This is a genomic window from Microbacterium sp. RU33B (assembly GCF_900155915.1).
Lineage (GTDB): Bacteria > Actinomycetota > Actinomycetes > Actinomycetales > Microbacteriaceae > Microbacterium.
The window spans coordinates 112,991-562,498 of the sequence record NZ_FTPO01000001.1; the positions used below are offsets into that span (position 1 = coordinate 112,991).

Here is a 449,508-nt window from a genome sequence, read left to right on the forward strand (position 1 = left end):
CCGTCCGTCGCCGCGACTATGCGCTCGGCACGGCGATCGGGATCCTTCCCGGCTCCGCCGCGTACGTCGCGCTGGGCGCCTACGGCTTCGAGCTCGGACCGCCGTTCTGGATCGCCCTCGCGGCCATCGGCGTGCTGTCCATCGCGGGGATCGTCGTCGGCGCCGTCGTGCGGTCGCGACGACAGGGTGCTGCCCCCGAGACGGGGGCGACGGATGCTTGACCGATCGCTGCGCGGACTGCTGTCGCGCCCCCTCGAGGCGATGGCGGCCGCCGTGGACCGCCCCGGCATCACCCCGGACGGCTTGACGATCACCGGGCTCGTGCTCGGCCTCGGATCGGCTGCCGCTGCCGGATTCCAGCTGTGGTGGGTCGCCCTCGCGCTCTGGCTCGTCTCACGGGTCGCCGACGGACTCGACGGAACACTCGCCCGCCGCCGGCGTCGACGGGCGAGCACGGATGCGGCATCCGCACCGTCGCATGCCGGTGGCTTCCTCGACATCACCGCCGACTTCGTCGTCTACGGCGCCACGGTCGTGGGCGTCGCGTTCGGGGCGACGGCGGGCTACGGCGCGCCCTGGTGGCCGTTCCTCCTCGTGCTCCTGGCGTACTACGTCAACGGGACGGCGTTCCTCGCGTTCTCCTCGATCGCCGAGCGCACCGGACGCACGATCGACGACGGCCGCTCCCTGTCGTTCCTCGGCCGCATCGCCGAGGGCACCGAGACGATCGCCGTGCACGCGCTCTGGCTCATCCTGCCGTTCTGGGCATGGCAGATCGCCCTGGTGTGGGCGGTGTTCGTCGCCGTGAGCGCGGTGCAGCGGATCGTCGCGGGCTACCGAGCGCTGCGCTGAACCGGGTCGCCGGTCGCCCGGGGGTCAGTCGCTCCGGCTGCGACGCCGACGGTGGAGGCCCGCGAGCACCCGGATGCCCCGCGCGACGATCCCGGATCGCAGACCGCGCTGGGCCTCGCCCACGACGGCGTTCCAGCCGGCATCGGAATAGGTCGGGTAGGCGTGGGTCGTGGTCGCCAGCCGGGTCGCGGTGAGCCCGGCGCGCATCGCCGTCGTGTACTCGGCGAGGGACTCCCCGGCGCGCGGGCCCACGATGCTGGCACCGCGGATGCGCCCACGCCGGTCGACGACGATCGCCGTCCGCCCGCTCGTCTCGCCCTCCGCGATCGCCCTGTCCACCTCCGCGTGCTCCTGGACGAGCACGCGGAAGCCCCGGGCGCGGGCGTCGTCGGGGGAGACCCCCACCGCGCCGACCTCGGGAGAGGTGAACGTCACCCGCGGCACGACCTCCAGATCGGCCGTGCGCGACAGGCCGAGGACCGCGTTGGTCGCCGCGGTGCTGCCGAACACGCCGGCGGTGTGGGTGAAGCGGGGGAGCGGCGTCACATCGCCGGCCGCACGGATCCGGGGGTGGGATGTGCGAAGCGCCGCGTCGACCGCGATCGCTCCGGCCTCGTCGAGCTCGACCCCCGCCGCGTCGAGTCCGAGCCCGGCGGTCACCGCCCGCCGGCCCAGCGCCGCCAGCATCCGATCGAACGGCACCTCCTCGCCCGTGCTCAGACGCGCCGTCCCCCTCGGCGAGGGGTCGCCACCGTCGGCGCCGCGCAGCTGAGTCACGGTCGCCTGCAGACGGACCTCGACGCCGTCGGCGCGCAGGGCGTCGAGGACGAGTGCGCTCGCGGCGGCATCCTCCCGGGGGAGGAGGCGCGGACCGCGGTGCACGAGCGTGACGGTGCTCCCCAGACGCGCCATCGCCTGTGCGAGCTCGCACCCGATCGCCCCGCCGCCGACGACGAGGAGACGGGCCGGGAGCTCTTCCAGCTCCCAGAAGGTCTCGTTCGTGAGGACCTCGACCGTCTCCACCCCCGCCACCTGCGGGAGGACCGGCGAGCTCCCGGTGGCGATCAGCGCGTCGCGGAATCGGATGCGTTGCCCATCGACGACGACCGCGCCGTCGCCGTCGAAGCGCGCGCGACCGCGCAGCGTGTGCACGCCCGCGGTCGCGAGGGCCTCGGGGGAGTCCACGGGCTGGATGGCGGCGATCGCCTCGCGCACGTGCGCCATGACGCGGGGGAAGTCGACCCGGATGCCGTCGACGTCGACCCCGTAGCGCGCCGCGGTCCGGGCGGCATGGGCCGCATGCGCGGCCGCGATCAGGGATTTGGAGGGAACGCATCCGGTGTGCAGGCACTCGCCGCCGAAGAGCCCCGCCTCGATCAGGAGCACGCGGGCGCCGAGCACCGCGGCGCTCTTGGCCGCCACGAGCCCTGCGCTTCCGGCACCGATGACCACGAGGTCCCACGGGCCGACGGCGGCCGCCCCGGCGGCGTCGAGCGGACGGGCGGATCGGCGTGACGAATCGCTCATCCCCGAAGCCTAGAGTGGACCAGACCCCGGGAGGCCCGATGGCGACGCCGCTGCGGCGATACAGCGCGGGCGCGCGCTGGTACGACGTGCTGTCCGGTGAGCGTTGGGTGTACGGCGCCGGACGCGCGGCGGGAATCGAGCTCCTCGCACCCGCCCGCGGCGACATCGTGGTCGATCTCGGATGCGGCACCGGCCTGAACTTCCCCGCGCTCGCGGCGGCGGTGGGCCGCGAGGGTCTGGTCGTCGGAGTCGATCGCAGCGCCGAGATGCTCGCCATGGCCCGTCGGCGGGTCGCCGACCGCGGCTGGGGGGATCGGGTCCGGATCATCCAGTCGGACGCCGTCGAGCTCGACGAGGCCCGCGTGCGCGCCGTGCTGCGGGCAGAGCGGGATCGAGACCTCGCCGACGGACTCTTCGCGACCTACGCCCTGAGTGTGATCGACCGGCGCGAGGTGGCGTGGGAGCGGGCGAAGAGCGTGCTCCGGCCGGGGGCCCGCGCGGGCGTCGTCGACATGCAGCCGCCGAGGGGCCGGTGGCGCGTCCTGTCTCCGCTGGCCAGGGTCGCCTGCGCGACCGGGGGAGCCGACATCGGCTCACGGCCGTGGCGGATGCTGGAGCGGGACGCCGCCCCCGGCACCGTTCAGCGCGTCGAACGCAAGGGCGGTCACCTCGTCGCCGTCGCCGCCCAGCTGCCCTGAGAGCCGGTCAGCCCGACGTCGCCGGCGATCCCGAGAGGCCGTCGAGGATCGCCTGGATGCGGCGGGCCCGCGTCGGAGCGGTGCCGGCGGAGTCCACGGGAACGAGCCGCCGCCGGCGTGCCGCCGGTTCCAGGCCATCCCACGCGTCACGCGCGCCGGCACTCTCCAGGGCGCTCGCGAGGTCGGCGGGGATCGGCACCTCGCCGGGATCGACGGGAGCCAGACGCCCGGAGACCGGATCGCCGGCCTCGACGCGCATCCGCCGCAGGAGCGGCGCTCCCGCCCACACGAACGTCCCGGAGAAGACGGGGGCGACGGTCAGGGCGAGGTTGACCTCGCATCCCTCGATCTCGCCCTGGACTCGTCGGGTCCCCACCGATCGTGCGGCGTCGACCAGGTCGTCGGGAACGCGGATGACGGTGTACCTGGCGCGGCCCCACTCCATGGGCTCCACAAAGCCGTCGATGGTGTGGAACGGTCCCAGGAGCGGCCACGCGTCACTCATGGTCGAAAGGCTAGTGCGCCCCGACCACGCCGGCGACGGCATCCGTCTGCGACCGATCGCGCGCGATCGCGCGTCCGAGCGCGAGGAGCAGCACGACCATTCCGGACGTGAGCAGGATGTGGCCGACGCCCGCGATCCCCGCGATCATTCCCCCGGCCTCCTGGCCGAGCACCGTCAGGCTGCCGTGCCAGACGAGCATCGCGGATGTCAGGATCACGCCGGCGTTGTACAGCCAGAAGAACCAGCCGAACAGGCGGCTGCGCGACAGGGCGAACAGCTTCTCGAGTGCGAGCACGATCAGCAGCACGACGAAGCCGAGCGTGAGCAGGTGGGTGTGGGCGAGTCCGAGCTGGGTGAACGCTCCCGCGGGGAAGTCGTTGACCTTCGTGAATTCGCGGTAGAACAGGCCGGAGAGCACACCGGCGATCATGTAGGCGAATGAGGCGGAGTACAGGCGACGCATGGGATTCCTTTCGACGTCACCTCCACTCTCGCCGGGGGCGAGGGCGGCGGGATCATCCGAACGGTTGAGATCGACGTCGTCGCGGAGAGGTCACAGCAGACCGCTGTCGCGGGCGACGGCGACGGCACGCGACCGGCTCTCGACGCCGAGCTTCTCGAACAGGTGGACGAGGTGGGTCTTGACCGTCGCCTCGGTGACGAACAGCGTCTTGGCGATCTCGCGATTGGAGGCCCCGGTCTCGAGGAGGCGCAGCACGTCGAGCTCGCGATCGGTCAGACGCACCCGCGGCGACCGCATCACCTGCACCATCCGCGCGGTCAGCTCGGGGGAGAGCACGAGGAGCCCGGATGCGGCGCTGCGGATCGCCGACGTGATCTCCTCCGCCGGTGCATCCTTCAGGAGGTACCCCGCGGCGCCGGCTTCGACCGCCCCCAGGATCTCCACGTCGCGGTCGAACGTCGTCAGGATCACCACGGCGGGCGCCGGGTCGAGCCCACGCAGCTGCCGTGTCGTCTCGACGCCGTCGATGCCGTCGCCGAGCCGCAGGTCGCACAGGACGACGTCGGGGTGAAGATGGCGGGCGAGCGCGACCGCCTCCTCGCCCGTGGCCGCCTCGCCCACGACATCCACTCCCGCGTCCGCGGGGAACAGCGACCGCAGACCCGCGCGGACGATCGGATGGTCGTCCACCAGGACGACCCGCAGCGCGCTCATGCGCGTCCTCCGTCCGCGGCGATCGGCATCGACGCCGAAAGGGCGACGCCGTCGCCCGGTGCACTCTCGATGTCGAGGTCGCCGCCGAGCTCCCGCAGGCGCGCGCGCATGGCCCTGAGCCCGTACCCCGACCCGTCGGTGCGCCGTTCCGCACGTGCGCTCCACCCGGTCGCGTCGAAGCCGACCCCGTCGTCGGCGATGTCGAGGCGGATGCTGTCGCCGGCATCCGCCATCGTCACGACGACGCGGTGCGCGCCCGCATGCGCGCGGACGTTGGCCAGCGCGGACTGCGCCGTGCGCAGCAGCGCGACCTCGGCCCCCATCGACATCGCCGGAAGGGTGTCGTCGATGTGGAGATCGGTGCGGATGCCCGTCTCCTCCTCCACGCGCGCGAGCATGCGCCGCAGCGCGTCGCCGAGCGCCGATCCCTCGAGCTCGGAGGGGGCGAGGTCGTCGACGATGCGGCGCACATCGACGAGGCCGTCGCGGGCGAGCTGGTCGATCTGCGGGAGCACCGCGCCCGCCTCGGCCGGCGGCGCCGCGGACGCGGAGCGCGCCAGCATCCCGATCGACGACAGGGCCTGCGCCACGGTGTCGTGGATGTCGCGCGAGATGCGGGTGCGCTCCAGTCCTGCACCCGACTCCCGCTGCATCCGCGCGAGCTCGTCCTGCAGCTGCGCCGCTTCGGTCTGAGCGCTCACCAGCGACGCGATCAGTCGTCGGCGCTCCCGCCCGTCGCGCACGAGCGCGAGGTAGCCGCGGGCGATCCCGAGGGCGAAGACGCCGCCGACCGTCGGGCCGATCACGTTCGCGTACGACGTCGTCCCCGCGTGGAGCAGAGGGGCGGCGATCACGACCGCCAGGATCGTCACGCTGAAGCCGATCGCCCACGGCAGGGTGAGGATGAATCCCGCCAGCAGCCACAGCGGGAAGGCCAGCCACACGAACTCCGCCGAGACGGCGACCGCGCCGACCCAGATGAGCGACAGGCCGGCAAGCCACCACATCGCGAGGGCCGGATCGCGGGTGCGACCGGTGAGGACGAGGCCGCCGAAGTACCAGCCGGCGAACACGAGCGCCGGCGACAGCGCCCACGGCACGGGGACGCCGTCGGTGATCGCCCGGATCGCGGCGATCACCACGAGAGCGAGGGTGATCGCCGACTGGCCCAGGCGGATCGCCCCGCTCACCGTCTCGGCGCCGCCCGCCTGCCCGCGCGACGCCTCACCCCGCGGTGGTGAGGACGGGCGTGACGTCGACATGCTCCGATTCTTCCGCGTTCCGGGACCGCCCGCCGGTCATCGGCCGGCTCGGCCACCACATCCGATCCCCGAGCAGGGAGAACAGCGCCGGAACGACGAGCGTGCGCACGACGAGCGTGTCGACGAGGACGCCGATCCCGACGATCAGGCCGATCTGTCCGAGCGTGACCAGCGGCAGAAGCCCCAGGGCGGCGAACACGCCCGCCAGCACGATGCCCGCGCTCGTGATCACGCCGCCGGTCGTCGCGAGCGCCGTCACCATCCCCGCGCGCGTGCCCGAGACCCGTGCCTCGGTGCGTGCGCGGTGCACGAGGAAGATCGTGTAGTCCACTCCGAGCGCCACCAGGAACAGGAACGACAGCAGCGGCACCGGGAGGTCGAGGGCATCCCAGCCGAACGCGACACGGCCGAGCCAGGCGCCCGCGCCGACGGCCGCGATCGCGCTGAGCGTGTTCACCGCGAGGAGCACGAGCGGCGCCACGAGAGCGCGAAGGAGGACCACCAGGACCAGGAACGTCACGATCAGGATCAGCGGAGCGATCAGCAGGAAGTCTCGCAGGTTGCCGTCGCGGGCATCGACATCGGCCGCGCCCTGACCGCCCACCAGCGCGTCGGCACCCGTCACCGTGTGGACCGATGCGCGAAGCTCGACGACCAGGGCGCGACTGTCCGGTGTGCCCGGTGCGGGTTCGCCCACCACCGACAGCCGCACGAGGTCGCCATCGGGGCTCGTGCCCGATGCGCTCACCCTCACCACTCCCGTCACGGACTCGGCCGCGGCCGTCACGGCGTCGGCATCGGCGGCGCGCGCGACGATCACGAACGGCTGGGCCTGTCCGGCGTCGAAGTGCGCGGCGAGCACCTCGAGGCCCACCGACGACTCCGTCGGCACGCGGAACTTCTCGACCTGGCTCAGTCCGACGGTCGTGCCGAACAGTCCGGCTGCCATGACCGCGAGGAGGGCGACCCCGCCCGCGAGCGGAAGGAGCGGCCGGAGCACGACCCGGTGCGCCACGGTGCGCCAGACGCGTCCGCGCGAGGTCGTGTCATCGCCCGCGCGCGGTACGGCGGGCCAGAACACCCCCCTGCCGCACACGGCCAGCGCCGACGGGAGGACCAGCAGAACGGCCGCGAGCGCGATGACGAGTCCGAGGGCGCACGCGATGCCGAGACCCCGCGTGCCCGGCACGACGGCGAGCACGAGCGTGAGCAGCGCGAGGACGACGGTGACGTTGGAGGCGACGATCGCCGGCAGCGTTCCCCGCCAGGCGTCGGCGAGGGCGCGACGGTGATCGGCTCGACGGCGAGCCGCTCCCGGTAGCGCGAGATCAGGAGGAGGGCGTAGTTCGTTCCGGCGCCGAAGACGAGCACGCTCACGATGCCCGTGTCGAACTGCAGGCCGAGCGCACTCCCGAGCGCGGTGGTCGTCTTGCTCGCGACCTGGTCGGCGATGCCCACGACGGTGAGCGGGATCAGCCACAGGACGGGGGACCGGTAGGTGAAGATCAGCAGCACCGCCACGATGCCGATCGTCACGAGGAGGAGGGTCAGGTCGGCGCCGTCGAACGACGAGGCGACGTCGACCCCGAACGCCGGTCCTCCCGTGACCTGCACGGTCACGCCGTCGATCTCCGCGCCGAGCACGATCGCCCGGACCTCCTCCACCAGGGCACGCTCGGCCGCCGCGTCGTCGCCCGGCACCGGCGCCGTCACCTGCACGACGGCGGCGCGGCCGTCGTCGCTCGGGAACGGTCCGAGCACGCGAGACCCGTCGACCCCCTCGAGCGCGATCGCCAGCTCGCCGAGTCCGGCGCTCTGCGCCTCCGAGAGCGCCGAGCCGGCCGTCGTGGACGCGACCGCGATCAGCGTCCGCTCGTCGGCATCCGCGAACCCGCTCGTCAGCTCCGCGACCCGAGCCGACTCGGACCCGGGTGGGGCACTCTGATTCTCGGAGGTCATCGTGGCGCGCCCGAAGGCGCCGAGCAGACCGACGAGCACCAGGATGCCGACGATGAGCGAGACCCACGCGCCGCGGCGGGAGGTCAGGGAGCGGGACAGGGTTTCGGAGAGGGAACGCACGTTCCCAGTCCAGTGGTGGTCGGCCTCGGAGCCATCCGTCCTCTCGTCGACTCCGACCTCAACCGAAAGGCTGAGAGCGCGGCGGCCTCGGTTGCTCAGGCGGTGGCGAAGGGCCAGCCCGTGTATGCCTCGGCGAGATAGGTCCGCCCGGCCTCGGACTCCACGATCGAACGCAGTTCTCCGCGCTGGCGCAGACGGTCGAAGTCCGACGCGTCGGGCGAGGCGTGCAGCATGCTCGTCATCCACCAGGAGAAGTGCTGGGCCTTCCAGATGCGCCGGCGCGCGGCATCCGCGAACTCGTCGATGCGACGCTCGTCGCCCTGGAGAAGGAGCGAGCGGATGGCCCGGTCGAGCAGGATCACATCCGCGACGGCGAGATTCATCCCCTTCGCCCCCGTCGGGGGCACGGTGTGGGCGGCGTCGCCGACGATCGCCACCCGTCCCCTGCGCAACTCGTGGGCGACGAAGCTCCGGAACCGGAGGACGTCGCGCTGGAAGATCGGGCCCTCCTCGAGGGTGGTGCCGGGAACTCGTTTCTGCAGCTCGTCCCACAGCTGTGCTTCGCTGTACGCCGCGGTGTCGGTCTCGGGATCGCACTGGAAGTACATCCTCTGCACGGTGGCGCTGCGCTGGCTGATCAGCGCGAAGCCGTCGGGGGAGTTGCTGTAGATCAGCTCGTCCGCGCTCGGCGGCGCCTCGGTGAGGATGCCGAACCACGCGAACGGATACTCGCGCAGGTGTCCGCCGAACCGCGAGCCGGTCACCGTGCTGCGCACCACGCTGCGCGAACCGTCGGCGCCGACGACGAACTCGGCGTCGATCACGACGGGCTGCCCGTCGGCGTCGACCCCGACGACTCGCGGCCGGTCCGTCTCGGCGTCGTCGATCCGCTCGGCCACGATGCCGAAGCGGAGGTCCTGGCCGCCCGCCAGGCGCGCTGCGATGAGGTCCGTGAGCACCTCGTGCTGCGGGTAGAGCCACACGCTGCGACCGACGAGGCTCGGGAAGTCGATCCGGTGCCCCTCCCCGTCGACGCGGAGCTCGATGCCGTCGTGGCGGTGCCCGAGCGAGCGTGCGCGGCTGTGATCGCCGAGCGAGTCGAGGATCTCGACGGTGCCCTGCTCGAGGATGCCCGCGCGGATCGTGGACTCGATCTCCTCCCGCGTGCGGCTGTCGACGACGACCGATTCGATGCCGGCCTCCGCGAGCAGGTGCGAGAGGAGGAGCCCGGCGGGGCCCGCGCCGACGATCGCCACGCGGGTGCGGACGGTGAGGGTCATGTCGTCTCCTTCGACGGCCGGATGTCGTCCGGCCAGTGTGCGGTCGCGAAGACCCGTGAAGGCACGGAACTCCCGTTGAACGGGATCCGGTGTCAGTCGCGGAAACCCAGGGCGCGTTCGATGAGGCGTCTTCCGGCGTGGAGCTCGATGAGCGCCGGTCCTTCGGGATCGTCGCGGCGGAGCACGACGGACAGCGCGGCGACCACGGTGCCGGCCTCATCGCGAACGGGGACGGCGACCCCGGTCGACACGGTCTCGATGAAGCCGGGAGCCACCGCATGGCCGAGCGCGCGCACCTCCGCGAGCTTGCGTCGCAGAACGGCGGAATCGGTGATCGTCTCCGTCGTCAGTCGAGGCAGGGGCGCTGCGAGGATGCGCTCCTGCAGCTCCCGCTCACCGAACGCGAGCAGGACGAGTCCGGAGGAGGACGCGTGCAGGGGAAGCCGGCCGGCGATCCGGGTGATGTTCGCTCCGGAGCCCGGGGCGCTGAGTCTCTCGAGGAACAGCGCCTCGTCCTGTTCGAGGATCGCGAGCTGCGTGTGCTCACGAACGCGCGACTGCACGCGCTCCATCGCGGGCATCGCCGCCTGGCGCAGGCGCAGTGCCTGCGATGAGCGCGTCGCCAGTTCCCAGAGCCGGGAGCCGACGCGGATGCGGCGTTCGTCGTCGCGTTCGAGGAGACCCGCGGCGACGAGCTCTCCCACGATCCGATGGGCGCTCGAGCTCGGGAGTCCTGCGCGGCGGCCGATCTCCGCGGCGGTCTGCACGGTTCGGGTCGGGGTGAAGGTCTCCAGCACGCGGACGAGTCGGTCGGTGATCGAGTCGCCCGAGCGGGAGTTCGCCATCCGGTCAGCATGGCAGGACTCCCATTGGATGGGAAGCAAGGGCGAGTCCGAGGCGGCTCGACTGTGCGCCGACCGCAGTAGCCTCGACGCATGGCCGCATCACCGAACCTCGACGGCCGGTGGTCGTCGACGACTCCCCGGGCGCTCGTCGACGCGCTGCACGGATCGTCGGCGCGCTGGTGGATTTCGGGCGGTGTCGCACTCGACTTGTTCGCCGGCCGGACGATCCGCGAACGCCCGAACCTCGACGTCAGCACCATTCCCCCGCACCTCCCGCGTCTGATCGCGGCGCTGCCGGCGCACTGGAGCGCGTGGGCTGTGCACGAGGGGGCGCTCCGCCCCTGGACGGATGTCTCGACGGATGCCGACGTCCAGGCCGTCCTCATCCGGGACGAGCACGAGGCGACCTGGGTCGTGCGAATCAACGTCGAAGACGGCACGGATGCGGCATGGCTCTACCGGCGCGATCCTCGGTTGCAGCTGCCCTGGGAGCGTGCGGTGCGCGAGATCGACGGCATCCCCGTCGGGGCGCCCGAAGTGCAGCTCGTGTGGAAGGCGCTGCGCCCCCGACCTCAGGACGATGAGGACAAGGACGCGGTGCTTCCGCTGCTGGATGCCGATGCCCGGGCGTGGTGGGAGCGAGCCATCCTGTCGATCCATCCGCACTCGTCGTGGTCGATCCCGGTGCGCACTCCGCGCTTCCCGGCCAAGTCGAGCTGGAATCGCTCCTCCCGCTAACCGGGGCGATACTCCTCGGCGGCGACCGCGCCGACGACGACCGAGCGGAACCACTGCTGAGCCGGAGACAGGCTCGCCTCGCTGCGCGTGTAGACCGACACCGGTGAGCTCGTTCCGGGCCAGGGCAGTTCGGCGATCCGCAGATCGGGGAACCAGCCGCAGAAGACCTCCGCGACGTGGCGCGGGAGCAGGACGACGAGGTCGGTGGTCTGCAGCACCGCGGGGACGCTGGCGTATTCCTCCACGGAGAGGGCGACCTGCGGCATCAGTCCATGCTCGATCAGCGACTGGAGGGGATACGTATGGCCGCCGCGCGCGGATACGCGCACGAACCGCCGCCCGGCGAACATCGGGGGCGCAGTGGAGGGCAGCGGGTGCTCAGCTGAGCAGAGGGCGACGTACTCCACGCTGCGTACGGGTGTGCGCCACAGGCGCGGTGTCGCCAGCAGGGACACGGTGATCGCGAGGTCGACGGCGCCCCGGATCAGACCGTCCTCGACGGAGTCCGCGTCGAGTCGCTGCACCTGGAGGTGCACGCGGGCGGAGGAGTCGGACAGCGCCGACATGAGCGGCGGAAGGAATGTCTGCTCGCCGATCGAGGTGAGGGCGAGGGCGATCTCGCCGGCGAAGTCGGCGGGGTCGAACTCCTCGGGATCGTTCACGGTCGCATCGATCTGAGCGAGGGCCTCGTGCAGCGGACCGAACAAGCGGGTCGCGTGCGCCGTCGGGACCATCACGTTGCCCTCACGGCGGAAGAGCTGGTCGCCGAACCGAGCGCGCAGTCGCCCGAGGGTGTAGCTCACCGTCGGCTGCGTGACATGGAGTCGCGCCGCCGTCGCCGAGACGCTGCGGAGCTCGTAGAGCACCACGAACGTGCGGAGCTGATTCAGATCGGCGAGAACCATGTATCGATCGTATCTATGAGGCGGTGGCGTGGAATCTATTGGACTGACATCCTCGGGTCGACCTACTCTCGACGGGAGCGCACGCAGCGACGCATGACGAAGGACTCGCGATGATCATCGACATCCACGGTCACTACACGACCGCCCCCGCCCAGCTCGGGGTGTGGCGCGATCTGCAGATCGCGTTCGTCGAGAACGGCGGGGCAGAGCCGTCCTCGGGCGACCTGAGCATCAGCGACGACGACATCCGCGAGACCATCGAAGCCAACCAGCTGAAGCTCATGGACGAGCGCGGCAGCGACGTGACGGTGTTCAGTCCGCGCGCCTCCTTCATGGCCCACCACATCGGCGATGTCGGCGTCAGCCGGACGTGGGCACGCATCTGCAACGATCTCGTGGCTCGCGTCTCCGGGCTCTTCCCCGGCCGATTCCTCCCCGGGGCCATGCTCCCGCAGTCGCCCGGCGTCGATCCGAAGACGACCCTCGCCGAGCTCGACCGGGCCGTGCACGAGCTGGGTGTGGTGACCGTCAACATCAACCCCGATCCGTCCGGCGGCCTGTGGACGGCGCCGCCGCTCACGGACAGGAGCTGGTATCCGCTCTACGAGAAGCTCGTGGAGTACGAACTGCCCGCGATGATCCACGTCAGCACCTCGTGCAAGCCCCAGTTCCACACGACCGGCGACCACTACCTCGGTGCCGACACGACGGCCTTCATGCAGCTGCTCAAGGGCGACCTGTTCCGCGATTTCCCCGACCTGACCTTCGTGATCCCGCACGGCGGCGGCGCCGTGCCGTATCACTGGGGACGGTTCCGCGGCCTCGCGATGGCGCTCGGCAAGCCCGATCTGGAAGAGCACCTGCTGGGGAACGTGGTCTTCGACACGTGCGTGTACCACCAGCCTGGAATCGATCTGCTCACGCAGGTGATCCCGACCGAGAACATCCTGTTCGCGAGCGAGATGATCGGCGCCGTCCGTGACATCGACCCGCGCACCGGCCATCACTTCGACGACACGAGGCGCTACGTCGACGCCAGTCCGAACCTCGATGACGCTCAGCGGCAGCAGGTCTTCGAGGGCAACGCGCGGCGGGTGTATCCCCGTCTCGACCGCGCCCTCAGGGCCCGTGGCCTCTGAACGGTCCGCCCGCACGGAAGAGACTCCATGACCCAGAGACTGAACGACCTCGGCATCGTGCGTACCGGCATCCGGCGACCCGATCCGGGCGACGTCGCGCGACTGTCCGCCTTCGGCGTCGCCACGATCCACGAGGCCATGGGACGGGTCGGTCTGCTCCGCCCCTACATTCGCCCTGTGTACGTCGGCGCGAGACTGTGCGGCCCCGCCGTCACGGTGCTGCTGCAGCCCGGCGACAACTGGATGTTCCATGTCGCCGCCGAGCAGGTGCGCGAGGGCGACGTGCTCGTCGCCGGCTGCACGACGGAGAGTGAAGACGGCTTCTTCGGCGAGCTGCTCGCGACGTCGCTCTCGGCCCGGGGGTGCGCCGGACTCGTCATCGACGGCGGAGTGCGGGATGTGGCCGATCTCGAACGGATGGACTTCCCCGTCTTCGCGCGGGCGATCAACGCCAAGGGCACGGTCAAGGCCACGCTCGGCTCGGTGAACATCCCCGTGGTCGTCGCGAACGCGCTCGTGAACCCCGGCGACGTGGTGGTGGCTGATGTCGACGGCGTCGTCGTCGTGCCGCGCGACCTCGTCGCCGCCGTCGCCGACGCGTCGGCGACACGCGAGGCGAATGAGGAGGGCAAGCGCGAGAAGTTCCGGGACGGCGTGCTGGGGCTCGACCTCTACGGCATGCGGGAGCCGCTCGCTGCGGCAGGCCTGAAGTACGAGGAGGACCGCGGATGACCGGCGCCGGAACATCCCCGCACGGCCAGACCACGGGGGGCTTCGAGAAGACCCCCGGGTGGCTCGACTGGTACGACGGCCCGAGTGCACCGACGTTCCGGATGCCCGCCGGCGCGGTCGACGCGCACTGCCACGTCTTCGGCCCGGGAGATCGGTTCCCCTACGCGCCGGAACGCAAGTACACCCCGTGCGACGCCTCGGCCGAGCAGCTCTTCGCGCTGCGCGATCGGCTCGGGTTCGATCGCAACGTCATCGTCCAGGCGACCTGTCACGGCTCCGACAACCGCGCGCTCGTTGATGCGCTCCGCCGTAGCGGCGGACGGGCGCGGGGTGTCGCGACGGTGCGGCGCGACGTGACCGACGCCGAGATCGCCGAACTGCACGAGGCCGGCGTCCGCGGCGTGCGGTTCAACTTCGTCAAGCGCCTCGTCGAGCGCCTCGACACGGCCGCGCTCGAGGAGATCGTCCACAAGATCACTCCGCTCGGGTGGCACGTGGTCATCTACTTCGAGGCCGAGGATCTGCCCGAGCTCTACGACTTCTTCTCCGGCATCCCGACCGACGTCGTCGTGGACCACATGGGACGCCCGGATGTCGGCAAGGATCCCGATGGCCCCGAATTCGGCCTGTTCCTGCGCTTTCTGCGCGAGAACCCCAACGTGTGGACCAAGGTGTCCTGCCCGGAGCGTCTCTCCCTGACGGGACCTCCGGCACTCGACGGCGAGCGGTACGCGTATACCGACGTGGTGCCCTTCGCCCGACGCGTGGTGGAGGAGTTCCCCGACCGCGTGCTCTGGGGGACGGACTGGCCTCACCCCAACCTGACCGACCACATGCCCGACGACGGGCTGCTGGTCGACCACATTCCTCGCATCGCCACGACCGTCGCACTGCAGAAGCAGCTGCTGGTCGACAACCCGCTTCGCCTCTACTGGCCCGAAGGAGCATGACATGGCACTCGACAAGCCGTACAAGAACGTTCCCGGCACGACCATCTTCGACGCCGATCAGGCGCGCAAGGGCTACCACCTCAACCAGTTCTCGATGTCGCTGATGAAGCCGGAGAACCGCGAACGCTATCTCGCGGATCGCGAGGCGTACCTCGATGAGTGGCCGCTCACGCCCGTGCAGCGGCAGGCCGTGCTCGATTTCGACCTCAACACCTGCATCGCCGAGGGCGGCAACATCTACTTCCTCAGCAAGATCGGCGCCACGCACGGACTGAGCTTCCAGCAGATGGCGGGCTCTATGACCGGCATGAGCGAGGCCGCCTACCGCGACATGATGGTCTCGGGTGGCCGCCGACCCGAGGGTAACCGCTTGAAGGACCTCGACGGGTGGACGCCGCCGTCCACCGAGAAGTCGCAGGTGATGCGCCCCGACGCCCCTGCACGCTTCACGTCGGCTCTGTTCACGTCGCACGTGCCCGCGATCGGCGCCGCCATGGACCACGGCAAGACCCAGGAGCCGTACTGGAAGAAGGTCTTCGACGGGTACGAGTGGACGCGCGCCTGGGCGAAGGAGAACACGCCGGATGTCATCATCCTCGTCTACAACGACCACGCCACCGCCTTCGACTCGAACATCATCCCCACCTTCGTCCTCGGCACCGGCGATCACTATCCCGTCGCCGATGAGGGCTACGGGCCGCGCCCGGTTCCTGACGTGAAGGGATACCCCGAACTCGCCGCTCACATCGCCCAGTCGGTCATCCAGGACGACTTCGATCTGACTCTGGTCAACGAGATGGTCGTCGACCATGGGCTCACCGTGCCGCTGTCGCTCGTCTTCGGCGACGTCGACGAATGGCCGTGCCGCGTGATCCCGCTTCCCGTCAACGTCGTCCAGTACCCGGTGCCGTCGGGGCGCCGCTGCTACGAGCTCGGCAAGGCCATCCGTCGTGCGCTGGACAAATGGGAGGGCCCGGAGCTGAAAGTCCAGATCTGGGGAACCGGCGGCATGAGTCATCAGCTCCAGGGACCGCGCGCCGGCCTGATCAACGAAGAGTGGGACAACGCGTTCCTGGACCACCTCATCGCCGATCCCCTGGGCCTGACCGAATGGTCGCACATGGAGTACGTCGATGAAGCGGGTTCCGAGGGCATCGAACTCGTGGACTGGCTGATCGCCCGCGGAGCGATGGACGACCAGTTCGGCGGCGGCGCCCCCGACGTGAATCACCGGTTCTACCATGTGCCGGCATCCAACACCGCGGTCGGGCATCTCGTGATCAGCAACCCCGTCGCCCGGGACCGTGCGGCAGAGGTCGCCGAACACGCGCCCGTCGTCGAGGAGGTCACCGTATGAGCGAGAGAGTGCGCGTCGCCGTCGTCGGCGCCGCCGGCGCGTTCGGCATGAAGCACCTCGACGGTCTGGCCGCGATCGAGGACGCCGATGTCACGGTGGTCAGCGGCACGCGCCCCGAAGCCACGCAGTCGGTCGCCGAGAAGTACGGGGTCCCGGTGGCGGTCGTGGGACTGGACGCCGTCCTCGAGCGCGACGATGTCGACGCGGTGATCCTCGCCACGCCCACGCAGATGCACGCCGCGCAGACGCAGGCGGTGCTCGCCGCGGGCAAGCACGTGCAGGTCGAGATCCCGCTCGCGGATTCGCTGGCGGATGCCGAGGCCGCGCTCGCCGCCGCGGAGGCATCCGACCGGGTGTCCATGGTCGGCCACACCCGCCGCTTCAACCCGTCCCACCGATGGGTGCACCGCAGGATCACGGCAGGCGACTTCGCCGTGCAGCAGATGGACGTGCAGACGTACTTCTTTCGTCGAACCAACACCAACGCGAAGGGTGAGCCGCGCTCGTGGACCGATCACCTGCTCTGGCACCATGCCGCGCACACGGTCGACCTGTTCGCCTATCAGGCCGGGCGGATCGTGCAGGCGAACGCGCTGCGCGGGCCGATCCACCCGGTCCTCGGCATCGCGATGGACATGTCGATCCAGCTCAAGAGCGAGACGGGTGCGATCTGCACGCTCTCGCTGTCGTTCAACAACGAGGGCCCGTTCGGCACCTTCTTCCGCTACATCGGCGACACCGGCACGTACGTCGCCCGGTACGACGACCTCGTCGACGGATCGGAGACCCCGATCGATGTGTCGCAGGTGGCGGTGAGCATGAACGGGATCGAACTGCAGGACCGTGAGTTCGTCGCGGCGATCCGGGAGGGGCGGGAGCCCGACTCCTCTCTCCGACAGGTCATGGACTGCTACCGCGTGCTCGGAGGACTCGAGGAACAGCTCGCGTGATGCTGCCCCGCCTCGGTCTCGGCTGCATGTCGCTGAGCCACGCGTACGGACTCCCGCCGTCGGAGGAAGCAGGGCTCTCGATGCTGCGCGCCGCGCTCGACGAGGGAGTGCGGATGCTGGACACGGCCACTCTCTATGGCGCGGGCCGCAACGAGGAGCTCGTCGGACGGGCGATCGTCGGGCGTCGCGACGAGGTGCTGCTGGCCAGCAAAGGGGGCATGGCGCTCGTCGACGGCGTGAGGACCATCGACGGCAGACCCGAGACTCTGCGTGCGCAGGTCGATGCGTCGTTGCGTCGCCTCGGGGTCGAGCGCATCGACCTGTACTACCTGCATCGGTGGGATCGCCGGGTGCCCATCGGCGAGAGCGTCGGCGCGTTGGCCGAGATGGTCGCCAGGGGGAAGATCGGAGCGATCGGGCTCTCCGAAGTGTCGGTTCCGCGTCTGCGCGACGCACTCCAGGTCGCACCGATCGCGGCCGTGCAGAACGAGTATTCGCTGTGGAGCCGCAACCCCGAACTCGGGATGCTGGAGGAGACCCGACGGCGGGGGATCGCGCTCGTGGCGTTCTCACCTGTCGCCCGCGGATTCCTCGCCGACGCAGTGCGCGATCCCCAACGATGGGCGGAGAACGACATCCGCCGCAACCTGCCGCGATTCCAGGGCGAGAACTGGCGCGCGAACGCGGCGATCCTGCCCGCGTGGCGCGCGCTCGCCGTTGAGGCAGGCTGTACGCCGGCGCAGCTCGCTCTGGCGTGGCTGCTCTCGCGCGGCGAACACGTCGTGCCGATCCCCGGCACGACGGACATCGGACATCTGCGGCTGAACCAGACGGCACTGGATCTCGATGTCGACGCCGGGATACTCGAGCGCGCGGGGCGGCTCGTGGGCACCGAGACGGTGTCGGGGCCGCGGTACGGCGCTGCGCAGACGGCCGAAGTCGACGCCGAGTCTTTCGAGGTGGCGCGGTGAGGGCCATCTCGTCCATGGCCACCCGTCACCTGCTCCGCGATCTCGCGGACCGTGCTGCCGGCGCAGGCCTGACCCGCCTCGAGATCGAGTCCGTGGGCGGAGTCGACGCCGCGCGGCGCGTCTCGGCGGGGGAGGGGTTCGATCTCGTGTTCCTCGCTGCGGACGCGCTGGCGGGACTCGCCGCAGGCGGGCACGTCGACGCGGCATCGGTCACCTCGGTCGCCGTGTCGCAGGTCGCCGTCGCCGTCGCGGATGCGACGGCCGGACCGGCCCGGGGCACCGCCGTTCCGGCCTATGCCGATGCGGTCGGGGTCCGCCATGCGCTGCGTTCCGCCGTCCGGATCGGGTACTCGACCGGACCCAGTGGAACGGCCCTCGTGGAGATGATCCGACGGTGGGGGCTGAGTGGGGAGATCAGTGATCGGCTCGTGCAGGCACGCACAGGAGTGCCCGTTGCGCAGCTGCTCGCGGACGGGGAGGTGGATCTGGGATTCCAGCAGCTCAGCGAGCTCGTCGGGCAGCCGGGCATCCGCATCCTCGGGGTGCTTCCGCGCGAGTGCGCGATCGACACCGTGTTCGCCGGGGCGGTGGCCGCGACCGCGCCGATGCCCGAAGCGGCGCGTGAGCTGCTCCGCTTCTTCAGCAGCGAGCGCGTGGCATCGGCGATCCGCTCGCACAGCTTCGATCTCCCTGCGCAACGGAGTGGGGGCGGACGGGAATGAAGAGCATCATCCGCACTTCTTACGCGCACATCACGCTCTCTTATGCCTGAAAGAGACTAATTCGGATATCGTGGACCCACGGCGTGATGATGCGCCGTCTGATTGCGACATCGCGATCGCCCTTCACCAGAGAGCGACCTCATGCTTCTCGAGCGAGACCTCATCCAGTCCGTCGGCTTCCGCAATGTCCGCGAGGGCGACGAGATCACCGGATTCCAGCTGCGGCTGCGCATGCCCTCCTACCGCGGCATGGCGGCATCCCTCATCGACGGAGTGGCCGTGCGCGTCGGCGACCTCGTCGACGTGCCCGCCGACGTGCCGCTGTGGACGCTGCAGGGGAAGACGTACAGGCTCGCCGAGCTGTGGCAGAGCGACGGGGTGCGCTGGCCCCTCGAGGACGCCGCGATCATCACGGTCCCGCTCGAGGGCGGCCTCCCCGACGGCGTGCACGAAGTGTCGATCGAGCTGCGTCTGCGCATGTCGTACATCCCGGTCGAGCACCAGCCCTCGACCTACCGGGTCACCAAGCACGTGACCCTCTCGCCCGAGGCGACAGGCGCCCCGTTCCGCTACGGCGTGAGCCTGTACAGCTTCATGACCGACTACGGCACCGTGCTCGACCTCGAGACCGCGATGGCCGGCATCGCCGATCTGGGCGCGACCGGCATCGAGATCCTGGGTGAGGGGCACATCCCGAACTATCCGAACCCGTCCGAGGAGTGGGTGGCCGACTGGTTCCGGCTGCTTCAGAAATATGGACTCGAACCGACGAACTACGGCTCGTGGATCGACACGCGCCTGCACTCGAGCGGGCCGGACGGGCGCGACATGACCGTCGACGAGGGCGTGCGGCAGCTCCAGCGCGACCTGCGGCTCGCCAAGCGCCTGGGCTTCCGGTTCGTGCGACCGAAGATCGGCGTGGTCTCCAGCGACCTCGTCCCGCACCCCATCTGGACCGAGGTCGTCGAGGCGTCGCTTCCGCTCGCCGAAGAGCTCGATGTGATCATCTGCCCCGAGATCCACTCACCGACCCCGATCACGCACGAGGTCGTCGACGAGTACGTCGAGTTCATCCAGCGCACCGGAACGAAGCACTTCGGCATCCTGATCGACACCGGCATCTTCCAGGACCGCCCGATCCCGCTCCGCCCCGGCGAACTGCCCGGCGGTCGGCCGGCGTTCTTGGACGGCATCGGCGTCGACCCCGCCGACTTCGCCGCCGTCGCGCCATATGTCGTGTTCGTCCAGGCGAAGTTCCACGACATCGACGAGAACCTCGAAGACCAGCAGATCCCCTGGGAGCCGGTGCTGCGCGCGATGCGGGATGCCGGCTATACGGGCTATCTCTCCAGCGAGTACGAGGGCGAACGCGAGCCGTGGCGCTCGATCGAGCAGGTGCGCCGCCAGCACTCGCTCATGCGCCAGGTCGCCGACGCGCTCTGAGTGCGGCATCCCGAATCGACATCTAAGGAATACGAGAATGCCCAACGGACTCATCACCGAAGACAGCCTCCGCCCGCACGTGGACGGACTCGCGCTGAAGCTCACCCTGCCCTGGTACCGGAGCCTCTGGCTGTCCTCCGTGGGCACCCTGAAGGTCACGATCGACGGGGCCGCGGTGCCGGCATCCGATCTCGCCTTCGAGCTGACCGGCCAGCGGTACACCCTGGACCAGCTGCCCGAGCAGAGTGAGACGCTCTGGTACCTGCAGGAGCACCCACTGCTGATCGTGCGTCGCGACGCGCCGATCACGCTCGGCGAGACGCACGACGTCGAGATCTTCGGCGAGCTGCGTCTGCCGTACATGCAGATCGCGCCGGGGCAGGACGGCGGACCGGGCATGTACGTCCCGAACATCGTCCGGCAGTCGTTCACACTGACCGCGACCGACGCGGATGCCGCGCCCCTGGCCGTCGTCTCGGACGTTGCCCCGCCGCCTCCGGCAACGGACGCCGACCCGTTCCAGCTCGGGCTGACGCTGTACTCCGCCAGCGCGGAGTTCCGCGCGGGCTGGTACGACTTCGACTCGCTGCTCGGCCGCGTCGCCGAACTCGGCATCGGCCCGGGCATCGAGATCGTCGCCTCGCAGGTGCTGCCGACCTACCCGCACGTATCGCCCGAATTCATCGCCGACTGGCGGGCGGCGTTCGACAAGTACGGCTTCGACGAGAGCTCGTTCGGGGCGAACCTCGACATGGGCCGCCGCCGCGATCGCGACATGACCGACGACGAGGAGTTCGAATTCAGCGAGATCCTCTTCCGGGATGCCGCGGCCCTCGGCTTCCCGCTCGTGCGCATCCAGAGCGCCAAGCCCGCGCTGCTGCGACGCCTGCTGCCGATCGCCGAGCAGCTGAACCTGAAGCTCGCGTACGAGATCCATGCGCCGATGGGGCCGAACGCGCCTCAGGTGATGAAGGTCCGCGACGTCTACGCCGAGCTGGACTCGCCGCTGCTCGGGTTCGTCGCGGACTTCTCCTCGACGATGCACGCGATGTCGCCGACCCTCCTGCGAGCCGTGCAGCGCGCGGGGCTGGACGACGAGGCCGTGGCGAAGCTCCAAGCGATCTGGGCGACCGACGCGTCGATGCAGGAGCGCCAGCAGGAGTTCATCGGCTACCTCAAGAGCCGCGACTTCGACCCGGGGCGGCTGGGTGCGTTCGCGCACCTCGCGTTCAACATGCACGGGCACGTCGCGCCACAGGAGTGGACGGACATCATGCCGCAGATCCTGCACGTGCACGCGAAGTTCTACGACATCGACGAGAACGGCCTGGAGCCCGCGATCGATTATCCCGAGCTCGTGCGCGTGTTCGTCGAGGGAGGATACCGCGGCTACTGGTCGAGCGAATGGGAAGGCCACGCGTTCGCCGAGCTCGGCGAGGTCGATCCGCTCCTCCTGGTGCGCAAACAGCACGACCTGATCCGGCGCTCGATGCGGGCGCTGCAGCCGGCATGAGCGACGCGGATCAGGGTGCCCTGACAGTGCCCGACTTCCGACGCATGCCCGTCGCGGAGGCGGTCCGCTGGCTCGCCGAGAACGGGGAGCCAGTCGATCCTCGCGATGACATCGACACCGATTCGTTGAAGCGGCGCTTTCCGCATCTGACGGGCGTCGAGACCGCCGATCTGAGCATCGAGGGGCCGCAGGGTCGGCTCGTCCCGGCGAGGCTCTACCGGGATCCCGGAACGCCGGCATCCGGTCGTGCCCTCGTGTGGGTGCACGGCGGCGCGTTCATCGGCGGACACCTCGACATGCCGGAGGCGCACTGGGTGGCGCACGAGCTGGCAGCGCGCGGCATCCCCGTGCTGTCTGTCGACTACGTGAAATGTCTCGGCGACGTCCATTTCCCCGAGCCTTCCGACGACGTGCTGACCGCATGGCGGCACGCCCGCACGCACGCCCTGGGCCTCTTCGGCGTCGGCGCGGGCGCGCTCGTGCTGGGAGGGGCGAGCGCCGGAGGCAACCTCGCCGCCGGCGTCGTCGCACGACTCCGGGACGCCGGCGAGTCGTTGCCGATGGGGCTCGTGCTCGTCTATCCGGTGCTCCATCCCAACGGTCCGGAGGCGTCGGATGTCGTCGACACCGCGTCGCCCCACGGGCAGCTCTCCCTCAACTTCGCGGGCTCGACCGAAGCGCTGCGCAACCCGCACGCGTTCGCCGCCCTCGGACGGGTCGACGCGTTCCCGTCGACGCTCGTGGTGGTGTGCGAGAAGGACGGGCTGCGCCCCTCGGGCGAGGCCTTCGCCCAGCAACTCCACGACGCGGGCGTCGATGTCATCCTGCGCCTGGAGGGGGGCGCTGACCACGGTCACATCAACGAACCCGCCGATCCGACCGCGCTGCCGACGATCGATGCGATCGCGACATGGATCGGCGGGGCTCGATGAGCGGTGCAATCCACCGGCGTATTCCGACCTACCCTCAGGCGCGGGTGATCGTCGACAACGACTTCGCCGGTGATCCGGACGGGCTGCTCGCGCTCGCGCATCATCTCCTCGCCGACGGCGCCGTCGTGCGGGGCATCACGAGCACGGCCATCCCCCGTGCCGGGGAGCCCATGCCCGAGGGCGACACCGCCCGCGACGCCGTGATCGAGCTGCTCGATCGGCTCGGTGTGGCCGAGCGACCCGTGGTCTCCGCCGACACGACGGCGCGCTTCGCCGATCTCGTCGAGCCGACCGACGGTGCGTGCGTGCTTCTGGAAGAGGCTGCCCGGTACGACGATCTGCCCCTCTTCGTATGCGCGGGAGGGCCGCTCACCAACGTCGCGAGCGCCCTGCGCGCCGATCCGACGCTCGCCGAGCGGATGACCGTGGTGTGGATCGGCGGCGGGAGCCACCCGGAGGGGGCATGGGAGTACAACCTCATGCACGACCTGCCTGCGGCGCAATACGTCTTCAACCACACGCGCGTGCCGATCATGCAGGTGCCTCAGGCCGTCTACCGGCAGTGCGCGATGTCGACGGCGGAACTCGAGCACGGGCTGCGCAGCACCGGCGAGTTCGGCCGCTGGCTCTACAGCCGGTTCACCTCCCCTCCGTCGTTCGTGCGCATCGCGGGCCACTGGCCGATGGGCGACAGTCCGCCCGTGCTCATCACGGCGCTGACGACCGAGTCCAGCACGTCACGGAAGATCCCCTCTCCGTGGATCGATGACGAGGGCGGGTACGCGACGAATCCCGCGGCCCGTGATCTCGTCGTGTTCGACACGATCGACGTGAGACTGCTGTTCGCCGATTTCTTCGCGAGGCTGCACCTCGCGGCAGCCGTGTGATTCGCCGGGGACGATCGTGACCGCCTTCACGAACCCGATCCTGCCCGGAGACCGCCCTGACCCGGCAGTCATCAAGGTCGGCGACGAGTACTGGCTGACGTACTCCTCCTTCGAGGCCGCGCCGGGGCTGCCGCTGTACCGCTCCGCCGATCTGGTGAACTGGACGTACGAAACCTCCGCGCTGCCGAATCCCGTCGGCAACACGTTCGCGGTCGATATCGCCGAGCACGACGGTCGCTTCTTCATCTACATCCCGTTCATCCCGACGCCGTGGTCGACGCTGACGGAGGCATCGATCTTCGTGATCCACGCTGATGCGATGAGCGGCCCGTGGTCCGAACCGATCGACCTCGGTGTCCGCGGCGCGATCGACCCGGGCCACATCGTGGGGGAGGACGGTGCACGCTGGCTGTTCACGAGCGGAGTTCGCCGCATCCAGCTCGCCGACGACGGGCTGTCGACGGTCGGCGAACTCGAGCGCGTCTACGACGGCTGGCGCTACCCCGACGAGTGGATCACCGAAGCGTATGCACTGGAAGGGCCGAAGCTGTTCTGGCGCAACGGCTGGGCCTACCTCGTCAGCGCCGTCGGCGGTACCGCCGGGCCGGCAACCGGACACATGGTGATCGTCGCGAGGTCGCGCTCGGTGGATGGGCCGTGGGAGAACCACCCGCGCAACCCGATCGCCCGCACCGAGGACGCGTCCGAGGCCTGGTGGTCGCGCGGACACGCGACGCTCGTCCCAGGGCCGACGGGTGATCCTCAGGACTGGTGGATGGTCTCGCACGGCTACGAGAACGGATACCGCACCCTCGGCCGCCAGATCCTGCTCGAGCCCATCCGGTGGGGCGACGACGACTGGCCCGAGACGGTCGCCCAGGACGTCGGCACACCGATCGAAGCGCCCGGCGCGGCGTCCCCGGCGCCGACACCGGACTTCACCGACGACTTCTCCGCGTTCGAGCTCGGCTGTCGCTGGACGTTCCACGCGCCCGGCCGTCGTGAGCTCGAGCGCGTCCGGATCGACGACGGACTGGTGCTGCGGGGAAAGGGCGGCTCGCCCGCCGACACCTCGCCGCTCGCGATGCTCACCGGCGACCACGCGTACGAGATCGAGGTGGATGTCGAGCTGCTCGGTGAGGCCGAGGCCGGCGTGCTGCTCTTCTTCAACAACCGGCTCTTCTGCGGCATGGGGATCGACGGAGAGCACATGTCGAGCTATTCGGGCGGCATCCGCACGCACTGGCGGGAGCCCGCTCCGGCGACCGATCGGATCACGCTGCGGATCCGCAACGACGAGCACATCGTCACGGGCTGGTACCGCATCCCTGGCGGTGAATGGACGCGGCACGCGATCCGCTACGACACCTCCGGCTATCACGCCAACACCGTCGGCGACCTGCTGAGCCTGCGTCCCGCGCTGTATGCGACGGGTGCGGGTGGGGCGCGTTTCCGCGAGTTCCGCTACACCGCCTCCTGAGCTCCACCGCGATTCGCGCGAGGGGGCGGCCGGTCAGCGGACCTGCAGGCGAACCGGAACGGTGCGCTCCAGCGCTCCTCCGACGTGCATCACGAACGCACCCGGCTCGACGGCGAACCGACCGTCGGCGAGCCAGAAGCCCAGCTGCTCGGGGCCGATCTCGAAGGACAGGGTCGCGGTCTCGCCCGCGGCGAACGTCCGGCGCCGGAACGCGACCAGTCGCCGGACGGGGGGAGCGATACTCGCGACGACGTCCTCGACGTAGACCTGCACGACCTCGTCGCCGGCTCGCGCGGAGGTGTTCGTCACCTCCACCTCGAGCGTGACCGCCTCATCCGCCGCGATCTCCGCGGACGACACGCGCGGCTGTCCGTACGAGAAGGTCGCATAGCCCGATCCGTGCCCGAACGAGAACTGGGGGCCGAGATCGAGGTCGAGGTACTTGGAGGTGTACTTCTCCTGCACGTTCGCGGGTCCCTCCAGCGCGACGTCGACCGACTCGAGCGTCATGGTGCCGCGCACGGCAGCCGGCCGGCCGGTGTTCTCGTGGGCGTAGTGCACCGGCACCTGGCCCGCGGATCGGGGAAAGGACATGGGCAGTCGTCCTGCGGGCTCCTGATCGCCCAGCAGCAGGTCGACGATCGCCGCCGGCGCCTCCGTGCCCCCGTGCCAGACCTCCAGAACGGCCGGCGCCTCATCGATCCAGTCCGCGACGACGAGGGGACGGCCGTTCGCGAGCACGACCACGAAGGGAATGCCGGTCCCCGCGATCGCGCGGATGAGGTCGGCCTGCCGTCCGGGCAGTCGCAGGTCGCTGCGTGACGCAGCCTCGCCCGACAGGGACGAGGGTTCGCCGACGCACACGACCACGACATCGGCTTCGAGAGCTGCGGTCGCGACCGCATCGACGTCGTCGTGCCGGTCGCCGAAGAACGACACGCCCTCCTCCACGATGACCTCGATGTCGTCGCGTGCCCGCAGTGCGTCGGCGATGCTCGAGGAACGGGCCGAGAAGCTCTGTGCCCACGCCCCCAAGTGATCGGTGGATGTCGCGTACGGGCCGGTGAGCAGGACTCGCGAACCCGTCGACAGCGGCAGCGTCCCGTCGTTCTGCAGCAGGACCGCGGAGCGGGCGGCTGCGCGCCGAGCCTGTGCACGCGTCGCGTCGGTCGGCTCGACTCGCTCGGCGGCCTCGTCGACGTACGGCCGCTCGAACAGGCCGAGGGCTTCCTTGACGCCGAGCACCCGGGCCACCGCGTCGTCGAGTCGCGCGGGATCCAAGGTCGAGGCATCCCACGCGATCGCCGACGGCGCGCCGCCCATCTCGACATCCACTCCCGCCGCATAGGCCATCCGCACAGCATCATCGATGGTCTCGGCCACGCGGTGCGGCACCAGGTTCGCGACGCCGTCCGCGTCGCCGACAACGAGGCCGTCGAAGCCCCACTCATCCTTGAGGATGCCTGTCAGCAGGGCGCCGTTCGCGTGCATGGGCACGCCGGCGACCGTGTTGAAGGAGGCCATCACCGCCGCGACATCGGCCCTCACCGCTGCCCTGAACGGCTCGAGGTACACGTTGCGCAGCCTCTGAGCCGACATGTCGACGGAGTTGTAGTCCCGTCCTCCGTCCGGCTGGCCATAGGCCACGAAGTGCTTGGCGGTCGCAGCCAGAGTTCCCGGCCGAGACAAGTCCTGCTCCTGGTAGCCGCGCACCATCGCGTTCCCCATCACCGACGTCACGTGGACGTCCTCGCCGAACCCCTCGACGACCCTGCCCCACCGCGGGTCGCGCGACACGTCGATCATCGGGGAGAACGTCCACGTCACTCCGCCCGAGCGTGCTTCGACTGCCGCGGTGCGTGCGAGTCGCTCGACCATATCGGGGTCGAACGACGCCGCCTGCGCGAGCGGCACCGGAGCGATGGTGCGCTGGCCGTGGATGACATCGAGGCCGATAAGGATCGGGATGCCCAGGCGGGTCCCCTCGACTGCCTCGCGCTGCAAGGCATTCGATGCTGCCGCCGATTGCGGCCAGAACACCGCCCCGATGCCCGCGCGGACCAATGCCGCGGCCTCTTCGTGCCGAGGCCGGTAGACGATCTGCAGCTGTCCCAGCTTCTCCTGGGGACTCATCTGCGAGAGGAGTTCTCGGATGCGTGAGCTGATCATGCGGGGTGCCTTTTCGAAGACGAATGAGCCGCAGCCCAGAGACGAGGTCTCTGGGCTGCGGCGGGAGGTGGGACGGGGATCACTGATCCCAGGCGGCATCCATGTTGTCGAGGACCTGGTCGATCGTCGTCTGGCCCGTGAGCAGTCCCTGGACGCCGGTGCCGAGCGCGTCGTAGACGGCTGCGTTCGGCCAGGCGGCGTTCGGAATGCCGGTGTATGCGCCCGACGAGAGCAGTTCGCCGATAGGTGCGTACGACGGCAGCAGCGTCTCGGTGTCGATGCCGGTGATCGGCACGGCTCCGGAGATCTCGGCGAAGTACTGTGCGTTCTCCGGCTGAGCGGCCCAGTCGAGGAACGCCTGTGCCGATGCCTTGACCGCGTCTTCCGAGGAGGCGTTGACGCCCCACGCGTAGTTCGCACCGGTCAGCGTGAAGGCCTCCTGACCCGATGCCGGCGGGAACGCCTGCACATTGAGGTCTGAGCCCGTCGCGCTGGAGATCGACGCCGCGGCGCTTCCGGGGACGGCGGCCGTGAGGGCCGTGCCGCCACCGAGACCGGCGGTGATGTTGTCGAACGTGCCGCCCGCGGCACCGTCCTGGAAGCATCCGCTCTCGTTCATCTCGACGATGTCTTCGAGGACGTCGCGCCACCCGCTGTCGGCGAAGGTCACATCGCCGGCAGCGCGCTGCTCGTTCCAGTCGGGGGTCTCCGCGTAGACCCGCGTCGCGGAGATGAGCTGCGAGAACAGGCCCGTGTTGAAGGGGATGCCACCCGCGAGCACCGTGAAGGTCTTTCCGGCATCACGCGCGGAGGTGCAGGCCTCGAGAAGATCGTCGTAGGACTCGGGGTAGTCGATGCCCGCCTCTTCGGCGGCGGTGACGTTGAACACCATTCCGACGGGCGTGAGCGACGTCGGCTGGGCGAACGTGTCACCGTCGATCTGGAACTGGGCCTCGCTGCCGACCGGCAGGATCGAGGCCGACGTGTCGTCGAGCGGCTCGAGGAATCCGGCTTCGGCAAGGCTGATGACCGAGATCGGCTGGCCTGTTCCGGGAGAGAGGATCATCGCGTCGGCGGCGTTGCCGGCCTGCAGCTGCGTCGTGACCTGCGTGTTGTAGGCGTCGGACGGGTAGGTGATGACCTCGATCTCGACACCGGTCTCTTCGGTGTACTTGTTCGCAAGCTGCTCGTAGTAGTCGTCGGCATCGTTGGCGGCGGCCACCATGATCGAGAAGCCGGTGGCTTCGGGGTCGTCGGTGCTGCTGCCGCCGCCGTCGCTGCTGCCGCTGCATCCCGCGAGGGCCAGGGCGCCGGCGACCGGGAGCGCGAGAAGCGACCACCGGAGGTGCCGGGAAGTGGAGGGCTGTGACATGTCGAACCTTTCGTGACGTCTTCGTCGCCAGCGGTGCGGCTGGCTCGGCTTCGGGGGCCGCACTCCCACTGTGGCACCATTTGCACTATTTCGACATAACGTTCGCTTATATGCGGCAATAGGCGGACTGATCCGCAGGGGCACGCGTGATCAGGGCGCGATCAAGAGGTGGACCGGGCCGTCGAGCCCGGCGGGAAGCGGCCTCGCCGTCGGATCGAACACGCCGGTGACGGGGGGGAAGAGCTCGCCCGTCGGGTGCTCCGCTTCGCTGATCAATCGGTTCCGCCACGGTGTGGCGACATGGACGACGAGACTGTTGCGCCCCGTGCGGACGGCCTGCGAAACGTCGACGCGGAATGGCGAGGTCCAGGCGATTCCGCACTCGATGTCGTTCATGACGACGCGCGCGATCGCATCCACCGACGTGAAATCGAGCAGAGCGGAGCTCCTCCCGCCCGCCTCCAGGGAGAACTCGTGACGATAGACCGCGGTACCCGAGAATCCGGTGTCGGCCGCGGGGAGATCAGTCCATCGCACCGGATGCGGGGAGGTCGACAAGACCGCCGCATTCGGGAGTTCTACGGTCCACACACCGTCCAGAGCGATACGACTGCGTGGCGAGGGTGCCGGCGGCGCCGCTTCAGGCACGACGAAGAGAGAACCGAACGGAGGAAGCTCCACCGTCCACGTGGGTCGCGGCTCCGTCGTGTCTCGTTCGATCCTCACGCGCTGCACCGTCACGGGGTCCCATCCCGCGAGCGCGTCCTCGTGCGCGGGCGTGAGACGAAGGCGCAGCGTGGCGGCGGTCGGATTGGAAAGGAAGGTGACGAGTCGATCGCCCACGATGCGGGCGATGCGGCGCACAGCCCCGCCGTCGACGACGAGAGCAGGTGCCATGCCCAGCCCGACGAGCGCATCGGGCAGGTCGGAGGCGATGACGCGCCCTGAGCTCCAGAGGCGATCGCACGCGATCGAGAAGGCGCGGGGGTCGTCAGCGAGTGAGGGCGATGACTCGGGACGCATGCCCACGACCACGCCCCCTGCTGCGACGATCCGCTCGAGCTGGGTCAGCGCGGCGAGGGTCATCCGACGACAGGAGCCTCCGAGGAAGAGGAGGCGGTAGGTCGCTCCCTCGGCTTCGAGCCGCCCGTCCGCGACTCGGATCACATCGGCGAGGGCATCCGGCCCGATGTAGTCGAAGTCGAAGCCCGGGGGGACGGACATGTCGACGGCATCCTGGTACAGCCCGGTCACGGGCGCTTCCTCTCCGACGAAGACCGCGATGTCCACGGCGGGGCGACCCGCGCTCAGGACGGCGCTGCAGCGCGCCAGATAGTCGATCCAGGGGCCGGCCATCGTCGACCAGGTCTCGTGCACCGTGAACGACTGTCCCAGAAAAGGCGCCAGTGCGATTCCCGGCGGTGGCGCAGCAAGAGGCTGATGGGGAGAGGTGTGGATGCAGAATCGGGTGACCCCCAGCGCGAGCTGAAGGTCGGCGATGTGCTTCAGCGACTGCGGTGACCACGACCACGGTTGATCGAACGAGGTGAACGCCTCACTTCCCGTCCACGCCTTGCCGTACACGTGGGCGACGGAGGACGCTCCTTTGAGATCTGCCACGTAGGTGGGACGCGGGCCGACATCGGGGGCGAACGTCCACATCGCACCCATGGGTATGTCGGCGTGGGAGCGCATCGCCAGGTCATCGCCGAGTTGAGGCCGTCGATCCTCCAGAGCCTCCGAGTAGTAGGTCATCTGTCGTCGACGCGCCTCGGCTCCGAGCGTGCCGTAGTACTCGGAGCCGAGGAGGTCGGAGAGTGTTCGGCGATAGTCGAAGAGGAATCGGTCCGTCTCGGCGGCGCTGCCGATCAGCCGGCCGGTGAGCGCAGGGATCCAGGGGAGGGGGTCGTACCCTCGGCGTGCGGTGAACTCCTCGAGTACCCGATCGGTCCAGTTCTGCGGTCCCGCTTCGATGCTGTCGCTGAGGAGGGCGGCGAATCGCGAGGGCGTGGCATCCTCTCCGCCGAACCGGCGCAGATGCTCTCTCAGATACGCCGTCACGCGGTCGCCGGCGAGCTTGTCCACCTCCAGCCCGGTCGAATCCTGCGGCGCCGGCCCGTTGGTCTGGCCGGTGAGGGACGCTCCGACGCGGAGGATCAGCCAGCGGCCCTCGGGCGCGCTCCAGTCCAGCAGCCCGTCGCGGACGCAGGACGTGACGTCGATGACGCGATGAGGCGATACGGCCCCGGCATCCTGTTCCCCGTCGACCGCGTAGTAGTCGGCCACGACGCCGAATCCGGCCTTTACCTCCGCATGGTGCACCCGGGCATCCGTGCGGAGCGCGAACTCCGACACACGGAACTCGTGCGCTCGCCGGAGGACCGGCGGAAGGCGCACGCCCGGTGCGGTCGGCGGGAGGGCCTCGGCGGCGCTGCCGCCCGAAAGCACGAGGCGAAACCATCGTCCAGCGACGGGGGCGAAGCTGGCAGTCCGCGCCGGCACCGTCGTGGGCTCCAGGCGCACCACATCACGGTAGGTCATGCCGTCGTCGCTGACCTGGAGCACAGCGTCCGCCGCGGGGGCGGCGCCGAAGCCCCGCGGGCCGGGGAGTCCGACGGTCACCGATCGCACCGTCACCGGCGAGTCGAAGCGCTGCTCGATCCACGCCGCCGACCACGCGTCGGGGTCGCGCGGGAGGGCGACGCACGCATCGAACGATCCGTCGACGATCGCGTCCCACGTGCGCAGAGGAGCGGATGCGGACACCTCCGTGGGGCGCAGTGTTTCGTCCTCGGCCCGGTGCGGCAGGGCCAGCGCCCGCCAATCCACTGCGAAGTCACCCCTCGGCGGCCCGTCCTCACGCGGGGAGTCCTGATACAACCCGGCGACGGCCGGGAGGGGAGCGAGTCGGACGAGCGCGCGTCCGCCACCCTCGACCAGGGTCTCCGACCACACCACCTTCTTCATCGCGTCCTCGGCGGCGACCCAGGGGCCTCCGGCCGCGCTCCATCCCGACGACGTCGCCACGGCGAGCTCCATGCCCAGCCGGTTCGATGTGTCGACGGCCGCATCGATCGCCTCGGTCCATGCGGGCGAGCCGGGACGCACCGCTTCGGGAACGACGAGGGGGACTCCCATGCCACCGTCGAAGAGCTGAACCCCGCGCACGCCCACTGCGTGCAGCCAGGTGAGATCCCGGCGGATTCCGGCGGGATCGATGTTTCCGTCCATCCAGTGCCACCACGCTCGCGGCCGGGCCGCATCGGGCGGGTGGATGAAATCGGCCCAGAGCGACTGGTATGCGTCGTTTCCGCCGCCGGCATCGTGGGTTCTCACCTCGGCATCCTGCCAGCGCCGAGACTTATAGCGGATATCGCTAAAACTAATGTGTGATTTCGACGCAAGCGTGTGATCATGGGTTCCGAGGCGCTCCCGTCCGAGCGCATGACGACGAGGTCAGAGAGTAGACGACAGTGACGATCGACGAGAACAGCACTCGCACCCTCACCGTTCCTCCCGGAGCCCGGCGCACCCCGCCGCCACGCAGCACGCGCAAACCGCTCATCAGCTATGGCCACTGGTGGTGGGCGTTGCCGGCTGTCGTCCTGGTCATCGCGGTCCACTACGCAGCGACGCTGACAGGCGGCTTCTTCGCCTTCACCGACTGGACAGGTCTGGGCGAGTGGGACTTCATCGGTCTGAAGAACTTCGAGCGGATCTTCGCCGACCCGCAGCTGCTGGGCGCCACCCGCAACACGTTGTTCCTCGCGTTCGGTTCCGTCATCCTCACGAACATCATCGGTCTGCTGTTCGCCCTCGCCATCAACCGCACCCTCAAATCGCGCTACATCCTGCGGACGCTTCTTTTCATGCCGGTCGTCCTCAGCCCGCTCGCGGTGGCGTACGTCTGGAAGTTCATCTTCCAGTTCGACGGACCGCTGAACGGATTCCTCGGGGTGATCGGGTTGGAGGAGTTCCAGAAGGTCTGGCTCGCCGATCCGACCTGGTCGATCTGGGCGATCCTGTTCACGGTCGTCTGGCAGCAGACCGGCTTCACGATGGTCATCTACCTCGCCGGCCTGGCGTCGGTGCCCGTCGAGGTGGAGGAAGCAGCGGCGCTGGACGGTGCGGGCATCTGGGGGCGGTTCTGGAACGTCACGGTTCCCGCCATCCGGCCGTCGATCGCCATCGCGACGACGCTCGGGATCATCCAGGGGCTGCGCATCTTCGACCAGATCTTCGCCCTGACCGGTGGTGGTCCCGCGGGGGCGACGGAGACGCTCGCCACCGAGATCTACAAGCAGGCCTTCTCGCTCGGCCAGTTCGGGTTCGGGTCCGCTCTCGCGCTGGTGCTGACCGTCATCATCCTGGCTTTCGCCATCCTCCAGCAGTGCGTCACTCGCGACCGCGACGCTCGAAAGGCCTGATCGATGTTCCGCTACACCAAGGCCACCGCCGTTCGCGAAGTCCTCGTCTGGGTCATCACGCTCCTCGGGCTGCTGCCCTTCTACATCCTCATCGTCACGGCGCTGAAGTCCGATCAGGATGCTCTCACCTCCAGTGCTGTCGCGCTGCCGACCTCGGTCGACTTCAGCGCGTTCGTCGAAGTGCTCACCAGTACCGGCCGCAACAGCATCCCCCTGAGCATCCTGAACAGCGTCATCATCACCACGGGGGCGATCGCGGGGCTCGTCCTGCTCGGCTCGGCGGCCGCCTACGTCATCGCCCGTCGCACGCGCCGGTGGACGACGATCACGTTCTACCTCGTGCTGATCGCGATCATCCTGCCCGCCCAGCTGGGCACGGTGCCGCTGTACATCGGCGCCCGCAGCGTGGGTCTGACCGGAAACGCCCTCGGCATGATCCTGCTGTGGATCGGGATCCTCCTCCCACTGTCGGTGTTCCTCTACGCCAGCTTCTTCCGCGGTCTGTCGACCGAGTACGAAGAGGCCGCCGTGATCGATGGGGCCTCGCCCACGCAGGCCTTCTTCCGGGTCGTCCTTCCGCTGATGGCTCCCGCCACCGGCACGGTCGCGATCCTCGCGGGCCTGATCGTGTGGAACGACTTCTTCAACTCACTCATCTTCCTCGGCGGGTCGGACACGCAGACGCTGCCGGTCGCCATGTACACGTACGTCGGCGGACTGCTGTCGGCGTGGAACAAGATCTTCGCCGTCGTGATCATCTCGATGGTCCCGATCCTGGCGTTCTACATGTTCGCCCAGAAGCAGTTCATCCAGGGTTTCGCCGGCGGCCTGAAGGGCTGAGCGTCAGGGCGCGCCCGCCGCATCGAACTCCGCCAGCGGTTCGATGTAGCGGTCGCCCGACGCGACCGTCGCCTGAACCTCGCGCGAAGCCTCCAGGAACAGCCGTCGCATCCACGCATGCTCGGGGTCGCGGTCGTGCACCGGGTGCCACCACAGCGCGTTCGCGGTCGGGGTCGCGTCGAACGGCGCCTCAAGGATACGGATGCCGCCCGAGCGGGCGACGTCGGGGGCGAGCGCGGCCTGCACCAGGCCGAGCCGGTCGGTCCCTTCGATGAAGTGCCCGAGTGCGAGGAAGCTCTCGACCACCACGTCCACCCTCGGCTCGAGTCCCAGCATCTGCAGCTGACGGCTCGCCGAGGTGAACGCCGACCGCGACCGGTAGGTGAACACCCAGGGCGATTCGCCCAGCATGCGCATCGTGAGCCCGTTCGCGACGAGCTCGTTCGCCTCGTCGGCGACGACGACCCAGCGGTCCCGCCACAGATCTTCATAGGGCAGATCGCTGATGTGGCCGTGCGGGATGACCATCGCGTCCACCGAGCGCAGGCTGTTGGCGGCGTCGTCGACGATCGGTGTGTTGTGCAGCATGAACCGGAAACGCACGCCGGGGGCTTCGCGGGCCGCCAGCCGGGAGACCGCGGCGCCGATGGTGGCGAAGCCGTAGTCGGAGCCGTAGATCGAGAACTCGCGTGTGGACTCACGCGGCGTCCACGTCGCCTGGCTCTCGAACACCCGGCGAGCGGCGTCCAGGGCGATCGTCGTGTGCTCCGACAGGCGCAGCGCCAGCGGCGTGAGCTCGTAGGCGTTCCCGCGACGAGCCAGGATCGGATCGTTGAAGTGGTTGCGCAGCCGCGCGAGCGATGCGCTCAGGGCCGGCTGACTCAGATGGAGCCGCTCGGCGGCACGCGTCACGGAGCGTTCCGTGAGAAGCGCATCCAGCGCGACGAGCAGGTTCAGATCGAGACGCGACAGCAGCGGGTAATCGGTCACGGCGTTGTGATCCTTCCGACTCGAATCACGCTCATCCTATCGACTCGATCGATCGCGCACCCCGGTCGCATCCGTCGGGCGGATGCGCGGCGGTCATCCTCGGGATCGCTGATGAGCAGCATCACGACCTCTTATGCACGAATTCAGCATAAGTGGCGCATGATGGAAGAGTCCTCGACGACGATGACCTCCCGTGAAGGAAAGAACCCGCGATGTACCAGCTCTCACCCAACATCGAACTGCTCTACACCGAGGCGGGCGACTACCACGACCGTGTTCGCGCGGCCGCTGCGGACGGGTTCGACGCAGTCGAGATGTGGGGGCCGACCGGAGTGGACGCTCCCGCGACGCCGAAGGACCTTCCGGCCTTGAAGGCCGCGCTCGAGGAGACCGGCACGCAGCTCACCGCGCAGCTCAGCGAGCCCCGAACGCAGTTCATGATCCCGCCGTGGGACCACTCGGACTTCTTCCGCAAGCTCGACGAGGGCGTCGAGATCGCGCACTTCCTCGGCACGCCGCGCCTGGTCGTCGGCAGCGGAACGGGGTTCGGCGGATGGAAGCGCCAGGTGCAGCTGGACAAGCTCATCGAGATCTACCGGAGGGCCATCGCGCAGATCGAGGGTTCGGGCGTCACACTCGTGCTCGAGCCGGTCAACGTCCGCGTCGACCACCCGGGGTCGCTCCTGGACCGTACCGCCGAGGGCGTCTATGTCGCCAAGGGAGTCGACTCCCCGTTCTTCGGCGTGCTGTACGACATCTACCACTCGGCCGTCGAGGGCGAAGACATGGCGGCGGAGCTGGCGAACGCCGGATCCATCGTCAAGTACGCGCAGCTCGCGGACGCGCCCGGCCGCGGGGAGCCCGGCACCGGCGTTCTGGACTGGCCGGCGACGCTGAAGACGCTCCGAGCGTCGGGCTACGACGGTCCGATCGGGCTGGAGTACTACCCGCAGACCGCGTCGACGGAGTCCGTCCGCTACATCCGCGAGGTGGCGGCCACGTTCGAGGACGTCTCATCGTGAGCGAGCGCTACCCCGAATCCGTCGACGTCGCGATCGTCGGCAGCGGCCCGACCGGCGCAGCGTACGCCCGCATCCTGAGCGAACGGGCGCCTGCCGCCACGATCGCGATGTTCGAGGTCGGACCCACGGTCTCGAACCCTCCCGGCGCGCACGTGAAGAACATCGCCGACCCCGCAGAGCGGGCGCAGGCCCAGGTGCGCTCCGAGGGTCCGCTGGCGCGCGACGTCACCGATCACGTCGGCGGAATCGTGAAGACCACCCAGCGCCGCGCGCGACCCGGCACGTTCCTCCTCGAGGAGGGCTTCCAGGTCGAGGGCGAGGACGGGCTTCCCGTCGCGGCGTTCTCGAGCAACGTCGGAGGCATGGCCGCCCACTGGACCGGCGCCTGCCCGCGCCCGAACGACAGCGAGCGCATCGGATTCCTCGAGGACGACGGCGTCTTCGAGGACCTTCTCGCAGAGGGTGATCGCCTGCTCGGCGTCACGACCGACGCGTTCGATTCCTCGCCGTACGCGCCTCTCATCCGCGAACGGCTCGCCGCAGCCGCGGACGCGGGACGGGACCCGCACGAGCGCGTCCAGCGGATGCCGCTGGCCGTGCATCGCCGAGATGACGGGCGTCTCGTCTGGTCGGGTTCGGACGTCGTCATGGGCGACGTCACACGCGACAACCCGAACTTCCACCTCTTCGACGAGTCGCTCGTCACGTCCGTCCTCGTCGAGAACGGACGTGCGGCCGGCGTGCTCGTGAGCGACAGGCGGACCGGCGAGAGCAGTGAGGTGCGCGCCCGCTTCGTCGTCGTCGCCGCGGACGCCCTGCGCACTCCGCAGCTGCTCTGGGCATCCGGCATCCGCCCCGCCGCCCTGGGCCGCTACCTCAACGACCAGGCGCAGATCGTGTTCGCCGTACGCATCCGCGACTTCACGATCGACGCCGACGCCGAGGGCGCCGGGTCGACCGGGCTCAGCGAGTACAGCGGCGTGACGTGGGTGCCCTTCACCGACGAGGCGCCGTTCCACGGTCAGGTGATGCAGCTGGACGCGTCGCCGATCAAGCTCGCCGATGACGACCCCGCCGCTCCCGGCTCGATCGTGGGGCTCGGGCTGTTCTGCGCGAAGGATCTGCAGTGGCAGGACCGCGTGGAATTCTCCGCGGACGCGACGGACGCGTACGGGCTCCCGGCCATGACGATCCACTACACCCTCACCGATCGCGATCGCGAGGTCGTCGAGCGCGCGAAGGCGGAGATCGTCCGGCTGGGCACGGCGATCGGAGAGCCGCTGGACGATCGTCCGTTCCAGATGCCCCTCGGCGCCTCCCTGCACTATCAGGGGACGACTCGGATGGGCCCTGTCGACGACGGCACGAGCGTGTGCTCACGCGAGAGCGAGGTCTGGGGGACGCCCGGCCTGTTCGTCGCCGGCAACGGTGTCATCCCGACGGCGACGGCGTGCAATCCGACCCTCACGTCGGTCGCGCTCGCGGTGAGCGGAGCGCGTGCGATCGCGGCAGGGCTGGCCTGACGCCCTTGCCCGCGGCTTCTGCCGGAACACCGTAGATGCTTGCTTATGTCGAATTCCGACATTACACTGAAGAAATACTGACAAAGATGTCCGGCCGACCTGCCGGCCCAGAAAGTTGAGGTCATCGTGATCCCCGACCGAATCATCGAGCAGGGAACGCTCACCACGGATGGCGGCCGTGCGGCCGTCGAAGTCCGGCTGCCCTGGTATCGCGCACTGCCCGGCTCGTGCATCGCCGGGGCGACCCTGACGATCGACGGCGCCGCGGCGCCCGCCGAGTCGCTCCGCTGGCACATGAACGATCGCGAGTTCACCTTCGACGAGCTGCGTACCACCACGGACGAGTGGTGGTTCCCCACCGACTCCGTCGTGCTGTCCGGCGATCTTCCCATCGAGGCGGATGCCGAGCACGAGGTGACGGTTGGGCTCACCCTCTACATCCCGTACATCATCATCTCGGACACCGAGACCCTGCACATCGACGAGTCCAACACCAAGACCATGAAGGCGGTGGCCGCATGACCGGCACGCTCGGTGCGCCCATCCAGGGCGTCACGCTCTACAGCTTCACCCGGGCATTCCACGCCCGCGAGTACGATCTCGAGCAGCTGATCCGCAGGACGGCCGCCGAGGGCTTCGGCCCGGGCCTGGAGATCATCGGGTTCTCCAGCTTCCGCGGATTCCCCGAGATCGACGATGCCTACGCGGGCTGGTTCAAGGACCTCGTGGCCGAAGTCGGGCTGGTGACGACCTCGCTCGCTGTGAACGCCGACATCGGCATCCACCGCGACCGCCTGCTCGACCAGGACGAGCTCATCGAATACATGACGCGTCAGATCAAGGCAGCCGCCAAACTCGGCTTCCCGATCGCGCGCGTGCAGATCTCGATCGAGCCGGACTCGATGGAGGCCCTCGCTCCGATCGCCGAGGCGCACGGTGTCACTCTCGCCCTCGAAGTGCACGCCGACCAGTACGCGTCGCACCCGCGCATCCTCGCGCTGCGCGACCGCTACGAGAAGGTCGGCTCGCCCTTCCTCGGCTTCACGATGGACTGGGGTGCCACTGTCACCGGCTTCGCTCCGTCGCTCATCGAGGCCTACCGCCGCCGTGGGGCGTCGGAAGAGCTGCTCGGCCAGGTCGTGGACCTCTGGAACACCTACTACGAGCAGGGTCCGCCGGCCGACCAGGCCGAGCACGGCCAGCGCTTCGGGTCGTTCATCGGGCTCGCGGCCCGCAATGGTCGCCCCGATCTCGGCATCGACTTCGGCATCAACGGCACGGGCCTCTTCGGTCCGGCGCGCGTAGACGACTGGCTCGCGATCGCCCCGTGGATCACGCACGTCCACGGCAAGTTCTTCGGCATCGACGAGAACGGCGAGGAGCCGTCGGTTCCCGTCCGTGACCTCGTGAAGCTCCTCGTCGACAACGGCTACAAGGGTGCGATCTCCAGCGAATACGAAGGCTGGCACTGGAACCACTGGCAGTCCCCGTTCGACATCATCCGCGCCGAGCAGGCCGTGCAGCGCTCCGCCGCCGTCGACGCCGGCTCGCGCATGGTCACCGACCTCGCCGAGGCGCGCGCCCAGCTCGCCGCGTGGCTGCCCACCCCCGAAGGAGCGAACGCATGAGCTACGGCATCGCCGGCACCGGCATCAAGCTCGGGACGACGCTCTATTCGATGACGAGCGAATTCGCTGCGGGTCTGTACACGCCCGAGACGCTCATCAGGGCAGTACACGATGAAGGCATCGGCCCCGGCATCGAGTTCAACATCGCCCAGCTGCTGCGCACGTACCCCGACGTCGATGACGCCTTCGTGAAGCTCTGGTTCGACTCGCTCGAGAAGTACGGGCTGGAAGCCAGCGCGGTCGGCACGAACCTCGACATGGGTCGCCGCAAGGACCGCGACATGACCCCGGACGAAGAGCACGACTTCTTCGCCCGCCAGCTGAAGACGGCGCACACGCTCGGGTTCACCAAGATCGTGATCCGCTCGGCCGGCAAAGAGCTGCTGCGCCGCCTCCTGCCGCTCGCCGAACAGTACGACCAGTACCTCGGGTACGAGATCCACGCACCGGTCGGACCCAACGACCCGAAGATCGTCGAGATCCGCGAGGTCTACGACGAGCTCCAGTCCGAGCGGCTCGGCTTCACCGCCGACTTCTCCTCGACGATGCACTCGCTCTCCCCGACACTGCTGCGCACGCTCGGCCAGATGGGGATGGACGAGAAGCACTTCCCCGTCATGGAGGAGATCTGGCACGAGCCGACGCCGATGCATGTACGCAACCAGAAGTTCGAGGACTACCTCTCCGGCGAGGGCGTCGACTTCCTGCGGTTCGGACCCTTTACGCGGCTGGCCTTCAACATGCACGGACTCGTGCCGCCGGAGGAGTGGCTCGACATCATGCCGCAGATCTTCCACGTGCACGCGAAGTTCTACGACATCGACGACAACGGCGCCGAGCCCGCGATGGACATTCCGCGGATCGTGAAGCAGTTCGTGGACGGCGGGTACCGCGGCTACCTCTCCAGCGAGTGGGAGGGCCACGCGTTCGCCGATCTCGGCGAAGCCGACCCGATCGATCTCGTGAAGAAGCAGCACGCGCTCATGCGCAAGGCCATCGAAGACACGGTGGCAGGAAACGACGCCATGACGGAGGCCGCGAGTGTCTGACACGACGATCGCGCCGGCACCGCCGTCGGCGCACGAGCACTTCACCGACACCTTCGCCTAGGAGAAACCATGGCAACCCACAATTCCCTCTTTGCCGAGAAGGACGTCCGCCGGACGGGCGACGGACTCGCGGTCTCGGTGCAGCTGCCGTGGTACCGGAGCCTGTGGCTGTCCGCGGTCGACGACGTCGCGGCAACCGTCAACGGCACGCCGGTCCCGCGCGAGAATCTGCGCTTCGTGCTCGAGGGCCGCTCGTACACGATCGACGAGCTGCCCGAGCAGTCGGAGACGCTCTGGTTCGTCGCAGAACGACCCGACGTGGCGATATCGCTTGCGAACCCGCGGACTGCCGGTGAAAAGCTCACGGTCGAGGTCGTGCTCACGATGCGCCTGCTCTACATGCAGATCATGCCGGGCGTCGACGGCGGACCCGGCCGGTACGTCACCAACCGCGTGCCCGTGCAACGAGAGGTCGTGCTCGCATGACCCTCCGCGTCGCGATGATCGGGTACGGCTTCATGGGCGCCGCGCACTCGGTCGGCTGGCGCCAGGCGCCGCGCGTGTTCGACCTCCCCGACACCGTCGAGATGGCAGTCGTCGTCGGGCGCAACGCCGAGGCAGTGACGGCGGCCGCCGCGCAGTGGGGCTGGGCGGAGTCGGCGACCGACTGGCGCGAGGTGATCGCGCGGGACGACATCGACATCGTCGACATCGTCACCCCCGGCGACTCGCACGCCGAGATCGCGATCGCGGCCCTCGAGGCCGGCAAACACGTCTTGTGCGAGAAGCCGCTGGCCAACACCGTCGAGGAGGCGGAGGCGATGGCGGATGCCGCCGCCCGGGCGGCGGCGCGGGGGGTGCGCTCGATGGTGGGCTTCACCTACCGCCGGGTCCCTGCCGTCACATTCCTGCGGGACCTCGTCGCCGAGGGCGTCGTCGGACGCGTGCAGCAAGTACGCGCCGCCTACCGGCAGGACTGGCTCGTCGACCCCGACATGCCGCTCGCATGGCGCCTGCAGAAGGAGCACGCCGGCTCCGGGGCGCTCGGCGACATCGGCGCGCACATCATCGACATGACCCAGTTCGTCACCGGGCAGTCCGTCACCGCGGTCTCCGGCACGATCGAGACGATCGTGAAGAAGCGGCCGCTGCAGGGCTCCGGTTCGGGCCTGGCGGGTACGGCCGGAGAAGGATTCGGTGAGGTCACCGTCGACGATGTGGCGATCTTCACCGGACGCCTCGACGGTGGAGGGCTGGTCTCCTTCGAGGCCACGCGCTTCGCGACCGGCCGCAAGAACGCCCTGACGATCGAGGTATCGGGGGACAAGGGCGCGCTCGCGTTCGACCTCGAAGACCTCAACAGCCTGCAGTTCTACGACCGCACGTCGCCGGAGGACCGCCAAGGGTTCCGCAAGATCCTCGTCACCGACGGCTCGCACCCCTATGTGGCGGCGTGGTGGCCGGCGGGACACATGCTCGGTTACGAGCACGGGTTCAGTCACCAGGTGGTCGATCTCGTCACCGCGATCGCGGACGGCACCGACCCGCACCCCTCGTTCGCCGAGGGGCTGTCCGTGCAGCGGGTGCTCGACGCCGTGGAGCGCTCGAGCGAGCACGAGTCCGCCTGGGTCCGCGTCGCCGCGGACGTTCCGGCATCCATCTGAGAACCGATCGAAGGAGAGCGCGATGACGCGTCCGATCACCCTGTTCACCGGCCAGTGGGCCGATCTGCCGTTCGAAGAGGTCGCGCGTCTCGCGGGCGAGTGGGGGTACGACGGCCTCGAGATCGCGTGCTGGGGCGACCACATCGACGTCTCGCGCTGGCACGACGCCCAGTACGTGCAATCGCGGAAAGACATCCTCGAGCGCAACGGCCTGAAGGTCTGGACGATATCGAACCACCTCGCAGGTCAAGCCGTGTGCGATGACCCGATCGACGAGCGCCATCGCGACATCCTGAACGACAGGGTGTGGGGCGACGGCGACGCCGAGGGCGTGCGGCAGCGCGCCGCAGAGGAGCTCAAGATGACGGCCCGGTTCGCCGCCGCCCTCGGGGTGAAGACGGTGACCGGCTTCACCGGCTCCTCGATCTGGAAAGCCGTCGCGATGTTCCCGCCCGCCTCGGACGACTACATCGCCCGCGGCTACCAGGACTTCGCCGACCGGTTCCACCCGATCCTCGACGTGTTCGAAGAGGTCGGCGTGCGCTTCGCACTCGAAGTGCACCCGTCCGAGATCGCGTACGACTATTGGACCGCGAAGGACACCCTCGAGGCGATCGGACACCGCGCGAGCTTCGGGATCAACTTCGACCCATCGCACTTCATGTGGCAGCAGCTGGATCCGGTGGCGTTCGTGCTGGACTTCGCACCGCACATCTTCCATGTGCACGTGAAGGAGTCGGTCACGAACCTCGACGGCCGCAACGGTGTGCTCGGTTCGCACCGTCCCTGGGCCGACCCGCGACGCGGGTGGACGTTCGTGTCCACCGCGCACGGCGAGGTGCCGTGGGAGCCGCTTTTCCGCGCCCTGAATGCGATCGGCTACGACGGCCCCACCTCGGTCGAATGGGAGGACGCGGGAATGGATCGCCTCCAGGGCGCGCCCGAGGCGATCGAGTTCGTGCGCACCCTGAACGCGATCACCCCGCCGGCGTCGGCGTTCGACGCCGCATTCTCGACGAGATAGCGCGGCGCCGAGGGCATTGCCGAGTGCACGACCTCGTCTCGAGTGCACGACGTTCCCGCGTCGCGAAGCCGTGCACTCGGCGCTGAGCCGTGCGCTCGCCACAAGAGCCGGGCGGGCTCTCAGCCCACGTGGTCGTAGTACGGCCAGGGGAGGAAGCGGCGCCTCGTACGCCTCGAGGTCGTCGAATGCGTCAGCAGCACATGTGCACCGTCGTACGGGTCGACGCCGGTGAGGATGTCGTCGCCCGAGACGGTCCAGGTGGCGTTGATGCCCGCGTGATGGGGTGTCGCGGCTCGACGGTCTCGAGCAGAGCCTCGCCCCAGGGCCGCGGGCGCAAGCCCGTCTCGTACGCGCTGAGCTTCGCGCCGCGCATGACGTTGTACGCCTCCGGGTAGCCCCAGCGGTCCTCCTGCGCGGCGGACCCGTGGAACCACACGATGCCCTTTCCGTGGTCGTGGACGAAGCGCAGGATCGCGGCATCCGTCTCGGCGCCGAACCCGACGGCGTTGTCGAAGTAGCCGTCGCGGCCTTTCGACAGGATCAGGCGTTCAGGAGGTCGGTCATCGGGGCTCTCCGATCAGCGCCCGTCGGGCGAGCGCAAGGTGGTCGCGGGTCATGGTGCCCGGGTCGTCGTCGAGCCACTCGTGCCCGCCCCACTCGCTGCACAGGGTGCCCGCGAATCCGGTGCCGCGCAGAAGTTCGCCCACAGCGCGGATCGGTGCGCTGACGCGGTGGTCGGCGTCGTCGAGGTCCCAGAACTTGAGGTGGAACGCGCCCACCCAGGGAAGGACGTCGGCGATCACCGACGCGTCGGAGCGCCCGAAGCGCACGAGCAGGTCCATGAAGAGCGTGTGCACGGATGCCGGCACTCCGCCGGTCCGCAGCAGCCCGACGATCGCACCCACGGTCGCGGGGTCGCGCCACTCGTGGCGCAGCGTGTGGATGAGCTCGGGGGGCACGCCGCCGGCTTCGAGTTGAGCGAGGTAGCTCTCGGGCACGGCCGGCATGAGCATCGAGATGTCGACGAGGATGCGCACGTGCGGGTCGTCGAGACCGACGATCCGATCGATCGCCTGGCCCGCCTGCGGCGATCCGGGGGTCTGCGAGCCCTGGATCTCCTCGAACAGCACGAGGCCGGTCTCGTGCAGTCGGGGTCGGATGCGCTCCACGAGGGCGGGACCCGCCTGCCCGATCGGCAGCCGAAGGCCGCGGGCGCCGAGCTGGTGGGCGATCTCGATCTGGGGTGCGAGGAAGGCGTACCGCTCGTCGTCCGTTCGGCGTCGTCCGCCGGGCGTCCAGTCGTCGATGCTGGCGCCGAGGATGCTGACCCGGCCGCCAATGGCGTCCAGCCTGTCGCGCAGGTCGGCGGCGTCCCCTTCGCTCCGGCCCGGGAACGACCGCCACAGCTGGCCGGGTTCGGCCTCGATCTCGCGTGCGAGGCCGCCTTCCACCAGGCCGACAGCGAGATCCACGGCGGTCCGGTCGGCGGCGATCATCTCTGGCGTGAGGTTGAACGCGCTCGCGCTCAGTACCCAGTCGGCGGGCAGCGGGTCGGTCTCCGACTCCGTGGCATCCGCTCGCATGACGTGCGCGGCCGGGACGTGCGGCGCATCGAGAGTGAGGTGCGCCGCGGCATGGAAGGGCAGTGCGAACGGTCCGTCGGGACCGACCTGCAGGTAGGGGATGCGCAGCGAGAAGTCGATGGACACTTCGTGCGCGCCGGGGACGAGGGCGCGCTCCCACGTCAGCGTGATCCGGTCCTGCTGGAACCACCATCCGTCGAGGTCCACGAGCTCGGTCGGCACCATCGCGCGGTCGTCCACCATGACGCGCAGGTCCTCGACCAGCACGCCGTCGACCATCACGGCCGGGTCGGTGAGCGAGGCGAGCGGCAGGGAGCGGATCCACGGCAGGCTCAGTCGCAGAACCGTTCCCGAGGCGCTCGATGCGAGCGCGTCATCGCGCAGCGGTGTAAGCGTCATGGGTACGTCCTCGTGTCGAAGACCGCGTCATGCGCGGCTTAGGACGAGAAACTACACGCTTTAGCCGAAATTCGTAAGAAGAATCAGGATGCCGGGAGCACACGTTCGATGGACGGCTTGCCGTCGGCGAACCATCGCGGGAACGTCACGTCGAACAGCTGCTCGCGGAGCATCTCGGCACCGCCGCGCAGCGGCTCTTTCTCGTCGCCTACGGAGCGGACGGTGGAGAGGTCGCGCGTGGCCAGGGGTAGGGAGAGCTCGTAGATCCGCTGCCGCACTTCGGCGAGGAAGATCTCCCCCGCGGAGGATACTGCGCCGCCCACGACGATCACGCCGGGGTTGAACATGTTGACCAAGGCCGCGATGGACTCGCCGATGAGCCGCGCGGAGCGCTGCACGAGCGAGATCGCGAGGGCATCGCCGTCCATCGCCGCAAGGGCGATCGACTCGGGGGTGACTGCGCCTCCCTCTTCGACGTGCCGCGCGAGGTACCCGCCCGCGCCCTCCGCCAGGGCGGCCTCGGCATCGCGGACGAGGGCCCAGCCGCCAGCCTCGGCCTCGAGACACCCCGTCTTGCCGCAGCGGCACGGCGCCTCCGAGTCGCGCACCCGCACGTGGCCGATGTCGCCGGCGGCGCCGTTCGCGCCGCGGTGGATGCGCCCGTGTGAGAGGAGTCCGGCGCCGATGCCGGTGCCGATCTTGCAGAAGATGAGGTCGACGGCGTCGTCCTGGCGGCGCGCGCGCTCGCTCAGGGCGAGCAGATTCACGTCGTTGTCGACCCACACCGGTGCAGTGAAGCGCTGCTCGAAGCGGCGACGGACGTCGAAGCCGTTCCAGCCCGGCATGATGGGCGGGGCGACGGGTCGGCCCGAAGCGAAGTCGACGGGCCCGGGCACCCCCACCGCGACCGCCCAGACCACCACCTCGGGCTGGCGGGCGAGGATCTCGTCGATCATCTCGAGAGCCGTGTCGAGAGTCCCGGCCGGTCCGCGGGAGATGTCCCAGTGCCGGTGGACCTGATCGATGATGTCGCCGTCGAGCGCGGCGATGCCGACGCGGATGTGCATGGCGCCGAGCGCGCAGATCACGAGGCGACCGCGGTCGGAGCGGAACCGGAGCGTGCGCGGCGCGCGGCCACCCGAGGAGGGGCCGAACTCGCCGTCCTCGAGGTAGCCCATCTCGATCGCCTGATCGATGCGCTGGGCGACGACGCCACGCCCGAGTCCGGTGAGTCGGCCGATCTCGGGGCGAGTGGTCGCCTCGCCGGTGCGGACGAGGTTCACGATGCGCAACAGACTCGTCACTTCATCGGTCTGAGCGCCGAATCGCAGTGTGGAGTCTCTGGCCATGGTTGATTCTCACACAACATAGGCCCGATGTATGCAGTTCTGATTCCCGCAATGGGACTAATGAGTCATACTTAGGCGCACACGCGACGAAAGTTCATGCTCGCGGACTCGAGGATGAGGGATTGACGGATGTTCTACGGAGTGGGCATCGTGGGTGCCGGGCCGGGAGTGACGGCGCTCCATCTGCCGACGACGGGTCGACTCGGCGAACAGTTCGCCGTGGTGCACATCTCCGACGCCGGCAGCGGACGCGCTGCTGCGCAGGCTGCCCGCATCGGCGCCCGCCATTCATCGGGTCTGGACGATCTGCTGGCCGATCCGCGCGTCGACGTCGTCGCGATCTGCTCGCCGCCCGAGCAGCACTCCGAGCAGATCCTCTCCGCCGTGCGAGCGGGTGTCCGCGGCATCCTGTGTGAGAAGCCGCTCGCGATGACCGCGGCGGACGCGGAGGACGCGATCGACGCGTGCCGCCGGGCCGGTGTCGCCTTGGTCGTCGGCACGAACCACTTGTTCGACGACGCGTGGGGGCGAACGAAGCACCACCTGGTCGCAGTCGGTGGGCCGGTGCAGACCGTATCGGTGTCGATGTCGCTCGCGCCGAACGGCAGATATCACGCCGACGTCACCGACGACCCGCCCGCCGTCGCTCAGCGCGGAGGAGCGCCGGACCTGCAGAACCCGGTGGTCGCGGCGCAGATCGTCCGCCGCCTCATGCTCGGACTTGCGATCCACGACCTGCCGCTCCTGCGCGACCTGGCACCCGAGTTCCCCGTCGGCGGCCAGGTGGTCTACGCCCGCGCGGTCGCGCCGATCGGCCTGTGCGTCGGCTACCGCGCCGGCGGCGTGCTCATCCACCTCGCGGCGGTGATGCACCAGGACGGCGCGGACACCCTGTGGCGGTTGGGGATCTCGACCTCCGAAGATCGCATCGAGATCGACTTCCCTCCGCCATTCGTGCACGCCGGCAGTGCAGCGGTGCGCGTACGGGCGGCGAACGGGCGGTGGACGACGTACGCCCGCACCGAGGAGGACGGCTATCTGCAGGAGTGGCGGGCGCTCGCCGACCTGCTGGACTCGGGGGAGGCGGTCGAGTACGAGGAGATCCTCGACGACGCGCGCTACGCGATCGCGTTGGCGGATGCCGCGTCCGAGCTGGTCCGCGAAGGGGGTGCGCGATGAGCGTGGCGATCCTCACCCGGCAGCCGGACTTCCTCGCCGCGGTCGCCGAACTCCCGCTCGCCGCCCGAGTCGCGGACGGTCCCCGCGGGGCGGTCGTCGTCCTCACCGGCGAACGCGTCGTCGAGAAGGCGCAGCGCGCGCAGGACGACGGCGCTGCGGCGCTCGTCGTCTCGGATGCCGCCGCGCTGCGGACGGTCGATCTCGAGGCGCTGCACGCGGGCGTGCGGATTCCCCTTGTGATCGCTCGACCGCGAGTGCGCCCGGACATCGCGAACGCCCTCGGCGCGGCATCCGCCGCCGTTCGCGCCGTCGTCGTCGAGGCGTCCGCGACGGCGGACGAGCGCATCGGGACCACGCGCGACGCCGTCGCCTGGGCGCGACTGATCGCCGGCGGAGACCTGCGGTGGGTCGCCGGAGAGGCGGGGCCAACGGGTTCGCTCGCTCTGTTCGAGCGGGCAGCCGTGCCGGTGACCGTGCTCATCTCCGTGTCGCGGACCGGGTCGTCGGTCATCCGCGCCCACACGCTCGGCCACGAACGCGTCGAGGTCACGATCGATGACGGCGCCCTCGTGCAGCGCGTGGAGCGGACCAGCGCCGACGGCACGACGATCGCGCCGCAGCGCTTCGAAACGCTGCACCGACTCACGCTCCGCCGGGCGCTCGCGGCCGCTGAGGGACAGGCGCAGCCGACGGATCTCGTCGACGAGGTGCACGATGCCCGATACGCCGACGTGCTCGCGACCGCGGGATCCGCAGAACTGCGGCGCCATAAACGATCCTGATGATCGCGATAGGCGAGAGGGGATTCCCGCATATGCCGATCTCAGACCAAAGTTGTGTGTGGGCGTTCGTGCCCTGATCACCCAGAGAGAGCACAGCCGATGACGTCTTCCGGACCCGCAGCCCCCTACGCCCTCGCTCGGTTCCGCGACGGAGGCGACGTGGCACTCGGGGTGGTCGCCGGCGACCGCATCCGCCGCGTGAGCACGGACGAGCTCGGCGCAGCCGACCTGAACGCGTTCCTCGCGAGGGGCTCGTGGGAGCGCGTCGCGGAGCTCGCCGAGAAGACCGACGGATGGATGCCGCTGGCGGACGTCACCCTGACCGCCCCGGTGGAGCCCCGCCAGGTGTTGCAGACCGGTGCGAACTACCGCGAGCACGTGATCGAGCTTGTCGCGGCGGGGCTCACGAACAACACCGACCGCACGCCGGAGGAGGCTCGTGCGTTCGCCGCGGACATGATGGACGACCGCGCTGCGAACGGTGAGCCGTACTTCTTCATCGGCCTGCCCGCCGCAGTCGTCGGCGACGACGTCCCCCTGGAGCTGCCCTCCTACAGCGAGGTGCACGACTGGGAGCTCGAGCTCGCCGTCGTGATCGGCCGCGAGGCGTTCCGCGTCTCGCGCGAGGACGCGCTCGACCACGTCGCCGGCTACACGATCGTCAACGACATCACCACGCGCGACCTGGTGTTCCGCAAGGACATGAAGGAGATCGGCACCGACTGGTACTCATCCAAGAACGCGCCGGGCTTCCTCCCCACCGGACCCTTCCTGGTGCCTGCCGCGTTCGTGGAAGCCGCGAACGCGCACGTCGTGCTCGAACTCAACGGACGGGCCATGCAGGACGCGTCCACGGACGATCTGCTCTTCGACATCCCGGCGCTCATCTCGGGTGCCTCGCAGATATCGCCCCTCCTGCCGGGCGACCTCCTGCTGACCGGAAGCCCGGCCGGCAACGGTCAGCATTGGAAGCGCTTCCTCCGGGACGGTGACGTCATGACGGGGACGATCGCCAATCTCGGCACCCAGGTCGTGCGCTGCGTGGGGGCGTCATGACCACGCCGTCCGAGAATCCGGTCGACCTCGACCGCACCGACCCCGAGTCGGAGATCGCCGCACGGGCGGAGGCGTACCGAAACTGGGGGCGATGGGGCCAGGACGACGTCCTCGGCACCCTCAACCACATCGCGCCCGAGCATCGCGTCGCTGCCGCCGCGCTGGTGCGCGAAGGCACCGTCGTCTCGCTCGCCCAGTCGTTCGACACGAACGGACCGCAGAAGGGATGGCGCCGTCGCACCAACCCGGTGCACACCATGACCGACACCGGCACCGATGCCGAGCGGGGCAACCAGGGATTCCCGCACGGCATCGGCGGCGCCGACGACGTGATCTCGATGCCGCTGCAATGCTCGACGCAGTGGGACGGTCTCGGGCATATCTTCGACCACGGCAACGCCTGGAACGGCCGGCGTGCCGGCGACGTCGTGACCAGCGAAGGCGACCTCGTGACGGGCATCGAGCATGCCGCCTCCGTCATCGTGTCCCGGGGCGTGCTGCTGGATGTCGGACGGCACCTCGAGCCCGCGACCGGCGAGCTCGCCGACGGCTACGCGATCACCGTCGCCGACCTCGACGCGACTGCCGCTGCGCAGGGCGTCGCCGTCGGCGCCGGCGACATCGTGCTCGTTCGCACCGGTCAGCTCGCCCGCGCGCGCCGCGACGGGTGGGGTGACTACGCAGGGGGACCGGCGCCCGGTCTCTCGCTCACCACCGCGGGGTGGCTGCACCGTACGGAGATCGCCGCGATCGCGACGGACACGTGGGGCTTCGAGGTGCGCCCGAACGAGTTCGACGTGCCGGCGTTCCAGCCTCTGCATCAGGTCGTGATCCCGAACCTCGGGCTCACGATCGGCGAGATGTGGGACCTCGACGAACTCGGAGCCGCCTGTGCGGCATCCGGTCGCTATGCGTTCCTGCTCTCCGCCGCGCCGCTGCCGATCACCGGCGCGGTCGGATCCCCCCTCAACCCCGTCGCGATCCTCTAGATCCGCGATCCCATCCAGACCAACGGAGGAACTGAGATGACCGCAGTCCACAACGTCGCGATCGCCGGCGGAGGCGTCGCCGGACTCGCCGCCGCGATCCAGCTCGCGAAGGCGGGTATCCAGGTCGATGTGTTCGAGAGCCGCCCCGAACTCACGGCGCTCGGTTCGGGCATCACGCTGCAGGGGAACGCGCTGCGCGTGTTCGACGCCCTCGGCGTGTGGGAGGACATGCAGGCGGCGGGCTACCCTTTCGTCGGGTTGAACCTGCGGGCGCCTGGTCCGGACGCGACGGTCGTCGCGCGGATGCCCGATGTGAAGTCCGGCGGCCCGGACTACCCGTCCACGATGGGGATGCCGCGCCCCGAGCTCGCCCGCATCCTCTTCGACCACGCCGTGAAGGCGGGCGCCCGCGTCCGCTTCGGCGCGAAGGTCGCAGGGCTCGAGCAGCGCGACGACGGTGTCGAGGTCTTCGTCGGCGACGATTCCGCAGGCGTGTTCGACCTGCTGATCGGCGCCGACGGCGTGAACTCGGTGGTGCGCGAGCTCATCGGAATCCAGACCAAGCCCGAGACGAACGGCATGGGGATCTGGCGCACATTCGTCTCGCGTCCCGCCGAGGTGGAGAGCAGCGAGCTGTACTACGGCGGTCCCGTCTACATCGCCGGCTACACGCCGACGAGCGAGGACACGATGTACGCGTTCCTCGTCGAGAAGGCACAGGACCGCGTCGGACTGTCCGACGAGGAGGCCTCGCAGATCATGCTCGAGGAGTCCCGCGCGTACGGCGGGCCGTGGAACGCGATCCGCGCCGACCTCGAGAAGGGTGCGCACACCAACTACACGTGGTTCACGAAGCACGTGGTGGACGCGCCGTGGAACCGCGGGCGCGTCGTGATCATCGGCGACGCGGCGCACTCGTGCCCTCCGACGATCGCGCAGGGCGCGGCTCAGGGGCTCGAGGACGCATTCGTCCTCACCGAGCTGCTCGTCTCGCGTGACGCGCTGGACCAGCAGCTGTGGGACGAGTTCCACGCGCGACGCCTGCCGCGCGCCACCGCGGTCGTCGAGGCCTCGAGCCAGCTTGCGCAGTGGCAGATCGACGGCGATCGCGACGCGGACGCCGGTGGTCTGATCTTCGGCATCGCGAAGAAGATGGCTGAACCCGCATGACCGATCCCCGCCCTGTCGTCACCGACGTCCACGCGCACATCCTGCTTCCCTCGCTGCACGCAGAGATCGAACGGCGCGCGCCCGAGGGCGTGCGCGCGGCCGCTGCGCTCGAGCTCGTCCGCAATGGAGCCGAGAGCCTGAAGGTGTCCGGACCCATGGTGGGTTCGCGCATCCCGAAGCTCACCGACGTCTCCGTGCGACTGGCCGACATGGACGCGCAGGGTGTGGATCGCCAGTGGGTCAGCGCTTCGCCGAACCACTTCTATCCGTGGGCGGAGGAGGAGCTCGCCGTGTGGGCGGCGCGCGAGGCGAACCGCCTCACCGCAGCGCACGTCTCCCTCGCCCCTGAGCGTCTGACCGGTCTCGGGCTCGTCCCGCTGCAGCATCCTGGGCGCATCGTCGAGTGCCTCGACGACGCCGTCCTCGTCCACGGACTCGCGGGTGTCGAGATCTCCTCGTTCGCCGGCGACGTCGAGCTGTCCGACCCGCGCCTGGAGCCGTTCTGGGCGCGGGCGGCCGAGCTCGGCGCCGTCGTGTTCCTGCATCCGTTCGGCTGCAGCCTCGACGAGCGGCTCGACCGGTTCTACCTTTCCAACACCGTGGGGCAGCCGGTCGAGAACGCCGTCGCGCTGTCGCACCTGATCTTCGCCGGCGTGCTCGATCGGCACCCCGAGCTGCGTCTGGTCGCCGCGCACGGCGGGGGCTACCTGCCCACCGCGATCGGACGATCCGACCGCGCGTGGAAGGTGCGCCCGGAGGCACAGCGATGCGCGCACGCGCCGTCGACCTACCTCCGCAAGATCTGGTTCGACACCGTCGTGCACGACCCGAAGGGTCTGCGCACGTTGGTGGAGGTCGCAGGCGGATCGCAGGTCCTCCTCGGCAGCGACTACCCGTTCGACATGGGGCTCGATGACCCCGTGGCTCTGGTCCGCGGGGCGGGACTGCCCGCCGAGGTCGTCGAGCGCATCCTCGGCGGCAACGCCGACGCGCTCCTGACGAGTCGGGTGCCCGCATGAAGCTCGCGCGGTGGGTCGAGGGCGGGAAGGTCAGCGAAGGCATCGTCGAGGGTGATCGTGTGGTCGCCTTCCCGGACGCGCTGACGGTCGGCGACGTGCTGGCGCAGGGGCTGGATGCGGCGCTGCGGATCGGCGAGCGGATCGATGTCTCGACCGGCACAGCCCTCGCCCAGGTCCGCCTGATCGCTCCGCTGGTCCCTTCCTCCATCCGCGACTTCGTGGCATTCGAGGAGCATGTCGAGGGGGTCAGCGCATCGGTCGACGGCAAGAGCGAGGTGGTGCCCGAGTGGTACCAGGCGCCCACCTTCTACTTCACCAACCCCCACACCGTGCTGGGCCCGGGTGACGAGGTCAGCCCGCCGGTCACCGAGCGGCTCGACTTCGAGCTCGAGGTCGCCGCGGTGATCGGCGGCGTCGTCGGCTCCAGCGGGGCGAATCTGACGCCCGATGAGGCGGCATCCCACATCTTCGGCTATACGATCATGAACGACTGGTCTGCCCGCGACCTGCAGGCACGGGAGATGAAGGTGCGTCTGGGGCCCGCCAAGGGCAAGGACTTCGGCACCGCGCTCGGGCCGTGGATCGTGACCGCCGACGAGCTCGCGCCGCACGTCGACGAGGACGGCTTCCTCGCCGTCCGCGCCGAAGTGCACGTGAACGGACGCCTCATCGGCGACGACCTCGTCTCGAACATGGGCTGGCCGTTCCCCGAGCTGGTCGCGTACGCCTCCCGCAACTCCCGTGTCGTGGCCGGCGACGTACTCGGCTCCGGCACGGTCGGCAACGGAGGATGCCTCGGTGAACTGTGGGGGCGGGCGGGCGCGCTCACGCCGCCACCGCTGGCCGAGGGCGACGACGTGCGCATGGTGGTCGACGGCATCGGAGAGCTGCGCGGTCGCGTGGGCGCCTCCGTCGCCGCGCCCGATCTCCCCACGGCCCGCCCGCGCTCACGCGCGCGATACGCGCCGACCCGAAAGTGAAGGAAACCGACATGACCGAAAGACTCGTCTCCCACCTGCGCTACGCCGCGCTCGCGGTGCCGGACTTCCAGACGGAGCGCGACTTCTTCGTCGACTACTGGGGCCTGACCGAGGTGCACGCTGAAGACGGCCTCAGCTACCTCGCCGCCGAGGGCTCGAGCGAGCCTTTCATCCTCCGCCTGCGCCGTGACGACAAGCGCATCGACCTCGTCGGGTTCGCGGTCGCGAACCGCGCCGACCTCCATGCCCTCGCCGACAAACTTCACACGGAGGGCGTGCAGTTCGTCCACGACCCGCAGGAGCTCACGGGCTTCAGCGGTGGGTACGGCTTCCGGGTGTTCGACGGCGACGGACGCGTCCTGGAGTTCTCGACCGGCTACCAGACGCGCGAAGCGCGCAAGATCCGTGAACGCGAGCCGATCCCCGCGAAGCTCTCGCACGTGGTGTTCAACTCCGCGAACCTCAACCAGTCGGCGCAGTGGTACATCGACCACCTCGACTTCTCGATCTCGGACTCGCTCACCCGTCCCGACGGCGCCGACATGATGCACTTCATGCGCTGCAACACGACCCACCACTCGGTCGCGATCGCGATGGGCCCGCATCACTCGCTGCACCACCTCTCCTTCGAGATGCGCGGGATCGAGGAGTGGATGCGCGGGGCGGGCAAGATCCTGCGCTCGGGGGCGCGGATGATCTGGGGTCCCGGTCGCCACAATGCCGGCGACAACACGTTCGCGTACTTCCTGAGCCCTGCCGGCAACACGATCGAGTACACCACCGAGCTGTCGGTCCTCGACGAGGAGACGTGGGAGCCGCACCGGCTCAACATCAAGGAGGTGTCCAATCAGGATCAGTGGGGCACCGCCCAGGAGATGAGCGAGCTCATCGCCCGCGAATCCTTCAACGACATCGACAAAGGGCTGTTCGTCGCACCTCCGGTGTGAACGACGGCGGTACAGAGGAGACTGTGGCATGACACGCATCCACTTCGCCGTGGACCACGGCGGCTACGAACTCGGCCGTGCGCTGGAGGCGCGCGCAAGAACAGCCGGACACGACGTCGTCTGGCATGGTGCCGAAAGCCTCGATCCCGGTGACGACTACCCCCTCTTCGCGATCGCCGTCGGAGCGGCGGTCGTGAAGGATCAGGATGCCGGAATCGACGCGTTCGGGGTCCTCGTCCTCGACGAGGGCGCTGCAGGAGTCGTCGCGGCGAACAAGGTGAACGGTGCGCGCGCCATCCAGGCCGCCTCGCCCCGCGCCGCCGCGAACGCCCGCGAGGTCGTCGATGCCAATGTCCTGGTACTGGAGGGCATCGCGTTCGAGGAGAACGCCTGGCTCACGATCAGCGCTTTCGTGACGACCTCCCTTCCGCACGACGTCGCTCGCGGGCGGCAGATCCTCCAGATCGAGGAGTACGAGAACGCCGGCACCATCGAGGGCTGGGCGATCCAACTCGAGCCGGAGCAGGTGCCCGTCCGGCGCGAGTGACCGGCGTCGCGGCGGGCGTTGTTAGGTTGATTTTCGACATAAGAATGCCTAGAATGGACGTGACGTCGGGATCCATCGGATCCGATCTGACCCGTGAAGCGGCGGGCCAGGCACACACGGTCGCGTCGACGACCCGATCCATCGGGTGACCTCGCATATGCCGCTCTCTCCGTGGAGGCTCCGCCTCCTCATCGCCTCCCTGCTGACCGTCTCCTTCCTCGGCGCGCTCGACCACACGGTCGTGTCGACGTCCCTCGCCACGATCACGGGTGATCTCGGCGCCGTGGAGCAGATGAGCTGGGTGATCGTCTCCTACACCCTCGCGAGCACGGTCCTCCTGCCGGTGCTCGGCAAGTTGGCCGATCTCGTCGGCGCGCGCCTGGTGTTCCTCTCGAGCCTCGCGCTGTTCATCGTGGCCTCGCTGTTCTGCGGGTTGGCCCAGGACATCACCCAGCTCGCCCTCGCTCGCATCGCGCAGGGCATCGGCTCGGCGGGACTGCATCTCATGCCGCAGACGATCGTCGGCGAGGTGACGTCACCGCGCGAGCGTCCGAAGGTCATGTCATGGATCGGCGCGGCGTTCCCGATCGCGATCCTGGTCGGACCTCTGGCGGGCGGGCTCATCACGGATGCGTGGGGATGGCGCTGGATCTTCTGGATCAACATCCCGGTGGGGCTCGTGGCCCTCGCGCTCGCCATGGTCGCCGTGCCGCACATCGCGGGGCGCTCCGGGAGGCGGTTCGACATCGCCGGCGCACTCGTGCTCGGTGTGACCGTGACCTCGTTCGTCCTCGCGGCCAGTTGGGCTGCGACGGATGGACTCGACGGCGGCTTCCCCCTCCTCGTCGCAGCCCTCGTGGCTGCCGTGGGCCTGGTCGTGTTCATCGTCATCGAGCTGCGGGTGTCCGAGCCAGTCGTGCCGCTGCGCCACTTCGCGCACCGGACGATCCTCGTGTGCATCGTGCTGTCCACCGTCATCGGCGTGGGGCTCTTCTCGGTGGTCTCGTACGTGCCCACCTACATCCAGATGGCGTACCGGACGTCAGCGACGGTGTCGGGCCTCGTGCCGATCGCGACGGTGTTCGGGATGCTGGTCTCGAGTCTGCTGACGGGCTGGCTCGCGAGCCGCTCCGGTCGCTACCGCATCTTCCCGGTCGCCGGCACCGCAATGGCCGCGATCGGTCTGCTCATCATGTCTCAGCTCCCGCCCGGACTGCCGCTGTGGGTGCCGATGGCGGCGATGGGCCTGGTGGGCATCGGCACCGGCGCCTTCATGAACATCATCGTGGCTGTCGCTCAGAGCGCCGCATCGCGCAGCGACACCGGCAGCGTGACGGCGACGGTCTCGCTCGTGCGCCAGGTGGGATCGACCACCGCGACCGCGATCGTCGGTGGTCTGGTCGGCGTCGGGATCACGATGGGGCTTCCTGCGGCACTGGATGCCGCCACGCTCACCCCCGCTGCGGTGCACGCCGCATCCGCGGCGGTGCAGGCCGATGTCGCGGCGCTGTACTCCAGCGTCATGGCGCCGATCTTCCTCGGCCTCGCCGTGACCTACGCGATCGGCGTCATCGCGGCGCTCCTGCTTCCCGACGGCCGCCTCTCCGACGAGCGCGATGCCGCGTCCGTGACCCAGGCCGAACCCGCCATCGCCTGAAGCCCCACCCTCGAACACCGCCCTCGAAGAGGAGAAGCCATGTCCCACCACCCCACGATCGCGATCGTCGGCTCCGGCCCGATCGGCGCAACCTACGCACGGAAATTGCTCGAAGGGCTGCCGCACGCGCGCGTCGTCATGTTCGAAGCGGGCCCCCAGCTCACCGAGCGACCGGGCGAGAGCGTCCGCAACATCCAGGATCCCGATGCGAAGGCGAGAGCGCGCGAGATGTCGCAAGGACCGCAGGCGGGAGACCTTCGCGAGTCGCTCGGCATCCCGTCGGCGACCGTCGTCGAGGGCATGTTCACGGCGCGGCAGGGCACCCACCTCTTCGACTTCGGAGGCGAGGGCTCGGCGCACGCGCCGACCTTCGCAGCCGCAGCCGGCGCGACCAATGTCGGCGGTCAGGGTTCCCACTGGACGTGCGCGACCCCGGCGCCCGCCTTCAGCGAGAAGATCCCCTTCATCTCAGACGCCGAGTGGGAGGACTTGATCGGCGAGGCGAGGAATCTGCTGCACGTCCAGGATGCCGCCTTCGCGGACTCCGCGGTGGGTGCCGCCATCCGATCGCTGCTTGCGGAGGAGTTCGCCGATGAACTGCCGGAGGGGTACGGCGTCAGCACCCTGCCCGTTTCCGGCGATCCGCAGCCGGACGGGTCCATGCGCTGGGGTGGCACCGACTTCGTGCTCGGCCCGCTCATCGATTCCTCCTCACCTCTGAGTGAGCGCTTCGAACTGCGCAACCTGACGCTCGTGCGCCGCATCGATCGCGACGGCGACACAGTGACGGGCGTCACGGTCGAGGATCTGCGCACGCGGGAGATCGGGTCCGTCGCAGCCGATGTCGTCGTGGTCGCGGCGGACGCCTTCCGCTCGCCGCAGCTGCTGTGGGCGTCCGGCATCCGCCCCGCCGCGCTGGGAAGGTACCTCACCGAACACCCCGTCGTGATCACGACGGTCGCCCTCGACGCCGAGAAGATGAGCCGCTTCGCTACGGAGGATCAGCTGGATGCCGAGCTCGCGCAGCGCGCGAAGCACGCGGCAGACCCGGTCGCGGCGGTCAACCGCATCCCGTTCTCCGAGCCACGCCACCCGTTCTCTCTGCAGGTCATGTACTCCGAGAACACCCCGTTCCCGCTGCCCGAGGACAGCCCCTTCGTCGGCAACCGGTGGGGATTCGTCAACATGGGCAACGGCCTGCGCAAGCGGCCGCGCGTCGAGGACGGTCTCACGTTCACCGACGACGAGCTCGACTACCGCGGGTTCCCCAACTTCACCGTCGACTACGAGCTGACAGACGCAGAACTCAGCGAGATCGAGGCAGCAACGGCCGACCTCCGTCGTGTCGGCGAGACGCTCGGCGTCTTCGTCGCGGAGCCGCGCCTCATGCCGAACGGCTCGAGCCTGCACTACATGGGCACGATGCGCATGGGCGAGGTCGATGACGGGACCTCCGTCGCCGACCCGTACTCCCGCGTGTGGGGCGTGGACGGTCTCGTCGTCGGAGGCAACGCGCTGATTCCGACGGCGAACGCGATGAACCCGACGCTCATGAGCGTCGCGATCGCCGTTCGCGGTGCGCGCAAGGTGATCGAGGAGCTGTCCGCAGACGACGCGGAGTCGACGCCAATCGAGTCGACGGCGTAGCCACCGTCACCTCATGCCGGACGCAGAACGGCTTCTGAAGACTGACGCACCGCGAGCCACGTCGGAATCAGCTCGACGCCTGCCGGACCTCGTCCACCTTCCATCGCTTCGAGCAGCCTGTTGGCCGCCCTCCGCCCTACTTCCTCGAGGTTCAGGTCGACGGTGGTCAGTGGCGGTCGCGACGCTTCTGCGATCACGTTCCAGTTATCGACTCCGACGACGCCGATATCGTCTGGCGAGCGAAGGCCGGCCTCGCGGATCCCTTCTGTGATTCCCCGGGCGATCTGATCGCTCGCCGCGAAGACCCCATCGACGGGGTGCGACGAATTGACCAGGCGCGCCGCAGCGTCTCGGCCCCAGCGCTCGCTCCACTCGCCGAAGAGCGCGGTGCCGAGCACGGGCTGCAATCCGGCAGCCTGCAGAGCGCGCATGGCCCCATCCAGGCGGTGCTGGCTTGCGACATGCCGCTCCGGGCCCATGACCACGGCGATGTCGCGTCTGCCGGTCGCCAAGAGGTGATTGACGGCATCGATGGCACCGGTGGTGTCGTCGTAGGTCACCGACACGTCGTCGAGATGGTCCGATACTGTCACGGCGTACACGACAGGAACGTTGACCGCGGTTCGCAACGAGGGGCGGACGTTGCGGGAATGACCTGTGACGATGATGCCGTCCACCCTCCGTGCTGTGAGGGTCCGGAGGTAGTGCTGTTCGCGGATCGGGTCTCCTCGGCTTTCGCACAGCAGCATCGAAAGCTGTCCAGCGCCGAGCGCGTCTTCGGCTCCTGCCAGAAGCGGGAGCGTGAACCGACCCCAGTCGTCGGTGCTCAGAATGCCGACTGTGTAGCTCCGTCCGCTCAACAGGCCGCGTGCCAATTGATTGGGCTGGAAGTTCAGCTCACGGGCAGACTGGAGAACCCGCTGGCGGGTCTCAGGGCGAAGCTGCCCGGTTCCATTAACCGCCTTGGAGACAGTGCTGATGGATACACCTGCGCGAGCTGCTACCTCAGCCACGGTGACCGGCCGGTTGGGCCGCGAGCTCGTCTCCATTCGGTCACCATAGAGCCTTTCTGGTACTTTCCGCAATTCGGAAAATCCTGGCGAGGTTGACGGCCGAAAACGCCGCAAATTACTTTAGGAAAACCAATTCCGTTCGGGGGTGGTTTCCCTCAATTCAAAGGAGAATGATGAAACGTGCACTGGCTGCGATGGCAGCAGCAGGGGCCCTCGTGCTGCTGGCCGGATGTGCAGGCTCAGGGGGAGGAGATGAAGAGTCGGCTTCGGAGCTCACGATGTGGGTGCGCCCCGATGGATCCATCTCGCAAGCCCTCGTCGACGAGTACAACGCAACCCACGACACGCAGATCAAGCTGACCGTTGTGCCTGGCGACTCGTACCTGCAGAAGGTGGCGACCGCGGCGGGCAGCAATTCGCTACCCGATCTTCTCGCGTCGGATGTCGTCTACGCACCCAACTACGTCGACCAGGGTCTCTATCAGGATCTGACGGACCGCATCGAGGAGCTGCCCTTCGTGGACAGCCTCGTTCCGTCTCATCTGGAGGCGGCCAGCAAGGACGGCCAGATGTACGCCGTGCCCCACATCGTGGACAACTCGCTCATCCTGTACAACAAGGACCTGTACGTCGCCGCGGGGCTGGACCCGGAGGTGCCTCCGACGAGCTTCGACGAGATGTACGAGCAGGCGAAGGCCATTCGTGACAGCGCTGGTGGAGACACGTACGGCTTCTACTTCGCAGGCAACTGCGGCGGGTGCAATCTGTACACGCTCACCCCCTACCTGGCCGCCGCCGACGAGCCGCCGCTGATGGAGGACGGTGCCGTGGCCAACCTTGACACGCAGCCGATGCGCGACGTCATGGATCTGTATCAGCGGATGTACGAAGAAGGTATCGCGCCGACCTCATCGGCCAATGAAGATGGGTCGACTTGGACGGCCGGCTTCGTGTCCGGTTCCATCGGCATTCTTCCGGCGGGTAGCTTCGTGATGGAGACCCTTCGCCAGGAAGCCGACTTCGAGTGGGGAGTCGCCCCGCTCCCCGCCCCCGACGGCGCATCTTCGTCTTCGTTCGTGGGTGGCGATGTCATCGGCGTCACCCGCAGCTCGAAGAACATCGACGCTGCCTGGGACTTCATCCAGTGGTCGCTGTCTGATGAAGCGCAGGTCGACGTGCTCGCGAAGATCGGCACGTGGCCGGTGCGCGTCGATCTCGCCGACAACGAGTACACCTCGAAGGATCCGCGTTCGGTCGAAGCTGTCGAGATGCTCGCAGACGGGTACACCGCGAAGTCGCTCAAGACCGGGGAGATCTTCAACGAATCCACCGGACCGTGGACGCAGAACCTCCGCGCTGTGATCGTCAACGGAGAGGACTCGGCCACAGGTTCGGCTGCGCTGCAGGAGTCGGTGCAGAAGCTTCTCGACGACTAGTCAGCGGTTGGGGGCGGCGCGTTGCGGGCGCCGCCCCCAATCAATACCCGAAAGCAAGGAGTTCCTGTGGCCACCGCCACCCCCCTCACTTCACCCACACCGGCCAGGACCAGGCGTCGCGCGGTCACGCTGCGACGGCCCGCCGTCGGTGCGGCGTTTGTCTTGCCCGCCGCCGTCGTCGTCCTTCTTCTGTTCATCGTCCCCCTTTGCGTTCTGATCTTCATGTCGTTTCAGGACTGGCCGCTGCTGGGTTCGCCTGAGCCGAATGGACTGGACAACTACACAAGCATCCCTGACAACGAGCTCTTCATCGGCGCCATCGGATTCACGCTGCTGTACACCGTGCTGGCGACCGTCATCATCTTTCTCGTCTCGTTCTGCCTGGTCGCTGTCGCTGGAAGTCAGCGGCGCGGAGCAAAGTTCTACCGCACGACATTCTTTCTCCCTTACGTCGTCGGTACGGCGTCGGCTGGGCTCATCTGGTACTCAGCGGTCAACGATCAGACCGGAATCGCCAATACCGTTCTGCAGGTCCTCGGTCTTTCGGACGGGCCGTGGGGATTCCTCAGCACGCCTGAGAAGGCGCTGTTCACCACTCTCACGCTCGTGGTGTGGAAGTTCATCGGTTTTCAAGTGATCGTGCTCGTGGTCGGACTTCAGTCCATTCCGGGGGAACTGTACGAGGCGGCACGGCTGGACGGAGCCAACACATGGCACCGGCTGCGCTACATCACCTTCCCATTCCTCAAGCCCACCCTCGCACTGCTTCTGATTCTGTCGGTCACGGGCTCACTCCTGAGCTTCGACCAGTTCATGGTGCTCACCCGCGGCGGGCCTGACAACAGCACCATCACCATGGTGTACGCGCTGTACAACACCGCCTTCGTGTCGTTCGATCTGGGGCGCGCCGCTGCGCTGTCGGTCATCCTGCTGATCGCCCTCGTTCTGCTGAACGTGATCCAGCTGGCGGTTCTGCGAAAGAGAGGTTCCGATGACTGACACCGTCGCAAAGCCATCCACCCGGCGAGGTTCGAAAGCGTCCACACCTTCCCGAGTGATCCCCGCCGCCGTGCGTGTTCGGCGTGGGGTGGCAACGACCGCATTCCACGGAGTCGCCATTGCTCTGGCAGGCATCTTCCTCGCGCCGTTGCTGCTGGCGCTGGTGAACTCCTTCAAGTCTCCTGAGGAAGCCAACCGGCAGCCCCCCACCTTCATCCCGGAGTCGTTCTCACTCGGCAACTATGAGAAGCTCGCGACATTCGGGGAAGGCCTCGGCGTCTACTTGTGGAACAGTGTGGCGCTGTCGCTGGTCTCCGTGCTGGGCACAGTCGTCATCACGGTTCTGGCCGGCTACGGATTCGCGCGGTTCAACTTCCCAGGCAAGAACATTCTGTTCGTCTCCACGCTGGCCATCCTGATGGTGCCGTACGCGACGATCCTCCTACCGCTGTACTTGGTGATGGGATGGATGGGGCTGCAGAACAGCATCTTCGGTCTTGCCCTGGTGCTGATCATGTTCCAACTCCCGTTCAGCATCTTCCTGATGCGCAACTCGTTCGAGTCCATCCCGCGAGAACTCGAAGAGGCCGCCCTCGTCGACGGCGCCGGGCCCGTCAAGGCGTTGCGATACATCTCACTTCCTCTCGTCGCACCCGCTGTTGCGACCGTCGCCCTGTTCGCCTTCATCGCTTCATGGAACGAGTTTCTGGCACCACTGATCTTTCTCAATTCGGGCGACCAGTACACATTGCCGATCATGCTTGTGAACATTCGCTCCAACGCCTACGGGGTGGTGGACTACGGCGCCATGCAGGCCGGCATCGTGATCGCCATCGTTCCCACTCTGATCGTCTACCTCCTGTTGCAGCGCTACTACGTGGCGGGACTGACCAATGGGGCGCTCCGTGGCTGAGACCGCGACAAGTCACCCCCCGCTCGACGAAAGAACGCCCGTGACAGACATCGACGCGCCCATCCACCCCACGGCGGGCCGGCTTCGGCCCATCGGAGTCGGGGATGCTGACCTCACATCGGGCCCCTGGGCGAAGTGGCAGCAGGACAACGCCGCCATCACCTTCCCTCATGCGCGAGCCTGGCTCGAACGCGACGGCGCGGTGGACAACTTTCGGAGGCTGCTACCCGATCACGGCGTCGACTCCCCCCGGCAGGGGATGTGGTTCAGCGACTCCGACGTGTACAAGGTCCTGGAGGGTGCGGCTTGGGAGATGGCCCGGGTTGGGGCCAGCTCCGACCCCGTGATGCGCACCGTCGTCGATGACCTGATCTCCCTCATCGGATCCGTTCAGGAGGAAGACGGATACATCAACACCAATGTGCAAGCCGGTCTTGCCAGACGTTGGACCAACCTGCAGTCCAGCCACGAAATGTACTGCATCGGCCACCTGATCCAGGCAGCCGTCGCCCACTACCGCGCGAGCGGCAGCGACGATCTCCTGAGTGTCGCCACCCGCGCCGCTGACCGCCTCGTGGCGGATTTCGGCCAGCGCCGGCGGCGTGAAAGCGACGGTCATCAGCAGATCGAGATGGCGATGGTCGAGCTGTACCGGGTCACTGGAACGACCGCCTACCTCGACCTCGCGAAGCAGTTCATCGACGACCGCGGCAGCGACGTCTTCACCCCGACTCCCGCATGGCCCGTCGACCGCGTGTACCTCCAGGACGACGTCCCGCTCCGAGACCGGGACCGTATCGCCGGTCACGCGGTCCGCGCGCTGTACTACCTCTCCGGGGCAACCGACGTCGCCGTCGAGACTGACGACAGCGAACTGCTCGACGCCGTGCGACGCATCGCCGACGACATCGCGCGGACGCAGATGTACGTGACTGGCGCTCTCGGATCGCGGGCACACCAGGAGGAGCTCGGCGACGCACACGAACTTCCCCAAGACCTTGGCTACGGCGAGACGTGCGCCACCATCGGCCACATTGGGCTGAGCTGGCGCCTTCTGCTGGCTACCGGCGAACAGAAGTACGCGGACGTCATCGAGCGTGGCCTGTACAACCTCCTCGCGGCATCGACCTCCGCAGATCGACGCGGTTTTTTCTACAGCAACCCCGGACACCGGCGGCGTGCCCTGCCCGCGGCGCCAGTCGACGGCAAGCCCGGGCGTGCCGATGCCCCTGGAACACGACCGGCATGGTTCTGGTGCGCGTGCTGTCCACCCAACATCCTTCGCACCATCGCTTCCCTTGGCGCTTATGCGCTCACAAGCGACGATGACGGGGTGCAGCTGCACCAGTTCTTCCCGGGGCGGTACCGCGCGCAGACGAAAGCCGGTCGGATCACGGTGGACGTGGAGACGATCTACCCCGCGGACGGGCGTGTGACGGTGATCGTTCGCGACTGTCCCGATGATGTCTGGCGTCTGTCCATTCGCCGGCCCGGATGGGCAGAGCACGTACATGTCGCCGTCGTCGACGAGGCCGAAGCGGCGCTCCAGGATGCGCACATCGACACTGACGGTGTCATCTCTGTGCGGCGAGAGTGGAAACCCGGAGACCGGGTTCACATCGACATTCCCGTCACACCACGGTGGACGGTGGGGCACCCTGCGGCTGACGCCGTGCGCGGCACCGTCGTCCTCGAACGAGGTCCGGTCGTATACGCGCTCGAGAGCCACGACCAGGAAGCGGGAGTCGACCTCGAGACCGTCGAAGTGGACACTTCGTCCACAGTCCGAGAAACCCCTGTCGAGATCGCCGGTGAGCGGACTCTCGCCCTTGCCGTCGACGGACGCGTCATCGATGATTCCTTGTGGGTCGAGTCCGGCTGGGTCCCACTGGCGGCTGTCTCAGGTGAGGGCGTCGCGTCGACGGCGACGATGCTGACGTTCATCCCTTACGCCCTGTGGGCAAATCGCGGGCCATCACAGATGCGCGTACACGTGCCCAGGGCATCACGCCACTGACCCCGAATCTCACCACCAAACGCCTTCCCGTGACGCCGATCTCACGAAGGCCAACATCCCCGCGCACGCTGACACGCAGCATCACGGCAGGAGCAGTCAAGTAATGAAGTTCACCGACGGGTTCTGGCAGCTGCGTCCCGGCGTCACGGCGCTGTACGCGCAGGAGGCCTACGACATCTGGCGGACCGAGGACAGCCCCGACGGCCCCGGCCTGGTCGTCACCGCGCCCACGAGCGTGATCACCAAGCGCGGCGACACCCTCAACCGCGCCGTGCTGACGACGACCGTGTCCTCGCCGATGGAGGGCGTCGTCCGCGTGCGCATCGCCCATCACGAGGGCGCGCGCCGGCACGACGGCTTCGATCTGCCCGGCGCCGTCGAAGGGGGAGTCGGTGCGGCATCCGTCACGGGAGGCGGGGTCCTCACGACCGGACCCCTCACCGTGCGCGTGTCGGCCGGAACCCCGTGGGACCTCTCCTTCGAGGTCGACGGCCGCCGCGTGACCGGCAGCGGTCCGCGCGCGCAGGGGTACCTGCAGCTGGCCGGCGACGCGCAGGTGGATCCGGGCATCGTCGACAACGCTCGCGCGGGCTCGGCGGCGCCGCGTCCGCGCACGTTCGTCCACGAGCAGCTCGACCTCGGCGTAGGCGAGCTGATCTACGGGCTGGGGGAACGCTTCGGTCCTCTGGTCAAGAACGGCCAGACCGTCGACATCTGGAACGCGGACGGGGGGACCTCGAGCGAGCAGGCCTACAAGAACGTGCCGTTCCACCTGTCCAACCGCGGGTACGGCGTGCTCGTCAACGACCCCGGGCACGTCTCGTACGAAATCGGCACCGAAGCCGTCGAGCGCGTGCAGTTCTCCGTGGCGGGGGAGGTCCTGGAGTACTTCGTCTTCGCCGGGCCGACGCCCAAGCAGGTCATCGAGCGGTACACGGCGCTCACGGGACGCCCTCCGGTCGTCCCGGCGTGGTCGTACGGGCTGTGGCTGTCGACGTCGTTCACGACCGATTACGACGAGCAGACCGTGACGTCGTTCATCGACGAGATGGCGGCGCGTGAGCTGCCCGTCTCGGTCTTCCACTTCGACTGCTTCTGGATGCGCGAGTTCAACTGGTGCGACTTCGAGTGGGATCCGCGCACGTTCCCCGACCCCCACGGCATGCTGGCGCGCCTGCACGAGAAGGATCTCCGCGTCTGCGTGTGGGTCAACCCCTACATCGCCCAGCGCTCGCCGCTGTTCCGCGAGGCCGCCGACCGCGGCTTCCTCGTGCGCCGTCCCGACGGCTCGGTGTGGCAGTGGGATCTGTGGCAGGCGGGTATGGGGCTCGTCGATTTCACGAATCCGGATGCCACGGCCTGGTACCAGTCGCACCTGCGACGACTGGTGGCGCAGGGCGTCGACTGCTTCAAGACCGACTTCGGCGAGAGGATCCCGCTCGACGTCGAGTACTCCGACGGATCGGATCCGTCCCGCATGCACAACCGCTACACCCAGCTCTACAACAAGGCCGTCCACGACGTGCTCGTCCAGGAGCGGGGTGCGGGCGACGCCGTGCTGTTCGCGCGCTCGGCCACCGCCGGCGGCCAGACGATGCCGGTGCACTGGGGCGGCGATTCGACGTCGACGTTCGTGTCGATGGCCGAGACGCTGCGAGGAGGGCTTTCGCTCGCGCTGAGCGGCTTCGCGTTCTGGAGCCACGACATCGGCGGCTTCGAGGGGACACCGGATGCCGGCGTCTACAAGCGCTGGACCGCCTTCGGCCTCCTCGGGTCGCACTCGCGGTTCCACGGGTCGCAGTCCTACCGGGTGCCGTGGATGTTCGACGACGAGGCCGTCGAGGTGACGCGGATCTTCACCCACCTCAAGATGCGCCTGATGCCTTACCTGCACCAGGTCGGTCTGGATGCGGCGGCCACCGGCATCCCGCTCATGCGGCCCATGCCGCTGGAGTTCCCCGACGATCCTGCGGCGGCCTATCTGGACAGGCAGTACATGCTGGGCTCGGAGCTCCTGGTGGCACCCGTGTTCACGGAGTCCGGCGAGGTCGACTTCTACTTGCCCGCGGGCACCTGGACCTCGCTCCTGACGGGCGACACCGTCGAGGGCGGCCGGTGGTTGCGCGAGACGCACGGATACCTATCGCTGCCCCTCTATGCGCGACCGGGAGCGGTGATACCGTGGGGTGCTCGAGTTGACCGACCCGACTACGACTACTTGCAGGGTCTCACCATCCGGGTCTTTCCCGGCGGCACGGGATCGAGAGGTGTCACGGTGACCGCTCCAGACGGGATCGCACAGACATTCACCGTGGATCTCGGTCAGCCTACCGAGTGACGCATGGCCGAGACGACCTCTGGGAGCGCTTCTGATGTCCGATCCGCCGGCATCCGACCACCCGCCGACGTGGAAGTTCGACTACCCGATCTTCCATGCGGAGTCGCGGGCGCAGTGGCGGGAGTGGCTCGAGCAGAACCACGCGACGACGCGGGGCGTGTGGCTGTGCTCGTGGCGCGGCCCTGCGGGAGGCCCGCGCTGTCCGTATCCGGATGCCGTGGAGGAGGCCATCTGCTTCGGATGGATCGACTCCACCGCCACCGTCCTCGATGAGGAGCGCGGTCTGCAGCTCTACACGCCGCGTCGGGCGAAGAGCCCGTGGACCCGCTTGAATCGCCGGCGCGCCGCCGACATGGAGGAGCGCGGACTGATGACGGATGCCGGTCGCCGCGTCATCGCCGCCGCGACCGCCAACGGCTGGTGGACGATCGCCGATCCCGTCGAAGACCTGGAGGAGCCGGCCGAGCTGGCGGCGGCGCTGGACAGCGATCCCGACGCCCGGCGTGCGTGGGACGCCTTCCCGCCGAGCGCCCGCAAGCAGATGCTGTGGTGGGTCGTCAGCGCCGCGCGCGACGCGACGCGCGCGGACCGCATCGCGCGCATCGTGGCCGACGCGGCGGAGGGCCGGCGCGCGCAGGGCTGACAGTAGTGCCTCCGGCCGCGAAGAACCACCTGTTCTCCTGCCGCTCTCCGCCCCCTAAGGTGAGCCCATGGCCACGCCAGCGGCACCACCCCAGGTTCAGCACAGCGAGCTCAAGCGATCCATCACCGGGCGCCAGCTCTACTTCTACGTCGTGGGCGACGTGCTCGGGTCGGGCATCTACGTCCTCGTCGGCCTGGTCGCGGCGGCGGTGGGCGGCGCGTTCTGGATGGCGTTCCTCGTCGGCGTCGCGATCGCCACGATCACCGGTCTCGCGTACGCCGAGCTCGTGACGAAGTATCCGCAGGCCGCGGGGGCGTCCCTGTACGTCAACAAGGCCTTCCGCAGCCCGATCCTCACGTTCTTCATCACGATCTGCATGCTGTCGGCAAACATGGCGGCGGTGGGCTCTCTCGCGTCGGGCTTCGTCCGCTACTTCAGCGGACTGGTGGGCCTCCCCGAAGACGCGATCTGGGCGGGCACCGGAATCGCTCTCGCCTTCGTGGCGATCATCACGATCGTCAACCTCATCGGCATCACCGAGTCGGTCGTCGCGAACGTCGTCATGACGTTCATCGAGATCAGCGGCCTGATCATCGTGATCATCATCGGCGTGATCGCCCTGGTCGAGGGAGTGGGCGACCCGGCGGTGCTCCTCCAGTTCAACGTCGAGGGCGGGGCGGGATCGGCGGCGCTCGCCGTGCTGGCAGGCGTCTCGCTGGCGTTCTTCGCCATGACCGGCTTCGAGAACGCCGCGAACGTGGCCGAGGAGACGATCAATCCCTCACGCGCGTTCCCCCGCGCGCTGATCGGCGGGATGATGACGGCGGGCGTCGTGTACGTGCTCGTCTCGATCGCGGCGGCCCTCGCGGTGCCCCTGTCGGAGCTCGCCGGCAACACGCTCCTCGAGGTCATCCGCGCCGACCTCTTCTTCATCCCGGCATCCATCATGCTCGTCGTGTTCGGCGTCATCGCCATGATCGCGATCAGCAACACGACGCTGGTCACCGTGGTCGCCCAGTCCCGCATCCTGTACGGAATGGCGCGGGAGGATGTCGTACCCGCCGTGTTCGCGAAGGTGCACCCGGTGCGCAGGAGCCCCTACGTCGCACTGCTGTTCGGTGCCGGGGTGGTCGGAGCGCTCCTGGTGATCGGTGCCGCCATCCGCAGCAGCCAGTCCGCTCTTCCCGCCGACCAGCAGCTCGACATCGTCGATCGGCTGGCGACGATCACGGTGGTCTTCCTGCTCTTCATCTACGCCCTCGTGATCGTGTCGTGTCTGAAGCTGCGCGGAAAGGACGAGACCGCCGAGACGTACCGGGCCAACACCCCGCTGCTGATCGTCGGCATCCTCGGCAACCTGGCGGTGCTCGCCTACACGCTGATCGACGACCCGGAGTCGCTGTGGTGGGTGGCGGGGCTGCTCGCCCTGGGCCTGGTGCTCTACCTCCTGGAGAGGTTCTTCGGCAAGAAGCGGCTGCGTCCGCCGGGCGTGGAGCCCTTCGAGTCGGGCGCGCTCGCCCAACCGGACCCCACGAAGGAAGGCTGACCCATGCACGTCATCGTGGCCACCGACGGTTCGCTCGCATCCCTCATCGGCGCACGCCAGTTCAAGTGGATCGCGGACTCCCGCGAGATCACCGACGTCACCGTGCTCGCCGTCGTCAGCCCGTACTCCGCCGCGCCCTTCGCCGACGAGATCGGTCCCGAACGCCCGCGAGGGCAGACCGAGCTGAGCTTCGGCGAGGAGGCCCGCTCCGCGGTCGACACGGTCGCCGCGGAGTTCGAGGGCTGGGGCCCGCGCATCCACACGCAGATCCGCAGCGGTTCGCCCGCACAGGAGATCATCCGCGCGGCCGAAGACCTCGACGCCGACCTCATCTCGATGGCTGCGGGCAGTCGCGGCCTGAGCCGCACGATCCTGCTCGGCAGCACGGCGTCGCGTGTGCAGCACTCCGCACCGTGCCCAGTGCTGGTGTGCCGACCGACGCCGAAGAGCGAGCGCGTCACGAGCTGACCCCGATCCTCCGTCGCGCACACGCAACACACAGCCCCGCGGGGTATGCTGATCTCGATAGGCGGATTTCTCATCCGTCTCGCCCCGGCCGCGTGGTAACGGTCGGGGCTTCTTCTTTGCCCGGGCGACCGGGCGGGCGCGCTCAGTCGGTGGGGCGCTTGCGGAGTGTCTTGACCTCCGTGCGCTGCTGCTTGGCCTTCAGCCGCCGTTCCTTCGAGCCGCGTGTCGGGGCCGTCGGTCGACGGGGCGCCGCGGGCGGGCGGAGCGCCTCGGCGATGAGCGTCGCCAGGCGGGCGCGGGCGGCCTCCCGGTTGCGCAGCTGTGCGCGGTGCTCGGATGCCGCGATCGTCAGCACTCCGTCCACCAGGCGACCTTCGACCCGCTCGAGGATGCGGGCGCGCTGGGGAGGGGTCAGCGCAGGGGAGCGCGCGACATCCCACAGCAGCTCGACGCGGGAGTCGGCCGTGTTGACACCCTGACCGCCGGGACCGGACGAGCGCGAGAACCGCCACGACAACTCCGATTCGGGAATCGTGAGCCGTGCCGTGACCCGCAGTCCGGGGCGGTGAGGGGCAGCCATGCCTCCATCATCCTGGCGCGGCCCCTGCGCGCGGGGAGGGTCAGGAGGTCGGAGAGCCGGTGGTCGCGTCCTCCGCGGCCTTCCTGGCCGCTTCGCCCTCCTCGGGCGATTCGGATCCGGCATCCGCGGCGGAGTCCGTCGTATCCGCGTCTGCGTCGTCGCGCGGCCGCTCGGCTGCGGCAGTGGTCTCGCTCATGGCGTTCGTCCTTTCGCTCCGGCGATCAGCCGGACGGATTGTCGACGGGAATCCCGCGCTCGTCGGTGGTGTCGGGAAGCGGCTGGTCGTCGGGGTGCGACGCCTCCGATGCCTCGTCGTGCTCGCCGTCGTCGGCGGGTGCCGGTGCGGTGTCTCTTCCTGTCGTCATGGCGCTGCTCCTCTCCCTGCGTGGGTCCAGTCCACGCCGGAGTCCGCCGTCGGTCACGGGGCTTGCGGGATGACGTGAAAGGTGCAGGGCGGGCCGCCGTGACGCGAACGCGACGCTGTCAAGCCCCTCGGTGGGGAGCGGACGTCGCGTCAGCATGGGATCGATCGATGAGGAGAAATGATGGCGAACCAGCATCCGACCGCGCCGAACGGCGACGACGAAGGCTACGAGGGCCCCGACATCGAGACGACCGTGGAGAGCGAGCCTTTTCTCGACCTCGACGGCGAGCTCGACGAGAGCGCCGACTCCTACGTCAGCCCGGCACGCACCGAGAGGCCGGCGCAGCAGTGAGCAGCACGATCCACAGCGCGAACACCCCAGGAGAGGCCATCCGATGAGCACCCCGACCCCCCACGAGCACCACGCCGACGACGCGCGCGCCGACGACGGTCCTCCCACGGACGCGTTCACGGATGACGTCCGCCAGGAATCGGCCGAGGCCGGTGCAGAAGGCCCCGACCACGACGGGGACGAGGACTGAGCCGTCGGTCCCGACGTCGAGTGCCCGCGACCCGCGTAGGGTGTGAGCGCAGAGGACGGGGCCGCACATGATCGCGCGATTCGAAGAGCTCGACTGGCAGGACACCCGGATGGGCGAGCTCACCCTGCGTCGGCGGGCCGATCCCGAGACGCAGGAGATGATCTACGAGGTCAAGCTCGGCGACGAGTACCTCATGTCGAGCCTGTTCACCGTGGCGGAGGAGGAGCTGGCGACCCTCGGCCTCGCGGCGGCCACGGGTGACGCGCTCGCCGTGCTCGTGGGCGGGCTCGGCCTCGGATACACCGCCGCGACCGCGCTCGAGGACGACCGCGTGCGATCGCTCGTCGTGATCGACGCGCTCCGGGCCGTGATCGGATGGCACGAGCGCGAACTCCTCCCGGTGTCGGCCGCGCTCGTGCGCGATGCACGCACCGCCCTCCGGCACGCGGACTTCTTCGCGGTGATGCGCGCCGCGCCGGAGGTCGTCTACGACGTCATCCTGCTCGACGTCGACCACTCGCCGCGGCACACCCTCGACCCGAGCCACGCCGATCTGTACACCGACGCCGGACTGCGCGCGCTCGCGCGGCACCTGCGAGACGACGGCGTCTTCGCCCTGTGGTCGGACGATCCGCCCGACGAGGAGTTCACGGCGAGGCTGGAGGCGGTCTTCCCCGGATGCCGTGCCCACGAGGTGGTCTTCGCGAATCGCCTCACCGGCGGCACCTCGTCGAACACCGTGTACGTCGGAGTCCGACGCGGCCGGTGACCCTCGCACGAGGTGCGACCTCGTACGCTGAACGGATGCAACGGTTCCGTGTCGTGATCCCCTGGCGCCCTGCGCCGTCGCGTGTGGGCGCGTTCGAGTTCGTCACCGCGTGGTACGCCGACAACGTGCCCGAAGCTGAGGTGACCACGATCGACACCCCCGACGACGTCTTCGTGCTCGCGGCCTGCCGCAACCGTGGCGTCGACGGCATCGGAGCCGACGAGGTCGTCGTGATCAACGACGCCGACACGATCCCCGAGCCGGCGGCGCTGCGCGAGGCCGTCGCGGCGGCGCGCACGAGCGGACGCGTGCATCTGCCCTATACGCGCTACCACTGGCTGGGCGCCGAGGGAACGGCGCAGCTGCGCGGCGGAACGGCGCCCGAGGAGTGCACATACGAGCTCGTCAACGGCGCATGCTCGGGCGTGTACGTCACGACCCCCGCCACCTGGCGGTCGCACGGAGGCCAGGACGAGCGATTCCGCGGCTGGGGGTTCGAGGATGCCGCGTGGTACCTCGCCCACGAGACCCTGCTGGGCGCCCCGCCGGTCCGCCACGACGGACGTGTCTACGCTCTGCACCACCAGGCCGAGGTGCGTGCGGGCGAGCGCTACGACGCCAATGCGGCGCTCATGGAGCAGTACCGCGCCGCCGCCGGCGACCCGGAGTCGATGGCTCAGCTCGTCGGCGTCGCGCGCCCGGCCAGCAGCTCGTAGGCGATCTGCGGCCCCGATCGCCGGTCCTGGTGCCGGGCGATGCGCTCCAGCACGTCCCGCCCGTCCGCCGGGAGGTCGCGGATCGCGCGCAGAGCCTCGGCGAGCTCCGAGGCATCCGCCGTGTTCGGAGCCAGGGCGCGGCCGACACCGGTGCGCTCCACCGCCGCCGCGCCGGCGAACTGATCCGTCGAGAACGGCAGCACGAGCAGGGGCACGCCCTGCCCGAGCGCCTCGGTGACCGAGTTGTTGCCGCCGTGGGTCACGGCGAGCCGGGCACCCGCGAGGAGTCGCACCTGGGGGAGATAGTCGCGCACGAGCCAGTCCGACGGGATGTCTCCGAGCTGGTCCCGCGGCGTCGAGCCCGTCGCGATGGCGGCCCGCATGCCGATCTCGGCGAGGGCGTCGGCCACCCGGCGCAGCACGTCGCCGCGGACGGACAGGAAGCTGCCGAAGCTCACGTACGCGTAGTCGCCGGCCGTGGCGATCCACTGCTCGACCTCGGCATCCACCGCCTCCACACGGCGTGTCGAACCGAGGAACGCGTGGGGCGGAAGGGCACGTCCGTCGCCCGCCGCGAGCTCTGCGGGGTAGTTGTAGAGCACCGTGGCGCCGTGCTCCGCGAACGCGTCGGAGGTGAGGGCGGCAGCGGGGTCGAGGGCGCGCGCCGCACGGTTCCACTCGGCGGTGAAGCGGGTCGAGACCTCGTCGCAGAGCGCGCGGAGCTCGTCGAGCGCGCCGGGGTCGGGGGTGAACGCCGCGGGCCAGGAGGGCGGGAATCCATAGACCTCGCCGGCCACCGGGAGTGCGCTCGGATGTCCGAGGACCACGTCGGCGTAGGCGATGCCCGCGGTCTGCAGCGCCAGTCGGGCGCTGAACGCGAGGTGGTCGACGATGATCGCCGACGGGCGCACCTCCTCGACGGCCGCGAGCACGCGCCGGCCGATCGTGACCGGATCCCACATGAGGTCGGTGAGGCGCTCCGAGGCCTGGTAGCGCAGCGTCTCGGTCATGCCTTCGCGGGTGGCGTCGAAGAATCCGCGCAACGACGCCGATTCGTCTTCGGGCTGCTCGTCGGCCGAGATCACCCGCGCATTGCTCCCGCGGCCGAGGGACAGGTCGAGTCGCTCCATGCCGAACTCGCGCACGATCGGATCGGTCGCAGGTCCCGTCGCCACCACGACGTGTTCGCCCGCGTCGCGCCACGCCGTGGCGAGCGTGGCCAGCGGAAGCAGGTGAGAGGCGTAGTCGGGGCTGATGACGAGCAGCGTCACGGGGCCACCCCCGCTGTGCGGATGAGCTCCGCCTCTTCGGCCACGACGTCGCGGTACACCGGGCCGAGGGCGGCGGCCATCGCCTGGATCGTGAAGCTGCGGCGCACCATGTCATGGGCGATGTCGGCCCGATCGCCCTCCGGCCGCGCGGCGGCGTCGAGCGCCGTTCCGGTGGCGACCTCGAGCTGGTCCGCGTCCCAGGTCTGGGTCAGCACCCCGGTCACGCCGTCCTCGACGTAGGTGGCCGGACCCCCGCCGTCCGGCGCGACGACCATGAGGCCCGTCGCCATCGCCTCCAGCAGCGCGATGCCGAACTCCTCCTTCAGGCTCGCGCAGACGTACACACCGCCGGGAGCGGTGAGACCGGGCATCCCGAACCGCACGGCGGCCAGCCAGGATGCGGCGATGTCATTGGGCTGGTGTCCGGCGAGGATCAGGCCGGCTTCCGCTCGCCGGGCCTCGGGCACCGCCGCATCGATGCGGTCGAGCTGCTCGCGCTCGTCGAGGGAGGGATGATCCAGGTCGCCGCCGATGACGAGCAGGTTCGCCCGATCCCGCAGCGGTCCGCGCGCCCACACCTCCACGAGCGTCGCCATGCCCTTCACGCGGTGCAGGCGCCCGACGGTGACCACGATCGGAAGCTCCCGGCGCTCGGGCGCCAGCGCCGCGACACGGGCGCGCAGGTCGGCGATGGCGCCGTCGGCCTCCGCGCCGTCGGCATGGGCCCGTGCGACGGCGACCGAGCGGTCGACGACCTCGAGGTCGACGCCCTCCGCCACGATCGTGTGGCGCTCGGGCCGCGAGGTGATGTCGATGCCGACCAGCTGGTGCATGTCCTGCTGCAGACGGGGACGGGGGAACAGCACGGTGTGGGCGGCGTTCGCCGCCAGGTTCTGCACGAGCCGGGTGCGGAACCAGAAGTGCTCGCGCAGATCGACCTCGCCGAAGTGCTCGCGGGTCAGGGCGCCCGAGCGGTCCATCGACTGGATGACGCCGTGCGGGTCGGGGGCGACGGTGAACACGACCGGGATGCCCAGCTCGCGCGCGACGTCGGCGGCGGCCAGGCTCCCGACGTCCGCCATGCGCAGGTGGAGCAGATCGACGCGCCCGGCGGCACGGAGAAGACGACGGATGCCGCGCCGCGCCGTGACGCGCAGGGGCCAGGCGGCGGCCGACGGCACCGGCTGGGACTTCAGGGGCACGTGGCCGTAGACATGCCCGGACTGCACCGAGCCGATGTCGAGGAGATCCTCCGCGGCCTGGGCCACGGGCCCCCGCGACAGCGTGATCACGCGGCGCACGCCCGCCGCAGGGTCGGCCACGAGGGCGTCGCCGAGGCGCACCAGGAGCGTGGCGATGCCGCCGTTGTCGCCCGCGCCCGCTGCGGCGAGCGACGGATCGATGTCGGCGTGCAGGAAGAGCTGGGCGATCGTGAGTCCGTCGCCCGTCGCCTGGGGAGGCGGAGGCGTCTCCGCGAGATCGACGAGCGCGAGGCGCGCCACCTCGGCGAGGAGTCCTTCCCCGCCCACGAGCTGCTCCAGCGGCTCGATGAGACCGGGGGACCCGCGACGTTGGCCGAGCGCCGACACGGCCGCGATCCGCACCTCGTCGTGCTCGCCGGCATCCTGGGCGATCTTCAGGAGCGCGCGTGTGGCGAGGGCCGGTCGCACGAGGCCCAGCGTCTCGACCAGGCGCGCCCGGGCCTCGGGCGCCTGGATGCCGAGGAGTGCCCCCTCGAGGCCGACGGCGAGCGTCTCGGCCGACATCGTCGACCACTGCTCGAGCGTGCGCTGGGCGAGCATGCCCGTGAATCCGCCGGCGGCGACGAGTCCGATCAGTCGTCCCATCGCATCGGGGCGGGGGAGTCCCGACCCGAGCGCCCATGCCGCGTGTTCGCGGATGGTGGCTCGCGGATCCGACAGGAGACCGCTGAGCATGCGCGCGGCCTGCTCGTCGAAGATCTCGGCCAGGGCGTGCACGGCGGCGATCGCCGACACCTCGTCATCGCCGGAGAGGGCGCTGCCGAGCACCCGGAGCGTGCGCAGCCCGGGGTCGCGTCCGGCCTCGAACGCCAGGTCATCGGCCAGTCGCATCGCGTCGATGATCCCGGGCGCTTCGCGCACCGCATCGAGCGCCGTCTGAACGCCCATCGCCTACCTCGCCTCCGCCGCCGTCACACAGCGGGCACTCGATCGTAAGCCGTCCGGAGGATGTCTCGGAGTGCTCTAGCTTGGTCGGAGCCGTCGGACTAATCTGAGGAGTTTCATGCGACTGGTGATGATCGGCGACGTCGGCGTCGTGGATGACATGGTGCACATCGGCGACGAGGCCATGTTCGAGGCGGCGCACGGTGAGCTCACCGCCCGCGGTGCCGCGATCACGGCGATCTCGTCGGTGCCCGAGGAGACCTCCGAGCGGTATGGCGTCGACGCTGTCCCCCGCATCCGATTCGACGGTCTCGACCGCGACGCGGCCGAGGCGCGGCTGAAGGCCGTGCGCGAGGCGGCGGGGGGAGCGGCGACGCTCTCCGCGGACGATCCGGCCCGAGAGGTCATCGTGGCGGTCGCCGATGCGGACGGCGTCGTGATCGCCGGCGGCGGCAATCTGGCCTCGACGTGGCCGCTCCACGTCTACGAGCGCGCGGCGCTCGGCGCGATCGCCGCACGGACGGATACCCCGCTCGTCGTCTCCGGGCAGACGTTCGGACCGCGTCTGGAAGGGCGCGATCGCGGGCTCGTCGCCGGCCTCCTCGAGGGTGCCCGGTCGACGCGCGTGCGCGAGGCGGCGTCGCTCCAGCTGGCGGCCGATCTCGGCATCCGTGCACGCCTCGGCGTCGACGACGCGTCGTTCCTCGGGATGGCGGACGACGGTGCGGGCTCGCCGGATCGTCACGGCGTGCTGGTGAGCCTGTCGCTGAGCCTCGGAGGCGCACCGCGGGACGAGACCGTCGACAGGGTCGCGGCCCTGGTCGATGCGGCGGCCGACCTGGTCGGCGGCCCGGTGCGCTTCCACGCGCACTTCGGACCCCACTCCGGCCTCGAGGCGCGCGGGGACGCCGTGCTCCACGACGAGGTGCGCGCGCGGATGCGCACGCCGTCGAGCGTCGTGCCCTCCGGAGATGCCCGCGGGGCGGCATCCCTCGCGCGCTCGTCCGCGCTGCTCCTCACCGGTCGATACCACCCGGCGGTGTTCGCCGCGCCGGGGGGAGTGCCGGTGCTCGGGCTCGTGACCGACGAGTACACGGCGGTCAAGCAGCGCGGCGCGCTCGCCCACTGGGGGCAGGATGCCGTGGTGCCGATCACCGCCGCCGACACCGACGGGATCTCCCGCCTCGGTGGGCTGTGGGCGGCGCGCGACGAGGTCGCGGACGAGGCCGCCCGGCGGCTCCCGGGGCATCGCGCGACCACGGCGGACTGGTGGGACGAGGTCGCGTCCGTCTTCGGCTGACCGGGCGGGCTCCGATGTGTCAGGTGTCGTCGCTTCCCGCGCCGCGAGGCGACGTCAGCTGGCACCCGAGCGGGCGCCCCCGCACGTCAGTCGCCGCGGATCGCGGAGGCCAGGACGGCGATGTCGGCGGGGGTCGTGCGGCAGCATCCGCCGACCAGGCGCGCCCCTGCCTCCACCCAGGACTGCGCCGCGTCGGTCGGGATGCCGGCGTCCCCCGCCCACGACCGGGTGACCGCATCCCATCGCTCGCCGCTGTTCGGATAGGCGATCCCGGCGACCCCGGAGGGGACGTGGGCGAGGGTTGACAGCACAGTCTCGGGCGCGCAGCAGTTGACACCCGTCGCGAAGACGCCCGGGGTCGCCGCCGCCAGCGCGAACGCCTCCGCGAGATCGTCGCCTCTCCACCCCGTGCTCGATGCGGACAGGCTGATCCATGCGGGCACTCCGAGATCGGCGAGCTCGGCGCACAGCGCTTCGACCTCGGCGAGGGCGGGGATCGTCTCGATCGCGAGGGCATCGGCTCCGGCATCCGCCAGCAGATGCAGGCGCCGCCGGTGCCACGCGCGCAGCTCGGCCACGCTCGTGCCGTAGTCGCCGGTGTACTCGCTCCCGTCGGCACGGACCGCGCCGTACGGGCCGACGGAGGCCGCGACGAACCGCCCGCCCGCGGCGCTCGCCACACGCACGCTCCGGCCGATCAGCTCCTCGACGTCGTCATCGGGCACGGCTGCGCCGAAGCCCAGCTGGTACGACGACGTGATGAGCACGTCCGCCCCGGCCGCCACGAACTCCGCGTGCGCCGCCGAGACCTCGTCCGGGTGGTCGCGGAGCAGCCGGGCCGACCACAGATCGCTCGTGAGATCGTTGCCCCGGGCTTCCAGGAGCGTGCCGAGTCCGCCGTCGAGGACGACAGGACGCTCGGCGAGAGCCGCACGCAGATCGGGCATCCCCCCACGCTACTGCGCCAGAACAGGGCGCCGCGCACCCCCCCGATGCGCGGCGCCCTTCGACCTGGGCCCCCGTCAGATCGTCCGCACCCACACGGTGGTCGCGGCGCCGACCGACCCGTCGTCCGTGGGTGAGCTCGACAGCACGACGTCGCCCGCCGGCAGCGCGAACGGCTCGGTGCCGAAGTTCGTCACGACGCTCCAGCCGCCCTCCCGGCGGAAGTGCAGCACGTCGTCGCGCCCCGTCTCGACCCACTCCAGCGACTCGCTGGTCTGGAGCCGCTCGCGCAGGGCGAGAGCCGCGCGGTAGAGGCTCAGGGTCGACTGCGGGTCGCTCTCCTGCACCTCCACGGCGGATGCCGCGAACCACGCCGGCTGCGGCAGGTGCGCGTGCGCCGAGCCGAAGCCGAGAGATTCGCCGTCGGTGGTCCAGGGCAGCGGCACGCGGCATCCGTCGCGTCCCATGTCGTCGCCGCCGGTGCGGAAGAACGAGGGATCCTGGCGCTCGACGGCGGGGATCTCGGCCACTTCGTGGAGACCGAGCTCCTCGCCCTGGTACAGGTACGCCGAACCGGGCAGGCCGAGGAGGAACATCGTCGCCGCCCGTGCGCGGCGGAGGCCTCCCTCGCGATCGAGCTCGGGATCGGTGCCGCCGGTGCGCAGCCACGCACTGCCCTGCTTGACGGCCCCGCGTCCGCGGCTGTCGCGGCCCAGCGGAGGCAGCCCGTAGCGGGTCGCGTGGCGAACGACGTCGTGGTTCGACAGCACCCACGTGCTCGACGACCCCGATCGGCTCGCGAGCTCGAGGTTGTGCGTCACGACGTCGCGGAACTCGGCCGCGTCGAAGTCGGACTGCAGCAGATCGAAGTTGAACGCCTGCCCGAGGCTCGACGGGCTCGCGTACAGGGGCACGCGGTCGGACGCCACCCACGCCTCGGCCACGGCCGTGCGCGGCGGGTCGTACTCGTCGAAGATCGCACGCCACGCGGCGTAGACCTCGTGCACGTCGTCGCGGTCGACGAGCGGGTGCTTGCCGTCGAAGGGAAGGGCATCGATCTCGGCCTGCGACGGCAGCGGGTCGGGCAGGTCCTTCGTCAGCATGTGAGCGACGTCGATGCGGAAGCCGTCCACGCCGCGGTCCGACCAGAAGCGCAGCGTCTTCTCGAAGTCGGCGCGCACCTCGGGGTTGTCCCAGTTGAGGTCGGGCTGCTCCGGCGCGAACGTGTGCAGGTACCACTGTCCGGGCGTGCCATCCGCTTCTGTGACCTGCCTCCACCCCGGTCCGCCGAACAGCGACTCCCAGTCGGCGGGCGGCGTCGAGGCATCCGGACCTGTGCCGTCGCGGAAGATGTACCGCTCGCGCGCGGCGGAACCAGGACCGGCCGCCAGCGCCTCCTGGAACCAGGCGTGGTCGTCGGAGGTGTGGTTGGGCACGATGTCGACGACGACGCGGATGCCCCGTGCGTGCAGCGCCGCGAGCATCTCGTCGAACTCGGCGAGCGTGCCCAGCCGCGGGTCGACGTTGCGGTAGTCCGCGACGTCGTACCCGCCATCGGCGAGCGCCGACGGGTAGAAGGGGCTCAGCCAGACGGCATCCACCCCCAGCTCCGCGAGGTAGTCCGCGCGCGACGTGACGCCCGGGATGTCGCCCAGGCCGTCGCCGTCGGCGTCGGCGAAGCTCCGCGGATAGATCTGGTAGACGACGGCCTGACGCCACCAGGGCGCTGCGACGTCATCGGCGAGGAGGTCGACAAGAGGGGACGGCGAGGGCACAGGAGTCCTTTCGAGGGTGCGGTGTTGCGGGGTGTGCGGGGCGGCGGATGCCGGGCGGTTCAGCCCTTGACCGCCCCCTGGGTGACGCCTTCCATCACCCATCGCTGGGTGAACAGGTAGACGATGATGGCGGGCGCCATGGCCATGAGGTACGACGCGAACGACACGTTGTAGTTGTTGCTGAACTGGGTCTGGAAGATGCTCTGCACGACCGGGAGGGTCTGCATCGACGGATCCGAGATGATCAGCGACGGCATCATGAAGTCGTTCCACGATGCCAGGAAGGCGAAGATGCCGACCGTCGCGCTCATCGGTGCCAGCAGCGGGAAGATCAGCTGCCAGAACGCCTGCCACGTCGTGGCGCCGTCGATCCGGGCGCTCTCCTCGAGCTCGAGCGGGATCGAGCGGAGGAACGCCGTGAACAGCAGCACGCTGAAGCTCAGCTGGAACATGATGTGCAGGAACGTCACCCCCGCCGGGTTGTCGAGCCCGACGAGACCGGTCAGCTGGATCTGAGGCAGCGCGAGCACCGGGAACGGGATGAACATCGCCATCAGCAGGTAGTAGAACGACCAGCGGAAGACCTTGCGTTCCCAGTTGCGGGCGATGGCGAACGACGCCACCGCGGCCAGGACGATCGTTCCGGCGACCGTCGCCGCCGTCACGAGGGTGGTGATCGTGAACGCGAGCGGGAAGTTCGTCAGCTCCCACGCCGCGACGAACCCGTCGACGCTGAAGGGAGCGGGCAGTGAGAACGCGTTGCCGTCGACGGCCTGGGACTGCGTCTTGAACGCCATCGAGATCGTCACGTAGAGCGGGACGAGCACCGTGATCGCGCAGAGCGCGATGATGATCGTGCCCGGCCAGTTGACGCGCTCCATGGCGAAGCGACGGTGGGGGGTGGCCCGGGGAGGGGCGCCCTCGAGCACCTCGGTGGCGTGGACCTCCTCGAGCACGAGGGCTGGCTGAACCGACATCAGAGCACGTTCCTTCCGCGGGTGAGGCTGAGCTGGAGCAGCGCGATGGCGACGGTGATGAGGAAGAAGATCGTCGCGTTGGCCATCTGGTACGCGTAGTCGCCGCTGGTGAACCCGGTGACGATCGTCATCGCGATGCTGCGCGTGGCCGTGCCGGGGCCGCCGTTGGTGAGGCCCACGATGATGTCGTAGGCGTTGAGGAATCCCTTGAATCCGAGGATCACGTTGATCACGACGTAGCCCGCGACGAGCGGCAGCGTGATGCGGGTCAGCTGCGCCACCTTGCCGGCGCCGTCGATGTCGGCCGCTTCGTGGACCTCGCCCGGGATCGAGAGGAGGCCGGCGATGTAGATGAGGAGCGTGCCCGGGATCGCCTGCCACGCCGTGACGATGACGATCGCGACCCACGCCAGATCGGGATTGGCGAGGATGCTCTCGCTGAGCCAGGAGATGCCCAGGCCCTGACCGAGCGCCGGCACCGAATTGGAGAACAGGAAGTTGAAGACGAAGGCGATCACGATGCCCGAGATGACCATCGGGATCACGAAGATCGTGCGCAGCGCGGTCTTCATGCGGATGCGGGAGGTCAGCCCGACCGCCAGCAGGAACGCGGCCACGTTGACCACCACGACGGTGACCGCCGCGAAGCCGAACGTGAAGAGATAGCTCTGCAGGATCGCGGGGTCGCTGAACGCGGCGATGTAGTTGATGAGTCCGACGAACTCCCAATCGCCGAAGCCGATCGAGTTCGTGAAGCTGAAGAAGATGCCGATGACCGCCGGGACCGTGATCGCGAGGGTGAACAGGATCAGGGTGGGCAGGAGGAAGAGGAAGTAGATCCCCTCGACCTTCGGCCTGCTGCGCGCGACGTCGCGCGCGGCGGCGCCCCTCCGGGCGGTCGGTGCGACCAGCGTCGCTGTCGTCGTTGCCATGTCGAGTCGCTGTCCTTTCGTGGGTGCGGTGCCGCTACTGGCGGAGTGCCAGACGGGCCCAGTCGGCATCGATCACCGCGAGCGTGCGCTCGGCGTCCGAGCCCCCCACGATGGCCTGGAAGTAGTTGTCGGAGGGGATGGTCTGCGGGATCGCCTTGGACGGTCCCTGGTAGAACCGCGCGTCGTCGAAGTACTCCTTCATCCCGACGATGCGCGGATCTGTGACGGGCGCGGCATCCGTCGTCGTCCCGTAGCCGAGCTGTGCCGCGTTGTACTCGTCCATCACCTCGGGCTGGAAGAGGTAGGAGAGGAACTCGCGCGCCGCCTCCTTGTGGCGGGATGCCTCGGGGATCCATGCGGCGAGGTCGAGGTTCACTCGCACCTTGTTGTCGGCGGGATCGTCGGTCATGGGCAGCGGGAACGTGCCGAGTTCGAGGTCGGGGGAGGTCTTGGCGATCTCGCCGAAGGCCCACGGGCCCTGCAGGTACATCGCGGCCTTGCCCTGCGCGAATGCGAGGTTGCCGTCGCCGTAGCCGCGGCTCTCGGCGTCGTCGTTCACGTAGTTGTCGGTCAGCTCGACCATCCGCTCGACGGGAGGGAGGATGTCGCGCTGGAACGACACGGAGGAGTCGGGCCCGACCGCCGTGCCCTCGGCGTTCAGCTCGTCGAAGAAGTCCGAGACGGGCACCGATCCGCCCACGGTGTAGTCGAACCATCCCTGGCCGATCGTCCACGGGTCTTTGAAGGTGGCGTAGAACGGCGTGATCCCGTTCGCCTCGAGCGTCTCGCACACCTCGATCAGCTCGTCCCAGGTCTCGGGGACCTCGAGGCCGTTGTCTTCGAAGATCTGCGTGTTGTAGATGACGGATGCCGCCATCACCGAATACGGGAGCACGCTCGTGCGTCCGGGGTACGTCGCGTACTGGTCGACGAGCTCCTGCACGCCGGGGAGGATGCGATCGGCCTCGGGCATGTCGCTCAGGTCGCTGAGCGCCCCGCGCTCCATGAAGCGCGCCATCTCCATGTTGTAGTTCAGCATCCCGATGTCGGGCGGGTTGCCGCGGAGGAACCCGGCCTGCAGGTTGCTGGAGGTGTCGAGCACGACCTCGACGTCGTCCTGCGACGCGTTGTACTCGGCGATGAGCTCGCGGAAGTAGGGGATGGCCTCCGGCTTGGAGAGGTGGAAGCGCACGGTCTCGGGGCCTCCGGCCGAGCATCCGGCGATGGATGCCGTGGCGGCGACGACCGTCGTGATCGCGAGGAACGCCTTCGTCCGGCGGGAGATCTGAGGCACGTCATCGTCCTTTCGTGGCCCTGAGGGGCGGGATCTTGTTGATCTCAGAATTAGATTTACTCTGCAAATCAACTCGACACGACAATGATGCAGCAGACCCCGGCACGAGGTCAAGAGGTTCGGCGAACTCCGTCCAGCTCGTCGACCATCGAGCGCAGCAGCGCCGTGGTCTCCGGATGCAGAGGCGCCTGCAGGATCTCGGACGCCGCCGCCACGACCATCCGCGAGAACTGCTCGACCGTCGTGGGCGGGGCCTGGGGATGGCGGATCCCGACGGCTGTGGCGACGATGTCGACGCAGCGGACGCGGAGCGGGGCGAGCACCGCGTGAGCGCGAGCGAGCAGTTCGGGATGCGCCGCCGTGAGCTCCTGGCGCCGTCGACGCACCACCGGGGGAACGAGGGGGACGGCCACGAGACGGGCTGCTCCCACGAGGAGCGGAACGGACGTGTCGGTCAGCAGGCGATGAGCCCACTCCTCATCGACCGTCGGACGCGCATGACCGAGGAAGGCATCCTCCCTCGTCTCGAAGTGATTGAAGAAGACGCGTTCCGACACCCCCGCTCGCGTGCAGATCTCGCGCACCGTGACCTGGCCGAACGGCATCTCCTCCGCCGCTGCGAGCGCCGCCTCCTCGATCGCGGCGAGAGTGCGTCGTCCGCGGGCGTTGGGTCCGCGCTTCATGCGCCTGCGACGATCTCGATGGCGTCCACGGCATCGCGCGCACCGTGCTCGCGGCGCAGCGTCTCGCCGAGATCCCGAGCGCGGTCGACCATCACCGGGTCGGTCAGCGCCGAGCGCAGCGCCTCGGTCAGTCCATCGACGGTGAGGCGTCGGAGGGGGAGGGGAGACGGCGCCACTCCGAGCTGCTGGGCGCGGCGGGCCCAGAACGGCTGGTCCGCTGTGAACGGCACGACCACCGTGGGGCGCCCGGCGGCGAGTGCGGCGCCGGTCGTTCCCGCGCCGCCGTGGTGGACGGTCGCCGACATGCGGGGGAACAGCAGCGCGTGGGCGGCGGAGTCCACCACCATGACATCGTCGTGACGTTCGGCATCCGGGGCCAGAGCGCCCCACCCCGACAACAGAACCGCGCGCACGCCCACGCGACGCACAGCACTGAGGACGAGCCGGCGGAGGGCATCGGCGTCCGCGGTCACCATGCTCCCGAACCCGATGCTCACGACCGGATCCGGCTGCTCCACGAAAGCCACCAGCTCGGGGGACAGCGGAGCGGAAGCCGGGAGGGTCCAGTAGCCCGTCGCGATCCGGCGGGTCGTCGCGTCAGACGCCACCGGCACGACCGCGGGGCTGAATCCGTACAGGATGGTCGGGTCAGCCGCCGCTGAGCGCCCGGTGAGGCCGAGGGCTCTGCGCGCCGACTGCTCAGGGGCGCGGGTGATGAGCGACGTCGCGGCAGCCGTGACCGCGTGCGACGCGCGGTGGCCCAGCGGGCCGGCGAAGTCGAGCGGCGGTCCGAGCGGTCCGGGTGCAGCGCTGTTCGAGGCATCCAGTGGCTGCAGGTGCGCGCGCAGCAGCGTGGCACCCACCGCCTGCGCGACGGGGCGGGCGAGCGCCATGCCGCCGATCCCGGAGACGATCACGTCGGTGCCGGCGGCCAGGTCGCGTGCAGTGACGGCCCACTGCGCGGCGAGGGCGGCGACGCGACGACCCATCTCCCGCAGGCGCACACCGCCCCGCGCCGCCGCGCTCACGGACTCGCGGTCGACACCCTCCAGTCCGGCGAACAGCACTCCTGCGCCGGTGAAGAGCGGCGCATGCTCTGCCGGAGCCAGGGCGCGCACCCTGTGGCCTCGCGACACCGCCTCCCGTGCGAGTGCGAGGTAGGGCTCGACGCCGCCCCGGGTGTCGTTGGCGATGAAGGTCACGTCCATGCGCGGAGATTATCATCAGATACTGCAGATTCTCGCAGAGCGGGATGCGAGGCGGCGGCATGCTCGATGGAGTAGATTCAGTCGCCGAACCAAATAAGCGGCCTGCGTGGCGGGAGAGGAGCGGGATGACGACGACGAACGACGCGCCCGCCCGACCGGCGTGGACGGGCCGGCAGGCGAGCCTCGAGGCCGTGCTCGCCTTCGCGTGGGACAACGACGCTTTCACGAGCAGCGACGTCATGCCGGCGGTGGGCCTCACCCGCTCGACCACGATCGAGGCGATCGACGATCTGATCGCGTGGGGACTGGTGCGCGAACTTCCCAACGCGCGCGCGGTGGACGATTACCGCAGAGGTCGTCCTGCGCGCAGGTTCGAGCTGCGGGAGGACGCCGGACTGATCGTGGGGGTGGATGCCGGGCGGCTCCACCTGTCTGCGACCGTCGCCGATCTGCGCGGGACGCCGCTGGCCAGTGTCGCGCACGAGACCGGCGCCCTCACGCCCTCCGACGTCGATGACCCCGCGGAGGCGGGCAGCAGGCGCGCGGCCGTGCAGGCGGTGATCGACGAGGCGCTGCACCAGGCGGGAGGAGCGCGCAGCGACGTGTTCGCCGTGTGCGTCGGCGTGCCCGCCCCGGTCGATCGCGCCGGGCGGTCGCCGCTGCACCGCAATGCGTTCTGGCGGCGGATGAACCCCGAGCTGGCCGAGATGCTCTCGACGTGGGCGCCGGCGGTGCGCATCGAGAACGACGCGTCCCTCGCGGCCGTCGCGGAAGGAGCGGTCGGCGCGGCGAGAGGATGCGACGACTTCGTGGCGCTGCTCGCCGGAGAGCGGCTCGGTGCGGGAGTCGTCCTGGACGGTCGTCTCGTGCGCGGCGCGCACGGCGGTGCGGGAGAGGCGAAGGCCCTGGACCGCGTCGAGGGAGTCGGCCGCGCCGACGGCGTCGGGCATTGGATCGCCCGCTGGACGCGGGAGGCGATCGAGACGGGAGAGATCCCGCCCGAGCATCCTCTCGCGCTCACGGCGCCCGATGAGCTCTCCGCCCGCGACGTGCTGTCCCTGGCGGGCACGGGGGATCCGTCCGTCGAGGCGATCGTGGAGCGCGCGGGCGCACTGCTCGCGCGCGTGGCCGGCGTGTTCGCGAGCTTCTTCGACCCACAGGTCATCGTGATCGCGGGAGCGGTCGCGGCAGGCATCCATCCGGTGATCGATGCCGCGCGCGTCCTGCTGCCCGCCGAAGTCGACCTGCCGGCGCCGCAGCTCCTGGCGTCCACGCTCGGCGCCGGAGTCGTCACGACCGGGGCGGTGGCCGCTGCCCTCGAAACCGCCCGCGCGACGGTCCTCCCGCTGGCTGCCGAGCGCGCAGGGGCCTGAAACGCACGAATCCCGCAGCGCGAGTGCGCTGCGGGATCCGTGCGCGGCGTCGTTGCCGCGGCCGTGTCAGGACCGGACGGACTTGCCCTTGCGTCCCACGAGGAGGCCGTAGACCAGCAGCACGATGATCGAGCCGCCGATCGCGAGCAGCCACGTCTGGATCGAGAAGAACTCCTCGAGCGGGGCGTTGAAGAGCACGCTGCCGAGCCATCCGCCCAGGAGTGCGCCGACGACGCCGAGCAGCAGCGTGATGAACCAGCCGCCGCCCTGCTTGCCGGGGAGGATCAGCTTTGCGATGGCGCCGGCGATGAGGCCGAGCAGAAGAAATCCGAAGAAGCCCATGGTGGTGTGTCCCTTTCGTTCACGGGTATGCAGCACCGGTTGTGCCGATGCCGACTCGCAATGCTCGTCCACATTGCTCCCGCCCCCTAATCCACACCGGGGGGTTGACACGGGTCGTTCGGTTGTGTGTGCGGCCGGATTCAGTACCAGCCGGTCGCCTGCGAGTGCCCCCACGCGCCGCACGGCGAACCGTATCCGCGGGCGATGTAGTCCAGGCCCCAGATGATCTGCGTCGTGGCGTTGGTCTGCCAGTCCGCGCCGGCGCTCGCCATCTTGTCGCCCGGCAGCGACTGCGGGATGCCGGTCGCGCCGCTCAAGTCGTTGTAGGCCTGGTAGTCCCACCCCGACTCGCGGTTCCAGAGCGACACGAGGCACGAGAGCTCGCCGGATCCCCACCCGCGCTCGGCCGCCATGCGGGCCGCCGTGGCCTGGGCGCCCTCGACCGTGTTGGCGGCGGCGAGGGCCGCCGCGGCGGCCTCGGCTTCGAGGCGCGCCTGCTCGGCGGCTGCCGCGGCCTCCTCGGCCGCCTTCTTCTCGGCGACGGCGGTGTCCAGCGCGCCGCGGAGAGCCTGCGTCTCGGCCACCACCTCTGCCGTCTCATCGGCCGCGGTCTCGACGACGTCGGGGAGGAGGAACAGCGGCATGACCTCGATCGTCGCCAGATCGTCGATGGCGGCGACGAGGTCGGCGGTGTCGATCGTCGTGTCGGCGGTGTCCAGCACGAGTCCGGACGCGGTCACGTCGTCGACAACGACGTCGGCGGCGGCCACGGCCACGCGCGCCTCCGAGAGAGTCGCCCGCGCCTGGTCGGTGATGGACGCGATGGGCACAGCCTGGGGCTGGATGCCGGATGCGGCGACCGCCGTGGCGGCGGTCGACAGGACGAGGCCCGCGACGATTCCGAGCGCCACGGACGGGCGGGCGAAGCGGCGTGCGGTGGAAGGGCGGGCGGTGCGAGGGGCGCGCGAGGAAGTCATCGGAGAGCGTGGATCCTTCGGGTGAGTCCGTGCCGCCGCCCGCGCGGCGGGCTTCCTCGTCGGGTACGAGGGGCGGCACAAGTCCCCGAGTCTGCGGGGCTCGTCTGGACGAAACCCCGGGTTGTCCTGGCAGAAGCATGAGAGGCGGGTCGGCAGGGCTGGCGCCGTGAGTGCAGGGGAGCCGGGCGCGGTTGCGCTCCTCCCGGCCCTGTGACACACTCTCGGTGTCCGTATCTTAAGCGCATAAGAAGCGCGGAACCCCTGCGATGGGGTCGTTCGAGGAGGAACACGTGAAGAAGACAACACAGCTCGGGGCCGTCGCGGGAGTCGTGGCTCTCGCCATCACCCTGACCGGCTGCGGACGAGCGGATGACGCCGAGACTCCGGATGCCGGAGCCGCGACGACGATCGGATCCGAACCCGCCACGGGCACGCTGACGATGTGGGCGATGGGCACGGAGGGCGAACTGCTCCCCGAGTTCGTGAAGGAGTTCGAAGAGGCGAACCCTGACGTCGAGATCGAGGTCACGGCGATCCCCTGGGACGCCGCCTACAACAAGTTCCAGACCGCCATCGCGGCCGGCAACACCCCCGACCTCGCAATGGTCGGCTCGACGTGGATGGCCGACTTCACCGACGCGTTCACCAGCGTCCCCACCGACCTGTCGACCGAGGACTTCTTCGACGGATCGATGACGACCAACGAGGTCGCCGATCGGACGGTCGGCGTGCCGTGGTACGTGGACACGCGCGTCCTCTACTACCGCACCGACCTGGCCGCCGAGGCCGGCTGGGATGCCGCTCCAGCGACGTGGGACGAACTGAAGCAGCTGGCGTCCGACTACAAGACCCAGGCGGGCGCCGAGTTCGGCATGCGCCTGCCGGCGGGCAACGACTCGTTCCAGGGGACCCTGTGGATGCCGTGGTCCAACGGCGGAGACGTCACCGACGGCGACGCCTGGACGCTGGACACACCCGAGATGGTCGAGGCCTACGAGTACTACCAGAGCTTCTACACCGAGGGACTCGCCGACGCGAACGCCGACATCTCGTCCGGTGCGCAGGAGGCGGCGTTCGTCGACGGCAGCACGCCGATGCTCATCGACGGACCGTTCATGCGCAGCCAGCTGGCGACGCTCGGCGGCGAGGGCTTCGAGGACAAGTACGCCACTGCGGTCGTCCCCGCGAAGGACTCGTCCGTCTCCTTCAGCGGCGGGGCCAACCTCGTCGTCTTCGAGAACGGCGACAACCAGCGCTCCGCATGGAAGCTGGCTCAGTGGCTGACGCAGCCCGAGACCCAGGTCTCGTGGTGGGAGACCTCCGGCGACCTGCCTTCGACCCAGTCTGCGTGGGACGACCCCGCCCTCACCGCTGACGAGGACCTCGCGACATTCGGCACGCAGCTCGAGACGGCCCGTCCGACGCCCGTGACCACGACGTGGGTGCAGGTCGCCGCGGCCGCCGACCAGGCTCTCGAACTGATCCGTCGCGGCCAGACCTCGGTCCAGGATGCTCTGACCGAGCTCCAGTCCAAGGCGGACGCCATCGGGATGGGATGACGGTGACCACCTCCGTTCTGGCGGGAACCGGAACGCGCACGCGTTCCGGTTCCCCCGGCGGCGCCCCGCGCCGCTCGCGCCGCCGTCAGCGGCAGGGCGTCGTCGCCTGGCTGTTCTGCCTGCCGTTCGTCGCCGTGTTCGCGGTCTTCATGATCGTGCCCCTGGTCGGGTCGTTCGCGATGTCGTTCACCGACTTCACGGCGCGCGACATCCAGACCCCGTTCGCCGTGAACTTCGCCGGCCTCGATCAGTACGTCGCCCTCTTCGGCGATCAGCGCTTCCTCACATCGCTCGGCGTCACGGGACTGTTCGTGATCGTCGGCATCCCGGTGACGATGGCGGTCGCCCTCGCCCTGGCCCTCGCGCTGAACATGAGCAAGGGCAGGTTCGTCTCATTCCTCCGTGTCGGCTTCTACGCCCCGGTCGTCACGAGCATCGTCGCCGTAGCCGTCGTCTGGCGCTACATCCTGCAGCCCGACGGGCTGCTCAACGGCGCCCTCGCCCTCATCGGCATCCAGGGTCCGAACTGGCTCAACGACACGCAGTGGGCCCTGCCCTCGCTCATCCTGATGGCGGTCTGGCGCAACGTCGGCACGCTGATGGTGATCTTCCTCGCCGGGCTTCAGGCGATCCCCGAAGAGGTCAAGGAAGCCGCGATCATGGACGGCGCCGGCGCGTTGCGCCGCATGCGCTCCGTGACCCTCCCGCTGCTGCGTCCCACGCTGCTGCTCGGCGCGATCCTCATCTCGGTGGGCTACCTGCAGTTCTTCGAGGAGGCGTTCGTCATGACCAAGGGCGGCCCGCTCGATTCCACCCTGTCGGTCGCGTACTACACGTACCAGCAGTTCGGCTTCGGCGAGTACGGACTCGCGTCGGCGGCCAGCTATGTGCTGTTCCTTGCGATCGCACTGATCAGCCTCGCGCAGTTCCGGCTGCTGCGTTCACAGGATTGAGGGGCGCCATGTCCACGACAACCGCACCTCCCGCACTCTGTCGCCCACCGCGTCGGCGCCTCTCGGGCCGCGCGATCTCCTACATCGTGCTGACCGTCGGCCTGCTGGTCTGGCTGGTCCCCTTCGCCTGGATGGCGCTCGGATCGCTCAAGACGCAGGCCGAGATCCTCCAGCGTCCGCCCACTTGGCTGCCGGAGAACCCGACGCTCGACAACTTCGCGCAGTGGTTCGGCCCGCTCGACTTCGGCACGTTCTTCGCGAACAGCCTGATCGTCGCGGTCGTCACGGTGGTCGGAAACCTCGTGTTCTGCTCCATGGTCGGCTACGCCCTGGCGAAGATGGACTTCCCCGGGAAGAAGATCCTGTTCGCGGTCGTGATGATCACGCTCATGGTGCCGGGCGTCGTCACGTTCGTCCCCCTGTTCGTGATGGTCTCCCGGCTCGGCCTCGTGAACAGCTACGCGGCGCTCATCCTCCCCTTCATCACGGCGCCGCTGGGCGTGTTCCTGATGCGGCAGTTCATGAAGGGGATCCCGGATGCCCTCATCGAGGCCGCCCGCATCGACGGCGCAGGCGAGTTCCGCATCTTCTCGCGCATCGTCATGCCGCTGTGCGGTCCGCCCCTGGCGACCCTCGCGATCCTGACGTTCCTCACGTCGTGGAACAACTTCCTCTGGCCGCTCGTCGCCGCCCAGACGGAGTCGATGTACACGCTGCCCGTCGCGCTCTCGCTCTACTCGACGGGGCAGAACGCGACCAACTACGGTCTGCTGCTCGCCGGCTCGGTCCTGGTGATCGCGCCCATCCTGGCCCTGTTCGTGCTCCTGCAGCGCTACTTCATCCAGGGCATCGCCACAGCGGGCCTCAAGTGATTCCTCCGAAAGGACCCGAATGACCTCGTCCTCCCGCACCGCGCCCGACGGCACGGCCTACCGCGATCTCAACGGCAACGGCGTCCTCGATCCGTTCGAAGACCCGCGGCTGTCGCCGCAGGAGCGCACCGATGATCTGCTGCCGCGCCTCAGCCTCGCCGAGAAGGTCGGGCTCATGTTCCAGACCGTCATCGAGGTCGGCGACGACGGCGAGCTCCTCGAGGCACCCGGTCGCATCTCGAAGTCGCCGACCACCGACGTGGTCGTCGGCAAGAACATGAACCACTTCAACGTGCACCACATCCGCACGGCGCGGCAGGCGGCACAGTGGAACAACGCGCTCCAGCGCCTCGCGGAGACCACTCCGCACGGCATCCCCGTCACCATCAGCACCGATCCCCGGCACGCGTTCGTCGAGAACTCCGGCGTCGCGTTCTCGGCCGGGCCGTTCTCGCAGTGGCCCGAGCCGATGGGTCTCGCCGCCCTCGACGACCTCGACGCGATCCGCGAGTTCGCCGACATCGCGCGGCAGGAGTACCTGGCCGTCGGCATCCGGGCGGCGCTGCATCCGCAGATCGACCTCGCCACCGAACCGCGGTGGGGCCGCCAGGCGCAGTCCCTCGGCCACGACGCCGAGCGCGTCGCGGAGTACACGGCCGCCTACCTCGCGGGCTTCCAGGGCGACGAGCTCGGGTCGGCGAGCGTCGCCTGCACGACGAAGCACTTCCCCGGAGGCGGACCGCAGAAGGACGGCGAGGACGCGCACTTCCCGTACGGGCGCGAACAGGTCTACCCCGCGGGCATGTTCGACTACCACCTCATCCCGTTCCGCGAGGCGATCCGCTGCGGCACCGCCGCGATCATGCCGTACTACGGCATGCCGGTGGGACTCGTGCGAGACGGCGAGCCGATCGAAGAGGTCGGCTTCGGCTACAACCGGGCCATCATCACGACCCTCCTCCGCGAAGAGCTCGGCTACGACGGCGTCGTCGTCACCGATTGGGAGCTGGTGAACGACAACCATGTCGGCGATCAGGTGCTGCCCGCGCGTGCGTGGGGCGTCGAGACTCTCTCGCCGAGCGAGCGCATCGAGAAGATCCTGGATGCCGGTGCCGACCAGTTCGGCGGCGAGGAGTGCGTCGACCTTCTCCTCGACCTCGTGGCCCAGGGGCGGGTGAGCGAAGAGCGGATCGATGTCTCCGTGCGACGTCTTCTGCTGGTGAAGTTCCGGCTGGGTCTCTTCGACGACCCGTTCGTCGACGAGGATGCGGCCGAGGAGATCGTCGGCCGTGCGGACTTCCGGGCAGCCGGACGGCGCGCGCAGGCGGCATCCGTCACCCTCCTGGAGAACGCGGTCGTCGACGGAGCGCCGATCCTCCCGCTCCTCGCCGCGGGGGAGGCCCCCGCGGTGTACACCGAGAATCTGAGTCTGGAGAGCCTCGGCGACCGCGCGCAAGCGGTGGAGTCGCCCGCGGACGCCGATGTGGCGATCGTCCGCCTCGGCGCGCCGTTCGAGCCCCGCGACGATCTGTTCCTCGAGGCGTGGTTCCACCAAGGCTCCCTCGAGTTCCGACCCGGTCTCGTGCACCGCCTGCGCCGCATCGCCGAGCAGTGCCCGCTCATCGTGATCGTCACCCTCGACCGGCCGGCCATCCTCACCCCGCTCGTGCCGTTCGTCTCGGCGCTGGCGGTCGACTACGGCAGCTCGGACGCCGCCGTGCTCGACGCGCTCACGGGCGCCGTCCCCCCGCAGGGGGCGCTGCCCGTGGAGATCCCCCGGTCGATGGACGCCGTGCGGGCGTCGCGGGAGGACGAGCCCTCCGACACGGCGGATCCCGTGTATCCCCTCCATCACGGCATCCGACTCGGCTAGGCTCGCGAGGTCTGTTCGCCATGACGCGGAAGGCACGACAGGGGAGTTCCGAACCGATGGATGCTCGACGGCCGACCGTCTACGACGTGGCGGCACGTGCGAACGTCTCGATCGCGACGGTGTCGTTCGCGTTCTCCCGGCCCGACCAGATCAGCGACAAGACCCGAGAGCGCGTCCTGGTCGCCGCCCGCGAGCTGGGCTACATGCCCAGTGCGGCTGCGCGCGGTCTGGCGCGCGGACGCACCGGTGCTCTGGGCCTGCACTCGTTCGACCTGCTCATCGACCGCCCGCAGGGGCGCGAGCCGGACGGGACGGTCACGGCGCCGCGGGGCGTGTCGCTGCCGCCGGGGGAGTCGTTCGTGCCGTGGGACGACGCCAGTGGCGACTACCTGGTGGATCCCCGCGCGTTCCCCCTCTACGTCGACGAAGTGCAGCGCGGCTTCGAGCTGGAGTGCCGCGCGGCCGGCCGACCCGTGATGATCAGCAGCGGCAGCGACACGACCACGGCGGTCGCGGAGTCGGCCGGCCGCGTGGACGGACTGGCGATCTTCCCCGGGCCGTCGGCGGCCGTGTCGCTCGCGCAGGTGACGCTCAAGATGCCGATCGTGCTCTTCAGCACGCCGCCCGCCGGCGACGGTCACCATCGCGTGCTCGCCGACAACGCCGGGGGCATGCGCGAGCTCGTCACACACCTCGTGCGCGATCACGGCGCGTCCGACTTCGCCTTCATCGGCGCGGTGCGGGTGGCCGACTACCGTGAGCGGTTCGAGGCCTATCGCGAAACGCTCGCCGACTTCGGCATCCGCACGCCCGACACCCCGTTCGACGACAGCCTGCTCGGGGAGGACCTGGGTTACACGCCGGTCCTGGCGGCGCTGCGCGACGGGACGCTGCCGCGGGTGCTGGTGTGCGCCAGCGACCAGCTCGCCCTGCCCCTGCTCGACCTCCTCGCGGTCCACGGGCTGCGCGTGCCGGACGATGTGATCGTGACGGGCTTCGACGGCATCCTGGCGGGTCGACTCTCGACGCCGACGCTGACGACCGTGCGCCAGCCATTGGAGGCCATGGGTCGAACGGCGGCCCGACTCCTCCTCGATTCGCGCGGACCGGGGTCGGATGCTCCGGTGGTGGCGCGGATCGGCACCAAGGTCGTGCTCCGCCGCAGCTGCGGCTGCTCCGACGCCGGGTAGCACCGAGGCCGGTTAGCACCGACGTCGCCCCGCTACGAGGCGGCGAGCAGGCCCTCGATCACGGTGTCGACCGTGCGCTCGGCGGCGATGCGTCGTTCGTCGTCGGAGACGAAGCGCAGGGGGCCGCGGAGGGCGAGGAGCGCGAAGCCGTGCACGGCCGACCAGCACGGCCACTCGGCGCCCGGCCGCGCGGACGCGGCGAGGTCGCCGTCGGCGACGAGCGCGTCGAGGGCTGCCACGAGGGCCGTCAGCGGCGCGGGGAGGGCTCCCGAGTCGTCCGGCCGGGCGTGCGCGTCGCCGAAGGCGACATCGAACCATCCGGGCTCCGCCACGGCGAACGAGATGTACCCCAGCCCGACGGCGCGCAGCAGGCCTCGACCGGTCGCGGCATCCGTCGTCAGGGCCCGCATGCGATCCGTCGCCCCCTCCTGCACTCGGGCGGCGACTGCAGCCCGGAGGGCCTCGAGATCACCGAAGTGCCGATAGGCCGCATTGGGGGAGACGCCCACGCGACGCGTGACATCGCGAAGGACGAGCGCGTCGCGCCCTCCGGTCCGGGTCAGCTCGAGGCCTGCGCCGATGAGGGCGTCGCGCAGATTGCCGTGGTGGTAAGTCGCGCGGTCCTCCCGCGGCGGCTGCGACATCCCTTGACTCCTCCGTGCCGATGTGTACAGTGTGAACATATCACGCCGGAGCTGCCCATCTCAGGAGGCCTCATGGACACGACCGAACGCCCGCTCCCGCCCGTCGCGGACGCCGAGACGTGGCGCCGCGAGCTCGCCGAGCTCCGGGTGCGCGAGAAGGCCGCCACCCGCGAGCTCGACGCCATCGCCGCACAGCGCCGTCGACTGCCGATGGTGGAGCTCCCCGACTACACGCTCGTCGGTGCCGACGGCCCGGTGCGGCTGGTCGACGTCTTCGAGGGCAGGACGCAGCTGATCACCTACAGCCACATGTGGTTCGAGGGCAAGGACTGGCAGTGCGGAGGGTGCACGGGCTTCACGGCGCAGTTCACCCGCCTGGGATTCCTCGAGCCGTACGACGCGCGGTTCGTGATCGTGACGCAGGGGCCCATCGACGAGGCTCTCGCGTACAAGGAGAAGGTCGGCAACCGCATGGACTGGTACTCCACCGCCGACAGCCCGTTCGGCGCCGACATGGGCGCCCCTCCGGGAGCAGGCTTCGCCGTCAACGTCTTCCTGCGCGACGGCGACACCGTGTACCGCACCTGGCACACCGACGGACGCGGCACCGAGCAGCTCTCCCACGAGTTCGCCCTGATCGATCTCCTTCCGTACGGACGCGAGGAGGCCTGGCAGGATTCGCCGGAGGGATGGCCCCAGGGCGACCCCGGCGAGAAGTGGTTCAGCTCGCAGAAGGTCGCCGAGCTCTACGGGGCGGGTGCGCACCACCGCGATTGAGGATCATCCCTCCGGCGGATGCCGATACCTCTCGCGGCCGACGACCCCGTCGCCGGCACGCACGAGGCTGGAAGCATGAACTCCGCTCTTCCCGCTCCCGCCGCGCTCGCGGCATCCGGTCTCGTCAAACGCTACGGAGAGCTCGTCGCTCTCGCGGGCGTGGACGTCGCGATCAGGGCAGGGGAGTCGGTCGCCGTGATGGGCGCCTCGGGCTCGGGCAAGACGACGCTGCTGCACTGTCTCGCCGCCGTGCTCGCGCCGGATGCCGGATCGGTGCGCCTCTGGGTGCCTGGAGGCGCTCCCCTGGAGCTGGTGGGGATGTCGGAGGATGAGCGGTCTGCGGTGCGTCGCACGCACCTGGGCTTCGTGTTCCAGGATCATCTCCTCCTCCCCGAGCTCACGGCGCTGGAGAACGCGGCGCTGCCGCTGCTGCTGCTCGGACACCCGCGCGGCTCGGCCGAAGCCCACGCGCAGGCCTGGCTCGCCGCCCTCGGACTGGCCGGAATGGAGGATCGGCGCATCGGCCAGCTCTCCGGCGGTCAGGCGCAGCGCGTCGCGATCGCGCGGGCACAGGTGACGGGCGCGCCGATCGTGTTCGCCGACGAGCCGACCGGATCGCTCGACTCCACGACGTCGTCCGAGGTGCTCGTCGCGCTCCTGCGCGCCACGACGGGCCAGGGCCGGTCGCTGGTCGTCGTGACGCACGATCCCGATGTCGCCGCCCGCTGCGATCGTGTGCTGCACATGCGCGACGGACGCATCGTGGGCGAGAGCCTGCGTGAAGCCGCGCCGCAGTTCGCGGAGGGCGCACGATGACCTCCCTGCTCGCGGCACCCGGCGCGGCGCCGACGGCGTCGCGTCTGCGGCGCGTCATCACCCTGACCGCACTCCTCAGCCGACCCGGTCGCCAGGGGCGTGCCGCCATCGCGCTGCCGCTCGTCGCCTTCGCGGTGACGACGGCGCTGCTGCTGACGGTCGTCGGCGGCACGCGGATGTTCCTCACGCAGGCGGCCGGCGAGTTCGAGTACCTGTATGCGATCCTCAGCGTCCTGGCGCTCCTCCTTCTCGCCGTCCCGGTGCTGACGCTCGGAGCGGCCGCCGCGCGGCTGTCGAGCCGTCGGCGCAACGACCGGCTCTCGACCCTTCGCCTCCTGGGCGCCACGAGCGGTGAGGTGGGGGCGCTCACCGTGCTCGAGGCATCCGTCATCGCGTTCGCCGGGGCGCTGGCGGGAGTCGCGCTCTACCTCACACTGCTGCCGCTCGTCGGCCTTCTGCCGTTCTTCGGAGGCCCGATCGGACCCGGTGCCGTCTGGACGGGATGGGCGATCGCCGCGATCGTCGTCGGCGTCGTCACACTCCTCGCCACGGTCAGTGCGGTCGCCGGTCTGCGACGCGTCCAGCTCACGCCGCTCGGCGTGCGGCGGCGCACCGATGCCCCGCCCCGCCGCATCGCCGCGCTCGTCGTCGGCCTGGCGGCCTTCGTCGTCATCGGTCTCGTCGTCGCCAACATCGGGGCGATCGGGGAGCTCCTCGGGCCCGCCCTCGCCGTCGGCGTGCTGCTCGGATTCTTCGCCGGAGCCCTGGCGCTCGTCAACCTCGTCGGCACGCCGATCGTCGCCGTGCGGGGGCGCTCGATCGCGCGGAGGGCGAAGAGCGCCTCGGGCCTGATCGCCGGCCGGGAGCTCGCCGCCCACGCGGGCCCCGCCTGGCGACGGGTGTCGGGCATCGCGATGATCGCGTTCATCGCCGTCGTCGGCGGCGTGGGGATGGCGATCGCCGACATGGCCGGTGCCGGTGCGGATGCCGTGATCTTCGCCGACATCCGCACCGGCGTGCTCGTGACGCTCGGCGCCGGGTTCCTCCTCCTGGCATCCTCGATCGGGGTCACGCAGGCCGCGGCCGTCCTCGAGGACCGCGACCTCATCGTGGGCCTGGACCGACTCGGCATCCCGCCGGAGGAGCTGCGGCGCGCCCGTCGGATGACGGTCATGGTGCCCCTGCGCTGGGCGGCCATCGGCGGCGCGGCGCTCGGCGCGACGCTCAGTCTCCCGATCGTCGGAGTCACCCTGCTGGTCTCGCCGATGTCGCTCGTCGTGATCGCCGCGACCTTCGCGGTCGGCTTCGGACTCGTCCTCCTGGCCCTCGCCGCGACCACGCCGCTCGTCACCGCGATCCGCCGCGCGGCCGCCTGAGTCGCCGCGGTGCGCTCATCCCCATGAGCGCACCGCGGCCGTGACAAGAACTCGACGACGTGTGATCGACGCCCCCCGAGTGGATCACCCCCGAGTGCCGTCGAGGACAGCCTGCCCCGGCGAATATTCGCTGTACTCACATGGTATCGAATCTCGGTCGGCCCGAGACCACGCCGACATCGGTAGCATCCCTGCGTGGACGCACACGAGAGAGCACGGCCGTACGACGCCTCCGGGCGACGCGAATCCGCGCGGCTCCGACGCGATCACGTGTTCGACACGGCCGCGGCGCTGTTCGGCGAACACGGCTTCGAAGCGACGACTCTGGCGCAGATCGCCGCGGCGGCGGGGGTCTCGGTCGCCTACCTCCAGGGTCTGGGCTCGAAGGCCGAGCTCTTCCAGGCCGCCCTGGGCTCGCGCGCCACGGGTGGGGCGGGCTCGCTCGACGGCGCCGCGGACGACCTGATCGCGGTGGCCCCGACGCTGCCGCCGCGGGAGGCGCTGGAGCTGCTGGTGGCCACGACGGCCGCCTGGAACGCCGGGTCGCACAGGCTCTGGCGAGCCTGGTCGCGCACGTCCGACGAAGAGCTCCGCACGGCGTGGGACAGCGCGATGGCCCGGGCGCGCCGCGAGTACCGGGCCTGGATCGAAGGGCTCGACCGCGCCGGCGTGCGCCGCGGTGACGTCTCGATCGACGAGCAGGTGGCCGGCGTGTGGCTGCTCACGATGGCGGAGACCTACGACCAGCTCGTGAGCGTCGCAGGTCTCACCCACGATCAGTACGTGTCGTGGCTGCGACGCTCCCTCGCCGAGCTCGTGCTCGCGCACTGACCGTTCGGCGGGCTCACGAGCCGGCTACGGTGCGGTGCGCCCGGTAGTAGTCGAGCAGCGCGCGGGTCGAGGCATCCTGGGTCTCGAGCGCCGCGGTGTCACCCTCGATCGCGGGAGCGATCTGGAGGGCGAGCTGCTTGCCGAGCTCGACGCCCCACTGATCGAACGAGTTGATGCCCCAGATCGCGCCCTGCACGAACGTGATGTGCTCGTACAGCGCCACGAGCTCGCCCAGCACGCGCGGAGTCAGCGACGACGCGAAGATCGACGTCGTCGGACGGTTGCCGGCGAACGTCCGTGCCGCCACGAGGGGTCCGGTCGTGCCCTCGGCCTCGACCTCCTCCGCCGTCTTGCCGAACGCGAGCGCCTTCGTCTGCGCGAGGAAGTTGGCCAGGAACAGGCCGTGCACGTCGCGTCCGTCGTCCTGGAGCGGGTAGGCGGGATTCACGAACCCGATGAAGTCTGCCGGGATGAGCCGGGTGCCCTGGTGGATGAGCTGGTAGAACGCGTGCTGCCCGTTGGTGCCCGGTTCGCCCCAGAAGACCTCGCCCGTGCCGGTCGTGACGGGGGTGCCGTCCCAGCGCACGGACTTCCCGTTGGACTCCATCGTCAGCTGCTGCAGGTAGGCCGCGAACCGGTGGAGCTGCTGCGCGTACGGCAGGACGGCGTGCGACTGCGCACCGAGGAAGTTCGTGTACCAGATGTTCAGGACGCCCATCAGGACGGGCACGTTCCGCTCGAACGGGGTCGTGCGGAAGTGCTCGTCGACGGCGTGGAACCCGGCGAGCAGCTCGCGGAACGTCTCCGGGCCGAGGGCGATCTTCAGCGACAGCCCGATCGCCGAATCGACCGAATAGCGGCCGCCCACCCAGTCCCAGAAGCCGAAGGCGTTCGCCGGGTCGATGCCGAACGCGGCGACCCGGTCGAGCGCCGTCGAGACCGCGACGAAGTGGTGGGCGACGGCATCCGTCTTCGACGCCTCCGAGCCGTCGATGGCGCCGGATGCCTCGAGCCCCGCCCAGAGCCAGTCGCGGGCCAGGCGCGCGTTGGTCAGGGTCTCGAGCGTCGTGAACGTCTTGGACGCCACGATGAACAGCGTCGTCTCGGGGTCGAGCCCGGCGGTCTTCTGCGCGATGTCGGTGGGGTCGATGTTCGACACGAATCGGGCCGTGATGCCCGCGTCGGCGTACGGCAGCAGCGCTTCGTAGATCATGACGGGGCCCAGGTCCGAGCCGCCGATCCCGATGTTGACGACGGTCTCGACCCTCTTGCCCGTGACGCCCTTCCACTCGCCGGAGCGGACGCGCTCGGCGAAGGCCGTCATGGCCTCGAGCACGGACTGCACGTCGGCATCCACGTCCTGACCGTCGACGATGAGCGACGGCGACGCGCCCGCCGGGCGACGCAGTGCGGTGTGCAGCACGGCGCGGTCTTCCGTGGTGTTGATGTGCTCGCCGGCGAACATGGCGTCGCGGCGCTCGGCGACCCCCGACTGCTCGGCCAGCGCCACCAGAGCGGCCAGCACGTCGTCGGTGACGAGGTTCTTCGACAGATCGACGTGCAGATCGGCGAGGGGGAGGCTGAGGCGCTCCGCGCGGTCGGGATCGGAGGCGAACCAGCCGCGCAGATCGGGGGAGAAGGAGTCGCGGAGAGCGGAGAGCTCCGCCCAGGCGGCCGTCGTCGTGGGATCCACTGGTGCACTCATGAGGATCACGGTAGCGTGCTTTGTGGTCAGACCATACGAACTCCGCGGGGGAGGGCTTACCCCGGCGCGGGGTTGCCGGGTAGCATCCGGACAGGAGCCCCAGCCCGCACACGGAATGAGGAACAGCGATGTCATCGAGTCCAGCGGAGAAGATCCTCGAGAGCGTGGGAGGCGGCGGCAACGTCGAGAGCCTCACCCACTGCGCGACGCGCCTGAGATTCCAGCTGCGCGACGCGTCCGGTGTCGACCAGAAGGTCGTCGAAGCCATCCCCGGCGTCATGGGCGCCGTGCCGCAGGCCGGTGACCGGTTCCAGGTCGTCATCGGCGGCGGCGTGCAGAACGTCTACAACGACATCATGGCGCTGCCGGCGATGAAGGCGGGCCCGAAGTCGGTGTCGGATGCCGATCTGAAGGCCGCCGAGCGCAACAAGGGCGTGCGCGGCAAGGTCGCGTGGCTCGATTCGCTCTTCGAGTTCCTGTCGGACTCGTTCCGGCCCATCCTCGGTGCGCTCCTGGGCGCGTCGTTCTTCATCACGTTCATGGCGCTGGCCTCGTCGCTCGGGTGGATCGGCAACTGGGCCGACCCGCGCACCGACCTCCCGGTCTCGTGGCAGTTCGTCAACCTGATGTGGCAGTGCGTGTTCGTGTTCCTGCCGCTCATGGTGGCGTACAACGCGACGAAGAAGCTCGGCGCCGACCCCTGGGTCGGGTTCGCGATCATGGCCGTCGTCATGCTGCCCGGATTCACCGGGCTCGCGGAGGGCGTGCAGCCGCAGGACGTGTTCGGCTCGCAGGTGGCGGTCGTGCCGATCTTCGGCATCCCGCTCACGGTCTTCAACTACAGCTCGCAGGTGTTCCCGCCCCTGCTCATGGCGGCCCTGCTCGGCCCGCTCTACAAGCTGCTGCGCAAGATCATCCCCGACAACGTGCAGCTGATCTTCGTGCCGTTCCTCGCGATGCTCATCATGATCCCGCTGACGGCCTTCCTCATCGGCCCCATCGGCGTCTACGCGGGCGCCGCGCTCGCCCAGCTCCTGAGCTCGATCAACAGCTTCTCGCCGTTCATCTTCGCGATCATCATCCCGCTGGCCTACCCGTTCATGGTGCCGCTGGGGCTGCACTGGCCGATCAACGCAATCATGCTGCTGAACATCCAGAACCTCGGCTACGACTTCATCCAGGGCCCCATGGGCGCCTGGAACTTCGCGTGCTTCGGCGCCACGGCCGCCGTGCTCATCATCGCGTGGCGCCAGCGCGACGCCGCGATGAAGCAGACGGCGACGGGTGCCCTCGCCGCGGGACTCCTCGGCGGGATCTCCGAGCCGTCGCTGTACGGCATCCATCTGAGGTACAAGCGGATCTACCCCCGGATGCTGGTCGGATGCCTCGTCGGCGGTCTGATCATCGGATTCGGCTCGCTCTTCATGGGCCTCGAGAACGGCGTCACGACGCAGGCCTTCGTGTTCACGTCGCTCCTGACGATCCCTGCGTTCAACCCGATCGGCCTCTACGCGATCGCGGTGCTCGCGGCGTTCTTCACCTCGATGCTGCTGATCCTCTTCACCGGATACCAGACGGAGGAGCAGAAGGCGGAGGTGCTCGCGCTGGTGGCCGAGGCCGATCGCGAGAAGCTCGCCGTCGGTGCCGTCGAAGGCGGCACGATCGACACGGTCGACGACGCGTCGAGCCGCTCGGCCGCCGTGGGAGCCGCTTCGGCGGGTGCTGCGACCGGCGTGGCCGCGGCGGCCACGGCCGTCGCGACGGGCGTCGTCGAACGCGTCCTGCAGGTCGTCTCGCCCCTCGACGGCGTCGTCAAGCCGCTGTCGGAGGTGCCCGACCCCGTCTTCGCGGGCGGGGTCATGGGGCCGGGAGTCGCGATCGAGCCGTCGGGCGACACCGTGTACGCGCCGGGCGCCGGCACGATCGCTGCGGCGCAGCCCACGGGGCACGCGTTCGGCATCGTGCTCGACGGCGGCGTCGAAGTGCTCATCCACGTGGGCATCGACACGGTCAACCTCAAGGGCGAAGGCTTCGACGTCAAGGTGAAGGCCGGGGACCGGGTCGAGATCGGCACGCCGCTCGTGACCTTCAACCGCGACATCATCACCAAGGCGGGGTATCCCCTCATCACGCCGGTCATCGTGCTGAACGCCGAGCAGTTCTCGGTGGTCGATCCGATCGCGCTCGGCGAGGTCACGGCGGGGACGCCGATCATCTCCGTCGAACAGGAGGCGTGAGCCGCTACCCCTCCTCTTCGTCGAAGTCCTCGCGGTCGGGCCACGCCGCGACGTCGACCCCGTGGTTGTCGGGGGAGGCCAGCATCCACCACGACGGTGCGTTCGAGTCGTCGGCGATGCGGCCTCCCGCTGCCACGGCGGCACGGATGCGCTCCTCGATCACATCGGCGGGCACGGAGACGTCGATGTGGGTGCGGCCGCGGCCGGGCCGGGGCGGATCGAGCTCGTGGAACCAGAGGTGGGGTCCTCGACGGAGCGGGTCGATCGCGTCGACGTCTTCGAGGTCCTCGTAGCCGGTCACGGCCGTCCAGAACGGACGGGTGTCGACCCCGTCGCCCTGCGCCACGGCGATGCCGATCTGCTGGACGCGTGACGGATCCGCGACGAGCCCGCGCTCGCGGGCGATCTCGGAGATGCGCCGGGCGAGCACGGCATCGCCCTCGGCGAGGGATCCGTCGGCCCGCGTGAACGTGCGGATCGTGACCCCCTCGGGGCGCAGGTCGACGTCGGGAGGATGATCTCCTGCGGCCTCGGCGACCTCGCGGACGAACTCGGCGGCGGCGAGGAAGGACGGCGCGGTGTAGAACGCGTAGGCGCCCCAGAAGAGCACGCGCCAGTCTTCGACGCCGGGTCGGTCGTGGAACTGCTTCGCGGACATGCGGCTCATGGGCGACACCGTACTGGCTGGGACGGACACGCGACATCCCTAGGCTGGAAGGAGCCCAGGGGAGGTGCCATGACCGACATCCGGCTCATCGCCGTCGACATGGACGGCACGCTGCTCGACGGCGAGGGGCGGATCCCCGACGAGCTGTGGGGTCTCCTGGACGAACTGCATGAGCGCGGCATCCTGTTCGCGCCGTCGAGCGGTCGCCAGCTCGCGACGCTGCAGGCCGCGTTCGCCGATGCCCCGGCCGACGAGATGATCTACATCGCCGAGAACGGCGCCTACGTCGTGCACGGCGACGCCGAGGTCAGCTCCGACGCGCTCGACCCCGAGTTCGTGGCGCGGCTCGTGGGCCACCTCCGCGGACTCGTGTCGCGCGGATGCGATCTCGGCGTCGTCGTGTGCGGCAAGAGGTCCGCCTACATCGAGCGGGCGGATGCCGCCTTCCGCGCCGAATCGGAGAAGTACTACGAGAAGCTCCGGATCGTCGACGACCTTCTCGCGCACGACGATCAGGTGCTGAAGGTGGCGGTCTACGACTTCGGTGCGGCCGAGCAGACGGCGCCCGAGCTCGCGGAGTTCCGTGACGGGCACCAGGTGGTGGTGTCGGGCGAGCACTGGATCGACGTCATGAACCTCGGCGTCAACAAGGGCGTCGCCCTCGAGCGCCTCCAGCGGGCGCTCGGGATCGACAGGTCGCAGACCGCCGCGTTCGGCGACTACCTCAACGACCTCGAGCTGCTCGATGCCGCCGGGCACTCGTACGCGATGGCCAACGCGCATCCCGAGGTGCTCGCCCGGGCGCGCTTCCAGGCCCCCTCGAACCGCGAGCACGGCGTGCTCACGACGATCCGCTCATTCCTCGACTGACCCGGCGCCGGCTCCCGGCGCCGGACGTCGAGAACCGTAGGAGTTTCCGGCCGATCCCGGCGTCGTGGGGCCAGCCGTGGCGTGTCCTCCTCCATCCTCGACGCGAAGGCAGGACCCGCGACGACGGATGTCGGGCCAGGATGGACGCATGGTCAGCATCCCCGACGTCGTGCTCAACGACGGAACGTCCTTTCCCGAACTCGGTCTCGGCACCTACAACCTCCGCGGCGAGGAGGGCACGGAGGCGATCGTCTCCGCGATCGCAGCGGGCTATCGGCTCCTCGACTCCGCGGTGAACTATGAGAACGAGACGGAGGTCGGCGACGCGGTGCGCCGCGCCGGGGAGCGACTCGGCATCGCCCGCGATGACCTCCTCGTCACGACCAAGATCCCCGGCCGCGATCACGGCTACGACGAGACGCTCGCGAGCTCTGCGGCATCCCTCGATCGCCTCGGCCTCGACCGGATCGACCTGTACCTCATCCACTGGCCCAACCCGAGCGTCGGGAAGTACGTCGACACGTGGCGCGCGATGGTCGAGCTCCAGAAGCGCGGCACGGTCCGCTCGATCGGCGTCTCCAACTTCACCGAGGCCATGCTCGTCCGCCTGGTCGACGAGACCGGTGTGTTCCCGGCCGTCAATCAGGTCGAGCTGCACCCGTACTTCACGCAGGCAGCGCTGCGGGCGTTCCATGCCGAGCACGGCATCCGCACCGAGAGCTGGAGCCCGCTCGCGCGGCGCACCGAGCTGCTCAACGAGGGGGTCATCGCCGACCTGGCGGAGGCGAACGACGTCACCCCCACGCAGGTCGTGCTGCGCTGGCACACGCAGCTGCACTCGACGCCGATCCCCAAGTCCGCGTCGGCCGAGCGTCAGATCGAGAACGCCGATGTGTTCGGCTTCGCGCTCACCGAAGACGAGCTCGACGCGATCTCGGCGCTCGAACGCGGCCGGCTGTGGGACGGCGATCCCGACACGCACGAAGAGATGTGATCGCCCGCGCGTCGGACCCGGGGGTTAGCGTGGAGGGATGCCGACTCCCTTCGACTCCCTCGACACGTTCCTCGCGATCCCCCGGATCGAAGGGCTCGCGCTCTCGCCCGACGGGACCCGCGCGGTCCTGACGATCGCCGCCCTCAAGAAGGACGGGACCGGCTTCGACCGGTCGCTCTGGGAGATCCCGGCCGACGGGTCGGAGGGTGCCCGGCGGCTGACGCGCTCGGCGAAGGGCGAGTCCGCGCCGCGGTACACGTCATCCGGCGATGTGCTGTTCGTCTCGGGCCGGCCCGACTCCGACGCCGACGAAGATTCCGAGACCGGCCAGCTGTGGGTGCTTCCGGCCGGCGGAGGAGAGGCGCGGGCCGTCACGCGTCTGGCCGGCGGGGTGTCGGATGTCTCGGCCGTCGCGGAAGCGTCTGCTCGGGTCATCCTGGCCGCCGACCTGCTGCCGAGTGCGACGTCGATCGAGGACGACGCCAGGCTCCGCGCCGCGCGCAAGAAGAAGAACATCTCCGCGATCCTGCACGAGGGCTACCCGGTGCGCTACTGGGACCACGACCTCGGTCCGGCCGATCCGCACCTGCTCTCTCTCGATCTCGGCGATCTTCGCGACACCGTCGGCGCCGTCCGCGACGAAGCCCCGGATGCCGAGAAGGCCGACTCCGACGCTCCTGCCCCCTACCCCGCCTCGCTTCCGCGGCCCCAGGATCTGACTCCGCGGCCGGGCCGAAGCGCGGACGCCTCGGGGGTGGCGGTGACTCCCGACGGCACGACGGTGATCGCGGCGCTGCGGGTCTCGGAGGGGTACGGCTTCCGCACGCGACTGGTGTCGATCGACGTCGCGTCGGGTGAGCACACGATCGTTCGCGACGAGCCGCGGGTCGATTTCGAGCTCCCGGTCATCAGCCACGACGGCACGCTCCTGGCGTACGAGCGCACCGAGAAGAGCACGCCCGACGGCCCCACGCAGATCGAGGTGTGGGTGAGCGCGCTCGACGGCTCGCACGCCCGCAGAATCGTCGCCGACTGGGACCGCTGGCCGTCGAGCCTGGCCTTCGACCACGACGACGCCGCGCTCATCGCGACCGCCGACCAGAACGGCCGGGGGCCGATCTTCCGCCTCCCGCTGGGCGAAGGCGCGGCCGTCGAGCAGCTCACCGATGACGACTTCACGTACACGCACGTCGCGGTCGATCGCGCGACGGGAGATCTCGTCGCCCTCCGCTCGAACTGGATGGCCCCCTCCCACGCCGTGCGCGTGACGCGCGACGGGTCCGTCATCCCGCTCGCGGCGCCCGTCGCCCTGCCCGAGGTCCCCGCCACGATGACCGAGGTCGAGACCACCGCCGACGACGGCGCGCGCGTGCGCGGCTGGCTGCTGCTCCCCGAAGGCGCGACGGCGGATGCTCCAGCCCCCCTGCTGCTGTGGATCCACGGCGGTCCGCTGAACAGCTGGAACGCGTGGAGCTGGCGTTGGACCCCGCAGCTCGCCGTCGCCCGCGGCTACGCGGTGCTGCTGCCCGACCCCGCGCTCTCCACGGGATACGGACTCGACTTCATCGCCCGCGGCTGGAACGCGTGGGGGGCCGCTCCCTACACCGACCTGCTCGCCATCACGGATGCGGTGGAGGCGCGCGCCGACATCGACGAGACGCGCACGGCGGCGATGGGAGGCTCGTTCGGCGGGTACATGGCCAACTGGATCGCCGGTCACACCGATCGCTTCCGCGCGATCGTCACGCACGCGAGTCTGTGGGCGCTCGACCAGTTCAACCCCACCACCGATCTGTCGTCGTACTGGCAGTCGATCTTCACGCCCGAGGCGATGATCGAGAACTCCCCGCACCGGTTCGTGCGCGACATCCGCTCGCCCCTTCTGGTGATCCACGGCGACCGCGACTACCGCGTGCCGATCGGCGAGGGCCTGCGGCTGTGGTCGGAGCTCAACGACCACTTCGCCGCCGACGACGGCACGATCGTGCACCGGTTCCTGTACTTCCCCGACGAGAACCACTGGATCCTGAAGCCTCAGCACGCCGTCGTCTGGTACGAGACGGTGTTCGCGTTCCTCGGCCAGCACGTGCTCGGCGAGGAGTGGAAGAAGCCCGACGACCTCGGCTGACGGCGGAGGTCAGCCGAGAGCGGCGATCCACTGCGCGAAGGTCTGGCGACCGAGGACCGCGTCCGGCGAAGGCAGGAGCCCGCCTCCGCGCGCCGCGCGGCCGAACGCGCCGGGAAGCGCGAGCGGCACGACGACGCCGCGGCGTCGCGAGGCCGCCGCGTACGCCCTCATCATGTCGGGGAGCCACTCCTCCCGGGGGCCGGCGAGGTCGGCCGCCCGCCCCGCGGGCTCCGACTCGGCGAGGTCGACGAGACGCTCGCCGACCTCTCGCGCCGCGACGGGCTGAGTGCGCATCTTGGGCGCGATGTGCACCGGGCCGACGCCCGCGAATTCCCAGACCTGCGGTGCGAATTCGTGGAACTGCGTTGCGCGCGCGATCGTGAACGGGATGCCGCTCGACGCGGCAGCCTGCTCCTGGGCGGCCTTCGCGCGGTAGAGCGGATAGTCGATGCGGTCGCAGTTGACGATCGAGAGCACGACGATGTGCGGCGGGCGAGAGGCGACGAGCGCCTGCAGGACGGCCGTGTGGAACGCGGCCGGGTCGCCTTTCCCCCGGACCCCGGATGCGTCGATGACGACATCCGCGCCGTCGAGCGCAGCCGCTGCGCCGTCTCCCGTGGTCAGATCGATCCCCGCGGACCGGGACAGCACGACGACGTCGTGACCCCGCTCGCGCGCGACCGACACCGCCTGCGCTCCCGCCCGCCCCGTTCCGCCTGCGACCGCGATCCTCATGCCGTTCCTTCATCGCCGATTCGACATTCCGCTTGACCCTCTCACTGTGTCAGGGTCGAGTGTGGTCTCCAACATGTACACCATCGGAGAGTTCGCGGCTCACGGGCGCGTGAGCGTGCGGATGCTGCGCCACTACGACGCGATCGGGCTGCTCGTTCCCGCGCAGGTCGATCCCCAGTCGGGATACCGCCGCTACGAACCGACGCAGCTCGGTTCGCTGCTGCGGATCGTCGAACTGCGCGACCTCGGCTGTTCGCTCGAGGACGCCGCCGCCGTGCTGGGTGCGGGGGACGAGAAGGCCGCGCTGCGCGCCGTGCTCGAGCATCGGCGTGCCGAGCTCGAGGCATCCCTCGCCGCAGACGAAGCGCGCCTCGCCCGCCTGACCGCGCGGCTCTCCACCATCGAAGGAGCACACCCCATGTCCGAACTCGTCTTCCGCAGCCTGGAGCCCGTCACCGTGTACGCCGCTCGCGGCACCGCCCCGGGAATGGGACCCGAGAACGTATCGCCGGTGATCGACCGCATCCTGCCTCCGCTGGAGGCCGCGCTCGCGGCATCCGGAGTCGACTATCGCGAGCCCGGCATCTTCTGGTACGAGCCCCTCGCCGGCACCGACGACCTCGGCGTCAACGTCTCCTGGGTGGCCGGAGGCGAACCCCGGGCAGGAGAGGGCTGGGAGGTCGTGGAGCTGCCCGGCGCCGATCGGGTCGCCGTCTGGACGTACGAGGGCGACATGCCGGGCATCGGCCGCGCGTGGCACGAGTTCATGGTGGCGATGGATGCCGCCGGCTGCGAACCCGTCGGACCCTCACGTGAGGTCTACCTCAAGGCCGATGGCCCGCAGACGGAGTGGGTGACCGAGCTGCAGCAGCCCGTCAGGTGACGTCGACCGGTCCGGTGGCGAGGTCGGCCGGCTCCGGCAGAGCGGAGCCGGGAGGGCTGGGTTCGACATCCGGCTGGGCGAGCGTCGCGATCACGACGCCGCCGAGGGCGATCGCGCCGCCGACCGCCTTCACCGGATCGATCGTCTCGCCGAGCAGCAGGGCGAAGCCGTAGCCGAGTGCGGGAATCCCGGCCGTGGCGACCCCCGAGACCGCGGCAGGGACGCGCTCGGCGCCGTAGTTGAACAGCACGAGCGTGGGCGCGGTGATCACGATGCCCAGCGCCACGATCGCCAGGAGGCCGCGCAGGTCGGTGGGAGCGGCGGCCGCACCGGTGGCGACCTCCCAGCCCAGCCACGGCAGCATGATGACGGTGCCCCAGACGCCCGTCGCGGTGGCGAGCACGATCGCGTCGGGCGCGTCGTCGCGGCCCGCGTCGCGGCGCAGCAGCACGGTGTAGATCGCGTAGGAGGCGAGCGCGACGATGTTGAGCACGACGCCGAGGTCGAGGCGGAAGCCGGATGCCGCGACCAGTCCGACGCCGATCGTGGCGAGCGCGAGGCCGACGACCGTGCGGCGGGCGAGCCGCTCGCGGATCATGATGACGGCCGCGATCGCGGTGAGCACGGGCAGGAGCGAGACGACGAGCGCGGCGGTGCCGGGCGTCGTGAACAGCAGCCCGATGTTCGCGAACGAGTAGTACAGCGTGACGCCGGTCAGGCCGAGCAGGATCGTGCGCGGCCGGCGCAGCGTGCGGAGGAAGTGCGGGCGGCGCGCGGCCAGCGGCACGAGCACGATGAGCGCGATCGCGAAGCGCGCGACCGAGAGCACCGCCGGAGAGCCGGTCTCGAGCGCCCAGCCCGAGAACACGTACGCGATCGACCACAGCACGACCGACAGCCCGATCGCGGCGAGGGGCAGCCAGCGAGTCGACACCGGCTCAGTGTAGTGACGTGACGGCTGCGGTCAGAGCTGTGCGCCGTTGTCGTACGGGTCGTCGAGGCCCGGCGTGCGGCCGCGCCACGACTCGTACGCGATGACCCAGCCGATCGAGACGATGGCGGCGATCGTGAGGCCCAGCCACACGTTCTGCAGGATCAGGCCGACGAGCACGCCGAGGCCGAGCAGCACGACCGTGCCCGCGATCCATCCGATGCGTCCCTTGGGCCAGCCGGTGCGTGACGTCGTCATGCCGTCAGCCTAGAGGACCCGGGCGACGGGCCTGCGGAGTGCACGGCAGTGGAGGTGCCCACCGACACGCGGGCTTCGGTCGCCCGGATGCCGCGTGTCGGCCGTCGCCTGCGCGTCCGTGCACGTCGGATGTGCAGGCGCGCCTCGGGCGAAGGGAATGCGCGGAGGCATCCGTCGTTCCACCTCGTATGACAACAGTGGGAATCATCGGAGCAGGACACATCGGCAGCACCCTCGCGAAGGGGCTCGTCGACCGCGGCTACGACGTCGTGATCTCCAACTCGCGAGGACCGGAGACGCTGGCGGATCTCGTCGCGGAGCTCGGCCCGCGCGCGCGGGCGGCGACGGCCGACGAGGCCGCTGCGGCGGGCGACTGGGCGATCGTGACGGTGCCGCTGAAGGCCCTGGATGCCGTGCCCGTCGCACCGCTCGCGGGCAAGATCGTGGTCGACACGAACAACTACTACTGGGAGCGCGACGGCCGGATCGCCGAGCTCGAGGCCGGACAGGTGACGACGTCACGGATGCTGCAGCGCCACCTCCCCGAGTCGCGCGTCGTGAAGGGGTTCAATCACATCATGTCGGGCGACATCCTGACCGACGGAACCCCCGCGGGCACGGTGGACCGCCGCGCGCTCGCGACCTCGAGCGACGATGCCGAAGCAGTCGAGTTCATCACAGCGCTGTACAACCAGTTCGGATTCGACACGGTCAACGCGGGCCCGCTCGATGAGAGCTGGCGCGTCGAGCGAGACCGCCCGGCCTACGTCGTCCGCCAGAACGCCGACGAGCTCGAGGCGAACCTGGCCCGCGCCGAGCGCTAGGAGCCGGCTTGAGGAGCCGCGCGAGCGCTGATCGTCGCGATCAGCGCTCGCGGTGGTCTTCGGGGTGCAGGCGGGCGCCGCGCCGGGGCTCCTGGATGCCGCTCGCGTAGATCAGACGGATGATGCGCTGGCGGTGCCCGGCCCAGGGGGCCAGGAGTTCGAGCATCCCTGCGTCGTCGGTGCGGGTGCCCGTGAGGGCATAGCCGACCTGATGGGCGAGGTGGTAGTCGCCGACGCTCACGGCGTCGGGGTCGCCGAACGCGCGGATGCGCGTCTCCGCGCTCGTCCACGCGCCGACGCCGCGCAGGCTCGTGAAGACGCGCTCGCGCTCGTCGCCCGTCGCCGCGGCCTCGGCCGCCCGCACGATCGCATCGCCGCGGCGGGCGGCGTCGACGATCGTGCGCGACTGCGGCGGCTCGAGCCCCGCGCGATGCCACGACCACGACGGGATGCTGCGCCATCCCTCGATCGACGGCGGAGCGAACATCGCGATCGGCGTCGGGCCGGGTGCGCGTTCGCCGTGCCGCGTGACGATGCGTCGCCACGCGCCGAATGCCTGCAGGCCCGTCACCTTCTGCTCGAAGATCGCACTCGCGAGGGCGTCGAAGACGAGGTCGGTGCGGCTCAGCCGGAGGCCCTGGTTGCGGCGATGGAGCTCGGCGAAGCGCTCGCCCGGCTCGAACGATTCGAGATCGTCGTCGGCGCCGCACAGCGCGGGAAGCTGCGTGAGCGCCCAGGCGGCGCCCGGACCCCAGGCCGCCCCCTTGATGACGCCGCCGCCCGTCTCGCGGATCGCGAGCGTCGCGACCCCCTCGGGCGTGCGCGACGCGCGCCAGATGACGGCGCCGTGCGTCGTCATGGTGGGGTCGTGCGCCCCGCATCGCTGCGCGAGCACCGTCCGGTGCAGGGCGACCGGATGCTTCGGCCGGTACTCGGTCTCGAGCGGACGCGCGTGGACGGCCGTGCCCTGCCGCGACTGCGATGCGGGGGAGGCCGTCATGCGCCCACCCTACGTCGCGGTCGCGACATCCGACTCCCCGCCGACGGAGCCGGCCCGTCGCACTCTGCAGGCGCGGACACCCCGCAGGGGACGGTCAGAAGCGGTCGGGCGAGGGAGTGCCGTGGCCGTAGCGGATGACCACGTCGGCGTGACGGTCGAAGCGGTAGCCGACGCCGCGCACGGTGCGCACGATGTCCTCGTAGCGGCCGAGCTTGGCGCGCAGGCGCCGCACGTGCACGTCGATCGTGCGCTCGCCCGGGGCATCCGCGTCGCCCTGGCTCCACAGCGAGCCGACGAGCTCGGTGCGCTCGATCGTGCGGCCCTCGCGGAGCACGAGGTACTGCAGGAGCTCGAACTCCTTGAACGTGAACGCGGCGGACTCGCCGTCGATGAGCACGCGCTTGCGCGAGATGTCGACGACCACGCCCCCGGCGGCGCTGTCCTCCTCGGCGACCTCGTCCTGCTTCGTGCGGGCGACGGCCGACGGCTCGTGGAGCGCGAGGCGCACGACGTCGACGTCGCGTCCGCCCGAGCCGACGGGGGCGAGCGCGACGGTCGCGTACGTCTCGGCGTTCGGGGCGAGGTCGGCGATCGTGCGGCGGAGGGCCTCGACGAGAACGCCGAGGCTGACGCCGGATGCCGCAGCCTTCGCCTCGTCGAGACCGACGTACAGCGCGAAGCCGCGCGGAGACGTGCCGGCGGGGAGGTGGCGGACGGGCTCTTCGGCCCGCGGTGCGGGGGGCGCCTCGTCGACCGTCGGAACGGGGGAGGTCACGGCGCGGAGGTGGCGGACGGGGGCGGAGCGCTCGAGGAGTGCGGAGTTCGACATGGGAGTGGGAGTCCTTGCGGGAGTCGGCCGGGGCCGGGAGGGTGTGCTGCGAATCGGCTCCGAGCTGCGGACGAGAGGTCCGAGCGGGCCGGGTGCGAGGCATCCGGATGCGCGTGATGGTGGCGCGCTGCTCCGGTGCTCGGGGGGACTCGGAGTGCGGAGGTCGGCTCGATGGAGATCAAGAGCCGATGCTGCGCACGAGTCCGGCGGAGGTCACCGTGCTAGTGGCACATTCGACAACACATGACAACGCGGCCGGCCATGAGGCCGGCAGTCCTGTTCGCCTCCCGGGCGGACAGAGCGTGCGTGTTGTCAGTCATGAGGCCGATTATGACCGAATGCGTCGTCATGCGTCAAATCGCACGGATGCAAGGGGTCGTGCATGACGAAATGTGACAGATTGCTCAGTCCGGGCAGACTGGTGCTTCGCGGCGGGTTCGAGACGAAGGAGCGGGGCGTGAGGTTGACCGACGGGTGCTCGCAGGAGCGGCTCGGATGAGGATCCGTGTGGTCGGGGTGTCGGGATCGGGCAAGTCGCATCTGGCGGCGCAGATCGCGCGCCGCTGCGGGATCGCCCGCCTCGAGCTCGACGCGGTGTTCTGGGATGCCGAGTGGACCCACCGCGACCCGGAGGAGGCCCGTGCGATGGTGCGGGAGTTCGTCGCCGGACACCCCGACGGCTGGGTCGTGGACGGCAACTGGACGTCGAAGCTCGACGGACTACTCGACCCCGGCACTTCCGGTGGCGCCGACGTCGTCGTGTGGCTCGACCATCCGCGTCCGGTCGTGATGCGCCGGGTGATCCGTCGCACCCTGCGCCGCGGCATCCGGCGCGAGGTGCTGTGGCACGGCAACCGGGAGCGCGCTTCGTCGTGGCTGCGACGCGATCCGGAGGAGAACATCATGCGCTGGGCGTGGGTGCAGCATCCCGTCGTGCGCGAGCGGATGCTGCGGAGGATCGACGAGGGCTGGCCCGTCGTCCGCCTGCGCGATCAGGGTGAGGTCGACGCGTGGCTCGCGTCGGTCGCCGACGGGTCGTGACCGAGCGACCCGATCGTCGGCGCACCGGCGTAGCCTCGAAGGGTGACTTCGCTCGTCTTCACACATGAACCGGATGCCTCCCGCTACACGCTGCGACGCGGCACCGACCTCTTGAGCGTCCTGGACTACCGCGACGACGGCACGACGGTCGCGATGACCCGGGCCTACACGGTGCCCACCTTCCGCGGCCACGGCTACGCCGGCGAGGTCGTCGACAGGGCCGTCGCGTCGCTCGAGGCCGCCGGCGACCGCTCCGTCATCCCGGTGTGCTGGTACGTCGCCGACTGGTTCGCGGCCCACCCCGAGCGCGCGGCGATCCTGCACGAGCGGCGCTCGGCCTGACCGCGCGGAGCACGCACGTCGTCCCGCGCGTGTCAACCCCGCGCTCGCGCATCGCAACAGCCACGAGGGTGGGGGCATGGACAACGAACGCGAACTTCCCGAGGGCGTCATCGACGCGAACCCGGCCGGCGGCTGGGACGGCGTGGACGACGCCGAGACGCAGGAGCAGAGCGACGCCGTCGCGGCATCCGCTCCCGAGGGGCCGGTGGAGAGCACCGTGCCCACCCAGGGGATCGATCCCGATCTCGCGACCGACGACAGCACCGACGAGCACACCGAGGAGCAGGCACGATGAGCGCTGAGCAGCCGAACGAGCAGAACGAGCCGATCATGGATCAGCACCAGGCTCCCGACACCGACAAGATCGCCGGCATCGTGGTGCAGACGAGGTCGGATGTCGGCACCGAGACGCCGGAGCGCATCATCGAGGTGCTCCGTCAGCGGTTCGCGGATGCCGGTCTCGACGTCTCCGACGAGGAGACGGCCGACCTCGCCCAGCAGATCGCGACGGGCGACGCGAAAGCGGAGTAGCCCGCGCGGCAGGACCCGCGCGCTACGCTGACGCCTGTGGATCTGGAGTCGGTGTTCACGGACGTCGCCGTGGTGTTCGAGGCGATCGGTGCGACCACGATGGTGGTGGGCTTCGTCATCGCGCTCGTGCTCGGCATCCGCTCCCTGCAGCGCCGTGAAGGCGGGCAGACGGCGTTCTCGGTGCTGCGCAACACGCTCGGCGCCGCCATCCTGCTCGGACTCGAAGTGCTCGTCGCCGCCGATCTGATCCGCACGATCACATCGAAGCCGTCGATCGAAGACGCTCTGATCCTCGGCATCATCGTCCTCATCCGGACGGTGCTGTCGATGTCGATCCAGATCGAGATCGAGGGCGTCGTGCCGTGGCGACGCGCACTGCTGCGCAGCGGAGGCCAGCTCCTCGGAGACGCCGTCGCCCGGGATGCCGCAGCCACCGCCGCGACGAAGGCCGCCGCCCGCGACTGACGGCGTCGGGGTCAGCCGTCGGCGACCCGGGTCTCCTCGACGAATGCCACGATCGCCGCCGCGGCGGGTCGGGCATCCCGGATCATGGTCTCGTGACCGTGGCCCTCGATCTCCGTGAAGCGGCCCTCGGGCAGGAGATCCGCGACCGTCCGCGCCCAGCGCCGCGGTGAGACGGTGTCCTGCGAGCCCCGGAGCACCAGCGCCGGCACGGCCACGCGCGGATACGTCTGCTCGGGACGGTGCGAGAGCATCGCGCGCATCTTGAGCCGCAGGTTCGGACCGGCCCGGAGGTATTCACGGCCTCCCCGGACGATCACGGTGGGGCTCTCGATCGCGAGGTCGTGCGCGAGGCGGAGCAGCTGCCGTGATGCCGTGCGCGCCTCCGCATCGACGGTGGGTCCCACCAGCACGACGCGGTCCACGAGTCGGGGATGGCGTGCGGCGAGCTCGACGGCGACCTGCGTGCCCATCGAATGCCCGACGACCGTGACGTCCGACCGCGGCCGATCCCGCAGCGCCGCCCCGACGATGTCGGCGAGGCGCTCGATCGTCGGCGTGCGCGGCGGCTCGGCCGCCTCGCCGTACCCCGGCAGGTCGATCGCGATCGTGTGCGCGTCGTCGCCGAGCTCATGGATGAGGTCGGCGAACACGCTGCGACCCATGCCGATGCCGTGCAGCAGCACGATGATGCGCGATCCGACGCCGTGCTCCTCGACCACGATCTGCGCGCCGTCGTGCGCGAACGTGGAGACCCGGCCGCGGGGGCGGTCACGAGGCGCGCGCGATCGTCGGCTGTCGGTCACTCCTCGACAGTAGCGGCCGGTGTGGGCGCCGGCCCGCGGGCCTCTCGGGCGATGTCCGCGGCCTCGCCTACCGTGAAGGACATGCGCATCCTGCACACGTCCGACTGGCACATCGGCCGGTCGTTCCACGGGCACTCGACCCTCGAGGCGCTGCGCGGCGTCCTCGAGGCGATGACGGCTCAGGTGCGCGAGCACGAGGTCGACGTGGTGATCGTCGCGGGCGACGTCTTCGACTCCGCCGTGCCGGCCGCGGCCAGCTACACGCTCCTCTCCGACGCGCTGCGCGGTCTGTCCGACGCGGGTTCCCGCGTCATCGTCACGAGCGGCAACCACGACTCCGCGGCCCGGCTCGGCTTCCAGTCCGCGCTGCTGCGCGACGGCATCCACGTCGTGACCGATCCGCTGTCAGTGGGCGAGCCCATCTCGGTCGACGACGTGCACGGCCCCGTGCACTTCTACGGCATCCCGTACCTCGAACCGGCCCTCGTGCGTCACCTGTGGGACGGCGTCGAGGTTCGCACGCAGGCGCAGGCGATCGCGCAGGCCATGCGGCTCATCCGCGCCGATCAGGCGCAGCGACCGGGCCGCTCGGTGGCGATCTCGCACTGCTTCGCCGCCGGTGTCGCGGCGACGCCGGGTGTCGAGCGCGACATCCAGCAGGGGGGATTGGACGTCGTGCCCCTCTCCACGTTCGACGGCCCGGACTACGTCGCACTCGGGCACATCCACGGGCGCGCCGAGCTCTCCGCTCGTGTGCGCTACGCCGGTGCCCCGCTGCACTACAGCTTCGGCGAGGCAGACAAGCCGCGGGGATCGTGGCTCGTCGACCTCGACGCCGACGGTCTCGCCCGCGTGGAGTGGCTGGCGCTTCCCGTTCCACGGGTGCTCGTGCGCCTCGAAGGGCCGCTCGACGAGCTGCTCGCCGATCCGCGCTTCACGCACGCCGAAGACGCGTGGGTGAGCGCACGCTACACCGATGCCGCTCCGCAGCGCGATCCGATGCGGCGCCTCCAGCAGCGGTTCCCGTTCTGCGCCGCGGTCGCCCACGCTCCGGCGATCGTCCGCGAAGACGACGGGCTCACGTACGCCAACCGAGTCCGTGCGTCCCGCGACGATCACGAGCTGATCGACGCGTTCCTGACCCATGTCCGCAACGGCGTGGGGGCCTCCGAGCGGGAGAGCGAGATCATCCGTGAGGTCATCTCGGCCCGCGGCTCGGAGGACGCTCCCGCGAAGAAGGCCGTCGCCGAGGCTCCGGCGTGAAGCTGCATCGCCTCGAACTCGAGGGGTTCGGGCCGTTCCGCACCCGGCAGACCGTCGACTTCGACGCTTTCGAAGCCGACGGCCTCTTCCTGATCTCGGGACGCACGGGTGCCGGCAAATCGAGCATCCTCGACGGTGTCTGCTACAGCCTGTACGGCACCGCCCCCCGCTACGACGGCGGCGACCGCGGACTCCGCAGCGATCACGTCGACCCCGATGAGCCGACGGAGGCGCGGCTCGAGTTCACGGCTCAGGGGCGTCGGTGGCGCATCGCCCGCTCACCCGAGTATCAGCGACCCAAGGCGCGCGGTGCCGGGATGACCACCCAGAAGTCGACCGTGCTGCTCGAAGAGCAGATCGACGGCGGGTGGATCGGCCGCGCGACGAAGTACCGGGAGGCGGCTGAGCTTCTCGACGAGATCCTCGGGCTCAACCGCGACCAGTTCCAGCAGGTCATCCTCCTCGCACAGAACCGGTTCGCCGAGTTCCTCCTGGCCGGCAACGACGATCGTCAGGCGCTGCTGCGCACGCTGTTCGGCACCCGACGCTACGAGGAGTACGAGGCGGCATTCGAACAGCGCCGCCGCGACGCGCAGCAGGGCGTCGAGGCCGAGGCTGCAACGCTTCAGGCCCAGCTCCTCCATGCGGAGTCGCTCGTCGATGACAACCAGCTGCGCGGCGCCGCGGGGGCGGATGCCGGAGAGTCGACCGCACCTCCGACGACGGTCGAGCGACTCGCCGAGATCGAGCGGGCTGTCCCGCGGGCGAAGTACCGTGCCGACGAGTCCGTCCGTCGCCGCACCGAGGCGCAGTCCGCGCACGACGACGCCCTCGCCGCGTTCGGTGCCCGCAGCGCTCTGCGCAAGACGCAGGAGGCGCGGATCGTCTCCCGCACGGCGTTCGCGGCGCTCGAGGAGCAGTCGGCGCAGATCGCCGACCACCGCTCTCGGCTGAACAGGGCCCGCGCCGCGGAGAGCCTGCGTGCGCCGATCGAGACGGCCGCACGAGCCCGGGCCGCCGTTCTGCGTGGGGTCCAGGGGGAGGAGTCTGCGCGCAGCCTCTGGCTCGTCGAAGGTGAGCCCGACGCCGACCCCGCTGCATTGCGCGCGCTCATCGACGATCTCGGCGGGGATCTCGCCGTCTGGTCGCAGGCGCTCGAGGCGGAGCGCGCCCTCACCGATCTCGAGTCCGTGCGCCGTCGTGCGGAGGAGATGGTCGCGACGCTCGCGGCGGAACGCGATCGGCTCGACGTCGCACGCGCGGTGCGCGCCGACCGGCTCGGCGTGCTCGATGGCGAGATCGCCGCCGCAGAGGTCGATGCTCCTCCCGTCGAGCCCGCCCGTGCGGCGCTCGGGACGGCGGCGGCGCGGCTCGACGCGGGCCGCGAGGCCGAACGGCTCGCACCCCTCGCGCAAGAGGCCGACGCCGCGCATCTCGACGCGGTGACCGCGCGCGATCGCGCCGCCGCCGAGGTCCAGGCGCTTCTCCGGCGCCGGCTCGCCGGGTACGCGGGTGAGCTCGCGGCAGCCTTGACCGACGGAGAGCCGTGCGCGGTCTGCGGCTCGACGGAGCACCCGCATCCGTCCGCCGCGTCCGCCGAGCCCGTCAGCGACGAGGACCTCGCTGCGGCGGAGGCCGCTGTCGACGCGGCGAACGCCGTCGTCGCACGGGCGTCGGAGCAGTCCCGCGCCGCCCGCAGCCTCCACCACGACGCCGCGGCCCGCGCGGGCGGGGTCGCCCTCGCCACGCTCGAGGCCGAGCACGCCGACGCCGCACGGCTCGTCGAGGCAGCGGTCCAGGCATCCGCTCGCCTCCACGCGCTGAAGGACGAGCTCGCCGCGCTCCGGGCCGATGAGACCCGTGCCGCCGACCAGCGCGATGCGCTCGCGGCACGCCTCGCCGAGATCGCGACGGCGGCCGCGACGGCCGCTCAGGAGGAGGCGGCCGCGCGAGCCACCGTCGTCGCGGCGCGCGGAGACCACGCCACGGTCGCCGACCGCATCAGGGTGGCGACCCGCCGGCGCGAGCGGGCCCGTGCGCTCGCCGACGCCGCCGAAGAGCTCACCCGCCTCGTATCCGCTGCACGCGCGGCCGACGCCGACCGCGACGAGCGCCTGGTCGCGTCGGTCTTCGCCGACGCCGCGGAGGCGACCGCGGCACTGCTCGACAGCGACGCGCAGGCCGCGCTGGCCGAGGAGGTCCGCCGACACGAGATCGCCCTCGCCACCGAGCGCGAGCGTCTCCTCGCCCTCGAGACCCAGCTCGCGGGGGCGCCCGAAGAGCTCGTCGACCTCTCCGAGGCATCCGCCGCGGCGTCCTCGGCCCGCGACGCCTGGAACTCCGCCGTGGCCACCGCCGCTCGCGACGCCGAGATCGCGACGCAGCTCGCGGATGCCGCGGCACGGGCGACGGCCGCGCACGCGTCGGCGGGCATCCGGGCCGCGGAGTACGACGTGATCGCCGGACTCGCCGGTGCCGTCGCCGGCCGCACCGACAGTCGCATGGACCTCGAGACCTTCGTGCTCGCCGCCGAGCTCGAAGAGATCGTCGCCGCTGCCAACCTGCGCCTCGACGCGATGTCACTGGGCCGGTACCGGCTGCAGCACACCGACGCGGTCGGGGCGCGCCGTGTCGCGTCGGGCCTCGGGCTCACCGTGCTCGACGCGTACACCGGCCAAGCCCGCCCGCCGCAGTCGCTGTCCGGCGGCGAGACGTTCCTGGCCTCGCTCGCCCTCGCTCTGGGCCTCGCCCAGGTGGTCACCGCCCGCAGCGGCGGCGTCCGGCTCGACACCCTGTTCATCGACGAGGGCTTCGGCTCGCTCGACTCCGAGACCCTCGAGCTCGCGATGCGCACACTCGACGAGCTCCGCCACGGCGGCCGCACCGTCGGCCTCATCAGCCACGTCGAGGCAATGAAGGAGCAGCTCCCGGCACGACTCGTCGTCGAGGCGACCCCGCAGGGCCCGAGCATCATCCGCCAGGACGTCGCGATCCCGGTCTAGCCCGGCGATCAGGGCGTCCGGTCGGGCTGTTGTGCACCGCGCCGCACGGGTATACCCTTTCGCCGTGATCGGGCCTCATCGGCAGATCACGGGTCGGCCGAACGGCCTCCCACCCCGCCCGAACCGCCGGATCGATCGCACCTGGCACGCGCGATCGCGCCCGCCACGGCCTCTGCCGCGCCCCCGTCGCTCCGCTGAGAAGCAGCGTTCCACTCCTCCCACACCGTCGTGAACCGGAGTCCTCGATGTCTTGGTCCACTCGTGCACGCCGCATCCTCGCCTCGATCGTCGCCGCGGCGGTCCTCACCTCCGGAGCGGTGTTCGGCGCGGGGGCGGCATCCGCTGCTCCCCCGCCGCCGACACTGGTCGCCGCCCTCGGCGACTCGATCACCCAGGCGTCGATGAGCTGCAGCTCACTGCTGCTCTGTCCGTCCAACAGCTGGTCGACCGGAACCGCCGTCAACTCCCACGCGCAGCGCCTGAAAGTGCTGAACCCCGCTCTGACGACGGCGAACCTCGCGGTGCCGTCGGTGACATCCGCGGCCCTCCCCGCCCAGGCTCACGCCGCGATCGTGCGCGGTGCGCAGTACGTGACCATCGAGATCGGAGCCAACGACGCCTGCACGAAGACCGTCGGCGCGATGACCCCCACGGCGGTCTACAGCGCCAACGTCTCGGCGGCCATCACCGCGCTCGGGGCGCAGGGGACGCAGATCTTCGTGGCCAGCATCCCGAATCTGCAGCGGATGTACGACATCAACAAGTCGAGTCTGAGCGCCCGACTGACCTGGAGCGTGCTGGGACTGTGCCAGTCCATGCTCGCCAACCCGTCGAGTACGAAGGCCGTGGACGTACAGCGGCGTGCTGCGGTGCAGGCGAGGGTCAACGAGTACAACGTCGCTCTGCAGCAGGCGTGCGCAGCTGTCGCGACGTGCCGCTTCGACGGCTTCGCTGTCGCGAACTACGCCTTCACGAAGGCGCACATCTCGACCCGGGACTACTTCCACCCGTCCACCACCGGTCAGTCGGTGCTCGCGGAGATCACGTGGAACGCATCGCAGTGGGCGCAGTGACGCCGCCATGAGCTGGGGATGAAACGGGGCGGCACCCCGAAGGAGTGCCGCCCCGTTTCGTGCGGTCGATCAGCCGCCGAGGTGCTCCTCGGCGGCGGCGACGATGATGTCGACGAAGCGGGTGGCCTGCTCCTCGGTCATCGCGTCACCCGATCCGGCCGCGGCCTGCACGAAGGCCTGACGTGCCGCGTCGCCGCCCATCAGGAATCCCTGGCCGGTCGCGACGAGGATCTCGTCGGAGTAGACGCTCTCGAGCAGCTCCTCGGTCATTCCGGGCTGGATCTCCTGGAACAGCGCCGTGAGCTGCGGTCGCACGGCGGCCACGAAGGCGGCCTCGTCGGCGGTCGCGGTGCCCTCTTCCGCGGCGCCGTCGTCGGTCGTGCCGTCTTCGCCCTCGACGGAGACCTGCGGCGACGGCACCTCGATGGGCTCGGAGCCGTTGGAGCTCCCGGCGGCGGACAGGCCGATCAGGACGAGCGAGAACGCGAGCGCTCCCACCCAGACGGCGCCTCCGACGACCGAGACGACGACCGCGCCGATGCCGAGGCCCTTGCCCCCCTGCGTGCGCTTGACGAGGGTCATGATGCCCAGGACGAGACCGACCAGCAGCACCAGTCCGCCGAGGATCGCGAACACGAGGCCCACCCACAGGACCGGAAGGAAGCCGACGAGCACGAGGACGAGACCGGCGATCGACGTGACGAGCGCGATCAGACCGAGCTTCTTGGGTCGCGTGTCGGGGCCCGCGGGCTGCGGCGGAGCGTCGTACGCCGGCTGCTGCGGCGCGCCGTACGCGGGCGGGTAGGCGGCGGTCGGCTGGTCGGCGCCGGGCGTGAACGACACGGTCGACTGGTCGGCGCCGGGCTGCGGCTCGGGCTGGCGCCCGGGGTCGTTCGTGGTCATGCGTCCCCCCAGGGATCGATGGCGGTGGATGCCGCGAGTGCGCGGGACGAGGCATCCCGAGGCGGCCCTTCACCCTACCCGCCGCGGGAGAACGCCACCGGCGCTTAGGCTGGACGGGTGAGCAAGAGCACCCTGTGGACCGTCGTCGGAGTCGTCGTGGCGGTCCTGATCGCCTGGTTCCTCGTCGACCTGCTCTTCAGCGTGGTCTGGCTCATCGTGCGGATCGGCTTCGTCGCGGTCGTCGCGGTGATCGTGTTCTTCGTGCTGCGGATGCTGTTCGCCCGCGGCAGCTCTCACTCCGACTGATCAGAGGTCGTACTCGACCCGCACGACGTCCCACAGCTGTGCGCTGCAGATCGCCACGGTCTCGCGCCAGTCGGTGATCGCGTCGTCCTGCGCGCGATCCGACACGGCCTTGAGCACCCGGATCGGCACGCCGAACTGCGCGGCGACCCACGCGTACGCGTACGTCTCCATGTCGACGAGGCTCCCTCCGAGCGCGCGGATCGCCAGCGCCGCATCCGGGTCGTCGACGAAGTGGTCGCCGGTGGCGATCGTGACGCCGTCCCGTCCGAGCGGCACGACCGTGGGAAGCGAGACGTGCTGGCCGACGATGCCGTCGATGTCGGTGACGTCGTGCTGGATCGCCGCGCCCACCTCGTAGACGCTCGCCTCGAGGGCGGGGTCGATGCCGCCCGCCGTTCCGACCACGAGGATCTCGTCGTACGTCCGCGCCTCGAGCGCCCGAGTGAGCGCGACGGCACCCTGGAGCTTGCCCGGCCCGGTGACGAGGCGATCGAACCCAGGGAGATCTGCGGGGAAGGCGACGAGTTCGGCTTCGAGGGCGGCGACGAGGAGCTTCACGTCATCCATCATCCCGCCTCGAGGCCCGTTCCGGCCTCGATGCGACGCGCTGTCGGTAGCCTGAACTGATGAGTGCTCCTCCCGCCACCGCCGCGATTCCTCTGACAGCGGCGAAGCGGTGGCGGGCCTTCTGGGTGTGCGTCGCCGTGGCGGCGATCACGATCCTCGATCTGACGAAGGTCAACGTCGCCCTGCCTTCGATCGGCACGGTTCTCGACGCAGGCTCGACCGAGCTCCAGCTCATCGTCTCGGGCTTCGTGCTCACCTTCGGGCTCGCCCTCGTGCCGTTCGGACGCTTGGGCGATCAGCGGTCCCGGCGCATGCTGTTCGTCATCGGCCTGTCGCTGTACACGGCGACCAGCATCCTGTGCGCGCTCGCCCCCACCGCGGAGGTGCTGCTCGTCGCCCGGCTCCTGCAGGGAGTCGCGGCCGGCATCCAGATGCCGCAGGTGCTGGGCATGGCCCAGGAGCTCTTCCAGGGCAAGGAGCGCGGGCGGGCGTTCGGTCTCTTCGGAGCCACGATCGGCATCGCCACCGCCTTCGGGCCGACCCTCGGCGGCCTGCTCATCGCACTCGGCGGACCCACCGACGGCTGGCGCCTCATCTTCTGGATCAACGTGCCGCTGTGCCTCATCGCGATCGCGCTCGTGCTGTGGATGCTCCCGGCCACCCGCACTCGCTCGTCGCGCGCGGTCGAGCTCGACCCCATCGGACTCCTCCTGTTCGGAGCATCCGTGGTCGCGCTCATGTGGCCGTTCCTGTTCACGACCGGCGCCCCGACCGACAATCCCGCCCGCTGGTGGCTGCTGGTGGCGTTCGTGCTCTTCGTCTCCGCATTCCTGGCCTGGGAGCGCCGCTACGCCGCGCGGGGAAAGAGCCCGCTCATCCCGCTGCCGCTGTTCGCGATCGCGTCGTATCGCAACGGGACGCTCCTCCAGACGGCGTACTTCACGGCGGCGCCGGCCATGTTCCTGCTCACGACGCTGTTCCTGCAGATCGGCCTCGGGCTCGAGCCGGTCTTCGCGGGCATGGTCTCGATCGGCTTCGCCCTCGCCAGCGCCGTCTCCTCGTGGATCGGCGGCAACCTGGTGGGGCGCTTCGGGCGCCCGGTCGTCGTGTGGGGTCTGGTCGGGATGCTCGCCTCGATCGGCGGCCTCGTGCTGGCCGCACTGTTCACCGCCCCCGAGTGGACGCCGTACGTGATGGCCGGAGTGATGATCGTCGGCGGCTTCGGCGGCGGTCTCGTGATCGCGCCGAACCAGACGCTGACGCTCGCCGACATCCCCGTGAAGCAGGGCGGCGTCGCGGGCTCCGTCGGACAGCTCGGCCAGCGGATCGGCACGGCCATCGGCACCGCTGTCGGTCTCTCGCTGTTCTACGCCACGATCTACCGGGAGGACGACGCGACCGCCGACATGCTCGTCGTCTACCACGACGCCTACGCGATCGGCATGATCTCGGTCGCGCTGTTCCTGGCGCTGGCGTTCATCGTGTCGGTGCTCGACCTCAAGGAGCGGCGCCGCAACGGCTCGTGACGGGCCGGGTCACCCGAAGAGGTCGTCGAGCTCGATGGGGATGCCGGTGTGGTCGAGCAGCGCCTGGCGCGCCGCGAACCAGCCGGGCATCCCGGTGACGCCCGGACCCGGGGGAGTGGACGCCGAGGCGAGGTACACGCCGCGCACCGGCGTGCGCCAGGGCGCACGCGACACGACCGGTCGACGCACCGTCTGGGCGAGGGTGAAGGCTCCTCCCAGGATGTCTCCGCCGACGTCGGCCGGATTGAAGGCCGGGCGTTGGGCGGCCGTCATCGCCCGCGACGCGAGGATGCGGTCGCGGAAGCCCGGGGCGAATCTCTCGACCTGGCGTGTCACGGTCTCGGTCGGGTCGAACGTCGACCCGGCGGGCACGTGGATGTACGCCCACAGCACCGCTCCGCCCGCCGGCGCGCGGGAGTCGTCGAGCACCGACGGCTGCACCGCCAGCACGTAGGGCCGGTCACTGACGCGTCCGGCGGCGACGGCGTTCTCGCTCGCCTCGACCTCGGCACGCGCGCCGCCGATGTGCACGGTCGGCGTGCGTGCGACATCCGGATTCGTCCAGGGGACCGGTCCGTCGAGCGCGAAGTCCACCTTCGCGGCCGCCGCCCCGTAGCGGTAGCGGCCGATCGCGCGGGCGTACCGGGCGGGCAGATCGGGGTGGGTGAGCAGGAGCCGGGGCGACGCGTCGAGCAGCAGGAGGTCGCCGCCCTCCGGATCGCCCCAGTCGAGCGCCCTGAGCGAGTCGACCCGGACGCCCGTCTCGATCTCGCCGCCGTGCGCGCGCAGATCGTCCGCCAGGACGTCGGCGATGGCCTGCGCTCCACCGCGCGGATACGCCCAGCCGTCGCCGACGTGGGCGTGCGCGGCCAGGAACAGGCCCGAACCCGCCGCGGGAATCGACGGCAGCGCCGTGTTCGCGTGGGCGTAGACGCCGGCGAGCAGGGCCTGGGCCTCCTCGGTCGCCAGCGTCGGCAGGCCGAGCCCCGTCTGGAGCACGCGGGCGACGAATCGTGCGGCGGTGAGCGGATGCCGCGGCATCCGCAGCAGCTGGTTGCCGGTCAGGTCGAGGACGCCGTCGAGGTGACGGGCCAGCGGACGGATCAGGGCGCGCCAGGCGCGGGCATCCCTTCCGAGCTCCTCCGCTGTCCGATCGAGATCGCGCCAGGCGATGGCGGCGCGCCCTCCGTCGAGAGGATGCGCGTAGGCGGCATCCGGAACGTTCCAGGCGATACGCTCGCGCAGCCCGAAGGAGCGGAAGAAGGCCGAGGTCAGCGCGGCGGGATGCGCCGCCGAGCCCACGTCGTGGTGGAAGCCCGGCAGGGTGAGCTCCGCGGTGCGGATGCCGCCGCCGACGGTCTCCGACGCCTCGAGCACCCGCACGTGGAGTCCGGCGCGTGCGAGCGCGACGGCGGCGGCGAGCCCGTTGGGTCCGCTGCCCACGATCGTGGCGCGTCTGGCCATGCCCTCAGTCTGTCACCGCCGACCGGCATCTCGGGGTCAGAGCAGTCGATACCCCGCGCCGCGCACCGTCTCGATCCGATCGGCGCCGAGCTTGTGCCGGAGGTATCCGATGTAGACGTCGGCGACGTTGGAGCCGGGGTCGAAGTCGTACCCCCAGACGCGGCTCAGCAGCTGCTCCCTGCTGAGCACCTGTCCGGCGTGACGCACGAGCTCCTCCGCGAGGGCGAACTCCCTCGCGGACAGCTCCACGGTGTGGCCGCCGACGGTGGCGCGACGGGTGCGGATGTCGAGCGAGACGTCGCGGTGGGTCAGGGTGGTCTGCGAGCCGGCGTCGTCCTTGCGCATCCGCAGGCGGATGCGGGCGAGCAGCTCGTCGAAGCGGAAGGGCTTTCCGAGGTAGTCGTCGGCGCCGCCCTCGAGGCCGGCGACGGTGTCGTGCAGCTCGATGCGCGCCGTGAGCATGATCACGGGCAGCCGCGACCCCGATCCCCGCAGCTGCTCGAGGACGTCGAACCCGTCGAGGCCGGGCATGTTGACATCGAGCACCATGAGGTCGAACTCGTCGCTCAGGGCGAGGTCGAGCGCCTCGGTGCCCGTCCGCGCGACGCGGGTCGCATAGCCCGCGGAGCGCAGGCCCTTGTCGATGAAGCCCGAGATGCGGGCCTCGTCGTCGGCGATCAGGATGGATGCCACGCGTCAGCTCCTTGCGACGGTCGAATCTGCCAGGTCGTCCGCCGGCGGTGCGGGCGGAAGCGGAGGCGGGGGGCCCGGAGGCGCGACCTGCCGTGAGCCCGCCGAGCCCGGTCGGGCGGTCGCCACGAGCGGCACGGTGATCACGAAGACCGCTCCGCCGCCCTCGGCGTCCACGACGCGGATCGCACCCCCGTGGGCGCGGGCGATGACGTCGACGATGTGGAGGCCGAGACCGCTGCCGGCGGCCTCGGGCTCGCGGTCGTCGGTGCCGCGGCGGAACCGGTCGAACACGTGCGACTTCGCCTCGTCGGGGACACCGGGTCCGTGGTCGCGCACCCAGATCTCGAGCCCATCGCCTGCCACGCGGCTGCCGATCGTCATGCGTCCTCCGCCGTGCGTCACGGCGTTCTGCGCCAGCTGCAGCAGGGCCTGCGTGATCCGCGCGGGATCGACGAGGGCGACGACATCCGCGACACGGCCCGACGTCACCTCCGCCCCGTCGATGCCCTCGGCCTTGCGCACGATCTGCCGCACGAGGTCGGCGGCATCGGTGGGGTGCGGGGTGATCGGAGTGGGCCCGAGCAGCATCGCGGCCTGAGCGAGATCCTGCACGAGCACCCCCATGCGCTCGAGTTCGTCCACCGCGAGGACGGCGGTCTCGCGCACGTCGGCGGGGTCGTCGGGATCCATGACCTCGAGGTAGCCGCGCACGATCGTGATCGGGGTCTTCAGCTCGTGTCCGACGTCGCTCACGAGGCTCCGCTGCGACTCCAGGGCGTCGTCGAGCCGGTCGAGCATGTCGTTCATCGTGCGGGCGAGGTCCGACACGTCATCGCGGCCGTGCACCGGGATGCGCTCCGACAGCGAGCGGGCGGAGACGTGCTCGGCCGTACGGCGCATGTCGCGCAGCGGTCGCAGCAGGCGACCGGCGGCGAACCAGGCCACCGCGGCGACGATCAGCACGGCGATGACCGTGGAGACGAGGTAGACCTGCCCGGCGACGCCGATCTCGGCCAGTTCGCCCTCGAGGTCGTAGACCATCACGAAGACGCCAGCCGAGCTTCCCGCCGGCCCCGCGGCCACGGGCGTGGCCAGATAGCGCCAGGCGACGCCGTCGTCGGTGAACGTGCCGACGACCGGATCGCCGTCGCTGGTCTCCGCCACGACGCGCGTGACGAGTCCGGTCGCTCCGGCGAGGTCGACGTCGAGCGCGACGCCGGGCACGAGCGCGATCGCGCCGTCGACGATGCCCATCGCGCCCGTGTTGTCGTCGGGGCTCATGCGCTGCACGACGTCGTGCAGCGCATCGGCCGACGATGCCCAGTCGGCGTCGCCGCCCGGCCCCTGCGCGACGAGGAACCGCGCCGACTCGAGGTGCGCCGCGAGCCTCTCATCGACCTGCGCGAGGATGCGCTGCCGCTCGACCGAGTAGACCGCGACGCCGACGACGGCGAGTCCCACGGCCGCGACCAGGGTGATGACGGCGATGAGCCGCATGCGCACGGAGATCGCCGGCATCCTGCGCCGCCGCATCGCAGGCCGACCCGCGCGTGATCCGGCATCCCCCATGCTCACCAGTATGACCAGCGGTGAGCACCGCGATCCGAACCCTAAGAGATGTCTCACACCCCGAGCGGTGCGCACGTGCTGGAATCGGAAGGATGCTCGAGACGACTTCCCGCTCCGCCGACGAAGCGCTCCTCCGGGAGGCGCTCGGCGGCACGATCGCGCCGACCGCCCGGATCGAGCGGATCTCCCGGGAGCCCCTCGGGGGAGGGTCGGTGACAGGGTTCACGGTCGCCGACGGCGACGCGGAGCCCGTGACGGTCTTCGTCGACACGTCCGGGCAGTCGGTGCGCGCGGAGACGGGCGCCGTCCTTCCCGATGACGCGGGGGGAGTCGCGGCGCGGATCTGGCTGCATCCCGCCGACCCGCACCTCCCGGCTCTCGCCCCCGCCGCATTCGGACACGCGGCGACGGGGCTGCTCGCACGCGCGGGCGTGGAGGCCGCGGGGGCTCCGCGGATCGTCGGGTACCGGCCGGGCCGACGGGCGGTGCTCCGCGCTCCGACGACCGCGGGCGCCTCCTGGATCAAGGTGGTGCGCCCCCGACGTGCGGCGCAGATCGTCGAGCGGCACGCCCTCCTGCGCAGGGCGGGGCTGCCCGTTCCGCTCGTGCGTGCCTGGTCACCCGAGGGTCTCCTCATCCTGGACGATGCCGGCGGGACGCCGGCGATCGAGACCGAGGCACCCGCAGACGTGGTGCTCGACGCCGTCGACCTCCTGCGGGCGCGTCTGGCCGCCGTGCCGTTCGACGACGATGCCCGCACCGGCATCGTCGGTCGCATCGACTGGTACTCCGCGCGGCTCGACTCGCCGATCGCGACGGACATCGCGGCGGTGCTGCACGACGCGGTCCGCGCCGAGGCACCCCGGCCGCGCGTCGGCATCCACGGCGATCTGCACCTCGGACAGCTGTTCGTACCGGATGCCTCCTCCGCCGAGATCGTCGGCCTCATCGACGTCGACACGGCGGGGCTCGGCGATCCCGCCGAAGACCCGGCAGCCTTCCTGTCCCACGTCCTCGCGTCGGCGCTGCTGTCGTCGGGCATGTCGGGCGGCGCTCGCCTGCGGAGGATCGCGGAGCGGGCGACAGCGCGCTGGGCGGGAGACGTGCATGTGCGCACCCGCACGGCGATCCAGCTCCTCGGCCACGCCGTCGCAGCCGACGACCGGGTCGATCCGGCGCGTCGTGAGGGCCTGCTGGCGCTCGCCGCCTGGTTCGCGGCGCCGGTCGGCCACCCCCGTTCGCTGCCTAAGACCCTTCTCACGCCCGACTTCGGATCGCCTTAGCGCGGCTCGCCAGCATGGTGGGTGTCCCCAGGGACGACCGGACGAAACCAAGAGGAGAACACATCATGGTCAGCAAGAAGTGGATGACGTACGGAACCATCGGCGCCGTCGGGCTCGTCGTGCTGGGTGGCGGCGCCGCCGCCGTCGCGAGCACGATGGACCTCCGTTCGGCGGACGGCACGGTGCTCCCGGGCGGCTCGATCGACGATCGAGGCGGCGTGCTCGATCGCAGCGGCCTGCAGCTGCGCGTCACCGACACCTCGGTGTCGGTCGTGACGAGCCCGAGCACCTCGGCCGTGGCGAGCGTCGCGTCCGCCCCGGATCCCGTGTCGGCCGCATCGGCCGTCTCGGCCCCGAGCGTCGTGGCTCCGCCCGCCCCCGCGGCCCCGGCTCCTGCGCCGCCCGCGCCCGCCCCGGCACCCGTCTACGACAGCCCGGCGTCGCCGGCGTCGCCGGCCTCCCCGGTGAGCGCGGTCTCCGCCGGCTCGAACTGATCCGCACGTACGACCGACACAGCACGCGATGCCCCGAGGATGCGTCCTCGGGGCATCGTGCTGCGTCGGCATTGATACGGCGTCGGACCGTTCCTCCGGCCGCTCCGATCCGTCATGATGAAGGCATGGAGTCCGTTCTGCTCGACACCCCCCAAGGAATCGGCGCCCGCCTCGGCTGGGATCCCAAGATGAGCGAGCACGATCGCAAGCGAGTCCTCGCCAAGCAGCTCATCTCGAGCCAGCTGGGGGTCGAGGAGAAGTCGATCGTCATCGAGCGGGAGGCGCCGGCGCAGTTCGGCTTCCACACCCAGCTGTTCGCCCGCATCGGCGAGGATCCGGTGCCTCTCCTCATCCGCACCGCCAGCTTCCGCGCGGCCACCGTCTGCGCCGTCGCGACTCCGGGCACGCAGTTCGGTCTCGACCTGCGCGACATGCACCCCGACGACGTCACGCTCGGCGACATGAAGCGCGGCTCGCACCTGTTCGAAGAGGACAACCTCTTGACGCTCACTTCGCACTGGACCCGCGTGCAGGCGGTGCGGGAGGCCGACGGGCGCGGTCAGCGGGTCAAGCCCGACTACGTCCGGCTCGACACGAACCTCGCCAAGGGGTGGATCCCCGACCGGCCGGTCTTCTACAAGATCCTCGACCTCTCGCGCGACGGCTGGGTCGTCACGATGGCGTACCACCTGCCCGAGTAGTCGGCGCGTGCGGCGTCAGTCCGCGCGGGCGCCGTCGGGCAGGGCCGCGTCGAGCTCGGCCAGCCACGCCCGCGCATTGCCGTCGGACGGGGCGCGCCAGTCACCGCGCGGGGAGAGCGAGCCCGCCGCCGACACCTTCGGACCGTTCGGGATGGCCGAGCGCTTGAACTGAGCGAAGGCGAAGTAGCGCTGCAGGAACACCCGCAGCCACTTCGCGATCGTCGGAAGGTCGTACGCGTAGCGGTCACCCTCCGGGAACCCGGGCGGCCAGGTCCCGGCATCCGCGTCCCGCCAGGCGCGCTCCGCGAGGAAAGCGATCTTCGACGGGCGGAGGCCGAAGCGGAGGATGTGGGCGAGCGTGAAGTCGTGCAGCGCGTACGGGCCGATGCGGTCCTCCGTCGACTGCATCCTCCCGTCCTGCCCCGCCGGGACGAGTTCGGGGCTGATCTCGGTGTCGAGCACCGACTGCAGCACGGTCTTGGCGGCCTCCGACAGGTCGGTCGACACCGCCGAGTCATCGGCGATCACCCACCGGATCACGTGCTGGATGAGGGTCTTGGGCACGCCGGTGTTGACGGCGTAGTGGCTCATCTGGTCGCCCACGCCGTAGGTCGCCCAGCCCAGGGCGAGTTCCGACAGATCGGACGTGCCGACGACGAAGCCGTTGTTCTGGTTGGCCAGGCGGAACAGGTAGTCGGTGCGCAGTCCCGCCTGAACGTTCTCGAACGTCACGTCGTGCACGGGCTCGCCGTCGGCGAAGGGATGCCCGATCCGCTCGAGCATCTCGCTCGCCGCCGGGCGGATGTCGATGGTCTCGATGCTCGCGCCGATGGCCTCCGCCAGGGCGATCGCGTTCGACTTCGTGTGCTCGCTCGTCGCGAAGCCCGGCATCGTGTACGCCAGGATGTCGCGGCGCGGCATCCTGAGCCTGTCCATGGCCCGGGCGACCACGAGGAGCGCGTGCGTCGAGTCGAGTCCGCCGCTGAGCCCGATGACGGGCTTCGGACGCCCGATGGCCGCCATGCGCTGCGCGAGACCGGACACCTGGATGTTGAAGGCCTCGTAGCAGTCCTGCGCGAGACGCGCGGGATCGTCGGGCACGAAGGGGAAGCGGTCGAGGGCGCGTCGCAGCCCGATGTCGCCCGAGGGCGGGGCGAGCTGGAAGTGCACGGTGCGGAACCAGTCGTTGTGCGTGCGGCGGTTGTCGTCGAAGGTGCCCTGGCGCAGGCGGTCCTGGCGCAGGCGATCGAGGTCGACGTCGGCGACGCTGCGACGAGGGCCGTCGGGGAACCGCTCGGTCTCGGCGAGGAGGGTCCCTCCTTCGTAGATCATCGTCTGACCGTCCCACGACACGTCGTTCGTCGACTCGCCCATTCCGGCGGCGGCATATGCGTACGCCGCGAGGCAGCGCAGCGACTGCGACTGGCAGAGGATCTTCCGGTCCTCGGCGCGGGCGATCGTGATCGGGCTGCCACTGAGGTTCACGAGCACCGACGCGCCGGCGAGGGCGGCCGTCGACGACGGGGGGATCGGCACCCACACGTCTTCGCAGACCTCGGCGTGGATCACGAGGCCGGGGACGTCGAGGGCCTCGAACAGCAGATCGGGACCGAACGGGGCCTCGAGGTGCGCGACGCGGATGTCCTGTCCCGCCTGGTCGTCGCCCGGCGCGTACCAGCGTCGCTCGTAGAACTCGCGGTACGTCGGCAGGTACGACTTCGGAGCGACGCCGAGCAGTTCGCCCCGGTGGATCACGACGGCGCAGTTGTACAGGCGATTGCGATGGCGCAGCGGCGCGCCCACCACGAGCACGGGGAGGAGGTCCTCGGATGCCTCGACCAGCCGGAGGACCGCCTGCTCCACGGCGTCGAGCACGGCATCCTGGAGCACGAGGTCGTCGATGGCGTATCCGGTCAGGCACAGCTCGGGGAAGACCGCGACGGCCACGCCGTCGTCGTGGCACTCGCGGGCCGCGGCCAGGACGGCGTCGGCATTGGAGGCGGGATCGGCGATCGCGACGGGGATCGTGCAGGCGGCGACCCGCGCGAATCCGTGGCGGTACGCGCTCTCGAAGTCCAGGCTCGTCGTCATGCCCCCAGTCTGGCACCGACCCTCCCCGAACGCGCGGCGCGGTGTCGGGAGCGGCGGGTAACGTCGGGAGCGGAAAAGGGGAGCATGCGTTACATCGAGGGCGAAGGCCGGGTCGTCTGGAGTGCGAGCGATCTCAAGGCGGCGGCCGAATGCGAGTTCGCGTGGCTGCGCCGCATCGACGCCCGGCTCGGGCGGGTGCCCGCCGTGGTCGAACCCGTCGACGAGACCAAGGCCCGCGCCGGCACGCTCGGCTTCGTGCACGAGGGCCGCGTGCTGGCGGAGTACCGTGCGCAGTATCCGGGCCGGGTCGTCGAGCTCCCCGAGACGTCGTCGACGGATGCCGCGGCCCTCGCCGCCGCCGTCGAGGCCACGAATGCGGCCCTGGCGTCCGACGCGGCCGTCGTGTACCAGGCGACGTTCGCGACCGAAGAGTTCGTCGGCTTCGCCGACTTCCTCGTGCGGGATCCGTCCGCCGCCGACGGCGAGCTCGGCGCGTGGGTCGTGCAAGACACGAAGCTGGCCCGCCACGCACGCGTCACCGCCCTCATGCAGCTCGCGGCATACGCCGATCAGCTCGACCGGCTCGGGGTGCCCCGCTCCGATCGGGTGGAGCTCCTCCTCGGCGACGGCTCGGTCAGCGTGCACCAGGTCGACGACCTCCTGCCGGTCTTCCGCCTCCGGCGTTCCCGCCTGCGCGCGCTCGTGGCGGATCGACGCCTCGATCTCGGCGCCGAGGGCCCGGCGATCCCGTGGGGCGACGCGCGGGGCGACCTGTCGGTCCTGGCGTGCGGGCGCTGCGCGACCTGCGACGCCGAGGTCGTGGCCTCCCGCGATCTCCTCCTCGTGGCCGGCATCCGGCCCGTGCAGCGCGATCGGCTGCGGGCGGCGGGCATCGCGTCGATCGACGCTCTGGCCGCGGCGGATTCGCCCCCTGCGGCGATGAACCCCGATGTCTTCGCGAACCTCCGCACGCAGGCGCGGCTGCAGCTCGAGAGCCCCGCGGGGCTGGGCGCGCCGACGGCGAGCGGCCCGGCCGTCCCGACCTTCGAGGTCGTGGCGCCGACCGCCATCGGAGCGCTCCCTCGCCCGGATCGCGGCGACATCTTCTTCGACTTCGAAGGAGATCCGCTCTACACCGAGCCCGGAGCGCCGGGTGGTCGCATCGACTGGGGCATCGACTACCTGTTCGGGTGGGTCGATGACGAAGAGCGCTACACCGCGCTGTGGGCCCACGACTTCGAGAACGAGAAGCGCGCGCTCGAGGCGTTCATCGACATCGTGAACCTGCGGCGGCTGCAGCATCCGGGCCTCCACATCTACCACTATGCGCCGTACGAGACGTCGCATCTGCTCGCGATGGCGGCCCGGCACGGCACGCGCGAAGGCGATGTCGACCGGCTGCTCCGCGACGGCGTCTTCGTCGACCTGTATCCGATCGTGCGCCGGGCGCTCCGGGTGGGCTCGAGGTCGTACTCGATCAAGAAGCTCGAACCGCTCTACATGGGCGCCGACGTGCGCACGAGCGACGTGCAGAAGGGCGACGACTCGATCGTGCAGTACGTGCAGGCGCGCGCGCTTCACGACGACGGCGACGTCGAGGCGGCCCAGCGCATCCTCGACGACCTCGCCGACTACAACCGCTACGACTGCGTGTCGACGCGGCGCCTGCGGGACTGGCTCGTCGACCGCGCCCGCGAGGCGGGGCTGCGGCCCTCACCCGAGCCCGAACCCGACGAGCGCGGCTATGAGCCGTCCCCCCGGGCGCTCACGCTCTCCGCGCTCGCCGCCGAGCTGCCCGAGGAGTCCGCCGAGGCCGTCGCTCTGCGTCTCGGGTCGGCGGCGATCGACTACTACCCTCGAGAGGCCAAGACGTTCTGGGCTTCGCACTTCCTGCGCGTTCGCGAGCCGCTGTCGGTGTGGGACGAGGTGCGCGACGTCATCGTGATCGACCCCGCGCGCAGCCGCGTCATCGAGGACTGGCACTTCCTCGAGTCCGGTCGCGGCGGCGAGCGTCGGCGCATCGAGCTGCGGGGTGAGGTCGCGCCCGGCACGCGGCTGCGCGTGGGGTCGAACCCCTTCACGCTCTACGAGCTCCCGGCGCCGTATCCGTTCGAGGCGATGCCGCGCTGGATCCACGCGTACCGCTCGGTCACCGTCGTGGAGGAGCTCGACGACGGGGTGATCGTCGAAGAGACCTCGGTCGACGGCGTCACGTGGTCCGCGCTTCCCCTCGCCCTCACCCCGGCGGCCCCGCCGAGCGCGGGCCGCCAGCAGGCCGCGATCGACGAGTGGGCGGATGCCGTGATCGCGGCGTCCCCCGAGATCCCGGCCGGTCCGGCCTCCGACATCCTGCTGCGGCGGCCTCCGCGCACCCTGAGCGGCGCCGATGGAGCTCCGGGGCGGCTCGCGGCGTCGAACGGCGACGACGTCGAGGCCATCACCCGGTCGCTGCTCGACCTCGACCGCAGCTACCTCGCCGTGCAGGGGCCTCCCGGCACGGGCAAGACGTACGTCGGCTCGCATGTCGTCGCCCGGCTCGTGAGAGATCACGGGTACCGCGTCGGCGTCGTCGCGCAGTCGCACGCCGTCGTGGAGCACATGATCGAGCGCATCGTCGCCGCCGGCGTGCCCGCCGTCCAGGTCGCGAAAGCCGTGTCCGATCCCGACGACCGCACGTTCACGGTCATTCCCAAGAACGGCATGGCGGCTTTCACCGCCGAGCACCCCGAGGGCTACGTCGTCGGCGGCACCGCGTGGGACTTCGCGCACGAGAGCCGTGTGCCGCGCGACAGCCTCGACCTGCTCGTGATCGACGAGGCGGGGCAGTTCTCCCTCGCCTCGACGATCGCCGTGTCGCTGGCGGCACCACGACTGCTGCTGCTCGGCGACCCGCAGCAGCTTCCGCAGGTGAGTCAGGGCACGCACCCCGAACCCGTCGACACCTCGGCTCTGGGCTGGGTCATGGACGGGGCCGACGTCATCCCGCCCGACCGGGGCTACTTCCTCGCGCGCACGTGGCGGATGCACCCCGAGGTCGCGCGTCCCGTGTCCACGCTCTCGTACGGCGGCGAGCTCGCGTCGCACCCCTCGACGGCCCTCCGCCGCGTTGCCGGTGCGGAGCCGGGTCTCCTCCCGGTGCCCACACGACACCGCGGGAATGCGACGCAGTCCCCCGAGGAGGCCGACGTCGTCGTCGGTCTCGTCCGCGATTTCGTGGGGCGGCCGTGGACCGACACCTCCGTCGACGAGGGGCTCGTCACGCTGCGCCCCGAGCGGCCCCTCGACCAGAGCGACATCATCGTCGTGACGCCGTACAACGCGCAGCAGGTCACCGTGGAGGAGGCCCTCGCGCGCGCCGGCTTCGGCGACGTCCGGGTGGGTACGGTCGACAAGTTCCAGGGGCAGGAGGCGGCGGTCGCGATCGTGTCGCTCGCGGCGTCGAGCGGGCGAGACGCTCCGCGCGGGCTCGAATTCCTGCTGCTGCGAAACCGGCTGAACGTCGCGATATCGCGGGCGAAGCACACGGCGTGCATCGTCTACTCGCCAGGGCTCCTCGACGACCTCCCCTACACCCCCGAAGGCGTTGCGCGTCTGAGCGGATTCGCCCGACTCGTCGGAGCGTCCTAGCTCGTCCGCATCCGTCGCGCGTATCAGCGGCCGTCCCCCGGGCTCTTCGGTGGGGAAGGAGGCGCGTCATGAGCACCGTCGAACAGATCGACACCGTCGGAGCCGGCCCTCACGTGACCGGTCGCCCGGGGGCCGCGTTCTGGGTGTGCCGCTACCTCCCGGCCGAGGTCGCAGGGACGGCGGCACTGATCCTCGCCGGCGTCGCCGTCACCTACTGGACGAGCATCCCGGCCATCATCGCCCTCGCCGCGCTGATCGGCGAATGCGTCGGCTTCTACGGCGTGCTCGCCGTCACGCTCCGCCTCGATGCGGAGACCGCGCCCGCGGATCGCCCGCCCACCACGGCACGGCTGCTCGCGGCCGAGTTCGGCACCGCGGAAGCCATCGACACGTTCTTCGTGCGTCCTGCCGCCCTGGTGATCGGCATCGCCCTGGTCGGCGATCCCGTCGTCGGCCTGATCGCCGGCAAGATCGTCGCCGACATCGTCTTCTATACGGCGGTGTCGCGCAGCACCGCGCGTTCCGGCGGTGCGCGCGTCGAGGAGCGTGCCTCGTGATCTCGGCGACCCGGCGGGGCCTCCGAGCGATCCGGTCGCTGCGCGAGCGCCGTCGTGCCGAGACCGATCTCCTGCTGCGCTCCGACGTCGCGCGCGCCGCCCTCGCGGTGCACGGCACGCCTCTCCTCCTGCTCGATCCCGAGCGCGTCCGCGAGCAGTACCGACGGCTGCGCACGGCGCTGCCCTTCGTCCGCTTCCACTACGCCGTCAAGGCGCTCTCGCACGACGCGGTCATCTCGGTGCTCGCCGACGAGGGCAGCGCCTTCGACGTCGCGACGGGCGACGAGCTCGCCCTGCTCCAGCGCCACGGTGTGCGCCCGGACCGCGTGATCCACACGCATCCGATCAAGAAGCCGGCCGAGATCGCCGACGCGCTCGCCGCCGGGGTGACCACGTTCGTGGTCGACAACGAGACCGAGCTGGAGAAATTCCGGGACTGCGCCGACGTCCGTCTGCTCGTGCGCCTCGCGTACCGCAGCCCGCACGCCAAGAGCGACCTGTCGTCCAAGTTCGGTGTCGGCCCCTTCGAAGCCGCGCGGCTCGTCGCCCTCGCCCAGGATCTCGGCATCCGCATCGCCGGATTCAGCTTCCACACGGGCAGTCAGCTCGACGACCCCGCGCGTGTGGCGTCGGCCATCACCGACACCCTGACCCTCATGGAGCAGCTCGAAGCCACGCTCGGCGTACGGTTCGACACCCTCGACATCGGCGGCGGATTCCCGGTCGCCTACGACACCGACGTCCGCTCGATCGAGGAGTTCGCGTCGGTCATCCGACCCGTGCTGGGTCCGCACCGGCATCGGCTCGACATCATCGCCGAGCCCGGCCGCATCCTGGTCGCCGAGGCCATGACGCTCGTGACGAGCGTCGTCGGGGTCGCGGAGCGACCGGACGGCCGGTGGTACCACCTCGACGACGGCGTGTACGGCGCCTATTCCAACGTCGTCGCGGAGGACGTGCATCCGTTCGTGTTCGCGACGAAGGAGCTGGGCGGGCAGGAGGGCGGCGCCACCCACCGCTGGGCGACCATCGCCGGACCGACGTGCGACTCCGCCGATGTCGTCGCGCGCGAAGTGCTCCTGCCCGACCTCCGCGTCGGCGATCTCCTCGCCAGCCCCGCGATGGGGGCCTACACGGTGGTGACCGCGACGCGCTTCAACGGCCGGGCGGTGACGCCCGTCGCCGTCCTGGGGCAGGCGCCCACGACGGCGCCGGTCGCGACCGAACAGGTGCTGGCCGAGGCGTGACCTCTGGCGGTCAGACGGTCCCGTAGAGGCGGTCGCCGGCGTCGCCGAGACCGGGGACGATGTAGCCCTTCTCGTTCAGCCGCTCGTCGAGCGCGCCGAGCACGAGGGTGACGTCGCGGCCCTCCACCTGCTTCTCGATGGCCGCGATGCCCTCGGGCGCGCCGAGGATGCAGATCGCCGTGACGTCCTGCGCCCCGCGCGCGAAGAGGAACTCGATCGCGGCCCCGAGCGAGCCGCCCGTCGCCAGCATCGGGTCGAGCACGAAGCACTGGCGGTCACTGAGGTCGTCGGGAAGCCGCTCCGCGTACGTCGTCGGCTCGAGGGTCTCCTCGTTGCGGGCCATGCCGAGGAATCCGACCTCCGCCGTGGGGAGGAGCTTCACCATGCCCTCGAGCATCCCGAGGCCGGCGCGCAGGATCGGCACGACGAGGGGTCGCGGCTCGCTGATCTTGACGCCCATGGTCGTGGTGACCGGGGTCTCGATCTCGAGCGGCGAGACGCGCACGGCGCGGGTGGCCTCGTAGGCGAGGAGGGTGACGAGCTCTTCCGTGAGCTGACGGAACACCGGTGAGGGGGTGTTCTTGTCACGCAGGACGGTGAGCTTGTGCGTGATGAGCGGGTGATCCGCGACGTGCAGGCGCATGAGCCCAGGCTACTGCGCCTAGTCTCGTCTCGTGATGATCGAGCCGGCGGACGATGCGGCGATGCGCCGCGCGCTCGCACTCGCGGCCGAGGCGGCAGCGCACGGCGAGATCCCCGTCGGGGCGGTCGTGACGGATGCCTCGGGCGCCGTGATCGGCGAAGGGCGCAACCTCCGCGAGGTCACCCATGACCCGACGGCCCACGCGGAGGTGGTCGCCCTGCGGGCAGCGGCCGCGTCGACGGGTTCGTGGAACCTCTCCGGCTGCTCGCTGGTCGTGACGCTCGAACCGTGCCTCATGTGCGCAGGCGCGCTGCTGCAGGCCCGGGTGTCGCGTCTCGTGTTCGGCGCGTGGGACGACAAGGCCGGTGCTTCGGGGTCGATGTACGACGTCGTCCGGGATCGGCGGCTGCCGCACCGGGCCGAGGTCGTCGGGGGAGTGCGCGAGGACGAGTCCTCCGCGGTTCTGCGCGGGTTCTTCACCGAACGCCGCTGATCCCCACCGCGGTCACAGCTGGTCGGCGATGATCGCGCCCACGGCCATCGCCGTCGCTGCGGGTCCGCGCGACGGCACGACGGGCAGGATCGACGTGTCGGCGATGCGAAGGCCCTGGATGCCGCGGACCCGCCCGGCACCGTCGACGACGGCGCGCGGGTCGGAGGAGGAGCCCATGGGCGCCGAGCCGCTCGCGTGTGCGGCGCTGCCGAGCCGCTCCTCGATCCAGGCATCCAGCCTTTCGTCGTCGTCGAGCGTCTCGTCATCGAGGTCGACGAGCCGGTCGACCAGTCCCTCGTAGGCGCGTGACGTCGCCATCTCCGCCGCCAGGCGCACGCCGACCCGCAACGCCTGCCGATCGCGGACATCGTCGAGATAGCCGTAGGAGATGACGGGAGCCGCGAACGGGCGCGACGACGACGCGGCGATCGTCCCTCGGGCGTGCGGCCGCTGAAGGCCGACGATCATGCCGAACGAGGGTGAGACGAGGTCGTGCTCCGCCTCCAGAGCGGGAGGGCGCGTGCAGGCGAGGAGCTCGATGTCGTCTCCGGGGCCACCGTCGGCCCCCACGCGCAGCGCGACGGGGAAGGCCCCGTCGGGAGCATCCTGTGCGGCGATGGCAGCGAGGTCCGGTCCGGGCGACCACTCCACCCAGACGGTCGGATGGTCGCTGAAGGAAGCCCCCACCCCCGGGAGGTCGTGGACCGGTTCGATGCCGAGGCCGCGGAGCTGATCGGCGGGCCCGATTCCGGAGGCGAGCAGCAGCCGGGGAGTGCCGAAGCCGCCGGCGCAGACGACGACGTCGTCGGCCGTGAGGAGCTCGATCGATCCGTCGCCGTCGGCCACCTCGACTCCGATCGCACGTCCGTCCTCGACCACGATCCTCGATGCGCGAGCGTTGTCGCGCACCTCGATCGATCCGCGATGCGCGAGCGAATCCGCCACGTTCCGCGGCACGCCGTCGGTGATCGTGGTCTGCAGCGGGAGCAGCCCGGCGGCGTACCCGAGCTCGACGCCGGCGCCGGTGAACGCGCGCGCGAGCGGATGTGTCTGCGGCGACGGACGGACGCCGATCTCCGCGCCGATCTCCGCGACGATCGCCTGCACCCGATCGGGAGCCCATGCGGGTCCGCCTGCGGCATGCCAGAGGTCGAGGTCGGCGCGCTCGGGGGGCGCGAAGTACCCGCCGTTCACGACGGACGAGCCGCCCACCGTGCGCCCCGGGCGCGCGGTCCAGCGGCGATGCCGCGTGAGGTCGGCGCCGAGCGCCCATGCTCCGGATCGCTCGCCGGCCGCCTCGGGTGGCCACCGGCCCGCCTCGAGGACGATCACGTCGCAGCGGTCGGCCAGTCGCGCGGCGAGGACCGATCCGGCGCTGCCCGCGCCGACCACCACCACGCGCCGCGTCACGCGTCACCCCCCTGTCGGAGTGCGGGGAGGACCTCCGCCCCGAGGAATTCCACGTGGGGCAGATCCTGCAGGTCCAGCACCTGGAGGTATACGCGCCGGATGCCGAACGCGGCGTAGCGGGCCATGTGCTCCGCGATCTCCTCGGGGCCGCCGACGATGTTCACGCCGTCGCGCACGTCGGCCAGGGTCTTGCCGATCCTTGCCGCCCGTGCGGCGACGGCGGCATCGTCGGCACCGGCGAACGTCGACATCGCCACCGAGAGCTTCACCGTTGCGGGGTCGCGTCCGACGCGTTCGCAGGCGGCGTGGAGGTTGCCGATGCGCGTGCGGATCTCGTCATCGGTGGGGAACCCGAGGTTGTACTCGGTCGCGAACCGCGCAGCGAGCTCGGGCGTGCGTCGGGGGCCGCCGCCTCCCACGATCACGGGAACGGGCGACTGCACGGGCTTCGGCAGTGCGGGACTGTCGGTGAGCGAGTAGTGCGCGCCCTCGAACGAGAACGTCTCGCCGAGCGGCGTCTGCCACAGTCCCGTCACGACCTCGAGCTGCTCCTCGAGCAGATCGAAGCGCTTCTGGGGGAAGGGGATGCCGTACGCGGCATGCTCGCCCGCGAACCACCCGGCGCCCAGCCCCAGCTCGACGCGTCCGCCCGACATCGCATCCACCTGTGCGACCTGCACCGCCAGGATGCCCGGCATCCGGAACGTCGCCGACGACACGAGCGTGCCGAGGCGGATGCGGGAGGTCTCTCGGGCGAGCCCGGCGAGCGTCGTCCAGGCATCCGTCGGACCCGGGAGCCCGTCGCCCATGCCGGTCAGGTAGTGGTCGGAGCGGAAGAATCCGTCGAATCCGAGTTCCTCGGCCAGCTGGGCATAGGCGAGCTGGTCGTCGTACGTGGCACCGAGGTGCGGCTCGGTGAACAGGCAGTACTCCACGGGTCAGTCCGAGGCCTTGAGGACGATGGTCTCGGTCTGGGGCGCCGGTTCGTCGACGATCGCGTCGGGACGCCAGATGTCGGGCTCGAGGTAGACCACCCGGGCGGCGGGCACGGCCGTGCGGACGCGCTGCTCCACCAGATCGATCTCGTTCGCGACGTCGATGAAGGGCTTGTCGGGAGCGAAGCCGACCTTCGCGGCGACGAGAAGTTCGTCGGGGCCGAGGTAGAGCGTCTTGATGTGGATGAGCTTCTCGACCTCGGGCCCGTCGGTGATCGCGGCGACGATCGCGGCGTGGTCGGCGGTCGAGGCGCCCTCGCCCACGAGCAGGCTCTTCGTCTCGATGCCGAGGGTGATCGCCACCAGGATCAGCAGCGTGCCGATCATCAGCGTGCCGACGGCATCCCAGAACGGGTTCTGGGTGATCACGGTCATACCCACGCCGAACAGGGCGAACACCAGCCCGGTGAGGGCCGCGACGTCTTCGAGCAGCACGACCGGGAGTTCGGGCGCCTTGGAGTGCCGGACGAACTGCACCCACGACTCCCCTTTGAGGCGCACGTGGTTCGACTCCCGCACCGCGGTGCGCAGCGAGAACGACTCGAGACCGATCGCGATGAGCAGGACGGTGATCGGGATCCAGGCGTTCTCGAGCTCGTGGGGGTGGGTCAGCTTGTCGACGCCCTCGTAGATCGAGAACAGCCCGCCGACCGAGAACAGGATGATCGACACGACGAACGCGTACACGTAGCGTTCCCGCCCGTGGCCGAACGGATGCTCCGCGTCGGCCGCGCGGCGGGCTCGCCGACCGCCGAGCAGGAGGAGGAGCTGGTTGCCCGAGTCGGCCACCGAGTGGATCGCCTCAGCCAGCATCGACGCCGAGCCCGACAGCAGCCACGCGGCGAACTTCGCGACCGCGATGCCCATGTTCGCCAGGAACGCCGCGATGATCGCCTTGCCGCCACCGGATGCACTCATGGGGATGAGTCTAGGTACCACCGACCCCGACGGGGAGACGGCGGACCGGGCCTAATCCGAGGCGCGGAGGATGATCGTCTCGGTGGGCGGCCCGGGCGTGTGCGGCGGCCGCTCGTAGGCGATGACGCGCAGGAGCGCCTGGCGGAACTCGGCCGGCCGCTCCAGGTGCGGTGCGTGCCCGACGCCCTCGAGCACGACTTCGGTCACGGCGCCTCCGCCGGCGGCGTACCGGTCGAGGACGTCGCGGGTCTGCGACACCATCTCCTGCGCGGGGGCGACGTCGGCGCCGGGCCAGCCGGGCACGATCCCGAGGGCGCCGAGGTGATTGAGGTCGTAGAACGACGTGTCGGAGACGATGGGATCGGCCGTGCCGTGGATCCAGAGGATCGGCGGCTTGACGGCGAGGTCGGTGATGCCCGACGCGTCGAAGTACTTCGGGGCCATCGTGTTCAGGACGCCGATCGTGCCCGCCCCGAATCCGGGCCAGTTCTCGCTCGCGACCCCGTCGCCGGGGTAGTTGCCCGTCGCGGTCGAGGTCGTGAGCATCGACTCGACCCACACGTCCTCGTGATCGGTCGTGTAGCCGGGCGCGACGTACCCCGAGCGGAAGACGCTGCGCGGTGAAGTCGGCGCGTCGTCGGTCGTGTCGCGTGCCTCGAGCCGTGCGACGAAGTCCGGGTTCGCACCCCCGCCGCCGCAGCCGGCGTCGTGGTCGGTCAGACGGGTGCCGTCGCGGCGCGTGCCCCCGAAGCCATAGGGCGAGACGGGGGCCTGGAGGGTCAGGCTCAAGGCGGGGTGGTCGAGGGCGTACTGCAGGACGACGCCGCCGCCCATCGACCACCCCACGAAATGCGCGGTGTCGATGCCGAGCGCATCGAGGGTGGCCCGGACGTCGTCGCTGAAGTCGCGGAGCCCGCGGGTCGCATCGATGGGGAGGTGCTCGGTTCCGCCGAAGCCGCGCAGGTCGATCGCGATGACCCGGAGGTCGCTGGGGAGATCCTGCATGATCTCCTGCCAGAACAGCGCCGAGGAGACGTTGCCGTGGATGAGCACGACCGTCTTCTCCGGCGGGGCGGCGAGGTCGTCGCCGCTGCGCTCCAGGATGTTCACGGTGGGGCCGGGGGTCTCGATGAGGCGGCTCGTGATGCCGTCGAAGAGGGTCATTCCGGGTGTCCTTCGGTGCCAAGCGGGAGCAGCGTCACCCCCGACGCCTCCGACTATAGTCCTCGAGTCCATGAACGTGAATGGACTCTCAGGTGATCTGCGGGCATGCCACTCGGCTCGTAGGATGGCTGGCATGTCCGACCACCTCCCACTCCCGCCCATCGCGATCCTGGGAGCGGGGTCGATGGGCGGAGCGATCCTCCAGGGCCTCGTGCGCTCGGGCCTCGCCTCGGCGGGTGTCACCGTGACGAACCGCTCGGCCGCCAAGGCCGCCGAGCTCGCCGGGCTCGAGGGCGTGACGAGCATCGCGCTCGAGGAGAATGCCGCGGGCAACACGGATGCCGTCGCCGCCGCCGACATCGTGCTCATCGGGGTCAAGCCGGCCATGGTGCCCGACCTGCTGCGCGAGATCGCGCCCGCGCTCCGCTCCGGGACGATCGTCGTGAGCCTCGCCGCGGGCGTCACGATCGCGACGTTCGAAGGCATCCTCGGCGCCGGGATCCCGGTGCTGCGCTCGATGCCCAACACTCCCGCCGTCGTCGGCAAGGCGGTCACCGGACTCGCCGCAGGGACCGAGGCGGGTCGCGAGGACGTGGCCGTCGCCCGTCGCCTCTTCGAGACGTGCGGGGCGGTGGTCGAAGTGCCCGAGTCGCAGATCGACGCGCTGTCGACGATCTCGGGCTCGGGCCCCGCCTACTTCTACCTGGTGGTGGAGGAGTTCACGAAGGCGGCGATCGACAAGGGCTTCGCCGAGAACGAGGCACGGCTGCTGGCCGAGCAGACCTTCATCGGCGCTGCCGCACTGCTCGAGACATCCGGAGTCGAGCCCGCAGAACTGCGCCGCCGCGTGACGAGCCCGAAGGGCACCACCGAGCGCGCGATCGCGGTGCTGCAGGCGGCCCGACTCGACGTCGTCTTCGAGAGCGCGACCGATGCGGCACTCGCCCGAGCGCGCGAGCTCGCCGCGGGCGCATAGCCCCAGTCCGCCGGCACGCGACTAGATCGTGGCCGCGGCTCTCGCCGCGGTGATGCGTGCGGTGTGCTCGGCGACCGCAACCGCCACCGACTCGAGAGATCGGGTGAACTCCGCGATCTGTCGCTCGTCGAGGTGCGCTGTCGCATCGCTGACCATCTGATCGAACTCCGAGTGGATGCGCTCGAGGGTCGTGTGCGCCAACGGCGTGAGCTCGAGGATCACGCTGCGCCTGTCGTCGGGGTGGTCGGCCCGCGAGAGCATTCCGATGGTGACGAGCCTGCGCGCGATGAGGGTGATCGCCGCCGTCGTGACGTGCATGTGCGAGGCCAGCTGCTTCGGCGTCACACGGATGTGCTCGCCGACGTAGAAGAGCGCCCGCAACTCGCTGGCCGTGAGGCCCTCCTCCTCGGCGATGCGCTCGCGGTTGCGGTCCAGGGCCCGCGAGAACTTGACCGCCGCGGCGGGAAACGCCTTGAGGCGATGCGACCGACCGGCCGGTTCGTGCATGGGCTCTCCCTCCGCGTGGTCAGTGTAGCCGCGTCCCCTCGAACCGACCAGAAAAGAGACTGAGTAAGTTAGTGACTTGTATAGTGACTTTATTAAATGACGTCTCCCGCTGGGAGCCGATCCGAAGGAGTTCCTCGTGATACCCGACCTCTTGACCGCCGCGCAGTTCTCGACCGTGTACAACGCCCTGTCGCTCGTGATCGCGGCGCAGCTGTTCACGGCGATCTTCCTGTTGATCTCCCTTCCGCGGGTGCTGCCGCGGTACCGCACGGCGATCGCCGTCTCCCTGGTCGTGTGCGGCATCGCGGCCTACCACTACTTCCGCATCTTCGACTCGTTCAATGCGGCGTTCACGACCGAAGCTGCCGGGGGGATGGGCGACTACACCACGACGGCGGGCGCGGCGTTCAACGAGGGGTACCGCTACGTCGACTGGCTGCTGACCGTCCCGCTCCTGCTCGTCGAGCTCATCGCGGTGCTCGCCCTCGCCCGCGCGATGCAGAACCGCCTCCTGATGCAGCTCGTTCCCGCGGCCATCCTGATGATCGTGCTCGGCTACCCGGGCGAGATCAGCGATGACCTGGGCGTCCGGACGGTGTTCGGCATCCTCTCGACCATCCCGTTCCTCTTCATCCTCTACGTGCTCTTCGTGCAGCTCGGCAAGTCCCTCGCCACGCAGCCCGAGGCGGTGCGCGGCACCATCAGCAAGCTGCGCTATCTCCTCGTGCTGAGCTGGGGCGTGTACCCGATCGCCTACCTGCTGCCGTCTCTCGATCTCGGCGCCGACGGATGGGTCTGGAAGCAGGTCGGCTACTCGATCGCCGACATCGTCGCCAAGGCCGTCTACGCCCTGATCATCTACCAGGTGGCGCGAACGAAGTCGATGATCGAAGACCCGACGTTCGCAGAGCGGGAGCGCTCGCACGCCGACGCGTGACCGCGTCCCCGATCGCTGACTCCCGTGCGCGGGGAGTCAGCGATCGAGGCCCGCGAACCGCTCGATGTCGGAGTTCGTGCCCGACACGATGATCAGATCGTGGTTCGTCACGATCGTGTTCGCCTCGGCATAGCGGAACGGCTTGCCGGGGCTCTTCACGCCGACGACCGTGACGTTGTACTTCGAGCGCACACCCGATTCGCTCAGTCCCACGCCGCGGATGAACTTCGGCGGGTACATCTTGGCCAGCACGAAGTCGTCATCGAAGCGGATGAAGTCGAGCATCCGTCCGCTCACGAGGTGCGCCACCCGCTCGCCGGCCTCGCGCTCGGGGTAGATCACATGGTTCGCCCCGACCCGGGCGAGGATCTTGCCGTGCGACTGCGACACCGCCTTCGCCCAGATCTGCGGCACCTTGAGGTCGACGAGGTTCGCGGTGATGAGGACGGATGCCTCGATCGATGACCCGACCGCGACGACGGCGACCTGGAAGTCCTGCGCGCCGATCTGCTTGAGGGCGTCGATGTTGCGCGCATCCGCCTGCACGGTGTGCGTGACGCGCTCCGACCACTTCTGGACGAGTTCGAGGCTGTCGTCGATCGCGAGGACCTCGCGGTCGAGGCGGTCGAGCTCACCGGCGCATGCGGCGCCGAAGCGTCCGAGTCCGATGACGAGGACGGGGGAGTCCCCGCGGATCTGCTCAACCAACGATCGGCCTTTCCACCGGCAGCGAATACAGCTGCGAACGGGATGTCGCGGCCACGGCCGCGGCGAGAGTCACTGTACCAACGCGGCCCATGAACATGGTGAGGGCCATCACGTAGACGGCCGGGTCGCTGAGCTCCGCCGTGAGTCCGGTCGAGAGCCCCACCGTCGCGAAGCCGGAGATCACATCGAACAGAACCTTCTCGACGGGAGCCTGCGAGATCTGAGTGATCGTGATCGTCGAGACGGCCACGATGGTGGCCCCCCACGCGACGACCGAGAGCGCGACCCGCTGAACGTCGCTGGGGATGCGCCGTCCGAACGCTTCGACGGACTGGCGACCCTTCGCCTCCGACCACACCGCGAGCGCCAGGACCGCCAGAGTGGTCACCTTGATGCCGCCCGCCGTGGACGCCGACCCGCCGCCGACGAACATGAGCATCGAGCCCACGACGAGCGATGAGCCGTAGAACTCGCCCATGTCGACCACCGCGAATCCGCCCGAGCGTGTCATGGCCGAGACGAAGAACGACTGGAAGGTGGTGTCGACCGCATCCATGCTCCCGAACGTGCGCGGGTTCGAATGCTCCAGTCCGAGGAAGACGAGCGCGCCGGCGAAGAACAGGACGACCGTCGTGATGATCGTGAGCTTCGCGTGGAGCGACCAGTACCGGAAGTGCCACTGGTGCTTCCACAGCGTGAAGATCACGGGGAAGCCGATGGACCCCAGGAAGACGCCGGCCATGAGCACGGTCAAGAAGAAGTAGTCGTCGGCGAACGGGGCGAGGCCGTTCGCGTTGGGCACGAAGCCGGTGTTCGTGAAGGCCATCGCCGCGTAGTAGGGGGCTTCCCAGAGGGCGGTGAGCGCGTCGACCCCCGACCAGATGAGCGCGGGGTAGAGCAGCACGGTGAGGCCGGCTTCGATCACGAGCGTCGCGATGGCGACGGTGCGCAGCAGCGAGCCCACCTCGCCGAGACGCACGGTCTGACCTTCGTTGACGGGACCGCCGTGGGCGCGCATGGGGTTGGAGTCGCCTGCGGCGATGAGCTTGGCGCGCAGGCCGAGGCGCTTGGAGATGACCAGGCCGAGGATCGAGGCGAGGGTGAGTACGCCGAGGGCTCCGACGTTGACGCCGATGTAGGTCAGGAGGTGGCCGAAGGGGGACCAGTGCGAGTACATGTCGACGGTCGACAGGCCGGTGACGCAGATCGTGGAGACCGCGGTGAAGAGCGCGTCGGCCAGCGGGGTGGCGCGGCCGTCGGCGGCGGCGGCAGGAAGCGAGAACAGTGCGGTGAACAGCAGGATCAGCACGACGAAGATCAGCACCGCGAAGCGCGCGGGAGAGGAGGTGGTGAGGTTGCGTACGCGATCCCACGCCCTGTCCACCAGGACGGGGAGGCGTCGCGCGAACGACCCAGCGGGGCCAGCCGCCATGCATCGCCACCCTTCGATCCCGGAGTCATTGCATGGTACTCCGCCGGGCGCCCGACTACTCTGAGCACATGGTGGACATCTTCGACGTGATCGCGGACGGAACGAGGCGCGACATCCTGCAGCTCCTTCTCGATCGCTCGGGTGCAGGCGAGCGCGGGACGAGCGTCTCGCAGATCGTGGCCGAGCTCGGAGCGAGTCAGCCCACCGTCTCGAAGCACCTCAAGGTGCTCCGCGAGGCCGACCTCGTATCGGTGCGCGAAGAGGGTCAGCACCGCTACTACAGCCTGTCGCCGGCTCCGCTGGACACCGTCGACGACTGGCTCATGCCCTTCCTCGTCGATGAGACGGATGCCTCGGCCGCCTTCGCCGCCGCGGTGCCCCCGCTGCCCGATTCCGCCGCCCGGACGGCCGACGCCGTCGGGCGTGCAGCGGCATCCGCCAAGCACGCGCTGGAGTCGGCGCTGAAGAAGCTGCCCGGCCGCTGAGCGAGGCGATCACGTCCGTCTCAGAAGTCACAGCAGTCCCACCGGTTTACACGCGTCCCGCGTAGCCCCTAGAGTGTGCTCAGCATCAGTGATCTGGGGGATGTGGAGACATGGTGGCGGATATGCCGGACGTGCGTTTTCTGACCGTGGCCGAGGTCGCGGAGCTCATGCGCGTCTCGAAGATGACGGTTTACCGTCTCGTACACTCCGGTGAGCTGCCGGCCGTGCGGTTCGGACGCAGCTATCGCGTCCCCGAATCGGCGGTCACCGCAGCCCTGCAACGGCCCATCGCCGACGTCGGCTAGACTGTACGAAGGCATTTTTCTCTTTGCCGATCCCGGGCGCGGACCGATCCGCGTCCAGACCCCGACTTAGTGAGGTTTTCCGTGGGTTCTGTCATCAAGAAGCGCCGCAAGCGCATGGCGAAGAAGAAGCACCGCAAGCTGCTTCGCAAGACTCGCCACCAGCGCCGCAACAAGAAGTAAGCGGTCGCAGACACCAAGCGCCTGTCCTCGTGACGGGCGCTTCGTGTCTCGCCGTGACGACCGTCGCCGAGAGGGAGACCGTGCAGACCATCACCGTGCAGCAGCTCGAAGCCGCGTCCGAGACATCCGTCATCGATGTGCGCGAGGACTGGGAGTACGCCGAGGGTCATGTGCCCGGAGCGGTGAACATCCCGATGTCGACGATCGGCGATCGCCTCGGCGAGCTGCCCGACGGCGCGTTCGCCGTCATCTGCGCTCTCGGAGGGCGCTCCGGCCGTGTCGTCGAAGCGCTCGAGGCCCGCGGCTACGACGCGACGAACGTCGAGGGCGGAACGGATGCCTGGATCGCTGCGGGGTATCCCGTCGAACGGTGAGCCGTCGTCCGGCGGCCACGGTGCGTTCCTAGGATGGAATGCGTGACGACCGTGACGATCATCGGCAAGCCCGACTGCCACCTCTGCGAGGTCGCGGAGGAGATCGTCGACGTCGTCGTCGCCGATCTGCCCGATCGGATCGCCGCCGAGATCGTCGTCGAGCACGTCTCGATCGCCGACGACGCCGCGCTGTACGACCTGTGGTGGGAGAAGATCCCGGTCGTGCTGATCGACGGCGAGCTGCACGCCCACTGGCGCGTCAGCGGCGATCGCCTGCGCGCCGCCCTCGTCGAGTCGGCGTCGGCGCGCTGACGCTCCGACCCGCCTCTAGACCTCGACGACCGGCGCGTCTGCGGCGTTCGCCCTGACGGACTCGATGCCCTTCAGGGCACTCGCCTTCGACGAGTAGCCTTCGCTCGTCGCGATCACCTGGCCGTTGGAGGCCTTGAGGTTGAAGCGGTGCTGCCCGCCCTTGTCGACCCACAGTTCGAACGTGCCGGCCACGGTGTCTCCTTCATCGGTCCTCACGACGGCACGGGCGCCGTCGCCCTGCGGCTGAGCCGCCAGGGGTCACGCTAGCGGTCCGCCGGTGCGGACGGAAGGCTCGGAGCGCCCGGGGGCCGGACGGACGGCGACCGGATGGGGGTCGATCGCGATCGTCACGACGTCGGCGTACTCCACGCGCTCGTCGGCCGGATGCTGCACCTGCACGAAGACCCCATCGGTCGTGCGCACGAGCGTGCGGCGGAAGCTGCCGAGGAACGTGCTCTCCTGCACCTCGGCGCGGGTACCGGCATCGGGCGAGCGGACGAGCCGCACGTGCTCCGGCCGGAGGAACACCTCGACCGGTCCGTCGAGCGTCGTCGTCTGCAGCGGCAGGTCGAAGTCCCACACGTGCACGACGTCGCCGGCGACGACGCCGGGAACGAGGCTCGAGACCCCGACGAACGCCGCGACCGCCGGACTCGCGGGTCGCTGGTAGAGCTCCTCGGGAGTGCCGATCTGCTCGATGCGGCCGGCGTTCATCACGGCGATGCGATCCGACACCGCCAGCGCCTCCTCCTGGTCGTGCGTCACGAACACCGTCGTGATGCCCAGGCGCAGCTGGATGCGGCGGATCTCGTCGCGCAGCTGCACCCGCACCTTCGCATCCAGAGCCGACAGCGGCTCGTCGAGGAGCAGCACGCGCGGCTCGGTGACGAGGGCTCGGGCGAGGGCGACGCGCTGCTGCTGACCGCCCGACAGCTCGTGCGGGTACCGTTCGGCGAGGTGGCCGAGCCCCACGAGATCGAGCGCATCGGCAGCGCGGCGTGCCGCATCCGTCCTCCCCACGCCCCGGCGCCGCAGGCCGAAGGCGGTGTTGTCCGCCACTCTGAGGTGCGGGAACAGCGAGTACGACTGGAACACCATGCCGATGTCGCGCCGGTTCGTCGGCACGGCCGACACGTCGCGTCCGCCGAGGAGCACGGCGCCGCCCGTGGCCTGCTCGAGCCCTGCGAGGATGCGCAGCAGTGTCGTCTTGCCGCATCCCGACGGACCGAGGAGCGACACGAACTCGCCGGGGGCGATGTCGAGGTCCACCCCGTGCAGCACGCGCGTCGCGCCGAACTCCTTCACGATGCCCTCGAGGCGCACCGGGGTTCCGGAGCCGGCCTCGGCGAGCAGCACGTTGTCGGTCGTGCGGGGGAGCGGCCGAGGGACGGCGTCGGCAGCGGTCATGAGCTGGTCCTTCCGGCGCGGGAGCGGCCCGCGAGAGCGATGGCGAGCAGGAGAGCGAACGCGAAGGCCAGAGCCAGGAGCGTGAACATCGCGGCCGCGTAGGCGTCGATCTTGTTGACGAGCACGAGCGCCGTCTGCAGCACCTGCCGATTGAGGAGCGAGGCGATCGTGAACTCGCCCAGCACGACCGCGACGGAGATGAGAGATGCCGCCAGCAGGCCGGTGCGCAGATTCGGGGCGAGCACGCGGAGCACGACCGTCGGCCAGTTCGCGCCGAGCGACCGGGCGGCCTCGGCGAGCGTGCGGAGGTCGACGGCGTCGATCGAGGCCTGGATCGCGCGATAGGCGAAGGGGAGCACCGTGATGCCGTACGCGAACGCGAGTGTCCATGCTCCCGTGCCGAGCAGGCGACCGACCTGCAGGTAGATCGGGGCCAGCCCCACGACGAGGACGATCGCAGGGATCGAGATGGGCAGCAGGACGACGAACTCGAAGATCGGGCGCAGACGGGGGAACCGCAGCTGGACGAGGATCATCGTCGGGGCCAGCAGGAGCAGCACGATCGCGACCGTCACGACGGCGAGGAGCAGCGAGTTGGCCAGGCCCGTCCAGATCGGCGCGAACGTGCTCGCCTGCGCAGGATCGACCAGGCTCGCCCAGTGCACCAGGGAGAACCCGTCGCCGTCGCGCAGCGTGTAGAGCAGCGTCGAGAGGAGGGGGATCGCGAAGAACAGCCCGACGACGACCGCGATCACCCAGCGCGTAGCCCGTGAGGGCGCGAGGCCCTTCACGACTGCCACCGGGCTGCGCGACGCTGGATGAGCGAGTACGCCCACATCACGAGCGCGACGATCACGATCATCCCCAGCGCGAGGGCCCCGGCGAGGTTCTCGCGGCCCAGCACGGTCTCGCTGGTGAGCGCCGTGCGGATCTGCAGGGGCACGATCTGCGAGCCCTGACTCGCGAGAGCCGCGGCGGTGGCGTACGAGGAGAACGCGTTCGCGAAGAGCAGGAGCAGCGAGGCGAGGAAGGAGGGGGCGAGCACGGGCACTCCGATGTGCGTCCAGAAGCTCGCGCGGGTTCCGCCGAGGGTCTGATTGGCCTCCGCCCACTGCGGCTTCAGCGCCGAGAGGGCGGGCATGAACGTGATGACCATGAGAGGGATCTGGAAGTAGACGTAGGGAAGGATGAGCCCGGGCAGTTCGTAGATCCAGCGGCGCTCGGCGAAGATGTCGATGCCCGCAGCCAGCAGCGCCTGCGTCACGACGCCCTGGATGCCGATCGTCGCGATGAACGCGAACGCGAGCATGACCCCGCCGAACTGGGCGAGCACGCCGGCCGCGGCATCCACCGTCGTCCGCGTGAAGCCGCTCTCGCGCATGCCGAGCATCGCCCAGCACACCAGCGCGCCCACGACGGCGCCGATGACGGCAGTCAGCAGCGACAGCCACGTCGAGTTCCAGAACGTCTGCAGCACGACCGGATCGGCCAGGGCCGCCACGTTGTCGAGCGTGAAGGCGCCGTCGGCGGTGAAGAACCCGGATCCGATGGAGAGGATCGTCGGCAGCGCCAGGAAGAGGGCGACGTAGACGACGAACGGTGCGAGGCCGATCCACGCCCAGCCGCCGCGTGTGCCGCCCCGCCGTACCCGAGCGGATGACTCGGGTGCGGCGGGGCTCGTCACGCGGTCCAGGTCCGGACCGGCGAGGGCGGAGGTCGTCACTGGACGGCCGCGGCCCACATCTCGCCGAGCAGCTTTCCGGCGGCGGTGCTCTGCTCCTCGGTGGGGACGACCGTCTCGGACGGCACGTCGGGCAGGGCGTCGGCGAGCTCCTGGTCGATCGTGCCGGCCTCGATCATGGCCTCCATGCGCACGGGCCGGGCGCCGCCCTTGAGCCAGAGGTTCTGCACCTCGTCGCTGTAGAGGAACTCCTGCCACAGGCGCGCGGCGGCCGGGTGCGGCGCGTCGATGTTGATCGCCTGGTTGTAGTAGCCCGCGTAGCCCGTGCCCGGGAGCACCACGACCTTCCAGTCCTCGTTGTCGGCGGCGTGGGCGGCGTTGAGGTAGTCCCAGTCGAAGACGACGGGGGTCTCGCCGCTGGCGACCGTGGCGCTCGTGACGTCGACCTTCAGCAGGTTGCCGGCCTGGTTGAGCTCGGAGAAGAAGTCGATGCCCGGCTGGAAGTCGTCCAGCGTGCCATCCGACTGCACCGTCGACAGACCCACAGCGGCGAAGGCCGCGCCCGCCTGGGTCGGATCGCCGTTGATGGCGACCGATCCCTTGTAGTCGGCGCCGAGGAGGTCGTCGAGCGACGTCGGCTCGGGGAACTTCGCCGAGTCGTAGCCGATCGACATGTAGCCGCCGTAGTCGCCGACGAAGAGGCCGCTCGGCTCCTTCAGCGCGTCGGGGATGTCGTCCCACGTCTGCACCTTGTACGGGGCGAAGGCGTCGGTGTTCTGCAGCGCGACGGTCAGACCGAGGTCGAAGACGTCGGGGGCGGTGTCGAGGCCCGCGTTCGTCTCGGCCGCCTGGATCTCCTCGGCGCTGGAGACGTCGGGCGACTGCTCTTCGACGGTGATCTCGGGGTACTTCGCCGTGAACGCGTCGATGATCTCGCCGTAGTTCGCCCAGTCGCGGGGGAGGGCGATGACGTTGAGCCGCCCCTCCTCCTTCGCGGCCGCCTCGAGGTCTTCGAGGGTGCCGAAGTCGGCGAGGCTCGTGGCCGTGGCGGCGTCGACGGCGGAGCCCGCGTCGGATGAGCCTGCGGCGGGTGTGCCGCTCGCGCAGCCGGTCAGCGCGAGGGCGGCGGCCGCGACGAGCGCGATGCCGATGCCGCTCATGCGAGCGGCACGGATGGGGTGGAGCATGTGCTTTTCCTCTCGGTGGTCCGATCCAGGCGCACGGCGGCACAGGATCTGATCGGGATGAGAGGAACGCTAGGCAGGCCGGATGACGCGCCGACCCGTTCTCCGTGAACGGAGGACGACGCGTCGGTGACGGGGGAGGGGGCCGGACTCAGCCCGCGAAGCGCTGACGGAGGGCGGCGAGCTCGGCATCCGTCGATCCGCCCGACTGCAGATAGGCCGCCGAGCCGCCACGGGCGTCGATCCACGCGAGCGCCCGCTCGATCTCGGAGGCGGGGCTGCCGCCCATGATCACGGCGAGTTCGGGCGAGACCGTGACGCCGAATCGCGTGACCGAGTGCGTCATGGCATCGAGCCAGGCGCCGCTGAGGTGCTGCTGCGTCGCGGTGTAGTCGGCGATGATCGCGTCGCGCTCCACTCCGACGGCGTCGAGCATCAGGGCCGCGCACACACCCGTGCGGTCCTTGCCCGCGGTGCAGTGGATGAGCACTCCGGGGTGCTCCGGTTCGGGCGCGGCGATGAGACGTGCGACCTGGGCGAACGAGGCTGCACCGTGCTCGAGCATCTGCACGTACATCTCGCCGAGGGTGGGCAGGTTGGCCATGGCGGTCTCGGCCGCACGGCCCAGCGCCGTGTGATCGCCGAGCGCGCGGGCCTCGAGCGCCTCCGTGACGAGGTGCGACATCGCACCCTCGAGGAGCGGGAGATGCACGTCGCGGATGTGGCGAGCGGCCGGCTGCCGGTCGGGTGCCATCTCGCGCTCGGTCCGCGTGCGGAAGTCGACGATGACGCCGATGTCGGATGCCGCGAGCTCGGCCTCTCCCGCGGGGGTGAGGGCGTGCAGGGCATCGGAGCGGTACAGCACGCCGTACGCCGTGGGTTCGCCGGATGTCGGGAGCCCCCCGAGATCGCGGAAGTTGAACGTGCCGTCGAGCTCGATCATGACCGCTGCGGGATCAGGGCGCGAGGCGCGTCGGACCGCGGAACAGGTAGGTGACCTCGCGGATCGAGTCCTGGCCGAGCAGCAGCATCAGCACACGTGCGAGGCCCATGCCGAAGCCGCCGTGCGGGGGCACCCCGTAACGGAAGAAGTCGAGGTAGAAGTCGAGGTGCTCGGGGTCGAGGCCCTTCTCCTTCGCCTGCTCGATCAGCACGTCGACGCGGTGCTCGCGCTGCGCGCCTGTCGTGATCTCCACGCCGTTGAAGAGCAGGTCGTACGACTTGGTGAGCCCGGTCTCCGCGTCGCGCATGTGGTAGAACGCACGGATCGCGGGGTGGTAGTCGGTGATGAAGACGAACTGATGCCCGAACGTCTCCTGCACGTAGGCCGCGATCTGGCGCTCGCCCTCCGGGTCGAGGTCGCCGTCGGTGCGGGGCACCTCGTAGCCGCGGGCCTTGACGATCTCGAGCGCTTCGGCGAGCGGGATGCGGGGGAACGGGATCGTCGGAACCTGCACCTCGACATCGAAGAGCTCTGCGATCTCGGCGCCGTGCTTGTCCTTGACCGCCTGGAACGCGGTCTGCAGGATCTCCTCCTGCATCCGGGCGACGTCCTCGTGCGAGTCGATCCAGCTGATCTCGGCGTCGATGCTCGTGAACTCGGTGGCGTGGCGGCTCGTGAACGACGGGTCGGCGCGGAACGCGGGGGCGATCTCGAAGATCTTGCCGAAGCCCGCGGACTGCGCCATCTGCTTGAAGAACTGCGGCGACTGCGCGAGGTACGCCGTCTTGTCCTCGAAATACGGCACCTCGAACAGCTCGGCGTTGGACTCGGACGGGCTCGCCATGAGCTTGGGCGAGTGGATCTCGATGTAGTCGCGGTCGATCCAGTACGTGCGCAGCGCGTGCTCGAACGTCGTCTGGATGCGGAAGATCAGGTTGTTGCGGCGCTGGCGCAGATCGAGGAAGCGCCAGTCCATCCGCTTGTCGAGTCCGCTGTCGGGGGCGATCGGCGTCTCGGGCAGGGCCGCCGCGGCGATCTCGAGCGACGCGATCTTGATCTCGACGCCGCCGAGCTTGACCCGCTCATCGTGCTTGAGCTCGCCGGTCACGGTCAGGAACGTCCCGGTCGCGAGGCCCGAGATCGTGTCGGTGAGGGTGAGGGCCGCGGCATCCTGCTCCTGCTCGGTCCCGGAGCTCGTCGAAGGGTCGATCGGGCGCGTCGCGGGGTTCACCAGCTGAACGGCGCCCGTCTCATCCCGGAGGATCACGAACTGCACCTTCTTCTGATCGCGGACGGTCTCGACCCATCCGGACACCGAGACGGGACCGTCTTCACGGGACTGCAGCTGCTTCACCAGAACGCGTTCACTCACGAGAGATCAGTTTAGGCGGGTGATCTGTGCCCTTCTCACAGCCTGAGCCTGTGCGGATGCTCAGGATCGGTTAACCTCTTCCGCCTAGCGTGGGGGGATGACGACAGCCTCGGACGGCTCCTGGCTCGCCGCCATCCTCGATTGGTCGGTGTCCCTCATGGACCTCATCGGCCCCGCGGGGGCCGGTATCGCGATCGCCCTCGAGAACGTGTTCCCGCCACTGCCGAGCGAAGTGATCCTTCCGATGGCAGGCCTGGCCGCGTCCCGCGGCTCGTTCAGCCTCTTCGAGGCGCTCGCGTGGACCACCATGGGCTCGATCATCGGCGCGTTCGCGCTGTACGGACTCGGCGCGTGGCTCGGGCTCGCACGGCTGCGGGCGATCTCCGCGAAGGTGCCGCTGCTGCATCCGGAAGACGTCGACCGCACCGTCGCGTGGTTCCGAAAGCACGGAGGCAAGGCCGTGTTCTTCGGACGGATGATCCCGCTGTTCCGCAGTCTCATCTCGATCCCCGCCGGTGTCACTCGGATGCCGATCTGGCGTTTCGGCTTCCTCACGGCCGCGGGCAGCCTGATCTGGAACGCGATCTTCGTGCTCTGCGGATGGTTCCTGGGCGAGTCGTGGCACGTCGTCGAGGCGTACGTCGATGTCGTGCAGTACGTCGTGATCGCCGCAGTCGGTGTCGGGGTCGCCTGGTTCGTCTACGCCCGCATCCGCTCGCTGCTCGCCGCTCGCGGTGGCGACGGCGACGCCGCGTCGCTCGCCGACTGACCGACCGCGTGACGCCGATGGCAGCCGAGTCGCTCGACATCCGGCCCCTCGAAGAGGCCGAGATCACCGTCATCGAGGGATCCGAACCGCCCGGACAGGGGTTCGTCCGGGCGATGTGGGCGTTGCAGCGTGCCGGGTCCTCCACGCTCCTCGGCGCCTGGGAGGGCGCGGAGAACGTGGGCTCGGCGGAGATCCGCTGGAGCGACGAGGTCGAGCTGGCGAACCTGTCCGTACGCGCGGGCGCGCGCGGTCGAGGAGTGGGATCTGCGCTCATCGCGGCGGCGGAGCGGCTCGTCGGATCCGGGTCGCTCTCGATCGGCGTCGGTGCCGACAACCCCCGAGCCCGGGCCCTCTACGAACGCCTCGGGTACGACGGCACGGGTGAGCTGACCACCACCACTTACGAGTACATGGACGATGCCGGCATCCGTCGCATCGCGACCGAGACGGATGAACGGCTCATCAAGCATCTCTGAGCAGGTCTCCCGGGTACTGTCGTGGCCATGACCGACATCGCTCCCGGGTGGTACGACGACGGGTCCGGAAGCCAGCGCTGGTGGGACGGCCGCCAGTGGGGTGGCGATGTCGCCGACCTGACGGGCTCGTCGGCCGTGCTGCACGCCGCCGAGCGACGTGCGGCGGCTCCGGCCGGCTGGTACGAGAGCCGAGGGCGCCTGCGCTGGTGGGACGGCACGCAGTGGACGGCGCAGTGGCGGTTCAGCGGGCGGGAGACCGTCTTCGCCGGCGTCGTGGTCGATGGGTCGTGGATCCACTACGGCGCCGCGAGTCAGCCCGTCGCAGGGGTGATGGCGAGGGTCGGAAACGGGGAGCTGCGGATCGAAGGTCTCGAGGATGTCTGGATCGCCCCGGTGGGTCCGGCGCTCGGCGCCGAGGCGCAGCGCTTCGCGGAGTGGGTCAACGAGACGGCCCGGTACCACGTGCGAACAGGATGGCAGTGAGGGTCACGTCCTCCAGACGGTCGCGTCGAGAAGACGCGTGACGGATGTCGTGGCGGGCCGCCAGACCTGATCGCGGTCGTATCAGCGAGGGGCCTGGACTTCGGGCACCCCGCGGTGCGCTCGAACCGCCCTGCGGAGGCCCCCGAGCATCGGGTGCACGGTGAACGAGATCGGAGACGTTTCGGCATCCCATCCGGGTGGTCAGTCGCCCATCCTGCCGACCACCGCTGACATTCCAACCCAGATCAGGGGTGGAAAACGAGGGCTGTGGACAACGCGTTCCGCACAGCCTGGGATGATCGATGGATGCCCAGACCCGTCGCCCTCCTGACCGGTGCCGGCCGGTCGAACAGCATCGCCCACGCCATCGCCCTCGCTCTCGCCGACGATGGATGGGACGTCGCGTTCACGACCTGGACCGCCTACGAGGGGCGGGTTCCGCTGCAAGCCGATCCCGCCGTGGGGGCGCGTGAACTCGAAGACGCGCTGGTCTCCCGCGGGGCCCGCGCCCTCCGCATCGAGGCGGACTTCGCCGACGCCCTCACACCCGACCGTGTGATGGCGGATGCCGCGACGCTCGGTCCCGTGAGCGCCCTCGTGCTCTCGCACTCGGAGGGCGTCGATTCGTCGATCCTCGACACGACCCTCGACAGCTTCGACCGGCACTTCGCCGTCAACGTCCGCGCGGCGTGGCTGCTCATCCGGGCATTCGCGCTGCAGGTGCCCGAGGAAGGTGGGCGCATCGTGGCCCTCACGAGCGATCACGTCGCTCACAACCTCCCGTACGGAGCGAGCAAGGGGGCACTCGACCGCATCGTGCACGCCGCCGCGCGCGAGCTGGGTCACCTCGGCATCACGGCCAATCTCGTGAATCCCGGTCCGATCGACACGGGATGGATGGATGCCGAGACCCGAGCAGCTCTCGAGGAGCGCCAGCCGACCGGGCGCCTGGGCACCCCCGCCGACACGGCCGAGCTCGTCCGCTTCCTCGTCTCCTCCTCCTCAGCCTGGGTGACCGGGCAGCTCATCCACAGCGACGGCGGCTTCTCGTCGTAGCCGACCCGCGGCGCCCTAGCGTGCTCGCGTGTCTCTTCGTCTTCTTCGCACCGCTGTCGAACTCGCGCAGCCGTCCGCTCCCACCTATCTGCCCGTCGCGGTCGAGCGACGGCGACGTCGTCGGGCGGCGGTCGGCTTCGCCGTCGCCCTCGTCGAGACGGTGCTCACCCAGATCGTCTCCGGCGGCATCGAGGTCGACGCTCCGCCTCCGCGCGGGCACTGCATCGCCTGGGCCGTCGGGAATCCCGTCCTCTGCGCCGACCCGTTCGCCCTCGCGGCGCCCGACGGCGTCCGAGGATGAGCCCGGCTCTCGGCCGGTCCGCAGGATCGGCCACCGTAGACTGGAGGGGTGCCCGCCGCCCGCCTCCATCTCGTGCGCCACGGGGAAGTCCACAACCCCGCGCGCGTGCTCTACGGGCGACTCCCGAACTTCGGATTGAGCGTCGACGGGCGCCGGATGACCCGCCAGGCCGCCGACTACGTGGGGGGACTCGATCGCCCGATCGGCTCCCTCGTGTGCTCGCCGCTGCAGCGCACGCGCGAGTCGGCGGAGCCGTTCGTCGAGCGGTTCGGCATCGAGCCGATCGTCGACGAGCGTGTCATCGAGCCGACCAACGTCTTCGAGGGCAAGCGCATGAAGAAGGCTCTGCTGAACCCGGTGAACTGGTGGCACCTCCGCGCGCCCGCCGTCCCGAGCTGGGGCGAGCCGTACGCACAGGTCGTCGCGCGGATGGACGCGGCGATGACGGATGCCTGGAACCGCACGGCGTCCGGCGATGCCGTGATCGTGTCGCACCAGCTCCCGATCTGGGTCACGCACCTCGCCGTTGCGGGCGAACCCCTGAAGCACGACCCGCGGAATCGGCGGTGCGCGCTGTCGAGCGTCACGTCGTTCGAGCGCACCGACCACGGTTGGGTCGAGGTCGGCTACGCCGAACCCGCCACCACGGCAGGCGCCGTCGACGTGGGAGCAGTCTGATGCGCCGGCGCGCTCGGGTCGCGGCATCCCTCGCCCTCGTCTCGGTGCTGACGGCAGGGCTCGCGGCCTGCGCCAACGACCCGCTCGCCGAGCAGTACCGGGCCGGCGACAACAAGGGCTACATCGCCGCGAGCGGACTGCAGACCGACGAGATCCCCGCAGACCAGCGCGGTGAGCCCGTCGAGTTCGAGGGTGTCACGGAGAACGGCGACACCGTCGGCAGCGCCGACTACGCCGGCAAGGTGCTCGTCGTGAACTTCTGGTACGCGAACTGCGGCCCGTGCCGTGCCGAAGCAGCCGACCTCGAAGAGGCGTACCAGTCGTTCGAGGGTCAGGATGTCGCCTTCCTCGGCATCAACACGAGCGATTCCGCCGATGCGGCGGCGGCCTTCGCGAAGACGTTCGAGGTGACCTACCCGAGCCTCATCACGATCGAGGACCGTGCGGTCAAGCTCGCCTTCGCCGAGCGCACCCCGATCAACGCCACCCCGACGACACTCGTGCTCGACGCCGAGGGTCGCGTGGCCGGACGCATCATCGGGCAGCTGCCCGAGGCATCCATCCTCGAGTCGATGGTCAAGACGGTGCTCGAGGAGACGTCGTGAACATCGACGCCGTCATCGCGGGGGGAGCGCTCTGGGTCGCGCTGCCGGTCGCGGTGCTCGCGGGGCTCGTGTCGTTCCTGTCGCCGTGCGTCCTGCCCCTCGTGCCGGGGTACCTGGGGTTCATCGGCGGTGCGGTCGCACCCAGGCCGGTGCGCACTCCGGCCCTCGAGCGCACTCCCGCCTCCGAGCGCACCGCGGTCGCCGAGCGCACCGAGACGAGCTCACGGACCGGATCGAGCGACGGAGATCTGCAGCCGACCCGGGCGCGTCTGCTTCTCGGCGTGCTGCTGTTCATCGCGGGATTCACGGTCGTCTTCATGGCCGTCACGATCCTCGGCGGAACGCTCGGCCGATTCTTCCTCGAGTACAGCGACGTCGTCAGCCGGGTGCTCGGTGTCGTCATCATCCTGCTGGGGCTGGTCTTCATCGGCGCGTTCGGGTTCGCGCAGCGCACGCTCAAGCCGCAGGTGCGCGGCAACATCGGACTCGCCGGCGCGCCCTTGCTCGGTCTCGCGCTCGGGCTCGGCTGGGCGCCGTGCATCGGCCCGACCCTCGCCGCGATCATCTCCGTCTCCTGGAACCTCGGCGATCCGGTCCGCGGAGCGCTCCTCGGCCTCGCGTACTCTCTGGGGCTCGGCATCCCGTTCGTCCTCCTCACCCTCGGGTTCGGCTGGGCGACGCGGTCGGTCGCGTTCCTGCGCCGCCATATCCGCATCGTCAACCTCGTGGGGGGCGCGATGCTCATCGTGCTCGGCCTGCTGATGGTCACGGGCGTGTGGAACTCCTGGATGATCCAGCTGCAGGGGGTGTTCCAGAGTGTCCCGCTCCCGCTCTGACCAGGTCGCCGCATCGGGTGATCCGCTCCGCCCGAGCGATCACGCCGACACGGCAGCCGCCGTCGACTCCGACGTGCAGCAGCCGGCCCTCGGCGTCGTGGGGTGGCTGCGCTGGGGCTGGCGCCAGCTCACATCGATGCGCACCGCGCTCGTCCTGCTGCTCCTCCTGGCGATCGCCGCCGTGCCCGGATCGATCGTGCCGCAGCGCAGCGCCGACCCGAACGGCGTCACCCAGTACTTCGTCGACAACCCCGATCTCGCGCCCGTGCTCGACACGCTGCAGCTGTTCGACGTCTACACGTCGGCCTGGTTCTCGGCGATCTACATCCTGCTGTTCATCTCGCTCATCGGCTGCGTCATCCCGCGCACGAAGCACCACCTGAAGGCGCTGCAGGCGCGGCCCCCGCGCACCCCTGCGCGCCTCACCCGGCTCGACGTGCACCGCGAGTCGCTCGTGGAGCTGGCGGGCGACCCGTCGGCAGGCTCAGGGAGCGAGGCGGCGGAGGCTTCCATCGCCCTCGCCGCCGCGCAGCTGAAGAAGGCCGGCTACCGCGTCGAGCGCTACGACCAGGGCGCGACGCTCTCGGTCTCGGCGGAGCGCGGATACGCACGCGAGACCGGCAACCTCGTCTTCCACACGGCGCTGATCGGCGTGCTGCTGTCGGTCGGCATCGGCGGGGGCTTCACGTACACGGGGCAGACGGTCATCGTCGAAGGCCGCACCTTCGTCAACACGATGCTCGACTACACGACGTTCAATCCCGGCCGCTTCGTCGACCCCGAGGCCCTCGCGCCGTTCTCGATGACGCTCGATTCGTTCGACGTGACCTACCAGCCGCCGGGAGCGGCCGGCGGCGGTCAGGCGGGCGACTTCGCGGCCAATCTGACGACCCAGTTCCCCGGCGAAGACCCTCAGGAGGGTGTCGTCCGGGTCAACCACCCGCTCGAGATCGCCGGCGACCGCGTCTATCTGATGGGCAACGGCTACGCCCCCACGATCGTGGTGCGCAACGCGGACGGCGACGTCGTCTACAACGAGTCGGTGCCGTTCCTGCCGCAGGACACGAACATGGTCTCCCTCGGCGTCATCAAGATCCCTGATGGGATGCCCGAGCAGCTCGGTCTCGTCGGGTTCTTCTACCCGACGGCGGCTCCGCTCACGACCGGCGCCCTGACGTCGTCGTATCCGGCGCTCGTGTACCCCACGCTGACCCTCGACGTCTACGAGGGCGACCTCGGCATCGACGACGGCACGCCGCGCTCGGTGTACACCCTCGACACCGGCGACATGACCAAGCTCACGGGACGCGAGACCGACGGCGCGTCGATCGAGCTGCGCCCGGGGGAGTGGATGTCGCTTCCCGATGGGCTCGGCACGATCGAGTTCGTCGACGAGTCCTCCAGCGATGCGGCCGTCGAGGCGGGCAGCGACGCGGCGCAGTCGCAGAACTACGGCGGGTCGGTGAAGAGGTTCGTCTCGCTGTCGATCCATCGGGATGCGGCGGCACCGTGGGTGCTCGGATTCGCGATCCTCGCGCTTCTCGGTCTGCTGTCGGCGCTGTTCGTCCCGCGCCGCCGCATGTGGGTGAAGGCGACGCCGTCGGGGCACACTCTGAAGATCGAGTACGCCGGCCTCGCACGCGGCGAGGACCCGACTCTCCGTTCGGCCGTCGACCAGTTCGCTCAGCAGCACGGCGATGCGCTCGAGACCGAGCTCCGCCGTCCCACGCCCGCGTAGAATCAAGGCATGCCCGCCGAAACGTTCTCGCTCGACACCGTCTCGGTGCTGATGATCTGGACCGCGATCGCGATCTACGCCCTCGCCTTCGTCGCCTACGCGATCGACCTCTCCCGCCGCTCCGCCCTCGCGGTCGATGCGAGCGGTGCGACCGTGCGCGAGCGCGAGCTCGTGGGCGCCGGAGCGGCCGGATACGCGTCGGGAACGACGGCGACGGGTGCCTCGGCATCCCGCGCCCTCGACGACCTGCGCACGCAGGAGAAGGCCGCCGACGACGCGCTCGGCGCGCGTCCCGCGAAACGGCAGAGGCTCGTGTGGGCACGGATCGGAACGTCGCTGGCGGTGCTTGGCTTCCTCTTCCACCTGGGCGCCACCGTGACGCGCGGCATCGCGGCCGAGCGCGTGCCGTGGGCCAACATGTACGAGTTCGCGATGACGGGCACGCTGCTCATCGTCGCGGTGTACCTCGTGGTGCTCTTCAAGTACGACCTGCGCTTCCTCGGCACGTTCATCATGGGCTTGGTCGTCGTGCTGCTCGGCGCGGCATCCCTGCCCTTCACGTTCTACGTCGAAGTCGTGCCCCTGATGGATCCGCTCAAGAGCATCTGGCTCGTGATCCACGTCTTCGTCGCGTCGCTCGCGACGGCGCTGTTCGCGCTCGCCTTCGGACTCTCGGTGCTGCAGCTCCTGCAGGCCCGCCGCGAGTCACGCGTGCAGGCGGCGGCGCGCGGCCCGGTCGGCGCTGGCGAGACCGCCACGGCGCCCAAGACCGGACCGCGCTTCCTGGCGACCCTGCCGAGCGCCGATGCGCTCGAGTCGCTGGCCTACCGCTTCGCGATCATCGGCTTCATCTTCTGGACCTTCACTCTCATCGCAGGCTCGATCTGGGCGAACGACGCGTGGGGCCGCTACTGGGGCTTCGACACCAAGGAAGTCTGGACGTTCGTGATCTGGGTGCTCTACGCGGGTTACATCCACGCCCGTGCGACGCGCGGCTGGCGCGGGACGCGGTCGGCGTGGCTGTCGATCATCGGCTTCTCCGCCGTGATCTTCAACTTCACGATCGTCAACATGTTCTTCAAGGGTCTGCACGCCTACAGCGGCCTGAGCTGAGCGGCCCCTGGCGCCGTGGCACCGGCGGTGCCATCCTTTCGCCATGACGGAGTCATCCGGCGCGGGCTCGCGCAACGCGGTCTGGATCACCCTGATCATCGTGGTGGCGGCGCTGATCGCTTTCGCTCTGTGGATGTTCCGCCCCATGTCGGATGACTCGGCGGAGCCGGTGCCCACGGTGACGGTGACCATCGCGCCGGAGCCCGCTCCGCAGGAACCCGACGTGGAGGGGTTCGCCTGCTTCGACTCCGATATCCGCGCGGCCTTCGTCGATGAGGCCGGTGCCGCCGGCAGCCAGAGCGCGACGATCACTTTCGAGAACACCGGCGTCGAGGCGTGCACCCTGGCCGGATATCCGCTCGTGCGGTTCTTCACGGAGGACGTCGGGGACATGGGATCGATCCCGATCCCGGCCGAGGGAATGATGGCCCCAGCTGTCGTGCTGCCACCCGGTTCCACAGCGACGGCGCGTCTCACCGTCCCCAACCCCGACATGATCGACGGCTGCACCGCGTTCGCTCCGGGGTACGTCGCCGTCACTCACCCGGGCGGCGGAACGGCACGCGGCTACTCATCCGGGATCTCGATCTGTCTGGTCGATCAGTTCGACCCCCTTCCTGAGGGAGCCGAGATGGCCATCTCTCCGGTGGTGCTGAACCGCTGAGGCGCGGTCCCGGCCGTCGCGGCCACGGTATCCGGTCGCCGGCGCGTTCGCTGAGCGCACGACGATGCGCCGAGGGGAGTACTCCACGTGGGCGCGTGCCAGCGGACGAGAGTCCGCTCGACCGGACGCGCCCCGGCCCCGGGGGGAGAGGGTCGGGGCGCGGCCGGGGCTTCAGGCCGCGACGGGGGATGCCTTCAGCAGCGCCCGTGCGGAGGTCGTGCGGCGGCGGGTGACGGCGAGGATCGTCGCGGCGAACGCGAGGACGGCCCAGATCAGCATCCCGACAACGCCGGCCCAGACTCCGCCGGCCGGGCCCAGGGCCGCGAGCATCGCGGTGTAGGCCGGCGAGGTCGGCATGATCCCGGCGATCGACGACAGCACGCCCGGTGCCGTCGAGACGACGCCCGTCGCCACGGCGAGCACGCCGACCAGGGCGGCGATCCATCGGCCTGCGCCGCCGAAGACGGCCACGAGCGCTTGGTTCACAGCCGCGAAGGCGATGCCGGCGACGATCGTGGCGCCGGCGAAGGTGAACCACGCGCCCCACTCGTACGCCGCCGCGAACTGCACGACGATCGCCACGAGCAGGCCCTGCAGTGCCCCGATCCCGGCGGCCGGCGCCAGAGCGCGACCGGCCAGGAGAGCGGATGCCGCACGTGACGTGAGCGCGCGGGCCGAGACGGCGCGCAGCGCGATGAACGTCGCGAGGCCGCCGAACCACAGGGCGAGCGTCGCCAGCAGCGGGACCGCCGATGCGCCGAACAGGGTCGAGCCCACGCCGTCGGCTGCGACGGGGTTCGCGACGACTTCGGCGAGGTTCTGCGCCTCGCTGTCGGTGTAGGCCGGAACCTGGTCGGCGGCGGTCGCGAGCCCGTCGGCGAGGCTGCCGACGCCCCCCGCCAGCTGCGAGACGCCCGAGCCGAGCTCGTCGGCGCCGTCGGCGGCTGAGCCTGCACCGGTCGCGAGCGATCCCGCGCCGGTGGCGAGCTGCGCCGCACCGGACTGCAGCTGCGCCGCGCCGGACTGGAGACCGCGGGCGCCGGCGGCCGACTGCGTGGTGCCTGCCGCCAGCTGGGTGAGGCCGCCCGCGATCGTGTCGCCGCCGTCGGCTGCCGCGCGCATGCCGGCGGCGGTCTCCGCGGTGAGCTGCGGCAGCCCCGCCGCCACGAGCGGCGCGTACGTGTCGGCGGTCGCCGCGGCCGTCGCCGTCGTGTTCGCGTTATCCAGCGCGGACTGCAGATCGCGGCAGAACGCCGTGTCGGCGGTGGCCGCAGAACAGCGGGCGACGAGATCGTCGAGGGCGGAGACGGTCAATCCGGCGGAGTCCGACGCGGCGCCGGCGGCAGCCTCAGTGCCCGCAGCGGCCTGCACGAGACCGCGGGAATCGGCGCCGTTCTGCAGAGTCTCGGCCCCCGATCGGAGTCCTGCGGAAAGCTCGCTCGCGCCCTTCGCCGATGCGCTGATGCCGCTCGCGATCGTGTCGAGACCCGACCCGAGCTGTCCGGCACCGCTCGCGAGCGAACCGGCGCCCGTCGCGACGCCCGACGCGCCCGAGCCGAGCTCTGATGCACCGTCGGACAGCTGTCGCACGCCGTCGGCCAGGGAGACCGCGCCGGTGGAGGCATCCTGAGCTCCACCCGCGAGCTCGCTCGCTCCGTCCGCCGCCTCCCCGAGCTGGTCGCCGAGGGTCGTGAAGCCGAGGAAGACGTTCTCGAGGTAGACCTGCGACAGCTGCTCGCCCATGACGGATGCTGCCGCCTGGGTCACCTGCGCGGTGATGGCGTCGTCCACGATCAGCGCATCGGGGGAGGTCTGCACCTGGATGGTGGCCTGCTCGGGCGTCTCGCCGGGGCGGGTGGAGGTCGCCGCAGCGGAGAAGTTCGACGGGATCGTCACGACGGCGGCATAGCGGCCGTCGGCCAGTCCCGCGGCGGCGTCGTCGGCGTTCGAGATCGTCCACGTGAGGTTGCTGGCGACCTCGTCGGATCCTTCGACGAGGCCGGCGGTGAGCTGACGCCCCAGGGGCACGTACTGCTCGTCGATCGTGACCGGCTCGTCTTCGTTCACGATCGCGGCCGACAGGTTGTCGAGTCGCTCGGTCGGGTTGTACAGCGCGGCGACGAGCAGGCCGCCGATCACGACGGGGAGCAGGATGACGCCGAGCAGCGTGAGCCAGGTGACGGGTCGCCGCGTGCGCGAGCGTTCGAGTGAGAGGGTCATGCGGTCACCTCGGGGGTGGTCGACTCCGTACCGGAGAACCGGGCGAAGAGGTCGTCGGCGGAGGAGGGGGATTCGGATTCGTCGGTGTCGGTGCGTCCGGGCGCCGGGCGGACGTGCAGCGCCAGCGACTGCGGCGCGGAGCGATGCGCGTCGGCGAGCAGCGAGAGCGTCGCGCCCTCGTGACGCGCCGACACGACGAGCGTGAGCGGACGATCACCGGCGCGCCGCTGTTCGGTCGCGTCGCGCAGAACGGCGGCCACCTGGTCGCGGTGCGCGTCGTCGAGCGTGTCGATGCCGTCGATCGCCACCAGGCTCGTGCCCTTCAGGGCGCGGCGCAGGTCCTTCGCCGGATCGAGCGAGCCCTCGAGGAGCGCCACGCCCACGTGGGCGCGCACCCAGGCGGCGCGACCGGGAAGCAGGTGGCCGGCGACGCGCAGGCGACCCCCCGTGGGTGCGACCCGGCCGGCGATCGTCAGGACGAACGCGCGTGCCGCGCGGGGGTCGCCCGTCACGATGAGCGTGCCGCCCGGCTCGAGGCGGAACGAGGCATCCGTGAACAGCGGCACCTCGCCCTCCCGGCGCCCGCCCTCGGCGACGAGCGACACGTCGTCTCCCACGACGGGCGACGTCGTGTGCGGCTCGGGCCAGTCGGCATTGGCGAGCTCGCGCTCGACCGCCTCGCCCTCGATGTCGAAGTGGGGGAGGATGCGGTCGAGCCAGCGCGGCATCCACCACGCCTTCTCGCCCAGGAGGGCCATGACGGCGGGCACGAGCGTCATGCGCACGAGGAACGCGTCGATCGCGATGCCGACGGCCAGTCCGAGAGCGATCGGCTTGATCGACGAGTCGCCCTCCGGCACGAACGCCGCGAACACGGCGAACATGATGACGGCGGCGGCGGTGACCACGCGGGCGGATGCCGTGAAGCCGCTGCGGACGGCCCCGATCGCGGTCGCGCGGTCCCGTCGACCGCGCCGGGCGCGGCGGGCGTGGACGAAGTCCTCGCGCATGCGCGAGACGAGGAACACCTCGTAGTCCATCGCGAGCCCGAACAGCACGCCCATCAGGATGATCGGCATGAAGCTGATGACGGGTCCGGTCTTGGTGACGTGGAGGGCGTCGGCGAACCAGCCCCACTCGAACACCGCGGCCACGACGCCGAACGAGGCGGCGACCGACAGGAGATACCCGGCAGCGGCCTTGATCGGCACCCAGATCGAGCGGAACACGATCATGAGCAGGATCAGCGAGAGCCCGACGACGAACACGCCGAAGGGGACCAGGGCCGCGCCCAGGCGGTCGGAGATGTCGATGCCGACGGCGGTGAAGCCCGTGACCTTCAGATCGACGCCGTACTCGTCGAGCAGCCGGTCGTGCTCGGCGCGGAGGTCGCGCACGAGCTGCGCCGTGGCGGGGTCGTCGGGTGCGGTCTCGGGGACGATCTGGATCAGCCCCGTGTCGGCGGTCTCATTCGGGGTCGCGAGGGCGATCTCCTTCACGCCGGGGATCTGCGCGATCTCGTCGGCGATGTCGTTCATGAGGCCGACGGGGTCGGTCGAGGTGACGATCGAGCCGGTCATGATGAGCGGGCCGTTGGAGCCCGGTCCGAAGTACTCGGCGGTGAGGTCGTACGCCTGGCGGGCTTCGCTCGACTTCGGCTGCACGCCGGCGTTGGGCAGGGCCAGGCCGAGGCTCGCAGCGGGGATGGCCACGATGCCGAGGCCGACGACGACGGCGACGGTGGTGATGACGGGATGCCGCGTCACGCCCGTGACCCACCGGTCGGCGAATCCGCGCTTCGGCTTCGCGCCCCGCGTGCGACGGGGAGCCCGTCGCTTCCAGCCGGCGACGCGGCCCTTCGCGAAGCCCAGGAAGGCCGGCGTGAGCGTCACGGCGACGAGCACGGCGATCGCGACGGCGACCGCGGCGGCGATGCCCATGGTCGTGAGGAACGGGATGCCGGCGAAGCCGAGGCCGATGAGGGCGATGAGCACCGTGACGCCGGCGAACACCACCGCGGAGCCGGCCGTGCCCGTGGCCCGCGCCGCGGACTCCTCCGGTTCGATCCCGTCGCGCACCTGGTCCTGATGTCGGGCGACGATGAAGAGGGCGTAGTCGATGCCGACGGCGAGGCCGAGCATGATCGCGAGCATCGGGGTGGTCGAGGAGATCGTCGCGAAGGCGGTCGAGACGTAGATGAGCGCGATCGCGAGACCCACGCCGATGATCGCGCTCGCGAGAGGGAAGAACGCCACCGCGAGGGAGCGGAAGGTCACGATGAGCACGAACAGGGCGATCAGGATGCCGACGCCCTCGGTGATCGTGAGGCCGGGAACCGAGGTCGAGAACAGGTCGCCGCCGATCGCCACCTGCGATCCGTCGGGCAGCGCTTCGCGGAGTCCTTCGGCGACCGCAGCCAGTTCGTCCTTCGTGCCGGCCGGGACATCCGTCGCCTGTCCGTCGAACTGCAGGCGCACGATGGCTGCGCGATCGTCGTCGGAGACGAGACCCGTCACCATCTCGTCGAAGGGGTCCTGCACGGCGATGATGCCGTCCAGGCTCTCGAGCTGCGTGATCGTGTCGGCGATCTCGGCCGCGTACGGATCCTCGTCGATGCGGGCGTCCTCCGGCGCGACGATGACGAGCTGGGCGCTCGTGCCGCTCGCCTGCGGGAAGGTGCGATCGAGCAGCTGGATGCCCTCCTGCGCCTCGGTGCCGGGGATCGAGAACGAGTTGTCGGTGCCCTTCATGAACAGGGCGGCTCCGCCGCCCGCGAGGGCGAGCAGCAGGATCCAGGCCACGAGGACGCGCCAGGGGCGACGGTACGACCAGCGGCCGAGGGAGTACAGGAGAGTGGACACGGGCGCTCCGGTTCAGACGGTCAGGGGTGCTCGATACAGCTCTGTATCCGATACATAGTTGTATCCTAAGAGCGTTGCTCCTCGCGAGTCTGAGCAATGGGTGTGAAACTGACGAGCGAAGGGATGGCGCCATGAGCGATGTGACGGCCCGCCCGGGAACGCGCCGCCGCGAGCAGACCCGAGCACGGCTGCTCGATGCCGCCCACGAGGTGTTCGGCGAAGTGGGGATGGACGCGGCATCCGTCGAGATGATCTGCGAACGCGCCGGCTTCACGCGCGGTGCCTTCTACTCCAACTTCGAGTCGAAGGACGAGCTGTTCCTCGCACTCATCACCCAGCTCGCCGAGGAGAAGCTCGACGAGGTGGCCGGACGCGTGCGCGGCCTCGCGCCCGAGGCGCTCGCCGACATGTCGTCGCTCGTGCGTCAGGTCGTCGGCGTCTCGCTCGGCGAACGCATGGAGCCGCAGCTCATCAGCGAGATCCGTACCCAGGCGCTGCGCGACCCGCGCCTCGCAGAGGCGTACCTCGCGTGGCAGAACGCGATGCGCGAGCGCGTCGAGGGCATCATCGAGCACGTCCTGGTGACGTACGGACTCCACCTCCGCCTGCCGATCGGCGAGACCGCGCAGCTCCTGCTCGACGTCTCCGACGACACGTGCGCCCGGGCGACGCTCGAGGGCCTCCCCGGCCCCGAGATCACCGCTCTGCTGAACGCGCGCATCGAGCGCCTGGTCGGCATCCTCGTCGACGCGCCGTAGCCGGTCGGCGCGTCCTCAGTCGCCGTCCGCGCCGAGCAGCGCGTGGCAGCGCTCGAGCCGCGCGAGCCACCACTCGCGACGCTCGGACGGCGCCGCGAGCTCGTCGAGCAGGGCTGCATCCGGGACCACCCGTCCGACGCGGAGCGCGCCGTCCACGGCCGTCAGCGGCGGCGAGACGATGTCGGCCGTGAAGAGCGACGACGTGCCGAGCCCGCAGTCGAAGTCGAGCACGGGAAGTGCGGCGGCCAGCGCCGCCCCCATCGATAGTCCGACCGACGTGTCCAGGGCGCTGGACACGACGGCCGGGAGGCCCGCCTCGGCCACGATCTCGAGCGCGCGGTGCACGCCGCCGAGCGGCTGGGCCTTGATCACGAGCAGGTCGGCGGCGCCCGCACGGGCGACCGCGAGCGGATCGTCCGCTTTGCGCACGCTCTCGTCGGCGGCGATCGGGATGCCCATGTACTTCACACGTCGGCGCAGCTCGGCGAGCTCTTCGATCCACGCGCAGGGCTGCTCGGCGTACTCGAGGTCGAACTCCGCCAGTGCATGAAACGCGTGCTCCGCCTCGTCGACATTCCATGCGCCGTTCGCGTCGATGCGGATGCGACCCTCGGGTCCCATGGCCTCGCGCACGGCGCGCACCCGCGCGACGTCGTCGGCGAGGCGCTGCCCGGGCTCGGCGACCTTGACCTTCGCGGTGCGGCAGCCGTCGAAACGCGCGAGCACTCCGGCGACGGATGCCGCGTCCACCGCCGGTACGGTGGCGTTGATCCGGATGCTCTCACGCAGCGCCGCCGGCGATGCCCGCCAGCCGAAGTCGATCGCCGCGGCGAGCCAGGTGACGGCCTCGGCATCCGGGTACTCGACGAAGGGGGAGAACTCCGTCCAGCCCTGCGGGCCTTCGAGGAGGAGCGCTTCTCGCACGTCGAGTCCGCGGAAGCGGGTGGCGAGCGGGAGCGCGACGACGCGGGCGGTGGCGAGAAGGTCATCCAGCGGCGGGTGGCTCACGACTCCATCCTGCCGTGCCCGGGGCGGATCCGGTCAGATTCCGCCGCCGGGGTAGATCCCGGCCGATCGGACCGACTGCTGCGCGGTGACCATGGGGTCGACGGCGCGGTTCTTCTCGACATCCGACGCCGTCACGCCCTCGTAGTCGGCGTAGGTCATCGTGCGACCGAAGATGCGGTGCTTCACCCGTGTCCAGAACGGCGTCTTCTCGGTCATGCGATTCTCCCGACGTCCCCTCCACTATCGCTCGGATCCGGTAAATAACAAAGTGTGATTGACGATAGTGTGTGACGCACAGTACAGTGTGATCCATGAGTGAAAACGAAGCGCTCGAGACGCATCTGCAGGAACTGCGACGGGGGACCGTCGTGCTCGCCTGCCTGCGGCTGCTCGACGAGCCCGGCTACGGCTACAGCCTGCTCGAGCAGCTGAGCGACCGTGGCTTCGAGACCGATGCGAACACGCTGTATCCCCTGCTGCGCCGCCTGGAGAAGCAGGGACACCTCACGAGCGAGTGGAACACCGACGAGGCGCGGCCCCGCAAGTTCTATCGCACGAGCGCCGCCGGCACCCGGCTGGCCGCCGCCCTCACCGATGACTTCCGTGCGATCGCCGCGGCGATCGCCACCCTCCCTGAGAAGGACTGAACGATGAACGCCACCCTGACCGACCGCTACATCGATGCGGCGACCCGCACGGCCCCGGAGCCGCAGCGACCCGACATCGCCGCCGAGCTCCGCGAGCGGATCGCCGACCAGGTCGACGCGCGCGTCGACGCCGGAGAAGCGCCGGATGCCGCGGAGCGCGCGGTCCTGAACGAACTCGGCGACCCCGACAAGCTCGTCGCGGAGTACATCGACCGTCCGCTGCAGCTCATCGGACCGCGCTACTACCTCACATGGTGGCGACTGCTGAAGCTCCTCTGGGCGATCGTCCCGGCATGCGTCGTCTTCGGCGTGGCGCTCGGCATGGCGATCGACGGCGAGAGCTTCGGCGCGATCGTGGGCGCCGTCGTCCCCATCGTCATCCAGGTCATCGTCAACGTCGGCTTCTGGACGACGCTCGTCTTCGTCATCATCGAGCGCTCGACGAACAGCGCCGACATCGGCCTCGTCGGCGAGTGGACGGTGGACCGGCTGCCGGAACCGCGTGAGAACGGCGCGAAGGTGTCCGACCTCGTGGCAGCCCTGATCTTCCTCGGCCTCGCGGCGGGGGCCGTCCTCTGGGACCACTTCGTCGGCTTCGTGTACTTCTCCGACACCGGCTGGCTCCCGTTCCTGTCGCCGCAGCTGTGGCCCTGGGGGATCGGCGTGCTGCTCGCCGCGATCGCGGCGGAGGCGCTCCTGGCGATCGCGGTCTACGCGAAGGGTCGGTACACGTGGGCCCTCGCCGCGGCCAATCTGGCGCTCAACGTCGTCATCGCGGTGCCCGCCGTGTGGCTGCTCAGCGAGGGAGGTCTGGTGAACCCCGAGTTCTGGCCGAGGGTCACCCCGTCGGACTCCTCGGCCACGGTCGAGTCGGTCCTGACGATCATCTTCGGATTCGTCATCGCGGGCATCGCGATCTGGGACTCGGTCGACGGCTTCCTCAAAGCTCGTCGCTCCACGCGGCCGTAGGCTGAATCCCATGCTTCTCGACACCCCCGTCCGGCTCGGCATCCAGCTGCAGCCCCAGCACGTCCAGTACACCGACATCCGCGACGCCGTCCGGCGCCTCGAAGACCTCGGCGTCGACATCCTCTTCAACTGGGATCACTTCTTCCCGCTCTCCGGCGACCCCGAGGGCCTGCACTTCGAGTCGTGGACGATGCTCGGCGCCTGGGCCGAGCAGACGGAGCGCGTCGAGTTCGGATGCCTCGTCAACTGCAACTCGTACCGCAACGCCGACCTGCAGGCAGACATGGCCCGCACGCTCGACCATATCTCCGCCAAGGGCGGGGAGGGCCGCTTCATCTTCGGCACCGGCTCGGGGTGGTTCGAGCGCGACTACGACGAGTACGGGTACGAGTTCGGCACGGCGGGTCAGCGTCTGGACGCGCTCGCCGACGGGCTCGACCGGATCGAAGCGCGCTGGGCGAAGCTGAACCCCGCACCGACCCGCGACATCCCCGTCATGATCGGCGGCGGCGGCGAGCAGAAGACTCTGCGCATCGTGGCGAAGCACGCCGACATCTGGCACAGCTTCGTGCAGGGCGACACGCTCACCCACAAGATCTCGGTGATCGAGAAGTGGGGCGAGAAGGACGGGCGCGACACGAGCGGCATCGTCATCTCGAACGAGCTGAAGGACCGCTCGGAGGAGGCGGCCGACGACCTGTACGCGCGCGGCACCCGCCTGTTCACGCTCGGATTCCAGGGACCGGACTACGACTACGGCATCGTCGAGCGCTGGCTCGCCTGGCGGGACTCGAAGAACGCATGAGTGCTGTGGTCGTGCCGAGGCATCCGCTCGACATCGACGGAGTGCCCCGGCCCTCCCGGTCGCGCGCCCTGCTGGATGCCATCGCGGAGCGGGTGGTCATCGCCGACGGCGCGATGGGCACGATGCTGCAGCGGCACGACCCGACGCTCGAGGACTATCAGCAGCTCGAAGGCTGTAACGAGATCCTCAACGTGTCGCGGCCCGACATGATCGGCGAGATCCACGACGCCTACCTCGCGGTGGGGGTGGACGCCGTGGAGACCAACACGTTCGGCGCGAACTGGTCGAACCTGTCGGACTACGGCATCGATGACCGCATCCACGAGCTCGCCGAAGCGGGGGCGCGCATCGCGCGCGAGCGCGTGGAGGCCGCGGAGGCCGTCGACGGCCGGATGCGCTGGGTGCTCGGGTCGATGGGTCCGGGCACGAAGCTGCCGACGCTCGGGCACACGACGTACGACCACCTCAAGCAGACGTTCGCCCTCCAGGCGGAGGGGCTGATCGACGGCGGCGCGGACGCGCTGCTCGTCGAGACGTCGCAGGACCTCCTGCAGACCAAGGCCGCCGTCAACGGCTGCCGCCAGGCGATCGTCGCGCGGGGCATCCGTCTGCCGATCTTCGTCGAGGTGACGGTCGAGACCACCGGCACGATGCTGATGGGGTCGGAGATCGGCGCGGCGCTCACGACGCTCGAGCCGCTCGGCGTCGACGCGATCGGCTTGAACTGCGCCACCGGTCCGGCCGAGATGAGCGAGCACCTCCGTCACCTGTCGAAGCACTCGGCGGTCACGATCGCGTGCATGCCCAACGCCGGGCTTCCCGTGCTCACGGCCGACGGTGCCCACTACCCGCTGTCGCCGGCGGAGCTCGCCACGGCGCACGAGCAGTTCGTGCGCGAATTCGGCGTGGGGATCGTGGGCGGATGCTGCGGCACGACCCCCGAGCACATGGCCGCGGTCGTCGAACGGCTGCACGGCGTGTTCGATCCGATCGTCGAGAAACCCCGAGGTGCGTCGGACACCCCGCAGCGCGGGGTGTCTCGGGCGGACGGGGGTTTCTCGGCGGGTGGTGCGGGTGGTGCGGGTGGTGCGGGTGAGGACACGGGTTCCGACGCGGAGCCCGGTGTCGCGTCGCTGTACCAGCACGTGCCGTTCGAGCAGGATGCCTCGTACCTCGCCATCGGCGAGCGCACCAACGCGAACGGCTCCAAGGCGTTCCGTGAGGCGATGCTCGAGGGCCGCTGGGACGACTGCGTCGAGATCGCCCGCAATCAGACCCGTGTGGGCGCGCACCTGCTCGACGTCTGCGTCGACTACGTCGGCCGCGACGGGGTCGACGACGTGCGCGAGATCGTGTCGCGGTTCGCCTCGGCATCCACGCTTCCCCTCGTCATCGACTCGACCGAGCCGGCCGTCATCCGGGCGGGCCTCGAGCTGATCGGCGGGCGTCCCGTCGTGAACTCCGTCAACTACGAGGACGGCGACGGTCCCGACAGCCGGTTCGGCCGCATCATGCCCCTCGTCAAGGAGCACGGCACGGCGGTCATCGCGCTGACGATCGACGAGCAGGGCCAGGCGCGTACGGCTGACGACAAGGTGCGCATCGCGTCGCGGCTCATCGACGCCCTGGTGGGCGACTGGGGCCTGCGCGTCGAGGACATCATCGTCGACAGCCTGACGTTCCCGATCGCGACCGGGCAGGAGGAGACGCGCCGCGACGCCATCGAGACGATCGAGGCGATCCGCGCGATCAACACGAAGTACCCCGGCGTCCACACCACCCTCGGGGTCTCCAACGTCTCGTTCGGGCTGAACCCGGCAGCGCGCTCGGTGCTCAACTCGGTGTTCATCCACGAGGCGACGCAGGCGGGACTCGACTCCGCGATCGTGGACGCCGCCAAGATCGTGCCGCTCGCCTCGATCCCCGACGAGCAGCGCCAGGTCGCGCTCGATCTCGTGTGGGACCGGCGCGAGTACGACGCCGACGGCAACATCACCTACGACCCGCTCGCGGTCATGCTCGACGTCTTCGCCGGCGTCGACACGGCGGCCCTCCGCGACCAGCGCGCGGCCGAGCTCGCCGCGCTGCCCGTCGGCGAGCGCCTCGAGCGCCGGATCATCGACGGCGAAGCCAAGGGACTCGAGGCCGACCTCGACCTCGCCCGCTCGAACGGGGTGACGCCGCTCGAGATCATCAACGACCATCTGCTGGAGGGCATGAAGGTTGTCGGCGAGCGGTTCGGATCCGGCGAGATGCAGCTGCCCTTCGTGCTGCAGTCCGCCGAGGTCATGAAGACCGCCGTCGCCCTGCTCGAACCGCACATGGAGAAGTCCGAGGCGGCGGGCAAGGGCACCATCGTCCTCGCCACCGTCCGCGGCGACGTGCACGACATCGGCAAGAACCTCGTCGACATCATCCTCACCAACAACGGCTACGACGTGATCAACCTCGGCATCAAGCAGCCGATCGCCGACATCATCGCCGCCGCCGAAGAGCACGATGCCGACGTGATCGGGATGTCGGGGCTGCTCGTGAAGTCGACGGTCGTCATGAAGGAGAACCTCCTCGAACTTCAGTCGCGCGGTCTCGCCGGCAGATGGCCGGTCATCCTGGGCGGCGCCGCGCTCACGCGCGCGTACGTGGAGGACGATCTCGCGTCGCTGTTCGACGGCGAGGTGCGCTACGCCCGCGACGCGTTCGAAGGGCTCACGCTCATGGAGCCGCTCGTGCGGGTCGCGCGCGGGGAGGCTCCGGATGCCGTGGGCCTGCCCGCACTCAAGAAGCGCATCCACCGCGCGGGGTCTTCGCTGACGCTGACCGAGCCCGAAGCCATGCCCGCGCGCTCGGACGTGGCATCCGACAACCCCGTGCCGGTACCGCCGTTCTGGGGCACCCGGATCGTGCGGGGCATCGCGCTCGCCGACTACGCCGCATTCCTCGACGAGCGTGCGACGTTCATGGGGCAGTGGGGCCTGAAGCCCGGCCGCGGTGACGACGGACTCTCCTACGAGCAGCTCGTCGAGACGCAGGGGCGTCCGCGGCTGCGGTACTGGCTCGATCGCATCCTGTCGGAGGGGATGCTGGACGCCTCGGTGGCGTACGGATACTTCCCGGTGATCTCGGAGGGCGACGACCTCGTCGTCCTGCACCACGGCGACGATCCCACGGGCGTGCTCGGGCGACCGGGGCGGCTCGCGCCGGACGGAGGCTCGGGTGGGGAGCCCGGCGCAGAGCGCCTCCGCTTCCACTTCCCGCGTCAGCGCCGCGATCGTCACCTGAACCTCGCCGACTTCGTGCGGTCACGCGAGTCCGGGCAGATCGACGTGCTCCCCGTGCAGCTCGTCACCGCCGGCGCGCGCATCGACACCGTCACGGCGAAACTGTTCGCCGAGGACCGGTATCGCGACTACTACGAGCTCAACGGGCTCGTGATGCAGCTCACCGAGGCGCTCGCCGAGTTCTGGCACGCCCGCATCCGCTCCGAGCTCGGCTTCGCCGGGGAGGATCCGACCGATACGGCGGGGCTCTTCAAGCTCGAGTACCGCGGAGCGCGTTTCTCGCTCGGGTACCCCGCGTGCCCCGATATGGAGGATCGCCGCAAGGTCGTCGAGCTCCTGCGTCCGGAGCGGATGGGCGTGGAGCTGAGCGAAGAGCTGCAACTGCATCCCGAGCAGTCGACCGACGCGTTCGTCTTCCACCACCCCGAGGCGAAGTACTTCTCGGTCTGAACCGTCAGACCCTCACATCGAAGACGTGTGACGCTCACGGCGGAGATCGTGGGCGACACGTCGGGTTGCGGATGCCGCGCCCGGCGCGTCGCCCCCATTCGGATGTGTGCTCGGGGTCACGGGCTTCGCCCGGCGCAGCGCCCGCAGGATGGGTCGGCCCACGACGACGAGGCCGATGACCGTCGTGACGGCGCGGAGCGTGTCCCACGTGGCCGTGGAGGTCACGAGCGAGTAGATCAGGAAGCTCCCCAGGTTCTCGGCGACGGGGGCGCCGGGCACGTACGAGATGCCCGTGCCGGTGCCGACCGCGAACGGCCAGAACCACATGTTCATGATGAGCCCGAACGCGTACGACGCGAGGACGTCGTAGAGGCACAGCATCCCGATCTCCGCCCAGCCCCGCACGCGGCGGGGGAGGAGCCCCGCGCCGGCGGCGACCCAGCCGCACGCGAACATCTGGAACGGCGTCCACGGACCGATGCCGCCCGCGACGACGGCGGAGATCGCGATCGAGAGGGCGCCCAGCAGCAGGCCGAACCGCGGGCCGAACGCACGCCCCGCGAGGATCAGCAGGATGAACAGCGCCTCGACACCACCCACCCCCGTGCCCACGATGCGGATGGCCGCACCGATCGCCGCCAGCGTGCCGAGGAGGGCGAGGCTGTGCGCGGAGCGCACCGTTCCGTCGAGCAGCGACAGCGCGACGAGCACCGCGAGGGGTGCAAGAGCGAGGGCGACGTACGGCACGGCGCCCTGCGCCTGGGTCGGGAGGGCGCTCGCGACGAGCGGCCACAGGAACGCGGACGCTGCGGCGAGGTTCGCGAAGAGGAGGGGGAGGATGCCGCGTCCGGCGAGTGCGCGCCGCGCGCCGCGCGCCGCGCCTCCGGTCACGACGTCGGGTCCGGGGAGGGGCGCACCGATCGTGGGACGCAGAGCCGCCGGGCGGTCGTCCACCCGGCGGTGCGGGACGTCACGGGCGTCGGGGGTCCGCACGAGGAGGGGCTCGCCGAGGCATCCGTCCGCCATCGGGACCACGCGATCGGCGATCGCCGCGATCACGTCGGCGTCGTGCGTCGCGATGAGCACGGCACCGCCGCTCGCGGCGTGGCGCCGGAGGGCGGCGGCGACGAGGGCGGATGCCTCGGGGTCGAGCCCCCGCGTGGGCTCGTCCACGAGCAACACGCGCGGTCGCGCGAGCGTCTGCAGCGCGATCGCGAGGCACCGTCGCTGACCGACCGACAGGTCGCGGGGGTGACGGCGGAGGAGGTCGGCGAACGGAGCGCTCTCGGGGGCGAGGCTCAGCAGGCCCGCGAAACGTGCCGCGGCATCGTCGGTCGCCGCGCGTCGGTCGGCTCGCCGGCACTCTGCCGCCACGGTGTCGCAGACGAAGAGGTCGTCGGAGGCATCCGGCACGAGGGAGACCGCACCGCGCGCGATGGGCGCTCCGTCGACCGTGATCTCAGCGTCGCCGGTCGGTAGTGCGATCGCGGCGAGGAGGCTCGACTTGCCCGCACCGTTGGGTCCGCCCACGGCCACGATCTCGCCCGGGGCGATCGCGAGCGAAGCATCCCGCACCACGGACTTGTCTCCGTGCCGCACCGTGAGACCACGGGTCTGGAGGGCCGCGGGCACGGAACTCCTCACGCACGGCGTCGGCTCCGGCGTGTCGCGGCTGATCGGTCCTCCGAATCCGACGATCGACGGAGATGTCGGCGCCGCCGCGGCGGGGGCCACGGCGACACGCACCGCGCCGTCGACGACGGAAAACCAGGCATCCGCCACCGCCGCGAACTCCGCCGGGCGGTGCTCGGCGACGACGACGCACATGCCCCCCTCGTGGGCCAGCTCGCCGAGCAGCGCCACGATCCGCCCCCGGTAGCTCGCGTCGAGGTCGGCGAGGGGCTCGTCGATCACGACGAGGATGGGTTCGTCCACCACGGCGGCCGCGATCGCGACGAGCGTCGCCTCGCCCGCCGACAGCTCGCGGATGCGTCGCTCGAGGAGTCCGCTGATGCCGATCCGCTCCGCGACGTCGCGCACGCGGGCATCGCGCAGCACGGGGGCGACGCCCCGCAGCTCGAGGGCGAGGCCGATCTCGTCGAAGACCGTCTCGGTTGCCAACGCCTCACGCGGATTCTGCAGCACGACGCCGACGGTGCGGGCGGTGTCGCGCGGCGGCACGGAGTCGCGATCCCGCCCGACGACGCGCACCGCGCCCGACGAGGTGCCGCCGTCGACGTGCACCAGGAGTCCGCTGATCGCCCTCAGCACGGTCGACTTCCCCGAGCCCGTCGGGCCCGACAGCACCGTCAGCGATCCGCTGCCGAGCACGAGCTCGGGCACGCGCACGATCCCGGTGCCGCCATGACCGAGCGCGGCATCCCGGATCTCGACCGGGTGGGCGCAGTCGCCCTCGAGCGCCCGGCCTGCGAAGCCGCGCAGTTCGAGCGCGGCGGCCACGGCGGTCGCGCGTTCGAGCGTGCGCTCCAGCACGGGCGAGAGCAGCCGCACTCCGCCGCGTTCGCCGCGCAGCCGCCGCGCGAAGCGCACGGCCCGCACCGCATCGGCGAGGGCGGGGAGCGTCGCCCACGCGATCACCAGCGCACGAGCGATCCCGCGGAACGGTCCTCGCCGCGCGCCGCGTGCGAACAGACGCGAGATGTCGAACACCGCGTTCAGCAGGCCGAAGACCAGGATGGTCGCGGCGATCGGCACCGCGCTCCACGCCGCCGCGGCCACCCCGTCGAGGGTCGCGGGTCCGAACATCGCGACGTGCCCGAACGGATCGGGGAGCCGCACCACCGGGAGATCCCACAGGACCGGGCCCGACCCCTCCGCGCCGTGGAAGACGACGCGGTAGACGACCCGGACCCCGACGAAGCCGACGGCGAGAGCCGCCGCGGCGCGCAGGGGTCCGGGCCGGAAGCTCACGCGGCGGGTGCGGCCGGTTCGTCGTTCAGCACGAACAGCAGCTCGAGGCTGTCGCCCGGCTCGAGCTGAAGGGTCGACAGGCCCTCCTCGGCGTAGCCCCACTCTCCCGCCGCGGGCTTCACCCACAGCGACCAGTACGCGAACGCCGGAGGCATCGACTCGCACGACTCGGTGACGACGGTGCCGTCGGCGGCGGTGAGCTCGGTCTCCGCCGACGGGACGCCGTCGACGCGGCACACGATCTGGTCGGGATACTCGGTCGTGCCCTCGACGACGACGGCGGCGATGGCGAGGGCATCCGCCGCGCCGATCGGCTCGTCCGTGACGACGCACGTCGTGCGGTCGACGGTCTCGTCGAGGTCGCCGGAGTCGATGACCACCGTGACCCCCTCGCCGGCCTCGCAGGCGACGTCGGAGAGCACCGGCGACGTGCCCTCCGGCGCCGAGGCGCTGGTTTCGGGGGCGGCCGTGCCCGCGCACGCGGAGAGGGTGAGGGCGAGGCCGGCCAGGGCGGCGAGGACGAGTGTGCGGGTCTTCGAGGTCACCCCTCCAGGGTAGGGCTCGCCGCACGCGCCCTCCCGCCCCGTGACGACGTGCGTCGCGCGCGTAGGCTGGCCCGATGAGCGTTTCGGACCTCTTCGACGAAGACCAGTGGATGCCGGCACCCGGCGCGGAGGCGTACACCGACATCACGGCGCACGTCTCCACGGACGGACGCATCGCGCGCATCGCGTTCGACCGACCCGAGGTGCGCAACGCGTTCCGGCCGCACACCGTCGACGAGCTGTACCGCGCACTCGACATCGCACGGCAGGATGCCCGCATCGGCGTCGTGCTGCTCACCGGCAACGGCCCGTCCGCGAAGGACGGCGGCTGGGCGTTCTGCTCGGGCGGAGACCAGCGCATCCGCGGCCGCGCGGGGTACGAGTACGTGGGCGACCCGTCGGCGACCTCGGCGACCGCGAGCGGCTCGGCGGACGGCGACGCGGAACGCGCCGCGCGCGCGGCGTCGGGCGGGCGCCTGCACATCCTCGAGGTGCAGCGGCTCATCCGGTTCATGCCCAAGGTCGTGATCGCGGTGATCCCGGGGTGGGCCGCCGGCGGCGGGCACTCGCTGCACGTCGTCTGCGACCTCTCGATCGCCTCGGCGGAGCACGGGCGCTTCAAGCAGACCGACGCCGATGTCGGTTCGTTCGACGCCGGCTACGGCTCGGCGTACTTCGCGCGCCAGATCGGACAGAAGTTCGCCCGCGAGGTGTTCTTCCTGGCGGAGGAGTACTCCGCGCAGCGCGCGTACGAGATGGGGGCCGTCAATCGCGTCGTGCCCCACGCCGACCTCGAACGGGAGGCGATCGCGATGGCGCGGACGATCCTCACGAAGTCGCCGACGGCGGTGCGGATGCTGAAGTTCGCGTTCAACGCCGTGGACGACGGTCTCGTCGGCCAGCAGGTGTTCGCCGGCGAGGCCACGCGCCTCGCATACGGCACCGACGAGGCGGCCGAAGGTCGCGACTCGTTCCTCGAGAAGCGCGATCCCGACTGGTCGCCCTACCCGTGGCACTACTGATCTCCGCGGTCGCCCGAGGACCGCGATGAGGCTCGAGCCGCTCGCAGGCGACGACCCGCGCGACATCCTGCGCGCGCTGAAGGCCGCCCTGCACGGCGCCGGCCCCGCGCTCGGTCTCGGCATGGTGCGCGCGATGCCGGACGAGGTGCGCTCCGGAACGGCCGTCGTCGTCACGACGTCGGGCTCCACCGGGGTGCCCAAGAGCGTCGTGCTGAGCCGCGACGCCCTCACGGCGTCGGCGCTCGCGACGGCAGCGCGCATCGGCGAGGGGGCGTGGCTCCTCGCTCTTCCGGCGAGCTACGTCGCCGGGCTCCAGGTGCTCGTGCGCGCCGTCGTCTCGGGACGCGAGCCCGCGGTGCTCTCCGGCACGTTCTCGCCGACATCCTTCGCCGCGGCGGCGCTCATGATGACGTCGAGCGACGGTGGACGCCGCGTTCCGACGTTCACGTCGCTCGTGCCGGCGCAACTGTCGAAGCTCCTCGACGCGGCCGAGCACGACCCCGTCGTCGGCACGGCGCTCCGCTCGTTCGAGACGATCCTGGTCGGCGGCCAGGCGCTGCCGGCCGCGACCCTCGAACGCGCGCAGAGCGCGGGCGTCCGGGTGGTGCGCACGTACGGGTCCTCCGAGACGAGCGGAGGCTGCGTCTACGACGGCCGGCCTCTCGACCGCGTGGGGGTGCGTGTCGTCGGCGGCGAAGTGCAGATCTCGGGCCCGACGCTGGCCGAGGGGTACCTCGCGGACGAAGAGCTGACGGATGCCTCGTTCCTCCGCGGCCCCGACGGCACGCGGTGGTACCGCACGGGCGACGCCGGCATGTTCGACGACGGAGTGCTGAAGGTGCGCGGACGCCTCGACAACGTCATCGTCTCGGGCGGCGTGAACATCTCGCTCGATCGCGTCGAGCGCACCGTGCGGTCGGTGCCCGGACTCGCCTCCGCCGTCGTGGTCGGCGTGGCCGACGCGAAGTGGGGGGAGGCATCCGTCATCGTCGCGCCCCGCGGCGAGGCGCTGCGGCGCAGCGAGACGGTGCAGCTCGAGGCGGCCAGGGCCGCGGTGGAGGCCGAGATCGGGCCGTTCGCGCGGCCGTCGCGCATGGTGCTCGTCGACGAGATCGCGACGCTGCCGTCGGGCAAGCCCGACCGCGAGGCGATCCGCCGCGCGATCCCCGCCGTCGGCGCCTGACTCACGCGGCTGTGCGAGGTCCCGTGTCGATGACGCAGAACCGGTTGCCCTCCGTGTCGGCCAGCACGATCCAGTCGGCGTCGTCGGGATACCCGTCCCAGTCCACCTGTCGGGCGCCGAGGCCGAGGAGGCGCGACACCTCCGCGGCCTGGTCGTCGGCGTACAGATCGAGGTGGATGCGGGGCGGATAGTGCTGCGGGTACCCCGTGACCGAGAGCGCGATGCTGGCGTCGGGGGCGTCCCATCCGGCCTTCCCCGGCGGATCGAGGATCACCCAGTCGTCGGTCGGCTCGCTGCGGTTCACGAACCCGAGCGCAGCGCGCCAGAAGTCGCCGGCCCGGTCGAGGTCCTCCACGGTCATCACAACCGTCCCGATGGTGAGCATGCGGTCATTCTCCTCGCCGATGCGCACGGTGAACAGTGTGCGCATCGCCGGGGCCTCTAGGATTCGTTGACGTGGCAGGCACACCCCGCAAGAAGCGCACCCGCACCGGACCTCCGAAGAAGAGACCCCACGGCAATCCGCAGAAGGCGCACGTCTCCGGCGATCCGCGCAAGGTCGAGCCGGCGACGTTCCGCGACTGGATCGGCGCCGCGCGGCTGCGCACCCTGCCGCTCGCCTTCACCCCGGTGCTCATCGGCACGGGCGCGGCATTCGTCGTGGATCGGCAACTGCACTGGCTCCTCGCCCTCGCCTGCCTCGTCGTGGCGGTCGCGCTGCAGATCGGCGTCAACTACGCCAACGACTACAGCGACGGCATCCGGGGCACCGATGACCACCGCGTGGGCCCGGCCCGCCTGACCGCGTCGGGCAAGGCGAAGCCGCGCACCGTGCTGACGGTCGCCCTGCTGTTCTTCGCGATCGCCGCCGCGGCGGGGATCGCGATCGTGATCCGCACGGGACAGTGGTGGATGCTGGCGGTCGGCGCGGTCTGCATCGTGGCCGCGTGGTTCTACACCGGCGGCAAGCGGCCCTACGGCTACAACGCGCTCGGCGAGCTGTTCGTGTTCGTGTTCTTCGGGCTGGTGGCCACGCTCGGAACGACGTACGTGCAGGTCGGCCAGGTCCCGCAGGAGGCGTGGTTCGGCGCCGTCGGCGCGGGACTCCTCGCCTGCGCGGTGCTGCTGGCGAACAATCTGCGCGACATCGATCAGGACCGCGAGGCCGGCAAGCGCACGCTGACCGTGCTCATCGGCCGTCGCGCGACGCGGATCCTGTTCACGCTCTTCGTGCTCGTGCCGTTCGTTCTGTCGTCGTTCCTCGCGCTGTTCTACCCGATCGCGTGGCTCGCGCTCATGGCCCTGCTCGCGGGACTGCCCGCGATCCTGATCGTGTGGACCTACCGTCTGCCGAAGGAGCTCGTGGTCGCGCTCGCGCTCACGTCGCTGACGTCGGTCGCGTACGGAGCGTTCCTGTTCTGGGCGTTCGTGGGCTGATCAGCGCGCGTCGTCGGATGCCGCATCCTCGACGTCCTCGTCGGACGGCGTGGCAGGCCGACGGCGCTCCGCGAGTCCGGCGGTGGCGTCGTGGAGTGGCTTGCGCAGGAAGATGATCGACAGGCTCAGGCCGATGAGGGCGGCGAACACCGCCGACAGAAGGTAGAACTCGCGACCGATCGGGAAGAGCATGAGGATGCCGAACGGCACGAAGAAGGCGAGCAGCCGCAGCACGGTGTAGAGGAGGGCGGAGCGGGCGTTCACCCCTCCATGCTAGGCGTGCGCCGTCTCGGTCCGGTCACGGCGGGCCTCGTCCGCGCACACCCGCCTAGGATGGAAGCGTGTTCCGCATCTGGTTGATCGTCGGCTTCGTCGCCCTGGTCTTCTGGGTGTTCGCGATCGTGGATGTCGCCGTGCAGCCCGCGACGCGGCACCGGGCCGTGAGCAAGCCGGTCTGGATCGCGATCGTGGTCCTCCTGCCCGTCCTCGGCGGTCTGCTGTGGTTCGCGGTCGGACGCATCCGCCGCTCCACGGCCGCGTCCCGCCGCGCGCCCGACGACGACCCCGAGTTCCTCGGCCGCATCGGATCGATCAGCGATCAGGACGAGCGCATCCGCCGCCTCGAAGAGGAGCTCGCGCAGCTCGACGCCGAGGGCGAAGACCCGCGGTGGGGTCGGGTCGAGCCTCCCGTGGCCGGAGAAGAGGGCGCCGAGCCCCCGGCGAAGGGCGCCGATCTTCCCGACGACGACGAGAACCGCGGACAGCGCGGGGCCGTCGGCTAGACGTGGAGCCCGAGCTCGCGGACGATCCCCGTGCCGCTCCGTCGCCGGCGACCGACGCTGCAGCAGCATTGCTGTGCGCGCTCGCCGAGCAGGGCGTCCACCACGTCGTCCTGAGCCCCGGCTCGCGCTCCCAGGCGCTCGCCCTCGTCGCTGCGGAGCTCGAAGCCCGGGGTGCGCTCAGCCTGCACGTCCGTCTCGATGAGCGCGTCGCCGGCTTCACCGCCCTCGGCATCGCCCAGGAGACCGGGATGCCGGCGGCGGTGGTGTGCACGTCGGGCACCGCGACGGCGAACCTGCTGCCCGCCGCCCTCGAGGCGCACCACGCCGGCGTGCCGCTGCTGCTGCTGACCGCCGATCGTCCGCCGGAGCTGCGCGGAGTCGGGGCGAATCAGACGACGCGGCAGCCCGGCATGTACTCGCCGAACATGCGGCTCGAGACCGATCTGCCCGTTCCCGAGCTCACCGATCCCGTCGGCGACGGCGACCAGAGCGTCATGATGCGCGCTGTCGCGGCCGAGGCCGTGGCCGCCGCGCTGGGCGCCGGCACCCGATCGCCGGGGCCGGTGCATCTCAACCTTCCGTTCCGCGAGCCTCTCGCCGGCACGCTTCCCGACTGGCTCGGGATGCCGCAGGCCGAGCTCGCCGTCGAAGCCGACCCCGACCTCGACGGCGTGCCCGCGGTGGACGAGCCGGCCGACGAGGTGTTCGGCGCGCTGTACCAGGGCGGTGGCGGCATCGGCGAGGCCGACGTGCCGACCGAGCCCGACGACGATCCGCACATCCTCGTGCGCGGCCCGCGCACCGTGGTGATCGCCGGTGCCGGCGCCGGACCCTCCGCGGAGTCGCTGGCGCACGCGGGCGGGTGGCCCCTCATCGCCGAGATCGTCAGCGGCGCGCGCTTCGGCCGCAATCTGGTCCACGGCTACCGCGGCCTCCTCGCGGACCCCGAGCTCGGCGGTCGCGTCGAGCGTGCCGTCGTCGTGGGGCATCCCACCCTCTCCCGCGAAGTGGCGGCACTCCTCTCCCGCGACGACGTCGAGGTGCTCGCGGTGCGGGGGCCGGGCGAGCCGCTCAATCTGAACGGCTCCACGACCGCCGTCGACGCCGTGGTGGCGGCGTCGGGCGATGCCGACCGGGAGTGGCTCGGATCGTGGCTCCGCGCGTCGCGCGCGGCCGCCGTCGACCTGACGCCGCCCGCTCCCGACGTGGACGGGCTGTCGTCCGCCGTGCCGAGCGAGCGGCTGGGCGCGATCGCGGCCGAGCTGCAGACGATCCGCACGCCGCTGGACCGCATCGCCCTCGCCGACGCCGTGTGGCGGGCGACCTGGCCGCACGACCGGCTCGTGTTCGGCTCGTCGCGGCTCGTGCGTGTGGCCGACGCGGTGCTGGGGGGCAAGAAGGTGCCCGTGCGGTCCAACCGCGGGCTCGCCGGAATCGACGGCACCGTCGCGACGGCGCTCGGGGTCGCGATCGCCAGCCAGCGCGGCGGGCGGGCCGGGGTGACGCGCCTGCTGCTGGGCGACCTGGCGTTCCTGCACGATGTCGGCGCGCTGCTGATGCCGGCGACGGAAAGTGAGCCCCGCATCCAGGTGATCGTCGGCAACGACGGCGGAGGCACGATCTTCGACGGGCTCGAGGTCGCAGCAGTGGCAGGCCGAGCGGCGATGGACCGCGTCCTGTACACGCCTCAGCACGCCCGACTCGAGCAGCTCGCGCTCGCGTACGGCTGGGAGTATCAGCGCGTCACCACCCGCACCGCCCTCGACCAGGCACTCACGTCGCCGGTCGGCGGCCGACAGCTCATCGAAGTGCCCCTCGACAGGTAGACCTCCCCGCGGGCGCGCCGCCATGATGAGTGCATGACTGCGAAGAGCCACCTGAACTGGACGGACGATCCTGCCGACCTGCTCCGCGTGGGCGAGGGATTCCGCCTCGCCGACGTCGACCCCGACGCGAAGCCGGGCTATTCCGGAGGGAAGAAGCACGGCGCGGTCGACCTGGCGGCCGGCGTCGATGCGCTCGACGAGCTGCAGGAGCGGCTGTACGCCGAGAGCCGCGCGGAGGCCACGCAGGCCTCCGTCCTCCTCGTGCTGCAGGCGATGGACTCCGCCGGCAAGGGCGGCATCATCCGGCACGTCGTCGGATCGGTCGATCCGCAGGGTGTCTCGCTCACGGCGTTCAAGAAGCCGACCGCGGAGGAGCTCGCGCACGACTTCCTGTGGCGCATCGAGAAGGCCGTCCCCGAGGCGGGGTTCATCGGCGTCTTCGATCGCTCCCACTACGAGGACGTGCTGATCGGCAGAGTGCGCTCCCTCGCTGCGGAGGAGGAGATCGAGCGCCGGTACGGCGCGATCAACGACTTCGAGAAGCGGCTGACGGATGCCGGCACCCGCGTGGTCAAGGTGATGCTGCACATCTCGCCCGACGAGCAGAAGGCACGCCTGATGGAGCGGCTCGACCGCGCCGACAAGCACTGGAAGTACAACCCCGGTGACGTCGACGAGCGCCAGCTGTGGCCGGCCTACATGGACGCGTACCAGACCGTGTTCGACCGCACCTCGACCCCTCATGCGCCGTGGCACGTGATCCCGGCGAACTCCAAGTGGTTCGCCCGCCTCGCCGTCCAGGCGCTGCTGCTGGCCGCCCTGGAAGACATCGACCCGCAGTGGCCGACCGCCACGTTCGACGTCGCCGCCGAGAAGGGTCGCCTGGCCGCGACGTGACGCTGCTCGTCAGGCCAGGGCGTCGACGATCGGGCGGAACTTCACCCGGGTCTCGATGAGCTCCGATTCCGGATCGCTCCCCGCCACGATCCCCGCGCCGGCGTATGCCGTGACGGGAATGTCGCTCGAACCGCCGTCGTCGACCTCGAACTGCGCGCAGCGCAGCGCGATCGCCCACTCGCCGTCGCCTGCGGCGTCGATCCAGCCCACGGGGCCCGCATAGCGGCCTCGATCGAACGGCTCGAGGCGGCGGATGAGGTCGATCGCGGCGTCCGTGGGGGTTCCGGCCACCGCCGCCGTCGGATGCAGCGCGTGCACGAGATCGAGAGCGGATGCCGTGCCGCCGAGCTCGCCCTCGACATCCGTCGCCAGATGCCAGACGTTCGGGAGCTTCAGGGTGAACGGCGCCTCGGCGGCCACGAGCGCGCGTGTGTGCGGACGGAGCGAGGCGAGCACGCTCTGCACGGCGAACTCGTGCTCGTCGAGGTCTTTCGCACTCGTCGCGAGGGCGGCGGAGGCTGCGACATCGGCATCCGCGTCGGCGCCGCGCGACGTCGTGCCGGCGAGCACGCGCGCGGTGACGGTGCCGCCTCTCACGGTCACGAGGGTCTCGGGGCTCGCGCCGATGAGGCCGTCGACGGCGAACGTCCACGTGTCGGGGTAATCCTGCGACAGCGCGCGTGCAAGGCGGCGGAGGTCTGAGCCGACCGGGACGGTGCCGCGGAGGTCCCGCGCGAGCACCACCTTGCCGACGTCGCCGTCGGCGATCGCGCGGAGGCCGGCGCGCACCGAATCCATGTAGCCGGCGGCGGTCTGCTCGCCGGGCCCGACCGCGCCCGCCCAGTGCGGACCGTACGGGGTCTCGTGGGGCGCGGAGGCGCGGCCGCCGGCGGCGTCGTGGATCGTCGTGACCCACGACCTGCCGCCTCGCCGGCCGACGACGACGCCGGGGACGGTCAGGATGCTGCGGTGGCTCGACCCTCGATCGAAGGTCAGCGCGCCGAAGGCGAGGAGGCCCGTGCCGGGGAGCTGCACGTCGTCGTCGACCTCGGCCGCGGCCGCGATCTCGGTCCAGCGCTCGGAGAGCCACGTCGCGTCCGCGCCGGCAGCGGCGACGAGTCCGTACGTGATGCCGAGACCCGACATCCCCTCGCCTCGCCGCATCCAGACGAGCGGATCGTGCGGAGACGTGAAGGGCAGGAGGTCCTCGACCGCGGGGATCTCGCGCGTCCGGACGATCAGACGCGGAGCGGAGAAGGTCACACGTCAAGCCTAGACTCGCGTTCGTGGCCCCAGACCGACCCGCACCCGGTACCCGACTCCTGTTCCGCTGGCGAAAGTGGGACGCCTCGCCCCACTGGCATCACGACTGCGTCTACCTCGGCTCCGACGAGTGGGGCGACTGGTTCGGCCAGCCGGCCGGGTGGACGAGCTCGCGGCCCGGACGAGACTTCGTCGCCACCGCGCCCAACGTCACGCTCCTCCCGCCGAGCGGCGACTACGCGCTCACGGTGAACGCTCCGCCGCGTCGAGTCCGCATCTACATCGACATCGCATGGGACGGCCGCTGGGAGGCGGGCGTGCCGACCGCGGTCGACATGGACCTCGACGTCGTGAAGGCGATCGACGAGCGCGGCATCTGGATCGACGATCGAGACGAATGGGACGAGCACCGCGTGCAGTACGGCTATCCGCTCGACATCGTCGCGACCCTCGAAGCGCTCGCCGTCGAGCTCGAGCAGAAGGTCACGGCATCCGTTCCTCCGTTCGACGATGCCACGTCGGATGCCTGGCTCCGCCGCCTCGCCGAGCTCGTTCCCGACGACGCGGCCTAGACTCGACGGGTGACCGAGCACGAGCCGAACCGCGCAGACCTGCAGAAGGACCCGTCGCGGGTGAGCGGCATGTTCGACCAGGTCGCCGCGGGCTACGACCGCACCAACACCGTCCTCAGCCTCGGCAACGATCGGTTCTGGCGGGCCGCCACGACGCGCGCGGTCGCTCCCCGAAAGGGGCAGCGCATCCTCGACCTGGCCGCCGGCACCGGGGCCAGCTCCGTGGCCCTCGCGCGCAGCGGGGCCGACGTGGTCGCCGCCGACTTCTCGCGCGGCATGATCGCCGAGGGGCGTCGCCGTCACGGCGGCATCCCGAACCTGTCGTTCGCAGAGGCCGACGCGACCGACCTGCCGTTCGGCGACGCCGAGTTCGACACCGTCACGATGTCGTTCGGGCTGCGCAACGTCAACGAGCCGAAGAAGGCGCTGCGCGAGCTTCTGCGGGTCACCAAGCCCGGCGGCCGGCTCGTGGTGTGCGAGTTCTCGCAGCCGCCGTCGCGCGCGTTCAACGGCCTGTACCGCTTCTACAACGACCGCATCCTCCCCGTCGTCGCGAAGTCGGTCAGCTCCAACGCCGAGGCCTACGACTACCTCAACGAATCGATCCGCGACTGGCCCGATCAGGCGCGTCTGTCGGCATGGATCCGCGAGGCCGGGTGGACCGATGTCGCCCACCGCAACCTCTCGATGGGCATCGTCGCGCTTCACCGTGCGACCAAGCCGAAGTCCTGACGCACGGCTCGCGTCCCTCCGCCCCCGGTAGGCTGGACTCGTGGCTGGCTCCATCCCCGGTTCGCGCGTCGCGCGGAAGCTGGGTCTCACCGATCGCGTGTTCGCGGGTGTGAGGTCTCGGCGTCTGCTGTCGACCGTCGAGAAGGGCCTCATCGCGGTCGATGCGACCCTCGAGAAGGAGCTGCGCGTCACGGACGCCCTCGCCGACGCGACCAGCCGCTACCTGTTCGATGCCGGCGGCAAGCGGGTGCGCCCCATGCTGGCGCTGCTCACCGCGCAGCTCGGTGACGGCGCGACGTCCGACGTCGTGCAGGCCGCGACCGCTCTCGAGCTCACGCACCTCGGATCGCTGTACCACGACGACGTCATGGACGAGGCCGACCGCCGCCGCGGTGTGCCCAGCGCCCACGCCGTGTGGGGCAACAACGTCGCGATCCTCACGGGAGATCTGCTGTTCTCGCGCGCGAGCCAGATCATGTCGCGCCTCGGCGACCGCGCCACGCGCATCCAGGCCGACACGTTCGAGCGGCTCGTCCTCGGGCAGATGCACGAGACCGTCGGCGCGCAGCCGGGCGATGACCCGGTCGCGTTCTACCTGCAGGTGCTGGCCGACAAGACCGGGTCGCTCATCGCCGCCGCCGCGCAGTCCGGAGTGATCTTCTCGGGCGGCGATCCGGCGTTCGAAGAGCCCATGGTGGTCTTCGGGGAGAAGGCCGGCGTCGCCTTCCAGCTCCTCGACGACGTCATCGATCTCTCGGCCGACCCGAACGAGACGGGCAAGGTCCCCGGCACCGATCTGCGCGCGGGCGTGCCCACCATGCCCTTCCTGCTCCTCGGCGAGCAGTCGGATGCCGCGTCCCGCGCCCTGCGCGACCGCATCGACGACGGCGTCCGCCTCATCGCCGACGGCGCCGATCCTGCGATCCTCGACGTCGCGCTCACCGAGCTGCGCGACCACCCCGCGACCCAGCAGACGCTCGATCTCGCCCACACGTGGTCGGGTGAAGCGATCGCAGCCCTCGCCCCGCTTCCCGACGGGCCCGTCCGCGAGGCGCTCACGCGCTTCGCCGAGGCCGTCGCCGACCGCTCCAGCTGACCTCCCGCACTCCGGTCCCCGAGCTCGTCGAAGGTCGGCCCGCGCACCGGACCGGAGACTCCGAAAGGATCATCAATGACCAAGCTCAGACTCGCGATCGTGGGCGCCGGCCCCGCCGGAATCTACGCGGCGGACATCCTCCTCAAGGCCGAGCGCAAGTTCGACGTCTCGATCGACCTCTTCGAGCAGCTCCCCGCGCCCTACGGCCTCGTGCGCTACGGCGTCGCCCCCGATCACCCGCGCATCAAGGGCATCATCAACGCCCTCCGCGAAGTGCTCGACCGCGGCGACATCCGCATCTTCGGCAATGTGCGCTTCGGTCAGGACATCACCCTCGACGACCTCAAGCAGCACTACAACGCCGTGATCTTCTCCACCGGCGCGATCCGCGACGCGGGTCTCGAGATCCCCGGCATCGACGCGACGGGCTCGTACGGCGCCGCCGACTTCGTGAGCTGGTTCGACGGTCACCCCGACGTGCCGCGCACGTGGCCTCTGGAGGCCGAGTCGGTGGCGGTCGTGGGCAACGGCAACGTCGCCCTCGACATCGCCCGCATGCTCGCCAAGCACGCCGACGACCTCCTCCCGACCGAGGTGCCCGACAACGTGTATGCGGGACTCAAGGCCTCGCCCGTCACCGACGTGCACATCTTCGGACGCCGCGGACCCGCGCAGGTGAAGTTCACGCCGCTCGAGCTGCGGGAGCTCGGCGAGCTCCGCGACGTCGACATGGTGGTCTACGACGAGGACTTCGACTACGACGAGGCGTCGAAGGCGGCGATCGCGAGCAACAAGCAGGTCATGGTCATCGACCGCGTCCTGCAGTCCTGGCGCAAGCGCGACTCCGTGAACAACGCCGGGGGAACGGCATCCCGCCGTCTCCACTTGCACTTCTGGGCCAAGCCCGTCGAGGTGAAGAAGGACGCGGACGGTCGCGTGGCGGCACTCGTCTACGAGCGCACGCGACCGGATGCCGAAGGCGGCGTCGTGGGCACGGGCGAAATGCGCGAAGTGCCGATCCAGGCGATCTACCGCGCGGTCGGGTACTTCGGTTCGCCGCTTCCCGGCATCCCGTTCGACAAGCGGCACGGTGTGATCCCCAACCACGAGGGTCAGGTCCTGCAGAAGGACTCCAACGAGCGCGTGCCCGGCGTCTACGCGACCGGCTGGATCAAGCGCGGACCGGTCGGCCTGATCGGTCACACGAAGTCCGACGCGATGGAGACCGTCGGTCACGTCATCAACGACCAGGCGTCGTGGTGGCAGCCCGCCGATCCGTCTCCCGAGGCGATCCCCGCCCTGCTCGCGGCGCGCGGGGTCGCGTGGACCGACCTCGACGGCTGGCACCGCCTCGACCAGCACGAGATCTCGCTCGGCGAACCGCACGGCCGTGCCCGCGTCAAGGTCGTCCCGCGCGAGGACATGGTCGCGATCTCCCGCGGGGAGTAGGTCCCGCGAGCACATGACGTCGCCTCGATAGGGTGGAGCGATGGCGGACGAGTGGATTCCGGATGTGCTCGGCGAGGGCTTCGAGCAGCTGACTCTGCCCCTCGGGACGGACCACGAGGGCGAAGTCGTCGCGACGCTCGTGCGGCACCTGCCGCAGTGGCGCATCCATCTGCGTCCGCTTCCGCTGCACGACGTCGACGTGCTGTACGTGCACGGCTGGTCGGACTACTTCTTCAACCGGCGCCTCGCGCGCTGGTGGGGTGACCGCGGCGCCCGCTTCTACGCCCTCGACCTGCGCAAGTACGGACGCAGCCTCCGCGACGGGCAGACGCCGGGCTACATCACGAACCTCGACGACTACGACGCCGAGATCCGGGCATCCCTCGTCGCCATGGGGCGTGAGGCGGACGGCTCGGGCGAGCGCAAACTCGTGCTGCTCGGGCACTCCACGGGCGGCCTGACACTCGCGCTGTGGGCCGACCGCAACCCCGGCGTCGTCGACTCGGTGATCCTCAACAGCCCGTGGCTCGAGTTCCAGCTCAACGCGGCCACCCGTGCGGCGATCGCGCCGGTGCTCGGCATCCACTCGAGGCTCCGCCCTCTCGACAACTGGCCTCAGGTCGATCTCGGCTTCTACGCGCGCGCCCAGGCCGAGGCCGTCGACCCCGAAGACCCGTACGAGGTCAACGAGGCGTGGCGCCCGGCGCACACGATGACGGTGCACGTCGGGTGGATCAATGCCGTGATCGCCGGCCACGCGCGCGTCTCGGCCGGTCTATCGATCGACGCCCCCGTCTGCGTGCTCCTCTCCGCGCGCACCGCCCTGCCCACCCGCTGGTCCGAGGAGCTGACCCGCACCGACAGCGTTCTCATCGTCGACGACATCGCCAAGGCGTCGCTGAAGCTCGGCCCGTCGGTGATGGTGGAGCGCATCGACGGTGCGCTGCACGACGTGTTCCTATCGCGTCACGACGCGCGCGAGCTCGCCTACGCCCGCATGGACCGCTGGGCGCAGTCGATGATCGCAGGGCGCTGAGTCGTCGCCTTAACGCCGTCGGCCCTCCCGGGGCAGGCCCTGTGCGGGCGGCCTCGAGAGGGCCATTCAACGACCTCGGTGATCATCTGCGAGTGCTGGGGACACCCTTGACGCTGCTGGGGACAGCGGAGATGAAACCACGTGTCAATGCCGTTCTCCCTAACAGTAGCGCCGGAGAGAAACGTTTTATGTAGGCCTTTCGGGGGACAAAACTTGACATCTGGTCAGATTCTCGCCTCACGCCTCGAGGGTGTCCAGGATGCCGCTCAGCAGCTCGAACGTCGTGAGGGGACTGATGACGGCGAAGCGGAGCACCGGCTCCCCGGCGTGCGAACTGGGCACGACGAACGCGATCTGATCCTCGAGCAGCCGGTCCGACCATGCCTGGTAGTCGGCCGCGCTCCAGCCGTCGCGTCGGAACACGACGACCGACAGCTGCGGGTCGCGCACGAGCGAGAGACCGGGTCGGCGGGTGATCTCCTCCGCGATCTCGGCGGCGAGATCGATCCCGTACTCGATCGCCGCGCGATAGCGGTCGGTGCCGTGGGTGGCGATCGAGAACCACAGGGGCAGGCCTCGCGCACGGCGCGTGAGCTGGATGCCGAGATCCGACGGGTTCCAATCCGGAGTGTCGTTCAGGGTGTCGAGGTACTCCGCGTGCTGCGTATGGGCCGACCGCGCCCCGCTCGGATCGCGGTAGATCAGCGCGCAGGCGTCGAACGGCGCGAACAGCCACTTGTGCGGATCGACGATGAGCGAATCGGCGTGCTCGACCCCGGCGAACACCGGCCGCATCTTCTCGACGAGCATCGCCGCGAGGCCGTAGGCCCCGTCCACGTGCAGCCAGACGTCCCGGGAGCGGGTGACCTCCGCGATCGAGGCGATGTCGTCGACGATCCCGAAGTTCGTCGTGCCGCCGGTCGCGACCACGGCGAAGACCGCGTCCCCGTGCTCGTCGAGGGCGGCTCCGACCCCGTCGCCGTGCAGGCGTCCGGACGCATCCGGCGGCACGAGCACGACATCGACGTCCATCACCTCCGCCGCAGACGCGATCGACGAGTGGGCTTCCGCGCTGCACACGATCACCCACCGACGCGGGTTCTCGCGGCCGGCCTCGGCGCCTCGGGCACGTGCCCGTGCGCGCGCGGTCACGAGCGCGGAGAGGTTGCCGATCGTGCCGCCCTGCATGAACACGCCGCCGGATCCGGCCGGAAGGCCGAACTCCGACGCGAGCCAGTGCAGCACCTCGTTCTCGGCGAACACGGCGCCCGCGCCCTCCATCCACGAGCCGCCGTACACCGCGGACGCCGACACGACGACGTCGAAGGCGACGGATGCCTTGCTCGGCGCCGACGGGATGAACGACAGATAGGCGGGATGATCCGTCGACAGGCAGGCCGGCGCGAGCACGTTCTCGAACAGTCCCGCGGCACGGCGTCCGCCGATGCCCTTCGCCGTGATCGAGCCGCCGGCGAGACGGGCGAGGTCCTTCGGGGTGAGCGGCTTGTCGAGCGGCACGCCGGGGTGCAGCACGCGGTCGCGCGCATAGTCGAGCACCTGGTCGACGGTGGACTCCGTCTCGGGGGAGAAGGAGTGCATCGCGGCGGCGTGTGCGTCGGGGGTGGTCATGGTTCTCCTGTGATCATCGGAGCCGCGGTGTGCGCGGCGGCTCGGTCCGGCGACGGCCGGTGGCTTCGAAGGCGGCGGCGAGGGCGAGCAGCGCCGTATCGTCGTAGGCGCGTCCGGCGAACGTCAGGCCGACGGGCATCCCGATGTCGCTGAGCGTCCCCATCGGCACGGTCACGGTCGGGATGCCGAGGTGCCGCGGCACGAGATTGCCGTTGGCGACCCACACCCCGTTGCGCCACCCCGCGTCGGCCGACGCCGGATCGACGTCCATGTCGGCGGCGCCGATGTCGGCCATCGCGGGGAAGACGACCGCGTCGAGCCCGAGACCGTCGAGCCACTCCTCGACGTCGACGCGTCGGGTCTCCTCCAGCCCGCGAAGACCCGCTTCGAGGTGCGGGATGTCGTCGATCGCGTCGAAGGCCTGCGCGCGCACGAGTCCGGGATACTCCGCGATGTCATCGTCGAAGCCGTCGTAGCGGTCGGGCAGCGCACCCGGCACCGGGGGGAAGACCGTGGCGCCGTCGACCCGCTCGAGCCGGTCGAGGGCGGGATCGCCGTTCGCGCGGAGGAAGTCGTCCCATGCCCAGGCCGACAGCGTCGTGATCTCCGAGTGGAGGAATTCCGGGCTCACGAGGCCGCGGGTCGCGATCGTGGGGGCGCCGGGGCGGTCGCCCTCGTAGTTCGTCACCGCGGGGAAGTCGACCTCGATCACCTCTGCACCGGCCCGCTCGAGGTCGGCGCGCGCGGCTTCCCACAGTGCGATCACGGACGGCCGGGTTTCTACTCGTCGGCCGGTCGGCCCGCCGATGCCGCCCTCGGGGGCGGTGCCGGCTTCCGGGTCGGCGTTGACGTACATGCGGGGCACGCCGATGCGTCGTCCCGTGAGGTCGGTGCGGATGCCGCGATACGACGGCGGGCGCACCTGCGAGGCGGAAGGGAGGGCCACCCAGGGCTGTGCCCGCCAGAAGTCGCCGCGGGTCTCCCGGTCGTCGCCGACGATCACGTCGAGCACTTCGAGGAGATCGGCCATCGTGCGCGTGTGCGGCACGACGACGTCCATCGTCGGCACGAGCGGCCAGTTGCCGCGCACCGAGATGACCCCGCGCGACGGCGTGTAGGCGCACAGGGCGTTGCACGACGCCGGGGCCCGGCCGCTCGACCACGTCTCCTCGCCGAGCCCGAACGCGGCGAACGACGCCGCCGTGGCCGTTCCCGATCCGTTCGACGAACCCGACGCGAAGGCCGATGTGAGCCACTGCGCGCTGTACGGGCTCTCCGCGCGCCCGTAGAGCCCGCGCTGCATGCCGCCGTTGGCCATCGGCGGCATGTTCGTGAGCCCGAGGCAGATCGCGCCGCCCGCACGCAGACGCTCGATCGTGAAGGCATCCCGCTGCGCGACGAGATCCGCGAACGCGGGGCTGCCCGCCGCGGCCGTCAGTCCGCGCACGAGGTAGCTGTCCTTCGCCGTGTACGGGATGCCGTCGAGCGGACCGAGCGTCGCGCCCGCCGCGCGTCGTGCGTCGGAGGCGGCGGCTTCGGCGCGTGCGTCGGGGTTGCGCACGACGACCGCGTTCAGCGCCGTCTCGGTACCGGGGGCGTCGTACGCGTCGATGCGCGCGAGGTAGGCCTCGGTCACCTCGACCGCCGTGGTGGTTCCGGCTTCGAGGGCGGCGCGCAGATCGGCGATGGATGCCTCGACGACGTCGATCACGCCGTCACCGCGGGCTGCTGCTGGGTGATGCAGTGGATGCCGCCGCCGCGGGCGAAGATGGGCCGCGCGTCGACCGTCACCACGCGGCGCCCGGGGTACGCGTCCTCCAGGATCGCGCGGGCTGCGGCATCCGCCTCGGGCTCGCCGAAGCCGCAGGCGACGACCCCGCCGTTGACGACGAGGTGGTTGACATAACTCCAGTCCACGAAGCCCTCCTCGTCGCGGAGCGTCGCGGGCGCGGGCAGGTCGGTGATCCGCCACGGGTCGCCCGCGGCATCCGTCGACGCCTCCAGCACCGCGCGCAGCTCGCGCGTCACGGCGAAGTCGGGATGCTCGGGGTCGCGCTGCGCGTGCAGCAGGATGTGGCCGGGGGAGGCGATCGTGGCGACGATGTCGACGTGCCCGTTCGTGCCGAACTCGTCGTAGTCGCGCGTGAGGCCGCGCGGCAGCCAGACGGCGTGGGTCGTGCCGATCGTGCGGGCGAGCTCGGCCTCGACGCGCTGACGGTCGGCGAACGGGTTGCGCCGGGGATCGAGCTGCACGGTGTCGGTGAGCAGCACCGTGCCCCGACCGTCGACGTGGATGCCGCCGCCTTCGTTGACGAGCACGGAGCTGACGAGCTGCGCGTTCGTGCGCTCGGCGATGAAACGTGCGATCTGCGCCGACAGCGACCACTCCGCCCATTCGGGCGCACCCCAGCCGTTGAAGATCCAGTCGACGGCACCCAGCACACCGGGCCGCTCGTCGTCGACGACGAACGTCGGGCCGAAGTCGCGCATCCAGAACTCGTCGAGAGGCGCGATCTCGATCTCGATCTCGCTTCCGAGCATCCGCCGTGCGCGGGAGGCCTCGCTCGGGTCGACCACCATCGTCACCGGCTCGAACCCGGCCACGGCGTGGGCCACGTCGGTCCAGGCCGCATAGCCGCCCTCGCGCCACGCCTCCCCGTCGCCGAGGGTCACGCCCTCGCGCGGGAACGCCATCCAGGTGCGGTCGTGCGCGTCACCCTCGTGCGGCATCCTCCACGACATCGTGTCCCCCTCGTTCTTCGCTCGCTCAAGCATGCCCTCGTCGGGGGAGCGAGCGCGAGGGGCGCTCCGCGCGAGCCGGACTGTGGACAACCGGACGGTCGTGCTCGGGTGCGGCACGATGGAGCGGAGTCGACGAGGAGCAGATGACGAACGATCCGCAGCCCCCCGACGTGCTGGGCGATCTCTCCGACCTGATGCGCGACGAGCACCGGCCCGACGACGGCCGCGACACGGTCGATCCGGCTGCGGGTCGGCGTGGTCGGCGTGTCCTCCTCGGCACCCTCGCGGTCTTCGCGACGTTCGTCCTCGTCTCCGGCGGCTACGCGGCGTGGGCGCTCACCGCCCCGCTTCCTCCTCCCGTGATCTCGGCCGAGGCGCCGCAGGCGGTGCCGGCACCCGCCGCTGCGATCGTCCTGCCCACCGACGGCGCGTCGGCGATCAGCGTCACGGGCGGCGAGGAGTACCTCGGCGCGGACGGGTTCTCGCTGGCCGGGGGCATCGGCGAGGCGCGCCCGATCGCGAGCATCAGCAAGCTGATCACCGCGCTCGTCGTTCTCGACGCCCACCCGCTCGTGGATGCCGTCGACCCCGGCCCCACGATCACGTTCGACGAAGCGGATCATGACCTCTACGACGCGTATTACGTGCGGGGTGCCACGATCGCCGCGATGCCGACCGGCAGCTCGATGTCTCTGCATGATGCGCTCGCGACGATGCTCATCCCGTCGGCGAGCAATTATGCCGAAGCGGTCTCGACGTGGGCATTCGGTTCGCAGAGCGCGTTCCTCCGCGCCGCCCGCGACTGGCTCGACGCGCAGGGGATGTCCGGCACCACGATCGTGGAGCCCACGGGCCTGAGTCCGCGCAACATCAGCACCCCGGCCGATCTGATGATCCTCGCGAACCTCGCCGCCGCGAACCCGGCGATCGCCTCCATCGCCGCCACGCGCACGCTGGCGCTGCCCGGACCGGGCTTCATGACGAACACGAACGACCTTCTGGGCCTCGAAGGCGTCACCGGTCTCAAGACCGGGAACCTGGGGGAGGGCACCTACAGCCTGCTGTACACGGCGACCGTCGACGCGGGGCCGGCGTCACCGGTCCGTGTCACGGGCGTCGTGCTCGGCGGCTTCTCTCGCGACGCGGTGGACCAGGGGGTGCTGCTGACGCTGAGGTCGATCCGCGAGGGGTTCCACGACGTCTCCGTGTCCACGAGCGGACGCGGGATCGGCTCGGTGACCACGCCGTGGGGCTCGACCGCACGGCTCGTGATCGTCGAGAGCGAGACGATCTTCACGTGGTCCGACACACCGATCGACGTCGCACTCGACATCGACACCCCCGCGGCCTACATCGACGGCGAGGTCGTCGGCACCATCACGTGGTCGGCCGGCCCGAAGACCGCGCGCTCCGATGTGCGCATCGAGGGGACGATCGACCCTCCCGGCGCCTGGTGGCGACTGACGCACCCGTTCGAGCTCGGTGGCTGACGAGTCGGTTAGGGTCGGAGCATGGAGCAGCCCGACTCGTGGACCCGCATCGAGGAGAGCGACTTCGTCTCGCTGGGCACGTTCCGAAAGACCGGGGTGGTCGTCGAGACCCCCGTGTGGATCGCCCGCGACGGCGACGATCTCGTCGTGACGACGGAACGGGCCACCGGGAAGGTCAAGAGGCTCCGACGCAATCCGGAGGTGACCCTGCAGCCCTGCAGCCGCATGGGGGCGATCCAGGAAGGCTCGGAGAAGGTCACCGGGCGTGCCCGGCTCGTCGAGGGCGACGAGACCGCCGATGCGGCCCTCGCCGCGAAGTACGGCTTCCAGTTCCGTGCGATCCTCGGCGCCGAGCGGTTCGTCCGCCGCCTGCAGCGTCGCGAGGGTCAGCGCGTCATCATCCGCATCACGCGCGCATAGCCGGTCGCGGCCTTCGGTCGCTGCGCGACGTTCAGTCGCGGTGGAATCGGCGATCGTCGTTCGCGTAGGCGTAGTACAGGCCGATGAGGAGTCCGCCGCCGACGTAGTTGCCCAGCAGGACGATGCCGAGATTGCCGAGGGCGAGCCCGACGTCGATCCCGTCCTGCAGCCCGACGACGGAGAACAGCACCGTATTGGCGACCGAGTGCTCGAACCCCACGAAGCCGAACACGAACACACTCGCGATCATCACGAGCATCTTGCCGACGTCGCTCTTGATGAGGCCGTTGTAGACGAGCAGCATCGCGAGGTTGATCATGAAGTTGCAGAAGATCGCGCGGATGAACAGGTCGCCCCACCCCGCGACCCCCTCCGTGAGATACGAGAGCTTGTGGTCGACGGCCTCGACCATCTGGGTGCCCACTTCTCCGTCGCCCAGCGTCGAGAACTTCACCAGGAGGGCGACGAACAGGCCGCCGACGAGGTTGCCGGCGTAGCAGAGCACCAGGATGCGCAGGAGCCGCCACCACACGGCGCTGCGGTAGTAGGCGCCCACGGTGACGATCATCATGTTCGAGGTCAGCAGCTCGGACTTGCTGTAATAGATGAACACGAGCGCGAAGCCGAACACCACGGCGCCGATCATGTGCCCCACGCCGTCGAGCTCGCCTCGGGCGATGCCGTCGAACGCCGCGATGACGGCGTAGTACGTGAGGTACATCACGCCGATGATCGCGCCGGCCATCGCCGCGCGCATCAGGTAGATGCGGATGAGGGCGCCGCTCATGACCGTCTTCGTGTCCAGCGCGGTCAGCACCGTCGAGATGAACTGCTTGCCGGGGAACAGCTGACTCTGGTCGGTCATGCGGCTAGGTTCCCACGGAATCCGGCGACACGGGGTGCGCGCCGGGTCTCAGATCCTGGTGTCCGATGCGACGTGTCTCCGCCGCTCACGCGCCGACGTGCACCGGGCCACCACCGGCGTCCGATTCCAGGCCGAGGAGGACCTCGTTGCGGCGGAGGAACGCGGGCATGAACGGCGGGTCGAACCGGGCGGATGTCTCGACCCCTGTCGGCACCAGTCCGGCGGCGCGAACATCGTCGCGGAGCTTCTCCAGGCGCTCGCGATAGCGCGACTCGGACCACCCTCCGCTGTAGCGCGCCGCGGCGACAACGGAGCTCGGCACCGTGCGCACCTGCACCCTCTCGTCGGCGGGTGCGGGCGCGGCGTCGGCTGTCAAGGATGCAGGCAGGACGAAAGACACGGTGTACTCCGCTCCGCGGGTGGTCGTCACCGCGTCGATCGCGCGGGGTGCGGGGGCCCCGGCCTCCGGAGGATCGGTGTAGGTCTGGAGCACGGGCGCGGTCATGTCGATCTTGCTGCGGGTGGAATTGGCGCCCGCGATGTACGCGAAGAGATGCCGGAACGCCCGGCTCCCGGCGGATTCGAACGGTCCCTCGACTCTGACCTGTGCGACGAGATGCTCCGGGTACTGCCGCGTCTCGAACGAGCCGTAGTCGCGGAGGACCTCGTAGGGCTGCTGCTCGGTCATCGGATCTCGATTCTCCTGGCCCCGGCCGGGTGTTCCACGCTCAGATCCGACGGACCCCTCCCGAGGGTCGCACAGCCGCCGTCGTGCGACGAAGGACGAAGGTCGCGCGGGGATGGCCGCTCAGGGGGCCGCGAGCTCGAACTACCGGTAGTTCGTGTACTGGAGGTCGACGTCGAGGTCGGCCGCCTTGAGGAGGCGCTGGACTTCCTGGAGGTCGTCGCGGCTCTTGGACTGCACACGCAGCTCGTCGCCCTGGATCTGGGATTTGACGCCCTTGGGCCCCTCGTCGCGGATGATCTTGCTGATCTTCTTCGCGTTCTCCGACGAGATGCCGTCCTTGAGCGTCGAGACGATGCGGTACTCCTTGCCGCTCGCGAACGGCTCGCCCGACTCGAGGCTCTTCAGCGAGATGCCCCGCTTGATGAGCTTGGACTGGAACACATCGAGCACGGCCTTGGCGCGCTCTTCGGTGTTGGCCTTGATGAGGATCGACTCGCCGCTCCACTCGACCGAGGCCCCGGTGCCCTTGAAGTCGTAGCGCTGCTCGATCTCCTTGCGCGCCTGGTTGAGGGCGTTCTCCGCCTCCTGGTGGTCGACCTTGCTGACGATGTCGAACGAGGAATCTGCCATGTCCGAGATTCTACCCGGCACCGGAAACTGCAAGCGCTTGCAGTCCGCCGGGGGTCGAACGTCCCTCCCTGCGGTCCGTATGTCACGGAAATGTCTCGATACTCGTCCCCAGGTATTGCAATTCGGCCTATCGGTGGCACAATGTAAGCGCTTGCAGGATTCTGTGAGCGGAAGAGCGACCATTGTCGGTGCCTACGCCGACCGCGGTCGGATCCTCCCATTCCACTTTGAGAGAGGCACACCGATGAAGGTGAACAAGAAGGGCGCGATCGCCCTGACCGCGCTGGTCGCGGGCAGCATGCTCGCTCTCGCGGGCTGCGCGAGCGGCGGCGGCGGCGAATCGACCGACGGTGGCGACGGCGGAGACGCCACGCCCATCACGATCTGGGTCGACATCGAGCGCAAGCCGGCACTCGAGCCGGTCGCGAAGGCGTTCACGGAAGACACCGGCGTTCCGGTCAAGATCGTGACGAAGGACTTCGCCACGGTCGACCAGGACTTCATCAGCCAGGTTCCGACCGGCAAGGGCCCCGACGTCATCGTCAGCCCCCACGACAAGCTCGGTGCGTACGTCGCCGCCGGTGTCGTGGCCCCGATCGAGCTCGGCGACGTCGCCTCCGGCCTCGCGGAGTCGGCCGTCCAGGCCGTCACGTACGAGGGCAAGGTCTACGGCATGCCGTACTCGATCGAGAACGTCGCGCTCGTGCGCAACACCGACCTCGTCCCCGACGCCAAGGCCACGTTCGACGAGGTCATCGCCGCAGGCCAGGCCGCCGGCACCGAGTACCCGTTCCTCGTGGGCCTGTCGCCCGAGCAGGGCGACCCGTACCACCTCTTCCCGCTGCAGACCTCGTTCGGCTCGATGGTGTTCGCGCAGAACGCCGACGGCTCGTACGACTCGTCGAACCTCGTGATCGGCGACGAGGCGGGCGTGGCATTCGCGCAGGCTCTCGCCACGTGGGGCGCCGCGGGCTCGGGCGTCATCAACGCCAACATCGACGGAGACCGCGCACGCGAGTTCTTCCTCGACGGCAAGTCGCCGTACTACCTGACCGGTCCGTGGAACATCCCCGCGATCGCCGAGAAGGGCATCAACTACGCGATCGACCCGCTGCCCTCGGCCGGCGGCCAGGAGGCGCGCCCGTTCATCGGCGTCAACGCCTTCTTCCTCTCGAGCAAGTCCACCAACGCTCTGGCGGCGACGAACTTCATCGTCAACTACCTCAGCACCGAGGACGCGCAGCTGGCCCTCTACGAGGTCGGCGGACGCCCGCCGGCACTCACGTCGGCGTACGACGCCGCTGCGGCTGAGGACCCGGATGTCGAGGCCTTCGGCAAGATCGGCCAGTCCGGCATGCCGATGCCCGCGATCCCCGAGATGGGCGCCGTGTGGTCCGACTGGGGCAACGCCGAGCTGCAGATCATCAAGGGCGAGGGTGGAGACCCGGCCGCGATCTGGGCGACCATGGCCGAGAACATCAAGGCCAAGCTCGCCGGCTGACCCGGCACGAGAGGTGGGTGGGGCTTTCGCGGGCCTCACCCACCTCTCTACTCTGAACCCAGAACGACCCTGCGACGAGGAAGTCTCTTTCAATGGCCGAAGCTGTGAAGACCGAGAGCGCCAGCCGCCCGGCATCCGTCTGGGGCGATGACCCCCTCCACAAGCCCCAGCGGCGGCTCACCTCGGGCGGCCTCATCGCCCTCCTCTTCAAGATCGTGCTGCTCGGCATCATCGATGCCGTCACGGTCCTCGCGGTCTTCATCCTCATCGGCAAGGGCGACTGGATCGCGACGGTGGCCCTCATCGTCGTGGTGGCCCTCGTCAACTTCATCTACCTGCGACCCGGCCTCCTGCCGGGCAAGTACCTGACGCCGGGTCTGTTCTTCCTCCTGATCTTCCAGGTCTTCGTGATCGTCTACACGGGCTACATCGCCTTCACCAACGCCGGTGACGCGCACAACAGCACGAAGGAAGACGCGATCGCACAGATCATCCGCACGTCGCAGGATCGCGTGCCGGATTCCCCCTCGTACACGGTCGAGGTCTACAAGCAGGCCGACCAGTTCGGCCTCCTGGTCGCCGAGCCCGGCGGGCAGCTCTCGTTCGGCACGAGCGAGGAGGCGCTCGAAGACGTCAACGGCGCCCCGTCCGGCTGGGAGAAGCTCAACCTCAACCAGATCATCCGCTTCCAGGACGAGATCCTCGCCCTCAACGTGCCGATCTCCGACGACATCAACGACGGAACGCTGCGCACCGCTGACGGCCAGAGCGCCTTCGTCTACACGTCGAGCCTCGAGTTCGACGAGTCCGCCGACACGTTCACGAACACCGAGACGGGCGTCGTCTACGTCGACGACGGCCGCGGCAACTTCCGAGCGGAGGACGGCTCCACCCTCACCCCGGGCTGGCGTGTCGTCATCGGCTGGGACAACTTCGCGTTCGCCTTCACGAACGAGCAGATCCGAGACCCCCTCATCGCGGTGACGATCTGGACGTTCGTGTTCGCTGGCGTCTCGACCTTCCTCTGCTTCGCGCTCGGTCTGTTCCTGGCGATCGTACTGAACCACCCGACGCTGCGCGGCAAGAAGATCTACCGCATCCTCGTGATCCTGCCCTACGCGTTCCCCGCGTACCTCACGGGTCTGGTGTGGGCCGGCATGCTCAACCAGGAGTTCGGCTTCATCAACGACGTGCTGCTGGGAGGTGCGAGCATCCCCTGGCTGGCCGATCCGATGCTCGCGAGGGTCAGCGTCCTGATCGTCAACATGTGGCTCGGCTACGGATACATGTTCCTCGTGTGCACGGGTGCGCTGCAGTCCCTGCCCGAAGACATCGAAGAGGCCGCGAAGATGGACGGCGCCGGAGCATGGCGCATCTTCCGCTCGGTCAAGCTGCCGCTGCTGTTCGTCTCGGTCGCCCCGCTCCTGATCGCCACCTTCGCGTACAACTTCAACAACTTCGGCGTGATCTACATGCTGACCCGAGGCAACCCGCGCTTCCCCGACACGACGCTCGACATCGGCGCCACCGACATCATGATCACGATGGTCTACAAGGTGGCGTTCGGCGGCGGCGGAGGACGTGACCTCGGACTCGCGTCGGCGCTGTCCATCCTCATCTTCATCATCGTGACGATCGTCGCGATCGTGAGCTTCCGACAGACCAAGGCACTGGAGGACCTGAACTGATGACCGACATCAACCCCAACCGGGTCCAGGAGTTCGGCGGCGTCGAGACAGGCGGCGCCACCGGCATCGGCGAGGCGTTCGCGGGCAAGCCCGCCCGCCGCACCAAGACCGAGCGCAAGCGCACCTTCAAGCAGTGGTTCGTCGACACGGGCTGGCGCCACGTCGTGGCCTGGGTCGCGATCGCATTCGCCCTCTTCCCGCTGCTCTACATCATCTCGGCGTCGCTGAACCCGATCGGCACTCTGACGGGGTCGAACCAGCTCTTCTCGCAGTTCTCGCTGCGCAACTACGAGCGCCTGTTCACCGACCCGAGCATCCCGTACGGCACGTGGTACGTGAACTCGCTGATCATCGCGATCGTGACCAGCGTCGTGACGGTGCTGCTGTGCGCGCTCGGTGCATATGCGTTCTCGCGCATGCGGTTCAAGGGTCGCCGTGTGGGGCTCGTGACCCTCCTCGTGCTGCAGATGTTCCCGCAGCTGCTCGCGATCACCGCGATCTTCCTGCTCATGATCCAGATCAGCGACGTGTTCCCGGCGATCGGCCTGGGCACCCATGCGGGCCTCATCATGATCTACCTCGGTGGAGCGCTGGGTGTGAACACGTTCCTCATGTACGGGTTCTTCAACACGGTGCCCGCGGCGATCGACGAGGCCGCCAAGATCGACGGCGCCGGCCACGCGCGCGTGTTCTTCACGATCATGCTCCCGCTCGTGCTGCCGATCCTCATCGTGGTCGGGCTGCTCACGTTCATCGGCATCATCGGCGAGTTCGCCATCGCGAGCGTCATCCTCACCGACCCCGCGACGCAGACCGTGGCGATCGGCCTGTTCCAGCTCGTGTCCGGCTTCCAGTCGCAGAACTGGGGTATCTTCTCGGCCGGTGCGATCCTCGCGGCGTTCCCCGTGATGGTGCTCTTCCTCCTCTCGCAGCGCTACATCGCGGGCGGCCTGGTCTCGGGCAGCGTCAAGTAGCGGATGCCCCGGGTGGGGCATCCGTGATCCACAACTGAACAACAACTCAAGGGCTCTGTCATGGCGTCTGCTGTGCAACCACGTCGATTCCTCTTCGGCGGCGTTGCCGCCTGACTCGAAAGGCCGATCCCATGACGATCCTCCAGCCGCACCACGACGGCTCACCCCTGTACGTGTCGCACGACGCGCCCGATCTCGGCGACGAGGTCACGGTGCGCCTGCGCGTGCCGGTGGGCTACGGTCCGCTCGCGCGCGTTCTCGTGCGCTCCAACCCCGATCATGAGCCGCTCTGGGTCGAGGCCTCGGCCGACGGCGAGGTCGACGGCTGGGAGTGGTGGTCGGCGCGCATCGTCGTCGCCAACCCGCGCCACGGCTACCGCTGGCACCTCGTGCACGAAGACGACCGGGTCGAGATCCTGAGCCAGGGCGGGCTGAGCGACATCGACGCCCTCGACGCCGTCGACTTCGCTCTCGTCGCCGGCAACCCGCCGCCGTCGTGGACGGGCGATGTCGTGATGTACCAGATCTTCCCCGATCGGTTCGCCCGCTCCGCCGCCGCCGACGACCGGCCGATCCCGGACTGGGCGATCCCCGCGGAGTGGGGCGATGATCTCGACCCCGTGCCGCCGGGCCGTGGGCAGCAGTTCTTCGGAGGTGATCTCGACGGCATCGTGGAGCACCTCGATCACATCGAGGCGCTCGGCGTCACGATGATCTACCACACGCCGATCTTCCCCGCGGAGTCCAACCACCGCTACGACGCGTCGACGTTCCTCGAGGTCGATCCGCTGCTCGGCGGAGACGCCGCCTACCTCCGTCTCATCGAGGCGGCCCGCGCGCGCGGCATCCGCATCATGGGCGACCTGACGTCGAACCACTCGGGTTCGGCGCACGAGTGGTTCCGGGCGGCTCATCGGCATCCCGGCGCACCCGAGAGCGAGTTCTACTACTTCCTCGACGACGACAACGAGGACTACGTCTCGTGGCTCGGCGCTCCGACCCTCCCGAAGTTCGACTGGTCGTCGACCGAGCTGCGCCGCCGCTTCGTCGAGGGACCCGACTCGGTCGTGGCGAAGTGGCTCTCGGAGCCGTACCGCATCGACGGCTGGCGCATCGACGTCGCGAACATGACGGGACGTCTCGGTGACACGGACCTCAACGAGTCGGTGCGCCGAGCGATCCGCCGCACGATGATCGACATCGAGCCGGAGACGCTGCTGCTGGCGGAGTCGACGAACGACGCCGCGAGTGATCTGCAGGGTGACGCCTGGCACGGCGCGATGACGTATCCGGCGTTCACCCGCGGCCTCTGGGCGTGGCTCAGTGCCCCGACGGGCATCCCGCACGTCAACGCGTTCGGGGTCGAGACCGACGAGATGTGGTACTTCGGCGTGCCGACGGGCATGCCCGCCTACGACGCGCGGCAGTTCGCGGCGCAGATGCAGCGCTTCACGAGTCAGCTGCCGTGGCGGGTGCGCCTGGGCTCGATGCTGCCGCTGGACACGCACGACACGGCGCGCTTCGCGACGCGGGCGCTGCCGGGCACGATCCCGGTCGCCGTCGGACTGTCGATGACCCTGCCCGGCATCCCGGTCGTGTTCGCGGGAGACGAGTTCGGCCTCACCGGCGTCGACGGTGAGATGAGTCGTACGCCGATCCCGTGGGACCGCATCGACGAGCCCGAGGTCGCGGAGCGCATCGCGCTGTACCGCGAGCTCATCGGGATGCGGCGCTCGCACCCGGTGCTCGGAACGGGCGGTCTGCGCTGGCTGCACATCGGCGCGGAGGGCGTCGTCTTCGTGCGCGAGTCGGCGGAGGAGACGCTGCTGGTCCTCGCCGCGCGCGACGACCTCGACGTCGAGCTGCCTGCGACGGTGCTCGCCGGCGCGGCGGCGGCGACGCCGCTGCACGGAGAGGCCACGCTCGCGACGGCCGAGGACGGGAGCGTGCTGCTGTCGGCGGACGGTCCCGCGTTCGCGGTCTGGGCGCTCCCCGGTGTGGCGGCCCCCGAGCCCACGGCGTCGTCGGAGTCCGCGCTGCCGCAGGCCGGCGGAATCGCCGACGCCGAGATCGCGGCGCTCGAGACGGAGCACTGAATCATGCGGATGCCGCGACCTGTGCACAATCCGTGACACCGGGTCGCGGCATCCGCCACACTGGGTGCCATGGGATCAGCGTTGACCACCATCGGATTGCCCGTCGCCCTCGGCATCATCATGTTCGGACTGGGCCTCAGCCTGACGCTGGGCGACTTCGCCCGCGTGGTGAAGCAGCCCAAAGCGGTGGTCATCGCTCTGCTGTGTCAGCTCGTGGTCCTCCCGGCGATCTGCTTCGGCCTCGTGCTGGCCTTCCAGCTCCCTCCCGTCCTCGCGGTGGGCATGATGATGCTCGCCGCGTCGCCCGGAGGCACCACGGCGAACCTCTACAGCCACCTCTTCCGCGGCGACATCGCGCTGAACATCTCCCTCACCGCCGTCAACTCGGTGATCGCCGTCGTCACGCTGCCGCTCATCACCAACCTCGCGATCCTGTACTTCAACCCGTTCGACGACCAGCTGGGAATGCAGTGGTCGAAGACGCTCGAGGTGTTCGCGATCGTGCTGCTCCCCGTCGCCCTGGGCATGCTCGTGCGCCGGGTGTGGCCGAGGTTCGCCGACGCGATGGACAAGCCCGTCCGCGTCGTCTCCGTGATCGTGCTGATCGTCGTGATCGGCGGTGCGGTCGCGGCCAACTGGGCGCTCCTCGTCGAGAACGTCGGTCAGCTCGCGCTCATCACCGTCACGTTCTGCCTCCTCAGTCTCGCGATCGGCTACCTCGTGCCGCGCTGGCTCAAGGTGGGCAAGCGCCAGGCCATCGCCTCGTCGTTCGAGATCGGCATCCACAACGCCACGCTCGCCATCGTGATCGCCCAGACCGTCATGGGCTCGATCGAGCTCTCGCTGCCGGCGGCGGTGTACGGCGTGCTCATGTTCTTCATCGCCTTCGGGTTCGGATTCCTCATCCGAGACCGGTCGGCGGCCGGCGTCGACGAGCCGGATGCCGCGCGGCAGGCGTCTTCGGTCTGACCGTCCCCGTCGGGCCCGATCCGACTGCGACGGCGGTTCGGGCCTGTCGTGCGTCGGGGGCGGTTCGTAGACTGGCCTGCATCTGCCGCGAGGAGGGCCTATGCGCGCGCTGACCGAGGACGACATCCGAGAGTCGTTCGTGAACGCCGGAGCGGACGAGCTGCGGCTCGTCGCCCTGCCGCTGGACTTCGTCCTGATCGACTGGGACCACCTCGACTTCCTCGCGTGGCGCGACCCGCGTACGCGGGGGCGCGGATACGTCATCGCCGAGATCGCCGGCCGCGCGCAGGGCGTCGTGCTGCGCGCGGCGGACGGCTCGTCGCAGGCGCGGTCGGCGATGTGCAATCTGTGCCACACGATGCAGCCCGCCGACCAGGTGTCGCTGTTCACGGCCCGCAAGGCCGGCGGCGCAGGGGAGTACGGTTCGAGCGTCGGCACGTACATCTGCGCCGACCTGTCGTGCCATGAGAACGTCCGACTCGCCGCCCCTCTGGCGCCGAGCGAAGTGCGCGCCAGCGTGGACCGGCGCATCGACGGCACGCGCCGCCGGGCGGAGTCGTTCGTCGCGAGCGTGCTCGAGACGGCAGGAGCACGGGGGAGTGGTTCATGACGAAGCGGATCGTGGTCATCGGAGACGCACTCATCGACGAGCTGCGCGACGACCGGGGCGTGCGCGAGTTCGTCGGCGGCGCGGCGCTCAATGTCGCAGTCGGCATCGCGCGGCTGGGCGTGCCGGCGACGCTCATCGCGATGGTGGGCGACGACGAGGCGGGCGCGCACATCCGCGAATACCTCTCCGACTTCGGCGTCGAGCTCATCGAGACGGTCGGCCCGTACGGCTCGTCGCGCGCCGTGAGCACGCGATCGGGCTCGGGAGAGCCGGAGTACGTCTTCAACGAGGCCGCGCAGGCGCGTCGGGTGCGCTTCGGCGACGCCGAGCGTGCGGCGATGGCGGATGCCGCACTGGTCGTCGTGAGCTGCTTCCCGTTCGACGACGTCGCGCAGACCCTCGAGCTGGCGGGGGCCGTCGAGGCATCCGGAGCGCCACTCGTGATCGATCCCAATCCGCGATCGGGCATGATGTCGGATCGCGTGGAGTTCGTGCGCGGCTTCGAATCGCTGGCCGGACGCTGCGTCCTCGTCAAGGTCGGCGACGATGACGCCGCCCTCCTCTACGGCGAGCCGCTGGATGCGCTCCGCGCACGCCTGGTCGACCTCGGCGCCGACGCCGTGCTCGCCACGCAGGGCTCCGCGGGTGCCGCGATCGAGGCCGGAGCGGATGTCGTCACGCGTCCGATCTCGGATCTGCCCGGACGCATCGTCGACACGATGGGCGCCGGCGACGCCTCCCTCGCGGCGACCCTCGTGGGGCTCGTGGATTCGCCCCCGGAGGATGCCGAATCATGGGGCGCGCTGCTGCAGACGGCGATGGACGTCGCGGCCGCCACGTGCCGGTTCGAAGGGGCGCTCCTGCGCCTTCCCTCCGCCGTCGACGGGATCGATCTCGACCGCATCGGCACGTAGCATCCGGGTTCGCCGTCGCGGTTCTCGACACAGCCTCGCGCAGGGTAATATGGGTTCTCGCGTCTCCGCTCGACTGAACAAGCCTGGGCGGGTGCGCACCTGGCGAGTTACCCAAGCGGCCAAAGGGATCTGACTGTAAATCAGACTGCTCAGCATTCGGGGGTTCGAATCCCTCACTCGCCACGGACCGGATCATGAAGGGCCCCGCATCGCGGGGCCCTCTCCTGTTTCCCGTGGCCCTCACCGGCCGGGCCGCCTCCGTGTCAGGATGGGCGTGGCAGGAGAAGGGATCCTCATGACCGAGGTGCAGTACAGCAGGCAGCCCGAGGCGGCCTCGGAGTCGACGCTCATCCGCGTCGCGATCTGGGTCGCGATCGGCGCTCTCATCGCGGCGGCGATCGTCTGCGTCGTCTGGGTGCTCATCGGCTCGCAGAACGGTCTGATCGGCCGCGCGTTCCTGACGATCCTCCTCCTCGCGGCGTTCGCGGGAGTGGCCATCCTCGAAGCACGACTGGCCGCGCGGCGCCCACCGTGGTTCGCCCTCACGAGCATGGTCGTGTGGGTCGTCACGCTCCTCCTGGGGGCTTTCCTGATCTGGATGCCGGAGCGCAGCTTCGGTTTCGGGTACGGATCGGGATTCGGGCGGTTCCTCTCGTTCCTGCTGATCGTGCTGATCCTCCAGCTCGCCGTGCTCCAGGTGCGGCTGTACGTGAAGGCGTACCAGCGCAACATCTCGACCTTCACGACGGTGGTGACCATCACCACCGTGGCCCTCGTCGCGATCCTCGCGTTCATGCTCGTCTTCTCCCTGGCGTTCGACGACTTCTTGACCTTCAGCGACACGTACTGGCGCTGGGTCGTCGCCTTCGCGATCCTCGCGGCCGTCGGCACGGCGCTCGTGCCCCTGGTCAACGCCCTCTTCGCCCCGCGCAGGCCCGCCGCCCCGGCGCCGCCGGTCGATCCCTGGGCGGCCCAGATCGCGCTCCAGCCGTGGCCCACCTACGCCGACGGTGTGACGCCGCTGCCGATGCTCTACGACGGCAGCCCGGACTGGAACGCGTACTACACGGGGTATCCCACCGCGACCGCTCAGGCGATCGCGCCGACGGCTCCCGTCGCGATCCCCGCCCCGTCAGGATGGCCCGAGCCCGCCGCGGCGGCGTGGCCCGAGCCGGCGCAGCATCCGTCCCCGTCCGCGGAGTGGTCCGCCCCGCAGCCCTCGCTCGACGCGGCGCAGCCGCAGCCTCCCGCCCCGCAGCCGCAGCTCGACGCGGCGCAGCCGCAGCCTCCCGCCCCCCACGATCCCGCGGCGCACGCGCAGGCGTGGAGCGATCTGGGGCAGCAGCAGGGATGGAGTGCTCAGCCGGCGACGTGGGGTCGGTCCGAACCGGAGATCCCGTGGGGCGAGCCCGCGCCGCAGATGCCGTCCGCCCCGGGCTACCAGGGCTATCCGCCACCGCCCCCGCTTCCGCCGCGGAGCTAGCCGCCCGCCGACCCGGTCTCGATGTCCCACTTCGTGCGGGTGCCGGGTCGTCCCACCCGCAGGAAGTGGGACACCGACGGCCACGGGGCTCGCCGCGCGCGTCAGTCGAGCAGCTCGAGGGCTGCCATCGCGGCACTGTGCCCGCCGAGCCCGCTGACCGCACCGCCCCGGCGCGAACTCGATCCGCACATCAGGATGCGCTCGTGGGCCGTCGCGACGCCCCACCGCTCCGCAGGGGAATCGAGTCGCTCGTCGTCGTCGGCCCACGGCCAGCTCAGCGATCCGTGGAAGATGTCGCCGCCGACCATGCCGAGCGACTCCTCGAGGTCGGCGGTCGTGCGCGCCTCGATGCACGCCGAGCCGTCGGGCGCCTCGTACAGGCAGTCCGCGATCGGCTCGGCGAGCACCGAGTCCAGCGACGCCTCGGCCGCCGCGAGCAGCGCCGCACGCGCGGCATCCGGCGACTGATCCGCCACCAGGCGGTGCGGAACCTGCAGGCCGAACAGCGTGAGCGTCTGCGCCCCCGACGCGCGCAGCTCGGGTCCGAGGATCGTGGGATCGGTCAGCGAGTGGCAGTAGATCTCGGCAGGCAGGGGATGGGGGATGCCGCCGCCCTGCGCGGTCGTGTGCGCAGCGTCGAGCTGGGTCATCGTCTCGTTGATGTGGAAGGTGCCGGCGAACGCCGCTTCCGGAGCGACTTCGGCGTCACGCAGTCGGGGCAGGCGCTTCAGCAGCATGTTGACCTTGAGCTGAGCGCCCTCGGGAGATTCGGCATCCGGTTCCGGCCTCGCGAGCAGCCGCTCGAGGACCGCCGCTCCCACTCCGCTCAGGATGAGCCGTGCCTGCACGAGACCGCCGTCGATCTCGATCTCGCCGTCCGGACGGACGGCGGTGACCTCGGCGTTCGTGCGGAGCTCCGCACCCGCCTCTCGGGCCGTGCGCTCCAGCTCGGCGGTGACGCGTCCCATCCCGCCCACGGGCACGTCCCAGTCGCCGGTGCCGCCGCCGATCACGTGGTAGAGGAAGCAGCGGTTCTGGCGCAGGCTCTCGTCGTCGGACGACGAGAACGTGCCGATGAGCCCGTCGGTGAGGGCGATGCCACGGGCGATGTCGGTGCGGAGCGACGTGCGGAGGGTCTCACCGAGCGGGCGCTCCACGACGTCGTCCCACAGGGCGTCGTCTCCGAGAGCCGACCGCACCTCCGACGCGCGTCGCAGAGGCTGGGTCGTCGTCGGGAACAGCACGCGGGCGAGCGGGCCGATGCGGCCGGAGAACTCCGCGAACCGCGCGGCCTCCTCCGCGTCACCCGTCGTGCGGAGGAAGGATGCCGCGGTGGCTTCGGCATCCTTCGTGTCGATCAGGATCCCGCGTGTGGGGTCGCCGGGGTCGGGCGTGTACGAGGAGTAGCGACGACGGGTGAGGTCGATGCGGAGGCCGAGGTCGTCGACGATCGTTCGGGGCAGGAGGCTCACGAGGTAGGAATAGCGCGAGAGCCGGGCATCCACTCCGACCCACGGCCGCTCCGACACGGCCGCGCCCCCGACGTGATCGAGGCGTTCGAGAACGACCACGCTCTTGCCGGCGCGTGCGAGGTACGCGGCCGCGACGAGTGCATTGTGCCCACCCCCCACGATCGCGACGTCGTAGCGGGAAGGGCGGAGGGTCGAGTCCATGCGCCCACGGTAGCCGCCGCGGCGGCGGCAGCGGGAGAGCGGCGGGGATAGCGTGGGGGAATGGCTCTCGCACACGACCTCACGACGCTGGCGCTCGAGATCGCCCGGGAGGCGGGCGAGCTCGCACGCCGGCGCCGCACCGAGGGGGTCGCGATCGCGGCCACGAAGTCCGCGCTCGCCGACATCGTCACGGAGGCGGATCGAGAGGTCGAAGACCTCATCCGCGCGCGACTGTCGGCGGCGCGACCCGATGACGGATTCCTCGGCGAGGAGACCGGAGCAGAGCGCGGCGTCAGCGGGATCACATGGGTCGTCGACCCCATCGACGGGACGGTCAACTACGCCTACGGCATTCCCGCGTACGCGGTGAGCATCGCCGCGGTCACGGGGGAGCCCGCCCCCGCGACCTGGGAGGCGATCGCCGGGGCGGTGTTCAACCCCGCCATGGGCGAGCTCTTCCACGCCACCATCGGCGAGGGCGCGTGGCTCGACGACCAGCGGATCGCGGTCAACGCCGAGCCGTGGCCGGCAGGTGCGCTGCTGGCCACCGGATTCGGGTACGACCCCTCGACGCATGCGGGCGATCTCGCCCGCGTCGCCCGCGTGATGCCGCTCGCCCGCGACCTGCGACGCATCGGTGCTGCCTCCCTCGACCTCGCCTACGTCGCGGCCGGCCGTCTCGACGGCTACTTCGAGCGCGGCCTCCAGCCGTGGGATCACGCCGCGGGTGCTCTGATCGTGCGCGAAGCAGGCGGGATCACGGGTGGCTCCGAGGGCGGGAGGCCCGGCAACGCGATGACGATCGCGGCGCCGCCGGCGCTCTACGAGACGCTGCTGGCGGCGGCGATCGGCGACACACACTGATATATCGCGTCGCACGACGCCCCGTTCTGGGTTTTCTCAGACTGAACCCGGTAGTGTTTACCCGTTCGTTACCTTCGCCCCCCGATCGGCGGAGGTGATACCTGAGTTCGTTTGCCCGACACGTCGCGCCCCCCACGCGACACGACCGGAAGCTCCCTCTGTCTTGACGTTCGAAGCCCCCGAGGCTGTTGCTGCGCCCACGCGCCGCTCCAGGCGATCCTCTGCCGCGTCTGCGGCATCGACGGAGACCCCGGGAGCATCGCGCTCCGCGCTGCGTCGCCGCTCGATCGAGACCGCCGCCGCAGCCGGGGACCATTCGGGCGAGGTCGACGCTGCCGTTCCGGTGACGGATGCCGCCATCGCCGCGCACGTCATCGTCTCCGCTCTCGCCGCCGATGCCGTCAGCGCCGCCGATCGTCCGTCGCCCGCCCGTTCCAGCCGTCGCGCCGCGCGCCTGGAGCGCATCGCGACCGGGCCGCAGCAGACGCACGTCGACCCGGAGTCCGCCGCGGTGACCGAGCCCGTCCTTCTCGACGACGTGGTTCCCGAGGTCGACGCGGTGATCGATGTGGTTCCCGCCGTCGACGTCCCGACCGCGATCGCCGCCGACGAACCCCTCGCCGAACACCTCGTCGAGCCGGTGCTCACGCCCGCCGAGCCGTTCGAGATGCTCTCTCCCGGCGACGAGGCGGAAGACACCCCGTCCGCATCCGCCGCCGAGGCCGAGCCGGAGGCATCCGGGGTCGACGAGTTCGAAGCCGCGGCCCGCCTCTTCTCCTTCACCGGCGAGACCCCCGTGCAGAGCGACGCCTCCGCCACGTCCGACGAGCCGTCGGGCGAGTCCGCCCAGACTCCGCATGTCGCTCCCCGCCGCGCGCGCCGCGGCAGCGCCTTCCGCCGTATCTCCACCGCGTCGTTCTCGATCGGCGTCTTCGGCATCGTCGGTCTCCTCGCCGTCGGAATGACGACCCCGGCGGCCGCGGTCGCCGCGATCGGTGCCGGCGACGGCACGCCCGCCACGACGAACCTCACCGCGAAGACGTCGGAGGTCGTGACCGCGAGCGGCAGCGTCTCGGTCGACTCGTCCGAGATCCAGGCCTACGTCACCCCCTCCGACATCCAGAGCGGCACGCTCGACCGCACCGAGAGCTACGTCACGGCCTCGATGGCCGAGGTGGCCTCGGACTTCGCGATCGCGCGTCCCTCCGACTTCTACGTCAACGACATGAGCGCCGCGATCCAGTGGCCCTTCGCCGTGGGTGTCGCGATCACGTGGGGCTTCGTGATGCGTGACGGCCGCATGCACAACGGCGCCGACTTCGTTCCCGGCGAGGGTGCGCACGTGCAGGCCATCGCCGACGGAACCGTGCGCATCGCGACCGAGAGCGGCGGCGGCTTCGGCGTGACCGTCCTGATCGATCACGTCATCGACGGCGAACTGGTGTCGAGCCGCTACGCGCACATGCTCAACGGCTCGCTGCAGGTGAAGGCGGGCGACACCGTCAAGGTCGGCCAGTACCTCGGGCGCACCGGCAACACGGGGCACTCGTTCGGTGCGCACACGCACTTCGAGATCCTCGCGGGAGGCACGACGCCGATCGACCCGATCGCGTGGCTGCGTCAGAACGCCGGGCGCGACTCGCTCGGCTGAGGTCACTCTCGATTCAGCGGGATGCCCCGGCTCTGATATCCTCTTGTAGTTGCCCGCGTGCGGGTGGCACGCCCCGATAGCTCAGTGGTAGAGCACTTCCTTGGTAAGGAAGAGGTCGTCAGTTCGATCCTGATTCGGGGCTCGGAACACCCGGTCGTCTCGATCCGGATGCTTCGTGGCGGGGTAGCTCAGCTGGTCAGAGCGCACGACTCATAATCGTGAGGTCGCGGGTTCAAGCCCCGCTCCCGCTACAGATCTCTTCTCCGGATTCCGCGGAATCACACGGATTTCACGGAGTTTCCACAGCGTCCCGGTTCCGCCGATTCGGGCTGCTGTGGCCACAATTGGGCCATAAATGCGGATTCGAGTGATTCGGCGTGCCGTCCTACCGGTTGCCGCTGGCCCTTCCGGCGACAGCGGAAGGGGTGGGCGCGCCATGCTCTCGCCGATGGGCACGCACGTTCGGTGGAGCTTTGCACCCTCGAGACCGAGGAGCCCGGTCGGCGCGGCTTCGAACCAGTCGCTTTCGTTGATTCCTGAGTCAGCGAATCTGGGGAGCGCCTACCTTGCTCGGAGGTCGGAGGTCGGAGGTCGGAGGTCGCGACGTGATCATCGACAAGTTCGGACGTGGCGCAGCGTCGGTCCACGCGAGGGCGAGGTGCTACATCGATTGTCTGTAGGGTGACCCCGGCAGCTCTGGCGGTCGTCGGTTTCACCTTGTGGTGTGCGCGTCTGTGTGGATGAGTTGCGTCACCTGAGCGACGTAGCCGTTCAGGGCTGAGGACATCTGCGTCCAGTCGTCCATGGCTTCGCCGCGGTACGCAGCGGCGGCGAGGCGCAGCATTGGCGCTTGGTCCGGTGGGGCTGCCGTGCACCTCGTGGAACTGACTCGGTTGTGGGAGCGGCTCCCGGCGGCATGAGGCCGGGAGGATCGCTGCACCCCCGACCGTCGTTTCACGAAGAGTGGCGGTTGAGGGAGGCCGCCGAGGGTTCGTGCGGTCCGCAAGATTCGCGCAGCACCAACTCGAACTGTGCTGACTCGTGGACCGGCGCCCCCAGTCCGCCGGCGGTCAGCAGCTCGATGGCGCGCTCAGCCATCTCCGGAACGGGCTGCCGGATCGTCGTGAGAGGAGGCATCGAGTAGGCGGAGTGATCGGTTCCGTCGAAGCCGGTCACGGCAACGTCGTCCGGCACCGTCAAGCCGAGGCGATTGCACGCGAAGAGCACGCCGTATGCCTGTTCGTCCGTCGAGCAGTAGACGGCGCGGGGCCGGTCCGTGCGGGCGAGGGCATCCAGGGCGACCTGCGCGGCGTGGCCACGAGCGATCTGACTGCGAAGGTGGATCGTCGAGATCGTCTCGGGGCTGGAGTCGACCGCCGCGTTGAATCCGTCGAGGTGCTGGCGGGAGCCCGCGGAGTCTCCCGGGCCGTTGAACAGGGCGATCGAACGATATCCGTGGCTGATCAGGTGGCGCGTTGCGGTCTCGGCGGCAGCGACGTAATCGATGGAGATCGACGACACGCCCTGCCCCGGATCGACCGGGTGCAGTGTCACAACCGGCACTTCTCCGCGCGTGAACGGGGTCAAATCGGGTTCATCCATCACCGACACGAGCACGACGGAATCGACCCGACGTTCAACGAAAGCCGAGATGTGGGACCGTTCGCGTTCCGGGTCGAGGCCCGAGTCCCCGATCAGGAGGAGGTTGCCGCGCTGTGCGGCCGACTCTTCGAGCGCGCGTGCGAGTTCGCCGAAGAACCGGTTGGCGATGTCGGGGACGATGAGACCGATCGACGAGGTCTTGCCGAAGCTGAGAGCGCGCGCGAGTGCATTGGGCTGGTAGTTGAGCTCGGCGGCGGCCTTCAGTACCCGTTCACGCGTCGCGGGGGCGACGTTGCGCGGCCCGTTGTTGAACACGTAGCTCACCACCGCGGTCGACGTGCCCGCGCGATCGGCGACGTCTCTGCCTGTGGCCACAACACTCTCCTAACCGTGTAGATATCGATGACGCTACAGGAAGAAGACTGTGCCCAAGAAACACTTGTGCGCGGCGATTCCTACCCGCTACAGTCCATCTAACCGCATCGTCTAACCGCATAGATGATTCCGAGCATGAGGGAGTTCCGAGTTATGAAGCGACCAGCAGCGATGGCCCTGGGAGGGGCCGCGATGATCCTCGCACTGTCCGGGTGCGCTGGCTCCACCGACCCTGAGGCGAGCACCGACAGTGCCTCGGCGACGGGCACCGTGCAGTTCCTCGGGCCGGAAGACCCCGCAGTCTTCGAGCCTGTGATCGCGGCGTTCGAGGCCGAGTACCCCGACATCAGCGTCGAGTACTCCCAGGTGCCGTTCGACACCTACGCCACGACTCTTCAGCAGCGACTCTCCGCGAAGGACGAGACGATCGATGTCTTCGCCGTCGACCAGCCCAATCTCGCGCAGATCGCCGCGCAGGGATTCCTCGAGGATCTGAGCGACCTCAAGGAAGAGGCGGAAGCAGCGACCTCGCCTGCTCAGTATGAGATCAACATCTACGACGACAAGATGTACGCACTGTCCATCTGGAACTCGACCCAGATGCTTTTCTACAACAAGGACATCCTCGACACGGCTGGGGTCGAGGCGCCGTCGGTCGACCAGGCGGATCGCTGGACCTGGGACGAACTGCAGGCGGCCGGTGAGAAGGCGCAGGCGGCGGGAATGGAGTCCGGGTTCCTCTTCGAACAGGTCGAGGCCTACTACCAGCTCCAGCCGTTGATGGAGTCGCTCGGGGGTGGTTCCGGAATCTCCGGTGACGACATGCTGACCGTCGACGTCACCAACGACCAGTGGGTGCAGGCCATGCAGTGGTACTCCGACACGTTCGCCTCCGGCTTCTCGCCGCGCGGCGTCGGCGGATTCCAGACGAGTGCAGTGTTCACCGATCAGAAGACGGCGTTCTTCGTCGGCGGACCGTGGGATGTTGGGAACTTCGCGGCGAATGCCGACTTCACCTGGGGGATCGCCCCGCATCCCTACTTCGACGGCGGCGACGCGGTCACCCCGACCGGCTCATGGTCCTGGGGCATCAACTCCGCCTCCAGGAACAAGGATGCTGCGCGCACGTTCCTCGAATTCGCCGCCCTCGACGCTGCCGGCAACCTCGCCACGACGGAGGTGCAGACGATCATCCCGGCCAACTCGGATGCCGCCGCACAGTATCTGCCGAAGCTCGAGGCCCTGGGAGGTGCGAGCAGTGCCGGCGTCGCGGACCTCATCGGCTACGAGATCGACAACACCGCGGTCGCCCGACCGGTGTCGGTCGGTTACGTGCAGTTCGAGTCGTTGATCAATAAGGCGTTCGGCGACATCCGCAACGGATCCGATGTCGTCGAGCGGCTCGAGCAGGCTCAGCAGCAGATCGAGGATGCCTGGAGTCAGCTCCGATGAGCGCGGTCCTCCGGGGTTCGGGGGCGGCCATGGGCCGACCCCGAACCCGCGGGGGCGCACGTCGGGTGCTGTCCGGACCCGCCGCGGTCGCGCTCCTCTTCCTTCTGCCGGCGCTCGTCGCGCTCGTGGTGCTCCGCCTGGCCCCCGCGGTGGTGGCGTTCGTCGACAGCCTGTTCCGCACCACGCTGCTCGGCGGCACCACGTTCGCCGGGTTCGGCAACTATCTGGAGCTGTTCGCCAACCCGGACTTCCAGAACTCCATCGGCGTAACGCTGCTCTTCACCCTGCTCGTGAATCCGCTGCAGATCGCCGCTGCCTTCTTGCTGGCCGTGCTCTTCACCAAGCGCGCCGCCGGATCTCGCGTGTGGCGCTCTCTGGTTATTCTGCCGATCGCCGTTCCTCCCGCGGTCTCCGCAGTCATCTGGAGCGTCATCTACCGCCCGGACGGGCTGGCGAATGCGTTCCTCGCCGTCTTCGGCATCCCGCCCCAGCCCTTCCTGACCTCGCCGCAGCAGGCGCTGCTGTCGATCATGATCCTGCTCTCCTGGATCGGCGTCGGCTATTGGATGATGTTCCTCATCGCCGGGATCAACGACATCCCGACCTCCTACTACGAGGCCGCATCTCTCGACGGCGCTTCCTCGTGGCGGCAGTTGTGGTCGATCACGTTCCCCCTCGTGCGACGGCCGCTCGCATTCGTCCTGGTCGCCGACACGGTGTCGAACCTCCTGGTTTTCGCGCCGGTGCAGATCCTCACCAAGGGCGGGCCCAACGGGTCCACCAACCTGCTGATGTACGACATCTTCACGCGCGCCTACACGTTCGGCGACATCAACAAGGCACAGGCGGAAGTCATGATCCTCGTGCTGATCACCGTCGTCGTGGTCGCCATCCAGTTCCGACTTCTGAGAGCGGAAGACTGACCATGACCCGCGTAGACATCCCACGTCGTCGCGGCATCCCGCGCCGCGCCGTCCTCTTCATCTGGACGACACTGCTCGCGGTGACCGTCGGCGTCGCCTTCTTCGTTCCGCTCTGGTGGTCGTTCATCAATTCGCTGCGGCCAGGGGCGGAAACCTTCCGCTACCTCAATCCACTGCAGTGGCAGACCTTCTTCACGCTGACCCCGACGTTCGATAACTATCTGGCTCTCCTGGACAGCGAGCTCGGCCGGGCCATCCTCAACTCGCTGTTCGTGAGCCTGGTCACCGTCGTCGGTGGACTGGCCGTGTGCGCCACCGCCGCGTTCGCCCTCTCCGCGTTCCGATTCCGCGGGCGGACGGCGCTGTTCTCGGTCGTCATCCTGTCGTTTCTCATCCCGTTCGACGCGATCGCCATCCCGCTGGCCGACATGTTCCGCGGCTGGAATCTGCAGAACACCTTCGTCGGGCTCATTCTCCCCGGCATCGGCAACGGGATGGCCATCTTCCTGCTGCGCACGTTCTTCCTGGCCATCCCCGAAGAGCTCGTCGAAGCGGGCCGGCTCGACGGTCTGGGCTGGTGGGGCATCTTCAGCCGGATCTACCTCCCGCTTTCGCGACCGGCCTTGATCGGCGCCGGGCTCATGCTGTTCCTCTTCCAGTGGCAGGCCTACGTCTGGCCGCTTCTGATGGGGACGGATGCCGATCACATCCTCGGACCGGTCGCACTGTCGAACCTGCAGGGCCAGTTCCAAGTCGACTACGGCGTGCTCTTCGCGGCATCCATGGTGCTCGTGCTCATTCCGCTGGCGATCATCCTCGGCTTTCAGCGCTACTTCATCCAGTCCGTCAGCACGACCGGTCTCAAGTAGGTCACCGTGTCAGACATCACGAAAGGGGTGGGCTCCGTGCCTGCACTTCACCGCGTCATCCTCGATACCGACATCGGCAGCGATGTCGACGATCTCCTGGCGCTCGTGCTCATCCTCGGTACCCCGGAGATCGATCTCGTCGGCGTCACCACGGTCTACGGCGACACGCGGCTTCGCGCACGAATCGCCCGCAGCGTCCTCGGCAAGGCTGGACGCCAGGTCCCCGTGCACGCGGGTCTGGTCGCGCCGCTCTCCGGTCGGGAGGTGTGGTGGGCCGGGCATGAGGGCGTCCTGCACGGTGATCTCACGCGGGAGGCGTACGACTCCGACGACGCGGTCCGCTTCCTCGTCGATACGGTGATCGCCGCCCCCGGTGAGATCGACGTGATGGCGATCGGTCCCCTCACGAACATCGCGGCCGCCATCGCGGCCGACGAGCGGTTCAGTCGCTCGGTGCGTCATCTGTGGTTGATGGGCGGCTCGTTCACGGACGACGAGCCCGAACACAACTTCCGCAGCGACGACGTCGCGGCCAGGACCGTCTTCGCGTCGGGCATCCCCACGACCGTCTCAGGCCTCGAGATCACCCGCCGGATCAACATCGGGTCGGACGAACTCGCGCGCATCGCGGAGGCGGGACAGGTCGGCCGGCTCATCGAAGCCGAGATCGAGCAATGGTGGAAGTTCTGGGACACCGCATGGAACGTGCCGCACGACCCCGTGACAGTCCTCACATTGACCCGCCCGGATCTCTTCGAGTTCACTCCGATGGGAACCATCTCCGTGGCTGAGGGCGATGATGAAGGCGTCAGCCGATTCGAGCCCGGGCGCGGCGTCTCTCGGCTCGCAGCGGAGATCGACGCGGAGGCTGTATCGGCGGCCATCGTCGACGGAATCATCCGCGGAAGCGGCAGCCGCTCTGCGGCGGGTCTCAGCCGATGACGACGACCGCACAACTCACGGTGGTCGGGGCGATCAACCTGGACCTCAGCGCCCACGTGTCACGCGCACCCCGCCCCGGAGAGACCGTCGCCGACGGCTCGCTCGCTCGCCAACCCGGAGGCAAAGGGGCGAACCAAGCAGTTGCCGCCGCGCGCCTCGGTGCCGCCGTCCGGCTCATCGGAGCGGTCGGCGACGACGATGACGGAGCGGCGATGATCACGTCGCTCGAAGACGCCGGCGTCGAGATCTCGGGCGTGCAGCGCGCACCGGAGCCTACGGGAACGGCTCTGATCGTGGTCGACGCCGCCGGCGAGAACTCGATCGTCGTCTGCCCAGGCGCGAACGGCCACATCGACGTCGCCGAGATCACCGTCGACCCGCACACGGCAGTATTGGCGCAGCTGGAGGTCCCCGCCGCGGTGGTGGAGTACGTCGTCGCACGCACGGACGGGTTCTTCGCACTCAACGCGTCGCCGGCCGCCGCGCTCTCGGCCGCTCTTCGCGACCGGGTCGACCTGTTCATCGTGAATGAGACGGAATACGCCGCTCTGCCCGACCTGCGGGACGCCCGGCTCACCGCGGTGACACTCGGAGCGCAAGGCGCCGTGTTGTTCCGCAACGGCGAGGAGATCGCCCGCGCGTCCGCCCCCGCCCGTGCCGTCGTCAACACCGTCGGAGCGGGCGACTCCTTCGCCGCAGCGCTCACACTCGGCCTCATCTGCGGAGACGATCCTCTCGTTGCGCTGCGACGAGCGTGCGCGGTGGGTGCGGCGGCCGTCGCCGACCACCGATCGCAACCGGCGCTGGGTGTGCTCTCCGACTATCCGGCCGACGCATGACCGCGCTCGACGCGATCCCGGTCTACGTGGATTGCGACACGGGGATCGACGATGCGCTGGCGCTGGCCTACCTGCTCGCCGAACCGCGCGTGCGCATCGTGGGGATAGGAACCGTCTCGGGAAACGTGGCGGCCGACCGCGCCGCGACGAACACCATCGCCCTGCTGGAAGCCGCCGGACGCGTCGACATCCCCGTCGCGATCGGCGAGCACCACCCTATTGCGGGGACGTTCGCCGGGGGAGCGCCCCACGTCCACGGCCACGACGGCGTCGGGGGATTCGGGCTGACGGCAGAACACTTCGCGCCGGACACGCGCACGGCCGTCGAGCTCATGACGGACCTCGCGCACGCGCATCGCCGCCAGTTGCGGGTTCTCGCGCTCGGCCCGCTCACGAACCTCGCCCGGTTCGCCGAGTCCTGTCCCGAAGAGGTCGAACACGTCTCCCGAGTCATCGTGATGGGAGGCGCGTTCGCGCACCGCGGCAACGTCACCCCCGTTGCCGAGGCAAACATCCACAATGATCCCGAGGCCGCCCACCGCGTGTTCTCGACGCGTTGGAGCATCGACGTGGTCCCGCTCGACGTGACGATGCACCATGTGCTCACGGAGGCCGACGCCCACGCACTCGCACAGGTTGCCGGCCGCATCCCGGCGTACCTCAGCCGGATGCTCGACACGTACCTCGACTTCTACGCCGACGTCTACGGCGTGCGCCAATGCGCACTCCACGACCCTCTCGCGGCGATCATCGCTGCGGACGCGATCACTGTGACATCAGCCGATGAGCCCGCCGATGTCCGGGTCGAGACGCAAGGCGAGGAACGCGGCCGAACGGTCTCCGTTGCTACCCGCTACGGAGAGGCGGGCCCCCACCGGTCGCGCCGCATCGTCAACGGGGTAGCCGGGAGCGCGTTCGAGACCCTCCTCGATCGAGTCCGATCTCACAACTGGCCGGGTCGGCCTCCTCGCTGACGTGTGAGGCGTCTCGGAGCGGAGCGCGATCGGTGCTTTTCGCCTGGCTCCATACTCGCCACGCTCATTACGCACTCCGACACACGAGCCATATTCTCGCTAGTGACAGGGGCTAGGTTTGCACCTACTTCAGTGTGGATGCCGTGTCCGATCCCCTCCTGCAAGAGCAGATAGCGAACTCCTCGAAGAGTGTCCGGCATAGCTCGTGGATATGCTCTCGCCGGACGCTGCCTTCGCGATCGCCGACGTTTCGGCGGACAACCGATTACCGTCGCCGAGTTCGGGCGAGGATCTACAAGCGGACAGGTGAACAGAGTTGGCCGCATTCGCCCGCAGGGCATCTGGTCCCAGTTTCACCGTGATGTCCAGCCTGAGATGCGCGTCCTGGCAGGTCGAGCGCTGCCGAGATGCTGTAGAGGTCAGATCCGAAGCGGTCTGAGGAGACGTCGAGATTTTGGCTGGTGACCAATGGTTGGGGATCCTCTGGGAGCCGGCCTACGCCCTTCCTGCTCGCGAAGCGCGACCGGAAAGCTCGGTGTTGCGCTGTGACGCGCCCTGAAGTCGCGGGCGCAGTCGCACTTCCGACCGGCCTGCTGTTTGGACTGCTGGCGGGGGATAGTGTGGAGCGGGGCAACTCGGGAAGGCGTTCGAGGATGGACAGCGGGCATCCGCGCGAGCCGCGCCGTGCGACGCGAGCCGATGTCGCTCGATTGGCTGGGGTGAGCCCGGCACTGGTGAGCTATGTGCTCAACGGCGGACCGCGCAAGGTCGCCGCGGAGACGGCGGAGCGCATCCACCAAGCCGTGGCGCAGTTGGGCTACTCTCCCAACGCCGCTGCGCGCGCGCTCAACCTCGGGGTGATCGAGACGATGGGTCTGATCATCCACGACATCACGAACCCGTACTACAACTCGATCGCCGCCACTGTGCAGCGCGCGGCCGAACAGCACGGCGTCAGCCTCATCACCGCGAGCACTCTCGAGGATCGCTCGAAGACGCTCAGTCACCTCGAGGCGATGGAGGCGCGCCAGCTCAGGGGCGTGATCGTCACGACGCACATGTTCCCCGAGGCTGTGCGAGCGGCGACGCGCATGCGGACGCGCATCGTCCAACTCGACTCCCTCGACCCGATCCCCGGCGTGCCGCGCTTCGACATGGACTTCGAAGCGGGTTCCTGGCTCGCGCTCGACCACCTGACCGGCCTCGGTCACCGTCGGATCGCTTTCGTGGGCGGACAGTCGCCCGTCGACGTCCGGATCGGACCGTGGCGTGAGTCCCATCGGCGTCGCGGCGTGGATCCAGGGCCCCTCCGCGTCGTGCCGTACACGCGGGAGGGGGGATACGAGGGCATGCGCGACATTCTGGCCGACGAGGTCCCGACTTCGGTCTTCGCCGGCTCCGACCTGATCGCCATGGGCGTGCTGCGCGCGCTGCGCGAGGCGGGTCTCCGTGTCCCCGAAGATGTGTCGGTCGTCGGCTATGACGACATCCCCGAATCGGAGTTCGCCGCGCCGCCGCTGACCACCGTGCGGGTGCCGATCGAGAAGATGGCCAGGGATGCCGTTGAGGCCGTCCTCGATCCGACCGCCATCTCCGACAGCGATCACATCTCGGCGCCCGCGCTGATCGTGCGCGCGTCGACAGCCGCGCCGCGCCGAACTCCTTAGCCTGCGCCCAGGGGCTTGACGCGCGCATTTTCGTGAGCTCGTCGAGCGCGGACGCAGCACGTTGGCCCCGCCCCGACCAGCATGCCATCTGTGTCTCCAGTTGAAGAAGAGCTGGGCGGCCGTCGGCTCATTCTGGACCCGCCAAGCCGGTCATCATTAGGCGCGCCACGTCGCCACCGATCGTTGCCTTATGAGCTATCAACTCGCGTTGAGAAAAGCGCGGATGCTTCAACATTGAGTCGCAGAATTTGACGCAGTTGTGCCGTATCGAGTCATTGCATCGTGTCGAGGCTCCGTCCCCGACTGATCAACGCGGGTTGATGGAAGCTCGATGCTGCGCCTATGATCTTGTGCATGCAGGATTCATTGGGGTTCGGGGAGCGGCTGGGGTCACACGGTCCTCGAGTGTTCGGAGCGCGCGTCACGATGTCGTCCGATAGGGCTGTCTGGTACCGGCTGGGTGTCCGTTGACCGATCGGACGGGGACAAGGAAAGTTCTGCTGCGGTCGGGCATCGCGCTCGCATTGGTCGGCGGAACCGTGTCGCTGGGATCTGCGGGCCTCTTGAACTCAGCGATCTCGGTGGGCGACATCTCGATCCCAGCGTCGACGTTCACGGTGGTCAAAACGGTGGTCGGCGCAGCGCCAGCGGAGGGCTCGTGGACCTTCACGATCACGCGGGATCCGCGATATTGCGTTGGCTACAACCCTGCGTCCTTGTACCAACCGGAAGGCGTGTGGACGTTGAGCGTCCCCGCAGCTGGCGGTTCGGCGACAAGTGATTTCATCCTCACTTCGGACGGAAGTACCGACCCGCCCGAACTAAAGGAGTGTCGATTCACCGTCGTTGAAAGCGCGGCACCCGGTTTCAGCAGTTCGCTGCCGCCCGAGGGGGTGGTGATCAGTGGATCGCTGCCGCTTCCTCAAGGCGTGACGGCAACCGGAGAAGACTTTCGCATCGAGGTCACAAATACCGCCGATCCGACGCCCACGCCCACACCGACACCGACGGCGCCGACACCGAGTCCTACGACGACAGATGCCGCTCCCTCGACGACGCCAGACCCCAACGCGACACAGGCAGCTACTGAGAGTCCTATCGCGGGGGGAGAAGAGCTGCCGCGGACGGGAGGTGCGCCCTTGGCAATCGCAATAGCAGTTGCCGGAGCAGGGGCAGCGCTGGTTGCGAGTGGCGTCGTGCTGATCCGACGGGCGCGGATCCACCGATGAACAGTCGCATGACAGGAGCGCACGCGCACCTCGAGTGCGCTGTCCGCGCATAGCCCGTGATGGACGCCATAGACTCACTTTCCGCTCCTCGCAGCGCAGGTGTTGGCGAGCCGAGCAAGCCATCTCTCGTTCATCCCTGGGCTGATGGGCTTCTTGTCGGCTGGTTGGGTGTCGGTCTCTGGGCCTTCGCAGTATTCGCACCCGCGCCCGCCGTTGCGATCTTGAACAACTCGACGGCGCTGCTGTGGACAGCCACCGCGGTTCAGGCCGCTCACTTCGCAATGTCGTACCGTCTCAGCTATGCCGATGGCGCACGTGCGCTCCGGCAGCATCCGATTGCGCTCGGCCTCTTTCCCCTCGTCCTCGCCGTCGTCACCGTAGGGATCGCGATTGTCGCTGCGAGCGCAGGAGTCGCGGCCGTCCAGTCAGTGACGTCGTTCCTCATCTCCGCCGTGTTCATCACGTCCGGTTTCCACTTCGTGCGCCAGTCCTATGGCGTCGCACGCATCGGGTTCTCGTACGCGAAGGCGTCTCTTCAACCATGGGAAAATCGCGCGCTGCGGCTAGCGGTGTATCCCATCTGGCTCGTAGGTCTGAGACCACTTCTCTCGGATCAGGGAGGCATTGGCTATCTCGGGTTCGAAGTAGGCCCCGCGATCCTCAACGGAGCCGTCTTCGCCTGTCTTGAAGCGGCTGCTTGGATCGCGGTGGCATCCGTCGTGGCCGTATATCTCCGAGTCTGGTCACGAGGGGTCCGGCCGACGGGACTCATGGTGGCCCCCTACGCAGTCATCGTCGTATGGATGATCGCACCGATCGGACAGATCGCCGCGGCGTCGTTGGCATTCTCCCTCGTTCACGCGTTGCAGTACCTCGCGTGCTGCTACAGGGTTGAGCGCAACCGTGCTGGAGGCGAAGGGATCCCCGGCCTCGTCACGTGGTTCTACGTCGTCGTCGTCGCTGCCTGCCTCGGCATAGTGGCAACTCGTGGACTACCCGGGTGGCTCGATCAGACCTGGGGCACGCCCGGGCAGCCGCTGCTCTTCTCGGCCCTCGCTTTTGTGTACCTGAATTTGACCCACTACGTGACCGACGCTGTCATCTGGAAGTCCTCTGGTTCGCTCCTCAAGCCCAGGCTCCACTCGGGATGACGGCAGTGACGGCCTCGCCGCCAGCACTCCCCGCACAGCGCTGGGGTACGCCGGACGACATCGGGGCGCCGGTGCCTACCTCATCTCGCCCCGATGCTGCCTACTTTCGTAGCATCGGTCCTCGTCGGTGACGCGGAATGATCCCTCCGTCTCGGCGCGACGGCAGTCACCTATCGGCAGAGCAGGACGCGGGGCGGTTTGGGGCGAAAATGGGCGATATCGGTCCTGTTTGGAGTCGGTAGGGACCGGTAGAGTCTGCGAAGAAATCTCTCCTGAACAGCTATTTTTCAGGTTCGAGATCTCGATTCCGCAATCGTGAGGTCGCGGGTTCAAGCCCCGCTCCCGCTACAGATTCGAACCCCAGTCCTGCTGGGGTTCTTCTGGTTGCAGGCAGGCTTCCCGAAGCGCGTCGACGTGCTGTCACGGCGCCTCCGTCCTCCCTGTCGATCTGCGCGTCCTGCGACCTGACCCCCAGATATGGGGGTGTTCGCGCGCGCGGTGTCATGAACTCGCGCTCGCGACGTCTCGTGGGTGAGCCACATGCCCGATGTGGCACCACGAAGGAGTTCCCGCATGAGCGGAAAGACAGCGCGCCGTCGGCGCACGGTTCGCAGAGGTCTAGCCATCTCCCTCGCCGCCGGGCTGGGGTTCGCGGTGGCCATCGGGGGCGCGGGTGTCGCGCAGGCGAGCACCGGCGGGGCCGGTGGCGGCATCGGAGGCGGGGGTGGCGGCGCGGCGAACGAAGAGCGCCGGGTCTACCTCGACGTCTACGACCAGGTCGCGACGACCTATGATCCGGCCACCGGTCTGCCGGCCGCCGGCCAGGGATGGGGACAGGACTCCATAGCGGCCTTCCTCCGCAATGCTGAGGCCCGGATCGGGACTGACTTCAACGGGAACCCAATGTCGAACGGTCTCTCCCTCAGTGGCTTCATCGAGCAGCAGTGCAACGCCGCGATCGACGAAGCCATGCAGCGGAACCCCGATGCCGCCGCGGCGCGGATCGTGGCCTTGCAGTTCACCTACCAGATCTGGACCTCGATCTGGGAGAACCTCACCATTCGCACGATCACCCCCGCCGATGTGGAGCCGGCGCTGTGGAACGACACGCTGCTCAGCCCTGGAAGCTATCCGGGAGCGTTCAAGCAGGGGACGTGGTCAGGCGAAGCAGGTGACCTCACCGCGGATGCGAACGGAGACGGGGTCTACACGAATGCTGAGTACGTCGACCCGAACGAGTCCGACCCCGCGGCGCAGCCCACGTCGCAGATTCTCCAAGAGCTCGGGAGTGCACTTGCGGAAGCCGAAGCAGGGATCAACGGGGCCAACTCCGGGGTGATGGTCGCGTGTGTCGCCATGAACAACCTCGAGCCCCAGGGCTTGCTCCCGACGCCGGCGATCGATGTGTCGAAGAATGCGGAGGATGTGGGTGGGGTCAGCGAGATCGTGGCTCTCGAGGCGGCGGGGGCGCAGGGTGTGACGGTCTCATTCACGAACACCGGCGACGAAGCCCTGTCCGATGTGACCTTCACCGATGAGACGACTGCGGGGAACGTGGTCGGGTGGACGCGGGTGGCGTTGCCGGACGGTTCGACGATCGTGGTGGGAGCGGGCGGTGTCGCGGCCGCGCTGGCCGGTGTCGTGCTGGCTCCGGGGGAGACCGTCATCGTCAGCGGCAGTGTGGACGTCGCGGTCGGCGAAGATCACGCGGATGCCGTCACGGTGACCGGCACGGGTCAGATCTCGGGTGCGGTCGTGAACGACACCGACGGCACGGGATACGACGCACCGGCACCGACCCCTGCGCCCTCACCGGCTTCCCCGTCCGCTTCCGCCCCGATACCGGCGAAGGCCCCCGCGATCGGCGGGCTAGCCGCCACCGGTGGTCAGATGCTCCCCGGTGTGGCGTGGTCGGCATTCGGATTGCTCGCTGCCGGAGCGGCGATGACCATCCTGCGTTCTCGCCGCAGCCGTCTGCAGGGTCGGTCCGAACGCGACGGCGAGGGCGCGCAGAGGTAGCTTCTGCGCGCGGCGGCGCGTCTCGGTGGAACACGTGAGTGAGCGAGCGGGCTTCGGGGGATCAGAAGCCCGCTCGCTCTCGTCGGGGCGGAAGCCTGATCCTCGACGACGCAGCCGCAGGCGCAGTGGCCTCCGGTGGGTCTGACGGGGCTGCCGTGCCCGGGCACGGCGGCTCGGGGGGATCGGTCAGTTGCCCGCTCGGAAGTGATTGAGGACGTCAGTGGGGGTGAGGGCGATCCGGTAGATCGCGGCGTACTGGATCTGACCCGTGAAGTAGTACGGCTGGGTCCACGCACCTCCCGAGGCCGACGCCCAGCCGAGAAGCTTGCCGCATCCGACCTTCCAGTAGCCGGTGGTGTTCACCTCCCCGGTGGTCACCGCCGGATTGGTCGCCCGCACGACGCCGTCGACATAGAGCGCCATGCCCGCCGTGGAGAGCGACGCGACGACGTGGTGCCACTGTCCGTCTGCGTAGCTGGTGCCCGCGGGGGAGCTGATGATCCTCGCCACGCCTCCCGGATAGACGCCGAACACCAGCCGCCCGGCGGGATCCATGTAGATGTGACGGTCGTTCGCGCCATCGTTGGCAGTGTTGGCCAGATCTCCGAACCCGATGATCTTCCCGTTGCCCGCTGTCGAGGTGCGGAACCACGCTTCGAGCGTGAACGTGTTGGGGCTTGCGACAGCGCCGGGGACGAACAGGCACTGCGACGTGCCGTTGAACGTGGACGATGCCGCAGGCAGGTCGCGATCGCAGCCGAAGGAGGCGGACGAGACGGGGCTGTTCGCCCATGTTCCGGTGCGACTGTTGCCGGACAAGTCCGGTTCGCTCGACGACCCGCTCGTCCCCATCGCGTACGCCGCGTAGGTGTTCGCGGTGGCGTGAGCCGTCTCAGCGGCGCGACAGGTGAAGTAGGTTGCCGTGCCGGCGGTGTCGGAGGTGTTCCGGATGCTGGCGGCGAACGACGCACCCGAACCCATCACGGCGATCAGGATCACCCCGAGGACGGTCGCACCCGCGATGCCGCCCAGCATGACCCCGCGCACGCCGGGAGACTGTCGTCGGTCGGGTGATCCCTGCGTGTCGACCACGTCGTCGGCGGCGGGGATGTCGCGGGGGCGCCCGAGCAGGGCGATGACCAGCGGCACCAGGCACAGCGCGACGATCGCCACCTGTCCGGTGAGGGGGAGGTCAGGGGATGGCGTCAGGAGGTGGATGCCGGCAGCGTTCGACTGTGTGACGTGGACCGTCGCATGCTCACCGCTGGCCAGGTGCGCACCCTTTGCGTCGACGGGGAAGACTCCGGTGTTGACGACGTGCATCAGGACCCCGCCGCCCGTGTCGGCGGGGCGCCAGCCCACCAGCTCCACGTTGAACCAGGGGCGCAGCCACAGCCCGACGCCGGTGACCACGAGCGCCGCTCCGACGAGGCGGACACTCCACCGCCACTGCGCGCGGGTGATCCGAGCGCGGGCGATCAACTCCACGGCGATGGCGCCCATCACGAGCCAGGGGAGGCTGATCGCGATCCACCCCAGACCTCGAGCCGACCAGACGACGGATCCGATGATGTTCTCGGGGCGGAGGTTCCACCCGTCCACGGCGCCGTTGAGATCGCCGCGCGTCGTGAATCCTCCCGCCGCCGATTCGACGATGCGGTGCGTGAACGTTCTCCCGTCCACGAGGAAGGTGACGATCTGTCCGATCGAGTAGTGATCCTGAACCTGAACGACGATGAGAGAGCCGACGGGGAGGGCGGTGGCCATGCTGGGAGTCATGATCACGAACGGGCGATACCCGCTCGTGAAGAACACGACGACGACCACGACCGTCAGTGCGAGGGCCGCTGCAACGGCCGCCCAACGCCATCTGGTCTTGGTCGTCATCGCTGTCTCGCGTGGACTACGACCCGAAGGTCCATGTCAGCGGCTGCGAAACCTGGAGACCCGCGTAGGTGTTCCCGAGCGCTGCCGGGAGAGTGACGGCGAAGGTGAACGGCACCGATGCGCCCGCGGGGACGGAGCTGGCCGCCGTCGCCGTCAGGACGTTCACCGCAGCAGAGAAGCCCGCGAGCGAGCCGTTGTAGATCGTGGTGGCGCCGGACGTGACCACGACCGTGATCCGTGAGCAGAGGTCTGTCGCGGTGCCGTTGACGAGACCGTTCGCGGACTGGGCGCACGCTCCGGGGGTGAGTGAGAAGGTCGACGCCGGCACCGTGCCGGTGTTCTTGATCGTGATCGACGTGTTCACGGTCTGACCGGGGACCATCGCCAGATTGCCGCCGTACTTGTTGATCGTCGTGCACGTCGCGGCATTCGTGGACACCGAGCCGCCGTCGGTGCTGTTGCACAGGACGGTTCCTGCGGCATTGGCCTCCTGCATCGTCAGGGTGCCCATGCCGGCCGTGTCGACGGTGTTCGCGATGGATGCGGTGAACGCCGCAAGCGACGGACTGATGCCCAGCGCGAGGACGAGCGACGCCAACGCGCCGGCGATGGCGACGGGAAGCCCGACGCGCGTGCGGCGGGGTGACGTCGAGGTTCGGGATTCGGACATGTCTGCTCCTTGAGATTCATCCCCGTCAGTGTGCGGAGTTCCCGCCCGGGTACTCGATCTCCAGAGCATCGGCCCCATCCGATCGGCATCTGAGCGTATGGGCGTGGTTGCGCAGGGCTCGCGCCTACGGCGTCAAACTCCCCAGATGTGGGGATCGCCGTCCGGCCGCGCCCACTCGGCGACGTGGGGACCGTCCAGCGCTGGATCGGCCATACCCCACTTCCGGGGATATTGTGCATCTCGGATTGCGTGAGGTCCGGGGGCGGACGACTCTGGACGCGTCGGCGCCCCAACGCCGCCCTCGACTGCACGGAATCTCCTGCAGCGCCTCAGCGTGGAGGCGCGCCCCCAGCGCGCCTCCACGCTCTTCCCCGGGTACTCGCCCCCGTACGAACACGGATAGGAGTAGTCTCCGTCTGTAACAGCCCTGCACGGGCGGAAAAGGTTACATGATGCCGATTCGGATCGGAATTATCGACGACCATCCGGCCCTCCTGCTGGGCACCGCCGCCCTGCTCAATCGTCAAGACGACTTGAAGGTGGTGGCGACGGGTCGGACCGTCGACGAATTCCTTCGCCAGCAGGCAGCGGTGGACATCGTGATCCTCGATCTGTTCCTCGCCGACGGCTCCACGCCGCGCCAGAACATCCTGGACCTCAGGCCTGTCGACGCCCTCATCCTGGCCTACACGTCGGGCGAGCATCCGCAGCTCGTACGTCAGGCAGGTCAGGCGGGAGCGACCGCGATGGTCAGGAAGTCCGACTCGGCCTCCACCCTCATCGAAGCGGTTCGATCCATCTCGCGCGGAGAGGAGGCGGCCTCCGCCGACTGGGCAGCCGCCCTCGACTCCGATCCCGACCTGGAGGACGCCCGCCTGAGCGAACGGGAGCGGCAGGTGCTCGCTCTCTATGCGTCGGGCGAGACGGCTGAGAGCGTGGCGAAGATGCTCTTCATCTCCCGAGAGACCGTCAACGATCACATCCGACGCATCCGCTCCAAGTACGCCACCGTGGAGAGGCCGGCATCCACGAAAGTCGATCTGTACCGGCGGGCGATCGAAGACGGCCTGGTGTAGCGGACCGATGGACCGCGTCCGAGAGGAATCGTTCCGGATCCAGGATGATGAGCGTCTGATCGGATGGCTTCTGGCGATCGGGGGAACTGCGGGAATCCTGATCTGGGGACCGGCGATGTGGCAGATCTGGATCCAGCGGGACTCGTGGTGGATCATGCTCGCTCTCGCCACCGCCGTCGGTGTCGTCGTGCTCTCCGCCGCAGGGATGGTCCTCCCGGACCGCCTTCTGATCCTCGGCTGGTCGCTCACCGTCGTGCTGGGCGCCGCAGCGACGTTCCTCGCGAGGTTCGCGCATGACGAGGATTCGTGGGCCGGCGTGTCCGGCGTGTCGGGGCTGGTGCTGCCGATCGTCGCCCTGCCTGCCCTCCTGCTTCCGTCCGCCTGGGCCGCAGTGACGGCGGGCCTGATCTACGTCGCGCCCGCACTGGCCGGGCTCGTCCCCCCTGTGATCCTCCCCGCGCACACTTTCGTGCAGGCTCTGGAGGATGGAGTGGTGATCTTCGTCGTCACGCTCATCATCGGAGTGCGGTCGCGGTCCCGCGCGGTGAGCGCATTGGAGCGCAAGGCCCGATCGGCGCAGCGAGAGGAGGCCGTGCGTGCGGAACGCAGTCGACAGCAGCGCGCCCTCCAGCGAGTCATCCACGATGACGTCCTGTCGACCCTCATCGCCGCCCTGCACGCCGATGCGCTCGTGGGTGATCGGATTCGGGAGAGCGCGCAGCAGGCCCTTGCGGCGATCGAGGCCGGCAGCAGGCCGCACACGGCTCCGGTGCCGTGGACGGCGAGCGCATGGTCGGCGGAGCTCTGCGCCCAGGCGCGACGTGAGCATCCCGGCATCCACTTCTCGGTTGCCCTCGATCTGTCCTCCGTGCCCCGAGACGTCGGAGACTCCTTCGTAGGGGCGACGAAGGAGGCCGCACGAAACGTCCGCAGACATGCGGGAGAAGATGCTCCTGCGCGATTGTCCGTGACCGCCGACCGGACCGGGATCAGCGTCGTCGTCGACGACGGGGGTCGAGGATTCTCTCCCGCCGCTGTGCCGCTCGACCGGATGGGAGTCAACGGCAGTATCGTCAACCGCCTCCGCGCCGTCGGAGGCGATGCCGTCGTTCGCTCTGTCGAAGGCCGCGGGACGCGGGTCGAGATGACGTGGATTCCGTGACCTCCTCGACCGCGACCGATCACTACTTCGACAGCACTGCCATCCGCGTTTCGCTGTTCGTCGTGTGGGCGACGACGGCGATTCCGCTGCTCCCGGCGTCGGACAAGAGCGCACTCCCCGCGTCGCTGTCGGTTCTGGCGCTGATCACGGCGATCTCGGCGAGCTTTCACCCGCGGGGCGCGCACACGAGGTTGACGGGCATCCTGGCGTCGGCGAATCTGACGCTGTGCGGCGTCATCGCGGTGCTCTTCGCGGACCCCCAGTCCGCGGTCCATGTCGCGCTGTTCAGCCTGTTCGCCCTCGCCGTCCAAGTCGGGAGCGGGCAGGTGGGTCCCGGAGTCATCGGCTCAGCCGTCACCCTGGCAGTGGCATGGGTCTCGTGGTCCGGATCCCCCGAGACCGCTGCCCACGCGAGCGCATTGACGATCTCCAGCGGCGTTCCTATCGTCCTCTCGCTCCTGTGGCTGCGGTCGATCGCCCTAACGCAGCGGCGCCGAGATCGTGCGGAACGGGACTTGCTCGCCGCGGAAGAAGCCGGGGCCCTGCAGGCGAAGGTCAGGGCGGAACTCGCTGCAGAGCTCGACTTCGTCGCGATGACCGCGCTGCCGGCCCTCGAGCCCCTCGCCGCAGGAGCCGAGATGACTCCCGAGCTCTACGTTCGCGTGCTGCAGGCGGAAGCCACGCTCCGCGACCGCATCCGCGCACCTCAGCTGTCCCACCCTCTCCTGGACGCCACGATCCATGAGGCGCGAAGCAGGGGCGTGTCCGTCCTGCGTCTTGGCGAGCCCGGCGACGAACCAGGCCTGGACGAGGCGACCGCACGGAGCATCTCCGATCTCCTCCGACCGCTCCGATCCGGCAGCGCGATCATTCGTGCCCTTCCGCCCGGTCGTGAGCAGGCGGTGTCGTTGGTGATCAACACGGAGGACGGGGTCGTGCGGAGATCGTTCGCGCGGGAGGCATCCGCCTGAGAGTGCGCATCCGTCGCCCTCTGTGCGAGGCCTCGCACGGCTCTGGCGTGATCCGCATGTGCGGTGTGCGCCACCCCCCCACGATCGGGGGATTTCGCTCCCTCGAGCGAGTCCATCGACCCGGCGTGCTTGAGAGTTGAAGCGCTCGAGGTGCGGTGCGCGCGGATCTGTCCGCGCGCTCGGTCTCGGAGCATCGATCGAGATCATGGGGAATCAATGCCGTCCTTCACGAAGGCGACCATCGTCGCCGCGCTGGTGCTCACCGGAGTGCTGCTGGGATCAGGCGCCGCCGTCGCGGCGCCGACGCCGGACTCCGGTCCCGTGTCCGGAGGGACGACCGTCACCGTCGCCGTCCCTTCCGGGCTGACTCCGGTCTCGGCGGACGGTCTCCAGACGCTCGGGGTGGGGGCGGACGGCGTCGCCTATGCGTGGGGTCGGAATTCGTGGGGGCAGCTCGGCGACGGCACCAGCACGAGTCGTTCGACTCCGGTTCCGATCGCGGTGCCTGCCGGTGTCACGTTCACGAACCTCGCGACGGGCGGCAACTCCTCCTTCGCCATCGGCTCGGATGGCCGTGCGTACTCCTGGGGCTACAACGCGTCCGGAGAACTGGGCGACGGCACCACGTCGAACCGATCTCTGCCCGGTGTGATCGCGACGCCGCCCGGTGTTCAGTTCACCGAGTTGTTCGTCGGCACCAACTCGAGCATGGCGCGAGGCTCCGACGGCAATCTGTACGCATGGGGGTGGAATCTCCCCGGCATCCTCGGTGATGGCTCCACCGTCAACCGGACCTCGCCCGTGCTCGTTTCCATGCCTCCCGGGGTGACCTTCACCGAGATCAGCGTGGGTTCCGGGCACGCGCTCGCGATCGGTTCCGATGGACTGACGTACGCCTGGGGCAACAACCAGTTCGGCAAGCTCGGCGACGGCACGACGACCACCCGTCTCGTGCCCGTCCCCGTCACGCTTCCCGCCGGCGTCACCTTCGAGCACGTCGAAGCGGGCCAGAACACCTCGGCAGCCCTGGGCTCCGACGGCAACCTGTATCTCTGGGGCGGGATCTCCTCCGGCGGCGGATCCATGAACTCGGCGCTCGCCCCGTTCGTGGTCAATGCTCCGGTGGGAGGGACCTTCACGGATGTCCTCTTGGGATCGAACCACGTCACCGCGCTGGCCTCGGACGGCACCGTGTATTCGTGGGGCAACGGTCCGGACTTTCTCAGCAACAACTTCGGTCAGCTCGGCGACGGCACGTTCGTCGGCCGGACGAGCAGGGCGGCGGTGGCCCTGCCGGCCGGCACGGTGGTCACCAGCATCCTGGGCGAAACGGACCACCTCTTCGCCACCACATCCGATGGTCTTCTGTACACATGGGGTCTCAACAGCTTCGGCCAGCTCGGTCTGGGCACGATGACCATCGGCGAAGCGACTCCTCGCATCGTCTCGTGGGACGCCGTCGTCACGGCCGTGTCGTTCGACGGGGTGGACGGGACTTCACTCGCCCCCAATGCGACCGTCGGTCTGTGGGATGTCGTCACCCCTCCCCACCCGGCAGGCCCCGTGGACGTCGTCGTCCACTGGACGTTCGCGGGGATCGAGCAGACCCCGATCACGTACGTGAACGGGTTCACCTACATCGGACCGCCGACGATCACCGACCCGATCGATGCAACCGTGGTGTCCGGCACGGATGCCGTCTTCTCGGTCGTCGGCGCCGGAGCGCCCACCCCCACGATCTCGTGGGAGGTGTCCGCCGACGGCGGGGCCACATGGGCCCCGGTGTCGGGCGACGCCACAGTGACGACATCCGTCGACGGCGCGTCGATCACGGTCAGCGCCACCACGACGATGGACGGTCGCCTGTACCGCGCCACCGCCGCGAACAGCGGGGGTGTCGCAGTGAGCGCCGCTGCCGAACTCCGCGTGACGGAGCCGATCATCCCGCCGCTGATCACCTCCCCGCCCCCGCCGGCTGGGACTCTGGGCTCGTCGTACTCCCACACCGTGACCGCATCGGGAACGCCCGCCATCCTGTTCACGGTGACGTCCGGTGCGCTTCCTCCTGGGCTCCTGCTCGACTCCGTCACGGGCGTCATCTCGGGCACCCCCACGATGGCGGGCACCTTCGATTTCACCGTCACGGCGACGAATGCGGCGGGAACGGACTCCAAGCTCTATCGGGTCGTGGTTCCGGCCGCCTCACGGGAGACGCCCCCGCCCTCCGGGACTCTCGCGACGACCGGTGGGTCGGACGGCACACCGTCCCTTGCCCTCGGAGCGGCGCTGCTCGCCCTCGGAGTGGTCACCATCGTGGTGCGGCGCCGACTGCGTCGATAGAGCGTGAACCCCGGCCGTGATCTCCTTCGGTTGCGGGTGGACCCGATCTAGAGAGCGAGTCTGCCCGCGACGATGTCGGCGGCGACGGTGCCCAGCCGGGTCTGCGTCGCGCGGGCGTGGTCTCGCATCCGGTGGAAGGCCGTCTGCATGTCGAGTCCGTGGCTCTGGGCGATGCGGCCCTTCGCCTGCTCGATCAGCACGCGGCTGTCCAGAGCATGCTGCAGCTGGGCCTGCGCGAGGTGGGACTGCTCTACGAGGCGCTGCTGGAGGATGCTGATCGTCGCGATGTCGGCGAGGGTCTGGGCGGCGCTCGCGTCGTCGGCGTTGAGGTCGCCGACGCGATCGCGGAACAGGTTGAGAGAGCCGATGGTCGACTCGCGGAGTCGCATCGGGATCGCATGCAGCGACGCGTAGCCCGACCGTCGAGCGTCTTCGGCGAACCTCGGCCACCGTTCCTGCACGTGCTGAAGGTCGGCGACGGACACCACGAGCCCCGTCTCGATGGCCTCGACGCACGGCCCCTGGCCGGCGCGAAGCTGCATCAGACCGACGAACTCGCCGCGCTCGCTCGTCGAGACGATGACCTCGAGCTCTCCTCTCGGGCTCACGAGGAGGATGCCTGCTGCGGCGGCGTCGAAGATGCTCGCCGACTCGTCGACCAGGAGCTGGAGCAGATCCACGACGTCGAAGTCGTCGACGAGGGAGTCGGCCAGCGTCCCGACCGTTCGCAGCAGTTCCGCTTCTCGGGTGCCCATGGTGACCGAGTGTAGGACCGGCTCTTCAGCGCTCGAAGGTCGAACGCGTGCCCCTACGCGTCGACGTCGCCCCGCCAGCCGCCGGCCTCGCCGCCGGTGGCCTCGATGAACTTCTTGAAGTTCTTCAGGTCCTTCTTCACTGCATGTCCACCGACTCCGACCAGCGAACCGAGCTTCTCGACGAGTCCCTCCGGCTCCCAGTCCAGCTGCACGGTCACGCGACTCGAGGTGTCGGTCAGCTTGTGGAACGTCACGACTCCCGCGTGCTCGGTCTCGCCCCCGGTGCTGTGCCACGCGACACGCTCGTCAGGGTGCTGCTCGGTGATCTCCGCGTCGAACTCGCGCTCGAAGCCGCCGACCGTCACTTTCCAGTGCGTGTGGGTGTCGTCGAGCTGGACGATGGACTCGACCTCGTCGAGGAACTGCGGGAAGCTCTCGAACTGCGTCCACTGGTCGTAGGAGACGCGGACGGGGACGTCGACGTCGATGGTCTCGATGATCTGCACCATGGTGTGCTCCTCTGCGGGGTCGGCTGGTCCCCACCATTACGACGCACCAGAGCGGAAGATGCACCGGGGTTGACAGGAGCACCGCCCTCGGTCTCCGCTTCGCGTGTGCTGGCACATCCATCCGGATGACACAACCCCCGCCGTCTCTCCCGTGCGCCGGGAGAGGCTGTCCCTCTGTCGTTGATCGACTCCCCACGACACGAGAGGAATGACGATGAAGGCACTCACCTGGCAGGGCAAGCGGAAGGTCGCGGTCGAGGAGGTTCCGGATCCCCGGATCCAGCATCCGACCGACGCCATCGTGAAGATCACGTCGAGCGCGATCTGCGGATCGGACCTTCACCTCTACGAGCTCTTCGGCCCCTTCATGGATCGGGGCGACATCCTCGGGCACGAGCCCATGGGCATCGTGGTCGAAGTGGGCTCCGACGTCACGCTCCTCGAGGTGGGCGACCGGGTCGTCATCCCCTTCAACATCTCGTGCGGCCACTGCTTCATGTGCCGCCGCGGACTGCAGTCGCAGTGCGAGACGACGCAGGTGCGCGAGTACGGCAGCGGCGCCGCCCTCTTCGGGTACACGAAGCTCTACGGCCAGATCCCCGGAGGGCAGGCGGAGTATCTCCGAGTGCCCCTCGCCGACCACAATCACATCCGCGTCGGGGACGATCTGCCCGACGATCGCTACCTGTTCCTGAGCGACATCCTCCCCACGGCCTGGCAGGGCGTCGAGTACGCGAACGTCCCTGAGGGCGGCACCCTCGCCGTCATGGGGCTCGGCCCGGTGGGCCAGTTCGCAGCCCGCATCGGCGTGCACCGGGGCTACCGCGTGCTCGCGATCGATCCCGAGCGCGAGCGTCGCGAGATGGCCGAGCGTCACGGCGTGCTCGCCTACGACCTGACGGACACGGTGGTCGATGAGCTCCGCGACCTCACCGACGGGCGCGGGGCGGATGCGGTCGTCGACGCTGTCGGCATGGAGGCCCACGGCAATCCGGGCGTGAAGCTCGCTCAGAGCGCGATCGGCCTCCTGCCCGACGCGGTCGCCCAGCCCCTCATGGACAAGGCCGGCCTCGACCGTCTCGCTGCCGTCTATGCGTCGATCGATCTGGTGCGGCGCGGCGGGACCGTGTCGTTGAGCGGCGTCTACGCCGGTGAGGCGGATGTCCTCCCGATGAAGACGATGTTCGACAAGCAGATCGGTCTGCGCATGGGCCAGTGCAACGTGAAGCGCTGGGTCGATGACCTCCTTCCGCTCGTGGAGGATCCTGCCGACCCGTTCGGCGTGATGGATCTCGTGACCCACCACGCGCCGCTCGCGGAGGCGCCCGCCCTCTACGAGACGTTCCAGAAGAAGACCGACGGCTGCATCAAGGTCGTGCTCAATCCTGCTGAAGGGTAGCTGTCGCCGACCCATCCGGAGCGGGTCGGGCGACGAAGATGGAGTATGCGTCGATTCGGATCCGTCACCGCGCTCATCGGGGGCCTCGTCGCGCTCGGGCTGACCCTGTCGGGCTGCGCGGCGACGGATGCCGCGGGGCCGCCTCCCGGTGACGGACCGGTCGTCGCGTTCTACGGAGACTCGTACACCCTCGGCACAGGCGCGAGCGATCCGTCGGCCCGGTGGTCGTCGATCATCTCGACGGAGCGCGGATGGCGGGAGTTCAATCCGAGTGTCAACGGTCTCGGCTTCGTCAACAACCGGACCGTCGTCGGCGACGGGGATCTGCCCGATCAGATCATCGCGCAGGACCCCGACATCGTGATGGTCACGATGGGCCTCAATGACAACTTCAGCTTCGGTCGCGCCCACGACCGCATCCGCGCCGCCATCCGCACCGATCTCACCCGCCTGCGCGAGGCGCTGCCCGAGGCTCGGATCGTCGTGGTCGAGCCGTTCTGGTACACGAGCGACCGGCCGGGATCGGTGGACACGATCATCGGCTGGGTGCGCGACGAAGCCGCGGTGATCGACGCCGACGTCATCCCCGGTGCGAGCCGCTGGCTCGACGGCCACTACGCCGACGACGCCGACAGCTGGATGGCGGCCGACGGACTGCATCCGAACGACAGGGGTTACGCCGAGATGGCCGCCCGCATGGACGAGGCGCTGCGACGACTCGATCCGCCGCTGTAGACGCGGTGCGCGGGCGGGCACGATCGCGGTCTTCCCACGCCTACCCTGGAAGGATCGCGCCGGACGCACGCGGGATAGGAAGAGGACACGTGTCGAAGAACACCCCGCGGAAGCCCGACACGCGGTGCTTCGTGCAGACCGGTCAGCGCCCGAGCATCGGCGTCGAGGTGTCGTCGGGGCGCGCGTGGGTCGGCGTCGACCGGCAGATCGGGCACGGGTCGGCGGATGCCCTGTTCGCGTTGACGGACGAGCAGTACCCGGCCGCCTTCCGCAACGAGCTCGGTTCGTTCGAGGGGGAGTGCTGGCGCGGCGAGCACGGAGATCTCCTGCTCTTCGATCCGGGCACCACGCCGACGTGGCGCCCGGAGTGCTGGCATCCCCTGCCCGGCCGTGCGGTCCCGCCCCGATTCGCCGGAGAGCTCTGGCGTCACGTCGATGCCCTCGGAACGGCGACGGACAGCAACGAGGCGCGGATCGCGGACGCGCTCGCGGCGGGACGCGCGATCATCACCGAGGCATCCGGCGTCATCGTGGCGATCACCCTCCGTCTGACCGGCGAGGGAGCGCACCCGCGTCCGGCGGCTCTGATCAGCGGCCTGACCGCGGGCAGCGACCTCGATCGGGCGCGTTCCGTGATCGGAGGTCCGATCGCGGGCGAGGAGGACGTGTTCGCCGTCGAAGGACACCACCTGCGGCTCGTCTTCGTCGATGACGGGCTCGTGGCGGTCTCCCTCACGCCCGCCCCACCGCGCCCCGCGCCGGACGGGCGGATCCGCGACTTCCTCGACGCGCTCGGCGAGCCTGAGCACGGGACCGCCTACCTGCGGGTGGCGCAGCTCGCGGGGAGCGAGAGCCCCGGGCGGGCGGGATCCGTGTCGACCGGGCGATTGGTCGAATTCGACGGGGGAGTCGACGTGCGGGTCGACTCCGGCCGGGTCGTCGGGGTGCGCCTCCGGTTGGCGGCGGGCCCGGACGGCACGGTCTACCGGAACCCCGATGACTTGATCTCCGGGCTCGTCTGGCCCGCGTCGCGCGTGAGCCTCCTTCGCGCGCTCGGTGCCCCCGCGAGCACGAGCGGCGGTCGAGACCTCTTCCGCTACGGTGCGCGCGACCTCGTCGTCGAGTACGACCGCGGCCTCGTGAGCGCGATCCTCGTCTCCCTCACTGGAGCACGCGTGTCGTTCGGTCCCTACGGGTGGTCCGACGAGCAGCGCTGACAGCACCCGGATCGCGCGCGAACGGTAGGCAGGACGGCCCGATCCGGATAGCGTCGGGACATGCGCGAACTCGAGACCTTCGTCAGCGTCGATCTCGGCCGTGTGCCCCTCGATCGCCTGCCGGTGGAGACCGGCCCCGACGCAGCCGGCTCCACAGTGGAGGCGGGCTCCGCGACCGTCGGTGCACTGTGGGGCGCCGAGCTCGGCGTCTGGGAGATGACGGAAGGGCGCATGGACGACGTGGAGGTCGATGAGGCCTTCATCGTGCTCTCGGGGCATGCCACCGTCACGCTCTTCGCGGACGACGGGGAGCGCACGATCGAGCTGGCTCCCGGTGCGCTCTGCCGGCTGTCGGCGGGGATGCGTACGCGGTGGCACGTGACCTCGACGCTGCGCAAGGTCTACCTCCTCCCCCCGCCGTCCTCAGCGCTGGCGAGGGGACAGGGAGAGCGATGACCACCACCTACGGGCACGAGCTGCGCCACGATGCGGGCCTGCTGCGCTCCGCGCTCCGCGATGCGCGACCGACGTCATTCTGGCTGGACGACCCGGACCGTCCGGCGCCGCGCGCCCGGCTGGAGGGCGACGCCCATGCCGACCTCGTCGTCGTCGGGGGTGGCTACGCGGGGCTCTGGACCGCACTGCTCGCGAAGGAGCGCACCCCCGCGCGACGCGTCGTGCTGCTGGAAGGCCGCCGCATCGGCTGGGCGGCGAGCGGTCGCAACGGCGGCTTCGTCGAGGCGAGCCTGACCCACGGGCCCGAGAACGGCGAGCTCCACTTCCGTGACGAGCTGCCGGTGCTGGACGCCCTGGCCGAGCAGAACTTCGCGGGCTTCGTCGAGGCCATCGAGCGGTACGGCATCGACGCCGAGCTCGAGATCGAGCCGACCCTCACCGTCGCCACCGAGCCCTACCAGGTCGACGCGATGCGCGAGGACGCCGACCCCGTGCTCGAAGGCGAGGAGCTCGCACGCTACGGGAGGTCTCCGCTGTTCCGTGCCGGCATCCTGAGCGCACACGGCAACGCCTTCGTGCACCCGGCGAAGCTCGCGTGGGGGCTCGCCGCGGCCGCGGAGCGCCTCGGCGTCGAGATCCACGAGAACACCCCGGCCCTGTCGATGACCCGCGCGACGGCGGGTCGCGCCATCACGACGCCGAACGGCACGATCCGCGCTGCGCAGGTCGCGCTCGCCACCAACGGGTTCCCCTCGCTCCTGAAGCGCCTGCGGCTGTTCACCGTCCCGATCTACGACTACGTCCTCATGACCGAGCCGCTCACCGCCGCCCAGCTGGAGGCGATCGGATGGACGGGCCGGCACGGCATCACCGACTCGGGCCGGGAGTTCCACTACTACCGGAAGACCCGCGACGATCGCATCCTGTTCGGCGGGTACGACGCGGTGTACCACCGAGGCCGCCGCATCCGCGACGCGCAGGATCAGCGCGACGAGACGTTCGAGCGTCTCGCCGACCACCTCTACCAGACGTTCCCGAGCCTCACGGGTGTCGGCTTCAGCCACAAGTGGGGCGGGATGATCGACATGTCGACCCGGCTCGTGGCCTTCCACGGGGCGACCGCGGATCGTCGGGTCGCCTACAGCGCCGGCTTCACCGGGCTCGGCGTCGCGGCCACGAGGTTCGGCGCGCAGACGATGCTCGACTTCCTCGACGGGGCCGACACCGACCGCACCCGCCTCACGGTGTCGCGCCGGCTGCCGGTGCCGATTCCGCCCGAGCCGATCGCGTATCCGCTCATCCAGACGATGCGTCGCGCCGTCGCGCGCTCGGACGCGAACGGGGGCAAGGACGGTCCGCTGCTGCGGCTCGCCGGCCTGTTCGGCGTGGGATTCGACTCCTGATCCGGATGCCACGCCCTCCCGCGCCGGCTATCGCCCCGCGTAGGCCCGCCACAGGATGCGGGCGTGCTCTGCCTTCGCCCGAGCGACGCCGCGCTCGTCGCGGCGCAGGGCGCTGACCCACTCGATGACCCGTGCGCGGACGGCGTCGAGGATCATCCGCACGTCGGCGTGCCGCGCCGGCGGGACTTCGGCCTCCGCGGACGGCATCCGTCCGCGGCGAGCGAGTTCGCCGTCGAGGTGCCGCACGGTCAGTTCCGCGACGCCGACCGCGTGCCCGTTGATGATGGAGTGCGCGGCGCCCTCGATCTCCCACCGCCAGGCATCCGGAGCGGCCGTCACGAGACGGGAGTGGAAGCGCCGCGGCGATGTGCGATCGAACTCGCCGCGGATGAGGAGCGTACGCGCGCGGACGAGGCGGAGCCGTTCGGTGAGGCGGTACCTCAGCACGTGCGGCAGCACCGTGAGGAAGTAGACCGCGCCGCACAGCACGTACGCCGACAGGGCCGTCATCGCGAGATGGAACGATTCCCGCAGGGCGGATTGGAGGAAGCGGATCGCGACGAGCGCGATCGACGATTCGGCCTCGTTGATGACAGGGCTCACGAGTACCGCATGGGTGAGGTCGGACCGGCGGACGAGCACCTCGGTCACGACCTGCGTTCCCATCGAATGCCCGATCAGGACGGGGTTCTCCAGCCCGTACCTGTCGAGCACGGCCTCGACCTGGTCGGCGAAGTACGACGTCGTGGGCTGAGCGTCACCCCTCGGCATCCCCGCGAAGCCCGGCAGATCCAGGGCGTACACGTCGCCGCGGAGCGCCAGGACGGGTGCCAGGAACTCGAAGTACGTCGCCGCGACGCCGACGCCCGCCACGAGGACGAACGCCCGGCCGGGCTCGGCGCCCGAGGTGGCCACGCGCGTCACGCGCGTCGTGGCCTCTCCGTCGCGGACATGCTCGACCGTCACGTCTATCGCGTCCGGGAGGTCTGCCATCCCTCCATTTTCGCAGGCGACTGACGGGTCGAGAAACAATAACTTCCGCATGGAGGTTTCTGATACTCTGACACCGGGCGGCGTCGGCTGCCCGCATCACGCGCATGAAAGGAAGGTCATCGTGGCCCTGCCCGAAGCCTCAGTCCAGCTCTACACACTCAAGGACGAGTTCTCCGCCGACATGGGAGGTTCGCTCGACAAGCTCGCCGAGATCGGGCTGCGCAACGTCGAGGCGTTCGACTTCGTCCGTCGACCCGACGAGATCCGCGCGGCGCTCGACGCCGCAGGCCTCGCCTCGCCGACCGGGCACGCGCCGCTGCTCTCCGACGAGCTGTGGACGCCCGATGGATCGATCCCCACCCCTGCGCCCGAGGTCGTGTTCGAAGCCGCCGCGAAGATCGGCATGAAGACCGTCATCGACCCGTTCGTCGCTCGCGAGCGGTGGTTCACCCTCGACGGTGTGGCCGACATCGCCGAGCGGCTCAACAGGCTCGTCGACGTCGCCGCCGGGTTCGGCCTCGAGGTCGGCTACCACAACCACGCCCAGGAGTTCGTCGCCGACTTCGACGGCCAGAGCGCCTATGAGCGCTTCGTCGCCCTGACCGACGAGCGCGTCGTCATCGAGCTCGACCTCTACTGGGCGCTGACCGGCGGCCAGGACGTCGTCGGCCTCGTCTCGCGCCTGGGCGACCGCCTCGTCGCCGTGCACGTCAAGGACGGCATCGCACCGGCGACCAATCCGTTCGGTCCGGATGCGGAGGCCTTCGGCTCCGAGAGCCTCGACCAGCGCCGCGCCGGTGAGGGGGAGGTGCCTCTCGCCGAGGCGCTGCGTGCCGCGACGGCTCTGAAGTACGCCGTCATCGAGTACGACAACGCGCCGGGCGACGTCTTCGCCGACGTCGCCGCCAGCTACGCCTTCCTGCGCGACGGAGGATTCGTCCGGTGAGCGCCGTCGGAATCGGCGTCATCGGCGTCGGAGTCATCAGCGACACGTACCTGGAGAACCTCGCCTCGTTCCCCGACGTCGAGGTGCTCATCGTCGGCGACCTGCTGCTGGACCGCGCCCAGGCGCAGGCCGAGAAGCACGGCATCCCGGCCTTCGGCTCGGCAGAGGACGTACTCGCGCACGAAGGCGTCGATCTCGTCGTGAACCTGACGGTGCCGGCCGCTCACATCGAGGTCTCGCGCGCCGCGATCGCCGCGGGCAAGCACGTCTGGACCGAGAAGCCCCTCGGGCTCGATCGCGAAGCCGCCGCCGAGCTGCTGCGCGAGGCGTCCGCGGCCGGGCTGCGCATCGGATCCGCACCCGACACCCTCCTCGGACCGGCCTTCCAGGCGGTGCGACGGGCGATCGACAGCGGAGTGATCGGACGACCGCTCTTCGCGCAGACGGTGTTCCAGACGCAGGGTCCCGACCTCTGGCATCCGAGCCCAGCGTTCCTCTTCGCCGAGGGCGCGGGACCGCTGCTCGACATGGGCCCGTACTACTTCTCCGCCCTCGTGAGCCTCCTCGGCCCGGTCGACCGGGTCTCGGCGGTGGGCACGAAGGCGCGCGAGGAGCGCGTCATCCACGCCGGGCCCGACGCGGGCACCACATTCCCGGTGGAGGTCCCCTCGACGATCCAGATCGTGACGGCGTTCGAGCAGGGCGCGCAGGCGCAGAGCCTGCTGAGCTTCGACTCCGCGCTCGAGCGGCACGGCATCGTCGAGATCCACGGGACCGACGGCTCGATCGTCATCCCCGACCCGAACCGCTTCTCCGGACGCATCGCGTACGTGAAGCCGCTCGGCGTCATCCGCGACGGGATGTCTTTCGAGCAGGAGTGGATCGAGGTCGCGCACGACGACATCGAGGTCGGTCGGGGGATCGGCGCGCTCGACATGGTGCGCGCGATCGCCGACGGCCGCCCGCACGTCGCCTCCGGCGATCTCGGCTTCCACGTGCTCGACATCCTGCTGTCCGCTCAGGAGGCGGCTGCGACCGGACGCACCGTCACGGTCGAGAGCACGGTCGCACCCGTGCCGCTGCTTCCGGACGGGTTCGACCCGTTCGCCGCGACCCTGTAGTCGTCCACATCGCCCGCGGGTCGGCCGGCCATCGTGCCGACCGGCCCGCGGGCCTGTCGACGGGTCGTCAGGCCCGCGGGGCTCCCAGAAGCCGGTCGAGCATCGCCAGGGCGGCCTCGTGGTCGACGGTCGGCTCGAGGAGCCACTGCGCCTGCAGTCCGTCGGAGGCGGCGATCACGAGCGCGGCCACGAGCTGCGGATCGAGGTCGTCGCGGAGCTGCCCCTGCTCCTGCAGGCGCCGCACGCGGTCGCCCATCTCGACGCGCAGCCGTGCGAACCGCTCGGTGGCGAACCGCTGCGCCGCGGGGTGGTTGTCTTCCAGTGCGGCGGCCACCAGGGTCGAGTACAGCTGGACGAGACCCGGGATGCTGCGGTTCTGCTCGGCGGAGATGCGCATCATCTCGGCGGGGCTCACATCGGGGCGCGGCCGGTTGTCGCCGTCGGATCGCCGCTCGGACTCGCGGTACACCGCGACGAGCAGCTCGTCGAGCGAGCCGAAGTAGTGGGTCAGGGCGGCGTGCGTCACGCCGACCTCCTGCGCGATCGCGCGCAGGCTCGTCTTGCGTGCGCCGCGCTGGGCGAAGACCTCGATCGCCTTGTCGAGGATCTCCTGCCGCCGAGCGATGCCCTTGGGATAGCTCCCCCGCGAGCGCGACGGTTCGGCGGGGGACTCGGACATGCTCCGATGATAGCGAGGATCGGGTGCGAAAACCTCCGATTGGAGGTAAATGGACCCGCGGATTCAGGCGCTCGCCGACTCCTCCGCACGCGCGAGCTCGGACTTCCAGACGCGGAACGCGTCTTCGGTGCGGCCTCGACGCCAATAGCCGGAGATCGAGATCTGATCGCGTCCGAGTCCTCGTTCGACGAGGAGATGGGGGCGGATGCCGTGCATGACCTCCTGCGCCTCGCCGTGCACGAACGCGTGGACGCGTCCGTCGGGCCAGGGAAGGGCTCGGACGGCATCGATCAGGCTCTCGTCCTCCGACCGGTAGACGTACGACACGGTGGCGTGCTCGGGGAGGCCGAGGGTGGGCTCGTCGCCGAGCCGGTCGACCTGGAGGACGACGCGGGCGACGGCATCCGGAGCGAGGGCATTCAGGGCGGCGTCGATCGCCGGGAGAGCCGATTCGTCTCCCACGAGCAGGTGCCAGTCGGCGCCGGGATCCGGCGCGTACGCTCCGCCGGGACCGTTGACCAGGAGGATGTCGCCGGGCTCTGCGCGGGCGGCCCAGGGGCCCGCCACGCCCTCGTCGCCGTGGAGGACGAAGTCGATCGCGAGCGTGCCGGCCTCGAGATCGGGGAACAGCGCCGTGTAGGTGCGTACGACGGGCATGTCTTCTGGCGGGATCGTCCCCCGGAGCGCGCGCACGTCGATCGGGCGCGGGTAGACGACGCCCGGCGGGGGGAAGACGAGCTTCACATAGCGATCGGTGAAGCGGCTCCCCGCGAAAGCGGACAGGTCGTCGCTGCGGAAGAAGATGCGCTTCACCGCGGGCGTGATCCAGTCGCTCCCGGTCACGATGAGCTCAGTGGTCATGGGGTCCTCCCGGGCCGGATGCCGCGGATGACGCGACGTCTTCGAGCCTACGGGTGGGCCGGGGAGAAGGGGATCCGATGCGTCGGAGCGCATGTCGCAGGTCGCGGATAGGGTGGAGATATCGTTTTCTGCCGCAGTCCGCGGTGGAGGCATCCACATCACCGGCAATGAAGAGGTGCGACATGTCCGTCGTGGTCACCGCAGTCCTGCGTCCCCGAGCCGGCGAGAAGGAGGCCGTCACGGCCGTCCTCGCCGAGATCATCCCCCAGGTGCACCGCGAAGACGGCTGCCTGCTCTACGCGCTCCACGAGGCCGATGACGGCTCGCTCGTGTTCGTGGAGAAGTGGGAGACGGCCGAAGACCTCGCGGCGCACGGCGCGGGCCCGGTCATCGCCGATCTGAACGCGCGCATCGGCGATCTCCTCCAGGAGCCCGCGGCGGTCACCGTCGTGCGGCCACTCTCCTTCGGCGACTACCGGGGGACCGTCTGATGGCCATGCAGTACACGTCTCTGGGCCGCACCGGAACCTCCGTCTCGAGGCTCGCCCTCGGCACCATGAACTTCGGCGATCGCACGAGCGAAGAGGATTCGTTCGCGATCCTCGACCGCGCGCTCGAGCTCGGCATCAACTTCATCGACACCGCGAACGGCTACGGCGGCGCGGGCGGACGCGGGGTCACCGAGGAGATCATCGGGCGCTGGCTCACCGCTCGACCCGGTGTGCGCGACGACATCGTCCTGGCGACCAAGGTGCATTCGCCGATGGTGGATCCAGGCCCCGACGGCGATGTCGTCAACGCCCGCGGCGCGTCGGCGTGGCAGGTGCGGCGCGAGGCGATCGGGTCGCTTCGGCGACTGCAGACCGACCGCATCGATCTCTACCAGTTCCACCACATCGATCGGCACATCCCGTGGCCCGAGCTCTGGCAGTCCATGGAGGTGCTCGTCGCGAAGGGCGAGGTCGTCTACACGGGCAGCTCGAACTTCGCCGCGTGGAACATCGCCCAGGCGAACGAGATCGCGCAGCAGCGCCACTTCCTCGGGCTCGTGAGCGAGCAGTCCCTCTACAACCTCGTGCAGCGCTCGATCGAGCTCGAGGTCATCCCCGCCGCGCAGCACTACGGCCTCGGCATCCTGCCCTGGTCGCCGTTGGCCGGCGGCCTCCTGAGCGGTCCGCCCAAGGGCGGCAATGCGCGCTCGTCCGGCAGCGCATCGGTGTCGGCGCGCGAGAAGCGCGCCGACCAGCTCGAGGCCTACGAGTCGTTCGCGCGCGAGCGGGGCTGGACGCCCGCGTCCCTCGGCGTCGCGTGGCTGCTGCACCGACCGGGAGTGACCGCCCCGATCATCGGCCCGCGCACGATCGACCAGCTCGAGTCCGCCGTCGCCGCGGTCGACATCCGTCTCGGCGACGACGATCTCGCCGCCCTCGATGAGATGTTCCCCGGTCCCGGAGGGCAGGCGCCCGAAGCCTACGCCTGGTAGTCGGCCGCGGTCAGACGTCGAGCCCGAAGGTCAGGATCTCGATCCACCTGCCGGGCTCGACCTCGATCGACCTCTCGCGCTCGGGGAGACGTGCGAATCCGATCTTGGTGTAGAGCGCGTGGGCGCCGAACATCTCGGGGCCGCTGTTCATGATCACGCGGTGCGACCCCCGTTCGCGCGCGAGGGCGATGACATGCCGCGTGAGGGCTTCGCCGACTCCGCGCCCGCGCGCAGGCTGCGCCACAGCGAGCTGACGGAAGTCGGTCTCTCCCGGTTCGGCGACCGGCGAGAGCGGGCGCCCCTCGGGAGCGACCCACACGGTTCCGAGAATGTCGCCGTCGGGCTCGACAGCGACCCAGACGTCGCCGTCGAGCACCCGCGTGGCCACATCGCGGAGCGAGGCCAGGTACGACTCGGACAGGTCGCCGTAGCTCGAGCTGTACGCCTCCGCGGTGACTCGTCCCGCCTCCGCGAACTCGTCCGGACGGACGAGCCGGATGGTGATGTCGGCGGGGGCGGCGGACGCGTCGGGAGCGGCTCGGTCGATGGCGTTGTCGCTGGGCACCCATCGACCGTACCCGGCTCCGGGGTGGGGGCGGCGCGGCATCCGGCCGGAGAAGCGCCTGTCCGTAGCACACGCCCCTCCGGGATGAAACCCCGGAACCATCTGGTCGCCGAGCGGGTAGACCAGAGACATGGACAAGATCACGTACGCGGGCGAGTCCTTCCTCACGGGCAGTGCGATCGCGCACGCGCTGCTGGACTACGCACAGGCTCTCGCCCAGACCGCCAGCTCGGCGATGGTTCCGATTCCGACCGTGGACGGAGCCGGGCAGCGTGTCCAGTCCGAGATTCTCCTGGGCCCCGCGAGTCAGATCCTGTCGACCACGGTCTCGTCCGAGGTGGCCGAGGTCGAGGACGCCGATCTCGTCGCACGACTGTCCGAAGCGGCGAACCGGCTGCGTCTGGACGGGCCGGCTGCGCCCCGCCCGCAGCTGGAGGACGCCGCCGCCGAGGAGTGGCCCGAGTACGAGTTCTGACGTCGGCGCCGGTCAGGACGGGACCGAGCCGCCCCAGATCGCGGCCGACCAGTCCAGCTGAGCGCCCGAGCACCAGACGTTCCCACTCGGGTAGCCGCGTTGCTGGGCCATGCAGTTGGCGAGGAGCTCGATGTTGCCGCCGAAGAGCGAGGCGTAGCCCCCAGAGCGCGTGAGAGACCCCCACATCCCGAACTGGCGGATGTGGGCGAGCTCGTGGGCCATGGCCCAGTGCAGGCGCGCGTTCGACCACGACGCGAGCGCCGGCGTGAAGCGGATGACGCCGGCCGGGAACGCGCAGGCCGCGGCCTGGACGCCGCCGCACGCGCCGTCGTACTGCTCGAGCGGAACGCCGCCGCCGCCGACGCGGTCCAGCGCGGCGCGCACACGGTCGTAGGCACTTCCCGACGACGGGAGGCGGGTGCCCGTGCTCGCGGCGGCCCCGGCGCCGGCGGCGCGGCGTGCGCGCTCTTCGGCGAGTCGCTTCTGCTCCGCGTCGTACGCCGCGACGGCGGTGGCGATCGTCGTCGTGGTGGTCACCACTTCGGCGGTGGCCGCCGTCACCACGGCGGGATCGGTGCGTTCGGCCTGCACGGTGTCCTGCAGGCGGCGGATGCCGGCGAGCTGCGCCGCCGTGTCCACCTTGCCTGCCGCCGACGTGAGGGCCGTCGACGCGCCGCTCAGGGCGGTGATGAACCCCGTGCGCGCATCCAGCAGCTGCTCGTAGACGACCGACGTCGCCCGACGCTCCGAGAGGATGCCGGTCCACGCCTCGGAGTGCTGTTCGGCTCCGGCGAGGTGCGACTCCAGGCCGACGGCGATGGACTGCGCCTCGGCCAGACGGCTGACGAGGGTCGAGTTCTCCGCCAGGGCCGATCCGACCAGCACCGCCGAGACGCCCGCGAGGATGCCGATCATCCGGCGGGCCGCGGCATTCACGGCAGGAAGCCGTCGCGGGAGTCGAGGGCTGCCCGCTGCTGGTCCAGCACCGCCCGCAGATCGGCGACGCGGATCGCCGTGGCCGCGGCGATCCGCTGGGTCGTGCCGATGTCGGCGGCCAGAGAGCGATTCGCGCTCTCGCGCACCGAGATCGACGACTCCAGCCGTGCGTTGGTCGTCTCGAGCGCCGTCAGGCCGAGGGTCGTGAGCACGACGATCGCCGCCGCGAGGAGCAGCGGCACTGCGCGGGTGCGCAGGCGGAGCCGGGTCAGGGCGATCGGGCGGGGGAGCGCGGGAGAGAGTCCGCTGAGGGGGAAGGACGCGTGCGCCATGTCTGCCTCCGGGGGATGGGAGACGCTGCACAGGTGCCGGCTCGACGCATGGAGAGCGCGAACCGAGGGGTTCGCGCTTCAGGCGCCGAGGGGGATTCCGACGGCCTGGCTCGTTCGGGGGATGGGGCTGAGGGGCTTTCGTATCGAGGGTGTTGGGCGAAACACTATCGTGTGCGGCCCGATCTGCGCGGCACGGCGGTATCTAGACCGTCACCGCATGAGCGGATGAGCCGCCTCGCAGCTCCCGGTGCAGCCGCTCCATCCGCGCGTCGAGCTCCGAGGCCGTGTCGGCGGCGCTCTTGAGCTCGGCCAGAAGCGTGGAGGGCACCTGGCTGTCGTACTTGTAGTAGATCTTGTGCTCCAGGCTGGCCCAGAAATCCATCGCGATCGTGCGGAACTGCACTTCGACCGGCACGTCGACCCGCCCGCTGGAGAGGAAGACCGGCACTTCGAAGATCGCGTGGAGGCTCTTGTAGCCGTTGGGCTTGGGCTGGGCGATGTAGTCCTTCACGACGCGCAGCGTCAGGTCGTCCTGCTGGGTGAGCAGATCGAACAGCCGGTACGCGTCGTTCACGAACGCACACGTCACACGCACGCCCGCGATGTCGGTGATGTGGGCGCGGATGCTCGCGAAGTCGGGGTCGATCCCCTTGCGCGACACCTTCTCGACGATGCCGTCGGGCGTCTTGACCCGGCTGGACACGTGCTCGATCGGGTTGTACTCGTGCATCTGCAGGAACTCGTCCCGGAGGATCGAGATCTTCGTCTCGACTTCGCGCAGACCGAACTGGTACTCGATGACGAAGCGCTGGAACTCGTCGCGCATCGCACGCAGCTGACCGGCCGAATAGCTCACCGCCCCGTCCGTCGCGGTGAGCAGGGGGGAGTCGTCGGCACGGGACATGAGCCGAACGTAGCGAGGCAGTCTCTCAGCGGGCTGTGAAGGATGTCGCGGCTCCGGGGCCGGGCGGAACCGACAGTAGGCTGGGCGCCATGACCTCCCCTGCGCCCGGCTGGTACGACGACGCCCACGGCTCACTGCGCTGGTGGGACGGTGCGCAGTGGACTGCGCACGTCCAGGCGCTCCCCGCGCCGGCCGCGCAGGCTCCGAGCGAGCCCGCTCCCGATGCCGCTGCCGACTTCGCGGCGCAGTTCGAGCAGACCTCTCCCGCCGTCCCGCCGATTCCGACGGGACCCGGGGCAGGGGTCGGGATGCCCCCCTACGCCGGCGCGCTCGGCACGGCTCCCTCCGATCCGCAGCAGTTCCCGCAGGCTCCGCCGCCGCCGAAGTCGAAGATGTGGATCGTCTGGGTCGTCATCGGCGTCGTCGTCCTGGCCGTGATCGGCGGGGCCGTCGCCTTCGCGATCGCGATCTTCTCCCAGTTCTCCGCCCCGTCCGGCAACGGGGCCGAAGGCCCCGACCAGGAGGCCGCCGTCGCGGCCGTGTATCAGCACGACATCGCCTGGCAGACCGCGAACTGCGACGACTTCGAAGAGGCGACGACGAGCGCCTACCGCGACGACACCGGATTCGTCGACTGCGACGACTTCGTCGAACAGGCCGAGTACTTCCTCGAGACGACCAGCGACTACGAGGTGACCGTGACCGATGTCGAGCAAGACGGCGACGTGATCATCGTCGAGACCACCGAGACGTATCTGACCAGCGTCGACGGCGACGGGGAGCCCCTCGAGAGCCCGGAGGCCATCTCGGAGGACTACCAGTACACGATCGTCGACGATGCCGGCACGTGGCGCATCGACGCGTGGGACTGACGTGACGACGCCGACGGCGCGACCGCCGCGCACCACGCGCTTCTATCTGCTCTGCCTCGCGATCGGCCTGGCGGCAGGACTTCTCTCCGGGCTGTTCGGCGTGGGCGGCGGCACCGTCATCGTGCCGCTGCTCGTCCTGCTCCTGCGCTTCGACCAGCGGCTCGCCGCGGGCACGTCGCTGGCGGCCATCGTCCCGACGGCGATGGTCGGCGTGATCTCGTACGCGGTCACGGGGTCGGTCGCCTGGATACCGGCGCTCATCCTCGCCGCCGGTGCTGTCGTGGGCGCCCAGGTGGGAACCTGGCTCCTCCCCAAGGTGCCGGTCACGGTGCTCCGCTGGGGCTTCGTCGGGTTCCTCGCCGTGGTCATCGTGATGCTGTTCATCGTCATCCCGTCGCGTGATGCGGAACTCGTGCTCTCGGTGGGCGTGGGCATCGGCCTCGCCGCACTCGGACTCGTGACGGGCGTGCTCGCCGGGCTCCTGGGCGTGGGGGGCGGAGTGGTCGTCGTCCCCGTGCTGATGATCGTGTTCGGCACGAGCGACCTCATCGCGAAGGGCACCTCGCTGCTCATGATGATCCCCACCGCACTGTCGGGCACGATCGGCAACGTCCGTCGCCGCAACGTCGACCTCCTCGCCGCGGTCCTCATCGGTGCCGCCGCCTGCACGACGACGGCGCTGGGGGCATGGATCGCCACCCTCGTCGACCCGCTCGTGGGCAACGTGCTCTTCGCGGCCTTCCTCGCCTTCATCGCCGTGCAGATGGCGCTGAAGGCCGTGCGCGGACGCGCGCGCTGAGGCATCCGGTTTCTTCACACCCCCTCGCCGCGGATGCGCGCGGGCCGCTCGGTAGACTGGCGGGGTGGCAGTGAATCCCGAGCTCGTCGGACGTGTGTTCCCGCCGACGCCGCCGTACCTCGTCGGCCGCGAGAAGGTGCGCGAGTTCGCGCGGGCCGTCTTCGCGACCGATCCTCAGCACACCGACCCGGCCGCGGCCCAGGCGCTCGGCTACGCCGACGTGGTCGCTCCGCCGACGTTCGCGATGGTGATCCAGGACCAGACGCTGCAGATCCTGCTCGCCGAGCCCGATTCGGGCATCGTGCTCGCCCGCACGGTCCACGCCGATCAGCGCTTCCGCTACTCCCGGCCCATCGTCGCGGGCGATGAGCTCACGGGCACGCTGAGCGTGACGGGGGTGCGCGCGATCGGAGGCAACGCCCTCGTCACGAGCGAGGCCGAGATCACGGATGCTGCGGGCGACCACGTCGTGACGGCGACATCCGTCCTCCTGATCGGAGCGGACGAATGACCGATCTCAACGTCGGCGACGTCGTGGCCGAGCGCGCCGTCCACCTCACCCGCGAATCGCTCGTGCGCTACGCCGGCGCGTCGGGCGACTTCAACCCGATCCACTACCGCGACGACGTCGCCGCCGCCGTGGGGCTTCCCGGCGTCCTGGCGCACGGCATGCTGACGATGGGCCTCGCGGTCGAGACGCTCGTGCCCTGGCTCGGCGACACCGGGCGCATCCTCGAGTACGGCGCGAAGTTCACGCGGCCCGTCGTGGTCGATCCCGAGACCGGTGCCGACCTCACGATCGTCGCGAAGGTCGGCGCCGTCGAGGGCGACGCGGTGCGCATCGATCTCACCGTCACCGCCGGTGAGACCAGCGTGCTCGGCAAGGCGCAGGTGCGCGTCCGCGCGTGACCGCCATGCCCGAGATCGAGCCCCTTCCGCTCGCGCAGCTGACCACGCTGCGCACGGGCGGCGTCCCCGAGCGGATGATCGACGCGCTCACGACCGATGAGCTCGTCGCCGCGCTGCGCGACGCGTGGGCCGTCTCCGAGCCCTGGCTCGTGATCGGCGGCGGGTCGAACCTGTTCGTCGGCGACGAGCCGTTCGAGGGCACGGTCATCCGTGTACGCACCCAGGGCGTCGAGCGGATGCCGTCGCCGCGGCCGGGTCACGCACGGCTCCGTGTGCAGGCCGGCCACGACTGGGACGCGCTCGTCGCGTTCGCCGTCGCAGAGGGGCTCGCGGGCATCGAGGCGATGTCGGGCATCCCGGGCACGGTCGGGGCCGCCCCCGTGCAGAACGTCGGCGCCTACGGGCAGGAGATCGTGCAGACCCTCGTCGAGGTCGATCTGCTCGACGAGGAGACCGGCGAGGTCTCGACGGTCTCCGCCGCCGAGCTCGGCCTGGGCTTCCGCACATCCGTGCTCAAGCAGCACTACGGCTCGCTTCCGCTGCGCTCCGGCGTGATCCTCACCGTGACCCTCGAGCTGGCCGAGGTCGGGTACGCCGAGCGTCCGATCGCAGGCGAGCAGCTGCGCGCAGCCCTCGGACTCGGACCGGATGACGCGGTCAGCGTCGCGTGGATCCGCGACCACGTGCTCGCGACACGGCGCCGCAAGGGCATGGTGCTCGACCCCGACGACGCCGATACATGGAGCGCCGGATCCTTCTTCCAGAACGCCGTGGTGTCGGCCTCCTTCGCCCGCACGCTCCCGCCGGAGTGCCCGCGGTGGCCGCTCGCGCCCGATCTCGACCCCGTGCTGGTGATCCCGCTCGAGGCCTACGACGGCTACATCCCGCCGCCGGTCGCCCGGGAGTCCGAGGTCAAGGTCAGCGCCGCCTGGCTCATCGAGCACTCGGGGCTGCGCAAGGGGTTCAAGCTCCCGCGGTCGCGCGCCGCGCTGTCGACGAAGCACGCGCTCGCGCTGACCAATCGCGGAGGGGCGACGGCGGGCGAGCTCGCCGAGCTCGCACGGTTCATCCAGGGGCGCGTGCAGTCGGAGTTCGGTCTCATCCTGCAGCCCGAGCCGGTGCTCGTCGGCGTCGAGATCTGACCCCCGCCGGCTCGACGCAGGAGATCTCGCCGAGACAGGCGAGGTCGTCGCCTGTCTCGGCCCGGATGCCTCGCTTCGGCGGCGCGGGTCAGGCGAACAGGGCCTGAAGGCGACGCACGCCCTCGAGCAGGGCGTCGTCGCCGAGCGCGTACGACAGGCGGAGGTAGCCGCTGGGGCCGAACGCCTCACCGGGGACGACCGCCACTTCGGCCTCCTCGAGGATGAGATCCGCGAGCTCCAGCGACGTCTCGATGCGCTTCCCGCGCCACTCCCGACCGAGGAGGCCGCGCACGTCGGGGTAGACGTAGAACGCCCCGAGAGGATTCGGCACGCTCACCCCGTCGATCTTCGACAGCTCCTCGACGATCAGCTTGCGGCGACGGTCGAAGGCGAGGCGGAACTCCTCGGCCTCGACCTGCGGACCCGTGAGCGCGGCCAGGGCGGCGCGCTGGGCGATGTTGTTGACATTGCTCGACAGGTGCGACTGGAGATTGGCGGCGAGCCTGATCGCGTCCTTCGGGCCCACCATCCAGCCCACGCGCCATCCGGTCATCGCGTACGTCTTGGCGACGCCGTTCACGAGGATCGTCTGGCCGGCGACCGCCGGAACGGCCTCGACGATCGAGACGGCGCGGACGCCTTCGTAGACCAGGTTCTGGTAGATCTCGTCCGAGATGATCCAGATGCCGTGCTCGAGGGCCCACTCGCCGATGGCCTTGGTCTCCTCCGGCGTGTAGACCGAGCCGGTCGGGTTCGACGGCGACACGAACACGAGCGCGGTCGTGCGGTCGGTGCGGGCGGCCTCGAGCTGGGCGACGGTGACCTTGTAGTCCTGGTCGGCGCCTGCGAACACCTCGACGGGCACTCCGTCGGCCAGAGCGATCGCCTCGGGGTACGTCGTCCAGAACGGGGCGGGCAGGAGCACCTCGTCGCCGGGGTTCACGACGGCCTGGAAGGCCTGGTACACGGCCTGCTTCCCGCCGTTGGTCACGATCACCTGCGACGCGTCGACTTCGAGGCCGGAGTCGCGGAGGGTCTTGGCGGCGATGGCCTCGCGCAGCACGGGCAGGCCGACGGCCGGTGTGTAGCGGTAGTTCGCGGGGTCGTGGAGAGCGTGCGCCGCGGCGTCCACGATGAAGTCGGGAGTGGCGAAATCGGGCTCCCCGGCCGCATAGGAGATGACGGGCCGGCCGGCGGCCTGGAGCGCCTTGGCCTTCGCGTCGACCTTGAGGGTCGCCGACTCGGCGATGGCGGACAACTTCCGGGAGAGGGGGGCGCGTTCGGTCACGACTTCGAGGGTATCGCTGTCGCTTGCGCGACACGGCATGCACTCGTGCCACGTCGCCGGTTTCTCCGATGCGCGGTCTCGCAGGGGCGGGCATCCACCGAATGGGGGAGGCGGGGCCCTCCGCACGACGGTGGATTTCGGCATCCGGTGTCGACAGAGTGGACTCATGGATCACGTTGCAGTGCAGGTGCGCAATCTGCGCAAGTCGTACGGCGCCCGCTCGGTCGTCGACGACGTGTCGTTCGACATCGCCACCGGGGAGACGTTCGCGCTGCTCGGGCCCAACGGCGCGGGCAAGTCGACGACCGTCGAGATCCTGGAGGGGTACCGTCGGCGCACGTCGGGCGAGGTCAGCGTGCTCGGCGTCGATCCGAGCCACGGCGGGCTCGACTGGAAGGCGCGCCTGGGCATCGTTCTGCAGTCCACCGGCCAGGCCGGGCTCATCTCGGTGCGCGAGCAGCTCACGCAGTTCGCGGGGTTCTACCCGAATCCGCGCGACGTCGACTCGGTGATCGCCGCGGTCGGGCTCGAAGAGCAGGCGAAGACCCGCATCTCGCGGCTCTCGGGGGGTCAGCAGCGCCGCGTGGACGTCGCGCTCGGCGTCATCGGCCGACCCGAGCTGCTCTTCCTCGACGAGCCCACGACGGGCTTCGATCCGCACGCGCGGCGCGAATTCTGGGAGCTCATCCGTTCGCTCAAGGCCGAGGGCACCACGATCGTGCTCACGACGCACTACCTCGACGAGGCCGCTCAGCTCGCGGATCGGGTGGCCGTCATCGCCGCCGGGCGTCTGCGGGCGATCGGTCCCGTCGACACCTTCGGCGGGGCCGAGGCGCGGATGCCCATCGTGCGCTGGGTCGAGGGCGGCGAGCGGCGCGAGGAGCACACGAGCGAGCCGTTCGCCGTCGCGACGGCGCTCGCCGCCCGTCTCGGCGGCGAGCCGCCGGAGCTCGAGATCGTGCGGCCGAGCCTGGAGGACATCTACCTGAAGATGGTCGAGGGTGCCGAGGCATCCGACGCCGACGACGCACGGGCGTCGGAACGGGAGGACGCGCGATGAGCACGACGACGACGACGCCCACCCCGCGGACGCGTTTCTCGACGGCGCCCGCCCGGCGCCGGAGCATCGTAGGGCTCGGCCTCTGGCGCGCCCGCTTCGAGGTGCTCCAGTACTTCCGCTCCGGCGACACGCTCTTCTTCACGTTCCTCTTCCCGGTGTTCATGCTCGCGCTGTTCAGCACGATCTTCGGCGCCGACGGCGACATCGCCGGGGCGCAGGGGATGCCGGAGATGTCGGCGGCGCAGCTCTATCTGCCGGGGATGCTCGCGGCGGGACTCCTCCTGTCGGGCTTCCAGAACCTCGCGGTCGACATCGCGATGGAGCGCTCCGACGGCACGCTCAAGCGGCTCGGCGGCACCCCGCTCTCACCGGTGTCGTATTTCATCGGCAAGATCGCCCAGGTGCTCGCGACGGGCACGCTGCAGGCGGCGATCCTGATCGGCATCGCCGCGGTCGTGTTCGACGTGCCGCTGCCCACCTCGGCCGAAGCGTGGGGCACGTTCGCCTGGGTCTTCGTGCTGGGTCTCATCGCGTCGGCACTGCTGGGGATCGCCGTCTCGGCGATTCCGCGCTCGGGGCGCAGCGCCACGGCCGTCGTCATCCCGATCGCCCTCGTGCTGCAGTTCACGTCGGGCGTCTACCTGTTCTTCTGGCTTCTCCCGGACTGGCTGCAGAACGCCGCCAGCGCCTTCCCGCTGGTGTGGATGGCGCGGGGGATGCGAGCGGTGTTCCTCCCCGAGGAGTATGCGGCGCTCGAACCCGGCGAAGCGTGGAACCTCGAGTGGGTCGCGATCGCCCTTCTGGCCTGGCTCGTCATCGGCCTCATCGCGAGCCGCATGACGTTCCGCTGGATCCGGCGCGACGCGTGACCGCCTGACGAGCCCGTGAAGGAGGACGGACGATGATGAGCAATCGCCGGTGGTGGGATGTCGCCGTCACCGCCGTCACTGTCATCGTGCTGCCCGTCGCCCTGCTGCAGGATCTGTCGACCCCGCCGGACGCCGCGACGGGCGTCGCCTCGGTCGGACTCGTCATCCTGGCCTACTTCTTCATCGCGCGGCCCGAGCTCTCCGACGCCGCCCCGAGGTGGAGGCTCGTCGCCTTCACGGCCGTCGCCGCCGCCGCGCTCGTCATCGGAGTGGCGACCGTGCCGTTCCTGGCCATGATGCAGGTCATGATCTACCCGCTGGCGTGGGTCATCGCCGCCTCGCGCCGACCGGCGATCATCGCGTCGTGCGTCTTCGCCGTCGCCGTCTTCTTCGGGTTCTTCATCGGCTCCGGATTCACGCTCGACGGCGCCGTCGCGGGTCTGATCACCGCGGTGTTCTCGCTCGCGTTCTCGATCGCGTTCGGTCTGTGGATCGCGAGCATCTCCGACCACGCCGAAGAGCGCGGACGCCTTCTCGCCGAACTCGACCTGGCGCAGACCGAGCTCGAGGCGCTGGCGCTCGATCGGGGGGCGTCGCAGGAGCGCGAGCGGCTCGCCCGCGACATCCACGACACCCTCGCGCAGACCCTCGCGGGCCTGGTGATCCTCGCCGAGCGCGCGGGACGTCAATCGCGGGAGCGGCAGACGGATGCCGCGGCGGTCACGATCGGCACCGTCGAGCAGGTCGCGCGCGACGCCCTGGCGGAGTCCCGCGCGCTCGTGGCGCGGATGGCGGCCGTGCCGTCCGAGCTCGCGTTCGAAGCCGCGGTCGAGCGGCTCGCCGAGCGATTCCGGGTGGAGAGCGGCCTCGACATCGAGGTCGACCTCGCCGAGCTCGCCCCGGATGCCGCGTCCGACCGGGAGGCGCAGGTCGTCGCCCTGCGCTGCCTGCAGGAGAGCCTCGCCAACGTGCGCAAGCACGCCGACGCGACGCGCGTCGTCGTGCGCGCCGACGAGGGGGAAGGGATCCGCCTCGTCGTGAGTGACGACGGTCGGGGGTTCGACCCCGAAGCGCCCCGCACGGGCTACGGCATCGACGGCATGCGCGATCGGCTGGCGCTGGCGGGCGGCGCGCTGTCGGTGGAGTCTGCCGACGGAGGCACGACGCTGCGCATCGGGATCCCGCTGCGCACCCGGAGCGCGTCGTGATCCGGCTGCTGATCGCCGACGACCATCCCGTCGTGCGGGCGGGGCTGGCGGGTCTGCTCTCCGACGAACCCGGCCTCGACGTCGTCGGTGAGGCGTCCGACGGAGACGAGGCGGTACGACTCGCCGCCGTGACGCACCCCGACGTCGTGCTGATGGATCTGCGGATGCCGCGCGTCGACGGCGTCGCGGCGACCGCTCGGATCGTCGGCGGCGAGGCGGGCGATCCCGCCCCCCGCGTGCTGATCCTCACGACCTACGAGAGCGACGACCAGATCCTCGCCGCGATCGAAGCCGGGGCATCCGGCTACCTGCTCAAGGCGGCCCCGCAGGCCGAGATCGTGGCGGGCATCCGCTCGGTGGCGGCCGGTCAGTCGGCGCTGTCGCCGCAGGTGGCCGTGCGGCTGGTCGAGCGGATGCGGCGACCCGAGCCGGAGGCGGTGCTCACGGCCCGCGAGACCGAGGTGCTCCGGCTCGTCGCGACCGGTCACAGCAACAAGCAGGCCGCCGCGGCGCTCGGCATCGGCGAATCGACCGTGAAGACGCACCTGCTGAAGGTGTTCGAGAAGCTGGGCGTCGCCGACCGGACACGGGCCGTCACTCTCGCGATGGAGCGCGGCATCCTGAACTGACGTGTCCGGATGCCGCGCTCGCCGCGATCAGAGACCGAGGGGCCAGAACGGACGGACCTCGATCGTGCCGCCGGCGGCCTGAGGGTGCAGCGACGCGATCTCGACGGCCTCGTCGAGCGTGTCGCACTCGAGCACGTCGAAGCCCGCGATCCACTCCCGCGTCTCGGTGAACGGACCGTCGGTCACGACGACCTCCCCGCCGCGGCGGCGCACGGTCTTGGCCTGCGCGGGCGGCACGAGGCGATCGCCTTCGCGCCAGGCGTCGCGCCGGTCGACCTCGGCGCCCCACTCCTCGATCGTGAGCGGCTGCGGCTCGCCCTGCGGAGCCTCGGGATCTGCGATGACCAGCATGAGGAACTTCATGTCCTGTCCTTCCGTTGTGAGTGACGTTACGTCAAGGGCGTCGAACGGGCAGGCGACGGATCGACCGGACGGCGGATTCTTTCTCCGCGGATGCGGCCGCCGGACGAACGGATGCCCCGAACCCGCAGGCGAAACGGCCTGCGGGTCCGGGGCATCCGCCACCGGGGGACGTGCTCAGCCGAACTGGTTCATCGTGTTGTCCTTGCCGCCGGCCTTGAGGGCCGCGTCGCCGGCGAAGTACTCCTTGTGGTTGTCGCCGATGTCGCTGCCCGCCATGTTCTGGTGCTTGACGGTCGCGATACCCTCGCGGATCTCGCGGCGCTGCACGCCTCTGACGTAGGCGAGCATGCCCTCGTCGCCGAAGTAGCCCTTCGCGAGGTCATCCGTCGACAACGCGGCCGTGTGGTACGTCGGCAGTGTGATGAGGTGGTGGAAGATGCCGGCGCGCGCCGAGCCGTCCTTCTGGAACGAGCGGATCTTCTCGTCGGCGAGCTCGGCGAGCTCGGTGCCGTCGTAGTCGACGTTCATCAGGTCGGCACGGTCGTACGCCGAGACGTCGCGGCCCTGCTCCACGAGGAGGTCGTAGACCTGCTGGCGGAAGTTGAGGGTCCAGTTGAACGACGGGCTGTTGTTGTAGACGAGCTTCGCGTTCGGGATCTCCTTGCGGATCTCATCGACCATCCCGGCGATCTGCGCCACGTGCGGCTTCTCGGTCTCGATCCACAGCAGGTCTGCTCCGTTGCGCAGCGACGTGATGCAGTCGAGCACGCAGCGGGCCTCGCCCGTGCCGGCGCGGAACTGGTACAGGTTGCTCGCGAGCCGCTGGGGTCGCAGCAGCCGGCCGTCGCGCTTGATGACGACGTCGCCGTCGCCGAGGTCCGCCTCGGAGATCTCCTCGACGTCCAGGAATCCGTTGTACTGGTCGCCCAGATCGCCCGGGCGGGTCGAGACGGCGAGCTTCTGGGTCAGGCCGGCGCCGAGCGAGTCGGTGCGGGCGACGATGACGCCGTTGTCGATGCCGAGCTCGAGGAACGCGTAGCGCACCGCGGTGAGCTTGGCGATGAAGTCCTCGTGCGGAACCGTGACCTTGCCGTCCTGGTGACCGCACTGCTTCTCGTCGGACACCTGGTTCTCGATCTGGATCGCGCAGGCGCCCGCCTCGATCATCTTCTTGGCGAGGAGGTACGTGGCCTCGGGATTGCCGAAGCCGGCGTCGATGTCGGCGATGATGGGCACCACATGGGTCTCGTGGGTGTCGATCTGCGACTGGATGAACTCCACCGCCGTCTCGTCGCCGGCGATACGCGCGGCGTCGAGCTTCGTGAAGAGCAGGTCGAGCTCGCGGGCGTCCGCCTGGCGGAGGAACGTGTAGAGCTCGGCGATGAGAGCCGGGACCGAGGTCTTCTCGTGCATCGACTGATCGGGGAGCGGACCGAACTCCGAACGGAGCGCGGCGACCATCCACCCCGACAGGTAGAGGTAGCGCTTGTTCGTCGTCTTGAGGTGCTTCTTGATCGAGATGAGCTTCTGCTGCCCGATGAAGCCGTGCCAGACGCCGAGCGACTGCGTGTAGAGCGACGAGTCTGCGTCGTACTCGGCCATGTCGCGGCGCATGATGTCGGCGGTGTACTGGGCGATCTCGAGCCCGGTCCGGAAGCGGTTCTGCGCCCGCATGCGGGCGACGTACTCGGGGTTGATCGCATCCCAGCTCGAGCCGTGCTGCTCCTTGAGCGCGTCGACGGCGGCGATGTCGTCGTGGTAGGTGGTCATGTCGTGTCCTTGATCTGTGGTGTTCGTGAGCCGGAGAGGGGAGCGTCTACTCGGAGTCGACGAGGAAGCGCGAGTACGCGGAGAGGGTCAGGAAGGTCGGGAACTCGTCCTTCAGGGCGACGTCGCGGAAGACGTCCGCCGCGTCGTCGAAGCGGTCGCCGTCCCAGCGGGTGGCCTCCTCGAGCACCTGCGTCACGAGCCCTTCGATGTAGTCGCGGGTGATGCGGGTGCCGTCCTGCGTCGAGAGGTCCTGGTGGATCCACTGCCACACCTGGCTGCGCGAGATCTCCGCCGTCGCGGCATCCTCCATCAGGTTGTCGATCGCGACCGCGCCCAGGCCCCGCAGCCATGCCTCGATGTAGCGGATGGCCACCGACACGTTGCCGTGCACGCCTTCCGCCGAGATCGGCAGTCCGATGTGCACGTCGATGAGCTGATCGGCCGTGACCTGCACCTCGGGACGCTGGCGGTCGACCTGGTTCGGCCGGTCGCCCAGCACCGCGTCGAACTCGGCGCGCGCGACGGGGATGAGGTCGGGGTGAGCCACCCACGTGCCGTCGAAGCCGTCGCCCGCCTCGCGCTTCTTGTCTGCGGCGACCTTCTCGAACGCCTGCTGCGTCACCTCGGGGTCGCGGCGGTTCGGGATGAAGGCGCTCATGCCGCCGATCGCGAAGGCGCCGCGCTTGTGGCACGTCTGGACGAGCAGCTCGGTGTAGGCGCGCATGAACGGCACCGTCATCGTGACCTGGCTGCGGTCGGGCAGCACGAACCGGGCGCCGCGACCGCGGTAGTTCTTGATCATCGAGAAGATGTAGTCCCAGCGTCCGGCGTTCAGGCCCGCGATGTGGTCGCGCAGCTCGAAGAGGATCTCCTCCATCTCGAACGCCGCGGGGAGCGTCTCGATCAGCACGGTCGCGCGGATCGTGCCGTGCGGGATGCCGATGTAGTCCTCGCTGAACGTGAAGACGTCGTCCCACAGCTTCGCCTCCTCGCTCGACTCGATCTTGGGGAGGTAGAAGTACGGGCCGCGTCCGTTCGCGATGAGGCGCTCGGCATTGTGGAAGAAGTACAGGCCGAAGTCGACGAGCGAGCCGGATGCCGACATCGTGCGACCCGCACGGTCGGTGTAGCGGATGTGCTGCTCGACCAGGTGCCAGCCGCGAGGGCGCATCACGATCGTCGGCGTCTCCTCGGCGGTGACCCGGTACTCCTTGCCTTCGGGGCTCGTGAAGCTCAGCTCTCCCCGGATCGCATCGCGCAGCGACAGCTGACCTTCGATGACGTTGCGCCATGTGGGGGAGGTCGCGTCCTCCTGGTCGGCGAGCCAGACCTTCGCGCCCGAGTTGAGGGCGTTGATCGTCATCTTCGGGTCGGTCGGACCGGTGATCTCGACGCGGCGGTCCTCCAGCCCCGGTCCCGCGCCGGCGACGCGCCACTCGGCGTCTTCGCGGATGTGGCGGGTGTCCTCGCGGAACTGGGGGTCGTGCCCGTTGCCGATCTCGAAGCGACGGCGCATGCGGTCGGCCAGGCGGTCGTGCCGGCGTCCGGCGAAGCGGTGGTGCAGCTCGCCGACGAAGGCGACGGCCTCGGAGGTGAGGATCTCGTCGTAGCGGGGGCGGATCGGACCCGTGATCTCGATCACGGAGGTCGTCGTGGGCGCGAGGCCCGTGGCGGGAGGTGTCATGGCCCTGTCCTGTCTGCGAGTCGTGCGGAGCTGCACGGGTGGGTGTCGTGGTTCCACTGTGGGTGAATATTCCCGGCCCTCTTGACCAAATCGAGTGTGAAGTTTGCTCGTTCTTCTCGTTCTGTGACACACTGCGGGACATGACGATCATCGATGAATCGCCGCGCGGGGGCGACGCGGGCGCCGAGCAGGAAGCCGACGCCCTCACGATCGGGCGCCGCATCCGGCAGCTGCGCACGGCGCGCGGCCTCACGCTCGACGAGCTCGCGGAGGCCGTCGAACGGGCGCCGAGTCAGCTGTCGATGATCGAGACGGGCAAGCGCGAGCCGAAGCTCACCCTTCTCCGCGCGATCGCGAAGGCCCTCGGCACCACGATCGACGCCCTGCTGGAGTCCGAGCCCCTCGACGAGCGTGCGACGCTCGAGATCTCGCTGGAGCGGGCCATGAAGGGGCAGACGTTCCAGGCTCTCGGCATCCCGTCCTTCCGCATCGGCAAGACCGTGCCGACCGAGGCCCTCAAGGCGATGCTGTCGCTGCAGTCCGAGATCGAGCGCCTCCGCGACGAGCGCGCCGCCACCCCCGAAGAGGCGCGCCGGGCCAATGTCGCCCTGCGCGAGCTCATGCGCACGCAGGACAACTACTTCGGCGACCTCGAGGCGCAGGCGGCGAAGCTGCTCGCGGCGGTGGACCACCCCGGTGGTCCTCTGACGCAGCGCACCGCGTCCGACATCGCCGCGCACCTGGGCTTCACACTGCACTACGTGCCCGACCTGCCGCAGACCACGCGCAGCGTCGCCGACATCAAGCACGGGAGGCTCTACCTCTCGAGCCGGGTCACCACGAAGGGCGATCCGCGCACGGCGGTGCTGCAGGCGCTGTCCAGCCGCATCCTCGGCCATCGCGAGCCCACGAGCTACGACGAGTTCCTCCGTCAGCGGGTCGAGACGAACTACCTCACCGGCGCGCTGCTCATCCCCGAAGCCCACGTCGTGCCGTTCCTGAAGGATGCCAAGCAGGACAGGGCGATCTCGATCGAGGATCTCCGCGACGCGTACTCGGTGTCGTACGAGACGGCCGCGCACCGGTTCACGAACCTGGCGACCGTGCACCTCGGCATCCCGGTGCACTTCCTGAAGGTGCACGAGTCGGGCACCATCACGAAGGCGTACGAGAACGACGACGTGAACTTCCCGGCCGACCGGCTCGGCGCGATCGAGGGGCAGATGTGCTGCCGCAAGTGGACGAGCCGCGTCGTGTTCGATGTCGACGACCACTTCAACCCCTACTACCAGTACACCGACACCGGCAACGGCACGTACTGGTGCACGGCGCGGGTGGAGCTCTCCAGCGAGGGCGCGCACTCGGTGTCGGTGGGCGTGCGCTTCGACGACACGAAGTGGTTCCTCGGCCGCGACACCACCAACCGCGGCGTCTCGCGCCACGCCGTCGAGGTCTGCTGCCGGCGGGCTCCGGCCGACCTCGAGTCGGCGTGGCGGGAGAACTCGTGGCCGAACGTGCGGACCCCGCGCACCCTCCTGGCGACGCTGCCCACCGGCTCGTTCCCCGGCGTCGACACGACGGATCTGTACGAGTTCCTCGAGGCCCACGCCCCGCGGTGACGCACCCGCCGCCCCGGCGCGCACGGAAGCGGAGCGGAGCGGCGACACGCCGGCTCGGGATGCCTCGGCTCCGCGTGTCGGCCCGGGCATCCGCCGTCGTGCACACGGTGCGGCGCGCGCGAGCCGGTAGCGTCGAGGGATGCGGACGCGGTGGGCGGTACTCGGACCCGGTGGGATCAGCGGCTTCTTCGCGCGGGCGATGCCGCACTCGCGATTCGGGGTGCTGCACGCCGTCGGCAGCTCGGATCCGGCTCGCGCCGCGGCCTTCGCGGCGGAGCACGGCGCCGCGGTCTCGGGCACGTACGACGAGATCCTCGACCGCGACGACGTCGACGCCGTCTACATCGGCACGGTGCACACGACCCATGCGCGCCTCGCGGAGGCCGCGCTCGCCGCGGGCAAGGCCGTGCTGTGCGAGAAGCCCGCGACGCCCACTCTGGAGGCGACCGAGCAGCTTCTGGCAGCGGCCGGATCGTACGGCGTCCCGTTCCTCGAGGCGTACAAGTGGAGATTCGGCCCGTTCGCCGCACGGGTGGCCGATCTCATCTCCGATGGAGCGATCGGCGAGGTGAGCGCGCTCGAGACGGCGTTCGGCTTCACCGCCGGGGAGCGGTCGGGGCGGCTCTTCGACCCGGCGCTCGCGGGCGGTGCGCTGCTCGACGTCGGCGGGTATCCGGCATCCTTCGCCGTCGGAGTGGCGGCGTGGGTCGGAATCGATCTCGATCCGTCCGTCACCGAGGTCACGGGGACGATCGGCGACACCGGTGTCGATGAGGAGGCCTCCGCCGTCGTGCGCTTCGGCGCATTCTCGGCGGCGATCCGCACCTCGATCGTCACCGACCTCCCGTGCCATGCGGTGATCCGAGGCACCGAGGGCCGGCTGGTGCTGCCGGATGCCTGGGGCACGCGCACGGAGAGCGCCTCCGTCATCGTCCACGAGCGCCACGGCTCGGACCGCGTGCGGATCGATGTGGACGTCGTCGATCCCTTCGCCGCCGAGGCGGATGCGGTGTCGCTCGCCCTCGCCGACGGGCGCGCGCAGATCCCGGAGTTCCCGTGGGCCCAGACGCACGCGACCGCCCGCGTGCTGTCGGACTGGCGCGCCGCACTCCACCCCTGAGCTCGATGTCCCGGTCCGCACGGGTGCCGGTGGGTCAGACCCGCACCCGCAGGGACATCACATCAGGGACGCGGCGGGCTCCGGGCGGTGGATGCCCCGTGGGCGGTAGCCCAGGCAGTCCGAGAGGCCGACGAGGTCGGAGAGGTACCAGACGATCGCCAGCCACATCTCGGTGCCCTGCAGGCCGGGTGCGGCATCCGCAGCGCCGGGATGGAACGCGAAGCCCGCGTCCCAGTGGTCCAGCGCATCGGCGAGGAGCCGGCGCGCCAGCGCGGTCACCTCGGCCGAGCGGTGTCCGGGTGAGAGCCACAGCGGATGCGCGACGTCGAGCACGTTGCAGGCGTTCTGGGCCGCCGGAGCGAACAGCGCTGGATCGGAGGCGTGCGCGAGCACGGTGTCGACGAGCGCGCGCGGATGGGGGACCGGGACGCCGAACTGGGCGAACGTCCCCCGCGACGCGCGGTAGAAGCCGTTGACCCGCTGCAGCAGCTCTCCGCCGCCCCAGACGCCGGTGGCGGCATCCGTGCGGGTCACGAGCCACCCCAACAGCGCCTCCGCGTAGCCCGGATCGACCGCGTCGCCGCGCCGCAGCGACCAGTGCAGAGCGGTTCCGACCGCGTCGACCCCGTGCCCGGCCGACCACGCTTCGTCCTCCCAGGGCAGCGAGTCGAGGAACGACGCGACCTCGGCCGCCGAGCGTCCCGCCAGCGCGGGCAGAGGGTGCGCGAAGCCCGATCCGAGCAGATCCAGCGCGTATCCGACGCACTCAACGTGGTAGGCGACATCGGGATCGGCCAGGTCGACGACGGATGCTCCGAGCGCGGGCACCGCGCCGGTCGCGGCATCCTGCCAGCCGCGCAGCCGATCGACCTGCACGTCGGCGGGGAGCTGCGGTGGAGCGGTGCCGAGCAGCAGATCGGCGATCTCGATCGCGTCGCACTGCGCCCGCACCGTCGGAGCGGCACCGGGGCGGTCGACGAAGAGCGCGGCCGAGGCATCCCACGACCGCTCGAGGATCTCGGATGCCGCAGCCCGCGCCGCGTCGCCGAATGCCGCGACGCGGTCGGCGAGCGGGTCGACGGGTTCGATGCGCCACTTGAGGAACCGCGCGGGACTGCCGCCGACGACCGCCCCGGCGGGCACGTCCTTCGTCACGACGGCACCGGCGGCGAGCACCGAGTGCGCGCCGACGTCGACGCCGTCGAGGATCACGACGTGCGATCCGATCCACACGTCTTCGCCGATCACGATGCCCTTCGACGTCAGCGGCTGGCGGAAGACGGGCCGATCGGGATCCGACATCGTGTGGTTGAACCCGAGGATCGACGTGTGGGCACCGATCCGCACGCCGTCGCCGAGCTCGATGCGTCCGCGCAGCACCGTGTACGGATTGATCGAGCAGTCGGCCCCCGCGCGCAGCGTGCCGGTCAGGTACGCGCCCGCCGCGATGTAGGTCCGGTCGCCGAGCACGAGTTCGTCGTCGTCGACCGACGCGTGATCGGAGATGAAGCACTCCTCGCCCCACGTCCAGGTCGGGTGCGATGCGAGCAGCTCCGACTGCAGTGCGCGCTGCGCGGCGTGGGCCTCAGCATCCGCCCGGGTCCAGAAGTCCCACGGCGAATGCTCGAACGGGGAGATCACGAGCGCGCCGCGGCGGGCGGAGCCGTCGACTGCCGCACGTTGAGCGTCGGGCTCAGCGACACGCGGTGCACGGGCCGCGTCGGGTCTTCGATGCGTCGTGCCAGCAGGTCGACCGCGGCGGCGCCGACGGCGGCGCGCGGCGGGCTCACGGCCGTGAGGGCGGGCGTGAACAGCTGCGCGACCTCGTCGTCGTAGGCCACGACCGACAGGTCGTCGGGCACCGAGATGCCGCGGTTGAGCGCGATGTCGATGAAGGCCATCGCCTCGGGATCGGAGTGGATCAGCAGACCTGTGACGCCGGTGGCCAGCGCGGTGTCGATCGCCGCCTCCACGGCATCCGAGAAGCCGGGTCCGCTGCGGTCGGGGAAGAACTCCTCGAAGTGCTCCGACGGGTTCAGGGCGAGCTCCTCGCACGCCGCCGCCCAGCCCGTCACGATCTTGCGGCCCGTGGGCGAATCGCGCGACAGGATCAGGCCCACCTTGCGATGGCCGAGCCCGGCGAGGTGGCGGGCGGCGAGCACGGCGCCGAGCGCGTGATCGGTCGTGACGCTCTCGACGGGCTCGCGGCCCGGCAGGAGCACGGCCTCGCGCTCGACGAACACGGCCGGGACGCGGCTCTCGGCCAGCCACTGCACGACGTCCTGTGCGTGGGCGGCATCGGGATTCGGCGCGACGATGAGCCCGCGCACGTCGCCGTTCGCCACGAGGCGTTCGAGCACCGGTCGCTCGTCCTGCAGCTCGTACGACGCGCCGCGCAGCAGCAGCCGCAGGCCCCGCCGTCGCGCCTCGTGCTCCATGCCGCGGACGACGCCGGGCCAGTAGTAGTTCAGGGAGGGGACGAGCACGGCGATCGAGCCGCCCACGGCCTCGACCGGAGGCCGCACCGACCCGGTGTCGACGGCCGCGACCGGCACGGCCCCGCCGTGCACGCGCTCGAGGTGCCCCTCCTCCTCGAGCTGCTGGAGATCGCGCCGCAGCGTGACGGGGGCGACCCCGAGCTCGTCGGTCAGCTGCGAGACGCGCACGATCCCGTCGCGCTCGAGCGCCGTCAGGATGTGCGCGTGGCGCGCGGGCGCCAGCGGCGCGTGCTGCTGATCGGTCATCGCTGATCCTTTGTCGTCGCTCGGCGCGCGAGCGTCGATGTGTCCTTTTCTACCGTGATCGAGAGCGCACGTGTCGTCGTCACGCTCAGGTCGATGCGGGCGAGTCGCGCTCCCCACACGTCGGAGAGCATCGGATCGTCGAGTCCGCGCTCGACGACCCGGGCGGTCACGTCCGCGGGCCACCGCACGATGATCGGCGTCGCGCCGTCGAGCGGCGTGATCCGGGCATGGTCGGCGGCGAGCTCGAGCGCTCCTGCGACGAGCATCCGCACGGTCGTCTCGGGCTCTTCTCCCGAGACCTCGCCGAGCTCCCACGCATCGTCGATGCGGACGACCTCGTGCGCGCGGTCGAGCGTCGCGGTGCGTCGCCAGGTCGCCAGTGCCGACACGGGATACGCGCCGGAGACGTCGAGGGAGAGTGCGGATGCCGTCTCCGTCAGCATCGGGACGACATCGCGGGCGGCGAACTGCGCGCCGGCGCCCTGCGCCGTGCCGCGGACCTCGGGCACGTTGTGCCACGAGCTCTGCATCGTCCAGATGTCGTATCGGTCGGGTCCGAACGTCGCCTTGGTGTAGGTTGGGCGGCCGGCGTCGACGAGCACCGGCACGCCGTCGCACGCCACGACGAACGATCCGACGTCGTTGTGGTTGTGGTGCTCGCCGTTGTGGCCGCCCTTGACCGCGAGGGCAAGGCCGACGGCCGATCCGGCGTGCTCGCGCACCAGGAGCACTTCGGTCGAGGGGAGCCACACGTCCCGCGGCAGGGGAGACGAGGCGACGGATGCCGCGATCCAGTCGCGGTCGGTGAGCGCCCGTACGAGCCTTCCGAACCCCGCGGCTTCGTGGGGGACCAACGCCCGGTGCGCTGCGGCGTGGGCGGCGGCATCCATGTCGCCTGCGCGGCGTGCCGCGCGGTGCAGGGCGTGCCACGGCTGATCGGAGGTGGGACGCGCCTGGCCGTCGGCCAGGTTCAGATACCACGCGCCGCCGAGGTGCGACCGGTGCGGGAAGGCGACGGTCTCGCGCAGGGCGGGTACCGCGGGCACCGCGTCGAGTTCGCCGTCGGTCGCGTGCGCGATGACATCGAGGGCCTCGAGAGCACGGCACGCGCCGTTCCACCAGTACGAGTACCCCTCGTCGATCGCGCCGTCGGCCGGGAGCGAGGTCACGTAGCGGTCGAGTCCTTCGAGCGCGAGAGCGACGATCGCGGCGCGGCGGTCGCCGTCGCCGGGCTGGTCGAGGAGCCGGAGCGCGGCGACGATGACGTTGCCGTGGATCCAGGGGTTCCAGTTGTGCACGTCGCCGTCGAGCCCGATCCAGTGCCAGTCGCGTCGCGCCACGAACGGATCGAAGACCCGCACGCGGGCTTCGTGGCGGATGCGGGCCCGGATGCCGGGCGCGCGCGCATCCAGCTGCGCACCGAGCACGTGGTCGATCCAGGCCAGCTGACCGACGACCTCGCCGGCTCCGAGATCGAGGAACGGATCGGTGACGGTCGCCAGCACGGCGCCGTGGCGTTCGAACGTGTCGTCGTGGGCCGGCCAGCACCACGAGCTCTGCTCGCACAGCAGCTGCACCCCGTCGACGACCTCGTCTGTCCATCGTTCATCGAGGGTCACGGCGGCGGCGACGGCGGCCCGGCTCACCCGGTGCTGACGGGCGTAGGCCACCTGCTCCCACCCGTCGCGGTCGCCGTCGCGATGGACACGGGCGGCGGCGCCGGCGAGCGGAATCGGCCACGGCGCGCCGAGGTCGTCGCCGGCGCGCGCGAGGATGCCGTCGGCCGGCACGTCGCCCCACGCCTCGCGATCGCTCGCCGGTGCGACCGGCAGCGCGTCGTCGGCGGGGCGCAGACGGGTCGTGAGAAGGGCGGCCGAGGCGCGGGCCGCGAACGCGTCGGACAGTGCCCCGTGGAAGGCGGTCGTCATCCGCAGCTCCTCTCCGTCGAGTCCGTGTGAACATCGGTGATGATCGAAAATGATCGTATCACGTCAAAATTCGACTTGCCATGATCGAAACAGGTTGATAATCTCCAAACGATCGCGAACGAACCCGAACGAATCGCGCACCTTCAAAGGAGAACCTGTGGCGCCCCAGCGTACGAGCAGCACGGCGGACTGGAGCCGCCGGGAGTGGCTCGCGTTCGCTGACCGCCTGCTCGCGGGGGCGATGGCGCACGCGTCGGAGAACAACGCCCGCATCACTCCCCCCGGCGTCGAGGGCGGCTACGGCACCGCCGTCGACGGGCTCGAGGGGTTCGCGCGCACCTTCCTCCTCGCCGGCTTCCGCATCGCGGGGGAGCGGGGCGAGGGCGTCGACCATCTGATCGACTTCTACTCACGTGGCATCGTCGCCGGTGTCGATCCCGACGCCCCCGACCGCTGGGTGCGCCTCGACGAGCACCCGCAGGCCAAGGTCGAAGCGGCATCTCTCGCCCTCATCCTCGACATGACGCGCCCGTGGATCTGGGATCGCCTGGATGCGCTCACCCAGCAGCGCGTCATCGACTACTTCTCGCCCGTCGTGGGCGACACGACCTACCCGAAGACGAACTGGCTGTGGTTCCGCATCGTCGTGCAGACGTTCCTGCGGTCCGTCGGCGGACCGTGGTCGGCACAGGACATCGCCGACGACCTCGACCTGCACGATGCGCTCGTGCGAGAGGACGGCTGGCTCAGCGACGGCGTCGAGCGCTCGTACGACCACTACATCGGGTGGGCGCTGCACCTGTACCCCGTGCTCTGGGTGAGAATGCAGGGGGGCGCCGAGCTCGCCGGCGACCGCACGACGACGGATGTCGCGGCGCTGGACCGCTTCCTGCGCGATGCCGTCGTCCTCGTCGGCGCCGATGGTTCGCCGCTGCTGCAGGGCCGCAGCCTCATCTACCGCTTCGCCGCCGCCGCGCCCTTCTGGGCCGGCGTGATCGCGGGCGTGCCCTCCTCCTCTCCCGGCCTCCTCCGGCACGCGGCCGACCGCGTCGTGCGGCACTTCGTCGACAACGGCGTGCCCGATGACGACGATCTGCTGTCGATGGGCTGGCACGGAGAGTGGCGCAAGCTCGCGCAGTCGTACTCCGGGTCGGGATCGCCCTACTGGGCGGTCAAGGGTCTCGTCGGGATCTCGCTCCCGGCGGATCACCCCGTGTGGGCCGCCCCGAGCGAGCCGCTCCCGGTCGAGTCCGGCGACGTCCTCGCCCGCATCGCCGCTCCCGGCTGGGTGGTCTCCGCCACGCAGTCCGACGGCATCGTCCGCATCGCGAACCACGGCACAGACCATGCGCTCGAGGGCGCGCTCGTCGGAGACTCGCCGATCTACGCGCGCATCGGCTACTCCACCGCCGCCGCGCCGCTCGCGAACGGCCAGGCGTGGCGCGAGCCGCTCGAGCAGTCGGTCGCGCTCGTCGACGCCGCGGGCCGCGCGACCCACCGCGCGGCCATGACGCTGCTCGGCACGCGCGTCGACGACGACGTCGCGATCGCCTCCTCGACGTCGACCGCCCACTGGATCGCCCCCGCCGACACGCAGGTGCGACACGGCTCGGGGATCACCGGCGAGGTCGCGCTCGCCGGGTCGCTCACGGTGCACTCGCTCGTGCGCGGCCCGTGGGAGGTGCGTCTCAGCGCGATCGACGCCCTCGAGTCCGGCATCGATCCGGCGGGCCTTCGCCTCCGCATCGGAGGATGGGCCCTCGCCGGGGCGGACGCGCCCGTCATCGCAGCCGCCGACGACACGGCCACCGCCACCCACGTCGGTCGCGCGAGCGGCATCCGCGCGCTCACGGCGGGGGGAACCGCATCCGTCGTCGTCCGCGCCGATGCCAGCCCTCTCGGCGCCCACGCGGCCGTTCCCGTCGTCGACCACGCCGTCGCGGTCGGAGCGTGGACGGCGACCCTCGTGTGGCTCGAGGGCGTCGTCGACGGCACCTCGTCCGGCGACCCCTCCACCGCCCTCGTCGACGTCGCGGGACACACCGCGTTCGTCACGTGGCCCGACGGACGCGCGACCGCGACCCGTCTTCTCGACCACCGGCAGGCCCTCTCGGCAGACCGGCAGTAAGGCCCGAGCCCGATGACGGGTCCGGACAGCAATCGCAAAGGAGCAGCACCACTCATGAAGCGCAAAATCGCCGCAGCGGCGTCACTCGTCGCCGTCGCCTCGCTCACGCTCGCCGCGTGCAGCGGCGGAACGACCGAGGAGCCGGCCGCGTCGGCAGGCCCGGTCACGATCTCCCTCTCCGGCTGGAGCCTCGAGACCACCCCGGAGTTCCAGGCGCTCGCCGACGCGTTCACCGCGGAGAACCCCGACATCACCGTCGAGCTCAAGGGCTATGACGCCGCCGAGTACAACACGCTCGTGACGGCCGACCTCGCCGCCGGCACCGGTCCCGACATCATCACGCAGAAGGAGGTCAAGTTCGTCACGACCTTCCAGGAGGGCGGACAGCTCCTCGACGTGTCCGACGTCGAGCTCCCCGAGGGCATCGGCGGAGCGTCGTCGTACGAGGTCGACGGCGTGCAGTACGGCGTGCCGTACCGCCAGGACTCGTGGGTCCTCTTCTACAACAAGGACCTGTTCGCGCAGGCCGGTGTCGACGAGCCCGACGGCTCGTGGACGTGGGAGGACTACGACGCCGCGGCCGCAGAGCTCTCGGCCGCCCTCGCGCCCGCGCGCGGCGGCTACATGCACCGCTGGCAGTCGGTCGTGCAGGGCTTCGCGAGCGCGCAGAACGACACGAACGTCCTCGAGGGCGACTACGAGTACATGGGCGAGTACTACGACCGCGTCCTGGCCCTCCAGGCCGACGGCGCGCAGGTCGACTTCAACACGTCCAGCGCGAACCAGCTCACCTACCAGGGCGAGTTCGGCAAGCAGACGGCGGCCATGCTCCCGATGGGCACGTGGTACACCGCGACGCTGATCGCCCAGCAGGCCTCGGGCGACGCCGACACCTTCGAGTGGGGCATCGCGCCGATCCCGCAGCTGTCGTCCTCGACGACCGGCATGGACAACGAGCCCGTGACCTTCGGCGACCCGACCGGCTTCAGCATCAACGCGAACACGGATGCCGACAAGCAGGCCGCCGCGAAGAAGTTCCTCGCGTTCGCCGCCAGCGAGAAGGGCGCCGACGTGCTCGCCGCCATCGGCATCACCCCCGCCTTCTCGAACGAGACCGTCACCGAGACCTACTTCGGTGTCGACGGCGCCCCGACCGACGACCTGTCGAAGTTCGCCTGGTCGACGCACGAGACGCACCCCGAGAACCCGACGTCGTCCAAGACGGCGGCCATCCAGGGCATCCTCAACGACATGCACTCGGCGATCCTGTCGGGCTCGACGCCCGTCGAGCAGGCCATCACCGAGGCGCAGGAGCGCGTCAAGAACGAGGTCGGACTCGACTGAGTCCGTTCGACTCGGTGGCCGGCCCTGCCGTGCGCAGGGCCGGCCACCGCCTCAGAACAGCAGCAGAAGGCAGAGAATCATGACGACAGTCGCCGCCAGGGATGCCGGTGCCGCGACGGTGAAGCCGCCGTCGCAGCGCAGACGCCGTTCCAAGCTCGCGCTCCGCAACACCCTCATCGGGTGGAGCTTCATCCTCCCGAACTTCCTCGGGTTCGCCACCTTGACCCTCGTGCCGGTCATCGTGCTGTTCTACATGTCGTTCACGAACTGGAACGTGTTCGGCAAGGCCGACTGGATCGGCTTCGCCAACTTCACGCGTCTCTTCGGCGACGGCAGCTTCCGCATCGCCCTGGTCAACACCCTGTACTACTCGGCGCTGCACATCCCGCTGACGATCATCGTGTCGCTCGCGCTGGCGCTGCTGCTGAACAACAAGCTGCGCGGTGTCGCGTTCTTCCGCACCGCAGCCTTCTTCCCCTACATCACCTCGATCGTCGCGATCGCCGTGGTGTGGAACCTCCTCTTCAGCCCGGACTACGGACCGATCAACGAGATCCTCCGCTTCATCGGCATCCAGAATCCGCCCGGATGGCTCACCTCGACCGACTGGGCCATGCCCGCTGTCGTGATCGTGAGCACGTGGCGCGACATGGGCTACTACATGATCCTGTTCCTCGCGGGCCTGCAGACCGTGCCCCGCGAGCTGTACGAAGCCGCCCGCGTCGACGGCGCGAACGCCTGGAACCGCTTCGTCAACGTCACGCTGCCGTGCCTGCGCCCGACGATGTTCTTCGTCACCGTCATGCTGACGATCGGCTCGTTCAAGATCTTCGACCTGATCCTCGTGATGACCGACGGCGGACCCGGACAGGCGACGCTCGTGCTGTCGCAGTTCATCTACCGCAAGGGATTCGAGGAGAGCCAGTTCGGCTACGCCTCGGCCGCCGCCGTCGCGCTGTTCTTCATGTGCATCATCGTGACGATCCTGCAGTTCCTCTGGAACAAGAGAGCGAGCAAGTGATGACCGGTCTCACCGTTCCCACGCAGGATGTCGTGGGCCTGCGCAAGCTGAGCGAGGGCGCCCCCGAGCGGCGCGACCGGTCCGGCGGACCCGCGCAGTCGCCGGGTCGGCGCATCGGACGCATCGCGATGTACATCGCGCTCATCGTCGCCGCCGTGGGGCTCCTGCTGCCGTTCTTCTGGATGGTCATGAGCTCGCTGAAGAGCCCGAACGAGGTCTTCAGCGTCCCGGTCAAGTGGTTCCCGGAGACCGTCATCTGGGCGAACTACATCGACATCTGGACCGAGACGAACATGCTCGTCTGGATCCGCAACACGCTGCTGCTGGCCGTGGTGGTGACGTTCCTCCAGGTGCTGACGGGCTCGTTCGCCGCCTACGGCTTCGCCAAGATGCGCTTCCCCGGCCGCGACGTCCTCTTCCTCGTCTACATCGGAACGATCGCGGTCCCGTGGCAGTCGTACATGATCCCGCAGTTCATCCTGCTGTCGAACATCAAGGTGTCCAACACGCTGTGGGCCATCATCCTGATCCAGGCGTTCGGCGCGTTCGGCGTCTTCCTGATGAAGCAGTACTACGAGACGATCCCGGAGGAGCTCAGCGAGGCCGCCCGCCTCGACGGTCTCAGCGAGTACGGCATCTGGCGCCGGATCATGCTGCCGCTGTCGATCCCGGCGCTCGCGAGCCTCACGCTGCTGACGTTCGTGGGCACGTGGAACGACTACCTCGGGCCGCTCATCTACCTGCGCAACCCCGACCTGTGGACCATTCAGCTCGGACTCAAGTCGTTCGTGAGCAACCTCTACGACACCAACTACGCGCTGCTGTTCGCGGGTCTGACGATCTCGATCATCCCGATCGCGCTCATCTTCCTCGCCGGGCAGAAGTACTTCGTCGAGGGCATCGCGACGAGCGGGATGAAGGGCTGATCATGCGCCGCATCTCGCACGACACGTATGCCACCGTCTTCGCCGTCGTCTATCTCGGCGTCGTCACGAACGCCCTGCTGCTCGTCTCCAGCCTGCCGCTCGTGGTGCTGCTGGTGACGACCGACCCGATGACGTCGTGGCCGCTGATCGCCATCGCCGCGCCGCTGTGCGCGCCGGGCATCGCCGCGGCGTTCCGGGTGTTCCGCGAGCATGCGCTGGGCGGCACCGCACCGGTGCGCGCGTTCTGGGCGGGCATCCGCGCGACGTGGGCCAAGGCGCTGGCGATCGGTGTCATCGGAACCTCCTCGATCGTGGTGCTCTTCGTCGACTTCCGGCTCGTCGCGGATGCCGCGATCGGCGTGCTGGTCGGCCCGGTGCTGCTCGTGCTGGCGTTCGTGGCGGTCGCCACGACACTGCTCGCCCTCGTCGGCGTGGCCGAGGAGCCGGCCGCCCGCCTGCGCGACATCCTCCGGGCCGCCGCCGTCCTGGGCATGCGCCGCTGGTATCTGACGGCCGTGTCGCTCCTCGCCTTCGGGGCGCAGGCGTGGCTGTTCGTCTCGATGCCCGCCATCGCGATGGGCCTCACGGCATCCGCCGCCCTCTACCTCGCCTGGGCGAACTCGCGGTACTCGCTGCGCCCTGTGCTCGACCTCGAACCGGCTGTCGCCTGACCGGCGTCGTCACCCCTCACGAAGGAAGCCCTCACTCATGACGTCCACGTCCACCGAGACCCCCGCCATCGCGGGCCTCGATCGAGCGCTCGTGCAGGCGCTGTCCACCGTGCGCCGCAACATCGGCGCCTTCGGCAGCGCGTACCCCGACGACACGACGACCGGCGACCGGTACCCGCTCCGCCCGGCGCACAAGGGGTTCCCGGTGGGAGCCAACCAGGGCTGGACCACGAGCTTCTGGCCCGGCACGCAGTGGATCGCGTTCGAGCTCACGGGCGACGCGGAGTTCCGGGATGCCGCGCTCGGCCACGCCCGCGACTTCGCCCGCCGGGTGCACGACGAGGAGGACCTCGAGACCCACGACCTCGGATTCCTCTACACGCTCGCCTCGGTCGCTCCGTGGCGGCTGCTGTCGGATCAGGCCTCGCGCGCCGCGGCGCTGCGCGCTGCGGACGCCCTCATGCGCCGCTTCCTCGAGCCGGCCGGCATCGTGCAGGCGTGGGGCGACCTCTCCGACCCCGCGCAGCGCGGGCGGACGATCATCGACAGCCTCATGAACATGCCGCTGCTCACGTGGGCCTTCGAGCAGACCGGTGAGGAGCGCTACGCCGACGCCGTCCGCCGCCACACGACGCAGCTGCGCGCGCACATCCTCCGCGAGGACGACTCGACGTTCCACACGTTCTACTGGGACGCCGAGACCGGCGAGCCGCTGCGCGGCGGCACGGAGCAGGGCGCGTTCGACCAGTCGTGCTGGGCACGGGGCCAGGCGTGGGGCATCTACGGCTTCGCCCTCAACCACAAGGCGACCGGCGACCCCGAGCTGCTCGAGGCGTCGCGCCGCTCGGCCGAGTACTTCCTCGCCCACCTCCCCAGCGACCGCGTGCCGTTCTGGGACCTGGTCTACACCGACGGCAGCGATGCCCCGCGCGACAGCTCGGCCGGTGCGATCGCGGTGTGCGGGCTCCTCGAGCTCGCTGAGCTCGAGACCGACCCCGCCCTCGCCGACCGCTGGCGGGCGGAGGCCCGCGGCATCCTGACGTCGCTCATCGCGAACTACGCGCCGGAGACGCCCGAGGCCTCGGACGCGCTGATCCTGCACAGCGTCTACGACCTGCCGAAGGACAACGGCGTCGACGAGGGGACGCTCTGGGGCGACTACTTCTACCTCGAGGCGCTCATGCGCGCCGCGCGCCCCGATTGGACCCCCTACTGGTGAGGCTCGTCACGCTGCGCACCCCTGCGGGACTCCGGGCGGCCGCCGTCGTCGACATCGCCGGGGTCGACCGCGTGGTCGAGCTCGCCGGCACGGTCGCCGACGTCCTGGCCGACCCGGGCGCCCGCGCCGTGGCCGAGACGGCGGTCTCGGCCGCGACGGACGCCGCGCCCGCCCTGGCGGACGTCGAGCTCGACGCGCCCGTGCGACCGGGCAAGCTCCTGTGCCTCGGCTACAACTACCGCGGGCACGTGCCCGACGGCGTCGATCCGACGGCCTCCGATCCGGAGTTCCCCGACGTCTTCGTCAAGACGCCGAACACGATCGGCGGACCGCACGATCCGGTCATCGTTCCGGATGCCGCGACCGATGTCGACTACGAGGGCGAGATCGCCGTCGTCATCGGCCGACGGGCCCGCGGCGTCGCGCTGGAGGACGCCCTCGAGCACGTCGGCGGCTACACGATCCTCAACGACGTCTCCGACCGCGCCTGGCAACGCCGTCAGAGCCAGTGGGCGCTCGGCAAGTGCTCCGACGGCTTCGCGCCGCTCGGGCCCTGGGTCGTCACGGCCGACGACGTCGCCGATCCGCAGGATCTGCTCGTCGAGGTCGTGCGCGACGGCGTCGTGACGGTGTCGCAGTCGACGTCCACCACGATCTTCTCGGTCGCCTTCGTCGTCCACTACCTCAGCCAGATCATGACGCTCGAGGTCGGCGACGTCATCTCGACCGGCACGCCGCAGAAGCTCCCCGAGGCGAACGACTCGCACCGGCCGCTGGCGGCGGGGGATGCTGTCACCATCCGCATCTCGGGCCTCGGCGCCCTCACGACCACGTTCATCGACCCGCTGGGAGCATCCGCATGATCCTCGACACCTTCCGCCTCGACGGGCGGGTCGCCCTCGTCACCGGATCGAGCCGCGGTCTCGGCCAGGGCGCGGCGGTCGCCCTCGCCGAAGCCGGCGCCGACATCGCGCTGCTCGATCGCGGCGACGCATCCGAGACCGCCGAGCTCATCCGCGCGACCGGCCGTCGTGTGCACCCGATCTCCCGCGACCTCGTCGACGCCGCGCCCGAAGACCTCGCGTCCGCGGTCGACGAGGTGGTCGCCGAGCTGGGGGGCCTCGACATCCTCGTCAACAACGCCGGCACGATCCGACGGGCACCGGCCCTCGAGTTCGCGGCACAGGACTGGAACGACGTGCTCTCGGTGAATCTGGACGCCGTGTTCCACCTGTCGCAGGCCGCCGGACGCCACATGGTCGCCAGCGGTCACGGCCGCATCATCAACGTCGCCTCGATGCTCTCGTTCCAGGGAGGCATTCTCGTTCCGGCATACACGGCGTCCAAGCACGCCGTCGCCGGACTGACGAAGGCGCTCGCGAACGAATGGGCCGCCTCCGGCGTCACGGTCAATGCCATCGCGCCGGGCTACATGGCCACCGACAACACCGCCGCCCTCCGCGCCGACGAAGCGCGCGAGGCATCCATCGTCGCCCGCATCCCCGCGGCACGGTGGGGCACGCCCGCCGATCTTCAGGGCGCCTTCGTCTTCCTCGCGTCGGATGCCGCCGCCTACGTCACGGGTGCCGTCGTGCCCGTCGACGGCGGCTGGCTCGTGCGCTGACAGAATTCTCTACATCTCCAAGGAGCGGAACACATGGAACAGCGCTACGCCACGAACCCGACGCAGATCCCCGGCATGACCACGAAGGAGCTGCGCGAGAGCTATCTCGTTCCCCAGCTCTTCGTCCCCGGCGAGGTCACCGTCGTCTACACGCACCACGACCGCATCGTGCTGGGCGGCGCCGTGCCGGCCGGCACCGACCTCGTGCTGACGGGCTACCCCGAGATCCGCAGCGACTACTTCCTCGAGCACCGTGAGGTGGGCATCATCAACGTCGGCGACACGGGCACCGTGACCGCCGACGGCGAGGTCTACGAGCTCGTGAATGGCGCCTGCCTGTACCTCGGCCGCGGGATCCGCGACGTCGTGTTCCGCGACGCCGACAGCTCGGAGGGGGCGCAGTTCTACCTCTTCTCCGCTCCCGCCCACACCGCCTACCCGGCTGCCCTCGTGTCGCCCGGCGAGGGCACCGTGCGCGAGCTCGGCGACCAGGTCACCAGCAACCGCCGCACGCTCAACCAGTACATCCACGAGAACGGCGTCAAGAGCTGCCAGATCGTCATGGGCGTCACCGAGCTGCACCCGGGCTCGATGTGGAACACGATGCCGGCGCACACGCACGACCGGCGCACCGAGTGCTACCTCTACTTCGACGTGCCGGAGGACGCTCGCGTCATCCACCTGCTCGGCGAGCGCGAGGAGACGCGCCACCTCGTCGTGGCCGATCGCCAGGCGATCATCTCGCCGAGCTGGTCGCTGCACTCCGGTGTGGGCACGGCGGCGTACTCCTTCATCTGGGCGATGGCGGGCGAGAACCAGGCGTTCGACGACATGGACCCCGCCCCCGTCACCGGCCTGAAGTGACGTCGCCTCCCGCAGCCGTCGCCCCGCTCCTCGCGATCGGCGAGACGATGGCGATGGTCGCCCCCACCACGGCGACGCGTCTCGTCGACGCAGTCGAGTTTCGCGTGGACGCGGGGGGAGCCGAGTCGAACGTGGCGGCGCACGTCGCCGCGCACGGGCATCGGGCCGGCTGGTTCTCGCGGCTCGGCGACGACCCGCTCGGACACCGCGTCGCGCGGCTGCTGGCGGCCCGGGGCGTCGACGTCTCCGCCGTCGGGTTCGATCCGGGGCATCCGACCGGCGTCTACTTCAAGGACCCCGGTCATCCGGTGCGCTACTACCGCGCGGGCTCGGCCGCGGCCCATCTGTCGACCGCCGATGCGGAGGCCGTCGCGCTCGAGGGCGTACGCGTCGTCCATGTCTCGGGCATCACCGCGGCGATCTCGCCGTCGGCGGCGGCGTTCCTCGATCGCGTCATCGATCGTGCGCGCGCCGCCGGCCTCCTGGTGAGCTTCGACGTCAACCATCGCGCCGCGCTCTGGTCGACGACCGAGGCGGCGGCGCCGCTCGAGGCTCTCGCCCGGCGCGCCGACGTCGTGTTCGTCGGCCGCGACGAGGCCGAGGCGCTGTGGGAGACTGCAGATGCCGCGTCCGTCCGTGCCCGGTTTCCGGGCGTGGCGGAGCTCGTCGTCAAAGACGGCGACATCGGCGCGACGACCTTCACCGCCGCCGAGACGGTCTTCGAGCCCGCTCTGCGGGTCGAGGTCGTCGAAGCCGTGGGCGCCGGCGACGCCTTCGCGGGCGGCTATCTCGCGAAGCTCCTCGACGGGGCGTCCCTGACCGAACGACTCCGCGCAGGCCACGCGCGCGCGGCACTGACACTGCAGACGACGGGCGACTCCGTCGACGAGGAGGAGCACCGATGACCGACTTCACCGAGTGGTTCGACGCCGCCTTCGCGGGATCGCCGCTGATGGCGATCCTCCGCGGCATGGGCGTCGAGCGCTCCGTCGCGCTGGCGAGCACCGCGTGGGACCTGGGACTCGATCATGTCGAGGTGCCCCTGCAGACCGAGGAGGACGAGCGCGCGCTGCGCGAAGTCGTGCGTCTGGGCGCCGAGCGCGGCAAGGTCGTCGGTGCGGGCACGATCCTACGCGTCGAGCAGGTGGCGGCGGCTCAGGCCGCGGGGGCCGCGTACCTCGTGGCGCCCGGGCTCGACCCTGCCGTCGTGCGCGCGGCGCAGGAGGCGGGCATCCCGATCCTCCCGGGAGTGGCGACGCCCTCCGAGGTGCAGCTCGCCGTCTCGCTCGGCCTCACGTGGCTCAAGGCATTCCCCGCGTCGTGGCTCGGGTCGGGATGGTTCCGGCTCGTGCGCGGACCGTTCCCCGAGGTGCGCTTCGTCGCGACGGGAGGAATGGATGCCGCCAATGCGGCGGAGTTCCTCGACGCCGGCGTGCGCGTCGTCGCGGTGGGCTCCGCCCTCGAAGACGCCGCGCAGCTCGAGAAGCTCGCCGCGCTCCTCGCATCGCGGAGCGCCGTCTGACGATGCCGACGTTCGCGATCGGCGACACCGACTTCCGGCTCGACGGGCGGCCTCACCGCATCCTCTCCGGAGCGCTGCACTACTTCCGCATCCATCCGGACCAGTGGGCCGACCGCATCCGCAAAGCGCGACTGCTCGGCCTCAACACGATCGAGACCTACGTGGCGTGGAACGCGCACGAGCCGGTGCGCGGAGAGTGGGATGTCGCGGGGGCGAACGACCTCGGCCGCTTCCTCGACCTCATCGCGGCCGAGGGCCTGCACGCCATCGTGCGTCCGGGGCCCTACATCTGCGCGGAATGGCACAACGGCGGACTGCCCGCGTGGCTCACGGCGATGCCCGGGATCGGTCTGCGCCGCTCGGAGCCGGCGTATCTCGCCGAGGTCGCGACGTATCTCGACCGCGTCTACGAGATCGTCGCGCCCCGGCAGATCGACCGCGGCGGCCCCGTCGTGCTCGTGCAGATCGAGAACGAGTACGGCGCCTACGGCGCCGACAAGGACTACCTCGCCGAGCTCGTGCGGGTGACCCGGTCGGCGGGCATCATGGTTCCGCTCACGACGATCGACCAGCCCGAGCCGCAGATGCTGCGCGACGGCTCCCTGCCCGGCCTGCACCTGACGGGCTCGTTCGGGTCGCGCGCGGGGGAGCGCCTGGCCACCCTCCGCGCGCACCAGCCGACGGGTCCGCTGATGTGCGCGGAGTTCTGGGACGGCTGGTTCGACTGGTGGGGAGGCGTGCACCACACGACGTCGGCCGCCGACTCCGCCGCCGAGCTCGATGCACTGCTGGCCGCCGGGGCATCCGTGAACCTCTACATGCTGCACGGCGGCACGAACTTCGGACTGACGAACGGCGCGAACGACAAAGGCCGATATCTCCCCATCACGACGTCGTACGACTACGACGCCCCGCTCGACGAGGCCGGCGACCCGACGGAGAAGTTCCACGCCTTCCGCGCCGTGATCGCGAAGTACGCACCGGTTCCCGACGAGCAGGTCGCGGATGCCGCGCCCGCGCCCGCGTTCGAGGTGGCGCTGACGTGCGACGGCGAGTGGCTCCCGGCGCCGACGGGGGAGGCCTCTGCACTCCCTGCGACGTTCGACGCCCTCGCGCACACGAGCGCCCTCGTGCGGTACGACGCCGCCCTGGACTCGCGCGGCGGGCTGCTCGCGTTCGGCGACGTGCGCGACCGGGCGTGGGTCGAGGTCGACGGGAGCGCGATCGGCGTGCTCTCGCGCACGGGGAACGAGCGCTCGCTGCCCGTGCCGAGCGGTGAGCGGCTGACCGTCCTCGTGGAGGACCAGGGCCGCGTCAACTACGACGAGCGTCTCGGCGAGGCGAAGGGACTCATCGGCGGCGCGACGCTCGACGGCGTGCCGCTCGAGGGGTGGACGGCGACACCGATCGACGTCGCCGCGCTCGTCGACGCCGACACGCACGCCGACGGGGCCTCGAGCCCGCGCGCGCGGTGGACGGGCTCGTTCGACCTCGACACGACATCCGATCTGTTCCTCGACACCGACGGCTGGGGCAAGGGCTACGCGTTCGTCAACGGGTTCCTCCTCGGCCGGTACTGGCGCAGCGGACCGCAGCAGACGCTGTACGTGCCGGCGCCCGTCACTCGGGCGGGGAGGAACGAGGTCGCCTTCGTCGAGCTCGAGCGGGGCACCGCGGCATCCGCTCGTTTCGTGCCCGGCCTGCGCCTCGGCCCGCGCGAAGAGTAGCCCGCCAGCGGCCGCCCTGCCGTGCGCGCAACTCCTCAGGAACCGGGCGGTGTCGGCGCGTCGACCCCACGCCACGCCGAGGCGGCGCCGTCTGTGAGGAGTTGCGCGCAGCCGGAACCGCGCCGCGGTCACCCCGACGCGACGAGGGCGGCCCAGAGCTCCGCGCGCGCGGCGAACGACGACAGGTCCGACCCCAGGAGCCTCTCTGCCTGCCCGATGCGCGCCCGCACGGTGTGCCGGTGCACGCCGAGGGCGGTCGCCGCCGCGTCGATGCGCGCGTCGTGCTCGAGCCACGTCCGCACGGTCTCGATGAGCGCGCTGCCGCTGCGGTCGTCGGCGTCGCGCAGCGGCGCGAGGCGCGCGGAGGCGAGGGCGCGGCCCGCCTCCGTGTCGAGGGCGGAGAGGACGCCGGATGCCGCGACATCGCCGAAGCGGGCGACCTGCCCCGCCGTCGCGCGTGCGAGTGCCGTGGACGCCTGCGCGTGCGCGGCGGCGAACGCGGCGTACGCGGCCGGCTCCGACGCCCCGATGCGTGCGTCGAACCGCGCCGCGAACGCGTCCACGACATCGGTGTCACCCGCCCCGGTGACCAGGACCAGTCCGTCGTCGTCGCGTCCGAAGAACAGGCCCCCGCGCGATTCGGTGGCGCGCAGCTCCAGCCACTCCGCTCCGGCATCCGATCGTGCGACGTGGGCATCGGTGACCGCCACCACGATCGGCGCGGCGGGGAGCCCGCCCCAGAGATCGCGGGCGATGCGGCGGGCGAGGGCGGGGTCGCCGGCGGCCAGCGAGTGCACGAGGCCCGTGCGCAGCAGCGTGCGCGCCCGGCTCAGACCCTCGTTCTGCTCGAGCGCGAGGCCGGCCATCGCGATGACGGCCGTCAGCACGCCGCGTCCCTCCTGGTCGAGCTCGCCGGCGGCGATCGCGATCACTCCGCGCAGTCGCCCGCCGCGCCCCAGGGTCTGCAGGGTGAAGGCGGTGCCGCCGACCTGCAGCGACGAGCCCGCACGCGCGCCGCGGCGCAGGACCGCGCCGACGTCGGCGGTGAGCGATTCGAGCACGGCCGGGTCGAGCGCGCCGGCCGGATGCTCCCGCGAAAGGGCTCCGGATGCCTCGAACAGCCCGACCCATGTGTCGAACTGGCGTGCCAGTTCGGCGAGCGTCGCGCCCAGACCGTCGGGTCGGAGGGCGGCGAGGGAGATCGCGCGCTGCGCGGCGAGCGCCCAGGAGCGGCGGGCATACCCCTGCCCCGCGATCGCTTCGGCGTTCGCGCGCGCGACGGCGATGAAGGGGGTCTTGTACGGGACGACGAACAGCGGCATGCGCTCCGCGCGGCAGGCGTCGACGAGCGCGGGCGGGATGCCGTCACGCAGCACCTCGGTGCCGAAGCCGAGCGCGACGACGCCCCGGCCCGCCAGACGGCGCACGTATTCGAGGCACGTCCGCGGGTCGTCGCCCTCTTCGAGGAACTGCCGCCCCGTCGTGAGCAGGGCGAGACCCTCGGACAGGAACGGCGTCGGATCGGCGAGATCGCTCGTGTGGATCCATCGGATCTGCTGATCCAGGGCGCCGGGCTCGAGCTCGTCCTCGGTCCCCTCGAGGCGCAGCAGGAGCTCGCGTCTGTTCAGCAGGGAGCGCAGCGTCGGCGCTTCGTTCGCGGCATCCATCATCATCCGTTCCGACGGCTTGTACGCGACGTACACGGTCGCTTTCAGAATGTACATCGAGGCAGGTGTCTGTGGGCCATCCGTTCGCCGTAAGGTCGCCCACATGAGCTCGACCGACACTCTCACGACTCCCGTCGGCGGTCCCTCCCTCCCGCAGGAGCGCCGCCTCGTCACCAGCATCCCCGGACCCCGCTCGCAGGCTCTGCTGGCCCGCAAGGCCGCAGCCGTCTCCGCCGGCGTCGGCCACACCGTGCCGATCGAGGCCGTCGCAGCGGGTGGCGGCGTCGTCGTGGACGCCGACGGCAACTCGCTGATCGACCTGGGCGCCGGAATCGCCGTCACGACGGTCGGCAACGCGCACCCCAAGGTCGTCGAGGCCGTCCAGGCCCAGGTCGCGCAGTTCGTCCACACGTGCTTCACGATCTCGCCGTACGAGGGATACGTCGCCGTCGCCGAGGCGCTCAACCGTGTGACTCCCGGCGACCACGCCAAGAAGAGCGCGCTGTTCAACTCGGGGGCGGAGGCGGTCGAGAACGCGGTGAAGATCGCTCGCAAGTTCACCGGCCGCCAGGCGGTCGTCGCATTCGACCACGGCTACCACGGCCGCACGAACCTCACGATGGGCCTGACGGCGAAGACCATGCCGTACAAGAGCGGGTTCGGACCCTTCGCGCCCGAGATCTACCGCATGCCGCTGTCGTACCCCTACCGCGACGGGCTGACGGGGGCCGAGGCCGCTGCGCGGGCCATCTCCATGATCGAGAAGCAGATCGGCGCCGACAGCCTCGCCGCGATCATCATCGAGCCGATCCAGGGCGAGGGCGGATTCATCGTCCCGGCCGAGGGCTTCCTCGGCGCCCTCGTCGACTGGAGCCGCGCGAACGGCGTCGTCTTCATCGCCGACGAGATCCAGACCGGCTTCGCGCGCACCGGAGCGATGTTCGCCAGCGACGTGTTCGGCATCGTGCCCGACGTCATCACGACGGCGAAAGGCATCGCCGGGGGCATGCCGCTCGCGGCGGTCACCGGGCGGGCCGAGATCATGGACGCCTCGCACGTCGGCGGCCTCGGCGGCACGTACGGCGGCAACCCCGTCGCGTGCGCTGCGGCACTGGCGACCATCGAGGTGTTCGAGGAGGAGGACCTCGCCCAGCGCGCGGTCGCCGTCGGCGACATCCTCGTCCGCCGCCTCACCGAGATGCAGCAGGCCGACCCGCGGATCGGCGATGTCCGCGGCCGGGGCGCGATGGTGGCCGCCGAGTTCGTCGACCCCGCCACGGGGGCTCCGGATGCCGCGCTCACAAGCGCCGTCGCCAAGGCGTGCATCGCCGAGGGCGTCATCGTGCTCACGTGCGGCACGTACGGCAACGTCATCCGCTTCCTTCCGCCCCTGTCGATCCCCGACGAGCTGCTCGAAGAAGGACTCGACGTCGTCGCGGCCTCCCTCGCCGCGCACTGATCCCCGACTTCGGCGGGTCCGGCCCGGGGGGACCGGGCCCGCCGAACCCGAAACATCCGCCCTCCCGCGACACCCGAACCAGACCCCGCATCACCCGAACCTCACCACCGGTCCCCGAGCCCGTCAGGGGCACCCGAAGCAAGGAGTCCGAATGTCAGAGCTGACCCGAGACGTCGTGATCATCGGCGCAGGCGCCGCCGGTCTCACGGCCGCCAACGAGCTGAAGAAGGCGGGGCTCTCCGTCGCCGTCCTCGAGGCCCGCGATCGTGCGGGCGGGCGACTGTGGACCGACACGATCGACGGAGCGATGCTCGAGATCGGCGGTCAGTGGGTGTCGCCCGACCAGGAGGCGCTGATCGAGACGATCGCCGACCTGGGGCTGGAGACCTACAGCCGGTACCGCGAGGGCGACAGCGTGTACGTCGGTCCCGACGGCGTCACCAAGAGGTTCACCGGCGACGTCTTCCCGGTGTCGCCCGAGACCGAGAAGGTCATCGCCGAGATCACGGAGCGTCTGGACGCGATGGTCGCCGAGATCGACCCCGACCGCCCGTGGGCGCACGAGAAGGCCGCGGAATGGGACAGCATCTCGTGGGACGCATGGCTCCGCTCCCAGACCGATGACGACGAAGCCGTCCGCAATCTCGCGTTCGCGACCGGCTCGGCGATGCTGACCAAGCCGACGCATTCGTTCTCGCTCCTGCAGTCGCTGCTGATGGCGGCCTCGGCGGGGTCGTACTCGCACCTCGTGGACGCCGACTTCATCCTCGACAAGCGGGTCGTCGGCGGGCTCCAGCAGGTTCCCCTGCACCTCGCGGAGCGCCTCGGAGACGACGTGCTGCTCGGGCAGCCGGTGCGCACCCTCGAGTGGGGCGACTCCGGCGTCACGGCGGTCGCCGACGGCGTCACGGTCCGGGCGCGGTTCGCGATCCTCGCGCTGGCCCCCGTCCTGTACAACCGGATCTCGTTCGTGCCGCCCCTCCCGCGCCGTCAGCACCAGATGCACCAGCACATCTCGATGGGCTTCGTCATCAAGGTGCACGCGGTGTACGACCGTCCGTTCTGGCGCGAGCAGGGTCTCTCCGGCACCGCCTTCAGCCCGTACGAGCTCTCCCACGAGGCCTACGACAACACCAACCACGGCGACGAGCGCGGAACCCTCGTGGGATTCGTGTCCGACCAGCACGCCGACGACGTCTTCCGCCTCTCGGCCGAGGAGCGCAAGGAGCGCATCCTCGAGTCGCTCTCGCACTACTACGGACCCGAGGCGAAGAACCCGATCGTCTACTACGAGAGCGACTGGGGCTCGGAGGAGTGGACCCGCGGCGCCTACGCCGCGAGCTTCGACCTGGGCGGCCTCTCGCGCTACGGCGAGTTCCTCCGCGAGCCGATCGGCCCCATCCACCTCGCCTGCAGCGATCTGGCCGGCGCCGGCTACCAGCACGTCGACGGTGCGATCCGCATGGGACGCCTCGCGGCGCAGAACATCCTCGAGGAGGCCCGCGCATGAGCGCACCCATCGTGGTCGGCTACACCGCCACCGATGCCGGAGCCGACGCCGTGGCCCTCGGCTCTCGGATCGCCCTCGCCACCGGTGCGGGCATCGAGCTCGTCCTGGTGCTCCCCGCCGACGACCGTTCCGTCATCACGCCGCCGGCGGCCGCCTACGACGCGCACGTGCGCAAGCAGGCCGAGGACTGGCTGTCGGATGCCGCGGCGACGGTGCCGGCATCCGTCGCCGTCTCGACCCAGGTGCGCACGGCGGAGTCGTTCGCAGAGGGTCTCGTGGCCGCTGCCGACGAACTCGCGGCGTCGCTCATCGTCGTGGGCGCCGCCAACGGCGGCCTGCGCGGCCGCCACCGTCTCGGCACGGTCGCCACCGAGCTGCTGCATTCGTCCGACGTCCCCGTCGCCCTCGCCCCGGAGGGCTCGCGCGACGTCGATCCGTCGATCGGCGTGACGCGCATCACGGCCGCCGTCGGCACGCGCCCCGGCACCGAGGCTCTCGTGGCCGAGGCGCTGGCGCTCACGGCGGCGGCGAACGCCGAGCTGCGTCTCGTGTCGCTGGTGACGGTCGACCTCCCACCCGGGGTCGACACCGGGGTGATCCGCATCGCGGGCGCCGCCCACGCCGGCGACGTGCTCGCCAAGGCGCGCCGCGAGCTTCCCGACGGACTCGCCGTCGAGGCCGTGACCGCCGACGGCGAGTCGATCGAAGACGCCGTCGCCCATCTCAGCTGGGAGCCGGGAGAGCTCGCACTCGTCGGCTCGAGCCGGCTCGCGCAGCCGCGCCGGCTGTTCCTCGGCTCGACGGCCGCCAAGATGCTCCACGAACTGCCGGTGCCGATGGTCGTCGTGCCCCGTACCCGCACCACCGACGAAAAGGAGGCGTAAGCGATGAGCGCACCCGAAGCCACGCCGCTTGCTCCCACGCCCGGCGACGAAGCCGGCGGACTGTCCAAGAAGGGCCTCAGCGCCGGCACGATCGGGCTGATCGGCGCCGTCGTCATCGGCATCTCGTGCATCGCGCCGGCGTACACGTTCACGGCGGCGATCGGGCCCACGGCCTCCGTCGTCGGTCAGCAGATCCCGGCGATCATCCTGATCGGGTTCATCCCGATGCTGCTGGTCGCCTTCGGCTACCGCGAGCTCAACAACCGGATGCCCGACTCCGGCACGTCGTTCACGTGGGCGGCCCGCGCGTTCGGCCCGTGGGTGGGCTGGATGGCCGGATGGGGACTCGTCGTCGCGACGATCCTCGTGCTGTCCAACCTCGCCGGCGTCGCCGTCGACTTCCTGTTCCTGCTGATCGCCCAGATCACCGGCAATGCGGCGATCGCCGACCTGGCGGCCGAGACGTGGATCAACATCGTCGTCTGCCTGCTGTTCATGCTGGGGGCGACCCTGGTGTCGTACCGCGACATGCAGACGACGCAGAAGCTGCAGTACTTCCTCGTCACCTTCCAGGTGGCGGTGCTGCTGTTCTTCGCGATCTCGGCGATCGTGCAGGCCGTGAACGGCAACGCGTTCGACTTCATGCCGTTCGACTGGAACTGGTTCAACCCGTTCGCGGTCTCGTCGTTCGGCGCCGTCGCCGCGGGCCTGTCGCTGTCGATCTTCATCTTCTGGGGGTGGGACGTCACCCTCACGATGAACGAGGAGACGAAGGACCCCGAGAAGACCCCCGGTCGCGCCGCGACGCTCACGGTCATCACGATCGTGTCGCTGTACCTGCTGCTCGCCGTCGCGATGATCATGTTCGCGGGTGTCGGCACGGGCGATCTCGGCCTCGGCAACGAAGACATCCAGAGCAACGCGTTCTTCTTCCTGTCGGGCCCGATCCTCGGTCCCCTCGCGTTCCTCGTGTCGCTCGCGGTGCTGACGTCATCGGCCTCGTCGCTGCAGTCGACGTTCGTCGGCCCGGCCCGCACGCTCCTGGCGATGGGCCACTACGGCGCCCTCCCGTCGTCGTTCGCGAAGGTCAGCCCGCGGTTCTTCACGCCGGGCTACGCGACGATCGTCTCGGCGATCGTGGCCTCCGGCTTCTACGTCGTGATGCGCATCGTCTCCGAAGACACCCTGTGGGACACGATCCTCACCCTCGGGATGATGATCTGCTTCTACTACGGCATCACCGCGTTCGCGTGCGTGTGGTACTTCCGCAAGCAGTGGTTCGACTCGACGCGGAACGTCTTCTTCACGTTCCTGTTCCCGCTGATCGGCGGCGTGATCCTCGCCGTCCTGTTCGTCACCACGCTCATCGACTCGATGGACCCGGCCTACGGATCGGGCTCGCAGATCGGCGGTGTCGGCATCGTCTTCATCCTCGGCATGCTGATCATCGTCGTGGGCGTCGTGATCATGATCTGGCAGGCGATCAAGCGCCCCGCCTTCTTCAAGGGACAGACGCTGTCGATGGATGCTCCGCCGAGCGCCCGTCGCGCACGTCAGACTGTCTGAACAAGCGATCGGAGAAAAATGAGCGATTACAAGGTCGTCAATCCCGCGACGGGGGAGACCCTCGCCACGTACGAGACCCTCACCGACGAGCAGGTCCAGCAGAAGCTCGCGACGGCGGATGCCGCGTTCCGCGCATGGCGGGCGACCCCGGTCGCCGAACGCGCCGCGCTCGTGCGCCGTGCCGCGGAGCTGCACCGCGAGCGTCGCGACGAGCTCGCCGAGACCATCGTGCGCGAGATGGGCAAGCCGCTGGCCGCCGCGCTGGGCGAGGTCGACTTCGCCGCCGACATCACGGAGTTCTACGCCGACAACGCCGAGAAGATCTGCGGCGACCAGCCGCTGGAGATCCTCGGCGAGGGCACGGCGGTCGTGCGCCGCTCGCCCATCGGGGTGCTGCTGGGCATCATGCCGTGGAACTTCCCGTACTACCAGGTGGCGCGGTTCGCGGCCCCGAACCTCGTGATCGGCAATCCGATCCTGCTCAAGCACGCTCCGCAGTGCCCGGAGTCGGCGGCCGCGATCGAGGCCATCTACCGCGACGCCGGTCTGCCGGAGGGCGCGTACACGAACCTCTACGTCACGAACGAGCAGTCGGCCGACATCATCGCCGATCCGCGCGTGCAGGGCGTCTCGGTCACGGGCTCGGAGCGCGCCGGCGCCGCCGTCGCCGAGGTCGCCGGCCGCAACCTCAAGAAGGTCGTGCTGGAGCTCGGCGGGTCCGACCCGTTCATCCTGCTGTCGACCGACGACCTCGACGCGACGGTGCAGATGGCCGTCGATGCGCGCCTCGACAACGTCGGGCAGTCGTGCAACGCCGCGAAGCGCTTCATCGTCGTCGACGGACTGTACGACGCGTTCGTGGAGAAGTTCACGGCGCTGATGGCGGATGCCAAGGTGGGCGACCCGTTCGCCGAAGACACCGTCCTCGGCCCGCTGTCGTCGCTGGCTGCGGCCGAGCGTCTTGCAGCCCAGGTCGACGAGGCCGTCGCGCAGGGGGCGACGGTCACCACGGGCGGCACGCGCGACGGCGCGTTCTACCCGGCCACGGTGCTCACCGATGTGACGCCCGACATGAACGTCTACCGCGAAGAGCTGTTCGGGCCGGTGGGCGTGGTCTACCGCGTGGCCGACGAGGACGCCGCCGTGCACCTGGCCAACGACACCGCCTTCGGTCTCGGCTCGTACGTCTTCACGACCGACGAGGAGCAGGCGGCCCGTGTGGCGGACCGCATCGACGCCGGCATGGTCTACGTCAACGTCGTGCTCGCCGACAGCCCCGAGCTGCCGTTCGGCGGCGTCAAGCGCAGCGGCACCGGCCGGGAGATGGGTCTGCTGGGCGCCGACGAGTTCGTCAACAAGAAGCTCATCCGCATCGCCTCCTGACCCGTTGTCGACGCTGCCCCGTGACCGATCATCGGTCGCGGGGCAGCTCTGCGATGGCCTCGTCGGCCCACGCCACCTGCTGAGGCGTTCCCCACCGCTCGGCGGCCTCGCGCGACGCCTGGAACGAGGCCAGGGCCTCGGGCAGGCGGCCCGCGTCGACGTGCGACCATCCGGCGTTGTTGTGCAGAGCGACGCGCCAGCGGAGCGTGCGCGGGTCGTCGGTCTCGTCGAGCACCGCGAGGGCCTCGGCCGTCCAGTCGTCGGCGTGGTCGGGTTCGACGATCGCCAGCATGTGCAGCGCGTCGACCCGCAGGAAGACGAGCCCGACGGATGCCGCGACCGCTGCCGCCGCGCGGAAGTCCCCGATCGCGGCATCCGGGTCGCCGGCGGAGTTGTGCAGGCGTCCTCTCTCGAGGCGGGTCCGCACGTGCGCCGCGGGATCCTCCGACGCGACCGCGTCCAGCAGGGCGTGCGCCTCGGCGAACCTCTCCTGCAGGCCGAGCGCCCGGGCGATCTGGGTCTGGAGCTCGGCGCGGGTCGCGGCATCCTTCTCCGCGTCCGCCGCCGCCCGCAGGCGGGCCTCCGATCCCGCCGCGTCGGCGAAGTCCCACAGGGCGTCGAGCCGGGTCTGATCCAGTGCCATGAGGGAATCGTATTCACGGTCCGGGGCCCCTGTCGCGGCCGCCTCCGAGTGGGCAGGATGGGAGCATGGACGAGAACTCCGACGTCGTCGCATCGCTCTCCGACGCGCAGTGCTGGGAGCACCTCCACACGCAGGAGCTCGGTCGCCTCGTGACGCAGGCCCACGGCGTCCTCGACGTCTTCCCCGTCAACTACGTGGTCGACGACGAATCGATCGTGTTCCGCACGGCCGGCGGCTCGAAGCTGTTCGAGCTGACGGTGAACGACGAAGTCCTGTTCGAGGCCGACGACCACACGGGGACGGATGCCTGGAGCGTCGTCGTACGCGGACACGCGCGGCGCCTCGACACCGCGGCGGAGGTGGAGCGCGCCGACGCGCTGCCGCTCTCGCCGTGGATCCCGACGCTCAAATACGATTACGTCCGCATCACCCCCACGAGCCTGTCCGGACGCGCCTTCCGCCGCGGCCCCGAACCCGACAGGTACGGCATCCAGGACTACTGAGACCCGCCCCTCGGTTCGCGGCGGGTTCGGCCATGCCGTACACTTGAGCGTGCAGTTGAAGTCTGCATTCTTTCGCCATGCCCACTCGTGGGCGGCCCTCCGATGGAGGGTTCCGGCAGGGGAGTGCAGGCATCCCGGGGCCTCGAGGCCTCTAGGGCGGTAGCTCAATTGGCAGAGCAGCGGTCTCCAAAACCGCAGGTTGCAGGTTCGATTCCTGTCCGCCCTGCGTGTCGGCGCGAGCCGATTCATGGAAGGTAATCAGGTGGGTTTCGATGGTCCAGGATGAGCCGAACGGCGAGGTCGTCGCCAAGAGCGACGCGCCCCGCGAGAAGAAGCTGAACTTCTTCGCGCGCATCGCTCTGTTCATCCGTCAGGTGTTCGCTGAGCTCCGCAAGGTCGTCACGCCGACGCGCCAGGAGCTCGTGAAGTTCACCGGCGTGGTGCTCGGGTTCGTCATCGTGATGATGGGGATCGTCTACGGCCTCGACGTGTTCTTCGTCTGGGTGACGCAGAACGTCTTCGGGATCCCCTCCTGACGAACTGACCGCACGAGGGAAGGGCTGTGCCTCCTCGGGGCATCCCCACCCGTCAACGGAAGAGAACCAAGTGTCAGAACGATATACAGACGACGCCGACTGGGCGACGGCCGCCGAGCAGTCCTCCGAGGACGACGAGGCCCAGGAGGGCAACGTCCTCCAGGCCGAGGAGCGCTCCGTCGAGCCCGCCGAGCACGTTGCTCTGCACATCATCGACGAGGACGACGAGTCGTCCGACCTCGAAGACATCGACATCGACATCGACGACCCGGAGGCCGACGCCATCGTGAACGACGCGCTCGACATCGACGAGGCCGCGGAAGCGCAGGCTGCAGCCGAGGCCCTCAACGAATCCATCGCAGAAGAGGCCGCCGAGTACGTCGCGGCCCACGCCGACGACGTCACGCCCTACGACGGCCCCGACGTGAACGGCGAAGAAGACCGTCCGGTCCTCGACGAGGAATTCCAGGGCGAGCTCGGTGCGGCGCAGGCCGAGGTTGACGACGCCGAAGCCGCTGAGGAGTCCGACGGCGACGTCGACCCGTACGAGGAGTTCCGCATGGATCTGCGGATGCTCCCCGGCAAGTGGTACGTCATCCACTCCTACGCGGGCTTCGAGCGCAAGGTGAAGGCCAACATCGAGCAGCGCAAGAACACGCTCGAGGTCGAGGACGACATCTACCAGATCGAGGTCCCGATGGAGGACGTCGTCGAGATCAAGAACGGGCAGCGCAAGATGGTCACGCGCGTCCGGATCCCCGGCTACGTGCTCGTGCGCATGGAGCTCAACGAAGACACCTGGTCGGTCGTGCGTCACACGCCCGGCGTCACGGGCTTCGTGGGCAACGCGCACAACCCGACTCCCCTCCGCTTCGAGGAGGCCTTCAACATGCTGAAGAGCCTCGTCGAGGTCAAGGAGGTCGCGACGACGAAGGCCGGCGGCGCCAAGCGCGGTCCGTCCCTCGCGCGCACCATCCCCGCCGAGGTCGATTTCGAGGTCGGCGAGACCATCACGATCAAGGAGGGCTCGTTCGCGGGTCTTCCCGGAACGATCAGCGAGATCAAGCCGGAGAGCGGCAAGCTCACGGTGCTCGTCTCGCTCTTCGAGCGCGAGACGCCGGTCGAGCTGTCGTTCGACCAGGTCACCAAGCTCTGACCCAGACTTCCCGGGCTCTGCCCGGGGGAACCGCTGCCCGGAGATGCCGGGCGTGCGGGAGAACGGATGCTCCGGCATCCGTTCGATGAAAGGAAACAAGAATGGCACCGAAGAAGAAGGTGACCGGCCTGATCAAGCTTCAGATCAACGCCGGTGCCGCCAACCCGGCGCCGCCGATCGGGCCCGCGCTCGGTCAGCATGGCGTCAACATCATGGAGTTCTGCAAGGCGTACAACGCCGCGACCGAGTCGCAGCGCGGCAACGTCATCCCCGTCGAGATCACCGTCTACGAGGACCGCAGCTTCACGTTCATCCTGAAGACCCCGCCCGCCGCGGAGCTCATCAAGAAGGCCGCCGGAGTCCAGAAGGGCTCCAAGACGCCGCACACGGTCAAGGTCGCCAAGCTCACCAAGGAGCAGGTGCGCCAGATCGCCGAGACGAAGCAGCCCGACCTGAACGCCAACGACCTCGAGGCCGCCTCGAAGATCATCGCCGGCACCGCCCGTTCCATGGGCATCACGGTCGAGGACTGAGGGGAGAGCTAGACATGGCACACAAGTCCAAGGCCTACGAGGCCGCCGCGGCGAAGATCGACCGCGACAAGTTCTACTCCCCGTCCGAGGCCGTCGTCCTCGCGAAGGAGACCGGCTCGAAGAAGTTCGACTCGACCGTCGAGGTCGCGCTGAAGCTCGCCGTCGACCCCCGCAAGGCCGACCAGATGGTGCGCGGCACCGTCATGCTCCCGCACGGCACGGGCAAGACCGCCCGCGTCATCGTGTTCGCGACCGGTCCGGCCGCCGAGGCCGCGATCGCCGCGGGTGCGGATGAGGTCGGCGGCGCCGAGCTCATCGAGAAGGTCGCCGCAGGGTGGACCGACTTCGACGCAGCCGTCTCGACCCCCGAGCTCATGGGCCAGGTCGGTCGTCTCGGAAAGGTGCTCGGCCCCCGTGGCCTCATGCCCAACCCGAAGACCGGCACCGTGACGCCCAACGCAGCCAAGGCTGTCGAAGACATCAAGGGCGGCAAGATCGAGTTCCGCGTCGACAAGCACGCCAACGTGCACTTCATCGTCGGCAAGTCCTCGTTCACGGCCGAGCAGCTCGACGAGAACCTCGCGGCCGCGATCGACGAGATCGTGCGTCTGAAGCCCTCGAGCTCGAAGGGCCGCTACATCCAGAAGGGTGCGGTGTCGACCACGTTCGGTCCCGGCATCCCGCTGGACGTCAACGCGTTCTGATCCCTCGGATCACGGAGGGCCTCACCTGCGGGTGGGGCCCTTCGCCGTTGCCGGACTCAGCGGTCGCGGCGCACCTCGAACCCGCGCTCCTCGGTGGGAGCGGCATCCGTCACGGTCGCCGCGTCGACCCGTGCGCCGGGCGGCCCTTCCGCCATCCACGCGAGCACCTGGTCGATCTGTGCGTCCGTGCCTTCGATCTCGGCCTCGACGCGCCCGTCGCGGAGGTTGCGCACCCAGCCGGACGCATGGGCGTCGTGCGCGACCATCCGCAGCGTGTAGCGGTAGCCGACGCCCTGGACGTCGCCGGAGACGAGCACGTGGACGCGGCGCATCCCCCCATCTTGCCCGCGCCGGGGTCCGCGCGACAGGATGCCGTCATGGGAACCGTCGACGAGTATCTGACCACCCTCGACGCCGACGACCGCGCGGCGGTCGCCCGGGTCTACGACATCGCGCGCGTGCTCGTGCCCGATGCGGAGCAGGGGAAGGGATACGGGATGCCGGCGCTGGTCCACCGCGGAAAGCCTCTCGTGTCGGTCGTGCGCGCGAAGAAGCACATCGGCGTGTACCCCTTCAGCCCCGACGCGGTGGCGGCCGCGGCGCCGCTGCTGGAGGGGTTCGACCTCGACAAGGGCACGATCCGCTTCGCGCCGGGGCATCCGCTGCCGGATGCTGCGATCCGGGCGTTCGTGGCGTTCCGCAAGGACCAGATCGAGGGCTGAGTGCAGGAGGGCGATCGGGCTCAGTGCGGCAGCACGAGCGAGATCCCCAGGCCGATCATCACGACGGCGATCACGGCGTCGAGGATCCGCCAGGCGCGCGGCGTCGCGAGCCAGCGGCTGAGGAAGCGCGCGCCGAAGGCGAGGGCGAAGAACCAGACGAAGCTCGCGGTCACGGCGCCCGCGGCGAACAGCCACCGATCGTCGCCGTGGGTGTTCGCGACCGTGCCCAGGAGGAAGACCGTGTCGAGGTACACGTGCGGGTTGAGCCACGTCAGGGCGAGCACCGTGAGCACGACGGGGGCGAGGCGCGTCGCCGTGCGGGTCGCGGATGCCGGGGGGGGGCTCGACGCCTCCTCCTCGGTCTCGACGACCTCGAGCGCCTGGGGCGCCGGACGCCAGGCCCGCCGGGCGGCGAGCAGCCCGTACACGATCAGGAAGGCTGCGCCCGCCCATCGGACCACGTCGATGAGCCACGGGAGGGCCTGCAGCACGAAGCCGATGCCCGAGACCCCGAGCACGATGAGCACGGCATCGGAGACCGCGCACACCGCCGCGACGACGAAGACGTGCTCCCGGCGCAGACCCTGGCGCAGCACGAAGAGGTTCTGGGCGCCGATCGCGATGATGAGCGAGAAGCCGAGGCCGAGACCGGCGAGGACAGGGGTGAGCACGCCTCCACGCTAGGGCGGAGGGCTAAACAAGGCCAGCTCATGATTCTTCACGTGCATTAGCCTCACTTCATGCGCATTCCTTACGACCTCGCCGAGACGGTGGCCGTCGTCGTCGACGAAGGCACGCTCGACGCCGCCGCCCGGCGTCTGCACATCACGCCGTCGGCCGTGAGTCAGCGCATCAAGGCCCTGGAGGAGCAGCTGGGCCGCGTGGTCCTGGTGCGCTCCAAGCCGGCCCGGGTCACCGAGGCGGGCGCCGCGGTCGTGCGGCTCGCCCGACAGCTCGCGCTCCTCGAGCACGACGCCCTCGTCGAGCTCGGGGCCGAAGACGGCGCGACGTTCTCCGTGCCGCTCGCCGTGAACGCCGACTCCCTGGGGACGTGGTTCCTGCCCCCGCTGGCCCGGCTGGCCGAACAGCATCCGCTCGTGTTCGACCTCCATCGTGACGACCAGGACTTCACCGCAGGTCTCCTCGAAGCCGGCACCGTGATGGGCGCTGTGACCTCACGGGCGACGCCGGTGGCCGGATGCCGTGTCGTACAGCTCGGCACGATGCGCTACCGTGCCGTCGCGACACCCGCGTTCGCGTCGCGGTGGCTCGCGGACGGCGCGAGCAGAGACGCACTGACGGCCGCGCCGCTGGTGGAGTTCGACCGCCGCGACGATCTGCAGTCCCAGTGGCTGCAGGCCAGGGGAGTGGATGCCGCCGCCCCGCCGCGCTCGTACGTGCCGGCGTCGAACGACTTCGCCGTCGCGATCAAGCTCGGACTCGGCTGGGGTCTGCTCCCCGGATTCCAGTCCGATGCGGAGCTCGACGACGGCGGCCTCGTGCCCCTGGGGGGCGATCCGGTGGACGTGCCGCTGTACTGGCAGCAGTGGAACCTGCGCTCGCCGCTGCTCGATGCGATCGCCGATGCGGTGGTGACGGAGGGGCGGATCGTGCTCGCCCGTCCGTGAGCGGGCACCCGGTCAGTCGTCGCTGACGCGCAGCACGATCTTGCCGCGGGTGTGGCCTTCCTCCAGGACCGCGTGCGCTTCGGCGGCATCCGACAGATCGAACACCCGATCCACGTAGACCTGGACCGCGCCGGAGTCCAGCAGCCGGGCGATGGTCGCGAGCGCGCCGCCATCGGGCACGACCTTGTAGCTCGTGGCTCGGATGCCGGCGGCCGAAGCCGCGGTCGCGTAGTCGGGCCACGATCCCGTGGGCACGAGGATGTACAGCCCGCCCGGCCGGATGACCCGCAGCGACCGCGTGCCGGTGTCGGCGCCCACGAGATCGATCACGACGTCGACATCGTTGACGACCTCGTCGAATCGCGTCGTCGTGTGGTCGATCACGACGGATGCGCCGAGCTCGCGCATCCACGATGCGTTGCGCGCCGAACCGGTCGCCGTCACGTGCGCGCCGAAGTAGGCCGCGAACTGCACGGCGAAGTGCCCGACGCCGCCGCTGCCGGCGTGGATGAGGATGCGCTGGCCCTCATGGGCATGCGCCGTCTCGACGATGAGGCCCCAGGCGGTCAGCGCGGCCAGGGGCACGCCGGCCGCTTCGACGTGCGACAGCGACGCGGGCTTGCGGGCCAGGGAGAGCGAGGGGACGGCGACGTACTCCGCGTAGGTCCCTCCCGAGCGCGGGAAGGACGCCATGCCGAAGACGGGTGTGCCGGGGGCGAAGGGGTGCGATTCGTAGGGCGAATGCACGACGACACCGCTGAAGTCGAAGCCGGGGATCGCGGGATACGACGAGATCGCGCCCGAGACCCCCGCACCTTGGCGGGTCTTCGCATCGATCGGATTGATGCCCGCCGCCACGACCCGCACGAGCACTTCGCTGAGCACGGGCGAGGGCACGGGGGCGGTCGCCTCGTGGAGGACATCGGGGGCACCGGGGGCGTCGAAGACGACGGCGCGCATCCGCTCCGGGATCTCGGAGACGGCGAGGGCCTCGATCCCCGGGGCGGATGCTGTCCGCAGCGGTCGGAATCTCATCGCTCCACTCCTTTCCGCGAACGCCGTCGTCGGCTGTTGCGCACGCTCGTGGCACCAGTCAACTCGGTCTATGTCTCGCCCGTGTTACGCCGGCGCTACCGATGCGCGAAGCCCGTCGGGGCTCCGCGGAGAGCGGATGCCTCAGCCGCGCACCGCGCGGGCGTCGATGTTCGCCGGAGACAGCACGTGCTGGGTCACCATGATCGCGGCCCCCAGGACCCCGGCGCGCTCTCCGGCCTGCGACTGCACGATCCCGAGATGCTGAGTGGCCAGAGGGATCGAGCGGCGGTAGACGACTTCTCGCACGCCCGCGAGGAGGTGCTCGCCGGCTCGGGCGATGCTCCCGCCGATGACGATGATCGACGGGTTCAGCATGTTGACGACCGTCGAGAGGACCTCCCCGACTTCGCGCCCCGCCTGCCGCGTCGCGGCGATCGCGGCGGTGTTGCCCGCGCGCACGAGGGTGACGACGTCGGAGCTGCCCGTCGCGTCGATGCCCTGGGCGCGCAGATCCGCGGCGACGGCCGTGCCGCTCGCGATCGCCTCCAGGTCGCGCTCGTCGCCGGGTGGACGGGGGGAGTCGTGGCTGTAGGGGACGTGCACGTGCCCCATGTCGCCGGCCGAGCCCTGGGCTCCTCGTTGGAGGACGCCGCCGGAGATGATCCCGGCGCCGATGCCCGTCGACACCTTCACGAAGACGAGGTCGTCGACACCCGGCCAGCTGATCGCGTGCTCTCCGAGGGCGAGGATGTTGACGTCGTTGTCGACGAGGACGGGCACGTCGAACGCGTTCTGAACGTAGCCGGGCACGTCGAAGCGATCCCAGCCGGGCATGATCGGGGGATTCGTCGGCCGCCCGGTCGAATGCTCCACCGGGCCGGGCACGCCGATGCCGATGCCCACGAGACGCTCGGCATCCCGCTGGCCGCGGGCGAGCAGCCGTCGTCCCTCGGCGATCGCGATGTCGAGCACCGGTTCGGGTCCGTCGGCGATGTCGAGCTCGCGCGTGAGGGAATCGAGGATCTGTCCGCTCAGGTCGGCCACGGCGACGGTCGCGTGGGTCGCGCCGAGGTCGATCGCGAGCACGAAGCCGGCCAGGGGATTGAAGGCGACGCGCGCCGGAGGGCGTCCACCCGTCGACACCGCTTCACCGGCGGGGCGGACGAGGCCCAGCCCCAGGAGTGCATCCACGCGCGTCGAGACGGTCGACCGGGCCAGCCCTGTCAGGGTGGCGAGCTCCGCCTTCGTGCGTGCGCGCCCGTCGCGCAGGATCTGGAAGATCTCTCCCGCGCCGGGATTCGCGGCTCCGGAGCCGCGTGCCGCATCGACCATGGCGACAGTAAAGCACAGCTTGACCGTGTCGCTCATGCGACTTCTACATCACGAAGAGGTCACTTTTGACGAAGCACTAGCAAAAGTCGATCGTGTCGTGTCAGTATCGTCCCCATGACAACGGACGTCACCGACATCGCCGTCGGCGCGATCCGCAGCGGACTCCTCGGCAGCGGGTTCATGGCCCGCGTGCACAGCTCCGCCGCCCGCACCGCGGGGGCCGTCCTCGTCGGTGTCGCGACGTCGAGTCCCGACCGTGCCGAAGCCGCCGCCGCCGCGCTCGGCGTCGCCCGTGCCGAAGTGGACGCCGCCGCGCTGCTCGCGGCATCCGACATCGACGTCGTGCACATCTGCACTCCCAACGCCACCCACGCCGCGCTGGCGCTCGCCGCGCTCCGGGCGGGGAAGCACGTCGTGTGCGAGAAGCCCCTCGCCACCGACGTCGCCGACGCCCGCGCGCTGGTCGAGGCCGCCGCCGAGCGCGGCGTCGTCACCGCCGTGCCGTTCGTGTACCGCTACCACCCGATGGTGCGTGAGGCGCGCGCCCGTGTGGCCGGCGGCGAGGTCGGCACGCTCCTCAGCATCGACGCGGCCTACCTCCAGGACTGGATGCTGCTTCCGGGCGATGAGAACTGGCGGGCCGACGCCGCCGCCGGTGGGCCGTCGCGGGCGTTCGCCGACATCGGCTCGCACCTGTGCGATCTCGTCGAGTTCGTCGCAGGGGAGCGCATCGCGCGCCTGACCGCCCGCACCCGTCGGGTGTTCGAGCGACGCGGCGACGGTGCCGTGACCAACGAAGACATCGCGGCGCTGCTGGTGGAGACCGAATCCGGTGCGGTGGGCACCCTGCTCGTGTCGCAGATGGCGCCCGGCCGCAAGAACGCCCTCGTGCTCGAGCTGCACGGCTCGTCGGAGAGCCTGCGCTTCGAGCAGGAGCGCCCGGAGGAGCTGTGGATCGGCGATCGCGCGGGCTCGCGCCTGCTGCTGCGCGATCCCGCCACGGCCGCCCCGGACTCCGCGCGACTGCAGCGGGTGCCCGCGGGGCATCCGATGGGCTACCAGGATGCGTTCGACGGCTTCATCGCCGATGTCTACGCGGCCGTGGCGGGCGAGACGCCCGACGGCCTCCCCACGTTCGCCGACGGCCTGCGCGCCGCCGTTCTCACCGCCGCAGTGCTCGAATCGGCCGAGAGCCGCTCCTGGATCGAGGTGCCCGCATGAGCGACACGATGCTCGCCGATACCCCCGTCCCCGCCGGCGACGGGGAGATCGTCCTGCGCGCCACCGGCATCGGCAAGAGCTTCTTCGGAGTGCGGGTGCTCTCCGGCATCGACATCACGGTGCGCCGCGGCGAGGTCCACGGGCTCGTGGGCGAGAACGGCGCCGGGAAGTCGACGCTCATGAAGATCCTCGCGGGCGTGCACCTCGCCGACGAGGGCGCCGTCCAGTTCGAGGGTCGGCCCGTCCAGTTCACCCACCCGCTGCAGGCGATGAGCGCCGGTCTCGTCACGGTCTTCCAGGAATTCAACCTCCTGCCCGAGCGCACCGTCGCGCAGAACGTGTTCCTCGGACGCGAGCCGCGCAGAGCGGGCTTCATCGACACGCGCGGCATGGTGCGGCGCACGCAGAGCCTGCTCGACGACCTCGGCGTGACGTTCATCGATCCCAGTGCCCGCGTCGGCTCGCTCACGGTCGCCGAGCAGCAGATCGTCGAGATCGTGAAGGCCCTGTCGTTCGATGCGCGGGTCATCTCGATGGACGAGCCGACGGCGGCGCTCAGCGACCCCGAGGTCGAGCTGCTGTACGCGATCATCCGGCGACTGACCGCCCGCGGCGTGGCCGTCATCTACGTCTCGCATCGCCTCAAGGAGATCTTCGACCTCTGCGACAGCATCACGATCCTCAAGGACGGTGCGCTCGTGTCGACGGATGCCGCCGCCGACCTGACCCCTGCCGAGCTGGTCCGCCGCATGGTGGGCCGCCCCATCCAATCCTTCTTCCCGGGGCCGATCGACGGCACGCGGGTCGGCGCCGCGCGCATCGAGCTCGAGGGCTGCGGCAACGACTTCGTCGACGACGTCCACCTCACCCTCCACGCGGGAGAGATCGTGGGAGTCGCGGGGCTGCAGGGCTCCGGCCGCACCGAGCTCGTCGAGGGCATCTTCGGCGTGCACGGCTTCACGCGCGGGCAGATGCGCCTCGACGGCGCGCCCGTGCGCTTCACGAGCTCTCGCGCGGCCGTCAAGGCCGGTCTCGCCCTCGTGACCGAGGATCGCAAGGCCCAGGGTCTCGCGCTGAACCAGTCCGTCCTCGACAACTCGCTCCTCGTCATCCGCAGCGTCTTCGCCGGCCGCGCGCGCGCCGCCCGCAGGGAGGTGCCGGGCATCCTGAGCTCGCTCGAGATCACCACGGGTGCGCTCGACCGCGAAGTGCGGTTCCTCTCCGGCGGCAATCAGCAGAAGGTCGTCCTCGCGAAGTGGCTCGCGACCGGCCCGCAGGTCGTGCTGTTCGACGAGCCGACCCGCGGCATCGACGTCGGAGCGAAGATCGCGGTCTACGACCTCATGCGCCAGCTCGCGGCCGAGGGCAAGGCCGTGCTCATGGTGTCCAGCGAGCTGCCCGAGGTGATCGGCATGAGCGACCGCATCCTGGTCATGCGCGACGGCGAACTCGCCGCCGAGCTTCCGGCCGGGTCGGCCGAGCACGAGGTGCTGGCCGCCGCGACCGGGTCGCACGAGACGGAGAACACCGTCGTCGAGGATCCGCGCACCACCGACGAAGGAGGCACGCGATGAAGCGCGTCCGGGTCGATTCGACCGTCATCGTGCTGGGCATCCTGCTGCTGGTCATCGTGATCGGGGCCATCCTGGTCACCACCGCGGGGCGCAACTTCTTCAGCCCCGGCAGCATCCGCGACATCCTCACCGGCATGAGCGTCCTCGGCCTCGTGGCGATCGGGCAGACCCTCGTCATCCTGGGCGCCTCGCTCGACCTCTCCGTCACCTACGTCATGAGCCTCGCGAGCCTGATCGGGGCGACGACGATGGCCGGGAACCCGGCGAACATCCCGTGGGCCGTGACCCTCACGCTCCTGGTGTGCGCCGGCATCGGGCTCGCCAACGGCCTCATCGTGACGGTGCTCAAGGTCAACGGCTTCATCGCGACCCTCGGCGTCGGCCTCATCCTGCAGGGCGTGCTGAACACGAGCTTCCAGGGCAGTGCCGGCGAGGTGCCGTGGGCGTTCCAGCTGATCGGTGCGACCGGCCTCGGCCCCATCCCCGTCTCCACGATCATCATGATCGCCCTCGCGGTGCTCATCTGGTTCCTGCTCGGGCGCACCCGCACCGGGGCCCACCTGTTCGCCGTCGGCGGCGACCCCGAGGTCGCGCGCCTGTCGGGTCTGCGCACCCGACCTCCGCTCATCGCGGCGCACGTGCTCTGCTCGGTGTTCGCCGGGCTCGCCGGCCTCCTGCTCGCGAGCCGTCTCGGCGTCGGCAGCCCGACGGTCGGTCAGCAGGGCGGCTACGCGCTGCTCTCGATCGCCGCGGTCGTGCTCGGCGGCACGCTGCTCATGGGCGGCCGCGGGTCGATCTGGGGCACGATCGGCGGCGTCGCGATCTTCGCCGTCGTCGACAGCGTCATGAGCGTCATGCAGGTCAACCCGTTCCTCAAGGACGTCGTGCGCGGCATCGTGATCGTGGCCGCCGTCGCGGTCTACAGTCGCCGGGCCATCGTGCGGCGCCGGGCGCGATTCGGCCCCGGCGGCACCAGAACGGGCGGGGACGCGGCGGCCCTCGTCGCCGCCCCCGCGATGGCCGCGGCATCCGTCGCCCTCACGGAGGCGGCCGACGACTCCGGCGCCGCGACGGAAGGGGGTGCGCGATGAAGGCGCTGAAGACCCTCGTCAGCCCGCGCGGAGCGGTGTTCCTGCTGCTCGTCGTGCTGCTCGTCGCCGTCACGATCCTCAACCCGAACTTCGCCGAACCCGGCCAGATCATGCGGTTCATCCAGCGGGTCGCCCCGATCGCGATCGTCGCGATCGGCCAGTTCTTCGTGATCATCGCCGGGGAGTTCGATCTGTCGCAGGGGTCGCTCATCACGGCGCAGGTGATCATCGCCGGCAACCTCGTGGGGCAGGACGACTCGCGCACCGTCCCGGTGCTGCTCTTCATGGTCGCGTTCGGGATCGTGATCGGCGTCGTCAACGGCCTGATCACGACGCTGCTGAAGGTGCCGTCCTTCATCGTCACGCTCGGCATGATGCTCGCCCTCCTCGGTGCGGTCATGTGGTGGACCGGGGGAGCGGCGACGGGCAACCCGGCCGACAGCTTCCGTCAGATCGGGCGCGGAGGCATCCGCGACGTCCCGTTCCTGGACTTCATCCCGTGGGCGGTGCTGATCCTCGCGGCCTGGCTCGCGCTGGGCATCTGGATCACCCAGCGGCCCTATGGCAAGACCCTCGTCGCGCTCGGCGACAACGCACGGGCCGTGGAGTACGCGGGTGCGCGCTCCTGGTGGATCGTCACACGGGCGTTCGTGATCTCGTCGCTGTCGGCCACGCTCTCCGCCGTGCTGCTCGTCGGCTACGCGGGTGTGCACCCGTCGGTCGGACGCGGCTACGAGTTCATCGCCATCACCGCCGTCGTGCTGGGCGGCGTCGTGCTCGGCGGAGGGCGCGGCTGGATCGTCGCCGCCGTCGCCGGCGCGTTCGTGCTGGAGAGCCTGTTCCTGCTGCTCAACATCGCGGGCGTCCCCTCGACGCTGCGCGACGCCGTGCAGGGCGTCATCATCATCGCGGCCGTCGCCTACTCCGGCGTCGCGTTCCGCTCCCGCCGCCGAGGCGCGGCCCCCACAGCTTCTCCCGACCAGGGGAAGGAACCGGATGCCCCCGCGGGCACCGCGGTTCAACCGTCCGCATCACCTGCGCTCGCCGCCGAGGGCGTCGCAGAAACAAGAGGAGACTAGCAATGCGACGATCGATGAAGATCGCCACCACGACGGTGGCGCTCGTCGGCCTGTTCGCCCTCGCCGGGTGTACGACCGATCCCTCCGTGGCCCCGCCGGACGCGTCCGGCGAGCCGAGCGCCCCCGCCGAAGCCAACGAGTGGTTCGACCAGGCGGTGTTCGACCGTCAGTACGCCGAGCGCGAGGTCGTTCCCGAGGGCCCCGAGGACGAGCCCTACCTCCAGTACATCAACGCCGAGATGGTCGACACGTCGGCCTACGCGAGCCCCGGCGCCAAGAAGGCGTGCTTCGCCAACGCGTCGATCTCGAACCCCTGGCGCCAGACGGGCTGGATCACGATGAACCAGCAGCTCCAGGTCCTGCAGGAGTCGGGTGCGATCAGCGAGATGGAGACCCGCGACGCGCAGGACTCCGATGACACGCAGATCGCCGACATCGACTACTTCATCGCCGAGGGCAACTGCGACGTCTTCCTCATCTCGCCCAACAGCACCGCGGCGATGACGCCCGCCGTCGAGCGCGCCTGCGCGACGAACAAGCCCGTCATCGTGTTCGACCGCGGAGTCAACACCGACTGCCCCGTCACGTTCATCCACCCCATCGGCGGATTCGCGTGGGGCATCGACACGGCGGAGTTCCTCATCGAGAACCTCGAGCCGGGCGCGAAGGTCGTGGGCCTGCGCATCCTCCCCGGTGTCGACGTGCTCGAGCAGCGCTGGGCCGCGGCCGAGCACCTGTTCGACGAGGCCGGCATCGAGGCCGTCGACTACTTCACGGGCGCCGACCCGGCGAAGATCAAGACGATCATCTCGGACGAGCTCGCCAAGGGCGATGTCGCGGGTGTCTGGATGGATGCCGGTGACGGCGCCGTCGCGGCGATCGAGGCCTTCGAAGACGCCGGCGTCGACTACCCCGTCATGACGGGTGAGGACGAGATGAGCTTCCTCCGCAAGTGGAAGGAGACCGGCCTGACGGGTCTTGCCCCGGTGTACTCGAACTTCCAGTGGCGCACGCCGCTGCTCGCCGCGGCGAAGATCTTCGCGGGCGAAGAGGTCCCGAAGGAGTGGGTGCTCCCGCAGAACCCGATCAACGCCGAAGAGGTCGATCGCTACCTGTCCGAGAACGAGGGGATGCCCGACGGCCACTACGCCAAGTTCGGCGGAGAGAACCTGCCCGGCTACCCGCAGGTCTGGCAGGACCGCCAGATCCCGTAACGGACGAACGGCGCCGGCTCGGCGACCGGGGGCGCACACCCCCGGTCGCCGAGCCGCGACCCCGACCGCACGACCGACAGGACACAGGATGCAGCGCACGATCGGCGTCAACACGTGGGTGTGGACCTCGCCCCTCACCGACGCAGGCGTCGGGCCGCTGGCCCGCCGCATCGCCGACATGGGCTTCGGTGCGATCGAGCTGCCGCTGGAGGGGGCGCAGGACTGGGATGCCGCGTACGTGCGCGACGTGATCGACGAGACCGGCCTCGCACCGGTCGTGATCGGCGCGATGGGCCCCGGCCGCTCGCTCCTGGAGCGCGCCGGCAACGTCGCGGCGACCCAGGAGTACCTCCGCGCGTGCCTCGCCGCCGCCCGCACGCTCGGCGCACGCGTCGTGGCCGGTCCCTTCTACGCCCCGACGGGCGTCACCTGGCGCATGTCCGGCGAGGAGCGCACCGCCGCGGCGGCGGAGCTGCGCCGCACCCTCGCCCCGCTCGTCGACGAGGCCGCGCAGTCCGGCATCCGACTCGCCGTCGAGCCCCTCAACCGCTACGAGACGAGTGTCGTCAACACCGTCGAGCAGGCCCTCGACGTGCTGGGCCCGCTGATCGGGCCCGGGCTCGGCCTCGCTCTCGACACCTACCACCTGAACATCGAGGAGAAGCGTCCGGCCGACGCCATCCGCCTCGCCGGGTCCGCGATCGCGCACGTGCAGGTCTGCGGCAACGACCGCGGCGCGGTCGGCGACGATCACACCGACTGGCCCGCGACGCTGCGCGCCCTCGACGACGCCGGATACACCGGCATCCTGGGGCTGGAGAGCTTCACCGGGGACAACGCCACGATCGCCGTCGCCGCATCGGTGTGGCGCCCGCTCGCCCCGTCGCAGGACGCCCTCGCCGAGCGATCGCTCGCCTACCTGACCGCACTCCAATCGACAGAGACCGAGGACGTCTGAGATGGCACACCACCCCGTCACGCTCTTCACCGGGCAGTGGGCCGATCTGCCGTTCGACGAGGTCGCTCGCCTGGCGGCGTCGTGGGGATACGACGGTCTCGAGATCGCAGCCTCCGGCGATCACCTCGACCTCCGACGCGCCGACGAGGACGACGACTACGTCGCGTCGCGGCTCGAGATCCTCGATCGCCACGGGCTGCAGGTCTTCGCGATCTCGAACCACCTCGCCGGGCAGGCGGTGTGCGATGCGCCGATCGACTTCCGCCATCAGGCCATCCTCCGCGAGTACGTGTGGGGCGACGGGGAGGCCGAGGGGGTGCGGCAGCGTGCGGCCGATGACATGAAGCGCGCGGCGCGGGTGGCCCGCAAGCTCGGCGTCGACACGGTCGTCGGGTTCACGGGCTCGTCCATCTGGCCCTACCTCGCGATGTTCCCTCCGGTGCCGGCGGCGGTCATCGAGGGCGGGTTCGACGACTTCGCGTCACGGTGGAACCCGATCCTCGACGTGTTCGACGGCGAGGGCGTGCGCTTCGCCCACGAAGTGCATCCGGGCGAGATCGCCTACGACTACTGGTCGTCGGTGCGCGCACTCCAGGCGATCGATCATCGAGGGGCGTTCGGATTCAACTGGGACCCGTCGCACATGATGTGGCAGAACATCGATCCGGTGGGTTTCATCTGGGACTTCCAGGACCGCATCTTCCACGTCGACTGCAAGGACACCCGGATGCGGCCCCCCAACGGCCGTGCCGGGGTGCTCGGCTCGCACCTGCCGTGGGGCGACCCGCGTCGAGGGTGGGACTTCGTCTCCACCGGGCATGGCGACGTGCCGTGGGAGGACGCCTTCCGCGCTCTGGATGCGATCGGCTACACCGGCCCGATCTCGATCGAGTGGGAAGACGCCGGCATGGATCGACTGCACGGTGCGGCCGAAGCCGTCGGCTTCGTGCGGTCGCTGCTGTGGAAGGCTCCGGATGCCGCTTTCGACGCCGCCTTCAGCACCCAGGGGACGCCATGACCATCCAGCACACCGTCGTCTTCCGACTCTTGCACGCGCCGGGCTCCGCCGAGGAGCGCGCGTTCCTGGAGGCGGGCCGCGCCGCGCTGACGTCGATCCCGGGCGTCTCGGAGTTCGCCATCCACCGCCAGGTGAGCCCGAAGAGCGATCTCACGCACCAGTTCACGATGGTGTTCGCCGACCAGGAGGCGTACGACGCCTACAACGGGCATCCCTCGCACGTCGCATTCGTCGAGTCACGCTGGATCCCCGAGGTCGCGCAGTTCCAGGAGTACGACTTCGTCGCAGACTGACGGGTTCCGCTCGCCCCCGTCTCTGCTGTGCGGTGGGGTTCGCCTGCCCCGCGCAGGCGATCTGCCGAGGACAGGCTGTTGTTGGGCTATTCGGCCTGTGCTCGGCGGTTCGCCTGTCGCGGGCCGGGGTGGTTGGGGTGAGGGCGGCGGGCGCGGCGCGTCGCACGCGCGCCGCGTCGCACGCGCGGCGCGGCGGTGAACGGATGCGGAGGCGGCCGTCCGCCTGCCCTGCGCAGGCGATCTGCCGAGAACAGGCTGTTCTGGGGGGATTCGGCCTGTCTTCGGCAGATCCCCTGTCACGGGCGGGAGTGGCGGAGGGGCTGGGCGGGGGTGGTGCGGGGCTGGCGGGCCGACATCGCTTGCCCGGGGCCGCGCGGCGGTTCGCCCGTCGCGGGTCGGGGTGAGGCTACGCGCCGGGGGCGGTGCGTTCGCGCAGCGCCCGCAGCAGCGCCGTGAGCTGACGGATGTCGTCGAGGTCCCACGCGTCGAGGGCGGAGAGGAGCGTGCTCTCCTGCGGCGCCCGCGCCGTCGCCAGCCGCTCGAGACCGAGCGGGGTGGGGGAGAGCAGGCTCGACCGTCCGTCGGCCGGGTCCGGCGTGCGAGCGACGAACCCCCGCTCCTCGAGCTCTCGCACGGCCCGGCTCACCTGGCCCTTGTCGGCCATCACCGCTTCGGCCAAGGCGGACAGCGTGATGCTCTCGCGCCGCACGATCGTCGTGAAGATCTTGTACGACCCCGGCAGCATCCCGGGGCTCATGCGCTCGGCGTTCTCGGCGATGAGCCGGCGGACCTGATTGATCAGCTCGCCGAACTCCGACTCGAGGGCCCGCACGGCGGCGGTGCGGGGCTCTCGGCTGTCGTGCGCGTTCATCGTGTTCGACACTAGCGGCGCGAGGTCGACGCATCCGTCTCGGCGACGGTGCGCACCGCACCCGTCGCGTCGAGCGAGTCCATGGCCTCGGGCACCGAGACGGTGGCCAGGTCGGCCTCGCTCGCCGCGATCCGCTCGCTCGTCGTCATGCGCGTCAGGGAGTGGTTCGGCAGGAAGACGATCGCCAGCAGGCTGATCACGGCGAAGGGCACGGCGATCAGGAACGAGTGCGAGATGCCCTGCGCATAGATGTCCTCGAAGATGACGCGGAGCGTCTCGGGCATCGCCGACACGGTCGGGATCGCCCCCGACTGCAGCTGATCGGCCCAGAACTGCGCCTGGTCGCCGAGGCCGGCGATGGCCCGGCCGATCTCGTCTTTGCGGGTCGTGACCAGGTCGGTCACGCTCGCGGCCAGCGCCGCTCCCATCACCGAGACGCCGATCGTGCCGCCGAGGCTGCGGAAGAACGTGACGCCCGAGCTCGCGACGCCGAGCTCCTGCGGCTTGGCGGTGTTCTGCACGACGAGCACGAGGTTCTGCATCGTCATGCCGACGCCCGCACCGAGCAGGAACATGTACAGCGAGACGAGGGCGAAGTTCGTGTCGTAGTGGATCGTCGACAGCAGGAACGAGCCCGCGATCAGCGAGATCGATCCGACGACGAGGTACGCCTTCCACTTGCCGTACTTCGTGATGAGGGCGCCGACGCCGACCGATGCGACGAGCAGTCCGCCGATCATCGGGATCGTCATGAGGCCGGCCTCGGTGGGCGTCGCGCCGCGTGCGAGCTGCATGTACTGGCTGAGGAACACCGACGCGCCGAACATCGCGATGCCGGTCGCGATCGACGCGATGACGGAGAGCGTGAACGTCAGGTTGCGGAAGAGCGAGAGCGGGATGAGCGGCTCCTTCGAGCGCAGCTCGACGATCACGAACAGGATGCCTGCCAGGACGGCGCCGCCGACCATGAGGATCGTGGTGAGGCTCCACCACTCGTAGTCCTTGCCGGCGCCGGTGACCCAGATCAGCAGCAGCGACACCGACACCGAGAGCAGGACGATGCCGAGGTAGTCGATCGACGTCTTCTTGCGCTCGTGGACGGGGAGCTTCAGCGTGAACTGCACGAGCAGGAGGGCCGCGATCGCGAAGGGGAGGGCGACGAAGAAGTTCCAGCGCCAGCCGAACGCGTCGGTGATGACACCGCCCAGCAGCGGACCGCCGATCGTGGCGACGGCCATCACGGCTCCGAACAGGCCCATGTAGCGACCGCGCTCGCGGGGGCTGATGATGTCGGCCATGATGACCTGGCTGAGGGCGGCGAGGCCGCCGGCGCCGAGGCCCTGGACGGCGCGGAACGCGATGAGGGTGCCGGGATCCTGCGCGAAGCCCGCGGCGGCCGTGGCCACGACGAAGATCGCGATCGCGAGCTGGTAGAGCACCTTGCGGTTCACGAGGTCGGCGAGCTTGCCCCAGATCGGGGTCGAGATCGCGGTCGTCAGCAGGGTCGCCGTGACGACCCACGTGAATGCGGCCTGATCGCCGTCGAGATCGTGGACGATGACCGGGAGCGAGGTGGAGACGACGGTCGATGCGAGCATCGACACGAACATGCCGAGGATGAGGCCGGACAGCGCCTCGAGCACCCGGCGGGGCGTCATGGTTTCGGGCATGCGGATCCTTCGTGAGGAGATTCGTGGGGAGGCGCGGCGACGACGACGCAAAAAGTTTGACGAGAGTCAACTATATGCCTAATCGTTGAGTTAGGTCAACTATTCCCTCAGGGCGCGCCGATTCGACGTCGATCGAGGGATCGGCGGGGGAGCGGACTCAGTCGGCGAGTGCGAGGGCGCGGAAGGGCTCGCGCGGAGGAGCCGACCGCAGGGGCGCGCCGAGACCTGCCTCCGAGGGGAGTGGGCGCCGTGTCGTGCGCACGTAGAGTTCGTCGATCAGGGCCGTCGCGAGGCGGACGAGCTTCGCGATCTCCTGCTCGTCGCGGTCGACCCAGGCGCACCGGGGCTCGTCTCCGACGGGCACGAAGTCGTCATGCTCCTCCCACGCCACCAGGGTGCGCTCGGCGCCCAGCACGTGCTGCTGCCACCAGACCTGTCGCAGATAGGTGCGCGGGATGCTGCGCCACGACTTGTTCGTCGTCTTGATCTCCGCGAGGATCACGCGCCCCGACTGGTCGACCCCGACACCGTCGGGAGTGGCGAGATGGCGCTTCTCGACGACCGCGTGGAACAGTGCGGACGAGGGCTGGATGCCGTGGGTGGCCGCCACCCATCCGGCGATCTCGGGTTCGCGCAGTCGTCCGTGCGCCGTGTAGGCGTTGCCGGAGAAGCCCGAGCCCATGAGCTTCGCGTCCGCCGCGCGCGGGATCGCCTTCAGCGACGTGAGGGTGGCGACATCCGTCGCCGTGATTCCGCGCGAGCGTGCCCGGATCCAGGCCACCCGGTCGCGGGAGTCCGCGACGATGCGGGCGGCGAGTTCGGGAGTCACCTTTCGAGGGTACGCGCGCTGCCCGACATCCGTCGCCCGCCACGCGAGCGGGGCGCCTCGGCACGATTTGGCCGGAGCCGCGGCATCCCGTACCCTTGTGGGTAGCCGAAGACCGCCGGTCATCGCGTGTGCGCAAGCACATGAGATCGAAGCTCTGCGAACTGCAGGGGCCCGCGCAGGTGTACGAATGAACTCCAGGGTTTCAGCTCCGTGCGCTTGCGCCGGAGCTTTTGTCACTCCCGGGCCCTGATCGTGAAGAGCGGATGCCTTCGGCCGACGCCCCACCATCGTGGAGCGTCTCGTACACACAAGGAGTGGCCATGGCGCAGAAGGACGCATCGGTTGCCGAGCTCACGAAGAACTTCGAGGACTCGACCGCCGTTCTGCTGACCGAGTACCGCGGTCTGACGGTTGCCCAGCTCAAGGAGCTGCGCAACAGCATTCGTCAGGACGCGGAATACGCCGTGGTGAAGAACACGCTGACCAAGATCGCCGCCGGCAAGGCGGGGATCACGGGACTGGACGACGACCTCAAGGGTCCGTCGGCCATCGCGTTCGTGCACGGTGACCCTGTCGCCGTCGCGAAGGGTCTGCGTGCCTTCGCCAAGGCACACCCTCTTCTCGTGATCAAGGGCGGCTACTTCGACGGTGCCCCCCTGACCGCAGACGAGGTCAACAAGCTCGCTGATCTCGAGAGCCGTGAAGTCCTGCTGGCGAAGCTCGCCGGTGCGATGAAGGCCTCGCTGACGAAGGCGGCATATCTCTTCAACGCTCCGCTGTCGAAGGCCGTTCGCACGGTCGACGCGCTGCGTGAGAAGCAGGAGTCCGCGGCCTGAACAAGGTCCGGCTAGACACAACCCCAATCAAGGAGAATCATCATGGCAAAGCTCAGCACTGAGCAGCTGCTCGAGGCGTTCAAGGAGCTCACGCTCATCGAGCTCTCGGAGTTCGTCAAGGCGTTCGAGGAGACCTTCGACGTCACCGCCGCCGCCCCCGTCGCGGTTGCCGCCGCCGGCGCCGGCGCGGGTGCGCCCGTCGAAGAGGTCGAGGAGAAGGATTCCTTCGACGTCGTCCTCGAGGCCGCCGGAGACAAGAAGATCCAGGTCATCAAGGTCGTCCGCGAGCTCACCTCGCTCGGCCTCGGCGAGGCCAAGGCCGTCGTCGACGGCGCGCCGAAGGCCGTCCTCGAAGGCGCCACCAAGGAGGCCGCCGAGAAGGCTCAGGCCGCCCTCCAGGAGGCTGGCGCGACGGTTACCCTCAAGTAATCACGCTCTGCGATTCAGCGAAGGCCCCCGGGAAGACCCGGGGGCCTTCGTCGTGGGTACTGTGAACTGCATGGACGCCCCCGCCACCGACTTCGCCCCGTCCGGCCTCACCCCCGCCGAGGTCGCCGAGCGCGTCGCCGCAGGAAAGACCAACGCCTTCACGGCCGACACGAGCCGCAGCGCGTGGAACATCGTGCGGGCGAACGTCTTCACGCTCTTCAACGGCATCGTGTTCGCGTGCTTCTTCGTGCTGTTCCTCGTGGGCAGGTGGCAGGATGCGCTGTTCGGCTTCGCGGCGTTCGGGAACGCGATCATCGGCTGCGTGCAGGAGTTCAAGGCGAAGGCCGCCCTCGACAAGCTCGCGCTGCTGAACGCTCCGCACGCGCGCGTGCTCCGCTCGGGGCAGGAGCAGGAGATCCTCCCCGGTGAGGTCGTGCTCGACGACATACTGGTGCTGCGTGCCGGAGATCAGGTGCCCGCCGATGCCGAGATCGTCTCCGGCCGCGGACTGCAGATCGACGAGTCGATGCTGACGGGCGAATCGGATGCCGTCGACAAGCATCCGGGCGACGAGGCGCTGTCCGGCTCGATCGTCGTGGGCGGCGAGGGCACCGCCCGTGTGTCGCGGGTCGGCGCGGACTCCTACGCCAACCGCTTCGCCGGTGAGGCGAAGCGCTTCTCGATGGTGTCGAGCGAGCTGCGCACCTCGATCAACCGCGTGCTGACGTGGGTGAGCTGGGGCATCGGGCCGATCGCGCTCCTGGTCTTCAACGCGCAGGTGATGGTCGCAGGCGGCTACACCGCCGTGTTCACCACCGGCGCGTGGGTGCAGGCGGTCGTGAACACGATCGCCTCGGTGACGGCGATGGTGCCGCTCGGCCTCGTGCTGATGACGAGCATCGCGTTCGCAGTCGGTGCGGCGAAGCTCGCGAGCCGGCAGGTGCTCGTCAACGAGCTCCCCGCGGTGGAGGGCCTCGCGCGCGTCGACATCATCTGCCTCGACAAGACCGGCACGCTCACGATCGGCGAGATCGCCTTCGACGGGGCGCACCCCCTCTCCGGGTCGGTGGACGGCTGGGAGGGCGTGCTCGCGTGGTACGCGGCATCCCCCGACGCGAACGCCACCGCTCGCGCGATGCGCACGACGTACGCCGCCGAGGCATCCGATCCTGCGGCGTACATCCCGTTCTCATCCGCCCGCAAGTGGAGCGCCGTGTCGCTCTCCGGCACCCCGGGCACGTGGGTGATGGGTGCTCCCGAGATGGTCTTCGGCGACGCGGCCACCGACTCCTCGACGGAGTTCGGCCGCAGCGTCACGACCCTCGCCGAGACGGGCCGGCGCACGCTCGTGCTCGCCCACTCGGCGACGGCGCTCAGCGACGCCGACGTCGAGGCGGAGCGGCTGCCCGACGGCGTCGCCCCGGCGGTCGTGCTGACCTTCCGCGAGCAGGTGCGACCGGATGCCGCGCAGACCCTGGAGTACTTCCGCACGCAGGGCGTCGGGGTGCGGATCATCTCCGGCGACAACCCGCGCACGGTCGCGGCGATCGCCCGCGAAGTCGGCCTCGACGTCGCGGAGGGCTTCGACGCGCGCAGGCTCCCCGACGACGAGGCCGAGCTCGCCGAGGTGCTCGAGCGCAACCAGGTCTTCGGCCGCGTGACGCCGGAGCAGAAGAAGAACATGGTCACGGCGCTCCAGAGCCGTGGGCACACCGTCGCGATGACCGGCGACGGGGTCAACGACGCGCTCGCGATCAAGACGGCCGACATCGGCATCGCGATGAACTCCGGCTCTCCCGCGACGAAGGCGGTCGCCCGGCTGGTCCTGCTCGACGGACAGTTCTCGCACCTCCCCGACGTCGTCGCCGAGGGCCGCCAGGTCATCGCCAACATCGAGCGCGTCTCGATGCTGTTCCTCACCAAGACGGTCTACGCGACCGGGCTGGCGATCCTGTTCGGCATCCTGGTGCTGGAGTTCCCGTTCCTGCCGCGGCAGCTGTCGATCACCGACGGGCTCACGATCGGCATCCCGGCGTTCTTCCTCGCGCTCATGCCGAACAAGCAGCGCTACATCCCGGGGTTCCTGAGGCGCTCGCTGACGTTCGCGATCCCCGCGGGCGCCATCATCGCGCTCGGTCTCACGTGGTATACATTCGTCGCGAAGGGGCAGGACGTCTCGGAGGAGCAGCTGCGCACCGGGGCGACGATCATCCTGGCGATCGTCGGCATCTGGGTGCTCTCGGTGCTGTCACGCCCGCTCAACCGGTTCAAGGTGCTCGTCGTCGGAGCGATGTTCATCGCCCTGGTCGGCGTCTTCACGATCCCGCTCGCGACTCAGTTCTTCGCCCTCGTCGACCCGGGACCCGATCTCGCCGTCGCGCTGACCGGCATCTCGATCGTCATGATCGGCGCCATCGAGGTCGTGCGGTTCGTGCACCGGCGTCTCGTCGCGCGCCTGCTGCCGCAGGAGACGACACCGGCGGCCGAAGCGCGCGCCGCCGCCGCCGACCGTGCTCCGGCACCCGCCGTGAGCGCCGTGCTGATCACGATCGTCGCCGTGCTCGTCTACGCGGCGGGCTTCCTGGCGACCGCGTTCGGCATCCTGGTGCTCCTCGCGCGGTACGAGGGCGCGGATGCCGGGGAGGTGCTGTGGATCTCGCTCGCCGGCTCCGCGATCGCGCTCTTCGGGCTGCTCGTCGTCGCGTCCGCCTCGGGCGTGCGGCGCGGGAGCGGGCTCTCACGACTGCTGCTGACGATCTATCTGGGACTGCTCGTCGTGCTGGAGCTCCTCATCATCGCGTCGAGCGATTCGTGGGACTGGCCCGCGATCGGCATCGGCGTGGTCGCGATCGCGATGATCGTGGTGCTGTGGACGCCGCCGGTGGCGCGCACCTTCGGTCGCGTCCGCGAGTCGTCGATGAACGCTCAGCCGGTGCAGGCCAGTCGCAGCTGAGCCGCCTCCATGAGGTCGATCTCGGCGCTCTGGCCGGCGATCATGCTCTCCGCCACCGCCTTCACGCGGGGCACCGAGCCGCGTTCGACGACCGCTTCGGCCATCGGGATCGCGCCCTCGTGGTGGCGGATCATGAGCTCCAGGAACACGCAGTCGGCCTCGACCCCTTGGGCTTCGGCGAGCGTGCGGAGCTCGGCATCCGTCGCCATCCCCATCGCGGCGCGCAGCTCGGCGTCCGACGCGCCGACGCTGACGTCGTGCCCCGCGTGCGATCCGTCGGACTCCGCCATCCACTGCATGAGCGGGGCGTTCGACCCCTGGGGGAGACCCCACTCCACGAGCCAGCCGTACATCTCGCCGCGCTGGGCGGACTGCGCCGTCGCGATGTCATACGACAGCGTGCGCAGCTCGGGGTCGTCGGTCTTGCGGTACAGCTCCATGGCCATCTCGACGGCCTGCGTGTGGTGCACCTGCATGTCGCGGGCGAATCCGGCGTCGGCCTGGTCAGGGCCGGGCGCCGCCGCGCCGAACGTGGAGAAGCGTCCGATCGCGAAGGCGAGCGCCGCCACGCCGATCGCCGCGAGGACGATCAGGGGCCAGCGTCCCCTCGACGTCACTGCTTGCCGGGGCCGTCGACGGCGCCGGAGCACAGCGCTCCGGGCTCGGGGACGTTCTGGCTGCGCCAGTACTCGGTGAAGAACTCCGCGATGCGGGGGTCGTCCGCCGAGTCGAGCTTGAGCTGCGAGTTCCATCCGCTCAGCACGATCGGGCTGTCGAGGCCTTCGTAGGGCGACAGGATGACGTACGACGACGGCAGCTGCGCCTTCAGCGCGTCGAGCTCCTCGCCGTTCACGGCGGCGGCGTCGTAGGTGACCCAGATTGCCCCGTGCTCGAGCGAGTGGACGGCGTTCTCGTTCACCTGCGGCTCGGAGTACACAGCGCAGTTGAGCCAGTACGCATTGTGCGGGCCACCCGCCGGCGGCGACTGCGCGTAGTCGACTTCGCCCTCGACGTGCGTGGTCTCGTTCTCGAACGTCTCGACGCCCTCGATCTCGCGCCCGGTGCTGCCGTTGGCCTCGAATGTGGGCGGAGGCGCCGGTGCGAAGACGATGGAGGCGACGACCACGCCGATGACGGTGACGGCGGCGACGCCGCCGACCGCCCACCACACGATCTTGCTGCGACGGCGCTTGGCGAGCTGCTTCTGGTACTCGGCGAGCTTCTCCTGGCGCTTCTGCTCCCGCTGCTGCTTGACGGTCTGCGCGATCTTGGCCTGCGTCGCGGGGTTGCCGCTCGCTCGCTTGTCGTCGGGGGTGGGGGTCATGGCGATGTCTCGGCGTCTCGGCTCGGGCCTGGCGGCGGGCGGCGGGTCGGGAGGATGCCGCGGAGGACCGCGGCAGATAGAGCCTATGCGGGCGAATGCGTCCGGGGCTGGGAAGCCGCCGAATTCCTGGATGCGCTCGCGGCGACGGGTCCGGTATCATTGCGGTGTCGAATCGATTCGAGAACGCCTGTCGATCTTCGATCCTCTCGCGCCTGGACGGACGGTACGCCGCTGCCGACGCATGCCCGCATCCGCATCGCAACCGAAGTGAAAGCCGCCTTGCTCGACACCGCGTCCATCCCCACGCAGAAGCCCGCCGACTCCGACCCCTCCGCCATCGCGCCGGAACGCCCCGTCGCGCCCCCGCCCCGCACGCAGACCGGCGCGATCCGCACGCTCGGCCCGAACCCCGCGACGGCGCCGATCGTGCTGCATCCGGGCGACGCCATCTCGTCGCGTCGCCGCCTCCTCTACGTCATCCTGCTCGGTGCGCTGACCGCCCTCGGGCCGTTCACGATCGACCTCTACCTTCCCGCCTTCCCGGTGCTGGAGCAGGACTTCGACACCACGGCGGCGGCGATCCAGCTGACGCTCACCGGAACGATGATCGGCTTCGCGCTCGGGCAGCTCATCGTGGGCCCGCTGAGCGACAAGGTGGGCCGCCGTCTTCCGCTGCTCATCGTGACGGCACTGCACGTCGTCGCGAGCGTCGCCGCAGCGCTCGCGCCCACGCTCGAGCTCATGTCGGTCGCGCGCGTGTTCATGGGCGCGGGCGCCGCGGCCGGCGGCGTCGTGGCCGCAGCGGTCGTGCGCGACCTCTTCGGCGGCAGGCGTCTCGTCGTGATGCTCTCCCGGCTCGCGCTCGTGTCGGGCGTCGCTCCCGTGCTCGCTCCGCTCGTGGGCTCGCAGCTGCTGCTGATCATGTCGTGGCGCGGCATCTTCGTCGTGCTCGCCGTCTACGGCCTCGTCATGCTGATCTCGGCGATCCTGTTCATCCCCGAGACGCTGCCGCGCGCGCGCCGCCACGAACGCGGCGCGACGACCGTGTGGCAGCGCTACCGGAGCGTCTTCAGCGATCGCGTCTTCATCGGCGTGCTGATCATCGGCGGTATGACCTTCAGCGGGCTGTTCTCGTACCTGTCGGCGTCGCCGTTCCTCTTCCAGGACCGGTACGGCTTCGATGCTCAGCAGTACGGCTTCCTGTTCGCCGCAAACTCGCTCGGCATCGTTCTCGGCGTGCAGGCCGCTTCGCGGCTCGCGGCGCGCTTCGGGCCGCAGTGGGTGCTGGCGTGGTCGACGAGCGTGCTCGTCGTGGCGGGCGCGGCGATCATCGTCACCGATCAGCTCGGACTCGGACTGTGGGGCACCGTCGTCCCGCTGTTCATCTTCATCACCGCGTGCGGCTTCACGTTCCCCTGCGTGCAGGTGCTGGCGCTCGACCGGCACGGCAAGGCCGCCGGAACGGCGCAGTCGATCATCGGCGCGACGAACTTCGGCGTCGCGGGCCTCATCACTCCCGTGGTCGGCTGGATCGCGAGCGGCTCCGACATCACCGGCACCACGATGGCCTCGGTCATGGTGGCGTGCGCCGCGATCGGACTGCTGTCGCTGTGGCTGATCGTGCGCCCGCGCACGGTGGAGCGGCTCGCGCCGTAGCCGTCAGGCGCGCACGAGTCGCAGGCGGAAGAGCCGGACCTTCCGACCCGACGTGCGCTCGTACGTGCGATAGCCGGGCCACTGGGCCTCGATGCGATTCCAGGCGGCTTCGCGTTCGTCGTCGCCGATCAGGCTCGCGTGCACCGGCATGCGCGTGCCGCGCACGGTGATGGCGGCATCCGGGTGCGCGAGCAGGTTCGCCGTCCAGGCCGGATGCCGCTCGCGCGCGAAGCTCGTACCCGCGACGATCGCGCTGCCGTGCCCGTCGGGGGTGTACATGAGAGGCGCGTCGCGCGGCGCCCCCGACTTCGCGCCCGTCGTGTGCAGCACGAGCGAGGGGACGAGGAGGCCGCTCAGCGGCATCCGTCCTCCGGAGAACGGGACGAACGCACGCTCCAGCACGGGCATGAGCCGCGGGCCGTGGTGGCGGAAGAACCGGGTGCGCGTGAGGGGCGCGATGCACGTGCGGACGACGTCCAGAATGCGTGGCATGCGCCCATTGTCGCGCGGCCGGGGCAGACTGGTCGGATGCAACGCGACGACGCCCTCCGCAGGCCACGGCCCGCGACCCTCGCGATCGTCGGCGTCGTCCTGGTCGCCGCTGCGTGCGGACTCGGGGCCTGGATCCTCGCGCAGGGCAATCAGGCCTTCGCGATCGACGCCTGGTGGAACGCGCTGCTCGTGTCGAGCTCGTCGTCGGTGATCGCGACGTTCGCCCTCGCGATGGACTGGCTCGGCGGAGGCTGGTTCGGCATCTTCGCCGTGCCGATCGGCATCGCCGTGCTCCTCGTCGTGCTGCGCAGACCGTGGGCCGCCGGGTTCTTCCTGCTCGCCGAGATCGTGTCCGCCGTCGGTGTGCAGGCCCTCAAGCACCTCTTCGGTCGCGCGCGGCCGGAGGAGATCCTGATCATCGCCGACTACGGCTCGTTCCCCTCCGGTCACACCGCCAACGCCGCGACGATCGCGGTCGCGGCGGTCGTCATCTTCCCCCGGCTGTGGACGGTCATCGCCGGGGTCGCGTGGGTGCTGCTCATGGCGTTCTCGCGCACCTACCTGCACGCGCACTGGCTGAGCGACACCATCGGCGGCACCCTCATCGGGGCCGGGACGGCGCTGCTGGTGGCCGCGGCCTTCGCTGTGCCGCTCGCGCGGGAGGACGCCCGTAGACGCAGAGCGACGACGGATGCCTCTCCGGAGCCCTCGTCGCTAGGCTGAGCGCCATGAGTGTCGACCCCGCCGTCGCAGCCGCAGAAGCAGAGCTCGCCAGACTCCGCGCCGAGGCCGAGGCGGCCGAGGCCCAGCTGAAGGCCGCGCAGGCGCGCGCCGCGCTCGCCGCGGCCGAAGCCGCCGCCGCGCAGGCCGCGGCATCCGCTGCTGCTCCGGATGCTGCTGCTCCGGACACCCCCGCTCCAGAAGCTTCTCCTGCCGCGCCTGCTGCCCCCGACGCCCCCGCTCCGGTCGAAGAAGCGGAGGAGATGGTGCAGACGGAGGAGGCATCCTCACCCTCCGCTCCTCCCGTCGTGTCATCTCCTCCGCCCGCACCCGCCGCGACGGCTGCCGAGACCGCCGGTCCGCTCAACGCCGAGCAGATCGCGGCGATCGTGAAGGGCTACACGTTCGAGGCGGAGACGCTCGATCTCGGTGCGCTGCTGAACACCGACCCGGTGCCGGAGGCGCAGATCCGCATTCCACTGGCCATGATGAATCGGCACGGCCTCGTCGCCGGCGCCACCGGCACGGGCAAGACCCGCACGCTGCAGGGTCTCGCCGAACAGCTCGCCGCGAAGGGCGTGCCGGTGTTCGCCGCCGACATCAAGGGCGATCTGTCCGGCGTCGCGACGCCGGGCGAGCCGAGCGAGAAGCTCCTCGCGCGCACCCGGGCGATCGGGCAGGACTGGGCGCCCCAGGCATCCGTCACGGAGTACTTCGCCCTCGGCGGCATCGGCAAGGGCGTTCCCGTCCGGGCGACGGTGAGCGGCTTCGGACCGCTGCTGCTGAGCAAGGTGCTGGGGCTCAACGCGACCCAGGAGTCGAGCCTGGGTCTGGTCTTCCACTACGCCGACGCCAACGGACTCGCGCTGGTCGACCTGTCCGACCTCCGAGCGGTGCTGAGCTACCTGACGAGCGACGAGGGCAAGCCCGAGCTGAAGGACCTCGGCGGGCTCTCGTCGGCGACGGCCGGCGTGATCCTCCGCGAGCTCATCACGTTCGCCGACGACGGCGCCGACGTCTTCTTCGGCGAGCCCGAGTTCGATGTGCGCGACTTCCTCCGCACGGCCCCCGACGGGCGCGGCGTGCTGTCGCTCCTGGAGGTTCCGGGCGTCGCCGACAAGCCGGCGCTGTTCTCGACGTTCCTGATGTATCTCCTGGCCGAGCTCTTCGAGATCCTCCCCGAGGTCGGGGATGCCGACAAGCCCAAGCTCGTCTTCTTCTTCGATGAGGCCCACCTGCTGTTCGCGGACGCCTCGAAGGACTTCCTCGCGGCGATCACGCAGACCGTCCGCCTCATCCGCTCCAAGGGTGTGGGGGTGTTCTTCGTGACCCAGACGCCGAAGGACGTGCCGAGCGACGTCCTCGCTCAGCTCGGGTCGCGCGTGCAGCACGCGCTGCGCGCGTTCACACCGGATGACGCCAAGGCGCTGCGCGCGACCGTCGGCACGTATCCGAAATCGGGCTACGACCTCGAGCGCACGCTGCAGGAGCTCGGCACCGGCGAGGCGATCGTCACGGTGATGAGCGAGAAGGGCGCCCCGACGCCGGTCGCGTGGACCCGCCTGCGGGCACCGCAGGGGCTCATGTCGCCGACGTCCGACCCCGCGATCACGGCGGCCGTGCAGGCATCCCCGCTGCTGGCGAAGTACGGCACTGCGATCGACCGCGAGTCGGCGCGGGAGATCCTCACGGCGAAGATGAACGCGGCCGAGGCGGCGGCGAAGGCCGAGGAGCAGGCGCTCGCCCAGGCGAAGGCGGATGCCGAGGCCGCCAAGATCAAGGCGAAGGCCGACGCGGAGTACGCCAAGCAGCAGGCCGCGATCGAGAAGCAGCAGGCCGCCGCCGAGAAGAAGGCGCAGCAGGAGTACGAGCGTCTGCTCAAGAAGACCTCGGGGACGACCCGCACCTCGAGCCGCGCGCCGAAGTCGGGGATCGAGCAGATCCTCAACTCGAAGTCGACGCAGACGATCCTCAGCGGTGTGATCCGCGGCATCTTCGGCACCGGCAAGCGCTGACGATTCCGTGGCGAGAGGCCTAGCCTGGGGGCATGGCGACGAAGGCACCGCGCACCGACATCGACGAATCGAACGTGCGCGTGACGGACGTGAAGGATGTCGCCGTCGGCATCCCCGCAGTGGCGCACGCGCTGCAGATCGCGAACGAGCAGATGGGGGTGCGCCGCAGCATCGACACGCTGCTGCGGGTCAATCAGAAGGACGGCTTCGACTGCCCGGGATGCGCGTGGCCCGAGGAGGACAAGCGGCACATCGCGGAGTTCTGCGAGAACGGTGCGAAGGCCGTCGCCGAGGAGGCGACGCTGCGGCGCATCGGCCCGGAGTTCTTCGCCGCGCACTCGGTCGAGGAGCTGCGCGGGCACGACGACTTCTGGCTCGGGCAGCAGGGCCGGCTGACGCATCCGATGATCCTCGACGAGGGGGCGACGCACTACCGCGAGATCTCGTGGGACGACGCGCTGGACGAGATCGCGGAGGCGCTGCGCGGACTCGACGACCCCGATGACGCGGTGTTCTACACGTCGGGCCGCACCTCGAACGAGGCGGCCTTCCTGTACCAGCTGCTCGTGCGGGGGATCGGCACCAACAACCTCCCCGACTGCTCGAACATGTGCCACGAGTCCAGCGGATCGGCCCTCACCGAGACGATCGGCATCGGCAAGGGCACGGTGTCGATCGACGACATCCACACCGCCGACCTGCTGATCGTCGCGGGCCAGAATCCGGGCACGAACCACCCCCGCATGCTCAGCGCGCTCGAGAAGGCGAAGAAGAACGGCGCGACGATCATCGCCGTGAACCCGCTCCCCGAGGCGGGCCTCCTGCGGTTCGAGAATCCCCAGACGATCCGGGGGATGCTGCTGGGCGGCACGACCCTGGCCGACGAGTTCGTGCAGGTGCGTCTCGGCGGAGACCAGGCGCTCTTCCAGGCCATCGGCAAGCATCTTCTCGACGTCGAGGCCGCGGAAGGGCCGGGGACGGCGCTCGACCTCGCCTTCATCGCGGAGCACACCAGTGGCTTCGATGCGTATCGGGACGCGATGGCGGATGCCTCGTGGGCGGACCTCGTCGCCGCGACGGGCATCCCCGAAGCCGAGCTGCACCGCATCGCCGAGCTCGTGCGCGCGTCGAAGGCGACGATCGTCTGCTGGGCGATGGGCCTCACCCAGCACAAGCACTCCGTCGCGACGCTGCGCGACATCGTCGACGTGCTGCTGCTGCGCGGCGACATCGGGCGGCCCGGCGCGGGCGTCTGCCCGGTGCGCGGCCACTCCAACGTGCAGGGCGACCGCACCGTCGGCATCTACGAGAAGCCGTCGGCGGCGTTCCTGGACGCGCTCGGCGCGGAGTTCTCGTTCGAGGCTCCGCGCGAGCACGGCTTCGACACGGTGGCGGCGATCCGCGCGATGCGCGACGGCCGGGTGCGCGTGTTCATGGCGATGGGCGGCAACTTCGTGGCGGCAACGCCCGACACCGCCGTCGTCGAGGCGGCCATGGCGAACATCGATCTGACGGTGCAGGTGTCGACGAAGCTCAACCGCTCGCACGTCGTGCCCGGACGCCGAGCGATCATCCTGCCGACGCTCGGCCGCACCGACCGCGACCGACGCGGAGGACGCGAGCAGCGCGTCTCGGTCGAGGACTCCATGGGAGCCGTCCACGCGTCACGCGGGCGGCTCGCACCGCCGTCCGACGACCTGCTCAGCGAGGTCGCGATCGTGGCGCGGCTGAGCGCCGTCGTGTTCGGCGACGGGGTGCAGGGGCGGCGGCCCGGCTCCGGCGAGACCGACGTCGAGCCCGCGTATCGCGCAGGCGCGGGTGCTCAGGGAGACGTCGATCGGGATCAGGTCGAGAGGCCGCCGCAGGAGCATCCCCACGGCGATGACCGAGGACGGCGGCCCGGCGCGCCGCAGGCGGACTGGGCCGCGCTCGAAGCCGACTACGCGCTGATCCGTGCCCACATCGAACGCGTCGTGCCGGGCTTCGACGACTACGAGAACCGCATCGCCAAGGGCGGCACGCTCACCCTGCCAAATGGTCCCCGCGACGGTCGGCGGTTCGCGACGGTCGACGGCAAGGCGCGCTTCACGGCGAACATCCTCGAATACCCTCACATCCCGGCGGGACGGCTGCTGCTGCAGACGCTCCGCTCGCACGATCAGTACAACACCACGATCTACGGCAAGGACGACCGCTACCGAGGGATCCACGGCGGCAGGCGCGTCGTACTCGTGAACCCCGACGACATCGTCGAGCTGGGCTTCGCGGCCGGCGACGTCGTCGACGTCGTGTCGGAGTGGACCGGGACCGACGGCGTGCTGCAGGAGCGTCTGGCCGAGGCGTTCCGGATCGTGGAGTACTCGACTCCCCGCGGCAACGCCGCCGCCTACTACCCCGAGACCAACGTGCTGGTGCCGCTGGACTCGGTGGCCGACGTGAGCGGCACGCCGACGTCGAAGTCCGTCATCGTGCGCCTCGAGCACCGGCGTGCGTAGTCTGGGCGGATGACTTCACGCGCGGCCGTCCTGACCGTCTCCGATCGCTCCGCGGCGGGTGAGCGGGACGACACCGCCGGCCCCGTCGCCGTCGCCGCCCTCGTCGAGGCGGGGTTCGCCTGCGACGCGGCCGTGATCGTGCCCGACGGCGCCGACTCGGTCGCCGCCGCCCTGCGCGTGGCGCTCGCCGACGGCGCCCGGCTCATCGTGACGACGGGGGGCACCGGAGTGGGTCCGCGCGATCGCACGCCGGAGGGCACCGCACAGGTCGTCGACCGGCAGGTTCCCGGCATCGCGGAAGAGCTCCGGCGGGTCGGTGTCGCCGAGACGCCCGGAGGGCTGCTGTCCCGGGGGATCGCGGGGGTCGTCGACGCCGCAGGCTCCGGCGGAGCGCTGATCGTCAACCTCCCGGGCTCGCCGCGGGCCGTGGCATCCGGCATGCCCGTCGTGCTGTCGGTCGCACGTCACGTCATCGACCAGCTCGCGGGCGGAGACCACTCGTGAGCGCGGTCCGCGTCGCGCTGCTGAGCGCGGAGCCCCTCGACGTCGCAGCCCACCTGGACGCGGTCGAGGAACCGACGGCGGGAGCCGTCACGACGTTCATCGGGCGCGTCCGCGATCACGATCCGGATGCCTCGACGCCCGTGATCGCGCTCGAGTACTCCGCGCACCCCGACGCCGAGGCGACGCTGCACCGCATCGCGGCCGACGCCATCGGCGACACCGGATCGATCGTCGCGGTATCGCATCGCATCGGTCGGCTGGAGGTCGGCGACGTCGCCGTGGTGATCGCGGTCGCCTCCCCGCACCGCGCGGAGGCGTTCGAGGTGTGCCGCGGCGTCATCGAGGCGATCAAGCGCGAGCTTCCCGTGTGGAAGCGCCAGGTGGAGGCCGACGGGACGACCGCCTGGAAGGGCATCGGGGGCTGACGCCCGTGTCAGGTCCCGTCACGCAGGTCTGCGGGGGCGCCGTCGCTGAACCGGATGTCGCGGAACCGCGCGTCGCACGTCTCGCCCATCGGCGCCTGGCTCAGGAACCCGACCGAGGTGGGCGGAGTCCGGAGCCGGAACAGCCTGACGAAGTCCCAGACCTCGCCGTCCCGTGACGCGTGGAACGCCCACGCCGCGCCGACACGTGCGATGCGCAGGAAGACGGCGTCATCGCGCACGACCGCGGAGTTCGTGTCGTCGGAGTACGTGTTCGTGACGACGCTCACGACCATCGGCTCTCCCTGCGGGGAGTATTCGAAGCACAGCTTCGCCCAGTGATCGCCGTCGGCCCAGAGCGCGAGGACGCCGGCGTCGAAGGTCGTTCGCGACCCGCGCACCTCGACGCGGGCCGACAGCGTGAAGTCGTGGTCGGGGACCGAGAACCCGAGCATCGTGGCGCCGTGCACGGGAGGAGCGCCGACCGCGTCGTTGCTCCAGTCGACGCCGGCCGCGGCGCGGAGTCTCAGCTCTCCGTCGTCGGGATCGAACTCGGCGTCTCCTGCGGCGTGCGTCCAGGCGAGGGGAGGGAGGTGATCGACGACAGTCACGCGCCCAGCCTAGGGGGCCGTCGTCGCGGAACGAGCGAGCGGCTCAGCCTCCGGCGAAGGGCGGCAGGACGTCGACGAGCGCCTCGGATCCGAGTGAGGTGTCGTCGTCGACACGCGCGCCGCCGACGAGCACAGCGCACCGGGGGAGGATGCCGCCGAGCGCCGGGAACTCGCTCACGAGAGCGGTGCGGAGGGCGCCGAGCGTCGGCTCGGTGCGCGTCAGGACGTCGGCGCCGACCGCCTCCTCGGCGGCCGCGAAGAAGCGCACTCTCGCCATCAGGCGTCCCATCCGGCGGCGAGGCGGGTCACGGAGTCGACAGCCGCGCGGACATCGTCGGGCGAGCCCCCCGCGCGCCCGGCGGCGAGGCCCGCGGCGAAGGCGCTGAGGGGTGCGGCCGGGCGTGCGACGCCGTTGGCGACGTCGCGCGCGAGATCGAGGACGAGCGCGACGGGGAGCTCGTCCGGCAGGCCGAGCTCGACCCGGAGAGCTGCGGCCCACTCGTCGAGGGACTCAGGGGGCAGGGTGCGGTCGGTCATTCGTCCTCCTCGGAGAGCGCTCGTGCTCGGGCGCGGTTCAGGTCGTCCCACGTATCCACATCCTCCACGATCTCGGCGTCCACGGTGATGACGGCGATCGCGAGGTCGTCGAGCAGCACGCGTACGGGGGCGTCGCGTCCGTGGTCGGGCAGAGCGGATGCCGCGGAGCGCAGCGACCCGGTGCGGTAGGCGGCGCTCAGCCACTGGGGTCGGCCGGACGGATCGGCCAGGCAGATGCCGTCGGTCTCGGCCGGCAGGAGAGGGATGTCGGCGACGAGCCGGGCGACGACCGCGTCGGCGCGGGGGAGGTCGCAGGCGAGCACGAAGGTCCACTCCGGATCGGTGCCGCCGGTCCTGTCGGCGACGAGTCCCGCGACGACCGCGGCGGCGGGGCCGCCGAACGGCGGATCCTCGCGCACCCACTCGACCGCGACGTCGAGTGCGCATGCCTCGGGCCTCGGGCCGACGACGACGATCGGGGCGGCACGGGCATCCGTCACCGCGGCGATCGCCCGATCGAGCAGGGTGACCCCTCCGACCTCGATCAGCGGCTTGGCCGCGCCGTCCAGGCGCGAGGCTCTGCCGCCGGCGAGCAGGATGGCGCCGAACGTGCTCACTCCTCGCCCGGCCGCATCCAGTCGCCGCTCTTGCCGCCGGTCTTCTTGACGATCCGGACGTCGTGGATCGATGTGCCCTTGTCGAGCGCCTTCACCATGTCGACGATCGTGAGCGCTGCGACCGAGACGGCGGTCAGCGCCTCCATCTCGACGCCCGTCCGATCGGCGGTGTGCACGGTCGCCTCGATCGCGACGCCGTCGTCTTCGATCACGAGGTCGACGACGGCGCCGTGCACGCCGATGACGTGCGCGAGGGGGAGGAGATCGGGCGTGCGCTTGGCCGCCTGGATGCCGGCGATCCGGGCGACGGCGAGCACATCGCCCTTCGGCACCGATCCGTCGCGCAGCGCCGCGACCACCTCCGCCGAGCAGCGTGCGAACCCTCGGGCCGTCGCCGAGCGGACCGTGGGTTGCTTGGTCGTCACGTCGACCATTCGGGCGTGACCGGCGTCGTCGAGGTGCGTGAACGTCATGAGATCAGCATGACATCGACGAGGTCTCCCGCTGCGACGGCGTCGGTCTCGGCCGGCACGATCGCATACGCCTCAGCCCGCGCGAGCCCTCCGGCGAGGTGGGATGCCGAGCCGCCCCCCGTCGCGGGAGCGACGGTCCATCGCCCGGGGTCGGAGCGGTCGATCGCGGCCGGGAGATACTGGCGGCGGCCGGGTGGCGTGCGCCATCCGATCGCGGCGGGGAGGCGGAGCCGTGCCCGGTCGAGGTCGCTTCGTCCCTGCAGGGCGAGCAGGGCCGGACGCACGAACACGTCGAACGACACGGCCGCGCTCACGGGGTTGCCCGGCAGGCCGAACAGCAGAACTCCCTCTGCGGTCGTCCCGAAGCCCTGGGGCTTTCCCGGCTGCATCGCGATCCGCGAGAACTCCATCGTGTCGGCGAGGGTGTTCTTGACGACCTCGTAGGCGCCCGCGCTGACGCCGCCCGTGAAGATCACGACGTGAGCGCCGCGGGCGGCCGCTGCGCTGATCGCGGCGACCGGTCCGTCCCCGTCGTCGGGCACGCTGCGGCGCAGCACGACTTCGCCCCCGGCTTCCGCGACGAGCCCCGCGAGGAGTTCGCTGTTGGACTCGGGGATCTGGCCGTGCACGAGCGGTTCGCCGGGCGCGACGAGCTCGGAGCCGGTCGAGACGACGGCGACGCGGGGACGCGGCGAGACGACGACCGCGGCGATCCCCGCGGCGGCGGCGGCACCGAGCTGGAGTCCGCCGAGCAGGGTTCCCGCGCCGAGGATCTCGTCGCCGACGACGGCGTCCTCTCCGCGGCGACGGACGTGGAGCCCGGGGCGAGCGGGCGCACGTACCACGACCACCTCGCCGAGCGAGTCGGCGAGTCCGCCCTCGGTGTCTTCGAAGGGCACGATCGCGTCGGCATCCGTCGGCATCGGCGACCCCGTCATGATGCGGGCCGCTTCGCCGGGCGCGAGAGCCGGGTCGAGGGCGGTGCCGGCCGGCAGATCCGCCACGACGCGCAGGCGCACGGGGGCGTCGGGCGAGGCATCCTGCACGTCCGCGAAGTGCACCGCGAAACCGTCCATCGCGGAATTGTCGAAGACGGGGATGTCGACGCGGGCACGCAGGGGCTCGCGCAGCGTGCGTCCGTGCGCATGCGCGAGGGCGACCGTCTCGGACGGCAAGGGCTGCGCCTCCGCGAGGACGAGGGCGCGCTGCTCCTCCACCGAGCGCAGACCGCTCATGCCGTCGCCTCCGCCGTGCGGACGGCGGTCGAGGCGGTCCACGCCTCCATGCCCCCCGCGAGGATGGATGCCTCGACCCCGGCGTCGCGGAGGGCCTCGGCGGCCCGGCGCGAGCGCACCGCGGTCTGGCACACGATCACGACCGGGCCGCGGACGGCGGCGGGGTCGGCCAGCAGCTGTGCCAGCGGGAGGTGCACCGCACCGGGGATCATCCCGTTCGCGACCTCGTGGGCCTCGCGCACGTCGATGACGAGCGTGTCGCCGAGGGCGCCCGGACCGACGGCCGTGATCGGGCGGGGCTGCGGGGGAGGCGCGGCCTTCGTCGCCGCCGTGGCGCCGCGCAGGGGAACCTCGGTCTGCCGGGAGCGGAGGCCGTCGATCACCAGGACGCGACCGAGGAGCGGCTCGCCGATGCCCGCCACGAGCTTGATCGCTTCCAGCGCGAGGAGCGACCCGACCTGGAGACACAGCGCGCCGAGCACCCCGACCTCGGCGCAGGTCGGCAGCGCGCCGACACTCCCCGCGGGGTAGAGGTCGCTCAGCACGACGGGACCGTGCCCCGCGGGCGGAGCGCTCCAGAACACGGTCACCTGGGCATCGAACTCCTGCACCGTGCCCCACACGAGCGGGATGCCGAGTTCCTCCGTGGCTGCGGCGACTGCCACCCTCGTGTCGAAGAGGTCGGAGCCGTCGATGACGAGGTCGGCATCCGCGAGCAGCGCCGTCGCGTTGTCGGCGGTGAGTCGCTCTGCGACGGGGCGCACGAGGGTGTCGGAGAGCGCGGCGGCGGCCCGCACGGCGCTGTCGACCTTCAGGGATCCCGCGTCTTCGCGGCGGTGCACGACCTGGCGCTGCAGGTTCGACAGTTCGACCACATCGTCGTCGATGATCGTGAGGGTGCCGATTCCGGCCGCGGCCAGCGCGAGCACGACCGGAGAGCCGAGTCCTCCCGCACCGACGACGGCGACATGGGCGGCGGCCAGTCGGCGCTGTCCGGTCTCGCCGAGTCCGGCGAGCGAGAGGTGTCGCGCGGTCCGCGCCCGCTCGGCATCGGTGAGCGTGGCGACGGGCTCGACGAGCGGCGGCAGCGGCATGCTCCCAGGCTACGCCGCGTCGTCCGTGCGTGGCCGTCCCGGGTTCCTGAGCGTGAACCGCGAGGCATCGGCGCAGAGCCGCCCCGTCAGGTGAGGCGCTCGAACACCATCGTCGCCTGGATGCGGTCGCCTCCGCCGAAGCCACCGCTCCCCGACGACGCGGTCGAGATCGTGTGCAGCCGGTATCCCAGGGCTGCCTGCGTGTTGATCACCTTCTCCAGCTCGGTGAGATTGCCCGAACCGGTGCCGAAGAACTTCTCCTTGAGCACGACTTGAAGGACGACGTAGCTCATGCCGGCGGGGGCAGGGCGCGGCTGGGCGCCCGCGACGGCGTCGGCCTGTGCTCGGCTGATCATCCCGTCGATGCCGGGAGCCTTCGGAGGTGGAGACTGGATCGCGTCCGTCCATTTCTGGCCGTCCCACCACCGCATCGTCCCCGTGCCGTCGTCGTACCAGCCGCCCTGCGCGTCAGCCACGGCGGTACCGGATGTGGGTCGCGAGCGGGGAGTGGAGCACCTCGACCGGCTCGAAGCCGAACGTGTCGATGCCGTCGAAGAGGCGCTCGCCGGTGTGCAGCAGCACGGGAGCGATGTCGAGCGTGAGTTCGTCGACGACTCCGGCGGCGAGGGCCTGTCGGACGGTGGAGGCGCCGCCCGCGATGTCGACGCCCTGGCCGCCCGCCACGTCGAGCGCCTGCGCGTAGGCCGCGTCGAAGCCTTCGGTGACGAAGTGGAAGGTCGTCCCTCCCTCCATGACGATCGGCGCGCGGGGATGATGCGTGAGGACGAAGACGGGTGCGTGGTACGGCGGCTCGGGGCCCCACCATCCGCGCCACTCGTCGTCCCATCCGCCGCGGATCGGCCCGAACATGTTGCGGCCCATGATGTAGGCGCCGCGCGGGCGCTGGAGCCACGCGGATGCGGTGTCGTCGGCGGCCGTGGCGCGCTCGTCTCCGAGGTGCCAGCGATGCACCGTGAGCCCGCCGCGCCCGAGCGGGTTCTCCCGGCTCTGATCGGGTCCGGCGGCGAAGCCGTCGATCGAGACGGACATGTGGCAGGTGGTGTCCGGCATCCGCAGACCTTTCGACGGCGATGAGCACGCAATCTACCCCACCCCTCCGATGCTCGCTGGTCCGTGCGGACGTAGAATCGACGGCGTGAACATCCGTGTGCGGCCTTCGGGCGTGGGGAGGTCGTCGGCGCGCTCAGCGTCGGCGGGCGAGAGAGCCTGAGGCTCATTTCCGTCAGTCCGTCGAGCGTTCCGCGCTCCGGCATCCTCCACTCGCACGACGTCGCCGACGGCGACCGCACAGAAAGCTCGCGCATGCGCACCCTCACCGACTCCCAGATCCGGGATTCCCTCCTCAACGCCTCCCGCAGCGAACGCAAGAACATGTCGCTGCCTCCCGACCTCGACCAGCTCGCGTGGGACGACATCGACTTCCTCGGCTGGAAGGATCCGAAGTTCCCGAACATCGGCTACGTCGTGGTCGACCTCGACGGTGAACCTGTCGGACTGCTCCTGCGGCAGACCGAGACCCGCGCGCGGAGTCGTCCGCAGTGCTCGTGGTGCGCCGACGTGCACCTGCCCAACGACGTCGTGTTCTACGCCGCCAAGCGCGCCGGCGACGCCGGACGCCGGGGCGACACCGTCGGCACGCTGATCTGCGAGCAATTCGAATGCTCCCGCAACGTCCGCAGGCTCCCCCCGAGCGCCTATCTCGGCTTCGATCGCGAAGCGGCGCGCGACCGCCGGATCGAGGCGCTCCGCCAACACGTTCAGGGATTCGTGCGAGACATCCGCGACGGTCGCTGAGCGCCCGGACATCCGGCCGACACTCGAATCATCCGCGGATGCGGACCAATCAGATCGATGAGTCCGCATCTGCGGTGATATCGTCGCGGTCATGCACACGTATCGCGTCGCAGAGGCCGCACGGCTGCTCGGAGTGAGCGACGACACCGTCCGGCGCTGGATCGACCAGGGGCTCCTCCTGGCCGAGGGCAGCCCCGCCGCGATCCCCGGAGCCGCGCTCGCCGCGCGCGCGGTCGAGCGGGCGGCGGCGCCGCGAGACCCCGACGTGCTCTCCAGCGCCCGGAATCGCTTCACGGGACTCGTCACCCGCGTGCAGATCGACGGCGTGATGGCGCAGGTCGACATCCAGGCGGGGCCGCACCGGATCGTGTCGCTCATGTCGTCGGAGGCCGTGCGCGAGCTCGCGCTCGAGGTCGGATCGCTCGCCTCCGCGGTCGTGAAGGCCACCACGGTCGTCGTCGAGACTCCGAGGGCCTGACGTGCGCGCCCTTCGCACGCTCGTGACCGCTGCGGCATCCCTCCTGCTGCTCGCGGGCTGCGCGAGCACGGATGCCGCGCCCGGCTCGTCGGTCGCTCCTCCGGTCTCGGTCGGACCGGAGCTCACGGGTGAGCTCACGGTGTTCGCCGCGGCGTCGCTGGGGTCGGCGTTCGACGACATCGCGACGGCGTTCGAGCAGGAGCATCCGTCTCTCGAGGTCGTGCCGATCCGCTACGACGGCTCGAGCACTCTCGCGACCCAGCTCCTCGAGGGCGCCTCCGCCGACGTGTTCGCCTCCGCCGACGAGAAGAACATGGCGAAGGTGACCGATGCCGGACTCGCCGGGCCGGCGGAGCTGTTCGCCTCCAACACGCTCGTCATCGCCGTTCCGAACGGGAATCCCGGGGGGATCGCCGAGCTCGCCGACCTCGGTGGCGCGAGGGTCACCGTTGTGCTCTGCGCCCCCGAGGTGCCGTGCGGATCCGCATCGGCGACGCTGCTCGGCGACGCGGGCGTCGAGGTGACGCCGGCGAGTCTCGAGCAGAACGTGACCGCTGTGCTCACGAAGGTCGAGGCCGACGAAGCGGATGCGGGGCTCGTGTACGCGACCGACGTGGTGGGCGCGGATGTCGAGAGCATCGTGCCCGCCGGAGCAGCCGACGTCGTGAACAGATACCCGATCGTCGCCCTCGACGACGCGCCGAATCCCCCCGCCGCCGCCGCGTTCGTCGCCTTCGTGCGCGGTGCCGCCGGGCAGCGGATCCTCGCGGACCGCGGCTTCGGCGCGCCCTGACATGGACATGCCTCCCGTGGCATGCTGAAGCGTGTGACTGACAGAGCCGTGGGGCCCGATCGAGCCAGGGGCTTCGTGCCGCCGGTGCTCGCGGTGCCCGCGGTGCTGGGGCTCGCGCTCCTCGTCCTCCCGCTCGGAGCTCTCGTCGCCCGCGTCGAGTGGGCGACCCTGTGGGCCGACATCACCGCTCCCGCCGCCGTCAGCGCCCTCGGACTGTCGTTGGCGACCGGGCTCGTCGCGACGCTCGTCTGCCTGGTGCTCGGGGTGCCGCTCGCCCTCCTGATCGCCCGGGCGACGCCGCGCTGGTCGGCCGTCCTCCGGGCCGTCGTGACGATCCCTCTCGTGCTCCCGCCGATGGTCGGGGGTGTCGCGCTGCTGTTCCTCCTGGGTCGCAGCGCCCCGCTCGGATCGCTGATCGAGGGCTGGTGGGGCATCACGATCCCGTTCACGACGGCCGCGGTCGTCATCGCGCAGGTGTTCGTCGCGCTGCCCTTCCTCGTGCTCACCGTCGAGGGGTCGCTGCGCACGGTCGGCGTCGACTACGAGCGCACGGCCGCGTCGCTCGGCGCGGGCCGCTGGCGCATCCTCTGGCGGGTGACGCTGCCCCTGGCCGCGCCCGGCCTCATCGCCGGCGTCATCCTCTGCTTCGCCCGTGCCATCGGCGAGTTCGGCGCGACCGCGCTCTTCGCCGGGAACGCCCCCGGCGTGACCCAGACCATGCCGCTCGCGATCTACACCGCCTTCAACGGATCGGGTATCGGCCAGGGCACCGCGGTCGCACTGTCGCTGCTGCTCCTGGTCACCGCGGTGGCCGTTCTGCTGCTCGTGCGCGGCTGGCGTCCGGGAGCCCCGCGATGACCGGCGGCGCGCTCGACGCCCACGTCGTCGTCGCCCGCCGCGGCGGCTTCCGCCTCGACGCGGCGCTCGCCGTCGCGCCGGGAGAGATCGTCGCGGTCATGGGACCCAGCGGCGCCGGCAAGTCGACCCTGCTCGGAGCGATCGCCGGACTCGTGCGCATGCGGCAGGGCTTCGTGCGCATCGACGGAGCGGATGCCGCGGGCCGGCGCCCGCTCCCGCCGCAGAAGCGCGGCGTCGTGCTGCTCGGCCAGGACCCCCGCCTCTTCCCGCATCTGTCGGCCCGCGACAACGTCGCGTTCGGGCTGCGTTCGCGGGGTGCTGACCGCGAGCACGCGCGGCGTGAGGCGGACGAGTGGCTGTGGAAGGTCGGACTCGACGGGGTCGGCGCACACCGCCCGAGCGAGCTCTCCGGCGGTCAGCAGCAGCGCGCAGCCCTGGCACGGGCGCTGGCGACCGAGCCGCGGGTCCTCCTGCTCGACGAGCCCTTGACGGCCCTCGATCCCGAGACGGCGGGCGACATCCGCGCGCTCCTGCACGAGCAGCTCCTGCACAGCAAGACGACCGCGGTCATCGTGACGCACGACGCCGTGGACGCGGCCTCCCTCGCCACCCGGCTCGTCGTGATCGAGGGCGGGCGGGTCAGCCAGGACGGCCCGGTGCGCGCCGTGCTGACGGCCCCCGCCTCGCGCTTCGCCGCGGCGGTCGCGGGCGTCAACAGGGTCGTCGGGCGTTCCGACCGCGGAGCGTGGCGCACGCGCGCGAACGGCGCCGACGTCGTGCTCACGACGACGGATGCCGACTCCCGTGCCGCAGCGGAGGCCGACGACGCCGAACTGGCCGCGCTGCTGCGTCCGGGCGATGTACGGCTCGAACTCGCCCCCGAGACCTCGTGGACGGGGGCGTTGCGTCTGGCCCGCGAGGCCGAGCCCACGGCGGGGTCGTGGCTCGCGCGGGTCGTGCGGCTGGAGCAGACGCCCGCGGGTGCCCGTGTCCACACGGCGGAGCCGCCCGTCGCCGTCGACCTCGCCGCCGCCGATGTCGCCGCGCTCGATCTGGCGCCGGGCGTCGTCGTGCGGCTGAGCGTCGACCCGGCGGCCGTGCGATTCGTGGCCCGTCCGGATGCAGCCGCTGCCGAGTCCGACGAGACGGCGGCTCCGCCCGCGGCGGCGCTCGAGAGGTCGGCGACACCCCCGCCGTAGACTCGGCGGGTGCCCCGCATCCGTCCCTTCGCCCCCGGTGACGAGCCCGCCCTCACCGAGATCTGCCTCCGCACCGCCGACTTCGGCGCCGACGCGACCGGCATGCTGACGGATGACGCGATCTGGGCCGAGATCTTCGCGCTGCCGTACGCGGCGCGGCATCCCGACCTCGCCTTCGTCGTCGAGACCGACGACGGCCGTGTGGCGGGATACGTCGTGTGCGCCCCCGACACGCGGGCCTTCGAGCAGTGGTTCCGCGACGAGTGGTGGCCCTCCATCGCCGCCCGGCGGCCACGGCCGGAGAGCGACGACGACAGGGACGCCATCCTGCGCTACGCCTACGAGCGCGGCGCCGAGCCGATGCCCTTCGCCGACGAGTACCCGGCGCACCTGCACATCGATCTGCTGCCCGAGCTGCAGGGACAGGGCTGGGGGCGACGGCTCATCGACGCCCTCGTCGAGGCCCTGCGGGAGCGCGGGGTGGAGGGTGTGCATCTCACCGCCTCGGTCGAGAACGCGGGAGCGCTCGCCTTCTACCCGCGCGTGGGGTTCGCTCCGCTGTCACCGGACGATCCCGGTGCGTTTGGAATGCGCCTGTCAACCCGGCCCTGAGGGCTGTCGGCGCGTCGTATTCTTCGAAGATGACCTCGACTCCCGACGACGCCGGCTCCCACGACCTGGGCGCGCCCACCGGTCGAGAGGAGAGCCTCCGGGCCATCCCTCGGCCCGACGGATCCGCGCCGCGTGCGCTCGTCCTGGGGGCGACGGGGTACATCGGCGGGCGCCTGGTGCCGCGCCTGCTGTCGGCGGGATACCGCGTGCGCGTCCTCGCCCGCAGCGCCGTCCGGGTGGGCGCGTTCACGTGGGGCAGCGAAGTCGAGGTCGTCGAGGGTGACGCGACCGACCCCGACGCGATGGCCGAGGCCGCCGCCGACGTCGACGTGCTCTACCACCTCATCCACTCGATGGGCGCGGGCAAGTCCTTCGAAGACACCGATCGCCGCGTCGCCGAGAACGTCGCGGCCGCCGCAGCCGCGGCATCCGTCGGCCGCATCGTGTACCTCGGCGGGCTGCACCCCGAGGGCGTCGACCTGTCTCCGCACCTGCGTTCGCGCGTCGAGGTGGGGGAGATCCTGCTCGCGAGCGGCGTTCCCACGCTCGTGCTCCAGGCGGGAGTGGTCATCGGGTCGGGGTCGGCGTCGTTCGAGATGGTGCGACACCTCACGGACGTGCTGCCGTACATGCCGGCGCCGAAGTGGGTGCGCAACCACATCCAGCCGATCGCGGTGCGCGACGTCATGCACTACCTGCTCGGGGCGGCCCGCGTGGACGGCGACGTGAACCGCACCGTCGACATCGGCGGACCCGACGTGCTGCGCTACGGGCAGATGATGAACGCCTATGCGGTGGTGGCGGGCCTCCCGCAGCGTGCGATCGCCGCGCTGCCCGTGCTCACCCCGGGTCTCGCGTCGCACTGGGTCAATCTCGTCACCCCGGTGCCGCGATCGATCGCACGCCCGCTCGTCGAATCGCTGCAGCACGAGTGCGTCGTCAAGGACCACGACATCGACGGCCTCATCCCGCCGCCCGCCGACGGACTCACGTCGTACCGGCGGGCCGTCTCGCTCGCCCTCGGCCGTGAACGCAGCGACGCCGTCGAGACGAGCTGGCGCGACTCCGACATCCTCGGCGCCCCGAGCGATCCCCTCCCCAACGACCCGGACTGGGCCGGACGCACGGTGTTCACCGACGAGCGGACCGCGACGACGGATGCTCCGCCTGCGGCACTCTGGCGGGTCGTGGAGGGCATCGGAGGCGAGAACGGCTGGTACTCCTCACCGCTCCTGTGGGCGGTGCGAGGGTGGATGGATCGCCTCGTCGGCGGCATCGGTCTGGCCCGCGGACGCCGCAGCCGCGCGCGGCTCACGGTGGGCGACGCGCTCGACTTCTGGCGCGTGGAGGCCGTCGAGCCGGGCGAGCTCCTGCGGCTCCGAGCTGAGATGCGGGTGCCGGGAGCCGCGTGGCTCGAGATGCGGATCACCCCCGACGGCACGGGATCGCGCTACGAGCAGCGCGCCGTGTTCTTCCCGAGCGGTCTGTCGGGCCGGTTGTACTGGCTCGCGGTGCTGCCCTTCCACGGCTTCATCTTCCGCGGCATGGCGAACCGCATCACGGCCGCAGCGGAAGCGGAAGTCGACGCGGCGACGGATGCCGCCGACCTCACGTCGGAGAAGGCCCCAGCAGCTTGACGCGTCGCCGCTCGGCGAGCGGCGCGTGGCCGCGCACGAGGCTGTCGTCGAGAAGGGTGGCGCCGTCTTCGGTCCACCCGTGGCGCTCGTAGAACGTCGCCGCGCGATCGTTGCCCTCGAGCACCCACAGGTGCGCCCGGGCGAACCCCGCGCGGCGCAGGAACTCCTCGCCGGCCTCCAGGAGCGCGTGTCCGACGCCGTCGCCCCAGAACCTCGGCAGCGCGTAGATCGCGAAGACCTGGCCGTCGGAGGCGAGATCCTCGTCCCGCGACGGTCCGAGGGCGGCCCATCCGGCGAGCTCGCCGTCGACGTGGGCGATGAGCTCGGCGGTCCGCGGATCCGAGTGGAACTGCTCCCAGAGCTCCTCGCGTCTCCCTCCTTCACGCTCCGCGTCGAGGGAGGCGAGGACGTCGTCGGAGATGAGTCCTGCGTAGGCCGCGCGCCAGGTCTCGACGCGGATCCGCGCGATGTCGCGGGCATCGCTGCGGTCGGCGGGCCGCACGACGACGCTCACGCCACGACCCGTCCGTCGTGGAGGCGCACGACGCGATCCACGAGCGCGCCCGGCACCGTGACGTGCGAGATCAGCACGACCGCCTGATCGGGGCCGACGGCCGAGAGCAGGTCGGTGAGGAGGGCATCGGAGGCGTCGGGGTCGACGCCGGCCGTCGGCTCGTCGAGCACGAGCACGGGGAAGCCGTGCAGCAGCGCCCGCGCGAGCGAGATGCGCTGGGCCTGTCCGCCCGACACGAGGGCGCCGCGCTCACCCACCCGCGCCGACAAGCCGCCCCGTTCGCGCAGCCACGGGCCGAGACCGACGCGATCGAGCGCCGCCTCGAGCTCGGCATCCGTCGCCGTGTCCTTCGCGAACAGCAGGTTCTGGCGCACGTCCTCGTCGAACAGCATCGGATGCTGTTCGCACAGACCGACGGTGCGGCGCACGTCGTCGCCCGCCAGGCCGGCGACGGACTCGCCGCCGATCGTGTAGCCGCCCCGCGAATCGAGGAAGCGCACGAGGGTGTGCGCGAGCGTCGTCTTGCCCGCCCCCGACGAGCCGACGACGAGCACGCGCTCGCCGGGTCGCACGTCGAGGTCGACATCGAGGAGGGAGGGGGAGTCCGCCCCCGGCCAGTGGGCGCTCACTCCGCGCAGCGACAGCCCTTCTCCGAGCTCCGGCGCGTGGCCGGTCGGCGCGACCGTCTCGCGGACGAGCCCGTGGGGAAGGCCCACCGGCACCGCCCCCGCGATCCGCTCGGCCGCCGCCCGCACCTGGCGCCACGATGCTGCGGCGAGCGGCACGGAGGCGAACACTTCGAACACCGCCATCGGCACGAGCACGACGATCGCGAGCTCCGGTCCGCCGAGCGAGCCGGATGCCGCGGCCGGCGCCGCGACCGACAGCGCCGCGATCGATGCCGCGCCGGCGAGGAGCGACACCACCGCCGCCGTCCCCGCCTGCGCGCCGGCGCGGCGCACGAGCGCACGCCGGAGGTCGGCATCCGCCGCCCGGATGCGCGCGCGACTGGCCTCTTCCGCCCCGTACGCCACGAGCACGTCGAGACTGCCGAAGTGGTCGAGCAGGGCATCGGCGAGCCGTGCGCGCAGCGGTGCGATCGACCGTTCGGCGCGCGCGCCCGACGCCCAGCCCCACAGCGTCGCGACGACGCCGGCGACCGCCAGGCACACCAGGAGCGTCAGCGCGGCAGGGGGATGGACGACGGCGACCAGCACGACGGCTCCGAGCGCGACGGCCGCGGAGCCGACGAGGGGCTGGACGACGCGCAGCGGCAGGTTCTGGAGCTCGTCGACGTCGTCGACGAGCGCGCCCAGCACGGAGCCGCGGCGCGTGCGGGTGAGCCCGTCGGGAGCGAGCGGGATCATCCGTCGGACGAGCGAGGTGCGCGTCGTCGCGAGCTGCCGGAGGGCGGCGTCGTGACTCGACAGCCGGTCGGTGTAGCGGAACACCGCGCGCGTCAGGGCGAACAGGCGCACGCCGACGACGGCGGCTGTGATGTAGAGCACGGCCGGCTGCTCGCTCGCGCGCACGATGAGCCACGCACTGACGGCGAGGAGCGCGACGGCCGACCCCTCGGAGAGGAAGGCGGATGCCGCGCCCGGCCAGAACCGCTTCAGCGGGGGCATCGCGCCCCGCAGGACCGCGCGGACCTCGGAGCGGGTCTCCTGTGCTTCCGGCGACTGTCGGAGGGTCATGCGTCGACCTCCACCGCCGCGAGGGCGACCACGGTGTCGGCGATCCGGCGCGCGCTGGCGCGGTGCGAGACCAGGAGCACCGTGGCACCGTCGTCGGCGAGCGAGCGCACCGACGACCACAGGCGCTCCTCGGTGTCGGCGTCCAGCGCCGCACTCGGCTCGTCGAGCGCGATGACGGGCGCTCTGCCGGCGAGGTGGCGGTGGAACGCGCGGGCGACGGCGACACGCTGCGCCTGACCGCCGGACAGCCCCGCTCCCTGCGCGCCGAGCACCCGCTCGGGATCGAGCATCCCCGCTCCGGCGAGCTCGAGCGCCCGCGTGACGAGACGGCCCTCCGGCGCCGGATCGCCGAGCGCCACGTTGCCCCGGATCGAGCCCGCCACGAGGCCCGGCTGCTGACCCGCCCACGCGAGCCAGTGCGACGGCGGGAGCGACCGCACATCCGCGCCGTCGAGGTGGGCGGTGCCCTCGAACTCGGCTGCGCCGCGGAGGGCGGCCAGAATGCTGGTCTTGCCGGATCCGCTCGGGCCCTCGATGAGCGTGACGGTTCCGGGCGCCGCGCGGAGGTCGACCGGCGCGAGCAGGCGCTCGCCGCGGCGGACGCGCGCGCCCGTCAGCTCCAGGATGCCGGTCGCGGCGCCTGCCGACGAGGCGGTGCGGAGTGCCGGTCGCCCTTCGACGAGCTCAGGGACACCGCCCGTCGCGGGCGCCGGGGAGGCCGCCCGCGCGGCATCCAGCACGGCGAACACATCGTCGGTCGCGGCGACACCTTCGGCGGCGGCATGGAACTGCACACCGACCTGGCGCAGCGGCAGATAGGCCTCGGGGGCCAGGAGCAGCACGAACAGTCCCACGAAGAGGGCGATCGAGCCGTCGAGGAGCCGGAATCCGATCGAGACGGCGACGATCGCGACGGCGATCGATGCCAGGAACTCCAGAGCGAACCCGGAGAGGAACGACACGCGCAGCACCTTGATCGTCTCGCGACGGTACGTGTCGGTGACCTTCTCGATGGAGTCCACGGCGCGATGCTGGCGGCCGAAGACCTTCAGCGTCGACAGGCCCTGCACGGTGTCGGAGAACCGCGCGGCGAGCTGCTGCAGCGTCTGCCACTGCTTCTGCTGCACGGCGCGCGTGGCGAGGCCGATGAGGATCATGAAGATCGGGATGAGGGGGAGCGTGAGCAGCACCGTCAGGCCGGAGATCCAGTCCTGCCACCACATCACGGCGAGGATGACGGGGGTCGCGATGACGGTCTGCACGAGCTGCGGGAGGTAGCGACCGAAGTACGCGTCCAGCGCGTCGAGCCCGCGCCCGGCGGTCACCGCCAGCTGAGCCGTGTTGCGGCTCGCGAGCCATCCGGGACCGAGCGTGCCGACCGCCTCGACCAGGTGTGCGCGCAGCTGCGCCTCGACCCGCGCGGCCGCGCGCGCCGCCACGATCTCGCGCAGCCACAGCAGCACCGCGCGAGCGGCGACCGCACCGGCCAGCCAGCCCAGCGTGACCGCGAGGTCGGCCCACGGCACCCCGTCGATCGCATCGACGATCGCCCGTGTCAGCAGCCAGGCGAACGCGATGATCACGAGGGTCTGCGCGGCGCCGATCACCGCGATCGCGACGAAGAACCCCCGGGAGGCGCTCGCGTAGCGCACGAGTCGCGGATCCACCGGTCTGCTCCGCGTGCGCGGGGCCTCGACGGTGTCGTTCGACATGATTCGATCCTGCCTCATCGACGGCGAAGGGGCCGGGCACGCGGCCCGGCCCCTTCGCCGTGGTGACGATGCTCAGTGCGAGGCGACGGCCGCCGCACGCTCGATCCGCGTGCGCGAGACGCGCTTGCGGAAGATCCAGTACGTCCACCCCTGGTAGAGCAGCACGAGCGGGAGGAAGATCACCGCGGCCCACGTCATGATCGTGAGCGTGTAGTCGGTGCTCGACGCGTTCTCGATCGTCAGGCTGTAGGCCGGATCGGTCGTCGACGGCATCACGTAGGGGAACAGCGCGGTCCACAGAGTCAGCACGGCGAACACGATCGTGATCGCTCCGGCGAAGAACGACCAGCCGTCGCGCTTGACCCAGTTGGCGGCCACCGAGCCGAGCAGCGCGAAGGCGGCGATCACACCGCAGGCGATCGTCAGCCACAGCAGCGGCGCCTCGCGCTCCATCGCGATGACGACCGTCCAGATGACGCAGCCGGCGGCGAAGATCACGGTCGGCAGTGCGAGGCGACGGGCGAGCGCCTCGGCATCCGTCTTCACCTGCCCGTCGGTCTTCAGGGCGATGAAGTACACGCCGTGCAGGAAGAACAGCAGGAGGGTCGTGACGCCCACCCACAGCCCGTAAGGGTTGAGCAGAGTGAGCAGCGAGCCGGTGAAGTTCTTGTCGGCGTCGATCGGCACGCCCTGCACGATGTTGCCCACCGCGACGCCCCACAGGAGGGCGGGCACGGCCGACCCGATGACGATCATCGTGTCGAAGCCCTTCTTCCACTTGAGGCTGTCGCGCTGGTGACGGTATTCGAACGAGACGCCGCGCAGGATGAGGGCGAGCAGGATCAGCAGGAGGGCGAGGTAGAAGCCGCTGAACAGCGTGGCGTACCACTCCGGGAAGGCGGCGAAGAGGCAGGCGCCGGCCACGATGACCCAGGTCTCGTTGAGATCCCAGACCGGGCCGATCGTGTTGATGATCTGGCGGCGGCCGATGTCGTCCTTGCCGAGGAACGGAAGCGACATCCCGACGCCGAAGTCGAAGCCGTCGAGCACGAAGTATCCGACGAAGAGCACTCCGACGATGAAGAACCAGAGGTAGGCGAGATCCATGATCGGCGTCTCCTTAGTAGACCGTCGTCGGGGTGTCTTCGACCGGGGTGTGCTGCGGCTCCGAGCCGGGCTCGGGGAGCGGCTCCGGGCCTGCATGGGCCGTCTTCAGGATCAGCCCGACCTCGACGACCGCGAGGATCGCGTAGATCGCGGTGAAGGCGACCAGGGAGATGAGCACGTTCCAGCCTGGGACGTTCGGCGAGACGCCGTCCTCGGTGAGCATGAGACCGAAGACGATCCAGGGCTGGCGGCCCATCTCCGTGAAGACCCAGCCGACCAGGATCGCCACGAGCGACGCGGGCCAGGCCCAGATCGCGAGCTTCCAGGCCCACGCCGGGACGTCGCGCTTGGCCTTCTTGCGGGTGAGCCAAAGGCCCACCACGGCGGTCAGAGCGGCGACGCCGCCGAGGCCGATCATCCAGCGGAACGCCCAGTAGGTGATCCAGAGGGTCGGGGCGAAGTTGCCGTCGACCTGATCGGCGAACTGCGGGAACATCTCCGTCGTGTAGAGCATGTTCAGGTCGTTGATGCCCTCGACGCAGCCGTCCAGCGAGTGCGTCGACAGGAACGCGAGGAGGTACGGAACTCGGATGGAGAACAGTTCGCTCGTGCCGTCGGGCGTGCCGAGCGTGAAGATCGAGAACGACGCATCCGCCCCGCACGCGCTGTCGAACATGGCCTCGGCGGCCGCCATCTTCATGGGCTGCGTCTGCACCATCACGAGGCTCAGCTGGTCGCCGGAGAGGGCGACGCCGGCGAACGCGACGATCATGCCCCAGAGGCCGTACTTGAGCGCCGTGCGCATCATCTCGACGTTCTGCTTGCGCAGCAGATGCCAGGCGGCGATCGAGATGATGACCCCGGCGGTCATCATGAACGCAGCGAAGAGCGTGTGCGGAAGGGCTGCGAGGGCGACGGGATTGGTGAGCACGGCGAGGAAGTCGTTCATCTCGGCGCGACCGCCGTCCTGCGCCATCTGGTAGCCGACCGGGTTCTGCATGAAGGCGTTCGCCGCGAGGATGAAGTACGCCGAGAACCAGGCCCCCGCCGTCGCGATCCAGATGCTGGCGAGGTGAAGACCCTTGGGGAGCTTGTCCCACCCGAAGATCCACAGGCCGATGAACGTCGCCTCGAAGAAGAAGGCCATGAGGCCCTCGAACGCGAGGGGGGCGCCGAACACGTCACCCACGAAGCGCGAGTAGGACGACCAGTTCATGCCGAACTGGAACTCCTGCACGATGCCCGTCACGACGCCCATGGCGAAGTTGATCAGGAAGATCTTGCCGAAGAAGCGGGTCAGGTGGAGCCACTTCAGGTTGCCGGTGCGCACCCACGCCGACTGGAAGATGGCGACGGTGAGCGCCATCCCGAGGGTGAGGGGGACGAACAGGAAGTGGTACAGCGTCGTCAATCCGAATTGCCACCGCGCGAGCAGCAGCGGGTCGAGGAATTCCACGCGTGACTCCTTCCAACTGTCTGAAGGTCACGGTACAAGCAGGCCCGGCGCGACGATAGGGAGTCGGGCCGTGCAAAACCCCCTCTGCTCGTGGCGACGGCCTTTCGCCGTGGTGCGGCGGGTAGCCTCGGAGGATGGTCGCCGTCCCCGTCACGCTCGCGCCGCGTCGCCCCGCGCACGCACGCGCGACGGAAGGGATGCCGGCATCCGGCCCTCTCGTCGACACCCACGGCCGCGTGCACCGGGATCTGCGCATCTCCCTCACGGACCGCTGCTCGCTGCGCTGCACCTACTGCATGCCCGAGCAGGGCAATGAGTGGCTGGCCCGCACGAGCATCCTCAGCACCGACGAGATCGTGCGCGTCGCCCGCGTCGCCGCGGCTGCCGGGATCACGACGTTCCGCCTCACGGGCGGCGAGCCTCTGCTGCGCGCCGACATCGTCGACGTCGTGCGGCGCCTGTCCGAGGTCAAGAGCCCCGACGATCCGGTGCAGCTCGCGATGACGACCAACGGCATCCGACTCGGGGAGTACCTGCCCGACCTCATCGCCGCGGGCCTGAACCGTCTGAACATCTCGATCGACACCCTCGACCGCTATCGGTTCCGCGAGCTCACACGTCGCGACCGGCTGGGCGACGTGCTCGAGGGCATCGCGGCGGCCGCGGCATCCGGCCTGCGCCCTCTCAAGCTCAACGCGGTCGCGATGCGCGGCGTGAACGACGACGAGCTCGTCGACCTCGTCGAGTTCGCGATCGAGGTCGGGGCGGAGCTGCGGTTCATCGAGCAGATGCCGCTGGATGCGGGGCACACCTGGAGCCGCGCGCACATGGTGACGCGTGAGGAGATCCTCGAGACGCTGTCGCAGCGCTGGGACGTCACGGCGCTGCCGGGCCGCGGGGGAGCGCCGGCCGAGCGGTTCGTGCTCGACGGGGGACCGGCGACGGTCGGCGTCATCGCGTCGGTCACGGCGCCCTTCTGCGGCAACTGCGACCGGATGCGCCTGACGGCGGACGGCCAGCTGCGCAACTGCCTCTTCTCCACCACCGAATACGACCTGCTGCCGATCCTGCGGTCCGATGCGGGCGACGCGGGAGTCGAGCGGATGCTGCGCTCCTGCGTCTTCGGAAAGCTGCCCGGGCATGCGATCGACGACCCGTCATTCCTCCAGCCGGCCCGCGGGATGAACGCCATCGGAGGCTGAGCCTCGGCCGCGCGCCGGGTTTAGCATGGCGCCATGGGGCGGATAACGACGCGCAGGCCCGTGGTGAGGATCACCCTCGGCGCGGAAGCATCGCGGCGCGTCGACGTGCTGGCGGTGGAGGAGCCGCTCGAGATCCGTGTGGGAGGGACCGCGCTCGCCGTGACGATGCGCACGCCCGGCCACGACGTCGAGCTCGCCGCCGGGTTCCTCGTCTCCGAGGGCATAATCGCGCGCGGCGAGGACTTCCGCTCCGCGATCCACTGCGGGGGTCCCGGCACCGGCGGCGCCTCGAACACCTACAACGTGCTCGATCTCACCCTCGCGCCTCACGTTCCACCGCTGTCGCCCGACGCGGCCCGCTCCTTCTATACGACCAGCTCGTGCGGCGTGTGCGGCAAGGCGTCGATCGACGCCGTGGAGACGGTCTCGTCGTACGACGTCGCGACGGATGCCGTGACGGTGACCGCCACCGCGCTGTCCGGCTTCCCCGCTGCCCTGCGCGCGCACCAGGCGGTGTTCGACAAGACGGGCGGGATCCACGCCGCCGCCCTCTTCGACGCGGCGACGGGGGAGATGCTCGTCGTGCGGGAGGATGTCGGCCGCCACAACGCGGTGGACAAGGTCATCGGGTGGGCGCTGCTCGCCGACCGGCTGCCGCTGCGCGGAACCGTCCTCCTGGTGTCCAGTCGCGCGGGTTTCGAGCTCGTGCAGAAGGCGGCGATGGCCGGCATCCCGGTGCTCGCCGCGGTTTCGGCATCGTCGTCGCTCGCCGCCGAGCTGGCAGAGGCATCCGGGATCACCCTCGTCGGGTTCCTCCGCGGAGCGTCGATGAACGTCTACTCGCGTGCGGACCGGGTCGCCGTCGAGGCGCCGGTCGGCGCGCAGGCGCTCAGCGACGCGCGATGAGCTGCACCACGCACTGCGTGGGATCGCACGACGGTCGCATGCCGTCGACGGCGAGCGGGCCGCCTGCCTCGGCGAGCACGCTCTGCATGAGGTTCAGGTGCACGGCGCAGCGCATGCTGCGGCGGCCCTCGTCGTCTGCGGCGGCGTGGGTGCACGGCGTGAGGTCGACGGTCAGCTCGTCCTCGTCCACGAGCGGGTCGAAGCCCGCAGCGCTGAGATCCTCGACGAGGGCGTCGAGCTGGTGCACGGCGTCGGGGGCGAGCGGTCCGCCGTTGCCCACGCGCAGGACGCGGCGCATCAGGTCGCCGCGTCGGGCTGCCTCGGCCACCTTGCGGCGTGCGACGGGACTCGATCCGGCCCCCGTTCCCGCGGCGCTGTAGAGCACGCGCGGGCGTCCGCGGGTGGTGCGCCGCTCGGTCTGCGGCACGACGTAGCCGCCGTCGATCAGGCGCTGGAGATGCTCTCGGATCGTGTTGGCGTGAAGCCCGGTCGCCTCGCACAGCTCGGCGATCGTGCGCTGCGGGCGGTCCTGCAGCAGGTGCAGGATCTCCACGCGGGAGTAGCTCGAGATGGCACTGTAGGCGACGGTGGTCATACGCCCATTATTCACGGCTTCGCGCTTGTGGTCAGACCATAGAGCCGAGAGTTTCTTCCGGCCCCCCGGAAGGTGTCGTCAGGGGATGTGTCGGCGCACGGCGCCCAAGAAGGCGTCGACGTCGTCCACCCACATCCGGACGCACTGCACATCATGCTCACCGCCTTTGGGTGCCCACCCGGGCAGACGCACGCGCGTGGGTCGCTCGAGCGTGATCTCGACGTTGGTCTCGTCCTGCATGCGCACCGACAGGATGCCTCTCCCCTCGGCATCCGTCGTCACGCGGGGCTGCTTCGGCTCGTCGACCGTGCGACGGCGAGCCACCGCGTAGATGTCGTCCCACGACAGGGGGATGTCGAGCTCGAGACCCTCACGGACCCGTACGCCGTCGGGCCCGACGGTGTGCGGGCGCAGCAGGTGGGCGCAGAGGAGGCCGATCATCCAGGTGAGTCCCCAGATGCCGAGCACGAGGAACCCGATGCGCGCCGCGGGCCACGGGTGCACGATGAGGTCGATGATCGGGATCTCGATGGCCGACAGCACGATGAAGATCATCAGGATGGTGAAGACCGGCTTGTCGTAGCGGAAGCCCTCCGCGCCGGGCGGGATCGCCGGGCGCCGAGCGATCGCGCGGCCGATGCTCGCGTAGATGCGCAGCTCGATGACCAAGAGCCGCACGAGCACCCGCCATGCCTTCGCCGCACGCGTGCGCAGGGGACTCAGGCGGGTGTCGATCGTCATGGCGTGGACTCCCCGGAGGGATCCGCGGCCATCGCGGCGGCGAGGAGCTCGGCGAATCGTGCGGCTACGGCGTCGAGTCCGCGTTCGAGCGCTTCGCGATCACGTGGCTCGACGGCCTCGAACAGCGTGGCGCTGAGCTCGGCATGCTCGTGCGATGTGCGCTCCATGAGCGTGACTCCCTCGCCCGTGAGGGCGACGAGGTGCGCGCGGCGATCCGTGGGGTGCGGGCCGCGTCGAACGTAGCCGGTCTCCTCCAGCGCATCGACGAGGGCGCTGATGTTGCGCGGCGTGACCTCCAGGCGCTCCGCCAGGGTCTGCTGGGTCACCGGGCCCTCGTGCTGGAGCACCCAGAGCACGTGCATCCGCGCCGTCGACAGTGACGTGCCGGTGAAGGCGCGCTCGAGATCGCGCTGGAAGAGCTCGCTGATCAGCAGCAGGCGATCGAGCAGTGTCGGCGTCATATCGTTACCATACTACACCATTACCTGTATTCACAGAATCATCGCGTGGCGGGACGCATAGGATCGGGGCAGACGGACAAAGGAGCACTGTGGCCGAGGGTGACGCACGCACGACCTGGGTTCTCGTCGATGGCGAGAACATCGACGCGACTCTCGGAAGCTCGATCCTCGGGCGCCGTCCTCAGCCGGACGAACGTCCGCGGTGGGATCGACTCCTGCACTTCGCCGGGCGCACGTGGCGTCAGCCGGCGCGGGGGCTGTTCTTCCTGAACGCCACGAGCGGCATCCCGATGTCGTTCGTGCAGGCGCTCAAGGCGATGGACTACCAGGTCGTCCCCCTGTCGGGATCGGTCGAGGAGAAGGTCGTCGACATCGCGATCCAGCGGACGCTCCAGGCGCTCGCTCAGCGCGCCGACGACGTCGTGCTCGTCAGCCACGACGGCGACTTCCTCGACGACGTCGAGGCGCTCGTCGACGGGGAGCGGCGGGTGGGGGTGCTCGCCTTCGCCGAGTTCCGCAATGCCGGCTTCACGGGGCTTCAGGGCGTTCAGCTCTTCGACCTCGAGTACGACGCGGGGGTCTTCGACGCCCCGCTCCCGCGCGTGCGCGTCATCCCGATCGACGAGTTCGACCCGGCGGTCTTCCTGCGCTGATCGCGCTTACGCGCGGGCGGCCTGCACCCGGGTGCTCTCCCAGCCCAGGGCGGGGGCGACGTGCTGCGCGAACTGCTCGACGATCCGCAGGTTGAACTCGACCCCGAGCTGCGACGGAATCGTCAGCATGAGCGTGTCGGCGGTGCGGACGGCGGCGTCATCCCGCAGCTGCTCCACGAGCACGTCGGGCTCTGCGGCGTACGTCTTGCCGAACGTCGAGCGCATGCCGTCGATGTAGCCCACGCCGTCGCTGTCCTGGCGGCCGCCGAAGTACAGGTGGTCCTCTGCGGTCACGAGCGGGAACACCGACCTGCTGACCGATGCGCGCGGCTCGCCGGCGTGCCCGGCCTCGCGCCACGCGGTGCGGAACGCGTCGATCTGCTGGGCCTGCAGTTCGTCGAACGGAAGCCCGCGGTCCTCGGTCAGCAGCGTCGACGACATGAGGTTCACGCCCACACGACCCGCCCACTCGGCCGAGTCGCGGTTGCCGGCGCCCCACCAGATGCGCGAGCGCAGGCCGGGGGAGTGCGGTTCGATGCGCTGCATCCCGGTTCCTCCGCCGAACGGGCTCGTGGCATCGCGCTCGGCCAGGCCCTCGCCCTCGATCGCGCGCAGGAAGAGGGAGAAGTGCTCGCGAGCGATGTCGGCGCCGCGCGGGTCGTCCGATCCGGTGTAGCCGAACGCCTCGTAGCCGCGCACGACCGTCTCGGGTGACCCCCGGCTCACGCCGAGGGCCAGACGTCCGTCGGAGATGAGGTCGACGGCGGCCGCCTCCTCCGCGAGGTGGAGCGGGTTCTCGTAGCGCATGTCGATGACGCCGGTGCCCATCTCGATGTGCTCGGTCTTGGCCGCGATGGCGGCCAGGAGCGGCATCGGCGACGCCTGCTGACGCGCGAAGTGGTGCACGCGGAAGTACACGCCGTTCACCCCGAGATCGTCCATACCCTGCGCGAGGTCGATGGCCTGCAGCAGCGAGTCACCCGCGCTGAGCGAGCGGCCCCCGCCGAGGGGTCCGTAGTGTCCGAACGAGAGGGTTCCGAAGCTCTTCACGTCGTCGTCAACCGCCGCAGATGTCGATGTATTCCAGTGAATGGATGCCGGTGTGCCCGGTCACTCGGGCTCGACGGCCGTCTCGGCTTCGGCCGCGGCGGTGCGGAGCATCCGGAGCACTTCGACGTGCCGAAGCAGGAACGCGGGCTCGTCGAGCCGGCGCCGCCGCATCCACGACGTGACCTCGTCGTTGCTCTTGCTGGCGTTGCACGAGCGGCAGGCCGGCACGACGTTGTCGATCGTGTAGCGACCGCCGCGCGAGATCGGCAGGACGCAGTCGCGCTGGAGGGCGAGTCCTTCGCCGCCGCAGTACGCGCAGCGCGCCCACGCGTCGAGGATCGCGAACCACTGCGCGTCGGTGAGATCGCTTCCTGATGCCGCGACCCGACGCCGTCGCTTGCGCGACAGGCGGGCGCGACGACTCGGGGCAGCGGGCATGCGCACAGGCTAGTCCCGCTCGCGATCGGATCACGCCGCGCCGCCCCGTCCCTGCGTCATCCCCGTAGGCTCGGGAGGGACGGAAGGATGCTCCATGGCCAGGATTCTGCTCATCGGAGGACACGGCAAAGTGGCCCTGCTCCTCGCCCCTCTGCTCGTCGCCCGCGGCGACCACGTGACCTCGGTGATCCGCAATTCGGCACACGAAGACGAGGTCGCCGCAACCGGTGCCGTGCCGCTCGTCGCCGACGTCGAGCAGTTCGACACCGACCAGCTCGCGAACCTGGTGAGCGCGAACGACGCGGTCGTGTGGACCGCCGGTGCCGGCGGCGGGAGCCCCGAGCGCACGTACTCGGTCGACCGCGATGCCGCGATCCGCTCGATCGACGCCGCCGTTCAGGCCGATGTGCGCAGGTACGTGATGGTGTCGTACTTCGGCGCGAGCACCAACCACGGCGTGCCTCCGGAGAACGCGTTCTTCGCGTACGCGGAGGCCAAGGCCGCCGCCGACGAGCATCTGCGTGCCAGCGGACTCGACTGGACGATCCTCGCCCCGAGCACGCTCACGCTCGATGCGCCGACGGGTCTCATCGACACGCATGCCGCCGAATCGGAGTCGGTGTCGCGGGCGGACGTCGCGGCCGTGGTCGCCGCGACCCTCGCCGAGCCCGCGACGATCCGACGGACGATCGCCTTCAACTCCGGCGACGTCCCGATCGCCCAGGCGATCGTGTGACCCGCGCCGCTGCTCGGAGCGTGTCGAGGAGCCTTCCCCGCGGTGCCTAGGCTGGACGGATGGCATCCGTCTCCCGTGTCGGTCGATCCGGCGTCCTCGGCGCCTACGCGCTCGATGCCGCGCTGGTCGTGGTGTTCGCGGTGATCGGCCGCGCGAGCCACGGTGAGTCCGGAGTGCTCGGCCTGCTGCAGACCATCTGGCCGTTCGTGACGGCGCTCTCCCTCGCCTGGATCGTGAGTCTGCTCGGCCGCGTGCCGGTCTCCGCCGTGAGCACGGGATTCGGCATCTGGATGGTCACGATCGTCGGCGGGATGCTGCTGCGCGCCCTGTCGGGTCAGAGCACCGCGTTCGCGTTCGTGATCGTCGCGAGCGGTGTGCTGCTGGCGTTCCTCGTCGGGTGGCGCGTGGTCGTCGCGCTCGTCGTCCGCCACCGCGAACGGACCGCCACGTGACTCCGCGGACGCTCGCCGACGGCGCCGTCCTGCGGGCGGCGCAGCCCGGCGACGAAGCTGGACTCCTCGACGCGATCCGCGGCCTCGCCGTCTACGAGCGCGAACCCGACGCCGTGGAGAACACCGTCGAGGCGATCGCCGAGACCTTCTTCGGCGCCGAGCCGAAGGCGTTCGCGCATGTCGTCGTGCGCGGCGGCGCGATCGTCGGCATCGCGATCTGGTTCCTGACGTACTCCACGTGGACGGGCCGGCACGGCATCTGGCTCGAAGACCTCTTCGTCCAGGACGACCAGCGCGGCCGCGGCTATGGCACTGCGCTCATCGCCTCGCTGGCCGCCGTGTGCGTCGAGCGGGACTATTCGCGCCTGGAGTGGACGGTGCTGGACTGGAACGAGCCGTCCATCGCCTTCTACCGCTCGCTCGGCGCCGTGCCGATGGAGGAGTGGACCACCCGCAGGCTCACCGGCGCCGAGCTCGAAGACCTCGCCCGCGCCGTCGGCTGACACGCGCGTCGTACGGCAGGCGCCGGGAATTCCGGCATCGGCCGCGTGTTGTGGTGAAGCATGACGCGAATCGGCACGAGCTCCCTCGACATCCTCCCCCTCTCCCTCGGCGGCAACGTGTTCGGCTGGACGGCCGACCGCGATGCATCCTTCGAGATCCTCGACGCGTTCGTCGCCGGCGGCGGCGATTTCATCGACACCGCCGACGCGTACAGCGCCTGGGTGCCGGGCAACGCGGGCGGCGAGAGCGAGACGATCATCGGCGAGTGGCTCGCGTCGCGCCGCCCCGAGGGCGTCGTCGTGGCGACGAAGGTCAGTCAGCACCCCGACTACAAGGGTCTGGCGGGTCCGAACGTGCGCGCCGCCGCCGAGGCGTCGCTCACCCGACTCGGAGTCGACACGATCGATCTGTACTACGCGCACTTCGATGACGCGTCGGTGCCGCTCGCCGAGACGGTGCAGGCGTTCGGCGATCTCGTGGCGGACGGAATCGTGCGCCACACAGCGGTGTCGAATTACACCGCCGACCGCATCCGGGAGTGGATCCGCCTCGCCGACGAGCTCGGCGTCCCACGGCCGGTCGCGATCCAGCCGCACTACAACCTCGTCCACCGAGGCGCCGTCGAGGACAGCATCGTCCCGGTCGCCGAGGAGTTCGGCATGGGTCTGGTCCCGTACTACGCGCTCGCGAGCGGGTTCCTCACCGGCAAGTACCGGTCGACGGATGCCGCAGGCCAGTCGTCGCCACGCGCGGGCGGCGCTGCGAAGTACGCCACCACGCAGGGCATCGAGATCGTGGACGCACTCGAGGGGATCGGGCGCGCTCACGGCGTCTCGATCGCCGCGACGGCGCTCGGCTGGCTCCGAGCGCAGCCGACGGTCGCGGCGCCGATCGCGTCGGCCTCGCAGGTGGGTCAGGTCGCCGATCTGCTCGACGGCGCCCGCGTCGAACTGACCGCCGACGAGCTCGCCGAGCTGGACCGCGTGTCGTCGTGGACGCCCGCGACCGCGTGATCGCTTCGCCGCGACCCCTCCGCGGGGAAGCGTGCGTACGATGGAAGCCAGTTCCCGTCGCCTCGAAGGGAGTCCCATGGTCCAGGTCCGTGTCGCCGCCGTCGCGCTCGATGCCGCGCAACAGCATGTGGTCCTGCTGAAGCCGATCGACGAGCTGCCCGGCCAGGGCCGTCTGCTGCCGATCTGGATCGGAGCCCAGGAGGCCTCGTCGATACTCGTCGCCGTCGAGGGCGCCGAGGTGCCGCGTCCGCTCGCGCACGACCTCATGCGCGGGCTGCTCGAGGCCTCCGGCGCCGATGTGACCCAGGTCGAGGTCGCCCGCATCGAGGACGGCACGTTCTTCGCCGAGGTCACGCTCGCCACCGAGCTCGGCCCGAAGGTCGTCGATGCGCGTCCGTCAGACGCCGTGGCCCTCGCCTCGCGGGTGGGCGCGCCGATCTGGGTCGCGGACGCGGTGATGGATGCCGCCGGCATGGCCGACAACGTCACCGACGACGAGGGCGATCAGGATGCCGCGGCGAGCATCGACGAGTTCCGCGACTTCCTCGACGAGGTCGAGCCCGACGACTTCCGCTGACGCGCTGTCGGAGCGGCCCGCTAGCGTTGCGTTCGTGGAGGCCAAGGTCGACCTGAAGCGCGACATCGCGACGTACACGGCGCGGCGAGGGCGTTTCGACGTCGTCGACGTCGCGCCGCAGCGCTTCCTGATGATCGACGGCCACGGCGACCCCAACATCTCGCCGGAGTACCGCGACGCCGTCGCGACGCTGTTCGGCACCGCCTACGCGCTCAAGTTCTTCAGCAAGAAGGAGCTCGGCCGCGACTACACGGTCATGCCGCTGGAGGCGCAGTGGTGGGCCGACGACATGGCGAGCTTCACCGATGCGCGCGACAAGACGACGTGGAACTGGACGGTGATGAACCTCGTGCCCGACGGGATCACGGCCGAGCACATCGAGGAGGTCCGCCGCCGCGTCGCGCTCAAGGGTGCGGCGCCCTCGCTCGAGCTCCTGCGGGTGGAGGAGCTCGCTGAAGGACGCTGCGTGCAGACCCTCCACGTCGGTTCGTACGACGACGAAGCGTCCGTGCTGGCCGAACTCCATGACGAGGTGATTCCGCGGCTCGGACTGCGCATGACCGGACTCCACCACGAGATCTACCTGAACGACGCGCGACGCACGGCCCCCGAGAAGCTCCGCACGATCCTGCGTCAGCCGGTGGCCGACGCCTGAGGCGCGGGTCGCACGGAGGGCTCCCGCTCGACGCGGACGTACGCGAGGACGCATCCGGCGACGAGGCCGCCCAGCCCGCCTGCCGCCATGTCGCCGATCGTGTCGGTGTAGGTCACGAAGATCTCGTCCGAGACGAACTCGAAGCCCAGCCACTCGATCATCTCCCACACGGCGCTCGCCGCGAGCGCGATGATCGGAGTCAGGACGAGGCCCGCCCTGCGCGGGAGGTCGCCGACCGGTGCCACGATGCGCCACCGCCCGAGGGCGACGAGCGTCATCGCCGCGACGAGACCGGTGCAGGCGAAGTGCACCACGAGGTCCCATCCCGGAACCGTGCGGTACAGGTCGAGAACATTGCTCCATGCCGCGATCAGCACCGTCGCACCGAAGGCGATGTCGAACCCCGGCCGCACCGCGAGGAAGCGCGGCGCGATCACCGCAGGGAGGGCGAGCGCGAGGATCCCGGCATCCGTCGGGCTCCACCAGATCGCCGCGATGCCCACCCCCACGACGGCCATGACGCGGACGGCATCGGCGATCAGCTCTCCGGCGCCGCGCGGAGCGCGGAGGAAGTCCTCGATCATGCGCCGGCGCCCCTCTGCGGGAGGACGATGACGGCGTGGACGGGCAAATGATCGGACGGCCATGCGCCGTCCACCGGACGCGCGTCGATCGCGACGCGCTCCACGTCGATGCCCGGCGTGACGGCGATCCAGTCGATGCGGGATGCGCCGACGCGCGGCGGACGATAGCCGGGATTCGTGCCCCATTCCGGCGTGAGGCGCGTGCGCGCGACGGTCCAGGCATCCTGCAGTCGGTCCTCGGCGAGCAGCTCCCGTACGGCCGGCGACCCGGGTCGAGCGTTGAGATCTCCGGTCAGGATGCACGGCCGCTCGCTCCCCGCGAGCCGCCGCCGGAGGGCCTCCGCCGCTCGTACGCGGGACTTCGCGGAGAACGGATCGAGGTGCGTGTTGATCGCGACGAACTCGATCCCCGTCGCCCGATCGCGGAAGACGGCTTCGACGTACAGACGGGGGAGCGGGTTGCCCCAGGATCGTGACCCGGCCCGCGACGGTTCGTCGGAGAGCGCGACCTGCTCCCACTCCAGGAGCTCGAGCCGTTCGCCGTCGAAGAAGACCGGGCACCCTTCGCCGCGTCCGCCCCTCTCGCGACCACGGCCGACGAACGCGTACTCCGGGCCGAGCGCCTCGGCGATCGCGGCGGCCTGATCGGGCATCGCCTCCTGCACGCCCAGCACGCTCGGCTGCTCGCGGCGCAGAAGTCGCCGCAGCAGCGGTCGGCGTGCGCTCCACCGGTCGCGTGGTCGGGTCGTGCCGGTGATCCGCCGCCGCACGTTGAACGTCATGACGTGCAGACCGGGCGCGGCGACCGGACCGATGACGGCGTCGTTCACGATGCCCGCCGTGGGGTCGGCACACCCAGCCGATGCAGGATCCGACGCAGCGCGAGCCGCGTCCACCTGATCGGCGGGAAGTCGTGCGGCCAGTGCACGATCACGGTACGGGCGCCGCGGACGATCCGCCGACCGAAGGCGCGTCGACTGGCGAAGGGTCGCATCGACATGCCCATCGCCGCGTCTGCGACGAAGCGGATGCGGTGCCGCTCGCCGAAGTGGAAGGCGAGGTCGAGATCGTCGTGCAGCTCGGCGTCAGCGCGATGGGCGAGAGAGCGGATGTCGTGCCAGGCATCCCGTCGGAAACCGAGGTTCGACCCGAACAGGGGCAGGTGGCCGAGGGTGGGAGCGAGGAGGAGCGCATACGCGCCGAGGTACGCGGCGGCCAGCGGAGACCGGAGCGCCCGGGGGCCGTCGACGAACACCGCGCCGCCGGCGAAGACGCCGACGTCCGGTCGTGCGGCGAAGGCGGCCGTCATCACCTGGACCCAGCTCGCCGCCGGGAGGCAGTCGGCGTCGAGGCGCAGGATGAGATCGCCCGAGGCCGCGTCGTAGCCGGCGGAGCTCGCGGCGGGGATCCCCGCACGATCGCAGCGCACGACGCGCGCGCCCGCTTCGCGGGCCACCGTCGCCGAGGCGTCCGTCGATCCGTTGTCGACCACGATGACCTCGTCGGGTCGCCGTGTCTGCAGCGACAGTGCGCGCAGGCAGCGCGCGAGTTCGGCGCTGTCGTCCTTGACGGGGATCACGATGGAGACGGTCGCCGGCGGGGGAGTGGGGGAGATCATCCGTCCCAGTCTCGTCATCGCCGCGGTTCCTCGCAGACCCTTGACACGGTGCGCGGAAACGCCGGATGCCGCAGCGACGAGCGCTGCGGCATCCGGGGGCCGTCTGTCACGCGTGGGCGGCGGCATCCCTCTTCGGGAGCACCCACCCGGCGCGCGGGAAGTGGCACGTGTAGCCGTTGGGGTACCGGATCAGGTAGTCCTGGTGCTCGGGCTCGGCCTCCCAGAACGGACCCGCGGGCTCGATCGTCGTGACGGCCTTCGCGGGCCACAGCCCCGACGCGTCGACGTCGGCGATCGTGTCGCGGGCGACCTGCTCCTGCCCGGGGCTGAGCGGGAAGATCGCGGAGCGGTAGCTGGAGCCGATGTCGTTGCCCTGACGGTTCAGGGTCGACGGGTCGTGGATCTGGAAGAAGAAGGCCAGGATGTCGCGATACGTCGTCTTCGAGGGGTCGAAGACGATCTCGACGGCTTCGGCGTGACCGGGGTGGTTGCGGTAGGTGGCGTGGTCGTTCGTGCCGCCGGTATAGCCGACGCGGGTCTGGAGAACGCCGGGCTGGCGGCGGATGAGATCTTCCATGCCCCAGAAGCAGCCCCCCGCGAGGACGGCGGTCTCGGTGCCGGGGGTCTCGTTGATGGTTCCGTTGTCGGTCATGATGCGTCCTTGTCGGTGTCGAAGCGGGCGAGGTAGGCCCCGTAGCCCTGGTCGTCGAGCTCGTCGACGGGTACGAAGCGCAGAGCGGCCGAGTTCATGCAGTATCTCAGGCCTCCGGCATCCCTCGGGCCGTCTCGGAACACGTGGCCGAGGTGGCTCTGGGCGCCGGACGAGCGCACTTCGGTGCGCGGCATCAGCATCTTCCAGTCGGTCTTGGTGGTGACCGCCTCCGGGTCGATCGGCTTCGTGAAGCTCGGCCATCCGGTTCCGCTGTCGTACTTGTCGGTCGACGAGAACAAGGGCTGTCCCGACACGATGTCGACGTAGATGCCCGGCGCGTGGTTGTTCCAGTAGGCGTTGCGGAACGGCGGCTCGGTGCCCTCGTCCTGCGTGACGGAGTACTGGAGATTGGTGAGGGCGCTGACGGCCTCGGGGGTCCTGCGGTAGTCGCTGGTCATGGTGTGGCTCCTCCTCGGGTGCCGCCGCTGGCTGCGGCGTCACAGAACACAACGGACGCCCGCGCTCATTTGGTCCCGCGAAGCTGGGAGCGGGCCGTGAGTTCCGCGACGTCAGTGCTCTTCGTCGACGCTGCCGTCTTCGTGCACCAGCGCCGGCGCGTCTTCGGCGTCGAGAGGTGCGTCGATGTCATCGGGTTCGGCCGCGCCGGTCGTGTCGGGTTCGGGGCCGGGCTCGCGGGGTGGCAGCTGTGCGTCTGTCATGCCTCCAGCCCATCGTGATCGGGCCCCGCGCGCAACCCGGTTGACACCGGCCGCGCGGTAGCCGCCACCCGGCGTAGCCTGAGGGGATGCCCGCGAGCGAGAATCCCCCGAGCGCGCGGGCGCAGCTCTCGGACTTCGTCGCGGATGCCGGATCCTCGCTCATCCCGTCCGGCCTGCCCACCGGCACGCGCCCCCGCGACGCCGCCGTCCTGATCCTCTTCGGCGTTCTGGATTCGCTTCCCAGCGACCACGAGGCGCAAGCGCGTGCCGTGACGCGCGACCTCGATGTGCTGCTCCTCTCCCGCGCGGCCACGCTGCGCTCGCACGCCGGGCAGGTCGCCTTCCCCGGTGGACGCATCGATCCCGACGACGATGGTCCCGTCGCGGCGGCACTGCGCGAGGCGCAGGAGGAGACCGGTCTCGACCCGGCGGGAGTCGACGTGCTGGGGGCGCTTCCCCGCGTTCCGCTCGCGTTCTCGCGCCATCTCGTCACGCCTGTCCTCGGCTGGTGGCGGCAGCCGTCACCCGTGCGAGCGGTCGACGCCGCCGAGTCGGCGGACGTGTTCCGGGCCCCCGTCGCCGACCTCCTCGACCCCGCGAATCGTGGTGTGACGGTGATCCGCCGCGATGGTCAGGAATGGCGCGGACCGGGGTTCCTCGTCGGCCGGCACCTCGTGTGGGGCTTCACCGGAATGCTGCTCTCGCGGCTCTTCGACGAGCTCGGCTGGGCCGAGCCGTGGAACGACGCGCGCGAACTGCCTCTCGACGCCGCGGGCGACACGGGGCGCTGAGAGCGAGCCCCTCAGGACTCGGAGGCGCCCCAGTGCGCGAGTGCGGCGATCGCCTCGCGCAGCGCGCGCCCGCGATCGGTCAGCGCGTACGCCCGGGTGTTGTGCCGCAGGGGGAGGCGCGAGAGGATGCCGGCCGCTTCGAGCTCGCGGAGGCGGATCGCGAGCATGTTGGTCGGCACCCCGAGGTCGCGCTGCAGATCGCCGTAGCGCTGCGGTCCGTCGAGGAGCCGCTCCACGATGAGCAGCGCCCATCGTGCCCCGACGACGTCGAGGGCGGCGGCGAGGTCGTTCACGCGGTCGGGTCGGCGTCCGGCTTCATCCAGAACGGCGAGTAGTGGTAGCCGTCGGGATCGTCGAACTGGCGCTGGTACATGAAGGGATAGTCGTCGGTGTCGCCGACGCGGCCTCCGGCGGCACCCGCGCGCTCGACGAGTTCGTCGACCGCCTCGCGGCTCTCGAGGTCGAACGACACCGTGACCTTCGAGGGAGTGTCGGGGCCGCCGATCAGCTCTTCGACGCCTCCGACGTTCGCGTACATCTCGCGGCTGCCGAGCATCACGTACTGTTCGGGCGCGATCGCGAAGCACGACACGTTGTGGTCCGACATCTCGGCATTGAGCGTCCAGCCGAGGGCGGTGTAGAAGGCGGTCGCGCGCTCCACGCTCTCGACCGGGCAGGTGATGAAGAGGCTCATGGATGGATACTTGCAAAATACAAGTGAGGCGTCAAGGGCCCTCATGGTTCGTGCTGATCAGGTTCTCCGTGGCGAGCGCCGACAGCGTGAGCCGTTCGAGGTCTGTCGCGCGCAGATCGGGCCAGCCGTGCAGGACCCCACGCCACTCGGCGGGCACCGCCGATGCGCCGTAGCGGGCGCCCGCGAGAGATCCTGCGATGGCCGCGATCGTGTCGGTGTCGTTCCCGCCGCGCACGGCGCGTTCGAGGGCATCGGCGAGGGAGGTCGACCCGCTCACGGCGGCCAGGGCGGCCTGGAAAGCCCGAACGACCCAGCCGTTGTCCTGAGACAGGTCGCGCGGATGCCTCCCTTCCGCGTCGTCGATCAGATGCAGCCAGCGTTCACGTCGCTGCGCAGGGATCCACTCGAGTTGCGCACGCACATCGACCTCGCCCGTGAGGATCGCATGTCGGATCGCGAGGCACCACAGCGCGCAGGCATCCGCGTTGTCGTCTTCCCAGTGGGTGAGCTTCGCCACCCGGCCGGCGGCCGCCGCCAGTTCGGCAGGGGAGCGGTCGAGGTAGCCGAGGGCGACGGGCCCGGTGCGCATCAGCGAGCCGTTTCCGCCACTCTTGCCGTGCTGGGCATGGAGCGATTCGGATGCCGCCCGCGCCGACTCCTCCGTGATCGCGCCGACGACGAGCCGGCCGAGCAGGGCACGTGTCTGGGCTCCGACGTCGCGGGAGGTGTGCGACCACTGGAGCCAGTCCTCGACGATCGCGGCAAGAGCAACGGGATCCTCGAGCCGGTGACCCTCGGCGAGCTGGTGGAGGATCGGCATGGCCATGCTCGTGTCGTCGGTCCACTCGCCGACCCCGTGCCCGAAGTAGCCGATCCCGAACTCGGGCACCACGTCGTCGGCGAGACTCGGCCCGAATTCGTACTGCGAGCCGAGCGCGTCGCCGGCCGCCGAAGCGAGGACGGAGCCGACGGCGCGGTCGACCTGGACCGACGTGAGAGAGATCATCGTTTGTCCTTCGGGTGGGGTGCGCGCGGCGGCCGGGGGGTGGATTGCGGGAGCTGTTCGATCGGCAGCGCGGCGGCGGCATCGCCCGCGCGGCGAGCTGCTCGAACTCGTCCAGGTCGTCAGCCTAGGGGCGGCCTCCGACGTGGCGTGTCGTGCCGGGCGGGTCCGAGACGAGTGCGTGCGATCTGCACGGCGCATCCTCGCCGGAGACGGTGGCCGCCGACTCGCTCGCGGTGACTGGCCCCTTCCGGTGAAACGCTCACGGCGCCGCGCCGGGCGTTCGGGTCGAGGCGTCCGTCGTCTTCACTGTTGCCATATTAGAACATTTGTTCTAATATGAAGACATGGATCTCGATGAATCTCCCGCCTACTGGGATGACGCGTGCGAGGGTCCTGATGCGGTCGATCTCGTCGTCGAGGTCTCCGTCATGATGTCTGTCTTCGCGGCTGACCGCGTCGTGCGCGTCGATGCGATGCATCGCCAGGGTCTCGCCGAGGCCGAAGCCCACGGTCGGGCACTCGTTCCCGTCGTCGAGCGAGGCATCCGGCTCGAGCTCGCGGCGGCGCTGCGCATCACCGAGGCCGCGGCCGATCAGCTGCTGGCGCTCTCCGAGGCGCTGGTTCATCGCTACCCGCAGGCGCTGGCGTCGCTCGGCCGCGCCGGCATGACCGAGCGTCACGCGCAGGCCCTCGTCGATGAGTTGGAGGGCGCATCCCTCGAGGTGCGCGAGGCGTTGATCGGGCGGGCCGTCGAGCTTGCTGAGCGCGAATCCGTCGGCACGTTCCGCCGCCGGCTGCGCAAACTCGTCGCCGAGCATGAGGCTGAGACCCTCGCCGAGCGCCACGCGGAGGCCCTCGATCGTCGCCGGGTGGCCATCGAGTACGTCGACGATGCGATGGCGTGGCTGCATCTCCACATTCCGGCGGTGGAGGCCCAGGCGGTGTTCGATCGGGCAACGTCGATCGCGAAGGTGCTGGCGGCCGAAGAAGGAGAAGTCCGCACTCTCGATCAGCTGCGCGCCGACGTGATGTGCGACCTCCTCATCGAGGGCGACACCATGTCGCACCCCGAGCGGGCTCGGGGCATCCGTGCCAGCGTCGCGGTCACGGTTCCCGCTCTGTCCCTCCTCGGTGACACCGCAGGGGCCGGAGTGATAGGCCCCGCCGTCGTCGAAGGCATCGGACCCATTCCCCTCGACCGCGCGCGCGAACTCTGCGGAGGCGCCGACGGGTGGATGCGGGTTCTCACCCATCCCGAGACCGGCATGGTGCTCTCGGTCGGCCGCGACCAGTATCGACCTCCTCCCGCTCTCCGGCGGTTGGTCCGCTGGCGGGCTGATCGGTGCATGGCACCCGGATGCGGCATTCCGGCATCCCGCTGCGAGATCGATCATTCGATCGCCTGGGAACACGGCGGCACGACGTCGCTATGGAACACCGCTCCGCTGTGCAGAGGACATCACATCGTCAAGCACCACGGCGGGTGGACGTTGCGCCAGTTCGAGAACGGCACGATCGAGTGGACCTCGCCCACGGGCCGCCGCTATCTCGTCGAGCCCGAGCGCCGCGTTCCGGTGTTCCGGTATGCCGCCTGAGTCAGCGACCCTCGCGTATCGCCGGGCAGGTGACGTCGTCGAGCGTCTCGGTGCGTACCGAGTCTTGTCCCGGCGATCCGGCGATCCAGCGACGCTGCCGGCGGATCGTCGATCAGCGTGCGCGGATGTCGGGGCGTCGTGCCAGGATCCTCGCATGACCCGCTTCGCCATCGACGCGCCGACCGCGCTGCGAATCGTCACCGATGATCGGCCTGTCGACGCCGCGCACTCCCTGGTGGGGCCGTCGATCCTCCGATCCCACGCCCTCTCCGCGCTCTACCGGGCGTCGCGCGACGGATCGCTCGACGAGAAGACGGCCCGCGCGCAGCTGGAGGGCATCGCCGGGCTGAAGATCAGGCTGCTCGGCGACCGGGTGTCGCGCTCGACGGCGTTCGTCATCGCAGGCCTAAGCGGGTGGGACGACACGGAGCAGGCGGAGTACCTCGCCGTGGCACAGCTGCAGGCCGACGCCCTCATCACCGAAGACCCCGCACTGATCGCCGCCGCGGAGCACATCGTGCCGATCGCGTCGTACGACCAGCTCTTCAGCGTCTAGCGCGAGAACCGCTCCACGAGGCGGACCAGCGTCGGGATGCCGCGCGACGTCGCGGGTCCGCCTGTCAGCCGCTCGACCACGGGGGTTCCGTTGCTCTCCCGATCGCGCTCATTGAGCAGCACGGCCCACCCGGGGCCGGCATCGACCACCCGACACCGTCGGTGGGCGGCCTCGCGCACGACATCCGGATCGGCCATCTCGAGCACCCCACCCGAATGGAGGGTGAGTTCGCGTCGATGCGCGTCCGGCTCCCCGGCGTGCGCGTCCACGATCGCGCCGAGCGACGACAGCGGCATCCCGAATCCCTCGCGCTCCAGCCCTGAACGCGCCGCGAGCGCGACGAGCGCGTCCGCGATCACGGCGTCCGCCCCGTCGACGCCGAGAGTGCCTGCCGGGAACACGATCGTGCCGTTGCTCTGGAACGTCACGGCATCCGCGCATCCGGCGTCGGCGAACGCCCCGACGAGATCCGCCGTGGACGGCTGCCCGCGCTGGCCCTGATTGACGTTCCTGATGAACGCGACGTGGTGCACGGCTCGATCGTAGGGCCGGTCGCGGACCTCCACGCGGGACTCCGCGGCCGCTTCCGTGATGCCGGCGATGCCACGGCGGTGTCGCCAGCGGCGCGAGACCGCGATGTGACGCCGCCGAAGGCCGGAGCCCGGGGTGCGATCACCGAGGGTCGGGCTCGACCTCCGACCAGTTCGGCAGCCCGCGCGTGAGCAGCGCCACGATCGGGGTGCCGACGACGAACGCCGGGAGGATCACGGCGAGCACGTACGGCCCGCTGATCGAGACGGTGTCGCCGGTGAGCGTCTGGGCGACGACCTGGAAGCCGAGATGGAACCCGACGCAGGCCCAGACGCTGCGACTCACGATCCGGATGAGCCCGAGCACGATTCCCATGGCGAAGAAGATCCCGACCCGCTCGGTGAAGACCTCCCACCCCTCGCCCACGACCCAGAGCGCGGTCCCCAGCACGGTGAAGAGAACGGCCTGCGCGACGACGGCGAGCCACGGCGGCATCGCCGCGGCGAGATTGCGGAAGACGTATCCGCGGAACACCAGCTCCTCCGGAACGGCTTCGTACACGAACACCGTGACGACGACGAGTGCGAGCATCCCGAACACCTCGGGGCCGGGTGCGAGCGTCGTCACCGTCATCCACCCCGCCGCGACCGCGACCCCGAGTCCGACGAGGCTCGGAGCCGAGAAAGCGAGGAGCCCGACCAGGAACGGGCGCCACGCCGCGCGGGAGACCGGGAGCGCGAGGCCGGAGAACGGCCGCCGGTCGAGCCATCGCCGCGCGGCGACCACGAGAGCCACGGCAAGGCATCCGACCGACACAGCTGTGAAGACGCGCGCACCGACGGTCGGTCGTCCCCCGAAGAGCGCGGTTCCCAGAGCGATCACCGAACCCCACACGACGACCACCCCGAGCAGCACGATCGCGAGACGCAGCAGCAGGGGCGGGCGACGGTCGAGACGGGTGTCGGTCATCGGGGGAGCCCTCCGCGGTCAGCCTATCCAGGACTCGTCGCGCGCCCCGCAGCTCCAGCGGCTCCGGCCGATGGGTCTGGAGCGACGTCGATCCGACCTACGCTGGCACGACAGACCACTTCAGGAGGAACCGTGCCGCGCACCATCGTCATCACCGGAGCAAGCGACGGGATCGGCGCCGCCTCCGCGCGTCAGCTCCACGCCGCGGGCGAAGAGGTCGTGATCGTCGGGCGCAACCCCGACAAGACCGCCGCCGTCGCGAGCGAGCTGGGGGTGGCGTCGTTCGTCGCGGACTACAGCGACCTCTCTCAGGTGCGCGAGCTGGCGGCGGCGCTGCGTGACACGTATCCGCGGATCGACGTGCTCGCCAACAACGCCGGCGGCATCTTCGGTGAGCGCACCGTGACCGTCGACGGCTACGAGCTCACGTTCCAGGTGAACCACCTCGGCGGATTCCTCCTCACGAACCTGCTCCTCGACCGGCTCATCGAGAGCCGGGCCGCCGTGATCCAGACGGCGAGCCTCGCCGCACAGCGGTTCGCGAAGTTCGACATCGACGACCTGCAAGGCGCCCGCTCGTATTCGGCGAGCGCCGCGTACGGCAACGGCAAGCTCGCGAACATCCTGTTCACGAAGGAACTGCACCACCGCTACCGGGATGCCGGCCTCACCGCCGTCGCATTCCACCCCGGAGCCGTCGCGAGCGGATTCGCGGCGGCAGCCCGCGGTCCGTGGAAGTTCCTCTACACGAATCCGATCGCCAAGAAGTTCCTCATCTCGAGCGAGGAGGGCGGCGCACACCTCACCTGGCTCGTCGAGGGCACGCCCGACGTGACCTGGATCTCGGGGGAGTACTACTCCGACGACGCGCCGTCGCGCACGAACCCGCTCGCCTCCGACCCTGCGCTCGCCGCGAAGCTGTGGGAGCTCAGCGCCGACATGGTCGGGCTGTGATCGACGACTGACCGCACGAATCCGACCGGTACGCACACGCTGCGGCCGGCCGGACGTCAACGGACGATGCCGCCGGTGCTACGGTTTCGGCACCGTGACCCACCACCTCACCCCCGACCAGGCGCGCCGCATCGTGGTGCGCGCGCAGCTGCTGGACGCCGATCGGCCGGGTGACGTCGTCGAAGTCGCCGAGCAGCTCGGCTACATCAAGATCGACCCGACGGCCACGATCGCCCCGTGCGAGCAGACCGTGCTGTGGTCGCGCATCGGCTGGTCGTACGAGTCCGGGCAGCTGCAGAAGGCCGTCGAGATCGATCGGCTGCTGTTCGAGTTCGACGGTGCGTTCCGCCCGATGAGCCTGCTGCCGCTCCTGCGTCCCGCGATGCGCGTCTGGCCGCAGCGCGAGAGCAGCCGGCAGTGGCTCGATGCGAACGCCCGCTTCCGGGCCGACGTGCTCGCTCGGCTGCGCGCCGAGGGTCCTCTCCCGGCATCGGCGATCCCCGACACGGCACAGGCGGCCCGCCCGCCCGACGGCTGGTCGGGATCCAATCAGGTGCCGACCATGCTCGACTTCCTCGCCCGTCAGGGAGAGGTCGCGATCGTACGACGCGACGGCCGCAACCGGGTCTGGGATCTCGCCGAGAGGGTGTACCCCTCCGATCTGCCGGAGTACGACCGCGACGAGGCATCCGCTCTCCTGGCCGAACGCCGGCTGCAGGCGGCGGGGATCGCGAAGCGCAGATCGCCATGGTCGCTGGTCGCAGACGCAGGAGAGCCGGCTGTCGTCGACGGGAGCAGATGGGCGTTCCGCGTCGACCCCGAGGCCCTCGCTGCGCTCGACGACGACTCCGAGGGTCGCGTCGCGTTCCTCAATCCATACGACAGCATCCTCTTCGACCGCCCCCGGCTCACGGAGCTGTTCGAGTTCACCTACGTCCTCGAGCAGTTCAAGCCCAAACCGCAGCGCGTGTACGGCTACTTCGCGCACCCGATCCTCATGGGCGACCGTTTCGTGGGCATGCTCGATGCCGAGGTCGATCAGGTGCGCGACGTGCTGCGCATCACTGCCGTGCACGAGTTCCTCCCGTTCGAGCCGGAGGAGACCGAGATGGTCCGTGCCGAGATCAGATCCCTCGCGGAGTGGCTCGGTCTCGACGTCGTCGGGCTCGGCTGACGGCCTGGGGGAGTGACGCGCGAGACGCCACTCCCCGCTGCTCCGGCGCGGTCAGGCCGAGACGCGCGCTGCCGCGACGGCGGCGCGAAGGCCCTCGACAAGCGACGTCGTGGGGCGGCCGATGAGACGCGACAGAGTGCCGTCGGCCACATCGAGCACTCCGCCGGCGATGCCCGCGTCGATCGAGGCGACGAAGCCGGTCGTGGCGTCGTCGAGCCCGGCGGCGGCGAGGCCTGCGCGGAGCTCGTCGCTCGTCAGGGGCTGGTACGTCACCGGACGCCCGAGGACGTCGGATGCCGCCGCAGCGAGGTCGAAGTGGGTGGTCGCGGTGTCGGCGCCGAACTCGTAGATCCGTTCGAGGTGGCCGTCTTCGATCAGCACGACGGCGGCGCCCTCGGCGAAGTCCTGACGCGTCGTGCGAGCGACCTTGGCGTCGCCGACTGCTGCGGCGATCACGCCGGTCTCCGCGGCGCGCAGCACGTCGCCGACCGCGTTCTCGATGTACCAGTTGTTCCGCACGATCACATGCGGCACGGTGCTGTCGGCGAGGGCCTTCTCGGTTGCAGCGTGGTCGACGCCGAGCGGCCAGTCGAACTCGGTCGCCTGCGGAGCGCTCGTGTAGACGAGCTTCGCGACCCCTTCGGCCTCGGCGGCGGCGATCACGTTGAGGTGACCCTCGACGCGATCGCCGGGCTCGGACCCCGAGATCAGCAGCACGGAGTCGATGCCCTCGAGTGCCGCCGCGATCGTGTCGCGGTCGTTGTAGTCCAGTGCGGTGGTGCGGATGCCGCGCTCTGCCAGATCCGACACTTTCGACGGCGTCCGGGCACCCGCGACGATGTCGGAGGCCGCGACGCCGCGGGCGAGGAGCGCATCGACGACGAGGCGGCCGAGCTGGCCGCTGGAGGCGGTGACGAGAATGGTCATGGGGGTTCCTTCCGGAGCGGATGTCTGTCCTCCGGCTGAACCCTCCTTCGCAATCTTGCATTCCTATCGGAGGGTACCCACTTTGACGTAAGGTACCCACCCTCGGGTTAGTATTGCGCATCGCCGGAGCGACGCATCCGGAGTCTGGAGGACGCCATGACCGCCCATCTCTCGGATCTCCGCGCAGCGGACGCACTCGTGTTCACCGAGAACTGTCCGACGCGCGTGGTGCTCGACCATGTGATGAGCAAGTGGGGGGTGCTCGTGCTCGCCGCCCTCACCGACGGCACCGCTCGCTGGGGGGAATTGCGGCGCAGCGTCGACGGCATCAGCGAGAAGATGCTGGCCTCGACGCTGCGCACGCTCGAAGCCGACGGCATCGTCGCCCGGACGTCGTACCCCGAGGTGCCCCCGCGGGTCGAGTACGCGCTCACCCCGCTCGGCGATGCCCTCATGGAGCGGATGCTGCCCCTCATGGAATGGATCGCCCAGCACGCCGACGACATCGTCGCCCGCTGATTCACGGCCCACTCCCATGCTCAGCGATATATCGTTGAGTATCGCTGATTATCGATCAGCAGTCGTTACCAGGAGGTCAACATGAGCACGTCATTCCCCGGCGACATCTTCGGTGGAGCTTCTCGCGGATCGGGTCAGGGACGACCCGGCGGCCTGTGGGACGCGATGGAGCAGTTCCGCGGCATGTTCGAGCAGAAGGTCGGAACGCGCATGGGCAAGGGCGACGTCCGCGCCGCCGTGCTGGCGCTCCTCGCCGAGAAGCCGATGCACGGCTACCAGATCATCCAGGAGATCGAGGACCGCAGCGGCGGCTCGTGGAAGCCCAGCCCCGGCTCGGTGTACCCGACGCTCCAGCTTCTTGCAGACGAGGGGCTCATCCTCGCGGAGGAGTCGAACGGTCGCAAGACCTACTCGCTGACCGAAGAAGGCCGTGCCGTGGCCGACTCCGCCGACGGCTCGGCTCCGTGGGAGACGCAGGGACCGCGCGACAGCGGCCGTGCGACGGCTCTCCCGAAGGCCGGCGTCGAGCTCGCCCAGGCCGTGGCGCAGGTCGGCCGCTCCGGCTCTGCCGAGCAGGTGCAGCAGGCGGTCGCCCTCCTGGACGAAACGCGCCGTAAGCTCTACTCGATCCTCGCCCAGGACTGACCGGGGTGCCCTCGGCACGACCCGCCGCGGCGCGGGCGCGTCCAGGAGGTGCGATGTCCGACGCCGGTGACATGCGCGCGCGCTATCGCCGCATCACGCGGTTCGCGATGCGCTACATGGTGCAGGCGTGGTGGTTCGAGCTGTTCCTGCCGCGGCTGGGTCTCGCGCGGGTGTCGGCGCGCAACCGGGGGAAGCGGCTCCAGCGCATCGCGCAGCACTTCCACGTGCTCGCCGTCGACCTCGGCGGACTCATGATCAAGGTCGGACAGTTCATGTCGTCGCGCCTGGACATCCTGCCGCCGGAGATCACGAAAGAGCTCGAGGGGCTGCAGGACGAAGTGCCCGCTGTGCCGTTTCCGGCGATCCGGTCGCTCGCCGAGGCCGAGCTGGGCGTGCCCCTCGCTCGTGCCTTCGCCTCCGTCGAGGAAGTCCCGCTGGCGGCGGCATCGCTCGGTCAAGTGCATCGGGCGCGGCTCGTGCCCGATGACGTCGTCGAGTTCGGTGCCGAAGACGTCGTGATCAAGGTGCAGCGTCCAGGGATCGCCCAGATCGTCGATGTCGATCTGGCCGCTCTCCGCAAAGTCTCCGGATGGCTCGATCGCGTGCGCATCGTGTCGGACCACGTCGACCTGCCCCAGCTCATCGAGGAGTTCGCGCTCACGAGCCTCGAGGAGATCGACTACCTCCACGAGGCGGCCAACTCCGAGCGTTTCGCGACGAACTTCGCCGACGACGTCAGCGTCGCCGTGCCCGACGTCGTGTGGGAGCGCACCACCCGGCGCGTGCTGACCCTCGGCGACGTGACGGCGATCAAGATCAACGACGTCGACGCGCTCCGCGCGGTCGGCATCGATCCGTCGCAGGTGGCGGCGAAGTTCGCGTCGGTGATGTTCGATCAGGTCTTCGTGCACGGCTTCTTCCACGCGGACCCGCACCCGGGGAACATCTTCGTCACGCCGACGGGTGCGACGACGGATGCCGGCACCCCGGCGTGGAAGTTCACGTTCATCGACTTCGGGATGATGGGCGAGGTGCCCTCGAGTCTTCGGCGCGGCCTCCGTCGCCTGATCATCGCGGTCGCCTCCCGAGACGGGCGCGGCCTGGTCGACAGCATCCGCGACGTCGGTGTGCTTCTTCCCTCTGCCGACACGGCCGAGCTCGAGCGCGCGATGACGCAGCTGTTCGCCCGGTTCGGGGGGATGGGGTTCGCCGAGCTGCAGGAAGTCGATCCGCGCGAGTTCCGGGCGTTCGCGATCGAGTTCGGCGATGTCGTGCGGGCGCTGCCGTTCCAGCTGCCGGAGAACTTCCTCCTCATCATCCGCGCGATGTCGCTGACCTCCGGCATGTGCAGCTCGCTGGACCCCGCGTTCAACATCTGGGATGCCGTCGAGCCGTACGCGGCGCAGCTCCTGCGCGACGAGCGCGGCAACGTCGTGCAGGCGTTCGCATCCGAGGTCGCGTCCCAGGCGGGGATCATCGCCCGGATGCCTCGACGACTCGACACCCTCGCGTCGCGCATCGAGAACGGCGAGGTCGCCGTCGAGACGCCCAAGCTCGACAAGCGCATCGCGCGTCTGGAGCGCACCGGCCGGCGCATCGTGTCGGCGATCCTGTTCGCCGGACTGCTGATCGCCGGCGTGCTGCTGCGGGCGGACGACGCGGTGTGGGGCTGGATCCTGATCGGCGCCTCCGCCCTGCCGCTCCTGCACGCGCTGCTCGCCGGCGTGACCCGGCGCTGACCTCGCCGCGGGCCCCTGCGCTCCCTCCGCCGCGGGCCCCTGCGCTCCCTCCGCCGGGGGTCCCTGAGCGCGTCGAAGGGGCGCCGTAGGCGATCCTGCAGCGGTGCGCAACCCCCGAGCCAGATCGCGTCGCCGCCCGTAGCGTCGAAGAACCGGATGCCGATGCACGGGCTGCGTGGCGACACGACGGCCACGACCGGCCTCCTCGCCGGGATCTCGCACCGTGAGGTCTCGCACAGACCGATCTCGTACCGAGAGATCTCGTCTCCTGCCCACGATCTTCGAAAGAGGGAGTAGCGACCTATGTCTCGCGACCAGTACACGTTCGTCAACCCGGCCGAGCTCTACGCCGACATCGACATCGAGAAGCAGCACCAGCCCGAGCCGGGACTGGATGCCGAACTCGACCCCAAGGCCGACCTCGGCGAGGAGACCTACCGCGGAACCGGCCGACTGACCGGTCGCAAGGCGCTCATCACCGGTGCCGACTCGGGCATCGGCGCCGCGACCGCGATCGCCTTCGCGCGCGAGGGCGCCCACGTCGCGATGTCGTACCTCCCGGAGGAGGAAGTGGATGCCGAGCGCATCGCCGGCATCCTCCGCGAAGCCGGTGTCACGGTGTTCACGTTCCCGGGCGATCTCAAGGATCCCGAGTACTGCCGCGAGCTCGTCGCGAAGTCGGCGGAGGCCCTCGGCGGCCTCGACATCCTGGTGAACAACGGCGGGAAGCAGATCTTCAACGAAGACCTGACCACGCTGTCGGACGAGCAGTTCGACGATACGTTCAAGACGAACGTGTATGCGATGTTCTGGATCACGAAGGCCGCACTCGCCCACCTGACGCCCGGTTCGTCGATCATCAACACCACCTCCATCCAGGCGTACTCGCCGTCGGACATCCTGGTCGACTACGCGTCGACGAAGGCGACGATGAACGCCTTCACGAAGGGTCTCGCGCAGCAGCTCGCGCCGAAGGGCATCCGGGTCAATGCTGTCGCTCCGGGCCCGATCTGGACCCCGCTCCAGGTGTCCGACGGGCAGCCGAAGAAGAAGCTCGAGACGTTCGGCGAGCAGACGCCGATCGGCCGCGCCGGTCAGCCCGCCGAGCTGGCGCCCGCATTCGTCTTCCTTGCATCGGCCGAGTCGAGCTACGTGATCGGTGAGACGCTCAACGTGAACGGCGGCATGCCGACTCCCTGACCCCGTCGCCGGGCTCGGGCTCCTCCCCGAGCCCGGCTCCGGCCTGCGCGCGACCCGCGACAGACGGAGAAAAGTTCGCACGAAGTGCATCCAAAACCTCTCGGGCACGAGAAAGCAGTGTCAGAGGCGGCGAAAGGCCGTCCCCCATCAAGGAGGAAGACAGTGCGAAAGACAGCAGCCGCAGGTCTCGCCGTCGGCATCATCGCCGCATTCGGATTGGCGATGCCCGCATCGGCGGCCACAGCGAGCAACGCCCAGCTCTCGGTGCTTCACGGCATCCCCGACACCCCCGTGGACGTGTGGGTCAACGGCGAACGCACCCTCGACGACTTCGCGCCGGGCACGCTCGCCGGTCCTCTCCCCCTTCCGGCGGGAGACTACGTCGTCGTCATCACGGCTCCGGATGCCGCAGACACCTCGGCGCCCGTCCTCGGACCCGCCACCGTGTCTCTCGCCGCGGGCGGAAACTACACCGCCGTCGCTTACCTGAACGAGGCGGGCGCGCCCGCGCTGAAGGCGTTCGCAAACGACACCTCGAAGACCGCCGCAGGCCAGGGCCGCCTCACGGTGCGCCACGTCGCCGCGGCGCCCGCGGTCGACATCCTCGCCGGCGGATCGCCCGTCATCGAGGGACTCACCAACCCCAACGAGTCCACGCTCAACCTGCCCGCCAGCACCGTGAGCGCCGCCGTGGCGCTCGCCGGTACGACCGCCCCGGTCCTCGGCCCGACAGACGTGCAGATCCAGGACGGCGTCCTGACGATCGTGTACGCGTGGGGCAGCGCCGAAGACGGCAACCTCGCCCTCGCGGTGCAGACCGTCACGGGCCTGCACTCGACGCCCGGCGGCGTTCCGTCGGGTACGGCCGGATACCTCGCCGAGCGTGACAACATCACGACGGCCGGCATCCTCGGCGCAGGCGCGCTCGTCATCACCCTCGCGGTCGGTTCGGTCATCGCCGTCCGTGCCCGCAAGGCGACCCAGCGCTGATGCGGACCCGCACGCCGCGAGAGCGCGGATGGCCCCAGCGAGTAGCCCTCGTGCTGGCCTCCGGCGCCCTCGCGGCGTGCCTCGCGGCGTGCACGGGCGCGGTTCCCCAGGCCGTGCGACCGTCCGCCGAAGCCTCCCGATCGGCGTCGGCACCGGCACCGACGCCGGTCGTGGAGGTCCCCGTCCAGTCGAGCGAGCTGAAGCCCCCGGTGGCGGCGGTCCCGCCCACCCGCCTGCGCATCGACTCCCTCGGCATCGACATGTCGGTGACCGACGTGGGAGTCCAGCCGTCCGGACAGATGGAGATCCCCATCGATCCGTCGATCGCGGGGTGGTATCGGTACGGTCCGGATGCCACGACCCCCGAGGGCAGCATGGTCATGGCGGCGCACGTCGACACGCGCGGCTACCCGATCGGTCCGCTCTCGCGTCTCCGCGACATCGGCGCGGGCTCCGTCATCTCGGTCGATTCGGCCGACGGCATCCCGAGGTCGTACGTCGTGGAGTCGCTCACGTTCTACGACAAGACCGTCCTGCCGATCGCCGATCTGTTCGCCCGTGTGGGGCCGCCCACCCTGGTCCTGATCACCTGCGGTGGACCGTACGACCGCGAAGCGGGGCATTACCGGGATAACGTGGTCGCCATCGCGCGACAGCAGTGACGCCACGAAGCGAGGAAGATCTATGGAGAGGGACGCGGTGTCCGACGAGGAGTCTCAGCTCAACGCGCGTTTCGTCGCGGGGGAGGAGACGGCGCTGGCCGAGGTGTACCGGAGATGGTCGCCGGTGGTCTTCACACTCGCGCTGCGCTCCCTGGGCGACCGGGGTGACGCCGAAGACGTCACCCAGCGCACCTTCGTCTCGGCCTGGACCTCGCGCGCCAGCTACGACTCGTCGAAGGCGAAGCTGTCGACGTGGATCGTCGCGATCTCCCGGCGCAGGATCGCCGACATGCACGAGTCGCGGGCGAAGATCCGCGCCCTCCAGGCGGAGCTGGAGCGGATGACCAATCCCGACGACCTCGTGCGCGAGCCCAACGACCTGTCCGAATCCCTGCTGATCGCCAACGAGATGCAGCAGCTCGAACCCGATGCGCACACCGTCATGCGCCTCGCGTTCTTCGACGACCTGACCCATGAGGAGATCTCGCGGAGGCTCGGGATGCCGCTCGGCACCGTGAAGAGCCACATCCGACGAAGTCTCAGCAGAATGCGCAACCGACTGGAGGTGAGCAATGTCGCACCTTGACCCTGAGCAGCTCGCTCTCATCGCCCTGGGCGAGCCCGTCGCGTCCACCGAGGAGCGCGCCCACCTCGTCGCGTGCCCCGCCTGCGCTGCAGACGTGGCCGAGATGGCGCACGCGGTCGGTGTCGCGCGCTCCACGATCGACGAGGCCGAACTCGAAGCCCCGCCCGTGCGGGTGTGGAGCTCGATCGTCGACGAACTCGCGCTCGGCGGCGATGTCGCGGGCGACCCGTTCGCGGTGGCGGAGCCGATCGCCGACAGCACCCCCGAACCGGCATCCGACTCCGCGTCCTCGGCCTCGGGAGAGCCCTCGGCAGAATCCAGCTCGGGGGCCGTACCCGAGCCGGGCTCCGAAGCGGCGATCGGCGGATCGTCGCGGCGCACGAGGCGCGACCGCGCTCGAGGACGGCGTCCTCGCACCTCCCGGATCATGTGGGTGCTCGCGGCATCCCTCGCCGTCGTCTTCGCGATCGGCGCCGGCACCTGGATCACGGCGGCCAACCTCCGGCCCCTGTCCGTCGCGACCGCGGCACTGGACGCCTTCCCGGATCACCCGGCAGCCGTCGGCAGCGCCGAGGTCGACGAGGCTCGCGACGGTCGCCGCACGCTGCGCGTGAGCCTGGACGGCACCGACGACTCCGACGACTACCGCGAGGTGTGGCTCATCCGCAACGACGGCGCCGCGCTGATCAGCCTCGGTGTGCTCGAGGGCACGTCGGGGTCGTTCCCGATCCCCGACGGCGTCGACCTGTCCGAGTACGACCTCGTGGACATCTCGCTCGAGCCGATCGACGGAGACCCCGGACATTCCGGAGACTCCATCGTGCGCGGACAGCTGACGTCGGTCTGACCTCACTCCGGCGATGCGTCGGCGGCGATCCGCCGCTGGCGCATCGCCAGGAAGAGCGGGAAGGTGAAGGCGAAGGCCGTCACCCCCGACAGCACGATGTAGAGCCACGCGCGTCGCATGCCGAGCCGTCTCGCCTCCACGACGATCAGGATGCAGCCGGCGATCGCCACGACGAGCAGGTCGACGCCGATCGACGACACGGCCGGACCGCTGCCGAACAGGTCGCCCAGATAGTTGCGCGCGGCGACGACCGACCACACGTTGAAGAATGCGGTTCCGACCAGCCCGACGACGGCGAGCCCGAGGTAGACGAGGGCGAGGGGGGTCCAGCCCGTGGTGATCCGGGAGCGCATGGGTGTCATGCCCGGATGCTACTGCGGGCCGGGCCCGTTCGTCCGCCGCAGGCCCATCCGTCCGCGCAGGAACGGCAGCGCCGGAGCCCGGTACGCCAGCGCCGGCGGATCGTGCGGCTCCAGCGCGCAGTCGGCTTCTCCGAACCGCCACAACCGCGTGAAGAGGAACACACCGACCACGACGGTCTCGTCGGCAGGGACCTGCCAGGTGCCGAGACCCCACTGGGCCGGCTGGCCCCGACCTTCGATCACGAGGGTGGGGCGGATGCCGGCGTACAGCGCGAACCAGGGCTTGTGCAGCGAGAGCTCGATGCGGCGCGTGGGCCGAACGTCACCGTCCATGCGCGTCAGTCTCTCCTCGGTCGGTGTGCGTGGCTCAGTCGCGCAGCTGCGCGAACAGCTCGGCGCGATCGGTCGTGCCCGAGAACTCCGCGAAGCGCCCGTTCGTCACACGGTACATCGCGAACTCGGCGACGTTGACGTGCCGGCGCGTGGGCGCGATGCCCCGGAACGCGCCGACGTGCGTGCCGCTCGCGCGAAGATGAGCGGCGATGCGGTCGTCTTCGACGACGAGCTGGATGCGCCGCCACCGCCAATCCGGGAACGCGTGGAAGAGCTCGTCGAGGTCGTCGATCCACGCGTCCGCACCGCCGGGAAGGTGCGCGCGGCGCACCCCGGGGTGCAGGAACGACCGGATGCCGTCGAGGTCGTGGCGGTTGCAGGCGTCCAGGAAGTCGGCGTACCAGTCGCGCATCTCCCACGGTTCCACCTCCCCATTATCCTCGGGGCGGCCGGCTCATCCTCGAAGCGTTCCGCGGCTCGTGTGACGCTGATGAGCGACCGCTGCCAGCCCGACGAGCCGTTCGATGTCGTCTGGGGGAGCGAGGCTCACGTGACGCTGATGAGCGACCGCTGCCAGCCCGAAGAGCCGTTCGGCGCAATGGGCGCACGCTCCTCGATCTGCAGATCGCCGTTCTTGTTGATCGCGCGCACCGCGACGTAGTGGGTGCCGGGCGTGGCATCCCATTCCATGAACCACTGCACCCAGGTGTCGGAGTTGATCGGGGTCGAGAGGGTGGCGGGCAGCCAGTCGCCGTCGTCGATGCTCACCTCGACGCTCTGGATGCCCACGGACTGCGCCCAGGCGACGCCCGCGAGGGGGATGCGGCCCGCCGCGACCGGCTTGCCGATCTTGGGGGTGTCCACGCGGGACGAGAACTTGATGGGCGCCTCGGCGCTGTAGCCGCGGGGCGTCCAGTACGCCTCATCCTTCGCGAACGTCGTGACCTTCAGCTCCGTGAGCCACTTGGTCGCCGACACGTATCCGTAGAGCCCCGGCACGACCATCCGCACGGGGAATCCGTGCTCGAGCGGGAGCGGGTCGCCGTTCATCCCCACGGCGAGGATCGCGTCGAGACCGTCGTCCGTGAGGGCCGACAGCGGCGTGCTCGCGGTGTATCCGTCGACGCTCTTCGAGAGCACCATGTCGGCCCCCGACTGCGGACCCGCCATGCGCAGGATGTCGCGAAGCGGCACGCCGAGCCACATCGCGTTGCCGAGAAGCTCGCCGCCCACCTCGTTGGAGACGCACGTGAGGGTGATCGCGTATTCGTCGAGGCCCATGTCGAGGAGATCCGCGAAGCTCAGCTCGATGCGTCGATCGACCATTCCGTCGATCACGAGACGCCAGGTGTCGGGGTCGATCGTGGGAACCGTGAGCGCCGTGTCGACGCGGTAGAAGTCCTTGTTCGGGGTGAAAAGCGGCGACAGCCCGGGGATGTCGAGCTCCGCTCCGGCCGGCACGGTGACGGTCGACTTCGGGGCGGGCAGGCGCAGCGCCCCGCGCACGGCCTCCACCGACGACGTGGCCATGCTCACGGCCCGCGCCGAGATGCCCACGATGACCGCCGATGCGCCGGAGATCGCGGCCAGCACCAGGAAGCGGCGGCGGTCGACATTCCGGCCGGGCGCGGCATCCGTCGTCGCAGTGACGGTGGCGGAGGAGGAGCGCCAGGCGCGGAGGCGGCGGCAGAGCAGGATCAGCACGACCGATCCGGCGACGGTTCCGACGACGGGCGGGAGGAAGGCGAGCGGGGTGACGCCCGCGCGGGTCACGATGGCCGCCGTCGACAGCGCGCCCGCGATCACGAGGGCGATGACGCCGAGCGGCGGGCGCACGAACTGCAGGATGCCGGCGATGGCCGAGGCGATGACCACCGCCAGGCCGAGGCCGGCCAGCAGGGCGATCTTGTCGTACTCGCCGAAGGTCGCGATCGCGAACTCCTTGAACGGCTGCGGCACGATGTCGATGACGAACGACCCGACCGCGAGGATCGGACTCGCTCCGCGGGCGACGAGGAGGGCGAGCAGCTCGGCCGCGGCGAGGAACACCGCACCGCTCACGATCCCGGCCATCGCCGACAGCGTGAAGAACTTCCAACGGGCGCGGCGCTCGGTCACAGTGATCTCCTCCTCACCCGGGGGTGCTCCGGGTTGTTCGGAGCGCGACGTCGATCGGATGGGGCCTGTGAACTTCCCTTGACCTGCGCGCGGCCTCCATACTGGCCGACATGGATGCCGTGAACGAGTGGTTGCTGACGTGGGGAGATCACCTCTGGACCTGGGCGGTGCTGCCGGTCGTGGTTCTCCTGGGCCTCTACTTCACCGTGCGATCGGGGGTCGTGCAGTTCCGCCTCATCCCTGAGATGTTCCGCACGCTCACCGACAAGACCCCGCGCACGGCCTCGGGCGCACCGCAGTCTGTGTCGGCGTTCCAGGCGTTCACGATCTCGGCGGCGTCGCGGGTCGGGGTGGGCAACATCGCCGGCGTCGGCACCGCGATCGCGGTCGGCGGCCCCGGCGCGGTCTTCTGGATGTGGACGATGGCCTTCGTCGGCGGCGCCTCGAGCTTCATCGAGTCCTCCCTGGCGCAGCTGTTCAAGGTGCGCGACACCGACAGCTTCCGCGGCGGCCCCGCGTACTACATGGAGCGCGGACTCAAGGCGCGCTGGCTCGGGGTGTGGTTCGCCGTCATCCTCATCGTGTGCTTCCCGTTCGCCTTCAGCTCGCTCCAGGCCAACACGATCTCCGCCACCGTCACCTCCAGCATCGGGGGAGACCTGCCCTGGCTGCCGTGGGGCATCGGCGTCGGCATCGCGCTCCTCACCGGGCTCGTCGTCTTCGGGGGCGTCCGGCGCATCGCGTCGGTGACCCAGCTCCTCGTCCCGATCATGGCCCTGGCCTACCTGCTGCTCGGCCTCGTCGTGGTCGCGCTGCACCTGGATCGGATCGGTCCGGTGTTCGCCGAGATCTTCACGTCGGCGTGGGGCTTCAACGAAGTGGTCGGAGCGGCATTCGGCTACATCGTGCTCACGGGCGTCAAGCGCGGCATGTTCTCCAACGAGGCCGGTCTCGGATCGGCACCCAACGCCGGGGCCAGCGCCGCCGTCACGCACCCGGTCAAGCAGGGGCTCGTCCAGACGCTCGGGGTGTACTTCGACACGTTCCTCGTCTGCTCGATCACGGCGTTCATCATCCTGGTGTCCGTGCCCGACCTCGCCGGAGCCACCCGCGGGATCGGCCTCACGCAGGACGCCCTCGTGGGCACGCTCGGCGCGTGGTCGAACATCGCGCTGAGCGTCATCATCTTCCTGCTGGCGTTCTCCTCGATCCTGGGCAACTACTACTACGGCGAGTCCAACATCGAGTTCATCACGACGCGCCGATCCGTCCTCACCGGCTACCGCATCCTCGTCGTGGTCGCCGTGCTGGCAGGGTCCGTCGCCGGCGCCGACCTCGTCTGGAACTTCGCCGACGGCGTCATGGGCTTGATGGCACTCACCAACCTCATCGCCATCGGGCTGCTCTCCGGGATCGCGTTCCGACTCCTCAAGGACTACACCCGGCAGCGCAGGGAGGGCCGCGACCCGGTCTTCACGCGCGATCTCCTCTCCGACGTGAGCGGGATCGAATGCTGGGAGGACGAGCTCACGGTCACCGGTCCGATCGACGTCGAGACGAAGGGTCGGCAGGCGAAGAAGCACCGGGACCACCTCCACCAGCAGTGACAGCGGCTCGCACGGCCATCGGAGGAGGGGCGGAGAAGATACCCCCGGGGGTATGCTAAGCTCGCATCATCGAACGAAAGGTGGGGCGATGTGCCGTCGAGTGACGTGTGAGGTGTGTGGCAAGGCGACGTGGGACGGGTGCGGTCAGCACGTGGAGGATGCCCTCCGCGACGTGCCCGAAGAGCAGCGCTGCACCGGGCACGTCGGTGTCGCGGCGTAACCGGCTGGCGGGTCTCGCCGTCGGGCTCGCGGCGATCGCCCTGTCGCTCGGGCTGACCGGGTGCGGAGCGGCGACCCCACCGGCCGCCATCGCTGTGGACGACGGCACCGTCATCGTCGACGTCCGCACTCCCGCCGAGTACGCCTCCGGCCACCTCCAGGGCGCCGTCAACCTCGACTTCCCGTCGGGTTCGTTCGAGGAGGCGGTCGCCGACCTCGACGCCAAGGCCGACTACGTCGTCTACTGCCAGTCGGGCAACCGCTCCGCGAAGGCGGTGTCGGTGATGGAGGCTGCTGATCTCGCGGTCCAGGATGCCGGTGGCATCGACGACGCCGCGGCGGCCACGGGCCTTCCCGTCGTCCGCTGACGCCTGGGCGCGTTCCCGCGTCCCTGCTCTGCCCGAACCAGATCGCGCGCGGGAGTCTGCCCGCCTCAATACCCCAGGGGGTACACAGTGAGAATCATCATCGTCGGCGGAGTCGCCGGAGGCATGAGCTGCGCCGCACGCGCGCGTCGGCTCGACGAGCAGGCCGACATCATCGTGCTCGAGCGCGGCGCCCACGTCTCGTTCGCCAACTGCGGCCTGCCCTACTTCGTGGGCGGCGAGATCGACGACCCGAGCGCGCTGCTCGTGCAGACGCCCGCGTCCCTGCGCGCCGCCCTCGCACTCGACGTGCGGCCGGGCAACGAGGTGATCGCGGTCGACGCCGCGGCGCGCACGGTGACGGTGCGCTCTTCCGAGGGCCTCGAGCAGATCGAGTACGACGCGCTCGTCCTCTCACCGGGGGCCTCCGCGTTCGTGCCCCCGATCCCCGGAGTGGACTCCCCGCGGATGCGCACCCTGCGCACCGTCGAAGACGCGATCGCCCTGCGGGAGAAGGTGGATGCCGGTGCCCGTCGCGCCGTCGTCCTCGGTGCGGGCTTCATCGGCATCGAGGCCGCCGAGGCGCTCGCCGCACAGGGGCTCGAGGTGTCCGTCGTCGAGATGGCGACGCAGCCGCTGCCGCCCGTCGAGCCCGAGCTGGCCTGGCTGGTGAGCGAGGAGCTGCGCGCCCTCGGCATCGATCTGCACGTCGGGGTGGCCGCGACATCCATCGAGCAGGACGCCGACGTCGACACCGTCGTGCTCGCCGACGGCACCCGGCTCGCGGCCGACCTGATCGTGCTTTCGGTCGGGGTGCGTCCCGACACGGCCGTGTTCGAAGCGGCGGGGGTCGCCTGCGAGCGCGGTGCGATGGTCGTCGACGACCACGGTCGCACCAGCGTCCCGGGGATCTGGGCCGTCGGAGACGCGACACTGAGCGTCGATCCGATCACGGGTTCGCGTCGCCCCGTCGCGCTGGCGGGCCCCGCCAACCGCGCCGGCCGGCTCGTGGCCGACGACATCCTCCGGCCCGACCTCGCGCGGGCCGTTCCCCGGCCGGCCGGGACCGCCATCGTGCGCGTCGGATCGCTCACCGCGGCCCTGACCGGCGCGAACCGCGTCGCGCTCGACTCGTCGGGCACGGCGTACCGCACGCTGCACCTGCACGCGAACCAGCACGCCGGCTACTTCCCGGGTGCCAGTCAGATCCACCTCGTCGTGCACATCGCGCCCGAGTCCGGGCGTCTGCTCGGCGCCCAGGCGGTCGGCGTCGAAGGCGTCGACAAGCGCATCGACGTCCTGGCGACGGCCATCCGGGCCGGAATGACCGTGGAAGATCTGATCGATCTCGACCTCGCCTACTCACCGCCCTACGGTCAGGCGAAGGATGCCGTCAATCTCGTCGGCATGGTCGGCGCGAACGTGCGCAACGGCACGCTGAGCCTCTGGTACGCCGACGAGCTCGACGACATCCTCGACTCCGCTCTGATCCTCGACGTGCGACGCCACGACGAATGGGTCACCGGACACCTGCCCGGAGCGCTGCACATCCCGCACACCGAGCTGCGCGAGCGAATCGGAGAGGTGCGCGAGCAGGCGGCGGGCCGGCCGGTGCGTGTGATGTGCGCGTCCGGCGTGCGCTCCGCGATCGCCCACCGTGTGGTGGCGCAGGCCGGGATGCCGTCGGCCTCCCTGTCCGGAGGCATCCTCACACTCCGCGCCGCGCTCGGCGCGCGCGCCGCCGACGTCCTGGAGGACGAACGGGTGAGCGAGCGTGTCTGACGCGCAGAAGCTCATCTCGAACCGCCTGCGCCGGGCGCGCGGGCAGCTGGAGGCCGTGATCGCCGCCGTCGAGGCGGAGGGCTCGTGCCGTGATGTCGTCACGCAGCTCGCCGCGGTGTCGCGTGCGCTCGATCGTGCCGGCTTCGCGATCGTCTCGACCGCGATGAGGGAGTGCCTCTCGGGCGCCGACACGGAACGCGGGGGCGACCAGCCCACCCCGGAGGAGCTCGAGAAGCTCTTCCTCATGCTCGCCTGAACGACCGACCATCCGACGCCCGGGAAGACCCCGGGCGACCTCACGAGGAGACAGCCCATGTGCTACGCGGTGACCTGCAGGAAATGCTCGAAGACGACCTGGTCCGGCTGCGGCCAGCATGTCGATCAGGTCATGCGCGGCGTGCCGCGATCGCAGCGCTGCGAAGGCCACGCGAACGAGCCGTCGACCGGCTTCTTCGCCCGGCTCTTCGGCCGCTGAGCGCGGCGAGGGTCAGGCGAGGGTCAGGAAGAGCTTCTCGAGCTCGTCCGGGGTCATCGACGAGTCGTCCGGGTCGGCGAGGCAGTTGCGCATCGCCGACGCGACGATCGCGAACCCCGCGCGATCGAGGGCCTTCGACACCGCCGAGAGCTGGATGACGATGTCGCGGCACTCGGCGCCCGATTCCACCGCGCGGATGACGGCGCTCAGCTGACCCTCGGCGCGACGCAGCCGGTTGACGATCTTCCGCTGCTGCGCGATCAGGTCTTCGGCGGAGTCCGCGGTGGCGGTGGACGCATCGATCGTGCTCACGGGGATCCTCATTCGTCGGCGCTGCGGGGTGTGACTCCACGATACCTGGACGGGTATCCGCGGCGGGCCGGTGCGACCCGTGGCGCAGACGGGGTGCGCATGGATGAGGGCGGCACGTGGTCTCGTGCCGCCCTCGGAGTGGAGGACTCAGGAATCGCACCTGACGAGGCGCCTCATGTGCGCATCCCCCGAATTCCCCGACTCTACCCAGCGCTCCACCTGATAGACAAGACCCGAAGGAGGACGCGTCGAGCCCGCTGCCCACCGTCGACGCGCATCAGGATGACTGCAGACGAGATCAGGCGCATCTTCCTCGAGTACATGGCCGAGCGCGGTCACGTCGTGATCCCGAGGGCCCCGCTCATCCCCAAAGACGATCCGACGACACTGTTCACCGGCAGCGGGATGCAGCCCCTCCTTCCCTACCTGCTGGGGGAGCAGCATCCCGACGGCACCCGGCTCGCCGACGGTCAGACCTGTCTCCGCGTCCAGGATGTCGAGGAGGTCGGCGACAACCGCCACACGACCTTCTTCGAGATGCTCGGCAACTGGAGCCTGGGCGACTACTTCAAGCAGGAGCAGATCCCGCAGGTGTGGACGTTCCTCACCGAGAAGGTCGGGCTCGATCCCGCCCGCATCTACGTCTCGTGCTTCAGCGGCGACCCCGAGCACGACATCCCGAAGGACGAGGAGTCGGCGGCGATCTGGACCCGCCTCTTCGAGGAGGCCGGTGTCTCGAGCGACCAGGTCGACGTCGGCACGGAGGAGCACGCGGCCGCTGTGGGCACGGGAGGCGCCCGGATCGCGTTCTACTCGAAGAAGAACTGGTGGTGTCGCGGCGGCAAGGCCGAGGACATGCCCGTCGGCGAGCCGGGTGGACCCGACACGGAGATGTTCTACCTCTTCCCTCACGTGGAGCACGACCCCGCCTACGGCGAGCACTGCCACCAGAACTGCGACTGCGGACGCTTCATCGAACTCGGCAACTCGGTCTTCATGGAGTACCGAAAGACCGAGACGGGCTTCGAGCCGCTGCCCCGCCGCAACGTCGACTACGGCGGCGGACTGGCGCGCATCGCGGCGGCGGCCATCGACAGTCCGGATGTCTTCCGGATCGGACTGCTCTGGCCCATCATCGAACGCCTGGAGGAGCTCTCGGGCGCGTCGTACGAGACCGAGACGCGGGCGATGCGCGTCATCGCTGATCACCTCCGGGGCGCGACGTTCCTCGCCGTCGACGGAGTGCGGCCGGGCAACAAGGCGCAGGGCTACGTCATGCGCCGCCTCATCCGCCGGGCCGTGCGCTTCGCGTTCGACCTGGGGCTGGAGGAGAACTTCTTCCCGCAGATCATCCCCACGATCGCCGGCATCTACGAAGAGCACTTCCCCGAGGTGGGACTGCACGCGCAGGAGGTCGAAGCGATCCTCGCCAAGGAGGAGCAGTCCTTCCGGCGCACGCTGCGCAAGGGGCTCAAGCAGCTCAAGGCCTACGCCGCCGACGGCGTCACCGGACGGGAGCTGTTCGTCCTGTCGGACACCTACGGCTTCCCCGTCGAACTGTCGACGGAGGAGGTGGCGCGCCAGGGCATCTCCCTCAGCGAGCACTGGCGCGACGAGTTCGACGAGGAGCTCGCCGCGCAGCGGGCGCGCTCGCAGCGGGCGTCGCTCCCGGCATCCTGACCCCCGGTGAGAGACGCGACATGACGAGCATTCAACGGGAGCACCGGTGAACGCCCTCCTCGATCTGCAGATCATCGACTCTCCGGCGATGTGGATCGTCTACGCCGTGGCGATCGCGCTGATCGTCGTGGTGCTCGCCCGGCGACCGACTCCGCGCGGGGTCGTGCGGACGCTCGTATGCGTCGTGGTCGGCGCCGTCGTCGGGATCGTGGTCTTCCTCATCGCGAACGCGACGAACGCGATGGGGGTGACGCTGCCTCCCGAGGTCGCCGTCTGGGCGTCGGCCGCGCTCGCCGGTGTGGGTCTCGCCGTCGCATCGCTGTGGGATTCGCCGCCGTGGCGGAAGGTCGTGGCGATCGTCCTGATCGTCTGGATGCCGCTCAGCGCCGTCGTCGGCATCAACGCCTTCTACGGACTCAACCCCACGCTGGGCTCGCTGTTCGGCGCCGCCGCATCGCGGCCGCTCGACCTCCCGCCCGCCGGCGCAGGCGCGGGAGCGCCCGCACAGCCGCTCTACGAGACCTGGCGGCCCCCCGCGGACATGCCTGCCAAAGGTGAGCGCGGCACCCAGGCCATCGAGGGGACGGTGTCGGGCTTCGTGGCCCGCGACGCCGGGATCTACCTCCCGCCTGCGGCGCTCGTCGACGACGCGCCACCCCTGCCGATGGTGATCATGATGATGGGGTACGTCGGCAACCCCGATCCCACCATCATCAGCGACGTCCTCGATGAGTTCGCAGCGGCGCACGACGGGCTCGCCCCGATCGTCATCGTGGCCGACCAGCTGGGCGGCGACGGCAACGACGACCCCGCCTGCGCGGATTCCACCACGTTCGGCAATGCCGAGACGTACGTGACGACGGATGTCGTCAACTGGGCGCGGACGAACCTCAACGTCATCGACGACCCTCGCTACTGGGTCGTCGCCGGATACTCCAACGGCGGCGGCTGCGCGATCAAGTACGGCGTGAAGTACCCGCAGACGTTCGGAAACATCATCGACGTCTCGGGGGAGGAGTACCCGGGCTCGGAGTCGGTGACCTCCGTCATCGCCGACGTCTACGGCGGAGACCGGGCGGCGTTCGAGGCATCCAAGCCGATCAGGATCATGCAGGGCGAGCCCGCCGGCACGTACGCCGAGACGACGGCGATCTTCACCGTGGGCAGCGAGGATCCGGACTTCCTCGCTGCCGCTCGGGCGGTCTCGGCGGCCGCGGAGGCCGCGGGGATGGCGACGACGTTGTTCGTGGTCGACGGCGCCGACCACGGCGGCACAGCGGTGTCCGGAGGACTCGCCGAGGGGTTCGCCGTGCTCTCGCCGATGCTGGGCTTCTCCGCCGAGTGAGCGGCGATCAGCCCGCGGGGGCGCCCGCGCGGATCCCGGCGGCCCGCGGATCGGGGAACAGCGCGCGCACCATGGCCCACCCGGCAGCTGCGCCGACGAGCTGGGCGGCGATGAACGGCAGGGCCGAGGCGGGCGCGATGCCGGCGAAGGTGTCGGTGAACATGCGACCGACGGTGATGGCCGGGTTGGCGAAGCTCGTCGACGACGTGAAGAAGTAGGCGGCGCCGATGTAGGCCCCGACTGCCGGCGCGGCCAGGTGCGACCGGCCGCTGCGGACGAGCGCGAAGATCACGAGGACGAGGCCCGCGGTCGCGACCCCCTCGGCGAGGAGGAGATGCCATCCCGACCGATCGGTCGTGCTCCAGGCGACGGCGGGGGCCGCGAACATGAGATTCGCGAGCACGGCGCCGGCGACGCATCCGATCACCTGGGCGGGGAGGTACACCGCGGCCACCGACCAGGGGCGCCGGTGGAGCGCGATGTCGACGAGTGTGACGACGGGGTTGAAGTGCGCGCCCGACACGGGCGCGAAGACGAGGATCAGCACGGCGAGGCCCAGCGCTGTGGCGAACGCGTTCTCGAAGAGCTGGAGTCCGCCGTCCGACGGCGAGAGCCGCTGGGCGGCGATGCCGGAACCGACGACGACGGCGGCGAGACCGGCACTGCCCAGCAGCTCTCCGGCGGCGGCGCGCGCGGTCGTGCTCACGAGGCGACGAGGAGCGTCGAGACGCGATCCAGTGCGCCGGGGACGAGCGTGAAGTAGGCCCACGTGCCGCGCTTGCTGCGGGTGAGGAATCCGGCCGCCGTCAGGATCTTCAGGTGGTGCGAGACGGTCGGCTGGCTGAGTCCGAGGGGTTCGATGAGATCGCAGACGCACGCCTCCGCGTTCTCGGAGGCCGCGACGATCGACAGCAGGCGCAGCCGCGTGGGATCGGCGAGCGCCTTCAACGTCGTGGCGAGCTGCTCCGCCTCGGCGGAGGTCAGAGGCTCGCGCAGGAGCGGGGTGCAGCAGGCGTCGGCGCTGGCGTCGGTGAGGTCGAGCAGAGTGCGCATGCATCGACAGTAGTCGATATTGACAGCCATCGATAGGCGGAGCAGAATCAGGCATCGACGTTCGTCGATATCCCGGGAGGACTTGTGACCCTGATCGATCTGACCCCTCGCGCGGTGACGGCCCCGCGCCTCGCGACGCTGCCCGTCGCGATCATCGGTGCCGGCCCGATCGGCCTGGCGGCCGCGGCGAACCTCCTGGAGCGGGGGATCGACTTCCTGGTCTTCGAGATCGGTGACGACGTCGCCGCCTCCGTCCGTTCGTGGGGGCACACGCGCCTGTTCTCGCCGTGGAAGCACCTGGTCGATCCGGCCTCGCGCCGTCTGCTGGAGTCCGAGGGCTGGACGCTCCCCGACCCGGATCGTGCGCCCGCCGGTGCCGAGCTCGTCGAGCGCTACATCGCGCCGCTCGCCGCGCTCGACGGGATCGCCGCCCGCACGCGGACGCGGACCGAGGTGATCGGCGTCAGTCGAGACGGGATGGATCGCACCCGGAGTCAGGGGAGGGCGTCGACTCCCTTCTCCGTTCGCATCCGCACCGCGTCGGGGGCGATCGAGGATGTCGCCGCGCGCGCCGTGATCGACGCCTCGGGGACCTACCTGTCGCCGAATCCGCTGTCCTCCAGCGGTCTCGATCTGCGCGGGATGTCTGAGATCGCCGACCGGGTCACCGCGGCGCTGCCCGATGTCCTGGGGCGGGACCGGGCGCAGTTCGCCGGCCGACGGGTGACCGTCGTGGGAGCCGGGCACTCCGCGGCGAACACCCTGCTCGCGCTGGTGAAGCTCGCGCGGGAGGAGCCGGGCACGAGCGTCACCTGGCTCATCCGCAACGCGCGGGCCGCGCGGGTGTCGTCCTCGCCCGACGACGAGCTGATCGGCCGCGCGCACCTCGGCAGTCGCGTCGACCGCGCCGTGGAAGGCGGCGACATCGCCCTCGTCGACAGCTTCGAGATCGTCCGCGCCCGCCGCGTCGACGACGGGCTCGAGCTGGTGGGGCACCGCCGCGGCGAGGTCGTGTCGCATCCCGCCGACGTCGTCGTCAACGCGACAGGATTCCGCCCCGACCTCGCCATGCTGCGCGAGGTCCGTCTGGATCTCGACGAGATCGTGGAGGCGCCCCGCCGCCTGGCCCCCCTCATCGATCCGAATGTGCACTCCTGCGGCACGGTCGAGCCGCACGGGTTCCGCGAACTCACCCATCCCGAGCCCGGGTTCTTCATCGTGGGGATGAAATCGTACGGGCGGGCGCCCACATTCCTGCTCGCCACCGGCTACGAGCAGGTGCGATCCGTGGCCGCATGGCTGGCGGGTGACACGGCATCGGCGGTGAAGGTCGATCTGGTCCTCCCGGCGACGGGAGTGTGCTCGACGGATGCCGCCGCCGGCGGCGGATGCTGCTCGTGACCGCGCTGCGCGCGATGCGGGCGTCGGACTGGCCCGACGTGGAGAGGATCTACGGCCAGGGGATCGCCGACGGCGAAGCGACTTTCGAGACCGCGACTCCGACCTGGGAGGCATTCGACGCGAGCCGGCTGTCGTTCGGACGCCTCGTCGCGCTCGACGACGCTGCCGCCGTGGTCGGCTGGGTGGCCGCGTCGCCGGTGTCCGCGCGCGAGGCCTATCGCGGAGTCGTCGAGCACTCGGTCTACATCGCTCGCGACGCGCGCGGCCGAGGTATCGGGCGGCTTCTCCTCGACGCGTTCATCGATGCCACCGAACGCGAGGAGGTCTGGACGATCCAATCGAGCATCTTCCCCGAGAACGCGGCGAGTGCGCGGCTCCACGAGTTGTGCGGCTGCCGCGTCGTCGGCCACCGCGAGCGGATCGCCCGGACCGGCGTCGGACCGCGCGCGGGGGAATGGCGCAACACGCTCCTGATCGAGCGGCGCAGCCGAAAGGTCGGCGCCGACGCGCGTGACGTCGACCGGTGATGAGGTGCGGGGTCCGTCGCCCCGGGAGTGATCCCGCTCGATAGACTGCCGTCTATGGATCGTCCGGTGGATGCGCGAGGGCTCACGACGATCGGCGATCCGACGCGGGCGCGCATCCTCCGCATCATCCGCGAGTCCGTCGAGGGCCGCGCGCTCGTCGGGACGCTCGCCGAGACTCTCGGTCTGCGTCAGCCGACCGTGAGTCACCACATGAAGGCGCTCCTCGCCGACGGCGTCGTCGTCCGCGAACCCGACGGACGTCGCGCGTGGTACTCGATCGCTCCCGAGCGCCTCGAGCGGGTCGACGCTCTGCTGGGCGATGTCGATCTCGCGACGGTCGCTCCCGACCTCACCCGCATCACCGCCGATCTGGCTCTGCGGTTCCGCGGCTCGTTCGGTCCGGAGACCGTCGCCGCCACGGTTGCGGAGAGCTTCGGGCTGCTCTCGCAGAGCGGCTCCTCCCACGCTCTCGGAAGCCGCACGGCGGCGTTCGCCGCCGATCGGCTCGCCGCGCTCGGCGCCGCCGCCGACCGGGTCGCCGGCTCGAGGCCGCCGACGGTCCTGTTCGTGTGCGTGCAGAACGCCGGGCGATCGCAGCTCGCCGGAGGCATCCTGCGCCAGCTCGCCGGTGACAGAGTGGTCGTTCGCACCGCGGGGTCAGCCCCGGCGCCCGACGTGCGTTCGACCATCGCGACGGCACTCGAGGAGATCGGCGTCGCGCTGGGAGGGGAGTTCCCCAAGCCGCTGACCGATGACGCGGTGCGCGCGGCCGATGTGGTGGTGACGATGGGATGCGGCGACGCATGCCCGGTCTACCCCGGACGCCGATACCTCGACTGGGATCTCGAAGACCCCGTGGGCAAGTCGCTCGACCGCGTCCGCGGCATCCGTGACGACATCGACGCCCGCGTCCGCATGCTCCTGGCGGAGCTCGAGAGCGAGAGTTCTCCGGCCGTTCACATCGTCGCATAGATCATGGTCTATGCTTTCTCACGAGAGAGAGCGAGAACCCCATGAGCGCCAAGCCCACCGTCCTGTTCGTATGCGTCCACAACGCCGGACGATCCCAGATGGCCGCAGGCTTCCTGCGCGCCCTCGCCGGAGATGCCGTCGAGGTGCTGTCGGCCGGGTCGGCGCCGAAGGACACCATCAATCCCATCGCGGTCGAAGCGATGGCCGAGGAGGGGATCGACATCGCGGGCCACACGCCCAAGGTGCTGACGGTCGAGGCGGTCCGCGAATCCGACGTCGTCATCACGATGGGATGCGGCGATGCCTGCCCGATCTTCCCCGGCAAGCGCTACGAGGACTGGGAGCTCGACGACCCGGCAGGTCAGGGCATCGACGCCGTGCGCCCCATCCGCGACGAGATCCGCGGCCGCATCGAGGCCCTGATCGCCGATCTGCTCCCCGAGCGGGGTGCGGCGTGAGCGACGCCCGCGGTCACGCCCCGCTGCTCTCGCCCGACTCGGTGCTGCACCGGGTGGCGGAGCGTCTGGCCGACCAGTTCGCCGGGATGGTCGGGGAGGAGACCGCCGAGCGCGTCGTCTTCGAGTCGTACGCCGCGCTGGCGCGCACAGCCGGTGTGCGCACGCACCTGCCCACTCTGACCGAGAAGTTCGCGAGGGATCGCCTAACCGCGCTTGCTCAGTCCCGGGGGCTCATCCTCACGCGGGTGCCCGAGGTGCTCTTCGTGTGCGTGCAGAACTCCGGCCGATCGCAGATGGCGGCCGCCCTGACGCGCCGCCTGGCCGGGGATCGGGTGCACGTGCGCACCGCCGGGTCGCAGCCGGCCGGAAGCATCCTTCCCGACGTGATCACCGTCTTGGCCGAAGACGACCTCGACGTCAGCGAGGAGTTCCCCAAGCCCCTGACCGACGATGTCGTGCGTGCGGCGGACGCCGTCATCACGATGGGATGCGGCGACGCCTGCCCGATCTACCCGGGCAAGCGGTACCTGGACTGGCGCCTCGAAGATCCGGCCGGACTCGATCTCGACGGCGTCCGCCGTGTCCGCGACGAGATCCGGGCGCTTGTCGAGACCCTGCTTGAGGAGCTCGTCGGGACCTGAGCCCGTCCCGGTGCTCTCCGCCCCGCTTCCCTGCAGCTGATACCACGCGCGCCGGGACCTGTCCATGCGCACCGGGTGACGCGGGCCTGACCCTATCGTTGCTCGACGAGGGAGGCGTGGACCGCCCTCGGAAGGGACCGGCGTGGGCATCGGCGACGGACGAACGTGACAGCGGTGACGGAGCGTGCGGACACGCGAGACGCCCGCGACGGCCGGCGGCCGATCGCACTCACCGTGGGCGTCGTCGCGGCCGTCGCGTTCGTGATGCTCCGCGTCGTCGTGGCGATCGGCGCACACGAGCCGCTCGCGGTGGACGTCTGGTGGCACGACCTCATGCTGCGGTCGCTGACCGACGCCGGGATCGTCGTCGCGTGGGTGCCGGCGATCGTGGGCGGCACGCTCGGCATGATCGTCGTCGGCGTCGTGATCATCGCGCTGTTCCTGTGGCGCCGGAGGCGGTGGGATGCCGCCACCGTGGCGGCGGCCATGGTCGTCGTCGTCGCGATCGGCGCGCCGATGGCGGCGATCATCGCGCGCACCCGCCCCTCGGACTCCCTCGCGGAGCGGATGGCGACGTCTTTCCCCTCGGGGCACACCGCCGTCGCGACGACGGTCGCGGTCATCCTCGGCCTTCTGCTGCGTCGATGGCACGTCTGGGTGCTCGGCGGGGGATGGGTGCTGCTGATGATGTGGAGCCGCACCTACCTGCAAGCGCACTGGCTCAGCGACGTGGTGGCTGGGCTCCTCGAAGGCGTCGCCGTGGCCACCCTCGTGTGGGTCGCCGTCGAGACCGTGCGCGACAGACGTGGCCTCCGGCGCGCGCAGACCGCGCACCCTTCGCACCCCGACCTGCCCCACACCGCCCCGCTCGACACCGCCCCGCTCGACACCCCGACGAAAGGCTCCCCTCCCTCATGACCTCGAACACTCCCGAGTCGGCCGCGCGCGCCGCGCAGGACTCCACGGCCTTCCGGATCCTCGCCCGGGTCGGCTACGTCGTGCTCGGCATCCTCCACCTCTTCATCGGCGGGATCGCGATCTCCATCGCCACCGGCGGCGGCGGTCAGGCAGACCAGGGCGGGGCGATGGAGGCGATCCGGCAGACACCCGTCGGCATCGCCATCCTCTGGATCATCGTGATCGGCCTGCTCGCCCTGGCCGTCTGGCAGATCGCCGAAGCCCTGGTCGAGAACGACCCGGATGCCAAGAAGAAGTGGGCACACCGGGTCAAGTTCATCGGCACGGCCGTCGCGTACCTCGCCATCGCGGGCACTGCCCTGGTGTACGCGCTCGGCGGGCAGTCCGAGTCCTCGGACTCCTCGCAGTCGCTCAGCGCGCAGCTGCTGGCTGTGCCGGCGGGCGTGGTGCTGCTGATCCTTGTCGGCCTCGTCGTCGCTGGAATCGGGATCGCGTTCATCGTGCGCGGCATCGCGCGCGCCTTCGAGAAGCACCTCGATCTGCCCTCGGGAACCGCGAAGAAGGGCATCGTGGCCTTCGGTGTCGCAGGCTACGTCGCGAAGGGCATCGCCGTGGCGGTGGCGGGGGTGCTGTTCGTGGTCGCGGCGATCACGCACGACCCCGAGACCGCCGGAGGGCTGGACGGCGCACTCCGCTCTCTCGCCGGACTTCCGTTCGGAGCGGTCATCCTCTGGATCGTGGGGGCAGGACTCGCCCTGTACGGACTGTTCTGCTTCGCGCGGGCGCGCTACGCCCGGATGTGAGGAGCGTCGCTGATCCGGTGACGGTCGGCCGAGGAGGGTCTCGGAGATGAAGCCGCCCGGCGCGCAACCGGGCGGGATCGCGAAGACGGCCGACCTCCGGTGACGGTCAGGTGAGGAGGGTCTCGCCGATGAAGCCGCCCGGCGCGCAACCGGGCGGGATCGCGAAGACGGCAGAGCCGATGGGCGTCGTCCACTCGTTGAGCAGGTCCAGCTCGTCGAGGCGACGCTGGATGGGCACGAACTGCCGGTCGACGTCGGCCTGGAACGACACGAAGATGAGCCCCGCGTTGGATACCCCGCCCCCGACCGGTGCATCGTCGTAGTTGTAGGCGCGACGGAAGATCTTCTCCTCCGGGTTCTCGCTGCGCGCACGGCGGAGATGCGAGAACTCGGGGATGACGGGGAATCCCACCGCCGTGGTCACGTCGAAGTCGGGTTCGTCGAACTCGTCGACCCCGGTGAGGGGGGCGCCGGTGGACTGGAAGCGTCCGACCGACTGGTCGCGCCCACCGCGGTCGAGGCGGTCCCACTTGTCGAGGTCCATGCGGATGCGCCGGACCACCGCACTCGTGCCGCCGGCGAGCCATCCGTCGTCATTCCACACGACGGCGTCGAACTCCGCCGTGCCGGGGCTCGGGTTGCTGGTGCCGTCCACCTGGCCGAACAGGTTGCGCATCGTGGTGCCGGGCTTCACCGTCCCGTGCGCTCGACGGAATCCTCGCTGCGTCCACCGAACGGCGGCGAAGCTGCGGGCATCCTTCAGCAGCATCCGACCGGCATGCGCCACGGTGAGCGGGTCGTCGGAGGCGATCTGCAGCAGAAGGTCGCCGTCGCCGAACTCCGGCTGCAGCCGATCCACCGCGAACGCCGGCAGGGGCTTCAGCCATGTCGGCGCGCTGTGCTGCGCGCGCGCGACGAAGCCGGCACCGAACCCGAACGTGACCGTGAGGCGGGCGGGCGAGGTCGCGAGCTCGGGCTCGGAGTCCGCCAACGCGGGATCGCCCTGCGTGAGACGTGCCGCATCGTCGGTGAGGATGCTCATCATGCGGCGCAGTCCGTCGCGGTCGACGTCGGGGAGCAGATCGAGGGCGATGAAGAGTCCGTGCGCCTGCGCGTCGGTGTCGACGCCGGCCTGGTGCACGCCGTGGAAGGGCACGACGCTCGTCCCGTTGAGCGGCGTCGAGGGGGCACCGGCCGCGGCGGCCGGGTTCCTGATGGCGTAGTCGATGCCGACCGCCGCGGCGGCGCCGACGCCGGCGACGGCTCCTCCGAGGAGGAACTGTCGCCGGGTCGACCCGCGACGACCGGAACGTGCGTCCCGGTCCGGTGACATCAGTGATCCATGTCCATCTCGTCGCCCTCGTACGTCTCGTTCGCACCGGAGTAGTCCTTGACCGGGGCGGTGAACTCGTACGTGGACTCGTCGGAGAACGTCAGGACGAAGGTGACTTCCTCGCCGGCCTTCAGCGGCGCGGTCAAGTCCATCAGCATGATGTGGTTCCCGCCCGGTTCCAGCGCCAGACTCCCGCCCGCGGGGATGACGAAGCCTCCGTCGATCTGGCGCATGACCATCTCGCCGGAGTCGTTCTCGACCGTTTCGTGCAGCTCGAGCATGGAGGATGCCTCCGTCGTGGCCGACACGACCGTGATGTCGCGGTCGGAGTCGTTGGTCAGTTCGCCGAACGCGGCGGACATGCCCTCGTCGGCGGATTTGACCCATCCGTCGCTGATCGAGACGGACTCGCTGGCGGTGACGTCCTCCGCGGTGGTGGAGGACGAGGTGGCGCAGCCCGTGAGGGCGAACGCGGCCACGGCGAGGAGGAGGCCGAGCCGGGTGGTGGTGGTGCGAGAGATCAAAACAGTGCCTTTCGAATGGTCCCGCCGGATGCCTCAGTCGGCGTCGGGCGGAGTGTCGCCCGGCTGCGCGACGGCAGTCCTCGGGCGACGGAGGAAACGGATGAGTGCGAAGAGGGCGACCGCGACGGCGGCACCCCCGGCGCCGATCAGGACGACACGGAGCGCGCCCTGATTCTCCTGTGTGCTCAGACTGTCCACATCCGTCGCGGCGGTGGAGGCGTCGGGTGCGGCCGTGCGCGTGAGAGGTTCGCCGTCGCCGATCGCGAACGGGATGAGTCCGCTGATCGGATGCCCGTCGGATGACACGACGCGCCAGCGGATCTCGTATCCCGCTGCAGGCATCCCCTCGTCGACGGGCACCGTGACGGTGCCGCGATCGATCGTGGGTTCTCCTGCCACCCAGTCCCGGCCGGAGGCGTCGACGACGATGACGGCGGCGCCGATCGTCATGACGTCCGCCGAGAACGTGAGCGAGACCTCCGTCGGCGCCGCGTCGAGGCGGGCGCCGGCTGCCGGCGTGCTCGCCAAGAGCTCGTCGTGCGCGGACGCGGGTGCCCCTGCGCCGAAGACGACGAGCACGGCGATCGCGGCAGCGGTGAGGGCAATACGGAATCGGGACATCGAAGCCACCTCTCGACGCGACCGCCACGGCGGCCGCGTACGCGACATCTGCCCACCCGGACGGATGGGACGCGGATCGTGCCGCCGCATCACAGGATGCGAGGGCAGGAGCTGTCAGAGCGTGACGAGGAGCGGGGGACCGCGGCGGTGCGCGGCGGAGCGCTGCGGCGCGAACGACACATGCCAGGTCTCCACGGAGCCCAGCGCCGCGGGACGAGAGGGCAGTGCAGGAGACACCACGGCGGTGGTGCGAAGAACGGACCGGCCGACCCACAGGGCGAGTTCGGTGGCGAGGCCCCGCAGGCGCGCGACGGCGGCCTCGCCCCGGTGAAGGGCGGCCACGGTCACCACGGCGGCGACGGCGTGGCCGATCCACATCCACCCGTCCGCGTGCGACACCGAGGCGGCAGCGGGCGCCGCGGAGGCGATCATCTCGGCGCCGTGGGCGTGGTGGCCCCCGCGCGCGGTCGAGGCGGAGCCCCCGGCGCCCAGCACGAACAGGGTGTGGAAGAAGAACTGGCTGACCGCCACGGCGATCGACAGGCGCCAGACCGAGAGGGTGCGCCCCGCGAGCAGCACGCAGACCGCGATCGAGAGGATCAGGGGGACGACGATCCCGACCGCGCCGGGCACGGCGCCGCCTGCGACGACGTGCGACACGAGCGCGGCGAACGTGGCGACGGATGCGGCGAGAGCTCCCCGGAGGACGCGGGGTGCCCTCGATCGACGCATGGGTCCATTGTGGCAGGCATCCGGAGGCCCGCGCCGCTTGCGGCAGCCCTCCCTGTCGGGTACCGGAACGCGTGCGCTCTGTCAACCCTCGAGAAATTGCTCAGGATTGTCCCGGTCCTGAGATACGTTCGTGCGTGAACGCTCCGACCGTCGTGAGCGTCGATTCGAGAGGTGACGATCGTGTCCCGAGAAGAACACGCCCGCGAGGGCGCTCAAGCAGTCATTCCGGATGATGAGGTGCTCGATGTCGCCGTGGTCATGCCGCGCGGCTCGACCTTCTCGAGTGTGCTCGGCGCGGCCGTCGGCGTCGTCGGAGGCGGCAACAACCCGACCGCGTGGGGTGTCGCGGGAGGAATGATCGGAGAACGCGTCAACGCGGCCTCCCAGGGGAGCTATCCCTCCATCGTCCTCGCCCTGTCGCCGAAGCGGCTGTACGTCCTCGGCCGGAAGAAGACCGGCCTGGTCGGCGGATGGAAGGACCTGCATCCCGTCGCGCACATCGAGCGGAGCGACCTCGAGGTCACCCGCCGGCGGCGCGGCACCGTGCTGGTGCTCGAGCTCACCGACACGACGACGAAGAACACACTCGAATTCGAGGCGCAGAACGTCGGCGGCCTCGGTCTGAAGGACCTTCTCGCCGACATCGGCGGGAAGACCGTTCACGAAGAAGAAGGAGCAGGATAATGGCTGGTCAGCGTCCGGGTGGCGTCGTTCTCATCGCCGTGCTGGCTTGGATCGGCGCCGTCGCGCAGATCGTGTCGGGCGTCCTCGTGCTCACCGGCGTGCTGAACCCCGAGGGGGTGTCGACGGAGACGGCATGGATCGCGATCGTCGTCGGCGTGATCTCGTTCCTCGTCGCGTTCTTCCTGTTCAGCGGCAGCAACATCGCCCGCATCCTGGTGACGATCTCGTTCGTCCTGTCCCTCCTGACGGCGATCTTCGCGGTCATCGCGCACCCGGCGAACTTCGTCGCGCCGATCATCTCCGGCCTCGTGGCCGTGATCGGCATCGCGCTTCTGTACACCCGGCGCTCGAACGAGTACTTCCGGGGCTGAGCCGTCGTGCCGGGGTCGAGGGGGCCCCGGCACGACCGCCGTCCGTCGGTGGGTCGAGCCCTGGCTGGTTGTCAAGCCCCGTGAGTTCGCCGGATCGTGCGCGGAGGCTGTTCCGCACACACCCGCCGAGGAGCATCATGGGCATCACGTCAGTCATCCGATCGGCACCCGCCGCGCCGCCGCGCACGGGACATCACCGGCGAGGTGACTCCCGTGTCGGCTGAACCCACCGGCGATCACTTCGCCCGCCGATTCGCCCTGTCGCGAACCGGTCCCGACACCTGGGCGCTCATCGATCTCTCGGTGAGCGCGACGGACCAGCATCGCCTCATCGCCCGCATCCGCGAGGAAGAGGAGTCGGGCGTGACGGTCGAGTGGGTGCTCCCGCTCCCGCTCCCTGAGGGCTACCTCACCCCGCAGTCCGTGCTCGAGGACCTGTCGCTGTGGAACTCGCGCCGCCAAGGGTGGTCGCGACCCGTGCCGATACCTCATCGTCCGCCGCTCGGCGTCGACTAGGGGAGCGCGCTGCCCGCAGTCAAGCCCCTTCGGGGCTGCGGACGCGGTGGCGCAGAATCGTGGCGCGCAGGCGTCTGCCGGAGCGCGGTGGAGTGTCGGGGACGAGTGTCGAGTGAGCGGGACGGCACACCGATCAGCCGCACTCCGTCGGGCGGATGCCGCGACCTGTCCGCGGCTGGTCGTTCGGCCGCGGACAGGCGTCGCGGCGGCGCAGGCGCGGAAGACCGAACGAGTGAAGGGAGCGGGCGATGCCCCGAGCGAAGGACTCCAGGCTGAAGGACCCGGAACTGTACGAAGAGCTGCGAGAGGGAGGCGCGTCGAAGGAGAAGGCCGCCCGGATCTCGAACGCCGCGGGCGGCACGGCATCCGGGAGATCTCGGATCGCGCGCAAGGGCGGCGAATCGGGCAGCTACGAGGACTGGACGGTCGCCGATCTCCGGGGGCGGGCCAGAGAGCTCGGCCTGAGCGGCTACTCGAAGATGAGGAAGGCCGAGCTCGTCCGCTCTCTCCGGGAGCGCTGACGCACGCCCCCGGACGATCAGTACGACTGGATGCCGTAGCGATCGGGTTCGGGACCTCTCACGAAGCGGCGGCCCGACACCGCTGCGGGCACGATCCTCACGTACGTGTACTTGAGGGTGGGGATCCAGGGGGCCAGCGCTAGGGTGTCGGCCCTCTCCACGTCGGCGGACGACGTGAGCGCATGGGCGTGTCCGCGCACGACGACGCTCCACGCGTCGACGTCGCTGTGGTCGTCGACCTCGAAGAGCACCTCATCGCTCACGGTGAGCTCGAACAGCTTGCTCCCGGGCGCCGTCCGGAAGAGCACGCTCCGCTCGTCGACGATGTAGTTGACGGGGAACACGTCCAGCACGTTCCCGACGCGCGTGACGAGCCGGCCGAGCTCCTGTCGGCCGAGCGCCTCCCAGCACTGCTGCGAGGTCAGCACCGTGACGGGGTCGGACGTGTCGTTCATGACGGGTGGACGACGATGTTGTTGTCGACGTGTGCCACGTGGGGTGAGGCGGCAGCCGATTCGGCGGCCTGAGCGCGCTCCGCCCACGAGCGCGCGGTTCCTCCCAGGATGAGGGTGTCGCCGTCGAGGCGTACCGTGATCCGATGGGCATCGACGATCGCGTTCCGTCGCAGGGCGTTCTCGATGCGCGTGACCGCGTCCGCGGCCGACGGCTTGCGTGCTACTTCGATCCGGTTGTCGACGGCTCGAACGCCGCGCAGGAACCGGACGACATGCTTCGCGGCTCGCCGTTCGACATCGAAGGCCACCTGGCCCGTGAGCACCACCGTGCCGTGCTGCACGCCTGCGTGCACCCCGGCGGGAACGTCCCCGGCGGCATCGAGGGCATCCCGCACCGCGGCGGCGAGTTCCCGATCGTCGGGAGGATTCTCGGGCTCCGCGACGAAGAGGTCGTCGACGAGGGCGACGACGCCGCGCACTCGCAGGACGGCGTCCTTCGCGGCCACGCGCTCGGCGTAGTCGCGGACCTCGCCCGAGAGCACCACGGTGCCCTCCTCGACCACCACGACGATGCGGCCGGCATCGACCTCCGGCCGCCACGCCAGCTCTTCCTCCACGTCCATCTTGAGTCGCTGATCACGGTCGCGAACGACTGCGGTCGTCATGTCGAACCTCCTTGGTCGAAGTGTGTGCGGACTCATGGTCCGCCCAGGGCGCTCGCCGCGCTCAGGTCTTTGGTCCTCCCGGATCGCGCACCGCACCGGCGATCGAGGCCAGCGAGGTCCATGTCGAGACCAGGGCATCCGGGTTGAGCGACATCGATCGGATGCCGCGGTCGACCAGCCATCGGGCGAGATCGGGATGATCCGACGGGCCCTGACCGCAGATCCCGATGTACTTGCCGCGCCGGGTGCAGGCGTCGATGGCCATCGCGAACGTCGCCAGGACCGCGGGGTCGCGCTCGTCGAACGTGTCGGCGACCAGCGCGGAATCCCGATCCAGACCGAGCACGAGCTGGGTCATGTCGTTCGAGCCGATCGAGAATCCGTCGAAGAGATCGAGGAACGCGTCGGCCTGGAGCGCGTTGGACGGGACCTCGCACATCATGACGACCTGGAGCCCGTCCTCGCCCCTTCGCAGCCCGTTGCGGGCCAGAAGCTCGAGGACGGCTCGTCCCTCTTCCACGGTGCGCACGAACGGGATCATGATCTGGAGGTTGTCCAATCCCATACGACCTCGTGCGTGCGCGAGGGCTTCGCACTCCATCTCGAAGCATCCGCGGAAGTCCTCGCTGATGTAGCGCGATGCTCCCCGCCAGCCCAGCATCGGATTCTCCTCCACGGGCTCGAACGCCTCGCCGCCGAGCAGGTGGGCGTACTCGTTCGTCTTGAAGTCGCTCATGCGCACGATCACGGGGCGGGGCGCGAACGCGGCGGCGATGGTCGAGACGCCCTCTGCGACGCGCTGCACGAAGAACGTGCGCGGGTCGGCATACGCCGCCGTCCGCTCGAGGACCTCGGTGCGCAGGGCCGGCGCCAGGGCGTCGACGTCGAGCAGGGCCTTCGGATGGATGCCGACGCGGTCGTTGATGATGAACTCGAGCCGGGCCAGTCCCACGCCCGCACTCGGCAGCTGCGAAAGGGCGAATGCCTGATCGGGCACGGCGATGTTGAGGAGGAGTTCCACCGGGATGTCGGGCAGGCGATCGATGACGGTCTCTTCGACGTCGAAGGGGAGGAGGCCTCGGTAGACGGCACCGGAGGCCCCTTCGGCGCACGAGACCGTGACCGCCGTGCCGTCCGTGAGGACCGTCGTGGCCGATCCGGTGCCGACCACAGCGGGGATGCCGAGTTCGCGGGCGATGATCGCGGCATGGCATGTGCGACCTCCGCGGTTCGTGACGATCGCCGACGCCTTCTTCATGATCGGCTCCCAGTCGGGGTCGGTCAGATCGGCCACGAGGACGTCGCCGTCCTCGAACTCGTCCATCTGCGAGGGAGAGGCCAGGACGCGCGCGGGACCCTGCCCGATCTTCTGGCCGACCGCGCGACCGCGGACGAGCACGTCACCCGGATCGGGCAGCACATAGCGTCGCAGCGTCGTGCCGGTCGAGCGCGACACCACGGTCTCCGGGCGCGCCTGCACGATGTAGAGCGCCCCGTCGACGCCGTCCCGGGCCCACTCGATGTCCATCGCGTGCTCGTAGTGCTCCTCGATCACCAGTGCCGACCGCGCGAGCTCTTCGACGTCGGCGTCCGTGATGCTGAACCGGCGGCGCGCATCGAGCGGCACGTCGTGGAGGGCGGTGCTGACGCCGGCGCCCACTCCGGCCGCGTATCGCATGGCGACCGCCTTCTCGCCGAGCCGACGCGAGAGGATCGCAGGGCGACCGCCTCGGAGGCTGGGCTTGTACACCGAGAACTCGTCGGGGTTCACCGCCCCCTGCACGACCGCCTCACCGAGCCCGTACGCGCTCGTGATGAGCACCGCGCGGTCGAATCCCGTCTCCGTGTCGACGGTGAACATCACACCGGATGCGCCGATGTCGGCCCGCACCATCCGCTGCACGGCTGCCGACAGTGCCACATCGGTGTGGTCGTATCCGCGGTGCACCCGGTAGGCGATCGCCCGGTCGTTGTAGAGCGACGCGAAGACCATCTTGATCGCTTCGAGGACGTTGTCGATCCCGACGATGTGGAGGTAGCTCTCCTGCTGCCCGGCGAAGGAGGCGTCGGGCAGGTCCTCTGCGGTGGCCGAGGACCGCACGGCCCAGCTGGTCTCCTCCGGCGACACCAGGGTGTGCAGGATGCCGGTGAACGCGCGTCGGACGTCCGCTTCGAAGGCGGGCGGGAACGGCTGAGCCACGATCCAGGAGCGGATCCCGGCTCCGACCCGGGCGAGTTCGGCCACGTCGGCGACGTCGAGGGTGGTGAGGGCTGCGCGGATCCGGTCAGCCAGGCCGCCGTACGCGAGGAACTCGCGATACGCGCTCGCCGTGGTGGCGAAGCCCCGGGGCACATGGACGCCTGCTCCCGCGAGGCGCGAGAACATCTCGCCGAGGGAGGCGTTCTTGCCGCCGACCTCGGCGACGTCGCCCATGCCGAGATCGGCGAAGGGGAGGACTCTCGCCGTGCGGGCGACTTCCGGCGCCGTCGGGGCCGCGCTGCGCTCCAGCACGGCGTGATCGTACCGGTCCCGCGCGCCGGCGGTGAGGATGTGCGACGAGTAGAAGGTGTCCGACATGCTCCCAGCGTGCGCGCCGGGGACCCCGTTGCGTCAGGTCGAAGGTCCCGTCGATGCCGTCGGGGAGTCCAGCGGCGCGCGATGCGGGATCGCGAAGGGCTTCGTCGCCGGTCCGGTCGACTCCGGCCCTGCCGTCCGGTTCTCCGGGGCGTCGGTGGCGGTGGCGGCGCGCGGCTGGACATCGGGGGAGTCGACGACGAACCGCCGCCCGCTGATCGACGTCGGGGTGACGCGGACGAAGTCGTGCTTCGGCGTGGGGCTGGCGGGCACGATGCCGAGCACGCCGCTGTCTTCGATCTCGGCGTCGTCATCCATTCGCGCGGCGGTGCCGCGGATCACGACGCTCCACCGGTGGCCGTCGTCGGCGCCGTCGATCTCGAAGGCGACCGCGGGGTGCGACGCGATGCTTCTCAGCTTGCCGCCCGGGCCGGAACGCAGATACAGCGCGCCGTTGCGCGCGCGGAAGTTGACCGGATACACATCGGGCGCACCGTCATGATGATGCACGGCGAGCCGACCCACCGACTCGTTCTCCAGGAGACGCCAGCATTCGGAGGCGGCGAGCACGCCGACGGCGGGGCTCCGCTCGGGAAGCCCGTCGGTCGACCCCGCGTACGGGTTGGGTGACTGGTTCATCGGAGGGCCTGCTCTCGCTCGGGGAGGGGCAGCGGCTCAGGGTGAGGGTGCGCGGTGCGCGGTGCGTGCATGATGAGCACCGGGCACTGAGCGTGCTGGGCGCAGGCGGTGCTGACCGAGCCGAGCAGCAGCCCGGCGAAGCCGCCGTGCCCTCGGCTGCCCACCACGAGGAGTTCGGCCTCCTCGCTCCTCTTGATGAGGACCGCGGCCGCAGGTCCTGGTACGACCCGCAGTGTCAGGTGGTCGGGTCGGTCGGCTCCGAAGACCTCATCCGCCGTGGCATCCAGGATCGCCTGGGCATCCGCCTCGGGCGACCAGATCGCCGGCGGGAGAGTGCGGTCGTACGAGATCGGGAACTGCCACGTCGTGATCACTTCGAGGGGATGCCCGAACGTCGACGCGAGCTCCGCCGCCTTGCGGAGCGCCGCGATGGAGGAGGTCGACCCATCGACTCCCACGACGACGGCCTTGGTATCTGCACGAGCATTCATGGCCTGTTCCTCTCGCGGTCACGGTAGGGAGATCATCGCCCTCCGACCGTCCGCGGGGTAGGGCCATTGGTCCTGGCGGCCCGGTGCTCGGCTCCGTAGACGGCGGCCTGCGTGCGTCGCTCCATCCCCAGTTTCGCCAGCAGCGCGCTGACGTAGTTCTTCACCGTCTTCTCCGCCAGGCCCAGTCGGGCCGCGATCTCGCGATTGGTCATCCCCTCGGCGATCAGGCCGAGCACCTGGCGCTCGCGGAGCGAGAGACCCGGATCGGGTTCGCGGTCGGGTGCCGACGTATCGGGATGCAGCTCCCGTGCCGCGCGACGGAGGACGTCGGGAGCCTGAATCGTCGCTCCGCCGGCCGCACTCCTGATCGCCGCCACGAGAGAGGGCCCCCGGATGTCTTTCAGCACGTAGCCGCTCGCTCCCGCCAGCACCGCGGAGCGCAGCGCGTGGTCGTCGTCGTAGGCCGTGAGGATCAGGCAGTGGATCTGGGGGCGCGCGGAGCGCACCCGCCGGCACAGGTCGATGCCGTTGCCGTCCGGCATCCGCACATCCAGGACCGCCACATCGGGGAGCGTCGCCTCGATCCGGCGAAGCGCCTCGCGCACGGTTCCCGCCTCGCCGACGACCTCCAGATCGGGCTGCGCGTCGACGAGCTGGGCGATGCCGCGGCGCACGATCTCGTGGTCGTCGACGAGGAACACCCTGATCATGACTCCTCCTCGGCATCCCGCGCAGCCGGCACGGCCGCCGTCCATTCGACCGATGTCCCCGCGGGGGACGTCAGGATGCTCATCCGGCCGTCGTGCAGGATCGCGCGCTCGGCGAGGTTGTGCAGTCCGCTCCGACGTCCGCCTTCGGGGATGCCGCGACCGTCATCGCGCACGGAGAGACGTGCCGTCCCGTCCGCCATCGACACGGAGACGTCGACGTGGTGCGCATGCGCGTGACGGGTCACATTGGCCAGCAGCTCACGGAGCGCGCCGACGAGGTCATCCGCCAGCTCCGCGTCGACGACGGCATCCAGAGGCCCCTCGAAGGTGACGCGCGGCGGTGCCTCCCACGACGACGTCATGTCGGCGATGACGTCGAGGAGGCGGTCCTTGATCCGCTCCGATCCGCGTCGCTCCCCGCTGCTCAACGCGAACACGATCGTGCGGATGTCCTTGATCGCCGCGTCGATCGCGTCGATCTGGGATTCGATCGTCTCCGTGACGTCGGGACTGGAGACGGCCGACACGGCCTGCAGAGCCAGCCCCGCTCCGAACAGGCGCTGGATGACGTGATCGTGGAGATCGCGGGCGATGCGGGCCCGATCGCGGGCGGTCTCGAGGCGTCGACGGTCCTCTCTCGCCCGCACGACCTCCAGCGCGATGCTGGCCTGCGCGGCGAAGGAGAACGCCATGTCGAGGTCCGCCGCGCTGAAGGGCGAACCGTCTGCGGCGCGAGAGACCGTGAGCACTCCGTGGGTCTCGTCGCCGGCGATCAGGGGGATCGCGACGGTGGGTCCGATCCCCGGCTGCCAGGGGAACATCGTCGTGGTCGGCTGGCCGCTCACACTCACGGCCTGCCGCTCGGCCAGCGCGCGTGCCGCGAGCGTGCCGGTCGCCGGATACACGCGTCCGTTCAGCGACGGCACCACCGCGCCGTGCACGGCTGCGAGCCGGAGCTCGTCTTCACCGTGCGGGACGGCCACGGCTACGAGCTCCGCATCGATGAGGGCCGCGACCCGCTCCGCGATGACATCGAGGACGTCGTCGCCGGTGATGTCGAGCATCGCCGCCATGACGTCGGCGATCGTCGCGTTCCAGACCTCGCGGGTGCGGGCGACGTCGTACAGACGTGCGTTCTCGATGGCGATCCCGGCCGTTGCGGCCAGAGCCACGACGAGATCCTCGTCCTCGGAGCTGAACCCTCCGGCTGCGGACTCCGTGAGGTACAGAGTGCCGTACACGTCCGCACCGACGCGGACGGGGACGCCGAGAAAGGAGTCCATCGCAGGGTGATGTGCGGGGAAGCCGACCGACCGGGCATCGTCGTGGAGATGACGCAGGCGGATCGGTGCGCCGTCGGCGATGACGGCGCCGAGGACCCCGAGCCCTTCCGGAGGGTGATCGATCTGCGCGACGACGTGCCGATCGGCGCCCACATGGATGAATCGCTCGAGCCCGCCGTCCGGCCCGATCACCCCGAGCGCTCCGTAGCGCGCTCCCACCAGTCGCATCCCCGCCTCGACGATGCGACGCAGAACCTCCTCGAGGTCGAGACGCTCCACGATCGAGGTGCTCGCCTGCAGGAGGTCCTGGAGCCGACGCTCGTGCGGCGCGAGGTCGGAGCCGTACGGGTCGGCGCCCGAGTGCTCGGTTCGGGCGTTCGCGCTGTCGGACATCGCCGTCTCCCGTCGGCGCGATTCTAGTCCGGCGACGACCTCCACGGCAGGGGTCAGCTCGACGGCGGGATCGTCGGAACGACGCAGACCGGAACACGGGAGAGCGGGATCACGTCCTGGGTGACCGACCCCAGGAACATGCCCTCCGCCCGGCCACGGCGATGCGTGCCGATCACGATGAGCGACGGACGCGGCAATGCGTTCAGAAGAGCGGCGGCCGGATTGTCCTGCACGAGTCGCGACTCGATCCGGATGCCGGGGTGCGTGCGGCCGAGGGCGGCGTCGGCGTCCTCGAGGAGGCGTCGGTGGGTCCTCTTCACCTCCACCGGCGAAGAGAGCAGCGCCACAGGGCCCTCCATCGTCGGGACCGGCATCTGCCAGGCGTGCACGAGGGTCACGCCGGTGCCGACCGCGTCCGCGTGTCGGGCGGCGAATTCGATGGCCGCCGCAGATGACTCGTCGTCGTCCACGCCCACGAGGACCGGCCCGTCACCGGGCTGCCAGTCATCCGGCACGACCACGACCGCGACGGGGGACTGCGTGATCGTCCGCAGCGGACGCCAGCCGGTCAGAGCGGACCGGACCGGTCGATGGTGGTGGGTGCCGATGACCAGCAGATCCGCACCGGCCGCCGCACGCACGAGGGCGTGCGGCATCCGGCCGGAGACGGTGCGGTGCGACACCTCCGCATCCGGCGCGAGATTCCGCAGCCTCGACATCCCCTTGTCGAAGGCGTAGCCCTCGAACTCGCCGGCGAGCGCGTCGCCGTGGTCGACGCGCACGAGCTCGACGCGCGACGGCAGGCGCGCCGCCCGCTCGCCCACCCAGTCGAGGGCGACGAAGCTCGCGGTCGATCCATCGAAGCCCACCACGATGGTGTCCATCCGCAGTCCTTCCGGTCGGGGATTCCTGTCGCCGACGCTACGTGCGTCCGCGGGAGGCTCCCAGGGTCGAAGGTCCTTCGAGCCTCGGCCCCGCGGGACCTTCGACCCTGGGTCGATGCGCCTTCGCCGGGTGGACTGAGGCAGACAGGAGGATCGACATGACCCACACGGATTTCGGAGGCAGGACCGTCATCGTCACCGGGGCGGGCTCCGGCATCGGCCGCGCCACGGCGGAGCGTCTGCTGGCCGACGGCGCCCACGTCGTCGCCGTCGACGTGTCGCACGAGCGTCTCGACGACCTCGCGGCGTCGCACGCGAGTTCGCTGTCGTGCATCGCGGGAGACCTCGTGGACGACGACACCATCGCCCGAGCGCTCACGGCGGCCGGTGACGACATCGACGGGCTGGCCAACGTCGCCGGCATCATGGACGGCTTCGAGCCCACGGCCGAGATCGCCGATGCGACGTGGGAGCGCGTCTTCGCGGTCAACGTGACATCGATGATGCGTCTCACCCGCGCCGTGCTCGGACCCATGCTGCGGCGGGGGAGCGGCAGCATCGTGAACGTCGGATCGGAGGCGGGTCTGCGCGGCTCGGCCGCGGGCACGCCCTACACGACGTCGAAGCACGCGGTGAACGGCTTCACCCTGAGCACCGCGTTCTTCTACGGGCCGAAGGGCATCCGCTGCAACGCCGTGGCGCCGGGCCCGGTCGCCACGAACATCGAGGCGCCGTTCCACTCCGAATGGGCCGCTGCGCGAGTGGGCCCGCTGATGCAGGTGGCTCTGCCGCCGACGGCTCGCCCCGAGCAGCTCGCCGCCGCGATCGTCTTCCTCCTCAGCGACGAGGCGTCCAACGTGTCGGGGGCGATCCTCCCCGTCGACGGAGGCTGGGCGGCGATCTGAGCCCGCGCCCGCCGCCACTCCGCGCATCCTCCCAGCGCGGGTGGCGCCGACCGCGCGTCACCTGACTTCGTCCACCGCGGGTGGCACCTGCGGACCGTGTGTCGGCGAACGTGCCGGTCGCGGCTGGACCGGGACACGAGGAAAGTCATCGTCTCCCGGGTGCCCGGCGCAGGTGAGAACATCCAGGGTGAGCATGTTCGGGAGCTCCGTGACTCACCGCGCGAGCAGTCCTGCCCGACCTCCGTCTTCCCCGTCTTCCGCCGGTCCCGGCAGAACCTCTCGCAGCAGATCGTCCATCGTGACCACGCCGAGCAAGCGGTCGCCGTCGACGACGGTCGCCAGCTGCACGCGGTCGCGTCGCATCCAGGCGAGCACGTCGTAGGCCGAGGCGCTCGGACTCGCCGTGAGCGCGTCACGGGCGACGTCGATCGCGGGGGTGAGCGGGTCCACAGCGAGCGTGTCGCGCACGTGTGCGACACGACTGTCCGGCCCGGCTCCGACGAGGATGCGGAGGTGGCTCGACGCGGCGGCAACAGCCTGGATGTCCGCCGCGGTGGCCGTCAGCGGCACGGAGGTCGGCACGCGATCGGTGCGGACGATGTCGCCGACGGTGAGCGTCCCCAAGGAGATGGCACGCGCGATGGGTCCGGAGAACTGCTCCTCCAGAGTGCCGGCAGCCCGCGAGTGGGCCACCAGCTCGCGAATCGTGTCGGCGTCCTGCCCTCCAGCTGCGGCCTTCTCGACAGGTTCGACGCCGGATGCCTTCACCAGCCTGTTGGCGATGTGGTTGATCCACAGCAGGAAGGGGCGCAGCGGCCAGGTGAGAGCGCGGGCGGTGATCCCCGTCGCCTTCGCCGCGATCTCCGGGTGCGCGATGGCCCAGGACTTCGGCGCCATCTCGCCGATCACGAGGTGCAGGAACGTGACGACGATGAGGGCAAGCATGAAGGCGATGACATCGGCGAGGACGGCGGGCAGACCCCACTGCTCGAACACCGGTGCGAGCGCGTAGTCGATCGCCGGCTTCGTGATCGCGCCCAGGAGGAAGGTGCACGCTGTGATGCCCAACTGGGCGAAAGCGAGCATGACCGTCAGCTCGTTCATTCCCCGCAGCGCGGCCCGCGCCGAGGCGCTGCGGTCCGCTTCCGCCTCGAGTCGGTGCCGGCGCGCGGCCAGAAGGGCGAACTCGACGATGACGAAGAACGCGCTCGCGAGAATGAGGGCGGTCGTGATGATCGTGACCATCCACCAGGTCATCGGGTCACCCCCTCGTCGGCGGAGCCCGCAGAGGGCTCGGTGCGGACGTCCTCGTGTTCGGCATCGCGGTCGAGTTCGCGCAGGCGCAGGATCAGCTCGGACGGCACGTGCCGTTCCACCTCGGTGACCTCGACGTCGAGCCAGCGATCGATGTGCATGCCCTGGATCGTCTCGGATGCTCTCTCGGGAAGTGCGATGCGCACGGTGACGCCCGTGGGGACGAGATCGCCGTGCTCGCTGATGATGAGGCCCGCGATGGTCTCGGCGTCACCGCGCGGCAGGTCGTGGCCGATCAGGCGCTCGACCTCGTCGAGGTGCACGTCGCCGGGGAGGGTCCAATGGTCGTCTCCGACGTTGACGACCTCGTGGATGTCGAGGTCGTGTTCATCGGAGATCTCGCCGATGACTTCTTCGGTGAGGTCTTCGATCGTGAGGATGCCGTCGAAATTGCCGTACTCGTCGACGACGCAGGCGAGCTCGTTGCGCGTCTGCCGCATGCGGTCGAGTGCGACGGGCAGCAGCATGGTGGTGGGGATGACGACGGCCTCGCGCATGACGGTCGACACGGGGGCGTCGTCGACCGCGGAGGTGCGGAGAAGGTCGATGAGCTCGACGACGCCGACGGGGTCGTCCTCATCGCCGATCACGGGGTACCGCGTGTGCCCGGTGGCCATGAGCGCGCGGACCTCGCCGATCGTCGTGGTGGGCGAGATCGAATCGACGCGCGACCGCGGCACCATCGCATGCTCCGCATCCCTCTGCGGGAAGTCGAGGATGCGGTCGATGATCATCGACAGGTCGTCGGGCAGATCGCCACTGGCACGCGACTCCTCGATGATCGACTTGAGATCGCGGGCGGTCGCGCTCTCGTCGACGTCCTCGAGCGGTTCGATGCGCAGCAGCCGCAGCAGCGCGTTCGCGGCCACGTCGAAGACGGTGATGAGCCAGCCGAAGGCCAGCAGATAGATCCGCGTGGGCATCGCCAGTGCGCGGGCGAGAGGCTCGGGGTTCGCGATGGCGAGGTTCTTCGGGTAGAGCTCGCCGAAGATCATCGTCACGATCGTGGCCAGGAGCAGCGCACCGATCGTTCCGATGAGCACGGACGCGCCGGGATCGATTCCGACTCCGCCGAGCAGCGTGCCGATCGACTCACCGATGAGAGGCTCAGCGACGTATCCGATGAGCAGGCCCGTGACGGTGATGCCGAGCTGAGCTCCCGAGAGCATGAACGACGTGCGCTTCGTGATCGAGAGGACGCGCTTGGCTTGAGCGTCGCCCTTCTCGGCGCGAGCGGCCATACGGGAGCGGTCCACCGACATGTACGCGAACTCCTGCGCGACGAAGAACCCGCACGCGGCGATGATCGCCAGAGTGATGAGCACACCGACAAGGAGCGTCAGCGCTGCTTCCAGCATCGAACTTCACCCCCTCGAGAAGCGAGGGGGCCGGCTGATCGACCCTCCTGGTCGGGGGAGGTGCGACGATGGCTCACGGGGTTCCTCGTGGGTCAGGGGCGGGGGTTTCCACGATAAGGCAGGAAACCTGAGCAGGAGCGGGACGGCGTCCGTCATGCCTCGGGTAACAGGAGCGGCTCGGGTTCTTCGTCCCGCTTCCGCAGTGGCGGAGGATAGGGGATTCGAACCCCTGAGAGCTTTCACTCAACACGCTTTCCAAGCGTGCGCCATAGGCCACTAGGCGAATCCTCCTGGGTCTGCTCTCCGAGAACGGAAGCGCAGACGGCCAAAGGACATCCTACCTGCTGCCGACGCGCTCCCGTGTCCGCAGGCCGTCTCCGGCATACACCGAGCCCGGACGGATGAGCAGCGACCGGGGAGCGACGACGGCGGCGATCCGCAGCATCCGCGACGATCCGGCCCGCAGCGCGTCGCGCACCGCGATCTCCGGAGCGGCCAGATCGGCGCCGCGCCAGCGGTACCCGCGCGGTGCGTAGCTCGAGAGCTCGATCGCCTCCACGAGGGTGTCGACCTCCTCGGGCGGTGCGCCGTGGAGCGCGACCAGCCGCGCGCCGAAGCTCCGCGGCGATTCGTCGGGAGGCACGGGGATGCCGAGATCGATCGCGTCGTCCTGCAGGAGGCGCCACGCGGCCACCGGGTCGACGGCCCGAGCCGACGCGAGCAGCGACCGACGTCGCGCTTCGCGGATCAGGCCGGGGATCGAGCCGATCAGCAGCAGGCCGAGCAGGGGGCCGAGCCACGGGAGGGCGCGGACGGCGGGATCAGCTGACGACGAGGCATCCGATCCCCGCTCCTCGATGCCCTCGGGCAGCAGGGTGGGCGTCGGTGTCGCCCCGTCCGTGGGGGCGGCCGAGGGGTCTGCACCGTCTTCGAGCGGACCGTCGGGCGACACCGCGGCGGGAGAGAAGCTCGTCGGCGTGCCGAGACTGTTCGTGGGCTCGAAGGGGATCCATCCGATTCCGGCGAAGAACACCTCGGGCCACGCGTGCAGCTGCGACGCCATGACCGAGTACACGCGGTCGCCCATGACGGCATCCGACATCGCCGACCCGGGAAGGTAGCCCACGACGATCCGCGACGGCATGTCGAGGGTGCGGGCCATGACGGCGAACGCGGAGGCGAAGTGGATGCAGTAGCCCTCCCGCACGTCGAGGAACTCCGCGATCGCCTCGGCGCCCGATCCGTCGAAGCCGTCCTGCACGGGGGCTTCGAGGGAGTACTCGAACTCGCTGGAGCGGAACCACCGCTGCAGTGCCTGCAGGGAGTCGTAGTCGTTCGTCGAACCGGCCGTGATCTCCTGCGCGAGCTGCGCGATGATCGGCGGGACGCCGGCGGGAAGCACCGTCGTAGCTTCGAGCGCGCCGGTCGGCCGCGCGTCGGCCGCGCGGATCTGCTCGAGGGTCGGTCGCGGGTACTCCGCCATCACCTGGTAGTCCTGGCCGTTGACCGACGCCGAACGGCTCACGACCGTGCCGTTGAAGGGGATGGACCCCCACTCGCCGTCGAGGCCCTCGACGCCGACGGCGGGATAGGTGACGGGGGCCGAGCTGCTCGCGAGATTGAGGACCTCGATGGATGTCGTCGCCTCGACGATGCGCACCTCTTCCCCCGGCCGGATCGAGCTGTACGCCTCATCGCTCTCGAGGGAGACGCTCCGCCCGCGGTCGGGCCGCCAGATCTCGCCGTCGAAGTCGGTGAGCGTCGCGACCCGCAGATACGGGGCGGCCGCCGCGGTCGTGCGGAAGCGCAGCACTTCGGAGTTGCTCTGCTTGCGCAGGTCGTCGCCGAGCTGAAGCGACGCGTCGATCGAGTTGAACCGCCCCGCGCCCGGTCCGGTGGCGGGGCGGATGACCAGTCCCGAGAACACGGGAGCGGCCACGAGCGAGACCACGACGGCGACGGCGCCGATCCCGGCCGCCGCGGCCGCGATGCCCGCTCCCGCGAAGCCGAGCACACCGGGGTCGGTCTTGGGCGGCACGGCTCCGGCCGCGGCCGCGGCATCCCGCTCGCGGCTGCGCGTCTCGAGCCGCAGGATGACGAGGATCACGATCGCGAGGAGCACGAAGGCGACGTTGTCGATCTCGGCCGGGACCGCGATCGCGGGGATGAGCCAGACGGCGATGAGGGCGACGGCGGCGAGCAGCGGCATCCGCGCCGTGAGGATCACATGGTCGACGATGATCGTGAGGACGAGCATCCCTCCCACGATCAGGAACGCCAGACCCGGCACGGCGTCGAGCGGGGCCGCGCCGTTGATGATCTGGGTGATCCCGTTCGAGATCAGCTCGCCCGCCGTGGCGAACGACCGCGGTGTCGGGATGACGCCGAACAGCGCCGTGCCGCTCAGGAACACCGCGGTCAGAGCGAGGATGCCCACGAGAGTCTCGGCGAGGCTGACGGCGACGGCGGGGAGCCGGAAGCGGCGCGCGATCCAGCCTGTGACCAGGAGCAGCGCGGGGAGGAGCACGACGCCGATCGTCCACGGTCCGGAGTTCACGACCCGCGCCAGCGGCATCATCGCCACGAGCAGGGCGACGTACGTCGCCGCGATCAGGGCGATGTCGACGCGACCAGGTGCGCGCGGCGCGCGGGCGGCCGGCCCCTTGGCGAAGCCGACCAGACGCGAGACGGGATCGTCACCCGAGGGCATGGCTCACCCCCCGCTCGCCGACCGCGCTCCACGCGGCGACGAGATCGGACACGGGGGTGATCGCGGCCGCATGCCATCCGAGATCGACCGCGCGGTCGAGCGCATCGCCCACGGGAGCGACCGCGAACAGGATGGGCATCGTGCTGTGGTGGGCCACCGGAGCGATGGTCGCGGCGTCCGCCGGATCGAACCGCCCCACGATCAGCACGACGGGGCCGGTCATCACCCCGGAGAAGACGCGGGGGAGGCGGTGCAGGTGGTCGTCGCGCTGCGCCGTGAGCGTCGCGAACTGGTTGACGACCCCCTCGACCTCGGTCATGTCGCCGCCGTCGATGCGCTCCGCGAGCTCCGTGCCGTCGGAGTCGATGATCTCCACGGAGTACCCGTCGTGCGTCAGCCGCGTGAGCACCGAGACCGCGGTGGCCACGGCGGCCTCGAAGCCGGGGTCGGTCCCCGGGGCCTGCAGCGCCTCGATCGACCAGCGGAGCACCGAGCGGTCGATGACCACCGTGGCCTCCGGCGTGGACTCCTGCTCCTCCTGGCGCACCATGAGCGATCCCTGGTGCGCACTGGCGCGCCAATGGATGCGGCGCATCGAGTCTCCGGGCATGTACGGACGCGCGACGAGGTTGTCGGCGCCCTGCCCGAGCTGGTTCGTGGTCGTGTGGAGCGTTCCGCCCGCTTCGCCCGCGAAGTTCGTGAGCGGCGGGAGGTCGGTGACGGCGGGAGCCACCGTCACCGTGGTGCGCTCGCCGAAGACGGTGGTGCGGTGGGCGAGCCCGAACGGATCGGTCGAGGTCACCGTCAGCGGTCCGATCGCGTGGACTCCCCGCCGCATCCCCCGCACCTCGTATTCCAGCTCGATCACACGCTCGCCGGCGCGCAGTCCGGAGCCGAGCGCCGGGAAGACGCCGTGCGCCTTGCCGCTGAGTCCCTTCGGGACGGTGTCGCGCCAGATCCCCGGCGGCGTCGGCAGCGCCGTGCGGACGCCGACGCGCGCGGTGACGACGGAGTCCCGGCCCACCGACACGATGTCGGGGGAGAGGGAGCGCGAGACCCGATCGGAGCGGCGCACCAGGTACAGCGAGACCAGACCGGAGGCGAGCACGGCGAGCAGCAGCATCCCGATGTACATGAGCTCCACGACGCCCAGCTCGCCCGCGAGGATGAAGCACGCGAAAGCGAGCACGAGGGCGCCCGTCCCGCGCACGGTCAACGGCCAGATTCGCCTCATGACGGTGTCACGGCCTCACGTGCGCGACGCGATGGGCACGCGCACGCTCGACGCGATGCGCTCGAGGATCGAGGCGATCGTCTCGGCGGTCGTGCGGGCGCGGGCGCCGCCGGCCGAGCGCGTCGGGATGAGCCGATGGGCGAACACCGGCACGAGGAGGGCGGTGACGTCGTCGGGGATGACGAAGCCCCGACCGTCGAGCGCGGCACGCACCTTCGCGGCGCGGGCGAGCTGCAGCGTCGCGCGCGGGCTCGCCCCGAGCCGCAGGTCGGGATGCGTGCGGGTGGCCGAGGCGAGCGCCACGGCGTAGTCCTCGATCGCGGGGGCGATGTGCACGGCGCGGGCCCACGCGATGAGGTCCTGCACGCGCTGGGCGGTCACCACTGGGGTGAGCGCGTCGAGCGGATTGACGGTGTCGCGCTGGCGGAGCATGAGGGCCTCGGAGCGCTGATCGGGGTAGCCCATCGAGATGCGCATCATGAAGCGGTCGCGCTGCGCTTCGGGGAGGGCGTACGTCCCCTCCATTTCGAGCGGGTTCTGCGTCGCGACCACGAGGAACGGCTGCGGCAGCAGGTGGGTCTGCCCGTCGACGGTGACCTGTCCCTCCTCCATCGCCTCGAGGAGGGCGGACTGCGTCTTGGGGGAGGAGCGGTTGATCTCGTCTGCGATGACGATGTGGGCGAAGATCGCGCCCGGCTTGAACTCGAACTCGCGGCCGACCGGATTGAAGACGCTCACGCCGGTGACATCTCCGGGGAGCAGATCGGGTGTGAACTGGATGCGGCGGACGGTGGCGTCGACGGATGCCGCGAGAGCCCGGGCGAGCATCGTCTTGCCGACGCCCGGCACGTCTTCGATCAGGAGGTGGCCCTCGGCGAGCAGGCACACGAGCGCCGAGCGCACCGCGTCGGGCTTGCCGTCGATCACGCGTGTGACGGATGCCACGATCGCGTCGGTGAGGCGGGTGAACTCCTCACCGGTCATCGCTGCGGTTTCTTGCTCCGTCATGACGGCTTCCGACATGCGACCCCCTCGGGTGGAGTTGGCGGAACGGAGCAGCATCGCTCCGTTATCCGATTGTAATAGCCGAGGGTGACCCCGGCTCCGGGGAATCCCCTGAGTGTGGAGCCGGTGCACGATCGGGGTAGACTGACGGAAGCTCTCCGCGAGGCGGCATCCAGGCCAACTCCCCCAGGACGGAAACGTAGCAAGGGTAACCAGGCTCTGCCGGGTTCGCGGAGAGTCTTACTCTTTCCGGCCCCGCTCAGCGCTGAACGGGCCGTCGAGCACAGACCAGTGCAGCAGCATGATCGTCTTGGCATCCTGGATGCGGCCGTCGCGGATCATCGCGAGGGCCTCGAGGATGTCGATCTCGAGGATCTCGATGTCCTCGCCCTCCTCCGCCAGACCGCCGCGATCGCCGATGCGCGTCGAGCCGTCGTACGGCGCGGCATAGAAATGGATGCGCTCCGTGACGGATCCGGGGCTCATGAAGACGTCGTACACGTGCTCGAGCTCGCCGATCTCGAGGCCGGTCTCCTCCGCAGCCTCCCGACGGATGGCCGTCACCGGGTCGTCGTCGTCGAGGAGTCCTGCGGCTGTCTCGATCAGCATCCCGTCCGGGTGCCCGTTGACATAGACCGGGAAGCGGAACTGCCGGGTGAGGAGCACGCGCCGCGCCGCCGGATCGTAGAGGAGCACCGTCGCGCCGTTGCCGCGGTCGTAGGTCTCGCGCTGCTGCCGCGCCCAGGTGCCCGCCGCATCCTGGTACTGGAGCGTCGTGCGGCGGAGCACGTGCCATCCGGCGGCGAGGAGCTCGACGTCCTCGACGCGCACCCGCGGATTGCCGTCGAGATCGCGCCCGGTCAGGTGCAGCCCGGTGCGCCCGCGATGGTCGGGGACGTCGACGCCGGGGATGCCGGGGGAGGGCTCGGTCATGACGGCGAGCCTAACCGGGCACGCGTTATTCACGACGGACGCCCTGGCCGGGGCATCCGCAGCCGCCGTAGGCTGAACGGGTGGCCCAGAGCATCTACATCACGTCGACTGAAGGCATCTCGGGCAAGTCCACGGTGGCGCTCGGCGTGCTGGACACGCTGATCCACGCGACACCGCGGGTGGGGGTGTTCCGGCCGATCGCGCGGTCGGTGATCGAACGCGACTACGTGCTGGAGATGCTGCTCTCGCACGACGGCGTCGACCTCGGGTACGACGAGTGCATCGGCGTCTCGTACGACGATGTGCGCAGCGATCCCGAAGGCGCCCTGTCGAAGATCGTCGAGCGGTACAAGGCCGTGGAGGCGCAGTGCGACGCGGTCGTGATCCTCGGCAGCGACTACACGGATGTCGGCAGCCCCGCCGAGCTCGGCTACAACGCCCGCATCGCAGCGAATCTCGGAGCCCCCGTGCTCCTCGTGCTCACCGGTCGCTCCGGCGAAGGCGAGCACCTCGGGGCATCCGTGTCGCGCACGCCGGAGCAGGTCGGCCAGCTCGCGGCATCCGCTCTGACCGAGATCGTGCACGCGCGCGCCGAGCTGCTCGCCGTCGTGGTCAACCGCGCCGATCCGCACGATCTCGAGCAGCTCGTCGCCGCCGTGCGCGCCGTCGTCGACCGGACGAAGAAGGCGGAGGGGAATCCGGTCGGCATCTGGGCGATCCCGGAGGACTCCACGCTGGTCGCGCCGTCGGTCAACGACATCATGCGCGCCCTCGATGCCCGTCTGCTCAAGGGCGATCCCGATCTGCTCGGCCGCCAGGTCATGAGCGTCGTCGTCGCCGGCATGTCGCTGAACAACGTGCTGCCGCGCCTCGAGGAGCACGCGATCGTGACGATCCCCGCCGACCGCACGGACGTGCTGCTCGGTGCTCTGCTGGCCAACCAGTCGGGCACCTTCCCCTCCATCTCGGGCATCGTGCTCAACGGCCCGTTCGCGCTGCCCGAAGCCGTCGACAAGCTGATCGACGGCCTCGATTCGTCGCTGCCGATCCTCGCCGCCGACGCCGACACGTACGAGACCGCGCTGCGCATCATGAACACCCGCGGACGGCTCGCGGCCGATTCGCAGCGCCGCTACGACACGGCCCGCGCGCTGTTCGAGGGCAACGTCGACACGGAGGAGCTCGCCCGCTCGCTGGGCCTGGCGACGTCGTCGGTCGTGACCCCGCTCATGTTCGAGTACCAGCTGCTCGAGCGTGCGCGCTCGGTGCGCAAGCGCATCGTGCTGCCCGAGGGCAGTGACGACCGCGTGCTCCGCGCCGCGGCGATCGTGCTGGCGCGCGGCATCGCCGACCTCACGATCCTGGGCGAGGAGGCCGACGTGCGCGGTCGCGCCCTCGAGCTCGGCATCGATCTGCGCGATGCGCGCATCCTCTCCCCGTTCGACCCCGCGCACGTCGCGCAGTTCGCGACCGAATACGAGAAGCTGCGCAAGCACAAGGGCGTCACCTACGGCCGTGCGGCCGACACCGTCACCGACGTGTCGTACTTCGGCACGATGATGGTGCACCTCGGCCTCGCCGACGGCATGGTGTCGGGAGCCGCCCACACGACCGCGCACACGATCCGTCCGGCGTTCGAGATCATCAAGACGAAGCCGGGCGTCTCGGTCGTGTCCTCGGTGTTCCTGATGGCGCTCGCAGACCGAGTGCTGGTCTACGGCGACTGCGCTGTGATCCCCGACCCGCGCGCCGAGCAGCTGGCCGACATCGCGATCTCGTCCGCGGCGACCGCGCAGCAGTTCGGCATCGATCCGCGCATCGCGATGCTGTCGTACTCGACCGGCGAGTCGGGCACCGGCGAGGACGTCGAGAAGGTCCGGGCGGCGACCCAGCTCGTGCGCGAGCGCGCCCCGGAGCTGCTCGTCGAGGGCCCGATCCAGTACGACGCCGCCGCCGACGCCGCCGTCGCCCGGGCCAAGATGCCCGACTCGGCCGTCGCCGGACGAGCGACCGTCTTCGTGTTCCCCGATCTGAACACCGGCAACAACACGTACAAGGCCGTGCAGCGCTCGGCGGGAGCCGTCGCGATCGGACCCGTTCTGCAGGGCCTCAACAAGCCGATCAACGATCTGTCGCGCGGCGCCCTCGTCGAGGACATCGTCAACACCATCGCCATCACGGCCATCCAGGCCCAGGGAGGCGCCCCCGCATGAACCCGCACCTCGCATCCGGCGCGCGCCGGCACGCACGCCGCTCGGACGGGATGCTCGCATGAGCGCCGTCCTGGTCGTGAACAGCGGATCCTCCTCCTTCAAGTACCAGCTGATCGACGTCGATTCCCGGATGCCGCTGGCCTCGGGGCTCGTCGAGCGCATCGGCGACCCGTCCACGAGCTCAGGGACGATGGGTGTCGCGAAGCACAAGGTGCACTTCGCGGCATCCGGTGACGGGTCTCCGACGGTCACCGACGCCACGTACGTGCAGGAGCTTCCGATCCCCGACCACGCCGTCGGCTTCGCGGTCATGCTCGACGCGTTCGAGACGCACGGTCCGTCCCTTTCGGAGGCTCCTCCCGTGGCAGTCGGGCATCGCGTCGTCCACGGCGGTGCGCGGTTCTTCGAGCCGACGCTCATCACGCCGCTCGTCGAGATCAACATCGACGAGCTGTCGGTGCTCGCTCCGCTGCACAATCCCGGCGCCCTCCAGGGCATCCGGGCCGCCAGGGCCGCGTTCCCCGAACTCCCGCACGTCGCCGTCTTCGACACGGCGTTCCACCAGACGCTTCCGCCCGCGGCCTACACGTACGCGATCGATCGCGAGCTCGCCGAGCAGCACCGCATCCGGCGCTACGGCTTCCACGGCACCTCTCACAAGTTCGTCTCCGAAGCGGCGGCAGGATTCCTCGGCCGACCGCTGGAGGAGCTGAAGCAGATCGTCTTCCACCTCGGCAACGGCGCATCGGTCACAGCGATCGACGGCGGGCGCTCGGTCGAGACGTCGATGGGCATGACGCCTCTGGAGGGCCTGGTCATGGGCACGCGCTCGGGCGACATCGACCCGGCCGTGCTGTTCCACCTCGCTCGCCGGGCGAGCCTGTCGATCGACGACCTCGACGCCCTGCTGAACAAGCGCAGCGGCATCCTGGGGCTCTCCGGCGTCGGCGACATGCGCGACGTCGAGGCCGGCGTCGACGCGGGGGACCCCGACGCCACGCTCGCCTTCGAGGTCTACCTGCATCGCCTTCGCGCCTACGCGGGGTCGTATCTGGCGCAGCTCGGGGGCGTCGATGTCATCTCGTTCACCGCGGGCGTCGGCGAGAACTCGGCCCGCGTGCGCGCCGGCGCGCTCGACACGCTCGGCTTCGCCGGAATCGAGATCGACGCCGCACGCAACGAGGCGCGCGGCCCCGGCATCCGCGTGATCTCCACGGATTCCTCGGCGGTCACGGTGCTCGTCGTGCCCACGAACGAGGAGCTCGAGATCGCCCTGCAGACCTTGACGGTCGCCGCCGGCTGAGCACGTCACTAGGCTTGCCTGCAGGCCCCTCGGGACGCCTGCCCGTCCGTCCGAAATCTCACGAGGGGGAGATGCCGTGACCGCCGCCGAACTACCCGATCTGACGTCCTTCGATGCCGTGCTCTTCGACCTGGACGGCGTCCTGACGCCGACCGCCGAAGTGCACATGCACGCATGGCGCACGATGTTCGAAGAGCTCTTCACGCAGTGGGGCCTCGAGCCGCCGTATACCGACGACGACTACTTCGAGTACCTCGACGGCAAGAAGCGCTACGACGGCGTCGCGAGCCTGCTGCGCAGTCGTGACGTCGAGGTGCCCTGGGGCGATCCGTCCGACGACGCCGCCGCCGACACGGTCTGCGGCATCGGCAACCGCAAGAACGCCTTCTTCGAGCGGGCGCTGCGCGAAGACGGCATCGCGCCCTACCCCGGCTCGCTCGCGCTCCTCGATGTGCTGACCGCCGCGGGTACGCCCGTCGCCGTCGTGTCGAGCTCGAAGAACGCCGAAGAGGTGCTCCGCGTCGCGGGTCTTCGCGAGCGCTTCCCCGTCGTCATGGACGGCGTGATCGCCGAGCGCGATCATCTCGCGTCCAAACCCGCCCCCGACGTCTTCGCCGAGGGTGCCCGGATGCTGGGGGTCGACCCCGCCCGGAGCGCCGCCGTCGAAGACGCCCTCAGCGGAGTGCAGTCGGCGGTCGCCGCCGGCTACGCGCTCGTCATCGGCGTCGACCGCGGCGTCGGAGTGGAGGCGCTCCGCGCCGCCGGAGCACACATCGTCGTCCAGGACCTGGAGGAATTCGTCTCATGATCGATCGCGATCGCTTCCCCGTCGACCCGTGGCGTCTCGTCGAGAAGTCGTACTCGTTCGACGACGCCGGGGTCACGGAGACCCTGTTCGCCGTCGGCAACGGCTACGTGGGGCTCCGGGGGAACCACCCGGAGGGACGCCACGCGCACGAGCACGGCACCTTCATCAACGGCTTCCACGAGACGTTCCCGATCCGTCACGCGGAGCAGGCCTACGGCTTCGCCGAGGTCGGGCAGACGATCGTCAACGCCCCGGATGCCAAGGTCATGCGCGTCTACGTCGACGATGAGCCGCTCTCGCTCGACGTCGCCGACATCCGCGAGTACGAGCGCGCCCTCGACATGCGCGACGGCGTGCTGCGCCGCCACATCCAGTGGACGACGCCCTCCGGCAAGGAGGTCCGGGTCGACTTCGAGCGGATGGTGTCGTTCCAGGAGAAGCACGTCGCGATCATGAGCGTCGAGGTCACGGTGCTCAATGCGGACGCTCCCGTCACCGTGAGCTGCCAGCTCGTCAACCGCCAGGACGGGGAGGACGTCTACGGCGGATCGCCGGCCGGATCGAAGAAGGCCGGGTTCGATCCGCGCAAGGCGGAGCGCTTCCACGAGCGCGTTCTGCAGCCGCAGCAGTTCTGGCAGGACGGCACCCGCTCGGCGCTGTCGTACCGGGTGGCGGAGTCGGGGATGACGATCGCGGTCGTCGCCGATCACGTGCTCGAGACCGAGAACGAGGTCTCCCTGCGCGGACTCGTCGAGGCCGACATCGCGAAGAACGTCTTCCGCGTGCAGGCCAAGGCCGGCGTCCCCGTCAAGGTCACGAAGCTCGTGAGCTACCACACGTCGCGCGGAGTGCCCGCCGGCGAGCTCGTCGATCGGTGCCGTCGCACGCTCGACCGCGTGCTCACCGAGGGCGTCGCGGCCCAGTTCGCGGCGCAGCGCGCGTGGCTCGACGAGTTCTGGTCGCGCTCCGATGTGCGCATCACGGGCCACGACGCGCTCCAGCAGGCCACGCGGTGGTGCCTGTTCCAGCTCGCCCAGGCCGCCGCGCGCGCGGACGGCCAGGGGGTGCCCGCCAAGGGCGTCAGCGGCTCCGGCTACAGCGGCCACTACTTCTGGGACACCGAGATCTACGTCCTGCCGTTCCTCATGTACACGACCCCGCAGTGGGCGCGCAATGCGCTGCGCATGCGCGTGCTCATGCTCCCCGCGGCGCGCAAGCGCGCCTACCAGCTCAACGAGGCCGGGGCGCTGTTCCCGTGGCGCACGATCAACGGCGAAGAGGCATCCGCCTATTACGCCGCCGGCACCGCGCAGTACCACATCAACGCCGACGTGAGCTTCGCGCTCGCGAAGTACGTGCGGGCCACGGGCGACGTCGACTTCCTCCACCGCGAGGGCGTCGACATCGCCGTCGAGACGGCGCGCCTGTGGACCACGCTCGGGTTCTGGCGCACGAGCGAGGGCGAGGGGGACGACGGCGACGTCTTCCACATCCACGGCGTCACCGGCCCCGACGAGTACACGACGGTGGTCAACGACAACCTGTTCACGAACGTCATGGCGCGCTTCAACCTCCGCTTCGCGGCGCGCACCGTGGTCGAGATGGCCGAGGACGACCCCGAGGCGTACGCGCGCATGGTCGACCGTCTGGCGCTCGATCCGGGTGAGGCGGAGGCCTGGGCGCGCGCCGCCGAGGCGATGCACATCCCCTACAGCTCGGCTCTGGGCATCCATCCCCAAGACGCGGTCTTCCTGGAGAAGGAGGTGTGGGACCTCGAGAACACGCCGCCGGACCGTCGCCCGCTCCTGCTGCACTTCCACCCGCTGGTGATCTACCGGTACCAGGTGCTCAAGCAGGCGGATGTCGTGCTCGCCCTGTTCCTGCAGGGCAACCACTTCACGCCCGAGGAGAAGCTGGCCGACTTCGAGTACTACGACCCGCTGACCACGGGCGACTCGACCCTGTCGGCGGTCGTGCAGTCGATCCTCGCTGCCGAGGTCGGATACCAGGATCTCGCGCTGGAGTACTTCCTGCAGTCGGCGTTCGTCGACCTGGCCGACCTGCACCACAACGCGGCCGACGGCGTGCACGTCGCGTCGGCGGGCGGCGTGTGGACGGCGCTCGTCGGCGGATTCGGCGGCATGCGCGACCACTACGGCGATCTGTCGTTCGATCCGCGCCTGCCCGAGTCCTGGGACGAGCTCGCGTACGTGCTGCACTGGCAGGGCACGAAGCTCGATGTGTCGATCACCCGCACCGCGTTGCGCATCACGGCGGGTGAGGGCGAGCGCGTCGCGTTCACGGTGCGCGGCGAGGAGTTCGCCGTCGAACCGGGGACGGATGTCGTCATCCCGCTCGCCGACCAGGGCACCGTGCGGCGCGGCAAGCCGTCGCTGCGGAAGTTCGCGGATGCCGTACTCGAGGACGGCACGCTCCTGTCGGCGTCCGTGCCGACCGTGACGACGTCGATCCCCGTGATCACGGCCTCGGATCTGGGCGAGCACGCCGAGGCCCCCGTCGACGCGGGGCCGCTCTGAGACGCCCGGCGGGATGTCCCCGCCACGACGTAGGCTGAGACGGTGACCACCGCTCTCTACCGCCGCTACCGACCAGAGGCGTTCGGCGAGATGATCGGCCAGGCGCAGGTCACCGATCCGCTGATGACGGCTCTCCGCAGCGATCGGGTCGGCCACGCCTACCTGTTCTCGGGTCCCCGCGGGTGCGGCAAGACCACGTCGGCGCGCATCCTCGCCCGCTGCCTCAACTGCGCGCAGGGTCCCACCGACACGCCGTGCGGCGTCTGCGACAGCTGCGTCGAACTCGGCCGAGGGGGAGGCGGGTCTCTCGACGTCGTCGAGATCGACGCGGCATCCCACAACGGCGTCGACGACGCCCGCGACCTGCGCGAGCGTGCGATCTTCGCTCCGGCGCGCGACCGCTTCAAGATCTTCATCCTCGACGAGGCGCACATGGTGACGCCGCAGGGCTTCAACGCTCTGCTCAAGCTCGTCGAGGAGCCGCCGGATCACGTGAAGTTCATCTTCGCGACGACCGAGCCCGAGAAGGTCATCGGCACGATCCGCTCGCGCACGCACCACTACCCGTTCCGGCTCGTACCGCCCGCCGCCATGCTCGAGTACGTGCAGGAGCTGTGTCAGACCGAGGGCGTCGAGGTCGAGGCCGGTGTGCTGCCGCTGGTGGTGCGCGCCGGCGGAGGGTCGCCGCGTGACACGCTGTCGCTGCTCGACCAGCTCATCGCCGGGTCCGAAGACGCGAAAGTGACCTACTCCCGCGCCGTCGCGCTCCTCGGCTACACGCACGGCGAACTGCTCGACGAGGTCGTCGACGCCTTCGCGGCGCGCGATGCCGCGGCCGCCTTCGCTGCCGTCGACCGCGTCGTGCAGACGGGTCAGGATCCGCGCCGGTTCGTCGACGACCTGCTCGAGCGCCTCCGCGACCTCATCATCATTGCCGCCACGGGCCAGGGCGCGTCCGCGGTGCTGCGCGGCGTCTCGGCCGAAGACCTCGCCCGGATGGGCCGCCAGGCCGACCTGTTCGGCGCGACACGCCTCTCGCGCACGGCCGATCTCGTGGTGACGACCCTCGATGAGATGTCGGGAGCCACGTCGCCGCGCCTCCAGCTCGAGCTCATGGTCGCGCGCGTGCTGGCCAGCCACGTCGCCGTCGCAGAACCGGCGGCTGTGTCGCCGGCGCCCGTCGCCCCCACCCGTGCGTCCGCGCCGGAGGCTTCCGCGCCCGCGGCGACCGTTCCCGCGGCGCCCGCGCCAGTGGCAGCCCCGCCCGCGGTCCCCGCGCTCGCCGAAGAGCCGTCCCGCCCCGCGGCGGCCCCCGCTCCGGCGGCGCAGCCCGCTCTCGCTCCGGTTCCGTCCGTCGCCTCCGGGCCGATCACCCTGCAGCGCATGCGCGACTCCTGGCCCGAAGTGCTCGGGCGCCTCGAAGGGATCAGTCGTTCCTCGTGGATGCTCGCAATGGCCACCCAGCCCCTCGACCTCGCGCAGACCGCTGACGGATACGTTCTGACGCTGGCGTTCCAGAGCGCGCGCGACATCGACAAGTTCAAGCCGAAGGCGCTCGGCGGCACCGATGCGCACGTCGATGTGCGTCAGGCCATCACGGATGTGCTCGGCATCGAAGTCCGCTTCCTGCCCCGCGTCGAGGTGAAGGGCGACGACGTCGCACCTCCCTCCGACGCCGACGCGCCGGATCCCGACCCCGACCCCGACCCGGAGCCGCCCGCCGAGTCCGCGCCCGTCCGGGCGCCCGAGCGTCCCTCACCGCGCACCGAGTCCGTGCCGCCGCCGGCTCCGCGCGGAGCACCCGCCTCCGCCCGACCTGCGGCCGTGGCGCCGGTCACCGAGTGGGCCGTGGCTCCGATCCCGACGGATGGGCCCCCCGCCCCGTCGGTCGGCCAGTTCGCCGTCGACGACGAGCCGGAAGAGGCGGCGTCGCCGGTGATCACGGCGACGCTCACCGCGCCGCGCGAAGGAGACGTCCTCCCGGCCCGCGACCTCGAGCCCGCGATCTCGCTCGACGACGAGCTCGAGACCGACGATCTCGACGCCGGCGCCTCCGTCGACGTCCCCGTCCCGCCCGTCGTCGCGCCGCGACTGCCGGTCGTCCGCTCGCGCGAGGACGGCGTGCGGCGTTACGGCGAAGCCGTCGTGCGACAGGTGCTCGGCGCGACCTTCGTGCGAGAAGAGCCCTACGAGCCCCCGACGAGGTTCAGCTAAGCCATGTACGACGGAATCGTCCAGGATCTGATCGACGAGTTCGGCCGCCTTCCCGGCATCGGGCCGAAGTCGGCGCAGCGCATCACGTTCCACATTCTGCAGACCCCGGGGTTCGACGTGGCGCGGCTGTCGACGCTGCTGGGTGAGATCCGCGAACGCGTGCGGTTCTGCGAGATCTGCGGCAACGTGTCGGAGCAGGACCGCTGCATCATCTGCCGCGACCCGCGACGCAACCTCACGCTCATCTGCGTCGTCGAAGACGCCAAGGACGTCTCGGCCATCGAGCGCACCCGGGAGTTCCGGGGTCTCTACCACGTGCTCGGCGGCGCGATCAGCCCGATCGGGGGAATCGGCCCCGACGACCTGCGCATCACCCAGCTCATGCAGCGCTTGGCCGACGGCACCGTGCAGGAGGTCATCATCGCCACGAACCCGAACCTCGAGGGCGAGGCGACCGCCACGTATCTGAGCCGGCTCCTGCACAGCCTCGAGATCAGCGTCACCCGCCTCGCTTCGGGACTCCCCGTCGGCGGCGACCTCGAGTACGCCGACGAGGTCACGCTCGGCCGTGCGTTCGAGGGCCGACGCAGCATCTGATGGTCGAGGTGCGCGCCGTCTCGACGCGCGGATGGCTCCTCTTCGCGGCGATGGCGCTGCTGTGGGGGATGCCGTACCTCTTCATCAAGGAGGCCGTCGACTCGTTCTCTCCCGCTGCGGTCGTCGCCGGCCGCACGCTCCTCGGAGCAGCGCTGCTCCTTCCGCTCGCGCTGCACCGGCGGGCGCTGCGTCCCGCGCTTCGGCTGTGGCCGTGGGTGCTGGCCTTCGGTGCGATCGAGATGGCAGGGCCCTTCTTCCTGCTGAGTCATGCCGAGCAGACCCTTCCCTCCGGGCTCACGGGGCTTCTGGTGGCGACCGTGCCGCTGTTCGCTGCCCTCATCGCGGTGACCCGCGGTGATCGCAGCGTGCTCGCGCCGGCGCGGTGGATCGGTCTGGTCGTGGGCTTCGCCGGGGTGGCCGTGATCGTCTGGGGGCCGGGTCTGGCTGCAGGTGGCGCGACCGCCCTCGTCGCGATCGGCGAGGTGCTCGTCGTCGCCGTCTGCTACGCCATCGCGCCGTTCATCGTGGCCACGAAGCTCGCCGACGTCCCGGCGCTCGGCACCATCACGGTGTCGCTCGCCGCTGTGGGCGTCTTCTACCTCCCGATCGGGCTCCTGACGCAGCACGACGTGCCGACGGTCAGCAGCACGATCTCGCTCGCGCTGCTCGGCATCCTGTGCACCGCCGTCGCCTTCATCGCCTTCTTCGCCCTGATCGCCGAGGTCGGGCCCGTGCGCGCGCCGCTGTTCACGTACGTCAACCCGGTCATCGCGATCGCCCTCGGCGTCGTGATCCTCGGTGAGCAGCTGCACGCGGGGCTGCTGTTCGGCTTCCCCCTCGTCCTCCTCGGATGCTGGCTCGCGGCGACCGGCGGCCGCATCCGCGTGGCTACCGCAGCACCTCCACCAGGACCACCCACGACACCAGCAGCGCCGTCATGATCGCGACGACGGCGCCGAACGCGAACAGCAGAAGGCCGACGGGCTCTCCGATCAGCAGGGCGATGCCGCCGGCGGCGTAGAGGCCCGGCGCGACGAACCCGATCGCGGCCTTCGCGAGCCTCCACCGGTTGGCCGGATCGACGTTCTCGTAGATCCGGCGCGTCGCGACCGACTGGAACACGCCGGACACGACGGCGAGCACGAGGACGCATGCTCCGTAGAGGATCGTCGAGAACTCGGGGATGAGCCCGAGCGCCGAGACCGAGAGGGCAAGCACGAGGCTCGAGATCCCGGCCGCGAGGCGGGCGGTGAGCGAGACGGCCTTGACGATGTCGGCGATGTTGACGCTCGCGGCGACGATGACCAGACCCGCGAGGGCGGCGGTGGCGCCTGCCATCGCGACGTTGAAGTCGGTCCATGCCTCGAGCGGATCCATGCCGGGATGCTATCGGCACCGCGCGGCGCGTCACATGGCCGGGCGGGAATCACACTCTCCGTAAGATGGTTCGTCGGGCGCAGCATCCAGGCGTCCGGTCAGGGGAGTGGTCGAACGTGGCGCTGATCGTCCAGAAGTACGGCGGGTCTTCCGTCGCCGACGCCGAGAGCATCAAGCGGGTCGCGAAGCGCATCGTCGACACCCGACGCGCCGGCAACGACGTCGTCGTCGCCGTCAGCGCGATGGGCGACACCACCGACGAGCTTCTCGATCTCGCGGGACAGGTCGCGCCCATCCCGGCGCCGCGCGAGCTCGACATGCTGCTCTCCAGCGGAGAGCGCATCTCGATGGCGCTCCTCGCGATGGCGATCCACTCGATGGGCTTCGAGGCGCGATCCTTCACCGGCAGTCAGGCCGGCATGATCACGGATGCCGTGCACGGCGCGGCGCGCATCGTCGACGTCACCCCGATCCGCCTCCGCGAAGCGCTCGACGAGGGCGCGATCGTCATCGTCGCCGGCTTCCAGGGCTTCAACCGCGACACCCGTGACATCACGACGCTCGGCCGCGGCGGCTCCGACACGACCGCGGTGGCCCTGGCGGCGGCCCTCGAGGCCGACGTGTGCGAGATCTACAGCGACGTCGACGGCATCTACACGGCCGATCCGCGCGTCGTTCCCAGGGCCCGCAAGCTCGATGTCGTCTCCGCCGAGGAGATGCTCGAGCTCGCCGCGAACGGCGCCAAGGTGCTCTACATCCGCGCCGTCGAGTACGCCCGTCGTCATGGCGTGCTCATCAACGCCCGCTCGACGTTCTCGTCGAGCCCCGGCACCTACGTTTTGGGTGAGGGGATGTCCCGTCCCGCAGCCGCAGAGGGAGAAGAGATGGAAGAGCCGATCGTCGCGGGAGTCGCGACCGACCTCAGCCAGGCCAAGATCACGGTGGTCGGCGTGCCGGACGTGCCGGGCAAGGCCGCCGAGATCTTCAAGATCGTCGCGAAGTCGGGCGCCAACGTCGACATGATCGTGCAGAACGTGTCGGCCGCGGCCACCGGCCGCACCGACATCTCGTTCACGCTGCCCAAGACCGACTCCGGAGCGGCGCTGCGCGCGCTCGCGGCCGATCAGGTCGAGGTGGGCTTCGAGTCGCTCGTGCACGACGACCAGATCGGCAAGCTGTCGGTCGTCGGCGCCGGGATGCGCACGCACTCGGGTGTCTCGGCGACGCTGTTCGAGGCGCTGAGCGTGTCGGGGATCAACATCGAGATGATCTCCACGTCGGAGATCCGCATCTCGGTGGTGCTCCGCGGCGACGACCTCGCCGATGCCGCGCGTATCGTGCACACGGCCTACGGTCTCGACGGCGACGCCGAGGCGGTCGTCTACGCGGGCACCGGGCGCTGACGCCGAACCCCCGCGTCAGGGCGCGAACGACATTCCGCGCGCAGTGAGAGCGGCGTCGAGGATCGCGATCGCCCTGGGGCCGACCCCGTGCAGGGCCTCGACCTCGCGCTGCGGCAGCGCGGCGACGTCGGCGAGCGTCGTGATCCCCGCCTGGAGGAGCGCTCGCGTGGCGGGGCGACCGATGCGCGGCAGATCGCCGATCTGCTCGGGAATGCGTCGCGTCGCCATGCGTCGAGGGTAGCCGCACGCATGTCCGGCGGGGCATCCGCCGCCGGTAGACTCGGCGCAAACAGGCGCGTCCCGCGCGCCGCGCACCCCGAGGACTCCGCATGACCCGCATCTCAGACTCAGGTATCTCCGTCGCCGTGGTCGGCGCCACCGGCCAGGTCGGCACCGTCATGCGCGAGATCCTCGCCGAGCGCTCGTTCCCGATCCGCGAGCTCCGCCTGTTCGCGACCGCCCGCTCCGCCGGCACGGCCGTCGAGTTCGGCGGTGAGACGGTCATCATCGAAGACATCGAGACCGCCGACCCCGCCGGCATCGACGTCGCCCTCTTCTCCGCCGGCGCCACCGGAAGCCGCGCCCACGCTCCTCGGTTCGCCGAGGCCGGCGCCGTCGTCATCGACAACTCCAGCGCCTGGCGCATGGATCCGGATGTGCCGCTCGTCGTGAGCGAGGTCAACCCGCACGCCATCGCCGAGGCGCACAAGGGCATCATCGCGAACCCGAACTGCACCACGATGGCCGCGATGCCGGTGCTGAAGGTGCTGGATGCCGAGGCGGGCCTCGAGCGTCTGATCGTGTCGACATATCAGGCCGTCAGCGGGTCGGGTCTGGCGGGCGCCCAGGAGCTCCTCGGACAGGTCGAGGGCGTCCTCGCGCAGGGTGACATCCTGCGCCTCGTGCACGACGGCTCGTCGGTGGACTTCCCGCAGCCGGAGAAGTACGTCGCGCCCATCGCCTTCGACGTCATCCCCCTCGCCGGGAACCTCGTCGACGACGGCCTCAACGAGACCGACGAGGAGAAGAAGCTCCGCAACGAGAGCCGCAAGATCCTCGAGCTACCCGACCTCCGCGTGGCGGGCACGTGCGTGCGCGTCCCCGTCTTCACCGGCCACTCGCTCAGCATCAACGTCGAGTTCGCCCGCGACATCACGCCCGACCGCGCGCGCGAGCTGCTCGGTTCCGCCCCCGGCGTGCAGCTCGACGAGGTGCCCACGCCGCTCCAGGCGGCGGGCAAGGACCCCAGCTTCGTCGGCCGTATCCGCGCCGACCAGTCCGCACCGGAGGGGAAGGGTCTCGTGCTCTTCATCGCGAACGACAATCTCCGAAAGGGTGCGGCCCTCAACGCGGTCCAGATCGCGGAGCTCGTCGCGGCGCGCCTCGGCGCCGGAGTCTCGCGATGACCGGCGGAGCGCCCTCGAGCGCCGTCGCGCGCGTCGGCATCGCCGTCGTCGGCATCGTGCAGGTGGCGTTCGCGTTCCTCGCCTTCTGGGACCTCGGTCACCGGCGGGCGAAGGAGGTCCGCGGTCCGAAGCCCGTGTGGATCCCGGTCATCCTGGTCAACTGGATCGGCCCCGCAGCCTACTTCGTCTTCGGCATCCGCCGCTGACACCAGGCCCGGGTCAGCCGCCATGGTCGATGCCGCCGTCGTACGCAAGTGGGTGCTCGACGCCAACGACGGGATCATCTCGACCACGGGCATCGTGCAGGGCTTCGCCGGAGCCGGCGCCAACGATGAGACGGTGCTCTTCGCCGCCGTGACGCTCATGATCACCGGAGGGCTGTCCCTCGGCGGCGCCGCCTACGCCGAGGCCGCACAGGACCGGGCGGCCGAGATCGCCATCATCGATGAGGAGAAGCGCCGCCTCGCGATGAGCCCCGACGAGGAGCGCGCCGAACTCCGCGATCACTACGTCAAGCGCGGTCTCGATCCGAGGCTCGCCGACCAGGTCGCCGCCCAGCTCATGACGCGCGATGCGCTCGGCGCTCAGCTCGAGACCGAGTACGGCATCCTGGACGACGCGACACCGGCCACGCGCCCCGTCTGGATCGCCGTCCGCGGCTTCCTGGCGTTCCTCTCGGGCGCCCTGCCGCTCACGATGGCCGTCGTCTTCGTCGACGACGCGTGGCGCATCGCCGTCTCGCTCGCGGTGGTCATCGCATCGCTCACCGTCACGGGTCTCGTCTCCGCGAAGGCCGGCACGGGGCATCCGATGCGCGCCGTCGTACGCTCCATCACGATCGGCCTGTTCATCGCCCTGCTGTCGTTCCTCGCCGGAAACGTCTTCGAGGTGATCGACCAGTTCATCCCTCAGATCGACGTCGACGGCGACGTCGTGCCCAGCCCATCGCCCTAGCGCTCTTCACGCCCGGGCAAGAACAGGGATCCTTGCCGGATGCCGGGGCCGCCCGCGACCGGGACGAGGCCCGCGGCGACCTAGAATCGAGGGGTGTCAGAGAAAGTCGATGTGCTGCTGATCGGCGGCGGAATCATGAGCGCGACGCTCGGAACCCTCCTCGCGGAGCTGCAGCCGGACTGGAAGATCGTCGTGTACGAGCGTCTCCACGACGTCGCGCTCGAGAGCTCCAACGCGTGGAACAACGCCGGCACGGGGCACGCCGCCCTGTGCGAGCTGAACTACATGCCGGAGGGCCCCGACGGCTCGGTCGATCCGGCGAAGGCGATCGCGATCAACGAGCAGTTCCAGCAGAGCCGGCAGTTGTGGTCGACCCTCGTCGACGAAGGCGTGCTCGACGCGCCCCAGACATTCATCAACTCCGCTCCGCACATGACGTTCGTGCGCGGTGAGAAGGACGTCGCGTACCTGAAGAAGCGCTACGAGGCGCTCTCGAAGGAGCCGCTCTTCGCGGGGATCGAGTACTCGGAGGACTCGCGGGTCATCAACCAGTGGGCGCCCCTGCTGATGCAGAAGCGACGCGCCGGCGAGCCCTTCGCCGCGACGAGGGTTCCCGCCGGCACCGACGTCGACTTCGGCTCCCTCACGCACCAGCTCTTCGACAACCTGAAGGAGAAGGGCGCGGAGGTCGTCACCAACCGCGAGGTGCGCCGGCTCAAGCGTCTGCCCGACGGCTCGTGGCGGGTCGGCTGGCGCAATGCGATCGGCCGCACCCCGGGGACGACCGACGCGAAGTTCGTCTTCGTCGGCGCGGGCGGATGGGCTCTGAAGCTCCTGCAGCGCTCGCACATCCCCGAGATCAAGGGGTACGGCGTGTTCCCGATCGGCGGTCAGTGGCTCAAGACGAGCAATCCCGCCCTCGTCGCCCAGCACAAGGCGAAGGTCTACTCCCAGGCATCCGTCGGCGCCCCGCCGATGTCGGTGCCGCACCTCGACACCCGCGTCGTCGACGGTGAGTCCTCCCTCCTGTTCGGTCCGTTCGCGACGTTCAGTCCCAAGTTCCTGAAGAACGGCTCGATGCTGGACATCGTGACGCAGGTGCGTCCGGGCAACCTCTGGCCGATGATCAAGGTCGCCGTCGACAATCCGTCGCTCATCACGTACCTCGTGGGCGAGCTCATGAAGAACCATGCCAAGAAGGTCGACAGCCTCCGCACGTTCATGCCGACGGCGAAGGACGAGGACTGGGAGCTGCTGCAGGCCGGTCAGCGCGCGCAGGTCATGAAGAAGGACCCGAAGAAGGGCGGCGTGCTGCAGTTCGGCACCGAGGTCGTCACGGGCGCCGACGGCACGATCGCGGGGCTGCTCGGCGCATCGCCGGGCGCATCGACCGCCGTCTCGATCATGCTCGGGCTGCTGAAGACATGCTTCCCCGACCGCATCGACGAGTGGACGCCCCGCCTGCAGGCGCTGATCCCGAGCTACGGAACCACGCTCAACACCGACCCCGCCCGTGCCGAGGAGTCGGTCGCCGAGACGGCGCGGAAGCTCGCCATCTCGGTGTAGCCGTTCCGGGTGCACCTAGACTCTCGGGGTGGCCAAGCTCTACTTCCGCTACGGGGCGATGAACTCCGGCAAATCGACGTCGCTGCTGCAGGCCGCGTTCAACTACGAGGAACGCGGTCAGCACGTGCTGCTGGCCAAGCCGGAGATCGACACCAAGGGCGCCGACGAGATCTCGAGCCGACTGGGTGTGACGCGCAAGGTCGATTTCCTCATCCGGCCGGGCGACGATCTTCGTGCGATGTTCGCGGAGCATCGCGCCCGCGTACGGATCGAGGCCTCTGCGTCGCTCGTGCCCGAGTCGGACGAGCATCCGGTCGACGTCGCGTGCTTCCTCGTCGATGAGGCCCAGTTCCTCACTCGAGACCAGGTCGACGACCTGCTGCGCATCGTCGTGCTGGAGGGCGTGCCTGCTCTCGCCTACGGCATCCGCACCGACTTCCAGACCCAGGCGTTCCCCGGATCGCGCAGGCTCATGGAGCTCGCCCACAGCCTGGAGGAGCTCAAGACGATCTGTCGCTGCGGACGCAAGGCGATCTTCAACGCCCGGCTGGTGGGCGGCCGGTTCGTCTTCGAGGGCGACCAGGTGGCGATCGACGAGCTGACCACGGACCGCGTCACCTACGAATCGATGTGCGCCGAGTGCTATCTGCGTGAATCGGGCGGGCGTCTGGGCTGAGTACGCTGGAGGCATGCGAGTCCTCCTCGCCGGCGGCGCCGGCTACATCGGGGCGCATGTCGCCGTGGCACTCATCGAATCCGGGCACGAGGTCGTCCTGCTCGACGACCTCTCCAACACGTCGGCCGTCGCCGCGGAGCGAGTGTCCGTCATCACAGGGGCTCCGGTGCCCCTCGTCGTCGGCGACGCGTCGGTCGACGCGGTCGTCGAAGCCGCGTTCGACGAGCACGGGCCCTTCGACGCGATCGTGCACCTGGCGGCGTACAAGGCGGTGGGCGAGTCGCTGCAGAAGCCCCTGGACTACTACGCGAACAACCTCGACACGACGTTCGCGCTGCTGCGGACCGGCATCGCCCGCGGCATCCGCTCGTTCCTGTTCTCGAGCACCGGCACGGTGTACTCCGACCCCGCCGACCTCCCCTTCACGGAGGAGTCGACGACGAGCATCGATCTGTCGAACGCGTACAGCAAGTCCAAGCGCATGAACGAGGTCGTGCTCGCCGACGTCGCGCGGGTCAACCCCGAGCTCGACGTGACCGTGCTGCGGTACTTCAACCCGGTCGGCGCCCACGAGAGCGGGCTCATCGGCGAAGACCCGTCCGGCATCCCGAACAACCTCATGCCCTTCGTGCAGCGCGTCGCGGTCGGTGCGCTCGAGGAGATCGGCATCTTCGGCGACGACTACGACACTCCTGACGGCACGGGTCTTCGCGACTACATCCACGTCGTCGACCTCGCCGTCGGCCACGTGAAGGCGCTCGAGCAGGGCGCCCCCGGCTACGACGTGTTCAACCTCGGCACCGGGCGGCCCGTGAGCGTGCGCGAGCTCATCGCCTCGTTCGAGAAGGCCGTCGGTCGAGAGCTGCCGAGCCGCGTCCTTCCCCGGCGCCCGGGAGACGTGGCCGCGACGTACTGCGATCCGGCGAAGGCGCAGCGCAAACTCGGCTGGACCGCCGAGCGCACGATCGACGACGCGAGCCGGGATGCGTGGAACTGGCAGTCCAAGAACCCGCAGGGGTTCCAGACCGCGTGAGTCAGGCGGCCGCTTCGGCCGTCGCGCGTCGCCGGGGCAGCGGGATCAGCATCGACGTCGTGTGCTTGTACTGCGCGTAGCCCGGGTACTTCGACGACGAGATCGACTCGGTGAAGATCGTCGAGCCGATGAACAGCACCGTGAGCAGGACGGCGCCGACGATGGTCCAGTTGAGCGCGCCGCCCCACAGCCCGAGACCGGATGCTGCGGCCGCCGTCGCACCGAGGGCGTAGAAGGCCCACCACTGCGCCTGCTCGAAGAAGAAGTTGGGGTGGCGGCTGAAGGCGAACAGCCCGGTGGTCAGGAATCCCTGTGCGGTGCCGGCCTTCTTCGCCTCATGGAACGTCCACTGCTGCTGATCGGCCACGTACTCGCCGATCAGGAACGCGACGAAGAGCGCGGCGAAGACGGCATCCCATCCGGTGAACGCCGCGGGGTGCAGCCACGCGATGTACGCGGGCAGCGTGATCAGCACCAGGAGCGCGTTCTGGTACAGCACGATGAAGAGCAGATTGAAGATCTGGAACTGCCACGGCTTCATGCGTCCGCGCAGGATCGCCCACCGGTAGTCCTCCATGCCGGTGTAGCCGCCCTTGCGGGCGAAGTTGAACGTGAGGCGGGCGCCCCAGGCGGTGGCCAGCACTGCCATCACGACGAGCCGGACCGACTCCTCGCCGGATGCGATCGCCGCGCCCGCGAAGATCCACACGTAGACGACGGGGACGACCGACCAGATGCGGTCGACCCACGAGGTGTCCTTCGTCAGGAGCGAGGCGATCCAGCAGAAGGCGCACGTCACGGCGGCGACGATGAGGACGATGGTGAGGGGATCCATGCACACACGGTAGCGGCTGGATGCCCCGCCGGGCTTTTGCACGGCCGGGTTTGCGCGGTCTGACCACGTGTGTGTACTGTGGCCTGACCACCTGGAGGATCTCAATGACCGAGCCCACCGCACGCGCATGGCGCGTCGTCTTCGAGACGATCGAGAAGGACCTGCTCGACGGGAAGTACGGCCCGGGAGACCGGCTGCCCCCCGAGCGCGAGCTCGCATCCACCCTCGGGGTCGGTCGCTCGAGCGTGAGGGAAGCACTGCGGGTGCTGGAGGTCATGGGACTCATCCGCACGGGGACGGGCTCGGGGCCGACCTCCGGCGCCATCATCGTGGCAACGCCGCACGGCGGTCTCGCTCAGCTGCTGCGCCTCCAGATCGCCGCCAAGGGATTTCCGATCCCCGACGTGTACGAGACGCGTCTGCTGCTGGAGGAGTGGGCGGTGGCCCACTTGGCGGACGCCGACGAGCCGTCGCTGGAGCCCGCCAGGGCGACGCTCGTCGCGATGGAGGCGGATGGGCTGTCGATCGACGACTTCCTCGCGCTCGATGCGCAGTTCCACCTGTGTCTGACCGACGCGGCGGACAACATCGTCGTCGCGGCGACGATGGCGGGGCTGCGCACCGCGATCGAGAGCTACATCCGGCGCGGGGCGGACAACATCCCCGACTGGGATGCCACCACGCGGCGCCTGCGCCACGAGCACAGCGACATCCTGCTCGCGATCGAGGGGGGAGACGCCGCGCGTGCCCGCCGTCTCGTGCGCGCGCACATCACCGGCTATTACGCGGACGCGGGGCTCCCGGCCCCGTCGCAGAAGGACTGAGGGGGACCGTATGGTTCAGCGACAGCTGCCTAATCCGAAAGAGCTCCTCGAGCTCATGCAGTTCAAGAAGCCCGAGCTCGACGGCCGGAAGCGTCGCCTCGACGCCGCTCTCACGATCGACGATCTCCGCACGATCGCGAAGCGTCGTACGCCCAAGGCGGCGTTCGACTACACCGACGGCGCGGCCGAGGGCGAGCTCTCGCTCGCGCGTGCGCGTCAGGCGTTCGAAGACATCGAGTTCCACCCCGACATCCTCCGCCCCGCGGAGAACGTCGACATGTCGACCGAGATCCTCGGAGGCCGCTCGGCGCTTCCCTTCGGCATCGCCCCTACGGGATTCACGCGCCTGATGCAGACCGAGGGCGAGATCGCCGGAGCGGGCGCGGCGGCGGCGGCCGGCATCCCGTTCACGCTGTCGACCCTGGGCACGACGTCGATCGAGGACGTCAAGAAGGCCAACCCGTACGGGCGCAACTGGTTCCAGCTCTACGTCATGCGCGACCGGGACATCTCCTACGGTCTCGTCGAGCGGGCGGCGGCTGCCGGCTTCGACACTCTGATGTTCACGGTGGACACACCCGTCGCGGGCGCTCGGCTCCGCGACAAGCGCAACGGGTTCGCGATCCCGCCGCAGCTCACGGTCGGGACCATCATCAACGCGATCCCGCGCCCGTGGTGGTGGATCGACTTCCTCACGACCCCGAAGCTCGAGTTCGCGTCGCTGTCCACGACGGGGGGCACTGTCGGCGAGCTGCTCAACGCCGCCATGGACCCGACGATCAGCTACGACGACCTCGAGGTGATCCGCTCGCTCTGGCCGGGCAAGATCGTCATCAAGGGCGTGCAGAACATCGCGGACTCGAAGCGGCTCATCGACCTCGGCGTCGACGGCATCGTGCTCTCCAACCACGGCGGGCGCCAGCTCGATCGCGCCCCCATCCCGTTCCGACTGCTGCCCGACGTCGTCCGCGAGGTCGGTGCCGACGCGACGGTCATGGTCGACACGGGCATCATGAACGGCGCCGACATCGTGGCCTCGGTGGCCCTCGGCGCGAAGTTCACCCTCATCGGACGCGCCTACCTGTACGGCCTCATGGCCGGAGGGCGCCAGGGGGTCGACCGCACGATCGTGATCCTGCGCAGCGAGATCGAGCGCACCATGAAGCTGCTCGGCGTCTCGTCGCTCGAAGAGCTCGAGCCGCGCCACGTCACCCAGCTGCAGCGACTCACCCCCGTCGCGGGTCAGACGGGCTCTCCGACAAAGCCGAGCCCGCGGCGCACGGCGAAGGCCGGCGTGACGAAGGGCGTCAACCCGGCTCCCGCCGGCACCGACGTCGACGGCTGAGGTCAGCGCGGGGGGAGGGTGGCCAGGAGCGCGTCGAGCAGATCGGCGGTCTCCTCCCACCCTTCGACCGCTTGGCAGGCCACGCCGAGCGCGAGCACGGGGTAGTCGTTGCCTTCGGGATCGAGGCGGTCGCCGAAGAAGAGCATGTCGTCGAGCGGGATGCCGGTCATCTCCGCGAGCCGCGTCATGCCGTAGGCCTTGTCGATGCCGCGGTGGGTGATGTCGACCGAGGTCGATCCGCCCGAGCGCACCTCGAGATCCGGGAGGCGCTCGGCCACCGCGGTGCGCAGCGCGTTCTTCTTGGCTCCGGTGGGATCCCACGCGATCTTCGCCTCGAGGGGGGCGGACTGGCCGAGGGCCGAGAAGGTGATCTGCGAACCGCGGTCCTCGAGGATGTCGCCCCAGGGCTCGCTCGTCCAGAGGTCGAGGCGGCGCGCCTCCTCCTCGACAGCGGACATCGCGCGGGACTTCTCGTCGTCGCTGAGCGAGTGGGCGTAGACCGTCGTCACGCCGTCCGCGGTGAGTCGGTAGTACTGAGTGCCGCACGTGGGCATCAGGTGCATCCGCGCGAGCACGTCGGGGGAGGTCTCCGGGAGCCGCTCCACGACCTGCGCGCGGAACTGGGCGATCTGCCCGCCGGAGATGATGGCGACCTCGACGCGTTCGGCCAGCGCGATGAGGAGATCTCCGATGCGGGGATCGATCGCGGCCTTGGAGGGAGCGAGGGTGTCGTCGAGGTCGAACGCGACGAGGCGCGGGGTCATGCGGGTCCTTCCGGATGGAGGCGCCGAGCGGTCAGCGCCGTGCAGAGGGCCGACAGGCCGACGCCGATCGCACCCCCGACGGTCGCCGCCAGCACATCCCGGGGATCGGAGACCCGACCGGGCAGCGCGACGGCCTGTACGAGCTCGGCGAGTGCCGAGAGAGCAGGAGACACGAGCAGCGCGAGCCACCACGCGCGTCGAGGGATGACGAGATAGGCGAGGATGCCCACGGCGACGAAGACCGCCGTGTTCGCGATGCCGTCCATCCAGTCGATCGTGGCGAACTGCGGACCGAACTGTGAGGAGATCCAGCGGCGGACGGCTGTGACGCCGTCCGGGAGCCGCTCCTCCAGCCGTTGGGGCGACAGGAGCAGCCACGCGAGGAAGGCGAGCAGCAGGCCTGTGAGGGTGAGGGCGACGACGGATGTCGTGCGGCGACGCGGTGCCCACCTGGTCATCCGCGCTCCTCATCCGGGAAAGGAGGAAGGGTCCCGCCTCGTGGCGGAACCCTCCCTGACCGGTCGGGGTGACAGGATTTGAACCTGCGGCCTCTTCGTCCCGAACGAAGCGCGCTACCAAGCTGCGCCACACCCCGTGGCAACCCTCCGAGTCTACCTGATCCCGTGACCGTGTTCGAACCGGGGGAGCAGCGTGAGCAGTGACGCTTCCGGTCTGCAGGCGAAGCGCACGGGGGCGTAGATCGAGTGTCCGAGGCCCGCACTGACGTTGAGCGGCACGGTGCGCCCGCCGGTGGACCAGTCCGAGAGACCGCGCGCCTGGCGGAGCGGGATGTCGCAGTTCGCGACGAGGGCGCCGACACCGGGAACCCGCACCTGGCCGCCGTGCGTGTGGCCCGCGAAGATCGCATCGGCTCCGAGCTCGGTGAACGCATCGAGCACCCGTCGGTACGGAGCATGGGTCACTCCGAAGGACAGGTCCGACGGAGATCTCTCGTCGAGCGCATCGATGAGAGGTGGCAGAACCTCGAGCCGGTCCCAGTGGCGATGGGCGTCGCTCACGCCGAATGTGTCGATGCGCAGCCCTCCGGCGTCGATCCGGGCGGCGGTGTTGTTGAGGTCCGCCCACCCGAGGTCGTCGGTGAGATACGAGTCCAGAGCGCCCGTATCCAGCGGCTCGGGCTTGTGCTGCACCTTCGAAGGACCCGTGAAGTACTTGATCGGATTCCGCGGAGACGGGGCGACACGATCGTTCGACCCGTGCACATACACGCCGGGAATGCCGCGAAGGGGATCGAACGCGCGGCGGAGGCCGCGAAGTCCGTCCACGTGGCCGAGGTTGTCGCCCGTGTTCACGACGAAGTCCGGACGGAGGGCGGCGAGGCCCGCGATCCAGCTCTGCTTGCGGCGCTGCCAGGGCGCCATATGCGCGTCCGAGAGATGCAGCACGCGGAGCGGGTCGGCGCCTGCGGGCAGGATCCGCAGTTCATGGTGGCGCACCGTGAACAGGTACCGCTCGATGCCGATGCCCCACACCGCCGCGCCGACGCCGACCGCCCCCACGGTGCCGAGCACGGTGAGGGCGGTCCGCTGTGCGTTCTGCGGCACTACGGGCAGCTCGGCCGCGTGTAGCTCAGGCTCACGGGCGCGTTGCGGTTGGCCATGGCTCCGGCCGCGGGTGTCGTGCCGGTGACCTTGCCGCCGCCCGGGGCTGCGGCGTCGACGGTGCACGTGCCCGGTTGCACATTGCCGAAGCCCGCTCCGTTGAGCGTTCTGGCGGCGTCGGAGAGCGTCTGGCCTGCGACGTCCGGGACGCCGACGCCCTGGCCGTTGCTCGGGTTGATCGTGACGGCGGTGCCTCCAGCAGCCTTGCCGCCCGGTGGGTTCTGCGCCGCGATCAGGCCGGCGCCCATGCTGGAGTCGACCTCGCCGCCGACGATGACCTCGAATCCGGCGTCTTCGAGGATCTTCTGGCCCTCAGCGACCGACTTTCCGAGCACGTCGGGCAGGTCGGCGAGCACGGAGCGCAGCAGGTTGGAATCGGCATCCGGGAACCTGTCGCCGCCGTAGACGTTGTTGGCCGCCGTCTGCATGCGCTTCGCGATCAGGTACCGCACCTGGTTGAGCTGACGCCCGTTGAAGTACTGGCGGGTGATGTTGCCCTCGTCCTTGGTGGTTCCCACCACCACGGCCGAGGTGACCTTCGTGCTCGTCTCGATCATCCAGGTCTGCCACGTCTCGTGGGTTCCGGTCTTGCCGATGACCGGGATGCGGTCGTTCGGGTTCGCGGCCGATCCCGTGCCGCCGCTCATCACGCCGCGGAGGGCGAGGGCGGCCGTGGCGGCGATGTTGGGTTCGATGACCGGTGTGCACGTCGTCGCGGGCAGGGCGAGTTCGTTGCCGTCTGCATCGGTGATCCTGTCGATCGCCTTCGGCTGGCAGTACACGCCGCCGTTCGCGATCGTGGCGTAGGCGCCGGCCATCGCGAGCGGCGCGACATCCTCCGACCCGAGAATGCTGTATGCACCGGTGACCTCGACCGGGTTGCCGTTGCCGCGAGTTACCCCCATGCGCGCGGCGACCTTGGAGATATCGCAGAGATCGAGCTGTTTCGCCATCGCGGCGAAGCCCGTGTTGAGCGAGGACGCCGTGAACTGCATCGGGGTGCCGACGCGCCCGCCGCCGCCGCCGAAGTTGTTGATCTTCTTGTCGCCCTGGCCGGTGACCTGCGACGATCCGTAGCAGCTGTTGTTGTAGGTGCCGATCGTCCCCCGTGTGGTGCCGTTCACGACCTCGTTGAGGGAGTGTCCCTTCTCGAGCCAGTCGATCAGAGTGAACAGCTTGAAAGTGGAGCCTGCGTTGAATCCACTGCCCGAGCCGCCGTACCGCTTGTCGGCGGCGTACACGACGCTCGAGTAGTTCGGGTCGACGCTCGTGACCGCCTCCTCTTCGCTGAAGAGGGTGTTCTGCACCATCGCGAGCACGCGACCGGTGCTGGTCTCGAGGTTCACGCCCGCGGCGCCGAACTGGATGCCGGCGACGCTCGTCGGCGCGGCATCCGCCATCGCCGCCTGAGCCTCGTTCTGGAGGCGCAGGTCCAACGTCGTGTAGATGTTGAGGCCGCCGCGCTGCAGGAGCTTCTGCCGTTCCTCGGCGTTCTCGCCGAACGCGGGGTCCGACAGGATGATGTTCTTCACGAACTGGCAGAAGTACGCGGCGTTGTAGGCGCCCGCGGTGGCGCAGCCGTTCGTCGCCGGCGTGATCACGGGGGTGATCGGCTCGGCGAGCGTGACGTCGTACTGCTCCTGCGTGATCTTGCCGTCGGCGAGCAGACGCGCCAGCACGTAGTTGCGGCGGTCGAGCGTGTCCTTGTAGCCGTCGGCCGCGCTGTTGTGTGCGACGCCGTCCTTGTCGGTCCACGAGCCGTTCGGCTTGTCGATGCGATAGGTGTTGGGGTTCTGCACCATGCCGGCGAGCGTGGCTGCCTGGCCGATGCTGAGCTGGGAGGCGGGCGTGCCGCCGAAGTAGTAGCGAGATGCGGCGTCGACGCCGTACTGGAGTCCTCCGAAGCCGGCGATGTTGAGGTAGCCGAGAAGGATGTCGTTCTTGGAATACGACTCCTCCAGCGCGATCGCATAGCGCATCTCCTGGAGCTTGCGCTGGATGCCCTCCGTGCCCTGGCTCTGCGTCGCCTGCGTGTAGCAGTTGACCTTCTCCTCGTCGGTCTCCGCGTTGGACTCGCAGCTCTGGACCAGCACGTTCTTCACGTACTGCTGGCTGATCGAGGAGCCACCGCGGGTGTCGCGACCGCGCAGGTTGTCGAAGAGGGCGCTGGCGGTGCCGACGAGGTCGATGCCGCCGTGCTTGTAGAAGTTCTTGTCCTCGCTCGAGAGGATCGCGTCGTACATGACGGGGGCGATCTGGTCGAACGTGACAGGAGAGCGGTTCTGGTCGTAGAAGGTCGCGATCTCCTGGTAGTTGCCCGAGCCGTCGTTCAGCGGCACGTAGACCGTCGAGGGAAGCATGAGCTTCTCGATCTCGAGCTTCTCCGGCAGGTTCTCGAACATCGAGATCGCACCCGTGGCCGCTTGCCCGGTGATGGCGATCGCCGGGGTCACCGTCGCCGTGACGAGGACGGCTGCCGCGACGCTCAGGCCGACGAGGCCGAGCAGGCCACCGAGCACACCGGTGGCCGTACGTTTGGTATCAGGCATAGGGTTGATCGTAAGGGAGATACCTGGCAGAACCCTTCACGGGAGCCGCGTTCCGCCCTTCCGCACGCCCTCCACACCCATCGAAACCGGAGCCGCGATGACCACGTGGGAGTACCTCACCACGCCCCTTCTGATCCACAACACCGCCGCGATCCTCAACAACTGGGGCAAGCAGGGCTGGGAGCTCGTGCAGGTCGTGCCGGGTCCCGAGGGCGGACTGGTGGCCTACCTCAAGCGGCCCACGGGCGGCGGCGCGTCCAATGCGGGGCTGGATGCCGCGGCGCAGGCCGCGCGTCAGTTCGAGGGGTCGTGATGTCGGTCTCCGCCCGCCTCATCGAGCTCGGCATCGAGCTCCCCTCCGTCGTGCCGCCGGTCGCCGCCTACGTGCCGGCCAAGGCGCACGGCGACCTCGTCTACACGGCCGGGCAGCTGCCGATGGTGTCGGGCGTGCTGCCGGCCGCCGGCAAGGTCGGCGGAGCCGTCGAGGCATCCGACGCCCAGTCCTATGCGCGCCAGTGCGCGCTGAACGCGATCGCCGCCGCGGCCGCCGCGGTCGGCGGCGTCGATCGGCTCACCGGCGTCCTGAAGGTGACGGGCTTCGTCGCGTCGACGGCGGACTTCACCGGCCAGCCCGGAGTGATCAACGGAGCGAGCGAGGTGCTCGGCGAGATCTTCGGCGAAGCCGGACGCCACGCGCGCTCGGCCGTCGGCGTCCCCGTCCTGCCGCTCGACAGCCCCGTCGAGGTCGAGGTCGTCTTCTCGTTCGCCTGATGCGACGACGGATGCCCCGGCGCAGCGCGCGCCGGGGCATCCGTTCGTCGCTGTGCTCTAGCGGACCTGTGCGCTGATCACCGACATGACGGCGGTGTCGGCGAGCGTCGTCGTGTCGCCGACTTCGCGACCCTCCGCGACATCCCGCAGCAGCCGCCGCATGATCTTGCCCGAACGGGTCTTCGGCAGCTCCTCGACGATGTAGACGTCGCGGGGGCGGGCGATGGGGCCGATCTGCTCGCCGACCCACGACCGCAGCGACTGCGCCAGTCCGTCGGGGGAGTGCGCGGCGAGGTAGCTCTGCTTGATGATGACGAAGGCGGCGACCGCCTGGCCCGTGGCCTCGTCGGCCGCCCCGACGACGGCCGCCTCGGCGACGGCTTCGTTGGCGACGAGGGCCGATTCGATCTCCGTCGTCGACAGGCGGTGCCCCGACACGTTCATCACATCGTCGACGCGACCGAGGAGCCACACGTCGCCGTCCTCATCGAGGCGGGCGCCGTCGCCGGCGAAGTAGTAGCCCTGCGTCCGGAACTTCTCCCAATACGTCTCCGCGAAGCGCTCCGGATCGCCCCAGATGCCGCGCAGCATGCTCGGCCAGGGCTGCGTGACGACGAGGAGGCCGCCGTTGCCGTTGCCGACGTGCGTGCCGTCCTCGTCGACGACGTCGATCGAGATTCCGGGCAGCGGCACCTGGGCGCTGCCCGGCTTGGTCTCGGTGACGCCCGGTAGGGCGGAGATCATGATCGCGCCCGTCTCGGTCTGCCACCAGGTGTCGACGATCGGCGCCGCTTTGCCGCCGATGATCTTGCGGTACCACATCCACGCTTCGGGGTTGATGGGCTCGCCCACCGATCCGAGCAGCCGGATCGAGGACAGGTCGTACTTCTCCGGAACCGAGCGGCCGACCTTCATGAACGAGCGGATCGCCGTCGGCGCCGTGTAGTAGATGGTGACGCCGTACTTCTGGATGATCTCCCACGAGCGGCCGGCGTGCGGGGTGTCGGGGGTGCCTTCGTAGAGCACCTGGGTCGCGCCGTTCGCCAGCGGTCCGTAGGCGACGTAGGTGTGGCCGGTGACCCAGCCGATGTCGGCCGTGCACCAGAACACGTCGGTCTCGGGGTGCAGGTCGTGCACGACCTTGTTCGTGAACGTCGCCTGCGTCAGGTATCCGCCCGAGGTGTGCAGGATGCCCTTGGGCTTTCCGGTCGTGCCCGATGTGTACAGGATGAACAGCGGGTTCTCCGACGGGAACGCCTCGGCTTCGTGCTCTGCCGACGCGGCGGGCACGACGTCGTGCCACCACAGGTCGCGCCCGTCCACCCAGTCGATCGCGTTCCCGCCGCGCTTGACGACGATCACGTGCTCGACGGTCTCCTGCGCGCCCGAGCCGTTGCGGTCGGACAGCGCGAGGTCGACCGCAGGCTTGAGGGGGGACACCTTGCCCTTGCGGTAGCCGCCGTCCGCCGTGATCACGACCTTCGCGCCGGCATCGTCGATGCGCGTGCGGAGACTGTCGGCCGAGAACCCGCCGAACACGACCGAGTGGATCGCGCCGAGGCGCGCGACGGCGAGCATCGCCGCGACCGCCTCGGGGACCATCGGCATGTAGATCGCGACCCGGTCTCCGCGCACCACGCCGAGGCCCGCGAGCACATTCGCCAGCCGCTTGACCTCGTCGGTGAGCTCTGCATAGGTGACAGCGCGGTCATCGCCGGGCTCGCCCTCCCACAGCAGGGCGACGCGGTCGCCGTTGCCCGCTTCCACGTGGCGGTCGAGGCAGTTGTACGCGACGTTGATCTCGCCGTCCGCGAACCACTTCGCGAAGGGCGGGTTCGACCAGTCGAGGACTTCGGTGAACGGCGTGTGCCAGTGCAGCGCACGGGCGCGGTCCGCCCAGAAGGACTCCAGGTCGGCGGATGCCTCGGTGTACAGATCCGCGGTGGCGACCGCGGCCTCCGCGAATCCTTCGGAAGGGGGGAAGCGTCGGGTCTCGGAGAAGAGATGGTCGATCTGACTGGTCATTCGGCGCGCTCCTTTGCGTGCGGGGGACGTGTCCGTGTCGTGCGATGGATGTCTCGTCGAAATGTACCCAGCCGACGAGGAGGGCACTACCTCCGTTAGTAGGGGGAGATCGAGACGAAGACGGTACCGATATATCAGTCCAAACGCAGGTCCGTTTGTTTGGATCGTTGCGGGTTGTTGCGTATGCTCATTCCCGGCCGAACATTCGATTCTGGCATTGCGGCGCCCCATCACCCCCCGAACCGGGGCGCTGCGCGTGGCGGCATCCCATTCCCCCCATGGGATGCCGCCCCTCGCTTTTCCGGAGTCATCCGCTCCTCCCCAAGCGCTCCGATGGGGCGCCGCACCCCCACTGCGA

Annotated in this window: 441 protein-coding genes, 6 tRNA genes, 1 other RNA gene and 2 pseudogenes (1 of these 450 running past the window's edge); 275 read left to right on the forward strand and 175 right to left on the reverse strand. The window is 70.0% G+C overall.

What is annotated here, in order from left to right; all coding sequences use genetic code 11:
* Both B0B14_RS00540 and B0B14_RS00545 read left to right on the forward strand, forming a co-directional pair.
* A protein-coding gene (locus B0B14_RS00540) for a TVP38/TMEM64 family protein (RefSeq protein ID WP_256714196.1) crosses the window boundary here: on the forward strand, positions 1-221 show its 3' end. The gene continues 424 nt to the left of window position 1, outside the view; the window shows 221 of its 645 coding nt (coding positions 425-645); the start codon falls outside the window, past its left edge; the stop codon is at positions 219-221.
* The gene (locus B0B14_RS00545; protein WP_076679492.1) at positions 214-852 is read left to right on the forward strand and encodes a CDP-alcohol phosphatidyltransferase family protein; all 639 of its coding nucleotides are present in this window, start codon (positions 214-216) and stop codon (positions 850-852) included. The genes B0B14_RS00540 and B0B14_RS00545 overlap by 8 nt, the downstream gene beginning before the upstream one ends.
* Before the next feature lie 24 nt (positions 853-876).
* On the opposite strand, the gene B0B14_RS00550 is transcribed toward B0B14_RS00545, so the two are convergent.
* Positions 877-2,379, reverse strand: coding sequence for a dihydrolipoyl dehydrogenase family protein (locus B0B14_RS00550; protein ID WP_083710223.1), 1,503 nt, complete (start codon positions 2,377-2,379; stop codon positions 877-879).
* A gap of 14 nt (positions 2,380-2,393) precedes the next feature.
* Here B0B14_RS00550 and B0B14_RS00555 point away from each other — a divergent pair, with 14 nt between their 5' ends.
* Positions 2,394-3,077: a class I SAM-dependent methyltransferase gene (locus tag B0B14_RS00555; protein ID WP_143733591.1), complete on the forward strand. Its 684-nt coding sequence runs from the start codon at positions 2,394-2,396 to the stop codon at positions 3,075-3,077.
* A 7-nt stretch (positions 3,078-3,084) separates the two neighbouring features.
* On the opposite strand, the gene B0B14_RS00560 is transcribed toward B0B14_RS00555, so the two are convergent.
* The 9 genes and pseudogenes from B0B14_RS00560 to B0B14_RS00590 all read right to left on the reverse strand — a co-directional run bounded on the left by B0B14_RS00560 (position 3,085) and on the right by B0B14_RS00590 (position 10,225).
* Complete coding sequence (locus tag B0B14_RS00560; protein ID WP_179085239.1) at positions 3,085-3,582, reverse strand: YdeI/OmpD-associated family protein; 498 nt, start codon at positions 3,580-3,582, stop codon at positions 3,085-3,087.
* A 10-nt stretch (positions 3,583-3,592) separates the two neighbouring features.
* Positions 3,593-4,045, reverse strand: coding sequence for a DUF2871 domain-containing protein (locus B0B14_RS00565; protein ID WP_076679495.1), 453 nt, complete (start codon positions 4,043-4,045; stop codon positions 3,593-3,595).
* 90 nt (positions 4,046-4,135) lie between these two features.
* Complete coding sequence (locus B0B14_RS00570) at positions 4,136-4,759, reverse strand: response regulator (protein ID WP_076679496.1); 624 nt, start codon at positions 4,757-4,759, stop codon at positions 4,136-4,138.
* The gene (locus B0B14_RS00575; RefSeq protein ID WP_083710226.1) at positions 4,756-6,021 is read right to left on the reverse strand and encodes a sensor histidine kinase; all 1,266 of its coding nucleotides are present in this window, start codon (positions 6,019-6,021) and stop codon (positions 4,756-4,758) included. The genes B0B14_RS00570 and B0B14_RS00575 overlap by 4 nt, the downstream gene beginning before the upstream one ends.
* Positions 5,984-6,970 (reverse strand): MMPL family transporter, encoded by a 987-nt coding sequence (locus B0B14_RS16870; RefSeq protein ID WP_306169503.1) that lies wholly within the window; start codon positions 6,968-6,970, stop codon positions 5,984-5,986. Before B0B14_RS16870 ends, B0B14_RS00575 begins: the two co-directional genes overlap by 38 nt.
* Positions 6,971-7,066: 96 nt before the next feature.
* Positions 7,067-7,501: pseudogene (locus B0B14_RS16875) on the reverse strand (MMPL family transporter); the annotation flags it as partial.
* Positions 7,384-7,980, reverse strand: a pseudogene (locus B0B14_RS16880) (MMPL family transporter); the annotation flags it as partial. The pseudogenes B0B14_RS16880 and B0B14_RS16875, both read right to left, overlap by 118 nt.
* 215 nt (positions 7,981-8,195) lie before the next feature.
* Positions 8,196-9,380, reverse strand: a complete 1,185-nt coding sequence (locus B0B14_RS00585; protein ID WP_076679497.1) for a 4-hydroxybenzoate 3-monooxygenase — start codon at positions 9,378-9,380, stop codon at positions 8,196-8,198.
* A 92-nt stretch (positions 9,381-9,472) separates the two neighbouring features.
* Positions 9,473-10,225 (reverse strand): IclR family transcriptional regulator, encoded by a 753-nt coding sequence (locus B0B14_RS00590; RefSeq protein ID WP_076679498.1) that lies wholly within the window; start codon positions 10,223-10,225, stop codon positions 9,473-9,475.
* 90 nt (positions 10,226-10,315) lie between these two features.
* Between B0B14_RS00590 and B0B14_RS00595 the strand changes: the two genes are divergently transcribed.
* Positions 10,316-10,963 carry a nucleotidyltransferase domain-containing protein gene (locus B0B14_RS00595; RefSeq protein WP_076679499.1) on the forward strand — a complete coding sequence of 216 codons (648 nt, stop codon included), beginning with the start codon at positions 10,316-10,318 and terminating at the stop codon, positions 10,961-10,963.
* On the opposite strand, the gene B0B14_RS00600 is transcribed toward B0B14_RS00595, so the two are convergent.
* A complete protein-coding gene (locus B0B14_RS00600) occupies positions 10,960-11,868 on the reverse strand; it encodes a LysR family transcriptional regulator (RefSeq protein ID WP_076679500.1) in 909 nt (302 codons plus the stop codon). The two genes, B0B14_RS00595 and B0B14_RS00600, sit on opposite strands and share 4 nt — an antisense overlap.
* A gap of 110 nt (positions 11,869-11,978) precedes the next feature.
* Between B0B14_RS00600 and B0B14_RS00605 the strand changes: the two genes are divergently transcribed.
* From B0B14_RS00605 to B0B14_RS00660, 12 genes are all read left to right on the forward strand, one after another.
* Complete coding sequence (locus tag B0B14_RS00605) at positions 11,979-13,007, forward strand: amidohydrolase family protein (protein ID WP_076679501.1); 1,029 nt, start codon at positions 11,979-11,981, stop codon at positions 13,005-13,007.
* A gap of 27 nt (positions 13,008-13,034) precedes the next feature.
* Positions 13,035-13,739, forward strand: a complete 705-nt coding sequence (ligK, locus tag B0B14_RS00610; protein WP_143733593.1) for a 4-carboxy-4-hydroxy-2-oxoadipate aldolase/oxaloacetate decarboxylase — start codon at positions 13,035-13,037, stop codon at positions 13,737-13,739.
* Entirely contained in the window at positions 13,736-14,689 is a 954-nt protein-coding gene (locus tag B0B14_RS00615) for an amidohydrolase family protein (RefSeq protein WP_076679502.1), read from the forward strand. The genes ligK and B0B14_RS00615 overlap by 4 nt, the downstream gene beginning before the upstream one ends.
* A 1-nt stretch (position 14,690) precedes the next feature.
* On the forward strand, positions 14,691-16,046 hold the full coding sequence (locus B0B14_RS00620) for a protocatechuate 4,5-dioxygenase subunit alpha/beta (protein ID WP_076679503.1): 1,356 nt from the start codon (positions 14,691-14,693) through the stop codon (positions 16,044-16,046).
* On the forward strand, positions 16,043-16,996 hold the full coding sequence (locus tag B0B14_RS00625; protein WP_218642060.1) for a Gfo/Idh/MocA family oxidoreductase: 954 nt from the start codon (positions 16,043-16,045) through the stop codon (positions 16,994-16,996). The genes B0B14_RS00620 and B0B14_RS00625 overlap by 4 nt, the downstream gene beginning before the upstream one ends.
* Entirely contained in the window at positions 16,996-17,967 is a 972-nt protein-coding gene (locus B0B14_RS00630; RefSeq protein WP_076679504.1) for an aldo/keto reductase, read from the forward strand. The genes B0B14_RS00625 and B0B14_RS00630 overlap by 1 nt, the downstream gene beginning before the upstream one ends.
* A gap of 14 nt (positions 17,968-17,981) precedes the next feature.
* Positions 17,982-18,689 (forward strand): molybdate ABC transporter substrate-binding protein, encoded by a 708-nt coding sequence (locus B0B14_RS00635; RefSeq protein WP_083710230.1) that lies wholly within the window; start codon positions 17,982-17,984, stop codon positions 18,687-18,689.
* A 141-nt stretch (positions 18,690-18,830) separates the two neighbouring features.
* Positions 18,831-20,132 carry a C-glycoside deglycosidase beta subunit domain-containing protein gene (locus B0B14_RS00640; RefSeq protein WP_076679506.1) on the forward strand — a complete coding sequence of 434 codons (1,302 nt, stop codon included), beginning with the start codon at positions 18,831-18,833 and terminating at the stop codon, positions 20,130-20,132.
* 37 nt (positions 20,133-20,169) lie between these two features.
* Positions 20,170-21,645, forward strand: a complete 1,476-nt coding sequence (locus B0B14_RS00645; protein WP_076679507.1) for a C-glycoside deglycosidase beta subunit domain-containing protein — start codon at positions 20,170-20,172, stop codon at positions 21,643-21,645.
* Positions 21,642-22,577, forward strand: coding sequence for an alpha/beta hydrolase (locus tag B0B14_RS00650; protein WP_076679508.1), 936 nt, complete (start codon positions 21,642-21,644; stop codon positions 22,575-22,577). The genes B0B14_RS00645 and B0B14_RS00650 overlap by 4 nt, the downstream gene beginning before the upstream one ends.
* Before the next feature lie 44 nt (positions 22,578-22,621).
* Positions 22,622-23,464, forward strand: coding sequence for a nucleoside hydrolase (locus B0B14_RS00655; RefSeq protein WP_179085240.1), 843 nt, complete (start codon positions 22,622-22,624; stop codon positions 23,462-23,464).
* A gap of 16 nt (positions 23,465-23,480) precedes the next feature.
* Complete coding sequence (locus tag B0B14_RS00660) at positions 23,481-24,944, forward strand: family 43 glycosylhydrolase (RefSeq protein WP_076679510.1); 1,464 nt, start codon at positions 23,481-23,483, stop codon at positions 24,942-24,944.
* A 33-nt stretch (positions 24,945-24,977) separates the two neighbouring features.
* Here B0B14_RS00660 and B0B14_RS00665 read toward each other — a convergent pair whose 3' ends face one another.
* The 3 genes from B0B14_RS00665 to B0B14_RS00675 form a co-directional block, all read right to left on the reverse strand.
* Positions 24,978-27,113, reverse strand: coding sequence for a glycoside hydrolase family 3 N-terminal domain-containing protein (locus B0B14_RS00665; RefSeq protein WP_076679511.1), 2,136 nt, complete (start codon positions 27,111-27,113; stop codon positions 24,978-24,980).
* Between the two features lie 79 nt (positions 27,114-27,192).
* Positions 27,193-28,485 carry an ABC transporter substrate-binding protein gene (locus tag B0B14_RS00670; protein ID WP_076679512.1) on the reverse strand — a complete coding sequence of 431 codons (1,293 nt, stop codon included), beginning with the start codon at positions 28,483-28,485 and terminating at the stop codon, positions 27,193-27,195.
* A 150-nt stretch (positions 28,486-28,635) separates the two neighbouring features.
* Complete coding sequence (locus B0B14_RS00675) at positions 28,636-31,821, reverse strand: glycosyl hydrolase (protein WP_076679513.1); 3,186 nt, start codon at positions 31,819-31,821, stop codon at positions 28,636-28,638.
* Positions 31,822-31,958: 137 nt separating this feature from the next.
* Between B0B14_RS00675 and B0B14_RS00680 the strand changes: the two genes are divergently transcribed.
* Together B0B14_RS00680 and B0B14_RS00685 are read left to right on the forward strand one after the other, a co-directional pair.
* Complete coding sequence (locus tag B0B14_RS00680; protein ID WP_076679514.1) at positions 31,959-32,912, forward strand: carbohydrate ABC transporter permease; 954 nt, start codon at positions 31,959-31,961, stop codon at positions 32,910-32,912.
* Positions 32,913-32,915: 3 nt separating this feature from the next.
* Positions 32,916-33,752 (forward strand): carbohydrate ABC transporter permease, encoded by an 837-nt coding sequence (locus B0B14_RS00685; protein WP_076679515.1) that lies wholly within the window; start codon positions 32,916-32,918, stop codon positions 33,750-33,752.
* Between the two features lie 3 nt (positions 33,753-33,755).
* Here the strand turns inward: B0B14_RS00685 and B0B14_RS00690 are convergent, their stop codons facing one another.
* The gene (locus B0B14_RS00690) at positions 33,756-34,742 is read right to left on the reverse strand and encodes a LysR family transcriptional regulator (RefSeq protein WP_076679516.1); all 987 of its coding nucleotides are present in this window, start codon (positions 34,740-34,742) and stop codon (positions 33,756-33,758) included.
* Between the two features lie 212 nt (positions 34,743-34,954).
* Here B0B14_RS00690 and B0B14_RS00695 point away from each other — a divergent pair, with 212 nt between their 5' ends.
* The 8 genes from B0B14_RS00695 to B0B14_RS00730 all read left to right on the forward strand — a co-directional run bounded on the left by B0B14_RS00695 (position 34,955) and on the right by B0B14_RS00730 (position 42,652).
* Positions 34,955-35,764, forward strand: a complete 810-nt coding sequence (locus B0B14_RS00695) for a TIM barrel protein (protein ID WP_076679517.1) — start codon at positions 34,955-34,957, stop codon at positions 35,762-35,764.
* Positions 35,758-37,287, forward strand: coding sequence for a GMC oxidoreductase (locus B0B14_RS00700; protein ID WP_076681183.1), 1,530 nt, complete (start codon positions 35,758-35,760; stop codon positions 37,285-37,287). The genes B0B14_RS00695 and B0B14_RS00700 overlap by 7 nt, the downstream gene beginning before the upstream one ends.
* Before the next feature lie 126 nt (positions 37,288-37,413).
* A complete protein-coding gene (locus B0B14_RS00705; RefSeq protein ID WP_076679518.1) occupies positions 37,414-37,809 on the forward strand; it encodes a C-glycoside deglycosidase beta subunit domain-containing protein in 396 nt (131 codons plus the stop codon).
* The gene (locus tag B0B14_RS00710) at positions 37,806-38,915 is read left to right on the forward strand and encodes a sugar phosphate isomerase/epimerase family protein (RefSeq protein WP_076679519.1); all 1,110 of its coding nucleotides are present in this window, start codon (positions 37,806-37,808) and stop codon (positions 38,913-38,915) included. The genes B0B14_RS00705 and B0B14_RS00710 overlap by 4 nt, the downstream gene beginning before the upstream one ends.
* Positions 38,912-39,964 carry a sugar phosphate isomerase/epimerase family protein gene (locus B0B14_RS00715; RefSeq protein ID WP_076679520.1) on the forward strand — a complete coding sequence of 351 codons (1,053 nt, stop codon included), beginning with the start codon at positions 38,912-38,914 and terminating at the stop codon, positions 39,962-39,964. Before B0B14_RS00710 ends, B0B14_RS00715 begins: the two co-directional genes overlap by 4 nt.
* Positions 39,965-40,033: 69 nt before the next feature.
* Positions 40,034-40,450 (forward strand): C-glycoside deglycosidase beta subunit domain-containing protein, encoded by a 417-nt coding sequence (locus B0B14_RS00720; protein ID WP_076679521.1) that lies wholly within the window; start codon positions 40,034-40,036, stop codon positions 40,448-40,450.
* A complete protein-coding gene (locus tag B0B14_RS00725; RefSeq protein WP_256714198.1) occupies positions 40,447-41,628 on the forward strand; it encodes a Gfo/Idh/MocA family protein in 1,182 nt (393 codons plus the stop codon). Before B0B14_RS00720 ends, B0B14_RS00725 begins: the two co-directional genes overlap by 4 nt.
* Before the next feature lie 22 nt (positions 41,629-41,650).
* Positions 41,651-42,652: a sugar phosphate isomerase/epimerase family protein gene (locus B0B14_RS00730; RefSeq protein ID WP_076679522.1), complete on the forward strand. Its 1,002-nt coding sequence runs from the start codon at positions 41,651-41,653 to the stop codon at positions 42,650-42,652.
* 560 nt (positions 42,653-43,212) lie between these two features.
* On the opposite strand, the gene B0B14_RS00740 is transcribed toward B0B14_RS00730, so the two are convergent.
* Together B0B14_RS00740 and B0B14_RS00745 are read right to left on the reverse strand one after the other, a co-directional pair.
* The gene (locus B0B14_RS00740) at positions 43,213-44,634 is read right to left on the reverse strand and encodes a sugar phosphate isomerase/epimerase (protein ID WP_256714199.1); all 1,422 of its coding nucleotides are present in this window, start codon (positions 44,632-44,634) and stop codon (positions 43,213-43,215) included.
* A gap of 83 nt (positions 44,635-44,717) precedes the next feature.
* Positions 44,718-45,983, reverse strand: coding sequence for an ROK family protein (locus B0B14_RS00745; protein WP_076679523.1), 1,266 nt, complete (start codon positions 45,981-45,983; stop codon positions 44,718-44,720).
* Positions 45,984-46,112: 129 nt separating this feature from the next.
* Between B0B14_RS00745 and B0B14_RS00750 the strand changes: the two genes are divergently transcribed.
* The 11 genes from B0B14_RS00750 to B0B14_RS00800 all read left to right on the forward strand — a co-directional run bounded on the left by B0B14_RS00750 (position 46,113) and on the right by B0B14_RS00800 (position 57,956).
* Entirely contained in the window at positions 46,113-47,162 is a 1,050-nt protein-coding gene (locus B0B14_RS00750) for a Gfo/Idh/MocA family protein (protein ID WP_076679524.1), read from the forward strand.
* Positions 47,159-47,944: a hypothetical protein gene (locus B0B14_RS00755; protein ID WP_143733595.1), complete on the forward strand. Its 786-nt coding sequence runs from the start codon at positions 47,159-47,161 to the stop codon at positions 47,942-47,944. Before B0B14_RS00750 ends, B0B14_RS00755 begins: the two co-directional genes overlap by 4 nt.
* A 99-nt stretch (positions 47,945-48,043) precedes the next feature.
* Positions 48,044-49,000 (forward strand): fumarylacetoacetate hydrolase family protein, encoded by a 957-nt coding sequence (locus B0B14_RS00760; protein ID WP_076679526.1) that lies wholly within the window; start codon positions 48,044-48,046, stop codon positions 48,998-49,000.
* Positions 48,997-49,989: a cyclase family protein gene (locus tag B0B14_RS00765; RefSeq protein WP_076679527.1), complete on the forward strand. Its 993-nt coding sequence runs from the start codon at positions 48,997-48,999 to the stop codon at positions 49,987-49,989. The genes B0B14_RS00760 and B0B14_RS00765 overlap by 4 nt, the downstream gene beginning before the upstream one ends.
* Positions 49,990-50,025: 36 nt before the next feature.
* Positions 50,026-51,159 carry an FAD-dependent monooxygenase gene (locus B0B14_RS00770; protein ID WP_076679528.1) on the forward strand — a complete coding sequence of 378 codons (1,134 nt, stop codon included), beginning with the start codon at positions 50,026-50,028 and terminating at the stop codon, positions 51,157-51,159.
* Positions 51,156-52,178 carry an amidohydrolase family protein gene (locus B0B14_RS00775; protein WP_076679529.1) on the forward strand — a complete coding sequence of 341 codons (1,023 nt, stop codon included), beginning with the start codon at positions 51,156-51,158 and terminating at the stop codon, positions 52,176-52,178. Before B0B14_RS00770 ends, B0B14_RS00775 begins: the two co-directional genes overlap by 4 nt.
* Positions 52,175-53,158, forward strand: coding sequence for a fumarylacetoacetate hydrolase family protein (locus tag B0B14_RS00780; RefSeq protein ID WP_076679530.1), 984 nt, complete (start codon positions 52,175-52,177; stop codon positions 53,156-53,158). The genes B0B14_RS00775 and B0B14_RS00780 overlap by 4 nt, the downstream gene beginning before the upstream one ends.
* A gap of 11 nt (positions 53,159-53,169) precedes the next feature.
* Complete coding sequence (locus tag B0B14_RS00785) at positions 53,170-54,105, forward strand: VOC family protein (RefSeq protein WP_076679531.1); 936 nt, start codon at positions 53,170-53,172, stop codon at positions 54,103-54,105.
* 28 nt (positions 54,106-54,133) lie between these two features.
* Positions 54,134-54,652, forward strand: coding sequence for an RpiB/LacA/LacB family sugar-phosphate isomerase (locus B0B14_RS00790; RefSeq protein WP_076679532.1), 519 nt, complete (start codon positions 54,134-54,136; stop codon positions 54,650-54,652).
* Between the two features lie 157 nt (positions 54,653-54,809).
* Positions 54,810-56,309, forward strand: coding sequence for an MFS transporter (locus tag B0B14_RS00795; RefSeq protein WP_076679533.1), 1,500 nt, complete (start codon positions 54,810-54,812; stop codon positions 56,307-56,309).
* A 39-nt stretch (positions 56,310-56,348) separates the two neighbouring features.
* Positions 56,349-57,956 carry a GMC oxidoreductase gene (locus B0B14_RS00800; RefSeq protein WP_076679534.1) on the forward strand — a complete coding sequence of 536 codons (1,608 nt, stop codon included), beginning with the start codon at positions 56,349-56,351 and terminating at the stop codon, positions 57,954-57,956.
* 11 nt (positions 57,957-57,967) lie between these two features.
* Here B0B14_RS00800 and B0B14_RS00805 read toward each other — a convergent pair whose 3' ends face one another.
* Complete coding sequence (locus tag B0B14_RS00805; RefSeq protein WP_076679535.1) at positions 57,968-59,005, reverse strand: LacI family DNA-binding transcriptional regulator; 1,038 nt, start codon at positions 59,003-59,005, stop codon at positions 57,968-57,970.
* Between the two features lie 56 nt (positions 59,006-59,061).
* Between B0B14_RS00805 and B0B14_RS00810 the strand changes: the two genes are divergently transcribed.
* The 8 genes from B0B14_RS00810 to B0B14_RS00845 all read left to right on the forward strand — a co-directional run bounded on the left by B0B14_RS00810 (position 59,062) and on the right by B0B14_RS00845 (position 69,329).
* Positions 59,062-60,405, forward strand: coding sequence for an ABC transporter substrate-binding protein (locus B0B14_RS00810; protein WP_143733597.1), 1,344 nt, complete (start codon positions 59,062-59,064; stop codon positions 60,403-60,405).
* 66 nt (positions 60,406-60,471) lie between these two features.
* The gene (locus B0B14_RS00815) at positions 60,472-61,404 is read left to right on the forward strand and encodes a carbohydrate ABC transporter permease (protein ID WP_076679537.1); all 933 of its coding nucleotides are present in this window, start codon (positions 60,472-60,474) and stop codon (positions 61,402-61,404) included.
* The gene (locus tag B0B14_RS00820; RefSeq protein WP_083710234.1) at positions 61,397-62,317 is read left to right on the forward strand and encodes a carbohydrate ABC transporter permease; all 921 of its coding nucleotides are present in this window, start codon (positions 61,397-61,399) and stop codon (positions 62,315-62,317) included. Before B0B14_RS00815 ends, B0B14_RS00820 begins: the two co-directional genes overlap by 8 nt.
* Positions 62,318-62,357: 40 nt before the next feature.
* Positions 62,358-64,334, forward strand: a complete 1,977-nt coding sequence (locus B0B14_RS00825) for a glycoside hydrolase family 127 protein (protein ID WP_076681187.1) — start codon at positions 62,358-62,360, stop codon at positions 64,332-64,334.
* 103 nt (positions 64,335-64,437) lie between these two features.
* Complete coding sequence (gene yicI / locus B0B14_RS00830; RefSeq protein WP_076679538.1) at positions 64,438-66,672, forward strand: alpha-xylosidase; 2,235 nt, start codon at positions 64,438-64,440, stop codon at positions 66,670-66,672.
* Between the two features lie 34 nt (positions 66,673-66,706).
* Positions 66,707-67,315, forward strand: coding sequence for a YdeI/OmpD-associated family protein (locus B0B14_RS00835; protein ID WP_076679539.1), 609 nt, complete (start codon positions 66,707-66,709; stop codon positions 67,313-67,315).
* Positions 67,316-67,382: 67 nt separating this feature from the next.
* The gene (locus B0B14_RS00840) at positions 67,383-68,861 is read left to right on the forward strand and encodes an APC family permease (protein ID WP_076679540.1); all 1,479 of its coding nucleotides are present in this window, start codon (positions 67,383-67,385) and stop codon (positions 68,859-68,861) included.
* Positions 68,862-68,864: 3 nt separating this feature from the next.
* The gene (locus B0B14_RS00845; RefSeq protein WP_076679541.1) at positions 68,865-69,329 is read left to right on the forward strand and encodes a universal stress protein; all 465 of its coding nucleotides are present in this window, start codon (positions 68,865-68,867) and stop codon (positions 69,327-69,329) included.
* A gap of 142 nt (positions 69,330-69,471) precedes the next feature.
* Here the strand turns inward: B0B14_RS00845 and arfB are convergent, their stop codons facing one another.
* The 3 genes from arfB to B0B14_RS16415 are packed head-to-tail and all read right to left on the reverse strand — an operon-like array spanning position 69,472 to position 70,274.
* Positions 69,472-69,909, reverse strand: a complete 438-nt coding sequence (gene arfB / locus B0B14_RS00850; RefSeq protein WP_076679542.1) for an alternative ribosome rescue aminoacyl-tRNA hydrolase ArfB — start codon at positions 69,907-69,909, stop codon at positions 69,472-69,474.
* Positions 69,910-69,949: 40 nt separating this feature from the next.
* Entirely contained in the window at positions 69,950-70,105 is a 156-nt protein-coding gene (locus B0B14_RS16410; RefSeq protein ID WP_179085241.1) for a hypothetical protein, read from the reverse strand.
* Positions 70,106-70,130: 25 nt separating this feature from the next.
* Positions 70,131-70,274, reverse strand: a complete 144-nt coding sequence (locus tag B0B14_RS16415) for a hypothetical protein (protein WP_179085242.1) — start codon at positions 70,272-70,274, stop codon at positions 70,131-70,133.
* Between the two features lie 180 nt (positions 70,275-70,454).
* On the opposite strand from B0B14_RS16415, the gene B0B14_RS16420 reads away from it, so the two are divergent.
* From B0B14_RS16420 to B0B14_RS00860, 4 genes are all read left to right on the forward strand, one after another.
* Complete coding sequence (locus tag B0B14_RS16420; RefSeq protein WP_179085243.1) at positions 70,455-70,625, forward strand: hypothetical protein; 171 nt, start codon at positions 70,455-70,457, stop codon at positions 70,623-70,625.
* 43 nt (positions 70,626-70,668) lie between these two features.
* A complete protein-coding gene (locus B0B14_RS16425) occupies positions 70,669-70,815 on the forward strand; it encodes a hypothetical protein (RefSeq protein ID WP_179085244.1) in 147 nt (48 codons plus the stop codon).
* A gap of 67 nt (positions 70,816-70,882) precedes the next feature.
* Entirely contained in the window at positions 70,883-71,584 is a 702-nt protein-coding gene (locus B0B14_RS00855; protein WP_076679543.1) for a spermidine synthase, read from the forward strand.
* A gap of 35 nt (positions 71,585-71,619) precedes the next feature.
* Positions 71,620-72,300: a hypothetical protein gene (locus tag B0B14_RS00860; protein ID WP_076679544.1), complete on the forward strand. Its 681-nt coding sequence runs from the start codon at positions 71,620-71,622 to the stop codon at positions 72,298-72,300.
* Here B0B14_RS00860 and B0B14_RS00865 read toward each other — a convergent pair.
* A complete protein-coding gene (locus B0B14_RS00865) occupies positions 72,261-73,571 on the reverse strand; it encodes a nucleotide disphospho-sugar-binding domain-containing protein (protein WP_076679545.1) in 1,311 nt (436 codons plus the stop codon). The genes B0B14_RS00860 and B0B14_RS00865 overlap by 40 nt on opposite strands.
* Positions 73,568-75,721 carry a glycosyltransferase gene (locus B0B14_RS00870; protein ID WP_076679546.1) on the reverse strand — a complete coding sequence of 718 codons (2,154 nt, stop codon included), beginning with the start codon at positions 75,719-75,721 and terminating at the stop codon, positions 73,568-73,570. The genes B0B14_RS00865 and B0B14_RS00870 overlap by 4 nt, the downstream gene beginning before the upstream one ends.
* Positions 75,722-75,836: 115 nt before the next feature.
* Between B0B14_RS00870 and B0B14_RS00875 the strand changes: the two genes are divergently transcribed.
* The gene (locus tag B0B14_RS00875; RefSeq protein WP_076679547.1) at positions 75,837-77,018 is read left to right on the forward strand and encodes a polysaccharide pyruvyl transferase family protein; all 1,182 of its coding nucleotides are present in this window, start codon (positions 75,837-75,839) and stop codon (positions 77,016-77,018) included.
* Positions 77,019-77,104: 86 nt separating this feature from the next.
* Here the strand turns inward: B0B14_RS00875 and mmuM are convergent, their stop codons facing one another.
* The 7 genes from mmuM to B0B14_RS00910 all read right to left on the reverse strand — a co-directional run bounded on the left by mmuM (position 77,105) and on the right by B0B14_RS00910 (position 84,832).
* Positions 77,105-77,965: a homocysteine S-methyltransferase gene (mmuM, locus tag B0B14_RS00880; protein WP_076679548.1), complete on the reverse strand. Its 861-nt coding sequence runs from the start codon at positions 77,963-77,965 to the stop codon at positions 77,105-77,107.
* 75 nt (positions 77,966-78,040) lie between these two features.
* Entirely contained in the window at positions 78,041-79,840 is a 1,800-nt protein-coding gene (locus B0B14_RS00885) for a glycoside hydrolase family 13 protein (protein ID WP_083710238.1), read from the reverse strand.
* Entirely contained in the window at positions 79,798-80,715 is a 918-nt protein-coding gene (locus B0B14_RS00890) for a carbohydrate ABC transporter permease (RefSeq protein ID WP_076679550.1), read from the reverse strand. The genes B0B14_RS00885 and B0B14_RS00890 overlap by 43 nt, the downstream gene beginning before the upstream one ends.
* Positions 80,715-81,647, reverse strand: a complete 933-nt coding sequence (locus B0B14_RS00895; protein WP_083710240.1) for a carbohydrate ABC transporter permease — start codon at positions 81,645-81,647, stop codon at positions 80,715-80,717. The genes B0B14_RS00890 and B0B14_RS00895 overlap by 1 nt, the downstream gene beginning before the upstream one ends.
* 34 nt (positions 81,648-81,681) lie before the next feature.
* The gene (locus B0B14_RS00900) at positions 81,682-82,941 is read right to left on the reverse strand and encodes an ABC transporter substrate-binding protein (RefSeq protein ID WP_076679551.1); all 1,260 of its coding nucleotides are present in this window, start codon (positions 82,939-82,941) and stop codon (positions 81,682-81,684) included.
* Between the two features lie 110 nt (positions 82,942-83,051).
* On the reverse strand, positions 83,052-83,624 hold the full coding sequence (locus B0B14_RS00905; protein ID WP_076679552.1) for a TetR/AcrR family transcriptional regulator: 573 nt from the start codon (positions 83,622-83,624) through the stop codon (positions 83,052-83,054).
* The gene (locus tag B0B14_RS00910) at positions 83,621-84,832 is read right to left on the reverse strand and encodes a glycosyltransferase (RefSeq protein WP_076679553.1); all 1,212 of its coding nucleotides are present in this window, start codon (positions 84,830-84,832) and stop codon (positions 83,621-83,623) included. The genes B0B14_RS00905 and B0B14_RS00910 overlap by 4 nt, the downstream gene beginning before the upstream one ends.
* A 125-nt stretch (positions 84,833-84,957) precedes the next feature.
* Between B0B14_RS00910 and B0B14_RS00915 the strand changes: the two genes are divergently transcribed.
* Positions 84,958-86,205: an ROK family protein gene (locus B0B14_RS00915; RefSeq protein WP_076679554.1), complete on the forward strand. Its 1,248-nt coding sequence runs from the start codon at positions 84,958-84,960 to the stop codon at positions 86,203-86,205.
* Positions 86,206-86,271: 66 nt separating this feature from the next.
* On the opposite strand, the gene B0B14_RS00920 is transcribed toward B0B14_RS00915, so the two are convergent.
* On the reverse strand, positions 86,272-86,547 hold the full coding sequence (locus tag B0B14_RS00920) for a GlsB/YeaQ/YmgE family stress response membrane protein (protein ID WP_076679555.1): 276 nt from the start codon (positions 86,545-86,547) through the stop codon (positions 86,272-86,274).
* A 140-nt stretch (positions 86,548-86,687) separates the two neighbouring features.
* Positions 86,688-87,524, reverse strand: a complete 837-nt coding sequence (locus B0B14_RS00925; protein WP_256714201.1) for an aggregation-promoting factor C-terminal-like domain-containing protein — start codon at positions 87,522-87,524, stop codon at positions 86,688-86,690.
* A gap of 290 nt (positions 87,525-87,814) precedes the next feature.
* Between B0B14_RS00925 and B0B14_RS00930 the strand changes: the two genes are divergently transcribed.
* The 5 genes from B0B14_RS00930 (at position 87,815) to B0B14_RS00950 (ending at position 93,971) form a co-directional block, all read left to right on the forward strand.
* Positions 87,815-89,083 (forward strand): extracellular solute-binding protein, encoded by a 1,269-nt coding sequence (locus tag B0B14_RS00930; RefSeq protein WP_256714202.1) that lies wholly within the window; start codon positions 87,815-87,817, stop codon positions 89,081-89,083.
* Positions 89,080-90,036 (forward strand): carbohydrate ABC transporter permease, encoded by a 957-nt coding sequence (locus tag B0B14_RS00935; RefSeq protein WP_076679557.1) that lies wholly within the window; start codon positions 89,080-89,082, stop codon positions 90,034-90,036. Before B0B14_RS00930 ends, B0B14_RS00935 begins: the two co-directional genes overlap by 4 nt.
* Positions 90,037-90,044: 8 nt before the next feature.
* Positions 90,045-90,908, forward strand: coding sequence for a carbohydrate ABC transporter permease (locus B0B14_RS00940; protein ID WP_076679558.1), 864 nt, complete (start codon positions 90,045-90,047; stop codon positions 90,906-90,908).
* Positions 90,909-90,927: 19 nt separating this feature from the next.
* The gene (locus B0B14_RS00945) at positions 90,928-92,781 is read left to right on the forward strand and encodes a glycoside hydrolase family 3 protein (RefSeq protein WP_076679559.1); all 1,854 of its coding nucleotides are present in this window, start codon (positions 90,928-90,930) and stop codon (positions 92,779-92,781) included.
* Between the two features lie 86 nt (positions 92,782-92,867).
* Positions 92,868-93,971 (forward strand): LacI family DNA-binding transcriptional regulator, encoded by a 1,104-nt coding sequence (locus tag B0B14_RS00950; protein ID WP_256714204.1) that lies wholly within the window; start codon positions 92,868-92,870, stop codon positions 93,969-93,971.
* 32 nt (positions 93,972-94,003) lie between these two features.
* Here B0B14_RS00950 and B0B14_RS00955 read toward each other — a convergent pair whose 3' ends face one another.
* Positions 94,004-94,615 carry a TetR/AcrR family transcriptional regulator gene (locus tag B0B14_RS00955; RefSeq protein ID WP_076679561.1) on the reverse strand — a complete coding sequence of 204 codons (612 nt, stop codon included), beginning with the start codon at positions 94,613-94,615 and terminating at the stop codon, positions 94,004-94,006.
* A gap of 72 nt (positions 94,616-94,687) precedes the next feature.
* Between B0B14_RS00955 and B0B14_RS00960 the strand changes: the two genes are divergently transcribed.
* The 4 genes from B0B14_RS00960 to B0B14_RS00975 all read left to right on the forward strand — a co-directional run bounded on the left by B0B14_RS00960 (position 94,688) and on the right by B0B14_RS00975 (position 98,415).
* Positions 94,688-95,392, forward strand: a complete 705-nt coding sequence (locus B0B14_RS00960; protein WP_076679562.1) for a DUF899 family protein — start codon at positions 94,688-94,690, stop codon at positions 95,390-95,392.
* Positions 95,393-95,467: 75 nt separating this feature from the next.
* Complete coding sequence (locus tag B0B14_RS00965) at positions 95,468-96,208, forward strand: ABC transporter ATP-binding protein (protein ID WP_076681190.1); 741 nt, start codon at positions 95,468-95,470, stop codon at positions 96,206-96,208.
* Positions 96,205-97,584: an FtsX-like permease family protein gene (locus B0B14_RS00970; protein WP_083710242.1), complete on the forward strand. Its 1,380-nt coding sequence runs from the start codon at positions 96,205-96,207 to the stop codon at positions 97,582-97,584. Before B0B14_RS00965 ends, B0B14_RS00970 begins: the two co-directional genes overlap by 4 nt.
* A gap of 195 nt (positions 97,585-97,779) precedes the next feature.
* A complete protein-coding gene (locus tag B0B14_RS00975; RefSeq protein ID WP_083710244.1) occupies positions 97,780-98,415 on the forward strand; it encodes a TetR/AcrR family transcriptional regulator in 636 nt (211 codons plus the stop codon).
* Between the two features lie 13 nt (positions 98,416-98,428).
* Here the strand turns inward: B0B14_RS00975 and pgi are convergent, their stop codons facing one another.
* Positions 98,429-100,120 (reverse strand): glucose-6-phosphate isomerase, encoded by a 1,692-nt coding sequence (gene pgi / locus B0B14_RS00980; RefSeq protein ID WP_076681192.1) that lies wholly within the window; start codon positions 100,118-100,120, stop codon positions 98,429-98,431.
* Between the two features lie 128 nt (positions 100,121-100,248).
* Here pgi and B0B14_RS00985 point away from each other — a divergent pair, with 128 nt between their 5' ends.
* On the forward strand, positions 100,249-102,357 hold the full coding sequence (locus B0B14_RS00985) for a glucose PTS transporter subunit IIA (protein WP_076679564.1): 2,109 nt from the start codon (positions 100,249-100,251) through the stop codon (positions 102,355-102,357).
* A gap of 4 nt (positions 102,358-102,361) precedes the next feature.
* On the opposite strand, the gene B0B14_RS00990 is transcribed toward B0B14_RS00985, so the two are convergent.
* Positions 102,362-103,024 (reverse strand): VOC family protein, encoded by a 663-nt coding sequence (locus tag B0B14_RS00990; RefSeq protein ID WP_076679565.1) that lies wholly within the window; start codon positions 103,022-103,024, stop codon positions 102,362-102,364.
* 69 nt (positions 103,025-103,093) lie between these two features.
* Between B0B14_RS00990 and B0B14_RS00995 the strand changes: the two genes are divergently transcribed.
* From B0B14_RS00995 to B0B14_RS01005, 3 genes are all read left to right on the forward strand, one after another.
* Positions 103,094-103,894, forward strand: a complete 801-nt coding sequence (locus tag B0B14_RS00995) for a Cof-type HAD-IIB family hydrolase (RefSeq protein WP_083710245.1) — start codon at positions 103,094-103,096, stop codon at positions 103,892-103,894.
* A gap of 148 nt (positions 103,895-104,042) precedes the next feature.
* Complete coding sequence (locus tag B0B14_RS01000) at positions 104,043-104,888, forward strand: aldo/keto reductase (protein WP_076679566.1); 846 nt, start codon at positions 104,043-104,045, stop codon at positions 104,886-104,888.
* A 37-nt stretch (positions 104,889-104,925) separates the two neighbouring features.
* The gene (locus B0B14_RS01005) at positions 104,926-107,016 is read left to right on the forward strand and encodes a S9 family peptidase (RefSeq protein ID WP_076679567.1); all 2,091 of its coding nucleotides are present in this window, start codon (positions 104,926-104,928) and stop codon (positions 107,014-107,016) included.
* Between the two features lie 9 nt (positions 107,017-107,025).
* Here the strand turns inward: B0B14_RS01005 and B0B14_RS01010 are convergent, their stop codons facing one another.
* Positions 107,026-107,751, reverse strand: a complete 726-nt coding sequence (locus tag B0B14_RS01010) for an SDR family oxidoreductase (RefSeq protein WP_076679568.1) — start codon at positions 107,749-107,751, stop codon at positions 107,026-107,028.
* A gap of 73 nt (positions 107,752-107,824) precedes the next feature.
* On the opposite strand from B0B14_RS01010, the gene B0B14_RS01015 reads away from it, so the two are divergent.
* Positions 107,825-108,634: a MerR family transcriptional regulator gene (locus tag B0B14_RS01015; RefSeq protein ID WP_076681194.1), complete on the forward strand. Its 810-nt coding sequence runs from the start codon at positions 107,825-107,827 to the stop codon at positions 108,632-108,634.
* Here the strand turns inward: B0B14_RS01015 and B0B14_RS01020 are convergent.
* Positions 108,627-109,568 carry a DMT family transporter gene (locus tag B0B14_RS01020; protein WP_076679569.1) on the reverse strand — a complete coding sequence of 314 codons (942 nt, stop codon included), beginning with the start codon at positions 109,566-109,568 and terminating at the stop codon, positions 108,627-108,629. The two genes, B0B14_RS01015 and B0B14_RS01020, sit on opposite strands and share 8 nt — an antisense overlap.
* 30 nt (positions 109,569-109,598) lie before the next feature.
* On the reverse strand, positions 109,599-109,823 hold the full coding sequence (locus tag B0B14_RS01025) for a hypothetical protein (RefSeq protein WP_076679570.1): 225 nt from the start codon (positions 109,821-109,823) through the stop codon (positions 109,599-109,601).
* 188 nt (positions 109,824-110,011) lie between these two features.
* Here B0B14_RS01025 and B0B14_RS01030 point away from each other — a divergent pair, with 188 nt between their 5' ends.
* Positions 110,012-110,647: an NADPH-dependent F420 reductase gene (locus B0B14_RS01030; protein WP_076679571.1), complete on the forward strand. Its 636-nt coding sequence runs from the start codon at positions 110,012-110,014 to the stop codon at positions 110,645-110,647.
* A 40-nt stretch (positions 110,648-110,687) separates the two neighbouring features.
* Here the strand turns inward: B0B14_RS01030 and B0B14_RS01035 are convergent, their stop codons facing one another.
* Entirely contained in the window at positions 110,688-111,647 is a 960-nt protein-coding gene (locus B0B14_RS01035) for a DNA-3-methyladenine glycosylase family protein (RefSeq protein ID WP_076679572.1), read from the reverse strand.
* A gap of 94 nt (positions 111,648-111,741) precedes the next feature.
* Positions 111,742-112,476, reverse strand: a complete 735-nt coding sequence (locus B0B14_RS01040; protein WP_076679573.1) for a winged helix-turn-helix domain-containing protein — start codon at positions 112,474-112,476, stop codon at positions 111,742-111,744.
* 495 nt (positions 112,477-112,971) lie between these two features.
* On the opposite strand from B0B14_RS01040, the gene B0B14_RS01045 reads away from it, so the two are divergent.
* From B0B14_RS01045 to B0B14_RS01065, 5 genes are all read left to right on the forward strand, one after another.
* The gene (locus B0B14_RS01045) at positions 112,972-113,517 is read left to right on the forward strand and encodes a P-loop NTPase family protein (protein WP_076679574.1); all 546 of its coding nucleotides are present in this window, start codon (positions 112,972-112,974) and stop codon (positions 113,515-113,517) included.
* A gap of 42 nt (positions 113,518-113,559) precedes the next feature.
* Positions 113,560-113,859: a GNAT family N-acetyltransferase gene (locus B0B14_RS01050; RefSeq protein WP_076679575.1), complete on the forward strand. Its 300-nt coding sequence runs from the start codon at positions 113,560-113,562 to the stop codon at positions 113,857-113,859.
* A gap of 76 nt (positions 113,860-113,935) precedes the next feature.
* A complete protein-coding gene (locus B0B14_RS01055) occupies positions 113,936-114,154 on the forward strand; it encodes a hypothetical protein (RefSeq protein ID WP_076679576.1) in 219 nt (72 codons plus the stop codon).
* Positions 114,151-114,390 (forward strand): hypothetical protein, encoded by a 240-nt coding sequence (locus tag B0B14_RS01060; RefSeq protein ID WP_076679577.1) that lies wholly within the window; start codon positions 114,151-114,153, stop codon positions 114,388-114,390. Before B0B14_RS01055 ends, B0B14_RS01060 begins: the two co-directional genes overlap by 4 nt.
* A 36-nt stretch (positions 114,391-114,426) precedes the next feature.
* On the forward strand, positions 114,427-114,855 hold the full coding sequence (locus B0B14_RS01065; RefSeq protein WP_076679578.1) for a DUF1622 domain-containing protein: 429 nt from the start codon (positions 114,427-114,429) through the stop codon (positions 114,853-114,855).
* Positions 114,856-114,866: 11 nt separating this feature from the next.
* Here B0B14_RS01065 and B0B14_RS01070 read toward each other — a convergent pair whose 3' ends face one another.
* Positions 114,867-115,658, reverse strand: a complete 792-nt coding sequence (locus B0B14_RS01070; RefSeq protein WP_076679579.1) for an alpha/beta fold hydrolase — start codon at positions 115,656-115,658, stop codon at positions 114,867-114,869.
* 81 nt (positions 115,659-115,739) lie between these two features.
* Between B0B14_RS01070 and B0B14_RS01075 the strand changes: the two genes are divergently transcribed.
* From B0B14_RS01075 to B0B14_RS01085, 3 genes are all read left to right on the forward strand, one after another.
* On the forward strand, positions 115,740-116,921 hold the full coding sequence (locus B0B14_RS01075; RefSeq protein ID WP_076679580.1) for an exonuclease SbcCD subunit D: 1,182 nt from the start codon (positions 115,740-115,742) through the stop codon (positions 116,919-116,921).
* The gene (locus B0B14_RS01080) at positions 116,918-119,923 is read left to right on the forward strand and encodes an AAA family ATPase (protein ID WP_076679581.1); all 3,006 of its coding nucleotides are present in this window, start codon (positions 116,918-116,920) and stop codon (positions 119,921-119,923) included. The genes B0B14_RS01075 and B0B14_RS01080 overlap by 4 nt, the downstream gene beginning before the upstream one ends.
* Positions 119,924-120,168: 245 nt before the next feature.
* On the forward strand, positions 120,169-120,996 hold the full coding sequence (locus B0B14_RS01085; RefSeq protein WP_076679582.1) for a GDSL-type esterase/lipase family protein: 828 nt from the start codon (positions 120,169-120,171) through the stop codon (positions 120,994-120,996).
* Between the two features lie 69 nt (positions 120,997-121,065).
* Here B0B14_RS01085 and B0B14_RS01090 read toward each other — a convergent pair whose 3' ends face one another.
* Positions 121,066-121,899: a hypothetical protein gene (locus B0B14_RS01090; protein ID WP_076679583.1), complete on the reverse strand. Its 834-nt coding sequence runs from the start codon at positions 121,897-121,899 to the stop codon at positions 121,066-121,068.
* 117 nt (positions 121,900-122,016) lie between these two features.
* Between B0B14_RS01090 and B0B14_RS01095 the strand changes: the two genes are divergently transcribed.
* Positions 122,017-122,205, forward strand: a complete 189-nt coding sequence (locus B0B14_RS01095; RefSeq protein WP_076679584.1) for a hypothetical protein — start codon at positions 122,017-122,019, stop codon at positions 122,203-122,205.
* On the opposite strand, the gene B0B14_RS01100 is transcribed toward B0B14_RS01095, so the two are convergent.
* Positions 122,206-122,772, reverse strand: a complete 567-nt coding sequence (locus B0B14_RS01100) for a phosphorylase family protein (protein ID WP_256714207.1) — start codon at positions 122,770-122,772, stop codon at positions 122,206-122,208.
* A 59-nt stretch (positions 122,773-122,831) separates the two neighbouring features.
* On the opposite strand from B0B14_RS01100, the gene B0B14_RS01105 reads away from it, so the two are divergent.
* Positions 122,832-124,298 carry an MFS transporter gene (locus B0B14_RS01105; RefSeq protein WP_083710248.1) on the forward strand — a complete coding sequence of 489 codons (1,467 nt, stop codon included), beginning with the start codon at positions 122,832-122,834 and terminating at the stop codon, positions 124,296-124,298.
* Positions 124,299-124,307: 9 nt separating this feature from the next.
* On the opposite strand, the gene B0B14_RS01110 is transcribed toward B0B14_RS01105, so the two are convergent.
* From B0B14_RS01110 to B0B14_RS01120, 3 genes are read right to left on the reverse strand one after another with little or no spacing between them, the layout of a single operon-like run.
* Positions 124,308-125,762 (reverse strand): phytoene desaturase family protein, encoded by a 1,455-nt coding sequence (locus B0B14_RS01110; RefSeq protein ID WP_076679585.1) that lies wholly within the window; start codon positions 125,760-125,762, stop codon positions 124,308-124,310.
* 36 nt (positions 125,763-125,798) lie between these two features.
* Positions 125,799-126,455, reverse strand: a complete 657-nt coding sequence (locus B0B14_RS01115) for a response regulator transcription factor (protein ID WP_076679586.1) — start codon at positions 126,453-126,455, stop codon at positions 125,799-125,801.
* 3 nt (positions 126,456-126,458) lie between these two features.
* Positions 126,459-127,973: a sensor histidine kinase gene (locus B0B14_RS01120; protein ID WP_076679587.1), complete on the reverse strand. Its 1,515-nt coding sequence runs from the start codon at positions 127,971-127,973 to the stop codon at positions 126,459-126,461.
* A 143-nt stretch (positions 127,974-128,116) separates the two neighbouring features.
* Between B0B14_RS01120 and B0B14_RS01125 the strand changes: the two genes are divergently transcribed.
* The 3 genes from B0B14_RS01125 to B0B14_RS01135 all read left to right on the forward strand — a co-directional run bounded on the left by B0B14_RS01125 (position 128,117) and on the right by B0B14_RS01135 (position 130,502).
* A complete protein-coding gene (locus B0B14_RS01125) occupies positions 128,117-129,307 on the forward strand; it encodes a phosphotransferase family protein (protein ID WP_076679588.1) in 1,191 nt (396 codons plus the stop codon).
* A 65-nt stretch (positions 129,308-129,372) separates the two neighbouring features.
* Entirely contained in the window at positions 129,373-129,801 is a 429-nt protein-coding gene (locus B0B14_RS01130; RefSeq protein WP_076679589.1) for a hypothetical protein, read from the forward strand.
* 125 nt (positions 129,802-129,926) lie between these two features.
* Positions 129,927-130,502 carry a hypothetical protein gene (locus B0B14_RS01135; RefSeq protein ID WP_076679590.1) on the forward strand — a complete coding sequence of 192 codons (576 nt, stop codon included), beginning with the start codon at positions 129,927-129,929 and terminating at the stop codon, positions 130,500-130,502.
* 15 nt (positions 130,503-130,517) lie between these two features.
* Here B0B14_RS01135 and B0B14_RS01140 read toward each other — a convergent pair whose 3' ends face one another.
* On the reverse strand, positions 130,518-132,593 hold the full coding sequence (locus B0B14_RS01140; protein WP_076679591.1) for an NAD(+) synthase: 2,076 nt from the start codon (positions 132,591-132,593) through the stop codon (positions 130,518-130,520).
* An 84-nt stretch (positions 132,594-132,677) separates the two neighbouring features.
* Here B0B14_RS01140 and B0B14_RS01145 point away from each other — a divergent pair, with 84 nt between their 5' ends.
* The 3 genes from B0B14_RS01145 to B0B14_RS01155 all read left to right on the forward strand — a co-directional run bounded on the left by B0B14_RS01145 (position 132,678) and on the right by B0B14_RS01155 (position 138,024).
* A complete protein-coding gene (locus tag B0B14_RS01145; RefSeq protein WP_076679592.1) occupies positions 132,678-136,220 on the forward strand; it encodes a TM0106 family RecB-like putative nuclease in 3,543 nt (1,180 codons plus the stop codon).
* 68 nt (positions 136,221-136,288) lie between these two features.
* Complete coding sequence (locus B0B14_RS16690; protein ID WP_076679593.1) at positions 136,289-136,777, forward strand: hypothetical protein; 489 nt, start codon at positions 136,289-136,291, stop codon at positions 136,775-136,777.
* Positions 136,774-138,024, forward strand: a complete 1,251-nt coding sequence (locus B0B14_RS01155; RefSeq protein ID WP_083710250.1) for a type III PLP-dependent enzyme — start codon at positions 136,774-136,776, stop codon at positions 138,022-138,024. The genes B0B14_RS16690 and B0B14_RS01155 overlap by 4 nt, the downstream gene beginning before the upstream one ends.
* A gap of 10 nt (positions 138,025-138,034) precedes the next feature.
* Here B0B14_RS01155 and upp read toward each other — a convergent pair whose 3' ends face one another.
* Positions 138,035-138,667, reverse strand: a complete 633-nt coding sequence (gene upp, locus B0B14_RS01160) for a uracil phosphoribosyltransferase (protein ID WP_076679594.1) — start codon at positions 138,665-138,667, stop codon at positions 138,035-138,037.
* Positions 138,668-138,701: 34 nt separating this feature from the next.
* Between upp and tadA the strand changes: the two genes are divergently transcribed.
* Complete coding sequence (gene tadA / locus B0B14_RS01165; RefSeq protein WP_256714329.1) at positions 138,702-139,160, forward strand: tRNA adenosine(34) deaminase TadA; 459 nt, start codon at positions 138,702-138,704, stop codon at positions 139,158-139,160.
* Positions 139,161-139,172: 12 nt separating this feature from the next.
* Here tadA and B0B14_RS01170 read toward each other — a convergent pair whose 3' ends face one another.
* From B0B14_RS01170 to B0B14_RS01185, 4 genes are read right to left on the reverse strand one after another with little or no spacing between them, the layout of a single operon-like run.
* The gene (locus B0B14_RS01170; RefSeq protein WP_076679595.1) at positions 139,173-140,570 is read right to left on the reverse strand and encodes a GMC family oxidoreductase; all 1,398 of its coding nucleotides are present in this window, start codon (positions 140,568-140,570) and stop codon (positions 139,173-139,175) included.
* Entirely contained in the window at positions 140,567-141,505 is a 939-nt protein-coding gene (locus B0B14_RS01175) for an LLM class F420-dependent oxidoreductase (RefSeq protein WP_076679596.1), read from the reverse strand. The genes B0B14_RS01170 and B0B14_RS01175 overlap by 4 nt, the downstream gene beginning before the upstream one ends.
* Before the next feature lie 3 nt (positions 141,506-141,508).
* The gene (locus tag B0B14_RS01180; protein WP_076679597.1) at positions 141,509-142,483 is read right to left on the reverse strand and encodes a cation diffusion facilitator family transporter; all 975 of its coding nucleotides are present in this window, start codon (positions 142,481-142,483) and stop codon (positions 141,509-141,511) included.
* Between the two features lie 51 nt (positions 142,484-142,534).
* Positions 142,535-143,647, reverse strand: coding sequence for an alpha/beta fold hydrolase (locus tag B0B14_RS01185; RefSeq protein WP_076679598.1), 1,113 nt, complete (start codon positions 143,645-143,647; stop codon positions 142,535-142,537).
* Between the two features lie 133 nt (positions 143,648-143,780).
* Between B0B14_RS01185 and proC the strand changes: the two genes are divergently transcribed.
* Positions 143,781-144,623 carry a pyrroline-5-carboxylate reductase gene (gene proC / locus B0B14_RS01190; RefSeq protein WP_076679599.1) on the forward strand — a complete coding sequence of 281 codons (843 nt, stop codon included), beginning with the start codon at positions 143,781-143,783 and terminating at the stop codon, positions 144,621-144,623.
* 21 nt (positions 144,624-144,644) lie between these two features.
* Here the strand turns inward: proC and B0B14_RS01195 are convergent, their stop codons facing one another.
* Complete coding sequence (locus B0B14_RS01195) at positions 144,645-145,130, reverse strand: MarR family winged helix-turn-helix transcriptional regulator (RefSeq protein ID WP_076679600.1); 486 nt, start codon at positions 145,128-145,130, stop codon at positions 144,645-144,647.
* 136 nt (positions 145,131-145,266) lie between these two features.
* On the opposite strand from B0B14_RS01195, the gene B0B14_RS01200 reads away from it, so the two are divergent.
* Complete coding sequence (locus B0B14_RS01200; RefSeq protein ID WP_083710252.1) at positions 145,267-146,067, forward strand: bacteriorhodopsin-like; 801 nt, start codon at positions 145,267-145,269, stop codon at positions 146,065-146,067.
* A 36-nt stretch (positions 146,068-146,103) separates the two neighbouring features.
* On the opposite strand, the gene B0B14_RS01205 is transcribed toward B0B14_RS01200, so the two are convergent.
* Together B0B14_RS01205 and B0B14_RS01210 are read right to left on the reverse strand one after the other, a co-directional pair.
* A complete protein-coding gene (locus tag B0B14_RS01205) occupies positions 146,104-146,775 on the reverse strand; it encodes a potassium channel family protein (protein ID WP_076679601.1) in 672 nt (223 codons plus the stop codon).
* Positions 146,768-148,207 (reverse strand): TrkH family potassium uptake protein, encoded by a 1,440-nt coding sequence (locus B0B14_RS01210; RefSeq protein ID WP_076679602.1) that lies wholly within the window; start codon positions 148,205-148,207, stop codon positions 146,768-146,770. The genes B0B14_RS01205 and B0B14_RS01210 overlap by 8 nt, the downstream gene beginning before the upstream one ends.
* 68 nt (positions 148,208-148,275) lie before the next feature.
* Between B0B14_RS01210 and B0B14_RS01215 the strand changes: the two genes are divergently transcribed.
* From B0B14_RS01215 to B0B14_RS01235, 5 genes are all read left to right on the forward strand, one after another.
* Entirely contained in the window at positions 148,276-148,692 is a 417-nt protein-coding gene (locus tag B0B14_RS01215; RefSeq protein ID WP_076679603.1) for an ArsR/SmtB family transcription factor, read from the forward strand.
* Positions 148,693-148,805: 113 nt separating this feature from the next.
* On the forward strand, positions 148,806-148,997 hold the full coding sequence (locus B0B14_RS01220) for a helix-turn-helix domain-containing protein (RefSeq protein ID WP_076681200.1): 192 nt from the start codon (positions 148,806-148,808) through the stop codon (positions 148,995-148,997).
* Positions 148,998-149,078: 81 nt separating this feature from the next.
* Positions 149,079-149,177, forward strand: coding sequence for a 30S ribosomal protein bS22 (locus B0B14_RS01225; protein ID WP_003792170.1), 99 nt, complete (start codon positions 149,079-149,081; stop codon positions 149,175-149,177).
* 53 nt (positions 149,178-149,230) lie between these two features.
* Positions 149,231-149,551, forward strand: a complete 321-nt coding sequence (locus B0B14_RS01230; RefSeq protein ID WP_372236624.1) for a rhodanese-like domain-containing protein — start codon at positions 149,231-149,233, stop codon at positions 149,549-149,551.
* Between the two features lie 42 nt (positions 149,552-149,593).
* The gene (locus B0B14_RS01235) at positions 149,594-149,863 is read left to right on the forward strand and encodes a glutaredoxin family protein (RefSeq protein ID WP_083710253.1); all 270 of its coding nucleotides are present in this window, start codon (positions 149,594-149,596) and stop codon (positions 149,861-149,863) included.
* A 15-nt stretch (positions 149,864-149,878) separates the two neighbouring features.
* Here B0B14_RS01235 and B0B14_RS01240 read toward each other — a convergent pair whose 3' ends face one another.
* The 7 genes from B0B14_RS01240 to aspS form a co-directional block, all read right to left on the reverse strand.
* Positions 149,879-150,055 carry a YegP family protein gene (locus tag B0B14_RS01240; protein ID WP_076679605.1) on the reverse strand — a complete coding sequence of 59 codons (177 nt, stop codon included), beginning with the start codon at positions 150,053-150,055 and terminating at the stop codon, positions 149,879-149,881.
* A gap of 66 nt (positions 150,056-150,121) precedes the next feature.
* Entirely contained in the window at positions 150,122-151,270 is a 1,149-nt protein-coding gene (locus B0B14_RS01245; protein ID WP_076679606.1) for an ABC transporter ATP-binding protein, read from the reverse strand.
* Positions 151,267-152,070 (reverse strand): ABC transporter permease, encoded by an 804-nt coding sequence (locus B0B14_RS01250; RefSeq protein WP_083710254.1) that lies wholly within the window; start codon positions 152,068-152,070, stop codon positions 151,267-151,269. The genes B0B14_RS01245 and B0B14_RS01250 overlap by 4 nt, the downstream gene beginning before the upstream one ends.
* The gene (locus B0B14_RS01255) at positions 152,058-152,993 is read right to left on the reverse strand and encodes an ABC transporter permease (protein ID WP_372236625.1); all 936 of its coding nucleotides are present in this window, start codon (positions 152,991-152,993) and stop codon (positions 152,058-152,060) included. Before B0B14_RS01255 ends, B0B14_RS01250 begins: the two co-directional genes overlap by 13 nt.
* Positions 152,990-154,138, reverse strand: a complete 1,149-nt coding sequence (locus B0B14_RS01260; protein ID WP_076679609.1) for an ABC transporter substrate-binding protein — start codon at positions 154,136-154,138, stop codon at positions 152,990-152,992. The genes B0B14_RS01255 and B0B14_RS01260 overlap by 4 nt, the downstream gene beginning before the upstream one ends.
* Positions 154,139-154,286: 148 nt before the next feature.
* Entirely contained in the window at positions 154,287-155,078 is a 792-nt protein-coding gene (locus B0B14_RS01265; protein ID WP_076679610.1) for a tyrosine-protein phosphatase, read from the reverse strand.
* Positions 155,079-155,091: 13 nt separating this feature from the next.
* A complete protein-coding gene (aspS, locus tag B0B14_RS01270) occupies positions 155,092-156,450 on the reverse strand; it encodes an aspartate--tRNA(Asn) ligase (protein WP_076679611.1) in 1,359 nt (452 codons plus the stop codon).
* 97 nt (positions 156,451-156,547) lie between these two features.
* On the opposite strand from aspS, the gene B0B14_RS01275 reads away from it, so the two are divergent.
* From B0B14_RS01275 to B0B14_RS01325, 11 genes are all read left to right on the forward strand, one after another.
* Entirely contained in the window at positions 156,548-157,219 is a 672-nt protein-coding gene (locus B0B14_RS01275; RefSeq protein WP_076679612.1) for a DedA family protein, read from the forward strand.
* Between the two features lie 17 nt (positions 157,220-157,236).
* Positions 157,237-157,695: a GNAT family N-acetyltransferase gene (locus B0B14_RS01280; RefSeq protein ID WP_076679613.1), complete on the forward strand. Its 459-nt coding sequence runs from the start codon at positions 157,237-157,239 to the stop codon at positions 157,693-157,695.
* Positions 157,696-157,722: 27 nt separating this feature from the next.
* Positions 157,723-158,178: a DUF2510 domain-containing protein gene (locus B0B14_RS01285; protein ID WP_076679614.1), complete on the forward strand. Its 456-nt coding sequence runs from the start codon at positions 157,723-157,725 to the stop codon at positions 158,176-158,178.
* Positions 158,179-158,484: 306 nt separating this feature from the next.
* Complete coding sequence (locus B0B14_RS01290; protein WP_076681202.1) at positions 158,485-159,234, forward strand: SDR family oxidoreductase; 750 nt, start codon at positions 158,485-158,487, stop codon at positions 159,232-159,234.
* 28 nt (positions 159,235-159,262) lie between these two features.
* Positions 159,263-159,535 (forward strand): hypothetical protein, encoded by a 273-nt coding sequence (locus B0B14_RS01295; protein WP_076679615.1) that lies wholly within the window; start codon positions 159,263-159,265, stop codon positions 159,533-159,535.
* A 48-nt stretch (positions 159,536-159,583) separates the two neighbouring features.
* Positions 159,584-160,213 carry a histidine phosphatase family protein gene (locus B0B14_RS01300; RefSeq protein ID WP_076679616.1) on the forward strand — a complete coding sequence of 210 codons (630 nt, stop codon included), beginning with the start codon at positions 159,584-159,586 and terminating at the stop codon, positions 160,211-160,213.
* Positions 160,213-160,818 (forward strand): TlpA family protein disulfide reductase, encoded by a 606-nt coding sequence (locus B0B14_RS01305; RefSeq protein ID WP_076679617.1) that lies wholly within the window; start codon positions 160,213-160,215, stop codon positions 160,816-160,818. Before B0B14_RS01300 ends, B0B14_RS01305 begins: the two co-directional genes overlap by 1 nt.
* Positions 160,815-161,654 (forward strand): cytochrome c biogenesis CcdA family protein, encoded by an 840-nt coding sequence (locus B0B14_RS01310; protein WP_076679618.1) that lies wholly within the window; start codon positions 160,815-160,817, stop codon positions 161,652-161,654. Before B0B14_RS01305 ends, B0B14_RS01310 begins: the two co-directional genes overlap by 4 nt.
* Positions 161,635-163,392, forward strand: a complete 1,758-nt coding sequence (locus tag B0B14_RS01315; RefSeq protein WP_076679619.1) for a cytochrome c biogenesis protein ResB — start codon at positions 161,635-161,637, stop codon at positions 163,390-163,392. The genes B0B14_RS01310 and B0B14_RS01315 overlap by 20 nt, the downstream gene beginning before the upstream one ends.
* 9 nt (positions 163,393-163,401) lie before the next feature.
* Positions 163,402-164,505 carry a c-type cytochrome biogenesis protein CcsB gene (gene ccsB, locus B0B14_RS01320; RefSeq protein ID WP_076679620.1) on the forward strand — a complete coding sequence of 368 codons (1,104 nt, stop codon included), beginning with the start codon at positions 163,402-163,404 and terminating at the stop codon, positions 164,503-164,505.
* 43 nt (positions 164,506-164,548) lie between these two features.
* A complete protein-coding gene (locus B0B14_RS01325; RefSeq protein ID WP_076679621.1) occupies positions 164,549-165,169 on the forward strand; it encodes a DUF4232 domain-containing protein in 621 nt (206 codons plus the stop codon).
* A gap of 171 nt (positions 165,170-165,340) precedes the next feature.
* On the opposite strand, the gene B0B14_RS01330 is transcribed toward B0B14_RS01325, so the two are convergent.
* The gene (locus B0B14_RS01330; protein ID WP_076679622.1) at positions 165,341-167,389 is read right to left on the reverse strand and encodes a YhgE/Pip domain-containing protein; all 2,049 of its coding nucleotides are present in this window, start codon (positions 167,387-167,389) and stop codon (positions 165,341-165,343) included.
* Complete coding sequence (locus B0B14_RS01335; RefSeq protein ID WP_076679623.1) at positions 167,386-170,250, reverse strand: MMPL family transporter; 2,865 nt, start codon at positions 170,248-170,250, stop codon at positions 167,386-167,388. Before B0B14_RS01335 ends, B0B14_RS01330 begins: the two co-directional genes overlap by 4 nt.
* 131 nt (positions 170,251-170,381) lie before the next feature.
* Here B0B14_RS01335 and B0B14_RS01340 point away from each other — a divergent pair, with 131 nt between their 5' ends.
* Complete coding sequence (locus B0B14_RS01340; RefSeq protein WP_076679624.1) at positions 170,382-171,008, forward strand: TetR/AcrR family transcriptional regulator; 627 nt, start codon at positions 170,382-170,384, stop codon at positions 171,006-171,008.
* A gap of 15 nt (positions 171,009-171,023) precedes the next feature.
* Here the strand turns inward: B0B14_RS01340 and B0B14_RS01345 are convergent, their stop codons facing one another.
* A complete protein-coding gene (locus B0B14_RS01345) occupies positions 171,024-172,016 on the reverse strand; it encodes an o-succinylbenzoate synthase (RefSeq protein ID WP_076679625.1) in 993 nt (330 codons plus the stop codon).
* A gap of 33 nt (positions 172,017-172,049) precedes the next feature.
* A complete protein-coding gene (locus B0B14_RS01350) occupies positions 172,050-172,232 on the reverse strand; it encodes a hypothetical protein (protein ID WP_076679626.1) in 183 nt (60 codons plus the stop codon).
* A gap of 95 nt (positions 172,233-172,327) precedes the next feature.
* On the opposite strand from B0B14_RS01350, the gene B0B14_RS01355 reads away from it, so the two are divergent.
* The 4 genes from B0B14_RS01355 to B0B14_RS01370 are packed head-to-tail and all read left to right on the forward strand — an operon-like array spanning position 172,328 to position 178,165.
* The gene (locus tag B0B14_RS01355) at positions 172,328-172,663 is read left to right on the forward strand and encodes a PadR family transcriptional regulator (protein ID WP_076679627.1); all 336 of its coding nucleotides are present in this window, start codon (positions 172,328-172,330) and stop codon (positions 172,661-172,663) included.
* Between the two features lie 3 nt (positions 172,664-172,666).
* Positions 172,667-173,632 (forward strand): permease prefix domain 1-containing protein, encoded by a 966-nt coding sequence (locus tag B0B14_RS01360; RefSeq protein ID WP_076679628.1) that lies wholly within the window; start codon positions 172,667-172,669, stop codon positions 173,630-173,632.
* 10 nt (positions 173,633-173,642) lie between these two features.
* Positions 173,643-174,437 carry an LLM class F420-dependent oxidoreductase gene (locus tag B0B14_RS01365; protein ID WP_076679629.1) on the forward strand — a complete coding sequence of 265 codons (795 nt, stop codon included), beginning with the start codon at positions 173,643-173,645 and terminating at the stop codon, positions 174,435-174,437.
* Positions 174,434-178,165: a methionine synthase gene (locus B0B14_RS01370; protein ID WP_179085247.1), complete on the forward strand. Its 3,732-nt coding sequence runs from the start codon at positions 174,434-174,436 to the stop codon at positions 178,163-178,165. The genes B0B14_RS01365 and B0B14_RS01370 overlap by 4 nt, the downstream gene beginning before the upstream one ends.
* Before the next feature lie 12 nt (positions 178,166-178,177).
* Here the strand turns inward: B0B14_RS01370 and B0B14_RS01375 are convergent, their stop codons facing one another.
* Positions 178,178-181,096, reverse strand: a complete 2,919-nt coding sequence (locus B0B14_RS01375) for an ATP-binding cassette domain-containing protein (RefSeq protein WP_076679630.1) — start codon at positions 181,094-181,096, stop codon at positions 178,178-178,180.
* Positions 181,093-181,641, reverse strand: coding sequence for a hypothetical protein (locus B0B14_RS01380; protein WP_076679631.1), 549 nt, complete (start codon positions 181,639-181,641; stop codon positions 181,093-181,095). The genes B0B14_RS01375 and B0B14_RS01380 overlap by 4 nt, the downstream gene beginning before the upstream one ends.
* A gap of 74 nt (positions 181,642-181,715) precedes the next feature.
* Here B0B14_RS01380 and B0B14_RS01385 point away from each other — a divergent pair, with 74 nt between their 5' ends.
* Both B0B14_RS01385 and B0B14_RS01390 read left to right on the forward strand, forming a co-directional pair.
* Complete coding sequence (locus tag B0B14_RS01385; protein ID WP_076679632.1) at positions 181,716-182,663, forward strand: 1,4-dihydroxy-2-naphthoyl-CoA synthase; 948 nt, start codon at positions 181,716-181,718, stop codon at positions 182,661-182,663.
* Positions 182,664-182,688: 25 nt separating this feature from the next.
* Entirely contained in the window at positions 182,689-183,846 is a 1,158-nt protein-coding gene (locus B0B14_RS01390) for an AMP-binding protein (RefSeq protein WP_076679633.1), read from the forward strand.
* A gap of 1 nt (position 183,847) precedes the next feature.
* Here B0B14_RS01390 and B0B14_RS01395 read toward each other — a convergent pair whose 3' ends face one another.
* Entirely contained in the window at positions 183,848-184,231 is a 384-nt protein-coding gene (locus B0B14_RS01395) for a VOC family protein (protein WP_076681204.1), read from the reverse strand.
* Positions 184,232-184,302: 71 nt separating this feature from the next.
* Between B0B14_RS01395 and B0B14_RS01400 the strand changes: the two genes are divergently transcribed.
* Positions 184,303-185,283, forward strand: a complete 981-nt coding sequence (locus tag B0B14_RS01400) for a 1,4-dihydroxy-2-naphthoate polyprenyltransferase (RefSeq protein ID WP_076679634.1) — start codon at positions 184,303-184,305, stop codon at positions 185,281-185,283.
* Here the strand turns inward: B0B14_RS01400 and B0B14_RS01405 are convergent, their stop codons facing one another.
* On the reverse strand, positions 185,284-185,547 hold the full coding sequence (locus B0B14_RS01405; RefSeq protein ID WP_076679635.1) for a DUF4229 domain-containing protein: 264 nt from the start codon (positions 185,545-185,547) through the stop codon (positions 185,284-185,286). It lies immediately after the preceding gene.
* Between the two features lie 77 nt (positions 185,548-185,624).
* Between B0B14_RS01405 and B0B14_RS01410 the strand changes: the two genes are divergently transcribed.
* Genes B0B14_RS01410 through B0B14_RS01420 form a run of 3 tightly spaced genes read left to right on the forward strand, consistent with a single transcriptional unit; the run spans position 185,625 to position 188,788 of the window.
* Complete coding sequence (locus B0B14_RS01410) at positions 185,625-186,065, forward strand: PLDc N-terminal domain-containing protein (protein WP_076679636.1); 441 nt, start codon at positions 185,625-185,627, stop codon at positions 186,063-186,065.
* A gap of 2 nt (positions 186,066-186,067) precedes the next feature.
* On the forward strand, positions 186,068-187,891 hold the full coding sequence (gene menD, locus B0B14_RS01415; RefSeq protein WP_076679637.1) for a 2-succinyl-5-enolpyruvyl-6-hydroxy-3-cyclohexene-1-carboxylic-acid synthase: 1,824 nt from the start codon (positions 186,068-186,070) through the stop codon (positions 187,889-187,891).
* Positions 187,892-187,924: 33 nt separating this feature from the next.
* Positions 187,925-188,788 carry a PPK2 family polyphosphate kinase gene (locus B0B14_RS01420; RefSeq protein WP_076679638.1) on the forward strand — a complete coding sequence of 288 codons (864 nt, stop codon included), beginning with the start codon at positions 187,925-187,927 and terminating at the stop codon, positions 188,786-188,788.
* A 9-nt stretch (positions 188,789-188,797) separates the two neighbouring features.
* On the opposite strand, the gene B0B14_RS01425 is transcribed toward B0B14_RS01420, so the two are convergent.
* Positions 188,798-190,051, reverse strand: a complete 1,254-nt coding sequence (locus tag B0B14_RS01425; RefSeq protein WP_076679639.1) for an isochorismate synthase — start codon at positions 190,049-190,051, stop codon at positions 188,798-188,800.
* A 23-nt stretch (positions 190,052-190,074) separates the two neighbouring features.
* On the opposite strand from B0B14_RS01425, the gene B0B14_RS01430 reads away from it, so the two are divergent.
* The 5 genes from B0B14_RS01430 (at position 190,075) to B0B14_RS01450 (ending at position 194,936) form a co-directional block, all read left to right on the forward strand.
* On the forward strand, positions 190,075-190,623 hold the full coding sequence (locus B0B14_RS01430) for a DUF402 domain-containing protein (protein WP_076679640.1): 549 nt from the start codon (positions 190,075-190,077) through the stop codon (positions 190,621-190,623).
* A gap of 9 nt (positions 190,624-190,632) precedes the next feature.
* The gene (locus B0B14_RS01435) at positions 190,633-191,355 is read left to right on the forward strand and encodes a demethylmenaquinone methyltransferase (protein WP_076679641.1); all 723 of its coding nucleotides are present in this window, start codon (positions 190,633-190,635) and stop codon (positions 191,353-191,355) included.
* 40 nt (positions 191,356-191,395) lie between these two features.
* Positions 191,396-192,451, forward strand: a complete 1,056-nt coding sequence (locus B0B14_RS01440; RefSeq protein ID WP_076679642.1) for a polyprenyl synthetase family protein — start codon at positions 191,396-191,398, stop codon at positions 192,449-192,451.
* A 75-nt stretch (positions 192,452-192,526) separates the two neighbouring features.
* On the forward strand, positions 192,527-193,900 hold the full coding sequence (locus B0B14_RS01445; RefSeq protein ID WP_076679643.1) for an FAD-dependent oxidoreductase: 1,374 nt from the start codon (positions 192,527-192,529) through the stop codon (positions 193,898-193,900).
* 40 nt (positions 193,901-193,940) lie between these two features.
* Complete coding sequence (locus B0B14_RS01450) at positions 193,941-194,936, forward strand: alpha/beta hydrolase (RefSeq protein WP_076679644.1); 996 nt, start codon at positions 193,941-193,943, stop codon at positions 194,934-194,936.
* A 237-nt stretch (positions 194,937-195,173) separates the two neighbouring features.
* On the opposite strand, the gene B0B14_RS01455 is transcribed toward B0B14_RS01450, so the two are convergent.
* The 3 genes from B0B14_RS01455 to B0B14_RS01465 are packed head-to-tail and all read right to left on the reverse strand — an operon-like array spanning position 195,174 to position 199,307.
* Positions 195,174-196,565 (reverse strand): pyridoxal phosphate-dependent decarboxylase family protein, encoded by a 1,392-nt coding sequence (locus B0B14_RS01455; RefSeq protein WP_076679645.1) that lies wholly within the window; start codon positions 196,563-196,565, stop codon positions 195,174-195,176.
* A gap of 13 nt (positions 196,566-196,578) precedes the next feature.
* Positions 196,579-198,276 carry an amidase gene (locus B0B14_RS01460; RefSeq protein ID WP_076679646.1) on the reverse strand — a complete coding sequence of 566 codons (1,698 nt, stop codon included), beginning with the start codon at positions 198,274-198,276 and terminating at the stop codon, positions 196,579-196,581.
* Positions 198,273-199,307: an agmatine deiminase family protein gene (locus B0B14_RS01465; RefSeq protein ID WP_076681205.1), complete on the reverse strand. Its 1,035-nt coding sequence runs from the start codon at positions 199,305-199,307 to the stop codon at positions 198,273-198,275. The genes B0B14_RS01460 and B0B14_RS01465 overlap by 4 nt, the downstream gene beginning before the upstream one ends.
* A gap of 143 nt (positions 199,308-199,450) precedes the next feature.
* On the opposite strand from B0B14_RS01465, the gene B0B14_RS01470 reads away from it, so the two are divergent.
* The gene (locus tag B0B14_RS01470; RefSeq protein WP_076679647.1) at positions 199,451-200,797 is read left to right on the forward strand and encodes a D-alanyl-D-alanine carboxypeptidase family protein; all 1,347 of its coding nucleotides are present in this window, start codon (positions 199,451-199,453) and stop codon (positions 200,795-200,797) included.
* A 21-nt stretch (positions 200,798-200,818) separates the two neighbouring features.
* Entirely contained in the window at positions 200,819-201,217 is a 399-nt protein-coding gene (locus tag B0B14_RS01475; RefSeq protein WP_076679648.1) for a PPOX class F420-dependent oxidoreductase, read from the forward strand.
* Between the two features lie 31 nt (positions 201,218-201,248).
* On the opposite strand, the gene B0B14_RS01480 is transcribed toward B0B14_RS01475, so the two are convergent.
* From B0B14_RS01480 to B0B14_RS01490, 3 genes are all read right to left on the reverse strand, one after another.
* On the reverse strand, positions 201,249-202,082 hold the full coding sequence (locus B0B14_RS01480) for a formate/nitrite transporter family protein (RefSeq protein ID WP_076679649.1): 834 nt from the start codon (positions 202,080-202,082) through the stop codon (positions 201,249-201,251).
* Positions 202,083-202,167: 85 nt separating this feature from the next.
* Positions 202,168-202,770, reverse strand: coding sequence for an SOUL family heme-binding protein (locus B0B14_RS01485; RefSeq protein WP_076679650.1), 603 nt, complete (start codon positions 202,768-202,770; stop codon positions 202,168-202,170).
* 141 nt (positions 202,771-202,911) lie between these two features.
* Complete coding sequence (locus B0B14_RS01490; protein WP_076679651.1) at positions 202,912-203,400, reverse strand: YajQ family cyclic di-GMP-binding protein; 489 nt, start codon at positions 203,398-203,400, stop codon at positions 202,912-202,914.
* 244 nt (positions 203,401-203,644) lie between these two features.
* On the opposite strand from B0B14_RS01490, the gene B0B14_RS01495 reads away from it, so the two are divergent.
* From B0B14_RS01495 to B0B14_RS01535, 9 genes are all read left to right on the forward strand, one after another.
* Positions 203,645-204,901, forward strand: a complete 1,257-nt coding sequence (locus B0B14_RS01495; protein ID WP_076679652.1) for a sugar ABC transporter substrate-binding protein — start codon at positions 203,645-203,647, stop codon at positions 204,899-204,901.
* Between the two features lie 92 nt (positions 204,902-204,993).
* Entirely contained in the window at positions 204,994-206,589 is a 1,596-nt protein-coding gene (locus B0B14_RS01500) for an ABC transporter permease subunit (RefSeq protein ID WP_083710255.1), read from the forward strand.
* Positions 206,589-207,563: a sugar ABC transporter permease gene (locus tag B0B14_RS01505; protein ID WP_083710257.1), complete on the forward strand. Its 975-nt coding sequence runs from the start codon at positions 206,589-206,591 to the stop codon at positions 207,561-207,563. Before B0B14_RS01500 ends, B0B14_RS01505 begins: the two co-directional genes overlap by 1 nt.
* Positions 207,564-207,694: 131 nt before the next feature.
* Entirely contained in the window at positions 207,695-209,659 is a 1,965-nt protein-coding gene (locus B0B14_RS01510; protein WP_076679653.1) for a glycoside hydrolase family 13 protein, read from the forward strand.
* A gap of 69 nt (positions 209,660-209,728) precedes the next feature.
* Positions 209,729-210,628: a bile acid:sodium symporter family protein gene (locus B0B14_RS01515; RefSeq protein ID WP_076679654.1), complete on the forward strand. Its 900-nt coding sequence runs from the start codon at positions 209,729-209,731 to the stop codon at positions 210,626-210,628.
* Between the two features lie 100 nt (positions 210,629-210,728).
* The gene (locus B0B14_RS01520) at positions 210,729-211,238 is read left to right on the forward strand and encodes an FBP domain-containing protein (protein WP_076679655.1); all 510 of its coding nucleotides are present in this window, start codon (positions 210,729-210,731) and stop codon (positions 211,236-211,238) included.
* On the forward strand, positions 211,235-212,152 hold the full coding sequence (locus B0B14_RS01525) for a PfkB family carbohydrate kinase (RefSeq protein WP_076679656.1): 918 nt from the start codon (positions 211,235-211,237) through the stop codon (positions 212,150-212,152). Before B0B14_RS01520 ends, B0B14_RS01525 begins: the two co-directional genes overlap by 4 nt.
* 101 nt (positions 212,153-212,253) lie before the next feature.
* A tRNA-Tyr gene (locus B0B14_RS01530) sits at positions 212,254-212,335 on the forward strand.
* Positions 212,336-212,426: 91 nt separating this feature from the next.
* A complete protein-coding gene (locus B0B14_RS01535) occupies positions 212,427-213,635 on the forward strand; it encodes a hypothetical protein (RefSeq protein WP_143733598.1) in 1,209 nt (402 codons plus the stop codon).
* A gap of 101 nt (positions 213,636-213,736) precedes the next feature.
* On the opposite strand, the gene B0B14_RS01540 is transcribed toward B0B14_RS01535, so the two are convergent.
* Positions 213,737-215,308, reverse strand: a complete 1,572-nt coding sequence (locus B0B14_RS01540) for a phytoene desaturase family protein (protein WP_076679658.1) — start codon at positions 215,306-215,308, stop codon at positions 213,737-213,739.
* 60 nt (positions 215,309-215,368) lie between these two features.
* On the opposite strand from B0B14_RS01540, the gene B0B14_RS01545 reads away from it, so the two are divergent.
* The 4 genes from B0B14_RS01545 (at position 215,369) to B0B14_RS01560 (ending at position 218,074) form a co-directional block, all read left to right on the forward strand.
* Positions 215,369-216,172, forward strand: coding sequence for an inositol monophosphatase family protein (locus B0B14_RS01545; protein WP_076679659.1), 804 nt, complete (start codon positions 215,369-215,371; stop codon positions 216,170-216,172).
* Between the two features lie 163 nt (positions 216,173-216,335).
* Complete coding sequence (locus B0B14_RS01550) at positions 216,336-217,823, forward strand: M23 family metallopeptidase (RefSeq protein ID WP_083710259.1); 1,488 nt, start codon at positions 216,336-216,338, stop codon at positions 217,821-217,823.
* Positions 217,824-217,893: 70 nt separating this feature from the next.
* Positions 217,894-217,965, forward strand: a tRNA-Thr gene (locus B0B14_RS01555).
* Between the two features lie 35 nt (positions 217,966-218,000).
* A tRNA-Met gene (locus B0B14_RS01560) sits at positions 218,001-218,074 on the forward strand.
* Between the two features lie 703 nt (positions 218,075-218,777).
* Here the strand turns inward: B0B14_RS01560 and B0B14_RS01565 are convergent.
* Positions 218,778-219,800 (reverse strand): LacI family DNA-binding transcriptional regulator, encoded by a 1,023-nt coding sequence (locus B0B14_RS01565; protein WP_076679660.1) that lies wholly within the window; start codon positions 219,798-219,800, stop codon positions 218,778-218,780.
* A 192-nt stretch (positions 219,801-219,992) separates the two neighbouring features.
* Here B0B14_RS01565 and B0B14_RS01570 point away from each other — a divergent pair, with 192 nt between their 5' ends.
* From B0B14_RS01570 to B0B14_RS01610, 9 genes are all read left to right on the forward strand, one after another.
* On the forward strand, positions 219,993-221,252 hold the full coding sequence (locus B0B14_RS01570) for an ABC transporter substrate-binding protein (RefSeq protein WP_179085248.1): 1,260 nt from the start codon (positions 219,993-219,995) through the stop codon (positions 221,250-221,252).
* A 29-nt stretch (positions 221,253-221,281) separates the two neighbouring features.
* A complete protein-coding gene (locus B0B14_RS01575) occupies positions 221,282-222,175 on the forward strand; it encodes a carbohydrate ABC transporter permease (RefSeq protein ID WP_076679662.1) in 894 nt (297 codons plus the stop codon).
* Positions 222,176-222,177: 2 nt separating this feature from the next.
* On the forward strand, positions 222,178-223,044 hold the full coding sequence (locus B0B14_RS01580; RefSeq protein WP_076679663.1) for a carbohydrate ABC transporter permease: 867 nt from the start codon (positions 222,178-222,180) through the stop codon (positions 223,042-223,044).
* Positions 223,045-223,080: 36 nt separating this feature from the next.
* On the forward strand, positions 223,081-223,986 hold the full coding sequence (locus B0B14_RS01585; RefSeq protein ID WP_076681209.1) for a nucleoside hydrolase: 906 nt from the start codon (positions 223,081-223,083) through the stop codon (positions 223,984-223,986).
* Positions 223,983-224,825: a PfkB family carbohydrate kinase gene (locus B0B14_RS01590; protein WP_076679664.1), complete on the forward strand. Its 843-nt coding sequence runs from the start codon at positions 223,983-223,985 to the stop codon at positions 224,823-224,825. The genes B0B14_RS01585 and B0B14_RS01590 overlap by 4 nt, the downstream gene beginning before the upstream one ends.
* Positions 224,822-225,799, forward strand: coding sequence for a nucleoside hydrolase (locus tag B0B14_RS01595; RefSeq protein WP_076679665.1), 978 nt, complete (start codon positions 224,822-224,824; stop codon positions 225,797-225,799). The genes B0B14_RS01590 and B0B14_RS01595 overlap by 4 nt, the downstream gene beginning before the upstream one ends.
* Before the next feature lie 653 nt (positions 225,800-226,452).
* The gene (locus B0B14_RS01600) at positions 226,453-227,466 is read left to right on the forward strand and encodes a LacI family DNA-binding transcriptional regulator (RefSeq protein WP_076679666.1); all 1,014 of its coding nucleotides are present in this window, start codon (positions 226,453-226,455) and stop codon (positions 227,464-227,466) included.
* A 1,285-nt stretch (positions 227,467-228,751) separates the two neighbouring features.
* Positions 228,752-229,846, forward strand: coding sequence for a hypothetical protein (locus tag B0B14_RS01605; protein WP_143733599.1), 1,095 nt, complete (start codon positions 228,752-228,754; stop codon positions 229,844-229,846).
* A gap of 573 nt (positions 229,847-230,419) precedes the next feature.
* Positions 230,420-231,865, forward strand: a complete 1,446-nt coding sequence (locus B0B14_RS01610) for a hypothetical protein (RefSeq protein ID WP_143733600.1) — start codon at positions 230,420-230,422, stop codon at positions 231,863-231,865.
* A gap of 186 nt (positions 231,866-232,051) precedes the next feature.
* Here B0B14_RS01610 and B0B14_RS01615 read toward each other — a convergent pair whose 3' ends face one another.
* The gene (locus tag B0B14_RS01615) at positions 232,052-233,752 is read right to left on the reverse strand and encodes a LamG-like jellyroll fold domain-containing protein (protein WP_076679669.1); all 1,701 of its coding nucleotides are present in this window, start codon (positions 233,750-233,752) and stop codon (positions 232,052-232,054) included.
* Positions 233,753-233,768: 16 nt separating this feature from the next.
* Positions 233,769-234,422, reverse strand: a complete 654-nt coding sequence (locus tag B0B14_RS01620) for a COG1361 family protein (protein WP_076679670.1) — start codon at positions 234,420-234,422, stop codon at positions 233,769-233,771.
* A 452-nt stretch (positions 234,423-234,874) separates the two neighbouring features.
* On the opposite strand from B0B14_RS01620, the gene B0B14_RS01625 reads away from it, so the two are divergent.
* The 4 genes from B0B14_RS01625 (at position 234,875) to B0B14_RS01640 (ending at position 239,971) form a co-directional block, all read left to right on the forward strand.
* Positions 234,875-235,498, forward strand: a complete 624-nt coding sequence (locus B0B14_RS01625) for a response regulator transcription factor (protein ID WP_179085250.1) — start codon at positions 234,875-234,877, stop codon at positions 235,496-235,498.
* Positions 235,499-235,505: 7 nt separating this feature from the next.
* Entirely contained in the window at positions 235,506-236,660 is a 1,155-nt protein-coding gene (locus tag B0B14_RS01630) for a sensor histidine kinase (RefSeq protein WP_076679672.1), read from the forward strand.
* On the forward strand, positions 236,657-237,631 hold the full coding sequence (locus B0B14_RS01635; protein ID WP_076679673.1) for a hypothetical protein: 975 nt from the start codon (positions 236,657-236,659) through the stop codon (positions 237,629-237,631). Before B0B14_RS01630 ends, B0B14_RS01635 begins: the two co-directional genes overlap by 4 nt.
* Positions 237,632-237,847: 216 nt before the next feature.
* On the forward strand, positions 237,848-239,971 hold the full coding sequence (locus B0B14_RS01640; protein ID WP_076679674.1) for a putative Ig domain-containing protein: 2,124 nt from the start codon (positions 237,848-237,850) through the stop codon (positions 239,969-239,971).
* Positions 239,972-240,018: 47 nt separating this feature from the next.
* On the opposite strand, the gene B0B14_RS01645 is transcribed toward B0B14_RS01640, so the two are convergent.
* A complete protein-coding gene (locus B0B14_RS01645) occupies positions 240,019-240,726 on the reverse strand; it encodes a GAF and ANTAR domain-containing protein (protein ID WP_076679675.1) in 708 nt (235 codons plus the stop codon).
* Positions 240,727-240,779: 53 nt separating this feature from the next.
* Entirely contained in the window at positions 240,780-241,235 is a 456-nt protein-coding gene (locus tag B0B14_RS01650; protein ID WP_076679676.1) for an SRPBCC family protein, read from the reverse strand.
* 214 nt (positions 241,236-241,449) lie between these two features.
* On the opposite strand from B0B14_RS01650, the gene B0B14_RS01655 reads away from it, so the two are divergent.
* The 5 genes from B0B14_RS01655 (at position 241,450) to B0B14_RS01675 (ending at position 246,445) form a co-directional block, all read left to right on the forward strand.
* Positions 241,450-242,634, forward strand: a complete 1,185-nt coding sequence (locus tag B0B14_RS01655; RefSeq protein WP_076681210.1) for an alcohol dehydrogenase catalytic domain-containing protein — start codon at positions 241,450-241,452, stop codon at positions 242,632-242,634.
* A 45-nt stretch (positions 242,635-242,679) separates the two neighbouring features.
* Positions 242,680-243,369 (forward strand): SGNH/GDSL hydrolase family protein, encoded by a 690-nt coding sequence (locus tag B0B14_RS01660; protein ID WP_076679677.1) that lies wholly within the window; start codon positions 242,680-242,682, stop codon positions 243,367-243,369.
* Between the two features lie 89 nt (positions 243,370-243,458).
* Positions 243,459-244,586 (forward strand): hypothetical protein, encoded by a 1,128-nt coding sequence (locus B0B14_RS01665; RefSeq protein WP_076679678.1) that lies wholly within the window; start codon positions 243,459-243,461, stop codon positions 244,584-244,586.
* Positions 244,587-244,646: 60 nt separating this feature from the next.
* Positions 244,647-245,042: a cupin domain-containing protein gene (locus B0B14_RS01670; protein WP_076679679.1), complete on the forward strand. Its 396-nt coding sequence runs from the start codon at positions 244,647-244,649 to the stop codon at positions 245,040-245,042.
* The gene (locus B0B14_RS01675) at positions 245,039-246,445 is read left to right on the forward strand and encodes an NAD(P)/FAD-dependent oxidoreductase (RefSeq protein ID WP_076679680.1); all 1,407 of its coding nucleotides are present in this window, start codon (positions 245,039-245,041) and stop codon (positions 246,443-246,445) included. The genes B0B14_RS01670 and B0B14_RS01675 overlap by 4 nt, the downstream gene beginning before the upstream one ends.
* Before the next feature lie 27 nt (positions 246,446-246,472).
* Here the strand turns inward: B0B14_RS01675 and B0B14_RS01680 are convergent, their stop codons facing one another.
* The gene (locus tag B0B14_RS01680; protein ID WP_076679681.1) at positions 246,473-247,438 is read right to left on the reverse strand and encodes an alpha/beta fold hydrolase; all 966 of its coding nucleotides are present in this window, start codon (positions 247,436-247,438) and stop codon (positions 246,473-246,475) included.
* 121 nt (positions 247,439-247,559) lie between these two features.
* On the opposite strand from B0B14_RS01680, the gene B0B14_RS01685 reads away from it, so the two are divergent.
* Both B0B14_RS01685 and B0B14_RS01690 read left to right on the forward strand, forming a co-directional pair.
* The gene (locus B0B14_RS01685; protein ID WP_076679683.1) at positions 247,560-248,384 is read left to right on the forward strand and encodes a sugar phosphate isomerase/epimerase family protein; all 825 of its coding nucleotides are present in this window, start codon (positions 247,560-247,562) and stop codon (positions 248,382-248,384) included.
* Complete coding sequence (locus B0B14_RS01690; protein ID WP_076679684.1) at positions 248,381-249,505, forward strand: Gfo/Idh/MocA family protein; 1,125 nt, start codon at positions 248,381-248,383, stop codon at positions 249,503-249,505. Before B0B14_RS01685 ends, B0B14_RS01690 begins: the two co-directional genes overlap by 4 nt.
* 67 nt (positions 249,506-249,572) lie before the next feature.
* Here B0B14_RS01690 and B0B14_RS01695 read toward each other — a convergent pair whose 3' ends face one another.
* Together B0B14_RS01695 and B0B14_RS01700 are read right to left on the reverse strand one after the other, a co-directional pair.
* The gene (locus B0B14_RS01695) at positions 249,573-250,184 is read right to left on the reverse strand and encodes a TetR/AcrR family transcriptional regulator (protein ID WP_076679686.1); all 612 of its coding nucleotides are present in this window, start codon (positions 250,182-250,184) and stop codon (positions 249,573-249,575) included.
* Between the two features lie 63 nt (positions 250,185-250,247).
* Complete coding sequence (locus tag B0B14_RS01700) at positions 250,248-251,045, reverse strand: siderophore-interacting protein (protein ID WP_076679690.1); 798 nt, start codon at positions 251,043-251,045, stop codon at positions 250,248-250,250.
* Between the two features lie 182 nt (positions 251,046-251,227).
* On the opposite strand from B0B14_RS01700, the gene B0B14_RS01705 reads away from it, so the two are divergent.
* Positions 251,228-251,536, forward strand: coding sequence for a putative quinol monooxygenase (locus tag B0B14_RS01705; RefSeq protein WP_076679693.1), 309 nt, complete (start codon positions 251,228-251,230; stop codon positions 251,534-251,536).
* 5 nt (positions 251,537-251,541) lie between these two features.
* Positions 251,542-252,528: an aldo/keto reductase gene (locus B0B14_RS01710; RefSeq protein WP_076681211.1), complete on the forward strand. Its 987-nt coding sequence runs from the start codon at positions 251,542-251,544 to the stop codon at positions 252,526-252,528.
* Between the two features lie 10 nt (positions 252,529-252,538).
* Here B0B14_RS01710 and B0B14_RS01715 read toward each other — a convergent pair whose 3' ends face one another.
* Positions 252,539-253,093, reverse strand: coding sequence for a GNAT family N-acetyltransferase (locus tag B0B14_RS01715; protein ID WP_179085251.1), 555 nt, complete (start codon positions 253,091-253,093; stop codon positions 252,539-252,541).
* Positions 253,094-253,223: 130 nt separating this feature from the next.
* Here B0B14_RS01715 and B0B14_RS01720 point away from each other — a divergent pair, with 130 nt between their 5' ends.
* Positions 253,224-253,568, forward strand: coding sequence for a hypothetical protein (locus B0B14_RS01720; RefSeq protein WP_076679696.1), 345 nt, complete (start codon positions 253,224-253,226; stop codon positions 253,566-253,568).
* A 12-nt stretch (positions 253,569-253,580) separates the two neighbouring features.
* Here the strand turns inward: B0B14_RS01720 and B0B14_RS01725 are convergent, their stop codons facing one another.
* The 3 genes from B0B14_RS01725 to B0B14_RS01735 form a co-directional block, all read right to left on the reverse strand.
* On the reverse strand, positions 253,581-254,504 hold the full coding sequence (locus B0B14_RS01725) for a hypothetical protein (protein WP_143733602.1): 924 nt from the start codon (positions 254,502-254,504) through the stop codon (positions 253,581-253,583).
* The gene (locus B0B14_RS01730; RefSeq protein ID WP_076679702.1) at positions 254,501-254,836 is read right to left on the reverse strand and encodes a hypothetical protein; all 336 of its coding nucleotides are present in this window, start codon (positions 254,834-254,836) and stop codon (positions 254,501-254,503) included. The genes B0B14_RS01725 and B0B14_RS01730 overlap by 4 nt, the downstream gene beginning before the upstream one ends.
* A 202-nt stretch (positions 254,837-255,038) precedes the next feature.
* Positions 255,039-255,740 carry a GTP pyrophosphokinase gene (locus B0B14_RS01735; protein WP_076679704.1) on the reverse strand — a complete coding sequence of 234 codons (702 nt, stop codon included), beginning with the start codon at positions 255,738-255,740 and terminating at the stop codon, positions 255,039-255,041.
* Positions 255,741-255,829: 89 nt separating this feature from the next.
* On the opposite strand from B0B14_RS01735, the gene B0B14_RS16640 reads away from it, so the two are divergent.
* From B0B14_RS16640 to B0B14_RS01760, 5 genes are all read left to right on the forward strand, one after another.
* Positions 255,830-256,612 carry a DUF2510 domain-containing protein gene (locus B0B14_RS16640; protein ID WP_076679706.1) on the forward strand — a complete coding sequence of 261 codons (783 nt, stop codon included), beginning with the start codon at positions 255,830-255,832 and terminating at the stop codon, positions 256,610-256,612.
* A 1-nt stretch (position 256,613) separates the two neighbouring features.
* Positions 256,614-257,411, forward strand: a complete 798-nt coding sequence (locus B0B14_RS01745; protein WP_256714210.1) for a sulfite exporter TauE/SafE family protein — start codon at positions 256,614-256,616, stop codon at positions 257,409-257,411.
* Positions 257,412-257,475: 64 nt separating this feature from the next.
* Positions 257,476-257,922, forward strand: coding sequence for an FAS1-like dehydratase domain-containing protein (locus tag B0B14_RS01750; protein ID WP_076679711.1), 447 nt, complete (start codon positions 257,476-257,478; stop codon positions 257,920-257,922).
* Entirely contained in the window at positions 257,919-258,320 is a 402-nt protein-coding gene (locus B0B14_RS01755) for a MaoC/PaaZ C-terminal domain-containing protein (protein ID WP_076679713.1), read from the forward strand. The genes B0B14_RS01750 and B0B14_RS01755 overlap by 4 nt, the downstream gene beginning before the upstream one ends.
* A 5-nt stretch (positions 258,321-258,325) precedes the next feature.
* On the forward strand, positions 258,326-259,462 hold the full coding sequence (locus tag B0B14_RS01760) for a UDP-N-acetylmuramate dehydrogenase (RefSeq protein WP_076681213.1): 1,137 nt from the start codon (positions 258,326-258,328) through the stop codon (positions 259,460-259,462).
* Between the two features lie 88 nt (positions 259,463-259,550).
* On the opposite strand, the gene B0B14_RS01765 is transcribed toward B0B14_RS01760, so the two are convergent.
* Positions 259,551-260,750, reverse strand: coding sequence for a pyridoxal phosphate-dependent aminotransferase (locus tag B0B14_RS01765; RefSeq protein WP_179085252.1), 1,200 nt, complete (start codon positions 260,748-260,750; stop codon positions 259,551-259,553).
* 166 nt (positions 260,751-260,916) lie between these two features.
* On the opposite strand from B0B14_RS01765, the gene B0B14_RS01770 reads away from it, so the two are divergent.
* The 4 genes from B0B14_RS01770 to B0B14_RS01785 are packed head-to-tail and all read left to right on the forward strand — an operon-like array spanning position 260,917 to position 264,516.
* Positions 260,917-261,810 carry an ABC transporter ATP-binding protein gene (locus B0B14_RS01770; protein ID WP_076679718.1) on the forward strand — a complete coding sequence of 298 codons (894 nt, stop codon included), beginning with the start codon at positions 260,917-260,919 and terminating at the stop codon, positions 261,808-261,810.
* The gene (locus B0B14_RS01775; RefSeq protein ID WP_083710269.1) at positions 261,807-262,679 is read left to right on the forward strand and encodes an ABC transporter permease; all 873 of its coding nucleotides are present in this window, start codon (positions 261,807-261,809) and stop codon (positions 262,677-262,679) included. Before B0B14_RS01770 ends, B0B14_RS01775 begins: the two co-directional genes overlap by 4 nt.
* Positions 262,680-262,711: 32 nt before the next feature.
* Positions 262,712-263,887 carry a sensor histidine kinase gene (locus B0B14_RS01780; RefSeq protein ID WP_076679719.1) on the forward strand — a complete coding sequence of 392 codons (1,176 nt, stop codon included), beginning with the start codon at positions 262,712-262,714 and terminating at the stop codon, positions 263,885-263,887.
* Positions 263,884-264,516 (forward strand): response regulator, encoded by a 633-nt coding sequence (locus tag B0B14_RS01785; protein ID WP_076679722.1) that lies wholly within the window; start codon positions 263,884-263,886, stop codon positions 264,514-264,516. The genes B0B14_RS01780 and B0B14_RS01785 overlap by 4 nt, the downstream gene beginning before the upstream one ends.
* 27 nt (positions 264,517-264,543) lie before the next feature.
* Here the strand turns inward: B0B14_RS01785 and B0B14_RS01790 are convergent, their stop codons facing one another.
* The 3 genes from B0B14_RS01790 to aceB all read right to left on the reverse strand — a co-directional run bounded on the left by B0B14_RS01790 (position 264,544) and on the right by aceB (position 268,333).
* The gene (locus B0B14_RS01790; RefSeq protein ID WP_076679725.1) at positions 264,544-264,879 is read right to left on the reverse strand and encodes a YciI family protein; all 336 of its coding nucleotides are present in this window, start codon (positions 264,877-264,879) and stop codon (positions 264,544-264,546) included.
* 174 nt (positions 264,880-265,053) lie between these two features.
* Positions 265,054-266,649: an isocitrate lyase gene (locus B0B14_RS01795; protein ID WP_076679727.1), complete on the reverse strand. Its 1,596-nt coding sequence runs from the start codon at positions 266,647-266,649 to the stop codon at positions 265,054-265,056.
* 46 nt (positions 266,650-266,695) lie between these two features.
* Entirely contained in the window at positions 266,696-268,333 is a 1,638-nt protein-coding gene (aceB, locus tag B0B14_RS01800; protein WP_076679730.1) for a malate synthase A, read from the reverse strand.
* A 140-nt stretch (positions 268,334-268,473) separates the two neighbouring features.
* Between aceB and B0B14_RS01805 the strand changes: the two genes are divergently transcribed.
* Together B0B14_RS01805 and B0B14_RS01810 are read left to right on the forward strand one after the other, a co-directional pair.
* Complete coding sequence (locus B0B14_RS01805) at positions 268,474-269,952, forward strand: helix-turn-helix transcriptional regulator (protein WP_076679733.1); 1,479 nt, start codon at positions 268,474-268,476, stop codon at positions 269,950-269,952.
* Positions 269,953-270,091: 139 nt separating this feature from the next.
* The gene (locus B0B14_RS01810; RefSeq protein WP_076679735.1) at positions 270,092-271,072 is read left to right on the forward strand and encodes a Gfo/Idh/MocA family protein; all 981 of its coding nucleotides are present in this window, start codon (positions 270,092-270,094) and stop codon (positions 271,070-271,072) included.
* Between the two features lie 57 nt (positions 271,073-271,129).
* On the opposite strand, the gene B0B14_RS01815 is transcribed toward B0B14_RS01810, so the two are convergent.
* The 3 genes from B0B14_RS01815 to B0B14_RS01825 are packed head-to-tail and all read right to left on the reverse strand — an operon-like array spanning position 271,130 to position 275,744.
* Positions 271,130-272,713, reverse strand: a complete 1,584-nt coding sequence (locus B0B14_RS01815) for an acyltransferase (RefSeq protein ID WP_076679737.1) — start codon at positions 272,711-272,713, stop codon at positions 271,130-271,132.
* Positions 272,710-273,816, reverse strand: coding sequence for a substrate-binding domain-containing protein (locus B0B14_RS01820; protein WP_076679739.1), 1,107 nt, complete (start codon positions 273,814-273,816; stop codon positions 272,710-272,712). Before B0B14_RS01820 ends, B0B14_RS01815 begins: the two co-directional genes overlap by 4 nt.
* Positions 273,813-275,744: a heparinase II/III domain-containing protein gene (locus B0B14_RS01825; RefSeq protein WP_076679741.1), complete on the reverse strand. Its 1,932-nt coding sequence runs from the start codon at positions 275,742-275,744 to the stop codon at positions 273,813-273,815. The genes B0B14_RS01820 and B0B14_RS01825 overlap by 4 nt, the downstream gene beginning before the upstream one ends.
* A gap of 157 nt (positions 275,745-275,901) precedes the next feature.
* Between B0B14_RS01825 and B0B14_RS01830 the strand changes: the two genes are divergently transcribed.
* From B0B14_RS01830 to B0B14_RS01885, 12 genes are all read left to right on the forward strand, one after another.
* A complete protein-coding gene (locus B0B14_RS01830) occupies positions 275,902-277,872 on the forward strand; it encodes a DUF2264 domain-containing protein (protein WP_076679743.1) in 1,971 nt (656 codons plus the stop codon).
* Between the two features lie 54 nt (positions 277,873-277,926).
* Entirely contained in the window at positions 277,927-279,216 is a 1,290-nt protein-coding gene (locus B0B14_RS01835; RefSeq protein WP_076679746.1) for an ABC transporter substrate-binding protein, read from the forward strand.
* Positions 279,217-279,295: 79 nt separating this feature from the next.
* Positions 279,296-280,237 carry a carbohydrate ABC transporter permease gene (locus B0B14_RS01840; protein WP_076679748.1) on the forward strand — a complete coding sequence of 314 codons (942 nt, stop codon included), beginning with the start codon at positions 279,296-279,298 and terminating at the stop codon, positions 280,235-280,237.
* On the forward strand, positions 280,237-281,163 hold the full coding sequence (locus B0B14_RS01845; protein WP_076679751.1) for a carbohydrate ABC transporter permease: 927 nt from the start codon (positions 280,237-280,239) through the stop codon (positions 281,161-281,163). Before B0B14_RS01840 ends, B0B14_RS01845 begins: the two co-directional genes overlap by 1 nt.
* A 2-nt stretch (positions 281,164-281,165) precedes the next feature.
* Positions 281,166-281,834: a YesL family protein gene (locus B0B14_RS01850; RefSeq protein WP_076679754.1), complete on the forward strand. Its 669-nt coding sequence runs from the start codon at positions 281,166-281,168 to the stop codon at positions 281,832-281,834.
* Between the two features lie 37 nt (positions 281,835-281,871).
* Positions 281,872-283,053: a glycoside hydrolase family 88 protein gene (locus B0B14_RS01855; protein WP_076679756.1), complete on the forward strand. Its 1,182-nt coding sequence runs from the start codon at positions 281,872-281,874 to the stop codon at positions 283,051-283,053.
* Positions 283,050-283,916, forward strand: a complete 867-nt coding sequence (locus B0B14_RS01860) for a fumarylacetoacetate hydrolase family protein (RefSeq protein WP_083710272.1) — start codon at positions 283,050-283,052, stop codon at positions 283,914-283,916. Before B0B14_RS01855 ends, B0B14_RS01860 begins: the two co-directional genes overlap by 4 nt.
* The gene (gene kduD, locus B0B14_RS01865; RefSeq protein WP_143733603.1) at positions 283,913-284,677 is read left to right on the forward strand and encodes a 2-dehydro-3-deoxy-D-gluconate 5-dehydrogenase KduD; all 765 of its coding nucleotides are present in this window, start codon (positions 283,913-283,915) and stop codon (positions 284,675-284,677) included. Before B0B14_RS01860 ends, kduD begins: the two co-directional genes overlap by 4 nt.
* Positions 284,678-284,710: 33 nt before the next feature.
* A complete protein-coding gene (gene kduI / locus B0B14_RS01870; protein WP_076679757.1) occupies positions 284,711-285,541 on the forward strand; it encodes a 5-dehydro-4-deoxy-D-glucuronate isomerase in 831 nt (276 codons plus the stop codon).
* Positions 285,538-286,446 carry a sugar kinase gene (locus B0B14_RS01875; RefSeq protein ID WP_076679759.1) on the forward strand — a complete coding sequence of 303 codons (909 nt, stop codon included), beginning with the start codon at positions 285,538-285,540 and terminating at the stop codon, positions 286,444-286,446. The genes kduI and B0B14_RS01875 overlap by 4 nt, the downstream gene beginning before the upstream one ends.
* Positions 286,443-287,063, forward strand: a complete 621-nt coding sequence (locus B0B14_RS01880; protein ID WP_076679761.1) for a bifunctional 4-hydroxy-2-oxoglutarate aldolase/2-dehydro-3-deoxy-phosphogluconate aldolase — start codon at positions 286,443-286,445, stop codon at positions 287,061-287,063. The genes B0B14_RS01875 and B0B14_RS01880 overlap by 4 nt, the downstream gene beginning before the upstream one ends.
* A 2-nt stretch (positions 287,064-287,065) precedes the next feature.
* Positions 287,066-288,790, forward strand: coding sequence for a glycoside hydrolase family 35 protein (locus B0B14_RS01885; RefSeq protein WP_076679765.1), 1,725 nt, complete (start codon positions 287,066-287,068; stop codon positions 288,788-288,790).
* Positions 288,791-288,918: 128 nt separating this feature from the next.
* On the opposite strand, the gene B0B14_RS01890 is transcribed toward B0B14_RS01885, so the two are convergent.
* Entirely contained in the window at positions 288,919-290,514 is a 1,596-nt protein-coding gene (locus B0B14_RS01890) for a PucR family transcriptional regulator (RefSeq protein ID WP_372236626.1), read from the reverse strand.
* A 46-nt stretch (positions 290,515-290,560) separates the two neighbouring features.
* Between B0B14_RS01890 and gabT the strand changes: the two genes are divergently transcribed.
* The 5 genes from gabT to B0B14_RS01915 all read left to right on the forward strand — a co-directional run bounded on the left by gabT (position 290,561) and on the right by B0B14_RS01915 (position 297,259).
* Positions 290,561-291,916 (forward strand): 4-aminobutyrate--2-oxoglutarate transaminase, encoded by a 1,356-nt coding sequence (gene gabT, locus B0B14_RS01895; RefSeq protein ID WP_076679767.1) that lies wholly within the window; start codon positions 290,561-290,563, stop codon positions 291,914-291,916.
* Between the two features lie 151 nt (positions 291,917-292,067).
* Complete coding sequence (locus B0B14_RS01900) at positions 292,068-293,426, forward strand: flavin monoamine oxidase family protein (RefSeq protein WP_076679769.1); 1,359 nt, start codon at positions 292,068-292,070, stop codon at positions 293,424-293,426.
* Positions 293,423-294,310, forward strand: coding sequence for a universal stress protein (locus tag B0B14_RS01905; RefSeq protein ID WP_076679771.1), 888 nt, complete (start codon positions 293,423-293,425; stop codon positions 294,308-294,310). Before B0B14_RS01900 ends, B0B14_RS01905 begins: the two co-directional genes overlap by 4 nt.
* A 3-nt stretch (positions 294,311-294,313) precedes the next feature.
* Positions 294,314-295,876 carry an APC family permease gene (locus B0B14_RS01910; protein ID WP_076679773.1) on the forward strand — a complete coding sequence of 521 codons (1,563 nt, stop codon included), beginning with the start codon at positions 294,314-294,316 and terminating at the stop codon, positions 295,874-295,876.
* An 18-nt stretch (positions 295,877-295,894) separates the two neighbouring features.
* Positions 295,895-297,259, forward strand: a complete 1,365-nt coding sequence (locus B0B14_RS01915; protein WP_076679775.1) for an NAD-dependent succinate-semialdehyde dehydrogenase — start codon at positions 295,895-295,897, stop codon at positions 297,257-297,259.
* Between the two features lie 28 nt (positions 297,260-297,287).
* Here B0B14_RS01915 and B0B14_RS01920 read toward each other — a convergent pair whose 3' ends face one another.
* On the reverse strand, positions 297,288-297,902 hold the full coding sequence (locus B0B14_RS01920; RefSeq protein ID WP_076679777.1) for a hypothetical protein: 615 nt from the start codon (positions 297,900-297,902) through the stop codon (positions 297,288-297,290).
* A gap of 65 nt (positions 297,903-297,967) precedes the next feature.
* On the opposite strand from B0B14_RS01920, the gene B0B14_RS01925 reads away from it, so the two are divergent.
* The 6 genes from B0B14_RS01925 to rplA all read left to right on the forward strand — a co-directional run bounded on the left by B0B14_RS01925 (position 297,968) and on the right by rplA (position 301,334).
* Positions 297,968-298,405 carry a pyridoxamine 5'-phosphate oxidase family protein gene (locus tag B0B14_RS01925; protein ID WP_076679779.1) on the forward strand — a complete coding sequence of 146 codons (438 nt, stop codon included), beginning with the start codon at positions 297,968-297,970 and terminating at the stop codon, positions 298,403-298,405.
* 153 nt (positions 298,406-298,558) lie between these two features.
* Positions 298,559-298,631: transfer RNA gene (locus B0B14_RS01930), tRNA-Trp, on the forward strand.
* Between the two features lie 46 nt (positions 298,632-298,677).
* Positions 298,678-298,941, forward strand: a complete 264-nt coding sequence (gene secE / locus B0B14_RS01935; protein WP_076679781.1) for a preprotein translocase subunit SecE — start codon at positions 298,678-298,680, stop codon at positions 298,939-298,941.
* A 70-nt stretch (positions 298,942-299,011) separates the two neighbouring features.
* Positions 299,012-300,097, forward strand: coding sequence for a transcription termination/antitermination protein NusG (nusG, locus tag B0B14_RS01940; RefSeq protein WP_076679783.1), 1,086 nt, complete (start codon positions 299,012-299,014; stop codon positions 300,095-300,097).
* Positions 300,098-300,198: 101 nt separating this feature from the next.
* Positions 300,199-300,630 (forward strand): 50S ribosomal protein L11, encoded by a 432-nt coding sequence (gene rplK, locus B0B14_RS01945; protein ID WP_076679785.1) that lies wholly within the window; start codon positions 300,199-300,201, stop codon positions 300,628-300,630.
* A 14-nt stretch (positions 300,631-300,644) separates the two neighbouring features.
* Positions 300,645-301,334 carry a 50S ribosomal protein L1 gene (rplA, locus tag B0B14_RS01950; protein WP_076679787.1) on the forward strand — a complete coding sequence of 230 codons (690 nt, stop codon included), beginning with the start codon at positions 300,645-300,647 and terminating at the stop codon, positions 301,332-301,334.
* 56 nt (positions 301,335-301,390) lie between these two features.
* Here the strand turns inward: rplA and B0B14_RS01955 are convergent, their stop codons facing one another.
* Positions 301,391-301,666, reverse strand: a complete 276-nt coding sequence (locus tag B0B14_RS01955) for an acylphosphatase (RefSeq protein ID WP_076679789.1) — start codon at positions 301,664-301,666, stop codon at positions 301,391-301,393.
* Positions 301,667-301,711: 45 nt separating this feature from the next.
* On the opposite strand from B0B14_RS01955, the gene B0B14_RS01960 reads away from it, so the two are divergent.
* Complete coding sequence (locus B0B14_RS01960) at positions 301,712-302,056, forward strand: iron chaperone (RefSeq protein ID WP_076679791.1); 345 nt, start codon at positions 301,712-301,714, stop codon at positions 302,054-302,056.
* A 20-nt stretch (positions 302,057-302,076) separates the two neighbouring features.
* Here B0B14_RS01960 and lysE read toward each other — a convergent pair whose 3' ends face one another.
* A complete protein-coding gene (lysE, locus tag B0B14_RS01965; protein WP_076679793.1) occupies positions 302,077-302,727 on the reverse strand; it encodes an L-lysine exporter in 651 nt (216 codons plus the stop codon).
* A gap of 69 nt (positions 302,728-302,796) precedes the next feature.
* On the opposite strand from lysE, the gene B0B14_RS01970 reads away from it, so the two are divergent.
* Complete coding sequence (locus B0B14_RS01970) at positions 302,797-303,684, forward strand: LysR family transcriptional regulator ArgP (protein WP_076679796.1); 888 nt, start codon at positions 302,797-302,799, stop codon at positions 303,682-303,684.
* Between the two features lie 12 nt (positions 303,685-303,696).
* Here the strand turns inward: B0B14_RS01970 and B0B14_RS01975 are convergent, their stop codons facing one another.
* Both B0B14_RS01975 and B0B14_RS01980 read right to left on the reverse strand, forming a co-directional pair.
* Entirely contained in the window at positions 303,697-304,719 is a 1,023-nt protein-coding gene (locus tag B0B14_RS01975; RefSeq protein ID WP_076679799.1) for an NADP-dependent oxidoreductase, read from the reverse strand.
* A 141-nt stretch (positions 304,720-304,860) separates the two neighbouring features.
* Entirely contained in the window at positions 304,861-306,051 is a 1,191-nt protein-coding gene (locus B0B14_RS01980; RefSeq protein ID WP_076679801.1) for an ROK family transcriptional regulator, read from the reverse strand.
* Between the two features lie 114 nt (positions 306,052-306,165).
* Here B0B14_RS01980 and B0B14_RS01985 point away from each other — a divergent pair, with 114 nt between their 5' ends.
* From B0B14_RS01985 to B0B14_RS02020, 8 genes are all read left to right on the forward strand, one after another.
* Positions 306,166-307,272 carry a Gfo/Idh/MocA family protein gene (locus tag B0B14_RS01985; RefSeq protein ID WP_076679803.1) on the forward strand — a complete coding sequence of 369 codons (1,107 nt, stop codon included), beginning with the start codon at positions 306,166-306,168 and terminating at the stop codon, positions 307,270-307,272.
* Entirely contained in the window at positions 307,269-308,846 is a 1,578-nt protein-coding gene (locus B0B14_RS01990) for a sugar ABC transporter ATP-binding protein (RefSeq protein ID WP_256714213.1), read from the forward strand. The genes B0B14_RS01985 and B0B14_RS01990 overlap by 4 nt, the downstream gene beginning before the upstream one ends.
* Complete coding sequence (locus tag B0B14_RS01995; RefSeq protein WP_076679807.1) at positions 308,843-309,937, forward strand: ABC transporter permease; 1,095 nt, start codon at positions 308,843-308,845, stop codon at positions 309,935-309,937. Before B0B14_RS01990 ends, B0B14_RS01995 begins: the two co-directional genes overlap by 4 nt.
* A complete protein-coding gene (locus B0B14_RS02000; RefSeq protein WP_076679809.1) occupies positions 309,934-311,016 on the forward strand; it encodes an ABC transporter permease in 1,083 nt (360 codons plus the stop codon). The genes B0B14_RS01995 and B0B14_RS02000 overlap by 4 nt, the downstream gene beginning before the upstream one ends.
* A 14-nt stretch (positions 311,017-311,030) precedes the next feature.
* On the forward strand, positions 311,031-312,230 hold the full coding sequence (locus B0B14_RS02005) for a substrate-binding domain-containing protein (RefSeq protein ID WP_372236627.1): 1,200 nt from the start codon (positions 311,031-311,033) through the stop codon (positions 312,228-312,230).
* An 88-nt stretch (positions 312,231-312,318) separates the two neighbouring features.
* Positions 312,319-313,188, forward strand: a complete 870-nt coding sequence (locus B0B14_RS02010; RefSeq protein WP_076679814.1) for a sugar phosphate isomerase/epimerase family protein — start codon at positions 312,319-312,321, stop codon at positions 313,186-313,188.
* A gap of 1 nt (position 313,189) precedes the next feature.
* Positions 313,190-314,206: a sugar phosphate isomerase/epimerase family protein gene (locus B0B14_RS02015; RefSeq protein WP_076679817.1), complete on the forward strand. Its 1,017-nt coding sequence runs from the start codon at positions 313,190-313,192 to the stop codon at positions 314,204-314,206.
* Entirely contained in the window at positions 314,203-314,499 is a 297-nt protein-coding gene (locus B0B14_RS02020) for a Dabb family protein (protein ID WP_076679819.1), read from the forward strand. Before B0B14_RS02015 ends, B0B14_RS02020 begins: the two co-directional genes overlap by 4 nt.
* Before the next feature lie 406 nt (positions 314,500-314,905).
* Here the strand turns inward: B0B14_RS02020 and B0B14_RS02025 are convergent, their stop codons facing one another.
* The 3 genes from B0B14_RS02025 to B0B14_RS02035 form a co-directional block, all read right to left on the reverse strand.
* Entirely contained in the window at positions 314,906-315,370 is a 465-nt protein-coding gene (locus B0B14_RS02025; RefSeq protein ID WP_076681219.1) for a MarR family winged helix-turn-helix transcriptional regulator, read from the reverse strand.
* 11 nt (positions 315,371-315,381) lie between these two features.
* The gene (locus tag B0B14_RS02030; RefSeq protein WP_076679820.1) at positions 315,382-317,040 is read right to left on the reverse strand and encodes an MDR family MFS transporter; all 1,659 of its coding nucleotides are present in this window, start codon (positions 317,038-317,040) and stop codon (positions 315,382-315,384) included.
* Positions 317,041-317,197: 157 nt separating this feature from the next.
* On the reverse strand, positions 317,198-317,869 hold the full coding sequence (locus B0B14_RS02035) for a YqaJ viral recombinase family protein (protein WP_076679823.1): 672 nt from the start codon (positions 317,867-317,869) through the stop codon (positions 317,198-317,200).
* A gap of 320 nt (positions 317,870-318,189) precedes the next feature.
* Here B0B14_RS02035 and rplJ point away from each other — a divergent pair, with 320 nt between their 5' ends.
* From rplJ to B0B14_RS02050, 3 genes are all read left to right on the forward strand, one after another.
* Positions 318,190-318,705 carry a 50S ribosomal protein L10 gene (gene rplJ / locus B0B14_RS02040; RefSeq protein ID WP_076679826.1) on the forward strand — a complete coding sequence of 172 codons (516 nt, stop codon included), beginning with the start codon at positions 318,190-318,192 and terminating at the stop codon, positions 318,703-318,705.
* A 42-nt stretch (positions 318,706-318,747) separates the two neighbouring features.
* Complete coding sequence (gene rplL, locus B0B14_RS02045; RefSeq protein WP_076679830.1) at positions 318,748-319,134, forward strand: 50S ribosomal protein L7/L12; 387 nt, start codon at positions 318,748-318,750, stop codon at positions 319,132-319,134.
* 70 nt (positions 319,135-319,204) lie between these two features.
* Positions 319,205-322,087: an HAD-IC family P-type ATPase gene (locus B0B14_RS02050; protein WP_076679833.1), complete on the forward strand. Its 2,883-nt coding sequence runs from the start codon at positions 319,205-319,207 to the stop codon at positions 322,085-322,087.
* On the opposite strand, the gene B0B14_RS02055 is transcribed toward B0B14_RS02050, so the two are convergent.
* Entirely contained in the window at positions 322,060-322,704 is a 645-nt protein-coding gene (locus B0B14_RS02055) for a DUF305 domain-containing protein (protein ID WP_179085254.1), read from the reverse strand. The two genes, B0B14_RS02050 and B0B14_RS02055, sit on opposite strands and share 28 nt — an antisense overlap.
* The gene (locus tag B0B14_RS02060; protein ID WP_076679838.1) at positions 322,701-323,411 is read right to left on the reverse strand and encodes a DUF3105 domain-containing protein; all 711 of its coding nucleotides are present in this window, start codon (positions 323,409-323,411) and stop codon (positions 322,701-322,703) included. The genes B0B14_RS02055 and B0B14_RS02060 overlap by 4 nt, the downstream gene beginning before the upstream one ends.
* Before the next feature lie 279 nt (positions 323,412-323,690).
* Between B0B14_RS02060 and B0B14_RS02065 the strand changes: the two genes are divergently transcribed.
* Positions 323,691-325,067, forward strand: a complete 1,377-nt coding sequence (locus tag B0B14_RS02065) for a multidrug effflux MFS transporter (protein WP_083710273.1) — start codon at positions 323,691-323,693, stop codon at positions 325,065-325,067.
* Between the two features lie 3 nt (positions 325,068-325,070).
* Here B0B14_RS02065 and B0B14_RS02070 read toward each other — a convergent pair whose 3' ends face one another.
* Positions 325,071-325,559 carry a nitroreductase family deazaflavin-dependent oxidoreductase gene (locus B0B14_RS02070; RefSeq protein WP_076679841.1) on the reverse strand — a complete coding sequence of 163 codons (489 nt, stop codon included), beginning with the start codon at positions 325,557-325,559 and terminating at the stop codon, positions 325,071-325,073.
* 36 nt (positions 325,560-325,595) lie between these two features.
* Between B0B14_RS02070 and B0B14_RS02075 the strand changes: the two genes are divergently transcribed.
* Genes B0B14_RS02075 through B0B14_RS02095 form a run of 5 tightly spaced genes read left to right on the forward strand, consistent with a single transcriptional unit; the run spans position 325,596 to position 331,718 of the window.
* Entirely contained in the window at positions 325,596-326,282 is a 687-nt protein-coding gene (locus B0B14_RS02075; protein WP_076679844.1) for a phosphatase PAP2 family protein, read from the forward strand.
* 5 nt (positions 326,283-326,287) lie between these two features.
* On the forward strand, positions 326,288-328,294 hold the full coding sequence (locus tag B0B14_RS02080; protein ID WP_076679846.1) for a helicase HerA-like domain-containing protein: 2,007 nt from the start codon (positions 326,288-326,290) through the stop codon (positions 328,292-328,294).
* Positions 328,295-328,326: 32 nt separating this feature from the next.
* Positions 328,327-330,789 (forward strand): FdhF/YdeP family oxidoreductase, encoded by a 2,463-nt coding sequence (locus B0B14_RS02085; RefSeq protein WP_076679848.1) that lies wholly within the window; start codon positions 328,327-328,329, stop codon positions 330,787-330,789.
* Between the two features lie 9 nt (positions 330,790-330,798).
* Complete coding sequence (locus tag B0B14_RS02090) at positions 330,799-331,293, forward strand: MogA/MoaB family molybdenum cofactor biosynthesis protein (RefSeq protein ID WP_076679851.1); 495 nt, start codon at positions 330,799-330,801, stop codon at positions 331,291-331,293.
* Complete coding sequence (locus B0B14_RS02095) at positions 331,290-331,718, forward strand: molybdenum cofactor biosynthesis protein MoaE (protein ID WP_076679854.1); 429 nt, start codon at positions 331,290-331,292, stop codon at positions 331,716-331,718. Before B0B14_RS02090 ends, B0B14_RS02095 begins: the two co-directional genes overlap by 4 nt.
* An 8-nt stretch (positions 331,719-331,726) precedes the next feature.
* Here B0B14_RS02095 and B0B14_RS02100 read toward each other — a convergent pair whose 3' ends face one another.
* The 9 genes from B0B14_RS02100 to B0B14_RS02140 form a co-directional block, all read right to left on the reverse strand.
* On the reverse strand, positions 331,727-332,326 hold the full coding sequence (locus B0B14_RS02100) for a DUF1349 domain-containing protein (protein ID WP_076679857.1): 600 nt from the start codon (positions 332,324-332,326) through the stop codon (positions 331,727-331,729).
* Positions 332,327-332,369: 43 nt separating this feature from the next.
* Positions 332,370-332,603: a MoaD/ThiS family protein gene (locus B0B14_RS02105; protein ID WP_076679859.1), complete on the reverse strand. Its 234-nt coding sequence runs from the start codon at positions 332,601-332,603 to the stop codon at positions 332,370-332,372.
* Entirely contained in the window at positions 332,603-332,863 is a 261-nt protein-coding gene (locus tag B0B14_RS02110) for a DUF6457 domain-containing protein (RefSeq protein WP_076679862.1), read from the reverse strand. Before B0B14_RS02110 ends, B0B14_RS02105 begins: the two co-directional genes overlap by 1 nt.
* Positions 332,860-333,480 carry a molybdenum cofactor guanylyltransferase gene (locus B0B14_RS02115; RefSeq protein WP_076679864.1) on the reverse strand — a complete coding sequence of 207 codons (621 nt, stop codon included), beginning with the start codon at positions 333,478-333,480 and terminating at the stop codon, positions 332,860-332,862. Before B0B14_RS02115 ends, B0B14_RS02110 begins: the two co-directional genes overlap by 4 nt.
* Positions 333,477-333,953: a cyclic pyranopterin monophosphate synthase MoaC gene (gene moaC / locus B0B14_RS02120; protein ID WP_076679867.1), complete on the reverse strand. Its 477-nt coding sequence runs from the start codon at positions 333,951-333,953 to the stop codon at positions 333,477-333,479. The genes B0B14_RS02115 and moaC overlap by 4 nt, the downstream gene beginning before the upstream one ends.
* Positions 333,950-335,188 carry a molybdopterin molybdotransferase MoeA gene (gene glp / locus B0B14_RS02125; protein ID WP_076681221.1) on the reverse strand — a complete coding sequence of 413 codons (1,239 nt, stop codon included), beginning with the start codon at positions 335,186-335,188 and terminating at the stop codon, positions 333,950-333,952. Before glp ends, moaC begins: the two co-directional genes overlap by 4 nt.
* Positions 335,185-336,282 (reverse strand): ThiF family adenylyltransferase, encoded by a 1,098-nt coding sequence (locus B0B14_RS02130; protein ID WP_076679870.1) that lies wholly within the window; start codon positions 336,280-336,282, stop codon positions 335,185-335,187. Before B0B14_RS02130 ends, glp begins: the two co-directional genes overlap by 4 nt.
* Positions 336,283-336,368: 86 nt before the next feature.
* Entirely contained in the window at positions 336,369-336,758 is a 390-nt protein-coding gene (locus tag B0B14_RS02135; RefSeq protein ID WP_076679872.1) for a DUF2510 domain-containing protein, read from the reverse strand.
* The gene (locus B0B14_RS02140; protein ID WP_076679874.1) at positions 336,751-337,353 is read right to left on the reverse strand and encodes a dihydrofolate reductase family protein; all 603 of its coding nucleotides are present in this window, start codon (positions 337,351-337,353) and stop codon (positions 336,751-336,753) included. The genes B0B14_RS02135 and B0B14_RS02140 overlap by 8 nt, the downstream gene beginning before the upstream one ends.
* Positions 337,354-337,605: 252 nt before the next feature.
* On the opposite strand from B0B14_RS02140, the gene B0B14_RS02145 reads away from it, so the two are divergent.
* The 7 genes from B0B14_RS02145 (at position 337,606) to B0B14_RS02175 (ending at position 343,674) form a co-directional block, all read left to right on the forward strand.
* Entirely contained in the window at positions 337,606-338,097 is a 492-nt protein-coding gene (locus tag B0B14_RS02145) for an FBP domain-containing protein (protein WP_076679877.1), read from the forward strand.
* A gap of 91 nt (positions 338,098-338,188) precedes the next feature.
* Complete coding sequence (locus B0B14_RS02150; protein WP_076679880.1) at positions 338,189-338,575, forward strand: TOBE domain-containing protein; 387 nt, start codon at positions 338,189-338,191, stop codon at positions 338,573-338,575.
* Between the two features lies 1 nt (position 338,576).
* Positions 338,577-339,368 carry a molybdate ABC transporter substrate-binding protein gene (gene modA, locus B0B14_RS02155; protein WP_076679883.1) on the forward strand — a complete coding sequence of 264 codons (792 nt, stop codon included), beginning with the start codon at positions 338,577-338,579 and terminating at the stop codon, positions 339,366-339,368.
* A 21-nt stretch (positions 339,369-339,389) separates the two neighbouring features.
* On the forward strand, positions 339,390-340,226 hold the full coding sequence (locus B0B14_RS02160) for an ABC transporter permease (RefSeq protein ID WP_076679885.1): 837 nt from the start codon (positions 339,390-339,392) through the stop codon (positions 340,224-340,226).
* Positions 340,223-341,425 carry an ABC transporter ATP-binding protein gene (locus B0B14_RS02165; RefSeq protein WP_076679887.1) on the forward strand — a complete coding sequence of 401 codons (1,203 nt, stop codon included), beginning with the start codon at positions 340,223-340,225 and terminating at the stop codon, positions 341,423-341,425. Before B0B14_RS02160 ends, B0B14_RS02165 begins: the two co-directional genes overlap by 4 nt.
* A gap of 9 nt (positions 341,426-341,434) precedes the next feature.
* Positions 341,435-342,037, forward strand: coding sequence for a GNAT family N-acetyltransferase (locus B0B14_RS02170; protein WP_076679888.1), 603 nt, complete (start codon positions 341,435-341,437; stop codon positions 342,035-342,037).
* A gap of 29 nt (positions 342,038-342,066) precedes the next feature.
* Entirely contained in the window at positions 342,067-343,674 is a 1,608-nt protein-coding gene (locus B0B14_RS02175; RefSeq protein ID WP_076679889.1) for an SDR family oxidoreductase, read from the forward strand.
* Here B0B14_RS02175 and B0B14_RS02180 read toward each other — a convergent pair.
* The 5 genes from B0B14_RS02180 to B0B14_RS02200 all read right to left on the reverse strand — a co-directional run bounded on the left by B0B14_RS02180 (position 343,646) and on the right by B0B14_RS02200 (position 350,160).
* Positions 343,646-344,188 (reverse strand): GNAT family N-acetyltransferase, encoded by a 543-nt coding sequence (locus tag B0B14_RS02180; protein WP_076679890.1) that lies wholly within the window; start codon positions 344,186-344,188, stop codon positions 343,646-343,648. The two genes, B0B14_RS02175 and B0B14_RS02180, sit on opposite strands and share 29 nt — an antisense overlap.
* Positions 344,185-345,885 (reverse strand): thiol reductant ABC exporter subunit CydC, encoded by a 1,701-nt coding sequence (gene cydC, locus B0B14_RS02185; RefSeq protein ID WP_076679891.1) that lies wholly within the window; start codon positions 345,883-345,885, stop codon positions 344,185-344,187. The genes B0B14_RS02180 and cydC overlap by 4 nt, the downstream gene beginning before the upstream one ends.
* The gene (gene cydD / locus B0B14_RS02190; RefSeq protein WP_076679892.1) at positions 345,882-347,597 is read right to left on the reverse strand and encodes a thiol reductant ABC exporter subunit CydD; all 1,716 of its coding nucleotides are present in this window, start codon (positions 347,595-347,597) and stop codon (positions 345,882-345,884) included. The genes cydC and cydD overlap by 4 nt, the downstream gene beginning before the upstream one ends.
* A gap of 72 nt (positions 347,598-347,669) precedes the next feature.
* On the reverse strand, positions 347,670-348,704 hold the full coding sequence (gene cydB, locus B0B14_RS02195) for a cytochrome d ubiquinol oxidase subunit II (RefSeq protein ID WP_076679893.1): 1,035 nt from the start codon (positions 348,702-348,704) through the stop codon (positions 347,670-347,672).
* A gap of 13 nt (positions 348,705-348,717) precedes the next feature.
* Complete coding sequence (locus tag B0B14_RS02200) at positions 348,718-350,160, reverse strand: cytochrome ubiquinol oxidase subunit I (RefSeq protein WP_076679894.1); 1,443 nt, start codon at positions 350,158-350,160, stop codon at positions 348,718-348,720.
* Positions 350,161-350,294: 134 nt separating this feature from the next.
* Here B0B14_RS02200 and moaA point away from each other — a divergent pair, with 134 nt between their 5' ends.
* The gene (gene moaA, locus B0B14_RS02205; protein WP_076679895.1) at positions 350,295-351,362 is read left to right on the forward strand and encodes a GTP 3',8-cyclase MoaA; all 1,068 of its coding nucleotides are present in this window, start codon (positions 350,295-350,297) and stop codon (positions 351,360-351,362) included.
* A 33-nt stretch (positions 351,363-351,395) separates the two neighbouring features.
* The gene (gene fdhD, locus B0B14_RS02210) at positions 351,396-352,268 is read left to right on the forward strand and encodes a formate dehydrogenase accessory sulfurtransferase FdhD (RefSeq protein ID WP_076679896.1); all 873 of its coding nucleotides are present in this window, start codon (positions 351,396-351,398) and stop codon (positions 352,266-352,268) included.
* Here the strand turns inward: fdhD and B0B14_RS02215 are convergent.
* The 3 genes from B0B14_RS02215 to B0B14_RS02225 all read right to left on the reverse strand — a co-directional run bounded on the left by B0B14_RS02215 (position 352,252) and on the right by B0B14_RS02225 (position 354,065).
* Complete coding sequence (locus B0B14_RS02215; protein WP_076679897.1) at positions 352,252-352,863, reverse strand: ArsR family transcriptional regulator; 612 nt, start codon at positions 352,861-352,863, stop codon at positions 352,252-352,254. The genes fdhD and B0B14_RS02215 overlap by 17 nt on opposite strands.
* Positions 352,864-352,941: 78 nt before the next feature.
* On the reverse strand, positions 352,942-353,604 hold the full coding sequence (locus tag B0B14_RS02220; protein ID WP_076679898.1) for a hypothetical protein: 663 nt from the start codon (positions 353,602-353,604) through the stop codon (positions 352,942-352,944).
* Complete coding sequence (locus B0B14_RS02225) at positions 353,601-354,065, reverse strand: MarR family winged helix-turn-helix transcriptional regulator (RefSeq protein ID WP_076679899.1); 465 nt, start codon at positions 354,063-354,065, stop codon at positions 353,601-353,603. Before B0B14_RS02225 ends, B0B14_RS02220 begins: the two co-directional genes overlap by 4 nt.
* 89 nt (positions 354,066-354,154) lie before the next feature.
* On the opposite strand from B0B14_RS02225, the gene B0B14_RS02230 reads away from it, so the two are divergent.
* Positions 354,155-354,718: an NYN domain-containing protein gene (locus B0B14_RS02230; RefSeq protein WP_076679900.1), complete on the forward strand. Its 564-nt coding sequence runs from the start codon at positions 354,155-354,157 to the stop codon at positions 354,716-354,718.
* 6 nt (positions 354,719-354,724) lie between these two features.
* On the opposite strand, the gene B0B14_RS02235 is transcribed toward B0B14_RS02230, so the two are convergent.
* Positions 354,725-355,768 (reverse strand): LLM class flavin-dependent oxidoreductase, encoded by a 1,044-nt coding sequence (locus B0B14_RS02235; protein WP_076679901.1) that lies wholly within the window; start codon positions 355,766-355,768, stop codon positions 354,725-354,727.
* 60 nt (positions 355,769-355,828) lie between these two features.
* Complete coding sequence (locus tag B0B14_RS02240; RefSeq protein WP_076679902.1) at positions 355,829-356,206, reverse strand: HNH endonuclease; 378 nt, start codon at positions 356,204-356,206, stop codon at positions 355,829-355,831.
* 94 nt (positions 356,207-356,300) lie between these two features.
* Here B0B14_RS02240 and B0B14_RS02245 point away from each other — a divergent pair, with 94 nt between their 5' ends.
* From B0B14_RS02245 to B0B14_RS02270, 6 genes are all read left to right on the forward strand, one after another.
* Complete coding sequence (locus B0B14_RS02245; protein WP_076679903.1) at positions 356,301-356,942, forward strand: NAD(P)H-binding protein; 642 nt, start codon at positions 356,301-356,303, stop codon at positions 356,940-356,942.
* A gap of 59 nt (positions 356,943-357,001) precedes the next feature.
* The gene (locus B0B14_RS02250) at positions 357,002-357,394 is read left to right on the forward strand and encodes a DUF3054 domain-containing protein (RefSeq protein WP_076679904.1); all 393 of its coding nucleotides are present in this window, start codon (positions 357,002-357,004) and stop codon (positions 357,392-357,394) included.
* Positions 357,391-357,897 (forward strand): GNAT family N-acetyltransferase, encoded by a 507-nt coding sequence (locus tag B0B14_RS02255; RefSeq protein WP_076679905.1) that lies wholly within the window; start codon positions 357,391-357,393, stop codon positions 357,895-357,897. Before B0B14_RS02250 ends, B0B14_RS02255 begins: the two co-directional genes overlap by 4 nt.
* A 60-nt stretch (positions 357,898-357,957) precedes the next feature.
* Positions 357,958-358,911: an aldo/keto reductase gene (locus B0B14_RS02260; RefSeq protein ID WP_076679906.1), complete on the forward strand. Its 954-nt coding sequence runs from the start codon at positions 357,958-357,960 to the stop codon at positions 358,909-358,911.
* A gap of 76 nt (positions 358,912-358,987) precedes the next feature.
* Positions 358,988-359,488, forward strand: coding sequence for a bifunctional nuclease family protein (locus tag B0B14_RS02265; RefSeq protein ID WP_076679907.1), 501 nt, complete (start codon positions 358,988-358,990; stop codon positions 359,486-359,488).
* A 34-nt stretch (positions 359,489-359,522) separates the two neighbouring features.
* Positions 359,523-360,143 carry a GyrI-like domain-containing protein gene (locus B0B14_RS02270; RefSeq protein WP_076679908.1) on the forward strand — a complete coding sequence of 207 codons (621 nt, stop codon included), beginning with the start codon at positions 359,523-359,525 and terminating at the stop codon, positions 360,141-360,143.
* On the opposite strand, the gene B0B14_RS02275 is transcribed toward B0B14_RS02270, so the two are convergent.
* The 6 genes from B0B14_RS02275 to B0B14_RS16435 all read right to left on the reverse strand — a co-directional run bounded on the left by B0B14_RS02275 (position 360,122) and on the right by B0B14_RS16435 (position 363,716).
* Positions 360,122-360,727 carry a DUF2238 domain-containing protein gene (locus tag B0B14_RS02275; protein ID WP_076679909.1) on the reverse strand — a complete coding sequence of 202 codons (606 nt, stop codon included), beginning with the start codon at positions 360,725-360,727 and terminating at the stop codon, positions 360,122-360,124. The genes B0B14_RS02270 and B0B14_RS02275 overlap by 22 nt on opposite strands.
* Positions 360,724-361,557, reverse strand: coding sequence for an endonuclease/exonuclease/phosphatase family protein (locus B0B14_RS02280; RefSeq protein WP_256714218.1), 834 nt, complete (start codon positions 361,555-361,557; stop codon positions 360,724-360,726). The genes B0B14_RS02275 and B0B14_RS02280 overlap by 4 nt, the downstream gene beginning before the upstream one ends.
* Positions 361,554-362,363, reverse strand: coding sequence for a glycosyltransferase family 2 protein (locus tag B0B14_RS02285; RefSeq protein WP_076679911.1), 810 nt, complete (start codon positions 362,361-362,363; stop codon positions 361,554-361,556). Before B0B14_RS02285 ends, B0B14_RS02280 begins: the two co-directional genes overlap by 4 nt.
* Before the next feature lie 88 nt (positions 362,364-362,451).
* On the reverse strand, positions 362,452-362,997 hold the full coding sequence (msrA, locus tag B0B14_RS02290) for a peptide-methionine (S)-S-oxide reductase MsrA (protein WP_083710276.1): 546 nt from the start codon (positions 362,995-362,997) through the stop codon (positions 362,452-362,454).
* Entirely contained in the window at positions 362,994-363,455 is a 462-nt protein-coding gene (gene msrB / locus B0B14_RS02295; protein ID WP_076679912.1) for a peptide-methionine (R)-S-oxide reductase MsrB, read from the reverse strand. Before msrB ends, msrA begins: the two co-directional genes overlap by 4 nt.
* Positions 363,456-363,566: 111 nt before the next feature.
* On the reverse strand, positions 363,567-363,716 hold the full coding sequence (locus tag B0B14_RS16435; RefSeq protein WP_179085255.1) for a hypothetical protein: 150 nt from the start codon (positions 363,714-363,716) through the stop codon (positions 363,567-363,569).
* Positions 363,717-363,802: 86 nt separating this feature from the next.
* Between B0B14_RS16435 and B0B14_RS02300 the strand changes: the two genes are divergently transcribed.
* On the forward strand, positions 363,803-364,507 hold the full coding sequence (locus tag B0B14_RS02300) for an NUDIX hydrolase (RefSeq protein ID WP_076679913.1): 705 nt from the start codon (positions 363,803-363,805) through the stop codon (positions 364,505-364,507).
* An 11-nt stretch (positions 364,508-364,518) separates the two neighbouring features.
* On the opposite strand, the gene B0B14_RS02305 is transcribed toward B0B14_RS02300, so the two are convergent.
* Genes B0B14_RS02305 through B0B14_RS02315 form a run of 3 tightly spaced genes read right to left on the reverse strand, consistent with a single transcriptional unit; the run spans position 364,519 to position 366,207 of the window.
* On the reverse strand, positions 364,519-364,800 hold the full coding sequence (locus tag B0B14_RS02305) for a winged helix-turn-helix transcriptional regulator (RefSeq protein ID WP_076679914.1): 282 nt from the start codon (positions 364,798-364,800) through the stop codon (positions 364,519-364,521).
* On the reverse strand, positions 364,797-365,201 hold the full coding sequence (locus tag B0B14_RS02310) for a VOC family protein (RefSeq protein WP_076679915.1): 405 nt from the start codon (positions 365,199-365,201) through the stop codon (positions 364,797-364,799). Before B0B14_RS02310 ends, B0B14_RS02305 begins: the two co-directional genes overlap by 4 nt.
* Positions 365,202-365,232: 31 nt before the next feature.
* Positions 365,233-366,207 carry an ADP-ribosylglycohydrolase family protein gene (locus B0B14_RS02315; RefSeq protein ID WP_076679916.1) on the reverse strand — a complete coding sequence of 325 codons (975 nt, stop codon included), beginning with the start codon at positions 366,205-366,207 and terminating at the stop codon, positions 365,233-365,235.
* Between the two features lie 344 nt (positions 366,208-366,551).
* Here B0B14_RS02315 and B0B14_RS02320 point away from each other — a divergent pair, with 344 nt between their 5' ends.
* Both B0B14_RS02320 and B0B14_RS02325 read left to right on the forward strand, forming a co-directional pair.
* On the forward strand, positions 366,552-367,802 hold the full coding sequence (locus tag B0B14_RS02320; protein WP_076679917.1) for an HNH endonuclease signature motif containing protein: 1,251 nt from the start codon (positions 366,552-366,554) through the stop codon (positions 367,800-367,802).
* Positions 367,803-367,956: 154 nt separating this feature from the next.
* Complete coding sequence (locus tag B0B14_RS02325; RefSeq protein WP_076679918.1) at positions 367,957-368,358, forward strand: type II toxin-antitoxin system VapC family toxin; 402 nt, start codon at positions 367,957-367,959, stop codon at positions 368,356-368,358.
* Here the strand turns inward: B0B14_RS02325 and B0B14_RS02330 are convergent.
* On the reverse strand, positions 368,355-368,891 hold the full coding sequence (locus B0B14_RS02330) for a DUF1697 domain-containing protein (RefSeq protein ID WP_179085256.1): 537 nt from the start codon (positions 368,889-368,891) through the stop codon (positions 368,355-368,357). The genes B0B14_RS02325 and B0B14_RS02330 overlap by 4 nt on opposite strands.
* 139 nt (positions 368,892-369,030) lie before the next feature.
* The gene (locus B0B14_RS02335; protein ID WP_076679920.1) at positions 369,031-369,858 is read right to left on the reverse strand and encodes a CPBP family intramembrane glutamic endopeptidase; all 828 of its coding nucleotides are present in this window, start codon (positions 369,856-369,858) and stop codon (positions 369,031-369,033) included.
* 132 nt (positions 369,859-369,990) lie between these two features.
* On the opposite strand from B0B14_RS02335, the gene B0B14_RS02340 reads away from it, so the two are divergent.
* Positions 369,991-370,812, forward strand: coding sequence for an SDR family NAD(P)-dependent oxidoreductase (locus B0B14_RS02340; RefSeq protein WP_076679921.1), 822 nt, complete (start codon positions 369,991-369,993; stop codon positions 370,810-370,812).
* A 94-nt stretch (positions 370,813-370,906) separates the two neighbouring features.
* A complete protein-coding gene (locus B0B14_RS02345) occupies positions 370,907-371,986 on the forward strand; it encodes a DNA glycosylase AlkZ-like family protein (protein ID WP_076679922.1) in 1,080 nt (359 codons plus the stop codon).
* Between the two features lie 51 nt (positions 371,987-372,037).
* Here the strand turns inward: B0B14_RS02345 and B0B14_RS02350 are convergent, their stop codons facing one another.
* A complete protein-coding gene (locus B0B14_RS02350) occupies positions 372,038-372,913 on the reverse strand; it encodes an SDR family oxidoreductase (RefSeq protein ID WP_076679923.1) in 876 nt (291 codons plus the stop codon).
* A 156-nt stretch (positions 372,914-373,069) separates the two neighbouring features.
* Between B0B14_RS02350 and B0B14_RS02355 the strand changes: the two genes are divergently transcribed.
* The 8 genes from B0B14_RS02355 to B0B14_RS02390 all read left to right on the forward strand — a co-directional run bounded on the left by B0B14_RS02355 (position 373,070) and on the right by B0B14_RS02390 (position 380,101).
* On the forward strand, positions 373,070-373,432 hold the full coding sequence (locus B0B14_RS02355; protein WP_076679924.1) for a winged helix-turn-helix transcriptional regulator: 363 nt from the start codon (positions 373,070-373,072) through the stop codon (positions 373,430-373,432).
* An 81-nt stretch (positions 373,433-373,513) separates the two neighbouring features.
* Positions 373,514-374,077, forward strand: coding sequence for a PadR family transcriptional regulator (locus B0B14_RS02360; RefSeq protein WP_076679925.1), 564 nt, complete (start codon positions 373,514-373,516; stop codon positions 374,075-374,077).
* Between the two features lie 53 nt (positions 374,078-374,130).
* Positions 374,131-375,816 (forward strand): ABC1 kinase family protein, encoded by a 1,686-nt coding sequence (locus B0B14_RS02365; RefSeq protein WP_076679926.1) that lies wholly within the window; start codon positions 374,131-374,133, stop codon positions 375,814-375,816.
* A gap of 303 nt (positions 375,817-376,119) precedes the next feature.
* Positions 376,120-377,016, forward strand: a complete 897-nt coding sequence (locus tag B0B14_RS02370; RefSeq protein ID WP_076679927.1) for an SDR family oxidoreductase — start codon at positions 376,120-376,122, stop codon at positions 377,014-377,016.
* A gap of 162 nt (positions 377,017-377,178) precedes the next feature.
* A complete protein-coding gene (locus tag B0B14_RS02375) occupies positions 377,179-378,006 on the forward strand; it encodes a DUF4397 domain-containing protein (RefSeq protein WP_076679928.1) in 828 nt (275 codons plus the stop codon).
* The gene (locus B0B14_RS02380) at positions 378,006-378,668 is read left to right on the forward strand and encodes a class F sortase (protein ID WP_083710279.1); all 663 of its coding nucleotides are present in this window, start codon (positions 378,006-378,008) and stop codon (positions 378,666-378,668) included. Before B0B14_RS02375 ends, B0B14_RS02380 begins: the two co-directional genes overlap by 1 nt.
* Positions 378,669-378,690: 22 nt before the next feature.
* Positions 378,691-379,254: an RNA polymerase sigma factor gene (locus tag B0B14_RS02385; RefSeq protein ID WP_076679929.1), complete on the forward strand. Its 564-nt coding sequence runs from the start codon at positions 378,691-378,693 to the stop codon at positions 379,252-379,254.
* Positions 379,241-380,101 (forward strand): anti-sigma factor domain-containing protein, encoded by an 861-nt coding sequence (locus B0B14_RS02390; protein ID WP_076679930.1) that lies wholly within the window; start codon positions 379,241-379,243, stop codon positions 380,099-380,101. The genes B0B14_RS02385 and B0B14_RS02390 overlap by 14 nt, the downstream gene beginning before the upstream one ends.
* Before the next feature lie 2 nt (positions 380,102-380,103).
* On the opposite strand, the gene B0B14_RS02395 is transcribed toward B0B14_RS02390, so the two are convergent.
* The 4 genes from B0B14_RS02395 to B0B14_RS02410 all read right to left on the reverse strand — a co-directional run bounded on the left by B0B14_RS02395 (position 380,104) and on the right by B0B14_RS02410 (position 382,869).
* Positions 380,104-380,463, reverse strand: coding sequence for a DUF2834 domain-containing protein (locus B0B14_RS02395; protein WP_076679931.1), 360 nt, complete (start codon positions 380,461-380,463; stop codon positions 380,104-380,106).
* Positions 380,464-380,472: 9 nt separating this feature from the next.
* Complete coding sequence (locus tag B0B14_RS02400; RefSeq protein ID WP_076679932.1) at positions 380,473-380,796, reverse strand: hypothetical protein; 324 nt, start codon at positions 380,794-380,796, stop codon at positions 380,473-380,475.
* 34 nt (positions 380,797-380,830) lie between these two features.
* Complete coding sequence (locus tag B0B14_RS02405) at positions 380,831-381,223, reverse strand: ester cyclase (protein ID WP_076679933.1); 393 nt, start codon at positions 381,221-381,223, stop codon at positions 380,831-380,833.
* A 119-nt stretch (positions 381,224-381,342) separates the two neighbouring features.
* A complete protein-coding gene (locus tag B0B14_RS02410) occupies positions 381,343-382,869 on the reverse strand; it encodes a molybdopterin-dependent oxidoreductase (RefSeq protein ID WP_076681224.1) in 1,527 nt (508 codons plus the stop codon).
* Positions 382,870-383,024: 155 nt separating this feature from the next.
* Here B0B14_RS02410 and B0B14_RS02415 point away from each other — a divergent pair, with 155 nt between their 5' ends.
* From B0B14_RS02415 to B0B14_RS16440, 5 genes are all read left to right on the forward strand, one after another.
* Entirely contained in the window at positions 383,025-384,521 is a 1,497-nt protein-coding gene (locus tag B0B14_RS02415) for an alanine/glycine:cation symporter family protein (protein ID WP_076679934.1), read from the forward strand.
* 206 nt (positions 384,522-384,727) lie between these two features.
* A complete protein-coding gene (locus tag B0B14_RS02420) occupies positions 384,728-385,108 on the forward strand; it encodes a rhodanese-like domain-containing protein (RefSeq protein WP_256714221.1) in 381 nt (126 codons plus the stop codon).
* A gap of 87 nt (positions 385,109-385,195) precedes the next feature.
* Complete coding sequence (locus B0B14_RS02425; protein ID WP_076679935.1) at positions 385,196-386,887, forward strand: FAD-dependent oxidoreductase; 1,692 nt, start codon at positions 385,196-385,198, stop codon at positions 386,885-386,887.
* On the forward strand, positions 386,880-387,143 hold the full coding sequence (locus B0B14_RS02430; protein ID WP_076679936.1) for a metal-sensitive transcriptional regulator: 264 nt from the start codon (positions 386,880-386,882) through the stop codon (positions 387,141-387,143). The genes B0B14_RS02425 and B0B14_RS02430 overlap by 8 nt, the downstream gene beginning before the upstream one ends.
* Positions 387,144-387,200: 57 nt before the next feature.
* A complete protein-coding gene (locus B0B14_RS16440) occupies positions 387,201-387,362 on the forward strand; it encodes a hypothetical protein (RefSeq protein ID WP_179085257.1) in 162 nt (53 codons plus the stop codon).
* Positions 387,363-387,374: 12 nt separating this feature from the next.
* Here B0B14_RS16440 and B0B14_RS02435 read toward each other — a convergent pair whose 3' ends face one another.
* Entirely contained in the window at positions 387,375-387,686 is a 312-nt protein-coding gene (locus B0B14_RS02435; protein WP_083710283.1) for a metal-sensitive transcriptional regulator, read from the reverse strand.
* A 270-nt stretch (positions 387,687-387,956) separates the two neighbouring features.
* Here B0B14_RS02435 and B0B14_RS02440 point away from each other — a divergent pair, with 270 nt between their 5' ends.
* Complete coding sequence (locus B0B14_RS02440; protein WP_076679937.1) at positions 387,957-389,354, forward strand: alanine--tRNA ligase-related protein; 1,398 nt, start codon at positions 387,957-387,959, stop codon at positions 389,352-389,354.
* Positions 389,355-389,400: 46 nt separating this feature from the next.
* A complete protein-coding gene (locus B0B14_RS02445; protein WP_076679938.1) occupies positions 389,401-390,699 on the forward strand; it encodes an alpha/beta hydrolase in 1,299 nt (432 codons plus the stop codon).
* A 7-nt stretch (positions 390,700-390,706) separates the two neighbouring features.
* Here the strand turns inward: B0B14_RS02445 and B0B14_RS02450 are convergent, their stop codons facing one another.
* Positions 390,707-391,405 (reverse strand): aquaporin, encoded by a 699-nt coding sequence (locus tag B0B14_RS02450; RefSeq protein WP_076679939.1) that lies wholly within the window; start codon positions 391,403-391,405, stop codon positions 390,707-390,709.
* A complete protein-coding gene (locus B0B14_RS02455) occupies positions 391,402-391,752 on the reverse strand; it encodes an ArsR/SmtB family transcription factor (RefSeq protein ID WP_076679940.1) in 351 nt (116 codons plus the stop codon). The genes B0B14_RS02450 and B0B14_RS02455 overlap by 4 nt, the downstream gene beginning before the upstream one ends.
* Positions 391,753-391,836: 84 nt before the next feature.
* Here B0B14_RS02455 and B0B14_RS02460 point away from each other — a divergent pair, with 84 nt between their 5' ends.
* From B0B14_RS02460 to B0B14_RS02490, 7 genes are all read left to right on the forward strand, one after another.
* The gene (locus B0B14_RS02460) at positions 391,837-393,153 is read left to right on the forward strand and encodes an NAD(P)-binding domain-containing protein (protein ID WP_076679941.1); all 1,317 of its coding nucleotides are present in this window, start codon (positions 391,837-391,839) and stop codon (positions 393,151-393,153) included.
* The gene (locus tag B0B14_RS02465; protein ID WP_076679942.1) at positions 393,141-393,680 is read left to right on the forward strand and encodes a GNAT family N-acetyltransferase; all 540 of its coding nucleotides are present in this window, start codon (positions 393,141-393,143) and stop codon (positions 393,678-393,680) included. The genes B0B14_RS02460 and B0B14_RS02465 overlap by 13 nt, the downstream gene beginning before the upstream one ends.
* A gap of 54 nt (positions 393,681-393,734) precedes the next feature.
* Complete coding sequence (locus B0B14_RS02470; protein WP_076679943.1) at positions 393,735-394,652, forward strand: metalloregulator ArsR/SmtB family transcription factor; 918 nt, start codon at positions 393,735-393,737, stop codon at positions 394,650-394,652.
* 41 nt (positions 394,653-394,693) lie between these two features.
* Entirely contained in the window at positions 394,694-395,110 is a 417-nt protein-coding gene (locus B0B14_RS02475; RefSeq protein ID WP_076679944.1) for an arsenate reductase ArsC, read from the forward strand.
* Positions 395,107-395,751, forward strand: coding sequence for an arsenate reductase ArsC (locus B0B14_RS02480; RefSeq protein WP_076679945.1), 645 nt, complete (start codon positions 395,107-395,109; stop codon positions 395,749-395,751). Before B0B14_RS02475 ends, B0B14_RS02480 begins: the two co-directional genes overlap by 4 nt.
* A gap of 174 nt (positions 395,752-395,925) precedes the next feature.
* Positions 395,926-396,669: a phosphatase PAP2 family protein gene (locus B0B14_RS02485; protein ID WP_256714223.1), complete on the forward strand. Its 744-nt coding sequence runs from the start codon at positions 395,926-395,928 to the stop codon at positions 396,667-396,669.
* Positions 396,666-397,472, forward strand: coding sequence for a DUF1206 domain-containing protein (locus B0B14_RS02490; RefSeq protein WP_076679946.1), 807 nt, complete (start codon positions 396,666-396,668; stop codon positions 397,470-397,472). Before B0B14_RS02485 ends, B0B14_RS02490 begins: the two co-directional genes overlap by 4 nt.
* 106 nt (positions 397,473-397,578) lie before the next feature.
* On the opposite strand, the gene B0B14_RS02495 is transcribed toward B0B14_RS02490, so the two are convergent.
* From B0B14_RS02495 to B0B14_RS02510, 4 genes are all read right to left on the reverse strand, one after another.
* On the reverse strand, positions 397,579-398,805 hold the full coding sequence (locus B0B14_RS02495; RefSeq protein WP_076679947.1) for a Dyp-type peroxidase: 1,227 nt from the start codon (positions 398,803-398,805) through the stop codon (positions 397,579-397,581).
* The gene (locus tag B0B14_RS02500; protein WP_076679948.1) at positions 398,805-399,329 is read right to left on the reverse strand and encodes a copper chaperone PCu(A)C; all 525 of its coding nucleotides are present in this window, start codon (positions 399,327-399,329) and stop codon (positions 398,805-398,807) included. Before B0B14_RS02500 ends, B0B14_RS02495 begins: the two co-directional genes overlap by 1 nt.
* A gap of 33 nt (positions 399,330-399,362) precedes the next feature.
* The gene (locus B0B14_RS02505) at positions 399,363-399,950 is read right to left on the reverse strand and encodes a copper resistance CopC family protein (protein ID WP_076679949.1); all 588 of its coding nucleotides are present in this window, start codon (positions 399,948-399,950) and stop codon (positions 399,363-399,365) included.
* A 114-nt stretch (positions 399,951-400,064) separates the two neighbouring features.
* On the reverse strand, positions 400,065-400,682 hold the full coding sequence (locus B0B14_RS02510; protein ID WP_076679950.1) for a hypothetical protein: 618 nt from the start codon (positions 400,680-400,682) through the stop codon (positions 400,065-400,067).
* A 180-nt stretch (positions 400,683-400,862) separates the two neighbouring features.
* On the opposite strand from B0B14_RS02510, the gene B0B14_RS02515 reads away from it, so the two are divergent.
* The 4 genes from B0B14_RS02515 to B0B14_RS02530 all read left to right on the forward strand — a co-directional run bounded on the left by B0B14_RS02515 (position 400,863) and on the right by B0B14_RS02530 (position 402,774).
* Entirely contained in the window at positions 400,863-401,366 is a 504-nt protein-coding gene (locus B0B14_RS02515; protein ID WP_143733605.1) for a hypothetical protein, read from the forward strand.
* On the forward strand, positions 401,366-401,737 hold the full coding sequence (locus tag B0B14_RS02520; protein ID WP_076679952.1) for a hypothetical protein: 372 nt from the start codon (positions 401,366-401,368) through the stop codon (positions 401,735-401,737). Before B0B14_RS02515 ends, B0B14_RS02520 begins: the two co-directional genes overlap by 1 nt.
* Positions 401,738-401,950: 213 nt before the next feature.
* Positions 401,951-402,253 carry a hypothetical protein gene (locus tag B0B14_RS02525; protein ID WP_076679953.1) on the forward strand — a complete coding sequence of 101 codons (303 nt, stop codon included), beginning with the start codon at positions 401,951-401,953 and terminating at the stop codon, positions 402,251-402,253.
* A gap of 248 nt (positions 402,254-402,501) precedes the next feature.
* Entirely contained in the window at positions 402,502-402,774 is a 273-nt protein-coding gene (locus B0B14_RS02530; RefSeq protein ID WP_076679954.1) for a DUF7218 family protein, read from the forward strand.
* Between the two features lie 17 nt (positions 402,775-402,791).
* Here B0B14_RS02530 and B0B14_RS02535 read toward each other — a convergent pair whose 3' ends face one another.
* The 8 genes from B0B14_RS02535 to B0B14_RS02570 all read right to left on the reverse strand — a co-directional run bounded on the left by B0B14_RS02535 (position 402,792) and on the right by B0B14_RS02570 (position 410,869).
* Positions 402,792-403,229 (reverse strand): pyridoxamine 5'-phosphate oxidase family protein, encoded by a 438-nt coding sequence (locus tag B0B14_RS02535; RefSeq protein WP_076679955.1) that lies wholly within the window; start codon positions 403,227-403,229, stop codon positions 402,792-402,794.
* Positions 403,226-403,894 carry a BON domain-containing protein gene (locus tag B0B14_RS02540; RefSeq protein WP_076679956.1) on the reverse strand — a complete coding sequence of 223 codons (669 nt, stop codon included), beginning with the start codon at positions 403,892-403,894 and terminating at the stop codon, positions 403,226-403,228. Before B0B14_RS02540 ends, B0B14_RS02535 begins: the two co-directional genes overlap by 4 nt.
* Before the next feature lie 61 nt (positions 403,895-403,955).
* Complete coding sequence (ppsA, locus tag B0B14_RS02545) at positions 403,956-406,472, reverse strand: phosphoenolpyruvate synthase (protein WP_083710284.1); 2,517 nt, start codon at positions 406,470-406,472, stop codon at positions 403,956-403,958.
* 33 nt (positions 406,473-406,505) lie between these two features.
* A complete protein-coding gene (locus B0B14_RS02550) occupies positions 406,506-407,108 on the reverse strand; it encodes a pyridoxamine 5'-phosphate oxidase family protein (protein ID WP_076679957.1) in 603 nt (200 codons plus the stop codon).
* A complete protein-coding gene (locus B0B14_RS02555) occupies positions 407,105-407,599 on the reverse strand; it encodes a universal stress protein (RefSeq protein ID WP_076679958.1) in 495 nt (164 codons plus the stop codon). Before B0B14_RS02555 ends, B0B14_RS02550 begins: the two co-directional genes overlap by 4 nt.
* A gap of 32 nt (positions 407,600-407,631) precedes the next feature.
* On the reverse strand, positions 407,632-408,309 hold the full coding sequence (locus B0B14_RS02560) for a response regulator (protein WP_076679959.1): 678 nt from the start codon (positions 408,307-408,309) through the stop codon (positions 407,632-407,634).
* Entirely contained in the window at positions 408,306-409,985 is a 1,680-nt protein-coding gene (locus tag B0B14_RS02565; protein WP_076679960.1) for a sensor histidine kinase, read from the reverse strand. Before B0B14_RS02565 ends, B0B14_RS02560 begins: the two co-directional genes overlap by 4 nt.
* Positions 409,986-410,038: 53 nt before the next feature.
* Positions 410,039-410,869: a universal stress protein gene (locus B0B14_RS02570; protein WP_076679961.1), complete on the reverse strand. Its 831-nt coding sequence runs from the start codon at positions 410,867-410,869 to the stop codon at positions 410,039-410,041.
* Between the two features lie 158 nt (positions 410,870-411,027).
* On the opposite strand from B0B14_RS02570, the gene B0B14_RS02575 reads away from it, so the two are divergent.
* Positions 411,028-411,774: an SDR family NAD(P)-dependent oxidoreductase gene (locus B0B14_RS02575; RefSeq protein ID WP_076679962.1), complete on the forward strand. Its 747-nt coding sequence runs from the start codon at positions 411,028-411,030 to the stop codon at positions 411,772-411,774.
* A gap of 213 nt (positions 411,775-411,987) precedes the next feature.
* On the opposite strand, the gene B0B14_RS02580 is transcribed toward B0B14_RS02575, so the two are convergent.
* From B0B14_RS02580 to B0B14_RS02605, 6 genes are all read right to left on the reverse strand, one after another.
* Positions 411,988-413,031 (reverse strand): CNNM domain-containing protein, encoded by a 1,044-nt coding sequence (locus B0B14_RS02580; RefSeq protein WP_076679963.1) that lies wholly within the window; start codon positions 413,029-413,031, stop codon positions 411,988-411,990.
* Complete coding sequence (locus B0B14_RS02585) at positions 413,028-414,446, reverse strand: hemolysin family protein (RefSeq protein ID WP_076679964.1); 1,419 nt, start codon at positions 414,444-414,446, stop codon at positions 413,028-413,030. Before B0B14_RS02585 ends, B0B14_RS02580 begins: the two co-directional genes overlap by 4 nt.
* A 203-nt stretch (positions 414,447-414,649) precedes the next feature.
* Positions 414,650-414,737: transfer RNA gene (locus B0B14_RS02590), tRNA-Ser, on the reverse strand.
* Positions 414,738-414,783: 46 nt separating this feature from the next.
* Complete coding sequence (locus tag B0B14_RS02595) at positions 414,784-417,156, reverse strand: transglutaminase TgpA family protein (protein WP_083710294.1); 2,373 nt, start codon at positions 417,154-417,156, stop codon at positions 414,784-414,786.
* Positions 417,143-418,390, reverse strand: coding sequence for a DUF58 domain-containing protein (locus tag B0B14_RS02600; protein ID WP_076679965.1), 1,248 nt, complete (start codon positions 418,388-418,390; stop codon positions 417,143-417,145). The genes B0B14_RS02595 and B0B14_RS02600 overlap by 14 nt, the downstream gene beginning before the upstream one ends.
* A gap of 15 nt (positions 418,391-418,405) precedes the next feature.
* The gene (locus B0B14_RS02605; protein ID WP_076681229.1) at positions 418,406-419,398 is read right to left on the reverse strand and encodes an AAA family ATPase; all 993 of its coding nucleotides are present in this window, start codon (positions 419,396-419,398) and stop codon (positions 418,406-418,408) included.
* A gap of 146 nt (positions 419,399-419,544) precedes the next feature.
* On the opposite strand from B0B14_RS02605, the gene ffs reads away from it, so the two are divergent.
* Positions 419,545-419,641, forward strand: an RNA gene (gene ffs / locus B0B14_RS02610) — signal recognition particle sRNA small type.
* On the opposite strand, the gene B0B14_RS02615 is transcribed toward ffs, so the two are convergent.
* A complete protein-coding gene (locus B0B14_RS02615) occupies positions 419,636-420,328 on the reverse strand; it encodes an NUDIX domain-containing protein (RefSeq protein WP_076679966.1) in 693 nt (230 codons plus the stop codon). The genes ffs and B0B14_RS02615 overlap by 6 nt on opposite strands.
* 80 nt (positions 420,329-420,408) lie before the next feature.
* Here B0B14_RS02615 and pta point away from each other — a divergent pair, with 80 nt between their 5' ends.
* The 7 genes from pta (at position 420,409) to B0B14_RS02650 (ending at position 430,941) form a co-directional block, all read left to right on the forward strand.
* Positions 420,409-422,541, forward strand: coding sequence for a phosphate acetyltransferase (gene pta / locus B0B14_RS02620; protein WP_076679967.1), 2,133 nt, complete (start codon positions 420,409-420,411; stop codon positions 422,539-422,541).
* A 58-nt stretch (positions 422,542-422,599) separates the two neighbouring features.
* Positions 422,600-423,844: an acetate/propionate family kinase gene (locus B0B14_RS02625; protein ID WP_076679968.1), complete on the forward strand. Its 1,245-nt coding sequence runs from the start codon at positions 422,600-422,602 to the stop codon at positions 423,842-423,844.
* Between the two features lie 76 nt (positions 423,845-423,920).
* A complete protein-coding gene (locus tag B0B14_RS02630) occupies positions 423,921-424,652 on the forward strand; it encodes an HAD family hydrolase (protein WP_076679969.1) in 732 nt (243 codons plus the stop codon).
* Positions 424,649-427,189 carry a glycoside hydrolase family 65 protein gene (locus tag B0B14_RS02635; protein ID WP_076679970.1) on the forward strand — a complete coding sequence of 847 codons (2,541 nt, stop codon included), beginning with the start codon at positions 424,649-424,651 and terminating at the stop codon, positions 427,187-427,189. Before B0B14_RS02630 ends, B0B14_RS02635 begins: the two co-directional genes overlap by 4 nt.
* A gap of 42 nt (positions 427,190-427,231) precedes the next feature.
* A complete protein-coding gene (locus B0B14_RS02640) occupies positions 427,232-429,403 on the forward strand; it encodes a DNA polymerase III subunit gamma and tau (protein WP_076679971.1) in 2,172 nt (723 codons plus the stop codon).
* A gap of 3 nt (positions 429,404-429,406) precedes the next feature.
* Positions 429,407-430,000 carry a recombination mediator RecR gene (gene recR, locus B0B14_RS02645; protein ID WP_076679972.1) on the forward strand — a complete coding sequence of 198 codons (594 nt, stop codon included), beginning with the start codon at positions 429,407-429,409 and terminating at the stop codon, positions 429,998-430,000.
* Entirely contained in the window at positions 430,000-430,941 is a 942-nt protein-coding gene (locus tag B0B14_RS02650) for a DMT family transporter (RefSeq protein WP_076679973.1), read from the forward strand. The genes recR and B0B14_RS02650 overlap by 1 nt, the downstream gene beginning before the upstream one ends.
* Here the strand turns inward: B0B14_RS02650 and B0B14_RS02655 are convergent.
* Positions 430,889-431,377 carry a hypothetical protein gene (locus tag B0B14_RS02655; protein WP_076679974.1) on the reverse strand — a complete coding sequence of 163 codons (489 nt, stop codon included), beginning with the start codon at positions 431,375-431,377 and terminating at the stop codon, positions 430,889-430,891. The genes B0B14_RS02650 and B0B14_RS02655 overlap by 53 nt on opposite strands.
* 116 nt (positions 431,378-431,493) lie before the next feature.
* Between B0B14_RS02655 and B0B14_RS02660 the strand changes: the two genes are divergently transcribed.
* Entirely contained in the window at positions 431,494-432,780 is a 1,287-nt protein-coding gene (locus tag B0B14_RS02660) for an aspartate kinase (RefSeq protein WP_076679975.1), read from the forward strand.
* Between the two features lie 15 nt (positions 432,781-432,795).
* On the opposite strand, the gene B0B14_RS02665 is transcribed toward B0B14_RS02660, so the two are convergent.
* Complete coding sequence (locus B0B14_RS02665; RefSeq protein WP_076679976.1) at positions 432,796-433,008, reverse strand: helix-hairpin-helix domain-containing protein; 213 nt, start codon at positions 433,006-433,008, stop codon at positions 432,796-432,798.
* A 101-nt stretch (positions 433,009-433,109) separates the two neighbouring features.
* Between B0B14_RS02665 and B0B14_RS02670 the strand changes: the two genes are divergently transcribed.
* From B0B14_RS02670 to galE, 6 genes are all read left to right on the forward strand, one after another.
* Positions 433,110-434,186, forward strand: a complete 1,077-nt coding sequence (locus B0B14_RS02670) for an aspartate-semialdehyde dehydrogenase (protein ID WP_076679977.1) — start codon at positions 433,110-433,112, stop codon at positions 434,184-434,186.
* Positions 434,183-434,392 carry a PLDc N-terminal domain-containing protein gene (locus tag B0B14_RS02675; protein WP_076679978.1) on the forward strand — a complete coding sequence of 70 codons (210 nt, stop codon included), beginning with the start codon at positions 434,183-434,185 and terminating at the stop codon, positions 434,390-434,392. The genes B0B14_RS02670 and B0B14_RS02675 overlap by 4 nt, the downstream gene beginning before the upstream one ends.
* Before the next feature lie 22 nt (positions 434,393-434,414).
* Positions 434,415-435,140: a VIT1/CCC1 transporter family protein gene (locus tag B0B14_RS02680; protein ID WP_076679979.1), complete on the forward strand. Its 726-nt coding sequence runs from the start codon at positions 434,415-434,417 to the stop codon at positions 435,138-435,140.
* Between the two features lie 93 nt (positions 435,141-435,233).
* On the forward strand, positions 435,234-436,706 hold the full coding sequence (locus tag B0B14_RS02685) for a malate:quinone oxidoreductase (protein ID WP_076679980.1): 1,473 nt from the start codon (positions 435,234-435,236) through the stop codon (positions 436,704-436,706).
* Positions 436,707-436,734: 28 nt separating this feature from the next.
* The gene (locus B0B14_RS02690) at positions 436,735-437,382 is read left to right on the forward strand and encodes a thymidine kinase (RefSeq protein ID WP_076679981.1); all 648 of its coding nucleotides are present in this window, start codon (positions 436,735-436,737) and stop codon (positions 437,380-437,382) included.
* A 13-nt stretch (positions 437,383-437,395) separates the two neighbouring features.
* Positions 437,396-438,415 (forward strand): UDP-glucose 4-epimerase GalE, encoded by a 1,020-nt coding sequence (gene galE / locus B0B14_RS02695; protein WP_076679982.1) that lies wholly within the window; start codon positions 437,396-437,398, stop codon positions 438,413-438,415.
* A 1-nt stretch (position 438,416) separates the two neighbouring features.
* Here galE and B0B14_RS02700 read toward each other — a convergent pair whose 3' ends face one another.
* On the reverse strand, positions 438,417-439,250 hold the full coding sequence (locus tag B0B14_RS02700) for a DUF1295 domain-containing protein (protein ID WP_076679983.1): 834 nt from the start codon (positions 439,248-439,250) through the stop codon (positions 438,417-438,419).
* Between the two features lie 104 nt (positions 439,251-439,354).
* Here B0B14_RS02700 and B0B14_RS02705 point away from each other — a divergent pair, with 104 nt between their 5' ends.
* Both B0B14_RS02705 and B0B14_RS02710 read left to right on the forward strand, forming a co-directional pair.
* Positions 439,355-440,074, forward strand: a complete 720-nt coding sequence (locus tag B0B14_RS02705) for a FadR/GntR family transcriptional regulator (protein ID WP_076679984.1) — start codon at positions 439,355-439,357, stop codon at positions 440,072-440,074.
* A 10-nt stretch (positions 440,075-440,084) separates the two neighbouring features.
* Positions 440,085-441,419 (forward strand): alpha-hydroxy acid oxidase, encoded by a 1,335-nt coding sequence (locus tag B0B14_RS02710; RefSeq protein ID WP_076679985.1) that lies wholly within the window; start codon positions 440,085-440,087, stop codon positions 441,417-441,419.
* 2 nt (positions 441,420-441,421) lie between these two features.
* On the opposite strand, the gene B0B14_RS02715 is transcribed toward B0B14_RS02710, so the two are convergent.
* From B0B14_RS02715 to B0B14_RS02735, 5 genes are all read right to left on the reverse strand, one after another.
* A complete protein-coding gene (locus B0B14_RS02715) occupies positions 441,422-442,183 on the reverse strand; it encodes an HAD-IIB family hydrolase (protein WP_076679986.1) in 762 nt (253 codons plus the stop codon).
* Entirely contained in the window at positions 442,180-442,641 is a 462-nt protein-coding gene (locus B0B14_RS02720) for a VanZ family protein (RefSeq protein WP_076679987.1), read from the reverse strand. Before B0B14_RS02720 ends, B0B14_RS02715 begins: the two co-directional genes overlap by 4 nt.
* Before the next feature lie 63 nt (positions 442,642-442,704).
* A tRNA-Pro gene (locus B0B14_RS02725) sits at positions 442,705-442,778 on the reverse strand.
* Positions 442,779-442,794: 16 nt separating this feature from the next.
* Complete coding sequence (locus tag B0B14_RS02730; RefSeq protein WP_076679988.1) at positions 442,795-443,748, reverse strand: metallophosphoesterase; 954 nt, start codon at positions 443,746-443,748, stop codon at positions 442,795-442,797.
* Positions 443,748-446,354: a transglycosylase domain-containing protein gene (locus B0B14_RS02735; protein ID WP_076679989.1), complete on the reverse strand. Its 2,607-nt coding sequence runs from the start codon at positions 446,352-446,354 to the stop codon at positions 443,748-443,750. The genes B0B14_RS02730 and B0B14_RS02735 overlap by 1 nt, the downstream gene beginning before the upstream one ends.
* A 97-nt stretch (positions 446,355-446,451) precedes the next feature.
* Here B0B14_RS02735 and B0B14_RS02740 point away from each other — a divergent pair, with 97 nt between their 5' ends.
* Both B0B14_RS02740 and B0B14_RS02745 read left to right on the forward strand, forming a co-directional pair.
* On the forward strand, positions 446,452-446,667 hold the full coding sequence (locus B0B14_RS02740; protein ID WP_076679990.1) for a Sp36 family protein: 216 nt from the start codon (positions 446,452-446,454) through the stop codon (positions 446,665-446,667).
* Complete coding sequence (locus tag B0B14_RS02745; protein WP_076679991.1) at positions 446,667-447,125, forward strand: RidA family protein; 459 nt, start codon at positions 446,667-446,669, stop codon at positions 447,123-447,125. The genes B0B14_RS02740 and B0B14_RS02745 overlap by 1 nt, the downstream gene beginning before the upstream one ends.
* A 57-nt stretch (positions 447,126-447,182) precedes the next feature.
* Here the strand turns inward: B0B14_RS02745 and acs are convergent, their stop codons facing one another.
* Entirely contained in the window at positions 447,183-449,150 is a 1,968-nt protein-coding gene (gene acs, locus B0B14_RS02750; RefSeq protein ID WP_076679992.1) for an acetate--CoA ligase, read from the reverse strand.
* Between the last annotated feature and the right edge of the window lie 358 nt (positions 449,151-449,508).

What these genes read in the sequence shown, in the direction of transcription:
- B0B14_RS00545 (WP_076679492.1), top strand. Translation starts at nt 214, where the DNA reads ATGCTTGACCGATCGCTGCGCGGACTGCTGTCGCGCCCCCTCGAGGCG.
- B0B14_RS00550 (WP_083710223.1), bottom strand. Translation starts at nt 2,379, where the DNA reads ATGAGCGATTCGTCACGCCGATCCGCCCGTCCGCTCGACGCCGCCGGG.
- B0B14_RS00560 (WP_179085239.1), bottom strand. Translation starts at nt 3,582, where the DNA reads ATGAGTGACGCGTGGCCGCTCCTGGGACCGTTCCACACCATCGACGGC.
- B0B14_RS00565 (WP_076679495.1), bottom strand. Translation starts at nt 4,045, where the DNA reads ATGCGTCGCCTGTACTCCGCCTCATTCGCCTACATGATCGCCGGTGTG.
- B0B14_RS00570 (WP_076679496.1), bottom strand. Translation starts at nt 4,759, where the DNA reads ATGAGCGCGCTGCGGGTCGTCCTGGTGGACGACCATCCGATCGTCCGC.
- B0B14_RS00575 (WP_083710226.1), bottom strand. Translation starts at nt 6,021, where the DNA reads ATGTCGACGTCACGCCCGTCCTCACCACCGCGGGGTGAGGCGTCGCGC.
- B0B14_RS16870 (WP_306169503.1), bottom strand. Translation starts at nt 6,970, where the DNA reads ATGGCAGCCGGACTGTTCGGCACGACCGTCGGACTGAGCCAGGTCGAG.
- B0B14_RS00585 (WP_076679497.1), bottom strand. Translation starts at nt 9,380, where the DNA reads ATGACCCTCACCGTCCGCACCCGCGTGGCGATCGTCGGCGCGGGCCCC.
- B0B14_RS00590 (WP_076679498.1), bottom strand. Translation starts at nt 10,225, where the DNA reads ATGGCGAACTCCCGCTCGGGCGACTCGATCACCGACCGACTCGTCCGC.
- B0B14_RS00595 (WP_076679499.1), top strand. Translation starts at nt 10,316, where the DNA reads ATGGCCGCATCACCGAACCTCGACGGCCGGTGGTCGTCGACGACTCCC.
- B0B14_RS00600 (WP_076679500.1), bottom strand. Translation starts at nt 11,868, where the DNA reads ATGGTTCTCGCCGATCTGAATCAGCTCCGCACGTTCGTGGTGCTCTAC.
- B0B14_RS00605 (WP_076679501.1), top strand. Translation starts at nt 11,979, where the DNA reads ATGATCATCGACATCCACGGTCACTACACGACCGCCCCCGCCCAGCTC.
- ligK (WP_143733593.1), top strand. Translation starts at nt 13,035, where the DNA reads ATGACCCAGAGACTGAACGACCTCGGCATCGTGCGTACCGGCATCCGG.
- B0B14_RS00615 (WP_076679502.1), top strand. Translation starts at nt 13,736, where the DNA reads ATGACCGGCGCCGGAACATCCCCGCACGGCCAGACCACGGGGGGCTTC.
- B0B14_RS00620 (WP_076679503.1), top strand. Translation starts at nt 14,691, where the DNA reads ATGGCACTCGACAAGCCGTACAAGAACGTTCCCGGCACGACCATCTTC.
- B0B14_RS00625 (WP_218642060.1), top strand. Translation starts at nt 16,043, where the DNA reads ATGAGCGAGAGAGTGCGCGTCGCCGTCGTCGGCGCCGCCGGCGCGTTC.
- B0B14_RS00630 (WP_076679504.1), top strand. Translation starts at nt 16,996, where the DNA reads ATGCTGCCCCGCCTCGGTCTCGGCTGCATGTCGCTGAGCCACGCGTAC.
- B0B14_RS00635 (WP_083710230.1), top strand. Translation starts at nt 17,982, where the DNA reads ATGGCCACCCGTCACCTGCTCCGCGATCTCGCGGACCGTGCTGCCGGC.
- B0B14_RS00640 (WP_076679506.1), top strand. Translation starts at nt 18,831, where the DNA reads ATGCTTCTCGAGCGAGACCTCATCCAGTCCGTCGGCTTCCGCAATGTC.
- B0B14_RS00645 (WP_076679507.1), top strand. Translation starts at nt 20,170, where the DNA reads ATGCCCAACGGACTCATCACCGAAGACAGCCTCCGCCCGCACGTGGAC.
- B0B14_RS00650 (WP_076679508.1), top strand. Translation starts at nt 21,642, where the DNA reads ATGAGCGACGCGGATCAGGGTGCCCTGACAGTGCCCGACTTCCGACGC.
- B0B14_RS00665 (WP_076679511.1), bottom strand. Translation starts at nt 27,113, where the DNA reads ATGATCAGCTCACGCATCCGAGAACTCCTCTCGCAGATGAGTCCCCAG.
- B0B14_RS00670 (WP_076679512.1), bottom strand. Translation starts at nt 28,485, where the DNA reads ATGTCACAGCCCTCCACTTCCCGGCACCTCCGGTGGTCGCTTCTCGCG.
- B0B14_RS00685 (WP_076679515.1), top strand. Translation starts at nt 32,916, where the DNA reads ATGTTCCGCTACACCAAGGCCACCGCCGTTCGCGAAGTCCTCGTCTGG.
- B0B14_RS00695 (WP_076679517.1), top strand. Translation starts at nt 34,955, where the DNA reads ATGTACCAGCTCTCACCCAACATCGAACTGCTCTACACCGAGGCGGGC.
- B0B14_RS00710 (WP_076679519.1), top strand. Translation starts at nt 37,806, where the DNA reads ATGACCGGCACGCTCGGTGCGCCCATCCAGGGCGTCACGCTCTACAGC.
- B0B14_RS00715 (WP_076679520.1), top strand. Translation starts at nt 38,912, where the DNA reads ATGAGCTACGGCATCGCCGGCACCGGCATCAAGCTCGGGACGACGCTC.
- B0B14_RS00720 (WP_076679521.1), top strand. Translation starts at nt 40,034, where the DNA reads ATGGCAACCCACAATTCCCTCTTTGCCGAGAAGGACGTCCGCCGGACG.
- B0B14_RS00725 (WP_256714198.1), top strand. Translation starts at nt 40,447, where the DNA reads ATGACCCTCCGCGTCGCGATGATCGGGTACGGCTTCATGGGCGCCGCG.
- B0B14_RS00730 (WP_076679522.1), top strand. Translation starts at nt 41,651, where the DNA reads ATGACGCGTCCGATCACCCTGTTCACCGGCCAGTGGGCCGATCTGCCG.
- B0B14_RS00740 (WP_256714199.1), bottom strand. Translation starts at nt 44,634, where the DNA reads ATGACGCTTACACCGCTGCGCGATGACGCGCTCGCATCGAGCGCCTCG.
- B0B14_RS00745 (WP_076679523.1), bottom strand. Translation starts at nt 45,983, where the DNA reads ATGGCCAGAGACTCCACACTGCGATTCGGCGCTCAGACCGATGAAGTG.
- B0B14_RS00750 (WP_076679524.1), top strand. Translation starts at nt 46,113, where the DNA reads ATGTTCTACGGAGTGGGCATCGTGGGTGCCGGGCCGGGAGTGACGGCG.
- B0B14_RS00755 (WP_143733595.1), top strand. Translation starts at nt 47,159, where the DNA reads ATGAGCGTGGCGATCCTCACCCGGCAGCCGGACTTCCTCGCCGCGGTC.
- B0B14_RS00760 (WP_076679526.1), top strand. Translation starts at nt 48,044, where the DNA reads ATGACGTCTTCCGGACCCGCAGCCCCCTACGCCCTCGCTCGGTTCCGC.
- B0B14_RS00765 (WP_076679527.1), top strand. Translation starts at nt 48,997, where the DNA reads ATGACCACGCCGTCCGAGAATCCGGTCGACCTCGACCGCACCGACCCC.
- B0B14_RS00770 (WP_076679528.1), top strand. Translation starts at nt 50,026, where the DNA reads ATGACCGCAGTCCACAACGTCGCGATCGCCGGCGGAGGCGTCGCCGGA.
- B0B14_RS00775 (WP_076679529.1), top strand. Translation starts at nt 51,156, where the DNA reads ATGACCGATCCCCGCCCTGTCGTCACCGACGTCCACGCGCACATCCTG.
- B0B14_RS00780 (WP_076679530.1), top strand. Translation starts at nt 52,175, where the DNA reads ATGAAGCTCGCGCGGTGGGTCGAGGGCGGGAAGGTCAGCGAAGGCATC.
- B0B14_RS00785 (WP_076679531.1), top strand. Translation starts at nt 53,170, where the DNA reads ATGACCGAAAGACTCGTCTCCCACCTGCGCTACGCCGCGCTCGCGGTG.
- B0B14_RS00790 (WP_076679532.1), top strand. Translation starts at nt 54,134, where the DNA reads ATGACACGCATCCACTTCGCCGTGGACCACGGCGGCTACGAACTCGGC.
- B0B14_RS00795 (WP_076679533.1), top strand. Translation starts at nt 54,810, where the DNA reads ATGCCGCTCTCTCCGTGGAGGCTCCGCCTCCTCATCGCCTCCCTGCTG.
- B0B14_RS00800 (WP_076679534.1), top strand. Translation starts at nt 56,349, where the DNA reads ATGTCCCACCACCCCACGATCGCGATCGTCGGCTCCGGCCCGATCGGC.
- B0B14_RS00805 (WP_076679535.1), bottom strand. Translation starts at nt 59,005, where the DNA reads ATGGAGACGAGCTCGCGGCCCAACCGGCCGGTCACCGTGGCTGAGGTA.
- B0B14_RS00820 (WP_083710234.1), top strand. Translation starts at nt 61,397, where the DNA reads ATGACTGACACCGTCGCAAAGCCATCCACCCGGCGAGGTTCGAAAGCG.
- yicI (WP_076679538.1), top strand. Translation starts at nt 64,438, where the DNA reads ATGAAGTTCACCGACGGGTTCTGGCAGCTGCGTCCCGGCGTCACGGCG.
- B0B14_RS00835 (WP_076679539.1), top strand. Translation starts at nt 66,707, where the DNA reads ATGTCCGATCCGCCGGCATCCGACCACCCGCCGACGTGGAAGTTCGAC.
- B0B14_RS00840 (WP_076679540.1), top strand. Translation starts at nt 67,383, where the DNA reads ATGGCCACGCCAGCGGCACCACCCCAGGTTCAGCACAGCGAGCTCAAG.
- B0B14_RS00845 (WP_076679541.1), top strand. Translation starts at nt 68,865, where the DNA reads ATGCACGTCATCGTGGCCACCGACGGTTCGCTCGCATCCCTCATCGGC.
- arfB (WP_076679542.1), bottom strand. Translation starts at nt 69,909, where the DNA reads ATGGCTGCCCCTCACCGCCCCGGACTGCGGGTCACGGCACGGCTCACG.
- B0B14_RS16410 (WP_179085241.1), bottom strand. Translation starts at nt 70,105, where the DNA reads ATGAGCGAGACCACTGCCGCAGCCGAGCGGCCGCGCGACGACGCAGAC.
- B0B14_RS16415 (WP_179085242.1), bottom strand. Translation starts at nt 70,274, where the DNA reads ATGACGACAGGAAGAGACACCGCACCGGCACCCGCCGACGACGGCGAG.
- B0B14_RS16420 (WP_179085243.1), top strand. Translation starts at nt 70,455, where the DNA reads ATGGCGAACCAGCATCCGACCGCGCCGAACGGCGACGACGAAGGCTAC.
- B0B14_RS16425 (WP_179085244.1), top strand. Translation starts at nt 70,669, where the DNA reads ATGAGCACCCCGACCCCCCACGAGCACCACGCCGACGACGCGCGCGCC.
- B0B14_RS00855 (WP_076679543.1), top strand. Translation starts at nt 70,883, where the DNA reads ATGATCGCGCGATTCGAAGAGCTCGACTGGCAGGACACCCGGATGGGC.
- B0B14_RS00860 (WP_076679544.1), top strand. Translation starts at nt 71,620, where the DNA reads ATGCAACGGTTCCGTGTCGTGATCCCCTGGCGCCCTGCGCCGTCGCGT.
- B0B14_RS00870 (WP_076679546.1), bottom strand. Translation starts at nt 75,721, where the DNA reads ATGGGCGTTCAGACGGCGCTCGATGCGGTGCGCGAAGCGCCCGGGATC.
- B0B14_RS00875 (WP_076679547.1), top strand. Translation starts at nt 75,837, where the DNA reads ATGCGACTGGTGATGATCGGCGACGTCGGCGTCGTGGATGACATGGTG.
- mmuM (WP_076679548.1), bottom strand. Translation starts at nt 77,965, where the DNA reads ATGCCCGATCTGCGTGCGGCTCTCGCCGAGCGTCCTGTCGTCCTCGAC.
- B0B14_RS00885 (WP_083710238.1), bottom strand. Translation starts at nt 79,840, where the DNA reads ATGGGTGATGGAAGGCGTCACCCAGGGGGCGGTCAAGGGCTGAACCGC.
- B0B14_RS00890 (WP_076679550.1), bottom strand. Translation starts at nt 80,715, where the DNA reads ATGTCGGTTCAGCCAGCCCTCGTGCTCGAGGAGGTCCACGCCACCGAG.
- B0B14_RS00895 (WP_083710240.1), bottom strand. Translation starts at nt 81,647, where the DNA reads ATGGCAACGACGACAGCGACGCTGGTCGCACCGACCGCCCGGAGGGGC.
- B0B14_RS00905 (WP_076679552.1), bottom strand. Translation starts at nt 83,624, where the DNA reads ATGAAGCGCGGACCCAACGCCCGCGGACGACGCACTCTCGCCGCGATC.
- B0B14_RS00910 (WP_076679553.1), bottom strand. Translation starts at nt 84,832, where the DNA reads ATGGACGTGACCTTCATCGCCAACGACACCCGGGGCGGCGTCGAGCCC.
- B0B14_RS00915 (WP_076679554.1), top strand. Translation starts at nt 84,958, where the DNA reads ATGACGACGACGAACGACGCGCCCGCCCGACCGGCGTGGACGGGCCGG.
- B0B14_RS00920 (WP_076679555.1), bottom strand. Translation starts at nt 86,547, where the DNA reads ATGGGCTTCTTCGGATTTCTTCTGCTCGGCCTCATCGCCGGCGCCATC.
- B0B14_RS00925 (WP_256714201.1), bottom strand. Translation starts at nt 87,524, where the DNA reads ATGACTTCCTCGCGCGCCCCTCGCACCGCCCGCCCTTCCACCGCACGC.
- B0B14_RS00935 (WP_076679557.1), top strand. Translation starts at nt 89,080, where the DNA reads ATGACGGTGACCACCTCCGTTCTGGCGGGAACCGGAACGCGCACGCGT.
- B0B14_RS00940 (WP_076679558.1), top strand. Translation starts at nt 90,045, where the DNA reads ATGTCCACGACAACCGCACCTCCCGCACTCTGTCGCCCACCGCGTCGG.
- B0B14_RS00945 (WP_076679559.1), top strand. Translation starts at nt 90,928, where the DNA reads ATGACCTCGTCCTCCCGCACCGCGCCCGACGGCACGGCCTACCGCGAT.
- B0B14_RS00955 (WP_076679561.1), bottom strand. Translation starts at nt 94,615, where the DNA reads ATGTCGCAGCCGCCGCGGGAGGACCGCGCGACTTACCACCACGGCAAT.
- B0B14_RS00960 (WP_076679562.1), top strand. Translation starts at nt 94,688, where the DNA reads ATGGACACGACCGAACGCCCGCTCCCGCCCGTCGCGGACGCCGAGACG.
- B0B14_RS00965 (WP_076681190.1), top strand. Translation starts at nt 95,468, where the DNA reads ATGAACTCCGCTCTTCCCGCTCCCGCCGCGCTCGCGGCATCCGGTCTC.
- B0B14_RS00970 (WP_083710242.1), top strand. Translation starts at nt 96,205, where the DNA reads ATGACCTCCCTGCTCGCGGCACCCGGCGCGGCGCCGACGGCGTCGCGT.
- pgi (WP_076681192.1), bottom strand. Translation starts at nt 100,120, where the DNA reads ATGAGTGCACCAGTGGATCCCACGACGACGGCCGCCTGGGCGGAGCTC.
- B0B14_RS00985 (WP_076679564.1), top strand. Translation starts at nt 100,249, where the DNA reads ATGTCATCGAGTCCAGCGGAGAAGATCCTCGAGAGCGTGGGAGGCGGC.
- B0B14_RS00990 (WP_076679565.1), bottom strand. Translation starts at nt 103,024, where the DNA reads ATGAGCCGCATGTCCGCGAAGCAGTTCCACGACCGACCCGGCGTCGAA.
- B0B14_RS00995 (WP_083710245.1), top strand. Translation starts at nt 103,094, where the DNA reads ATGACCGACATCCGGCTCATCGCCGTCGACATGGACGGCACGCTGCTC.
- B0B14_RS01000 (WP_076679566.1), top strand. Translation starts at nt 104,043, where the DNA reads ATGGTCAGCATCCCCGACGTCGTGCTCAACGACGGAACGTCCTTTCCC.
- B0B14_RS01005 (WP_076679567.1), top strand. Translation starts at nt 104,926, where the DNA reads ATGCCGACTCCCTTCGACTCCCTCGACACGTTCCTCGCGATCCCCCGG.
- B0B14_RS01010 (WP_076679568.1), bottom strand. Translation starts at nt 107,751, where the DNA reads ATGAGGATCGCGGTCGCAGGCGGAACGGGGCGGGCGGGAGCGCAGGCG.
- B0B14_RS01015 (WP_076681194.1), top strand. Translation starts at nt 107,825, where the DNA reads ATGTACACCATCGGAGAGTTCGCGGCTCACGGGCGCGTGAGCGTGCGG.
- B0B14_RS01025 (WP_076679570.1), bottom strand. Translation starts at nt 109,823, where the DNA reads ATGACGACGTCACGCACCGGCTGGCCCAAGGGACGCATCGGATGGATC.
- B0B14_RS01030 (WP_076679571.1), top strand. Translation starts at nt 110,012, where the DNA reads ATGACAACAGTGGGAATCATCGGAGCAGGACACATCGGCAGCACCCTC.
- B0B14_RS01035 (WP_076679572.1), bottom strand. Translation starts at nt 111,647, where the DNA reads ATGACGGCCTCCCCCGCATCGCAGTCGCGGCAGGGCACGGCCGTCCAC.
- B0B14_RS01040 (WP_076679573.1), bottom strand. Translation starts at nt 112,476, where the DNA reads ATGTCGAACTCCGCACTCCTCGAGCGCTCCGCCCCCGTCCGCCACCTC.
- B0B14_RS01045 (WP_076679574.1), top strand. Translation starts at nt 112,972, where the DNA reads ATGAGGATCCGTGTGGTCGGGGTGTCGGGATCGGGCAAGTCGCATCTG.
- B0B14_RS01055 (WP_076679576.1), top strand. Translation starts at nt 113,936, where the DNA reads ATGGACAACGAACGCGAACTTCCCGAGGGCGTCATCGACGCGAACCCG.
- B0B14_RS01060 (WP_076679577.1), top strand. Translation starts at nt 114,151, where the DNA reads ATGAGCGCTGAGCAGCCGAACGAGCAGAACGAGCCGATCATGGATCAG.
- B0B14_RS01075 (WP_076679580.1), top strand. Translation starts at nt 115,740, where the DNA reads ATGCGCATCCTGCACACGTCCGACTGGCACATCGGCCGGTCGTTCCAC.
- B0B14_RS01085 (WP_076679582.1), top strand. Translation starts at nt 120,169, where the DNA reads ATGTCTTGGTCCACTCGTGCACGCCGCATCCTCGCCTCGATCGTCGCC.
- B0B14_RS01090 (WP_076679583.1), bottom strand. Translation starts at nt 121,899, where the DNA reads ATGACCACGAACGACCCCGGGCGCCAGCCCGAGCCGCAGCCCGGCGCC.
- B0B14_RS01100 (WP_256714207.1), bottom strand. Translation starts at nt 122,772, where the DNA reads ATGGATGACGTGAAGCTCCTCGTCGCCGCCCTCGAAGCCGAACTCGTC.
- B0B14_RS01105 (WP_083710248.1), top strand. Translation starts at nt 122,832, where the DNA reads ATGAGTGCTCCTCCCGCCACCGCCGCGATTCCTCTGACAGCGGCGAAG.
- B0B14_RS01110 (WP_076679585.1), bottom strand. Translation starts at nt 125,762, where the DNA reads ATGGCCAGACGCGCCACGATCGTGGGCAGCGGACCCAACGGGCTCGCC.
- B0B14_RS01120 (WP_076679587.1), bottom strand. Translation starts at nt 127,973, where the DNA reads ATGCCGGCGATCTCCGTGCGCATGCGGCTCATCGCCGTCATCACCCTG.
- B0B14_RS01125 (WP_076679588.1), top strand. Translation starts at nt 128,117, where the DNA reads ATGCTCGAGACGACTTCCCGCTCCGCCGACGAAGCGCTCCTCCGGGAG.
- B0B14_RS01130 (WP_076679589.1), top strand. Translation starts at nt 129,373, where the DNA reads ATGGTCAGCAAGAAGTGGATGACGTACGGAACCATCGGCGCCGTCGGG.
- B0B14_RS01135 (WP_076679590.1), top strand. Translation starts at nt 129,927, where the DNA reads ATGGAGTCCGTTCTGCTCGACACCCCCCAAGGAATCGGCGCCCGCCTC.
- B0B14_RS01140 (WP_076679591.1), bottom strand. Translation starts at nt 132,593, where the DNA reads ATGACGACGAGCCTGGACTTCGAGAGCGCGTACCGCCACGGATTCGCG.
- B0B14_RS01145 (WP_076679592.1), top strand. Translation starts at nt 132,678, where the DNA reads ATGCGTTACATCGAGGGCGAAGGCCGGGTCGTCTGGAGTGCGAGCGAT.
- B0B14_RS16690 (WP_076679593.1), top strand. Translation starts at nt 136,289, where the DNA reads ATGAGCACCGTCGAACAGATCGACACCGTCGGAGCCGGCCCTCACGTG.
- upp (WP_076679594.1), bottom strand. Translation starts at nt 138,667, where the DNA reads ATGCGCCTGCACGTCGCGGATCACCCGCTCATCACGCACAAGCTCACC.
- tadA (WP_256714329.1), top strand. Translation starts at nt 138,702, where the DNA reads ATGATCGAGCCGGCGGACGATGCGGCGATGCGCCGCGCGCTCGCACTC.
- B0B14_RS01180 (WP_076679597.1), bottom strand. Translation starts at nt 142,483, where the DNA reads ATGAGTGCATCCGGTGGCGGCAAGGCGATCATCGCGGCGTTCCTGGCG.
- B0B14_RS01185 (WP_076679598.1), bottom strand. Translation starts at nt 143,647, where the DNA reads ATGACCCTCTTCGACGGCATCACGAGCCGCCTCATCGAGACCCCCGGC.
- proC (WP_076679599.1), top strand. Translation starts at nt 143,781, where the DNA reads ATGTCCGACCACCTCCCACTCCCGCCCATCGCGATCCTGGGAGCGGGG.
- B0B14_RS01195 (WP_076679600.1), bottom strand. Translation starts at nt 145,130, where the DNA reads ATGCACGAACCGGCCGGTCGGTCGCATCGCCTCAAGGCGTTTCCCGCC.
- B0B14_RS01210 (WP_076679602.1), bottom strand. Translation starts at nt 148,207, where the DNA reads ATGGCGGCTGGCCCCGCTGGGTCGTTCGCGCGACGCCTCCCCGTCCTG.
- B0B14_RS01215 (WP_076679603.1), top strand. Translation starts at nt 148,276, where the DNA reads ATGGTGGACATCTTCGACGTGATCGCGGACGGAACGAGGCGCGACATC.
- B0B14_RS01245 (WP_076679606.1), bottom strand. Translation starts at nt 151,270, where the DNA reads ATGACCGCTGCCGACGCCGTCCCTCGGCCGCTCCCCCGCACGACCGAC.
- B0B14_RS01260 (WP_076679609.1), bottom strand. Translation starts at nt 154,138, where the DNA reads ATGCTCCACCCCATCCGTGCCGCTCGCATGAGCGGCATCGGCATCGCG.
- B0B14_RS01265 (WP_076679610.1), bottom strand. Translation starts at nt 155,078, where the DNA reads ATGATCGAGCTCGACGGCACGTTCAACTTCCGCGATCTCGGGGGGCTC.
- B0B14_RS01275 (WP_076679612.1), top strand. Translation starts at nt 156,548, where the DNA reads ATGACGACAGCCTCGGACGGCTCCTGGCTCGCCGCCATCCTCGATTGG.
- B0B14_RS01280 (WP_076679613.1), top strand. Translation starts at nt 157,237, where the DNA reads ATGGCAGCCGAGTCGCTCGACATCCGGCCCCTCGAAGAGGCCGAGATC.
- B0B14_RS01285 (WP_076679614.1), top strand. Translation starts at nt 157,723, where the DNA reads ATGACCGACATCGCTCCCGGGTGGTACGACGACGGGTCCGGAAGCCAG.
- B0B14_RS01290 (WP_076681202.1), top strand. Translation starts at nt 158,485, where the DNA reads ATGCCCAGACCCGTCGCCCTCCTGACCGGTGCCGGCCGGTCGAACAGC.
- B0B14_RS01305 (WP_076679617.1), top strand. Translation starts at nt 160,213, where the DNA reads ATGCGCCGGCGCGCTCGGGTCGCGGCATCCCTCGCCCTCGTCTCGGTG.
- ccsB (WP_076679620.1), top strand. Translation starts at nt 163,402, where the DNA reads ATGCCCGCCGAAACGTTCTCGCTCGACACCGTCTCGGTGCTGATGATC.
- B0B14_RS01325 (WP_076679621.1), top strand. Translation starts at nt 164,549, where the DNA reads ATGACGGAGTCATCCGGCGCGGGCTCGCGCAACGCGGTCTGGATCACC.
- B0B14_RS01330 (WP_076679622.1), bottom strand. Translation starts at nt 167,389, where the DNA reads ATGACCCTCTCACTCGAACGCTCGCGCACGCGGCGACCCGTCACCTGG.
- B0B14_RS01340 (WP_076679624.1), top strand. Translation starts at nt 170,382, where the DNA reads ATGAGCGATGTGACGGCCCGCCCGGGAACGCGCCGCCGCGAGCAGACC.
- B0B14_RS01350 (WP_076679626.1), bottom strand. Translation starts at nt 172,232, where the DNA reads ATGACCGAGAAGACGCCGTTCTGGACACGGGTGAAGCACCGCATCTTC.
- B0B14_RS01355 (WP_076679627.1), top strand. Translation starts at nt 172,328, where the DNA reads ATGAGTGAAAACGAAGCGCTCGAGACGCATCTGCAGGAACTGCGACGG.
- B0B14_RS01360 (WP_076679628.1), top strand. Translation starts at nt 172,667, where the DNA reads ATGAACGCCACCCTGACCGACCGCTACATCGATGCGGCGACCCGCACG.
- B0B14_RS01365 (WP_076679629.1), top strand. Translation starts at nt 173,643, where the DNA reads ATGCTTCTCGACACCCCCGTCCGGCTCGGCATCCAGCTGCAGCCCCAG.
- B0B14_RS01370 (WP_179085247.1), top strand. Translation starts at nt 174,434, where the DNA reads ATGAGTGCTGTGGTCGTGCCGAGGCATCCGCTCGACATCGACGGAGTG.
- B0B14_RS01385 (WP_076679632.1), top strand. Translation starts at nt 181,716, where the DNA reads ATGAGCGTTTCGGACCTCTTCGACGAAGACCAGTGGATGCCGGCACCC.
- B0B14_RS01390 (WP_076679633.1), top strand. Translation starts at nt 182,689, where the DNA reads ATGAGGCTCGAGCCGCTCGCAGGCGACGACCCGCGCGACATCCTGCGC.
- B0B14_RS01395 (WP_076681204.1), bottom strand. Translation starts at nt 184,231, where the DNA reads ATGCTCACCATCGGGACGGTTGTGATGACCGTGGAGGACCTCGACCGG.
- B0B14_RS01420 (WP_076679638.1), top strand. Translation starts at nt 187,925, where the DNA reads ATGACTGCGAAGAGCCACCTGAACTGGACGGACGATCCTGCCGACCTG.
- B0B14_RS01445 (WP_076679643.1), top strand. Translation starts at nt 192,527, where the DNA reads ATGACCAAGCTCAGACTCGCGATCGTGGGCGCCGGCCCCGCCGGAATC.
- B0B14_RS01450 (WP_076679644.1), top strand. Translation starts at nt 193,941, where the DNA reads ATGGCGGACGAGTGGATTCCGGATGTGCTCGGCGAGGGCTTCGAGCAG.
- B0B14_RS01455 (WP_076679645.1), bottom strand. Translation starts at nt 196,565, where the DNA reads ATGACCACCCCCGACGCACACGCCGCCGCGATGCACTCCTTCTCCCCC.
- B0B14_RS01465 (WP_076681205.1), bottom strand. Translation starts at nt 199,307, where the DNA reads ATGTCGTGGAGGATGCCGCACGAGGGTGACGCGCACGACCGCACCTGG.
- B0B14_RS01470 (WP_076679647.1), top strand. Translation starts at nt 199,451, where the DNA reads ATGACGAACGATCCGCAGCCCCCCGACGTGCTGGGCGATCTCTCCGAC.
- B0B14_RS01475 (WP_076679648.1), top strand. Translation starts at nt 200,819, where the DNA reads ATGGAGCAGCCCGACTCGTGGACCCGCATCGAGGAGAGCGACTTCGTC.
- B0B14_RS01480 (WP_076679649.1), bottom strand. Translation starts at nt 202,082, where the DNA reads ATGACCGACCAGAGTCAGCTGTTCCCCGGCAAGCAGTTCATCTCGACG.
- B0B14_RS01485 (WP_076679650.1), bottom strand. Translation starts at nt 202,770, where the DNA reads ATGACCGAGCAGCAGCCCTACGAGGTCCTCCGCGACTACGGCTCGTTC.
- B0B14_RS01490 (WP_076679651.1), bottom strand. Translation starts at nt 203,400, where the DNA reads ATGGCAGATTCCTCGTTCGACATCGTCAGCAAGGTCGACCACCAGGAG.
- B0B14_RS01495 (WP_076679652.1), top strand. Translation starts at nt 203,645, where the DNA reads ATGAAGGTGAACAAGAAGGGCGCGATCGCCCTGACCGCGCTGGTCGCG.
- B0B14_RS01500 (WP_083710255.1), top strand. Translation starts at nt 204,994, where the DNA reads ATGGCCGAAGCTGTGAAGACCGAGAGCGCCAGCCGCCCGGCATCCGTC.
- B0B14_RS01505 (WP_083710257.1), top strand. Translation starts at nt 206,589, where the DNA reads ATGACCGACATCAACCCCAACCGGGTCCAGGAGTTCGGCGGCGTCGAG.
- B0B14_RS01510 (WP_076679653.1), top strand. Translation starts at nt 207,695, where the DNA reads ATGACGATCCTCCAGCCGCACCACGACGGCTCACCCCTGTACGTGTCG.
- B0B14_RS01515 (WP_076679654.1), top strand. Translation starts at nt 209,729, where the DNA reads ATGGGATCAGCGTTGACCACCATCGGATTGCCCGTCGCCCTCGGCATC.
- B0B14_RS01520 (WP_076679655.1), top strand. Translation starts at nt 210,729, where the DNA reads ATGCGCGCGCTGACCGAGGACGACATCCGAGAGTCGTTCGTGAACGCC.
- B0B14_RS01525 (WP_076679656.1), top strand. Translation starts at nt 211,235, where the DNA reads ATGACGAAGCGGATCGTGGTCATCGGAGACGCACTCATCGACGAGCTG.
- B0B14_RS01540 (WP_076679658.1), bottom strand. Translation starts at nt 215,308, where the DNA reads ATGGACTCGACCCTCCGCCCTTCCCGCTACGACGTCGCGATCGTGGGG.
- B0B14_RS01545 (WP_076679659.1), top strand. Translation starts at nt 215,369, where the DNA reads ATGGCTCTCGCACACGACCTCACGACGCTGGCGCTCGAGATCGCCCGG.
- B0B14_RS01570 (WP_179085248.1), top strand. Translation starts at nt 219,993, where the DNA reads ATGATCCTCGCACTGTCCGGGTGCGCTGGCTCCACCGACCCTGAGGCG.
- B0B14_RS01575 (WP_076679662.1), top strand. Translation starts at nt 221,282, where the DNA reads ATGGGCCGACCCCGAACCCGCGGGGGCGCACGTCGGGTGCTGTCCGGA.
- B0B14_RS01580 (WP_076679663.1), top strand. Translation starts at nt 222,178, where the DNA reads ATGACCCGCGTAGACATCCCACGTCGTCGCGGCATCCCGCGCCGCGCC.
- B0B14_RS01590 (WP_076679664.1), top strand. Translation starts at nt 223,983, where the DNA reads ATGACGACGACCGCACAACTCACGGTGGTCGGGGCGATCAACCTGGAC.
- B0B14_RS01595 (WP_076679665.1), top strand. Translation starts at nt 224,822, where the DNA reads ATGACCGCGCTCGACGCGATCCCGGTCTACGTGGATTGCGACACGGGG.
- B0B14_RS01600 (WP_076679666.1), top strand. Translation starts at nt 226,453, where the DNA reads ATGGACAGCGGGCATCCGCGCGAGCCGCGCCGTGCGACGCGAGCCGAT.
- B0B14_RS01610 (WP_143733600.1), top strand. Translation starts at nt 230,420, where the DNA reads ATGAGCGGAAAGACAGCGCGCCGTCGGCGCACGGTTCGCAGAGGTCTA.
- B0B14_RS01615 (WP_076679669.1), bottom strand. Translation starts at nt 233,752, where the DNA reads ATGACGACCAAGACCAGATGGCGTTGGGCGGCCGTTGCAGCGGCCCTC.
- B0B14_RS01620 (WP_076679670.1), bottom strand. Translation starts at nt 234,422, where the DNA reads ATGTCCGAATCCCGAACCTCGACGTCACCCCGCCGCACGCGCGTCGGG.
- B0B14_RS01625 (WP_179085250.1), top strand. Translation starts at nt 234,875, where the DNA reads ATGCCGATTCGGATCGGAATTATCGACGACCATCCGGCCCTCCTGCTG.
- B0B14_RS01630 (WP_076679672.1), top strand. Translation starts at nt 235,506, where the DNA reads ATGGACCGCGTCCGAGAGGAATCGTTCCGGATCCAGGATGATGAGCGT.
- B0B14_RS01640 (WP_076679674.1), top strand. Translation starts at nt 237,848, where the DNA reads ATGCCGTCCTTCACGAAGGCGACCATCGTCGCCGCGCTGGTGCTCACC.
- B0B14_RS01645 (WP_076679675.1), bottom strand. Translation starts at nt 240,726, where the DNA reads ATGGGCACCCGAGAAGCGGAACTGCTGCGAACGGTCGGGACGCTGGCC.
- B0B14_RS01650 (WP_076679676.1), bottom strand. Translation starts at nt 241,235, where the DNA reads ATGGTGCAGATCATCGAGACCATCGACGTCGACGTCCCCGTCCGCGTC.
- B0B14_RS01655 (WP_076681210.1), top strand. Translation starts at nt 241,450, where the DNA reads ATGAAGGCACTCACCTGGCAGGGCAAGCGGAAGGTCGCGGTCGAGGAG.
- B0B14_RS01660 (WP_076679677.1), top strand. Translation starts at nt 242,680, where the DNA reads ATGCGTCGATTCGGATCCGTCACCGCGCTCATCGGGGGCCTCGTCGCG.
- B0B14_RS01670 (WP_076679679.1), top strand. Translation starts at nt 244,647, where the DNA reads ATGCGCGAACTCGAGACCTTCGTCAGCGTCGATCTCGGCCGTGTGCCC.
- B0B14_RS01675 (WP_076679680.1), top strand. Translation starts at nt 245,039, where the DNA reads ATGACCACCACCTACGGGCACGAGCTGCGCCACGATGCGGGCCTGCTG.
- B0B14_RS01680 (WP_076679681.1), bottom strand. Translation starts at nt 247,438, where the DNA reads ATGGCAGACCTCCCGGACGCGATAGACGTGACGGTCGAGCATGTCCGC.
- B0B14_RS01695 (WP_076679686.1), bottom strand. Translation starts at nt 250,184, where the DNA reads ATGTCCGAGTCCCCCGCCGAACCGTCGCGCTCGCGGGGGAGCTATCCC.
- B0B14_RS01700 (WP_076679690.1), bottom strand. Translation starts at nt 251,045, where the DNA reads ATGACCACTGAGCTCATCGTGACCGGGAGCGACTGGATCACGCCCGCG.
- B0B14_RS01705 (WP_076679693.1), top strand. Translation starts at nt 251,228, where the DNA reads ATGTCCGTCGTGGTCACCGCAGTCCTGCGTCCCCGAGCCGGCGAGAAG.
- B0B14_RS01710 (WP_076681211.1), top strand. Translation starts at nt 251,542, where the DNA reads ATGCAGTACACGTCTCTGGGCCGCACCGGAACCTCCGTCTCGAGGCTC.
- B0B14_RS01720 (WP_076679696.1), top strand. Translation starts at nt 253,224, where the DNA reads ATGGACAAGATCACGTACGCGGGCGAGTCCTTCCTCACGGGCAGTGCG.
- B0B14_RS01730 (WP_076679702.1), bottom strand. Translation starts at nt 254,836, where the DNA reads ATGGCGCACGCGTCCTTCCCCCTCAGCGGACTCTCTCCCGCGCTCCCC.
- B0B14_RS01735 (WP_076679704.1), bottom strand. Translation starts at nt 255,740, where the DNA reads ATGTCCCGTGCCGACGACTCCCCCCTGCTCACCGCGACGGACGGGGCG.
- B0B14_RS16640 (WP_076679706.1), top strand. Translation starts at nt 255,830, where the DNA reads ATGACCTCCCCTGCGCCCGGCTGGTACGACGACGCCCACGGCTCACTG.
- B0B14_RS01755 (WP_076679713.1), top strand. Translation starts at nt 257,919, where the DNA reads ATGACCGATCTCAACGTCGGCGACGTCGTGGCCGAGCGCGCCGTCCAC.
- B0B14_RS01760 (WP_076681213.1), top strand. Translation starts at nt 258,326, where the DNA reads ATGCCCGAGATCGAGCCCCTTCCGCTCGCGCAGCTGACCACGCTGCGC.
- B0B14_RS01770 (WP_076679718.1), top strand. Translation starts at nt 260,917, where the DNA reads ATGGATCACGTTGCAGTGCAGGTGCGCAATCTGCGCAAGTCGTACGGC.
- B0B14_RS01775 (WP_083710269.1), top strand. Translation starts at nt 261,807, where the DNA reads ATGAGCACGACGACGACGACGCCCACCCCGCGGACGCGTTTCTCGACG.
- B0B14_RS01780 (WP_076679719.1), top strand. Translation starts at nt 262,712, where the DNA reads ATGATGAGCAATCGCCGGTGGTGGGATGTCGCCGTCACCGCCGTCACT.
- B0B14_RS01790 (WP_076679725.1), bottom strand. Translation starts at nt 264,879, where the DNA reads ATGAAGTTCCTCATGCTGGTCATCGCAGATCCCGAGGCTCCGCAGGGC.
- B0B14_RS01795 (WP_076679727.1), bottom strand. Translation starts at nt 266,649, where the DNA reads ATGACCACCTACCACGACGACATCGCCGCCGTCGACGCGCTCAAGGAG.
- aceB (WP_076679730.1), bottom strand. Translation starts at nt 268,333, where the DNA reads ATGACACCTCCCGCCACGGGCCTCGCGCCCACGACGACCTCCGTGATC.
- B0B14_RS01805 (WP_076679733.1), top strand. Translation starts at nt 268,474, where the DNA reads ATGACGATCATCGATGAATCGCCGCGCGGGGGCGACGCGGGCGCCGAG.
- B0B14_RS01810 (WP_076679735.1), top strand. Translation starts at nt 270,092, where the DNA reads ATGCGGACGCGGTGGGCGGTACTCGGACCCGGTGGGATCAGCGGCTTC.
- B0B14_RS01820 (WP_076679739.1), bottom strand. Translation starts at nt 273,816, where the DNA reads ATGACCGATCAGCAGCACGCGCCGCTGGCGCCCGCGCGCCACGCGCAC.
- B0B14_RS01825 (WP_076679741.1), bottom strand. Translation starts at nt 275,744, where the DNA reads ATGACGACCGCCTTCCACGGGGCACTGTCCGACGCGTTCGCGGCCCGC.
- B0B14_RS01835 (WP_076679746.1), top strand. Translation starts at nt 277,927, where the DNA reads ATGAAGCGCAAAATCGCCGCAGCGGCGTCACTCGTCGCCGTCGCCTCG.
- B0B14_RS01840 (WP_076679748.1), top strand. Translation starts at nt 279,296, where the DNA reads ATGACGACAGTCGCCGCCAGGGATGCCGGTGCCGCGACGGTGAAGCCG.
- B0B14_RS01845 (WP_076679751.1), top strand. Translation starts at nt 280,237, where the DNA reads ATGACCGGTCTCACCGTTCCCACGCAGGATGTCGTGGGCCTGCGCAAG.
- B0B14_RS01850 (WP_076679754.1), top strand. Translation starts at nt 281,166, where the DNA reads ATGCGCCGCATCTCGCACGACACGTATGCCACCGTCTTCGCCGTCGTC.
- B0B14_RS01855 (WP_076679756.1), top strand. Translation starts at nt 281,872, where the DNA reads ATGACGTCCACGTCCACCGAGACCCCCGCCATCGCGGGCCTCGATCGA.
- kduD (WP_143733603.1), top strand. Translation starts at nt 283,913, where the DNA reads ATGATCCTCGACACCTTCCGCCTCGACGGGCGGGTCGCCCTCGTCACC.
- kduI (WP_076679757.1), top strand. Translation starts at nt 284,711, where the DNA reads ATGGAACAGCGCTACGCCACGAACCCGACGCAGATCCCCGGCATGACC.
- B0B14_RS01880 (WP_076679761.1), top strand. Translation starts at nt 286,443, where the DNA reads ATGACCGACTTCACCGAGTGGTTCGACGCCGCCTTCGCGGGATCGCCG.
- B0B14_RS01885 (WP_076679765.1), top strand. Translation starts at nt 287,066, where the DNA reads ATGCCGACGTTCGCGATCGGCGACACCGACTTCCGGCTCGACGGGCGG.
- B0B14_RS01890 (WP_372236626.1), bottom strand. Translation starts at nt 290,514, where the DNA reads ATGTACATTCTGAAAGCGACCGTGTACGTCGCGTACAAGCCGTCGGAA.
- gabT (WP_076679767.1), top strand. Translation starts at nt 290,561, where the DNA reads ATGAGCTCGACCGACACTCTCACGACTCCCGTCGGCGGTCCCTCCCTC.
- B0B14_RS01900 (WP_076679769.1), top strand. Translation starts at nt 292,068, where the DNA reads ATGTCAGAGCTGACCCGAGACGTCGTGATCATCGGCGCAGGCGCCGCC.
- B0B14_RS01905 (WP_076679771.1), top strand. Translation starts at nt 293,423, where the DNA reads ATGAGCGCACCCATCGTGGTCGGCTACACCGCCACCGATGCCGGAGCC.
- B0B14_RS01910 (WP_076679773.1), top strand. Translation starts at nt 294,314, where the DNA reads ATGAGCGCACCCGAAGCCACGCCGCTTGCTCCCACGCCCGGCGACGAA.
- B0B14_RS01915 (WP_076679775.1), top strand. Translation starts at nt 295,895, where the DNA reads ATGAGCGATTACAAGGTCGTCAATCCCGCGACGGGGGAGACCCTCGCC.
- B0B14_RS01920 (WP_076679777.1), bottom strand. Translation starts at nt 297,902, where the DNA reads ATGGCACTGGATCAGACCCGGCTCGACGCCCTGTGGGACTTCGCCGAC.
- B0B14_RS01925 (WP_076679779.1), top strand. Translation starts at nt 297,968, where the DNA reads ATGGACGAGAACTCCGACGTCGTCGCATCGCTCTCCGACGCGCAGTGC.
- secE (WP_076679781.1), top strand. Translation starts at nt 298,678, where the DNA reads ATGGTCCAGGATGAGCCGAACGGCGAGGTCGTCGCCAAGAGCGACGCG.
- rplK (WP_076679785.1), top strand. Translation starts at nt 300,199, where the DNA reads ATGGCACCGAAGAAGAAGGTGACCGGCCTGATCAAGCTTCAGATCAAC.
- rplA (WP_076679787.1), top strand. Translation starts at nt 300,645, where the DNA reads ATGGCACACAAGTCCAAGGCCTACGAGGCCGCCGCGGCGAAGATCGAC.
- B0B14_RS01955 (WP_076679789.1), bottom strand. Translation starts at nt 301,666, where the DNA reads ATGCGCCGCGTCCACGTGCTCGTCTCCGGCGACGTCCAGGGCGTCGGC.
- B0B14_RS01960 (WP_076679791.1), top strand. Translation starts at nt 301,712, where the DNA reads ATGGGAACCGTCGACGAGTATCTGACCACCCTCGACGCCGACGACCGC.
- B0B14_RS01970 (WP_076679796.1), top strand. Translation starts at nt 302,797, where the DNA reads ATGCGCATTCCTTACGACCTCGCCGAGACGGTGGCCGTCGTCGTCGAC.
- B0B14_RS01975 (WP_076679799.1), bottom strand. Translation starts at nt 304,719, where the DNA reads ATGAGATTCCGACCGCTGCGGACAGCATCCGCCCCGGGGATCGAGGCC.
- B0B14_RS01980 (WP_076679801.1), bottom strand. Translation starts at nt 306,051, where the DNA reads ATGGTCGATGCGGCACGCGGCTCCGGAGCCGCGAATCCCGGCGCGGGA.
- B0B14_RS01985 (WP_076679803.1), top strand. Translation starts at nt 306,166, where the DNA reads ATGACAACGGACGTCACCGACATCGCCGTCGGCGCGATCCGCAGCGGA.
- B0B14_RS01990 (WP_256714213.1), top strand. Translation starts at nt 307,269, where the DNA reads ATGAGCGACACGATGCTCGCCGATACCCCCGTCCCCGCCGGCGACGGG.
- B0B14_RS01995 (WP_076679807.1), top strand. Translation starts at nt 308,843, where the DNA reads ATGAAGCGCGTCCGGGTCGATTCGACCGTCATCGTGCTGGGCATCCTG.
- B0B14_RS02000 (WP_076679809.1), top strand. Translation starts at nt 309,934, where the DNA reads ATGAAGGCGCTGAAGACCCTCGTCAGCCCGCGCGGAGCGGTGTTCCTG.
- B0B14_RS02005 (WP_372236627.1), top strand. Translation starts at nt 311,031, where the DNA reads ATGAAGATCGCCACCACGACGGTGGCGCTCGTCGGCCTGTTCGCCCTC.
- B0B14_RS02010 (WP_076679814.1), top strand. Translation starts at nt 312,319, where the DNA reads ATGCAGCGCACGATCGGCGTCAACACGTGGGTGTGGACCTCGCCCCTC.
- B0B14_RS02015 (WP_076679817.1), top strand. Translation starts at nt 313,190, where the DNA reads ATGGCACACCACCCCGTCACGCTCTTCACCGGGCAGTGGGCCGATCTG.
- B0B14_RS02020 (WP_076679819.1), top strand. Translation starts at nt 314,203, where the DNA reads ATGACCATCCAGCACACCGTCGTCTTCCGACTCTTGCACGCGCCGGGC.
- B0B14_RS02025 (WP_076681219.1), bottom strand. Translation starts at nt 315,370, where the DNA reads ATGAACGCGCACGACAGCCGAGAGCCCCGCACCGCCGCCGTGCGGGCC.
- B0B14_RS02030 (WP_076679820.1), bottom strand. Translation starts at nt 317,040, where the DNA reads ATGCCCGAAACCATGACGCCCCGCCGGGTGCTCGAGGCGCTGTCCGGC.
- rplJ (WP_076679826.1), top strand. Translation starts at nt 318,190, where the DNA reads ATGGCGCAGAAGGACGCATCGGTTGCCGAGCTCACGAAGAACTTCGAG.
- rplL (WP_076679830.1), top strand. Translation starts at nt 318,748, where the DNA reads ATGGCAAAGCTCAGCACTGAGCAGCTGCTCGAGGCGTTCAAGGAGCTC.
- B0B14_RS02050 (WP_076679833.1), top strand. Translation starts at nt 319,205, where the DNA reads ATGGACGCCCCCGCCACCGACTTCGCCCCGTCCGGCCTCACCCCCGCC.
- B0B14_RS02060 (WP_076679838.1), bottom strand. Translation starts at nt 323,411, where the DNA reads ATGACCCCCACCCCCGACGACAAGCGAGCGAGCGGCAACCCCGCGACG.
- B0B14_RS02070 (WP_076679841.1), bottom strand. Translation starts at nt 325,559, where the DNA reads ATGCCACGCATTCTGGACGTCGTCCGCACGTGCATCGCGCCCCTCACG.
- B0B14_RS02075 (WP_076679844.1), top strand. Translation starts at nt 325,596, where the DNA reads ATGCAACGCGACGACGCCCTCCGCAGGCCACGGCCCGCGACCCTCGCG.
- B0B14_RS02080 (WP_076679846.1), top strand. Translation starts at nt 326,288, where the DNA reads ATGAGTGTCGACCCCGCCGTCGCAGCCGCAGAAGCAGAGCTCGCCAGA.
- B0B14_RS02085 (WP_076679848.1), top strand. Translation starts at nt 328,327, where the DNA reads ATGGCGACGAAGGCACCGCGCACCGACATCGACGAATCGAACGTGCGC.
- B0B14_RS02090 (WP_076679851.1), top strand. Translation starts at nt 330,799, where the DNA reads ATGACTTCACGCGCGGCCGTCCTGACCGTCTCCGATCGCTCCGCGGCG.
- B0B14_RS02105 (WP_076679859.1), bottom strand. Translation starts at nt 332,603, where the DNA reads ATGGCGAGAGTGCGCTTCTTCGCGGCCGCCGAGGAGGCGGTCGGCGCC.
- B0B14_RS02110 (WP_076679862.1), bottom strand. Translation starts at nt 332,863, where the DNA reads ATGACCGACCGCACCCTGCCCCCTGAGTCCCTCGACGAGTGGGCCGCA.
- moaC (WP_076679867.1), bottom strand. Translation starts at nt 333,953, where the DNA reads ATGACGTTCACGCACCTCGACGACGCCGGTCACGCCCGAATGGTCGAC.
- glp (WP_076681221.1), bottom strand. Translation starts at nt 335,188, where the DNA reads ATGAGCGGTCTGCGCTCGGTGGAGGAGCAGCGCGCCCTCGTCCTCGCG.
- B0B14_RS02130 (WP_076679870.1), bottom strand. Translation starts at nt 336,282, where the DNA reads ATGCCGCTGCCGCCGCTCGTCGAGCCCGTCGCCACGCTCACCGATGCC.
- B0B14_RS02140 (WP_076679874.1), bottom strand. Translation starts at nt 337,353, where the DNA reads ATGCCGGACACCACCTGCCACATGTCCGTCTCGATCGACGGCTTCGCC.
- B0B14_RS02145 (WP_076679877.1), top strand. Translation starts at nt 337,606, where the DNA reads ATGCGCACCCTCACCGACTCCCAGATCCGGGATTCCCTCCTCAACGCC.
- B0B14_RS02150 (WP_076679880.1), top strand. Translation starts at nt 338,189, where the DNA reads ATGCACACGTATCGCGTCGCAGAGGCCGCACGGCTGCTCGGAGTGAGC.
- B0B14_RS02160 (WP_076679885.1), top strand. Translation starts at nt 339,390, where the DNA reads ATGCTGAAGCGTGTGACTGACAGAGCCGTGGGGCCCGATCGAGCCAGG.
- B0B14_RS02165 (WP_076679887.1), top strand. Translation starts at nt 340,223, where the DNA reads ATGACCGGCGGCGCGCTCGACGCCCACGTCGTCGTCGCCCGCCGCGGC.
- B0B14_RS02175 (WP_076679889.1), top strand. Translation starts at nt 342,067, where the DNA reads ATGACCTCGACTCCCGACGACGCCGGCTCCCACGACCTGGGCGCGCCC.
- cydC (WP_076679891.1), bottom strand. Translation starts at nt 345,885, where the DNA reads ATGACCCTCCGACAGTCGCCGGAAGCACAGGAGACCCGCTCCGAGGTC.
- cydD (WP_076679892.1), bottom strand. Translation starts at nt 347,597, where the DNA reads ATGTCGAACGACACCGTCGAGGCCCCGCGCACGCGGAGCAGACCGGTG.
- cydB (WP_076679893.1), bottom strand. Translation starts at nt 348,704, where the DNA reads ATGGATCTCGCCTACCTCTGGTTCTTCATCGTCGGAGTGCTCTTCGTC.
- moaA (WP_076679895.1), top strand. Translation starts at nt 350,295, where the DNA reads ATGGTCGCCGTCCCCGTCACGCTCGCGCCGCGTCGCCCCGCGCACGCA.
- fdhD (WP_076679896.1), top strand. Translation starts at nt 351,396, where the DNA reads ATGGGGCGGATAACGACGCGCAGGCCCGTGGTGAGGATCACCCTCGGC.
- B0B14_RS02215 (WP_076679897.1), bottom strand. Translation starts at nt 352,863, where the DNA reads ATGACCACCGTCGCCTACAGTGCCATCTCGAGCTACTCCCGCGTGGAG.
- B0B14_RS02220 (WP_076679898.1), bottom strand. Translation starts at nt 353,604, where the DNA reads ATGACGATCGACACCCGCCTGAGTCCCCTGCGCACGCGTGCGGCGAAG.
- B0B14_RS02225 (WP_076679899.1), bottom strand. Translation starts at nt 354,065, where the DNA reads ATGACGCCGACACTGCTCGATCGCCTGCTGCTGATCAGCGAGCTCTTC.
- B0B14_RS02240 (WP_076679902.1), bottom strand. Translation starts at nt 356,206, where the DNA reads ATGCCCGCTGCCCCGAGTCGTCGCGCCCGCCTGTCGCGCAAGCGACGG.
- B0B14_RS02245 (WP_076679903.1), top strand. Translation starts at nt 356,301, where the DNA reads ATGGCCAGGATTCTGCTCATCGGAGGACACGGCAAAGTGGCCCTGCTC.
- B0B14_RS02250 (WP_076679904.1), top strand. Translation starts at nt 357,002, where the DNA reads ATGGCATCCGTCTCCCGTGTCGGTCGATCCGGCGTCCTCGGCGCCTAC.
- B0B14_RS02260 (WP_076679906.1), top strand. Translation starts at nt 357,958, where the DNA reads ATGACGCGAATCGGCACGAGCTCCCTCGACATCCTCCCCCTCTCCCTC.
- B0B14_RS02265 (WP_076679907.1), top strand. Translation starts at nt 358,988, where the DNA reads ATGGTCCAGGTCCGTGTCGCCGCCGTCGCGCTCGATGCCGCGCAACAG.
- B0B14_RS02275 (WP_076679909.1), bottom strand. Translation starts at nt 360,727, where the DNA reads ATGATCGAGGACTTCCTCCGCGCTCCGCGCGGCGCCGGAGAGCTGATC.
- B0B14_RS02285 (WP_076679911.1), bottom strand. Translation starts at nt 362,363, where the DNA reads ATGACGAGACTGGGACGGATGATCTCCCCCACTCCCCCGCCGGCGACC.
- msrA (WP_083710276.1), bottom strand. Translation starts at nt 362,997, where the DNA reads ATGACCGACAACGGAACCATCAACGAGACCCCCGGCACCGAGACCGCC.
- msrB (WP_076679912.1), bottom strand. Translation starts at nt 363,455, where the DNA reads ATGACCAGCGACTACCGCAGGACCCCCGAGGCCGTCAGCGCCCTCACC.
- B0B14_RS16435 (WP_179085255.1), bottom strand. Translation starts at nt 363,716, where the DNA reads ATGACAGACGCACAGCTGCCACCCCGCGAGCCCGGCCCCGAACCCGAC.
- B0B14_RS02300 (WP_076679913.1), top strand. Translation starts at nt 363,803, where the DNA reads ATGCCCGCGAGCGAGAATCCCCCGAGCGCGCGGGCGCAGCTCTCGGAC.
- B0B14_RS02310 (WP_076679915.1), bottom strand. Translation starts at nt 365,201, where the DNA reads ATGAGCCTCTTCATCACCTGCCCGGTCGAGAGCGTGGAGCGCGCGACC.
- B0B14_RS02315 (WP_076679916.1), bottom strand. Translation starts at nt 366,207, where the DNA reads ATGATCTCTCTCACGTCGGTCCAGGTCGACCGCGCCGTCGGCTCCGTC.
- B0B14_RS02320 (WP_076679917.1), top strand. Translation starts at nt 366,552, where the DNA reads ATGGATCTCGATGAATCTCCCGCCTACTGGGATGACGCGTGCGAGGGT.
- B0B14_RS02325 (WP_076679918.1), top strand. Translation starts at nt 367,957, where the DNA reads ATGACCCGCTTCGCCATCGACGCGCCGACCGCGCTGCGAATCGTCACC.
- B0B14_RS02335 (WP_076679920.1), bottom strand. Translation starts at nt 369,858, where the DNA reads ATGACCGACACCCGTCTCGACCGTCGCCCGCCCCTGCTGCTGCGTCTC.
- B0B14_RS02350 (WP_076679923.1), bottom strand. Translation starts at nt 372,913, where the DNA reads ATGACCATTCTCGTCACCGCCTCCAGCGGCCAGCTCGGCCGCCTCGTC.
- B0B14_RS02355 (WP_076679924.1), top strand. Translation starts at nt 373,070, where the DNA reads ATGACCGCCCATCTCTCGGATCTCCGCGCAGCGGACGCACTCGTGTTC.
- B0B14_RS02360 (WP_076679925.1), top strand. Translation starts at nt 373,514, where the DNA reads ATGAGCACGTCATTCCCCGGCGACATCTTCGGTGGAGCTTCTCGCGGA.
- B0B14_RS02365 (WP_076679926.1), top strand. Translation starts at nt 374,131, where the DNA reads ATGTCCGACGCCGGTGACATGCGCGCGCGCTATCGCCGCATCACGCGG.
- B0B14_RS02370 (WP_076679927.1), top strand. Translation starts at nt 376,120, where the DNA reads ATGTCTCGCGACCAGTACACGTTCGTCAACCCGGCCGAGCTCTACGCC.
- B0B14_RS02380 (WP_083710279.1), top strand. Translation starts at nt 378,006, where the DNA reads ATGCGGACCCGCACGCCGCGAGAGCGCGGATGGCCCCAGCGAGTAGCC.
- B0B14_RS02385 (WP_076679929.1), top strand. Translation starts at nt 378,691, where the DNA reads ATGGAGAGGGACGCGGTGTCCGACGAGGAGTCTCAGCTCAACGCGCGT.
- B0B14_RS02390 (WP_076679930.1), top strand. Translation starts at nt 379,241, where the DNA reads ATGTCGCACCTTGACCCTGAGCAGCTCGCTCTCATCGCCCTGGGCGAG.
- B0B14_RS02395 (WP_076679931.1), bottom strand. Translation starts at nt 380,463, where the DNA reads ATGACACCCATGCGCTCCCGGATCACCACGGGCTGGACCCCCCTCGCC.
- B0B14_RS02400 (WP_076679932.1), bottom strand. Translation starts at nt 380,796, where the DNA reads ATGGACGGTGACGTTCGGCCCACGCGCCGCATCGAGCTCTCGCTGCAC.
- B0B14_RS02410 (WP_076681224.1), bottom strand. Translation starts at nt 382,869, where the DNA reads ATGGCCGGGATCGTGAGCGGTGCGGTGTTCCTCGCCGCGGCCGAGCTG.
- B0B14_RS02415 (WP_076679934.1), top strand. Translation starts at nt 383,025, where the DNA reads ATGGATGCCGTGAACGAGTGGTTGCTGACGTGGGGAGATCACCTCTGG.
- B0B14_RS16440 (WP_179085257.1), top strand. Translation starts at nt 387,201, where the DNA reads ATGTGCTACGCGGTGACCTGCAGGAAATGCTCGAAGACGACCTGGTCC.
- B0B14_RS02435 (WP_083710283.1), bottom strand. Translation starts at nt 387,686, where the DNA reads ATGAGGATCCCCGTGAGCACGATCGATGCGTCCACCGCCACCGCGGAC.
- B0B14_RS02440 (WP_076679937.1), top strand. Translation starts at nt 387,957, where the DNA reads ATGACTGCAGACGAGATCAGGCGCATCTTCCTCGAGTACATGGCCGAG.
- B0B14_RS02455 (WP_076679940.1), bottom strand. Translation starts at nt 391,752, where the DNA reads ATGCGCACTCTGCTCGACCTCACCGACGCCAGCGCCGACGCCTGCTGC.
- B0B14_RS02465 (WP_076679942.1), top strand. Translation starts at nt 393,141, where the DNA reads ATGCTGCTCGTGACCGCGCTGCGCGCGATGCGGGCGTCGGACTGGCCC.
- B0B14_RS02470 (WP_076679943.1), top strand. Translation starts at nt 393,735, where the DNA reads ATGGATCGTCCGGTGGATGCGCGAGGGCTCACGACGATCGGCGATCCG.
- B0B14_RS02475 (WP_076679944.1), top strand. Translation starts at nt 394,694, where the DNA reads ATGAGCGCCAAGCCCACCGTCCTGTTCGTATGCGTCCACAACGCCGGA.
- B0B14_RS02490 (WP_076679946.1), top strand. Translation starts at nt 396,666, where the DNA reads ATGACCTCGAACACTCCCGAGTCGGCCGCGCGCGCCGCGCAGGACTCC.
- B0B14_RS02495 (WP_076679947.1), bottom strand. Translation starts at nt 398,805, where the DNA reads ATGTCACCGGACCGGGACGCACGTTCCGGTCGTCGCGGGTCGACCCGG.
- B0B14_RS02505 (WP_076679949.1), bottom strand. Translation starts at nt 399,950, where the DNA reads ATGTCCCGATTCCGTATTGCCCTCACCGCTGCCGCGATCGCCGTGCTC.
- B0B14_RS02510 (WP_076679950.1), bottom strand. Translation starts at nt 400,682, where the DNA reads ATGCGTCGATCGAGGGCACCCCGCGTCCTCCGGGGAGCTCTCGCCGCA.
- B0B14_RS02520 (WP_076679952.1), top strand. Translation starts at nt 401,366, where the DNA reads ATGGCTGGTCAGCGTCCGGGTGGCGTCGTTCTCATCGCCGTGCTGGCT.
- B0B14_RS02530 (WP_076679954.1), top strand. Translation starts at nt 402,502, where the DNA reads ATGCCCCGAGCGAAGGACTCCAGGCTGAAGGACCCGGAACTGTACGAA.
- B0B14_RS02535 (WP_076679955.1), bottom strand. Translation starts at nt 403,229, where the DNA reads ATGAACGACACGTCCGACCCCGTCACGGTGCTGACCTCGCAGCAGTGC.
- B0B14_RS02540 (WP_076679956.1), bottom strand. Translation starts at nt 403,894, where the DNA reads ATGACGACCGCAGTCGTTCGCGACCGTGATCAGCGACTCAAGATGGAC.
- ppsA (WP_083710284.1), bottom strand. Translation starts at nt 406,472, where the DNA reads ATGTCGGACACCTTCTACTCGTCGCACATCCTCACCGCCGGCGCGCGG.
- B0B14_RS02550 (WP_076679957.1), bottom strand. Translation starts at nt 407,108, where the DNA reads ATGAACCAGTCACCCAACCCGTACGCGGGGTCGACCGACGGGCTTCCC.
- B0B14_RS02555 (WP_076679958.1), bottom strand. Translation starts at nt 407,599, where the DNA reads ATGAATGCTCGTGCAGATACCAAGGCCGTCGTCGTGGGAGTCGATGGG.
- B0B14_RS02560 (WP_076679959.1), bottom strand. Translation starts at nt 408,309, where the DNA reads ATGATCAGGGTGTTCCTCGTCGACGACCACGAGATCGTGCGCCGCGGC.
- B0B14_RS02565 (WP_076679960.1), bottom strand. Translation starts at nt 409,985, where the DNA reads ATGTCCGACAGCGCGAACGCCCGAACCGAGCACTCGGGCGCCGACCCG.
- B0B14_RS02570 (WP_076679961.1), bottom strand. Translation starts at nt 410,869, where the DNA reads ATGGACACCATCGTGGTGGGCTTCGATGGATCGACCGCGAGCTTCGTC.
- B0B14_RS02575 (WP_076679962.1), top strand. Translation starts at nt 411,028, where the DNA reads ATGACCCACACGGATTTCGGAGGCAGGACCGTCATCGTCACCGGGGCG.
- B0B14_RS02580 (WP_076679963.1), bottom strand. Translation starts at nt 413,031, where the DNA reads ATGACCTGGTGGATGGTCACGATCATCACGACCGCCCTCATTCTCGCG.
- B0B14_RS02585 (WP_076679964.1), bottom strand. Translation starts at nt 414,446, where the DNA reads ATGCTGGAAGCAGCGCTGACGCTCCTTGTCGGTGTGCTCATCACTCTG.
- B0B14_RS02595 (WP_083710294.1), bottom strand. Translation starts at nt 417,156, where the DNA reads ATGCCCTCGGGTGACGATCCCGTCTCGCGTCTGGTCGGCTTCGCCAAG.
- B0B14_RS02600 (WP_076679965.1), bottom strand. Translation starts at nt 418,390, where the DNA reads ATGAGGCGAATCTGGCCGTTGACCGTGCGCGGGACGGGCGCCCTCGTG.
- B0B14_RS02605 (WP_076681229.1), bottom strand. Translation starts at nt 419,398, where the DNA reads ATGACGGAGCAAGAAACCGCAGCGATGACCGGTGAGGAGTTCACCCGC.
- B0B14_RS02615 (WP_076679966.1), bottom strand. Translation starts at nt 420,328, where the DNA reads ATGACCGAGCCCTCCCCCGGCATCCCCGGCGTCGACGTCCCCGACCAT.
- B0B14_RS02625 (WP_076679968.1), top strand. Translation starts at nt 422,600, where the DNA reads ATGAGCGCCGTCCTGGTCGTGAACAGCGGATCCTCCTCCTTCAAGTAC.
- B0B14_RS02635 (WP_076679970.1), top strand. Translation starts at nt 424,649, where the DNA reads ATGATCGATCGCGATCGCTTCCCCGTCGACCCGTGGCGTCTCGTCGAG.
- recR (WP_076679972.1), top strand. Translation starts at nt 429,407, where the DNA reads ATGTACGACGGAATCGTCCAGGATCTGATCGACGAGTTCGGCCGCCTT.
- B0B14_RS02650 (WP_076679973.1), top strand. Translation starts at nt 430,000, where the DNA reads ATGGTCGAGGTGCGCGCCGTCTCGACGCGCGGATGGCTCCTCTTCGCG.
- B0B14_RS02655 (WP_076679974.1), bottom strand. Translation starts at nt 431,377, where the DNA reads ATGGATCCGCTCGAGGCATGGACCGACTTCAACGTCGCGATGGCAGGC.
- B0B14_RS02665 (WP_076679976.1), bottom strand. Translation starts at nt 433,008, where the DNA reads ATGGCGACGCGACGCATTCCCGAGCAGATCGGCGATCTGCCGCGCATC.
- B0B14_RS02670 (WP_076679977.1), top strand. Translation starts at nt 433,110, where the DNA reads ATGACCCGCATCTCAGACTCAGGTATCTCCGTCGCCGTGGTCGGCGCC.
- B0B14_RS02675 (WP_076679978.1), top strand. Translation starts at nt 434,183, where the DNA reads ATGACCGGCGGAGCGCCCTCGAGCGCCGTCGCGCGCGTCGGCATCGCC.
- B0B14_RS02680 (WP_076679979.1), top strand. Translation starts at nt 434,415, where the DNA reads ATGGTCGATGCCGCCGTCGTACGCAAGTGGGTGCTCGACGCCAACGAC.
- galE (WP_076679982.1), top strand. Translation starts at nt 437,396, where the DNA reads ATGCGAGTCCTCCTCGCCGGCGGCGCCGGCTACATCGGGGCGCATGTC.
- B0B14_RS02700 (WP_076679983.1), bottom strand. Translation starts at nt 439,250, where the DNA reads ATGGATCCCCTCACCATCGTCCTCATCGTCGCCGCCGTGACGTGCGCC.
- B0B14_RS02705 (WP_076679984.1), top strand. Translation starts at nt 439,355, where the DNA reads ATGACCGAGCCCACCGCACGCGCATGGCGCGTCGTCTTCGAGACGATC.
- B0B14_RS02710 (WP_076679985.1), top strand. Translation starts at nt 440,085, where the DNA reads ATGGTTCAGCGACAGCTGCCTAATCCGAAAGAGCTCCTCGAGCTCATG.
- B0B14_RS02715 (WP_076679986.1), bottom strand. Translation starts at nt 442,183, where the DNA reads ATGACCCCGCGCCTCGTCGCGTTCGACCTCGACGACACCCTCGCTCCC.
- B0B14_RS02720 (WP_076679987.1), bottom strand. Translation starts at nt 442,641, where the DNA reads ATGACCAGGTGGGCACCGCGTCGCCGCACGACATCCGTCGTCGCCCTC.
- B0B14_RS02735 (WP_076679989.1), bottom strand. Translation starts at nt 446,354, where the DNA reads ATGCCTGATACCAAACGTACGGCCACCGGTGTGCTCGGTGGCCTGCTC.
- B0B14_RS02740 (WP_076679990.1), top strand. Translation starts at nt 446,452, where the DNA reads ATGACCACGTGGGAGTACCTCACCACGCCCCTTCTGATCCACAACACC.
- B0B14_RS02745 (WP_076679991.1), top strand. Translation starts at nt 446,667, where the DNA reads ATGTCGGTCTCCGCCCGCCTCATCGAGCTCGGCATCGAGCTCCCCTCC.
- acs (WP_076679992.1), bottom strand. Translation starts at nt 449,150, where the DNA reads ATGACCAGTCAGATCGACCATCTCTTCTCCGAGACCCGACGCTTCCCC.